Below are 461373 nucleotides of genomic sequence, written 5' to 3'. Positions count from 1 at the left end.
ACCGATCCGCTGCAGAGCCTCCAGATGAACGGCTGTACCGTACCCCATATTCGTGTCAAAACCGTAATCCGGATACATCGCAGCCAGTTCTGTCATATACCGGTCGCGTTCCACTTTTGCAAGCACAGAAGCTGCAGCAATGGAAGCACTCCGTTCATCTCCTTTAGTAAGCGGCAGCTGCCGGCGGGAAGATGCAATCGTAACCGCATCGACAAGCAGCGCATCCGCTTCTACCCCAAGTCCTTCGACTGCCTGTCTCATCGCCTCTCTGGATGCCTGGTATATGTTAATGTCATCAATGACCGGCGCCGGGATGTGAACCACACGATACACGGCTTCTGTCTTCAATTTTTCATAAAAATGGTCCCGCTCTTCTTTTTTTAATTTTTTCGAATCCGTCAGCCCGGGGAGAAAACAGTGTTCCGGAAGTACCGCAGCAGCGGCCGTAACCGGCCCGGCAAGGGGTCCCCTACCTACTTCGTCCACTCCCGCCACCAAAGAATATCCGTCTTCCCGGAATTGTTTTTCAAAGGATAGGGACTCGAGAAAGGCGGCTTCCCGCTGCTTACGCACAGCTTCCTTTTTGTCGTACTGATGCAGCAGCTGACGTACTCCTTTCCGCTCATCGTGCCGCAGTGTTTCCAGCCAGGTTTTGTCCGGCTCTTCCTGGAATAAATGATACCTGATATCGGAAATACTTAACTTTTTCATGATTCTGTTCCCTCTTCTCTATTGTTTATATCGGAAGATGTTTCCGATTTCGAAGAGGAAGCCGCGTCGTTTTTGTCCTCATGGTCTGCCGGGGTTTCCAGTGAAAGGCGTCCCAGCTTTCCATCCCTGAATTCACGCAGCAGCAGTGCTGCGCTTTGTTCTTCATCCACGTAGCCTCCTGGCTGCAGGCAGCCTCTGTTTTTTCCGATTTCCATCAAAAGGATCCGGTTGTCGACAGGAAGCGGATCCAGCCTGTACCGTTCTTTTAATGCAGAAGGGTAGCGTTCTTTTAACAGCCCGGTTAAATAGAGAGCGATTTCCTCCAGATCAAGCCTTTCATCTTTAATAGCTCCTGTCGCTGCAAGCCGGTAACCAACTATCTGATCTTCAAACTTCGGCCATAGAATCCCCGGGGTATCCAGAAGTTCCATTTTATTTCCGACTTTCAGCCACTGCTGTGCTTTCGTAATGCCGGGAATATCCCCGGTTTTTGCCGTTTTTTTTCCGACAAGCCGGTTAATGACGGTCGATTTTCCAACGTTCGGAATCCCCAGGATCATGGCACGGATGGCACGCGGTTTAATCCCCTTTCTTTTCATCTTATCAAAGATCGGTGCTGTCACTTTCTCCGCTTTTTCCACAACAGGTTTTGCCCCTTTATTCTGAAGGGCATTCAGTGTCAGTGCCTCTGCCCCCTGTTCTTCATAAAAGCGGAGCCATTCGGCACTCACTTCCGGATCGGCCATATCACTTTTTGTGAGCACGACGATACGGGGCTTGTCCTGTAACAGCTGATCAAGCATCGGGTTTCTTGAAGAAAAGGGGATTCTGGCATCAACCAGCTCCACGGCCGCATCCACCCGTTTCAGCTGCTCTGTCACCTGGCGTTTTGCCTTTTCCATATGGCCCGGATACCATTGAATCGTCATGGCTGTTCTCCTTTCCATACAGGGGATACCAGAGCAGCCTGCCCCTCCCCTGCCTGCTTGTTCATTCTTTAAAAAAAGACTGCAACGGCACTTATGCCGTGGCAGTCCTTTAAAATCCTTATCGAATTTCTTTGATGCGCGCAGCTTTTCCACGCAGATTGCGGAGATAGTAAAGTCTTGCCTGGCGGACGCGGCCGCGGCGCTTCACTTCGATCTTGTCAATGCGCGGGGAATGAACCGGAAATGTACGTTCCACACCGATGCCGTAAGATACCTTACGAACGGTGAAGGTTTCGCTGATTCCGCCTCCACGGCGCTTGATAACCACACCCTGGAATACCTGAATACGTTCACGGGAGCCTTCCACAACTTTCACGTGAACACGCACGGTATCTCCGGCGCGGAAATTCGGAAGATCGGTTTTAAGCTGGTCTTTCGTGATTTCACGAAGTAGTTCCTGCATTTTTTTGCCTCCTTCTCTTACATGCTCATAGCAGTAATCCTGCAGCGGAACATAGTAGTAAGCGGCTTTCACCACAAAATACATCCTATCATACCGCTGCCTGCTGTTCAACGGTTTTTCTCATTTTCATCCTGATTATGCAATAAGTCGGGACGCCGCTCTCTCGTTCTTTCGAGCGCCTGCTGCCGGCGCCACGCTGCAATATTTTCATGGTGGCCCGATAACAGCACATCCGGTACTTTCCATCCTCTAAAATCAGCGGGCCGTGTATAATGCGGATGTTCGAGCAGAGGCTCTGAAAACGAATCCGCCGCCGCTGAATCCGTATTTCCGAGCACACCGGGAAGCAGCCTTGTAACGCTGTCGGCAAGAGCCATGGCACCGAGCTCTCCGCCTGTCATAATAAAATCGCCGAGCGAAAATTCATCCGTGGCCAGATGCGCACGAATTCGTTCATCATAGCCTTCATAATGACCGCAGATAAAAATCAACTGTTCCTCTCCGGCCAGTTCTTCCGCGTCTTTCTGGGTGAAAGGCGATCCTTGCGGACATAAGAGGATAATTCTGGCTCCTGATTGATGCTGTTGTTGTGCAAAATCGACTGCATCAAAGACAGGCTGCGGCGTAAGAACCATTCCGGCTCCGCCTCCGTAGGGATAGTCATCTGTTTTTCGGTGCTTATTCTCTGAAAAATCACGGATATTGTGAACATGATACGACACAGCCTGTTTCTCCTGGGCCTGTTTCAGCATGGACGACGTAAGCACGCCCGGAAACATGTCGGGAAAGAGGGTTAAAAAATCCATTCTCATCAAGGCAGCAGTCCCTCCATCACATGAATGGTGATGGTTTTATCATGAACGTCGACCTGTTTCACGATATCGTCAATGTAAGGCACCATAATATCAGGGCCGCCGGCAGCTGCCTGCACCACCCAGACGTCATTGGCACCCGGAGACAAAACTTCTTTCACCCTGCCGAGCAGGGTGCCTTCTTCCCCGTAGACATCGCACCCGATAATCTCATGATAGTAATACTCATCTTCTTCAAGCTCAGCGAGCGCTGTCTCCGGAATCTGAAGCACCGCTTCTTTCCATGTTTCTGCTTCTTCGATAGAGGTAATCTCCTCGACACGAAGGAGCCGGTGCTGTTTATGACGCCGGCAGTGGGAGACAGTAACCGGGGTGTGTTCCCGGCCCTCCTTAACCATATAAAGCGTTTCTCCCGGAGCGAACCGCTCCTCTTCAAAATCAGTAATTGGAAATACTTTCAGCTCCCCCTGTATGCCATGGGTATTTACAACTTTTCCAACATTAAACCATTCCATCCTCATCATCCGACCTTTTCTTCCGTATCTGTATGATTACCCCATCTTTAACGACGATTTCCTGATTACCTGCCGGCCATTCGTCTCCTTCCGACACTTCTTCAATCGCCTCCACTTCTCCTGAAGCTATTTCTGTTCCGGAAGGAAGGTGTTCAAGTTGAGTCAACTGAAATTGCGCGCTTTTCATCTTTTCCTTCCGTTTCTCGATTTCTTTATCGTATCGTTCTTTTACCTCTGTTTTTTTCCAGGCGGCATCCACGGACTTCATCTGTTTCTGCATTTGAAACTGAAGCTGTTCGATTTCCTTTTTCTGCCGGTGCTGGTCCCGGCGGAAATCAGCGGCCATCCTTTCTCTCATCCGTTCTGTTAAGACATGTTTTACGGCTGCTTTTTTTATGATACGCATGTTTCACCTCGGTCCGGCACATAGGATGCAGCGGTCCGGGACCGGTCATCGATAACGCCGGTTCTTATTGGCCCCCGTGCTTTGAAAAAAGGGCAGGGATCCGTAATCCCCGCCCCGTCTTTGCTATTCGGCAATATCCAATCGAACGCGCGCCTGATGATGGGAGGCACAAGCGTACAGGACAGAACGAAGGGCATTGGCTATTCTTCCCTGTTTCCCTATCACTTTTCCCATATCACTTTCGTGCACCGCTAATGTCAGGACGAGAATATCCTCCTGCCGGCGCTCTGTTACTTCCACCTGATCCGGATAATCAACGAGCGGACGAGCCATGGTTTCCACTAACTGTTTCACAGGTTTCCCCGCCTTTCTCCATGATCGATATCAGACAGCGCTGTATTACTTCCCGTTTTTCTCGTTATGAAGACGCTCCATTAATCCTTCTCTGGAAAACAGATTACGGACCGTATCGGAAGGCTGGGCGCCGTCAAGCATCCACTGTACGGCTTTCTCCCCGTTAATGCTGACTTCCGCCGGATCTTTCAGCGGGTTGTACGTTCCGATCTCTTCGATGAAACGGCCGTCACGCGGTGCACGGGAATCCGCTACAACGAGACGGTAAAAAGGTGATTTCTTTGCTCCCATACGTTTAAGTCTAATTTTAACTGCCATTTGCAGACACCTCCAAATATATTTCACACAATAAATTATTATAATAGGACTGGCTTTCCCTGTAAAGGGTTTTTCCTTTTCACTGCAGAAAAGGCAGCTGCATCCCGCCTTTTCCTTTTTTCTTTCCCTTCTGTCCGCCGCCTGTCATCTGTTTCATCATTTTCTTCATATCTTCAAACTGCTTTAACAGGCGGTTTACATCCTGGATCGTCGTGCCGCTTCCTTTGGCGATACGGCGTTTTCGGCTCGCATTCATCACCGACGGGTTTTCTTTTTCATACGTCGTCATAGACCGGACGATGGCCTCCACCCGGCCGATCTGGCTTTCATCCACCTGGATGTTTTTCATGGCCTTCTTGTTCGCACCGGGCATCATCTGCAGCAGCTCATCAAGCGGCCCCATGTTCCGCACCTGTTCCAGCTGTTCCAGAAAATCATCAAAGGTCAGGTCAGCTGAACGCATCTTTTTCTCCAACTCTTTGGCACGTTCATCATCCACATTGGTCTGCGCCTTCTCAATCAGGGAAAGCATATCCCCCATCCCCAGTATCCGGGAAGCCATCCGTTCCGGGTGAAAGACATCAAGTTCATCAATCTTTTCCCCCGTTCCGGCGAACTTGATCGGAACACCGGTCACTTCCCTGACAGAAAGCGCGGCACCTCCGCGTGTATCGCCGTCCAGTTTGGTAAGAATGGCACCCGTGACACCGAGCTGTTCATGAAAACTTTCCGCTACATTCACAGCATCCTGACCGGTCATCGAATCAATGACAAGCAGGATTTCGTCCGGTTCCACCGCTTCTTTCACATGCTGCAGTTCAGCCATCAGCTCTTCATCCACGTGAAGACGGCCGGCGGTATCCACCAGGACATAGTCGCAGTTTTCTTCTTTAGCCTTTTCAACGGCGCCTCTGGCAATATCAACCGGAGAGGTATCCGTTCCCATGGAATGCACGGGCATATTCAACTGCTTTCCGAGTGTTTCAAGCTGATCAATCGCGGCCGGACGGTAAATATCGGCTGCGGCAAGCAGCGGCTTGCGGTTATGATGTTTGCGGAGATGGTTGGCGACTTTTGCCACTGTTGTCGTTTTTCCCGCCCCCTGCAGACCGGCGAGCATGACAACCGTCGGGGGCTTCCGGGAAGCTGCAATGCTGCTTTCTTCGCCGCCCATCAAAGCTGTCAGTTCTTCATTAACAACCTTGATCACCTGCTGGCCGGGGGTCAGGCTCTTCATGACTTCCTGGCCGACCGCCCGTTCTTTCACATCGTTGACAAACTTCTTGACGACTTTGAAGTTTACGTCCGCTTCAAGCAGAGCGAGACGCACTTCCCGCATCATTTCCTTTACGTCGGCTTCCGTCACTTTTCCGCGGCCCTTCATTTTATCGAATGTTGACTGGAGCCGTTCCGCCAACCCTTCAAACGCCATTACATCGTCCCCTCCTCCTCAAGTTTTTCCAGGGCTTCTATCGTATCAAGCATCTTTGGGGACGGAGAAGCATGGGAGGCAGCGCAATGCCGAAGCTCCTGATAAAATGACATCCGCCGCTTGTATTTACGATAGAGTCCCAGCTTTTCTTCGTATTCTTCCAGCATGGCTTCCGTTCGTTTGATATTATCATACACCGCCTGACGGCTCACATCGTATCCTTCCGAAATTTCGCCGAGCGAATAATCGTCCAGAAAATAGAGCTCCAGGTATTTCTGCTGTTTTGCCGTTAACAAGGGTTGATAAAAGTCAAACAATGCGTTCATCCGCACCGTTTTTTCCAGCATAGTTCCCACCCTTTTGTTAAGCATGTTTCCTTTACACAAAGTTCAGCATACTAAAGACCTTTCCGGCTGTCAAGACAAAACCTTTACGACGATTCTTCCGCCTGTTCCTCCACCAGTTCCCGGAAAAGACCGTATACGAACTGTTCAGCGTCAAACGGCTGCATGTCATCCACTCCTTCTCCGAGTCCGACAAGCTTCACGGGAATATCCAGTTCATTCCGGACCGCAAGAACGATGCCGCCTTTGGCGGTGCCGTCCAGTTTTGTCAATGCGATTCCGCTGACATCGGTTGCTTCCTGGAACGTTTTCGCCTGGCTCATTGCATTCTGGCCGGTTGTGGCATCGAGCACGAGCAGCACTTCATGAGGAGCGTCCGGGATCTCACGCGAGATGACCCGTTTCACTTTTTCCAGTTCTTTCATGAGGTTGACTTTGTTCTGCAGTCTTCCCGCGGTATCACACAATAATACATCTGCATTTTTGGAACGGGCCGACTGAATGGCGTCATACATAACCGCTGCCGGATCAGATCCTGCCTGCTGCTTTACCACATCGACACCGACCCTTTTGCCCCATTCATCCAGTTGTTCAATAGCACCGGCACGGAATGTGTCCCCGGCTGCCATCACAACTTTCTTTCCTTCCTGTTTAAATGAGTGACCCATTTTACCAATTGTGGTTGTTTTTCCGACACCATTGACGCCGACAAACAAAATAACCGTCATCTCGTTGTCCTGTATATTCAGGGAAGAGTCATCTCCGGATTTGTCCAGCTTTTCCGCAAGTTTTTCGGTTATCAGAGGCGCAATGTTTTTGGAATCTTTAATATTGCGCCGTCTTGCTTCTTCCCTTAATTCATCGATCATTTCCATCACTGTCGATACGCCGGCGTCTGCACCGATCAGGATCTCTTCCAGTTCTTCAAAGAACTCTTCATCGACGGTCCGGTATTGAGCAAACAGCTCATTCATCTGTTCGGCGAATGAATCCCTTGTTTTTGTCAAACCTTCCTTGAATTTTTCCGTTACCGCATCGGTCTGTTCTGTCACCTTGTTTTTCAGCTTTTCAAAAAATCCCATGTCTCTGCCTGCAGATTCCTGCAGATCAAACCTCCTTTACTGTTATGTCGCCGCCGATCCCATTAACTCACCGGTCTCTTCCATTTTAACCGAAACCATTCTCGATACACCGGACTCTTCCATGGTAATGCCGTACAGCACGTCTGCTTCTTCCATCGTAGCTTTGCGGTGGCTGATGACAATAAACTGGGTCGTTTCACTGAAGTCCCGGAGGTATTTTGCAAACCTGGTTACGTTTGCTTCATCCAGTGCTGCTTCCACTTCATCAAGAACACAGAAAGGCACCGGCTTTTCTTTGACGATCGAAAAAAGTAATGCGATCGCTGTCAGCGCCTTTTCTCCTCCTGATAGAAGCGACAGATGCTGTCTCTTTTTCCCCGGCGGACTGGCGACAATATCGACACCAGTATGAAGCAGGTGCTCCGGGTCGGTTAAATGAAGGTCCGCTTCCCCGCCTCCGAAAAGTTCCCGGAATGTAGAACGGAAATGATAACGAATGGCTTCAAAGGTTTCTGAAAACCTACGCTTCATTTCGTCATCCATTTCCTGTATCACTTCATACAGCGAGTTCCGTGCCTGCTGAAGGTCCTCTCTCTGCTCCGTAAGAAAGGTTACACGCTCATGTACGCGTTCATATTCATCGATCGCACCGAGGTTGACGTGCCCCAGCTCTTCAATTCCCATTTTTATCAGTTTGATGCGTTTGCGGGTTTCCTCCAGATCTTCTGAGAGATGGTAGTGATCCCTGGCCCGTTCAAAACTGATCTCATAATTCTCCTGAAGGTGCTGCAGTCTCGTATCCAGTTCCACGTCCAGCCGGTTCAGTTCAATTTGATGATCATGATGGCTTTTCTGTTTTTCGTCCCGGTCAAAGGCGAGCTGCTGAATGCGTGCTTTCCGCTGTTCCGCATCATCATAAGCTTCCACTCTGTCTTTGCGGAGACGCGCCATTTCCCGGGACAGCGATTCTTTTTCCTCCCGCAGCTGTTCAATTCCGGTTTCAACTTCACCGTTTTCGTCCATAGAAGACATCTGCTCTTCAAGCAGCTCTATATCCTTTTCAAGTTTCTTCAACTGCGCGCATTCCTCATCATACTGTTTTTTCAGGCGCTTTTCCTCCGCTTCATCATGAGAGGCGGATTCTTTCGCTGCCGCCAGCTCCACTTTGACGTTTGTTTCGTCCTCTTTTAATTTTTCCAGCTTTTCCCCGCGCTGTTTCTCTTGTTCTTCAAGTGCTGCAATCTGTTCATCCAGCCTGCGCAGTTTTTCTGCCACGCTTTCCTTGTTGTCCATTAATACACTTTCGCGGGAATGCAGACGTTTTTCTTCTTCCTGAAGGGAGGAGGACTCTTTGTCGTACATGGACAGCTTGGAATTGGCTTTGGCCAGTTCTGCTTCGGCACCGGCCAGTTCTTCTTTCGCTTTTTCCAGTTCTTCTGCGGCTGTTTCTCCCCGTTTCCGGCTTTCCTCCAGTTCCCGAGCGGTCGTTTCCCGGCTCTGTTTTTCCTGCCTGACCTTTTCTTCAAGTACTTCCGTCTTTTTCTGCATATCCTGGTACTTTTCTTTCAGTTCATCGAGCTCGTGCTGTCTGGCCAGAAGCTGGCTGCTGTTCCGCCCGGTGCTGCCGCCTGTCATGGAACCACCGGGATTAACGACACTCCCGTCAAGCGTCACGATACGCACTTTATAGCCGGTAAGACGTGCCATACTGTTGGCCGCCTCCAGAGATTCGGCGAGTACGACCTGACCTAAAAGATGCTCGATAATATGCTTATAGGCAGGGTCGACGTTTACTGCTTCAGCAGCTGTAGTGACAAATCCTTCTGAAGATTCGAGCTTGTTACGGAAATCAGAAGACAGGCGCCGCGGCTTTATAACATCTGCCGGGAGCACTGTCGCCCTGCCTTTCTGCCGGACTTTTAAAAGCTGGATCGCCTTTCTTGCGTCCTCTTCTGTTTCACTGACAACATGCTGGAGGGCTCCGCCGAGTGCTGTTTCCACCGCTGTCGTATACGTCTTCGGCACTTCAATCAATTCAGCAACGGCACCGACAATGCCTTTCAGGGTATCTTTACCGGCTTTCAGTACTTCCCGGACTCCCTGATAGAAGCCGGAATAGTCGGCTTCCATTTCCTCCAGCACGTTGATCCGGGACCGTGTCTGGTCAACATGACGGTACGCTTCATACAGCTTCTGTTCCTGACGTTCGACTGCTTCGTTTTTTTCATTCCAGCTTTTCTGCAGGTCCTTCCATGTTTCTTTTTCCTGTTCATGTTCTTCAGCCGCGTGTTTTTTCCGCTTCTTGGCATGATCAACCAGCTGTTCTGCATGCTTGCGTTCTTTTACGTATTCCTCGTTTTCTTTGGTGAGCGATCCGTGTTTCTGTTGCAGCTGGCTTTTCTGTTCTTCAAGGTATTTTTCTTCATTACGGACCGCTGCCTGTTCGTTCAGGCGTTCGATGTATTCACTTTTCAGGGATTCGATTTCTTCACGGCGGCTCTCCTTATATTTCTCCCATTCCTTTTGGATGGAAGCGTGGTTCTCCTGCAGCTTTTGATAACGGCTGCTGCTTTCTTCTTTTTTCCGGTGCTGTTCTTCCCATTCTTTTTTGGACTGTCCGCTTTTATCCTTTAATTCCTGCAGCCGTTCCTGCCATTCTTCCTTCTTTTCGCCGGCGTTTTTTCCGCGTTCCTCCAGAACTCGCTTGCGGCCTTCTTCTTTTTCCAGTTTTTCACTGACCGATACGAGCTGATCCTGCAGCCGGCTGACCGCCGCATCAATCTCTTCTGTTTTTGTTTCGGCATCGGAGCGTTTCTGCTCTTCTTCCTGCAGCAGATTTTCTATTTTCTGCTTCTGTTCTTCAAGATGCTGGATCGTATTCTGAAGACTGCTCCATCTCTCGTGTTTGTTTTCAATTTCAGCCGCCGTCAGTGCAATATCTTTCTCTTCCAGTTCTTCTTTTTTGGCGAGATAATCTTTGGCCATCGAGGCCTGTTCTTTTAACGGTTCCACCTGGCCCTCGAGTTCGTGCAGAATGTCTTCCACCCTGTTCAGATTATCTTCGGTTTCGGTTAATTTTTTTTCTGCCTGATTTTTTCGTTGTTTATATTTGGAAACACCGGCGGCTTCTTCAAAAATAGCCCGCCGCTCCTCCGGTTTGCTGGACAGAACTTCTTCCACGCGGCCCTGTCCGATAATCGAAAAGGCTTCTTTTCCCATCCCGGAGTCCATAAAGAGCTCGACAATATCTTTACGGCGGCAGGGCTGGCGGTTGATAAGATATTCACTGTCGCCGGTGCGGTAGAGTTTCCGGGTAACACTGACTTCGTGATAGTCAAGATCAAGGTACTGGTCATTGTTTTCGAGGACCAGCGTCACTTCAGCGGCATTTAACGGTTTTCTCGTGTCACTTCCGGCAAATATTATGTCTTCCATCTTAGCGCCGCGCAGCGAACGGGCCGACTGTTCCCCGAGCACCCAGCGGATCCCGTCTGAAACGTTGCTTTTCCCGCTTCCGTTCGGCCCGACGACTGCATTTACGCCGGGAACAAATTCTATATTCATGGCTTCGGCAAATGATTTAAATCCTTTAATTTCTATACGTTTGAGGAACATCGTATCAGGTGTCCTCCTCCTGGGTCATCTCATTATCGCATTCCTTCCGCTGCCGGATAAGAACGCCACCCTATTTTATCACAATACGAAACAGTGCATAAGGCTCGTTGAAAAGGGATTTGCTCTTTTTCCACTGAGCCGATACAATAAAACAAGATAAACACATTATAAAAGGTGGGGAAAGACATGGGTCTGGAAGAACCAACGGAAGATAACCTGAATTTCATGGTAGAGGAAATCGGAAAAAAACTGCAGGTCGTGAATGCTTCTGCATTCGAACCGGGTAATTTTGACATCAGCCATTATGATGACATAAAAGAAATGTATGATATGATCGAATCCAAAAAAAACGTAAGCGTAAGTGAAATGGATGCCATCATCTCCGAACTCGGACGTATTAAAAAAAACTGAAAAAAAGAGGCTGTCCCATATGACTGGGGCAGCCTCTTTTCAGTCTTCATTCTTTTTTTCCGGTTCCAGTCTGGAGAGAGCCTGCTGGGCGGCATGCTGTTCCGCTTCCTTTTTCGAACGTCCTCTTCCTTCTCCTAAAAGGTCTTCATTGAGATAAACGGCCGAAATAAACTCTCTGCTGTGAGCCGGACCAATTTCATTTTTGATCTCGTAATGGATCGTCCCAAGGTTGTCTTTCTGAAGATGTTCCTGCAGCTGGCTTTTAAAATCCATCATATGCGAAAAAGCACCGTCGTCGATTTTTGGATAAATCGTTTGTTCCAAGAAGGTATACACGGCATCCATTCCCTGATCGAGGTACAGCGCTCCCGTAAAAGCTTCAAACACATCAGCCAGCAGCGCCGGCCTTTTCCGTCCGCCTGTCATTTCTTCTCCTTTTCCAAGAAACACAAGTTCACCAAAATCCAGTTCCTCGGCAAGGCTGGCAAGGGATGCCTCACAGACAATCGCAGCGCGCAGTTTTGTCATTTCCCCCTCGCTCATGGTGGAAAACCGTTTGAATAAATGTTGGGATACCGACAGTTCAAGCACCGCATCTCCCAAAAATTCCAATCGTTCATTATCATATACTGAACGGATCCGATGCTCATTCACATAGGATGAATGGGTAAAAGCCTGAATCAACAACTTTTCATCTGAAAACGTCAATCCAAGACGCTCCAGTGTCTGATACAGATTCCTCCGGTGTTGTTCCGTTAACACCAGTTTTTTCGTTTTTTTAGAACGGGATCCATGATTTTTTCTATCTGTGCTTTGTCCCATAACTGGTCCTCCGTTTTGTCCATCCTTACCTGGTGCCGGACCATGGAGCCGTATGCTCTGAAACAGGGCAACGGCTCCCGCCCCGCCCATTATTATTGCTGACCATCTATGTAGTTCACAACATCAGCAATTCTTACAATTTTTTCAGCTTCTTCATCGGAAATCTCCAGGTCAAACTCATCCTCCAGTTCCATGACAAGTTCCACCACATCCAATGAATCAGCTCCGAGATCATCTTTAAATGCAGCTTCACGGGTGATATCCGATTCTTCTACATCCAGACGTTCTGCCACGATCTTTTTCACACGTTCCAGCGTATTCTCTGCCATATCCTTCACCTCCTTTAAAAAATTGATACCATCCGCCATTATAGAAGATGACAGGAAAAAATGCCATCTTACAGACAGGAAAGATTAATGCATCACCATGCCTCCGTCTACATGCAGCGTCTGACCGGTGATATAATCGGCATCCGCGGATGCAAGAAAACGAACGGCACGCGCCACTTCTTCGGCTTCCCCAAGCCTTCCGAGCGGAATGTTATGAAGCAGCGTTTCCTGCGTTTCGCCTTCCAGTTTTTCTGTCATATCTGTTTCAATAAAACCCGGAGCAACTGCATTTACCTGGATATTGCGGGGGGCAAATTCACGTGCCAGACTTTTCGTCAGCCCGAGAACCCCGGCTTTTGCTGCAGAGTAATTGGCCTGACCGGCATTGCCCATCACCCCGACCACCGAGGAAATGTTGACGATTTTTCCGGAACGCTGCTTCATCATCTGCCTGGATGCCGCTCTCGCACAATGATAGACGCCTTTCAGATTCGTATCAAGGACAGCATCCCACTCTTCTTCTTTCATCCGCATCAGAAGATTATCGCGCGTAATCCCTGCATTGTTGATCATAATATCAATCTGACCGAATTGTTCTGTGACTTCCTTTATCACTGCTTTCACATCATCTTCCACAGCAACATCTGCTTTGACAGAGAACGCCTTGACTCCCCGGTCCCTGCATGCTGCCACAACTTCTTCCGCTTTCTGTGCACTGCCGGCATAATTGACGGCAACGTCTGCTCCATTTGCCGCAAGCTCGAGCGCAATCGCCTTGCCGATGCCCCTGGAGGCACCGGTAACAAGTGCGGTTTTTCCATTAAGCATTCTGCTTCCTCCTTAAGTTAAAGCTTCAGCTGCCTTTTCCACCGATTCCGGATCCTGAGCGGAATAGACGTGGACTCCCCTGCGCTGCACCCGGCGGACCAGCCCGCCGAGAACATTGCCGGGTCCAACTTCAATAAAGGTGTCTACTCCGAGTTCAATCAGCCGGCGGATCGTATCCTCCCAGTAAACCGGGGAAGTGACCTGCTCAATGACATGCTGCTTCAACAGGCCGGGGTCGGTTTCTTCACGGGCATGGACGTTGGGAAGCACCGGAAACGCCGGCTGGGAAAACGGAACCGGTTCGAGGGCGGCGGCAAGTTTTTCCTGTGCCGGCTCCATCAGCCGGGAGTGAAACGGCCCGCTCACTTCCAGACTGATCACCCGTTTTGCGTTTTCCTGCCGGGCCAGTTCTTCGGCTTTTTCGACAGATTCCCTGCCGCCGGAAATGACAATCTGTCCCGGCGCATTAAGGTTGGCAGCCTGCACAACACCGCCGGCCGATGAAACGTCCGAGCAGATGCGCTCGACCGTCTCTCTATCCAGCCCCATGACAGCCGACATGGAGCCCGTCCCTTCCGGCACTGCCTCTTCCATAAAAAGACCGCGCTGCCGGACAATCCGGAGAGCATTTTCAAAGGAAATGACGCCCGCTGCAGCCAGTGCTGCATATTCTCCAAGGCTGTGTCCGGCCGCATAATCAGCCTGAATCCCGTGCTGTTTTAATGCGTCCAGCGAAACCATTTCCGCCGTTAACAGCGCCGGCTGCGCATGTTCCGTCTTTTTCAGCTCATTTTCCGGTCCGGAAAACATCATGCCGGATAAGGGAAAACCGAGAATATGATCGGCTTCTTCTATCCGTGCTTTGGCATCAGTATTATTGTCATAGAACGCTTTCGCCATTCCGGGATACTGTGACCCCTGTCCCGGAAAAAGAAACGCACGTTTACCCATTATTCCATTCCTCCTGCTGTCCGGCTTCTTTTTTCATGATATCTGTCACCTGCTCATTTACCATCTGTCTCGCCTGACGGATGGCATGAAAAACGGCTGTATGATCCGATGATCCGTGTGCTTTAATGACGGGAGCTTTCAGCCCGAACAGGCCGGCACCTCCGTAATGGGAATAACTCATTTTATCCTTGATGTTTTTAAAACTGGAACGGAGCATTCCGGCTGCCAGTTTATTGGACCAGGTGCTCGTTAATTCTTTTTTCAGGAGCGAAAATAACGTACCGGCCGTTCCTTCAATCGATTTTAAAATCAGGTTGCCGGAAAAACCATCACAGACCGCAACGTCACAAACACCTTCGAGAAGGTCCCGTGCCTCCACATTTCCGACAAAGTGAACCGGAGCCTGTTCCAGCAGCTGATATGCCTCTTTGGATAACTCATTTCCTTTGCCTTCTTCGGTGCCGATGTTCACCAGCCCGACCCGTGGACGGTTTATTTTCTTTACCATTTCCATGTAGGCCGATCCCATGGAAGCATTTTGGAGAAGGTGTTCCGCTTTGGAATCCACATTTGCTCCGACATCAAGGAGCAGAAATCCTTCCCCGTCGAGAGTCGGAAGCATCGGCGCCAGTGCCGGCCGTTCAATACCTTCGATACGCCCGATGTGAAGAAGGCCCGCCGTCATCAGCGCCCCGGTATTGCCGGAAGAAATGCAGGCATCCGCCCTCCCTTCCCGGACTTCCCGGAGAGCCAGCACCATCGACGCATTTTTCTTTTTCCGTACCGCCTTAGTCGGTGTTTCCTCCGGTTCTATTTTATCTTCGGTATGGAGCACGGAAATGTTTTTTGTTTTTGTCAGGTGCTCGTTAATCTGTTCTTCATGGCCTGCCAGAATAATTTCCACATCGTCGAACGCCCGTGCCGCCGCCATCGCTCCGGCAACATGCGCTTTGGGAGAGTGATCTCCCCCCATTGCGTCGATGACAATTTTCATGAACGTCGTCTCCTTTTTCACTTATACTCAGCGGTGGGAACGATACATAACAAATTCACCGTGAAAAACAGGTTCCTGCTGTACACTGCTTGTTACCTCGACCCATGATTTATGGCCTTTGGAACGGGTAACAACTGCTCTGGCAGCAACCCGTTCTCCTTCTTTCACCTGCCGGCTGAAATGAACGGATGCCTTCGTTGTCAAAGCAAACTCATCGTTAATAATGGCAACGGCAAGGGAATTGGCCTGGGCAAACAAATAGTGGCCTCTTGCAATTCCTGTTCTTGAAAAAACGTGTTCAGCCGTTATATCCAGTATTGAAATAGCCTCTTCATCAAGCCGCAGGTCGATCATTTCTCCGATGACTTCCTCCAGAGGAAGCGCCTGCACTTCATCCAGACGCTCTCTGGCGACATGTTTGATCCGTTCCCTGAGTTCCGGAATGGATAATTCCAGCCTGTCCAGCCGGATCGTCTGGACACTCACCTGAAAATCTCCTGCCAGAGATTCATCCGTGCGGAATGGATCTGTCTCCAGTAATTGCTTCAACTGCCGCTGGCGTTCTTTTTTATTTTGTTTCACTCCTACACCATCCGCTTCTATGACTAGGTACTAAGAGTAGTATATAATTCTATTTCTTCTTTTTCAAGCACGTTCAATCAAGTTTGCTTCCATCCAGAATCCCGCTTTCCTCCAGAAATGACCGCAGCCCCGCATACTGCGGTTCCTTCCAGAATGCGCTGCTTTGAATCAGCGAAGCTGCATCGCGGCGGGCTGTTTCAAGCGCACGGTAATCGTGCACCATGTCCGCGATTTTGAATTCCGGCATGCCGCTCTGTTTTTTTCCAAAAAAGTCTCCGGGACCACGCAGTTCCAGATCTTTTTCCGACAGGGCAAACCCATCGTCGGTTTCCTGCATGATGCGCATCCGTTCCTGACCTGTTTCGCCTTTCGGGTCTGCCATCAAAATACAATACGACTGGTACTCTCCCCGTCCGACACGGCCCCGGAGCTGATGAAGCTGGGAGAGGCCGAACCGGTCGGCATCATAGATCAGCATGGTGGATGCATTTGGAACATTCACACCGACTTCCACAACGGTCGTGGAAACGAGCACCTGTATCTCATTTCCTGCAAAAGCCTGCATGACCTGTTCTTTTTCCTCGGCGGTAAGACGCCCATGCATCAGCCCGACATGGAAAGAATCGAAATGCTGCTGAAACTGGGCATGTACGTCAATCGCATTCTGTACATCAAGCATTTCCGATTCTTCTATAAGCGGACAGATGACATAAGCCTGACGCCCCTCTTTCACCTGCTCTCCGATAAACGAAAGAATCCGCTGCAGCAAATTGTGCTTAACCCAGTATGTTTTGACCGGTTTTCTGCCGGCTGGAAGTTCATCAATGGAAGACACATCCATATCGCCGAACACTGAAATGGCAAGCGTCCGCGGAATCGGTGTTGCGGTCATAAAAAGTACATCCGGTTCGAATCCTTTGTCACGAAGAGTTCTGCGCTGCTCCACGCCAAAGCGGTGCTGTTCATCTGTAATAACCAGACCGAGGTTCTGAAAATGGACATCTTCCTGAATTAAGGCATGTGTACCGACGACAATATCAGCTTTCCCTTCAGATACAGCAGCATTCCGATCCTTCCGCTTTCTACCTTTGACCGAACCGGTTAACAGCACAACTGTTACGTCTGAGTCCCGGTATAAATGCTGCAGTTCTTCCGCATGCTGTTCTGCCAGTATCTCTGTCGGGACCATAAGAGCGGACTGCCTGCCTCCAAGACGGCAGGCATACATCGCCGCTGCGGCGACTACCGTTTTTCCTGACCCAACGTCTCCTTGAAGAAGCCGGTTCATTTTTAACGGATCCTGCATATCTTTCATAATTTCCTCCATGACCCGCCACTGAGCCCCCGTCAGGGAAAAGGGGAGGTCATCTATAAATTCCTCCAGTTCTGTTTTATCAAACATGTGGACATTTCCATCGGCTGCCAGACGTTCCTGCCGTTTAAACGTCTGCATTTTCAGCTGAAATAACAGCAGTTCTTCATAAACAAACCGGCGCCTTGCCTGCTTCAGCTGTTCCCGCTCGGCAGGTGTATGAATCATGTAAAACGCTTCTCTGCGTCCGGGAAGCTTGTAGGAGGATAGAAGGGCCTCCGGCAGTATTTCCTCTACACGTTCCCCGAAAGCTTTTAACGCCTGTTGAACCCAGCGTGACAGCTGTTTCACGGTCACACCGCCCCCGGCGGAATAGACGGGCTCGAGCTGCCTGGAGGGATCGGGAGGGCCCCATTTTGCGTCCTGAACGGTGATGGTTAATTTGTATTTATCCCATTTACCGGTCAAGGTAAGCATATCTCCGATGTTCATTCTGCTTTTCAGAAATGCGCGGTTGAAAAACACCGCCGTAATAAGGATGTTTTCAACAAGCAGGCGGACACTCATCCTCGACTTTTTCCGCCCGTAATAGCGGACGGCCGGCTCCGATTGAATGCTTCCTGCAATCGTTACCCGCTCCCCGTGACGAAGATTTTCCACCGGTTCCACTTCCATATTTTCATAGCGGTAAGGAAAATGATGAAGTAAATCATGGATGGTGAAAAGACCGAGCTGCTGCAGTTCTTTTTCTTTTTCCTCCCCTATGCCGTGCAGGATGGATACCGGCTGCTGCAGATTGTTATCCATCGCTCTCATTCAGGAAGCTTCGGCATTTATGTTCGATCATGTTCCACTGCGTTTCACGCATACGCCCCCTCCTTTCCTTTCTCATGCCGGAAAAAAGAAGACTGTCCCGGCTTTCTTCCAGGTCAGTCTTTTCTTTACTCTGCCGGTGTGACAGCAACAGAGACGGTTCCCCTGCCTGTATGCGAGCCGATCACCGCTCCTATTTTCGTGAACGTGGAAGAGCGGTGGTTCAGCACACTTTCAGCAGCCTGGAGAAGTTCTCTGCCGTTATCTTCCGCTTCCGCGTGGGAGACGCCGATATGTACCGGACGGTCTCCATACTGCTCCTGCAGTGCATCCTGAATGACTGTGAGCGCCTTCTTTTTTCCACGTGCTTTTCGAAACGGGTAGACAACCCCTTCCCCGCTCAGGCTCAGTACCGGTTTCATCTTCAGAAGCGAACCGATCAGTGCCGAAGCTTTGCCAATCCGGCCGTTTTTGTGAAGATACTCGAGGGTGTCCACAAGAAAATAGACGCTGGTTTCTTCCATAAGTGCATCCAGCTTTTTTCTGCATTCGTCTATGCCGGCTCCTTCCGCGGCCAGCTTTGCCGCCTCGATAACGAGAATGCCTACTGCATAGGAAGCCTTGCCGGAATCAATGACGTTCACATTCACCTCTTCTTTCACTGCTTCTGCTGCCAGCACAGCGGACTGCACGGTCCCGCTCATGGAGGAGGAAAGATGGATCGAAAGGATAGACACGTCTTCTCCGGCTTTTTCCCTGATCCGCTGATACATCGTTTCAAATTCATAAGGAGTCGGCTGAGAGGTGGAAGGAACATCGTCCATCATATCCAGTTTATTGTAAAACGCTTCCGGAGAAAGATTCACACCATCCTGAAATGTTTCGTTTCCCATCATCACTTTTAACGGGATAACGGTAATATGATATTTGTGAAGCAGATCCTCCGGTATATCAGCCGTGCTGTCCGTTACAATTTTCACTTTTCCCACCTGGTATTCCCGTCCTTCCTTTTAAGGATCAGCGCTTATTCCACCGCTAAAATATAGGAATAGAGCGGCTGTCCTCCATCGTGAATTTCCAGTTCCACGTCCGGATAATTCTCTTCCATATAGGAGCAAACAGCAGCATCCACTGTTTCCTTTCCGTCCTCGCCGCGGATGAGGGTCACAATTTCGGCTTCTTCATGAAGGAGCGTGTTTAACAGATCCAACGTCACGGTTTCCAGTTCCGGTCCGGCGGCAGCGATTTCTTTTTCGGCAATACCCATAAAATCACCTTTGTTTATCTCAAGTCCCCCCATTTTTGTTTCCCTTACTGCATAGGTGACCTGGCCGCTTCTGACTTCGCTGCATGCCTGTTCCATCATTTCTTTATTGCCTTCAGGGCTTTCCTCTTCTGAAAAAGCAAACATAGCACTGAGGCCCTGTGGTACCGTCTTTGAAGAAATAACATAAACGCGGCCGCCGCAGACATTTGCTGCCTGTTCCGCGGACATAACGATATTCCCATTATTTGGAAGGATGAAAATCGTATCAGCATCCACCTTTTTTACTGCATTTACAATGTCTTCCGTACTTGGGTTCATGGTTTGTCCGCCGGCGACTACTTCCTGAACGCCGAGACCGCGGAATAAGTCTTCCACTCCTTTTCCTGCGGCTATCGTAACAAAACCATATGGAGAAGGAGGGCTGTCCGGCGCATCCTCTCTCTTTTCAGACTGGGGACCTGTCTCTTCGGGTCCTGTGAGCGCCTCATGCTGTTCCCGCATGTTGTCGATCTTCACGTGAATCAGACTTCCGTGCCGCTGGGCTTTCGACAGCACCTCTCCCGGGTATTCAGCATGAATATGTACTTTTACAATATCATCGTCACTTACAACCAGCAGCGAATCACCCCAGCGGGCCATCTCATGTTTGAAGGCGTTTTCGTCAAAAGATCCGGCAGGTGCTTTTTCCTTATCCAGACGTACCATCAATTCCGTACAATACCCATATTCTATTTCGTCTGTGGAGAGATGGGACTGCGCGTTCTGATGGTGTTCCACTTTCACCAGTTCGTCCATCGACGGAGAAGCCTGTGTGTCATGCCGGGATGTTTTTCCGAGCAGCGACTGAAGCATTCCTTCATAAATATGGAGAAGGCCCTGTCCGCCGGAGTCCACCACGCCCACTTCTTTGAGTACAGGCAGAAGATCAGGTGTTGTTTGCAAGGACGCTTCAGCACTGTGGAAGACGCTTTCCATCCATTCAGCCGGGGTGATGCTTCCGGTGCTGTCTGTATCCGCTTCGGCAGCATCTTTAGCCACTGTTAAAATGGTTCCCTCCACCGGCTTCATCACCGCTTTATAGGCAGTTCCCACCCCTTCGCGGAGGGCCTCTTTCAAGTCGTCAGCGGTCAGTGTCTCCTTTTTTTCCACCGACCTGGAGAATCCGCGGAACAGCTGGGAGAGTATTACACCGGAATTACCCCGTGCGCCCATCAGCAGCCCTTTGGAAAAAGCTTTCGCTACATTTCCGGCGTGGTTTTGCGCTTTCTGGTCCACTTCTCTGACGCCGGAAGTGATTGTCAGGTTCATGTTCGTTCCCGTATCCCCGTCGGGTACAGGAAACACGTTTAAGGCATCCACCTTTTTTACATTCGATGCAAGAACAGCAGCCCCTTTCCGAAACATCGAAGCAAGCTGTTCTCCATTTACGTTCCTGTCCGTCAACCTCTTTTCCTCCTCACTTCCTAAGCCTGGGTCGTGGCGACTCTTACTCCCTGTATATACACATTCACTGAATCCACTGTCAGCCCAAGCATCTGCTGAAGCTGGTATTTCACCTTGGACTGTACGTTGTATGCCACTTCAGAGATTTTGATACCGTAGCTGACAATGATATACATATCTATATGAATACTGTCCCCGTTTTCCCGGATCAGCACTCCTCTGGAGAAATTATCTTTTCCAAGCATCTCGGATAAACCATCTTTAATCTGTTTCTGGGAAGCCATGCCGACTATTCCGTAACAGTCCACCGCGGCTCCTCCTGCAATGGTGGACACCACATCCCTGGAAACGTCAATGGAACCAAGCCGAGAATTCATTTCAATCGTCATAACAGAGCCTCCCTTTTCTATACCTTCTCTGAGCTAAGGTTATTTTACTATACTCCTCCTTTTTTTGAAAGGAGGCGCTTGAAAAGCCGGCTGCAGGTGTCAGCTGCAACGGAGCAGTAAGAAGTGATCGTACCTTGACCCGAGGCAGCGAATGTCAGTGATTTTTCCCTGAAAGACCTGTTCTGTCATTGCATTGCTATTTTTCATGTGCTAAGATATTTGAGTATGAATGAAATTGTGCAATGCAACACGGATGACGATAAGGAGGTGCATGTCCATGGCCCGTAAATGTCATATTACAGGAAAAGGCCCGAAAACAGGACACAATCGTTCTCACGCCAACAATGCGACCAAACGCCGCTGGGGCGCGAACGTCCAGAAGGTTCGAATTATGGTGGATGGCAAACCAAAGCGCGTGTATGTTTCAGCCCGTGCTCTTAAATCCGGCAAAGTACAGCGCGTTTAATGTTTAATCATAACGTAAAAGAAACGGGATTCGTTCAAAAGATCAGTCCCGTTTCTTTTTATCCACTCATTTAGTTTACATAATAATATTACAGTTATTCCTTTCTGATGGTACCAATGACGGCGCGTACAAATCCTCCAAGAAATCTCGGCAGTTTAATCGTATAAAATTTCATGACAAACTCCTCCTCATTCAGTGCTGATTGCGGCACGCGCCGCATGTTCCGGGGCCTCAAACCCGTTTATGCTTTCCTGCCCATAGCCGTTCCGCTTTTCATGCATTCTTTTATATGTATATTCAGTTTCAGCGAATTAGTACATAGAATTTCAGGAAAAATGAGCGATTTTCTTTAAGAGATCATGGCGGTAGGTCCGAGTAACGAAAAAGACGGTGCCCCGCAAAGGGAAACACCGTCTGCTTTATGAGCCGTCCCTGATGAAGGAGACAGCCGTCTTTCTGTTTTCTTTTTTAAAGACTGCAGAGCCTGCAACCAGCACGTCTGCTCCGGATTCCCGGCAGAGCGCGGCGGTTTTTTCATCAATACCGCCGTCCACTTCGACTTCGGCATCGTGACCTGCAGCCTCCAGCATGCTTCTGACTTCTTTTATTTTCGGAAGCATTTCATCAATAAAGGCCTGCCCCCCAAATCCCGGATTCACCGTCATTAACAAAATCAGGTCGGTTTTATTCACTACATGCCGGATGGCAGAAACCGGTGTCGCCGGGTTCAGTACCACTCCGGCCCGCACATCATGTTCATGAATCTGTTCCAGCGTGCGGTGCAGATGGGGGCAGGCTTCCGCATGAACCGAGATAATATCGGCGCCGGCACGAACGAAATCTTCAATATACTGTTCCGGCTTTTCAATCATGAGATGAACATCCAGCGGAAGGGATGTATGAGGGCGGATGGAAGAAACTACAAACGGTCCCATCGTGATATTCGGCACAAAATGTCCGTCCATCACATCGACGTGTATGTAATCCGCTCCCGACTTCTCGACATCCTCAATTTCTTCTTTTAAACGGGACACATCTGCTGCAAGAATTGATGGTGCAACTTTTGTCATTGGTTAATACCTCCGTCGCTGTGCGAGTTCTTCAAAAAACTGAATATAATGATCATACCGGAAAGGAGCGATTTCTCCGTCCTCCACAGCCTGTTTTACAGCACACCCGGGTTCCTTCCGGTGCGTGCATCCCCTGAATTTACAGGAAACGAGCTTCTCTTTCATTTCCGGAAAACAGATATCCAGATCTTCTTCGTCTATCTTTTCAAATTCAAGCGAACTGAAACCGGGCGTGTCCGCAATAAATCCATCCTTATAGGGAATCAGTTCCAGATGTTTTGTCGTGTGTTTTCCCCGTCCGAGCCGCTCCGACACCTCTGCGGTTTCCAGCTGTAAGGAGGGGATCAACAGATTGAGCAGCGTCGATTTTCCCACCCCGGACTCTCCGGTTACCATGCTGACCCGGTTATTGATGTAGGAAACGAGTTCCTGGATCCCCGTTTCTGTTATCCCTGAAACAAGATGAAAAGGATACCCCGCCCTTTCATAAATACGCTGAACATGCAGCAGCTCTTTCTGCATGGAATCATCCGCCAGGTCTTCCTTATTTACGATAATGACGGGAAGAATATCCATTGCTTCCATGTGCACTAGAAACCGATCCAGCATCGCAGCGGAAAACGAAGGTTCCATTGCTGAAAATACGATAAATGCCTGATCGATGTTGGCAGCAGGCGGACGGGTCATCTCGTTTTTTCTGTCCATGACCTGAAGCAGGTACCCTTCTTCTTTGTTCGGCGCTTCATATTCCACCATATCCCCGACCAGTGGTTTAATCTTCTTCTTTCGAAACAATCCTCTTGCCCTGCATTGATAGATTTCATCCTGGTCGTAGACGTAATAAAATCCGCTTACCGCTTTCACTATCAATCCTTCTGCCATAATGCCTCCTGTCCTGTTATTCCCCGTAGGAAAAACTGTTGGACTGTACTTCTTCATTGTCTACATACAGCGTATAGCTTCCGTTGGTTTCAGGTGTTACTTTCAGCGGCACCCGGTACGTCTTTGTTTCGGTGATGGTTTCTTCGGTATAAATGGTCGGACCGCTGGTAGAGGCGTCTTCATAGACGATACGTATGCTGTATTCCTGTCCGTCCTCCCTGTCCTGATCGGAAACCTCAACGGGAATGACAGCCTCCACCTGCTCCGAGGGCGGCTCTTCCTCGGTCTCCGGTTTCTCTTCAGGACCGTCCGAAATGACAAATGAAATCTCCTCTCCCTCCGTCACCATCGAATAAGGCGCGGGAGATTGCTCTATTACATTCCCCTCCGATACGGAGCTGGAAAATTCGGTTTCAAATGTCCCTTCCAGGTTGGAGGAATCGAGATAACTCTCCACGGCTTCACGGGATTCTCCCTGCAGGTTCTGCAGGGAAAACTCATGCTCTGTACTGTACGTCAGCCTGACTGTTGTATCGCGGGGAACGACGTTTTCCCCTGCTTCAGGATCCTGCTCCATCACCTGATCAGGCGGATATTCCGATGTCTCAGAGGAAGTGAATTCAATCCCGGCAAAGTCTTCAAGCATGTCTTCAGCTCTGTCGCGGGAAACCCCATTTAAGTCCGGCATCTCCTTGGTCTCTGGTCCATCGCTGATGTAGAGCTGTACCATGCTGTCTTCTTTAACGGTGGAACCGGCACCGGGATTCTGACTGATTACGAGCCCTTCGTCCACTTCATCATCAGCCGTTCTTTCTGCTTCATACTGCAATCCGGCTTCTTCAAGTGCTCCCGCTGCTTCTTCCTCGTTCATATTTTTTACATCCGGGACATCCACGTCATCGGCCATTAATAGATCAGGCAGAATGGTGAAAGCGGCGATGGCGGCGCCAAAACAGAGGAAAAACAGAAACAGGAGAATTTTCCACCATCTTGTTTTTTTCTTTCCTGCATCAGGGGCTTCTTCTTTTCGTTCTTCCCCGTTTCCGGCAGCGTCTGATTGAGCCTGTATCGTGGCGCCCCCATCCCCGTTTTCCTCTTTTATAACAGGGACTGCTTTTGTCGCTTCTTCATCAACCGGCAGAACCAGCGGAGCTTCATTCCTTCTTTCTCTGGAAAGGGACGTGTCGAGATCCTGCTGCATCTCTGGAATATTCTGGTAACGGTCTCCCGGTTTTTTGGCAGCTGCCCTGATCATTACATTCTCAATGCTCTGCGGGAGTCCCGGCCGGTATTCGGAGGGAGCTGGGAGCGGTTCCTGAAGATGTTTCAGCGCAATGCCGACGGCGGAATCACCCTTATAGGGAAGCGTGCCTGTCACCATTTCATACAATACCACACCAAGAGAATAAATGTCCGAACGAGTCGTAATGGCCCCCCCTCTTGCCTGTTCCGGAGACATGTAGTGAACAGATCCCATCACCGAGTTGGTATGGGTGATGGTCGCTGCGGTGGAGGCACGTGCGATACCAAAGTCGGTAACTTTCGCCTCTCCATGTTCATTCAGAAGAATGTTATGTGGTTTAATGTCCCGGTGAATGATCTGATTAAAATGGGCATGGCTGATCGCATCAAGCACCTGTTCCATGAGGCGGACAGCCTGTTCAAGGGGAAGCGGTCCGTTCTGCTGGATTTTTTCTTTCAACGTGACCCCGTTTATATGTTCCATCACAATATAATAAAGCTGTTCTTCTTCGCCTACATCATAAATATTCACAATATTGGGGTGGGCAAGACTCGTGGCTGCCTGGGCTTCCCGGTAAAAGCGCCGGATAAATTCTTCATCTTCATTATACTGGGGCTGCAGTACCTTTACCGCCACTGGACGCTCCAAAATCGCATCTTTTCCGCGGTAAACGTGGGCCATGCCTCCCCCGCCTATCATTTCGATGATGTCATAACGTTCGCTGATTCTTCTCCCGATAAGGCTGCTCAATTACTCCACCTCTTTCTCCAGGGAGGACTGCAGAACCACTGCAAGAGTGATGTTGTCTTCTCCCCCTCGTTCCTTTGCAGTATGTATGAGCGAGGCAGCCCGCTCATATAAGGAACCCGGAGCCTGAAGGTGTTCCTGGATGGATGCGGCATCCAGCTTATTGGTCAGGCCGTCGGAACAGAGCAGCAGACCCTGCCCCGCATCCCACTCGACTGTTGATGTTTCAACCGCTATATCCGGCTCCGTACCTACCGCCCGCATCAGAACATTTCTGCGCGGGTGGTCTTCGACTTCTTCTTCGGTAAGTTGACCGCTTTTTTTCAGTTCATTGACAAGCGTATGATCATCAGTGATCAGCTGCATACCCTGTTCCGTAACCTGGTAGGCCCGGCTGTCACCGACATGGGCGATAACGGCGGAAGAATGCATACAGATGGCGGCAACTACGGTTGTCCCCATTCCTGCCATGCTTTGATCGGATGCTCCCGTTTCATATACAAGGCGGTTCGCTTTTTGAATCTGTTCTTTAAGCCATGTGCCGGCCTCCTCCAAAGTAAAGGGCTTCTGCACCGATTCCCAGGCCGTGCGCAGCAGCTTTACTGTCATACTGCTTGCGACATCTCCCGCCTGATGACCTCCCATTCCATCTGCTACGACAGCGAGACAATCACCGGACGGATTGGTAAAAATACCGCCGTCATCTTCATTGTGCTCCCGGATTTTTCCTACATCTGTTACATAGACCGTTTCCACAGGGGGATCTCACCTCGTTTCTTCGGCACGTTCATTGGCACGCAGCTGTCCACAGGCTGCGTCAATATCATGACCCTGTTCACGGCGGATCGTCACATTCACACCGTTTTCGCGGAGCGTACGTTCAAAAGCAAAGATGTCATTTCTGGTCGTCCGCACATAATCACGTTCCGGAACATCATTCACCGGAATAAGATTGACATGGCAGTTTAATCCTTTGATCAATTCGGCCAGTTCTTCGGCATGTTCCACCTGATCATTCACTCCGCCGAAGAGGCCGTATTCAAACGTGACGCGCCGGTTGGTTTTTTCCTGATAGTAATGGATGGACTCCATCAGCTTATCAACGGGCCAGGCCCGGTTGACGGGCATCAGGCGGCCTCTGATCTCGGAGTTCGGCGCGTGCAGAGATACAGCAAAATTAATCTGAAGCTGTTCATCGGCAAAATCGTAAATTCTCGGAACCATCCCGCTTGTTGATACAGTAATGTGACGGGCTCCGATATTCAACCCGTTGTCATGATTGATGATTTTCAGGAAGGACACGACTTCATCATAATTGTCAAACGGCTCCCCGATTCCCATCAACACAATGGAATCCACCCGTTCTCCAATCTGGTCCAGATCTTTCTGAATTTCCATAACCTGCGCCGTAATTTCCCCGGCTTCCACATTACGCTTCAAGCCGCCCAGCGTGGAGGCACAGAACGTACAACCGAGCCGGCACCCGACCTGTGAGGTCACACAGACACTATTACCGTAGTCATGTTTCATCAATACCGTCTCAATCGTGTAACCGTCTTTCAGCTCGAAAAGATATTTCACCGTACCGTCCACAGATTCCTGGTGGGTGATTTCTTTCAGCAGTGTAATAGAGAACGTTTCTGACAGTTGCCTGCGCAGCGCCTTGGATAGATTCGTCATCTCGTCAAATGAGGTGACTCTTGTCTGATAGAGCCAATAATAAATCTGCTGGGCACGGAAAGAAGGTTCTCCCTGTTCCTCCAGCCAATCCTGCAGTTCCCCGTATTCCAGGGAATAAATGGAAGGCAGTCCAACTGATTCAGCTGCCACTTTCGTTTTTAATGCTTCCATGGTGATAAACACCCTTTCTCATCATGTTTCCTTTTTCCGCAGTGCCGTCATGAAAAAACCATCTGACTGGAAATCCTGGGGAAGTACTGTCAGCATCCCCCTTTTCTCCATGGCAGAAGCCGCCTTCTCAGGCAGGCTTTCTGCCGCCTCTTCATCTATCGTAAAAGCGGAGTGCTTTTGCAGAAAAGCCTCCACCACTTCTTCATTTTCTTCCGGGCGTACCGTACATGTACTGTACACGAGCCGGCCGCCGGGGGCTGTAACGTCTGCTGCTGCGTCCAGAATCCCGCCCTGTATCTCAGGAAAACGATCCAGCCCTTCCTGCGTCCTCCATTTGAGCTCCGGTTTTTTCCGGATTACTCCCAGGCCGCTGCACGGCACGTCTGCGAGCACCCTGTCAAAAGATCCCGGGTCGTGATATTGGTACAGGTTCCGTGCGTCCGCCGCAGAAGCACGAACGTTGGACAAACCAAGCCGATCCACCTGGTCGGTGATCAGGCTGATTTTTTTCTCATGCAGATCATGAGCCGTCACCTGGCCGCCGTTTCCCATTTGTTCGGCGGCGTACGTCGTTTTTCCTCCCGGCGCTGCGCACGCATCAAGCACGTTCATGCCGAATTCCGGATTCAGAAGGGACACAGCAAGCATGGAGCTTTCATCCTGCACCGTACACAAGCCCTCAGCATAAGCCTCTGTCTGAAATATATTACCGTCCCGGACAAGAAGAGCGTCCGGAGAAACGTAACCATTTCCCACGCTGCATCCTTCTTCCAGGAGGCGCTGTTTTAATTCTTCTCTGCCGATTCTCACACGATTGACACGAATAGTCAAAAGCGGGGGTTCCAGATTTGTCTTCGCCATTTCCAGTGCCCTGCTTCTGCCGTACGTTTTGATCCATTCCAACAGCAGCCATTCCGGATGGCTGGTCTCCAGGGCCGCCTGAGCCGTCCCGGAATGCTCCGCTTCGATCTCCGGCAGTTCCCGGCGCAGCATCGAACGAAGGACTCCGTTCACCAGGCCGCTGATCCCTTTATGCCCCTTTTTCTTCGCAATCTGGACCGCTTCATGAACGGCCGCCCTGTCCGGAATACGATCGAGAAAAACGATCTGATAGACGGTCATCCGCAGTAACTGCAGCACCCAGAATGACAGAGAAGAGGTGCCTTTTTTTACAAACGGTTCAATATAAAAATCAAGGGTATTTTTCCGTTTGATCGTGCCGTTGACCAGTTCCGTTAAGAGCGCGGCATCTCTGCCTGAAACGGCGCCCTCCTGAAGCGTGTGCTGCAGAAGGATGTGACTGTATGCCCCCTCTTTTTCAATTCGAAGGAGAAGGCGCAGTGCTTCTTCTCTTACATTTTTATACATGGTCTTCGTCTCCGTTAAATCTTTCTCCCGGCCTGAGTTCATGGGAACCTCTGAGATAATCGGCTGCTTTCATCGGTTTTTTCCCCGCCGGCTGCAGCGACGTGATTTTCACAGCGGTGCCATCTCCTGCAGCTGTTACAATACCATCCTCTTCAAGAGAAAGAATTGTTCCCGGTGTTTTGTTTTGAGAGGACAGCTTTTCGGTTTTCTCCGATTCCCAAACTTTAAACATTTTGCCTTTATAAACGGTATAAGCACCCGGCCAGGGATTCATTCCTCTTATCTGATTATAAACGACATACCCCGGATGGTTCCAGTCGATCCGTTCCCTTCCCCGCTTAATATTGGGGGCAAATGTAGCTTCTTCGGGATTCTGGAGTTCCGGTATAATTTCTCCATTGTGGAGGCGGGGAAGCGTCTCCAGCAGAAGATCCCGGCCAGTGCTGCTTAATTTGTCATGAAGCGTACCGGCGGTATCGGTTTCGGTGATGGGAACTTCCCGTCGGCTCAGTATATCACCAGCGTCCATTTCTTCAGCCATATACATAATAGTGACGCCGGATTTTTCCGCGCCATCCATCACCGCCTGATGAATAGGAGCTCCCCCCCTGTATTTAGGGAGCAGGGAAGCATGAACGTTAACTGCTTTAAATGGCGGATAAGTCAAAAGAGCTTCCGGCAGCATCTGACCGAAGGCAGCCGTAATGATTATGTCCGGGTTCATCTCTTTCACAGCCTGAATATTCTCTTCTACTTTCAGGCTTTCCGGCTGCAGTACAGGCAGGCCGTGCTGTTCAGCCGTTACTTTAACCGGCGGCGGGGTGGGAACTTTCCGCCGTCCTTTTGGACGGTCGGGCTGCGTGACCACTCCTGCCACCTGCCATCCATTTTCCAGCAGTCCTGTTAAAATGGGAACCGAAAAATCCGGTGTTCCCATAAACACAATTTTCATCTCAGCATCCCTCTTCTTTCTGCATGTCACAATATAGGCGTCTGCCACAAAAACAACCCCGTATCAGCAAACATTCATCAACGGGGCTCGTCTATCACATAAACATCTGGGGTTCCATATCAATGGAAATCGTAAGATCCTGATCGGCCGTTTCTTTCTGGTACTGTGAATGCATGTCATTCAATACCCGGATCAACTCCGGCTCATTTTTGTATTTTATCATGCATTGATAGCGATATCTATCTTTAATTCGGGCGATCGGTGAAACGGTCGGACCCAGTACCCTGGCTTCAGGGGACAGCTGTTTTTTTAACTGGTCTGCCATTCTGCCGGCTATTTTCATCACTTTTGCTGCATCTTCATGGGCGATGGTAATCAGCGTCAAATAAAAATACGGCGGATAGCCTCCGCGCTTACGCCGGGCCATTTCTTCACGGGCAAACGAATGAAAGTCATGGGATTTGGCGTGCTGGATGCTGTAATGTTCCGGAGTATAAGTCTGTACGACCACCTCCCCGGGAAGTTTATCCCTACCCGCTCGGCCGCTCACCTGCGTTAAAAGCTGAAATGTCCGTTCCGACGCACGGAAATCCGGAAGGTGAAGCATCGTATCGGCAGCAAGCACCCCGACGAGCGTAATTTTAGGGAAATCCAGCCCTTTGGCGATCATCTGGGTCCCAAGAAGGATATCCGCCTCTCCCCGGCGGAAAGATTCCAGAAGTTTTTCGTGGGCTCCTTTGCGTGACGTCGTATCTACGTCCATCCGGATAACACGTGCATCAGGAAGAAGCCGTGTGATTTCTTCCTCCACTTTCTGGGTGCCTGTGCCAAAAAAGCGGATATGTTCGCTGCCGCAGTCGGGACAGGTCTGCATCAATGACTCTTCATACCCGCAGTAATGGCACTTCAACCGCCGGCCGGTGTGATGATAAGTAAGGGTGATTTCACAGTGGGGGCACGGTGCCGTGTAGCCGCAGCTGCGGCACATAACAAAGGTTGAGTAACCACGCCGGTTAAGAAAGAGGACAATCTGTTCCTTTTTTTCGATCCGGTCTTCCATTTTCGCAAGGAGCTGTTCGGAAAACGCCGACCGGTTTCCCTTCTTCAGCTCCTCTCTCATATCTGTCACTTCCACCTCCGGCATCACTGCTTCATTCACCCGTGCCGGCATTTCAAGAAGCCGGTAAACATCCCGGGATGCTCTCGCATAGGATTCGAGCGAAGGTGTCGCGCTTCCCATCAAAACCGGGCAGTTGTGGTGGCGCCCTCTCCACAATGCAACCTGACGCGCGTGATAGCGCGGGTGATCTTCCTGCTTATAGCTGCCTTCATGCTCCTCATCAATAATGAGAAGACCGAGATGTTCAAACGGAGCAAAAACCGCTGATCTCGCTCCCACCGCCACTTTTACTTCACGGCGGTGAATTTTGCGCCATTCATCATACTTTTCCCCGGAAGACAGGGCACTGTGAAGCACAGCCACTTCCGAACCAAAACGTGCTTTGAAACGCTCTACCATCTGCGGGGTGAGAGAAATCTCGGGCACGAGGACAATTGCTTCTTTTCCCTTTTCAAGAACGTCTTCGATGGCCCGCAGATATACTTCCGTTTTGCCGCTCCCGGTGACACCGTGCAGCAGGCAGGGTTCATGACGCCGGTCACGGAGAGCTTCCAGCACCGGCGTCAATGCATTCTGCTGCTGGGCTGTCAGGAGAGGACGCCCGGACTCGGTAAAGACGCGGTTTTCATAAGGATCTCTATATGCTTCCGACCATTCTTCTAGAAGCATCTCTTTTTTTATTAACGTCTGGATAACCCCGGGGGTGATCTGTACGTTTTCCGTCACTTCCCGGACCGGTACGGCATGCCCGGCATAATGGCGCAAAATCCAGTTCATCACCTGCACCTGTTTGACGGCTTTGACACCGAGGATACCGCTGTAATCATCTGCATGTTTTTCTTCGGGGATACGGACCATACGGATCATTTTTTTTCCCGTTTTATCTTTCAAATGATAATCCACAACAGCGGTTTCGTCAGCTACGGCCTTTTTCAGTGCCGCTCCGGCCTCTTTCGTCTGTACCACTTCTTCCCATAATGCTTCCTTTCTCCCTTCAAAAAAAGGCTGTAGTACCTCCGGAAGCTCCGCCGTTTCCACTTCCGTTCGGATGATTTTCTGCGGCTTGGCACGAATCGCGGATGGAATCATCGACTGATAGGCGGTGATTAAAAAACAGACCGTTTCCAGTGCCAGCCATTCACCAAGTTCGAGAAGCTCGCCGGTCAGTACAGGGTACGGATCCAGAACGTCTTTTACAGGCTTCACTCGTGACAATTCAGTATGATCGGTGATCTTCCATATAAATCCCTGGATGCTTCGCGGTCCGAAAGGAACCATGACACGCATGCCGGGATACACCATTTCTTCGAGTTCTTCGGGAATCCTGTAATCAAAGGCTTTATTCGTCTGGGCGGCTGCCACGTCCACAATGACTTTGGCGTACATCAGGATTCATCCTTTTTCAAAAGCGGTTCGGCTGCGGCAAATATTTCCGCCGCCGCTTCCGTTTTAGTCAGAAGCGGCAGCCAGAAGGGCCGCTCCCCTTTCCGCAGAATCATCATTTCATTGGTATCGCTTTGAAAGCCTGATTTGTCCCTGCCAATATGGTTCCCAACCACCATATCAAGATGTTTTCGTTCGAGTTTGTCTTCTGCGTATTTCTCCAGGTTTGACGATTCCGCCGCGAAACCGATTAAAACCTGCCTGTTTTTTCGTTTTCCCAGTTCCGCAAGAATGTCCTTAGTGCGCTCCATCTCTACAGTGATAGAGCCTGTCTGTTTTTTCGTTTTTTCGCCGGATACCGAGACCGGCCGGTAATCAGACACCGCTGCTGCTTTACAGACGATATCCATCTCTGGATACAGGCGGAGCACTTCTTCATACATTTCTTCAGCCGTCGTAATATTGACCCGCCCCACGCCGGGAGGAGTTTCCATCTCAACCGGACCTGTAATCAGCGTAACGTCCGCACCGCGGGAAGCGGCTTCGGCAGCAGCGGCAAAACCCATTTTTCCACTGGACGGATTCGTGAACACTCTGGCCGGATCATGGTATTCATGGGTCGGACCTGCTGTCACCAGCACCTTTTTTCCGGACAGAGCCCGCTGCTGTTGATACTCCGCTTCCAGAAAGGCGGTAATGTCTTCGGGTTCCGCCATTCTTCCTTTACCGACCCACCCGCAGGCAAGATAACCCGCTCCAGGTTCAATAAAACGATATCCCTGTCCGGCCAATGTGCTCATATTATTCTGAACAGCCGGATGCTGATACATGTTCACATTCATGGCAGGGGCTATATAAACCGGACAGCGGGCGGCAAGCAGAATCGTTGTCAGCATATCCCCGGCATGTCCTCCCGCAGCTTTGGCCATAATATCCGCAGTGGCAGGGGCAACGATAATCAGGTCCGCCCAGTCTGCGACATCGATATGAGCAACTTTTTCCGGCTCTTTTTCAGCAAAGGTATCATCGTATACGACATCCCGCGTCAGCGCCTGAAACGTCAGAGGCGTCACAAATTGTTCTGCATGAGCGGTCATAACGACTTTCACCTCCGCCCCGGCCTGAACCAGTTTACTGGCCAGCGCTGCCGATTTATAGGCGGCGATCCCTCCGGTTACACCGAGCACAACATGTCTGCCCTTAAGCATCGTCCCGTCCCTCCTCTTGTTTTCCTCCGTTGAAAAACAACAACCCGCGTAAAACGGGTTGTTGTGTCTGGATCGTTACTCACTGTGTTTATAGCCGAGCGTACCTTCGTCAATTTCTTTCAGTGCTCTTCCGACAAGCTTTGACGAATCATAATCCGTACCAGTAAACTCCGGATCCTGCTGCATTTCTTTCAATTCACGCGCACGCAGGGCCGAAATGGTGCAGAGCGTGTATTTGGAATCAATGTGATTCATCAAGGTGTCCACAGAAGGATAAAGCATATTATTCAACCTCCACTAATTGTTGATATTTGTCCATAAGTCTTTCTTTTCTGCAGTGTTCGGCGGTGACAATGGAACGGATACGGTCCGCAGCGCGGCCGACCTCGTCATTTTCCACAACATAATCGTAGTGCTGCATCATCTCCAGCTCTTCTTTTGCCACTGTCATCCGTTTATCGATCAAATCTTCGGTTTCCGTCCCCCGCTCTGTGATCCGGGAGCGCAGTTCCGCAAGACTCGGCGGCATCAGAAAAATGAACACACCGTCCGGATAGCGTTCTTTCACTTTTTTCGCTCCCTGTACTTCAATTTCCAGTATGATATCCTGCCCCTGATTCATTGTATCCAGTACATAATCAAGCGGGGTGCCATAGTAATTATCGACATATCTGGCCCATTCCAGAAGCCGGTCTTCTTCAATCATCTGTTCAAATTCCTGCTTTGTTTTAAAAAAGTAGTTCACCCCGTGTGTTTCTCCTTCACGCGGGTTTCTCGTTGTCGCTGAGACAGAGTACTGAATGCCTGTATCTTCTTCCCGCAGCGCGCGGCATACTGTACCCTTTCCTACTCCAGCGGGTCCGGATAAAACAATTAACAGTCCCTTTTCATCCTGCATGGACTCCAACGCCTTTCTGCAAAAAAATAATCATTAATCGTCGGTGGAATCGTCCCGTGTCGTCAAACGCTGTGCCACGGTTTCCGGCTGGACAGCCGAAAGAATGACGTGATCACTGTCAGCAATGATAACAGCTCTTGTTCGACGCCCGTATGTTGCATCCACCAGCATGTTCCGGTCTCTCGCTTCCTGAATGATCCGTTTAATCGGTGCAGATTCCGGGCTGACAATGGAAATAATCCGGTTTGCCGATACAATGTTGCCGAACCCGATGTTAATCAATTTGATATTCAAACCAATCCCTCACTTCATCCAAAGCGGCGGCTGCGCTCTATTTTTTGAGCATTTTTTATGTTATCGAAAATGCGTTCGCTGTCTACTCTATATTCTGCACCTGTTCCTTTATTTTTTCAAGTTCACTTTTGATTTCCACCACAATCCGGCTCAATTCAGCACTATTGGCTTTCGATCCAATTGTATTTGCCTCCCGGTTCATTTCCTGGACGAGAAAATCCAGTTTTCTTCCTTTGGCGCCGTTTTCGCCGAGAATGGACTCAAACTGGCTGCAATGGGATAGAAGGCGGGTCAATTCCTCTTCTACATCGGCTTTATCGGAAAAAACCGCCGTTTCGGTAAGCAGGCGCTGTTCATCCGGTTCATAGGAGGTGTCTTTCATTATGTCATGGATTCGTTCCTGAAGCCTTTTCCGGTAGGCTTCCACAACCGCCGGTGCCTCTTCGAAAATGTCGTCTGCATTCTGCCTGACCTTTGCAATCCGCTCTTTTAGGTCCTGCTGCAGTGCCGCCCCCTCTTTTTTCCTCATTTCCGAAAGGTGGAGGGCCGCCTCACGCACAGCTTCTTTCACCCCCGACTCCCATTTTTCATGAAGCCCGTTCCGCTCTTTTACTGCGGTAATGTCGGGGTGCAGAAGAAAGTCCTGCAGGCGCAGCCTGGAATCAAACACATTCCACTGCTCCATTTCATCAGCCCGGTCAAGAAACTGATGCAAGAGCTCCCAGTCCACGGTTACATCCCGGCCGGAAAGAGCCTCTCCTTCCAGCGAAATAAACACATCCACCCGGCCCCGCTCCACTGTTTCCTGAATCTCGCGGCGGAGCGTGTCTTCCAGGTAATTCAGTGCCTGGGGCATCCGGAACTGAATGTCGCAGAAACGGTGGTTGACCGATTTCATTTCCACCGTTATCCGTCCTTCTGCGCTTTCGGCTGTGCTGCTTCCGTAGCCGGTCATACTCATTGACATCCTATCACTTCCGCTTCTCCTATTCCAGATTATTTTATCACCTGCTGCAGGCAGATGAAAAGGGGAAAAGCTTGTGTTAACCGCGTCCTTTTTTCCAGCTTCCGCTTCCGGCAAGGGCAAATGTGGGAATCGAAGCGAGAGCCAGGACAAACAGCCATTCCATTAACCCCAGCGGTTTGGTGTGAAACACAGGCTGGAGCAGTGGTACATAGATAACCAGCAGCAGCAGGAGCACCGAAGATATTACGGAAATCGTCAGAAATTTGTTTTCAAATGGACGACGGTCAAAAATGGAAGAATCCGACCGGCAGTCAAACACATGAATCAGTTGTGCCATCACCAGCGTTGCAAACGCTATGGTCTGAGCCCGGATTAAGTCTTGGGGTAACTCCCAGAGCGACGTCACAAAACCTGCCAGGGTTACGCCCCCGATCAAAAAGCCCCGGCTGATGATTTTTCTCCCCATGCCACCTGCAAAAATACTTTCTGTTTTTGAACGCGGCGGCCTGTTCATGCCGTCTTTTTCAGGTTGATCCACCCCGAGGGCCATCGCGGGAAGTCCGTCGGTAATAAGATTTATCCAGAGAATCTGTATCGGCACGAGCGGCAGGGGCAGAGCCAGCATGACCGCAAAAAGCATCACAAGAATTTCTCCGACATTAGATGCCAGCATATAGCGGATGAATTTCCGGATATTGTCGTATATATTCCGTCCTTCTTTAATCGCTGTACGGATTGTGGAGAAATTATCATCACGCAGAACAAGAGCGGCAGCTTCCTTGGCAGCGTCCGTTCCTGTTTGTCCCATGGCGACACCGATATCCGCGGCTTTCAGCGCCGGAGCGTCATTGACTCCGTCTCCGGTCATGGCCACGACGTGGCCGGCTTTCTGCAGTTCGTGAACAATGTCCAGCTTGTCCTGTGGACTGACCCTGGCAAACACATACGTGCGCTGCAGCAATTCCTGTTTCTGTACCGGGGTCGCTGTGTTCCATTCTTGTCCGGTCATGACATTTCCATACTTCGGCAGCAGGCCGATACTTTGAGCAGCTGCAGCGGCGGTGGTTTTATGGTCCCCGGTAATCATCACCGTCTTGATTCCGGCTCTTCGGCACTCCCGGACAGCTTCCGCAGCTTCCGGCCGGGGAGGATCGACCATTCCAAGCAGACCGGTGAAAATCAAATCCTTCTCCGCATCTTCCGCCTTTTTTATTTGTTCCCCGGGTGCAACAGGGCGGGAAGCGACCGCAATGGTTCTCCATGCCCTTGATGCCATCTTTTCGATCGTCTGTTTAATTTCCCGCACAGCAGCTGTGTTCATCGGCCCGGATCCATTCTGTTTCTGAAGCCGGATGCTTTTTTCGAGCAGCATATCCGGTGCTCCTTTCGTAATGACAAAAGAAGAACCGTGCTTGTCTTTTACCAGCACTGTCATTCGTTTTCGTTCCGAATCAAACGGAAAAACGTTTTGTACCTCATACGTTGAAAACAGTTCCGCAATCGAGATGCCCGATTCTTCGGCCGCTTCCATCAATGCTGTTTCTGTCGCGTCTGTACCGCTGTTTTCACCTCTCATGTATATGTCAACAGCATTCTGGCTGCCGAGTACCGCAAAGGAAAGGAGCCGTTCATAACGACGCCGGTCAAACACGTCCTTTTCTTTTTCACGGACAGATAAGCCGTATTCATTCCACGTTCCGGTAACTTTCATTCTGTTTTGTGTCAGTGTGCCTGTTTTATCTGAACATATGATGGATGCACAGCCTAGGGTTTCCACTGCCGGCAGATGCCGGACAACAGCGTTCTGTTTGATCATGCGCTGCACCCCGAGAGCCAGCACAACCGTCACAATGGCCGGCAGCCCTTCCGGTATTGCTGCAACCGCCAGCGAAACACCGGAAAGAATCATGTGGTAGAAAGGCTTGCCCTGCATAATGCCCAGCAGGACAACCAAAGCAGTTAATATCAGCGCTCCGGTTATCAGCACCTTTCCGAGGTGATGCAGTCTCTGCTGCAGCGGGGTTGTCTTCTCTTTCGATTCGGAGAGCAGATGGGCAATTTTACCCATTTCCGTTTTCATGCCGGTTGTTACGACAATACCAGTACCCTGTCCGGCGGTCACGAGCGTACCGGAAAAAGCCATGTTCTGTCTGCCCCCGATAGGAGGATTATCTTCCTCCAGCACCTCCGTCTGTTTTTCCACCGGATGGGACTCGCCCGTTAACGCGGATTCTTCTACTGTTAATCCATGAACACGGATCAAACGGATATCCGCACTGATTTTATCTCCGCTTCTTACCTGTACAATATCTCCGGGCACCGCATCTTCGGAAGGAATTGTCTTCCATGTTCCGCTGCGCTTGACCATCATCATCGGGGAGGACAATTCTTTTAATGTGTCCAGTGATTTTTCCGCTTTATTTTCCTGGAGAAAACCGAGGATACCGTTCAACAGAACAATGCCGAGGATCGTTCCGGCATCCGCGTATTCCCCGAGGGCACCTGAAACCAATACAGCACCGAGCAGCAGAAGAATCATCAAATCCTGAAACTGCTGCAGAAAGAGGGTCCACGACGGAGTTTTCTTCTTTTCTTCGAGCCGGTTGGCACCATGCTTTTTCTTTCTGTTTTCCGCTTCCATGTCATCCACACCGGAAGCTGCCGACACTTTCAGAATTCGTTCCAGTTCTTCCCGGGAGTAGTTGTACCAGTTCATTCTGCTCGCTCCTTGTCGTTCAACGTATCATCACATTGTATTCAGACGAGCCCTTATTCATGCTATACTTGTAAGACAGCAGAAAGGAAGGAATGCCCGAATGTCTTTTGACGGAACCATGACAAAAGCGGCCGTGGATGAATGCCGCCATACGATCTTAAACGGCCGTATCACCAAAATAAAACAGCCCTACAAAACTGATCTGCTTCTTACCATCCGTGCGGACCACCGCAATCATCAGGTGCTCCTGTCTGCAAATCCGGGTTTTTCACGGATGCATGTGACCGGCATGAAAGTGGAAAACCCGAAAGAACCTCCGATGTTCTGCATGCTTCTGCGCAAACACATCGAAGGTGGTTTTGTCCGTGAAATCAGGCAGGATGGCATGGAAAGAATCGTCACCTTTGTCATTGAAGGAAAAAATGAACTCGGCGACACCTCCATCAAACATCTGATTGTGGAGATTATGGGAAAACACAGTAATATCATGCTGGTCGAACAGGATACCGGACTTATTCTCGACAGCATGAAACACCTGCCGCCTTCGGTAAACACGTACCGTACGATCCTGCCCGGACGGGAATACATCAGACCTCCTGCGCAGCATAAAATAAATCCACTGGAAGCAGATGAAGAAACCGTAATCAGGAAACTGGACTTAAACCAGGGAAAACTGGACCGGCAGCTCGTGCAGGCTTTCACGGGGATATCGCCGCAGACGGCAAAGGAAGTCATGCACCGGTCCGGGATCGGCGCGAAAGCGGAAGATATTGCGTCCATTTTCACCAGCATGATGAATCAGGTCGCCGACGAAGTCTACACTCCCCAGATTATTGATCAGGACGGAAAAGAATACTATGCTGTCTTCGATTTGAATCATCTGGAAGGAAAACGTAAAACCTTTGCATCCGTTGGAGAAATGCTGGATCGTTTCCATTCCGGAAAAGCTGAACGGGACCGCGTCAAACAACGGGCCCATGACCTGGAACGAATGCTTCGGAATGAATGGCAGAAAAACAAAAAGAAAATAAAAAAACTGGAAGAAACATATGAGCGGGCGGAAAAAACGCTTGAAGCGCAAAAATACGGGGAACTGCTGACAGCGAACCTCCACCTTGTCAAAGGCGGGGAGAAGGAAATAGAAGTCATAGACTACTACGATGAACATGGCGGTACCATCGTGATTCCACTTGATCCGGAAAAGTCCCCTTCCGACAATGCACAAGCATTTTTCCGCCAGTACAATAAAGCCAAAACATCCCTGGAGATGAGCAGCAGACAAATCAGGGAAGCCGAATCCGAAATGCAGTATCTGGAACAGTTGATTCAGCAGCTGGAAACGGCCTCGCCATCGGACATTGAAGAAATACGCGAAGAGCTGGCTGAAGAGGGTTATATAAAGAAACGAACGGAGAAAAAGCGTAAAAAGAATAAGCCGGCAAAACCGGTGCTTGAAAAATACCATTCATCTGATGGAACAGAGATTCTGGTAGGCAAGAACAACAAGCAGAATGAATATTTAACATCCCGTACTGCCAGCCGGGATGATACCTGGCTTCATACAAAAGAAATACCCGGATCCCACGTTGTCATCCGGCACAGTGACCCTTCCCCGGAAACGCTGCTCGAAGCCGCAAACATCGCTGCTTATTATTCCAAAGCAAGAGTGTCCGGCTCCGTTCCCGTTGATTATACGAAGATAAGGCATGTCCGAAAGCCAAATGGAGCCAAGCCCGGATTTGTCACCTATGATAATCAGTCCACCCTGTTTGTCACGCCGGATCAGGATCTCATTCTGCAGCTGCAGGCAGACAAATAGAAAAAAGAGTCTAAGACAAAACTCTAAAATGAATGAAAAATTCCGAACGATTTCCTTAAGGTAATCGTTCGGAATTTTTGTTTTGCATTACGCACCGCTTCGTCAAAACACTTCGCTTTCCGTGGGCACGGCTCGATCCTCCTCGGAAGAAAAGCCCTTCCTTCGGGGTATCGAGACTCGTGCTGTTCCCACAGGAGTCTACGTGTTTTGACTACGCTATAGGAGCGCTTCTTAACCTGGATTTTTAAATGTTCGGTTTTCACCAATGTTATTCCCTTTTGTCCCAGTCTCTTTTTTAATGTCAGATTGACTATGCTTCATCGGTCTGCATCCAGCTTTCATCTTCCGGATCTTTTTTCCAGAGACGCAGTCGACTGGCTTCTTTGCTGCTTAAATAGTTATTCTCAAGCGCGGTTTCAATTAATGTGCCGTAGTCGGTCAGCGTATCCCATTCCAGGCCTGCTTCCTGAAGCTGATCCATTCCTTTCTGGAGTCCGTAGGTAAAAATAGCTGCCGTACCAAGCACTTCAGCGCCATTGTCCAGCAGCGCATCCTTCACTTTCACAACACTTCCCCCGGTTGATATAAGATCTTCCACTATAACGACCTGCTGCCCTTTGCGGATTTCTCCTTCAATCCGGTTTTCTTTACCGTGCGATTTCGAAGAGCTGCGCACATAAATCATCGGAAGTTCCAGCATATCGGCTGCAAGTGCTGCGTGGGCGATCCCGGCTGTCGCTGTTCCTGCTATAACGTCAGCCTGAGGATATTTTTCCTTTATCATGCCGGCCAGCCCCTCTGCAATCGCTTTGCGCAGGGCGGGATAAGACAGAGTCAGGCGGTTGTCACAGTAAATCGGGGATTTAATTCCGGATGTCCATGTGTATGGATCATTGGGACTTAGACTTACTGCTTCTATTTTCAATAATTCATCTGCCAGCCATTCTTTCATTTAAACTTCCCTCCATTGTTTCATCATCTCCCGGTACTGATGACTCGGATCAGCCGCCTGTGTGATGCTGCGTCCTGCAACTACCGCATCGCTGCCAAGTTCCCTTGCTTTGGCGGGTGTGACAATCCGCCTCTGATCATCTGCTGCATCTTCTTTCATTCGAATGCCCGGGGTCACTGCCTTTATTTCAGAGCGGATCCTCTGTTTGATAACGGGGACTTCCCACGCTGAACAGATGACATGTCCAACACCTGCTTCCGCGGCGTTCGCTGCATAATGCAGTACCGTTTCCTCCAGCGTTCCCGGAATGCCGATCTCTTTGTTCATCATGCCTTCCGATGTACTCGTCAGCTGGGTCACCGCGGCACACTCTGCGGGAGCAGTCCCGGACGGCGCACCTGCTTCCAGTCCCTCAAGAGCGGCTTCCATCATGTTGATGCCTCCGCCGGCATGAACGGTCGTCAGATCAACCCCCAGGGAAGCCAGCTGGCGGGCGGCGCTTTTCACTGTGTTTGGGATATCATGAAGTTTCAAGTCGAGAAATATATGATGGCCTTTTTCTCTGAATGCATGAATAAGCGCCGGTCCCTCCCGGTAAAACAATTCCATGCCGACTTTCAAAAACAGCGTTTCTCCTTCAAAATGATCCAGAAACGTATCCGCTTCTTCTTTGTTTTTAAAATCCATCGCAATAATTAAAGGATGATTCAACGTACACGAACCTCCTCGGAACGCAGGTCATACAGATGATCCACCTGCTCTTTTTCCAGCAGCTCCTCCAGACCGGTGATCAACTCCGGGCAGATGAAAGGATTCGTGAAATTGGCCGTGCCGACAGCGACGGCGTCCGCCCCGGCGATAATAAATTCCACAATATCCTCAACTTCCATGATTCCTCCCATACCGATAATCGGAAGCGTTGACTGTTTCCGTATCTCATGGACCATGCGGACAGCTACAGGCTTGACCGCTGGTCCCGATAAACCTCCGACCTGATTAGCAAGCAGCGGCTTTTTTGTCTGCCGGTCGATTTTCATCCCAGACAGCGTATTGATCAGCGTCAAACCATCTGCCCCCGCCTGTTCCACTGCTTCTGCAATCACCGTAATATCAGACACATTCGGCGAAAGTTTTACATAAACCGGGATTTCCGACACCGCTTTGACCCGTTCGGTCAGCTCTGCTGCCAGCTCAGGGTTGGTACCGAATGCAATCCCGCCTTCCTTTACATTCGGACAGGATATATTCAGTTCCAGTGCACCGACCGCACCTGTGGCGGAAAGCCCCTCCGCCACCTTCTCATAATCTTCCATAGTGCTTCCGGCAATATTGGCAAGAAGGGGGACTTTTTTTGAAGAAAACGGAGGCAGCTTCTCCTTCATGACTTTTTCCAGACCTGGATTCTGGAGGCCGATCGCATTCAGCATTCCCGAAGCCGTTTCGGCAACCCGTGGTGTTTCATTGCCGTAACGCGGCTCTCGTGTGGTTGCCTTTAAGGCGATGGCACCCAGTTGATCAAGATCATACAGAGCTCCGATTTCTTCACCGAAACCAAAGCATCCCGAAGCCGGCATGATCGGGTTTTTCATCGGGAGTCCCGGCAGATGTACAGCTGTTCTGCTCATAAAGCCACCTCTTTCCATGAAAACACCGGTCCGTCGCTGCAGATTTTCCGGTAATCGGTGCCGTCTGTGTCCTCTGTACTGCGGCAGACACAGGCAAGACAAACACCGAGTCCGCAGCCCATCCGCTCTTCCAGAGAAATATTTCCCCGCGCATTCGGATACGCGTGTTCGAGGGCTTTCAGCATTGGTACCGGGCCGCATGCAAAAATCCGATCGAAAGTCAGGTTCTGCCGGTCCATCACATCAGTCACAAATCCAGCCGTCCCGTAACTGCCGTCTTCAGTGGAGACATATACGCTGCCAAGCGCCCCGAACTGCTCTTCATAAAAGACGGCATCTTTATCGGAAAATCCAAGTACTGTTGTTACGCGTACGCCTTTTTCTTTTAATGCAAGGGCAGTGTCGTACAACGGCGGCACACCGATCCCGCCGCCGGCCAGCAGTACATGCTCGTCCGGCGCCGTATCTGCAGCCGGAAAACCACGTCCGAGCGGACCAAGAACATCAACAGTCGTGTCTTCCTGTGCCTGTGCCAGCTGCCTTGTCCCTTCGCCTTCCGCCCGGTAAACGATCGTCAACCGGCTGCAGCTTTTCTTCGTTTCACAAATACTGAGCGGACGCCGCAAAAGCATCGATGTCCGGCCCGGAGGCAGGATATGAAGAAATTGTCCGGGTTCCGCGATGTCCTCCACCAGTCCGCCTTCGAGCTCCATTTCATAAATGTCTCTTGCAATCAGTCTGTGACCGCTTATCCTCATGTTTTCTTTTTTCATACCGTCACCCCGCCGGAAGCGGTCCGCTGTGTCATATCCGGCATGGCCTCAGCGGAAAAAGTGAACATCTCCAGTACTTTTAGTAAAGCATCCGCCGTGTCCATGGATGTCATACAGACGACCCCATTTTCCACCGCCTCACGGCGGATCCGGAACCCATCACGAGCCGGCTGTTTTCCTTTTGTCAACGTGTTGATGACAAAATGGGCTCTTCCTTCCCGGATCACATCCAGGAGATTTGGGGCGGATTCCGATACTTTATTCACGGTGGATACCGGAATGTTCCAGGCACGCAGAAAATCGGCTGTTCCCTTTGTTGCCAGCAGCGTATAGCCGATAGCATGGAACCGTTCTGCGAGTTCCAGCGCCTCTTCCTTGTTTTTGTCCGCCACCGTAAACAGAACAGAACCGTGGGAGGGAATACTCATACCGGATGCAATCAGCCCTTTATACAAAGCTTTCTCAAGGGACGCATCACGTCCGATCACTTCACCCGTTGATTTCATTTCCGGTCCGAGGGAAATATCCACGCGGCGCAGTTTGGCAAAGGAAAATACCGGTACTTTTACGGAAACTTCCTTTTTCTCTGGAAGCATACCATCGGCATACCCTTGTTCCGTGAGTGGTGTTCCGGCCATGACTCTGGTCGCTGCAGCGGCAATCGGCACACCGGTGATTTTACTCAGGAAAGGGACGGTCCGGCTTGCTCTCGGGTTCACTTCCAGTACATACACTTCCCCTTCGTGAATGACAAACTGAATATTAAGGAGTCCTTTTATATTCAACCCTTTTCCAATCGCTACCGTCCGTTCCACAATTTTCTGTTTCACCGCATCGTCAAGCGTCTGGGTTGGATAAACGGCAATCGAATCTCCGGAATGGACGCCGGCCCGTTCAATATGTTCCATGATCCCCGGAATAAAAACCGTTTCCCCATCTGATACTGCATCAACTTCTACTTCTTTTCCTACCATATAACGGTCGATCAGGACGGGATGCTTCTCATTGACTTTCACGGCGCGCTCCATATAAGAACGCAGTTCTGTCTCGTTATCGACGATTTCCATGGCTCTGCCTCCGAGTACGTACGACGGCCGTACCAGCACCGGATAACCGATATCTGCAGCAATCTGTTCTGCTTCCTTCGTGGACACTCCCGTTTTGCCGATCGGCTGCGGAATACCAAGCTGCTGCAGAGTGTATTCAAACTTGTCCCGGTCTTCCGCCCGGTCCATATCCTCAAGGGTCGTTCCAAGGATGGAAACGCCCCTCTCATGCAGCTCATCCGCCAGATTCACCGCCGTCTGGCCCCCGAACTGGACAATGACACCTTCAGGCTGTTCCTGATCGACCACATGCATGACATCTTCCACCGTCAGCGGTTCAAAATAAAGCTTGTCCGATGTGCTGAAGTCCGTCGACACCGTTTCCGGATTGTTGTTCATAATAATGGCTTCGTATCCTTCTTCCTGCAGGGCCCAAACGGTGTGGACCGTGGCGTAGTCAAACTCTATCCCCTGTCCGATGCGGATCGGTCCGGAACCGAGAACAAGAACAGAAGGACGGCTGCTGCGTCCGCTTTCGTTTTCCTGCTCAAACGTAGAATAGTAATACGGGGTTTCCGATTCAAATTCAGCCGCACACGTGTCCACCATTTTATATACAGGCATGATACCTTTACGGCGGCGGAAAGCATACACGTCTTTTTCTTCCCAGTTCCAGAGCCGGGCGATTTCTGCATCCGCAATGCCTATTTCTTTTGCTGCAGCAAGCATCTCCGCGCTGCCCGGCTGGTACGAAAGTTCTTCGCTCATCCGGACGATACCGAGCAGTGTTTCTAGGAAAAAGGGATCGATAGAGGTAAGCTGGTTCAGGTGCTCTACCGTCCAGGCCCGGCGGAATGCTTCCCCGATGACAAACAATCGTTCATCTTCAGCGTGTATCAGTTTATCCGTCAGTGCTTCATCCGAGTACTCCCTGTATTCCGGCGTACACAGGTGATATTTGTCAACTTCCAGTGAACGGATGCCTTTCATGATGGATTCTTCCATATTACGCCCGATGGCCATCACTTCACCGGTTGCTTTCATCTGTGTGCCGAGTTTACGGTTGGCTGCTTCAAACTTATCAAACGGCCAGCGCGGAATCTTTGTGACAACATAGTCCAGCGCCGGCTCGAAGCTTGCATACGTGGTACCGGTGATTGGATTTTTCAATTCATCCAGACGGTATCCTGCTGCAATTTTTGCAGCCAGTTTGGCAATCGGATAACCGGTTGCTTTTGACGCAAGCGCCGATGAGCGGCTGACCCTTGGATTTACTTCAATCAGATAGTACTGGAAGCTGTCCGGGGACAGTGCAAGCTGCACATTGCATCCCCCTTCTATTTCCAAGGCAGAGATCACTTTCAGGGAGGCATTGCGGAGCATTTGATATTCCCGGTCCGACAGGGTCTGGCTTGGGGCTGCTACAATAGAATCACCGGTATGAATGCCGACCGCATCGATATTTTCCATATTACAGACAACAATGCATTCTCCGGAAGCATCCCGCATCACTTCATACTCTACTTCCTTAAATCCTGCAATGCTTTTTTCAATCAGGCATTGGTTGACAGGGCTGTATTTCAGACCGGTTTCCACCGTTTCGGACAGTTCCTCTTCATTGTGAACAAGACCTCCGCCTGTTCCTCCCAGGGTATAAGCCGGCCGTACGATTACCGGAAACCCGATGGTACGCACAAATTGTTGCGCTTCCTCGTAATTGTGCACAATATCACTCTCAGGCACCGGTTCGTCAAGCTCCCGCATTAAGGAACGAAATACTTCCCGGTCTTCCGCCTTTTCAATCGCTTCAAGTTCTGTGCCGAGAAGCGATATCCGGTGTTCTTCAAGAATTCCTTCTTTATACAATTCCATCGCCATATTCAGTCCCGTCTGCCCTCCGAGTGTCGGCAGCAGTGCATCAGGTTTTTCTTTGCGGATAACGCGGCTGACAAAATCGAAACTGATCGGTTCCATATAGACTTTATCGGCCATTGTTGTATCCGTCATGATGGTAGCCGGATTGGAGTTGACTAGAACTACTTCATAGCCTTCTTCTTTCAATGCCTGGCAGGCCTGGGTCCCGGCGTAATCAAACTCTGCAGCCTGTCCGATTATTATCGGACCGGAACCGATGACGAGTATTTTCTGAATATCTGTACGTTTTGGCATTGCTCTCTCTCCTTTATACTAAAGATGTTCCGGCTTTATATTTATCCATCATCGACATGAACTCATCAAACAGTGGATTGGAATCTTCGGGTCCGGGGGAGGCTTCCGGGTGATATTGAACGCTGAAAGCAGGATGTTCATTATGGGCGACGCCTTCCACCGTTCCGTCGTTAACATTAACATGGGTCAACTGCAGGTCCGTTCCCATCAGGGAATCTCTGTCAATTGTATACCCGTGGTTCTGGGAGGTCATATCCACCCTTCCGCTTCGTACATCTTTGACTGGATGATTTGCACCTCGGTGGCCGAATTTCAATTTAGAAGAAGAAGCACCGCAGGCCAGGCTGAGAAGTTGGTGGCCCAGGCATATTCCGAAAATCGGTACCTGCCCGATCAAGGCTTTCAGTGTTTCGACTGATTCTGGCACATCTTCCGGGTCCCCCGGGCCGTTGCTTAACATAACCCCGTCCGGATTTAGTTCAAGAATATCTTCGGACGTGCTGTTGTAAGGCAGAACGAATACATCGCATCCCCGTGCAATCAAATTTCTGGCGATACCATGCTTGGCCCCGTAATCCATCAGAACCACACGACGCCCGGTACCCGGGGCATGATATGCTGTGCGTGTCGACACTTTTTTCACTTTATTGCGTGTCGGCTGCAGGGCACGGAGTTCTTCCAGGATTTCGTTTTGATCTTCCTGTTCGCTGAACATTCGTCCAAACAGCGTGCCGTGTTCGCGGATGATTCTCGTCAGCATTCGTGTATCTATTCCTGCAAGAGCCGGAATATCTTTGTCTTTCAGCCATTCATCAAGACTGCAGGCGCTCCTGAAATTACTCGGATGCCGGGCGGACTCCTTCACAATCAATCCTCCTGCCGCTGGATGGAGGGTTTCGAAATCATCTCGGTTAATACCGTAATTCCCAATTAACGGGTACGTCAGCGTGATAATCTGGTCGCAGTAGGAAGGATCTGATAAAATTTCCTGATATCCTGTCATACTCGTATTAAAAACAACCTCACCGGCTGTCTGACGCATGCTTCCCAGCGCGTCCCCTGTAAATACAGTTCCATTTTCAAGCATCAGTTTCCGTTTCATTGAACATCCGCTCCTTCCATTTCTGATACTGCCGTTCCTGCAGGAAAGCTGCTGCTTCCTGTTGTCCATGCATTCACTGCTGCAGTCCCCCTTTTTGTTGTTCCAGCACATGGCTTAAGACTGCCATTCTCACAAAAACCCCATTTTTCATCTGCTTAAAGATTCTTGATTTATGTGATTCAACCAGCGCATCGGCCAGTTCCACATTCCGGTTGACCGGAGCCGGATGCATGATGATGGAATCCGGCTTCATACGTGCCGCTTTTTCTTCATTCAGTCCGTAAAGTTCATGGTATTTATCCGGACCGGCTACCATTTTCACCGTATGTCTTTCATGCTGAATGCGCAGCATCATCATGACATCTGCGGTTTCCACGGCTTCATCCATAGGCAGATAACGCTGCATCAGCTCTTCGTTCATCCATTCTTTCGGTCCGCTCACGTAAACGTCCGCTCCGAGTCTTTCAAGCACATCCAGATTCGAACGGGCGACCCGGCTGTGAAAAATATCACCGGCAATCACAACTTTTATGTTTTGAAAGGAACCGAATTCCTGACGAATCGTGAGAAGATCAAGAAACGACTGCGTCGGGTGATGACCGCATCCATCTCCTCCATTTATGATGGGGATTTGTACGCTCCCGCGAAGTTCATCAAAAAAACGCTCCCGGCCGTGGCGTATGACAACCACATCCGCTCCGATACTTTCCAGAGTTTTGACGGTATCATACAGGCTTTCCCCTTTTTTGACACTCGACGTATCCGCTTCAAAATGAAGGAGATCCAGGCCGAGGTTCCTCTCCGCCGCTTCAAAGCTTATTTTTGTGCGCGTGCTTGGTTCAAAAAACAGGTTGGCGGCATAAAGGCGCTGGAGCGGAAGCTTATCAGGATTTTCTGCGAATCGCTGTGCTTTTTCCAGCAGCGAGTGAATCGAAGCTGTGTTCCAGTCATCCATGGTCAACACATGACATGGTTCGTTATTGTTTTCGGTTCGAGCTGCAGAATCCATACGAATCATGGAGGTTCCTCCTTCTTTTACGTTTCCTGAAAAAAGTTGGCTTCCGTTCTTCAGGGCTTATCAAGCCGCTTCATCATCTTTCATTTGTTCCTCAAGAGACGCAAACATGGCTCCGTTGCCAAACCCGTATTGTTTTCCCGGGAGCAGCCAGTTCAGAATCATTCCTGTCACTGTGGCTAGAGCCATCCCTGCAATCTCGAGATTGTCATTGATTTCGATAAATGCTCCGCCTATACCGATGACAAGGATCACCGATGCAATGATCAGGTTGCGCTTCACACCGAAATCGATCTGGTTGTCAATCAGCATACGCATGCCTGAAGAAGCGATAATACCAAATAAAAGAATGGATACGCCCCCCATCACCGCACCCGGGATACTGGCAATCAACGCCTCTACTTTGCCGATAAAGCTGAAGATGACAGCAAGCCCGGCTGCTCCTGCGATGACGTAGACACTGAACACTCTCGTAATAGCCAGCACACCGATGTTTTCACCGTAGGTGGTGTTCGGCGGACCTCCAATCAGTGCAGCCACAATCGTCGCTGCGCCGTCTCCCATGATAGAGCGGTGAAGTCCCGGCTTTTTGACGTAGTTCTCTCCTGTCACCTTGCTTAAAACAAGCTGGTCACCGATATGTTCCGCCAATGTGACCACAGCGATCGGTGCCATGATGAAGATAATGCTCCAGGACCACTCGGGATCAAACGTAACAAAAGGAACAACCAGATCCGGGACCCTGAACCAGGCAGCTTCTGCCACACCACTAAAGTCCACCAACCCGACGGCGGCGGCAATCATGTAACCTCCGGTAATGCCGGTCAGTATCGGAAGGAGATTGAGAAATCCTTTTACAAATACAGAAACGATAATCGTGATGGCAAGGGTCGCCAGAGCGACGCTGAAATGAAGCATCGGATCGACGTACTGTCCTGTCTCCTCGTTAAAATTCATGGCCATTTCCACCGCAGACCCGGCAAGACCGAGACCGATCACCATGATTACCGGCCCTGTGACAATCGGCGGCAGAAGATTCATCAGCCACTGTACACCGGTTGATTGAATGATAAGGGCGGTAACACCGTACACAACACCGGCGGCAAACGTCCCTATCATCACGCCTTCCGGTCCTCCAAGCGACATCGCAGCAGTTACCGGCATAATGAACGCAAAAGAAGAGCCGAGATAGGCGGGAATCTGTCCTCTCGTTATAATCAGGTATACGATCGTGCCGATACCGCTGGAGAGCAGTGCTACGGCCGGACTCATCTCGGTCAGTACCGGCACAAGGATCGTGGCCCCGAACATCGCAAATAAGTGCTGCATGCTTAAGATGAGCCACTCGTTCCACTTCGGTATGTCATGTTTTTGCAGTTTCACTTGTTCCTCTTCCATTTTCATCTCTCCCTGTCCTGGTTTTATCCACGCTGTTTAAAGGCAAAAAAAATCTTTGCCTGTAAGGCAAAGAGGTACAAACAGCAGACAGGAAGATCCACATAGATCCTGCTCTATTTATACCCCTTTTCAGCCTCACGGGACTGATTTAAAGCGGGTTTAAGCTGTTCTTGCTTTAATGGTCACTTCATCGGACTGGTCGGCTTCCTCCAGCTTCACGGCGATGATTTCTTCTTTGGAAGTCGGTATATTCTTGCCGACGTAATCAGGCCTGATCGGCAGCTCCCGATGGCCTCTGTCAATGAGAACCGCCAGCTGGATGTGGGCTGCCCGGCCGAGATCCATTACCGCATCCATGGCGGCACGGACGGTACGTCCAGTGTAAAGGACATCATCCACCAGGATAATTTTTTTCCCGCGGACGTCTGAAGGAAGATCTGTTCCTTTCAGTTCCGGCTCCCGACCGCTGGAGCGGTGAGTTAAATCATCGCGGTAAAGGGTGATATCCACCTCTCCGACCGGTATCTCATTTCCTTCAATTCTGGCAATGTTGGACGCAATCCGCCTGGCGATGTGAATGCCCCTTGTTTTGATGCCGACAAGTACACAGTCTTCGATACCCTTGTTTTTTTCGATGATCTCATGGGAAATACGGGTCAATGCCCGCCGCACCGCCTGGTCATCCAATAATATACGTTCCTGTTCACTCATTCCTTCCACCACCTTTCCATCTTACGCTTTCAAACGAAAAAAATCCTCCCGCCCGTATAGGTGAGAGGATGTTGGACCGTTACGATATACACCACCCCGGAAAATCAGGGGAGCATCCGTTTCCTTCTCAGCCTCACGGGACTGTGTTTAAAGGACTTCCATGTAATTTGTATTGATTATGTCAGATTATGTGGAGCGGGTCAATACTTTTTTCGAAGATCTTCCCACATCGTTCTCATTTCTTCCGGCAGGGGAGCTTCCCGGTTTATCCATATTCCGGTCACCGGGTGGGAAAAGGCCAGGCTGAACGCATGAAGCGCCTGGCCGCCCAGCCCGGCTGTTTTTTTCCGGGCATATTTCGGATCACCTGCTGCAGGATGGCCGATGTAGGAAAAATGAACCCTGATCTGGTGTGTTCTTCCGGTTTCCAGACGGCATTCGACAAAGGTGTAGTCCCCGCACCGTTCCAGTACCTGAAAATGAGTCACCGCCTCTTTGGAATGAAGATCCGTTACCGCCATTTTCTGACGATCATTGGGATCCCTTCCAATAGGCGCTTCAATCGTACCGGCATCGTGTGCGATCGTGCCATGCACAATGGCCTTATAGATCCTCTTGATCTGCTTATCCTGCAGCTGTTCAGCAAGATTCTGGTGGGCTTCATCATGTTTGGCACACACCATCAAACCAGACGTATCTTTATCCAGCCGGTGGACGATACCGGGTCGTTCCCTTCCGTTACAGGAGGACAATGTACCGCAGTGATAAAGGAGAGCATTTACAAGCGTACCTGAATCGTGACCCGGAGCCGGATGGACAACCATTCCTTTTGGTTTGTTGACGACGATGATATCGTCATCTTCATAATATATGTCCAGCGGCAGCGGCTCCGCGCGCAGCTCCAGCGGTTGATCCTCGTCCGGTTCCACCTCGACCGAATCCCCGTTACGAAGAACATAATTGCTTTTCACGGTGCTTTGATTGACCCGGATTTTTCCTTCCTCCGCCCATTGCTGCACTTTTGTTCTGGACCAGTCACCGCGGCATCCGGCTACGAATTTATCGATACGCGAACCGGTGTCATCTTCTGTTATTTTCCATGTATACGTATTATCCATGCCTGCTCTTCCTCTTTTCTTTCCAGTCCTCTGCCGCCATTTTCCCGATCAGCAGTACAACCCCTGTAACAAGAGCGGAGTCTGCAATGTTAAAAATCGGATAATTATAGGAGAAAATATAGACGTCGAAAAAGTCCACCACTTCTCCAAACAGCACCCGGTCAATAAAATTACCGAGCGCTCCTCCGAGAATCAGGGCAAGCGGAATGCCGTACCACATGCTTTGCAGGCCGTACCTGTGCAGGTAATAAATAATCAGAACGACAACGATAACCGTGACGATATAAAACAGCCACATCTGTCCCTGCAGTATACCGAAGGCGGCTCCGGCATTTCGGTGGGACGTCAAATAGAAAAATCCCGGGATCAGCTCTATTTGTTCCGCGATCTCCATATTTCGGACAACCAGCCATTTCGTGAGCTGATCGACAGCAATGGTGAACAGCGCCAATCCGTAATAAAATAACATTTTCATTTTGTATGGAACACCTGCTTTTTTTCAGCCGTCAGAGGCTGCATCATTAATCGGATACATCCACATGGCTGTAATGGTTTCGAACGATATCACTGCATTTGCCGCAGAGCCCTGGATGATCCGGATTCTCGCCGACATCCTGCCTCACTGTCCAGCAGCGTTCACACGTTTTTCCTTCAGCCGGTCTTACTTCCACTGCGGTATGCTCATAGTTTTCGGCTGATTCAGGTGCCTTCAGACCCGCTTCACCCAGTTCAGCTTTAGAAACGATGAACAGCTGTTCCAGGTTTTCTCCGGCAAGAATCTGATGTTCCTTCCGATCCGCGTAAATGGTAACGGAGGCTGTCAGTGACTTCCCGATTTCCTTGTTGTTTCTTGCCTCTTCCAGCGCCTTTAATACTTCATCACGAATTTCCATAAGAGTGTCCCATTTGCGGCGCAATTCTTCATTTTCCTCTTTTTTGACAGGTTCAGGCATGTCTGTCAGCTGCGGCGTCGACGCTTCTGTACCCGGGATATACTCCCACACTTCATCGGCCGTATGCGGCATGATCGGCGATGATAACTGCACAAGAGCAATCAGGGTGTCATACATAACCGTCTGGAACGCACGCCGCGCTGGATCGTTTTCCGGGTGGATATAGAGTGTGTCTTTTGCAATATCCATGTAAAAGGAACTCAAATCAATCGTGCAGAAATTGTGCAGCGCGTGATAGACGTGCGCAAATTCATAATGGTCATATCCGCGTTTTGTTTTTTCAATCAGATCATTTAAACGGAGCTTCATATAGCGGTCGAGTTCAGACAGTTCCGATTCGGAAACCCGGTGGACAGCGGGATCAAAATCCTTCAGATTACCCAGCAGAAACCTGAATGTATTTCTCATCTTTCTGTACACTTCCGCCACCTGTTTTAAAATCGCATCGGAAATACGCACATCCGCCTGATAGTCTACAGAAGCGGTCCACATCCGCAGGATGTCGGCCCCGAGCTGTTTCATAATATCATTTGGAACCATGACATTGCCGAGAGATTTACTCATTTTACGGCCGTCTCCGTCCAAGGCAAATCCGTGACTGATAATCATCTCATAAGGAGCGGAACCGTTGGTTGCCACACTCGTGGAAAGCGATGAATTGAACCAGCCTCTGTACTGGTCGGAGCCTTCCAGATAAATATCGGCCGGCCGTTTCAGTTCCTCCCGTTCTTCCAGCACCGCTTCATGGGAGGAGCCGCTGTCAAACCAGACGTCCATAATATCCATTTCTCTTGTAAATCCACCGTTCGGGCTTTTCTTTGACGTATATCCGTCCGGAAGCAGATCTTTTGTTTCCCATTCAAACCAGATGTTGGACCCATGTTCACGGAACAACCGGGACACATGTTGAATGGTTTCATCAGTGACAATGGCGCTGCCGTCTTCTTCATAGAATACAGGGATCGGAACACCCCAGGCCCGCTGTCTGGAAATACACCAGTCGCCGCGGTCTCTTACCATATTATAAAGGCGGGTTTCCCCCCATTTCGGAAGCCATGTGACACGGCGCACCGCTTCCAGAAGATCATCACGAACATCGTCTATGGACGCAAACCATTGCGCCGTGGCGCGGAAGATAACCGGCTTTTTCGTCCGCCAGTCATGAGGGTACGAGTGCGTAATAAACGTCAGTTGGAGAAGCGATCCTACTTCATCGAGTTTTTGTGTGATCGGTTTGTTGGCCTGGTCATAAAACTCTCCTTCAAAACCCGGTGCTTCGTTTGTAAAATACCCCTTGTCATCTACAGGACAGAGTGTTTCCAAACCGTAGTGCTGCGCCACGATATAGTCATCTTCCCCGTGTCCCGGAGCGGTGTGCACGCAACCCGTACCGGCATCAATCGTTACATGATCACCCAGAATAATAATGGAGTCCCGGCCGTAGATCGGATGGGCCGCCGTCAGATGTTCCAGCTGTTTTCCCATCAGGGTTTTCAGTACGCGCGGTTGTTCCCATTCAAGCTCCGATTCCAGATCTTCCACCAAGTCACGTGCAACAATATATTTACTGTCGTTCACCTGTACGACCGCGTATTCCAGTTCAGGGTGCACTGTAATAGCCAGATTAGCCGGAATCGTCCACGGTGTCGTCGTCCAGATAATGAATCGTTCATCGCCGTCAAGAACGTGACCGCCGTCTTTCACATCAAAGGCGGCATAAATGGAAGGGGAACGTTTGTCATGATATTCAATCTCCGCCTCCGCCAGTGCCGATTCCGACGAAGGAGACCAGAACACGGGCTTTTTCCCTTTATAGATGTAACCCCGCTTGGCCATCTCGCCGAACACCTGAATCTGTCGTGCTTCATATTCATTGGTCAGCGTCACATAAGGATGTTCCCAGTCCCCGCGGACACCGAGCCGCTTAAACTGGCCGCGCTGGCGGTCCAGCTGGTCGAGGGCATATTCTTCACAGGCTTTGCGGAACTCCGCCGTCGACATTTTTTTCCGGTCCACCTTTTTGTTCTTCGTCAAAGCGGTTTCGATCGGAAGGCCGTGAGTATCCCACCCAGGCACATAAGGGGCGTGGTAACCGTTCATGGACTTATAACGCACAATAATATCTTTCAGGATCTTATTCAGCGCATGGCCCATGTGGATATCCCCGTTCGCATATGGAGGACCGTCATGAAGCACAAACAGCGGACGTCCTTTCGTCCGTTCCTGCACTTTTTCATAGATTCCTTCCTCTTCCCACTGCTGCTGCTGCTCCGGTTCTTTATTGGGAAGGTTTCCTTTCATCGGGAATTTTGTTTTCGGCATTAACAGCGTTTCTTTATAACTCATATTTTTGTCCTCCTGTTCTTCTTCGGGCATACAGAAGCCGTGTGTATATCATTTCTTTTAAAAAAAAGACCTCCTCATCCCTGCAAAGGGACGAGAAGGCCTCGCGGTACCACCCTATTTGTATGACAGACTTCATTATGTATCCATCATCCACTTCAGCCGGTATAACGTCCGGTGCCGCCGCACGCCTGTATGATTCGGCGCGGGAACTCCAGGGTGATGTCCGTGATGAGGCCGTCCGCTGTGCTTACACCATCCACAGTTCGCTGAAAAACGGCTGATTGATCATCCGGCCCGTCCCTATCTTCGTTTTTACATATCGTTATTCTTTTGCTTTAAAAGTATAGAACAAACGGGGGCAGTTAGTCAACCTGACGGGATTCCCCGGCATACACACTTTCCTGACTATCTTCCTCTTTTTCGGTGTCTACCACTTCATCCCAGTCATCATTCTGCAGCATATCCAGCTGCGCTTCGATGAGCATTTTAAAACGGGTACGGTAGACGGACGCCTGCTTTTTCAGTTCTTCTATCTCCAGTTCAATCTTTCTTGATTTATTAAGGGCATCGTTAATAATCCTGTCTGCGTTTTTCTCTGCTTCCTTGATAATGAGCTGGGATTCTTTCTGGGCATTCCGCTTCACTTCCTCCGCCGATTCCTGGGCAACAAGGATCGACTTGTTCAGCGTTTCTTCAATATTGGAGAAATGCTCCAGCCTTTCTTCCAGTTCATTCACTTTCGTAAACAGTTCGTTCTTTTCCTGCATAACACTTTCATAATCTTTGATGACCTGGTCGAGAAATTCATTGACTTCATCTTCATCATATCCACGAAATCCTCTTGTGAACTCTTTATTATGAATGTCCAGCGGTGATAATGGCAAACTGACTGCACCTCCTAATATACTTCCTTTATCTAACGTTCGACAACGTTTCTGCCATTCCTGCTTCAGTTATCTGTTTTCTTTCCGTACATAATCCGGAGACGCTGCTTTTTTGTTTCTCCCATCGAATCGATGAATTTGCGCCGCCCTTTTCCGCGGACAGAGATATAATCGCCCGGCTGCAGGGAAAACGACGGCTTATCCACCGTCCTCCAGTTCACTTTCACTCTGCCTTTTTCGATAAAAGGAAGCACTTTACTGCGTGACAGCTGATACATTTCAGCAGTCATCACATCGATTCGTGTGGAAGAGACCGTCGTATGTATTTCCTCCCAATGTTCCTCAATCGGAAGCATGTCAGACAGCGGAATCTGTTCGGTTCTTACGGATGCCTTTCCGACCTGGGCGAGGTTCATCTCAATAAAAAGGGCGGTATCGGCCGAAGCCGCTACATGAAAGATGCCCTCCCCTTTTATGATATCCCCGTATTTTTCCCGTTTCAGTCCCAAACCTGTCAACGCCCCCAGAACATCAGGGTGGGAAAGCTGGACGAATTTTTCAGGATAGGAGATACGGAAGAGACAGATATCAAAATCCGTTTCCGAGATATCCTCATAAAACGGATACAGCAGCGCCCTTTTCCGTTCACAATTTTTCTGTCCTCCCCAAAAGGACAGGTTTACGACCTCATCTTTCCCGACGATCGAAGCGAGAATATCCTGTTCCCGGGGATCGAGAAATCCGGTCAGTTTCCGCTGATAGGTCGTTTCCACGGTATTCTTCCACTCGGCCGCCTTCTCTACAAAAGGATGTTCTTCCCGACGGAAGTGTTCCAGCATCGACATCGTCAGATGAACAGCGCCTCTACTCCGTATGTTGCGAAGTGAAGGGCGACAATCGCAACAATCGGAGAAATATCAATCATGCCGAGCGGAGGGATAAACCGGCGGAACGGTTCCAGGTAAGGTTCAACGATGGTGCCCAGTATCTGTCCGAACGAAGACTCCCTGGCATTCGGGAACCAGGACAGAAGGATATAGATAATGATGAGGTATGAATAGATCTGCATGCCCAATAACAGCAGATTTCCTATGGCTTGCATATAAGCATTCTCCTTTTTCGGTTACTGATCCGGCGGATATAAAATCTCTGAAATATCACCGGAAACATCGACATTGTCCGGCGTGCATAAAAAATTACTGGAGCCGATTTTCTGAATCTCCCCGCCTACAGCATAAACAGTGCCGCTTAAAAAATCAACGATTCTCCGCGCCTGCTGGGCATCCACCCGCTGCAGATTAATAATAACCGACTTCCGGTTTTTCACGTGGTCGGCAATTTCCTGTGCTTCCTCGTATTCGCGGGGCTCCATCAAAATGACTTTCGAGGACTGCTGCACACTCTGCAGACTGACAACATTGCCGCTCTTCTCTTCTTTTTCCGGCTCCCGGGATCCTTGATGAGCCGGGCGTTCGACTTCTTCTTCCAAAACGTCGTCTTCGAGCTCAAAAAAACGCTTGAATTTGGACTTGAAACTCATCGGTTCTCCTCCTTGATATACCGGCGTACTGTTTTATGAACGTCCTTCGCTCCCTACCAGGTTCGTGCCGATGCGTATAAACGTAGCTCCTTCTTCTACGGCAACCGGAAAATCATTCGACATTCCCATGGATAAGTGAAAACACGGGGCATGGGGTTCCTTTCGGTCCTTTACACTGTCGCGGAGTTCTCTGAGTTTCCGGAAAACGGGCCTGGTTTTTTCCGGATCTTCTTCAAACGGTGCCATCGTCATCAGACCTGCAACCTGAACAGAAGGATTACGTTTCAGCTCTGTGATAAAATCCTGCAGCTCGTCCGGTGCAATTCCCGCCTTGCTTTCTTCCCCGGATACATTAACCTGCACCATGCACGGAATAACCCTGTTCTCCGGGCTTCGTTTCTGAAATTCCCTTGCAAGAGAAAGCCTGTCCAAAGAATGAAAGTAATCGTATTTATCTACAATGTCTTTTACTTTTCTTGACTGGAGCGAACCAATGAAATGCAGGAAGGCATGTCCACGGCAGGCTTCCCACTTTTCGAGCGCCCCTTCCAGGCGGTTTTCCCCGATATGCTGAACACCTGCATCAACAGCTTCAAGTGCTCTTTCACTCGACACATATTTTGTCACGGCGATAATATGTACATCTGCGCGGTCTCTCGCCGAGCGTCTGCAGGCGGTCTCTATTTCCTGTTCGATCTGTGCCAGGTTTTCTCTTACATCCACGAGTCCAGGTTCTCCTTTCCGGAATCTTCTTCAATATTGTCCGATAAAAGCGATTGTCCGATAAAAGCGGCCATTCTGCCGGAAGCACTCCCATCTCTCCGGTGCGAAAAAAAATCGTCTTCTTCAAGATATGTGCAGCGGGAGCTCACAAATATATGTTCCGGCCGTACACCTGCCTGCTTCAACAGGAGACGGTTCATCTCCCTGATGTTCAGGAGGTACCGTCCGGCGGCAGAAGGGTTCCATGGGCCTGTTTCGCCGGGCGGAAGCACCTCCTGCATCATTTCAATCACGCGGTCGTCCACTTCGTATACCGGTTCAGATACAGCCGGTCCGATGACCGCATATATATCCTGCGGCGGTATATGCTCTTCTTCTACCCAGGCGGCCACCAATTTCCCGCCGATATCCAGGCTGGTTCCTCTCCACCCTGCATGTGCTGAACCGATACAACCGTGTCCGGGAGCAAAAAACAGCAGCGGGACACAGTCCGCATAAAAACTGACCAAAAGCAGTCCCTTGCTGCGGGTATATAACCCGTCATAGTTTCCTGCTGCGTTCTCTCTGTTCCACGCTCCCATGCCGCGGTGGGAATCTTCCACTTTCAGTATGTCCGCTTTGTGTACCTGTTCAGCAGCGACCCAGTCTTTCATCGCAAATCCGGAAGCTTCTGCTGTCCGGCGCCGGTTTTCGAGAACATTCTGCGGGTCATCTCCAACATGAAAAGCAGTATTCAACGATTCATACGGAGGGCGGCTGACACCTCCCGACCGGGATGTCATGCCGGCTGTTACGTCCTTCGGTAAAATCTCCGGTGTAATCCGCCAGTGAAGGTCATCATACCGGTATAACGGTTCCCTTTCCATCCGATCTCTTCCTTTTCTTTGAAGGATGTCGATTGCAGTACATATATTTTAACATATTTCCCTTGTTTGCAATAGAAAAGCTTCCTTTTCTCTGTTTATCTGCTCTTTATTCCGGATCAGGTTCATACAAATTGACAAGAATGACATCGGATCCAATTTTAACAATGTGTGTCCATGGTACAATAAAATCGTCTTCTTTATGAAAAAAGGCCATCATTTTGGCTGATCCTCCCACTACCACTGCTTCAATATGACCGGTTTCCACGTTGATATCCACATCTCCGACATGACCGAGACGTTTTCCGGTATGCATGTTGACAATATCTTTTGCCTGCAGTTCTGATATCCGCATCAAATTGGTCCCCTTTTTCTTCAAACTCGTTCCACCGCCCGTGCTGCATTTATGAAACATGCTGGTAAGCGCCGGCAGGGGTGAATGTAATTCATTCTATGCAGCTTCCCTCTCTTTCATATTCCATCCGACAAAAAAACCTTCGTCTTTTTTAAAGACGAAGGCAGAGGGCGTATCGTGATATGCGTTTATTACATACTCGAAAAACGGGTCATCTGGGATATAGCCGCCTTTTCCAGGCGTGATACCTGGGCCTGGGAAATCCCTATCTCATCAGCTACTTCCATCTGCGTTTTTCCCTGAAAAAAACGCATATCCAGAATCATTTTTTCACGGCCGTTCAACTGGATCATTGCCTCCTGGAGGGCCAGATGATCCGTCCACTTATGATCCTGTTCCTTATCATCGCTTATCTGGTCCATCACATAGATCGGATCACCGCCGTCATTATATATCGGTTCGAACAGCGACACCGGATCCTGAATAGCGTCCAGAGCAAATACTACGTCTTCTTTCGGCATATCCAGTTTGGACGCGATTTCCTGAACGGTTGGCTCTTTTTCACGGTCCTGTTCCTCCATCAACTTATCCCGCATCTGAAGCGCCTTGTACGCCGTATCACGCAGAGACCTTGATACTCGTATCGGGTTGTTGTCCCGCAGATAACGCCGCACTTCTCCAATGATCATCGGTACGGCATATGTCGAAAAACGAACGTTCTGGCTGAGGTCAAAATTGTCAATCGATTTCATCAGACCGATGCAGCCGACCTGAAACAGGTCATCCATATGTTCTCCGCGGTTATTGAAACGTTGAATAACACTTAATACGAGACGGAGATTGCCGTTCACCAACTCTTCCCGGGCCATCTCATCTCCTTCTTGCATGTTTTTAAATAACTCTCTCATTTCCTTGTTTTTAAGAACGGGAAGTTTCGATGTATCCACACCACATATTTCCACTTTGCTGCGTGCCAACGTTTTCCCCCCCAGGTCTGGATGTCAACATGAACCGCGGACGGTTTCATTGATTCATCTTGTCTGTTCATGTTCAGTATGTCCTGACGAGGGAAAAATATGCAGAGGGAAAAGAGAACGATACTTCATCCTGCCGTGTTCCAAGCAGGATGAGAGGCACGATACCGCTTCATACCATTTTATTAAATTCTTTGCGGAGCCTTTTGATGATTCTTTTTTCAAGCCTTGAAATGTAGGACTGTGAAATACCGAGCAGGTCTGCCACATCTTTCTGCGTTTTTTCCTGATTTCCGGCCAGGCCGAACCGCATTTCCATGATTTGCTTTTCCCGCGGGTTCAGAATTTCGAGAGACCGCCTCAGCAGCCTTCTGTCTACTTTTTCTTCAATTCCTTTTGTGATAATATTTTCATCTGTTCCAAGAATGTCCGACAAGAGCAGTTCATTGCCGTCCCAGTCGATATTGAGCGGTTCATCAAAAGAAATTTCCGAACGTAGTTTATTGGTACGGCGGAGGTGCATCAGTATTTCATTTTCAATACAGCGGGAAGCGTAGGTGGCCAATTTGATCTTTTTTTCCGGGTTAAACGTATTGACTGCTTTTATCAATCCTATCGTTCCAATACTGATCAAGTCTTCTATGTTGATTCCAGTATTTTCAAATTTTCTGGCGATGTAGACGACAAGGCGCAGATTTCTTTCAATTAAAACAGACCGGGCAGATTCATCGTCTTCCGGAAGTTTGCTGATAAAATATGCTTCATCTTCTTTTGACAAGGGGGGAGGCAGGGCTTCACTGCCCCCTATATAATAAAGGTCGTCCGGCTTCCAGCCGAATTTTTTCAATACTTTCATCCACAGCACAGTGATGGTTCCTTTCTGCAAGACGAATCCCTCCTGTCTTCAAAATTAAGCGCTTCGGGCGGGGGAAGATGCCGGCACCACTTCGGCCGGAACAATCATCTGAAAATCATCGGTGCCTGACAATGTGCAGGGATCCATTCCAACCAGAAGCGGCACCGCGGTTTCTTTGTTATCTTCCAGAAAAACAGCGTCCGGACGAAGAGCAAACATCCATCTCATGTTCTGTCCGGCTGTTTTATAAGGGATTATTTTCCACCTATGTTCCCACACACTGATGGTTTCCAGATCCGCGATTTTTTCGTTCTGTATCATTTCTTTCCATTTCCTGTACTCCTCTCCCGGTATATAAGAAGCAAACAGCTGCAATTCTGCAACCATTACCGGAGTACCGGACAACGGATCCTTCAACTGATTGCCGGTATCAACAAGAGCTGCCGCTTCCCACCGCCGTCCTTCTATCTCAATCGTAACGCTTGTTGTTTTTTCTACTTTAGTGCTCCGGGTATTCCCAATAGTCTGAAGCAATAAAATCGTTACAGCCGCAGGCAGAAGCGCCAGAAGAACAAACCAGTGGGAAAAAGACGCCTCCGGCACCCAGGAGGCATCTTGTCCGGCCGGATAGTAAAACATGATATGCAGTCCGGTCATGATCCCGGCAGTTAAAAAGCTGAGAATATAAAATACGAACAGCTGCTGCAGAAATAGAGTTAGAGAATGAAAGCCGAAAGCTGCCAATACAAGCACTACCGAAAGTACAAATGTCCCGCCGGGATGAAACAACCAGTCTTCCAGCGGGGTAAGAACGATAAAAACACTGCATGAGCCTGCCGCAGATACCGTCCATAACCTTCTTTTGGACAATGGTTTTCTTGTCCACCGCGATGTTCCCCAAAACAGCAGAAGATGAATAAAAATATTCATACCCCAAAGCAGGTCAAGGTAATAAACCAGCCTCCCCTCCTTTCCGTGGTGAATAGGAGAAGTACTGTTTATTATAAAGGCGGTGCCTTTCAAAGTCTGTCATTTTATGGCATGGTTTTCTACTTCTTTTCACTAATTTTGTCACGACTTCCATACGACCGGTGCTCATTACGCCATAAAAAAGACTCTCATGGTGAAAATCCACCATGAGAGTCTTTTTCCGGATATTTATTTTCTTCTGCGGCGGTTTCGTAAGAACGTCGGAATATCAAGGGTATCTTCATCTTCAGATGATTCTTTCCGCTGTTCAGCCGCTTCTTCGGCCGGTGCTTCCGGTTCCGCATTTGCACGCGGGGATTGCTGTGACACTTCCCTGCGCTGCTGACCACCCGTTTTGCGCTCTGCCTGCTGTTTCTGATCGTCGTTATTTTCAAATCCCGTCGCAATCACCGTAACGACGATTTCATCACTTAAGTTTTCGTTAATCACAGAACCAAAGATCATATTAACATCATGATCCGATGCCTCTGATACAATTTCTGCCGCTTCATGTACTTCAAACAGACTGAGGTTGGTTCCCCCTGTGATATTCATCAGAACACCTTGCGCGCCGTTCACAGATGTTTCAAGAAGCGGGCTTGATATGGATTTTTTAGCCGCTTCCGCCGCCCGGTTTTCGCCGGTGGCAATACCGATTCCCATCAGGGCGGAACCTTTTTCGCTCATGATCGTTTTTACGTCGGCAAAGTCAAGGTTGATCAGCCCGGGAACCGCAATCAAATCGGAAATGCCCTGTACACCCTGACGGAGAACATTGTCTGCCTCCCGGAACGCTTCTAGCATTGGTGTATTTTTGTCCACGATTTCAAGAAGCCGGTCATTCGGAATAACGATCAGGGTATCAACGTTATCTTTGAGTTCCGCAATGCCGTCAGAAGCCTGCGTCGACCGCTTTTTTCCTTCGAACATGAACGGACGCGTCACGACTCCAACCGTGAGAGCCCCTACTTCTCCTGCCACTTCGGCAATGACTGAAGCAGCTCCGGTACCGGTTCCGCCGCCCATGCCGGCTGTTATAAACACCATGTCCGCTCCCGTTAACGCTTCTTCGAGCTGCTCTTTGCTTTCTTCTGCCGCTTTTTTGCCGATTTCAGGGTTGGCTCCGGCGCCCAGTCCCCTCGTCAGCTTTCCGCCGAGCTGCAACTTGGTTTCCGCCTGGGAAAGCTGCAGAGCCTGCGCGTCTGTATTAACGGCGATGAATTCAACGCCCTGCAGTCCATTTTCTATCATGCGGTTGACAGCGTTGGAGCCGCCGCCCCCTACACCTATGACCTTAATCTGCGCCAGTGATTCCATATCCATTTCAAATTCCAACATTCAAGGTCCTCCTCATTCGTCAGATCTTTCGTGTAACCATACGCCCTGTTCAAAAGAATTTCCCTCCCGTCTGAAGATCGAAACGGGACAGCTTCCAGGCAGAGCTGTTATTCAAAAAACACTTTAAAGAAATTTTTCATTTTATTCTTCATGCCGGGATCGTCCTGGTTTTTCTCCCTGTTTTCAGGTTTTGACCGTTCCGGCGCGGGGGGCGCTTCCGCCTTCCCGGATGACAGAGAAGGGGATGGTTCACGGCCCTGAATTTTCACATTTTGATGAGCAAATTCTATTAATCCGATCCCGGTGGTATATAATGGCTCCCGCACTCCGATATAATCCGGAACGGCAGTCCGGACGCCAAGACGGAGTACATCCCTTGCCAGTTCCAGTGATCCCGGAATCATGACGGTGCCGCCGGTCAACACACATCCTCCCGGTAGATCGGAATAGCCGATCTTGTAAACTTCATCGTCCACCAATTCTAGTATCTCTTCGAGTCTTGGTTCAATAATATGGGCGATTTCATACTGGGAGTATTCTTCAGGCTGGTCACTGCCGATAGATACCGCTTCAAATGTCATTTCATCGGAAGCATCATCAATAAAAGCATGTCCATTCTCCCTCTTAATGCGTTCCGCTTCCTCAGATGTCGTGCGGAGACCGACGGATATATCATTGGTAATATGATCCCCACCTATATTAAGCACCGACATGGCCTGCATTTTTCCGTTCTGGAAAATGGAAACGGTTGAAGCTCCTCCACCGATATCAACGAGCGCAACTCCAAGGGCTTTTTCATCTTTGGAAACGGCTACTGATCCGGCTGCCAGGGGCTGCAGGCAGATATCAGCCACGTCAAGCCCTGCCTTTTCCACACACCGTAGTAAATTATGTAAAGCTGTCTTCGCTCCGGTTATAATGGTGCCTTCCATCTCCAGCCGGACGCCCAGCATTCCACGCGGGTCATTGATTCCATCCAGCCCGTCCACAATAAACTGATCAGGAATAACATCAATAATCTCCCGTTCCGGCGGGATGGAAAGAACCTGGGCTGCATCCATCACCCGTTCAATATCTTCATTTCTGATCTCGCGGTCGGAACTGGACACAGCTACAACGCCGCTGCATTTCTGCATATCAATATGATTGCCGTTCACTCCGACAACAACCTGCCGGATCTCCAGCCCCACCATTCTCTCTGCTTCCTGTACAGCGTTTCTGATAGACTGCACTGTTTCATCAATATCAACAATCGCGCCTTTTTTCAGTCCCGTGGACGGAGCATTTCCCACTCCTATGATTTTCAGGGAGCCGCCGGACATATCACCGACAATCACCCTTACTCCGGACGTACCGATATCAAGGCTGACGTACGTATCTTCGTTGTTCATGTACTGGCACCTCCTACTGCATATCTCTGCTATATCTGTTATATCTGTGTTTACCGCAATTCGTCTTTACTCCATCTTATCATGTGAAGGGCGTGTGCGTGTGCAAAATGGCAGAAAAATTATTTACGTTTTATTTTCAGTGCTGTTACACTTCAACAGGCAGAACGGAAAGTCCTGCCCGTTTTCAGGGATAATCATTTTCGTGAATGAAACAGAAAAAGAATGTCTCTTCGAATGACAGCGGTATTCTGAAAGATTCTTACTCCAAGAGCAAGTAAGGGGGCTAAATACAAGTCTACACCAAGCTGCCGGCCGAGAAAAGCCAATGTGAACGCAGCGGCAGCATTGAGAAGCAGCCCTGTAAGAAAAAGCGTGTTTGAAAATTCCCCCTTCAGACTCTCTTTTAATGCTCCCAAAAGTGCGTCCACCATCACAAGCAGCAGAAGAAGAACATAAATATGATAAGCCGGAGGAATCTGCACGCCTGAAAGCAGACCGATTAATATTCCTGTCAGCAGGCCGAGTACCGGAAGCCACATCAGTTATCTTCCTCCTGTACTTCCATGTACTGGACCCTGCGGACTTCGTCATATCCCGGAATGCGGAGATGATCCATCCGCTCTATTTCCAACGTCATATTTTCCAGCGAAAAATATTCTTTTGATTCAGAAACCCGTAATTCGTTATACATTTTATCGGCATCTTCAGCCAACACTTTTATATCCAAAGGAATTCCCGGTATTCTTCTTCCGTTGACATGAGTGACGCCATCGATGCTCCGGAAAGCTGTTGTTTCCAGAATGCGTTCCCCCTCAATGGAAACAGCGCCGCCACCGAATTGGTGCAGTTCATTAACGAGCCTCCGCAGAAGCACTGGACGTACTGATCGTTCTGCACTGCCTGAAGATGAAATGGTTATTTTTACGCCGCTTCCAGTTTTTTCCGTAAATCCTGCCTCCGATTTAAGGTCCTCTACAGCCTGCTGCATCGCATACTCCCTGCTATTCTTCTGTTCTGTATTGTATTGCTCGATCAGGGATTCGTTTTCCCTGATCCGTTCATAGAGCTCCCGTCTACGCTCCTGTTCTTCTTCCAGTGTCTGCTGTAACTGAAGAATATCGCTGCGTTCAGAGCTCCGTGTTGGAGATATCTGTTCTGCATTGGCTGCTGCAAAATAGCCGCAGAGCACCGTGACAAGGAGAACGGCTGTTTTTAACACAAACCGCAATTCATTCACTCCCCTCTCCTGCAGCCGGCATCGTGATACGGTCTTTTGACTGAATGCTGACCTGCACATTCTCGTTTACCAGCCGGTCCTGGACGCCTCCATTCATTTCCATGGCGGCTTCCAGCTGCTCAGAATCTCCGATAGCGTTTATAACGAAAGGAGCGGTGGAGGTGTAACTATCAATCGTAATGACAGGGCCCATGCATTGAATATATGTATCCTCTGTTATACGATACCCGTTAACAGAAACTGCTTCCGCGCCTGCCAGAACAAGCTCGTCCAGCACCTCTTGGATATGGCGTTCATGAACAAGGAACTGATTCGGGTTCTCTTTTTCAGGTACGTACTTATAATCATCGAGCACCACCGAAATACCAGGGCCTTTTACGGGAACATCTCCGGTCAGCATTCTCATTTTTTTCAGTTCTTCCACCAGATTAAAGGAGGACGATTCATCTTCAGCCAGGCTTTCTTCCATTTCCCTCACCTGCTTCTGCAGATTTCTCCATTCCCCGCTTAATTCTTTGTTTTTCTCCTGTTCCTGCAGGACTTCTTCCCGTAACCGGTCTTCTTTTTGATTGATAGCAGTCTGTTCCGTCTGTTCCCCGTCAGCCGCCGTCTGGTAGGTTATTGCCAGAAGAAAACCAACCATGAAAAGCAGTGCGGTGAGCCAGCGGATATTATTCCTCTTCAACGCTATCCTCCTCCCCTTCAGCTGTATCCGTTTCGGCTGCTTCAAAATAGGGACTCATTTTCATGTGGAGAATCCCGTCTGCACCGGCGTTGACTTCCCCTGCTACAGACGGGTATGCGGCCATATTGGAGGCAAAATTGTTTATCGTTGATACGACTTCTATTCCATCATTCATATAAAGTGTCAGCTGATTTTCGTCATGTTCAACCGGATCGTATATGACTTCCGAAATTCGGTTCATCACTCCCTCGCCAAGGCTGCTTAATTCAGCGGAAAAGGCTTCAAGCTTGTCCCTGCTTTCAAAATTCCGCAGTATCGGAGCATCAGAGGGGAGATCCTCATATGTTTTTTCCGAAAGAATTTCTCCGTTATTCAGAACCGGCACAAAAGAACCGCTGTTTTCCACATACGCCATACGCCTGTATTCCTGAACACGAATCGTAACACTGGAAGGAAAGGAACGTACTATCGACACATCTTCAATTTCCTGGTGATCCTGTACGGCCTTCTGTGCTTCAGATAGGTCGGCACTCCACATGCCTTCTCCGGTATGCAGGCCTGACTGTTCTGTAATGGCCTCTTCCGGAACATGAACGCTTCCTTCCACCTGGATACTGCGGATATGGCTTAACGGCGACTGAAAATAGACGACGAGCAGAATAAGAAGGAAAAACACAGAGAGGTACATGACAAGTCGACGGTTCGTGCGTTTTTTTCGTTGGGCTTTTAATGCCGGGATTTTTTCATCGGCGGGTACTACCTTTTTTTCCGTCACTTGTATGACCTCCTTTGTTACAGGCTGCTGCGGGTCACCATCTCCACTTCCGTCTCCATGGTTATACCGTATAAACGATAAACCGTCTCCTGAACATGGCGGATAACAGCTGTTACGTCCGACGCTTTGGCATGGTCCACGTTCACTATGAAATTCGCATGCTGCTCTGAAATCTGTGCCCCGCCATAACGGTATCCTTTTAATCCTGCCTTTTCAATTAACGCCCCTGCGTGTTCGGGGAGGGGATTACGAAAAACACTGCCCGCACATGGGTAATTCCAAGGCTGTGTCCTGCGCCGGTAATCTTTATGTTTCTTCATTTCCTCCACCACAACATCTTTGTTTCCTTCTTTCAATGCCAGTACTGCTTCACAGCATACTGCCTGTTCTTTCTGAAGCCTTGAGGTGCGGTAGGAAAATTCCAATTCTTCGTTTGTCAGCCAGACCAGGGTGCCATCCGGATAAAGAACGTGGGCTTTTACAACAATGTCGGACATATCCGACCCATGAGCACCCGCGTTCATAAAAACTGCTCCTCCGACCGTACCGGGAATGCCGCCGGCAAACTCGAGACCGGACCATCCTTTTTTGCTTAAAATGGTAGCCAGTTTTATAAATGAAAAACCGGCACCGGCACGTATATTCCCGCCTTCTTCTTCCATATACTCCATATTCTGACCTAGTTTAATAACGACTCCTTCAATGCCGGCGTCATCAACGAGCACATTCGACCCTCTACCGACCGCCCGCCAAGGCACATTCCAGTCCTGGATTATTGTCATGGCCTGCTTCAGTGCCTCTATACCGTCCGGTTCGATGAGAATATCCGCCGGTCCTCCGATTTTCCAGGTCGTATGTTTGGAAAGAGGTTCCTTTTCCGCCACTCTTCCAATGTCAGCCTTCTGCAGTTCACGGAGCAGCTGTTCCATTATCCTTTCCCTCCTTCTCATTCTGCGGCGGCTGCATCAAGTTCTGCATGATGCTCCATATATCCGCTGCTGCATCCGGGGCAGCCAGCGTTTTTGCTGCATTATGCATCGTTTCCCATTTCGTCTGATCAGAGAGAATGGCATCCGTATCCTGGATAAGCGCTGCTGCATCCCATTCATCTTCTCTGCGCACAATCGCTCCACCTGCTCGTTTCAGCGATTCCGCATTTTTTTCCTGATGATTATTTGTAACATATGGACTTGGTACCAAAATGGATGGAACACCAAGCGCTGTGATTTCGGCAAGCGTTGTCGCACCGGCTCTTGAAATTAATACGTCGGTAAAGGCAAGGACATCAGGCATATTGTGAATAAACGGCTGAATCACAACATTGTCCGGGCTTCCGGCTTTTTCCGCTTCTTCTGTTACTTTATCATAATGTACCGATCCGGTGATATACAAATACTGCCATTTCTTGTTCCCGGCTTCCGGAAGCGCCTCTATAAAAGCTTCATTGATCGGCCTTGCTCCACGACTTCCACCTACAATTACCACTGTTTTTTTATCTTTATCAAGACCAAGAGCAGGTAATGGATTGTCAGATATTTCCATCACCACTTCCGAGGCTCGCGGATTTCCGGTCCAGCATACTTTGGAAGCCGGAAAGTAAGCCGCGGAATCTTCAAACGACACCGCCACCTTGTCTACAAAACGGCTCAAAAATTTATTGGTAAGGCCCGGGATGCTGTTCTGTTCGTGGATAAGAGAAGGTATCCCAAGCTTTGAAGCTGCGAAAACAACCGGCCCGGCTACATAACCGCCTGTTCCGACGACAATATCGGCACCAAAGGATGTAAGCATCTGTCCGGCTTTTTTTGTGCCTCTCCAGAAACGCCATATCGTCCTAGCGTTTTTCCAGGTCAGCCTGCGTTGAAACCCGCTGATCGTGATAGTTTCAAACCGGATTCCGGCACGTGGCACGATATCACTTTCCAAGCCATGCTCCGTACCTATATATAAGCATTCACTGTCCGGATATTGACGTTTTATTTCCTTTATGAGAGCGAGAGCCGGATAAATGTGGCCGCCGGTCCCTCCTCCTGTCACAACAATTTTCATCATATCCTCCAATATCCCCGTTTAATAATAAGGGGTACGGTATTTTGTAATATTCAACAAAATGCCGGCTGCCGCCAATAACAGCGTGAGGGAAGACCCGCCGTAACTTAAAAAAGGCAGCGTGATGCCGGTGACCGGAAACAAGCCGGTTACAACGCCGACATTAATCAGCACCTGTATAAAAATCATGCCGCAGATACCTGAGGCAAGCAGCGCCCCGAACATGTCCGGCGCTGTCATCGCAGCTGCCAGACCTCTCCACAGCAGCACACCGAATAAAATAAGGACAAACCCGGCCCCGATAAAGCCGGTTTCTTCCGCCAAGATCGCAAAAATAAAATCTGTCTGCGGTTCCGGAAGATAATAATACTTCTGCCGGCTGCTGCCAAAACCGAGGCCGAATAATCCACCGGGACCTACAGCGTAAAGGGACTGGATAATCTGAAACCCTGTCCCGAGCGGGTCCGACCACGGATCCAGAAAAGATGTGATCCGCTGCAAACGATACGGGGCAGAAACTATCAGTGCTGTTAAACCGGCTGCGCCCGCCCCGGCCAATATGAAGAAGTGCCTGATTCTCGCTCCTGCAGCGAACAGCAGCACAAAACATGTCCCTGTCATGACAGCTCCCGTTCCTAGGTCCGGCTGCATCATAATCAGGCCGAAAGCTGCAAAGACCAGGACGAGTACCGGAAAAAGTCCTCTGCCGAAAGAGGTAATCCTATTCTGGTAACGTGAGAGATATCCAGCGAGAAAAATAATCATCCCAAGTTTCATAAACTCAGAGGGCTGGATCGAAAATGCCCCAGCCCCTATCCAGCTTCTCGCACCGCCGCGGACCATTCCAATACCCGGAATGAGAACGAGCACCAGCAGAATAAAACAAGTAAGTAAAAGAGCGGGCGACCAGCGCTGCCACAGCCTGTAATCAGTTCGGCTGAGCACGCCCATGGCGGCAAGACCCGCCCCCATGAAAAGTAGCTGACGTTTTAGAAAATAGTAGGGATCCTGACGGACAGATTCTCCCGTCGCAGCTCCCGCGCTGTAGACCATGAACAATCCTATGACCAGAAGACAGAATAAAGAACAGAGCAGTATTTTATCAACAGGCTGCATATCCTTTTTCACAACCGACACCTCTTTAAATGGAGAAATCTTCTGCCCTCCATTATATGCCGTCTGATATGGAACATGCCCTCCGGAAACACCTTTGTTATTCCGGTTTTTTCAGCGATTTTACCGCTCTTATGAAATGGTCGCCTCTTTCTTCAAATGTCTGAAATTGGTCCCAGCTTGCACAAGCCGGAGAGAGGAGGAATACATCTTTTTCATCGGAAAGCTTAAACCCTGTCTCCACGGCTTCTTCCAGCGTATCTGCAAGCTCCCACGACTCCATGCCGGCTTCCTTTGCCGCTTCCGCCAGCTTTTCCTTCGTTTCTCCATAAAACACGGCCGCCTTTGTCTTTTTAAGGGAAGGAACTAGCTCCTTAAAGGAATTTCCGCGGTCCAGTCCGCCCGCAAGCAGTATTACAGGGTTTTCAAAAGCCGCCACCGCTTTTTGGGCGGATAATATATTGGTGGATTTGGAATCATTGTACACACTTCGTTCGTGAATGTCCCCAACATACTGCAGCCGGTGTTCTACTCCTTCAAAATGCCGCAGCACATGCTGCACCGACGTCCGTTCCGCTCCGTTCAGCATGGCGCAGGCAATGGCTGCCAGCATATTCTCCTGATTATGGCGCCCGGGAAGGGAAGCCTCTGTCACAGGCAGTATTGGTTCATTCCGGAACCAGTAAAAACCGTTATGGATATAGGCTCCCTTTGTCGTCGTTCCATGAAGGGAAAAAGGAACAGCACTGGCTTGCGACTGCTCTGCGATCTCTGCCACAACAGGATCTTCGACATTGTAAACTGCTGCATCTTTGTCCTGCATATTGGCAAAGATTTTTGCTTTGGAACGTTCATAATCCTCCCTGCTGCCATGATAATCAAGATGTGCATCAAATATATTTAACAGGACAGCAGTATGGGGATGAAATTCTTCCGTGCCTTTCAACTGAAAGCTGGATACTTCCGTTACCATTACTTCGCCGCTCTGAACCATGGATGCCGTTTCGCAGGCAACCTGCCCGATATTACCGGCTGCATAAGATGTGATACCAGACGCGGACAGCATTTCATGTATCAAAGTCGTTGTAGTTGTTTTTCCGTTCGAACCAGTTACGGCAGCAATATTTCCAACGCATACCACACCGGCGAGTTCAATTTCTGTTACGACAGGAAGCCCTTTGTCAGCGGCTTTTTGAATAATCGGGGTATCGTAACGGATGCCGGGATTTTTTACTACATAGTCCACTTCTCCATCCAGAATATGTAAAGGATGACTTCCTGAAACAACAGAAATTCCCATGTTTTCCAATGTCTTTTTATCCTCTGTTCCGGACAGATCCTTTGCTTCATTAATTGTGACATCCGCGCCCAGTTCCTTTAAAAGACGGGCAGCAGCCATTCCGCTCTTGGCCAGCCCGATCACAAGTACTTTTTTTCCATCAAACCATTGTTTATCTCTCATATCCACACCTCAATGTATATGCCGGTAGCTGCACACACGGCAGCTGCTGCCCAGAACGTCACAACAACACGCCACTCCGACCATCCGGTCAATTCGAAATGATGGTGAAGGGGGCTCATCTTAAACATTCGTATCCCTTTCCATTTAAAGAAAATGACCTGGAGGATGACAGAAAGGGTTTCAATGACGAATACGAGCCCGATAATGACAAGCAGTAATTCAAGCTTGGTAATGATCGCCAGTGCGGCAAGTCCTCCGCCGAGTGCAAGCGATCCAGTGTCTCCCATAAAAACCTTGGCAGGATGGGCATTGAAAACGAGAAATCCGAGAACCGCCCCGGCTGTCGTTGCAGAAAATACGGCTGCGTCTGCCAGATCGGCGTGCCAGGCAAGCACGGCAAATGCTCCAAAGGCAACAGCCCCTGTACCTGCAAGCAATCCGTCGAGCCCGTCTGTCAGATTAACGGCATTGGAAGAACCGACAAGCATCACAACCACCAGAAGAAAATAAAACCAGCCGGCTTCTATAGACCAGGTTGTGCCGGGGACAGAGACAGTCGTGCTGAACGAGCCGTCATGTAACACAGAAAAAAATATGACCGCAATCAGGAGCTGACCTATGAGTTTCTGCCGCGAGGTCAATCCCAGATTTCGTTGTTTCGTTATTTTTATATAATCATCAATAAAACCGACCAGGCCGAACCCAATTGTCACAAGAAGCAGGAGAAACATGTCTGTTGTCCAGGAAAGTATGATTCCCTGGATGAGAATCGATGTGACGAAAATCGACATTAAGATCATGATTCCGCCCATCGTAGGAGTTCCCCCTTTTTTCATGTGGCTCTCCGGCCCTTCCGTCCTGATACTTTGACCGAACTTCAGTCGTTTCAGCAGAGGAATGGTGAGAGGGGAAAAAATCACAGTGAGCAGAAATGCCGCGATAAGTGCAGCGATAATAGCAGCAACCACAGTTACCTGCCCCCTTTCTTGTGCCATTTCTGTACGGCTTTTCCGGCTTCCAGCCTGTCGTCAAAATCAACGACGTTATCTCCGAGGACCTGATAGGTTTCATGTCCTTTACCGGCAATCAGTACAACATCGTCTTTACCGGCCCGGCTTACCGCCCATTCGATTGCTTCCCGGCGGTCTGGGATGATCGAGAACTGAGTATTGTCAGTGGTTCCGTCTGCCATCTGTTGTAATATAGCCTGCGGATCTTCCGAACGTGGATTATCGGAAGTGAATACAGCATGATCGGCATACGAAACGGCAATCCTTCCCATTTCCGGACGCTTCAGTGCATCACGGTCGCCCCCGCAGCCAATAATTACATAAATGTTTCCTTCAGCAATTTCAGCTGCCGTCTGCAGAACATTCTCGAGGCTGTCCGGCGTGTGGGCGTAATCAACAATAACGGCAAAAGACTGTCCGGCATCCACTGGTTCAAATCTTCCGGGCACCCCTTTTATCTCAGAGAGTGCTTCGGCGATAACTGCCGGTTCTATTCCTTCGGCGAGACAGGCGGCTGCCGCGGCTAATGCATTATAGACACTGAATCTGCCGGCAGTGGAAAGATGAACGTCTGCATCACCAAACGGCGTTGTCATCTGAAAGGATGTACCGCCTGGATTCATTGTTATATGTTCCCCCTGGACATCTGCCGTTTTTTGCATGCCGTAGGTGAGTACAGGCGCCGCGCTCATTCGTTTATAATCTGCAGAAGCTGGATCATCCGCGTTTAAGACCGCCGTCTGCCTTTCCCCATCATAAGTATTGCCAAGCTGGGAAAACAAGAGACCCTTGGCCTGTTTATAATTCTCCATCGACCCGTGATAATCGAGATGTTCCGGGGTCAGATTTGTAAAAACTGCTGTGTTGAAAGCACTTCCCCGAACGCGTCCAAGATCAAGCGCGTGGGAGGAAACTTCCATCATACAAGCTTCAACTCCTGCTTCTTTCATCTGGTGAAATGTCTCCTGAAGAACCAGCGATTCGGGGGTGGTGTTCTTGGTATCAGATACGTCATCACCTATTTTGGTATACATCGTACCAATCAGGCCTGTTTTCATACCAGCCTTCTGGAGGATATGTTCAATAAAATGGGTGGTGGTCGTCTTCCCATTTGTTCCGGTCACTCCGATTAAACGGAAAGATCTGGTCGGATGGCTGTAAAATACAGCCGCCAGTACGGCCATCGCCCGTTTGGCATCCGGTACGAGAATCTCGGGGATATCCAGTTGAAGATACTCTTCCGTTATCACAGCAGCAGCCCCCCGGTCGGCCGCTTCTTCAGCAAAATCGTGACCATCCACGGTATACCCTCGTATACAAAAAAACAATCCCCCCGGTTCTACGGCACGGGAGTCCATATGCAGTGAGTAAATGGCTGGGTTTCCTGTATGTTTCTGTTGTTTTACAAGGAGATGAGTTGTTAATTCGTCTAATCTTTTCATTATTGGATTCTCTCCTGCGGTGATATTCAAGCTCTGCCTGTCTGATTGGTGTATTCATACACTCCATCTATTTTAATCGGAAGCCGCCGATTTGTCATCCAGATAAAGCCGGATTACGTCGCCTTCTTTTATTTTCTCTCCAGGCTGCGGTGACTGCGCTGCCACTACTGTACCTTCTCCCTCTTTTTCAATCCGGAAAGGATAGTAGGCTTCATGGAGTTCTTTCAGAGATTTGCCGGTCACATCAGGCGTTTCAATGAGCACTTCGTCATCCCATTCTCTTTCCTTTTCGACCTGTTCCGCGCGTTTTTCCACTCCCATCGCAGATAAGCTGTCGGAGATGATTGTTCCGACGATGGGAGCTGCCACCACACCACCGAACTGGAGGGTGTCTTTGGGGTTGTCGATGGCCGTATAGACGACGATTTCGGGATCATCGGCTGGAGCGAAGCCGATAAAAGAAACAATATGATTGTTTTCCAGGTACTTTCCATTCACTGCTTTCTGAGCCGTGCCGGTTTTTCCCCCAATACGGTAGCCGTCTACAAACGCTCCCCGTCCGGTGCCTTTGGCCACGACATGTTCGAGAGCATTTCTAACTTCACTGGATGTTTCTTCGGAAATAACCTGGTCTTTGACTTTCGGTGACATGGAAGAAATAACTTTCCCGGAATCCGGATCCAGCCATTCTTTACCAATATAAGGACGATAAAGGTATCCCCCGTTTACCGCAGCTGCAACGGCTGTAACCTGCTGGATCGGTGTCACCGACACTCCCTGGCCGAACGCTGTAGTGGCCAGTTCAAGCGGGCCAACATTTTCCCGGTCGAATAATATACCGGTTCCTTCCCCCTGCAGGTCAATCCCGGTCTCTTTCCCGAAACCGAAGCCTTCAATGTAATCAAAAAGAGCGTCTTTTCCTATTCTTTCCCCAAGAGCTACAAACCCCGGGTTACAGGAATTCTGTACGACTTCCAGAAAGGTCTGTTCGCCGTGTCCCCCTTTTTTCCAGCAGTGCAGTTTCGTGCCGCTTACTTCAATATATCCTGGATCATGAAAATGATCGTTTTCGAGATCCACTTTATCCTCTTCCAATGCGGCTGCCAGCGTAATAATTTTAAAGGTGGAGCCAGGCTCATACTGAGACCATACCGGCTTATTCTGATTATAGATTTCTGCCGGGACATCCTGATACTCTTCCGGGTGAAAATCCGGACGACTGCTCATACCGAGAATTTCTCCAGAGTCCGGGTCCATCGCGATCGCCAGCGCACCATCAGGCTGATAGACAGCCTCCGCCTCATCGAGCTCTCTTTCGATAATTGACTGGATATCCGTATCAATGGTTAATGATAAATCCTTTCCCGGCTCCGGTTCCTCGTATTCATCTGCCATTCCTTCCAGTTTCCGGCCTTTGGCATCGGAAAAAAAAGAAACATATCCTGCTTCCCCGCTCAACTTTTCGTCATAATACTGCTCCAATCCGGTCAGTCCCTGATTGTCAATACCGGCAAACCCCAAAACGTGGGATAAATATGTTCCTTTGGGATAATAACGGCTGTTATCTTCTGCAATATAAATCCCTTCAATGTTCAGGTTCCGCACTTTTGACGCCTTCTCCATACTGATCTTTCGTCCTTCCGGGGATAAACGGACGAGCGACTGATTTTCTGTCAACTGGTCAAAGACTGTGTCTTCCGGAGCTTCAAGCACTTCTGCAAGACGGACTGCTGCTTCTTCAGGTTCTTCAATCTGCCTGGGGGCCGCCAATATGGACGGGGTGCTGATATTACCTGCCAGCACTTCACCGTCCCGATCCAGAATCCTTCCTCGTTCTGATTCAAACGGTACATTTCTGCTCCATGAATGTTCAGCCAGTTCGGTAAGATGCTCCCCCATCGAAAACTGGACAAAGGCCAGCCGGATAAGCAGAACAACGATTGCTGCCGATCCCGCCGCCAGGATAAAAAAGAGTCGTTTTCTTACCGTCACAAACGAAACGCGCATGTCCAATCCACCACCATAAGGTTCTGATATACAATATCACCTTATGCTTGTTTCCCGTCTTTCAGAACAGCGCGCCTTGTTCAATCCCTCTGTTGTTTCTCTTCTTCTGATTCCTCGTGTTCCGGATCTTCTTTTAGTTCCACTGTCAGATATCCTTCATCCTTGATCACTGCTCCAGCTTCAATGCTCTGCTGCGTGACATATCCAGAACCTAGGTGGTCCAGTTTCAGCCCTGTAAACATACTTAATCTCTTCACATCGCGGAGCGACCATCCGCTGACATCAGGCATGGAAGCTTCACCTTCCGTCCGCAGGAACACTTTATCGCCGATGATCAACGGTTCATCCGGTGCCGGATACTGATCTTTCACGGTTCCATTATCTCCGAGGGTAACCGGTACCAGGCCATTCTCTTCCAGACTGGATATAACCTGATCAAGAGATTCTCCACGGTAGTCCTCTGCTTTCATTCCTTCTTCTTCATAGACCTGTTCTTCTTCCACATCTTCGGGCGTCAAACTCAGGTAAGAAAGACTCTGCTTCATCACAGGATTGAATATTTGGGACACAGGTGCCGACCCTGCCTCTGTCGGTTCCAGATCCGGGCGGTCTACAGACACATAAACGATAATGCTCGGGTCATCTGCAGGAGCCATGCCTATAAAGGAAAAAATGTTTTCATCCTGTCCGCTCAAATAACCGGCACCGTTAGGATCGTTAATCTGAGCCGTCCCTGTTTTTCCTGCAACGTTAATGCCGTCAATCTGAAAAGGCTGCCCTGTTCCTTCCTCAGAAGCAACCACCTGCCTCATCCGTTTTCTTACTTCTTCTGCGGTCGATTCACTGACCGGAGTTCCGGCAGTTTCCGGAACAGCTTCATATGAATATTCTTCCTCTGCCTGATCGTACATGCTCTTCACAACAAAAGGTTTCATCATCGTGCCGTCGTTGGCAATGGCGGTCGCCGCCTGAACCTGCTGAATCGGCGTTACGGAGCTGGACTGTCCAAATCCGGTGACGGCGGTATTGAGTTTATTCGGTTCTGCCAGCAGACTGTCCGCTTCATTCGGCAGGTCAATACCTGTAGGCTCGGAAAAACCAAAGTCGTTCATATACTGAAAGAATGTTTCAGGTCCGAGTTTTTCGAGTGCAACTTTGGCAAAAGCCACGTTGGAGGAACGCCGGAACCCTTCATCATACGTAATGGTTCCCCAGCCCTCACCATTGTTGTGATCATTAATGGTCTCCGAAGCGACACTATACGTACCGGATTGATACGTCTCCTTGCCGTTGTAGACTCCTTCCTCTATTGCAGCAGCGAGGGTAAACATTTTCATCGTGGACCCTGGTTCAAACCGGTCGGAGACAGCATAATTTGTGTAATTGGTAATGGATTCATACTCATTTGGATTGAAACTCGGCCGGTTTCCCATACCGAGTATTTCTCCTGTTTCAGCATTGGCAACGACAGCTGTCATTTTATTTGGACTGTACTTTTCATTCACCTTGTTCATAGCCTGTTCGAGCGCGGTCTGGATGTTGGAATCAATGGTGAGATGGACATCTTCCCCATTCTCGGGTTTATCCACTGTTTCCTCCACATTCCAAAGCGGAATCCCTTTTCGATTCTGTTGATAGGTGACTGCTCCGTCAGAAGAACTCAAAGCCTCGTTCAGTTCAAGCTCCAGTCCCATTTTTGCCTCGCTCATATCACGCTCGGTATAACCGAGGACATGTGACGCAAATACCTGATTCGGGTAGTACCGCTTTGGTTCTGTACGAAAATAGATTCCTTCAAGATCGAGATCTTCTATTTCCTCTTTTTTTGTCAGGCTTAAGTATTTTGAACCTGAGCCCAACTCAATCTGGAATCTCTCTTCCTCTTTTCCCTCTTTCAGCATACTCTGCAGTTCTGATTTTTCCTTCCCTATGAGAGGAGCCAGCTTTTCCGCCGTTTTTTCCATGTTTTGGACGTGACCCTCGTATTCCTCATCCAAAACAGCAAACACCGTATAGGACTGTACTTCCTCGGCAAGGGCTTCCCCGTCGCGGTCATATATGGTGCCCCGTTCCCCTTCCAATGTCTGACTCGTTGTCCAGCGGGTTTCTGCCATTTGATCAAGATCCCTGCCGGCTACTTCACTGCTCACCTGAACATAGACTACTCTGCCCGCAAATACAAGAAAAAACAGGACAACTGCACCCAGCAGTATAAGGGCTCTCGTCACCATTTTTTTTCGTTGATGATCCATCTCGTTCACCATCTTTCTTTTCGGAGCCGGACTTCTCGGCTGATTTGCTTTGACACACGATAAGGGAGGCTGGCTTTCAGGCCGTCCCCCCTTATCACTTGTGTAATCAAGGTGCCGTACCCTGGATCACTTTCACCTGTTTATCATCCAGTTCCATCCCGAGTTCTTCCTTGGCATAATACATAATCCGGTCGGGAGCACTGAGCTCTGAAACCTCCAGTTCCAGACTGCGGTTTGTCTCTGCCTGCTCACTGATGGACTGATTAAGTCCGGCAATCTCCTGCTGCTGAACATAAATGCCCGCGTAATTTGAAACGAGCACAAGGGAAGCAGCGATGACCGCTGCAAGCATCACCCCGATGAGGGCCTTTTCCCCTTTCGTTATTTTCCCTGGAATATGATGGGTCTTTATTTCGGTATGTACCGTTTGTTCCGTCTGCCGCTGCCGTTGCATCTGCCGGGCCAGATTATCCATCAGAATCCCCCTTTTTCCTTTTTTCTGCAATTCGGAGTTTCGCCGAATGAGCTCGGTGGTTTTCTTCCAGTTCTTTTTCATCCGCTGTGATTGGTTTTTTGGTAATCATGTTCATTTCCGGTTCCATTCCTTCCGGAACTACCGGAAGCCCTTTAGGGAGGTCCGGAGAACTGGTTTTTTCCTTGAATATTTTTTTGCAGGTTCTGTCTTCCAGGGAATGAAAGGTGATAACACTGATTCTCCCTCCTGGATTCAGAAGATCACAAGCCATCCGCAGTGTATTTTCAAATATATCAAGTTCATCGTTTACTGCGATCCGGAGCGCCTGGAAGGTTCGTTTGGAAGGATGCCCTCCTGTCCTTCTTGCCGGCGCCGGTATCCCTTCCTTTACACACTCATTCAGCTCAAACGTCGTTTTGATCGGTTCATTTTTTCTTTTTTCTTCTATCCTTCTCGCTATCTGCTTGGCGAATTTTTCTTCCCCATATCTGGAAAGTATGAAATACAGTTTCTGGAAACTCCACTCATTTACTATCGTTTCCGCCGTAAGCCTGCTTCGTTTATCCATTCTCATATCCAGCGGCGCATCAAAGCGGTAGCTGAACCCTCTTTCCGGTTCATCAAACTGAGGGGAAGAGACGCCGAGGTCAAACAGTATACCGTCAACACCTTCCACACCTTGTTCAGCCAGAACATCCGTAAGGGAGCTGAAATTCTCATGAATAAAAGTAACCCTGTCCTGGTAAGGAGCAAGTCGTTTTTTGGCATGTGTTAACGCGGTTTCATCTTGTTCAAAAGCATACAACCGGCCGTCTGTATCAAGCTCTGAAGCTATACGTTCACTGTGTCCGCCGGCTCCAAGGGTACAGTCGACATAGATTCCTGCGCTCTTTACAGCTAGTCCGTCCACTGCTTCGTGGAGCAGGACAGTATCATGACGAAATGCTTCCAAATACAGTCCCCCTTTTCCTTAGGCTTCGGTATGATCCGGTACTATGTTAAAAATCAAAATCCACAATATTTTCTGCAATGTCCGAGAATGATTCACGGGACTCTTCGAAATAGTCTTCCCATTTGTCACGGCTCCAGATCTCCACTCTCGTGGAAACTCCTATCACTACACATTCTTTATGTATTTCGGCATAGCGGCGGAGGGTGGAAGGGATGCTCACCCTTCCCTGTTTATCCAATTCGCATTCAGCCGCTCCCGAAAAGAAAAAACGTGTAAAGGCTCTGGCATCTTTTTTCGTGAAAGGAAGAGACTTCAGGCGGCTTTCAAGACGTTCCCATTCTTCCATCGGATAGATAAACAGACACTCATCCATTCCTCTGGTAATGACAAACGTTTCTCCAAGCCCCTCTCTAAAGCGGGAGGGAATAATCATTCTTCCTTTGTCATCCACATTATGATGATGTTCGCCCATAAACATTGGACATCCATCTCCCTCCACTTTCTAACTATAACGTACCACATTCCCCCACTTTATACCACGTTGAATTAAAAATTTTTTACCGACAAAAAAATTCTCTTCTTTACGAAGAGAATTTAGAAATCCGTCGCCGGATGTATGATTCTGCTTTCATTTTACAGTTTTATCAGATGATGGCGCCCGTATTCACCGTTGAGCACCTTCCATAGTTTCAAAACAAAACTGCTGCCATACTCATTCAGGAAAAATAAAATATTGTATTTTCTCTCCTGAGGCCTGCCGTCTGGATGAGTCAGGCCGCCTGCCCGCTGAATCCGCCTGATCCGCTCCAGTTCCTTTTCTTCCTGATATCGGTTCATTTTATCCGCGAAGGTGTAGATATCCTGTTCGATTATTTCCCAGTTCTTTTCGCCATAGCTTTTTTCCGATGGGGCAATCTTTTCCCACTCAGACCTCATATGATCATGATAAGGCTGGATCGTCTCTAAAAGGTTTTCTGCAAGAGCCGTTCCGTCAATCGTTTTCGCATTCTGCCGTATCCTGTCTACATAAATTCCGGTTGGGTGCCTGAGCATATCTTCACCGCTCAGGTTTTCTCTCTCTAGAGCTGACTGGGTGGAGCGCGGAAAAATGGTCGCTTCCAACCGGGGGACGACCGGCGGGACCATCCGGTCAAACAGGTGAAACAGCGGCTGCAGTACAGACCAGTAATTGATTTCACCCGGACCGCCGGCATATGAAAGAACCGGAAGAAGAAACTCCTGAAGCAGCGGCCTTGTCAGAGCATCGGTACTGAAGCGTTCAGGGCGGCGCGCTGCTTCTTCGAAGAGAAATGTTTTTGAAAAACAGAGCGCCCCGGTTTTATCCGTGAAGAGGAAAGAATCGTCCTGGTATAAAAGAACACGGTGGGGATAATGACAAAACAAATGGGCGCTCTCTTCCTGAAATCCTTCCGGGCGTCCGTAAAACGATGCTCCGCGATTTTTCAGTCCTTTTTCAAGAGCACCGCGCACAGCCTCATTTTGTTCGATCAGCTGCTCAAACATGGACGTTTCCAGCGAACGCAGATCAGGATCCGATGCATCCATTAAAATAAGGCCGCTTCCACTGAACAACCAGTGCATGGCCTCAGCAAAAAAGTCCGTCATCGACTCTGCCCGCGCCGCCATCTTCTGAAAAGCATCATACAGTTCTTTCGTATGGGGAGTTTCCGGAAGCAGCTCGACAGCCTGTCTCCACCATGAGTCAAAGGCCTCTCCTTCCACCGGCTGCTCTGCGACCGGATATCCCGGTTCGAAAAATCCCTGGTAGGTTATTTTTCGAGGTCCGCTTCCATCCGGCAGGTATATATGGTTTACTTCCTCCCAGTCGTGATCTTCACCGGCTATCCAGAAAATCGGAAGCACCGGTCTTTGCAGCAGTTGTTCTTTCTCTTCTGCTTCTTTTAGTACTGTAACAGCTTTATATATCGTAAAAAGCGGGCCGGTGAGAAAACCTGCCTGCTGTCCAGTGACAACTGCAACCGCCTCCGGATCTTTAAGTTTTTCCAGTTTTTCCAAGGTTGCCGGGCTGCAGGAGTGCTTTTGATTATATGTATAAAGAACACTGTATAACCCTTTCCGTTGATAAGTCCGGGAGGTAATTTCTTCGAAGCGCTTTTTAATATCCTCTTCGGCAAAGCCGTAATCGAAGAAGGAACGGGCGCTGCTATCCTGTTGTATATAATCTTTCACAAATGGATGAGTATGAAACGGTGATTCTATTGTTACTGCCTGCATTGGCTTCCAACCTTTCCAGTGCCGCAAATGTGTTCTGATATTCAGATTATCACGATCCCTCAGCCATTAAAAGCAGAAAGCAAACCCGTTCCCCAGACATAAACAGACAGCAGGAGATAGACTGCGAGAAACAGAAAAAAAGTAAAGCGCCAGATTCCTTTTGTGAGACGCAGAAATGCAATATCCTGCCGCGTTCTGTAATGAATGATGGTGAATGCCGATGCAATAAGCAGGACGAGGACAAACAATAGCCATAAATACGAAGAGCCGGTTATATCCTTAAGGAGAAGATGCACAGCAGCGATAAAAAACACCGTCGTACTATCTGACGCTGTCCGCAGGGCTCTCCCTTTATTTTTTGTCGTTTTTACTACACCAAGGTAGATAATGTACCATGCTGCCGGAGGAAGGGTTAAAAGCGCTGCTCCAATGAAAACAACGATATTCGTCAACATTTTTCCCACTTTCTATTGGAGTGAATGTGTCCCACCAAGCTTATAAAATTTATGTCCCTCAAGCAATCCCTTTTCATGTTTGAATATTAAAAGAATTACGCCTATTCTATAACAGTATATCTGTTCCCAAAACGGGGTGAATATATAGTAAAATAGGAAGAAACCGGTTTTATGAGGAGGATGAAGATGACACAACCAGAAGTAAAACGTCTGCGTGTGAATTTCAAGACTCTTGAAGAGTTCCAGAATTTCAAGGAAGTCGGGGTGCAGGAACTGTCCATGAAAGAAGAGCTGGAAGAAAACATTATCGAAAATGACAGTGAATCTCCCTTTTACGGCATATATTACGGGGACCGTCTCGTTGCCCGGATGTGCCTGTATAAAATAGACGCTAAATTCGACTTTTATTTCGACCCTCCGCAGGACTATCTTGAACTGTGGAAGCTGGAAGTTCTGGAGGCGTACCGAAACCGTGGGTTTGGTGAAGCGCTGGTGGATTATGCAAAATCGTTTAATCTGCCTGTAAAAACAAATGCCAGACAGCGTTCTGATTATTTCTGGGAAAAGATGGGATTCGAAAACGTATCCTATCATCCGGAAAGAGACCGCGGCGAGAATCCTTATGTATGGTATCCGGAAGGGGTACAGGCGCAGGAGCCGTCCCCGGTGCAGTCCGACATGACACCTCCGGAATAATACAAAGCTTGAACGTCATTGTGGAAGGATGGAAGGCGGCACCGGCCGCTTCCGGCCGGTACCCTCAACTGCTTTCTTCCATGTTGTCATCGGCAAGAGAAGAAAGCGATCCCTCCGACAACGCTCTCGCTTTATCCATTACCTCAAGCAGAGCTTTGTAATCCTGCCGCAGCTGCTTAAAGTCCTGTTTAATCTGCTGGAGTTCCTGCTCCAGCTTTTCATTTTCCGCTTCTATGTTCTCTTTTTTTACTAATGCCTCTCTGTTTTCCCCTCGCTCTTCAAGAAAACCGGAGAGTTCCTGTAAGAAGGAGATGGTTTCCTGAAGCCGTTCTTTCATCCCTCTAGAGTAAGGCTTTTCTGAATTGGATTCCCCTGCTTCCGGCTTTTCTTTTTCCTGTGAAAACAACGATTCTTCCAACACTTCATCCTCACTATTTTCCTCACTCTTCCCCGTCTGACGGGATTTCGCCAATTCCACAGCCTTTTCGTATTTTTTTCTTATACATGCATTCCAACGAAACCCGCAAGCTGCTGCAGTGCGGGTTAATTTTTCTCCTGCTTCCTGAAAAGCAGCAAGCTGTGTGCTCCCTTCCCTTACATGCCGCAGTACAATTTCAGCAAGCGTAATATCCTCATCCGCGGACCATGCATCCTGCCTGGATCCTGTCATTTTATCCCTCCGTTCTTTTACTTCATTTCTATGAACAGAAACTAGAAGATAGAATCGTTCTATCAAAGGATTATGTCCCAACGCCAGGATTTTTATTCCAGAATCATGGATAAAATATAAATCACTCACAGCAAAAAAGCTGGTTATCGAAAAAATGTCGATAACCAGCTTCTAAGCATCCTTTAGTTTTTTTCCACTACGGTATCTCCTTTGTAGGAACCGCAGTTTCTACAGATACGGTGGGATAATTTCATTTCCCCGCAATCCGGGCACTCCACCATTCCTTTAACAGTAAGTTTATGATGCGTGCGACGTTTATTTTTACGGGTTTTGGTTGAACGTCTCGGTTGTACTGCCATCAGCCACACCTCCTTTTAGGTATTTCGAATGTACGAAAAGGCAAAGGCTTTTCCTGTCTTTCTTATTTGTTAAAGTACCTGGCTAAATCAGCCATTCTCGGATCGATGCTGCTTTCTTCCTCTTCATTTTCCTTTTTCGCTGATGCTTCTTCTTCGGTAATGACTTCCCAGTTTTCGCCGTTCTGCGGGGCAGGTGCCTCTTTTTCATCGATATCTTCAGCAAACACCTGCATCGGGAGTTCAACGAGAATATTCTCTTTCACGTATGGGTGAAGATCAACATACCCATTCTCTGGTTCATGCATGGTAATGTCTTCTTCATCCACCGGTGTTCCGTCAAGCTGGAAACTTTCAGTCATGAGAATATTAAATGGATAATGAACATCCGCCAGTGAACGCGCACATGGAAGCACCATCGATCCCTTCAGGCGGACATGGAATGTCACAGTTTCCCCGGCAAAATCTCCCCTGCCGGATACATGAACCGGACTGATATCGCGCAGTTCGCGGTCACGGTCCTTCAGTTCGCTGACATCGACGGTGGAGTCGATTTCCAGTCCTTCGCCCTTTTTTGCTAATAGTTGTTGTATACTCCATCTCATTGGGTATCACCTCTGGACAACAAGAGTTATTATATCCACCATGCTGCTGTTTGTCAATATTTTTTCTTTACATTATACTGGATGTAACAGAGAATGACCATCTTCAAGATTTCATGTCATGGACTGAAAGGAGAGAACACTGCATGAAAGCTGTCGGTCTAATCGTCGAATACAATCCTTTTCACAATGGTCATTTTCACCACCTTCAGGCGTCCCGGGAAACCGCAGACGCAGATGTTGTTATCTGCGTGATGAGCGGTTATTTTCTACAGCGCGGGGAACCGGCTCTCGTTCCGAGACGCCAGCGGACAGAAATGGCGCTGCAGTGCGGTGCCGACCTGGTTGTCGAACTGCCTTACATATTTTCAGGACAGCACGCGGAGTGGTTTGCCCGAGGAGCTGTGTCTGTGCTTGACCAGCTCGGGGCCGGCACCGTCTGTTTCGGAAGCGAACACGGAAGGATCGAACCGTTTTTAAACCTGCTTGAGTTTCTTCAGGCACGTCGTTTTGAATACGGGCGCTGCATCCAAAAATACAGCAGCCTCGGTTACAGTTTTCCAAAAGCGGCTTCCCTTGCATTCCATGACATGGCACCGGATGATGACCTTCCTGACCTGACACAGCCAAATAATATCCTCGGTTACTGCTACATCAAAGCCGTGGATGAACTGAAAAGTCCGATGACACCGAAAACCATCCAGCGTATTCAGTCCGGTTATCACGACAGAGAGCTGGCCGATACGGAGATATCAAGCGCCACCAGTATCCGGCGCCGCCTCACAGACAGTCCGGATACTCTGTCCACAGTCGAGAGGGCCCTCCCGGAGCCCGTATTTCAACATATGCAGGCGTATCTGAGCGCCGGTTCCTTTTTTTTCGATTGGGAAAAGTATTTCCCTTATCTTCAGGCAAAAGCCATGACCCTTCCTTCCTCCCTGCTCGAAGAAGTGTACGAGGCAGAGGAAGGAATCCACCACCGTTTTCAATCTGCCTTAAAAAAAAGCGCTTCCTTCCATGAATTCATGCATGCTTTTAAAACAAAGCGCTATACGTGGACAAGGCTGCAGCGTTTTGCCGTGCAGGTTCTCACCGGGACGTTCAAGGAAGAAGCTTCTGAAGCTCTGCAATCCGGGGAGGCGGACCATATCCGTATTCTCGGCATGAATGATACGGGACAGGCCTACCTGAATAAAATCAAAAAACAGGTCGGCATCCCTATGTTTTCCTCTCTTCCAAAAGATAAAACACCGCAGCAGCAGCTTGATGAAAAAGCGGCCCTTGCTTATTTTCTTCCTCTCCAACCTGCGCAGCGCACCGGAAAATGGCGGGCCGAATATGAACAGCCGCCTGTTTTTCTGCACCGCTGATCCATTACGAAGCTGGCTGGTGGTTCTGAAGATAGGACACCGCATCCTCCATCTGCTTTACAGGTACAATGTTCATGTCTGCTCCGATATCCGCCGCCGTTTCTCTGGCCTGCTCATAATTGGACAGAGAGGCGGTATCGTGATCAGGCGCAAAGAAAACATCAACGCCTGAATTTTCAGCAGCTACAATTTTCTGGGAAATGCCGCCGATCCGCCCTACATTCCCTTCATCATCTATCGTGCCGGTCCCAGCCGCATCAAGCCCTTTTGTGAGATCATTCTCCGTAAGCTGGTTATAGATCTCCAGGGAAAACATCAGTCCTGCCGAAGGGCCTCCAATCGATCCAGCATTGATTTCAACATCCGGGTCAAACTGGACTCTGCGGTCCGTATAAGGATAAAGCAGCCCGAGGCCGGCTCTTCCGGAACTGTTCAGCTCCTCCGGAAATTCTGATATCTCAACCGTTTCTTCCAGTGTGTCACCGCCGCGTCTTATTGTCAGCTCCACCTCGGTGCCTGCACTCATTCCTTCGAGCCTGTCATTCATGGTCTCCAATGTCCTTACGTTTTCTCCGTTCAGTGCAGTAATCAGATCATCCTGCTGCAGATGGGCTTCTGCATCCATTCCTTCGATGACCTCCGCCACCTTCACTCCGTTGTATTCCACATCATAATCCTCTTCTGCCTCTTTATAGGCTGCGATTTTTGCTGCTTCCTGGGAACTGTTCATCAACATGTCCTGACGGTGGAAGTATTCTTCATCTGTTTCTCCTTCTCTCAGGAATTGATCCGTCGGTGTAAGTTCGCGGTACGGAGATAAATGTGCCCATATATATAACGGGATATTCGCACGCTGCTGGCGTATCGTCGTTAAATAAAATTCGCCCTGTTCTTTATAGCCGCTTTCCACGGTAATCATTTCATCCAGGGAAGACGCTTCCCCCGGCTGTGAGTAATAGTACGGCAGGGGAATCTGATTCAGGGCGAGCACAGCAAGCAGTACAGCAATAATAATCCAGCTTCGTCGAAAACGAGGTTGTTTCATAGTCCGATGCTACTCCTTCCGCGATCATTCTTTTTATTTTAAATGGTGTTTCATCCCGTCATTCATACATAAGGTTAAAGTAAAACGTCACGACCGTCTGGAGACTGGTCTTCAACATTCTAACACGGACTGGCGGTGGATGCTTTGAATCCGAATCATGCACACAGGAACAAAAAGAGGAGGCGCAGCACAGATTGAAAAATGATCATTTCCTGAGAGCGGCTGCCGCAATGGCCGTCTCATTACTTGCCCTTTGTTTCATTCTATACCCGGATCAAGTTCTTGATTCATCCAAAAACGGACTGCTGATCTGGAGTCAAACGGTCTTCCCTTCTCTCTTCCCGTTTTTTGTTACGGCTGAACTATTGATTGCGTTTGGGGTGGTCCGGCTTCTCGGGATCCTGCTCGATCCTGTCATGCGTCCCCTCTTCCGTGTTCCTGGAGCAGGGGGATTTGTATGGGCCGCCGGATTCATTACCGGATTTCCATCAGGAGCGAAATTTACAGCCGCCCTCCGTAAGGAACAGGAGATAAGCCGGGAAGAAGGGGAGCGGTTGGTCAGTTTCACCAACGCTTCCAATCCTTTATTTATATGCGGGGCCGTTGCGGCCGGTTTTTTTCACACTCCGGAACTCGGACTCCTACTTGCATTTTCTCATTATACGGCTAACGTTTTTGTTGGATTAGTGATGCGGTTTCATGCCTTTCATTCGCAAGGTACTGCATTGTCATCTTCCTTTTCTATCCGTCATGCATTTGAAGCGCTACTGGATGAGCAGAAAAAGGACAAGCGCCCATTTGGCACAAAGCTTGGGGACGCTGTGATTTCATCCGTACACACGCTTCTCATGGTCGGAGGCTTCATCTGTTTTTTCGCCGTACTGTACCGCATGTTTCAAGTCACGTCTATGATTGACTATCTTTCGGTGATACCCGGTATCCTGCTTTCTTTTCTTTCCATCAGCACCGATACAGCTGTACCGCTTCTGTCCGGCATTCTTGAAATTACCTCGGGAAGCAGATTGACAAGCAGTCTTTCTTCGGTCTCTCTGCTTGAAAAAATGATTATTGTCTCTTTTATTCTTGGTTTCAGCGGCCTCTCCGTGCACGCGCAGGTAGCAGGCATCCTTGCCGAAACAGACATCCGCTATATACCATTCTTAGCTGGGCGGTGGCTGCACGGTCTGTTTGCGGCTTTGATCACTTATGTCTGTTTTGGGCCTCTTTATCAATTCCGGGTCGATCAGCCTGTTGTGTCCGGTTCAGGAGAACAAGCGCTTCTCTCTTCCATCTGGGAAATGGCTGCCCTTGCAGCTTATCAATACGGCGGAAGCATAACCATCGGCATACTGCTGCTGTACCTGATCATTCTCCATGTCCGGAACGGGCAACAGGAAAGGTTACCTTATAAATAAACAGGACACCCTGTTACACCCCCTCGGAGTTGTCGCAATATAGGAAAGGAGCCATCCCTTATGAGACAGCTCCTTGCATTGGGGCCGGTTACGGGCTGGAAAACGGCCCGTACTTCTCATACAAATAAGATGATACGGGAGGCGGCACGAGCCCTGTTACGTCAGCTTCATATTTCGCTACTTCTTTTACAATACTTGAACTTAAATAGGAATACTGGTTGTTTGTCATCATGAAAAACGTTTCAATCTCAGGATCCAGCTTCCGATTGATGGAAGCTGCCTGCAGCTCATATTCAAAGTCAGATACAGCCCGCAGTCCGCGTATAATCGTTTTTGCCTGTTTCTGCCGGACATAATCAATCAAAAGGCCATTAAAGGAATCAATCTCCACATTTGGAATATCCGCCACTGATTCCTTTAACATGACGAGACGTTCTTCGACAGAAAAAAGAGGTTCTTTATTACGATTATGTAATACAGCAACCACTACTTTGTTGAAAACTTTCGCACTGCGTTCAATGATATCAAGATGGCCGTTCGTCACAGGATCAAAGCTCCCGGGATAAACTGCAGTTTCGGCCATGTCGGTCCCCTCCTTCACTCCTCCATCCTGTAGATGGTAATGCTGGTATCTCCGTACTTCCGCACTGTCTTGTGTTCCAGCCGTCCTGCTCGTACGGGAAGTACTGCCGAGGCGTGATGCTCACATACGACGGTTCCGTTTTCATGCAGAAGCAGGCCGTCGGAAATCGTCTCAAGCAGGACAGGAATCGGATCATCGGCATAGGGAGGATCCATAAATATATAATCAAAAGACCGTCCCTTTTTCTGCAGAACAGTCAACGCCCGTCCAGCATCATTGCGGTAGACGTTTGTATCTTCCTCCACACCTGTTGTATGAAGGTTCTGTTTTATTACGCGCACTGCCTGCGGGTGTTTGTCCACAAAATCTGCCTGCTCCACACCTCTGCTCAGTGCCTCGATACCGAGGTTTCCGGTGCCGGCATACAGGTCCAGCACGGTCCCCCCCTCAAAATAAGGTCCGATCAATTGAAACAAAGCTTCCTTTACTTTATCAGAAGTCGGCCTGGTTTTCATTCCATTTACCGCTTTCAATGCTTTTCCTTTATATTTCCCAGAAACCACCCGCATATCCGCGCATTCCTTTCTTATTGCCGACTTTCCATCCGCAGGGCGTCCAAGGATGGAAGTTTCACTTTATCCTACCATACATCAAGACGCCGGCAAATAACAGCATTTGATGCTTTTTTCTTCTTTTATGTATATTTTGATACAATGACGTACACAATGACAAACAGCAGCATGAATCCATGCTGCTGACAACCGCGGAGAAGGCTTACGTTTCCCCATAAGTTCTTCCTCCGGTTTCTCCTCTCCCATCGTCCGTCTTTGTACGGACGGGGCTGTTCCTTCTACCCTGAGGAACGGCCCTTTTTTTATTGCCTCAATGCTGGGATAACCTGTTTTCTCATGAGAATGATTCCGATAAAAAGGAGCAGGCTTGACATGAGAAACAGACTTCTGATTCCTGTCACTCCGGCAATAAGACCGCCTGTCATCGGCCCGAGCATATTACCGAGAAATAAGAAGCTGTTCGAAAAACCATATGTTCTGCTTTCCATTCCTTCCGGGGCAAGGCGCCGAACCAGAGTGTTTGCGGCGGGAAGCAGGCCGCCGAGACAGAGGCCGGTAAAAAACCTCATCACGATCAACTGCCAAAGCTCGGTTACAAAAGCCTGTGGAATGGAAAACAGGCAGGCTCCGATTAAAGCTCCATACAACACATACTGCGCTCCTTTTTGATCGCTTAATTTGCCAAGCTTGGGAGAAGCCAGCATGTTCGCAAACCCCATGGAAGAAACAGCCAGTCCGGCAAAGAAAGCACTGTTGATGCCGCCGCTCAAATCTTCCACAAACAGGGAAACGAGCGGGTTGATCCCGACCAGGCCAAATTGAATCACAAAGATAATAACATAAATGGAAGGGATCGGACGGATACGGGCGATGGTTTTAAAATCTTCCCGGGTACTTGTTTTTTCTTCATTTTCCGGAGGGGTGAAGTCCTCTTTGACAAAGAACAGAACCGTCAAGGCTGCAACTGCAATGGCCAGCCCTGTAATATTGAATATCATCCGAAACCCGATGATTTCGGCCATAACACCTCCGAAGAGAGGGCCGCAAATACTACCGGCCACCGCTCCCGCCTGAAGAATACCGAGTGCCCGGCCGACGTGTTCTTTCGGCGTATTCGTCGAAACAAGAGCAATGGAAGCCGGATTAAATCCGGAAATAGTCCCGTTGAGAAGCCGGAAGAATAACAGGCTCCAGGGACCTGTTGCAAACCCCATCAATACCATGACGACAGCCATTCCGAATCCGGAGCGCAGCACCATCAGGCGCCGTCCGTGCCTGTCCGCCAGACGTCCCCAGAAAGGGGAAACGATAAAAGCACTGAAAAAGTTAATACCGAAAATCAACCCCGCCCACGTACTCACTTTCGCAGGATCAGTCACACCCAGATCCTGCAGATAGAGAGGGAGAAAGGGCACGATCATTGTCATGGCCGCCATGACAATAAAAATGGCAGCCGTTAAAATGTATAAATTTTTCTTCCAGTCCATCATTTACGGTCCCCTTCTTTCTATGCCTGTCATTCTATAACAGAAAACAGGCCTGAACAAACGAAGAGGTCAAAGAGATCTCAATACCGGAATCCTCCTTGATAAAAAAAGATCCGTCCTTCTGGAGGACAGAACCTTTTTAAATACCGGCGTTATAGTGGTAGTCATTTTCTTTCTCTTTCGGTTTGATGGGACCGCTGAATTCTGTGCGTACTTCAGGTTTCCGGGACTTTTCCACTTTTTCGACGAACGACAGAGCTTCTATTTTCTCTATTGTTTGATCTGCTTCTGACTGATTACAGTATAACACTGCATATTTAAAACGTTTGGATACGTAATAAACGACTCCGTATCGGCGCAGGTGGCGCACATTTTTAGTGGATCGGAGCCAGACTGCGATTCCTGTACGAGCTGTATGCATGGGTCTGCCTCCTTTTGAAGCTGATATGTTTCAGGATAGCACGAACCTTTCCGGCCGGCAACCGGCATCACTTCTTTTGAAACCAACGCTTCCCCGCTTTCTCGATGAAGGCGGGCATGAACGGATAAAGACGGGACACCGCAGCCATCCACCACGGAAGGTTCAGTTCCCTTCGGGGATGGATGGTAAGCTTATAAATACGCCGTGATACTTTTTCGGCATTAAGCATCCAGCGCCCTGCCTTATTTTCGTAATCTCCTGAACGATCGGCTTTTTGTATAAACGGGGTGCGGACCGGTCCTGTATTGACAACTGTTACCTGAACACCGTAATCCCTTGCTTCCAGTCGAAGCGAATTACTGAAACCAATAACTCCGTGTTTGACAGCCGCATAGACAGAGGCCTTCGGGGTTGCGACCTTACCGGCCTGTGACCCGATGTTGATGATCATACCCCGCTGCCGCTGCTTCATATAAGGCAGAAAATATTTCGTTACCAGAAAGGTACCGAAAAGATTGACGTGCAGCATTTCGGCTGCTTCTTCGGGGCTGATATCTTCCACGGGTGCAAACACCCCGGTGCCGGCGTTATTAATAAGCACATCGGGCAGATCCAGGTCCGCGATAATCATGTCTACCGCCCGCCTGCAGGAGCTTTCATCAGAAATATCGGCCGGGTATACGGAGCATTGCCGTCCTTTTTGCTGCTGCTCTTTCTGAATCTCGCGCAGGATGCTTTCCGATCGGGCGATTAAAACCGGATGATCTCCGTTCTCTGCAGCACGGGAGGCCAGCTGCCTGCCGATACCACTGGAGGCACCGGTGATTACAATGATCCGAGGTCGATTTTCCAAAACAAGATCCTCCCTCCGCCTCTTTTATTTCCACTTTATCACCCGGAAGACTTGACAAACAAATTCCATGTTTCAGATAATAATAAGTAACAACTATACAAAAAGACAGTTCCATAAAAAATGAAGGCTGTGACAGGGAATAGTAATCAACAGATCATCCAAAACAGCGAGCAGGGTTCCAGGCTGAAAAGTCCTGCACGGATGGCACTGTTTTTGAACCCGCCCTGGAGCTGCCGGGGAAATAACCCGGCCGGTGCTTTTCCGTTACCGAAAGATCGAGAGAGCCGGACGGGTTACGTCCGTCTAATGAAGGTGGTACCGCGGAAATGCACTCTTCCGTCCTTTTCACAAAAGGATGGAAGAGTTTTTTATTATGGATTCGGGTGATAGGAATGAAAAAAGAACGAGTTGTCATAAAAATAGGGAGCAGTTCCCTGACCAATGCCGGGGGCGGACTGAGCCATCCAAAGCTGAATGAATTCGTAGAAGCTATTGCGGCTCTTCATGAAGACGGCCACCAGGTGGTTTTGATTTCTTCAGGCGCAGTAGCAGCCGGATTTTCGGGGTTGAAATATCCTTCCCGCCCGGTGACTACCGCCGGCAAGCAGGCTGCTGCCGCTGTCGGGCAGGGGCGGTTAATGCAGGCCTATACCGAAGCATTCAGACGGTTTCAGATTGAAACCGGGCAGATTCTGTTGACCAGAGATAATTTCGCTGATAAATCCCAGTATCAGAATGCCTACTCAACATTGACGGAACTGCTTCACCGCGGTGTCCTGCCGATCATCAATGAAAATGATTCGATCGCTGTTGATGAACTGACTTTCGGGGATAATGACATGCTTTCCGCCCTTGTAGGCGGACTGATTCATGCGGACTGCCTGATCATGATCACCGATATCAACGGGATTTATGATTCCAATCCCAACACCGATCCAACGGCCAAACGTTATCATTTTTTATCAGACATTGAAGAAGAGCAGCTCGGGCAGGCCGGGGACAGCAGCAGTGCTGTCGGAACCGGAGGTATGAAGTCCAAACTGCAGGCTGCCAGAACCGGATTGTCTCTTGGTCTGCGGGCGTTCATAGGCAAAGCCGAAGGGGCTTCTTCCTTCCAGGATATTCTCGCCGGCAAAGGAGATGGGACCTACATCGGGTTCCCCGGCCGGTTCATGTTGAACAGCAAGAAACAATGGCTCTCTCTTCACTCCCTCCCCGCCGGAGAAATCACCGTAGATGAAGGAGCCAGAACCGCATTGCTTCAAAAAGGTAGAAGTCTTCTTCCCGCCGGTATTCTGGAAGTTCAAGGACATTTTGAAAGCGGCAGTGTGGTAGAGGTCAAAGATAACCGGGGGCAGCTCATCGGTAAAGGGCAGGTAAACATGTCGGCCGAGGAGATTTTGAACATCAAGGGAAAATCTTCGCAGGAAGCTGCCGGATTAACAGTCACAAAGAGAGCGGAAGTCATTCATCGTGACGAATGGGTTCCTGCAGAAAAGGAGAGAAGATAACAATGAGTGTAATGATTGATCAGGGAAAAAAAGCTAAGGAAGCTGCCGCCACCATTGCTCTTTTATCAACAGAGGAAAAGAATCAGCTGCTGCTGGGCATGGCTGATCAACTCGAACAGGATATACCGTCCATTCTCGCGGAAAATGAAAAGGATCTGGAGGCAGGTGAAAAAAATGGTATTTCCACCGCTCTGATGGACCGGCTCCGTCTTTCGAACGAAAGAATTAAGGGGATGGCGGAAGGATTCCGCCAGGTTGCTTCCCTTGAAGATCCAATCGGACAGGAAATGGAAAAATGGCAGCGGCCGAATGATCTGTCCATTCAGAAAGTAAGGGTGCCGCTCGGCGTAGTCGGGATTATTTATGAAGCACGCCCGAATGTCACTGCCGATGCTGCTGCACTCTGCCTGAAAACCGGAAATGCTGCCTTCTTGAGAGGAAGCTCCACCGCCTATTATTCCAATGAAGCCATTGTCGCTTCCATTCACAAAGCATTGTCGGACCGAAACATCCCTGCAGATGCTGTACAGCTGGCTGAAGACACCTCCCGGGAGGCAGCAGCGGATTTATTTACGATGAATGATTATCTTGATGTCCTGATTCCAAGAGGGGGAGCCGGACTTATCCAGACCGTGGTACAGCAGTCCTCCGTTCCGGTGCTGGAAACAGGTATCGGCAACTGCCATGTTTTTATCGATGAAAGCGCCGATAAAGATATGGCCGTTCGGATCGCTGTTAACGCAAAAACCCAGCGCCCTTCTGTCTGCAATGCGGCAGAAACCATTCTCGTGCAGAAAGACTGGGCAAAAACGCATGGACAGGAACTTATTGAATCGCTTGCCGCCCACGGTGTTGAATTGCGCGGGGACGAATACTTTCAATCCCTTCACGGGGATGTAAAAAAAGCATCGGATGAAGACTGGGGAGAAGAATTTCTGGATTTGACGGCGGCTGTTAAAACAGTGAAAAATTATGAAGAAGCCGTCTCTCACATTAAAACGTACGGTACCGGCCATTCGGAAGCTATCGTCACAAAACAACCGGATCATAAAGATTATTTTTACAGCCATATCGACGCAGCCGTTCTTTATCACAATGCCTCCACCCGTTTCACCGATGGCTTTGAATTTGGATTTGGCGCTGAAATCGGAGTCAGTACACAGAAACTCCATGCCCGCGGACCAATGGGTCTCGAAGCCTTAACTTCTTTCAAATATCTAGTAGACGGCTCCGGGCAGATCAAGGAATAGGAGGTACATGAACGACATGAAGAGAAAAATAGCGTTTATCGGAGCGGGGTCGATGGCGGGTTCCATCATCGGCGGTCTTTTGGAAGAGGATCTGCTGCCGCCGGATCATATTCTCGCCGTCAATCATTCCAACGAAGCCCGTTTGCAGCAGTTAAAAGAGGAATACGGTATACGCCCCTTTTCCAACAGTGCCGAAGCTGTCCGGGAAGCCGATATTGTTGTCCTTGCTGTTAAGCCAAAACACATGGAAGTCGCTCTTGCCGCGGCGGCCCCCGGTTTGAGTGCAGAAAAAGTGATCATGTCCGTGCTTGCCGGAATGACAACGACGCATATTGAAAGCCATCTGGACGGTGCTAATCCAGTGATCAGAGTCATGCCGAATACTTCGGCAAAAGTAGGGCAGTCGGCAACCGCTCTGGCGAAAGGATCTTACGCAGAAGAACAGCACATGGAGGAGGCCGCTGCTCTATTCTCTTCCATCGGAACGGCTGCTGTGGTCAAAGAGGAAGATATGGATGCCGTCACCGGCATTGCCGGAAGCGGCCCCGCTTATTTTTACTACTTTGCCGAGGCGATGGAACAGGCGGCGGCAGCATCCGGTCTTCCGGAAGAAGAAGCCAGAAATCTGATTATACAGACGATGTATGGTGCGGCAGTGCGCCTACGCGAATCGGATCTTTCCCCGGCGGAGCTTTACCGGGAAGTATTGAGCCCGGGAGGAACAACTGAAGCAGCCTTTCAGGAAATGGAAAAACATCATCTCCAGGAAGCGTTCCAACAAAGTATTAAGGCAGCCGTGTCTCGTTCCGCTGCTCTGGGAGGAAACAAAAAAAAGCCCGGTTCTTCCTGACCGGTAAAGCGCGGTTCTAAGAAATGAAACCGCGCTTTGTCACGTTTTGGTCACTTCTTTCCATTTTTAACTCTTTAGTGTATGTTCTTCGTTATCGTACAATGTATGACGATAGTACATTCCGCAGGAAAGGAGCATTCTTGTACATATGCCGGACAGTACCGTTTCATCTCTCCGTTCATTTATCCAAAGGCTCGTCGAACATAGATGGTTTATGAGAACGGTGATGGTTCTCATATTAATAAATGCCGTCATAGTTGGTTTGGAAACATTCCCGGCACTGTATAACGAAAATAAAACCTTGTTTTTTGCTGCCGACCGTATCCTGCTCTGGATGTTTACGCTGGAAATCGGCTTGCGTCTGATCGGAACGAAACCAGCTTATTCTTTCTTTCAATCTTCTTGGAATTGGTTTGATTTTCTCATCGTTTTATCAGGACATCTTTTCGCCGGCGTTCACTTTGTCACCGTTCTGCGTGTACTGCGGGTACTCCGGGTACTCCGCGCTGTGTCATTCATCCCTTCCCTGCGGCGCCTCGTTAATGCCTTACTGATGACGATTCCGGCACTGGGCAACATTCTCGTATTGATGGGTATTATTTTTTATATTTACGCAGTGATTGGGACCATGCTGTATCAGCAGGTCGCCCCTGATTATTTTGGAAACCTCGGAACCTCATTGTTAACCCTGTTTCAGGTTGTAACCCTGGAATCCTGGGCCAGTAATGTGATGCGTCCAATCATGGAGCAGTCCCCTCATGCATGGATTTATTTTATCAGTTTTGTTCTTGTCGGCACATTTGTCATTTTTAATCTATTTATAGGAGTTATCGTGAATAATGTGGAAAAAGCAGATGAATTGGGTATAAAAGAAGAAAATCATGCCACAGGCGATCCTCAGATCGAGTCCCTGCAGCAGGAAATCCGGGAACTGAAACAGCTGATACTTGAAGATAAACATCATAAACGCTGAGTTCCACCAACTTTGTCACGCTATTTCTTTCAATCGATGAACTCTGACCTCTGTAAATAATAAGGGATGCCCCGCTGCCATCGGGGCATCCCTTATTATTGTTATTACTGCAGCACTTCTTTGGTGCTGAAAAATTCATCATACAGTCCGCGGATGGCCTTATCAACGTCTTCGTCATGAATACCGAATGAAAGAGATACTTCCGATGATCCCTGGTTGATCATTTCGATATTCACACCCTGCTCCGATACTGCTTTTGTCGCTCTTGCTGCTATACCGACGGTTTCGTGCATCCCTTCTCCGACCAGCATAATCATTGCAAAATCTTTTTCAAAATAGGCATCATCGGCTCCCAGTTCGTTCATGATCCGGTAAATAATCCGTTCTTCTTTTTCAGGGGTCAACTGATCATTTTCCAGAATAACGGATGTATCATCAATTCCTGATGGAATATGTTCATACGAAATCTGTTCGTCTTCAATAATTTCGAGCAGCCTCCGCCCAAAACCAACTTCCCGGTTCATCAAATATTTACGAACGTAAATCGTACTGAATCCTTTGTCTGCGGCAATACCAATAACCGGATTCATGGCGTATTCCCGTTCGTTTATAATCATGGTACCGTCACCGGAAGGATTGTTAGTATTTTTCACGCAGACCGGAATGTTGCTTTTGAACGCTGGAATAAGTGCCTCATCGTGAAAAACTCCGAATCCGGCATAGGAAAGTTCACGCATTTCCCGGAAGGTCATCCGTTTGATGGAGCAGGGATTGTCCACCACCGTAGGGTTGGCGGCGAACACAGAATCCACATCTGTGAAATTTTCATACAGGGATGACTGAACGCCGGCTGCTACGATGGATCCTGTAATATCCGAACCACCTCTTGGAAATGTCACCAGTCTTCCTTCTTTGGAATATCCGAAAAATCCGGGAATAACCAAAATACCATCGCGTTCCCGCAGCGAATACAGATGATCATACGCTTCTTCGAGAATCTGGGCATTGCCCGGAGTATCACTGACCAAGAGACCTGCTTCCTCAGGGTGCACATATTCGGCAAGAAAACCAATGCTCTGCAGGTAACGGGCGATCACCTTGGCATTATTGTCTTCACCCGCAGCCTTCATTTGATCCATAAATCGGCCGCTGTCCGAGGTGTCATAGGAAAGCCGGCTTCTGATGTCATCTTCAATTGTTTCCACGATGTCAGGGTTCAGTCCCAGACCTTCCGTAATACTCCGGTAACGTTCCACGACGCGCTCCAGCGTTTCCTCTGCGGCGCCGTTTTCAAGATACGTTTCACCGAGCGTAATCAACAGATCGGTAACTTTCGTGTCCTCACCACTGCGTTTACCGGGAGCAGAAACGACAACGAATTTACGTTCCTTATCCGATGTAATAATATTCGATACTTTTCTGATCTGCTCTGCATCAGCAAGTGAACTTCCGCCAAACTTTGCTACTTTCATCTTCGTCTTTACAACTCCTACGTATCATAGTATCAGGCTTTATTTTCACAGCTATCAGCTTATCATACGAACCGTGAGGGAACAAAGCTGTTTTTTCATGATGACAATCAGTACGCGTGGATATAACACCGTGAGAATATCTCATTCAAAGTACACGCTGAATCTATCGTTCATTCTTATATGTACTGTACATATTATCCCGATGCAATCCTTTATCTTGAGTACCATTATGAATCTGTTTTACGGCTCCCACATATCACTGCTCCACTTACCGGGCTGAAGACCCGTCAGTTTGAGAAGGGCTTCATTCACTGTTACATCATTTTCTTTTAAACTCCGGGAGGTACACAAGGATTCAGGTTCATACTCTTCCTGGAGCGCCTCCCCATACGTTGATTCTTCCAGAAAGTTGCTCAGTTCTGCGTCATTAAAACAGGGCGGCGTCACATATACCTGGTTTGTATGATCCAGTATTACCCTTACATTCGTAGGCGCCTGAAGCTGTATCGGAATAACAAAGCCGGATAGAACCAGAACAACCAGCAGACCAATACATGCCATCATCCATTTTTTCATGTTTTCCGCTCCGTTTCATCCACCCACGTCACTCTTTTCTGCCATTGTCTGTCTTTGACATCAGGGATCTCTTCCGGATACCCGATATACAGAACACCTTCAATGCTTTCTTCCTCACCAGCTCCAACGATATCTCTCACTTTTTCATCTTTTACAAGGGCGCCGGTCGACCACTTGGAACCTATACCTTCAGACCATAAAGCAAGCATGAAATTTTCAACAGCACAGCATGTAGCAGCATAGTCTTCTTTTTCACGGACCGGGTCTACGCTGTACCGGTGGGACGTGACCACAACCACCCATGGGAGATTATCTATATAGTGAAAAGCGGCTTCTCCGGCTTTTTTGGCATGGTCTGATTCCTTATCAAAAAAACCTTCCCATTTTAGTTCTTTTTTCCGCTGCGCCAAACCCTTTTTTGACTCCTGCTGCAGCACATAAAAATGCCAGGGTTGTGTCATTTTGTGATTCGGAGCATGGACCGCACACTCCACCGCCTTTTCAATAATAGCAGGATCCACATGATCCTTCTTGAATTTATATATCGTTCGTCTGGTAAGCAGCCCTTCCTGTAAGTGCAAAGTTACTCATCCTCCCACAGCATTCTCCCTTTATTATAACCCGATCAGGCTTTATTTCCCAGCCGTTGATATTATTGATTTTTTGTTCCGCTGTAGGAATCTCAAATGTTCGATGAAAGATTCCCATGTTAGTTTTTCTCGTTTATTATGTTAGTTTTCCTCACATAAATGGTTCATTTCTTTTTCTTATGTGATATATTTATACATAAGAAAATGAGGGGATGAAAAAAGGAGTGCATGCCATATGTCTTCCTACAAAGATAAGAAAGTTATTACGATCGGTGTTATGAGTGAACTCACAGGGTTATCCGAACGAAAAATCCGTTATTATGAAGAACGAAAACTAATTTTTCCCGAGCGTACGAAAGGTGGCACCCGTAAATATTCTTTTGATGATGTGGAACGCCTGATTGACATCGCGGATAAAATGGAAGATGGAATGCAGACGTTTGATATCCGCAGAATGGAGCAGAAAAAACTGCCTAAAAAAGAACTGCGGGAGAGAATGCTGCGAGGCCAGTTGAATGCCGCATTTAATATGAGAAAATAATTAGTGTCTCTTCCATCCACGAAGAAACCGTTTACATTAAACTTGACATTCGTGCCGGTTCCTTCTACTATTATAATGGGCTGTAGATACGATACCATACTGCTTCGGCGCTTTCTTTTAACTGCTGACCCATTATTTAAAAGGAAAGAAAGTGATTATGTTGCTTCAAACATTAAAAAATAGTCAGATTACCGATCATGAGATCAGTCAATTGATGATATCCCAGGAAAAGGTGGCACACGTCCAATCCAACCATCCGCTGGACCACGCCCTTCTTGTACTGATTAAATCAGGATACACTTCCATCCCTGTACTGGACAGGGACTACAAAATACAGGGGCAGGTCGGAAAGGCCCAGATTCTTGATTCGATTCTTGGGATGGAACGAATTGAAATGGACCGGCTGCACGACTACTCCGTTTCCGATGTCATAACAACTAAGGTTCCAAGAATGAAACAGAATGAAACGTTCGGAAAAGCATTGATGCTGTCCATTAATCATCCGTTCGTATGTATCGAAGACGAAGACCGATCCTTCATCGGCATTATGACGCGCCGTTCCATCCTCGCCCTCATCCATCGTCATCTGGAAAAACTGTAATACGAATGACTGAAAAAGCCCGGAGTTTCCGCTCCGGGCTTTACGTATCATTTCAGCTGAATATCTTAAGCAGTTCCCGCCTGCGATTTGTAAACATCCATTTCAGCCCCAGTTTGATCACCCAAACAGGGATCCAGCTTTCAAAGGTTACATGGTCCGTTACACCCGTAAACCTCTCAAGGGTCTGGAAGGAATGGTGATGTCTCCACCTGCGCAGTGGAAACGGCGGAGATACAGCTTCATCTACAAAGTACTCCGGCTGTCTGCGTTCCGTAATAAAAGCGTTCCAAACCACCTTTATTCCGGAGATCCAGGCATCAATACGCAGTTCATCGCCGGATTCTCCTTCCTGTTTCACTGTGGCTCCTCCGGCATCTGTCAGTTTTTCCAGATTCGCCGGATCGTTAAAAAACTGCCAGACCTCATCCCGATTTGCAGGAAGAAGGGTTTGATACTGAAATGTTCCACGAAACATGGAGCCACCTCTTTCTGTGATCCGAATGAAGATCAGGAACAGCCGCAGCTTCCTCCTGAACCACAGCCGCCTCCTGAACCACAGGATCCGGAAGAAGCATCTTCAAAATATGGATTGTTTCCAGGAAGTTTGATGGTCGGTGAAACAATACCGGCCACTTCTCCACAGACTTCATTGAGAAGCTCCTCAAGTTCCCGTTCAGCTTTGCGGTAAGCTGCCACGGTATCGTGCATATCCATTTCACGTTTTACCGAACGGACTTCCTTGGAAATGGTTTTATAGTCGGGATGATATTTGCCAAACCGCTGTACTTCGTCATATTTATCTTTCACTTCTGTAAACCTTCTGATGAGCTGCTGGGCTTCTCGATCATTATCCATTCTCTCTCTTGCTTCTTTATATTGAAGAAAGATGTCAGACTGGATGATGATCCGCCCGAGCTGCTGGGATTCATCCAGAACGTCAACAGGTGTTGAAATAACTGCAGACATGGGAACACCTCCGCATGTATTATAACACGCTGAGCCCTGTGAATTGAAGATATAGTTTACGTAGAAGGAACTTCTACTTCAAACGATGCGGTTTCTCTATCCGCTCCTCCGTCATAAGAAACAGGCTGAATATCAATTTGATGTTTTCCTGGAGGTAAATGTTTCAGAACAAAGGCTGCCTGTCCCATTTCCGCTGCTTTTTCGCCGTCTATTTTCACGAGCAGAAACCCATGATTTCTTTTCTCCTCTTTGGCTAGCGCAAAATCCGGAAGGATACACTCTACATACAGTTGCTGTTGTTTCATTTTGTACTGCAGACTCCAGTCTTTCATCTGCTCTTCATGATTTGCATTCACCGGAATCGTTCGTATTTCAAGGTCATTTTGTTCTTCTGAAACAGCCCAAACCGGAAACCCGGGAAGAAGTCCGATCAGGATACCTGCTGTGACAGCCCGGATTATTTTCATGTAAAAACCTCCCTTTACCATGTAGTATGCGGCAAAGAAAGGTTTTTAAACGGGATTATTTGCTGCTTTGCAGCAGTTTCAGAAGTTTTATCACGCTGTCTGTGGTTTTTTTCCATTCACTTATTTGCGTGCTGATGGGTTCTCTATAGTACCTGCGCGCCTCTTCAGCAAAGTCTTCAAACCATTCCGGAGATCTCCCCAACATCCGGTACCACTCTGGATGGGTCCTTAAAAACGTTTGATATTCGGGGTCTGCCTTTATCCATGTATAACAATCCGGGTGCAAGGTTACTCCCCCTTTATTTAGAAACCACGGAAAGAAAAGGGATCATAGTGTGGTCTCGGTGGTTTCGGTGGTTCTGCAGGTTTCTGAAAGTGCTGCAGCACCTGCTGTACGTTCCCCATCACGCCGCTGAACTGTGAAAGCTGTTTCTGAAGGTCTGTAATATTAATTTGACCTAGCGTATTCAATACGGTGGAGAGAGTATCGCCGGACACCGCCTTGTTGTCCCCGGAAGTTTCCCGCTCCTGAGTCCTGTAAGGTTCCCACTCTTCATTGTCTTCTCCAAGGATCACCCAGTCCTGATAAAGCTGATTCCATGTCTGTTTACCCTCACGCACTTCTTTTATCAATTGTGGATGTTTATAGAGAAATTCCCGGAACTCATATACAGACTCCGGAATCGAACCATCCATGGTCTGTCACCTCCTGTAAACCTTTCGTTACGTTCACTATACGCGGAAGTTGAATACGGCGTTCGCCCAATTTTTGGGCCTTTTATTTGCAAAAAGAAGGGACCTGCCCGCTCCGGAACAGGTCCCTTCTTTTCTTAATGATGAACTTCCTGTTGTTCAGATATCTCATTCAATGCAAACGATGCCTGTGAATCCGTCTGTTCATCGACGGCCAGATCTTTCAATGCAGTGATTCCCGCCAGCTGCTGATTTTCCACGATCGGCAGTCTTCGAATCTGCTTTTCGGCCATCAGCCTGGCTGCCTTTTTAACGTCCATATCAGGTTCTGCTGTAATCATGTTAGTGCTCATCACTTCTGACACCGGTGATGTTTCCGATTTATTTTCGGCAATGCAGCGGACGACAATATCACGGTCCGTAATCATCCCCATTAAGTTTCCCTCCTGAATTACCGGGACGGCACCGATATGATGGTCCTTCATTTTTTTTGCGGCGCTTTCGATACTGTCGTCCGGACCGCAGGTTTCTACATCAGCTGTCATAACATCCTGAATGGTTTTCATGCTGAATTCATCCTCCTTTTTTAATCTTTTTATACTATGTACCGGAAAACCCTTCATTATTCGTTCATCTGTCACACAATGAGATTGCATCTGCAGATGATTCATATTATGATTAAAATAGTACATAACAAGATAAGTTAAGGATTATCAGGAGGTCCGGTATGAAAATTGAAGACTATGATTTTCACGGTAAAGAATTTAATTTCGGCCGGTTAGTACGGATTATGGAAAGTAACGGGTTCATCCATGAAGGACAATGGGATTATGAACGTGTCACTTTTGATTATAAGCTGCTTGACCAAACGGATGATGCTACCTATTTTCTGCGGGTTCAGGCTGTTGCCGTACAGGGGGAAATCCCTAAAGAAGATGCGGAGGTCCGTCTCTTGACCCCGTTTTTCGGCCGCCATTATTATCCTCACGGCGTCGAATATGATGAAGACTTTCCGGATAAAATCGTCAACAAGTGTAAACAGAAGATTGAAAACGTCTATAACGACCTGGCGGAAGCAGAAACATCGTAATTCCAGCTTCAGGATAAAGAGCGGGTAAAGGATACAGAAACGGCGGGCTTCTGCCCTCAATCTTTCCACCTTTTTCCCAAAGCGTTTGGATGCTGAAAAATCCGGGGAATGATCGGAAATTCTCCGGTTTTTTTTATGACAGGTGGCAATGAACTGTGTTCTGTTGATGAAGTGCCGGCAAAGAACTTGAGGCATTTTTCTGTCCATCCAAACGTTTCCCTATTATAATAAATAGATGGAAGCTACTATGAAACATGGATAATGTCGAAAGGAGCATGACCGTGCCGTCGATCTTCAATAAAAAAATATTACTGCGGGGCCTGGCCGTTATTCTGCTACTGGTGGGAGCTTATTTTATTCTGCCGGTATCGGGGCCGATCATTTTAGCCTTATTAACGGCTCTTTTTTTATCCCCCGGGGTACGTCTGTTACATGAAAAGCTGAACATCACCCGGAACCTGGCAGTCATGATCGTGTTCGTCCTTTTTCTATTGGTACTTACGCTCTGCGGCTACTTTATCGTAACCCAGGTTGTGTCTCAGGGCATTTATTTCGTTGACAATCTTCCGCGCTATGTCAACGAGCTGAGACAGGCGCTGTTAAGTCTGCAGTCCCGGATTGATACCGCTTATCAGGACATGAACCTGCCGCCGGAAGCCATCAATCAGATTAACGATCAGATCATTAACGGACTTGAAAGCTATCGGGAGACGCTGCTCTCCTATGCCGATAGAATTCCCGGCATGCTTGCTTCCATTCCGGGATTTATTGTGTCCCTGCTTGTATACCTGATCGCTTTGTTTCTGTTTTTGATAGATCTGCCCAGGCTGAAGAGAAAAATGTACGCATTTATGACAGAAGATACAGCGGCTAAGTTTAAATTTATGACCTCACGCCTGTCCTATGTCATTCTCGGGTTTTTCAAAGCCCAGTTTCTGGTGAGTATCATTATTTTTATTGTGACCCTTATTAGTTTATACATGTTCACACCGGATGTTGCACTGTTGATGTCGATCATCATCTGGCTGATCGATTTTATTCCGATTATCGGCTCTATTGCCGTCCTCGCGCCATGGTCGCTTTATCATTTTATTGCCGGTGATCTTCTCTTGGGAACCCAGCTGCTCGTGCTTGCAATAGTGCTTTTAATCATACGGCGTACGGTGGAACCAAAAGTGATGGGAAGCCACATCGGACTTTCCGCACTGGCAACCCTTATTTCCCTGTACATCGGTTTATCCCTGCTCGGAGTGATCGGTTTTATTGTTGGACCGCTTACCGTCATAGCGTTCACATCAGCCAGAGAAGCCGGGATCATCAAACTGAATTTCAAACTCTAAAAAAGAAGAGAGTGGGACAAAAGAAAAATAGGGAAAGAGAACACGAACACTTGTGGCGCTGTTCAAGAACAGTAAATTAGCGGAGTCAAAATGCTTCGTCTCCTGCGGGAACAGCACGTGTCTCGAGACCCCGCAGGCAGCGGTTTTCTCCCGAGGGCCCGCAGGATGCGGGTCAGGTCGGCGTTGGCACACGACTGCTGCTCTTAGCCGATCTTCCTCTCATCGAGCCGTGCCCGCGGAAAGCGAAGAATTTTGGCGCAGCGGTTTATCTTAGGAACGGAAAATGCCGAACGATTTCCTGAAATCGTTCGGCATTTTCTGTCTTTTAAAGGTTTTGTCCCAGCCTCTTCTTTTTTAGATTCAATAGTACGGAGAGATCATTAAATAGACGACTACGCCGGTAATACTGACGTACAGCCATAAGGGCATCGTGAACCGTGCTATTTTGCGGTGGCGTTCTTTCTGATTTTTTATGCCCCGCAGAAACGTAATAACCGCCAGCGGCACAATAACTGCCGCCAGAATAATATGGGTGATCAAAATAAAATAATACGCGTACACCGACCATCCTGTTCCACCGTAAGTTGTCGATTCGGAAAGATAATGGTAAATCAGATAGGTAACAAGAAACAATGAAGTACTCGAAAAGGCACCATATATAAAACGTTGGTGCATCTTCACATTTTTCCGAAGGATAAAAAATAAAGCTCCGAGCAGAAATACGGTTGTGAAACTGTTGAATATGGCGTTCATCATCGGAAGAATCGTCAGGTCAAAGCCAACTTCGCCCCGGTATCCATCCATCAAAAACAGAACCGTGATTAAACCATTGATGACCACGGTTAATATCACAGCTATCCATGCATTGCTGCGGTCTTTTTTCCTGTTTTCAGGATTAGCTGTATGATCTGCTGCCACAGCTCACCCTCCTTTACCTCATTCTGATTTCATTATACAGGAAATAAAAAAGATGTCCTGCCTGTTTCTATAACAATCAAGTGAACGACAGCTGCTCCTTTTCGCATGAAAAGGAGCAGCTGTGTTTCATTAGTATTTTGTTACACCGAGCAGAAGAATAAGGGCAATCAGTGCCGGTGTGGTAACGACAATGCCGGTCATCATAAAAGCATTCGGCCATTCGTGGTCTTTGTCTTTCAAATGCATGAAGTAATACAGCTGCAGTACAAACTGTACCACTGCCAAAAGCAGAATGAAAGGGATGGTAAAACCTGGAGCAATCATTTCCATCCCAACAGCAATAAAGGCAAGCAGCGTTAAAAAGATCATAAACGCAAACGCTGTAATCTGGATTTTCCGTTCGCGATTTATTTTCAGCAGCTCTTCATGCGTCAATGCACTTTTGGAAAACGGCTTGGAAAGATCATCAGACATGTTTTACGCACCTCCTATAGACATTAGATATACGACCGTAAAAATGAACACCCAGACAACGTCGATAAAGTGCCAATAAAGACTGGCCAGGTAAAATTTCGGCGCATTGGTCAACGTAATCCCCGTACGGCTGTATCTTATCATTAAGGTGATAAACCAGAACAGGCCGAACGTCACATGGGCTCCGTGCAGTCCAACCAACGAATAGAACGAAGATCCAAAAGCGCTGGTCGTAAAACCAAGGCCGCCGTGGTGAACATACTCATAGAACTCATAGATCTCAAAGCCGAGAAATCCAAAACCGAGAACAACGGTAACGGCAGTGAGAAGCAGCATGTTTTTAAAATTATTTTTCTTCATCGAGTACATCGCCAGAACACTGGTGAGCGAGCTGGTCAAAAGCAGCATTGTCATGATGAAGACGAGCGGCAGCGAAAACAGTTCACTGGCGGAAGGTCCGCCTGCTGTGCCGTCACGCAGACCGAGGAACGTTCCGAAAAACGTGGCAAACATAATCGTTTCCCCGCCGAGAAACACCCAGAATCCAAGAAATTTATTCTTCCCCTCGAGTGTCGCTTTCTCGGGATTGGGAGGAAGTCCTTTACTGATATCTACGGAATCAGACATGTCAGCTTACCTCCTTTTCGATTTTTTTGATCTTATCAAGAGGTATATGATAGCCGTGATCCTCGTTGATGGAATGCAGGAGCATGGAGCCGAATGTAATGACTACCCCTGTTCCGATAACAATCCAGGACGGCATAATTGGGTTTTCCATCTGCAGCATTATCATACCGGATCCCCAGATAAACAATCCTAATCCGATCATAAACGGCAGGATGGAACCGTTCGGCATATGAATTTCATCCATAGGCTCTGCCGGTTTCATTGCACCGTCCCCATGTATTTTTTCATAAAACCACGGATCAAGGGAACGAACCTGCGGTGTCTGGGCGAAGTTGTATTCCGGCACCGGCGTTGTCGTAGCCCATTCCAGTGTACGTGCATCCCACGGATCACGCACGGTAACCGGCTTCGCTGCATAAGCGGAATAAACAACATTAATCAGCAGTACGATGACCGCAGCCCCCATCATGAAAGCACCAATACTGGAGACAAGGTTCATGGTCTCCATACCCTGTCCGTCAAGGTATGTGAAAACACGTCTCGGCATTCCGATAAGACCGAGAATATGCTGAATGAAAAAGGTTAAATGGAAACCTACGTAAAACATCCAGAACATCAGCTGACCAAGTTTTTCATTCAGATGATGGCCGAACATTTTCGGATACCAGTAATACGTTCCGGCAAGCAGACCAAGCGCAATACCACCAACAACAATGTAGTGGAAGTGTGCCACAACAAAATAGGTGTCGTGGTAAAGATAATCCACCGGCACCATCGCAAGCATGACACCGGTCACACCACCGAGTACAAAGGTCGGTACAAAGGAAGAGGCACAAAGCATGGCGGTGTTAAACGTAATCTTACCTCCCCACATCGTAAACAGCCAGTTGAATATCTTTATCCCGGTAGGGACGCCGATAGCCATCGTAGCTATCGCAAACACAGAGTTTGTAATCGGGCCGATGCCGACGGTAAACATGTGGTGTACCCAGACCATAAAGGATAGAAATGCGATAATGAGTGTCGCAAATACCATCGCGGTATAGCCGAACAAGCGTTTTTTCGAAAAGGCCGGTACGACTTCAGAAATAATGCCGAAGGCCGGCAGCACAAGGATGTACACTTCCGGGTGACCGAAGATCCAGAAGATGTGCTGCCAGAGAACAGGATTACCGCCGCTTCCCGGCATGAAAAACTGTCCGCCGAAAATTCTGTCCAGCATTAGCAGGGCGAGCCCTGCAGCAAGAGGCGTAAAGGCAAAAACGATAAGAATGGATGTAACAAGACCCGTCCAGCAGAACAGCGGCAGTCTCATCATCGTCATGCCCGGTGCCCGCATATTAATAATGGTAACAATGAAGTTGATGGCAGAAATCAGGGTGCCAAGACCGCTGATCTGAAGCCCCAGCACGTAAAAATCGAGACCGAGGTCGGCGTACTCCCCGCTCGACAGCGGCACATACGCCGTCCATCCTGCGTCCGGAGCACCACCAAAAAACCAGCTCAGACTGACAAGCAGTCCACCAAAAAAGAAGATCCAGAATCCAAGCGCGTTTACAAATGGAAACGCAACGTCTCTCGCCCCGATCTGCAGCGGTACCACAAAGTTCATAAACGCAAAAATCAGTGGAGTTACCGCCAGAAAAAGCATAATGGTTCCGTGCATCGTTACAAATTCATTAAATGTCTGGCCGCTTAGAAACGTATTCTCTGCAGACATCAGCTGAATACGCATGAATATGGCCATGGCACCGGCTTTAAAGAAAAACAGTGCGCCGGCAATTAAATATAATACGGCAAGTTTCTTATGGTCGACCGTTGTAAGCCAGTCCCATAATACACTTTTATTCGTGTTGGTAGCAGTAGCTGTTGCCACGTCATTGACCTCCCTTTGCAATTATTGATTCATGTCTTCTTCCACACTGAGGGACTGAAGATATTCAACAATGGCATCCATATCTTCGTTATTCATATCCGGAAACGGCGGCATATTATTCCCCTGTTTAATCTCACCGGGATGGCGGATCCATTCTTCCAGATTCTCGTCCGTCGGCTCCAGGATATTGGCGATCTTTTCACGGTCGGCAAAATTGCTCAGGGTCGGCCCCTGCCCGGTTCCCTGTCCTTCAACGGCGTGACAGGTTATACAGCCCTGATCTTCAAATGCCTGCCGGCCGTCAGATACTGTGGAAGCCCCTTCACCGGAACTGTCACTTTCAGCGCTCTGTTCCTCCGATTCCCCTTCTTCGGATTCCTGAGCGTCAGAGGAAGAATCGTCCCCTGCCATTTCCTGCTCCCAGGCTTCGTATTCATCAGGTTCCATAGCAATAACCTTGAAATCCATTAAGGCATGCGAAGGACCGCACAATTCAGCACATTTTCCCTTATACACGCCGGGTTCACTGGCTTCCAGCCACATTGAATTCTCTATACCCGGGATCGTATCAATCTTTCCGCCAAGCGCAGGCACCCAGAAAGAATGGATGACATCACTGGCGGTTAAATTAAACCAGACTTTTTCACCAGTCGGAATATATACTTCATTTCCCGCAGAAAAACCGTCCGGGTAGTCAAACTGCCACCAGAATTGATGACCGGTTACGTCAATGACAAGAGCGCCTTCTTCTTCAGCTTCTTCGGCTGAACCGCTGCTTTCACCATTACCGTCTCCTTCACCATTTTCTCCTTCTTCTGCACTTTCAGATCCACTGCCGCTAGAACCGGCAGCTTCCGGAGCTTCCTCCGCCATGTAATATGTACCCCAGATTGTCGGTACAGCGAGTATCGCCAGCAAAATAACAGGAACAATGGTCCAGGTAAGCTCAAGCGCTTTGCTGCCTTCGACCTGTTCGGGCAGTTCTTCATCTCCGGGCTTTTTCCGGAATTTCACAACAGCAATAAAGTAGAGTGCAAAAACAACCACAATAACCAGCGCCATTACATATAAGCTTAGTATCATATTGTCGAGAATCCATTCCGCCTGCGGGCCGTATGGATCCAGTGCAGACAATCTCTCTTCCCCGCATCCGGCCAGCAGCAGGAATACTGCTGTCAGAGGGAGAAGGCGCAAAAATCCTATGCGTCCTTTCATCGAATCATCAAACCTCTCTTTCCAATGAAGTAAGAATTACCATATTTATTTATTCATCCACAGTCTGCGGCACACTATGCATTTCCTGCACTGCCCCATATATGCACAGCAGCCATTACTGTTAACAATATCGTCATATATTGAAAAGAATAAACAAACATATACCGGGCCCATGCTGCATTATTATTCATAAAAAAACCTGCAGCCCCCAGAACGAGCCACCCAGTCCCCAGAGAGGCGGCGGCGGCTGTATACACAGCTCCAAAGTCGTGCAGAAAAAGGGAAACGGCAGACAACACCGCAACATACAAAACCATCTGTCGTTTTGCCACAGTGTCTCCCGCTGCAACAGGCAGTACAGGAACGCCTGCTTCCCGATATTCGCTGCGGCGCTGCATGGCGAGCGCCAGAAAATGGGGTGGATACCAGATAAACATGATACAAAAGATCAGCCACGCGTAAGCATGCAGCCCCGGATCAACGGCAGACCAGCCTATCAGCGGTGGAACTGCTCCGGCGATACTGCCGGCTACCGTATGCAGAGCCGAAAATCTTTTCAGCCATAACGTATAAATTAATACATACATGATCAGTGCTGCTGCGGCTGCGAAAGCGGAAACAGGTTCCACCGCTCCAAGTATCATGATACCCGCTGCGGCTGCAAATAGACCCGCTGTCAGTAAACGGACGGGTTTCACACGACCTGCAGCGGACGGCCTGTAACTGGTGCGTTCCATCACGGCATCAATATCCCGGTCCAGGCAGTTGTTTAACGCGAATCCCCCGGCGGCCGAAAGAGCGGCACCACTTAATGTCAGAAGGAGGATGTGCAGGTTCTGAAGCAGCTGAAAATCCGCATATACGGAAGCCAAAAACATTCCGGCAGATACAGGGATAAGATAAAAACACACCAGCAGGGGTCTTACTACGGTGAGATAATCTCTCCATGACGGATGATGACCGGCTTCTGCCATTTCTGAACGTCCCTTTCCAATATCAGCTTCACGTGGAGCTGTACTGGATTTATCCAAACCTTTCACCCCCTTCGCAGCCGGCGGTCTGGAACAAAAAGAGCGCAGAGCAGACAGCATGGTTCGACACATTATCTGTCATGAACCACTAATAATCAGATTGTACCATATAACCGCTTTCTGAGAGAATCGCAATTCTGCTTTTTTCTCCCATTAGTATACCACAGCTATTATAGCTTAAAGTGCGTCGTGTTTCATTAGTTTAAAAAGTTTCACATGATCTTCACATTTTTCGGTGTTTGCAAATTGTTCACCCTGTGAAAATTGACTTTTTTCGCCGTTTTTCATTACGATAATATTGTACATGTTACGGTATGAATCCATCCGTCCACAGACGGGGAGGTGAATAATTTGAATAAAGGTCTGAAAATATTCGGCATTCTCACATCCATCGGCATGCTCATCGTACTGCTGCAGGGGGCACTTGTGACAAAAACCGGTTCTGCAGAAGGATGCGGTGCGACATGGCCGCTCTGTTTCGGGGAGTTCATTCCTGAGTCCCCCGCCAAGGAAACGATTATAGAATACACCCACCGTGCTTGGTCCGGATTGATGGGACTGCTTGTCATCATGCTGGCAGTATGGTCCTGGAAAAAACTGAGCCACCTGAGAGAAACAAAGTTTTTGGCATTAATGGCCGTTCTCTTCATTCTTTTTCAAGGTTTTATGGGAGCCGGTGCTGTCATTTGGGGGAATAATGATCTTGTCCTTGCGCTGCACTTTGGGATATCCACGATCTCCTTTGCTTCTGTCGCTCTGCTCACGGTTCTCGCCTTTGAAGATGGAAAGACGTCCGTTACAGATATCCAGGTCACCGGAAGATACCGGAATTATTTATTCGGCGTCCTCGTATACAGCTATCTTGTTATCTACACAGGGGCCTATGTGAAACATACCGATGCCACCTATGTCTGCAATGGCTTCCCACTCTGTAACGGCAGTGTGATTCCGGATATGAGCAGCGGGCTTGCTTATCAGCTCAGCATTCATATGATACATCGCGCTGCAGCAATATCACTTGCAGTACTGTTTTTCGTATTGTGGTTATGGAGCTTCCGGCATTACAGACGCTATTCCGTTCTGCTTTATGGGAGCACCGTCGTTTTTCTTTTGGTGCTCGTTCAGGCCGGAGCAGGAATTTCCATTCTGTATGCAGATTCGTATCTGCCGCCGGCTCTCCTTCACTCGCTCACCATAACCATCCTGTTCACTGTACTATGCTACATGGGAATGGTTATCACCCGTAGAAGCAGCCGTTAACACAGCTGTCTTTCCGGGTTAAAAAGCCGGCTGACAATGACAGCCGGCTTTTATCATTCCCTAGAAAAAATCATAAATGAATGGAGATTCTTCTGTTACCGCTTCGCTCAGCGCGGTTTGCGCGCTTTCTGATCCGTCTATTCTGCCTGTCCTTACAGCATCCGGCACGGAAATGTATCCAAGCAGCACAGCTGCTGCGGTATTTATGTCTATCTGTATACCATCTTCGGCACCCATTCTGCTGTAGTGTTCCACTTCATGCCCGGATTCATTCTTTCGCACAACGAATATTCCATTGTTCCAGGAAGCACTTGGATCCGATATATTTAACACTATGTCTTTCTCTTCCTTTATCCTGAAAGGATACATCTCGAGAAAACGTTTCATGTCCACAATGCGTGCCATGAAATAACTTTCCCTTCGTTCATCAATGGAAGGATCAAAAAGCATAAAGCGTCCAGGATCTCCGACAGTCGGTTTTATTTTTGCTTCATTGATCATCGAATCATGATTGGAAATGAAACGCCAAAGCTGTTCACGTGTTTCTTCATCAAGTGCAATGAATTCATGAACGGTCATGTGGTTATTTTTGATGTGATAAATCATGTATCCTTTATCTTCCCCGGATTCATTGGAAAAAACAGCAATCTGGCCTTTTTTCTTTTTTAATACGGTATACCGCCACCAGCTTTCATCCCGGTTGACCATACCGTTGTAGCAGTGCGCATATGCCTGATAAATCTGCTGCAGCGTCGGCCATTCGGCAGGTGGAATACGCCGTATCCTTCCATTACTGATTTCCTCTTTTTTAGGCAGCTGTTCTTTTTTGATCGTCCATGTCACAGCGTCTGAAAACAGTTCCCAGCCGAATTTGCGATAAAACGGAATCGAAAAAGGATACAAAAAGGATACAACCTGTCCCCTGTTTTTCATATCTTCCAATGAAGCATGAAGCAGACGCCGGACAAGACCGCTCCGTCTTGCTTCAGGCCATGTCGCCACACCGGATATACCTCCCATCGGCATGCTGACCCCGCCGATAAACACTTCCATCGGTAAAATCGTCAGTTTGGACAGCAGCTGCCCCTTTTCTTCAGCCACCCAGGTGTTTTCCGGTTTCATGATTCGTTCGTGATTCTTTTTTTCTTCTTTTGTAAACTCAAACTGAAACGCAAACTGATCAAGTTCCAGGCTTTGACGCATTTGGGAGCCGCTCATTTTTCTTATTTCCATTCGTTCCTGTCTCCTTTGAATATTTCAATGGCTTGTTTTGCAGCGTTCTGTTAGGTTTAGTCCACATTCCGGTCGTACATTCCTGGTTTCTCTGCCGCTTCCGTCATTTTCGACGGACTGGACAGAAGCGGAAACGTCCGCTTTGGTTTTCAGTTTATATGATAGTCTTCCTAAAGAAAAGACGGAGAAGCTGTTCTTTTTCTGTTATGAAGCCGGCTTTTTGGTTCTCCGGCTCTTTTCATTTTCTAAAAAAAAGATCCCGAAAAAGATAATTCGGGATCTCGCAGGAGTGAAGAATTCGCTCCCTGTTGTCATTTACTTGTCCAGTTCGATTAACAGGTCGCCGGACTCAATGGTATCCCCATCAGTGACGTACACATGTTTGATCTCCGCATCAAATGGAGCCTGTACCGTAGTCTCCATCTTCATCGCTTCTGTAATCATGAGATGATCGCCTTTTTTCACTTTTTCACCATTCTGTACCAGCTTTTTCACAACCGTTCCCGGCATGGAAGCTCCGATTTGGTTCGTATCTGACTTATCCACTTTCGGGCGTTCGGCACCGGTTGTTTTTGCATTCTGGTCTTTAATCATGACTTCACGCGGCTGGCCGTTCAGCTCAAAATAAACAATACGGTTGCCGTCATCATGAGGCTTTGAAATAGAGATCAATTTGACGATCAGTGTTTTCCCCTGTTCGATTTCCACTTCAATTTCTTCGCCCAGACGCAAACCGTAGAAGAACGTCGGTGTATCCAGCACGGATACATCTCCGAACTGCTGACGGAATTTCTCAAAATCCATGTATACTTTTGGATAGAGCGCGTAGGAGATCATATCATGGCTTGTCACCTGGCGGTCCAGCTTGTGATAGAGATCTTCCTTGATTTCCTGGAAATCAACAGGCTCCATATTCTCTCCCGGACGGTTCGTGATCGGTTCCCGTCCTTTCAGGATAATACGCTGCAGTTCCTTCGGAAAACCTTGATAAGGCTGGCCGAGATAACCCTGGAACAGTTCCACCACCGAGTCCGGGAAGTCCAGATTTTCTCCCTTTTCGTAAATATCATCTTCGGTAAGGTCATTTTGAACCATGTACAGTGCCATATCTCCGACAACTTTAGAGGAAGGCGTTACTTTGACAATGTCCCCGAACATGTCATTCACACGGCGGTACATTTTCTTGACTTCATTCCAGCGGCCTTTCAGTCCGACTGCTTTCGCCTGCTGCTGCAGATTGCTGTACTGGCCTCCAGGCATTTCGTGTTCATACACTTCCGTGTGCGGAGCATTCATTCCGCTTTCAAAACCTTGGTAGTATTGACGGGTGTAGTCCCAATACTGGCTCAGCTCCTCAAGTGCCTTAATATCTACTTCAGGCTGGCGGGAACTTCCTTTCAGCGCATAGTACAGGCTGTTGGCACTTGGCTGGGAAGTCAGGCCGGCCATCGAACTTACCGCCACATCCACGATATCAACCCCGGCTTCAATCGCACGGGCGTAGGAGAAAATTCCGTTGCCGCTCGTATCATGCGTATGCAGGTGAACCGGAATATCGATGGTCTCTTTCAGTTCCGAAATCAGCTGATAGGCAGCTTCCGGCTTCAAAAGGCCGGCCATATCTTTTATGCCTAGAATGTGTGCTCCTGCCTGTTCCAGTTCTTTAGCAAGCCCTTTATAATATTTCAGATCATACTTGTCCCGTTTCGGATCAAGGATGTCGCCTGTATAACACATGGCGGCTTCCGCGATTTTGTTCTGCTCCCGTACTTCATTAATGGTCAGGCGCATGCCTTCCACCCAGTTAAGCGAATCAAAGATGCGGAACACATCAATACCGGCTGAAGCAGACTTTTCTACAAATTCTCTGATGACATTGTCAGGATAGTTTTTATACCCGACTGCGTTCGATGAACGCAGGAGCATCTGCATTAAAATATTCGGCATCTTCTCCCGGAGAAGCAGGAGACGCTCCCATGGATCTTCATGCAGAAACCGCATGGCGACATCGAACGTCGCCCCGCCCCACATTTCTTCGGAAAACAGGTTCGGCAGCAGATGAGCTGTAGGCTCAGCGGCCTTTTGCAGATCATTGGTGCGGAAGCGCGTCGCGAGAAGGGACTGATGGGCATCGCGGAACGTCGTATCCGTCAACAGTACTTCTTTTTGACTTTTCACCCAGTCGGCGAGGCCTTCCGGACCTTTTTGATCCAGTACCTGTTTTGCTCCTTCAGGGACAGGCTCACTCTTTTTATAGTTGGGCAGTTCCGGCTGTTCAAAGACCGGCTTTTTCTCATGTTCAAGGCCGGGATAGCCGTTGACAATGGTTTCACCGATAAAGGTGAGCATTTTCGTCCCGCGGTCTTTCCGTTTCGGAAAGACAAACAGTTCCGGGGTGGAGTCTATAAAGGATGTGTCATACGTGCCTGCCAGAAATTCTTCATGCTGCACCACATTTTCCAGAAACGCGATGTTTGTCTTAATTCCGCGAATACGGAATTCCCGGAGATTCCGCAGCATCTTCGCCGCAGCTCCTTCAAAATTCAGCGACCATGTCGACACTTTGACAAGCAGCGAGTCATAATGCGGAGTGATCACCGCACCCTGGAAGCCGTTTCCGGCATCCAGCCGTACGCCAAAACCTCCGCTGGAACGATAGGCATTGATACGGCCTGTATCCGGCAGGAAGTTGTTCGCCGGATCTTCTGTGGTCACCCTCGACTGAATGGCATATCCGTGGGTCCGGATATCCTTTTGCTCCGGAATGGCCAGTTCTTCTCCATGAAGGGACTTTCCTGCCGCAATATACAACTGCGACTGGACAATGTCCACACCGGTAATCATTTCTGTAATCGTATGCTCCACCTGGACGCGTGGATTGACTTCAATAAAGAAAAATTCTTCTTTATCATTTACAAGAAACTCCACCGTCCCCGCGTTGTAATAGCTAATGTTTTCGGCAAGTTTCACAGCAGCTGCGCTGATATTTTCGCGAAGTTCTTCACTGAGCGAAACACTTGGTGCCACTTCTACAACTTTCTGGTGGCGGCGCTGGACGGAACAGTCTCTTTCATACAGATGGATAATGTTGCCGTTGTGATCTCCAAGAATCTGCACTTCAATGTGTTTTGGATTTTCAATGAACTTTTCGACATAGACGATATCGCTCCCGAAAGCGGATTTTGCTTCGGATTTCGCCCGGTCATACGCTTCTTCAAGCGCTTCCCCGCTCCGGACGATTCTCATTCCGCGGCCGCCTCCGCCGAGAGATGCTTTAATAATAAACGGATACCCGTGCTTTTCTGCAAACTGTTTTACTTCGTCAAGTCCCGATACCGGACCATCACTTCCCGGGATAACGGGAATATCGGCATTGATCGCTGTTTCACGGGCTCTTACTTTATCGCCGAACATGTGAAGATGTTCAGTGCCGGGACCGATAAATATAATCCCTTCCTGTTCGCATCGTTCGGCAAACTCAAGATTTTCCGACAAAAACCCGTAACCCGGGTGAATGGCGTCAACGTCATTGGCTTTTGCCTGCTCAATGATGCTTTCAATATCGAGGTAAGCGTCAATCGGTTTCTTCCCTTCCCCTACGAGATACGCTTCATCTGCTTTGTAGCGGTGAAATGCTCCGGTATCCTCTTTTGAATAAATAGCTACCGTGCGGATATGTAATTCAGTGCACGCACGGAAAATACGTATGGCTATTTCCCCGCGGTTTGCAACCATCACCTTTCGAATATTCCCCAAACCGTTCATCAAATTCCTCCTTGGTATAGTTACTCTCCACTCAGTATTTCATAAAGGGGATCCTTTATTTTTTTACTGACAATTCTAAATATAATTTATCATAACACTTCTAGAGAATCTGTCAAAAAATTTTGTTTCCCCCACCCCTTTTAGAGTTTCTGTCCGATTGAAGCACAAAGGGGTACGCTGCTTCAAAAACTGGTGCTGGTAAAAAAGAACCAAGCTACTCCTTGGAATAGCCTGGTTCTTCTTATTTCCCGGCAAGTGCTGCTTCATGAAATGCAGCCAGTTTCCGCTCCAGTTCCGATAATATCTGTTTCCCTGTCTCTTCATCTATCAAATTCAGGCGGATGGCAAAATCAATTTCACGGGAAAGACCAAACATCTGTGTATCGAGGACCTCTTCATAAAGAGGGCACTGCGGCAGCGTGAGATTGTCCATCTGTACTTCAATTAGTTTCCGGATCCGTTCTGCGTCAGCTTTAAGCAGAGCGTATGCTTTCTCTTTATGTTCCGTCTGCGCCTCAACGCTCAAGGTGATCCCTCCTGTTTATTTACTCCTGTCACCTATCTTATCGGCTGTAGAAAAAAAATGCAACAGAATATAGGAAAGAACCCTTTAAAATTTTCGAAAAAAACCGGGCAAAAAGCCCGTTCTGCCCGTTCTCTATCCATAACGTCCGGAAAAAATACTCAGATTACAACGTTCTGAAAGGGTTTCCATCAATGCCGTCCCGGCGGCACTGTTGCCATATGAATCGAGTGGAGGGCTGTATACACCGATACCGGTTCCATCCGGCAGACTGCCGACAAGGGCCCCGGATACTCCGCTTTTAGCCGGAATACCCGCTTTAATCGCGAATGCTCCGGAGGCATTGTACATTCCGCAGGTCACCATAAAGGTTGTTACGATTTTTGCCGCCCAGTCCGGTATGATGCTTTCTCCTGTTTCAGGATCCCTGCCGCTTCCTCCAATTACCGTTCCAATCCGTGCCAGATCGCGGCAGTTTACCTGCACCGAACATAGATCTATATACGTATGTAAAACGTGCTCCACGTCACCGTCCAGAACGCCGTGACTTTTCAGGAAATAACATAGGGAACGATTAAGATCCGCATTCCTTCGTTCGGAAGTTGCCGTTTCCTCACAGATACTTATCCCGGGATTGCCGGTCATCTGCTGCAGCAGACGCAGAAATCTGTCTGAGGCTGGTCCAGCCTGATTTCGTTGAATCATATCTGTAACGACAAGCGCGCCGGCATTAATCATTGGATTTAACGGCCTGGATGGTTTTTCTTTTTCCAGAGCCTGGATGGAGTGAAATGGATTGCCTGAGGGCTCCATCCCCACCCTTGAAAAGACGTTATCCGGGCCCCGATCCATCAGCGCAAGCGCCAGGCTGATCACTTTCGATACGCTTTGAAGAGTAAAATGGATATCGGTACCTCCCGCCTCCGTGCATGCCCTTCCTTGTCGGATGGCACAACCAAATGTGGCGGGATCCGATTTCTGCAGCGCAGGAATATAGGAAGCAACGGTGCCTGTTTCCGCCTTCGGTTTTATGGTTTGCATCAACATGGTCAATGTTTCTTCCTCAATAAACAGGGGCATATTATTTTCTCCTGACGATGTTTCATTCTTTTTCCTTATATTATGTCTATAGTGTGAACAGGGCTGTCTATTCTCATACAGGCAGAAAAATATGTTAGGATAAGAAAGATACAATCGCAAGGAGGCCGTTTTATTGGATTTCATCGTTTTTATTCACGGAAATGTGAAGTATACAATAACCATTGATCCCACCGTTTGGATTTTTGATGACAGAAAAATCGACCTGAACACATGGGAAGGGGAGACAGACAGAAAAGAAAAAGAATGGGAAGCGTACAAAAAATCAGTCTCGGAGCAGTTCGACAAAGAAATAACCGAAGGAATCGATGCTCCCAAGCGTACCGAAACCAATGAAGTACGTTCCAAAAAAGAACAGCTTATTCACGGAACATTTGCCATCCCTTTCGGATCTTTTCTGGAAAATGCAGAGCCGGAGGAATCCGCAGGTCATGTCATGATTGAGACATCCGGCGGAGAGGAATATGAGATGTCTCTTGAAGATGCGTACCAACTTGTCGCCGGCTTTTCTAAAAACGGGGAGCCTTTGACAGAAACAGGACCGATCCATCTGTATTACGGAGACGGAAGCAACAAAGAAACCCCTGTCACGCATGTAACAGGGATTCGAGTTCAATAGAGAGCAGGTCCACACGATTTTATAAAATATCGGCCGCAAGCTGGGCGAGGCCGGAGCGTTCCCCTTTTTCCAGCTTAATGTGGCCGGCCATCTCTTCATCTTTGAATTTTTCGACAATATAAGCGAGACCGTTGTTTAATTCATCCAGATAAGGATGGTCAATCTGACCCGGGTCACCCATAAAAATAATTTTACTGCGCTCTCCCACCCGGGTCAGAATAGTTTTTACTTCGTGTTTCGTTAAATTCTGGGCTTCATCTACAATAATACACTGTTCCGGGATACTGCGCCCTCTGATATAAGTGAGGGCTTCCACCTGGATAGAGCCCATTCCCGCAAGGATTTGATCAATTTCCCCGGGTTTTTTTGTATTGAACAAATACTCCAGGTTGTCAAAGACAGGCTGCATCCAGGGGCGCAGCTTTTCTTCTTTTTCTCCCGGCAGAAATCCAATGTCCTTTCCCATTGGGACCACCGGCCTTGCCACCAGAAGTTTATTGTACATGCCGATGTCTTCGGTCTGAAAAAGACCGGCGGCAAGGGACAGTAATGTTTTTCCCGTTCCTGCTTTACCGGTCAGCGTGACGAGCGGGATATCTTCATGAAGCAGCAGTTCCAGAGCCATCCTCTGTTCCACATTCCTCGGACGGATGCCCCATACATGGTCGGTTTCATGATCAAACGGGCGCAGCTTCCGCCCGCTTCCATCCGCTTTTGCCACCGCGGAAGCAGAACTTCCCAGAGCGTCTTTTAAGACGACAAATTGATGTGGATACAATGATTCGAGACCCAGCTCGGAAACCGAGAGTTCCTGCTCTCTAAAAAACCGGTTTAATAGTTCCATGGGAGCATTTTTACTTATTTTCCCTTTGTAAACATGATCAAGTTCAGTCACCCGGTCATTCAGAAAATCTTCGGCCTTGATACCAAGCGCATCCGCCTTCACACGTACAAGCGCATCCTTGCTGACAATAATAACGCTCCGGGAGGAACCGTTTTTTTCCTGTTCGGACTGGAGATTCATGGCTACGGCCAGGATCCGGTTATCATTAGTGATTTCCGTAAATGTTTCTTTTAAAAACCGGTAAGACCGGTGATTCAGTTCGACCCTGATCTTTCCTCCATCTTCAAGGGGGACTCCTTCATGAAGCTTACCTTTATTACGGAGACCGTCAAGAATTCTCGATACTTCTCTCGCATTTCGTCCAAGTTCATCCATATACCGTTTTTTAGCGTCTATTTCTTCCAGCACGACTGCCGGGATGACAACCTCATTGTCTTCAAATTGAAAAAGGGCACGGGGCTCCTGCAGTAAAACATTCGTATCGAGGACATATAACTTTTCCAAAGCAGTTCCTCCCTATTCAGATATGAACCATCATACCGTCGTTTTGTTACATCAAACGCGGACGGAGGACAAAAACAATGAAGGATAACGGGATGCTTCCATCATAAAAATGGTCTTGTTCTTTCTTATGCTTCAACTTGGACAATATTGACGTAAAAAATACCCGAATCTTTATTTCCTCTTCCTTACGTGGTGTATCTTTTCATAGCCTCCATCACCTGATGATCCAGTTTGAGAGCTGCCTCAGCGTCATAGGTCTTTTCAAATTCCGGGTCATGTACAATCCGTGCGCCATAAAACATGATGTCTTTCACTTCTTCAACACTGCACTCAATCAGCCCGAGTTTAATCGGCATATCGTCCACTTCTTCCGATATAATAGTACCTTTTCCCGTAATCGCATACGTAGAACCGTTTCCGATAAACGTGATGACCAGCTGATCATTTTCTTTCAGGTTGTCCAGAATGACCGAACGGCTCTCCACACAAAACCGAACCGTTTGGGAATCCACCGCATAAAGCCAGGAAATGGCACTGACACTGGGTGCTTTTGTCTGGTGGTCCACGGTGGAAAGCGTCACATAACGTTCCTGGCGGAGAAGCGTCAGCAGTTCTTCGGACAAGGATGTTTCCACTTTATTCGGCACAGTCAACCCCTCCTTTCAGCATTACAATACCTTCCAATCTCTGTATTAGACAAACAGAGGCAAAAATCCTTTCCCCGGCAGTTAACCGTCAGTTAATCTCTGCAGGTATATATGTACTGCTCTACTGCCATGTTATAATGAATATGTTCTTTTTTCAAAGAACATCATCAGGAGGGATAGCATGAAAGTCAAATGCGTAATCTGCGATTCAATACATGATTTAGACGACAGCGATCCACTTGCAAAAAAACTTAGGAACCGTCCGATTCATACGTACATGTGCAGCACCTGTTACGACCGGATCGAACGGAAAACGCAGGAACGGTGGGCTACAGGAAATTTCCGCCCTTACCGGGACGCTGTTTCAGATGACGATTGGTAACAGCCGGGGAGTGGCCGGAGCGGCCGGCTCCCTGGAATTTTTGTTCAGTCTTCTTTCCGCATGCCGGACAGAATGGCCCTCCATGCATCTGGAAGCGCAGCACTCTGCTGTGTGGTAAAATCAAAATGAACGACCACGGACCGGCCGCGGGCGATCGCCTCTCCATTCCTTGTGATGTCATGATTCAGGGTGAAACTCGAACTTCCGATATCCACCACGTATGTCGAAATGTAAAGAATATCATCAAAGTAAGCCTGCCTGATGTAATCACAGGACGCCGACGCCAGAATAAACGGCCACTCCTCCATCTGCAGAGAAGAAGTCATGGTTCGGAACAGTTCAATTCGCGCTTCTTCGATATATATGAAATAGCTTATATTGCTTACATGACCTAATCCATCGGTTTCGCTTGCCCGTACTTTCACTTTCCATTCCTCTGTCACGGTCAACTTCTCCCCCTTTTCACCGTATCTATCCGTACTATGACACACCATCAACGCAATGAAAAGACCGGATTATTTTCTTACAGAATTAAGAAATAAAAAAAGACTGCCCGCGGGAGCAGCCTTTCGATTCAGGGGATTGTCGCTTTTTCCTCTTCTTTTTTTTCCTTTTTATGACGGCGGAGCCTGATTTTATAAATTCCAAGCACCACGGCGGCCGCCATTAATGATTCAACGACAGGCATACCAAAGGCAAAAATGGTCAGAGGGAGAGCGCCTATCAACATGACCGTGTACACTACCGCATTTTTTAAAATGGGCAGTTTGCGGGCGAATCCAAGATTGTAGACGATGATACACATGATCACAACAGCTGCATACAGCAGCCAGAAGCCTGTAATCGGCTCTTCATGAACGTGTAATACACCCGCGAACCAGCTCAGCTGATCTCTTGTCACGTCGATGTCATTGATGGAAGCGGCGGCCGCATACATTTCTTTCACCTCTTATTTTAACTGCTTTAATTACAGCCTCAATTGTCTTTGTTCTCGAGTTTCTTTTTCTTTTCTTCCCGTTCACGGGTGCTCTTATCCAGGATTTTTTTACGTAGGCGGATCGACTCCGGAGTCACTTCACAGTATTCATCATCGTTAAGAAATTCAAGTGCTTCTTCCAATGTCAATAAACGGGGGCGCTTCATCGTAACGGTTGTATCTTTTGTAGCAGAGCGCACATTGGTCAGCTGTTTCTGTTTTGTCACGTTTACGGTTATATCATTTTCACGGGTGTGTTCACCGACGATCATGCCTGAATAGATCTCCGTTCCCGGTTCCACAAATAACGTGCCGCGGTCTTCCACCTGCATCATGCCGTACGGTGTCACTTTACCGTCTTCCATCGATACAAGCACTCCCTGATGACGTCCGCCGACCTGTCCGGTGTGCAGCGGCTGGTAGCCGTCAAAACTGTGGTTTAAAATGCCGTATCCTTTCGTCTGAGCCATGAATTCCGTTGTATATCCTATCAATCCACGGGAAGGCACCATAAAATCCATCCGTACCTGTCCGTCCCCGTTGTTGACCATGTCCAGCATCTCGCCTTTTCGTTCTCCAAGACTCTCCATGACATTACCGGTATAATCTTCCGGAACATCAATCTGGGCCCGTTCCACCGGTTCACTTAATACACCGTCTATTTCTTTGACAATAACAGCCGGTTTGGACACCTGCAGTTCATACCCTTCACGGCGCATATTTTCAATCAAAATGGAAAGATGAAGTTCTCCGCGTCCGGAAACGGTCCAGACATCAGGCGAATCCGTCTGCTCCACTTTCAGGCTCACATCGGTTTCCAGCTGGGTCAGCAGGCGTTCTTCAAGCTTGCGGCTCGTAATATATTTTCCTTCCCTGCCTGCAAATGGGCTGTTGTTCACAAGAAATGTCATCTGCAGGGTCGGTTCGTCTATCCGCAGGCGTGGGAGCGGATCTTCATGATCCGCCGGGCATATCGTTTCCCCGACATTAATGTCTTCCACTCCGGCAATGGCTATCAGGTCCCCGGCCTGGCCTTTATCAATTTCGACCCGTTTCAGCCCCATAAAACCAAACAGTTTAGACACACGGAACTTTTTCACGCTGCCGTCCCGTTTGATCAGGACAGCCTGGTCCCCGGTCTGGATCGTACCGCGGAATACACGGCCGACACCAATCCGGCCGAGATACTCGTTATAATCGAGCATCGTCACCTGAAACTGGAACGGTTCCGTACTGTTGTCCACTGGTGCCGGAACATTATTAACAATCATTTCAAACAGTACATCCATTCCGCTGTCCTGAACGGCCGGGTCCGTGCTTGCCGTTCCGTTAATGGCAGAGGCATAAGCCACGGGAAAATCAAGCTGGTCTTCATCCGCTCCGAGTTCGATGAATAAATCAAGCACTTCGTCAACCACTTCATCCGGACGTGCCATATCTCTGTCGATTTTATTCAATACGACAAGCGGAGTCAGTTTTTGTTCCAGCGCCTTTTTCAGGACAAATCTTGTCTGGGGCATACAGCCTTCATAGGCGTCTACAACGAGAAGAACGCCGTCCACCATTTGTAGAATCCGCTCCACTTCCCCGCCGAAGTCGGCGTGGCCGGGAGTGTCCATAATGTTGATTCTCGTATCTTTGTAGCGGACAGCCGTATTTTTGGCAAGGATCGTGATCCCCCGCTCTTTTTCTATATCATCTGTATCCATGGCACGTTCATCCACCTGCTCGTGTTCATGAAACGTGCCGGACTGTTTCAGAAATTCATCTACGATCGTTGTTTTCCCATGATCGACGTGGGCGATCATAGCTATATTTCTCAAATCATTTCTAACTGCCATAAAAATTTCACCGCTCCTATTCTATACGTTCCTTGTTCAACCGTTCTATTGTATCATATCAGGTACGCTCCTGCACAAACATTTCCGGTTTTCACCGCTTCTGTTCCGCTGTACACTAATAGAAGAAGATTTGATAATGAAAGGGTGACAATATGAAACAGATCAAATGGAGTTACCTAATACTTGCTGTTATTGCCGCTTTGTCTATTGCCTCTTTCGGCATTGCAGCTGCTGAACGATCCGTGCTGATTGCAGTCTGCTGTCTGATCGGACTGGCCGGCTCGTTTCTGACTGCCAGACAACTGCGCAGGCGCTCCGGTTCATAACACACCCCGGTGTTTCGTTTTATCTCCTTTACTGGTCAAACCCTTCATGGTCATATAGATAGGTGAGCAGCTCGTCATGAAGTTCCGGACGGGACGCTGCAATACGGCTCTGTTCCAGCATCGGCACGGGACCGTTCTGAAACGTCGTCACGATATGACCTGTTTCTTTTAATAAAACGAGCCCGGCTGCGTAGTCCCAGGGGGAGAGCCGGAAGCTGATATAGCAGTCCAGACGGCCGCATGCTACATAAGCCAGTTCTATGGCTGCGGCTCCGTAGGAACGCACACTTCTTGAACGCCGTACCATATGGTGGAGGGACTGTTCATCAGCTCGGTTCTCCCTTGCGAGCCAGCGTCCGTTCAAGCCCAGAACAGCTTCTGGAAGAGAAACGGGTGTTGTTGGTCCGAGTTTCTTATCATTGAGAAAAGCTCCCTGCCCGGAAACCGCAGTAAACCATTCATCCTGCATTACGTTATAGATAATGCCGACCTTCCCCACTCCATTTTCAGCAACGGCAACCGATATCGCAAAATTGAATTTTTGATGTACAAAATTAGTCGTCCCGTCAATCGGGTCGATAAGCCACATCACGCCGTCCGTGGATTCGATGTGACGTCCGGCTTCTTCCTCTCCCACGATTTTATGCCCGGGGTATGTGGTTTCAATCCGTTCTTTTAACAACCGTTCCACTTCATAATCCATTTCCGTCACAAGGTCGTTCGGGTTGGATTTTGTCTGGATGTTTAACTGTTCAAACAGCGATTCCTTTAACATCCTTCCTGCTTCTTCCACCCATTTCACTGCTTCATCTTTTACGGCGTCCCAGTTTTGGTTCATGTAAGCCCTCCTGTGTCGGTCTGCTTCCCATTATCGCACATCTGAATTTAAAAAAACACAGCCCCTACCAATGCGGCAGACGGCTTCCTTTTTTCTTTCATCGTCTAACTGGCTCATATCGTAATAAAGGAGCTGACCCTTTTTCGGGACAGCTCCTTTATTTTCAGCAAATTATCTATTTTCATTCCGCTTCCAGACGGAGCAGTTCCACACGGAGCTGTTCCAGTCTGTTTTTGCATTCAGTCATTGTATCCATATTTTCTTCCATCATGGCGTCATAAAGACCAACAAGTTCATAGTCGATCTCCAAACGAAGGACGGCGATTCTCTCTTCAGCGTCGGTTCTTTTCAATGTCTGCATTACTTGTTCCACGGCCACCCACACCCCTTTATTTGTTTCGATGTTCCACGGGCCTTCTGACAGTTGATGAATTCTTAACAAAATATTCTGAGTATTATGTTTCTGATATTATACCATATGTATCGTGGATTTCAAACGATACACATCTTAAAAACATGGAAGATTATAATTGATTTCGACTGGGTAGAAAGGATAGTATAGAACATGATAAAAGAAAGGAGAGTTTCATCATGCCTTTTCAAGGATTCCGGCCGTCAGATTTTGAAACGTTTTATATCGACGACCTGGATGAGCGTATGGAGGCGATCCGCAACAGAATCCAGCCTAAATTTTCGGCCATCGGGGATTACCTGTCAGATGAATTATCTGTCATGCTCGGCCGTGAAATGCATCTTCATATCGCCAGACACGCCAGACGAACCAAAAATCCACCGACAGATACCTGGCTCGCGGTAGCGGACAATAAAAGGGGATATAAAAAGCACCCTCATTTTCAGGTCGGCCTTTTTGATGACCATGTGTTTTTATGGTTTGCCTGCATTTATGAAATGCCGGATAAGGCGGATACAGCCGATCTCTTCCTTCAGCACCAGGAAAAGATAGAAAACCTGCCTGATCATTATGTCATCTCTCAGGACCATACGAAAAAAGATGCTTTTTCGATCAAAAAAAGCAGCAGCGAAGATATTACCGCTTCGCTTGAGCGCTTCCGGGATGTTAAAAAAGGAGAATTTCTCGTCGGCAGGCATATCGATAAGAATGATCCAGTTCTTGAGGACGGCGATGCATTTCTGGAAGAAGCAAAACAGACATTTGAAACCCTTCTTCCCATCTATCAGCTGTCCCTGAAAGAAACATCCTCCTGAGCAGACGGTTTTTATCCAGACATTCCGGCTGCTGCCGGCCGGCTTTGAAAAGCGGATGAAAGCCGGCCGGACCGGCTTTACCCGGCCGACTTTTTCATGTCATTTTAATGTTTTCTCCTGCTTCTGCTTTTTGAGCCTGCTGCACGGTTTTCCAGCACGACACGCCAGCATTCTCGTCAAAATCACGGAAATAACGTTTTTCTTCCGCCTTGGATGGCACAATCTCCTTAAAACGCCTGTACTTGTTTACAAGCGTTTCTTTCGGAACCGGTTTATCATAAGCCTGCTCCACTGTTTGAAAAAATTCCATGACGTCTATGATTTCCTCTTTTGTCCAATCCAGCGACATCGGCATCGGGTATTCTTCCTCCATGTCGATCCTCCTGACTGTTTCAGTGTTCTTCTCCTGATTCACACAACTCCATTATGGTACCAATCATTCTTTTCTACAGCAATTATAGTATAACAAAAAAAAATCTCCCTGCTGCAACGGCGGGAGATGACATGGATGCCTGTGTTACCTTTTAATGTTTTTTCTGGATTTACAGTGTTTACATGCAGAGGTGTAAAGGGTCATGACCTTCTCTCCGTCAAAATGATCAATTCCCCTGCTGCAGTGCTGGCATACAATAATTCCCATCATGGTACCTCCTCCTATTTGTAAGCGCTTTTAAATATGTAACTATATATTAATATGTCACAATTGAAAAGTCAACCGTAATTAGTATGTCATATTATTATTTGTATTCCTTTCCTACGCATATAAAAGCGGAGGGGCTTCAGATACCCCTCCGCTTCTTTCATTCATTCTTTTTAATGTTGGCGGGATCAATAAATCCATATCCTTTATCCCGGAATCCATCAATGATACCGTCGAGTGCTTGATGAGTCCATTTCCTGTCATGCATAAGCAGATTAGCTCCATCTCTCAACAGTTTCGTGTCCAGCATAATATCTGTTAATGCTTCCGGGTTTTGATATTCCGACTCCCAATCGTATCCATAGGTCCAGTTCATCCATGTCATACCCTGGTCCTCAATATATGCTTTACTCTGATCAGAATTCATTCCAAAAGGAGCCCGGAAAAAATCCGGCTCTTCTCCGATAATATCTTCGATCCTGTCATTTAACGCTCCTATTTCAGTTTCCAGTTCTTCAGCCGAAAGCTCTGATACATCCGCGTGCGTCATCGTGTGATTCCCAATTTCAAATCCCATACCGTCTATCTTTTTTAACTTTTCCTTTCCTTCTTCGTCCTCCAGAAAATGGCCATTCACAAAAAAGACAGCCGGTACATTTTTCTCTGCCAGGGTTTCAGCCATCTTCACACTGTATGTATCAGGGGCATCATCAATGGTGATCAACACCTTTTTGGGATCGGCTTTTTCCTTAAGAGGATCCAGAGAAGAATCAGCCGGATTCACTTTATATAACGGATCGTTTTTTTTCTTCTGAATATTGTCCCGGTTTTCCTGTTCGTCGTCTGCCTCTGTTTCTTCCGATGTCTCTTCTGCCGTATTACTGTTCTTCTTCTCTACTGCTCTTTCTTCTTCATTGTCCTCTTCTGCGGCCGTACTCGTTTTTTCAGAAGTGGATTCTTCAACATTCAGGCCACAGGCACTTACCAACATAAAACATATTGCTGCTGCTAATTTTTTCAATCGCTTTGCCCCCGTTTCTGTCTTCATTTTATCAGAGTTCAATGACAATGGGGATCATTCCAGAGTAGGACTTTTTCATAAAACATTATTTCATTACGGGAAAAGGGAATTTACATATATGTATCGGTTCGAGGTTGCTTCCACCCTCAATCATGTTTATAATGTCCTTTGTGGTTTTTGGGTATGAGAGCATCCCCTTTTTCAGATAATAAAGCGGCGGTGACAGCGGAATTCCGCTCCTCCACCCCTCTTATCGTATGACACATACCTACATATATGGTACGTTACGATACAGTGTTTCAGACCCTTTTTAAGGGGCAGGTTTTCAGGTGCACCGGCACCCTGCAGCAGAAAGATACCATATGCACTAACATTGGAAAGGTGGTTCTGCCGGAGATGAGAAAGTTAACACCTGTTTTTTACATTTCGTTTTTCATTGCTTTCATTTTTATTGTATGGGGAGCTTCTGCTCCTGATCAGGTAAATGAGGTTCTTGGCTCGATTCAGAGTTTTATTTCAAAGCAGTTTGGATGGTTTTACCTGTTGTCCGCTACAGGTTTTGTTATTTTTGCCATTTATTTGATTTTCAGTCCGTATGGGAAATTAAAATTGGGTAAACCGGATGAAAAGCCTGAATACGGATATTTTACATGGTTTGCCTTCTTATTTACTGCCGGTATGGGTATCGGTCTCGTTTTCTGGGGCGTCGCTGAGCCATTGTATCATTATTACGGTCCTCCTTCCGCAGAGCCGGAATCCAGTGCAGCTGCCGCTGCCGCTCTGCAATACTCTTTTTTCCACTGGGGGATTCATCCTTGGGCGATTTACGCAATTGTTGCATTGTCACTTGCCTATTTTAAATTCCGACACGATGCGCCCGGCGTCGTCAGTGCGTCCCTGCGCCCGCTGTTTGGCAGCAGAATGGATGGAGCTTATGGCACCGTTGTAGACGTCATCGTCGTGTTTGCCACCATTTTCGGTGTGGCAACATCCCTTGGTTTCGGTGCCGCACAGGTGACCGGCGGCTTAAGTTTCACTTTCGATTTTATTTCCAATAATATCGTTACTCAGCTTATTGTTATCGCCATTATTACCGTACTTTATCTGATTTCTGCCGGAACAGGTCTGAACAGAGGGATCCGCATCCTGAGCATGACCAATATCGTTCTCGCTATCGGCTTGATGCTCTTTTTACTGGCTGTTGGACCGACTGTGTACATATTCGATGTGTTCACAACAACGCTTGGCAGCTACATTCAGAATCTGCCGAGTATGAGTTTTAATACTGCAGCCTTTTCCGGAGACCGGGCCTGGCTTGAGAGCTGGACCATTTTCTATTGGGCATGGTGGATTGCCTGGTCCCCGTTTGTAGGTACGTTCATTGCGCGTGTCTCACGGGGCCGTACCATCCGCGAGTTCATGCTTGGAGTCATTGCTGTTCCAACCCTGTTCGGAGCCCTGTGGTTCTCCGTATTCGGTGGAACCGGCATTTCCGCGGACGGCTTGATGAACGGCGGTTTGTACGAGATGATGTCGAACCGCGGTGATGAGTTTGCACTTTTTACGCTGTTGAATGAATTTCCTTTAGCCTCTTTTATGGTAACCCTGGCTATCCTTCTGATTATTTCTTTCTTTGTTACATCAGCGGACTCTGCGACATTTGTGCTCGGCATGCAGACGACCAATGGCAGCCTGAATCCCCCCGTCTCCGTTAAAATGGTTTGGGGTGCGATTCAATCATCTTCAGCGGCGGTACTTCTGTATTTCGGAGGGCTCGGAGGACTTGAAACGGCCATGATTATTGCAGCCCTGCCCTTTACATTCATCATGCTGCTGATGGTCATCTCCATCCTGAAGTCTTTAAAAAACGAACGCAGTATTATACAGTCGGACAAAGCTGTGTTGCAGGCTGAACGAAACAAGCTGAGAGAAGAGAAAGAACGGCTGAATAAAGAAAAAGAAGAATTGAAGAAAAAAGTGAATAAATAGCAAAGTCCCCGGCACAGAGAACGTGCCGGGGACTTTTTTTGTCTATGCCGTGCCCGCGGAAAGCGGCCTATTTTGACGCAGCGTTAGAAAAGCGCGCAAAAATCCGAACGATTTTTGGAAAAAATCGTTCGGATTTTTTGTCTTTGATAATGTTTTCTTTAAAAAAGAAATGCATTATTTTGTGACATGAACCGGGAGTCCAAGAGCGACTTCTGCTGTTTCCATCGTAATCTCCCCAAGTGTTGGGTGAGCATGGATAGTCATGGCAAGATCTTCAGCTGTCATGCCGCCTTCGATCGCAAGTCCTGCTTCGGCTATCATATCGGAAGCGTTCGGTCCAGCGATCTGAGCGCCGATAACGAGTCCGTCTTCTTTCCGTGTCACAAGCTTCATGAAGCCTTCCGAATCGTTAAGGGAAAGAGCTCTGCCGTTTGCCTGAAATGGAAATTTCGCAGCAGTCACGTCATAGCCTGCATCTTTGGCATCCTGTTCCGTGTATCCGACACTTGCAAGTTCCGGATCAGAGAAAACAACCATCGGCATGGCGAGATAGTCAACGGCAGCCGCTTCACCGGAAATCGCTTCGGCTGCCACTTTGCCTTCATAGGAAGCTTTGTGGGCAAGCTGTGCTCCTGGAACGATATCGCCGATCGCATAAATCTGCTCGTTTGTCGTGCGGCACTGCTCGTCCACTTCAATAAGGCCGTTATCATTGATCGTCACACCGATCTGCTCAAGTCCGAGTTCATCCGTGTTCGGCTTGCGGCCAACCGATACGAGAACATAATCGGCATCGAAGGATTTTTCTTCTCCGTTCACTTCCGCCGTGATCTTCACGCCGTCCTCCGATTCTTCCACGGATTGGGCAAAGGCTTTGGTTTCGATCGTGACATTGTTCTGCTTCAGGCGCTTGTTGACCAACTGTGCCATCTGCTTTTCAAAGCCGGTCAAAATTCTTTCTTCGCCTTCAAGAACGGTTACTTCCGTTCCGAGATTCGCATAGGCCCCTGCCAGTTCAATTCCGATGTAACCCCCGCCGATCACCACGAGCTTCTCCGGAATTTCTTCAAGTGCAAGTGCACCGGTGGAATTAATCACACGGCTGCTGTACTTGAAATTCGGCAGCTCGATCGGACGGGACCCTGTCGCTACAATGCAGTTTTTGAATTTATATGTCTGGGAATTGTATTCATCCGTCGATACTTTTACGGAATCACGGTCGGAGAAGTACGCTTCCCCGCGTACAATGTTCACTTTGTTGCTTTTCAGAAGACCATCTACGCCTCCTGTAAGCTTTTGTACGACACTTGATTTCCATTCCTGCACCTTGGAAAAATCGACATTGACATTTTCGGCTGTGATTCCCATGTCATCTCCGGACTTTGCTTCGTGATAACGGTGTCCTGCCTGGATTAATGCCTTGGATGGTACGCAGCCCACATTCAGGCAGACGCCGCCGAGATCGCCTTTTTCGACAATGGTGACAGACTGTCCGAGCTGGGCAGCCCGGATCGCAGCAACATATCCTCCGGGACCGGACCCGATAATCAGCGTATCTACCTCTTCTGCAAAATCTCCTACTACCATTCTTACCCCTCCATTACTAGTAATTCTGGATCATTCAACAGGCGTTTCACATGATTCAGAGCGTTTTGTGCGGTGACCCCGTCAATCAGGCGGTGATCATAACTCAAGGATAATGCAAGCATCGGCCGGATGACAACTTCTCCGTCCCGCACGACCGGTTTTTCTTCGATGCGTCCGATGCCCAGAATTGCCACCTCAGGATGATTGATAACCGGGGTGAACCACTGACCCTGGGCGGAACCAACGTTGGATATGGTGGCAGAACCGCCTTTCATTTCTTCGCCGCTCAGTTTGCCGTCCCTTGCCTTTCCGGCAAGTTCATTGATTTCATCGGCAAGCATAAAAATGGACTTCCGATCCGCTTCTTTCACTACCGGCACAACAAGTCCCTGATCGGTGTCTGCAGCGATACCGATATTAAAGTATTTTTTGTATACAATCTCCTCATTTTCATCGTCAATCGATGCGTTCAGTGCCGGATATTCCCGGATAGCTGAAGTGAGCGACTTCACGACATACGGAAGGTACGTGAGTTTAATGTCTTTTTCTGCTGCAACCGGTTTGAATTTCTTCCGGTTGGCCACAAGATTCGCCACATCCACTTCGTCATGATGCGTGACGTGCGGAGCCGTCTGTTTGGAATTCACCATTGCTTTTGCAATAGCTTTGCGTATGCCTTTCATAGGTACGCGTTCTTCGAGGGCCTGCTGATCCTGTGCAGGTGCTGCCCCGGACGGTGCCGCTGCTTCTTCTTTTTCTTCCTTGGAAGCAGCCGGGCTCTGTCCGCCTTCTTTGAAAGCTTCTACGTCTTCTTTCAGAATGCGGCCGTTCCTTCCTGTTCCTTCCACTTTCTGAATATCGACACCCTGTTCCCGGGCAAATTTACGAACCGACGGCATGGCGATGACGCGTTTTCCATCATCTTCTGCTTCCGTTTCCGCTGCAGGTTCTGCCGGTTTTTCTTCTGCGGTGCTTTCCTCTTGTCTGCTTTCTTCTTTCTGTTCCGCGCCTGCGCTGCTATCACTTTCTTTGTCTGCTGAAGAACTATCCTCACTTCCGTCATCCACGGTCAGAATGACGTCACCTACATTCACCGTAGCTCCTTCTTCGGCCTTCACATCCTGGATGGTGCCTTCCACCGGCGAAGGAATTTCCACTACTGCTTTATCATTCTGCACTTCACAGAGTACGTCGTCTTCCTGCACGGTGTCGCCTGATTTGACAAACCATTTGACGATTTCCCCTTCGTGAATGCCTTCACCAATATCTGGTAATTCAAATTCGAAAGCCACTATGGCTGCCTCCTTTTATTGTCAATTTCTTGAAACAGAAGAAACTGAAAAAGAAACAGCTTCTCCGTTTCCTCTTCAGTTTGTATCTTAGGCGCTCCGGTAATTAAAAATTCACGACAGCTTTTGCTTTTTCAAGCACATTCGTGTAGTCCGGCAGCCAGATATCTTCTGCAGCTGCAAACGGGAAGACCGTGTCCGGCGCCGTAACCCGCAGAACCGGCGCTTCCAGATGCAGAATGGCATGTTCGTTGATTTCAGCCACTACATTGCTGGCAATGCCGGCCTGTTTCTGTGCTTCCTGCACAACGATCGCGCGATTGGTCTTTTTCACCGATTCCATGATGGTATCCAGATCAAGCGGGCTGATCGTGCGCAGATCCACAATTTCGGCTTCAATTCCCTCTTCAGCCAGCTGTTCTGCAGCTTTCAGAGACGTGTGCACCATCGCGCCGTATGTGACAATGGTCACATCTTTTCCTTCCCGTTTAACGGCTGCCTTGTCGAGATCAACAGTGTAATCCTCTTCCGGCACTTCTTCACGGAACGAACGGTACAGCTTCATATGTTCGAGAAAGATCACCGGATCGTTATTACGGATGGAAGAAATCAGCAGTCCTTTCGCGTCATAAGGAGAAGAAGGAATCACGACACGCAGACCCGGAGACTGTGCCATCAAGCCTTCAAGGCTGTCCGCGTGCAGTTCCGGTGTTTTTACGCCACCGCCGAATGGAGAACGAACAGTTACCGGAGCATTGTACTGACCGCCGGAGCGATAGCGGAGTCGTGACATCTGCCCGCTGATACCATCCATTGTTTCAAAGACAAATCCGAAAAACTGGATTTCCATGACCGGACGAAAGCCTGTCAGGCTGAGGCCGATGGCCAGCCCGCTGATACCGGATTCGGCCAGCGGCGTGTCAAATACACGATCCTCCCCGAATTCACTCTGAAGGCCTTCCGTTGCCCGGAACACGCCCCCGTACTGTCCCACGTCTTCCCCGAAAACAAGCACGTTTTCGTCGTTTTTCAGCTCCGTACGCATCGCATCGGTTATTGCCTGAATCATTGTCATTTGCGCCATAGCTTACTTCGACTCCTTCTCTCTATATTCTTCAAGCTGATCCTTCAGATGAGGTGGCAGCACATCATGCATATTTTCTATAAGGTCCGACACCTTCTGTTTCGGTGTGTCATCTGCTTCTTTAATAGCAGCTTTGATTTCTTCTTTTGTTGTTTCCACAATTTCATTTTCCTTCTCTTCCGACCAAAGATCCTTGTTTTCAAGGTATTTACGCAGACGTACAAGCGGATCTCTCTTTTCCCATTCATCATCGAGATCGGAAGTACGGTACCGTGTAGGATCGTCCCCGGCCATTGTATGAGGTCCGTACCGGTAACAGAGGGTTTCCAGCAGTGTCGGTCCCTCTCCGTCAAGCGCACGTTCGCGCGCCTCTTTTGTCGCCGCATAGACAGCCAGCACATCCATGCCGTCCACCTGTCTGCCCGGAATACCAGCTGCGACACCTTTCTGGGCGATCGTTTTGGCCGATGTCTGCGCTTCAGCCGGAACCGAAATCGCAAACTGATTATTCTGGACAACGAAGATTGCCGGAGCCTTAAATGAGCCGGCAAAGTTCATTCCTTCATAAAAATCGCCCTGGGAAGCGCCTCCGTCTCCGGTATAAGTAATGGCGACACTGTTTTTGTCTTTCTTTTTCAGACCGAGTGCGACTCCGGCAGTCTGTACAATCTGCGCCCCGATGATAATCTGCGGGGACAACACGTTCAATTCTTCCGGGATCTGACCACCGTGGAAGTGCCCCCGTGAAAATAAAAACGCCTGATACAGCGGAAGTCCCTGCCAGACAATCTGCGGCACATCACGATAGCCCGGAATGATCCAGTCTTCCTGTTCAAGAGCATACTGGGAACCGAGCATGGATGCTTCCTGACCGGCAACCGGCGCATAAAAGCCGAGACGTCCCTGCCGGTTTAACGATACAGCACGCTGATCCCAGATTCGTGTGTACACCATTCTTCTCATTAATTCCTGTAAATCTTCATCTGTAAGGTCGGGAAGGGCGTCTTCATTGACGATTTCCCCTTCTTCATTCAAAATCTGAAACATTTCAAAGTGACCTTCCGCCTGTTCTAATGTATTAGTAGCCACTAATGTTCACCTCTTCCTTTCTTCCAATGGTAGAAATAAGATACCTACGCACCTATTGTCCTACAACTAGGATAACCATATCCACCTGAAAACATCAGCCTGAATGTTTCTCATTCCACCAGAACGAATGTCTATGCATGATTTTCATCATATCGTCAGTTTCATCATACAACTGTTCCAGTAAAAGTTCAAAAATAATGAAACAACCCTGCTCTTTGATAAGAATATACTACTTAAAAAAGATTCGTCAATCCTTTTAACTCAAACGTTTTTATGAGGTTTCCCGAGCAGCGCGTACGTCGTCATGAAACATGACTGTTATATATCATTTGGCAGTTGCTATAAACAGCTGTCTTTTTTGAAAACGAATTCAATCTGCTGTTTTTATAGCACAGATGTTCCAGTATAAGCGTATTATTTGCCGAAAAAAACTGTTTCCGGGCACGCTCCCGAAAACAGTTTTCATTCAGTAATATTATTCCGAGTCTTCCACTTCCTCTGATTCTGTACTGCTGATATTGAGTTCTGCAGCTTCATAGAAGGCTTCTTTAGCCTGATTGTATTCATCCGTGTACTGGTTGAAAGCATCTCTGTTTTCCACAACCCGGCTGTACTGCTGATTGACTTCATCGATCTGCTGCTGCAGTTCCTCAATGGTTAAGGATTCATTCGTAAATGCTTCATACAGCGTTATATCCTGTTCCACCGCTTTCCTGTAGCTTTCATACAGCTTCTGGTAGGCCTCATAGCGGTTTCCCATGGCCTGCTGGACGTCCTCTGCCTCTTCTCCTGCTCCCTCTACCTGATTCATTTGTTCGACTGCAAGCTTGTATTCCTCATATGCCGCTTCAATACTTTCCTTTTCCTTTTCCACGAGCTGCTTCCTTTCTTCTGCCAGTTCAACAGCTTCTTGGGACAAGGACTGGATCTGGTCCATTTCCTCCGTCCCGAGTGAAAGCATCTCTTCGTATAGCTTTTGTTCTTCTTCTTCCAGGTCCATGATTGGTTCCTGCTGCTCTTCAAACCCTTCCTCGAGAGATACCGCCTCTTCGAGATGGGTGTAAGCCTGTTCAGCAGCGCTGGCGCCGCAGGCGCTCAACAACAGCGCAACCGACGCAGCATACAAATACAGCATTCTGTTACGTATAAGCAATCTGTTCTCCTCCCTGTTGCACCCTGCTCCCCACATATATTGACAGTTCATATGTGTATTTCTTACGTTATTACCTTATTACCCTCACAATCATAAAACAACTCATACTGTAAATCAACAAACATCATTTTAGGTAGGAGCCCATTCATTTTTCCACTTTTGACATAGGGTGGTAGGGAAATGACCTATTATCAGCCATCGCCTTGAAGGAGGGAATATTTATGTGGGGAAACAATCAAATGTATCAACCATACTACGGACAGAATCAGGTCGGTGGGTACAGCAGCGGCGGATACGGCGGATACGGCGGAGGTAAAGCTTTCGCGTTGATCGTAGTGCTGTTTATCCTTCTCATCATCGTAGGAGCTTCAAAAACCGATTACAAAGACTAATGCAGGCTGCTGGAAAAAGAGGGGATTCCCCCTCTTTTTCTTTTTTCCTGATACATCAGGCACTCTCAACAGGTGTCTGCTTTTGCCTTCTCTTTATATTTGTTATACTATTTTATTATCCTGATCTTTCAGCTGCATATTATGAGTCAACCGGAGGGATCCACCTTGATAACAATGAACGATATTGTACGGGAAGGCCACCCCGCACTCCGCAGAGTTGCCGAAGAAGTGCCGGTGCCCCCTTCCGACGAAGATAAAGAAACGCTGCAGGAGATGCTCGATTTTCTGAAAAACAGCCAGGACCCTGAAACGGCAGAAAAATATGACCTCCGCTCCGGCGTCGGGCTCGCCGCCCCACAGCTTGGTATTAACAAGCGGATGTTTGCGGTGCACGTGACAGATGAAAAAGACCGCCTGTACAGTTACGGCCTCTTCAACCCAAAAATTACGAGACATTCCGTGGAAATGACCCACCTGGAAGGCGGAGAAGGCTGCCTTTCCGTGGACCGTGACGTACCTGGAAATGTTCCTCGCTATAAACGGATTACACTGGAAGGGATAACACTCGAGAATGAACACGTGCGGCTGCGGCTGCGTGATCTCCCCTCCATTGTTTTTCAGCATGAACTGGACCATCTGAACGGTGTTATGTTTTATGACCGGATTGAAGAGGAAATACCGGAAACAGAAAAGGACGACGGGGCTTTATAAAGCTCCGGCGTCCTTTTTAAAGCAGACCGATCCGCTCCAGCCCCTGTTTTACTCCATCTTCATAAACAGGAGATGTGACCATATTGGCCGCCTGTTTTACTTCCTCCAGTGCATTTCCCATCGCAATGCCGATACCTGCTTCCCGCAGCATCTCCATATCATTCCGGGCGTCGCCGAATGCTGCTGTATCTTCCATGGAAAAACCGAGATGAGCCGCCGCCGCCTGGATTCCTTCTGCTTTAGAGCCTCCGAAGGGTAACACATCGACAGCCAGCTGGTGCCAGCGTACAAAGTGGAACGTGTCAAAATTGTCCCGATAGTTCTGTTCAGCTTCCGGTCCGCAGAACAAAAGCGCCTGATATATTTCATTGCTTTTGTAAAACTCCCGGTTCATCGGCGGGTAAGGCATTTTTAAATCACCAAGCCCCTTTGAAATCTGCTGATCTTCCTCCACATCCGCCGCTGCCTGTTCATGGTCGAGAAATACCAATGGATGCTGCAGTCTGCCGGCTTCAGAATGAAGCTCGGCCACCTTGTCTGTTTGAAGTGGCTTTTTGTCAATCACTTCGCCTTCAGCCACTACATAGGACCCATTAAAACTGACAAATGTTTCGATATTCAACTCCCGGCGGAGCGGTTCAAACATAAACGGTGCACGTCCTGTGGCTATGGCTGTATATATTCCATTTCTCTGGAGTTCTTTGATCGCTTTTTTTGCAGAGGATGGAAGCGTCATTTCATGAGTATAAAGCGTTCCATCAATGTCAAAAAAAACAATAGACGGTTTTTTCATATTTTAATCACCTTACTGCTTTCTATGTTTATTTCTGCGTTCCCGGCGGCACAGTATATATCGTAACATATGGAATGGAATGCTTCACGAATCATTTCAGGCATATATGCCGAGTTTTCCCTCTATTGAAAAATAAGCCGATATCCATTACAATTTGTTAATTGAATACTTGCGGCCCGCCCGAACTTCGAGAAAGTTCTTTATGGTTCATTTTCGTCATTTGATTTATAATGGGGAATGGATGCCATTCATGTTCGTTTATAAAGACGTGTGCACTGCCGGAACCGGAGCCGGCGGAGCGTACATGTCTTAATGCATATAGAAAAAGGAGAGATACATTTGATTTTTAAAGTATTTTACCAGAAAGACTTTAACCAGATTCCTGTACGTGAAAACACAGATGCTCTGTTTGTTGAAGCGGAAACAGAACGCGAAGTACGGCAGAAATTGGCGGATAAAAACTACAATATCGAATTCATTCAACCGGTTTCCGAGGCCTTGTTGAAGCATGAACAGAAAAAAGAAGATTTCAAAGTGGAGAATCTGTAAAGCATGAAGCAGATGAAAAAAAATCAGGTTGCTGTTTTCGCGCTCGGAGGTCTAGGCGAAATCGGCAAAAATACGTACGCCATACAATATCAGGATGAAATCATCCTTATTGATGCCGGAATTATGTTTCCAGAAGACGAATTGCTGGGAATTGACTATGTCATCCCTGATTATACGTATCTGGCCCGTAATAAGGATAAAATCAAAGGGCTTTTTGTAACACATGGTCACGAGGACCATATCGGCGGCATTCCTTATCTGCTCCGGGAAGTGAATGTCCCTATTTACGGCGGAAAACTCGCGGTCGGTCTCCTGAAAGGAAAACTGGAAGAGCACGGCCTGCTGAGAAAAGCCAAACTAAATGTTATCAATGAAGATCAGGTCATTAAATTCAAAAAAACAAAGGTTTCCTTTTTCCGGACAACCCACAGCATTCCGGATTCTTTCGGCATTGTCGTCAATACGCCGGAAGGCAACATTGTGCAGACAGGAGATTTCAAATTCGATTTCACGCCGGTCGGTGAACCGGCAAACCTTTCAAAAATGGCAGAGATCGGGGAAGAAGGTGTCCTTTGTCTTTTATCGGACAGCACCAACAGTGAAGTCCCCGGCTTTACAATGTCGGAACGTACGGTCGGAAAAAGTATCGACAATATTTTCCGGCAGGCGGAAGGACGGCTGATATTTGCCACTTTTGCCTCTAATATATATCGGCTGCAGCAGGCGGTGGAAGCTGCTGTCCAACACGGGCGGAAGATTGCCGTTTTCGGCCGCAGCATGGAATCGTCGATTACAATCGGACAGGAGCTCGGCTATATCAAAGCTCCGAAAGGTACATTTGTGGATGCAGCCCAGCTGAACCGGATACCGGACAACCAGGCTGCCATTTTATGTACCGGAAGTCAGGGTGAACCCATGGCGGCACTTTCCCGTGTAGCCCACGGAACCCACCGCCAGATTCAGATTATCCCTGGAGACACGGTTGTTTTTTCCAGTTCACCGATTCCCGGCAATACCCTCTCGGTTAATAAGATTATCAACCAGCTTTCCAGAGCAGGTGCAAAAGTTATTCACGGTTCATTAAACAACATTCACACGTCCGGCCACGGAGGCCAGGAAGAGCAGAAATTAATGCTCCGTCTGTTAAAACCGCAGTATTTCATGCCGATCCACGGCGAATATCGGATGTTGAAAATGCACACCCGGCTTGCCAGGGACTGCGGCATTCCAGAGGAAAATTCCTTTGTGATGGAAAACGGTGAAGTGCTTGCTTTAACGAGAAAAAGTGCCTCCCCTCTCGGAAAAGTACCATCCGGATCTGTCTATGTCGATGGGAACGGCATTGGAGATATTGGAAATATCGTCCTGCGCGACCGCCGTATCCTATCCGAAGAAGGGCTGGTTGTAGTTGTCGTCAGCATTGACATGAAAAACTTTAAAGTCTCCGCCGGACCGGATATCATTTCCCGCGGGTTTGTGTATATGCGTGAATCCAGTGATCTCATTAATGATGCCCAGACAAAATTAACCAAGCATCTCGAGGAAGTGATGAAACGCAAAACCACCCAGTGGGCGGAAATCAAGAACGAAGTCATCGATCAGCTTTCTCCGTATTTGTATGAAAAAACAAAACGAAAGCCGATGATTCTTCCCATTATTATGGAAGTATAAAAAAAGGAGCTGTCCCTTGTCCGGGTCAGCTCCTTTTTCATGGTGAAAGAAAAAGCGCCTGCGAATGCAGGGATTATGTTTCGTCGATCCAGCGTGTTTCCAGCCGGTTAATATCGTCATCGGCGCCGATGACGATCAGAATATCCCCTTCCGCTATTTTTTCTTCCGGGCGGGGGGAAACACGGATATTTTCATCCCTTTTGACAGCGAGAATATTACAGCCGTATTTGGAACGCAGGTCAAGTCCTACAATTGTTTCCCCATCAATGGTCGGGCCCGCAGCCAGTTCCACAATACTGTACTCATCGGATAGTTCAAGATAGTCCAGCACGTTCTTTGATACGACGTTATGGGCAATCCGCACGCCGATATCCCGTTCCGGATGAATAATTTCATCGGCGCCGATCCGGCTCAACACCTTTTCATGATAATCGTTCTGCGCTTTTACTGTCACATGTTTAACGTTCATCTCAACAAGAATCAGTGTAGTCAGTATACTCGATTGAATATCATCTCCTATAGCAACAATGACATGGTCAAAATTCCGGATACCAAGTCCCCGGAGCGCTTTCTCATCTGTTGTATCCGCTATGACCGCCTGGGTTGCCAGCGAAGAAAATTCATTGACTTTATCCTCATCCTGATCGATCGCCAGAACTTCGCTTCCCTCTTCCACAAGAGATTTACATATACTTCCACCGAAACGACCGAGACCGATCACCGCAAATTGTTTTTTCATGATTCATCCTCCGAAAGTTCGTTCAATTTCTACAGCTTCTTATATTTTAAACGATGAATGGAGTCGGCGCAAAAACAGGTTCATGCTTTTTTACCAGCTCGTGTTAAGCAGCCGGTCGATCTTTTTTTTAAGAAGACGGATGCCGCTGTCTCCGGATTGTGTATGGAACAAAACTCCATCCGGACGAAACAGATAATAGGATGGAACGTATTCATTACGAAAAGCGTCGGACACCTTTCGATCCTGATCCACAAGCAGGGCGTGGGTGACACCGAGTGCCGCTGCTTTCTGCTTTACTTTATTTACATCCTTATCTTTTGCAGAACGGGGCATGTGCACCGACAGAATATCAAGGGTGGAGCGGTAATGGTGAAGCAGACGGTTTAATGACGGCATCGCGTTTGCACAGTGGCTGCAGCTAAGCGACCAGAAATGAACGAATATGGGATGGCCGTCAGTTCCTTCCCGGTTCGTCCATGATTCATTCAGCCAGATTTCATCTCCCGTGAAGCGGGGTAGTGTCAGTGTTCGTTTCATGGTGACCTCCTCCCTGTTTTTAGATTCTATTGTATTCTATTCCTGCCGTGGAGTTTCCGGCTGCCAATCGGCCGGACATGGTTTCCCGGTCTGCAGTGCTTCAAGCACCCGGAGCGTTTCATTGACATCCCTTCCAATACTGTCATGATGAACCAGACAGTACATTATAATTCCTTCAGGATTGATCATAAATAACGCTCTGGCGGCCGTTCCTTCTGTTTCCTGAAGCACCCCGTAAGCTTTGGAAATTTGATGACTTGTATCGGCAACAAGGGGAAATGAAAGTTCTCCTATTCCATTGTCACTGCGCGGTGTTTCCCTCCACGCTTTATGAACATACGTGGAGTCCGTGGAAATGCCGAGTATGTCTGCGTCAAGATCTTCAAAGTCTTCCATACGGTTATGAAGTGCCGTCAGTTCCGTTGGGCAGATAATGGAAAAATCCATCGGATAAAAAAACAGTACGATCCACCTGTTCTTGTTCAGAAATGACGAAAGGTCAACGGTACCTGTCGAATGATCCTGAAAAACAGCCCGCCCTGTAAATAACGGGGCCGGTGTATCGACAACATTCTGTCTGGTCATCATACTTGCTCCTTTCCTTACACTGTGGCTGAGATCTCTATGTTATCTTATACAGCTCGCGTCATTATGTTATAATCATTTTTATTGTCACCATATACAGTGTTTCGACAGAATTCTTACAGGGTACGGAAACAACGAATGACATATAAAAGGAGTTGACACGTTTTGGGAGAATTTCTGGACATATCCATGTTAATGAAAGGGACAGCCAAAATTTTATTATTGGTGATTGCCTTTTTTATTGTCCTTGCTGTTGGAAAGAAAATCATAAATCGCGCATTTTCCCGCATGCAGGAACAACGAAACATGCATCCAGGCCGGGTGCAGACCCTTATGAAGTTATCGATCAGCGTATTTTCCTACGTTTTGATTTTTATCTTCATCACAATACTTATCGGGATATTCGGTCTTAAAATAGCCCCTATTATCGCTGGTGCCGGAGTGATCGGTCTCGCTGTCGGTTTCGGAGCCCAGGGTCTTGTCAGCGATGTAGTCACCGGGTTTTTTATTCTGCTGGAAAAGCAGATCGACGTGGAAGATTACGTAACGGCAGGGGGAGTCGACGGCATTGTCGAAGAAGTAGGACTTCGTACCACCCAGCTCCGGGGCTTTGACGGCACCCTTCATTTTATTCCGAACCGCAATATCAGCAACGTCAATAATCATTCGCGCGGTAACATGCGTGCGATGATCGACATCGGCATATCCTACGACGATAATATTGATGAAGCAGTTCGGGTTCTTCAGGATGTGTGCGATCAACTGGCAGCTGAAGAACCTGCCATCAAGGAAGGTCCGGACGTTCTCGGGGTACAGGGAATCGGAGAATCGGATGTTGTAATCCGTATACTCGGCAAGACGGAAAATATGGAACAGTGGGGCATCGAGCGCAAGCTTCGTAAAGCCTGCAAAGAAGCACTTGATAAAAACGGAATTGATATACCGTATCCTCACCAGGTTTATCTGGATAAGCGTCAGGAGAAATAACAGTCCCACTTAAAAACCGCGGAAACGTTGTTTTGTTCCACGGTTGTCTTTTACTGCCGCCATTCTTCGTCCAGGAGGTTCTGATGCAGATGAACAGCTGTTTCATATCCTTGTGCGGCTGCGCAGACAAGTCCGGTAAAGGAATGTCCTGCATCTCCTATAACATAAAGTCCTTTCACGCTCGTTTGTCCGTGGCGATCCGTTTCATATTCATTTTTTTCATTGCGGTGGACCCCGAGGGAAGGAGGAAAGTCAAACGCCTGCTTTCTTCCGGTTCCCATCACAAATCCACCTGTCCTCCAAAATACATCACCGTTTTCTACACGTACATATTCCAATCTGCCGCTTTGGGATACACATTCACTTATCGGAGCTTCCATCACTTCAACATCATGATCCAACAGCTCCTGTTTCTGTTCGGACGAAAGCGGCGTCCCATTCGTAAATACCATAATATCTGTACTCCAGTTCTGAATTAAAGAAGCATAGCGGACGATACCTTCGCCGCTCCCAAACACGGCAAGCGGTTCATTTCGACGTTCCCAGCCGTCGCAGTAAGGACAGACAAATACACTTTTCCCGAAGACATTCTCCATTCCCTGAACAGCAGGCAGTGTCTCTTTTTTTCCGGTTGCTGCAATTACCCTTCTGCATTCAATCTGCCGGTGATCCGTCGTTTCGAGCCTAAAACCCTCACCTGCAGCTGCCAGATGACTTACTCTCGTTGTCCACTGCTGAACAGAAGAATAGCCGCTCAGTTCTTCTGCTGCTTTCTGCCGTATCATTTCCGGTGCTTCTCCGTCTCTTGTCAAAAATCCATGAGAGACTGCTGTCACCATATCGCGCGGCTTTCCATCATCCATAAGGATGACATCCCGTAATGCCCGGCCAAGAACCAGAGCCGCACTTCGTCCCGCCGGTCCGCCTCCGATCACTGCCACTTCTGTCCGCACCATGACGCTTATCTCCTTTTTATTCTTAGAGTGAATAGAAAAGGAGAGGATTATCCTTTTCTCCTGCAGAAAAAAGCTGCTCCCGGGAGGAGCAGCTTAAGATGAACGGGATAAGTAAGATATCATGTGGGAAACGGCCGGTGCGATGGCTTCTTCCTTTGGTTCCAGACGGGCGTCGTGAAGGCCGTACGGTGTGTCCACTCCGAGCCAGAACATGAAGCCGGGCACCTCTTCGAGAAAGTAACCGAAATCTTCCCCTGTCATTGCTTCTCGGCATTCGATGAGTTCCATGCTGCTATCCTGCCCGGTGAAGTGCATGAAGTCTTCGGTAAGTGCCGGATTATTGTTTACCTGGCAGTAGGCCGATCCCCAGTCGATGGAAATCCCGCAGTTAAAACTCGTTTCGATACCGGCAGTGATGGAACGGATCCGCTCTTTTACTTCTTTCATACTTTCCAGGGAAAGCGTACGGATCGTCCCTTCGAGCCTCGCCGTTTCTGCAATGATATTCTGTTTCGTTCCGCCGGATATCGTCCCGACAGTTACCACAGCAGCATCCACCGGATCGACATTGCGGGAGACAATCGTCTGAAGCTGAGTAACCAGATGCGATGCTGCTACGACCATGTCATTGGCGGTATGAGGCCTTGCGGCATGTCCGCCTTTTCCCTTCAGATCCATAAACAGTTCCGACGTATTGGCAAATAGAAGGCCGGGTTTTGTGGCAATCGTGCCTGTCTGGTATTCAGGAGCGATATGAAGAGCATACATTTCATCCGGTTTCCATTCCTGAAATGGCTGTGACCGAAGCATCGGCAGGGCTCCGCCCGGCCCTTCCTCAGCAGGCTGGAATAAAAACAATATGTTATTTTCCGGCTGATGTTCTGCAAAATGAGAAAGAATGCCGACCGCAATCGTCATATGCACATCATGTCCACACGCATGCATGTATCCCTCATGGGTCGACCGGAACGAATAGTTTGTCTGTTCATGCATCGGCAGACCGTCCATATCGGTGCGGTAAGCAATCGTTTTCGCCGGTTCCGCCCCTTCGACAAACACAAATATCCCGCTGCGCCATGGGCGCACAGTAAGGTGAGTCTGGGGCATGTCCTGTATTTTCTGAAGAAGCAGGCTCTGCGTTTTCCATTCTTCGAACCCCGGTTCCGGAATTTGATGCAGTTCTCTCCGCAACGTCAGCAGTTCCTCTTCTGTCATGCGTGGATGCCTCCCTTCGGGCAGGAAGAAAGTTCTTCTTCCAGTGCTCCCACAAATTTATCTATATCCTTCTTCTCCAGCGTCAGCGGCGGCAGCAGCCGGATAATCGTCTTCTGGGTCACATTGACCATGAACCCGCGCCGGAGCAGCTGCTGCTGGATACGCTGCACATCTTCCGGAAGCGCCTGCAGCCGGAGGCCGAGCATCATACCGTGGCCGCGGATTTCCCGAAGGACTCCGCCGCTTCTTACCTTCAGATACTCCAGGCTGTTCCATAAATACGCGGCCTGTTCTCTTCCTATTTCAAGTCCATCCTGCTCAAGCAGTACATCAAGTACTGCATTCCCGAGAGCGGCACTTAACGGATTCGGTCCGAAGGTAGTGCCGTGATCCCCCGGCTCAAACAAGGTATCGAGACCTTCCCCGGCAATGAAGCCGCCGAGCGGAAGGCCCCCGCCGATTCCTTTCGCAAAAAGCAGCAGATCCGGCGTAACATCCGTATGCTGATAGGCAAACAGTTCTCCGGTTCTCCCCATGCCGGTCTGAATCTCATCCAGACAGAACAGCACCTGATAACGCCGGCACAATGCAGCCGCCCCTTCGAGAAATTCCCGGGACAGCGGCATAATCCCGCCGGAACCAAGTACCGGTTCCATCAACAGAGCGGACGGCTTCTTTTCCTGAAAAAGGGCTTCCAGTGCTTCCAGATCTTCCGGAATCGTTTCATATACCGGATAATCCGCTGCTGGAAAATCCTGATATATGTTTTGCTGGCGTGTTAACTGTACGGTGCCGAGTGTCCGTCCGTGAAAACTGTTCTCGAGAACAACGATCCCATCCCCGGGAACGGTCTGTGTCTTTTTCCATTTATGAATCAGTTTCACGGCCCCTTCTGCGGCCTCCGCTCCGGAATTGGCAAAAAAGACCCTTCCCGGAAAGGTCTCTTCGACCAGCCTCCGCGCAAGCGTAATTGCCGGTGTATTCAGAAACACATTGGAAATGTGCAGAAACTGCCTCGACTGCTCCTCGAGCTTTTTCATCAGATGAGGATGGGAATGGCCTAATATATTAACGGCAAGTCCTGTAAATAAATCAAGGTAGCTGTTTCCCTCTTCATCATACAGGTAGTTCCCTTCTCCTTTCGCTACAGCAATGGGCAGGCGCTGATATGTATCCATCATATACTGCTTGTCCATGTTCATCCAGTTCATACCTATACGTCCCTTCTTTAGATGGAAGAATGCCCGGCCGAAAAACAGCGTTTCAGGCCGGGCAGGCATTGTCACATTATTCGTCTTCGTTTAAGCGGCGTAGTTCCTGTTTCATTTCCGTTTTTCCTTTTGTCTGATCATCAATTTCCTTGATCACACGGGCTGGTGTGCCGGCAACGACGGTATTCGGCGGTACATCTTCCGTTACTACCGCCCCTGCTGCAACAACAGAGCCTTCTCCAACCGTAACTCCTTCAAGAATCACGCAGTTTGCGCCGACGACAACGCCATCTTCCACAACGACCGGCTGAGCCGACGGCGGTTCAATAACACCGGCCAGGATGGATCCCGCACCGATATGGCAGTTGTTTCCGACTGTAGCCCGGCCGCCTAATGCAACATTCATATCGATCATCGTATTTTCACCGACAACGGAACCAATGTTAATAGTGGCTCCCATCATAATAACAGCGTTTTTGCCGATTTCCACCTGGTCACGGATGACAGCACCCGGTTCAATCCGTGCCGGGATATCTTTGAGATCCAGAAGAGGAATTGCACTGTTGCGTCGGTCATTTTCTACAATATAATCCTCGATTTTATCCGGGTTTTCTTCTATCCCTTTTTTAATATCTTTCCATTCTCCGAAAAGAATTCCTGTATTACCGGTGATAAACCGCTTCGTATCGTTGCCGAAGCCAATAGTTTCCAGGCCGTCCCCTTTAATATGTACTTTCACCGGGGTCGTTTTTTCACTCCCCGAAATAAAGGAAATAATTTCATTGGCATCCATCTGCTTCATATCACGCGCCTCCTCAAGTATTCTCTTTCATAGAGTATCATACGAAAAGGGCGAAAGAAACCATTCCATCTTATTTAATGCCTTATTCATCAAGGGGAAGCAGGCGCTTTTTTTGAATCCCCTTTCATGAAAAATCCCGGTTTACAGGGGGTTGAAAGATCGTTATACTGTTTAAGTCTGCAATTATTTACTTAAGTAAATAAAATGAGGTGCGCCATGGATACAAACGGATTGATTCACTTATTAAATCAGAAAGCACGAAGTTTTTCGAAAGACCTCAACGATCATGTTCAGCAGCACGGACTGTATGCCTCCCAATGGACGATTCTTTATGTCCTCCTGAAACAGGGGCCGATGACACAGACAGGTATCTGGAAATACCTTCAGGTCGAAGCACCGACGGTCACCCGTACACTGTCGAAAATGGAAGAAAACGGATGGGTCGCAAGACAATACGGCCGGGACCGGCGGGAACGCATTGTCTCCTTAACAGAAAAAGCTGAAGCAGACCTTCCGCTGGTGATTAAAAGCGTTGAACAGGTGGAGCAGCATTTTACAGGCTCCTTGACCCAAAAAGAGGCAGACCAGCTTTACACGCTGTTGCAGAAACTTGGAACGGAAGAAAGAAGGGATCATCATGACTCAGATTAAACAACCAATCTGGACAAAAGACTTTTTCAGTATTTCCATTGTTCATTTTATCGTATTTGTCATTTTTTACACACTGCTTACCACGCTTCCTCTCTATGTCATCTATGAGCTGGACGGCACCGAATCCCAGGGCGGTCTTGCCGTTACCGCAATGTTCATTACCGCCATTCTGGTCCGTCCGTTATCGGGTAAAATCATGGAACGGGTTGGGAAAAAGAAGATCCTGTTGATCTGTGTGGCTGTATTTACCCTTTCCACATACGGCTATATCCTGGTTGATCAGTTTCTTCCGCTCATGCTGCTGCGCGTGTTCCACGGTATTTCTTTTGGTATCCTGACGACGGCAACCTCAGCGATCGCTGCGGATGTCGTTCCTGAATCCCGCCGCGGTGAAGGTCTCGGCTACTTTACAATGTCGATGAATCTGGCAGTCGTTGCCGGGCCGTTTCTCGGACTGACCTTGACACAGTTCATGTCCTATTCCTTTTTGTTTGTGCTCTTAAGCATTATTATGAGCATCGGTGTGGTTTGCGCGTTTTTCGTGCATCCAACAGAAGATGCCCCGTCTGCCGAATCTTCCGGTCAGACGTTATCTCTTCACGATCTAATCGAAAAAAAAGCGCTCCCGATTGCCGCCGTCAGCAGTCTGGTGGCCTTTGCCTATTCGGGGGTCATTTCGTTTATTTCCGTCTATGCCGCCGACATGGGGATGGAAGCAGTATCCAGTTATTTTTTCCTTGTTTTTGCCCTCACCATGCTCAGCAGCCGTCCTTATCTCGGCCGGCTGTTTGACGAACGCGGATCGAAAATCGTCATCATGCCGTGCCTGTTTATCTTTGCCGCCGGTCTAGGCCTGCTCAGTTTGTCGTCTTCCGCTGTGTTGTTTCTGATTTCTGCCGGTCTCATCGGAATAGGCTACGGCACCCTGCTACCGTGTTTACTGTCTCTTGCTGTACAGGCGGCATCGCCGGAACGGAACAATTATGCTACCGCTACTTTTTTCATGATGTTTGATTCCGGTATCGCTGCCGGGTCATTTCTGCTCGGCATTGTCGTGTCCTACACCGGATTTTCCATCTTGTTTGCCGGATGTGCTGTATTTGTCATTCTGCTGTCCGTCGGATTTCATTTCCTCCTGCAGGAAAGAAGCCCTCAGCCGCGCACAGCCTGGAAGGAGCAGAAAGCCGGAACCTCGGGCAGATAACAGCCCGTGTTCCGGCTTTTCTTGCTAAAACTGCGCCGTTTCTGTCGATCCTTTCATCGCTGTCGTGGAAGATGCTCCTCCTGAAATGATCTGTGATACTTCATCAAAGTAGCCGGTGCCTACTTCTCTTTGATGACGGGTCGCAGTATAACCTTTAGCTTCACTTGCAAATTCCGCCTGCTGCATGTCAGAATAGGCAGCCATTCCCCGTCTGCTGTAACCATGAGCCAGTTCAAACATGCTGTGGTTGAGCGCATGGAAGCCGGCCAGCGTCACGAATTGGAACTTGTAGCCCATTTTTCCGAGTTCCGCCTGGAAATCTTCAATTGTCTGATCATCCAGGTTACCTTGCCAGTTAAAGGACGGAGAACAGTTATAAGCCAACATCTTGCCCGGGAACTTTTCGTGAATCGCATCTGCAAACCGCTGTGCCTGTTCCAGATCAGGGGTCGACGTTTCACACCAGATTAAATCAGCATATGGGGCGTAAGCGAGGCCTCTTGCAATGGCCTGATCCATTCCGGCAGTTGTGCGGTAAAAACCCTCTTCCGTGCGCTCTCCGGTAAGAAATGTATGATCATAAGGGTCGATATCACTTGTTACTAAATCAGCAGCATCTGCATCGGTTCTTGCAATTAATACCGTATCTGTACCGCTGACATCTGCAGCCAGCCGGGCGGATATCAGATTTTGAACCGCTGTCCGTGTCGGAAGGAGTACTTTTCCGCCAAGATGGCCGCATTTTTTCTCGGACGCAAGCTGATCTTCAAAATGAACCCCGGAGGCTCCTGCCTCAATCATGCTTTTCATTAATTCAAATACATTCAGTTGTCCCCCGAAACCAGCTTCGGCATCGGCAATAATGGGCGCGAAATAGTCGGTGCTTCCTTCTCCCTCCATATACTGAATCTGATCAGCCCGCTGCAGTGCCTGATTGATCCGTTTTACGACATTGGGCACACTGTTGGATGGATAGAGACTCTGATCCGGGTACATCTGCCCGGACAGATTCGCATCTGCCGCTACCTGCCATCCACTCAGATAAATCGCTTTCAATCCTGCTTTTACCTGCTGCACTGCCTGATTGCCTGTAAGTGCGCCGAGGGAGCGCACGAATGGCTCTGTCCGGAGCATATGCCACAATTTTTCCGCTCCGTGTTCTGCCAGAGTATGCTGCACCGGCATGGATCCCCGCAGCCGGATGACATCCTCCGCGCTGTAAGGCCTTTTAATCCCTTCCCACCTTGTTTCGTTTTCCCAGGTTTCACGCAATGTTTGAGCTTGTTCTTTCTCCATTATTCCCTCTCCTTTCTTTATAAACTGTTTTAATACAGTTTATGTTTTATGTTAATTATAATATAACAGTAATGTCTGTTATGCAATAGTTTTTATAAAATTTTCTGTTTTATAACAATTAGACATTAAAAAAACCGGCTTCTGCCGGTTTTTTACTCTTCATTTATTTCAAGCCAGATACAGGTGATCTTCTCTGACGTCTCTTCTGCTTTTTCTACAATAATTGTACCGTCTTCGTATTGATATTTTTCCGTCCATAATCCTTCCATCTCGTTAACCAACGTCTCATCCGGGGATCCAAGCTGCGCTTCTATATCTTCGGCTTCGAGCGGGGGATGCTGAACGGCGAAAGTCTGCGCCTTTTCTGTATCCGGAGAGAAGAAAAAGGTGCCGTTTTCATACCGGATAAACGGTGCTCCTTCAAAAGACCCTTCTTCCAGAGGTGTACCGGCTTCGTTCTCTATCGTCTCCCGTTTTTCCTCAAGAAGGGAAAACAGGGTAGTAACCGCTTCATCTTCAAACAGGCTGTTAAACTGATATACGCTCTCCTTTTTCTGATCCGTTACACTTTTCACGCCGGAGAGAGGCTGTTTTTCTTCCATGGGGTGGTCGTAGGTTTCAGCCGCCTGTCCAGCGCCTTTTTCCTGGATGTCTGATGATCCGCAGGCTGTAATCAGTATAGAGCAGGTGATAATGACGACTGTCGTTATGTTTTTCAACAGAGCCTCCTCCTTTCTTCTGTCATTCTTATTTCCCTTCTACCGCATTTTCACACCGCAAATGAAGAAGTTTCGTAAATTAATACCTTCGTCCCATACGTGAAACGAAAGAAGCTGCCCCGGTGGACAGCTTCTTTTATCATTCCATGGAATGTTCAATGAACAATGTGGTATGTTCAGCCAGATCAAGGTCAGTGATTTCAAATTCGTCCGTTTTTCCACCGTAGGTTTTGAAAGTCCGTACAATCGGCCGCTGCGGCAGTCCCCGGTGCTGCTGGACAACAACGCCTCCCTCTCCCGACGTCAGTTTCACCTGGCTCCCTGTCGGATAAAAAGCTATCGTTCTCATGAACTTCCATACCACGTTGTGGGAAAAATTATAATTCGTCAATCCAAGCAGCTTTTCACACGCTTCAAACGGCTGCAGAGGCCGGTTATTGTATGTACCATTTACCAGGTTGTCGTAATAATCCGCAACAGCCGTTATTCTGGCAAGCAGATGAATATCTTCCTCTTCCAGTCCTCTCGGTTCCCCGCTTCCGTCAATATGCTCATGATGGGCAAGTGCGATGTGAGAAGAAAGAGTGCTGATTTCCTTGTTTCGACGGAGAAAGTTAAACCCTTTCCACGTATGGTCATCTTCTTCTCCGGCTCGCGCGGGAAGAATCTTGCCGATATCATGCAGCAAAGCTCCGACAGCAAGCTCCTGCAGCTTCTCCTGGTCCAGGTTCATTTTTATTCCTGTCAAAACAGCCATCATACATACATTCAGAGAGTGGGAATAAAGGGCATTATCTTCGGTCCGGATATCTGTCAGATTCAGTAGAATATCTTTATTGGCCATGATTTCTTCAAGCAGCGAGGAAACTGTTTTATAAATTTTTTTCGTATCCAGATCGCCGCCGTGCTGCACATACTGAAACGATTCGGAAAGAACCGAGGTGGCTGCCCGTTTCGTTCTTTCCGTGATCACCTCTTCTACGGTAATGTCACTCAGCTGTTCATCTTCGAGAAACACAGCCTGTACACCCATCTGGTGAAGCCTTGAAATCATTCCTACAGTCAAGGGAATCCCGGCATTCAACAAGATTCGCCCGTCGGAAGCATAAATATGCTTAGCCAGCTTATCCCCCTGCTCTATATTCTCGATTAATGTGTAACGCATGTCCGATCACCTTTCATTCATGAAAGCCTTTGTTCTATTATATCGGAGGGAAAAGAAGATGTAACCACCCCCACTAGGAAAGGAACCTTTTTCCCATAAGAAAACAGTTCTTTTGAGAAAAGGCGTACCTATTCTTTGGAATGCGGATACTCCCATCCTTCCGGTATTTTCTCCATGTACAGAGACCGTGATGGAAAAGCCGGGTTCACTCCTTCTTCTTCAAGAATCCGGATGACGGTGAGATTAATCTCCTCTTTCACTTTGTACCATTCAACCCAGGCGGTCGTTTTCGTAAAGAAATAAAGATAAATATCATAGGAAGAATCATTCAGTTCACTGAACCGCACGAGAATTAATTCATTATCCACTTCATCATGGTCCCGCAGCATCTGATCAATCCGGGATACGACCTTTTCCAATTTATCAGGGGGTGTCGCGTATTCCACACCTACCGTAAATGTAATCCGGCGAACATGCATCTCCGACCAGTTCGTAATCGCCTCATTAGCCAGAACCTTATTGGGAACCGTAACGAGCGAATCCGCAAAGGTGCGTACCTCCGTGCTCCGAAAGCTGATATCTTCCACAAGCCCTTCCACCGTTGGCGTTTCAATCCAGTCTCCATTTTTGAACGGCCGTTCGGTGACGATAATCACGCCACCGAGAAAATTGCTCAACGTTTCCTGGGCAGCGAGTGCCACCGCCAGACCGCCGAGACCAAGTCCTGCAACGAGACCGTTAATATTGTAACCCCATTCATAGGCCACCAACGTTATCGTCAGGAGGACGATGGCAAACCGGGTCAACTTCGACATAAATGGAATGATCATACTGTCCGAACCGTCTTCTATTTTATGGGAAAAACGATGGAACAGGCTCGAACTCGTCGATGAAAAATTGAACAGTCCCCAACCGATCACCACGATCACAATGGAACGGTAAATCGTGTTAATGACATTCATCGGATCGGGCGGGATCGGCAGGTACAACACCGCCAGGTAGATACCGAGCACTCCAATAAAAAAACGCACCGGTTTTTCAAACGACGTCAGCATGTTGGTAAAAAAGGAAGTCGGCGACTTTTTCGCAAACCTCATGATGATTTTAAAAATGTATCTGGTGAATACTTTACGAAATACGAATACCACGAGAAAGATGAGACAGGCAACGCCGATCTCCTGCCAGGGCAGCCCAAGCACAGCATCCCGCCATTGATAGATCACATCCATCACTACATCCATCGTTTTCCCTCCATATGTAACTCCCGATTCCGTCTCTCCGGTTGATGGCTTATTCTGTCATGAGACTTCCCTGCTTCATCAGGACAAACGGCTTTCGGAGTTGTCCATGATCCAGTATTTCAAGACAATTCAGCGGCGCACCGTCATAAAAAAGTCCATATCTTTTCGATATTCGACATTTTAGACGGTTTCTACCTTTATTCTGTCCATGATATTACCGTACTGGACACTCCCAGAGGGGATGTGTCCCTTATCTGGCTTCCACAGTACCCCATGGACAAAACAGAAGGGCAGTATACAGCATAGCATACTCCTTTTCCTTTCATCATGCATATGTCTTATTCTACTAAAAAGCACGCGTCTGTGTATATCCTTTGCTCCCATGACACACCCTACACAAAAAAGAAAGGAGGGGGCCGATGTCCTCCAAAAACCGGAAAGGCCCGAAGCAGCAGGAGAAACCAGATCTGCCGCAGCCGCCGAAACAACCGTACGGTGAACCAATGGACGGATCCCATAAAGTGAAAAACCAGAACCACACCCGACAGAAAAAGAATGCTTCCCATGATATGTGAATATATGTAAAGAACCCAAAAACGGCATGAAGAAAACATTCCACGACGAGGCAGCCTGGTACAAAAGACTGCACTCTTCGTGGAATACTTATTATTCACACTTATTTAGCCGAATGAATCTTTTACATAAAAGCGCTTTATTCCACACGGCTCCCCAACCGGTCTCAACAGAAATGTCTTTATACGGGGCACTTAGTTCTTCGTAAAATTTTTCATAGGATTCAAAATCATTTTTATACATTTTGGATTAATGCACCTGAAATATGGGATGAATCGAAAAGAGGTAGAGGGGTAGTTATTGCCATTATTGACTCTGGGTGCGACGAAGATCACCCTGATTTAAATTCTAATATTATTAGTGGTTTCAATTTTATAGATGGTCAGGATAAAACAGATTTTCATGATAGTTTAGGTCATGGTACTCACGTAGCCGGGATTATATCGGCTAACCTCCATGGCTGCCCCGCATGTATCTGGAGGGCTGGCATTACTATTACATTTTTATACGTTTGAGACTATTAAAACGTTCATCATTAATCGAAGAAACTCAAATAAGCACCCAACGTTCTTTGACGTTATAAAGACATCTGAAAAATTAAAGCTAGAACACAAGAAATACTTTTAAGAGATGATTCATGTCACCTTTTTTCTAATAACCTTAATTAAAGTAAAAATCAAACTGGTTAAGATTCCGCAGCCTGTGGTCATCATAATTCCAAGTGTTTGCCAACCTCCAACAAAGAAGATGCCATAAATAATGATAAGTGCTCCAATTAAAATGGTAACAATATCAGGGAAATAACGTCCCTTGTTTTTAAAAATACAGGAAAGACTAAAATATATAATGATGGCTCCTACCATACCGATTATTATTACTGAAAACCAACCTTCTGTCACCTCATTTAATCTGTTCATGTTAAATACCTCCAAATAATCGGGCGTTCCTTTTGATATTAATGGCAACATATCCTTCAAACCCAGCATTTTCACTGAGTTGGCATAATGCGGCAAGAATGGAAGGGGTGACAGACAGAATGCTTTCTTCTTTTCGATGGTAAGATGCGTTCTCTAAATACTCCACTAAAAGAAACCCTTCATCATATTTTTTTATTACTGCATTCTCCTTGATTTTTATCTGGTGATTCCATTTTATTCCCTTTCCTTTTTTCATACATCTTTCTACCCGTTTCCATCACCGGTCCAGGGTTCTGCTCCGACGACATGGAGACTTTGATGACTTAATGAAACTTCAATGTTACCGGATTCATAGGTGCTGTACAGTTCAACGTCTGTCTCCCGCAGTGTCTTTACTACATCTGCAGAAGGATGGCCGTAGTCGTTTTCACCATAAGAAAGAATGGCTATTTCCGGATGTACAGCTTCCACAAATGCAGCACTTGTAGACGTTTGTGCGCCATGGTGGCCAATCTTCAATACGTCGGCTTCCACGTCATATTCATCCATCATTTCTACTTCATTTTCAACCGTAGCATCGCCGGCAAGTAACACTTCGGTTTCTCCATACGTGAAATGAAGGACAATCGAGGACTCATTCATCAGTTCGCTTTCATTATATCCATTCAGTATTTGTACTTCAGCGGTTTGTGTGTCCAGGTATTCCCCTTCTTCCGCCTTCACAACATGAATGCCCTGTTCCTCGATCACTTCCAGGTACTCCTGATACGTTTTTGTGGTATGTTCTTTCCCGCTGTCGAGAACATTTTCGACTTCCACTTCCTTCAGTATTTCAATTAACCCACCAATATGATCGACATCGGGGTGTGTTGCAACCATCCATTCCAGGCTGTCGATGTTTTCTTCTTCCAGATAGTCCATGATTTCTTCTTCCGATCCATGCATGCCCCCATCAATAAGGAGATTCCCTCCCCCTCCGTCCGGTTCAACGAGGATGCTGTCTCCCTGTCCTACATCCAGGAAATGCATATTCAGGTTTTCCGTTTTCTCTTCCGCAGAAATCATCGGCGTACACATGCATCCCATGAGCACGGTCGACACTATGTGCTTCTTGAATGTCATCATCGTCCCTCCCGGTAATTGTCAGCCTTATCTTTCCACAGAATAGAAAAAAATTGAGTCCTGAATTTTTTTCAGCTTAAAATTACGGCTTCACCCCCTACATGATAAGCCACATTTACAGGGCTGTTATCATAAATGGCTTCGACTGCTTCCTGAGGAAGGGGGACTTCTTGATGATTAGTCCATCAATTGTTAACTCCTTTAATCTCCTTCTTATAAAAAAGGTTTCGATTATCTTGTTTTGATAATCGAAACCTTTTTTTATTTATGATATAGTTACCTATTCGATCGTTCCCGTACCTTCTTCTAATTCACTCATATCAACAGCATTATCAATCGCCTCTTGGGGAATTTCTATATCATCAATGTCATTAAATTGAGAAAGGGTAAAAGAAGCAGATTGAGAGAAGCTCATTGTCTCTCCTCCTTCTTCCACATCCATGTCAATATCGATATCCATGTCTTCCGTAAAGAAAGTGTCTTTGTTAATAGATACTACATAATTCAACGTTTCAATATTCATGGCCTCCATCATCTGCTCAACTTCGCTTGCTTGTGCCTCCGTGTTTGTTCCCATTGTTGCAAACTCTTTTCCTATCTCTAACAAATCATCTCCAGAACCGTCTACGCTCAACACGTAACGATCTTCTTCCTCTTCCACTGAAATGTTTTCTGAGCTTTGTTTCATTAGTTCCAACTGTTCTTCCGTTGACACTTCCGTCGTTTGTGTTAATTGGTCTATTCCTGTATAGTCTGCCCCGGCTTTTAACCATTGGTCCTCTTCAGCCATATACATATAAAATGTTCCATCTTCATCTACATATTGTTCCATACTCATTTTTCCAGCTCCCATTGGATTTGGAGCATTTACTTCTTGATAAATCTTGTATGGATCTTCACTTATATCCGAAGATACTTCGAAATCCATTGGAATTTCTTCTTCCCCGGCTGTGATCGTTTGTTCCATATTCCCTTCCATGTGATAACTGTTCATGTCGTTCATCGCATCAGTCGACTTCGTAATAATCTCATCAACAGACAACTCTTCTTCCGGAGCTTCCTCTTCATTGGTTTCATTTTCAGAATCAGATTCCTCTGTTTCCCCTGTTTCTTCAGGCTGCTCTGCCCCTGCATTCTCTTCTGCTTCGTTTTCCCCGCAAGCGGTTAATACCCATGTACAAGCGCATGCTGCTAAAACCCACTTTAACTTTTTCATCTCTATTCCCCCTATAACATATTTGCACCATTTTTGTTTTTATTTGTTATGTAAATAACGGTACGTTCATGAAAAATTATCCAAAACTGATTCTATCCTTCTACACAAACCTTGTAAATCCGACAAAGGTTCCGCGATAATGGACCTGTATTCTCCAAAAAACTTTATTACTTTAACATTACATGATAAAAGGTACATATAATTTAATCCAAAAAATTCTTTTTTTTATAATTTATGTGTAGTACTATAATATTTGTTGAAAGGAGTGGGATGATGAATTACGTGTACATAATTATTGGTATAGCCTCGTTTATAGGCATGTATTTATTTGTAGATTTCCTTATATCGTTACATGACATTTTTATTTTTTTCCACTTATTTTATTAATATGGTATATCGTTTCTACAGTGATTAATTCTTCAAAGAAACGTAAAGATGAGGAAATAGAATCTTCTAAAGATGGAGAAGTTGCTGCGACAAAGAGTGAGGTGAAAGGAATTGGTGGTTGGTTAATAATAGTAATTACAGTCCTGGGCATTGGTCTAATATTTTCATTCTTTATAGCCATTACAGATGGGGAAGTTATTTTGAATCCTGTAATGTGGCAGGAAATATCACAGCCTGATGGATCATTATACCATCCACTTCATGGACCGCTTATCATTTTTGAATTGATATTTCACATCGTTTTGGTCGTATTCACTATTGTCCTATTAATACTACTGTTTATGAAAAAAAAGATATTTCCCCCACTAATGATAATATTTCTGTTAAGCCGCTTCATCATTGGAGCAATTTTAGCTTTTGCTTCCTATAACGTGTTAACAACTATTCCTTATTTTGAAATGAACGAAATAAAAACCGACTTGTATTCTTCCCTTGCAGGAGCAATAATAGGTTGTGCCATTTGGGTACCTTATTTTTTCGTATCTCAAAGAGTAAAAAATACTTTCGTCCAATAATATAAGGGAGATCATTGGATAGGTTACACTTCGTTGGACAGATATCAATGAAGGTCACAGCAAATAAAAACGGAGATCAATATAATCACCAAACGAGTACGGAAGAGCTTTTCGAAAGCATTTAAAGAACAATTCGTCCGCTACCTGGAGGCAAAGAGGCATCCGCTGCAGGCGGACGTTTTCCGCGGGCAGCGCCGCCCTCTGCTCCTGTCTTCGTCTCTTTTGGAAAAGGGGGCTGCGACAACACAAAGAAACCTTTGGGGTTTCCATAGGTGAACACGACACTAATCGGTAGGAAAGCCTGAGACAATAGAGAGTGTGTTGTCTGCTTTACGTTGGGGTGTACCGATGGAATAAACGGATGAAACAGGCTTTCCATGGATGACCGCGGAATATGGATAGATACTGCCCTCGCGCATGGCGGACCATACGTCCGGCAAATAAGCCGGCTATCAATTGAACAGTTCGGCACCATCCTTGCTGAACTGTTCAATTCTTTTCCATACTGTTCAACTTTATTTCAAGCCACCATAGGTTTGATCCGGCCAAATAAAGTATCTAACTTGATTTAAATTTATAGTAGTTTTATTCATTTTTTATCTTTTGTAAACCGAGCCTTCATATTTTGAGCGCTATCTTCAAGTAAAACATAAACAACAGGTAAGAACATCAACGTAATAAAAATGGAGAATGAAAGACCAAAGATAAGCGCAATGGCCATCGGCTGTTGATACTGTCCAGCGTGACCTGTTGTAATCGCCAATGGAATCATGGCTGAAACCGTAGTAATAAACGTAATAAAGATAGGCCGGTACCTTTCCTTACACGCCTGTTTCATCGCATCATATCGTTCCATTCCAGCAATACGAAGCTGTTTCATTCGGTCAATAAGCAAAATTCCATTGTTCACAACAATTCCGATCAAGATCAACATTCCCATTGCGGAGAGCAGGTTAAGGTCTGTTTGAGTAACAAATAAACCAGCTAATACCCCAGTGAGTGTCAACGGGATCACGCTCATGACAACGAACGGATGAATCAAGCTATTAAACTGGATGGACATAATCGCAAAGACAAGGAGTAACGCTGATAGTAATACTACATACATTTCTTGTGAAGTTGTCTCCTGATCGGCAATTTGTCCACCAACTTCTACGGAGTACCCTGGTTCAACCATATAATTGTTAACGACTTGATAAATATCGTCACTAACCTCACTGAGGTCTCGACCATCCACATCCCCAAGTAGTTGAATAACTCTTTCTCCATCTTCATGGGCTATCTCATTTGGCGAAAGTGCTTCTTCGAATGTAATGTAATCACTTAGCGGCTTTTCCCCATTATTTGTGTTGATCTTTACTTCTTCAAGGGAAGCAGCGTCTTGAATATCGTTTCCATAAGACAGCATAACAGGTATTGAAAAACCTTCTGCCTTGATAGCGCCCGTTTCTCTCGTTGTGGACAAAAGGGTTAATTCATCTTTAATATCCGTAGGGGTCAACCCATCCATGGCGGCACTTGAACGATCAACAACAATCCGTTGTTCATCACGACTGTTTTCAAAAGTACTAGTAATACCTTGTATCCCGGGAATATCAGCCAATTCAGTACCCAAACCATCTGCCAATCCCCGAAGCTCATCTAAATTATCACCCTTGATTGATATTTGAATGGGATATGTCACAGATCCAGAAGCGGTAATAGGGTACTCTTTAGACATCTCTTGTAACTGGGCATGAATCACTGAATTTATTTCGTCTTGTGAAATCGTTGCTTGTTCTTCAGGCGTCATCTTGACATAAAGATACATTTGGTTTTGTCCTGAGTTACGGATGTTGTACCCTTCAACATCTTCCATTTCTGAAAGGAAATGAGACATCCTTGCCGCTACCCTCTCACGATCTTCATGGGTTGTTTGTTGCTCAAGACCAACATAAAATTCAGCTTGACGGTCATAAAAATCAGGCAAAACAGTGACAGGCGTAAAAAATGTCAAAGATAGAGAGGCCAGAAATACCAGAAAAAACAGAAGCACGATTCCCACTTTTCTTCTTGTCTTTTTACCCATCCAGTCAATGTAGCGATCGATCCTTGCAAAAAAGGCAGATGGCTTAGAAGATTCCTTCTTTTGATTGACTTTCAACCACTTTTCAGACATCACAGGAATAAAGGTAAAGCAAATAATGAGTGCAGAGAGCTGACTAAAGACGATAACCGCTGCAATCACCTTCGCAAACTCCCCCACCTGTCCGCTGATGAGGCCGATAGGTAAAAAAACCATAATCGTTGTGAGGGTTGAAGCAATGACTGGGGTAAAAACTTCTTTGGTCCCTTGTATGGTGGCTTCCCTATCATCAAGTCCCCTTTCCTTTTTCTTATAGATGGATTCCATAATGACGATAGAAGAGTCAACAACCATACCTAATCCAATTCCAATACCCAGCAAGCTGATTAAGTTGATACTAAAATCAAACAAAGCCATCAGCAAAAACGTCATGAGAACCGTAACAGGAATAGATATAGCCATGATGACTGTTGCTGCCGCATTTCTCAGAAACAAAAAGAGGACAAGAACAACGAGGAAACCTCCAATCAGGACATTTGTTTGCAAATTGCCGATGGAACTTTCTACAAAGTCTGATTGAACGATTGTTTCATCCAATACAAATCCATCTATATTTCCTTCTTGTTCAATTGCTTTTAATTCAGATCTGACAGCTTGAGTCAACCCCGCTTGCGTGGCTTCATTTGTTCTACCTACAGACACCCACACATAATTGTTATCTCCATCACGCCATAGTTCTTGATTATTTCTGCTTTCATCAACTTTAATATCTGCAATGGTGCTTAGATGCACAACACCGTTCTCAGAAGGAATGAGAAGGTTTTCGATTTCCTCCATATCCTGTAAACTTGTATTCCATGTTAATAAAGGGGTACCTTCTTCTGCATTGGAGCGACCAATCGAAACATTGCTATTTTGCTGCTGTAACACATTCTCTACTTCATCATACGTTACACCCGCCTGATTCATCTGTTCAGGTTCTAGTTGAACCATGACGGTCCTTTCCATTTGACCAACCACTCTCACTTCTTTAACTTCCTGGAGAGATTCCAATCGCGGTTTTAATGTCGTTTCTGCAAAGGTAGTCATGGTTCCCATATCTCCATCATATAAATCCATGTAAAATTCATAGCGCTGTGCAGATGTATTACGAGAAATTTCTATATCTTGAGCAGTCGAGATACTTCCTTCCACATCACCTACCGCATTCTTTAGCTGCTCATAAGCTTCATCCCCAACCTCTTCTTGAAGGGTAACTGTAATTGAGCTTAAGCCATCAGTTGAAACAGATTCATATCCTTGAATGCCTTCTACATTGGAAAGCGCCTCTTCAATTGGATATGTTACATTTTCCTCCATATCTAAAGCAGGTACATTGGAAGCTTCAGCTGATACCGTCACCGTGTCATGAGTCACCTCTGGATAAAACTGATTTTCCAATGTATCCATGAACATCATACTTACCACAATCATTCCAATGATGGCGTAGGCAACAATAAACTTTCTCTTCAACAAAACCTTAAGCAAATTCATATTATCCCTTCTTTCAAAAATATTTTAATTCGTGTAAAAATTTTACTTTACATACAAACATTTTACACGGCGGGAGTATTTAATACAATTATATTTTTCAAATATATATATATTTGACTAAAATATATAATGGTGATACTATGTAGCTATGGACAGAATGACAGCAATCAAAGGCAGTCTAGAAATATGTGTACTCAGTATTCTTTATAAGGAACGCAGTTACGGTTATGAAATTATGAAAGAGCTTGAGAAATTCAACATTAAATTGAAAGGAGTAGGTAGCATATACCCCATCCTTACGAGGATTAAAGAAAAAAAACTTGTCAATGTAAAAAAAGAGTTCGCTGAAGATGAAAGACCTCGTATTTATTATGAGATAAACGAAACAGGAATTGCTTTTTTAAAGAATGAAATGCAAGAATGGTACGCTATTCAACACGACATTGACTCCCTAATGACTCACCATGCAAAGGATCTTAAGGAGGATAATTAAAAGATGAAAGAAGAATTACTGCCTTACGAAAGCCGATATGTTAATGAGATTATGGACATACTCAAATCAAGTGGAGTGAAACCCTCTTACCGGGAAGATGCTAAAGAACAGTTAGTTGAACATCTTCATGAAGCACGACTGAATAATGAGGATTTTAAAGAAACTCTTGGAACACCTGAACATTTTGCTCTACACTTTATGGATACAGCTGTCACACAGGAAGAACAAGAAGTCACTAAAATGAATATTAAAGAAGCCAAGCACCAATCAAAACGATATTTTTCATTAAAAGGACCTTTGTTTTTTTTGGTTTTGGCAAGCATCTTCTATTTGGGGCTGCAATTCTCAACCGTCTTAATTTTCACACCGGTTCTTGCACCAGGTTATGGAGCATCTTTTCATCTATTTGTCATCTCAGACTTCCTCTGGTGGAATATTCTTGTCTCAGCCATTAACGTCTGCATTGCATTAGCGTTAAGTGCCATGACCATGTACCTATTAGGAAAGCGTTACCGTCTATGTTAAAAGGAGGAAGAGCTTATAAGCTTTCCTCCCCTTTGCATGTGTGTTTTAATTACGTTTCATCATGTTGCTATATACACCTTCTGTATCAATTTGAGCTCGTTGTAGAGTATCGCTGTAATCAATGTAAATACTTTTCCATTCGCTAAAAGTATCTAGTGCCGCTTGCCCCGCTTCTCTTAATCCATTTCCCGTGTCTTTTGTCCCTCCAAATGGTAACTGGATCTCAGCGCCAGAGGTTCCGTGATTGACATACACAATACCTGTATCAAGATCTTTTATCCCTTTAAATGCCCTGTTTACATCCTTAGTGAACAAGGCTGTAGACAATCCATATCTTCCTGAATTATTGATCTGTATTGCATGTGCTGCATCTTGTGCCTTGATTACTGAAAGAACTGGACCAAATATTTCATCATTGGCAAATTTACTATCGGGAGTTACTGGACCTACAATTGTAGGTTGGAAAAAATGACCTACTTTGTTTTCGTACCTCTCTCCCCCGTAGAGAATATCCAAACCGTGTTCTCTTGCCCAATCCATATAGGATTCCATCCGTTCTACAGCTTTTTCGTTAATTAATGGGCCAACATCAATTCCTTCAAGGCTTCCCTCTCCTACCTTCAGCTCGGCTGCTTTATTTAATAATCTTTCAACAAAGTCGTCATAGATCGCCTCTTCTACAATAACCCGACTTGCGGATGTACATCGCTGACCGCTTGTACCAAAGGCTGCCCAAATCACTCCCTCTGCAGCTAATTCAAGGTTGGCATCCCTAAAGACAATGATGGCATTTTTACCACCAAGCTCTAATGAAACTCGCTTTAAATTCCTGGCTGCATGCTCATAAACTCGCCGTCCGGAATCAGTAGAACCTGTAAAAGACAGATGTTTCACTTTAGCATCTTCTACAAGCGCTTCTCCCACTTTTCCATCACCTAAGACGAGATTAAAAACCCCAGGTGGCAGTCCACTGTCTTCAAAGCATCGAACAAACTCAGCAGCGATTGCAGAGGCTTCAGGAGAAGGCTTCCACACAACTGTATTACCGAGAATTAAAGAAGGGAGGATCTTCCACGAAGGGACGGCAACCGGAAAGTTAAATGCACTAATTGCACCAATCACACCCACTGGTTCACGAACTGACATGGTCCATTTGTTTGGCAATTCCGAGGGGATAGTATGCCCAAACATTCGTCTGCCTTCCCCACCCATGTAATAAGCCATATCAATCGCTTCTTGCACTTCACCTTCCGCTTCAACGGTTGTTTTACCGATTTCTTTTGTAATTAGGTTAGCTAACGCGCTTTTTCTATCTTTTAAGATTTCTCCTATTTGAAATAAAATTTCGCCTCTTTTAGGAGATGGTATATTTCTCCATAAGTGAAAAGCCTGATCAGCGTGTTCAACCACTGTTGCCACATCAGCTGCAGTGGAAGTAGTTAGTGTTGATACAACTTGTAAATTCGCCGGATTTCGATTTTCAATTATCTGATTTCCACTACCTTCAATCCATTGATCTCTTACAAAATTTTTGCAATGATATACCATTATTACCCCCTAGATCCAACTAATTGATTTGAGTGATATTTGTTTATAACTTCTATAACACTTTCCTCAATAATATCAAGCGCTTCAGCCAGTTCTTCTTCTGAAATAACAAGTGGAACCAAAAATCGTAGGACATTATTGTAAAGACCAGCTTTAAAAAGGATAACGCCTTTTTGCATACATTTTTGGACAATTTCTAAAGTTTCTTTTTCTGCTGGTTCCAAAGTTTCTTGATTACGAACAAGCTCAAAGGCCAGCATCGCACCGACTCCCCTGAATTCTCCATTTTCAACAGGGATGGATTTCTTGCGAAGATTGTCAACTTTTCCCCTAATCTGATTCCCTATCGCTTTTGCGCGTTCCCCTAACTGTTCCTCTTCATAAATATCCAGCACAGCTAAACCTGCCTCACAAGCAATTGGGTTTCCAACAAACGTTCCACCAACAGCCCCGTCCCCTGCACTATCCATAATACTAGCTTTACCAATGACAGCTGAAAGCGGTAATCCTGCTGCAATTGATTTGCCTAAGGTAACGATATCAGGTTCTATACAAAAATAATCAGAAGCAAGGAACTCTCCAGTTCGACCAAAGCCGGTTTGAACTTCATCCACAATAAACACGATTCCATTTTTATTGCAGATTTTCTGCACTTCCCTTAAATAATCATAGGGTGGTGTAATAAATCCAGACTCTCCTTGAATCGGTTCAATGACCAGCGCAGCAACTTCATTTGGTGAAACTTGTGTCAAGAACAAGTTTTTAAGTGACTCAAGAGATTGTTTTAATACTTCTTGTGGATCACTGGTACCCGGCCAGCGATACACGTTAGGATAAGGAACCCGGTAAATGTCATTAAAAAAAGGACCCATGCTTTCTTTGTAAGGTTTCACTTTACTAGTAAGAGACAAAGAAAGCATGGTTCTTCCATGAAAGCAACCATCAAAACAAATGACACCCCTTTTACCGGTAGCTTTACGAGCGATTTTAATCGCATTTTCAACAGCTTCTGTTCCTGAGTTGAAAAAGGCAACTTTATTGTTTTCTTCTCCTGGAACAACTTTGCTTAATCGATCCGCCAAGTTAATATATGACTCATATGGAAACACTGTAAAATCGGTATGAGTAAACCTTAAAGCTTCCTTTCTAATTGCCTCAACAACTTTTGGGTGACTATGTCCTACATTTAAGGATCCTACTCCTCCAGCTAAATCAAGAAAAGAATTACCATCAACATCCCAAATTCTAGCACCCTTAGCATAATCCACTATAGATGGGACAAGATTGCCAAAAGCTCGCGCAACTCCTTCCTTCTTCTCTAAAATTTTATTGGAGTTAGGTCCAGGCAGCTCCGTTTTAATGTTTGCAAACGTCATATTATCTCTCCTTAAATTGAACTGAAATCGAAAATGTTAAGCTCGCCGTTGCAATCTTCACATCATTTACCCAAGCAGAGGAATTTACGATACCACCGTTTCCAGTTTTTCTAACCAAATCAGTTTCAATCCTAATTTGATCTCCGGGATAGGCAGGTTGTAAAAATCTACTCTTTACCCCTGCTAACATATATTTCTGTCCATCTTTGTCTTTGGAGCTCATTTTACTCAGTAATATCGCTGATTGAGCCATCGCCTCCGTTATGAGAACACCTGGGAAAACAGCTTCTTCAGGAAAGTGTCCTTGAAATAAGGACTCATTTCCGGTTAGATTCTTTATGCATGTAACAGATTTCTCATGCTCAAAATCAATCACTTTATCAATAAAGATAAATGGATATTTCTGTGGAAGCAGTTCTTTCACTTGGTTATAATTTAAGTTCATGGCTCCCCCCTTACATGCTTTTAACCATTAATGTACTGATCTCACCAGAATAGTTTTGGGAAGTAAGTAAAACTTGCTCTATTTTCCTGGATTTAGAAAATGCTCCTTCCTGCCTTTGAGAAACAGAAGACTCTTGAAACTGCATTTCTTTAACACCTAAAGGAACACGTTGTTTTCTTAATGTTCCTAACGCCGTAATAAGTTGAAATAGACCACTTGCCCCAAATGATTCACCAATCATTTTTTTCACCGGAAATAAAGCAATACCCTCGTCATTAAACAAGTCCAGTAAGACATCTTCTTCCACTCCGTCAAGTTCAGCACAGCCATTCGCTCCTGATACTATTAGATCGATATCCTCTGGCAACACTTCTTCATACGAAAGCCCTCGTTTAATAGTATTTTTAAAAACATTAAACCTATGATCTTTTTTTCGGTTTAAAGAAAATCCACTTTCCCAACCTTTAATTTCTCCATATGTCGTTGCCCCTCTATTTTCTGCAGTCGACTGTTTTTCTAAAACGACAACACCAGCACCTTCACTTGCTAAGATCCCTGGAGAACCTTTTGAAAAAGGGACCCCTTGTATAGACGAGTACGCCGGAGGTAAAAGGCCAGATTGTTCATAAAACCAAATAATTTGCTCGTCCAGTTGCTCCCCGCCCCCTACTATCACATAATCCGCTCTTCCTTTATTTAAAAGATTCAGAGCATAACCCAGAGCATCGATACCGGCACTTTGACCTGTCGAGATTGTCGTGTTACTTGCCTTTGCTCCAAAACGAATTCCCATTTGTCCTGCTGGTGAATTTGCCAGTGCATTAGGTGCTTGCATAGGACTAACAAACTTTGGACCTTTTGTAAGGACGGTTAAGTCATACTCCACTGCTGATTTCATACTAGTAAAGTTACAACCGACGACGATTCCCATGTCATTTTCTACCGAAGTATTTTCCCATAGCAACGCATCTTCTAAAGCCAACCGCGTAGCAGCCATGAGGTATTTCGTCGCTGGCTCCATAAATTTAAGCCCTTTTTTCCCTAAGAGGTTCTCAGGGTTCCAGTTGTCTGAAACCCTTAAAACCTTTTGCTGAAGAATATCACCGTAGACTGGTGCCCCTTTCTCATCTATCACTAGATCCCAAAATTGTTCGACATCATCGCCAAACGGTGTGATATTTCCAATTCCCGTTACAACTACAGGATCTTTTTTATTCATGGCTGTACCTCCCCAGAATGATATTGCATACGTTGCCGCCAAAGGCAAAAGAATTGCTGATTGCATAACCCACAGAAGCAGGTTGACTTTTATTTGGTACAACATTTTGAATACACTCTGGATCAGGATCACTATAGTTCATTGTTGGAGGTCGTACTGAGTGGTAGATGGCAAGCGTACAACAGACAGACTCAACCCCACTTGCTGCACCCATGGTGTGACCAAGCATGGACTTAATTGAACTAATTGGAAGCTCATTTGCTTGGTCTTCGAAAACTCGTCTTATTGCAATCGACTCCGTATGATCGTTGGCTGCCGTTCCTGTTCCATGCGCATTCACATAAGAAATGTCACCTCGTGAAATATTCGCATCCACCAGCGCTTTTTCCATCGCATTTACAGCTCCTTCGCCTTCAGGATGCGGAGCTGTACGGTGGTAAGCATCACACGCTAAGCCGTATCCTTTTACCTCAGCGTAAATAGTGGCACCACGATTTACAGCATGTTCGTATTCTTCCAACAACAAGACACCAGAGCCTTCACTGACATTTATACCGTCTCGATTTTTATCGAACGGTCTAGAGGCTTGATCAGACAATGCTCCGAGGCGGTGAAACGTCGTATAAATAACACGTGACATAGCATCAGCTCCGCCTACAACCGCAACTTTAGCTTTTCCATCTTCTATTAAATCTTTCCCAAATCCAATTGCATAATTTCCTGCGGCGCACGCTGTTGGAATAACCATACATGATCCTTCACTCCCTATTTCTTCAGAAACGGCAGCCGGTATTATATTTAACGGATATTGGGGAATGTAAGAACCTTTCTCATATTTCTCATTATTTTCCATCGTAAAATCATGATGCTTCTCCAAAATCGAATTATTTCCCATTGTCGTCCCGATACAAACCGATGTGTCAGCAGCCACCTCCTCCATATTAACCTTTGAATCTCTTAAAGCCATTTTTGCAGCAGCTACAGCTAGCTGTGTAGTTCTTCCATATAAATTAGGATCGAGGTTTTCAAAGTAAAGTGTCGGATCAAAGTCTTTAACTTCTCCACCTATATTTACACTAAAGTCCTCGGTGTCAAAAGATTCAATAATTTGCTCATTGCCTTTTTTCCCATCACACAAATTTGCCCAAAACTCATCTGTTGAGCTACCAATGGGTGAAACGACACCCACTCCCGTCACAACTGCGCGTTTAGGCATGAGTAGTTTCCTCTTTTACTTTCAATAATTCTACGACTAATTCATAAACGTCGTTTAATGATTTAATACGCGGTATAAACTCCTCTTTAACTGTTATATTGTAGCTCTGCTCTATTTGAGCAATGATTTCAAGTGCCATCATGCTATCTACACCTAAATTACCTATAAAGTCATCTGAATCTTGAAAATCATCCTCTTCAATAATCTCAGCAATCATTTCTCTTAATTCTTCTTTTAGGTTTGTCATAGTTCTAACCTCCAATTTTTTAAGAACTAATTCCGCCGTCCATCACGACCACGCTTCCCGTCATGTAACCTGATTGAGGAGAGAGCATGAACTTTATAGTTCCTGAAATCTCTTCTAGTGTCCCTGGTCTGCCAAGCGGAATTTCACTCATTAATTCCTTTCGCTTTTCAGCATCCATGGAATACCACATATCCGTTTCAATAAACCCTGGGGCAATGGCATTTATCAAAATATTGTATTTAGCAACTTCTTTTGATAACGAGCGAACAAAACCAATCTGCGCAGCTTTTGCAGAGGCATAGTTGGTTTGACCAGGAATTCCTATCAGTCCACTGACTGAAGTAATGCAGACAATTCTTCCACGCTTTTGTTTCATCATTTCAAAGATTACGGACTTAGCCAGATTATATGTTCCATCCAAGTTTGTAGTAATAACGTCGTTCCAATCTTCTTCATTCATCATAAGAAGGGGAGCATCTTTTACAACACCAGCATTAATAACCACTGCGTCAAGGCCACCTAAGAATTCTTTGATTTCTTTCACAGAGTTCTTAGTCTCCATCAGAGACCTTGCATTGGATTGAAACCCTTTAACCTCCCCTTTATAATGCTTAGTTGCATCATATACTTCTTCAGCAGCTTGGTGGTTACTATGGTACGTAAAAGCTACATCTGCCCCATCTTTTGCTAAGGTTTCTACTGTTGCTCTACCTATTCCTCTCGAGCCACCTGACACCATAATCTTTTGACCTTTAAACACTCTTCCCCCCCCTATCTCTATTTCGTGGTAGTTCTTACTTTGAGGAGAGCTTTAATCGCAAACTCAATGGCCTCATATCAGTCCATATTCTCTCAATGTGCTCCAAACACTCCGATTTTTCACCGACAGTCCCTTCTTCTGTCCATCCTTTTGGAACATTTTTGTGAGCCGGCCAGATAGAAAACTGTTCTTCGTTATTAAAAACTACCTTGTAGTTCATGGTACTTTCACTCATATTCTCACCTCCTTTTCCTGATATTCTTCTTCAATAGTTTCTTTTATATTTGATTTATTGAAGTCTGTATCACTAACGATTTTTCCGTAATCCACTTTAATCATTCGCTCGGCCATATGGTAATATTTATCATCATGGGAAATTACAAGAACTGTTTTTCCTCTCTTTTTTAAGTCCGGAAGCAGCTTCGAATAGAAAATATCTTTAAAGTGTGGGTCTTGATCGGCTGCCCACTCATCAAATACGTAAAACGCACGGTCTTCTAGATATGCATTTAATAACGCAAGTCTTTTTCGTTGCCCCTGAGATAAAGCCGTCGTTGAAAGCTTTCCGTTATCCACTTGAACTTTATGATTGAGTTGAAGAAGTTCAAGGTAGGCTTGAGCTTCTTTATTTTGCTCCTCTTCGTTGATACCTAGCAGATTATCAAAAAGATAAAAATCACTAAACACAACGGCAAACAATTGACGATAGTCATCAATATTGCTATCGTTGACTTCCTTACCATCAACTCGAATAGTTCCACTTTCTGGTTGATAAAGACCTGTGATCATTTTTGCCATCGTGGTCTTACCGCTTCCGTTTCCTCCTACTAAAAATAAAACTTCTCCAGGTTTAAACTCTAGTTCATCAATTGTTAAGGTGAAGTTTAAATCTTCTTTTTCACGGTAATATTCATGGGTGAGTTTTTCGATCTTTATCGATTTAAATTCTGGATTTTGGGAGTCTTGAACGTCTTCCATCACAGCGTCTTCATGCATGGATAGTCCAATACTTTCAATTTTTTTGAGCGAAACATTTGCACGTCCAAAGTGAGGAAGAGTGTTTAAAATTGTTATGAGCGGTGTGATCATATACAAAATAGCGAGCGTATAACCAACCAGTATTTCAGAACTCACATTGTTCATTGTCGGCCCCACAAAAAGTACCATTCCAATAAAGAAGAGAAACAATAGCTGTCCCCAGTTTCCTGCTGCAGTATAAATTGTCATCCCTTTAACTGTGCTGTTATAAACCCCTTTAATGGTAGGCGTCAGATGATCGTTAAAAAAAGCAAGACGTCTTTTCTTGTTAGTCTTTAGCTCCTTCGTTCCTCTTGTTAATGCATTGAAATGGTTAAACAGCTCATCTTGTCTTTCCCGTCCCTCAACTAAATACTTATGGGCTAATCTCATCAGGCCTTGATAGCTAAGAAAAGCAAGAGCCATAAAAGCAAGCCCGTATCCTAAAACTGAAAGAGATAAGTAGCTCATATATGCTAAACAACCAGCTACGATAACAAGATTAATAATCAGCATTGGACTTGAGGATATAGCATTCATGACGGTCATTACATCATCAGTTAAAATTGCAAGTAATTTGTGTGAACCTTCTTTTTCTAATTTTCTAAGAGGTGTTGATAAAATACGCTTACTTAAATTCAATCTCAATTTAATAATTGACCCTTGAGCGAGCTTAATTAATAAATAACCTGATAACAAACTGCTCAAGAAGGTAAAAAAACATAGACCTAAAAAGGGGAAAATCATCGAATACGTATTGGAACCCTCACTATTTAAAATCTGGTTTATTAACGCAATAACTCCCGTGCTGCTTGCTCCGCTAATAACGCCAGCAATCAGGGCTAAAATAATATTTTTTCTTGAATTGCTAAATAAAAATTTAAATACTTTCATAATCCCCACTCGCTTCCATCAAATTTGTTTCCGACATATTTTTATCTCAAAGACATTACTGGTTTATGGCCTCGGAACAATGATTTTGCGAGACCTTTCCTTTTGTTACTTGACTCCAGTATTTAACACTCGTTTCCGACTCTGAGGTAAGGATTAGATTACACTTGACCTGCTTGGTACACACCAAACGTTGCAGGTTCTCCTTTATGCCTTCGTTTATATGGTAAAAAGTAAAGAGATTATAAAGATGTTGCGGAGTCGTCTCCGTTGCAACAAGGTGATGTTTCTTTAATAAGTCACATACTACTCCCCATTCGTCCTCGTTATCTGTTTGTTTTAGTAACTCATTAAGAACTTCATCAGATACTCCAATTCTTGCTAAATCAAGTTCCTTCATTAAAAATGAAGTCATAACCTTTTCCTTCGTCACATCTAGTTCAGGTGAATCTATAAGGTGAAGAAATTCAACCTCCTCTCCTCCAGCTTCCAAATATTCTACAATGCCCAAAGCCAGCACACTGCCTGATCCTTCTGCTGCAAAACGATAGGGACCTTTTTTTTGAATGTCCAAAATTCCATCAACAATATCTCTTATCCATTTATGAAACACACCCTTTGTTACCCCCTGAACTCTTTCTTTCACCTCAACAGTCAATGGTGAGTTAAAATTCACTTCATGAATCAGGTTGTCAACAGGTGGGGGCTGAATACCAATTACTTTGTAGTCCAATCCAACCGTTAAGGCTGTATCAATCCCATTTAAGCCAAGAGGTGATGAGAAAACACTTTCCAGTTCAGGTATATAAAACAATGATTGACCTAAGGTAGTTTGTTCTGTGAATGGTTCACTATCAAGTAATGAAGTTTCATTATTTTGCAATATTTCAAGCCTTCCCAGCCACTCATTTCGCTCCTGTATTTCTTCAAGTAGTAAGCGAATTGTTGGCTTTTCGTAGATTAATTCTAACGGGACTACTTGTCCTACTACATTTTCAAATTGATTCATAAGGTAAACGGCAGAGAGAGAATTCCCACCTAATTCAAAGAAATCATCGTCCATCCCGACTCGATCGATGTTTAGAATCTCCTTAAATGCACGTCCCAACTCTTTTTCGACCGGACGTACTAAGGGAGTATACTCTCGTATTAATTCTCGAGGAGACGGTGGTTCCGGTAACGCCTTACGATCAAGCTTTCCATTCGGATTAACTGGAAACACTTCCATAAATACTACGCGATCTGGGATCATAAATCTTGGCAATCTTGTTTTTAGAAGTGATTTGATCTCTTTTTCACTTAGGACCTCTTCTTTTAACCTCACGTAACTCACTAGAATACCTTGTGGATATTCTTCATTTTTTATATATATGACTACTGCTTCATTAACGAAATCGAGATCACTCATTACAGCTTCGACTTCTCCTAGCTCAATTCGTAATCCGCGGAGTTTGACTTGATTATCGTTACGACCCACATATTCAATGTTTCCATCAGAGTGAAACTTCGCTAAGTCACCGGTATAATACATCTGCTCCCCCTCTTTCGTTGAAAAAGGATTCGGCAAAAATTTCTCAGCTGTTAATGACGGTTTACCATGATAAGAGTGAGAAAGTCCCTTGCCCCCAATGTACAAATTACCCTTAACACCAACTCCGACGGGTTCTAGATCGTCATTTAAAATGTAGATCATTGTATTAGCCATTGGTTTACCAATTAGAACTTCTGTTTTTGTTTTGTCACATTTAAAAGACGTTACTTCAACCGAAGCTTCAGTTGGACCATATTGGTTATATAATTCTGCGTTAAAAAGGCTAAAGAATGCATCTTTTACTTGATTTGTTAAAGGCTCTCCACTACACATCACTCTTTTAATGGACTGACAGTGCCGCGCTTCTGGAACTTTTAACAATTCACCTAACATCGTTGGCACAAAATACATGGTTGTTAAACCACTGGTTCGAATTAAATCGACCAGATACTGACTATCCTTATGCTTCTCTCCCTCTGCTATAACAAGTGCAGCACCTGTACAGAGCGTTCCAAATATCTCAAAAACTGAATAGTCAAAACTTAGCGGAGTCTTATGAAGAACTCTTTCGTTTTCAATTTCTTCATAATTTTGGTCCATCCAAAGGATCCGGTTTACTACTCCTGAGTGAGGGACAATAACCCCTTTAGGCTTACCAGTCGACCCAGAGGTATAAATCATATAAGCCGGTTGTTCACTTACAGGCTTTCTTAACTTTTTTGGATATCGTTTTTCACGTAAAACATCCTCAATCTTCAAGCAATTCTGAACAAGTCCGACTAGCTCAGTTTCTCTTGTGGCCGTAGTCAGAACGCTTGACACATTTGAATCCTCGACCATATGCTCAATCCGGCTTTTTGGATAAGATGGATCTAACGGCAGGTAACCATATCCCGCTTTTAAAACTCCAATTAAACTGATGATCATCTCTGGAGAACGATCCATATAAATTCCAATAAAAGGTTCTTCGGTCGTTTGATCACTAACATATGCACATACTTTATCCGCTTCCCTGATTAGTTGCTGATACGTTAATTCTGAACCGTTATAAATCAAAGCAGGTTTCTTCGGATCTATTAGGGCTTGTTTTTCAATAAGTTGATGTAACAACAAATCCTCATCTTTGTATTCTTCCTGGGTGTTGTTCCACGTATGAACAATCTTCTCGTATTGCTTGTCTGGTAAAAAGCTGCTTTCATTTGTTAAACCTAGAGGATTATCTGTCATCTTGGAGAGAATTGTTTTATAGATATCTCCTATTACATCCATTTGATCTTCCGTGAACGTGCCCTTGTCATAAGCAAGAGTCAGTCGAATTTCATAATCAGGTGGGTGGTTAGAAAATGTCACCATTAATTTAAAATGGGTATCGTTGGCCGATTGCTTATTGAAATTCAAAAACTCCATTTTATTGGACTTCAAAAGTGGTTCCATCGAGTGAAAATATACATAATTAAACGCAGTCTCAAATAACGGGGCTTGATTCACATGACGCTGGATTTCAGGTAAAGGCAGTCTTCTAAATGGCATAATTGATTGTTCTAGAGTGAAGGTTTGTTTATATAAATCAACCCAACTCCCTTGTTTTATTTGCTGCCTAAACGGGACGGTATTAATAAAGAGCCCTTTAACTTTTTCCCCATCTCTCTGATCCATGCGTCCGTTGGTTACCATACCCGTTACAACGTCTGATTGTCCGCTAATTACTTGGAGAGCTTTCATATGTGAAGCTAGCAAAATACTTTTTACCGGCACTTGGTGCATTTCAGAAACACGCTTTAGGTTTTGTGAGACTTCTTTTTTCAGCTCCACAATTTTTCGATTTATTTTAAATGTTTCATTTGTAAGTTTTTTCGTCTCGTAAATCGGGATATGGAGGCTTTCGCAGTCATTTAAAAATGTTTTCCAAAAATCAATGTGATCCTGGCTGCGGATAGCCTTTTGCTCTAAATGCACGAAATCCCTGTAGTCCACAGACAATTCTTTACGAGGGCCTATCGTTTTCCCTTCAAGAAGGTCAAAGTACGTGTTAAAGATCTCTGCTAACGTTGACGTTAAGCTCCATCCATCAAAAATTAAATGACACTCCGTTAAACTAAATTGAAACGTATCATCGGTTCGTTGATGAACATAAAAACGTATTAAACCAGCTTTGGATAAATCAAACGTATTTTTCTTTTCAAACTCCACAAATTGACTAATTACATCCTCTTGCTCAGAGTGAGAAAGATGCCTGATATCTTCATATTCAACCTGTAAGTCCGCTGATTTATGAACAAGCTGCAACGGCACACTGAATTTTTTAAAATTAAAAGACGTTCGAAGCATCTCATTTTGAGAGACGGTTATTTGAACCGCTTCTTTAAAAACCGTATAGTCGAAGACTCCTCTTAGCTGGACACTGTCTACGTTGTGGTATAAAGGCTCTTTCGGATATAATTGCAAATGATAAAACATACCTTCTTGTGCTTTAACTAATGGGTAAGCGTCCTCTATATTGTCTCCCATTTTCATTCGGTCAACGTCACTAATTAATTCAAAAGATCCCAGCCGAACAAAAGCTTCTTCTTGTTTCCCCCCCTCCTCTAGAAATGTTGCTAATTCTTCAATGGTCTGATATTCAAATACGTCTTCAAGAGTGAACGTATACCCTTTTTTTTCAGCTTCAGAGATGATTTTTAAACTTCTGATACTATCTCCACCAAGTGAAAAGAAATTGTCGTCAACGTTGATGACTTCTTTCTTTAGCACACTCTTCCACACTTCTACTAAGTCCCTTTCAATTAACGTATGTGGCCCCTTCCCTCTATTGTTATCGTTGTTTACACAACGAGCCAGAAGGGAACCTTTGTCCACTTTCCCATTGGACGTCATTGGAATTGTTTCTACCGAATAGAGATGAGCAGGATACATATACCGAGGAACATCAGAAAGGAGGGATTTTTGAATCTCCTTTAGTTGATCACCGTGTACCTCCTTGAAAACAACGAATGACGCTAATTCGTTTTCCCCTTGCTCATTTTTATGAACCAACACAATACAATTTTCAATACTTCTATAACCGAGAATCACTTGTTGAAGCTCTCCTGGTTCAATTCGGTGACCTTTTATTTTCACCTGATCGTCCGTTCTCCCTACATATTCAATATCATGATTAGCTGTATACTTTGCAATATCACCTGTTTTGTACAAACGAGCACCTGTATCTGAAAATGGGCTGGGAACCATTTTTTCCGCTGTTAAAGAAAAACGATCATGATACCCAAGTGCGATCCCAGCTCCTTCAACATAGATTTCTCCTGGAACACCGATAGGAACGGGTTGATAATTTTCGTCTAGAATATAAACCTGTAAGTCGTCTAAAGGCCTGCCAATAAGACTTCCATTATTCTTTAAATCCTCTTCTTTAATTTCTTTACATGTGACATGAACCGTTGTTTCTGTAATTCCATACATGTTAATAAGCTTGGTTTTATCCCCATAATGCTTAAACCATGGTTGTAGATCACTAAATTGCAACGCTTCACCGCCAAATATGATGTACTTTAAATCATGAGTTAAAGTCTTATAACCATCTAGTACACGTGAAATTTCTTTAAAAGCAGATGGAGTTTGATTTAATACAGTGATCTTCTCTTTGCTGAGGAACTGGAAAAACTCATTAGGTTTTCGTTTAAGTTCTGTAGAGATAATATAAACTGCCCCTCCGTGAAAAAGGGCTCCCCATAGTTCCCAAACAGAAAAATCAAATGCTGTAGAATGAAATAATGTCCATTTGTCATCTTCTGTAAACCGCATATGTTTGGACGCACTTTCAAACAACCGCTTCACATTGTGATGAGTATTTAAGACTCCTTTAGGGGACCCGGTAGAGCCAGAAGTATAAATAATATAAGCAACCTGATCCGGGTAAACAGATAAATGTAAACCATCACTTTTTTCATTTCGCCAATTTTCACCGTTATAATGAATTATTGTATAGGAATCTTCCAAAAGATAATTGTGATCAGTTAAAAGGTACTTACATCCAGAGTCTTTTAATATATATTTACGTCTGTTCTCAGGCTGTTCAGGATCTAAAGGAATATAAGTACCTCCAGCTTTAAGAATGGCAAGGATGCTTATGATAAAGCCAATGGATCTGTCTAGCGAGACAGCTACTTTTGTTTCTGTTTTTACCCCTTGCTTCAATAAATATCTAGAAAGCCGATTAGAAGCCTTGTCCAGCTCGCTGTACGTAATACGTTCTTCCTTAGCAATGACGGCTGCTTTGTGTGGAAACTCCTTAGCTCTATTCTCAAAAATCTCATGAATAGTGGCAGACTTGTCATACGTTTGTACCTCTTGAGAGATCAAAACCTGTTCCTCTTCTTTAGAAATTCCCTTTACTTGAGAAACCAGTTTATCAGTTTCTTGTACAGTTTCTTCTAAAAGGTGGATAAAGTTTTGAACCATTCTCTTTGCTGTGGCAGGTTTAAATAAGTTACTATATTCAATAAATCCTTCAATGGAGTAGGCTCCCTCCATTATTGATAAGGAAAGATGGACTTTGCTTGTTTCTGTTTTCACTTTATAAGGTTCAAGTGAACACTCTCCCAATTGTAAATTTGGATGGTGTTCTCGTTGGTAGACAAACATTGATTGAAACACCGGATTTTCAGATAAATTTCGCTCAATGTTTAATTCATCTACCAACTTATCGAAAGGAAAGTCCTGATAATTTAACGTGGCTATTGTTTCTTGATGAACCAATTCGATAAATTTATCTATAGAAGTTTCAGGGTGAATCACGGTTTTCAAAGGAACAGTATTTGCAAAGCAACCGATTAGCGGTTCTACATCCAAATGGTCACGATTAGAAACTGGAACGCCTAGCACAAGCTGTTTTTGACCTGAATACTTGTACAGAAACAGGTAATATGCAGACAACATAATGGCAAATGGAGAAACAGACTTCTCTTTACTTAAAGACTTTATGTTTTCTACAGTACTTTCACAAAGGGCGAATCGTTCAATATCACCCTTATATAATTGCTTCTTTGCCACTTTGAAGTCATATGGCAATTGTAGGCTATCTATATTCTGACCAAGTTTTTTCTTAAAAAATTGAATGTGTTTATCAAAATCTCCTTGCTCATATTTATCTTTTTGCCATTTTGCATAGTCAGCATACTGAATTGAAAGCTTTTCGTTTACCTCTACGCCATGTTGATACATATCTGCAATCTCTTTCATCAATATACCTGTGCTCCAACCGTCGAAAATGATGTGGTTTAACACAAGAAGTAAAATGTGATCGTCATCTGTGACTTTAAATAACGTTATATGAAACAACATTCCATTCCACGGAATCTGCTTACAAGCTGCCTGATTCACTTGCTGTTGGATCGATTCTTGTTCAATAGTAGACTCAGCGCGAATAGGAACAACAGGTATATCCACTGGTACATAAGGCAATATCACTTGTACAGGACGACCATTTTCTTTACGAAAGCTGGCTCTCAATATCTCATGTTTTTTGATGACTCCATTAAACGCTGCAGTTAGTTTCTCAACATCCAAACGTCCTTTGATCCGCATCGCTAGAGGAATATTATACGCTGCACTATCTGGTGCAAGTTCGTTTATAAACCATAGTCGTTCTTGTGCAAAAGATAAGGGGAAATCATTTTCACTTTCTCTTCGTGGAATTCCTTTCGTTTCTTTAAGCCCCTTTTGCTTCTTCAGCTTTTCAAGCATTTCTATCTTTTTATCGATCCCCATTTGCTTACCTCATACCTCCTCTGCCATGGTCATCTTCTCTGCCTCAAGATAAGTATGAGACACCTTATCAATGTACGACACTTCGTCAGAATGCAACACTTTTATTGCCTCACAAAGCTCTTCAATGATCTCTGTTTCAAAGATCAGGCTTACTGGTATATCTAATTCATAGACTTTTCTTAACCGAGAAATAATCTGTGTAGCATTTAAAGAATGCCCGCCAAGTTCAAAGAAATTATCTCTAATGCCTAGCTCTTCCGTGTTTAAGACTTCACCCCAAATCCTTATCATGACCTCTTCCATTTCATTTCGAGGTGGAATATACGTTTTGTTCTCACGCTCTTCGTGTAAGTTTACCAATGCCTGCTTGTCAATTTTTCCATTGATCGTAAGCGGAATAGTTGTAACCTCGATAAAATGGGTAGGTTCCATATAATCCGGGAGCCATTCCTTTGCATAAGCCCGAAGTACGTCTGCACTTGCTTCTCCCACAAAGAATGTGACAAGCAATTGTTTAGTTATGAGAACTACACTTTCCAATACATAGGGGTGCTGGTTTATTAGAGTTTCAATTTCATTCAAGTCCACTCGCTTACCGTTAATCTTAAGTTGATCATCCGCTCGATATAGAAATTCAATTTGACCATTTGCCATCAGCCGTACAATGTCTCCTGTTTTATAAAGCCTGTCTCCAGAAGAAAAGGGGTTGGGGATATATCGTTCTGCAGTTAAACCAGCCTGTTCGATGTACCCACGAGCCACGCCTAATCCACCTATATATAATTCGCCTTCCTCACCAATCGAAGCGAATTCCATATTTTCTTTTAATACATAGGCAGTCATATTATCGATCGGTGAGCCTATCGGCATGAAAGCCTCATGTTTAACTGTTGAAAATGTCGCATTCGCTGTTGTCTCAGTGGGTCCATATAAATTAACAACAGATAGATCAGGGAATAGAGCCCAGGTCTTTTTTAAAACTCCTTGCCCCATTTTCTCTCCTCCTATAAACAAGGTGGAAAGTTGACTTTTAACACGATTCAGCAGTCCGTCATTTTTATCAAGTTCTTCTACCAGTACTCTCCAGTATGCAGGAACACAATTGATGGCGTTACATTGATAATCCAAAAAAGCATTTAAAAACTGTGATGGCTCCAGAACTTGATTTTCGGAAAAAACAAATATTTTCTCTCCTCGTATTAATGGAAGGAAAACCTGTTTCAAAAAGGCATCAAATCCAAGTTCTGAACTAAACGGAAGTCTCACATCTCTCGAGAATTTTTCATTAAACCAAGTCAAATAATTAATTACATTCCCATGTTCTACCCCCACACCCTTAGGAAGTGCAGTTGTACCAGAGGTATAGAGAACATAAGCAAGTTGGTGAGGTTCAATGACATCCTGCTTCCATTCTTCCTCTTCATCTGCAAGTATCTTTTCGTTAGAAATATTTAAATGATGAACCTCGTACTCATTTACTAATTCTGTATTTGATATGAACACTTTCACTTTACTATCTTCTAAAACATGTTTAATTCTTTTTGATGGCCACTTCGGATCAACAGGCACAAATGCTGCTCCTGCTTTCAGCGATGCAATCATTGAAATCACTGCATCGACAGATCGCGGCAGACTAATTGCCACACGCTCTTCAGGTCGAACCCTCTTCTTAATATAATTAGCTAAGCGATTTGATTTACAATCTAGCTCTTTATACGTGAGATAGTGATCTCCTGATACAACTGCTAAAGCGTCTGGAATTTCATTTGTCGTCTTTGTCAATTGATCAATGATCGTAGAAGGCTCGCTGGAATACTCAACTGAACCAAATGAACTGTATATGATTTTCTTTTCTTCTTCCGCACTAATGACCGCCATTTCTTCTACTGCTTTATCTGGATTTTCTAAACATTGCAATAGAAAGAATTCAAATTGACGGAGTAACCAAACAGCATCTGGTTGATGAAAGCCCATTTGATTAAAATCTAGAAAAATATCAACATTCTCCGACGTTTCTAACACTGTCAGTAACAGTCGGTAGTTATCATTAACGGTATGAACAGTGTTAACTTTGACAGAGATAGATTCAACTTGCTCTTTCTTTTCCATATATCGAAATTGGTACGGTATTGTGTCATTTGCATCTTTAAGTATGGTAGAGGGATTGATATACTCTAATTTTTCAAAAATATCATCCAGTTGCGTGTTCATCTGTTTATTCAAATCCCGATATGCCCCAACGTTTGTATTAAGTTCAATTGGCAGTACTTTCTCAAACTGCCCTATGGATGGTTTTAACTCATCATAGTTTCTTCCATCACTCACAAACCCAACTAGCACATCTGCGCAGGCTACCTTTGATAAAAAGCTCTTCCAGGTAGTAAAAAGAACGGTGCCAGGTTTTATCGCATGTTTTTTTGTGAAAGCCATTAGTTTTTGCTTCGCTTCATCGCTAAGTCTTCTCTTCACATTACCTGCTTCAAAGTTTTTTGAATGACCAGGAAGGTATTCAAAAGGCAGTGATTTCTTAACCTGATTCCAATCTAGTGAGTGCTTTTCTTCAAACAGCTCATCCTGCCACTGAGAAAAGTCTACATATTGAATAAGGTCTTTTTCGTCAGTTGTCTGACCTGTGACATGTAATTGGACGGTTTGCATAACGAGCATTTGAAGAGAATGAATGTCCACATTTAAACTGTGGCCATATAACCTCAATTCATGTATATCTTTATCAACTTGGTTAAGGATGACACCGATCATTTTTCCGACTGGCTGTTTTATTTGGTCAATTATAGAACTTACTTCATTGTCATCCTTGATGCTGCCTGTTTCAGGTGGGTTCGATTCACATAAAATAAATGGTCCCTCTTCACCAATTATCTGGATTGGGTAGTGAATGCCTTCCAATTTATCAAAAGTAGTACTAAATGATTCGTGACGGTTGATCACGTTCACTAGACTCTCTTTAAAGGATTGTATTGACTGTACTCCTTTTAATGTGACGGACAAGTAATTATAAAATGGGTGGTTCTGATCTTGCATAACCTGCCAAATCCTTTTTTGCTGATTAGATAACTCATACCCCTCTATCGTCACCAGCATAACCCTCCCTTATTGTTTACCAATTTTTTGATTCCGTCATGCCTACAAGCGTCTTCCGATCTCCTGTGTATGGTGTTCGACCATGAGCCACCATCATGTTATCAAGCATTAAAATGTCTCCTTTCTGCCATGGAAACTTGACTGTTTGTTCGGTATAAACCTCTCTAATCTCTTGTAATACTTCCCGTTCAATACTCGTTCCATCCCCGTAAAATGAGTTCTTTGGAACATCTTGCTCATCATATTGATGCAGGAGTTCTTGTCTAATTTCATCATTAAGGGTCGTTAGATGAAACGCAGAAATCTGATTAAACCAAAGGGGCTCATCAGTAACAGGGTGCCTTGTGATAGCCGGACGAACCTGTTCAATTCTCAAGTGATCTCCCGTTTTCCATATGCAATTCATATTGTTTTTCTTACATATCTCCTCCACAACTTTCCTCTCTTCTGTTTGAAAAGCATCCTGCCATCTAACTCCAAGAGGAAGACCTAAATTTCGAACATACATCACATTTTTTTCGCTGAATTTCTTTATAATAGTTGGGTCCAATTTTTCATATATCCTTCTACTATCGGCAATAGGTGTCTCTCCTCCTGTTTGAGCAGGAATATCACAATAAAAAAATATTTTCATTGGCCATTCGTGGCTGTAAGCCATTTCATTGTGCAACTCAATATGCTGGTCTTTAGCAAAATCGGTTGAGGTGTAAATCTGATTTTTAACAGTACTTCTCGGCGTCACATTATCACTGTATTCCAATAGTTCACCGGAGATTTGATTGATGAATAAATGAAAATTTTTTACATTGGTGATGTTACAGTCACGGAATAATATACCTCCATGTTTATGAAGTGTATCAGTCACCTCACTTTTATTTGCCTTAACCCATTCGAAAATATCGACACCGTCAGCATTAGGCTCCATGACGAGAGGAAGATTTTGTCCTTTTTGAAAATATCTTGTTTTAATAAAATTATTATTAGACTGCACTACTTTTCTTCTTTTTCTATTAATCCTTAATGATTCTGCCAACTGTTGACTCCTCCTTGGTTTTTATTATTCACATTTGCAGACTTTCTTCTTAATTGATTAAGCTGGTGTACATTTCTGTCTTTTTTTTGTCTGCTTAAATACTCGCTCTTTGCCGAAAGCCTAGCGGATACTTCTGACTTTAAGTCAGTAAAAGAATATTCTACTTCTTCAGTAAGCATTAATAGTATATTTTCTAACATATTCAAGTAACGATGAATGGTTTGTTCTCTAAAACAAGAACAGTTATAGTTGACATCTAGCTCAAGTTGCTCTCCCGGCACGATCGATAGTGTTAAAGGGAAGTTTGTCTGTTCCTCTACTTTTACATGTTTTACAGTTACGCCATCTAACAGAGACAATCCATTATCTGCAGACATAAGGTTCGGAAAATTTGCAAATATAAGGCAAGTGTCGAATAGTAACGCTTTTTCTTTGTAGTAAATCCATTCTTTAACCTCTAATAAGGATGTACTTTCAGCCTCATTGATCTTTACAAGTTTCCTATGCATATCTGATAGCAGATCATTCATGTTTGCATCTTGGGGAAGGTGCATGCCTACTGGCAGTGTATTAATAAACATGCCCACCATTTGTTCAATGTCTTGCAGTGGTGCAGTACGTCCTGACAAAACGGATCCAAAAACGACCATCTCACTTTTGGTTTCAATGCCTAAAAAAATCCCCCAAGCAGTCTGAATAAGCGTGTTTAATGTCGTCCTCTCGTTTATGGCTGTTTGTTTTAATCGTTTTGTTAATGACCTGGACAATTTGTGTTTAATTTCGTTATTTCCTTGATCCCCACTTTGGATGTGCACCAATAACCCACGGCTTTCATAACCATTTAAAATCTCTTGAAAGAAGGACTTATTCTTTTTTGTCTCGTGGTTTTGCTGCCAATCTACATATTTTCCAAATGACGGAGAAGCTATCTCTACCGGTGTACGTGAATTTTTTAGAGCGGCATAAGCATTTGTCATTTGCTGAATCACCATAGGCATCGACCAGCCATCAAGTAATAGGTGATGATAGCTCCAAACAAAGTAATACCTATTTTCATCTAGCTTGATAAGCAGAAGTCGAATCAGCGAATCAGATTCAACATCAAACGGCAGCTTTCTTTTCTTCTCACACTCTTCTTTAAGGCCTGTTAATAAATCTTCTTCGTTTTCAAATATTCCAATCCAATCTTGAATTTCTAATTGTGTCAATATATTACTATTAATAACATGAAATGGTCTTGAAAATCCTTTCCATAGATAAGAAGCTCTGAGAATATCATTCTGAGAAATGACGTGCTGCCATGCTTTTTCAAAAGCATCAACATCTAAATTGCCTATGATTTCAAAAGAAATTTGCTCTACATACACCCCTGATTCAGGATGCATCATGGTGTGAAACAACATCCCCTCTTGGGCAGGTGTCATGGGGTAAATATCCTCAGTTTCGTTAGGGTACTCATTAACAAGATCCCATTCTTCTTGATCCAATAAAATTCTCTCAAAATGTTTAGGGAGCTTGGTTTTACCTTCCAATTCACTGCTTATCTCAATAATTTTTTCTACATATTCAGTGAAATAGGAAGTGAGTTGATCCATAGTCTCTCGGTAGTGATGTTGCTTACTATACATCCAGTTAATGACAAGCTCTCCGTCATAAACCGCCCCTTCGAGATCGACAAGGTATGCTCTCTGAGCTGATGGATCGCGAATTGGTTCAATATTTTCTTGTGATATTTCAAAAACAGAGGAACTAAACGTGTTGATTTGACCAAGGTAATTAAAACTGACATCCGCCTGACCATTAAACGGTTCCTGTTTCAAAAATTTAAGTACTCCATATCCTAAACCGTTATTTGGAACAGCCCGAAGTTCACGACTAATATTAATCACTTCTTTAAGGAGTGACATATGATTCTTAAATGAATAGGAGAATGGATATAAAGTAGTGAACCAACCGACGGTTCTAGTCAGGTTCATTCCCTGATCGATATTTTCTCTTCCATGCCCTTCAATATCAATTTTCACATTTTGGTTCTGTGACCATTCCCGCAAACTTAGAAGTAAAGCGGCAATAAGTGTTTCTTGTATCTTTGTTCCAAGGGTCTGGTGCACTTTAGTTATTAATGAGTCTGTTTGAGTTTTTGAAAACGTAACACTCCTCTTTTCCATGGTGCCTTCTGTATTCTTTGTGTGAGGTACTTTCGAATCTTTTGGAATCACAAATTGAGTTTCGTCTATTTCTTTCCAGAACGGCACTTCTTCCAAAAGCATTTCAGAATGAGCATATTGCCGAAGAACATACGCCCATTCTTTAATAGATGTGGTTTTTGCAGGATGGTTAATAGTAGTGTTTTGTTTAAACTGAACATAAGCGTTTCCCAGATCCTCAAGTAAAATTCGCCATGAAACACCATCAACTACTAAATGATGGATTGTTAAAAAGAGAGAGTCGCCCTTTTCCTCTTTAAATAAAACGGCTTTCACTAGTGGGCCATCCTTAAAATCAAGAGAAGTTTGAGCTTGATTAATCAATTTTGTTTTTAAATTTTGGTCCTCATTTCTGATGTCTTTAATTTCCAAGTGATATAGAGGTTGAGTAACTTCTTCATGAACCCAGCCGTGTATTTCTTTTTTGAATACAGTTGTAAACACGTCATGCTGTTTGAATGTACTTTCTAGCGCTTTATCAAGTGCAACCGTATCAACAATTTCTTTACACGTAAGAATAATCGACTGATTCCAATGAAAAGGATTCGGAAATTTCTTTTCAAAAAACCATTTTTGAATCGGTGTAAACAGATCGTTGTCATCTTTATCAAATGACATTCTGCTTTCTTTGATTTCACTTTTATTTTTCGTAATATTCTGGTCAATTTTTTCAATGGTTTGGTAATGAAACAGGTCGTTGGTACTTAGGCCAAACTCTTGGCACCTAGCTACAATTTGCATGGCTATGATTGAATCTCCACCAAGTTCAAAGAAGTTATCTGTTGTGCTTATAGACTGTACTTGTAATACTTCTTCCCATACTTCCACCAACTTTTTCTGTCTATCGTTAACAGCCGCTCTATATTCGCTTCGATCTTTATTGGTTTCATTCACTTTTGGCAAAGATTGTTTGTCGATTTTGCCATTTGTAAGAAGGGGGAGTGCCTCGATAAGTACTATTCTGTTAGGAATCATATAGTCTGGTAGATACTCTTTCAGTTTGGTCTTAATCATTCTTTCTTTAGTATCCTCATTCGTAGTTACATAGGCATAAATTCTTTTACGCTGGTCCGAACCTCCTACGACAACTAAGGCTTCTTTAATCATAGATATTGATAATAGAGCTTTTTCGATTTCTCCCACTTCCACTCTAAACCCTCGAACCTTAACCTGATCATCTTTTCGACCGAGAAACTGAACAGTACCATTTTCTAAGATACGGGCTAAATCTCCTGTTTTGTACATCCTGGCTCCTTCCATCTGCCTAAAAGGATCAGGAATAAAGCTCTCTGCCGTACGTTCTGGAACATTAAAATATCCTGAGGCTAAAATACTCCCTCCGATATAAAGCTCACCGGTTTGTCCAACGCTTACTGCTCTTCCCATAGAGTCCAATACGTAAAGAGCTCTTCCAGGGAAAGGATAGCCAATGGGTACCGTTCCCTCACCAGGTAAATCGTTCTTCTTTAGCGGATAATAAGAGCAAGTAGTTACGATTTCTGTCGGTCCATAAAAATTACATAACTCAGCATTACCTTCGTAGATGCGATACCATTTTTCCGCTTGCCTGACAGATAACGTGTCTCCTCCTACTGCCAGAAGACGTAAACTATCCATGACAAGCGTCTTATCTGCAAGCACATAATAGTTTACAATTTCATTCCAATAAGGAGTTGGAAGGTTAGCGATGGTAATGTGATCACGGTTAACATTGTCTGTAAAATTTTTTGCACTCCACATATCATCATCTTTTTTGACAACGACACAACCGCCTCTCAATAAAGTCGGAAATACCTGTTCCAAGGAGGGATCAAATGTTAGTGTGCCAAATTGTAAAACGACGTCTTCTTCACAAATATTAAATGTTTTTGCAAAAGCTTCATAATGCTGTAAGGCAGCGGAGTGCGTCACATTCACCCCTTTTGGCTTTCCTGTTGAACCTGATGTATACATGATATAGGCGGTCTGCTCCGGCGAGAAATCCATTTGGTGATCCCGTAGTTCAACCGAAAAAGTATCTTCTAAACGAATCGTAGGTACTACATGGGATGATGGGATATCTCCTAATGTAACGACAAAACGAGCTTTACTATCATTTAGAATATAGCTGATTCTTTCCTTTGGCATTTTCGCATCTAACGGAACATACACACCTCCTGCCTTAAGAATGCCTAGTAAAGCTATGATGCTCTCGGGGGATTTTTTCATATAGATAGCCACACGGTCTTCATTTATTAATCCTTTATCTAGAAGATGTTGGGCTAACTTTTGAGACTTTAACAAAAGCTCATGATACGTATAAGCGACTTCATTATTTTTTACAGCTACTTTTTGTGGCGTTCTTTTTGCTTGTTTCTCAAAACTTTCAAACAAAGTTCCTGCTTCTATGTCCCCTTCTACAGCAGCAAGTTGAGCTGGAGCATTGATCAATTGAATAGAATCAACAGTCCGAGTAATGTCGTGCGTTATCGCTTCTAAACATAAAACCATTTGCTTTTTTATATCCTCAATAACAGTTTCACTGAAAATATTTGAATCATAGTGAAAACGCAACGCAAATTGGTCTTCATATGGAATGATAGCAAGGCTTAACGGAAAACTTGATTTCTCTTCAACTACAAAGTCTGTTATCCAAAATCCTAATTCCTCCGTGTTAAACATTTTATGATCGAATGGATAGTTTTCAAATACGACAATACTGTCAAACAAGCTGGATTCTACTTCGCTTAGCTTTTGGACCTCATATAAAGGGGTATAGTCAAATTGTGATAGTTGACTTTGTTCCGACTGTACCGCTTGAATGATCGATAACAAGCTATAATCTTCTTGAAGTGTGACGCGTAATGGCAAAGTATTGATAAACGGACCTACAATTTTATCTACACCTTGAATCTCTGGTTGTCGTCCAGACATAACACTTCCAAAGAGGACATCTTTTTGATCTGTAATGCTATTAATTACCAAGGCCCATGCCCCTTGAAAAATTGAAAACGGGGTTACATTTCTTTCTTTTGCCAGCTCTTCTACTTTCATTCTAAATACACTATCTAATATATAATCAGCATGTCTATCCTGTTTAGCGTTATGGTACTCAGCGTGTAATAAATAGCTTGGCTCCGATACTTCTTGAAGTGTTTTTTTAAAGAAATGTCTTGCGGAAGCTAAATCTTGTTGATTCAACCAAGATATATAACGATGATATTGCGGGGCCTCTTCAAGGTATGGCATTTCTCCTTTTAATAGACTCGTATAAATTGTGATTACATCGTTTAGTACGATTGGCATAGACCATCCATCCATCAGCAGATGATGAAATGTCCAAATTACGTAATAGCTGTCCTCTTCACAAAGCAAATGAAAATTCATAAGTGGCCCATCTGTCACATTAATTCCTTGCTTTCTAATATCCTTTGCGAATTCGATTGGGGGTTGACCAGAATAACACCAGTCACGAACAACCCAAGGAAAATCAAGTTCCTTATGAACAACTTGAAGCACTTTATCAGACTCTTTCCAATGGAAGGTTGTTCTTAAAGCCTCGTGTTTAGAAATCACGTTATTCCAAGCTGTTTTAAATAAAGCGATATCCAATGTTCCCTCTACCCTAAAACAAAGCTGCTGCACATAAAGTTCCGCATCTGGTTGGTGAATGGTATGAAACAACATTCCTTTTTGCAAAGGAGAACATTCATAAATGTTTGAAATGTTTTTTAAATTCATTTTCGCTCCCCCTATGGCTTCTGTTCAATGGTTGAAAGGAACTTTTCCAAAGAAGCTTGATCGAGGTTAGCTTCTGGAAAGTCATTGGATACAAAACCAACCTCTTCGGTATTGGTACAATAAGAAATAAACTTTTCCACAGATTCTATGATCTCTTCCGTCAAGGCTGTAATCTTCTCAGCACTATGCACACTCGGATAATAGGCAACCCTTATATACAACTGATTGTTTATAAAATAAGGCTCAAATTCAAGTAAATATATCCTTTTTTCTTCACTATGTCTCACACTCTCACTTAAAAAACTATGAACATCTAATATTTCTGATTCAAAGAAGGTCTGATCAAGTTTTCCTAAATAGTTATAGCTAAACAAAGCACCGGTGGATTTCTGCTTACCTTCTTGCCATCCAGATAATCCAAAGCCCATGCCACCATATAACGGTTTACGCAAATTTTTTTTCACGCTTTTTAAAATATCACCCGTCGCTTGACTCCTAATATCCTTAAACTGCATAGGGTAGACACTAGTAAACCAGCCAACCGTTCTCGATAGATCAAGTTCGTCATCGAGTGAGTACCGTCCATGTGATTCTAAATCCATGATGACATTACTGTCTTTTGTTAAATTTTGCAGCGAACACACGACGGCTGATAAAATAACTTCATTCGCTTTCGTACCAAAATATTTAGGAACTTCTTTAATAAGAGCCTGAGACAAATCCTTTGTTATAGTTTTTTCCAGATAAACCTTTTCTCCTTCTGTTCCTTTATCCAGACCAGCAAGACTGCCTGGCTTCACATGTTCATTCCATAGTTGGTCTTCCTCTCTTTTTACGTGTTCAGCCAGTTCTGGAAGATGCTGAATCCATTGTTGATATGTTGACCTTTCAGGGAGCAGCTCAACAACTCTGCCATTAAGAAGAGATTCCATTGCTACATCAAGATCTTTAAGAAGAATTTGCCATGATACCATATCTACCAAAAGGTGATGAATAATGATAACAATATCGTCGTCCTGATGATTCCCCATATTAAAATATCCCGCATATACAAGTGGTCCTTTTTCAATGTCTAACAATCGTTGCATGTGTTCAGATTCAGTTTGAACATCTCGATCAGGATTATCATGGCTTGAAAAGTCAAAATACGAAAGCTCTACTGTGTCACCCTCTTCTGTGAATATTTGCCTCCATCCAGTTCCTTCATTTTTAAATTTCAATCGTAGTGAATCATGAGCGTTGACAATAAAATCAAAAGCTTTTTGAAAAAGGCTTAGTGGCAGACTTCTTTTACACTTCATACGAATGGCCTGGTTCCAGTGATTAGGATAAAGAAAGTTTTGTGAAAAGAACCATTGTTGAATGGGAGACAAAGGAAGTTCTCCCTTACTCTTCGTGTTTGCACATTTCGTTGATCTTTTCATCACTGCTGCCATATGTTGAATAGTTCTTTTTTCAAAAATATCTTTTGGCTTTAGTAGCCATCCCTTCTCATTTGCCTTTGAAGATACTTGAATCGCCAGGATTGAATCCCCCCCTAGTTCAAAAAAATTATGTTCAATCTTGACCTTAACGGCAAACATCTGTTCAAAAATTTCAACCAATATCTTTTCCCGTTCATTTTTTGGATCTGTTGCAGACTGATCTGTTATTTGACTTTTCATTGTTGTCAGCTTTTTCATATCCACTTTTCCGTTTTGGGTCAAAGGGAATTTATCTATTACGATAAATTGACTTGGTATCATAAAATCAGGTAATTTTTTTGCCAGCGTCTTTTTTATTGTTTCTACTGAAAAAGAGTGGGAGTTTGTAGACACAAAAGCTTTAAGTCTTGTTGCTCCGTTTTCACTTTGTGTGCCTAGAACAACTGCCTTTAAAACATCTTGATTTTCTTCAATGACTCCTTGAATCTCCATTGCTTCAATACGGAATCCATTCACTTTTATCTGTCCGTCGACTCTTCCAAGAAATTGAATACTGCCATCTTCATTGTACTTAGCTAAATCACCTGTTCGGTAAAGTCTGTCTCCGTTCCCATAAGGATTAGGTAAAAAACGTTCAGAAGTTAGTCCTGGTTGATTATTGTACCCTCGTGCAATTCCATGACCTGCTAGATAAATTTCCCCTGATGTTCCTTTAGGTACAAATTGTAGAGAATTATCCAGGATGTGAATTTTTACATGAGAAGCAGGAAAACCAATTGGCACAACCGAATGATCACTTTCTTTTAATTTATAATAGCTTGACCAAACCGTACCTTCAGTTGGTCCGTATTCATTAAATAACAATATATGAGGATAGTGCGTTTTTTGATAATTATGGAGACTTTTGGGGAACTGTTCCCCAGCCACAATGACACATGCCAAATACTTCAACGTTTCTTTAGTAGCTTGTTCAAAGAGCAATTGAATAAAAGAAGGAACACTCAGCATGTGTGTTACCTTATGCTCTATAATAGAATCTATAATGTTTGAAATATCCAACTGTTTGTGTAAATCAGATAAGATCACATTTCCACCTGACGATAACGTCCAGAACAACCCAACAAGAGAGCTATCAAAAGAGATGGGGGAAAGTAACAAAAAATTGCATTTACTGTTTTCAGAATACACTTTTTTTCTTGCCATATTTGAGTAGTAAATATTGTCATGGCTAACCATTACCCCTTTTGGTTTCCCTGTTGAACCGGAAGTGTAAATAATGTAAGCCAACTGGTGCGGGAGAAAAGTTTTAAGTGGTACATCTACGGGAGCTGACAAATCAGTCAAGCTGTTCATAGGAATAGAGAAACCAGCGAAATTCATTCGTTCATTACATAAAATTAATGAGATGTCAGCGTCTTGAATCATGTATTCGAGACGTCCTTGAGGATAGGAGAGATCTAATGGAACATAAACAGCACCTGCTTTTAAGATTCCCAGGATCCCAATAACAACATCTACACCCGGCTTTAACGCAATTCCTATCCGTTCTTCTCGAGAAATACCTTTATGAATAAGATTTTTAGCTACTACATCTGACTTTTTGACAAGTTCTTCATACGTAATGGATCCGTCAGGACCTGTTACGGCGATAGATTTTGGGGTTGTACGGGCATGCTTCTCCATTTCATCTACAATAGAACATTTTGGTTCTCTTGCTAAAATTGAAGGGTTTAAGTCAATAAGCTGTTCTCTAACCTGTTCTTTGCTTAATAAAGAGTAGTCCTTAAGTTGAAGACTGTCGTTTTTCACAATTTCTTTAAGTAAAGTTACAAAATGTTGTGATAACCGTTTAATCATTCCTTCATGGTATCTATCCGGGTCAAAAATCATTCTAAAATGAAGTTCCCGGTTATATTCGACACCCTCTAGCTCAAGCTCGAATTGTGTAATAGTTCTCTTCAAGGGATAAACTTCAACGTCAATCGTCCCTATTCTCCCTTTTGCACCAGCCACGCCAAGAAAAACAGCACCAAGGTTGTTTTTGGTTATACTCCTTATGTTTTGAAAACTGAACATGACGTTTGTAAAATGGCGCCCATCTTCCCCAAGGCCACTTTCCTTAATTAAGGTCGTTAAATCCGAAAAGGATATGTCCTTATGATCGACAGTTGCCTTGTACGTTTCGTTTATTTGTTGCACAAGATCATTAAACGTAATGTCGTTAGAAAAATGACCGTCAATATAGAGTGTATTAGCGTAAAAACCTACACTGTCTAACGTTTTTGTGTTTCTTCTGGCAAAGGGCGTAGCTACCCAAATGCATTCTTGGCTGCTATATTTTTGAAGGAGCAGCTGGTAGGCAGTTAAAAGAAGCATATAGAGCGTAACTCGATTTCTTTTCGCCACCTCTTTTAACTTAGCAGTCACCTTGCTATCAATGAAGAAAAAGAATGGCTCTCCTCTAAAAGACTGGTGCACAGAATTTTTAGAAGGGAGATCAACAGGAAATAACCCTCCTGATCGCTCAAGTCGCTTAGCCCAATACTCAAGCTCTTTTGTTTTATCTTTTTCGTTTTGTTCTTGTACAAATGAATGATAATGGGAGCTAATATATCGATTTTCAGTTTCATACGGATATTTTTCATAAATACGTCCTAATTCTTTCATCATCACCATAATAGACCATCCATCAATGGCCAGGTGATGAACAACAAATAACAGAATATGTTGACCCTTTGAATTAATGTAGGTACGAGCTTTAAACAACTTCCCTTTTTCTAAATCAAAAGGAAGATAAGCTTCGTGTAAAAGAATTTGATTAAATTGGTCCGTGGACATATTAGATAAATCCTTATGTCGGTAATCTACTTTTTGGTTTTCAATGACTTTTTGATACGGTCGGTTATCGATAAATTGATAGCTTGTTCTTAACGTTTCGTATTTATCAACAATGCCTTGAAAGGCTGCAGCCAAAGCATCAAAGTCAATATCTTTCGGTAACACCCATGCAGCATACATATTTAACTGATTTTGATTTGAAGAAAGATAATGTGAGCGCCACATATCTTCCTGATTTGGCGATAACTGAAACAGTTTTGATTCTTCTACAAGCATTAGGTCTCCCCCTTTCTGTTTTATTAGACCAGCTCTTTTGTCGTATCAGTATCATGAATTATTTGTTCCGAAGTCATCAGACCGGACTTTATTACTCCATATACACCGTGTACGTTGTTTGTCCAATGGCCGGCAAAATACAGACCATCGACAGGCGATTTAGGACCCATTCTTGCTAACCATGGTTGATTGTTTCTTTTTTCCCAACCATACATTGCTCCTTTATCATTTAATGTATAGCGATGAATAGTTCTTGGAGTCGCCAACTCATGCCTGACGATACGATTTTTAAAACCGGGCAGTTGTTGCTCGATTCGTTCCAGGTAATCTGTTAGGAGATAGTCTTTTCCTTTATCTATTCGTACTGATTCGATTTCATCATAGTCACAAAGGGACGTCGCACTGATAACGGCGTGACCTTCAGGTGCGAGATTATGACCTACATGGCTTGGACAACAAATAGACATTGGTATACTTTCTTTTTCTTCTGGATGATAATAAATACGGGATTGGTCTCGATCAAATTCTGGCAGGACAAATAATTCGTGGGGGATGTTTTTGCTCCAATAATCGTCATCTTTTATCCCGGCGTATAAAACAATTGCAGAGCAAGATGGTTTGAGCTTTTGAAATTTCTTTTTATAAACAGAGGGTAAGTGTTCTTCACCTAAGAGATCAAAAAAAGTAGTTTTCATGTCGATATTTGACACAATCGTGTCAGCAAAGTGATCGTTGCCTTTATGGTCTTTTACACCAATAACTCGGTTTTCTTCAACTTTGATAGACTCGATTTTTCTTATTAATAACACGTGAGAATCGTTTTCTTCAATATATCTTCTTAACAGGTTGGCAAACGCTTGAGTACTTTCTTTGGGATAAAATGCACCATTATGATAAGACATTAAAACACTAATCATATAAGCAGCGGATAACAATTTTGGAGTTGTCCCCGTATAAAGAAACAAAGTAGAAAGAACTGATAACGCTTCTGGTTCTTGTATATAGTTTTGCAAAAAATCCTCAAAAGATAAATTTTGGATACTTTTGAATTCCCGGAACTTTTCCTTTTGGGAAAAGTGTTTTTTTGCATAGTTTGTACCAAGAAGAATATGACCAATTTTAAATATTTTTGAAAAAGTTAATTTAATACCTTGTCTCTCTTGGGGAAACCACTCGCACATCTTATCTCTAAGCTCATTTAAGTCAGATGGGATATCGTATTCTTTAGTTCCAATACGGACTGTGCACATCGGATTTACTTTTTTAAAAACAATATCTTTCTCAATACCAAGGTCAGTGAGGAAATCCCCGATTAAATCTCCCTTTTCGCAACCGCCCATTAAATGAACTGCAGCATCAAAAGTAAACTTTTTTCTACGGAAGGTGCTAGCACAGCCGCCAACAACATAATGCTGATCAACTACAAGAACTTTTCGACCTTCTTTTACTAAATTAGCAGCTGTCGAAAGTCCTCCAAGCCCTGCTCCGATAACAATTACATCGTATTTTCCCACTTATCTCCCCTCACTCACCATTAAAATTAGTTATTTTACAAATTCAATCAACTACATCTAAAACACTACCTTTTTTTTTGATTATTGACAATTGAGAAAATATCTGCATAATATTGAAATATAAGGAACCGAACACGGGATGTTTATCAACCAAGATGGAGGGATATTATAAAATATAAATGGAGTGGGAGAGGATATCATGAAAATCAAATCATATGAGTTTGACTTTGGTAAACTTTTGTTTTTTGAACGTATAAATAATCAACTGACTCAAAAAGACCTTTGTCATGGCATTTGCTCCATTACTTATCTCAGTAAAATCGAAAATGGAAAAATTTATCCTAACGCTGAGACACTTGCTTTACTTTTACAAAGAATTGGAATAGAACCCACTATATCTAGTGAAAAACCCCTTCTTGCAGTAGAATCACTTGAAAATTGGTATTTATCCATTGTTCAAGGAGAAAACTCTGACTCTATTTATAAATACAAAAAAAAAGTTGAGAAAGAAATCAACCGCATTTATTCAACAGATCTTCTTTTATACTACTATTTAGTTAAACTAAGATATTTTATCCACACGAGGATGACGAAAGAAGCCAAGGAGATACTGGAGCTGCTGAAAAAAAGCAGGGATAAGTTTACCAGCCATCACGATATGTATTACCAGTACTTCTTAGGTCTTTATCATTGCATCTTAGATTCAAACTTCCAAAGTGGCCTCAAGCAGTTTGAAAAGGTGCTTCCTTTTTTTAATGATTATCAATATCTAGATCCAGATTATTTTTATCATATCGCTTTAACCTACACCAACCTACATAGGACTAGAAGCGCAATGTTCTATATTGAAAAAGCTTTAACCATTTTTAACGAGCAGTTATTTATCAGTAAAAGTCTTGAATGTCAGCTTATTTTAAGTCTCAATTTAGGACGTTTAGAAAATTACCAGAAGGCCATTCAAATTTGTCACAACGTTATAAGAGTTTCAAAGACTCTTCAGGAACCTGTTATCCAGACGCAGGCACTCCAAAATTTAGGTTATATTTATAAAATGAAACATGATCTTGAACATTCCATGGATTACTTCTTACAAGCTCTGGAGAATATCGATTCCATTTCAGATAACTTAGAAACTTATTTAACAGTAATTATTGAACTCTCTTCCGTTTTACTAAAAAACAATCAAAGTGATGAAGCATTAAAATGGCTCTCTTCAACACTAGATTCGTTTGGGAATTGTAGCTGTTATGACCAAATAGTAGAACTTGAAGTATTAAAGCATCAATTAAACAGCAGTGATGAAAGGCTTATTAAGTACCTGGAAGAAAAAGCTATACCCCATACTTTAAGTAAAAATAAATACAATCAAACTTATTACTATTACGAACTTTTAGGCGATAAATATAAACAAATTTATAAATACAAAAAAAGTTCTTACTGCTACAAGCAATGTTTAGAATTCTTAAAGGAATTTTTATAAATGGGATAAATGTAAAAATCACCCGTTAGTTTTCTAAAAATTTTGTAAAAAAAAGGGGCGGTGTTTCTTTACAATATTTTAGCTCTCACCAAATTAGGGAAATATTTATTCTACTCTCTTTTTGCTAGAAATAAATCACGAATGTTACTTATTACCTGTTGCTGATTGTTATTTATATAAAAATGCCCCCCCTCAAAAACAACTGATTGGAATTTACCTGAAGTATAATAAGCCCAGTCATTTCTTCGTTGGTATACTTGGTAATCATCAATACCAGTAAAAGCATAAAGATCAGATTTTATAATAGCATCATCATCATGCGGTTTGTAGGAATAGCTAAAAAACATTTGGTAATCAGTGTGAATGATTGGCATGAAAATATCATACATTTTTTTATTTTCAAAAATAATTGATGGCACATTTCCGCTCATTCTTATCTTTTCTGAAAACTCTTCCATTGACAATGATCCATAATCACCCATTACCTTGTATTCGGGAGGTTGAAATCCTGAGATGATAACCTCATCAGGGATTTTCAAATTCATTGTATGTAAGCGTCTGACCAATTCGTAAGCCAAAAGTCCTCCCATACTATGTCCAAAAATAGCATACGAGTCAGTTTCATTTATCCTATCTTTAATACTTCTAATAATATCATCAACCATCTCATCAACCGATTTAATTAAAGACTCCTTTATTCGCTTTCCTCTCCCTGGTAGTTCAATTGGAACTACTTCTACACACTTTTGTAATTGCGTTTTCCACGAAAAATAAATTGATTCTGCAGATCCCCCTGCATAAGGCAAGCAAAACAGTGTTTTTTTCTCCATACTTCTTCACCCTCCTAATGTTTGTTTTTCTAAGAACAATTTATATAGGGATTCACTGTTATACTTTATAATAATGTCATTCTTGCTTTTCTTTGTAGCACAAAAAGCCATTTTATAGTTATTTTCAAAATCTAATCTTTTTAAAAAGAATTTATCATCCCCTTTAACTTTAAAGTGATTGTTCTCTACATTTTCTAACATAAAAGAATTAAGTGGAATGCTAAGTCCTTTACCTATTGCTTTAATATAGGCTTCTTTTAGAGTCCACAGTTCGTAAAAATTATTTTCATTATGCTGTCCCTTAGTGAAGGTTATATTTTCATTTTCTCCTAAGATAAATCGTTTAATTGAATCTAAATCTACTTCATTAATTAATTCTATATCAATACCTACAGCTTGTTGGTCAAATACACACACCACCCAATCCCCAGAATGAGATATATTAAAATAAATACCTTCACAATCTAAATATGGTTTTCCATATTGATTATAATAAAATACGATATCTGAATTCTTAATATTATAGCGTTTGGATAAAATCATTCGAACAAGTATATCTCCGACCAATCCTCTCTGACGGTCTTTGTTATGATAAAGCGATAGTATTTTGGATTTCTTTTTCCTATCTGTATAGGACAAGAGCTCGTCAAAGGTCTTCTTATCTAGTGCTTGTTTTATATTAACTGCATGTATAACCATCCCATCACCTCTAAAAGATATTTATAAGTGCTAAAAAATAGAGTATATCGAGATAGATTTCTTTCACCAAGATTAACTAGAACTTAACTAGAACTTATCATACTTTCCCTGACTGACGAGAAGGGTTCTTCATTTTTGCAAATCTATATCGCACCTACGAATACTACTAGCTTCTCGGTACTTACAAGTTAATTTATTATCATGCAAACCAAAATATATTAAACATTGTCGACCTCACTATATATGTTAATCCCAAAACACTTTTTTTTCTATTGAAAAATATTAGATCTGCCTTGAGATGATTGCCTCATAAATAAATTAATTTTCTCAACGTGCAGCTAATGGAGGGAAGGCAGATTTAATCTGGAGTTCAGTCAGTGGAACAGAGTATTTATTTTTTATTGATGCGGGACTAACGGCAGCATTAGCATCGGGTGATCCACCACGCTCACATATTAAGCTCACAGGAGACAGTTATCGTGTGATGCATGCGTTATCCAATTCTTAATAATTTCAAATGGGATGGCAGCCTTCTAAATTTTCGACTGCAATATTCTTAAATTCTTGGTTGCAAAACACACTTGTTCCTGAAGCTATTCATTCCAACTTCTGAAAAACCAAATGTACGTATCAAACTATTCTGAGTAAGTCCTTCACATCGTTTTTCAGCAAGTAAATTTTGTTGTTCCATCTCGATTGAAACCATAAAAAAACCCCTTTTTAGGATTCTTTGCAAAGAACCCTAAAAAAGAGGTTGTTAATTTTAAGCAACTTGCAGCCTTAAGGCTGCACTATAACTTAAGTTATGGTTTTGTTGCGATGGAGGCGATGGAACAATAATTATTTATTAATGCGATAAAGTGAAGTTTGAATTAATCAGAAGTATTACTATTAATTCACTTCCGGTTTACCTGTTTTTATCTTAATGACTTATATTCCAGTGGTTTTAAACCAGAAAGTAAGCTCTCGGCCATCTCCGGTTGATCCGGTTAAAATTGTTTATTGCGGTTTAATATCTTTTGAAGAGTGGAGTCAGCACCCAAACATATCTCTTTATCAAAAAAAGTTGTAAAACAGCTACTCAATAATCGCGCCCGATTATTAAAGAGTGAAAAAGTGACTGCTTTTATTTTTAATTTCAATTCAATATAAGGATAATTATACCTAAAGTTTAATAACTTCTTTTCCAGCAGCAACCCTTTTCGCCTCTGGATTTTCCGAATCTAATCTTCGTGCAACAGCATCGGCATCGATATTGATATCAATACCGATTTTGTCGATGATTAAATTGCGAAACGTGCTTTTTCCACTACCGTTATTCCCTGCAAATACGAAAAACACTGGTCGACGCGAATCCATTAAGCTTCACCATCATTATGAAACGGAATAATTTTACCGTCAGGAAATTCTTTTACAAGTTGTCCGTGCTGCTCATATATTATATACGTGTTGTTAGCTTTGGCATCTATTCTTGCCCGTTCTCCGGTCATCGCTGCCCATTTATCAACCCAGCCGTATTTTCGTTTGGATTCTACGTTTTGCTGTTCCCTCACAAGCATCACCGCCTTTGTTTCATTATATCAGATAGCTCGTTTCATTATACTACTTGCTTCATTTCAAAACATTTGCTTGGATACTTCACAACGATAAAGCATGAATAACTTTGATTTTAATTACATCCATCCACAAACATGGTACTCAGAAAGAAATGGGACCCTTTCACCTTCAGATGTTCTTCCAGGTTCAACTAGAACTGTATGGTGGAGATGTCACAATCAAAGACGGCTTCCATATGATGAAACAATATTTAGAAGGGCAGGCTCACACATTTTGTTTGCATCTATGCCTTACGAATTTATGAGACCACTGTTAAAGAATAAAATGCTACCTGCTGAAATCGCTGAATACTTAGTGCTGCCTGTTGATACCGTTGAACATGGAAGACAAAGAAATGGGATATTGGGAAAAAGAAGAAGCATCTTATTTTTTGGAGGTTGCTAAGGAAGATAAGAATTATATATTTTTTCTGCTTGCTTTATCTACAGGAATGCGGCCGGGTGAAATATTAGGTTTGAAATGGCGTGATATCGACCCAGACAATCAACAATTATCAGTGCTGCGTTCTTTAACCAGGCAGGGAGAATTAAAACAGCCAAAAACAAAAAGCTCCCGCAGAATGATAAGCTTAGGCGAAGATACTTTATCCACGTTAAAAAGTCATCGTACCCGACAGAAAGAAGAAAAGATGAAGGCAGGAAAGGCATATGATGATCAGAATTTTGTCATAGCCACTAAAACAGGGAATCCTGTTTTGTATCGAAATATACTTAGAACTTGGTACAGACTAACAAAGCCTTTATTTGATAAAGGAGAGCTTACGCCTATTCGCTTATATGATATGCGACATACTCATGCTTCTCTATTATTACGAGAAAATGTACATCCCAAAATTGTCAGCGAGCGTTTAGGCCATGCTTCGATTAAGATCACCCTGGACACCTATTCTCATGTTATCCCGAGTCTTCAAAAAGAAGCAGCCGATAAATTTAATAACGCTTTATTCGGATAAAGGTTTGCAATTTGTTTGCAAATCGCGTCCAGCTAAAAAATGACGCCGGGCCGAGGGTATCCTCAAACCGGCGTCATTGGCGTATTATGTATGGTGAGCCGTACTGGATTCGAACCAGTGACCTCTTGCCTGTCAAGCAAGCGTTCTCCCACTGAACTAACGGCTCCTCCTATGCTGCTGAAATAACAGCGACATTATTAATTGTAAGATGTTTTCGTCTGCGATGCAAGGGTCCTATTAAAAATTTTCAGGTTCCCGAAGGAACCTGAAAACAGCTATATTTTATCGAGTTCAGATTCAGTGTCACCTTCGCCATCCTCTTTCCGAGGTGGACGCTTGTCCTGCAACAGGGTCTTCCAGAGTCGTTTCACCTTTTTCCACATGTCAGCTTTCTCCTTTATTCATCTGGTGCCAGCGGTGCAGCACAGTGGCCAGCTGCTCCCTGGTGACAGCTTCTCTTGGATATTTTCCGTTCATCAGGTTCTTTTCTTCCGCCCATTTCCAGGCATCCCGGTGGGAAGGATTCGGGATATGATCGTTCACAGCCTCACCTCCCTGGGAAAGAATGGCTTCCAGTTTCTCCATAGTACGGGGGCCGGCGATACCATCCACCCGCAACCCATATTTACGCTGGAACGATTCGACAGCCCGTTTCGTTTCGCTTCCGAACTCACCATCCGCCCCGTACACAGAAAGATTCTCTCCGGCCTGGATCAACTGTTTCTGAAGGTTCCTGACATTTGATCCAGTGTCTCCGGCTTGCAGGGTGGATGATTCACTGCCGGATAATGGGCTGCCGGCCCAAAGAGCTGCCCTGACTTCACTCATTTCAATACCGGGACAGAGGGTTGCTGCACCGGCAAGTTCGCGGTGGCCGAGAACATCGGATACGGTAAGCCTGAACCGCTTCATGGCACGTTCCACCCTCTGATGCCAAGATCTTTCCTGTACATCAGTAAAGGAACCATTTCCAATCAGGCAGATATGATACGTGTAGGCATTGTGGCCGGCCGCTCCATTCGTGACCATGGACGGCCGGTAACAGACCTGCACCGTTCCGTCACGGAGAATAATTTCATGATAGCCGCCCGTCTGCCACTCCGGTGTAAACCGGCTCCAGGTATAGTTCCAGAAAGACCAGAAGTCACCGGTACGTGTTGCGGAGTGATGACGGATAATTTTTCGGATGCTGTGTTCGGATCTTGTCTCCGAACGCTTCGGAGTCGCGCTGCGTAGATCTTCTACCTTTGGCATAAACCGCCTCCTTTCCAAGACCCTGTATGGTAGAAATATGCGGCAGCGATGAAAAAGGGTGGGTAGGAAGCTTGAAGTATTCATGGATTTTTCATTCAGCTATTTATTTGTGCGCCTTTTGAAAGTCAATGACAATTAAAAAAAGGAGGATTCCCGAAAAAATAATCGGTCCTCCTCCTTTTTATTTCAATACAAGGTCCTCAGGGAGTCGCGGCTGTATGGCTGCAGTTCGTCCGCCCGGCTTTCCCGGACTTCTTTTCCGCGTATTCATCGGTGCGGCGGTTAGTATGCTGCCAGAAAAACTGGTCAGTCAAATACCCGTGCGCTCTGTGGATTTCGACAGCATCAACACCGATCCGTTTGGCACTGCCGCCCCTTTGGCATAGGCAGCTACCAGATCTTCATTCTCCTGCTTTGTTAACGGTTCCGATACTTTTTCTCCCGCCAGTTTCAGTCCTGACGGGCCAGCCGGCATGGCTCCTTTAGCATAAGATGCACCGGCTGAAGGAAACATTCTGCTTATTTCATGTTTTTACGCTGACGACGGTGCTCTTTTCTTGCTGATGCCGTTTCATGAAGCCTTTGTTCTTCTTCTGTATTCGGAATAACACCCGGTACTTCTACCGGCTTCCCTTCCTCATTCACTGCGACCATCGTTAAAAACGATTCTGTCGTTAATTTTTTTTCATTTGTCAATAAATCATGGGAATGCACCCGGACAAAGACTTCCATGGACGTCCGGCCGGTGGAGGTGACAAACGCTTCCAGTTCCAATGCTTCCCCGGCTTTGGCTGAAGACAGAAAATCGACCGAATCCATCGAAGCGGTAACTACGATACTGCTGCAGTGTTTCATGGCGGAAAGGGCGGCAATTTCATCAATGTAGCCCATCACCTTTCCTCCAAAGATGCTCTGAAGATGATTCGTATCGGGAGGCAGTACAAGTCTCGTCTGCACGGTTCTTGACTTCTCCATGGCATGTTCCTGTTTCATGACGGATTGCTCCTTTCCAGTGCACTCCTACAGAAAAGAGCATCCATTATCTGGATGCTCTATCCTGCCGCACGCGGATTAATTGGGATTCAGTTTTTGCGTAGATCGTGCCGGCCTCTTCTTCCGAGATATTGAACGTTTCGGACGCCTTTTTTTCGACATACGTGTCGTTTGCCGCAACATCATGTTTTTCTCCGGCCTGTTCCAGTTTATCGTATTCATCCTGCATAAAGGTGTATACGTTCCGTTCCAGCTCCGGCAGACTATCAATAACCTGTTCGGCTGTCTTGTCCATCCTATGTACCTCCTTTACATTCTGCGTCATACACTATTCAGGCGGTAAAAGCCATTTTCAATCATTCCATCCATGCATCTTATACGTTCATCATTATAACACAATTTCACGAAAGCCCAACCCCTCTCCGTAAAAAAGAAGCTGTATAAAATAGAAACAGCTCCTTTTCTGTGCTACTCCATCGTATTTAAACTGTAGATGGTATCCCGGATGTCATCGCCGTATTCGGAATAAAAGGCTTCGCTGACTTCACCATTCACGTGGTATTGGGTACCGGAGGCAGTCCGTACCAAATCAAATGAAATGGTGCCGTCTTCCCTCGTCGTCTGATAATGTGCTTCATCTCCGTTTTGAAGTGTGACCTCCTGATAGGTGGAAAGATCGGGGGCCGCACTTTCCATATAATGCGTGCCGTATGCACGAATGGTGGATGATTCATCTTCATATAGAATTTTGCCGTCCCCGTTGTCAGCCTCTTCACCGGACGGCCAGCTATCCGGATAGGTTACTTCAAACCCGAACCTTTCATTTGTGTACGTTGTACGGTCCGGATGTACGAATTCTTCAGGCTCCAAAGCTCTTGCCAGAAAGACGGAAAACTGTGCCCTTGTTACGTCTTCATTCGGACCGTATGTTCCATCCTGGTATCCTGTCGTAATGTCTGCCTGGGCGATGGCCTGTATATCGTGATAGAACACGTCTCCATCCTCCACATCGCGGAAGTAATCGGACCCCTCTCCATCCGAGAAGGCAAAAGACCGGTTCAGTACAGCAGCCATCTGACCTCTTGTCAGAGGATCGTTCGGCAGAAAAGCACCTTCACTGCCTGTGATAATTCCTTCGTCTTTCACCGCGGCAGCTTCTTCATACGCATGAAAATATTCCGTGATATCCGAAAAATCCGGGGCTGGCCTATCCCCTGTCTCCAGGTCCAGGGCCTCTACAATCATGGCGGCGGCCTGGCTCCGCTTCACCGGATCATTCGGGTGAAAACCGCCGTCTTCATATCCTGAAATTATTCCTTCTTCCGCCAGAAAAGAAATCTCGTTTTCAGCCCAGAAATCCTCTCCCACATCATGGAATGAAGGTGCAGCCGACGCGGCTGACGGCATAATAAACAGCGCTGCCAGTGCAGCACCTATACCAGCTCGTTTCATAACATCTCCTCCAGGTTATTTGTTCTGCATTTTTTTCCTATACCCCTTCATCCTGAAAATAAATCTCCTTTTTTAGAACGTATACATATGCTGTTCACAAAGCATAATGGTAAAAAAGGAGGTATCTTTATATGAACCTTTGGAACAAATGGACGGAATGGAGGGAATCGGCAAAGCAGAAGCGGATTGCTGCCATGGAACAGGAAGGAAAATGTCCGGAGTGCCGGGGACGGGGGATTCACCTGATGCCGAACGAATATTATTACACGGATCCTCTTTACTGCCCGGGGTGCGATGGCAGCGGGCTGTATTCCGACTGGTCCTCCCGCCATTACTGAAACCCTCCCCGGGCGATCGCTTTTCCATCCTGTGTCCGTGATGTCATGCTGCCTGCCACAGATGCCAGCACATACAGTGTTTCTCCTGCTGTTAACGGAGAGAGGAAGCGATGCCAGTACCGTTCGATATATCCCTTCCGATCCAACTGATCGTGTATACAGTACGCCGAAGCCCCCATGATCAACATTCCCTGCACAATTTCGGCTGGGAAACCGGCCTCTTCCGCTGCTTTTCTGTCCGTATGGACAGGCTGGTCATCGCCGGAACATTGTGCATATTCGGTGATCCACGGCCTTGAAAAAACAAGGGGAACAGCATCCCTTTCTATACGTTTTCTGTATGTCCGGGATTTGTTATTCTGTTGATGCCGTTCATCGAGCGGCCGCAGCGTAACGGTATCTGCTTCCAGCCTGATCCGGCTCTTTGTCGTCATACGCAAGGTCTCCGTTACGCGCTGAAAAGTTCCGGAAAAAAGGGACACCTCTTCCACACTTGATAAAGTAATGGAGACATCGGTCTGCATGCCTGCTGTAATTGGGGCTGCGAAACGAAAATCCTGTTTTTCAAGTATCACTCGATTTGATATCTGCTCCCACGGTTTCGCCATGCTGTTCCATAAATACATCGGAAATGTCGGGGGCATCAGAACATCCGCATAACCGTAAGACGCAGCTGTATCCGGATTATAATAGAGCGGATGGGTGTCTCTAAGACAGGAAGCCCAGGCTTTGATGTCGGAATCGGTTATCATGAAAGATTCATGGACAGCCTTACCCACTTTTGCCGGGGAGATCATCGTTTTTCTCCTTCTGCTGTATTGTGTTCCTGCACAGGACAGCCGTTCCCATTCCTCCACCGATTCCCATAGCCGCAATTCCGATCTTTGTCTGCCGTCTTTTCATTTCCGACCAGAGTCTTGTGATATTCACCGCACCAGATGCCCCGTAGGGATGTCCGAGCGCAATCGCTCCACCGCCGGTATTTACATTCTCCAGCGGCATGGAAAGTTCGCGCAAGCAGGCAAGTGTTTGGGAAGCAAACGCTTCGTTAAACTCCATTTGGCCGATGTCATTTATGTACAGTCCGTTGTTTGCAAGGCACTGTTCCACGGCCGGTACCGCGCCGATTCCCGGAATATTTGGATCCACACCGGCTGCAGCGGTATCGACCACCTCCAGTTCAGGAACCAGTCCGTATTCCTCTGCCTTTTCTTCACTCATAAGCAGTACAGCGGCTGCACCGTCATTGACCGGACAGGAATTACCCGCTGTAACAGTACCTTTCTCGACAAAAGCCGGCGGCATCCTTCGAAGCAGGGACGAACTGATATTGGTGCGGGGCCCTTCATCCTCGGTGATTCCCGGGAGAGGGACGATTTCTTCATTGTACCAACCCTGCTCTCGGGCATGGACAGCCTTACGGTGGCTTTCCGCAGCAAAAGCATCCTGATCCTGCCTTGAGATCCCGTATACTTCAGCCGTTCGTTCAGCTGCTTTGCCCATATTCGGATCTCCGATTTCTTCCGGTGAAAAACGGGCCCTTTCATAAAAGCGGGGATATTCCTTATAGGGATTAGCCGGTTTTTCCATTTTCCATGGTGCGAGGCTTACACTTTCCACACCGCCTGCTATATATACATCTCCTGCTCCGGCTTGAATCAGGCGGGAAGCAAGCGACACGGCTTCCATTCCTGAACCGCATTGACGATCGACGGTCACACCCGGAACACTTACCGGAAAGCCGGCGGCAAGCGCGGAAAGACGGGCCAGATTGCCTCCCGGACCAATCACATTTCCGAGTACCACATCATTGATGTCTTCAGCCGGAACTCCGGTTTTCTGCAGCAGATGCAGAAAAACGCCGGCGGCCATCCGCTCCGGCGTGATTTGGCGGAGACTTCCTCCTGCTTTTCCTATCGGTGTACGTCCACAGCATACAATAACCGGTTTGCGGCTCATATCTTTTCCCCTTTCTTTTCAATGAGGGCGGCTGCCTTTTTTCTTGCCGGTTTCCCACTTGTTGTAAGCGGCATTTCGTCGATCACCATCCATTGTTTCGGACATTTATAGGAAGCTGTGTGCTTCCGGCAGTAATCTTTTAATTCCTGAAGAAGCGTCTCCGTCCGGACGCCTGATGCAGGTTCGATACACGCTGCGGCTATTTCCCCCCAATACTCATCTGTCAGCCCTGTCACCGCCGCTTCTTTCACAGACGGATGGGAGGTGAGCAGCGTTTCAACTTCTTCCGGATATATATTCAGACCCCCGCTGATGATTTTGTTTTTACGACGGCCAACCAGACATAACAGCCCGTCCGGTTCCACCCGGACGATATCTCCTGATGGGACCCATTCCTCAGAATCAGGAAAAGGTTCGTTCTCATAGCCGGAAAATACCATTGGACTTTTGACAAATAATTCCCCGGCTTCTCCCGGCTGAACCTCCCAGCCCCTTTCATCCCGGATCGAAAACTCCACCGTGGAAAATGGGTGCCCCAGCGCGGACGTGCGCCTCATTACATCCTCTCCTTTACAAACGGCAACAAAGCTTAGTTCGGAAGAACCGTAAAACGACATCCACTCTGTCCCTGGAAAAAGGGAACGAAGCTTTTCCAGTCTATCCGGGGAGCACCGATCTCCGGAAATGATGCATTTTTGCAGTGGCATCTTTTGAATAGGTTCTCGTTCTAAGATTTGTCCCAAAGCCTCATACATCGTCGGCACCCCGTACATAACCGTGATGGATTCCTGCCGGCAGCGTTGAAGAAGACCCTCTGCCTGAAAAGATGATTCCAGGTAACAGGCAGCGCCGGCGTGAAGGGTGTGGAGCGCGGCAAACAAAAAGAGAGAATGGACGAGCGGACCGGGTACCGCCACTCTGTCCAGCTTTCGAATCTTTAGTTCCCTGTCCCCTTCCTGAAAACTTGTCATCCAGGACTGCTGTGTTCGAATAAAACCTTTCGGCATGCCAGTAGAGCCGGAGGTAAATCCCATATAAAACAGGGACATAGACAATTCAGCGGAAAGCGGTGCGTCTATGCTTCCGGCAGCGTCCCACGGTCGTTCACCCATTGAGGCTGCTTTGGCTCCGACCTGCAGCGGAATGATCCGGGAAATTTTTTGCCACTCGCAGAAAAAAGCGTCGTATGTCCTGTCCAAAAATAAATAATCCGGTTCTGTCCGTTTAAGGACAGCTGTTATTTCTTTGCTGCTCCATTTAGGATCCAGCGTGACCACCATCCAGCCTGCTTTTGCGGCACCGAGAACAATCTCCAGAAACTCCGGACTGTTTGGCAGAAGGACCGCCGCTTTCGAAGAGCCGTTCCCACCTTTCCGGTTCTTCAGGTGCATCCACTGCGCCATGCGGTTTGTGGTATTCTCCAGCTCTTGATAAGAAATGTCTCTGCCATCGCAGAAGACGGCTGTTTTATCCGGATAATGTTTGGCGTTTTCCCTGATTGAAGCGGCAATCGACATGACTGTGCCTCCCCTAACCTGCCTTTTTGTTCCTGTGCTCCTTCTCTTTCAATAGAAAGGGTTGGCGCCGGGCAATATGGACTGCCACATAAGAAGCCACAACCGCTTTCAGGGTGTCTCCAGGGAGAAATCCGAGAGTGCCTATTACAGCGCCCTGGTAGGTAAGATCCGAAATAAAAGTCTGATACAGTGTTCCGGCTATATGTATAAGCAGAAGTCCTCCCACTATATTCGCCGCCAATGCACCGGGCATTCGCAGATGAGGAAGCATCTTTTCCATGATCCATCCCGTTACAAACGCAGCTGCCGGCCAGGATAATATATAACCTCCACTGGGTCCGAGCAGCACACCCATACCTCCCCGTCCGCCGGACAGTATCGGCATGCCAACCGCAATTAGAGCAACCACAAGAAGCATACTTCCTCCTCCTAGCCTGGCTCCAAGCAGCGAACCGGCGAGCATGACACCGAGTGTCTGAGCCGTAACAGGCACCGGGGTCATGGGGATCGGTATCGGCGGAAGCAGACCCAGCACTCCGACGACTGCAGCAAACATAGCCATATACATCATATTTCTCGTATTCATTGCGAACGCCTCCTGTCCATCTATAAAACACAATGTAAACGATAAAAAAATAAATGTCAACCTACAATATTGTAAGTTGACATTTGTAAGTGTATTACTCGGCTGTCTGCCGCCCATTTCTGTTTTTTGGTTCGCTCTGTCTGGCAAACCCCTGCTGGCGGAACTCTTTACGCTTTTTTTTCGACCAGGTGTTATAATCCTGCAGAAACGCTTCATAGTCATCCGCCACTTCCTGCAGTGTTCCGGATTTTTTAATTTCACCGAATTCCAGCCATATTGCTTTCGTGCAGAATTCCTTGATCTGGGTCAAAGAGTGGCTGACGAAAAACATGGTTTTTCTCCGTTCCTTAAATTCCTTCATTTTTTCAAGGCTTTTTTTAGCAAATGCTTTATCTCCGACCGACAATGCTTCATCCACAATTAATATATCCGGGTCAATGCTGACATTGATGGAAAAACCAAGCCTTGATTTCATCCCTTTGGAATAGGATTTAACAGGCTGATCAATAAATTTATCCATTTCTGCAAACTCAATGATCTCCGGCTCCAGATTTTTGATTTCTTTGCGGGTAAAACCAAGCATCAAACATTTCATCTCGATGTTTTCCCGCCCCGTCAGTTTATTGTTCAACCCGGAAGATACATCGATGATCGCCGGTTCTCCCCGGATCTCAAGCTCACCGCTCGTCTGAGGCACGATGCCTGCGATGATGTTGGATAGGGTGGATTTTCCGGAACCGTTGACCCCGAGCAGTCCGATAATATCCCCTTCGTCTGCTTCAAAGGAGACATCACGGAGCGCATAAAAGGATTCCCCGTACTCTCCGGGAAGCATCAGATCCTTCAGGCGTTCGGACTGTCCGGCGTATAATTTGAATGTTTTTGTGATGTTTTCCGCCGATACCACAGCAGACATACGTTCCCCTCCCCTCTGCCTAAAGAAAATCAATAAAATGCTTGCGAAAACGGACATGGAGCAGCGCACCGATCGTAAACAGCAGCACGACAAGCCCCCAGAAATAGAGCGTATACTGCCAGTTCTCCACCATATACCAGGATCCGCCGAAAAAAGCAGCGCGGTAGCCTTCCGCCAGATAATAGAGCGGATTCAGCTTCATCAGATTCTGAACCACCTCCGGCAGACGATCCGAGACCCATAGAAAAGGACTAATATACAGAAACACCCGTATCGTAGACTGAATAAACATCTGTATATCACGGATGACCGTTGTTAATGTGGACGTAATTAACAGCACTGCGGTGATAAGCATCAGCATGCTGGCTAAAAAATAGGGGAACTGAATATAATACATCGATATCCTGTAATCGGTGAACTGCATATACACAGCGACTAACAACAGAATAGCCAGGTGCGGATACAGTTTTGATACCATGACATAGACCGGAATGATGCTCGATGGAAAATTCATTTTTGACACAAGGCGGATTTTTGAATAAATGGCTTTGGATCCCTGCGTTACAGCCGGATGGACAAAAAACCAGATCGTGATTCCCGCCGACATCCAGTTCAAATAGGGAATACCGTCCACGGCACTATGTTCGCCTCGGATGCCGTAGCCGAATACAAACCAGTAGATGGCCATAAAAAAGAGGGGGGTAATCAGCTCCCATGCTTCCCCCAGATAATTATTATTGTTTTTAATTTTTATTTCATAAAGAGCAAGCCGGTTGATTAATTGTATATTGTCCCAAAGCTCTTTGGCAATATTCAGGGCTGCTTTCATTATTATCCCTCTTTTTCATCCGTTTCTTCCTCCGGAAAAACGGCCTCCGTCACTTTCCTGGCGGCATTGCCGTCTTCCAGGGCGTGAAAGGAGTCTTCAAAGCGGCGGATATGGGTGTCGTACCTCGTCCGTATCGTATCGGAATGTTTGATTTCCTCCAACAATGATTCCGTCGTTTTCACAAGCGGACCCGGCGCTTCGTTTTCAAAATCAAAGTAAAAACCACGCAGCGTGTCCCGGTAGCTGTCGATATCATACACATAAAAGATCATCGGGCGCTGAAGTACCCCGTAGTCAAACATGACCGAGGAGTAATCCGTGATCAGCATGTCACTGACGATATAAAGATCACGGATATCTTCATAACGGGAAGCATCCACCGCGAAATCTTCCCATCCTCTCAGATCAAGATGGTCGGCAACCAGATAGTGCAGGCGGAAAATCAGAAAATATTCCTCTCCCAGCTGTTCTCTCATCCTGTCCATATTCATCTGCACGGTGAATTTATATTTTCCGATAAAATGATATTCATTATCCCGCCAAGTCGGGGCATACAAAATGACTTTTTTCCCTTCCGGAATGCCGAGGCGTTCTTTTACGCTGCGGATGTCATCCTGTGTATAATGGAATAAATAATCATTTCTGGGATAACCGGTTTTCAGCATTGTCTCGTGGAAATCGAACGCCCGTTCAAATATTTCCGCGGAGTATTCGTTTGGCGCAACCAGATAACTCCACCTACTGGCTTCAGCAACAAAATTTTTCTTATACATTTCCGTGGTCGTACCCGGCATGTGGACTTCTTCCATGTCGAGCGCCAGTTTTTTGAGCGGAGTGCCGTGCCAGGTCTGGAGATAGACCGTGTCCGCCGGTTTCGGTATCCACTTCGGAAGCCTGCTGTTGAACACCCAGTATTTCGCTCTCATCATGACAATAAACCATCGCAGGGAAAAGCGGTGGATCGTACGTACTCCGTGTTTTTCAAAATAGTGCCTGTAGCGGTGGTCGATGCTCCAGTAATAAGTGAAGTTGCGGTCCTGCTGCTTCAGTTCTTCATAAACAGCTCTCGGATTGCAGCTGTACTGCTTTCCGAGGAAGCTTTCAAACACGATGATTTTTTCTTTTTTCGGCAGTTTCCCGACCAAGCCGAATACATTGCGGTAGACGTTTCTTATTGTTTTAGACTTTTTGAACTTCTTCCATTTTTTCATCACTTGTTTCTTCCGTCGGTTGAACGGTTTTTTGATACGTTTGTTAAACCTTTTTTGCCAGCGTTTATTCATAAGACTTCGTTACCCCTCTTTACTTACCCGGTACTCATTTTTTCCGTCCGCTCTATTATATAATGTTCACGGAGGAAAAAACAAAAAAAGAGAGAAAAAATCCCTCTTTTTTAGTAAGCATTCGCAAGAAGCAGTTCGTTTTTAATTTTTGTCGTGGAAATGTTGGCGGTTCTCGGCAGATACATCACATCGCATAAGGATGCGAGTTGGTCAAAGCTGCCTTTCCAGTCATCTCCCATAACAAGAAGATCTACATCGTGATGGATGATATCTTCTTTTTTCTGGTTCCAGTCGTTTTCCGGAATGACTTCATCCACATACCGGACCGCTTCCAGAATTAATTTGCGCTGTTCATAAGGATAATACGCTTTTTTATCTTTTACGGCGTTAAATTCATCGGTCGAAATCGCAACAATGAGATAATCTCCCATGTCTTTCGCCCGTTTTAATAGATTTATATGACCCCAGTGCAGCAGATCAAAAGTGCCGTACGTAATTACTTTCTTCATCTGTAATCCTCCTAGTTTCAGACAAACATGGGTGTTTTTTACTTTTTATAATCCCTTTTACGTTCCTTTAATAATCTTAATGAAAAATATAGGAGATATTCATTGACTTTCAGAATTATATCATACAAGTCACGGCTGGACTATCTTCTTTCCATCAAATATCGGCATAATAGTATAAAAAAATATGTGAAAATCTCAAAAATGGATCATTATGTGAAAGGCGGCAAGCCTTTACGGTATGCCGCCTGCGGGTGATTTATTTTTTCGTGAAAAGCTGTCCTTTGTACCCATCTTCGGTCTTTTCCTCGGCCCGGGCTATTCGGCCCTCTTCAGTCAGTTTTTCACAGGCAGCTAGCACATCTTCCAGTGTTTTCTCCCCGTCGTACAGCTCTTCATTGATCTCCGCCGGGGTGAATACCCGGTTGGCGCTTGCCTCCACTTTAATGTTGTTAATGAAATCTTCAATCTCCTGCTGCACGTTTATCCTGTCCTTTCTTCAACATACCTTTACATTATTAATAATTTATTCCTTTCCTCCAATGCCACTTCCCGATTTTTTTTAAACATCTTTTTAAATCGTGTTCGTATTCTTTTGTCCATAAAAAAGCCTTTCCCCGACGCATATAGGGGGAAAGGCCTGCTAATTAATCATGGTTTTCTTTTTTCCAGTGGTGGGGATGCGGGGGGATGAACTGCCTGTCTTCGAGTTTGGCATACCCTTCATCCAGCTGTTCTTTCATTTCTTCGCGTTTTTCCTCCGGAACAACTCCGAACTCCGCATACTTATCAATCAGAGTTTTTCTTTTTTCCAGAATGCTCGAATGAATCTCAGCCAGTTCTTTCTGCTGCGCTTCTGTTAATTCCACCTGCTGTTCTTCTGCCTGTTCTTCTCCGGCAGCAGCTCCTGCAGGTGCTGCTGTTACGAGCATGACAGCTGCAGCCGGAATCCATATCCATTTTTGGTTCATCCGTATCCTCCTTTTACCTATACTGCCCCTATTTTGTGAAATACGAGGAATTTCATTCATTATTTTCTTGTGTAATTTGTCATGGTTTCTCAAAAAGTAAAAACAGGGGGTGATGACCATAGCACAGGATGTCCTATGTGAAGTGCACAACTGCCATTACTGGGAAGAGGGAAACCTTTGCAGCGCCGACAGAATTTATGTAGTCAGCCATAAAGGCGAACAGGCTTCCAATGAACACGAAACCGACTGCAAAACGTTTGAAAAAGCCCACTGACATTGTTAAGAACAGAAGGGGCCGTCCCAAACAAAGGACGGCCCCTTCTACTTAAAACGCAAGGTTAAATATGGCGCTGATGACTACAATAAGTCCGATAATCATAAGTATGGTACGTATCATTTCTGCAACATCCTCTCTTTCATGTTAGTTTCAGCTTTCCCGATTCCGCATACCTGCAAACACCATCCTTTAAATAGAGCGGTTAAATACCTGGTGCATCGGGAAACAAATAGAAGAAGGGGGAACAAGCCATGAGAGTGAAGAAGGCGTACCATTTTTTGAAGACACTTACCGGAGAAATGGATGAAGACAGGGCTTTCGGCCTGGCAGCCGAACAAGCCTTTTATTATATGCTGTCCCTGTTTCCACTGCTTATTTTATTCCTTTCTATCCTTCCTTATTTTTCCGTTGAAGGTACAGAAGTGATACATTTCATCGAAACAGCACTTCCCCCTCAGACATCGGGGATGGTGAAAGAGAATGTCTTTAACATCATTGAGAACAAGAATACCGGACTGCTTACTTTTGGAATCATCGGGACTATCTGGTCTGCTTCGACCGGCATGAATGCATTTATCAAAGCGATGAATCAGGCTTTCAATGTAGAGACGCCCAGGGCTTTCTGGAAGACCCGCTTTTTGTCTATACTGCTGACCTTAGCACTGCTAATCGTCATTATTCTTGTATTTGTTTTATCTGTTTTTGGGGAGATGCTGCTTCAGGCAGTAACCTCCTACCTTCCGATGAAAGAGCAGACGGAGGTTCTGCTGCAGATGGTGCGCCGCCTGTTAAGCGTTCTTGTTATGATTGCTCTGCTCTGCAGCTTGTATTACTTCGGCCCCTATATCCGGGTTCCGATGAAATATGTGCTTCCCGGAGCTGTGACCGCTACGGTGCTGTGGCAGGTTATTTCCGCCGGATTCTCCTTTTATGTACAGCAGTTCGGCAATTATTCGGCGACCTACGGGAGTCTCGGAGGCGTTATTGTGCTGATGCTGTGGCTTTTTCTAACAGGACTGTCCCTTGTCATCGGCGGGGAAATCAATGCCGTGCTGCACCAGCGAAAAAACCTCACATGAGGGTTTGGCGTCTTTTTTCAAGCTTGCTGCGCCACTTATCGGCCAGCGGCTTTACCTTCAGAATATCCTCGACGGCTTCCAGGTTTTTACGGTCATGAAAATAAGTATAGTTGGCATACAGAACACTAATCCGGTTCTCCTCTTCTTCCACAAGTTCAATTTGCGAGTCCGGACAGACTTCTCCTTCCTGCAGGACTCTGCATAAATAACCGGTAAATCCTGTTTCGATCATACGGTTCATCAATTCCGGAATCCCGGTCCGCCTGTTGACCGTATCACATGGAATTCTGCCCTGTGTGACCTGAATCATGGCTGTGCCGGCTTTATATATATTTCCTATGTAAACGTTTTCTTCTCTCATGTGGGTAACGGTAAGGTTTTCACCAAACGCAGCCTGCTCCAGATCTGTTTCAAATTCTGCTTCCCATTTACGGTAATGTTCCCATGGGTAAATACAAACCGCCCGGTCCGGACCGCCGTGATTTTTTTTATCTGCCACATCATCTCCGTGAAAACCGCTTTTGTGCAGAAACACGTTCGATACTGATTTTTTTCGTATACCGGTATGCAGGGTGCGGCCGCGCTCATCCTTAATATTACGGGGAAGTCCTGCGGCAAGATGGTATATGGAGGGAGCGGGGGAATGCATGTTAAACCACACCTTTTTATGCTTATCTTATCATGTACATGACCAGATAAAAAGCGAGTGCAAAGACGAAGTGTAAGCAAACTGAAAAAGTTTTATACTAAAACTTATGAGAAAAATGTCGAAAATAGAAGAAAGGGGGATTAGATGGATGAAGAACAAAGAAGTACTTGACGCGATTAACAAATTTCAACATATGCTGGAAACGTATCCGGATTCTAAAAATTCCGTACAGGATTTTCGAAATTTTATGCGCTATTTTCTAAGACTAAAACCAGCGGATCAACCGCTGCCGACCCTTGAAATCATGTCCATACTTAAACAGAATAAACCCACAGTGTTTCAGACCTTGAAACAGCAGGGAAAAACAGACAACGTTCTCGGACTTCTGACAGAAACTTCTATCACTCCGGAAACGGCGGAGTCCCGGTTGAAAGAATATGCAGACAGTATATCCTGACTGCTGATCAAAGCGGATCAGACAATACAGAAATAATTCGAGTTTGGGACAAAACCATTCATAACTAAAAAATTCCGAACGATTATTCAGGGAATCGTTCGGAATTTTTGCTGTGCATCCTTTACCGTTCCGTCAACACACTTCGCTTTCCGCGGGCACGGCTCGAGCCTATTTTCATCGCGGTATACTAAATGTTCGAATTTTATTTAATACTTATATCTATTGTCCCAGATTCCTTTATTTTCGAATGGAACATGTCATCTGCGCCCGGCGAGCATTCGTTTTCCTTTTTTAAGCAAATATCCGAGAAAAATCGACTTTATCACTTTTTTGATCATAGTACGGCCTCCTTTTGATACCTTTCATACCTTTTTTTCCGGGGATCCAAACATAGGCAATCTTTTCGGTGGTGGAACGTTTTTACCTGAATAGGTGCTGCCATAAGAAAGAAGACGCCGCCATAATCCGGCAGCGCCTTTTCTGCTATTTTCTGTAACGCCGTATTGTTTTCTGGGTTTCATTGACGTCCTTGAACAACCGGTATGGTTTACTGATTACACGGCTTGGCAGGGAAAAAAAGAAGTGACTCAGATCTTCCCTGGATTCTTTCGTGATACGGGAAGGTTTTGTTGTAATACGATGATACATTTCATCGTACAATTCATTCATGATATCAATATCAATTTCTATCGTCCGGCTGCACTGCTGACAGGTAATGGTCGAGATTTCTTCATTAATATACTCAATCGTATGAGTAACATCTTCTTTGCAATGAATACAATAAAGGTCGGCTTTCATTTCATGCGTTTTCAACCTGATCACCTCTTTTTCATGCATCAGAACCCCCGCCATCCTGCGCGAACAGCCGGTTTACTGTTCCTGGAGCCGGCGTAGTCTCCAGATGGTGGATTCTTTTGTCTGCTCAATATCATTATACGTCAATGTCTCCCCTTTTTGCACATCACGTACAACTTTTACATTGCCATCCACCAATCCGATCGGAAATGCTTCGGCCTGATCGGCTTCTGTTTTTTCCATCAGCGTGCCATATACGCTGTACCCGCCGATACTGTCGAGAAATTCTCCCTGCTTCAGATCCTTTTTCGCGGTGGCGATCGTTTCTGCCTGCCGCCCGTAATTTGGAGCGATGGTTGCTTCCTTGTCGAAATAGGCTCGGGCTACCGTTAACGGCGTCTCCAGACTGGTAAGATGATAAGGGCGGTAAAGCGTATAGTGAGGCCCGTTTCCGAGTTTTACATACTTTAGTTCTTCATGCACTTCTTCATTGTGGGAGGTAATAACAGCGAACACTCCGGGAGCCACACCCTGAACATATTCCACAATACCGGTGTCATTCAGTTCACCCCCGTTTTCTTTCAGCTGAAAAATATCAGCCAGTTCATCCACGGATGCTTTAAACCCGTGCATCCCTGTCTGATCTGGTGAAAAACCAGTTGCATTCGCTACCGCGTTCATTTCCACCATCGTTTTCGTGCCGTCCTGGAAGGAAGCAAGCATTTTCGGGGAGGCACCTTTTTCTTTTGCTTCAGCTTCCGCTGTGGATGGGTTGGCTTCCACATTCAGAGGATTATTTTTCCCTTTACCGAGGGCAATCACCTCAAAGCCGAGCGCGTCAGCAAAATCATAAAGTTCCATGACCGCTCCCGGCTCATCTCCTGCCGATCCGGTATAGACAACACCGGCGCTGTCCGCCAGTTTTTTCAGAATCGGACCGACGGTAACATCTGCTTCCACGTTCAGCATTACTATATGCTTCTGATGAAGAATGGCTTCCCAGGCAATAGAAGCGCCGACGTTCGGTATGCCGGTTGCATCCACTACCACATCTACTGCGGGCAGAGCCGCCACTTTTTTTGCATCGGAGAAAGCAGTTACTTTCCCTTCTTCGACCGCACGCACCGCTTCCTCTTCCTTATCAGTCTGAACAATATCTTCATCTGGTATTCCGGCATTCTTATAGGCGTTCACCACATTGGATATATCTATATCGGCTGTCGCAACAACCTTCATACCTTTCATTCCCTCAATTTGAGAAATCATGCCGCGCCCCATCTGCCCGGCTCCGATCAGCCCCACTTTAATATAGTTCCCCTGTTCCTGGAACGCTGCCAGTTTTTTGTTCATTCCTAGCATTGTATTCTCCTCCTTCAGCTGTTTTTGCGAAACTGTATCTTCGAACTTGTTGTTATATTATTATTGATACCGTTTTCCAAACAGATCGTACCCGGCATATCCGATTCTCTTTCCCCATTGAACTGCAGTGTCGCATGTCCTAAATCATCCATCGTTTCGTTCACTTTGCTTCCGACAAACAGTATCTTATAAGGAGTGTCATCAATGACAAACTCATCGCCTTCCTCAATGCGGCCGGAAACCTCTTTGCCATTATGGATCACGGAAATCTCTTTCAAATCGTCCGTTGCAGACTCATTAAACAAGATCAGAATATTATCCTCCAGCATTAATTCAACTTCCGGGCCGATTGTTGTTACATCAGCTTCAAAATAGGTTGACATGCTCTAAAGCCTCCTTTGTTATTCCTGTACTAATTCCTGTGCTGTCCGGTCATCAATGACGAGCACGTTGAGATAACCGCCTTTCAGCGCTGCTTCTATACTTTCCAATTTATACAGGCTTTCCACAATACCGATGACCTTCGGAATCTGTTTCAGATCGGATAATCCCAGACCGATAACCCGGTGGTTAAGCGGGTGATCGACTTCCTTGCCGACGGCATCAAAAAACTTGGAGCTGATGTCTCCAACGACGCCGGCTTTTCTAAGGGAATGAAGGTCTTCTGAATGAAGGTACCCAATTTCTTCCATTGTCGAATTTTTAAATGGATCTCCCATACCGACGACGGCAACATCAACATCTTTCCCCTGTTCCAGAACATAGGCTACATCTCTTGACTGAATCAGACGATCTTTTAAATCTTCGGATTCCACAATGGCAGGGGCATATAAATAAGAACACGTCGCATTCATTTTCTTGGCCAGATTAAATGCAAGCGAATTGGAATGAATGTTGACGTGGGAACGTCCCATTCCACCGACGAGCGGTACGATCTGAACATTGTCCCTGCGTTCATATGGATACTCTTCCACCAATGCAGCCAGTGTGGTTCCCCAGGATAAACCGAGTTTTTTATTATCATCCAGCTGCCGTGACAGGTAGGAAGCACCAATTTTCCCCAGAAATCGTTTCGTCATTTCCGGTGTGAATCCGCTGGTTGACAGGACAATCGCTTCGTCGAGCCCGAACTGTTTTTCCAGCTTTTGCTCAAGATCGACGGTGTGAGCATTTTCATCTTTAATATACACTTCTACAATACCGTCTTCCTTTGCCTTATGAAGCAGTTTGGATATCACCGGGCGCGAAACGTTCATTTTTTTGGCAATCTGGGCCTGTGTCCAGCCGTCGAAGTAATACAGGTTGGCTACTTTAACGATCTGGCGGCGTTCTTCCCAACTGAGCATAGCAATCTCCTTTACTGACAATAATAACGTCCTTCGATGATATCACCGGCGGCGGCCGGGAGCATTAATGATGGATACCTTTACCGATCCAGGACCGGGCCGCTTCATAGAGATTTTCCAGTAATGTCGGGTGAGGGTGCACCATGGAAGCCAGTTCCTCGACTGTGCCTTCCAGATGGATATAGGCGGCAGGCTCTCCAATCATTTCGGTAACGTGCGGCCCGGCGAGAACGGCTCCGAGAATTTCCCCGTGTTTTTTTTCGACAATGATCTTGGTAAATCCTTCAGACGCTCCCATTGCCATTGCCCGTCCGTTCCCCTGCACGGGAATGACTTCCGTTTTATAATCATACCCCCGCTGCCGTGCTTCTTCTTCTGTCATCCCGACCGCGGCAATTTCCGGAAACGTATAGACGCACCTTGGGATGAGGGACGTATGGACGGAGGGTTTGAGGCCGAAAGCATGTTCTACTGCGCTGATGCCTTCCGCACTTGCAGCATGGGCCAGTTTCCATCCGCCGGCTGCGAGATCTCCAATGGTATACAGTCCCGGGACATTCGTTTCCATATTTTCATTTACCTGAACGAAACCATCTTCATACTGCACGGATGTTTCTTCCAGCAAGGCGTTGTTAGGTTTGCGGCCGGCTGTAACGAGCACATCGTGTATCTCTATTTCCTTTCTGGTATCGTCACTCCGGGTATACACAGCAGTAAGTGCTCCCTCTTTTCCGGTTTGGATACCATCGAGGGCTGCGTTTGTTTCCACGGTAACCCCCTGTTTTTCCAGGGAGCTCCGAAGCATGGCAGCTGCATCTTTATCTTCCCCTGTAAGAATATCCTCCTGCATTTCCACAATCGTAACGTCCACATGCAGCCCGGCAAACAGGCAGGCATATTCCACTCCTACAATTCCACCGCCGACAATGAGCACGGACGATGGCAGTTCTTTTTTCTCAAAGATGGTGTCACTCGTGAAATGAGCCGTTTCACGCAGTCCGCTTACAGGTGGCACAAACGGACTTGTTCCGGCAGCAGCAATAACGGCGGGCGCCTGCAGATACTCATTTTGCCCCTCTTTTTCAACCGTGACTTCCTTTTCGTTATTCACACTGCCCCTCCCGAAAAAAACATCAATTTTTCCTTTTTTCATCAAGGCTTTGATGCCGGCCTCCAGCTGGGAAACGACCTGCTCTTTTCGTTCCAGCATGGCTGCATAGGAAAAAGACACGTTTCCCGTCTCTATCCCCCAGGCTGCTGAATTTTCCACCTGATGAAGAACTTCTGCATGCTGCAGCATTGTTTTAGAGGGAATACAACCACGGTGCAGACAAGTTCCACCGATTTTACGGTCTTCCACCACCGCGGTTTTCTTTCCTTCGTTGGCAGCCCGGAGAGCTGCTGTATAACCTCCGGGACCGCTTCCGATAATGATGATATCATACTTATGCATCAGGGTTCCTCCTTACATCAACAATTCATAGGGAGCTTCCAGCATCTGTTTCAATTCAGTCAAAAACGCAGCAGCCGGAGCTCCATCTACAATCCGGTGGTCAAAAGAAAGACTGAATGTTGTCATTGGACGGAGTTCCACATTTCCATTACGGCCGACCGGTGTTTCTTTCATCTGTCCGACACCGAGAATGGCAGCTTCCGGCTGGTTGATGATCGGAGTGAATCCATCAACGGCATACATACCCAGATTGCTGATCGTAAAGGTGCCCCCCTGCATCTGATCCGGCTTCAGCTGCTGATCTCTGGCATCACGGGCCAGCTGTTTGCTTTCCTTGACGAGATCCGCCAGCCCTTTCTCTCCGGCCTGGGAAACCACCGGAACGACAAGACCTTGATCCGTTGCTACCGCAAGTCCGAGATTAATGTCACGGTGAAGCAGAATTTCCTCGTGATCGGGTGACAAGGAAGCGTTGATGGAAGGATGGCGCTTCAGTGCCGCAGCCACAGCTTTCATAATGATTTCCGTATAGGACAGCTTGGAACCGGTCTGTTCTACGACTTTATCCTGAAGCTGGCTCCGCAGCCGGATGGCTTCGGTCATATCGACATCGGAATATATCGTGACATGTGGTACGGTAGATGCGCTCTCTGTCATACGGTCGGCTACTATTTTCCGGATGCCTTTCACCGGAATCCGGTCCGGTTCGCCTGAAACAGTCTCGTCATGTGCTGCGGATAGATCTTTAGTATAAATTTTGTTTCCGGGGCCGGAACCTTCTACGGTATTTAAATCAACATTCTGGTCCTCGGCCCATTTACGGGCAAGGGGTGTTGCTTTCGGCGGCTTCGGAGCGCTCCGCACGAAATCATACACATCCTGCTGCTGGATGCGCTGTTTCGGACCGCTGCCTGTTACATCGGAGAGGGTCACTCCTTCCTCTCTTGCCACGCGCCGAGCCGCAGGTGTCGCGCGTATCTGTCCCTGTTCGATTTGTGCAGCCGAAGAAGTGTCAGAGTGATCTGCGGTTGGTTCGTTTTGGTCAGGTTCCGATGCAACATTGGATTCGGAGTCCTCTGTATTCCCCGGAGGAGTCTCCGGCACTTCTTCCTCTTTTTCGCCGATATAGCCGACAACAGTGTTCACCGGTACGACGTCATCCACGTTATAATATTTTTTCAGCAGAAAGCCTTCTTCGTAAGCTTCGACCTCAATATTGATTTTATCACTCATGACTTCGAAGACCGGTTCGCCCATTTCCACCGGATCTCCTTCGCTTTTCATCCATTGCAGGATGGTACCGGTTTCCATCGTACTGCTCAGTTTCGGCATGAAAATTTCTTTTGCCACAGGGATTCACCTCCTTATGCGCGCTGCAGGGTTTCTCTGCATGCCTGGATCAAGTCTTCGGTCTGAGGCGTCATCGCTTTTTCGAGCTCCGGATTATAAGGGACCGGTACCGGGGATGCTCCGAGACGCTTCACCGGTGCGTCGAGAAAATCAAACGCCTCACTTTCTGTAATCATGCTTGCTATTTCTCCACCATAGCCGCCGCGCTTTACTGCTTCATGAACGACAACGACACGGTTTGTTTTCATCACCGAGTGCACGATGGTTTCTTCATCCAGTGGAACAATCGAGCGGGGATCAATGACTTCTACACTGATGCCTTCTTCAGAAAGTTTCTCCGCCGCTTCCAGAGCCCGGTGAACCATCACGGTTGTTGCTACAATGGTGACATCCGTACCTTCTTGTTTGATGTCGGCCTGACCGAGCGGAATACTGTATGGATCTTCCGGGACATCGTCACTGCTCGTTTTATACAGCAGCTTGTGTTCGTAAAAGATGATCGGGTTCGGATCATCGATCGCAGCTTTTAGGAGCCCCTTAGCATCATAGGCAGTGGAAGGCTGCACCACTTTCAGACCGGGAATGTGAGCGACCCATGCTTCCAGGCTCTGTGAATGCTGGGCGGCTGCGCCTGTGCCGGAGCCGGCAGGTGTCCGAAGTACCATCGGCACATTTCCTTTTCCTCCGTACATATAACGTAACTTTGCCGCCTGGTTGGCCAGCTGGTCCATGGCAATCGTAATAAAATCGGAAAACTGCAGTTCTACAATCGGCTGCATGCCGGTCAGTGCCGAACCAATTGCAGATCCAGTAATGCCGGCTTCAGAGATGGGGGTGTTGCGGACGCGTTCGGGGCCGAACTCCTCAATCATCCCGCGGGTAACGCCAAAAGCGCCTCCATACACACCGATGTCTTCTCCCATCAGAAATACATTTTCATTTTCTCTCATTTCCTGTGACATACATTCCCGTAATGCTTCTACATACGTTAATTCTCTCATTGGTTTCCCCTCCTGTTCCTGTCCGGTTTTCAGGCGTATACATCTTCGAGCAGGGTATCAAGTCCCGGCTCCGGACTTTCTTCTGCGTATTTGACTGCCTCTTCTACATCCTGTTTTGCTTCTTTGCGTATATTCTCCGCTTCTTCTTCTGTCAACAGTTCTTCACTAACCAAAAGATCCCGGAACCGCTTAATGCCGTCTTTATCTTTCCAGGCCTGTTCTTCTTCCCGGGTCCGGTACTTGCGGGCGTCTGATTTCGAGTGCCCTTTCCAGCGGTACGTTTTTGCTTCAATCAGCACAGGGCCTCCGCCCTCTCTGGCATGCTCTACCGCTTTATGGGTTTCATTTATGATTTCGATAAGATCGTTACCGTCCACCACAACTCCCGGAATGCCGTAGGAAGAAGCACGTTCGGCAATATCCTCAATGTTTACCATTTCCTTCACAGAACCGGACATGCCGTATTGGTTGTTTTCACAGATAAATACAACCGGCAGATCCCAGATGGAGGCCAGGTTAAGCGATTCATGAAAACTTCCCTCATTGGCGGCACCGTCGCCGAAATAACTGAGAATGACATCATCCTGGTTTTTCAGTTTGGATGTCAGTGCTGCACCGGTTGCGAGCGGAATACCGCCTCCAACAATACCATTGGCACCAAGGTTGCCTTTTTCGACATCAGCAATGTGCATCGAACCGCCTTTCCCTTTACAGTAGCCGGTGGAGCGGCCGAAAAGTTCTGCCATCATCAGATTGATGTCCGCTCCTTTGGCAATGCAGTGGCCGTGGCCTCGGTGGGTACTTGTGATTTTGTCTTCCTCCCGAAGCACCGAACACGGTCCGGTTGCTGTCGGTTCCTGGCCGACACAAAGATGCGTTGTCCCGTGAATCATACCTTTGGCAAAAAATTCGTCCACTTTTTCATCGAAATAGCGGATTGTCCACATTTCCTTCAACAGACCAATCAATTCATCGTTTGATTTTTCCGGAAGAAGTTCCACAGATTTCAGCATAGTGCACCTCCGTTACATTTGTTCATTAATATAACTTTTGTAATTATATTAATAACTTAAACCTGTTTTGTCAATCAATTATTATATTTGTTCCGATTAATAACATATGTCAAAACAAAGATAAAAAATAAGGAAGGTCTTCCCTGCTTAAAAAGGGAAGACGTTCCGTTTAGTACAGGCCGAAGCTTGCGAAATAGGCTATAATGACGGCGATCGGGCCGGTAATCAAACGGGAGAATAGAACCGCCGGTATACCTACTTCGACTGTTTCCGGTTCTGCTTCTCCAAGCGTCAGGCCGACCGGAATAAAGTCCATCCCGACCTGCGGGTTAATCGCGAAAAGGGCGGGAAGCGCCATCTGCGGCGGGATATTGCCGTTGCCGATTTCCACACCGATCAGCACACCAACGACCTGTGCGATAACGGCCCCTGGAGCAAGAATCGGTGAAATCAACGGAATAGCTCCTAAAAGCGAAAGAATCAGCATTCCGACCAGTGTACTGGCCAGCGGGGAAACATAGTTCGCGATAAGGTCGCCGATACCCGTATAATTAATGATACCGATAAGCATACTGACAAAAGCCATAAACGGCAGAATATTTTTAATAACAGTGTCGATTGTTTCCCGGCCGGACTGGAAAAAGATACTGACAACATTTCCTATTTTGTTGCCGAGGGTATCAATAAACTGCCCGATTTTACTTTTCCCTTTTGTATTGTATCCCTCTTCCGCAACTTTTTCTTTCGCGGCATCTTTTGTCACTTTCTGTGTTTCTTCATTGGCGGATTCACTGTCTCCCAACTCTTCATTCGCCTGCTCGACGTTTTCTTCCACGGTTCCGCCTTCCGTGTCTTCAATGTTATCCGTACCGACGCCTGATACAAAGTTTGTCTCTTTGATGAATTTCATCAAGGGACCGGACGGGGAATTGCTGAATACGTTAACGGTAAGCACGCCCATACGCGGATATACACCGCTTCTTGCTGTTCCGCCGCAGTTGATGACGGCGCAGACCATTTCTTCCTTTTCCACCGACTGTTCAAAGCCGTCCACAGCAATTGCTCCCGTCCGGTCCGCGATTTCCCGCGCAACAGGATGGATTCCGCCGCCGGTGACGGAAACAACATATTTCTTTTCATCGTCCGGCTGAATAACGAGCGGACCGCCCCAGCCGGAAGCACCTTTGTGTACTTTTACTGCATGATATTCACTCATTGATTGAACCTCCTCCGTTTTCTTACTAACTACGGTGCCTTCGTTTATTCAGCAGCTGTTTCGGATTTCTTGTTTTTAATCATATAGTTCGTGATCATTTCAGTGACAACACCACGGAGAAGCATAACTGCGATACCGACAAGCAGGAATCTCAGAGCGAGAGGTCCCTGGGACAGGCCGATATCTGAAATGCCGGCGGCTACCCCTGTATAGACGAACAGCTCCGCTGCGTTGGCGTGGGGAAAAAGTCCTGTAATCGGGTGTACAAACGAAACGGTAGAATCGTAAAAGGCCGGTTTCTGACGTTCCGGAAGAAAACGACCGAACGTGTAGCACATCGGGTTAGTTAAAAAGAACACGGCCATAAACGGAAAAATCGTATAACGCAGGATGAAGTATTTTGTACATTTCTGGGCAAAACGGTTCACCCGTTCTTCACCGACAAATTTGATAAGCGCATTTACAGCTGTAATCAGTACAATTAATAATGGGATAATATCTGTCACCAGGCCGGTGAATGTTTCTCCGCCTGCTTCAAACATGCCGATGAAGCCTTCAGCGAGCGTAATTAAGAAATCCATGCTTCATTCCCCTCTCTTTTCTTTTTCATTTCTTTTTCAATCATGGCGGCAGCATTTGCCAACGCACTGCTTTCTTTTACGGTCAGTGTATCAAGTGCCCTCGTTTCTTCCAGTGTCAGACCGATTACGTTTTTCACAGTTCGGAATCTTGCAAAAACCGTTAACCCTTTCATTACCTTGGCTTCTTTGATTTTAGTGTCGTCATCACAGACAACCAGCATCACAGCACCATTTCCAAATCTTTTTTTGAAGTAGCCTGTGCCAAGATAGCCGTCGTGTTTCCTGCTCATCTCCTTAATCTTGCCCTGGTAATGTTTCACCTGCAGATGGGTCAATACGAACTGTAAAGCCCAGATCGCAGCAAAGATAACAAAAAAGGTGCCCCACATCGTTTTTCTCCCTCCTTTTTACAAATGTATAATATCAAAACTTTTGTAAAAGTATAATAAAACGCTTTCACTCTTTTGTCAACCTTTTACCCTGAAACTATTAAAATCCGTTTTCCGTCAAGGCTCTTGCCATATGGTCATCGGTAACAAGCACATCAATGCATCCGCTTTTCAATGCTGCATGCAGACTTTTCACTTTCTCTACACCATCCGTAACGGCAAGGACTTCCGGTATACGATACAGGTCGTCCAGCGTTAACGCCATCGTCCGATTGTTCACTGAATGAGCGATTTCCATTCCGTCCTTGTCGTAAAACTGAGAATTCATATCCCCTATTGCTCCGGCATCCTTCAATGATTGAATATCTTCTGCTCTGAAATAACCCATTTCCGCCATGGTGGCTTTTTCCGAAGGAATCCCGACTCCCACTACGGCAAGATCCACCCCCTTGCCTTCTTCAATGACTTCAGCAATATCCTTCGACTCCATAAGGCTCTGTTTCAGGTCTTCCGTTTCCACCATGGCAGGAGCATGAAGGTAGGATGAAGTTGTATTAAGTTTCTGGGCGAGATGAAACGTCAAATGGTTGGAGTGAAGATGAACATCATTGCTTCCCATCCCCCCTATGAGTGGAACAAGATGGACATGTTTTCTCGTCTGGGCCGGAAACTCGTCAATGAAAGAATGCATGGACTTCCCCCATGAAACACCTATACTGTGAAGCGAATCCATTTTTTTCGACACATAGGATGCTGCTGCCTGTCCGACACGGCGTTTAATCAATTCGGATCCATGGCTCCCGGATGCTGCCACCACAGCGTCTTTCAGGTTGTATTTCTTCTCTATTTCATTTTCCAGCTTTACGGTATGCAGGGTTTCATCGTTAATATAAATTTCAACGATTCCCGCCTCTTTCGCTTTCTGAAGCATCTTTGAAATAATCGGACGGGACAGTTCCACCTTTTTGGAGATTTCTGTCTGTGTCCAGTTTTCCAGATAATACAGTTTTGCTATTTTCACCATCTGCCGACGTTCCTTCCATTCCACCGGCAACGCCTCCCTTTAACATTTGTAAATGAGCGGATCATTTATATCATAGCAGGAGAATGCAATGTATTGAAACCACTTACACATTTTATTTGTTGTTCCTGTTTCAAATGTAAGCCCTTTATTGACGAATATCGAATGGTGCGCTATGCTGTAAGTACTTTATTTACAATTGATGATATATAGAACTTTTGTAAAAGGAGAGGAATCTCGTTGGCCCATACATTTTCCACCCTTCATCGTGACGCGCTCCGCCGGGAATTGACGGAGCAACCATTCGATATGATCGTGATCGGCGGCGGCATTACAGGCAGCGGCATTGCCCTGGATGCTGCCGCGCGGGGATTAAAGACAGCATTGATCGAAAGAAAAGATTTCGCTTCCGGTACAAGCAGCCGGTCCGGAAAATTAATTCACGGCGGTCTGAAATATCTGAAAAACTATGAATTTTCGATTGTCCGGGAAGTAGGCCGGGAACGGGATATTGTCTACCGCAATGCACGACACCTCGTATATCCGATTCAAATGCTTTTCCCGCTAATAAAAGGGGAAGCGTTTAATCCTTTCACGCTAAAAATCGGACTTACCGTTTACGATAGTCTCGCCGGTGTAAAAAAAGAAGAACGTCATGAACTGCATTCCAGAAAGAATACGCTCCAGAAAGAACCACTCTTTAACGATAAAACGGTCACAGGAAGCGGGGAATACGTGGAATACCGCACGGATGACAGCCGTTTGACGATGGAAACAGCGAAAACGGCGGCTGAGACAGGGGCCTGTGTGCTCAACTATGCGGAATTGGAAGGTTTTACATTCAGTGGGAATGAACAGATCAACGGGGTAACTGTCCGGGATCATGTAACCGGGGAGGATTTTGCTGTGGCAGGACGTATGGTTGTAAACGCCGGTGGACCGTGGGTGGATGAAGTACGGAAAAAAGACCAGCCGGTTACCGGCAAGCATATGGTTCATGCTAAAGGCATCCACCTCGTCTTTCCTCAGGAAATCCTGCCGGTAAACTCATCGATTTATTTTCAGCACCACGGCCGTATGATCGCCGTTATCCCAAGAGGTGACACAACGTATGTCGGGTCGACCGAATCCCTCTATTATGATGACATGGACGACATTCACGTCTATGAATCCGAATGCGACTACTTAATCGGCTGTCTTCATGATATGTTTCCATCTCTGCCGCTCACCCGGGATGATATTATTTCCAGCTGGGCGGGGGTGCGACCGCTGCTCGGCTATGATGACAGCGAACCATCGGAACTGTCCAGGCATGACGAAATTTTTGAATCCGATACCGGTCTGATCACGATTGCCGGCGGCAAATTAACCGGCTACCGTAAAATGGCCGAAAGGGTACTTGCTTATGCAGCGGAAAAAGAAAACCTGAAGCTGTCAGCTTCCCGTACGGATCACATCCCGTTAAGCGGCGGTCATTTTGATTCGGAAGAACAAATGACGGAATATCTCCACAGGATGAGCCGCAGCTATGATCATCTCCACCTTTCGGAGGAAGAGCTTGAGGAGTACCTTTTCCGTTACGGCTCCAACACCGAAGACCTGCTTCAGCAGATCGAAACCATGAATGACACTTATGCCGACCGGTCCATACGCAACACCGCCGCCGAGGCCCGGTACACCGTAACCCGGGAAATGACGGCCACTCTTGAAGACTTTTATGACCGGCGGACAAGCTATCTTTTGTTCCAGCCGGAAAAAGTAAAAAAAACACTGGATGCGGTCAGCACCGAGATAGGGAACCTGTTGAAATGGGATCCGTCCCGTCTTGAAACCGAAAAAGAAAGAATGCATTATCTCCTGCAGAAAACGGTTACCTTTCTGCCTTAATTTTTTTATATCACCCTTCTGAAAGGAGCGAGGCGCATGTATGCAGTAGCTTTAACCGGACAGCAGCAGCTTGAGTACAAAGAGATGACATTACACTCCTGCCAGCCTGAAGAAATCATGATCAAAATATATGCCGTCGGTATCTGCGGTTCGGACCTGCGGGTTTTCAAACAGGGAGATGCCAGAGTCGGTTTTCCACGGGTCATCGGTCATGAAATCGCAGGAGAAATCGTGGAAACCGGGAGTTTCGTAACTGGTTTTGAGATAGGAGACCGTGTCACGCTCGGCGCCCATATTCCATGCGGCACATGTGTATACTGCCAGAAAAACATGGGGCATCAATGCGTGAAAAAACACTCTATCGGCTACCACGTGGACGGTGGTTTTGCTGAATATATCGTGCTTCCCCGCGAGTTTGTCCGGTATGGATCCATTCAGAGAATTGCAGACACGACAAGTTATGAAAAAGCCTGTCTGTCAGAACCGTTTTCCTGTGTATTAAGCGGAATTCGGGAGCTCGGAGCTTCAGCCGGTGATACCGTCGTCGTTTACGGAGCGGGAGCCATCGGCTGCATGTATATCGCGGCGCTTAAACAGATGGGAGCATCACGAGTGATTGCCGTCCAGCGCTCCGCCCCGAGAAGGCAGAAAGCAGCAGAAGCAGGTGCCGATCTGGTGCTAAACCCGTCCTCCGATGACACCACCGCCATCATTAACGAACAGACCGGCGGGATTGGCGTTGACCGCGCCATTGTCACAGCGCCGGCCGCCTCCCTTCAGAATGAAGCACTGGATATCGTAAGAAAAACCGGAAGCATTCTTCTGTTTGCCGGTATGAAATATTCCGAGCCTCCTGCTTTTGACACCGATAAAATCATTTACAAACAACTGCGTGTCACAGGAACCCACGGCGCCCCCCGGGACCTTCATATGGAAGCGGTAAAATGGATCGATGAAGGCCTGATTGATTTCGATTTTTTTGTCACCCATACGTTTCCATTGTATGAAACCGATCTGGCTTTTCGTACAGCCGACGGCAGAGAAGGACTGAAATGTGTCGTCCGGCCCCAGGAATCATAGTAAAAACCCCGGCTCCGCCTTAATCAGGCGGAAAGCCGGGGTTTTTTATTATTTATTAATCCGGAACTCCGAGTGCGATTTTTGCGTAACGGGACATCTTATCTTTGCTCCAAGGTGGAGTCCACACAATATTCACATCGATTTCATTAATTTCTCCGAACTCCTGCAGTTCACTGAGAGAGTATTTAATGTCACTGACGATCGTTTCGGCTAGGGGACAACCCATTGCCGTCAATGTCATGGTGATTTTTGCATTGTTTTCTTCATCAACGTCCACTCCGTACACCAGGCCAAGATTTACAATATCAATCCCAAGCTCCGGGTCCGTTACGTTTTCCAGTTCAGCCAGCACCCGTTCTTCCAGTTCCGTCATCTCTTCTGCCATCCGGATCACCTCCTTTTCTGCTTATCCCTACTGTAACAAACATCCTCTTTTAAAAAAATAAATACGTTTTTGGAGTGCGTGCCCCTATCCGCAGAGCTTGTTTCTATAGTATACTGAATATTGCTGAAACGTCGTGCATTTTACTTGATACATGACAGTGATGCCTATACAATCCGGTATGTCATACCATTTCCACGAAAACAATGGAGGTAGAATGATGCTCTGGACAGCCATGCTGCTTGGAATCTTAAGTCTTTCCCTGCTTATCTTTTTTTATCAACGATGGATGCCCGTTCTTGGTGTGAAATGCGCTCCAGTCCCGGAACACCCGCTGCCGGAAGGAACCGTCATTCTTGATGTCCGCGACTATCAAGAAGCCGACCGGTTTCCGGTCAAAGATGCGCATCCCCTTCCCTATCCTTATCTAAAGCGCCATATTCAGACCATTGACGCAGACCGGGTGTTTGTCGTTGCACCAGACAAAGTATCCCGTAATTTGAGCATCCGTCTCCTTCATAAAAACGGCCGGATCGTTACTGGTTTTGCAGTCGTGACCGGCAGTCATACAGACTCCCCCGCCGTTCATATTGACTGCAGCTAAGAAAGCGGCTGGGCGCTGAAGCTGGATCTTGAAAACGCCAAAACGGTTACACTTTTCGCCTTTTGAAAAAACCGCCTCCCGGGGGGCGGTTTTTTACGTCAGTAATCGCCATCATTTGAAAATTTTTATTCTAATCTCTGTTTTCCCGTCGTATCTATTGTATAGTACGCCGAAACCGCGGCGATTTTTTGAGAAAACGGAGGGCCGTCATGAATATCCTCACCGAGCGCCGTTCCATTCACCTGAAAGACTACACGGTCATTGAACCTTACAGTCAGCGGATTAAAGTGTATAAACTGCCTCCTGTCCCGGAGTGGGAAACGTTTCTGGAATCGCTGCAGGTTCTTGCACGAGATCAATCCTGCGATAAATTGATCTTTTATGTCAGAAACAGAGACCGCCATCGATTCGCGAAGGCTCCATTTGTCTGTGAGGGAACCATTAACGGCTTCTTCCATGGCAACGATGCTGCCGTTTATTCGTGGTTTCTCCGCCCGCAGCGGGCCCGGCCGGTGGACCAGACCAGGGAAGACCTCGTGCTGCAGAATGTCTCCCATGTTTCTGAGAAAAAAGGAGGGACTGTGTTTCCGAAAGGATACACGATGCGTCATCCCGTCGAGTCCGATGCCGAAGAAATGGCCCGTCTCTATCGCTGCGTATTTCAGACATATCCCACCCCGATGCATGATCCCCAATTCATCCGCAATGTGATGAAAGAAGAAGTCTATTTTACCGTGATGGAATATGAAGGAACCATTGTCAGTGCCTGCTCCGCTGATGTGCTTGTTCCTTTTCAGAGTGCGGAGATGAGCGACTGCGCCACTCATCCGGAGCACCGTAATCAGGGACTGTTAAGCACCCAGTTTGCCTATTTGATGCAATTAATGCAGCGCCGGGGACTGTGGACCCTTTTTTCCTACTCCCGTTCGCTATCTTTTGGAATGAATATGGTCAACGTCTACCATGGTTTTCAGTACGGCGGAAAAATGATACGAAACAGCAACATTGCCGGCCGATTGGAATCGATGAATATCTGGTACCGGCAGCTGCGTTTTTCGTGATCTTTTATCTCCACTGAAAATTTCGGCCCCAGCTCTCTTTGGCCAGCTGCTCAATCTGTTGTACGACATCTTCTTCAACTGCAAACGAGTCTCCCTGTTCATACGGGTTGTAATGGAAGGCATAAAGCCGGGAAACAAATTCATGAAAAGGAAGGGAGGACTCTCCTTCTTTTTCACCATGTCCCCGCACACTCGGCTCGATACCCTGACCCCAGTTCTGGGAGCTGTCATTATTGGGATTATAGAAATAGACACGGTACGTATCATCCGGATCATCGGCAATCCGCTGAATCGTAATGGCATGAAACCCGAGAAAATTCCCGTATACAGTTGTTACACAAATGCCGACCGGGTTTGGATAGATCATTTCGTACCCTTCATTATAATCGCGGTGATGTGTGGCATAGAACAAACGCACAAATCCTCTATAATCGACGACATTCTGGGTATTGTGCTGAAACACTTTGCTGAAGCCTTTTGCCACCCAGTCGCCGTAAAAGGCAGGATTCACCCATTTATGCGGGTCATCCCCCCGGAACTGTACACGTTTTACCATATCCGCATATATTCGGTCCAGGTGGGGAACGAGCACAAGCGAAACCGGATCCAGTTCTTTATGAAGTTCCGGAGCCAACCCGCCTGGAAGGTTTTTCGAATGAATGGTCTGTCCTTCAAATGCCATATCAATATCCCCGTCACGGGCGGCTCTGGGGATTAATTCAAGCAGGTATCCCGGATCATGAATGGCCCAGAGACTGAGAGCCCGGGCACTCTGGCAGGTAGGGTTCAGACCCTGGCCGATACCGAGCGGCTGCCCAAGTACACTGATGACACCAGCTGTCAGCACATCATTAGCAGTCAGTCCCTCCTGTTCACTGTCTGAAGCCTCCATTAAAGTTTTTCTTACATCCTGCCTGATATCCAGCTCGATCAGCCGCCGCAGCCCCGGCAGAACCGGAGGCTGGGATAATACACCTCGTTCCAGCATGCGCGCGAGGCCGTATAGAGACTGCCGGGTCGGCAGATGAATGGAAACTTTGATCAACTCCTGTACGGTTTCAAAATGTTCCTCCAGATTGGATCGGCCTTTGCTGCTTAATCCAAGTGCCTTTTGAAGCGTTTCAATGTCAGCGTTCCGGTTCAACTGACGCACGAGCGCCACATGATACGGCGACACGAGTCCTGTTTCTCTCATGGAACTCCCGAAAGCTTCAGCTTCCCTGCTTTTTTTCTCTTCATCCAGGTCCTGCAGGCTGCGGCGGTATTCACTGACACTGCCGTATTCTTCCGACCGTTTCGTCACCGTCGAAATAGCTTCGTGAAACCGTTCAATTTCTTTTCTATCCTGCTCATCCACATCTTCATGAAGCAGCTGTTCCGCTTTTCTTATCATTAAACGGACCCGGTCTGTCATAATCGGACGCTGCACCATCAACCGCTTAATTTCATCAATGAGCGTGCTCGATATCGACTTCAGCGACAGTTCCTCGACCATCAGGGAAAACAGGCGCTGCGCCCGCTCAGTTTCTTTTCCCTGCTGTTCCTGTTCCGCCGGATCCTCCGTTTCTTCCGGAAAAATAAAGTCGAGATTGTTAGCCATCACTTCATTGAGATATTTTTTAGCGTCGGAGGCACTGACCTCCGGATGGGTATGTTTCCCCTGTGCCAGCGATATCATCCGCAATTCGCTGAGAAGCGAGACGATGGACTCGAGTCCGTCCGCCCGGAGGGATCCGTTAACAAGAGCAGGCTGCAGCTTGGAAGGATCTTCCCACGGTCCCCCTTCAAATACGCCTGCTTCATTAAATCTCGGCGCATACTCATATAACCTGCGCATGCCTTCCTTCGTCTCCGCCATCTTTTGGGCTGTCTGAAAAAAATGATTCTGGTACATGTCTTTTGCATAAGGCGCCGCCTGATTCAACGTTTCAAACGCCTGTTTGAGTGTCTCTTCTTCACCACCGGTATTCATCTGTACCGCCATGGATAATCTCCTTTCTATTTTCAGGATTACATGTAAAAATCATAATCTACATACTCGAGCAGCGGGGCTTTTACATGATCATGATGGTCATGATGAAAAAACACGACACCCTGTGGATTCCCGAATCCTTCCACTTCAGGAACTTTCCGCTGAACAGGAGTGAACATCGTGTGCCGGTCAAATCCGGGGTGTTCTTCCAATTCTTCCGGTACATGAAGCTTCTTGATATTTTTCACTCTTGGATATACCATCAGGCTCCCGGCATGGCCTTTTGATTTCCGTTCTTTCGGGAAAAAGGATTTTAGTTCTTCTTCGTTTGTATTCGGATCAGAACAGAGAATATGCGCCTGAAATGGATTGAACCCATACGTCTTTTTGATCAAATCGAAGATATTACCGCCAGGAATTCGGGCGGCCACTTCAATAAAGCTGATTTTTCCTTCTTCATCTATAAAAAATTCCGGATGAATCAGTCCGTACTGTATATCAAACGCCTTGATCAACGCCTGGACAGCCCCCCTGATTTTTTTACGCTGCTTCTCGATTTCCGGAGACGGGGGGACCATCATCGAATATCCAAATACAATATACTCGGTAATATTGAGAAATTGAATGCTGCCATTATGAATAAATACTTCACAAGAGACTTCCACTCCGTCGAGGTGGCTTTCCACAAGGTTCGGAAATGCATCGTCTTCGAGACGGTCGATGTCTTCTTCCGAGCGGATGATCCGGTGTCCAACGTTTCCTGCTTTATCGAACGCCTTTACGTGAACTGGATCCTTTTCTTCCTCCCCGTGCCGCAGCATCGCATCATTCACCCGCCGGAAAAATTGTTTTACGTCATTTCTATCGGCAGCTTCTTCAAACACACCGACCTTCAGACCGCCTAAAAGGGCCCTCCGCTTCATTTTTCCTTTATGACGGAACAGCAGGGAATGATGGAAAATCTTTGGATCTTCCTTTATTCTTCCGTTAATGGCTGCCGCCCATTCTACGGTATCCTCAAATAACGGTACGGCCAGACCTGTGTTTTCATCTTTGAGCAGCTGATATAGTTCTTCACTCTGCTCCCATACGTCTTCCATGGAATAATGTTTTTTATAATGATCAAAATCCCATGCAATAAAAGGAAGATCGTATTTTACAGCATACTGCTCACAGTGCGGCGGCCCGACGATAATAAATGCACGGCCGAGCTCGTCTGCGGCTTCAATGGTAGGAAGACTCCACCCGATCAGCGCTGTTTTGTAATTGTTGTCCTGCTGTGTGCTTGTCATGTTCACGCATCCCCTTCTTTATCGCTTTTAGCTGTCTGCATAATGCTATTTTTGCCGGGAATGCAGAAGTTTATGAGCTGAAAAACAGCAGAGAAATAAAAAAGATCCCGGACCGAAAGTACGTCCGGGATGACCTTTTTTTACTGTTTATAACCGTTTAATGTACTGACGCCGGTGACAGTGACGACATTTTCCACAGCAGCCGGATCCAGTCCTTCCACAGCGACCATTCCGTCCATCGTGCCGCTTTCGGTTTCAAAAATCAAATGCTCTTTACGGCTGTCCCTTAAAGCTTCCATAAAAAAGCGCTGGTTCTTCACCCCGTAGATCACGGCTTCCCACTGCTCCGGGTCATTATTTTTCACCGTTAATTCTCCGGTATCAAATGGAATCCGTTCATCTTTTCCTAAAAATATTTTATCAATTTTCATCGTGAGCCTCCTTTGTAATGTCCGTACTTGTTTTTCGTTCCCTGCTGTTATGATTTTAAACGTAAAATCTGCTGTTTTACAGGCCTGCGGGTAGAAAGGATGCATGGCTTATCGGAAAAACGGGAATCCCTTTGTTGAAAAGGAGGGATTCGATGGATTCCAACGTTTATGTCTTTGACGTATACGGTACACTGTTTGATGTCCAATCCATTACCACGGATTGTGAAAAAGCCGCACCTGAAAAAGGTGAAACGTTAAGCCGCCTATGGCGGGAAAAACAGATTCAATACACCTTTCTGCGGCAGGCGATGGGAAAATACCGGCCTTTTTCGGAAGTAACCCGGGATGCACTCCGCTATGCCGCAGCCTCCACCGGCTTATCCTTATCCCGCGGAATGGAACTGGAGCTGCTGCAGGCCTATCGTTCGCTTGATCTGTTTCCTGAAAGTGCCCGCATCCTCCGGACTCTGAAAGAACGTGGGGAGACCGTCGTTGTTTTCAGCAATGGGTCTAGAGACATGCTGGAGCCGCTGCTCCTCTCCGGGGATATCCGTTCCTGCATCGATCATGTGCTGAGCGTGGAGGACGTCAAACAATACAAGCCATCACCCGCTGCTTACCACCTTATTCTTGATTATATCCATACCCGCCGATCCGATATCACCTTTTTATCGAGCAACGGCTGGGATATCAGCGGCGCAAAAGCATTCGGCTTTACGACAGCGTGGGTAAACCGGAGCGGTGCACCAATAGAAGAGCTTCAGCTGGACCCGGATTACGAATGGAGCTCTCTTGTACCGCTGGAAAACTGATGTCCAAACAGATTATTTTTTGAACGGGCTCCGAATCGTTTATACTTTTCGTGAAAGGAGGTCATAACATGGCAGAAACCATTACTGCAGAAGAATACAGAAACCTCGCCGATAACATGAGCCGTCCGGCGGTTCTTGAATTTGGTGCCGACTGGTGACCAGGATGCCGACAATTGAGGCCGGTGGTCTCAAGCGTATCCGAGCAGTTGGAGGATGTTGATTTTTACTATGTTGATGTCGATCAATCCTCCGATTTAGCCGCACAGTTCGGGATCCAGAGCATCCCAACCATGGTCCTGCTCAAAAACGGCGAAGAAAGAGACCGCTCTGTCGGATTCGTTCCGGAAGAGCGTGTGAAAGAATTCGCCCTCTCCTGACAAAACAAGGAGGCGCCCGTCCGGGGCGCCTCTTTTTTTATTCGCTGTAGTTGGAAATCATCTCCGATTGATAAAGGAACATTTGTTCTCATATACTTAATACATATATATTTATCATGGAGCGATGCCCATGGAACGTATTGTTTTTCTCATCGACATGCAGTCGTTTTACGCCAGTCTGGAGAAAGTCTTCCACCCGGAGCTGACAGATCATCCGGTCGTTGTCGCAGGCGACCCAAAGATTCGCAGCGGTGTCATTCTGGCGGCCTGTCCGGAAGCCAAAAAATGGGGAGTTAAGACAGCGGAAGCACTGTGGGAAGCAGAAAGTAAATGCCCGCATCTCACGGTCATACGACCGCGTATGCAGACCTATCTGCATGCTTCGGTCGAAATCGCCGCCGTGTTCGAATCCATCAGCGATCAGGTGGAACCGTACAGTGTAGATGAAATTTTCGTGGAAATGACCCATGTGCTCCAACCGGATGAAAAGCCGGAGGAAACCGCCCGGCTCCTGAAACGCCAGGTGAAGCGGATGCTCGGTGTGAATGCCCGGATCGGCATCGGCCCGACCAAGGTTCTTGCCAAGATGGCCTGTGACCATTTTGCCAAAAAAGCACCGGAAGAAATGTTCACCCTATCCCACTCCAACATGCAGGAGCAGCTTTGGCCCCGTCCTATCGGCGATCTTTTTGGGGTGGGCCGGAAAATGGAGCAGCACCTGCGCAACATGGGAATCCGGACGATCGGTCAGCTGGCGGACTTCCCGCTGGACCAGCTCAAAAAACGCTGGGGCATTAACGGCGAGCTGCTCCAGCAAACGGCTTACGGACGGGACTCTTCACCGGTCACCGTCGATACCCACGTCCACCGCAAAGGAATCGGCCACCATATGACCCTGCCGCGCGATTATTACAGCTGGGAGGACATTCATGTCGTACTGCTCGAATTGAGTGAAGAAGTGGCACGCCGGGTGCGGGCCAACGGCTGTATGGGTTGTGTCGTTTCCGCCGGTGCCGGCGGCCATGATTTTGATTTCCCTGCCGGATTTCACCGGCAGCAGAAATTGATGGACTACACGAATGACGGAGCTGTGATTTACAAAACAGTCTGCCGCTTATTCCAGGAACATTGGGACGGGTATCCCATCCGCAGTGCCGGCATCACCCTGGATCAGCTGGTTCCCGATACGTTCCAGCAGCTGTCCCTGTTTCAGCCGCTTCAGGATAAAGAAAGCCTGAACGATACCATGGATCAGCTGAAAGAGCGTTTCGGCAGTGCTGCCGTCCTCCAAGCTTCTTCCCTTACAAAAGCCGGACAGGCATTGCTTCGGGCCCGGAAAATCGGCGGGCATTATAAATAACGAGCAGCCGCATATTCCCTTCCCTTCTGCAGAACCTAAGCCTGATGAAAGGAGGAAAGAATGTGAATCATGTTATCGCATTGGGAATCAAAGCCATGCTTACATTCCTGATCCTATTAATAGTCCTGCTGACAGCCGGGGAATACCCGTTCTGGAATATAGCCGGGCTGGCATTAATTGTGACAGGAGCTGCATATGTCGTCGGGGATTTATTCATATTAAAAGCGACAAATAATGCCGTTTCCACCTTAGCTGACGTCGGATTAGGTGCATTGGTTATCTGGGCCGCAGGACCGTTTATTCTGAATGGGCCTGTGTCCTTTTTTACAGCGCTGTCCGCCGGAGTTCTCATCGGAGCAGGAGAATGGTTCTTTCATAAATATGTCATCAACACCGTCATTTCCAAAAATCCAAAAGTATATTCCTAAAGGGAGGATTCATTATTTTTAACCATAAAAAAGAACTTCAATATAATGCAAAACCTGATAAACCGGATCCCGTATACGCCAAAAAGCTTCAGGAAGTGCTGGGAGGACAGTTCGGAGAAATAACCGTAGCCATGCAGTACCTTTTCCAGGGCTGGAACTGCCGGGGAAATGAAAAATACCGGGATATGCTGCTTGATATAGGCACTGAAGAAATCGCCCATGTTGAGATGCTGGCGACCATGATCGCACAGCTGCTGGATTCCGCTCCGGTGGAAACCCAGGAAAATGCGGCCGAGGATCCCATTTTAGGGGCGGTCATGGGCGGTATGAACCCTCAGCATATCATTGTGTCGGGATTAGGAGCCCAGCCAACCGACAGCTCCGGCTATCCTTGGAATTCAAGATATACCATTGCAAGCGGAAACCTGCTGGCGGATTTCCGCGCTAATTTAAATGCCGAGTCCCAGGGAAGACTTCAGGTCGTTCGTTTGTATGAATCCACCACCGACCGCGGCGTGAGAGATATGCTTTCCTTTTTGATTGCCAGGGATACCATGCACCAAAATCAATGGATGGCTGCTATCGAAGAATTGGAACAGCAGCAGTCCGCCGTTGTCCCTTCCACGTTTCCAAAAGAACAGGAAAAACAGGAAGTGGCTTATTCGTTCATGAATTTTTCCGAAGGAACCGAAAGTCAAACCGGACGCTGGGCCAGCGGGACAAGCATGGATCATCAAGGAACATTCGAATACGATAGAAACCCGCAGCCAATGGGACAAGTTCCTTCTTTAAATCCTGCTCCCCCCTATATTCATGATACTCCCCCATTTGCAGACAATCCCGTGAATGAAAAGAAATAGACCGGACAAAATAAACTGCAGAGATGATGAGACATTTCAGCACTATCAATACCGAGGTCTGGAAAGATGGAACAACACCCATCTTTCCAGGTTCTCCATTTTTCAGTTGCGGCTGTTAAAGATAGGTTCACTGCCTACATAGAGTGGCAAGAACAGCTCTCTGACAGGATGTATTTCGGCATAAGGAGGATCTTCCATTGAAATCAACAAAAGACAAAACAGAGGCGGATATTACCACCCACGTCCAAAACCCATACAATATCGCGCAGGGACTGTTACAAGACTCTATCACAGCGCTGGGAATGAACGAAAATGTATATCATTTACTGAAACACCCGATGAGAATGCTGGAAGTTTCCATTCCCGTCCGTATGGACGACGGACGTATCGAGAATTTCACCGGATACCGTTCCCAGCATCTCGATATTCTTGGGCCGACCAAGGGAGGGATCCGTTTTCACCCTGATGTGAACGCGGATGAAGTCAAGGCACTGTCCATATGGATGTCTTTAAAGTCCGCGATTCTGGATCTTCCTCTGGGCGGCGGCAAGGGCGGGATCATTGTCGATCCTTCCAGGCTTTCCGAGCGTGAACTGGAAATGCTGAGCCGGGCGTATATACAAAAAATCACCCCCATCATCGGACCTCAGAAAGACATTCCAGCACCGGATATGAATACGAATCCGAAGGTAATGGGCTGGATGATTGATGAATATGATAAGCTTCGGGGCTATAACATTCCGGGGATGCTTACGGGAAAACCGGTTATTATCGGCGGGTCCAGGGGCCGTCTTGCCGCCACAGGCCGGGGCGTTGCCATCACGATTCAGGAAGCCGCAGACGTCCTCGGGATGGAGATGAACGGAGCGACAGCCGCCCTGCAGGGATTTGGCAATGTCGGAAGCATGACAGCCGAAAGTTTACACAAACTCGGTGTGAAAATCATCGGCATTACCAATGCTGAGGGCGGCATTTATGATAAAAATGGGCTTAATATCCCCGAGATTTTAACATACGTCAGACAGGGCAGCAAGGTTCATGAGTACCCGCACGCTGAGCCGCTGACCAATGAAGATTTGTTCGGTCTTCCTGTCGATATTCTCATTCCGGCGGCTGTAGAAAACCAGATCACAAAAAACTCCGCTCCTTCCATCCAGGCAAAAATAGTCGCAGAAGCGGCCAACGGCCCCACCACGCCTCAGGGAGACGAAATCATGGAACAGAAAGGCATTTTTGTCATCCCCGATATCTTATGCAACGCCGGAGGGGTGACCGTGTCCTACTTCGAGTGGGTGCAGAACGCCATGAATTATTACTGGAAAGAAGAAGACGTTTATGCAAAGCTCACAGAAAAAATGAAGGAAGGTTGCCAGCGTGTGCTCGAGGTACGCAGAGAAAAACAGGTGCGGATGCGTCAGGCTGCCTATACTGCAGGAATCAGACATATCACAAAAGCTCTTCATGCGCGCGGATGGATTGACGAACCATATGAAAAATAACGTAAAATACCATACCCGGAAAAAGGAAACAAACAGGACCAGCAGCCATGTGGCGCTGGTCCCTTTATCATGATCATGGAGTGATTTCTTTTCGCTCACTCCTGCTGCAGATTGATGCCGATGAACTTTTGTTCGGTCATGTCTTCAATCGCATATTTCACTCCTTCTTTGCCGATACCACTCTGCTTCACTCCTCCGTATGGATGGTTGTCCTGGCGGTACGTTGAAATGTCATTGATCCAGACACCGCCGGTTTCGAGACGATCCGCTGTACGAAATGCACGGTTAATATCTTTTGTGAACACACCGGCCTGCAATCCGTAAATGGAATCGTTCGCCATGGCAACCGCCTCCTCCTCCGTTTCAAAAGGAATGACCGATACGATCGGGGCAAATACTTCTTCAGCCGTGATTTTCATATTGGATGTCACATCCGTCATAATCGTCGGTGCCAGCATGGTTTTGTTCTGCCTGCCTCCGGTCTGAATGACAGCCCCTTTTGCTGCGGCATCGTCAATCCACTGTTTGGCCCGTTCTGCTTCTTCCTCGTTAATCATCGGCCCGATATCGGTCGTTTCTTCTGCCGGATCGCCGACGTTCAGAGATTCCGTCTGCTGCACATACCGCTCCAGAAACGTTTCGTATACAGCGTTTTGTACGTATATCCGCTGAGCGGAAATACAGACCTGTCCTGAAAAGGCAAACGCTCCTTTAACGAGCGCCTCCACCGCACGATCCAAATCAGCATCGTCAAATATAAGGTTGGGGGAATTCGATCCCAGTTCCAGTGTTACTTTCTTAAAACCGGCGGTTTCAAGAATGGAACGCCCGACCGGAAGGCTCCCGGTAAATGTGATTTTCTGCACCCGGTTATCTCTGGTTAGCGGCACGCCTGTCTCTTTGCCGGTGCCTATGATCAGATTCAGCGCACCTTTTGGAAGCCCTGCTTCCTGCAGAAGCTGTACGAGCTTATACGCAGATAAGGGTGTTTTTTCCGCCGGCTTATAAACGACGGTATTTCCTGCCGCGAGCGCGGGAGCGATTTTATGAAGCGACAGGTTTAACGGAAAATTAAACGGTGTTACAGCACCAACGACACCAAGCGGCTCCCGTTTCACAAAACCTTTCCGGCCGGTGCCGCCGACCGCTGCATCCATCGGAAGCACTTCCCCCGTAATATGTTTGGACAACTCCGAGGCGAAACGCAGCACCTGGATGGATCTATCTATTTCCGCTCTGCTGTGGCGTATTGGTTTACCGGCTTCAAGCATAATTACTTCCGCAAACGATTCTGACCTTTCCTGCAGGATATCAGCTGCCATACGGAGAATATCGGCCCGTTCATGAGCCGGCATCTGCTTCATGACCGCATGAAACGTGTCTCTGCTGTTCTGCACAGCCTCCTGCACATCCTGTTCATCTGCAAGGGTCAGTTCAGCTAGTTGTTCCTGATTATATGGGTTTTTGACATACATGGACGGCTGGCGGGATGTCGTTCGTTCCACACCATCAATGATGGATCCTATTTTCATTCACCCTGTCCCTCCTTAACAAAGGATGTCTCCAAGTTTTTCGGTCAATTTCATGTTCTCGCTGTAATCGACCGGGCAGTCGATCAATACCGGCTTCTGCAATGAAACAGCTTCCTTCAGGGCCGGTTTCAGCTCTTTGGCATGGCTGATTCCGTAAGCTTTCAGCCCATAAGAACGGGCAAGTTCGATAAAATCCGGATTACCGAAAGAGATATGGGAAGGACGGCCGAAATGGCGCTGCTGGTGCCATTCAATTAAGCCATAGCCATTGTCTCTCCACAATAAAATGATAACAGGCAGATGCAGCCGAACGGCGGTTTCCAGTTCCGCCCCCGTCATCAGGAAACCGCCGTCTCCGCAGACCGCAACAACTGTCCGATCCGGATGAACCATTTTAGCCGCAGCGGCTCCCGGAACAGCAATTCCCATGGAAGCGAGTCCATTGGAGATAAGGCATGTGTTTGGATGGGATGTATGAAACATGCGGGCCATCCACATCTTATGAGCCCCTACATCTGATACAACAATATCCTCCTCTTTTAACACTTCCCGTAGATCAGCAATGATTTTCTGCGGTTTAACCGGAAAGTCATCACTTTCCTGAAACGAGGACAGTTCCTGAAGGGACCGGGTGCGGACGTTTTTCACCCAGTCGATGTCCCTTGTTTGAGCGGACAGGGAGTGTGTAAGAGCTGTCAGGTTCTTCCTGATACAGCCGGTAACCTGGGTGGCTGGCGGATAGTACGCATCGACTTCTGCTTCTGTGCCATCCACGTGAAGAACTGGTGTCCGGCCTTCCGGGTTCCAGTTTTGGGGCGGGAATTCCGCCATATCAAAACCGACGGTGATAATCAGATCTGCTTCCCTGAATCCGCACGTAATATAATCATTACCGCTTAATCCGGCGGTGAGCAGATTTTTTTCATGATCATACGGCAGCGTTCCTTTTCCCATGAACGTATGCACAACAGGAATGTGCTGTTTTTCCACAAGTTCAAGCAGTTCATTTGCAGCACCGGCTCTGGCCACGCCGTTTCCAGCAAGAATTAAGGGGTGATTCGCCTGACAGATAAGTTCAGCCGCTTTTTTTATATTTTCTTCTGACGCTTTCGCTGCCACATCAGAGCGCACGGGCAGCGGCGAACCGGCGGCATCTTTACCGGCTACATCTTCCGGAAGGTCAATATGAACCGCTCCAGGCTTTTCCCGTGTGCTCTGCTCCACCGCTTTTTGAACGATCTCCGGCACGGTCTCCGCCGATTTCACCTGCGTATTCCATTTCGTTACCGGTTTATACATCGAAACAAGGTCATAATGCTGATGTGATATTTTGTGGTGACGGTTCAGGCCGGCCTGCCCTGTTATCGCAACCAGCGGGCTGTTATCCATATTGGCGTTGGCTACACCCGTCATTAAATTGGTGGCGCCCGGACCGAGAGTCGCCAGACACGCAGCCGGCTTACCTGTCAGACGCCCGTAGGTTCCCGCCATAAAAGCAGCACCTGTTTCGTGCCTGGTAACGATGAATTCGATACGGGAGTCGATCAGTGCGTCCATCACATCAATATTTTCTTCTCCAGGTACACCGAACATATACTCAATTCCTTCGTTTTCAAGGCATGCAATAAGCAGTTCCGCCGTTTTCAAAACACCCATCCTTTCCAGTGCGCATTATTGTTTTAGCTTCTCTCAGAAAAAGGATTTTAAACATAAGCATCATTGCAGCTTCGAAAAGACCATTTTCATGTTTTTTCCGCTGTGATTTCTAGTATAATAGGAGGGCATTCCAAATGAACGGAGGGAAATCTATTGGATCGACTGGATTTAATCGCACCAGAGACATATAACATTACCGATGATCTGGAGAGATTTGCCGGAGATGAGACACGGACAGCGGTGCGCTGGCTGGACGAAGACAGAAATAGAAGAGATGTTTCCTACGCTGAACTGGTACGCAAAACCAATCAATATGCAAACACCCTTCTCGCGCAGGGCTTTCAAAAAGGTGACCGCCTGCTTCTTATGTTTCCAAGGCTTCCGGAAGCATACATGATCCACCTTGCCTGCCTGAAAGCAGGAATCACGGCCGTTCCCTGCTCTGCAATGCTTCGTTCCAAGGATCTTGTCTACCGGATTCAGCATGCCGAAGCAAAAGGCATTGCCGCTTTTCATAACGTAACCGAAGAAATGGACCAGGTTACAGAACCGCTGCCCACGCTGGAGCATAAGTTTGTATTCGGCGGAGAAAAAGAAGGATGGCAGCCATTTGAACCATTGGCGCAGGTTCATTCGGAAACATTTAACGGCGGAAAAACAAAACGGGAGGATGTTGCGTTTCTTTCCTATACATCCGGAACGACCGGGCAGCCTAAAGCGGTGGTACATACCCACGGCTGGGCCTATGCGCACGTCCGTACGGCAGCCAGGGAATGGCTTGATGTCCGGGAGGAGGACATTGTCTGGGCCACTGCGGCACCCGGATGGCAGAAATGGATCTGGAGCCCGCTTCTTTCCACGATTACGCTTGGAGCGACAGCCTTTGTCTATCACGGCCGGTTTGATCCGCATACGTATCTGCAGCTGCTTCAGGACGAGAACATTCATGTTCTCTGCTGCACCCCGACAGAATACCGTCTGATGGCCAAAGTGAATCATCTGGAAACCTATGACCTGCGGGCCCTTCGAAGTACGGTCTCCGCCGGAGAGCCGCTGAACCGACAGGTGATAGAAACCTTCAAGCAGGCTTTTAATGCCGATGTCCGGGACGGATACGGCCAGACGGAAAACACCCTGCTCGTCGGTACATTGACCGGTATGGAGATTAAACCGGGCTCCATGGGGAGGCCGACACCGGGGAACCCGGTCGATATCATTGACGAAAACGGCGTCCCGGTTGCGGCGGGAGAAGCCGGCGACATTGCCGTGCATAAAGACTGCCCCGCCCTTTTCAAAGAATATTTCAAAGAACCGGAACGTACAGCCGGCACTTTCCGCGGGGACTGGTACCTCACCGGCGACCGTGCCTCCAGAGATGCCGACGGCTATTTCTGGTTCGAAGGGCGCAGTGATGACATTATCATCAGTTCAGGCTACACGATCGGGCCATTTGAAGTGGAAGATGCACTGAACTCGCATGAGGCTGTAAAAGAATGTGCCGTTACTGCCAGTCCGGATGAAATCCGCGGGAATGTCGTTAAAGCGTTTGTCGTGCTGAAAGAACAGCCTGCTCCGGAGAAGGAAGAAGACTTGAAAAAAGAACTGCAGGATCACACCAAAGCATTAACCGCCCCATATAAATATCCGCGCCGGATCCAGTTTGTTGAAGAACTGCCGAAAACAAATACCGGCAAAATCCGGCGTATCGATCTGCGCCGCCAGGACCCGGACCGTGACCAGTAAAACCCGTTACCCATCATGGTAAAAATGGAGCTGCCCCCTTTCTGCGGGACAGCTCCTTTTCATTTATTTATTCTTTGCCTTCATTGTTTCGATCCACTCTTCGAAAGCTTCGAGCGCTTGATAGAGCTTGGTTCTCGTTCGCTCATCCTGAAGGTTGCCGGATTCATCCAGCTTATCCGGTACTTTTCCGATATAAAGCTCCGGCTGCTGGAGGACATACGAGCCGGCTGCCGCGAGGGTCTGTTTCACCTGCGCCTGGGAAAAAGCAGTACCGAGCGGGGCAGGAGATGCACCGAGCACAAAAGCCGGTTTCTCGTCCAGCACATTCCGGTTGCTTACACTGGACGCCCAGTCCAGCGCATTTTTCAATACACCCGGCATGCCGTGACTGTATTCCGGCGTCACAATCAGAAAGCCGTCTGCTTCCATAACTGCGTCTTTAAAATCCTCTACGGTTTCCGGATCCCCATTTCCCTCGAGGTCTGCATTAAACAGAGGAATATGTTTCAGATTGAAAATGGAAATATCCATTCCTTCCGGGGTGTTCTTTGCCATATCGCGCAGTATCGCGCGATTAAACGAATCTTTCCTTAGACTTCCGGATATGCCCAATACTTTTATGTTGTTTGCTGCCATTATCGGCCTCCTCTAATCGTTCTGTCCGCTTTTCCCACAGCGTACCATAATAAAGGATACGATAAAAAATGATTTGTTATCCGATAGATCTGTTACATTTGTTTCCAATCTGGTATAGTAACCTTATCTTAATCTGTAAATGAAAAAATAAGTACTATCCGGTTATAGAGCCGGAACCAGAAAGGGGAGAGTTTTTTTGAATGTGGAACAAATATTGGAAACCATCAGCGATTTTGTCTGGGGACCGCCGTTTTTAATTTTACTGGTCGGGACCGGGATTTTTCTCACCGTCCGGCTGGCCTTTCTTCAGTTTTCGATTCTTCCTTATGCGCTGAAACTGGTATTCAGCAGAAAAGATCAATCTTCAGAAGGAGATATCACGCATTTTCAATCTCTTATGACCGCTCTTGCCGCTACAGTCGGGACCGGTAACATTGCAGGTGTGGCCACCGCAGTCGTTATAGGCGGGCCGGGTGCGGTGCTTTGGATGTGGGTATCGGCGCTTTTCGGGATGGCAACCAAATATGCCGAGGCCATATTAGCAGTCAAATACCGGGAGAAAGATGAGCGCGGGGAGATGGCCGGCGGACCGATGTATTATATTGAAAAGGGGCTTGGCTGGAAATGGCTCGCTGTCCTGTTCGCTGTGTTTGCAGCGGTGGCTTCTTTCGGCATTGGTAATACCGTGCAGTCCAATTCAGTCGCTGACGTCCTTCAGTCCAACTGGAATTTCCCCAATGAGGCAACCGGGGTCATTCTCATGGTTTTGGCCGGCATGGTCATTCTTGGAGGGATTAAAACGATTGGAAAGGTTGTTTCCTTTATTGTACCAATTATGGCCGTATTATATGTGATAGGCGGACTTGCTATTATTCTTTTTCATTTAGAACTCGTCCCTGCTGCTGTCGGATTGATCTTTTCAGATGCGTTCACCGGTAAAGCAGCAGCAGGCGGAGCGATCGGAGTTGTCATTCAGATGGGGGTCGCGCGCGGGGTATTTTCCAACGAAGCAGGTCTCGGTTCTGCCCCGATCGCAGCAGCCTCTGCCAAAACGGATTATCCGGGACGGCAGGCCCTTATTTCCATGACCCAGGTGTTTATTGATACCATTGTCATCTGTTCCATCACCGGTATTGCGCTTGTCATGGGAGGCCTTTACCGGGGGGAAGGCTCGGATGTCGACGGTGCTGCACTTACCTCTGCAACGTTTGAATCGTTTCTCGGACCGGCAGGGGCGCTCATCGTTTCGATCGGACTGATTTTTTTCTGCTATTCCACGATGCTCGGCTGGTCCTATTACGGAGAGCGCTGCATCTATTACCTGACGAAAAAACCGGTGTCCATTTTCATTTACCGGGTCGTCTTTGTGGCTGCGATCTATGTCGGAGCCAACCTCAAACTGGATACTGTCTGGGCGGTCGCCGATATTATGAACGGAATGATGGCAGCTCCCAACCTGATAGGTCTGCTTGGACTTTCCGGAATCGTCGTTGCAGAAACAACCCGCTTTTTGAAAATCAAACGAGAAGAACAAAACAGCTGAACAAACGAGTCTGAGACAAAACCATCAAGGGATAACAAAATTCCGAACGATTCTGTCATGAATCGTTCGGAATTTTGTTGTACTTCATGCATCGCTTCGTCAAAATACTTCGCTTTCCGTGGGCACGGCTCGATCCTCCTCGGCAGAAAAGCCCTGCCTGCGGGGTATCGAGACACGTGCTGTTCCCACAGGAGTCTTCGTATTTTGACTACGCTATATGGGTGCCTCTCAACCTGGAATCCGAAATGTTTGGTTTTTTACCACCGACATACTCTTTTGTCCCAGACTCTTTCCTGTGATAAAGAAAATATAACCGAGGCAGAAGCGGAAGGCGGACGCCATTTTAGCAGTTCGCCGGCTAAAACCGGTCACGTCCTGTGGCGGGCGCCGGCACTAGAACATCCTGTTCGTCGAAGCAGCAGCCTCAGCATGTAACGAACTTTTGACACACAGCTCCGTTTGTTTTATAGTGTCCGTCGTCTGCAGCAAAGAGGTGCTCTCATACGACTTTATGTGTGACGTCTTCGCCGCGCAGTCCCTGCAGAATATGGTCGACGGTCATTTCCGCCATCTTCCGTCTTGTATCTTCACTGGCACTCCCGATATGAGGAAGCGCGGTGACATTTGGAAGGGTGAGAAGCGGATGATCAGCTCCGATCGGTTCTTCTTCAAACACATCAAGCCCTGCCGCCCGGATTTCTCCTGCCTTCAACGCTTCATACAACGCTTTTTCATCCACAATCGGCCCCCGCGACGTGTTGATGAGTACGGCGTCTGTTTTCATTTTGCGTAAGGCGTCATTGTCAATTAAATGGTGCGTGTCCTTTGTATAAGGGGTCTGAACGCAGACAAAATCGGAGGTCTCCAGAAGTTCATCCATTCCGATATAGGCTACACCGATCTCTTTTTCTGTTTCCGGTTTAGGCGTGCGGTTGTAATATACGATGTCCATCTGAAAACCTACTGCGCGTCTTGCAACTGCTTCGCCGATTCGTCCCATTCCGATAATCCCGAGTCTTGCGTGATGAATGTCACGGCCTGTTAAAAAGAAAGGAGCCCATGCGCCCCATTCATTATTTTTAATGACTTCCATACCTTCAGGAAGCCTTCTTGCTGCTGCCATTAAAAGTGCAAATGTCAAATCAGCTGTCGTCTCCGTCAACACTCCGGGGGTGTGGGCAACCTGAATATGCTGGTCCCGAGCAGCCTGAATGTCGATATTATTGTAGCCCACTGCCATGGTTGCAATCACTTTCAGCTGTTCCGCCTTCTCAAGCAGTTTCGCATCCATTCGGTCCGACACGTTGCAGAAAAGCGCGTCCGCCTTCTTTATCTCTTCTTCCAGCCTTTCCTGTGACACCGGAATATCTTCATATTCCCACATGGAAACGCGGCATCCTTTCAGCCGGGCCGCAATATCCTCCGGCAGACGCCTCGTTATAAAAACATAGGGCTTATCCATGCCTGTTTCCTCCCTTTTCCTGTCTGTTTTCCACGTTCATCATAATACAAAACGGCCGCTCCGGAAAAGAGCGGCTGTTTTCATTATAATCGGAAATGGCCGACTTCATCCTGCAATTCGCGCGCCATGGAACTGAGTTCTTCTGAGGAACTTGATATTTCCTCCATGGCTGCCAGCTGCTCCTCGGTGCCGGCCGCCACATTCTGAACGCTTCCTGCATTCGTTTCAGCAGCGTCACTCATTTCCTCGACAGCTTCGGTCACCCGGGCGGAATTCGCAGACATCTTCGCAGAAATATCGGAAACGTTCTGGACCTGGCTGCCGACTTCTTTGATCGAGGCCAGGATCGTCTCGAAAGAAGCACCGGCTCTTTCCACCACTGCCACCCCTTCTTCTGCTTCTGTCGACCCTTTTTCCATTTTCTCTACTGCTTTCTCTGTTTCCTCCTGAATGGTTTCAATGAGGGCCGTAATTTTATTGGCAGATTGATTCGATTCTTCGGCCAACTTTCGGACTTCTTCAGCCACCACGGCAAACCCCTTCCCGTGTTCCCCGGCACGGGCTGCTTCAATCGCTGCATTGAGAGCAAGAAGATTCGTCTGTTCTGAGATATCCGTTATGGTTTCAATAATTGTTCCGATCTCCGTGGAACGCTTGCCGAGCTGTTTCATAATGCCCGTGCTTTCCTGTACCTGCGTATTAATCACCGCCATCTGTTCCGAGGAATGGGTGATGTGCTCATTTCCATGTTCGGCAGCATCTTCGGTTTCTTTCGCTTTTTCTGTTACATCAACCGCAGCCGTTGTTACCGATTCAATATCCCGGGATAACTGCTGCATAGCTGATAAGCTTTCAGAAGCACGCTCTCTCGTATGATCCGTCTGTTCGGACACTCTCTGGATGGTGGAGGCGATTTCATTAGTGGACGAGGACGTTTCTCCGGAACTGGCAGACAACTGTTCCGAGGTGGCAGCCACTCTCTCTGCGGCAGCCGTTGTCTGGGTGAGAAGCCCGCGCAGATTATCCGCCATATCATTAAAATTACGAGCCAGCTGTCCGATCTCATCTTTGGATTTCAAATGAATGTTTTCCACCGTCAGGTCTCCCTCCGACAATACCTTCGCTTTTTCCGATATACGCCGGATCGGTTTTGAAATTCTTCCTGCCATGAAAAAAGCAATAAAAAGGCCGATTATCGTAATTCCGGCACCTGCTGCTGCCGTAATCAGCAGCAGCTTGTCCGCCCGGCTGTCCAACAGCGAAGAGTTAATGTCAACAGACGCCTGTTCCTGGGAAACCATCCGCTGCAGGTCCTCCTTAATTTCCGTGCCCTGCGGCAGCAATTCAGCCATAAGTGCCTCCTCTGCATTCACACGGTTTCCTGCATCATAGGCTGAAAACACCTTTTCCTGTACTGCTGCTTCCCATTCTTTAGAAGAAGCTATAATCGAATCAAGCCTCCGCTGATCTACAAAACTCTGCAGGTTCTCTTCCAGTTTGACCGATTCCTCTGTTAATGCATTGAAATCTTCTTTATATGTATTGTTGCCTCCGATCACATAAGCATTAGCCAGGGACTGGCGTTCGGCGAGGTTATAGGCCAGATTTTCATACGCTTTAATTTTTTCCACATCATTATTAATTACACTGTCCACATTCCCATTCATTCCATCGACTGATACATACATAAATCCGGTATAAACAAGCAAAAGACCGAGAATGAGTGAAAATGCCCCCATTAATTTCGTTCGAATCGACTTCATCAGCATCTCCTTCTTTCAAACTATATTATTTATCAAGACTTTATACTCACAATTATAGTTATCGGATCGTTCGTGAAAATGTTTATGAAATGAGTCTTATTTCTTAGTAGTTTTTTTCAAAAAAATACCCTGAACGCTTTTCTTTCAGCTGAATTTTTTCTATCCTGAAGAAAGAGGGATAATCCCTGAAAGATTAATGATACGTCTGACCAAATCGACAAAAAACAGGAGGAACGAACATGGAGTACAGAACCGAAAAAGATACCCTTGGAGAAATGCAGGTGCCGGCCGATAAACATTGGGGGGCCCAGACCCAGCGCAGCCTGGAAAATTTCAAAATCGGGAAGGAGACCATGCCGATTGAGGTCGTTCACGCGTTTGCCGTCCTGAAAAAATCCACTGCGCTCGCGAATAAAAGGCTGGAAACAATAGAACCCGAGAAAGCAGATGCCATCTCCGAAGCTGCCGATGAAGTGTTAAACGGTACCTTCGATGATCACTTCCCACTGGTCGTATGGCAGACCGGAAGCGGCACCCAGTCCAACATGAACATGAATGAAGTGCTTGCACGGCGCGGGACGGAAATTTTAAAAGAAAAAGGAAGCGACGCTTCCATCCATCCCAACGATGACGTCAACCGGTCGCAGAGTTCCAATGATACGTTCCCGACCGCCATGCATATCGCTGCAGTACAGAAGGTGGAAGATGCCCTGCTTCCGTCACTGGAAACATTAAAGTCCACCTTCGAGGAAAAAAAGAAGGCATTCGATGACGTCATCAAAATCGGGCGCACCCATCTTCAGGATGCCACTCCCCTGACGCTCGGACAGGAAATCAGCGGCTGGCACCGCATGCTGGAGAAAAGCGGACAGATGATCCAGGAAAGTGTGGAACATGTGAAAGATCTCGCCATTGGAGGAACTGCTGTAGGAACCGGTATTAATGCCCACCCTTCCTTCGGGGAATTTACCGCCGAAGAAATCAGCAAAGTGACCGGCAAAACGTTCCGTTCGGCACCGAATAAGTTTCACTCCTTAACGAGCCACGATGAGATCAGCTACGCCCATGGTGCATTGAAAGGGCTTGCCGCTGATCTGATGAAAATCGCAAACGATGTACGTTGGCTTGCAAGCGGACCGCGCAGCGGGATCGGCGAAATCACCATCCCTGCCAATGAACCGGGGAGCTCCATCATGCCGGGGAAAGTCAACCCGACACAGGCCGAAGCCATGACGATGGTTTCCACCCAGATTATGGGCAATGATGCTGCCATTGGCTTTGCCGCAAGCCAGGGAAATTTTGAGCTGAATGTGTTCAAACCGGTTATTATTTACAATTTCCTGCAGTCTTCGTATCTGCTCGCTGATGCCATGATTTCGTTCAATGATAAATGTGCAGCCGGCATAGAACCGGATCAGGAAAAAATCAATGCTCACCTTCGCAATTCCCTGATGCTCGTTACAGCGCTTAATCCGCACATTGGTTACGAGAACGCCGCAAAAATAGCAAAAACCGCTCATGAAAAAGGGCAGACGTTAAAAGAAGCCGTACTCGAAAGTGGTCTGTTGACGGAAGATCAATTTGACGACATCGTCGACCCATCCAAAATGGTGTCACCAAAAGAATAGAAAAACGCTCAGGACCTCATCCTGAGCGTTTTTTATCGTTCTTTACGATTCATCGTACGTATAGCGGACGACATACTTGTTTGACTTCAGTTTACGGATTTCTACAAAAGGACCGATTTCATAACCGTTGCTCCAGTTATCTTCCAGTTTGGCTTTCAGGCAGCCGGCCTGGAATTTGGAGCGGAACGTCTCTTTCCAGTATATCCAACGTGGTTGTGCTGCCTTCACAAACATCCTGCTCCTTCTTTTGATCTTCGTTTCTATTTTATCCCATGAACCGAAAAAAATCACGTCCTGTACGGAGGATTTTAAAAATTTTTCCGTTGTTATACGTGTAAGTAAAAAGAAACTGCCCGCCTGAAGGGGACAGCTCCTTTCCATTTCTTCCGTCAGCCTATTAATTCTTCATCCTCCCTCTTTTTTATTTTGTCACTGCTTTGGCTTTCCTCCCGATCTCTCATCCGGTGGGCGAGCCGCGCGGAGGCATTGGAAGCAATGCTTGCTACCAGATCATCGAGAAAGGTGTGTACTTCCTCTTTTTTCGTATCGAGTTCTTTTATAACCCCGTGCTTTTCTTTATCAAGATAGCCGAATGTCGTCACGGCAATGCTGCCAAAACCAAAAACCGATCCGAGGGCAATGGTTTCATCGACACCGAACAACCCTTCATCTGTATCCACCAATGTCTGCAGCGGCTCTGACAACTGATTGTTTTCCGCCAGTTTGTCCAGTTCTATTCCAACCAGCACAGCATGCTGAATTTCCCTTTTACATAAAACCGCATCCGCACTCTCATAACAGTCTTCCATCGTTAAATTAGGAGCGTATTTGGCCTGCATATCATATACAATTTGAGCGATATCTTCTACCTGTACGCCGCGTTCTTCCAGCGCCTGGCGTGCTGCTTTTTCTACAACATCACTTGCTACGGGTTTTTTCATTGTTTATACCCCCTCTGTATTATTTTATCATATGCAATATTACCTTGTATGATATCTGTTTGACAGGATCCGTGTGAGTTGATCCAGGTACCGGGGCATGTTACGCTCTTTAACGATAGATTGTCTGGAAAGGAAGACTGCCTTGGACGGAACCATGAAAGCTTTAACTTACCACAGCCGTATACTCAGCCGGACGTTTGACCTGCCCGTTTATCTTCCTCCCCATTACAGTCCGTTATATACCTATCACCTGGCCATTGCCCAGGATGGACGTGATTATTTTCAGCTCGGAAAAGCGGGAAGGAAACTGGAAACGGCAATGAAAGACGGCGCGGAGCAGACCATTGTAGTTGGTGTCCCCTATCCTGACACAGCAGTACGAAGGACATGGTATCACCCGGATAATCCGGACCACCATGCCTACATGTCTTTTCTTGCATCAGAACTTCTGCCTTTTCTGGAACAGACTTTTCCGACCTATGAACTTCCGTATGGGCGGATATTGATGGGTGACTCTCTGGGAGGAACCATCTCTCTTTTCACAGCCCTCGATTACCCTCATACATTTGCGCGGGTGATAATGCACTCGCCGTTCGTCAATGAGACCGTTCTCGCAGCTGTCGAGGAGAAAAATTGCTGGAAAACGTTCGATATTTATCACACCATCGGACAAGACGAAACCGATGTACATACAACGGATGGAAAGATCGTCGATTTTCTTACTCCGAATCGAAATTTAAAGGAACGCTTCCGGCAGGAAGGCAGTCGTTACTTCTATGATGAACTGGCTGGAGGACATAACTGGGCTGTATGGGAAAAAGACCTTCCGCGTGCTCTGCGTTTTATGCTTCACAATGATGATGGAAAGGAACGATCCTTATGATAACCGTATATGAGGCCCGGCATGACAACCAGCGTCGTGATGCATTTCATGTCAGACATCAGGTGTTTGTTCTGGAACAGCATGTCCCCGAAGAACTGGAAATGGATGATCAGGACAAAACAGCTTACCATTTTACGGCATATGACAACGACCTTGCAGTTGGAGCGGGCCGCCTCCGCTTCGTTGATCAATACGGTAAAGCAGAGCGGGTGTGTGTCCTGTCCTCCCACCGCTTAACCGGTGCCGGACGGGCCATTATGGAAAAAATGGAACAGACCGCCAAAGAAAATGGCGCAGCCGGCATGAAGCTGAATGCTCAGATCAGCGCATCCCGATTTTATAAAAGCCTCGGCTATTCCGTAACGTCAAATGAATTCTATGATGCCGGCATTCCCCATGTCGAAATGAAAAAAACGTGGCGTTGAACCTTCGTGCGCAAAAACAGCCGGTCATACTGGAAAAGCAGCTTCAGGAAAAAACCTGAAGCTGCTTTTATTATGCCTGAAGATCCAGCTTTTCCCCTTTGCCATAGAGCTCTTGTTCTATTTCTTTTCGTTTACCCGTTAAAAGTCTTTCTTCTTCATGACGGTAAGCATTTCGTTCATCCTCATCACGAAGTGCCGGAAACAGCGCTTCCTGTACCCGGTCCAGCCGGGCCACAGCCGGTTCCTGGTCCACTTTGCGGTTTCCATAGTTCACAGCGGCTTCATTGGCAACAGGTGCAACATATCCCATGATATCACCTCTTCCATCTTATTCCGTCAACAAACTGATGTGTACCGTGGTTAGTTATCATATACCCTTATTTCATTTTTTTAATCCTCTTTTTGAGCGTGGGAAACGCCCATTTATAGTTTCTTTGTCTAATATCATACACCTTTTCCGGGCTGTAGATATATGATGATAAGGAAATGAGAGCTAAAGGAGTGAATCTAATGGGATGCAGAAAACATGATGACGCTGCAGGAAGCTGCGTCTGCGATGCTGTTGCCGCCATCAAAAAAGCTCAGGATCAAGTGGACAACAACGGAGGCGACTGCAGAAACAGCTGCTTTAACAGTTTATTAAGCCCTGCCGGTAACAATAACGGGCTCGACACCGTTCCATTTCTTCTGCAGACAAAAAAAGGAGAATATTTTTATTCCGTTGGGGCCGTTGGTAGAAATGACTGTTTCCAGACGGTTTTCTTCCGTGTCGAAAACATCGATGAAGACAATTGCTGCGCGACTCTTTCCCTGCTCCGTCCGGACAGTGAACTTGATTTCGATAAGTGCTGCGTGGATCCGACGTCTTTATGCGATGTCGATGAACTGGAGAGAACCCGTTACTGCATCGAAGTCGACCTCGATTGTTTCTGTGCCATCCAGTGCCTGGATCCAAACCTTGTCGGCGATATCGATCATCACTGCAAATAAAGTGTGTATCACAATCAGCCGGAGCCATCCGGCTGATTCTTTTCGTTACAGACTGACAATATGCATCCGGGTCACATCTTTCACCGGTATGGCGATTTCATTGAAATTTCTTCTGTCCCTGAACGTTATTTCTTCTTCTGTCGTATCCAGAATATCTCCCTGTACATACTGGTCTTTTGTCTCACAGGCTATTACCGGGTGAAGAAAATGGGGAAGCGTTTCTATATATTCCAGAAGCTCCCGGATCGTCTGTTCCGGATTTTCCCTGTCCGTATCTTCCGGGTCCTCCGGGTCCTCCGGGTCCTCCTTTTCATCCTCGGTTTCACGCGGTTCCATATTTATCGATTCTTCTGCTGCTTTCATGGTGCGATTATTTTTTCCGGCACTGCCTTTTCTTCGTTTTTTTGTTCCCGCATTCTTTTTAATGGAAACAGTCTGTCCGGGCCCTGTTAACGGGGTGAAAGCAGGTTGTTCGATGTAATATAAAGGACCGGCCTCCTGTTTTTGTTCATGTTCTTCCTGTTCCATCTTGAAACCCCTCCCTCGGCATACAATCTTCTCCTGAAGTCATTATATGCGCGTTCCTCTGCTTCATACCATTTTTATCTGTTACCGGAAGCGGACTGTGGTCAAATGCAAAAAAAGAGCTCCGGTCCATAACGATGGAATCCGGAACCCTTTTTTCGAGTAGCTGCGTTTAACAAACGTAGGCAGACCCAACGATCACAAGCAGGATGAACAGAACAACGATAAGCGTAAAGCTGTTGTTATAACCGTGGGACATCAGACTATTCCTCCCTTTCTAAGGAAGATTGAGATATGCCTCTCACGATAGCTGTATGCATATGGAACACCTTTGGTTCAACATCATGCTGGAATCAGGTGTCTGCCTAAAAACACCGTCCCTTATTTTACCTGCGCTGTCTTCTCTTCCCCTTTTTCCATGTTGTCCTTTTTCTCCACATGGATTTTCTGATCTTCGGAAAGGTTGGTAAAGACAACAGGTGTTATCGTGGATGATGCCTTTTCCTCAATCAGGTCAAGATCAGCGGTAACAAGAGGCTGCCCCTGTTTCACTTCACTGCCTTCTTCTACGTGTACGTCAAACCCTTCTCCTTTCATATTGACCGTATCCAGACCGATATGAACGAGAATTTCGAGGCCTTCCTCGGTTTTTATACCCACGGCGTGCTTGGTTGGAAACACATTATGAATCGTGCCGTCTACCGGAGACACAAATTCGCCGTTCTCCGGTTTTACTGCAAAGCCGTCGCCCATCATTTTACCTGAGAATACATCATCCGGAACGTCTTCAATCGGCATCAACGTACCATCAACAATACCTCCGATAACAATCGAAGAGCCTTCTTCAATTTTTACGGCTGGCTCTGCTTCTTTATCAGGATCCAGTTCAGGTGTTTCTTCTGATGGAGCAGAAGGAGCACGGCCTTCAATAATATCCTGCATCTGTGATTTCAGCGCATCGGATTTCGGACCAAAGATCGCCTGTACATTATTACCGACTTCCATGACGCCGGATGCACCAAGCTTCTTCAGCCTGTTTTTATTTACTTCTCCTTTGTCATGGACCGTAATGCGCAGTCTTGTAATGCAGGCATCGAGATTTTTCAGGTTTTCTTTTCCGCCGAATGCTTCAAGCACGTTGTACGGCAGTTCCCCGCCGCCGGAAGCGTCCGTTGAGCCGTTCTCTTCGTCATCGGCCTCTTCTTCGCGCCCCGGAGTCATTAAGTTAAACTTGGTGATTGCAAATCGGAACCCGAAGTAATAGATGACGGCAAAACACAGCCCTACCGGAATGACAAGCCACCACGGCGTGGTGTTGGGAATGACGCCAAAGAGAATATAGTCGATAACCCCTCCGGAGAAGGTCATGCCGATTTTGACATCAAGCAGGTGCATCGTCATAAAGGATAATCCTGCAAAAATAGTGTGAATACCGAACAGAACCGGAGCCACAAACAGAAAGCTGAATTCAAGCGGCTCTGTAATACCTGTCAAAAATGAAGTTAAAGCAGCCGACCCCATAATCCCTGCGACATATTTTTTCTGGGATTCTTTCGCGCAGTGATAAATCGCGAGCGCCGCAGCCGGCAGACCGAACATCATAAACGGAAATTTCCCTGTCATGAACGTTCCGGCTGTAAATTCGTCCACGCCGTCCTGGTACTGAGCGAAAAAGATCTGCTGGTCGCCCGTAATCGTTTCCCCGGCAGCGTTCACATACGAACCGAATTCATACCAGAACGGATTGTAAAACACGTGGTGCAGGCCGAATGGAATCAGTGCCCGTTCAATTACACCGAAAATAAACGCCGAAATCGTTGTATTGGATTCGGTCACAAGATAGGACATGCTGTTCAGCATGTCCTGAACAGGCGGCCAGACGAATGTGAGTATCCCCCCTACGATCAGCCCTCCAAACGCAGTGGCAATCGGAACAAATCGTTTCCCGGCAAAGAATCCTAAATACTGGGGCAGTTCAATATTATAATAGCGGTTGTACATAAACGCCCCGAGAATCCCGGCAATGATACCTCCGAATACACCTGTCTGCAGCGTCGGAATACCGAGTATCTCAGCATACGCCGGATCGCCGGTCATATCTGCCGAAACATTTTCGACTACTCCCATCGTCACATTGATAATGAAAAAGCCGATAAGAGCCGCCAGGCCGGCTACGCCGTCCCCATTGGAAAGACCGATCGCGACCCCGACTGCAAACAGGACGGCAAGGTTGTCAAATACAATTCCTCCGGCCTCTTTCATCAATTCTGATACAAACTGAAACACCTCTGCTTCCAGAAACGGCATCAGGTTGATCATGTTCTCCTCCTGAATCGCCGTACCGATCGCAAGCAGCAGCCCCGCCGCCGGAAGCAGCGCGACAGGAAGCATTAATGCCCGGCCGATGCGCTGAAGCAGACCAAACGCTTTTTTCCACATCATAATTCCCCCTTCATAAGTTTGTGCAGCCGCAGAAGAAATAAAAAAGGCATGAGAGAAAGGCAGTCCGCTCAAAAGAAACGCAGGAATATATACGTATCCATATACGTATCCTGTTTCTTTTCAAACGAACCAGCCATTTCTCTCATGCCTGCTTTACCAGTCACACGGAAATGAATGGAATGATTTATTGATTTTTCCTTGAAAGCCTTTGCAAATGGAGGGTTAAATAAACCCCTTCACTTTCCGGCACAGGTTTCTTCAATGCCTGCTGCATAATTTTTATTAACTTCCAGGAAAGATTGTAGCATAACGGATATTCATTTTTCAATACATTTTTTAATGATTCCGGTTCATCGCCGTAGTCTTCGTTCTGAATACGCTCCAGAGTCTGATGCAGATGACGCAGCAGCCGCTGATGATCAAGGTCTTTCGTATTCATCGAAATATCAAGCGTTTCTTCAATTCGTTTCACAAGCTCTGACACCAGCATGGTATGTTCGTTCACTTCCTGAAGCGAGCGCTGAGTCAATGCAGTATGGATGTGGAGGGCCACAAAACCTATTTCGCCTTCCGGCATGGAAATTCCCGTGCACGTTTCGAGATGGAATAACAGGTCACGGGCAGCCTGATATTCAGCAGGATAAGCAAGTTCTGTTTCCTGCAGAAACGGGTTCCGGATTTCCATCCCCTGTTTCACCCGGTGAACCGCATAATACAGGTGATCGGTCAATGCAACGTGAATATGTTCGTGCAGCTGCACCTGAAATCTGTTTTCAAGCATAGTCATACAGTCATTCATGCACCCGATGAACGACTCATCCACTTCAATAAGAAGCTGTTTATACTGTTCCTGCTCCTGCTCATTTTTCAGCACAAAAAATTTTTCTGCGCCGCTTTCTTCCACAGGATCTCCTTCTTTTTTCCCGAAACCGATCCCTTTCCCGGTTAAAATGACCTCTTCAAACTCTGGATGAAGGGCAATGACGACGTTATTATTTAGTACTTTTTTCACTTCCATAGACCAACCCCATCTCCAATCGGACTCAGTCCATCATCTTACCTGCAATTTCTGACATCGTCAACAAAAAACACCGGCTCCTCCAATTGGACGAACCGGTGTTTTTAGAGCTTCGCTTACAACCCTACTTTATTGTAACCACCGTCTACGTGAATCGTCTCGCCGGTAATACCACGTGCCATATCGCTCATAAGAAAGAGGGCGGTATCTCCGACTTCTTCCTGGGTGACGAGCCGTTTCAGCGGTGCTTTCTCCTCCATTTCCTGAAGAACATCGTTAAACCCTCCGATACCTTTGGCGGACAGGGTCCGGATCGGTCCGGCGGAAATAGCATTCACACGGATGTTATCTGCGCCGAAGTCATTGGCAAGATACTGCACACTGGCATCAAGAGAAGCTTTCGCTACGCCCATCACATTGTAATTCTTTACGATCCGCTCCCCTCCGAGATAGGTCATCGTGACAATGGAACCTCCGTCATTCATTAAACCGATTTCCCGGATGGCTTTGGCCACAGCCGTCAATGAATAGGAACTGATGCTGTGGGCCAGCATAAAACCATCACGGGTCGTATTCATATAATCCCCGTCCAGCTCCTCCTTGTTTGCAAAAGCTATGCAGTGGGCAAGACCGTCAATGGCACCCGCTTTTTCCTTGATATCCCGGAATGTTTTTTCAATTTCCGCATCATCTGTTATATCACAGGGAAGGACGATGGACTCTTCCTGATCCAGGGAATCCGCAAGCTGACGGACATTTTTTTCCATTCTTTCGCCGGCATATGTAAAAATAAGTTTCGCGCCGGCCTGGGACAGACTCTGTGCGATTCCCCAGGCGATACTGCGTTTATTCGCCACTCCCATGATGACGTAGGTTTTTCCTTCCAGTGAAAGACTCATGTCTTATCGCTCCTTTAACGCTCGTTGATTGGTTGCTCTTAACAGGTAATGTTACGCTTATTATAGCATTGTTCCATAGGGGAAGAAAGGAGGTCCCGAATTGGAGACGTTTGATTTCATCGGCGATGTACACGGATGTTATCAGGAATTGATATCCTGGTTTTTTAAAGCCGGATATGAAAAAAAAGAGGATATTTTTCTTCATCCAATCGGACGAACCCCTGTTTTTATCGGCGATTTGACGGACCGCGGTCCTGATTCCATCAGCGTTATTAACCTTGTTTCCGATATGGTGGAGGCCGGGACCGCCTTGTACATTCCCGGCAATCACTGTGACAAGCTGTACCGCTATTTTCTGGGACGCCCCGTTAAAATCACGGGAGGCCTTGATACAACGATCAGGGAACTGGACGCCCTTCCTTCTGAGATGAGCCGGAATATCCGTCTTCGGTTTATGAAACTGTACGAACAGGCTCCCCTTTACCTCCGCCTCGATCAAGACCGGGCAGTTGCCGCTCATGCCGGCATTCCCGAAGAATACATCGGCAAGAGCGGCGGAAATGTTAAAACGTTTGTTCTTTACGGGGACATCACCGGTGCTGCAAACGAAGACGGCACACCGGAACGGCGGGACTGGGCTGCCCGTTACACCGGCAGACGCCTGATTGTATACGGCCATACTCCCGTATCCGAGCCGCGGTTGCTGCATCATACGGTGAATATAGATACCGGATGTGTCTTTGGAGGATACTTAACCGGCCTGCATTACCCTGAAATGACATTCACACAGGTTCCTTCCACCATGCCGTTTGTTCCTGAAAAATTCCGCAGCTTTGCCTGAATGGTATTAGAGAAGATGCTGCATATCCTCCGGCATTGGAGCTTGAAATGACTGCCATGTTTCCTTCACCGGATGGATAAAACGAAGGCGTTCTGCGTGCAGTGCCTGACGCTGCAGTTCCTCAGTTTTTGTACCGTATAGATCATCTCCAAGCACTGGATGACCGGCATAGGCGCTGTGCACCCGTATTTGATGAGTACGTCCCGTGAAAAGAGTGTACCGGACGATCGAACGTCCATTCCTCCTATCCATAACATGAAAACCGGTCTTTGCTCTTTTGCCGTGAGTGGTCACCTGCTGTTTCACTATGCTGTCAGGTCTGCGGTCAATCGGCGCGTCAATCAAGCCCTCCGACGGATACCAGCATCCCTCTGCTATACCAATATACTTCTTCATGCCGGGGTATGTTTCAAAAAAGCCGGCCAGCCGCTGGTGGGCATACCGGTGCTTGGCAATGGTAACAATGCCGCTTGTCTCCCGGTCAAGCCTGGACACTGCGTGGAAAGATGCTTGTATATCCTGTTTTTCATAATAAAAACGAACCGCCCCTGCCAGCGTATTGGTTTCCATACCTCGTCCAGGCAGGGTAGGCAGAAAAGGCGGTTTGTTTATCACTAACAGATGTTCATCTTCAAACAGGATATCCAAAGGAATCCGGGCGGGAGGAATGCCTTCCGGGAAAGAAGCCTGCGGCAGATAAACCTGGATGACATCCCCGTTTTGAACCTGATCCTTCCCTGATACAGGATGATCATTTTTCGTCAGCCGCCCTTCCCGGTTTACTGCTTTCCACGTGCTTCCCGACATTTTTTTGTCCTGCTTCAGAAAGGCTTTCACCTGTCTGCCGGCTGCTTCCCGGGGAACGGACCATTCCAGCTTATGGAAGCCTTCCATCCTGTTACTCCCCTTCTCCAATAAATGATTCTTTCACACGCTTCCAGAAGGGAAAAGGACGAAACCGTGCAAACCTTACATTTTCTTCGGCTACACGGCACTGAATGGATTTAATGGATTGATCCACCATCGACATATGATCCACCGTAATCTGCATTTCCACATCATTCAACGGCTTCAACAGACAGGTGTGATGCTGGGGCAGTATTAAAGGAGAGCCGATGGTCCGGTAAATCCGGTTGTTGATGGAAGCCATTTCCGTCAGCTGCATGGAAGGCAGCGAAGGATGCAGGATCCCGCCCCCCAACGCTTTGTTGTATGCCGTACTACCGGATGGCGTGGAAATACAGAGGCCGTCCCCCCGGAATGTTTCAAATGGTTCCCCTTTTATGTCTATATTACAGACAAGAGATCCTTCCAGTGTCTTGACGGTACATTCATTTAATGCAAGATAGCGGTCGGAGTCTTTAGAATCATAATGACGGACCACTACTTCCAGAAGGGGATATTCCACTACCTGAAACGGTGTCTTGGCAATATGGATCACCAGTTTTTCAACCTCTTCCGGCTGCCAGTCGGCATAAAATCCGAGATGTCCGGTATGTATACCGACAAAACAGGTATCATCCAGTCGCTCATGATAGCTGTGGAACGCTTCCAGAAGGGTTCCATCGCCTCCGACACTGATGACCACATCCGGCTTCCCGGCGTCTTCAGTCAAACCGTGTTCTTCCAGGCTAGACGTAATGTCTTTTTGTAATGCATTCGATACGTCATCTCCCCGGGATGTCACCGTAAAATGCATGGTACTGCCTCCCTGCTGTTGGAATTAGTTTGAAGATCCTTCGCGGTTTTTTGTAATGATCTGCTGAGCTTCCCGGACCTCTCCTTTTATTTTGGACATTTCTTCATCCAGTTGGAACGCCGCTTCTGCTGCCCGCTGCAGCCGTTCTTTTATTTCATCCGGTATTTCACCACTGTATTTATAATTAAGGGAATGTTCAATTGTCGCCCAGAAATTCATCGCCATCGTGCGCACTTGCAGCTCTACGAGCACATTTTTTTCACCGTCTATGGTATGGACCGCATATTCGATGACCATGTGATACGAGCGGTAGCCGCTCTCTTTTTTACGTTTAATATAGTCTCTTTCTTCCACCACTTTGAAATCGGATCTGGAGCGTATCAATTCAACAATCGTATCAATATCATTTACAAACTGACACACCAGACGGACACCGGCGATATCCTGCATTTCCCTGCCGATCCGATCCAGCGGGATATCTTTGCGCTGTGCCTTTTCCAGAATGCTCGTCACCGGTTTTACCCGTCCGGTCACAAATTCGATAGGCGTATGTTTGGAAGAGAGCTGGTACTGTTCCCGCAGCCCCTTTAGTTTCACTTTCGATTCTTCCACTGCCTGGACGTAGGGCGTTAAAAATGTATCCCAATTACTGATAACAAGCACCACCTTGTTTTCTGCATCGTTCTATTTCAGCTGAAATGCATCTTCCACTGCTTCCACCATCGTACTGCCATAGTTTCCGTTTCCCGGTACATTATCGAGAATAAAGGTCAGTTCTCCCGGGAAAAGGGGAAGCTCAAGCAGTTCAGGGCCCTTCACCCATACTTTCAGCTCTTGTTCATATGCTTTTTTTAAGGCAGGCCATACCTGCTTTGGCAGGCGGAGCTGCACGAAAGACTCGGGTGCCTCCAATGTGTATACAAAAGCCAGGGCATCCGAATCAGCAAGCATTCTCCCCCCGTCTTCAAGCTCCGTCCATTCTTTTAATGGCCAGTCTTCGATAGGTATAAGATACACAGCATCTTTGCTGTATTCAAATTCCGTCACGGTTAATACATGCTCCATAGGTACACCTCATTTCATCCATCTGTCCTTCATTTTACCATAACTCCATACGTGATTAGAGAAGCCTGTTTCCCACACTTTTCCTGATATATGTACAACGATTTCCAAACGATATGATACCATATAAGAAGCTTGTACGTCTTTACAATAAACACGAAAAGAAGGGACGGACGATTCATGAGCCGTGAAACCGAAATTGAGAAAAAAAATCTGCTGACCGAAAGAGAATTCCACCAGCTGTGTGAAACGTTCCACGTTACAAATCAGCAGTTTGAACGTCAGGCAAACACTTATTTTGACACACCGGACGGAGGAATTAAAAAACAGGGAGGTGCCCTTCGCGTAAGAGAAAAAAATAACAGCATGGTTCTTACCCTGAAACAACCCGCCCTCGAAGGCCTTCTTGAAACAAACCAGTCCCTTTCACAGGAAGAAGCAGAATCAGTACTCACCGGCCGGGGGCTGCCGGAAGGTGAAGTGAAAACCACCCTTACCGGAAGTCTGAACATCGACCCAAACCACCTTACACGGCTCGGTACACTGGAAACCCTGCGTGCCCAGCTTTCCTATAAAACCGGAATCCTGTTTTTTGATCACAGCACGTATCTGGATACAGAAGACTTTGAGATCGAAATCGAAGGGCCGTCTGAACAGGAAGTGGAAACCTGGCTCGACGAAGTCTTAAAAAAACAGAATATCCCTCTGCGGAACACTCCGAATAAAATTAAGCGTTTTTTTCAGCGTAAGCAGGAGCTCACACCGGGAGAAACCCCCGAGAGCTGATTGTTTTCCGGAGAAAGATCTGCTATATTTTCTTTAACACTACCGTGCAGGTGAGGTGAAACCATTGACGATTGATGCATTACTCCATACACTTGGACGGATGAATGCAATGCCGGGCGCAAATGGGAGGAGCCCCGCTGTTTCTTCTTTTCTGACCCCGTTCCAGACGTATCTGGAACAGGCCATGACAAGCTCCGGCACATCTGCTGTCGGAACTCCCTCTGAACCCGGGGACAGCCTTTTTTTGAATGCCGGGCAAAGCGCACATTATTTTGCATCACCGGAGCCACCCGTATCATCCTCCACTTATGCTGCCGAGGAAAAACTGTCATCCTCCGGGGACTATACCAGTGCCATTCAGACCAATGCGGAAAAATACGGAGTTGACCCAGATCTCATCCGGGCTGTCATTGAGCAGGAATCCGATTTTAACCCGGAGGCCCGCAGTCACGCCGGAGCCATGGGTCTGATGCAGTTAATGCCGGGGACCGCCAATTATTTGAATGTTAAGGATCCCTACAACCCGGCAGAAAACATTGAAGGTGGAACGAAATATTTAAAACAGATGCTCGATAAATACGATGGAGATACCACTATGGCCCTGGCTGCCTATAACGCCGGCCCCGGTAATGTAGACCGGTACGACGGTATTCCACCATTTTCTGAAACGCAGTCTTATGTTCCCTCCGTTCTCAACAACTATAACCGTATGACTTAATATGGAACGGGCCCCGCCGCGGGCCCGTTCCTTTTATGATGCAGTCATATTATTTGCTGTCATGTAACAGCATTGCTACAATATACACTAAGAAATGAAATAAATGTGAGAAAATCTGCGCGGCTGTTTCCTGTAATATGCAGGCCGCTTTATATAAATGGATAATGATGGAAAACATCCGGTATCATTTCCCTGAACCTTTTTTCTTGCATTTTTCCATTCCACTCGTTATTTTGAACAAAGTATCGATGCACTACTCACGTATTGAGGTGGAACATGAAACAGCAGGAAAGTCTTTACGAAACAATAGGGGGAGAGCACGTTCTGTATCAGTTGGTCGATACCTTTTATGCGAACGTGAAAAACCATCCGGATCTTATCCCGATTTTCCCGGAAGACCTGACCGAGACAGCACGTAAACAGAAACAGTTTCTTACCCAGTTTCTGGGGGGGCCGGCCCTTTATACAGAGGAACACGGCCACCCAATGCTCCGTGCCAGACATCTTCCGTTTACGATTACCAAAACAAGAGCGTCTGCCTGGCTCTCATGCATGGAAGACGCTATGGATGAAATAGAGCTGGAAGGACCAGCTCGTGAAGAAATTGTTCAGCGTTTAACCATGACTGCACACCACATGATAAATACACCGGAAGAATAACAGAGAAAGGAGTACGGACCAGTGAGTAAAAAAGATAATCAGCTCGATTGTAATGAAAAGCTGGGAATCTGCGGTCTTTCTCCTGAAGAAAGTGCTGTAATCGAATCACCATCATCCAAAAAACTGGAGCTTTATGTGTTCGTCGATCCGCTGTGCCCGGAATGCTGGGCGTTTGAACCGACCTTGAAAAAACTGATTCTCGAATACAGCCACTATTTTTCTGTCCGTTTTTTTGTAGCAGCTCACCTGGATGCATGGAATGTTTCAGAAAACAAAGGGACAGCCACGCAAAAGAATATGGCTGATCTGTACGAGCAGACAGCTGCCAAAACAGGGATGCCGTGCGATGGAGATATCTGGCTGGAAAATCCGATTTATTCCTCCTACGCCCCTTCCATTGCCGTAAAGGCTGCTGAAATGCAGGGGCGCCAGCTCGGCACAGTGTTTTTTAGACGGCTGCGGGAAATGCTGTTTCTCGATAAAAAAAATATTGCCGATGAATCTGTCCTGATGGAATGCGCAGAGCTTGTCGGCCTGGACACAGCTGAATTTAAAAAGGACATTCATTCCAGGTGCACGGTGCGTGCTTTGCAGTGCGACGCCAAAACAACAAAGGAAATGGAGATCGAAAAAGCCCCGACTTTTCTTTTCTTTAACGACCGTGTGGAAGATGGCGGGGTCAAGGTTTCCGGATTGTATTCTTTCGAAGTTTATGTGGAGATCATGAAGGAGATGCTTGGTGAAACGCCGGTGCCGAGAGAAAAAATGAGCCTGGAAGATTTCATGGAAGAATATGAGCTTGTTGCTACGAAAGAAGTGGCTGTCGTGTATGACTGGAGTGAGCGGGTCGCAAAAGCCAGACTGAATGAGCTTGCCCTGCAGCAGAAAATCGAACAGGTTCCGGTTAAACACGGTACATTATGGCGGATCATCCATTCCTCCTGAGCTCAGGACATAATGTTTTCCTTTTTTCCATACGATGGTACAACCAATATGGAGAAAGGAGCCTGTTATGAAAAAAGTACTCTTGGGCATCTTCAGTATTCTGATCAGCTTCTGCTTCTTTCTGCTCGGCATAATGGGAATGTTTCCGCTTTTGGCCGGCATTTTGCTGTTATATCTTTCTATTTTCTTTTCGGTCTTTTTTTACAATGAGCGCCGCCGCTTTAAAGGCGTTCGTTTTAAGTAGAAAATGGATGGTACATCATTTATAAATAAAAGAAGTTCCTCTGCCTGCACCGGCAGAGGAACTTCTTTTATTTATTCTTCAGTCTCCAGGAGTTCTTCCATTTCATCCAGCGTTTCTTCAAACAGCTTCATCGCTTCTTCTACAGGGGCCGCGGAAGTCATATCCACTCCGGCATTCTTCAGAAGTTGGATGGGATAATCGGAGCTGCCGGACTGTAGAAAGTTCAAATATCGTTCGACAGCAGGTTCTCCTTCTTCAAGCAGCTGTCTCGACAATGCAGCGGCCGCGCTGTAGCCGGTCGCATACTGATACACGTAGAAATTCATGTAGAAATGAGGGATCCGCGCCCATTCCAGAGCAATATCTTCATCTACTGTCATGTCGCCGCCAAAGTACTTTTCGTTCAGGGCATAATATTCTTTTTCCAGTACATCCGGTGTGAGAGGCTCACCAGTGGCTGCTTTTTCATGAATGAGCTGTTCGAACTCAGCAAACATTGTCTGACGGAAAACCGTGCCCCGAAAGCCTTCCAGAAAATGATTCAACAAATACATCCGCTCTTTTTTATTTTCTGTCGTTCGGAGCAGGTAGTCATTCAAGAGCGCTTCATTCACAGTGGACGCCACTTCCGCTACAAAAATGGTATAGTCGGAGTAACGTACCGACTGGGCCCGGCGGCTGAAGAAGCTGTGCATGGAATGACCCAGTTCATGGGCGAGGGTGAACATGTTGTTCACATTATCCTGCCAGTTCATGAGAATATAGGGCTTCGTCCCGTAAGCTCCGGACGAATAGGCTCCACTTCGTTTTCCTTCATTTTCATAGACATCGATCCAGCGGCTCTGGAAACCTTCCGCCACCTTGTTTACATATTCCTGCCCGAGCGGTTCCACAGCCTTTAGTACCTGCTTCTGCGCTTCTTCATACGTCACTTTCATATCCACGTCTTTCACAAGCGGGGTATAAAGATCATAATTGTGAATCTCATCCAGTTCCAGGACCCGTTTCCGCAGCCGCACGTAACGGTGAAGCAGATGCAGGTGGTTATTGACAGTGTCCACCAGCTGATCATAAACAATTTCCGGTATGTGGTTGGAACTCAGTGCCGCCTGCCGCGCCGAGTCGTAATTTCGGACACTTGCGGTGAACAAATGTTTTTTCACTTCCCCGCTCAATGTACTGGCAAATGTATTTTTATACTTCGCATACGTATCATAGACGGCCTTGAACGCATCCCGGCGTACCCTTCGGTCGTCACTTTCAAGGAATCGCAGGATACGGCCGTGAGTAACCTGCACTTCCTCCCCCTCCTCATCTTTGATGGAAGGAAATTTCAGATCCGCGTTGTTCAGCATCCCGAATGTATTACCCGGAGAGGCTGTTACTTCCGATACCTGGGCAAGAATCGATTCCTCCGATTCATGGAGAATGTGAGGACGTTCTTCATTTATTTCTTCCAGAGCCTGTTTATAGAAGGCGAGCCCTTCATGTTCACGGATAAAAGCTGCAAGCGTTTCTTCCGGAATGGACAGAATCTCCGGTGTTACAAAAGCAAGAGCCTGCCCCAGTTTTGCAGCAAGGCTGGATGCACGGTCCTCCAGTCCCTGGTAATATGAATTGCCTGTGTCCTGGTCAGCTCTCATATGAGCATAAGAAAACAGCCGGCCGAACCTGGCTCCAAGTTCATCTTCGGTTTTCAGGCATCCATATAACTGTTCCGCTGATTCACCAAGCGTCCCTTTAAATGATTCCATGGCAGGAATAAATTCCTTCACTGCTTCAAATTCCTGTTCCCATTCTTCATCAGAGGAAAATATATCCTCAAGATCCCAGGTCCATTCTTTTGGTACTTCTTCTCGTTTGGGCAGTTGTTTTGTTTCCTGTGTACTCATTCCAACACCTCCATCTTTCTCTTCCAATTTTACCGGACACCGGAACGAAAAACCAACGTTTGCATTTAAAAAGAAGGATCTGGCGCTGAAACGATACCCGGGTGTGAAAAAATAAGGGATGCTTCCTTTCTAAAATATGCGGTTATGATAATGTTTATCCATGTAATACCCTTCGTCAATCGAACGCGGCAGATACACATGATTTATTTTCTGCCAGCCGCTGCCTTTTTTTTGGAGCAGAGAGGTTCTTGTCAGCAGCATGAAGTACTGGTTCAGGGCCGTTTCGAGTTGATTTTTAACGAGGGGAGACTGCTTCACTCGGAGAACATCATCTGCAGCTATGTGAAATTGCTCCACTGCGGTTTGGAAAGAAAAGGAGTCGTAAAGGGGGAGAACATCAAGGAAAGACAAAAGGACAATGCTCTGCCAGTAATGCGGAAGAGTGTCGATAAAAGCTGATCCTTCGACAGGCCATCCTGCTTCTGCGGGGAAAAAAGGTATATCTGAACGGCGGGAGGCAAACAAGGTCCGCACATAACGACTGTCGCTATGTTGCTGCCAGCGGCTGCGGGAGTATCTCCATCCTTTCTTCTTTCTAAGCCATGCTCCGAGCCATGTTCTTTTTCCCGCTTCGACATTCGGCAGGTGGACCAAGCTGGAAACAGCTAGAGAAGTGAGCCCGGCACTATATATATCTGCGTAAGTAACAACCATGGAAGAAGCAGCACGGGGATAGAGAAAGTAAATACACTGATTCTTTGGAGAAAAATACGTGAGAGCAGTCCGAAGTCCTGCAGCGTCCTCCCGAAGACCAGTCCATTCAAAATCGTGGATGGAATAACCGGAAGATCCATGAAAACGAAGGCGGGAGGAGGAATATATCCAGATCGGGGTGATGCCGTGGGAGAGATAATCCTGGGTCCGCTTCAGAGCTTCCGCTGTTGTGATGGAAGCGCATTGAAATTCCAAAGCATAGGTCCGTCCTTTCCAGGTAAACAGAAGGTCAGCCCGGCGCTGCAGCATCGGCAGAGAAACCTCCAGCTCCGGTGCGGCGCCTCCACGCTCGAGCCATTGATACAACACTGCTTTCCCTTCCAGATGTTCCTCGGATTCCGCAGCAGACTGGCAGGAAGAAAATCGGTGGTGGGCAAAGTGCCGCCGCCGTACCATCCCCTGTTTCAAAATCACTTCTTCGCTGCAGACGGGGCAGTAATACGGGGGAGAAGCAGATACGGGAGTACAGCTGCCGGGATGCAGCATGATCTGGATGCCCTGTTTTGTAACAGCACTGTACATGTTATATGCTCCTTTCTGTGCTGCAACTACTTCGACATATATCTGCTTACCTCCTTTATTTAAAGATCCCTGTATTTTTCAATGCCTAAAAAATGAGTCTGAGACAAAAGGATAGAAGCCAACTGAAAACCCGAATAAACGACTAGCTCGCTGCGGCCGGCCACTGCGCTTTCCATGGGGACGGCTTCAGCTAACTTGGTAAAGAAGACCGCTTTATCAAGTGGATCTTCAGCTCGTCCTCCCCCCCCATAGGAGTCTCCGTGGTCGACCTCCGCTGGTTAGAAAAGCAGGCTGCCCCCGTGGAAAGCGAAGTGTATTGACGAAGCGTTGTAGGATGCAAAACAAAAATTCCGAATGATTCACTTAAGAATCGTTCGGAATTTTTCATTCATTTTATAATTTTGTCCTATCCTCTGCACGTTTGTCAGGAAAAACTTTTCCGAAGGGTCTCCAGTCCATTGGATGCCGCAACCGTTTTGCCGTATTCGCGTATACGGAAGATGGACACGTCGGACTCTTCCCCATATTCAAGGACATGACTGACCATGTCGTCCTGTTCATCTTCAGAATATTGATTATCAAACATCAGATATAAATAGTACGTTCCTTCAAAATGATAAATTTCATTCTGAACTCCCGCAGGGGCAAATGCCTGGCTTAATGCGAGGAGGTCTTCCAGATCATCAAAGGAGATGACAATTTCAAGGTAATCGGAATCTCCGTGAGCCTGTCTTGATTTTTGGGAAGAACGGAACTGTTCATCGAGCATATCGACAATATTATCATCCACCGGCATATCTTCCCCTTTGTTCTGGGATACCGGAATTTCCAGCTTTACATTTCCATCGGTAATCTGGCCGCGTGTCACCACAATCTCCATACCATTATCGAGGGCCTGGACCTGAATCCACAACGGGCCTTCAATTTCAAAATTTTCACGGTCATGGGCTTCATTAATCATTTCGAAGAATAACTCTTCCCCGCGTTCCCGGTTATACCAGATTTCATCCCGGTCAAATCCCCGATCCTCAATGTCTTTGTACGAGATATAGCATTTGACCGTCGATTCATTAATTCTTTCGATTTCCACGATTTTCTCCCTCCTTTGAAGGTAAGGTGACTTCCGCTTCCATGTTTTCTCTATTTATTACCATCATACCCTTTGACGGGCACCTGTAACCTGCATCCTCGTGTTACTGTTATTTTATACGAGAACGATGCCGGTTGTTAAGGACCAATGCTCATCCCGTCGATATTTTTGAGGGAGCGGAGCGTATGAAAAGAGAAAACGCGGTCTTCCCTGCTATTAAATGTATATTTTCAAGGAAAGAAACTGTGTTGTCAATAGTTAAATGCTGATTTACCCTTACCATATTCAAATTGAATTTTCATTATCCTTTTCCGGCGAAAAGGAATTGATTTTCTATAATAAGGATAACAAAGGTTTTACGGACATGAAAACAAAAAAACTTCTACTGCTTAAAAAAGTAGAAGTTTTCCTGTTCCGCTTTTTAGTTGACCATATCCCGGGCTTCCATCAGGTTGAAGGTGCGTACTTTCCGCGGAAGGAACCTGCGGATTTCTGCTTCATTATATCCAACCTGTAGACGCTTCTCATCAAAAATAATCGGACGGCGCAGCAGTCCCGGATGCTCGCTGATCAATTCAAATAAGCGCTGCAGGGAAAGGCTTTCCAATTCTACGTTAAGCTCCTGGAATACTTTAGATCGTTTTGATACAATTTCATCCGTGCCATCTTCAGTGAGCCGTACGATTTCCTTAACTTCGTCCACCGTTAATGGCGAAGCAAAAATATTTCTCTCTTCAAACGGTATATTATATTCTTCCAGCCAAGCTTTTGCCTTTCGGCATGACGTGCAGCTTGGAGATGTTAACAATGTAACCATCTGGTTCATCTCTCCCTTCTTCATCCGCCAGATAAGTCAATGAAGGAATTCTATGCTGTATGATGTTTCATGCCATTTCAACACAGATTCATTATACAATAATTATTCTAATTTGAAAAGTGTTTTTAATAAACAAAAACCTTTTATTATTTTCTCTTTTCCCTGCCATCACCGCTTTTATAAGTATTACACCTCTGTGATATAGATTCCCGTGATTGAAAATAGCACCCGTTTTGTTCTCATTCCACTTTTTCTGTTTGATAAAACACGTTCCTGGGAAAAAGTTGTGAATAAAATATGACAATGCCCGCAGCACGGGAAGAACCCCGGGCTGTCCCGGAGTTCTTCCTGATGTCCTGTGATTTCTCTTGAATCAGGCGGTGGATTTCATACTTGAAGGAGTCGTCGGTTTCTGGCCGCCCCCTGGTACCTTCTTCCAGTCTTTTAAATTGCCGGGAAGAAGATCTTTTAACACCTTACGCTTTTTCCGGCGTTTCTGTTTGTCTTTATTTTTCATCTTATCTTCCCTCCTATTCCTGATTATGATTATTTCTCTCTTTTGATTCATCATAGGATAACACTTCTTCAGCCGCCTGATAAGACCTTCCGTACAGTTCCTTATCTTTATACGTATGAATATTTTTATACGTGTGTTTCAACTTTTCAAAAATACCTTCTTCCGATTCATTTTCCGGGGACCAGAAGAGTATCTCCAGGGGATTGATTTTATCTGTTGCAAGCGACTTTCGATGGTAGCCGATGGCCTTCGCCTGGCGGAATCCCGCTCTTTCATAAAAACGGAAACGCTTTTTCGAATCGGTATCTTCGTAATCCAGTGGTTCCACTTCGAGAATAATCGGTTTTTTTCGTTCCTTAAGTTTCTCGATCAGTTTCATGCCCAAGCCTTTTCCCCTCGCATTTTTGGAAACGAAAAGGTAATCAATAAAAATAAAATCATCGGTTTCGACGTACATGATCACATGGTCCGGGCCTTCTTCCTTGTGATAAATATCACCTTTTTCTTTCAGGAGGAGTTCCATATGCTCTTTTGATTTCATTTCTTCCACGGGAAAGTACTGATTTAATTTTTCATACCAATTCATGCGTTCCATGGAAACCTCCGTTCACCTTCTTTCCTCCATTATATATCGAATGACCCGTCCTTGCACATCTCTTTCAACTATTTTCTGCACATTCCCGAAAAATAAACGGGAAATCAGCAGGCGTCTTCCCCCCAGTCGCTGCGCCCATCAGTATCCGGAAAGGGGAACATAGTATCCTCAACACCACTTCTTGTGGACACTGCGGCGTTAAAACCAGATCCCGGTGGTTTCAAGCGGACGCATGGCCCCACTAATCAACCGTCAACGGAAACACAGTATCCCCAAGAACACCCCTTGAGGATACTATAAGCATCACTTGAACATCCAGTGTCCTCATGGCCCTTGACCCAAAAAACAAGGCAGCCGGGCGCTGGAACACGAAAAACCAGGCAGATTCCATCCCACGACTTCAACCCTATAGCGTATGCGCATGCCGGGCACACTAAAAAAGAAGCTGTACCTTTTTGGTACAACTTCCCTTATTTACGGAGTGTAGTCCACCCCTTCCGTGTAATTATTGGTGGCATTCCAAAGCAGAAATTCATCAATGCCCTGTTCATTCAGTGCACGGATCTGAGCCTCCACTTCTTCTTTCCCGTACTCCTGATAATTTCCGGACCCGAGCCAGCTTGCGGTGAAATCCTGAATCCACGGGCGTGACTCCGGAGACTGATCCAGCTCCTGCAGCACATTGTTTTCAACCTTTGCATATTCTTTTGTTAGTTTATAAGGATGAAGGTCCGGTTTATCGATACCGAAATAAGGTGTCCAATGGCTTGGGTAAATCATCGATGAAATGACATCTACGTTGCCTGCAATTTTTGAAAAATTCTGCCCTATGCCGGGAGCCTGTTCCAGAGTCGCCGAATAGCCGAATATGTCCACGGACACATCAATATCAAAATCCTGCTTCAGTTCTTCGCGTGCATACTTCACAAAATCAGTTACAGCTGTCACACGCTGTTCTACATTACTGCCTTCACCTCCATAATCTCCGCGCGAATAAGTCAGCTTCTCATCCCTTGTTTCAAACCCTTCCGGAAACCGGACGTAGTCAAACTGGATCTCCTGAAATCCCATTTTCGCTGCTTCTTTTGCTATCTTGACATTATAATCCCATACCTCTTTTTGATACGGATTAACAAATGCTTCATCATTTCCGTTTTTCCATATTTCTCCATTATTCCGATAAGAAAGATCCGGTCTTTTTTCCGCAAGAACCGTGTCTTTAAACACTACGATACGGGCAATCGGATAAATATTATTCTCCTCGAGTCTATTCATCATCTCCATCGGATCACTGATCATGTTTTTGCCGATCTCAGGAAGATCAATGTCTTCCCCGGGCTTGAACGTCAGGTTGCCATAATCATCCTTGATATCTATAACCATCGAGTTCAATTCCGTACTGTTGGCAAGTTCAATCAGCTCGTTAAAGCGCGAACCTCCTGCCGAGTGTCCGGTCACATACGTGCCTTTCACTCCATTCTCCGGGTATGTGAAATCATACCCGCTGTCATAATAAAACCGGGACATATCTTCCTGCATTTCTTTATTTATCTCCGTTGTCTTTTTATGTGTGTGATACGTAATTGATTTATGTTCTTCCCCGTTTGTATCGTCCGACAACCAGAATATTCCGCCGGCCAGCGCCGCAGCTCCCAGAGGCACCCAGAATTTTTTCATCGTTTCCCATCTCTCTTTTTATTATAGTAACGCGTGCAGCATGTTCGTTATCCTTCCACTTCGCCGCTTTACAGCGAAAATAAACGAACGCTTCCGCACCGATTGCCCCCATTGAAGGAAGGTTTATATTACATCTTTTTTCACATTAAATGATTTTCTATTAAAATTATACATAGTTTTTCATCATTCACCAATAGGTCGAAAGAAAAATATGCCAGCCTGTCTTTCTCCGACTATTCTCCTTTTCCAGATCCCTGCTTTATTATATGCCGGTTATTCCTATGTTTGATCTTTTAAATATTTTTTATTGAAATTCATTGCGAAAGTCGTTATAATTGTAAAAATATATTTACTGACAGAGCGAGCAGGAGGGATATGGATGAGAAACGTAACATTGGAACAGATATACGAGCACCCGGTCACACAGAAATATGTAAAACGCGCCGGGCTGGCTCATGCTATTGCTGCGTCTTATCATGCCTTCCGCCTTGCCGTAAAAAATAAAACCAATCCAGATCTGGCCGCAAAAGCCGCTTTTCTGCATGATATGGGACACTATACCTGGTACCGCGACGGGGAATGGGATTTTGATTTATACAAAAATAACGACATTCATGCGATAAAGGGGGCGGAACGGGCTCATAAGCTTCTGATCCGCCTCGGAGAAGATCCGGTTCACGCCAAGGAAATTTCCGTGGCTGTGCTTCTTCATACAGACTCTTTCCTCCCTGTCGGGCACGAGCAGCTGCAGCTCAGTACGCTGCAGCAGATTGTAGCCAAAGCGGATGAACTCGATGAAGAACCGGAAGGCAGGCATCATTACCGCAGCATTTCAGATAACGGAGCCCGCCGTAAAATCGTGGAACTGGATAAACGTATCGACGAATCGCTCGAACCATCCAGAGAAGAACAGGCCAGCGAAGCCTGAAAAGAAAGATCCCGACCGGGAAGGTCGGGATCTTTGTATAACTGCCATTAGTTTCGAACGACGGCTTGTCTCTGCAGCCATGGAACGACATTTTCCACGGTGCTGTCCAGAAAAGCAATGGTACCCTCGTCGGTCAAATAACCATTGTCATCCACTTTTTCATGAATCGATCCGATTAACACTTCGTTCCCCGGCAGAACCTGCGAAGAGAGTCCCGGTGCAAACAGAATATCACGCAGATGCGACTGCGCTTTCACTGTTCCCAGTGCCCCCATAGATGCACCGATGATCCACGACGGCTTTCCGATCATCACCTGGTCTACACGGGACAGCCAGTCTATGGCATTTTTCATGGCGCCTGTAATGGTTCCGTTGTATTCCGGGGTGACCCACAATACCGCATCCGCATCCTTAACCTGTTTTTTAAATGTAGTCACTTCAGCAGACGGGGTTGTTTCTTCGTCCTGGTTGTAAAACGGCAGATGTCCGATTTCCAGAATATCGAGATCAAACCGGTCTTTATAGCGCTCTTTCATAAAATGAGCCAGTTTTAAATTAAATGAGTCTTTCCTCGTGCTTCCTACAACCGCAGCGATTTTCACTGCCATCCCTCCCAAATGATTCATGTATTCTTTAAAACACAGCCATTATTGTAACGGATTCCGGAAGGGATGAAAAGAAATCTGCCCGGCACGTGTTCTGTTATGAATCGTTTCTTTCTGTTGTATATTGGTAAAAAGCACTCATATCTTTGCCGCCGAAGCCTTCTTTTTCTGCTTCTGTGAATAATTCATTGACTCTTGCACCTGCCTGAAGCGGCACTTCGGCATTTTCCGCCATTTCACCGGCCAGATTCAGGTCTTTCAACAGCAGGGAAAGAGCAAAACCAGGTTCATAGCGGTCCTGGGAAATAAACCCGGGGTAATGCCGGTCGAAAATTTTGCTTTGCGCAAAGCTTTCACTGAGAACACGATACAGCAGTTCCTGGTCAATACCGGATTGTGAAGCGAGATGGAGGGCTTCTCCAACGGCAGCGGTATGCATACCGACCATGTATTGATTTATCAACTTCACTTTTGTGCCGCTGCCAACCGGCCCGGTATGGGTAATATTGGCGCCAAGCACATCAAACAGCGGGCGGGCTTCTTCGAAAACGTCCTCTTCTCCTCCGCACATCACTGCGAGTGTTCCGGCTTCTGCTCCTGCTGTCCCTCCGCTTACCGGTGCATCAAGATACCGTGCTCCCGCGCGGCCGGCCTTTTTCTCCATGTCTTCATGAAGAGCGGGGGATACCGTACTGAAATCAATGATCAGTGGATGATTGGTTTGCATTTCCAAGAGCTCCGACAGGACTTCTTCCACATCCGCGGGTTCCGGAAGACAGGTCATAATGATATCCGCTTTTTCTGCAATGACGGATAGGGATTCTGCACTTCGTCCCCCCAACTCTACAAACGTCCGTTCTTTTTCTTTTGACCGGTTGAGACCATATACTAGCCAGCCGGCCTGTACCAGGTTGCGGGCCATCGGCATGCCCATATTCCCCAATCCGATAAACCCAAGTGTTTTCATTGTGTTCCTCCTTTTACTTCCATTCACTGGAGACCATTTCCCATTCATGAATGTGGTAATCCCGGGCGCCGTGTTTCACATACGGATCCTGCTGGACTTTTTCTTCAACGGCTTCTTTATCAGCCATCCGGTATATCACCAGGCCGCCGCTCCCATCGGTGAATTTCCCGTTGGCAGCGACATTCCCTTTATTTCTCTGTTCTTCGAGAAACTGGAGATGGTCAGGTCTGTAGGTCTGTGTTAATTCTTTGTCTTTTAATGGAAGCAGTACGGCGAATAGTTTCATACAGCTTCTCCTTTCTGATAAATTTTTTGGCGTTGTAATACTTTGCGGTTTTTTCCCGATATTCCTGCCTCGTAATCCTGTTTTTTTTCATTGACGGGATCTGGTTTTGGTGGTACGTTTATTATGGAATAAGAAGGGGAGTAGCGTCCAATAGGATTAATGAATCGTCATGACAGTGCATGTTTCATGCACTCGGTTCATTGAACTTTACAGCACCAGGTTCAGAGCTGCTGTTAAAGTACGCAAGACCTTTTTATAAAAGGATCGGAGTCTCTTTTCCGGTCTTTTTATAAAAGGGTCTTTTTTATATTATTGTCTTCCCCCAAGAAGGAGTGGAATCTATGATTTTCTTTCTGTTTGTTGCAGCGGCAGTTATTACTGTTACGGCTGCCGTTAAATTATCCACGTATGCTGACGTCATCAGTGTAAAATCAACATGGGGCGGTTTAATGGTCGGTACTCTTTTACTTGCCGGAGCTACGTCCCTGCCGGAGGTGACCACCAGCCTGACCGCTGTCTTTCTTGACAATCCGGACATCGCCGTTGGAAACGTCCTTGGCAGCAACATGTTCAATTTACTGATTATCGCTGCATTTGATCTTTATTACCGTAAAGAGAAGCTGTTTTCACGAACTGATGTGTCCCACGCTTATACGGCGTCTCTGGGTATTTTGTTGTCACTGCTCGTCCTGGCAGCGTTGTTTATCCGGACCGACCTTTCTCTATTCGGGATAGGGCTCGATTCTTTACTGATTCTTTCCGTCTATATTGCGGGGATCATCTTCATCAATAAAAAAACCGGAAGCCTTCCTGCGGAGGAAGCAGCCCCGGCTGTGGATGAAGAAGCTTCTCCTGCTTATGCCTTATCATTAAAACATGCGCAGGCCGGATTTATTATTGCTGCTGTTGTTATTCTCGGAGCGGGATCGCTGTTGACTGTGACAGGGGATCAGATCGCGGTACAGACAGGGCTTGGCTCCAGTTTTGTGGGAAGTTTTCTGATTGCAGCTTCCACTTCGCTGCCGGAAGCGGTTGCAGTTCTTGTCGCTCTACAGCTGCAGAATCACAATCTTGCACTCGGCTCCATTCTTGGAAGCAATCTGTTTAATATGATCCTGCTGGCTGTCAGTGATATGGGTTATTTCCACGGACCGATCATCGCTGCCTCCAATCCCGTTCATCAGATCACAGCAGGTGCTGTCAGCCTACTGGCAGCCATTGTCCTTTTTTCCGTACTGAGGGGCCGGAAAAAAGGGGTCCGCCTTTATCCCTGGCCATCAGCGCTTCTTGTTGTCCTATATTTTATAACATCTTATTACATTTTTATTTTCTGATAAGGAATCCGGCTGGAACGTTCCACGTCTGCTCCCGTCAGTTCTTCTTCCAGCTGTTCTTTTTCAATTGGGCCGTAAAATGTTTTCAGAATCACGCCGCGTTCATTCAGTAAAATGGAGGTGGGAACTCCCCTTACCCGGAAGGCTTCTGCCGCCTTTCCCTTCGTGTCCAAAAGTACAGGAATGTTCAGGCCGGCGTTACGTGCAAAAGAATATACATCATTCTGGTCATACTCCTGTGTGGTGACATTCACAGCTGCCATATTCCATTCTCCTTCATGCTTTTCGTGATAAGAGGAAAGCTGTGGCAGTTCACGTTGACAGATGCCGCACCAGGTCGCAAAAAAGGTGATCAGCAGCGGTTTGTCCATAAAAGAACCAAGCTGATAGGTCTGTTTGTTGATTCCCGTAAGCTCCAGATCCGCTACTTGTTCCCCGCTTTGAGAAACCGGGTATCCCGCAGCCTGTTTTGCCGGATTATAAGATGCCTGATAAAATAAACCGGTGATACATATTAAACCGCACAGGGTTAAAAACATCAGTCTTTTCTGGAAATATCGCATGAAAGATCCTTCCTTTCATGATATGAAGGTGGTTCGCATGAACATACTCCGGCTTTTTCTTTATATCCTGACAGGCACAGCTGCCGCTTTTATTCTTTTGTCCCCCCGCTATCCGTCATTGGGCGGAATGCCGCTCGGTCTGGTTCTGCTTGCTGCTGTTCCGGTGCTGGCAGTATATATGGGCCTGAAACATCGGAAGTAGACAGCGACTGAAGCACCATATCTACTATACGCCCGGCACTGTCCGGCTGCTGTAGACGTTTCTGCCTGCGTTTCATTCGTTCCCGCTTAAATGGAGAATGCAAAAGCATCGACGCCATTTCCCACACGTTTTCAGGACTTTCTGCCTTCAGCGCAGCATGATGACGAGCAGCATACTCCGCATTGAATTCTTCCTGCCCCGGAAGCGGAGCAGCAACAACCACGGGGGTTTCATACAGCATCGCTTCTGTCAGCGTCATACCTCCTGCTTTTGTAATGAGCACATCACAGGCCTGAAGATAATCAATAAACCGATCCGTTAGTGGATGTAAAATGACATCATGCCCCTCCAGTGTCAAGTGATGCCTTTTTTTCTGTCCTGCCGTAATCAATACAATAGTGCTGGGAGGTTGAAGATGCCGGATCGCACGAAGTATTTTTTGAGCAGGAAACGGTCCTTCACCTCCCCCGTTCATCAGGATAAGCGGCTTATCCGATTTCCATCCGTTTTCCAGGCAGCACTGCTTTTTGGAATACGGTCTGTTTTTTGATTCCACCGGAATGCCGAATGGAAATACCGGCGGAATGCTTTCTGTCACTGCTGCTCCTGCCGGTAGAAACATTCCATCCACTTCCGGCAGATCCGCTGCCGGAGCCAGCCAGTAATCCGTCGCAGCATGATACAACAGAAGATCCGGCCGTTTCGTTTTCGCTGCCGCTGCCACAGCTGTCATAAGAGGATGGACAGACAGCACGGCGTCGGCCTCAACGGCAGGCTGCACGGTTTTTTCAAACCACCGGGCCAGCAAAAGCGCGCCTTCAGGCGGCACTTTCTGTCTGCAGCAGTACCTCCACAACGAAGGGGCGTAGTTCATTAAAAGCTTGTACACGTTTTTACTGCCCGGAAAGACAAAACGCGCTCCCGTTTCGAACGGATGGAAAATCTCCGCAGTGTGCCCCCGTTTTCTCCATTCCTGCTGCAGCACCCGCGCTGCCCGATTGTGCCCGAACCCATAAGAGGCGCTCCACAAATGAATGCGCATCAAATTATTCCCTCCATCCTTCTGCCGTCAGTATATGCTCAAGCTGTAAAAGACATGCACAACCGGTGTAATGATGGTTTACGGGGGGAATGAGTTTCGATATGATATAGAAGAGAAATGATTACTTGGATTTTAACGTACGGTAGAAAGGCAGGAATCGGTATATATGAGTACGGTGTTTTCCGGCATTCAGCCGAGCGGTACACTGACAATAGGAAATTATCTCGGGGCACTGCAGCATTTCGTCGGAATGCAGGAAGATCATGATTGTTTCTTCTGTATTGTCGACCAGCATGCCATCACCGTCCCGCAGCATAAAACAGAACTTCGGAAAAATATCCGCAGCCTTGCAGCTCTTTACTTGGCATCCGGGATTGATCCAAAAAAATCCACCTTATTTATTCAGTCTGAAGTACCCGCGCACGCCCAGCTTGCCTGGATCATGCAATGTGTGTCCTACATAGGAGAACTGGAACGGATGACACAGTTTAAGGACAAATCAGCCGGAAAAAGCGGGGTATCCTCTGCACTGCTGACGTATCCTCCGTTAATGGCGGCGGATATACTGCTCTACCAGACAGATATTGTTCCGGTCGGAGAAGACCAGAAACAGCATCTTGAACTGACCAGAAATCTGGCCGAACGCTTTAATCAGCAGTATAATGATATTTTTACCATACCGGATGTGCAGATTCCTAAAGTCGGCGCAAGAATCATGTCTCTGCAGGAGCCGGAGAAGAAAATGAGCAAATCAGACGAGAACCAAAAAGCGTTTATTTCCATGCTGGATGATGACAAAACGATCACAAAAAAAATTAAAAGTGCCGTGACAGATTCAGAGCAGCAGATACGGTTTGACCGGGAAACGAAGCCCGGAGTCTCCAACTTAATAAGTATCCTGTCGCTTGCTTCCGGAAGAGAACCGGCAGCAATTGAAGAAGATTACAGCGGCTCAGGGTACGGGACGTTCAAGGCAGATGTTGCAGACGCTGTCGTACAGATGCTCCGCCCCATCCGGGAACGTTACGCGGAATTAATGGAATCCGGGGAACTGGATCAGATTCTGGACGAAGGCGCCGAACATGCACAGCGCGCCTCCTTTAAAACGTTAAAAAAAGCCGAGCGTGCCATGGGGCTCGGCCGGAAACGTTAATATTATAAAAAACCGGCTGCGCGGCAGCCGGTTCTTAATATCCTTTTTGTTTCCTCCATACTTTTCCTATGAACACGCTGATTCCAATTGTTCCTACCGCAAACAGTATTGTAAATCCCTGCATGAAAGCATATGCCAGTCCATCCATGTCATCTCACCTGCTTTTTAATGGTTTTCCATCCTTTATTATATGGAATGATGGAACCGGTGTAAAGCCTCTTCATTTCACTTCTTCTTCGTGCTGCATGTTCCACAGTTTTTCAAAAAACGGCTGCCCTTTTATCATCTTGCGGCATAATTCATAATGGCAGTCGGACCAGCCCGTTTTCACCTCATCAAAAAGCCGCTGCCACATCGTATCTTTGTCCATATTCTGCTGAATTTCTTCATAAATGGAAGGCTGCCATTCCGTAAACCAATACCGTACTTCTGCTGATTCCCCTGATGTATACAATTGGTCCATCGCCATGAAAAGCAGTTGTTTAAGCTGTCTTTCTTTTCTCGTTAAACCGGTCATATAATCCGGGTGCGGCGAAAGAATATGATACTCTTTAGAGTCAAAGGTTTCCTTGACATCAAAGCTTCTGGAATGATCATGCTCCATCATTTCTTTGACCGTTCTTTCATGTTTGGGAGTCAGCCGGCTTTTGCGTATCGGCGTTTTATATCCGAGTGTATCAACGGCAAGCACTCTCCGGCCGTCAAACATGACAAAGCAGTAATCCAGCGTAACCCTTGTCATTTTTTTGCGCATCGTGCTTTTCTGAAATACTTCCTGCAGAAGCTCTTCCGGTATATCTTCCAGCCGGTTTTCCACATAATTAAACAAACGCTCTGTTACTTTTACAATTTCTGCCTGATCCAGTACCTCGATTCTATCTTCGGCATTCCATTCGTGAAAAGGACAGACATTGTATCCATTTTCCTCCCCTTCAAACCAATTAATCCACACATCACGGATCCGGGGCATACTTTCACCCTCCTTGCTATCCATTTGTACCAACAGTATAGTCAGACAAAAAATGTTTTATTCTCGTTTGCGAGTGGAATGTTTTCATGAATTTTCCGGCCAGTAAATACTGCCGGTAATAAGGACCAACCCTATAATAAACAGTGCAGATTCCGACCGCTGCAGCAAAAACAACGCATATTCTGATATCGACAATCCAGCCGGGATATAATTTAAGAATGCTATAATACTGATCCCCCCCGCAGATGCCAGGCCAAACCCTATTGTCAGCACGACCAATCTGACAAGCATGCGCATTCTCTCCTTTTTTTCAGTCACCTTCCAAGACACACCGGGGATAAATGATTTATACTTAACCATAAACGCAATAAATAAGAAAACTTTCGCCAGCGCGCCGCTGAAATCCTTTTTTCCGTTAAAATTTGTCCAAAATCAACGGTTGATCAATGTATACCACCAGCCTATGCAGGAGGGTCGAATAGTGGGAACCTACCGCGAAAGAAAACAACAGGAATTATATAGTAAAATAAAGCAGCTGGACGAACTGACGGAGGAACTCAATGAAGACGCCCGGCAGCTTGGGAATGAAACATATTTCCCTTCTCCCCGGCTGTACAGGGAACAGCAGGAGCAGATCCAGGAGATAAGGGAATACTTTGAACAAGTTGGCATGCCTGCATCCAATCAAACCGTGGAAAACATTCTGGCCCTTGCCTTAAAGGAATTTCATAGGCAGCTGATGTACATCAAAAATGACCATCCGGAGGAATAACAATGGAAGTCATTCTATCTCATGAAAATATGGATTTTGATGCCCTGGCTTCCATAGCAGCAGCATCCGCCCTTTATCCACAGGCCGTCATGGTCCTTTCCAGACAGCAGTCCGAGCAGGTAAAAGAGTACCTTGCCATATACCGCGACCATTTCCCCTTTGTGCCGGAAGAGGAAGTGACGTGGGACGAGACAGAACATATCATTATAACCGATACACCTTCGCTTGACCGCACACCGGCTGCTTTCATGGCAGACCGGGACATACCGGTTACCGTTTACGACCACCACCCTCTGCGTGAAGAAGAAAAACGGAACGGTACTGTTTATTACCTGGATACCACCGGTGCCTGTATTACGATACTTCTGGAAGAATGGATGAAACGGGAATGGATTCCCTCTGAATCTGAAACATCCCTGTTCGCACTCGGTCTTTATACCGATACAGGATCGTTTTCTTATCCAGGAACTACGCTGCGTGATCTGAAAGCAGGTGTTTTTCTCATGGAGCATGGTCTCAACCTTTCCCTCGTGCAGCAGTTCTCCGAAGATACGTTGTCGTCCCGTCAGCAGCAGGTTTTCCAGGAATATCTATCATCTGCTGAAAATATCGAGGAAAAAGGACTTGATATTGTCATAGCCGGTCTCGAAACCGAAGACTACGTTGGCAGCTTAAATGTCATTACTTCCCGACTTCTCGAAACAACAGGAGCAGATGCCGTCATTACGGTGACCGGCATGAAAAACAAAGTGTTTATTATCGGCCGTTCCACTACCGCACGCATCGACCTCGGCAGTCTCATGCATACATTCGGCGGAGGCGGCCATGAACAGGCTGCTTCGGCTTCTGTAAAAGGAGCTTCCGCTTCCAACATTCAGAAAAAAGTGAAGCAGTACCTTTTAACGTCCATTTCCGCTCCTCTCACAGCCGAAACAATCATGTCCGCCCCCGTTAAAACGATTACCGCAGATATACGTGTAGATGAAGCAAAAAGGCGGCTGATCCATTACGGGCACAACGGATTTCCCGTAGTGGACGAGCAGGATATTTTAATCGGTATTATCTCCCGCCGTGATATCGATAAAGCTGTACAGCATCAACTTGGACATGCACCGGTGAAGGGATATATGAGCACCAACTGCATTACTGTCTCTAAAACGACATCGTTTGAAGCGATTCAGGATGTATTCATCCGGCACAATATTGGACGGGTTCCTGTGCTGGACCATGGAAACATCATCGGGATTGTTTCCCGCACCGATGTTATTGAACAGCTGCATCAGTCATCCTCTATACACCGTCATAATGAGCCTGTTAATCTCCAGACGCAGATGGTAAACCTTCTCCCGACAGACGTGCTTCAACTGTTAAGAGAAATCGGAAAGTCGGCTGCAGCAGATAACACATACGCCTATATTATCGGGGGAATGGTGAGGGATATCCTGATGGGGCAGAAAGGGGAAGACATCGACATCGTTGTTGAAGGAGACGGCATAGCCCTTGCGGAAACGTTTGCCGAAAAATGGAACGGCACGGTCACCATCCACAAAACGTTCGGAACAGCCACTGTGACGATGAATTCAGGGCGGCGTGTGGACTTTACGACTTCTCGGACGGAATATTACGAAACACCCGCAGCCCTTCCAAAAGTATCCCGTTCCAATATCAAGGAAGATCTGTACCGTCGTGATTTTACTATGAACGCTATGGCTGCGTCACTTCATCCTTCCCATTTCGGTGATCTGATTGATTATTTTCACGGGAGGGAGGACATCAACAGAAAAACACTCCGCGTCCTCCACAATCTAAGCTTCGTGGAAGATCCGACAAGAATACTCCGGGGCATTCGGTTTGAACAGCGTTTCCAATTCGAGATGAATAAAGAGACAACAGCGTTTATTTATCACTCTGCATCGGCTGTTGCCTCCCTTTCCCGGTCCAGAATTGTTTCGGAATTTCAGGCATTATTCCTGGAAACGGATGTAGTGAAGAGTCTGAACCGGCTCCATGAACTTGGTGTGCTCGATAAATTCTTTCCCGGAACAGTCTGGAACAATAAAACAAAACAGATACTCGAGACGTGCCTTCGCTCTTTACAGGAGCTGCAGGAACTGGAAGATTGGTTCTGTATTGTGTTCTGCCTCTATCTGCATCATTCGGGATCGATAAAACATGCAGAATCTGCTGCGATGACCAAAAAACAAAAAACAGCAGTTCGGGACACGTCCCTCCTTCTGACGCTTTGGAATGAAAAAGAATGGAAAAGCCCTGGAAGTTTTCATGCCCACGCTTATCATGTCATGGATGAAGCGCTGTTTTTCGCAGCGCTCGCTCTCGATCCAGAAAAGGCCGACTTTCTTATGGACTACAAAAAGAAACGTCAGGACCTTCAGCCGTTCGTTAACGGACATGATTTAAAAGCGGCCGGCCTCTCTCCAGGCCCCTCCTTCCGGAATTATTTATTTAAACTGGAACAGAAAATGCTCGATGGTACGATCACGACACGCGAAGAAGCGCTGCAATTCATTCGACAGCATTAACCAATTATCTATCGATTGTTCATCGAATTGTGTTCCTTTTTACAATTTTTTATTCAATGAATCCTTACTTTTCTGTTATAATCAGGGTTGAATGTCTGAGGAGGTAAATAATAGTGGCACGAAATAACAGGCGATACCGCAGATCTTCAACAAAAAAGAAATTTTACTTCTTAACGGTTCTTATCGCGGTGCTGGCAGTCACTGCCACGGTTACTACTTTTTCAAAAGACGGCCGGCCCTTCGCGACAAATGAAAAAGAGAATACTCCCGCGACCGAAGAAAATGCAACGAATAATAAACAGTCCTCCGCAGAATCCGCGGACAACAACAGTTCCGCTGACAGTCAGAAGGACAACGGGGATAATATCTCTGATGAAAACCTTACGTTCCTGCTTGTCGGCGTTGATAATGAGGAGGAATCCGGCGCCCGGCGTACCGACACAATCATGCTGGCCAATTACAATCCGGAAAATAACAATGTTCATCTTGCTTCCATTCTGCGGGATTCGTACGTAGATATCCCTGGTTATGAAAACAATAAGATCAACGCTTCTTTTGCCTATGGCGGCGTGGAACTGCTGCGGGATACCATCGAACAAAACTTTGATATCAACGTTGATCATTATGCCACAGTTAACTTTGACGGTTTTGTTGAAGTGGTGGATACCGTAGCACCCGACGGGATAGAAGTAGATGTTGAAGAACGGATGTATTATCAGGATCATTCCGGGAATGTCGATATCGACTTTCAGCCTGGCACCCAGATGCTTGACGGTGAAGAAGCACTGGAGTATGTACGTTACCGGGGCGGAGAAAACAACGACTTCGGCAGGGTGGAACGTCAGCAGAAAATGTTGAATCTGTTGAAAGAGGAAGTGCTTTCCTTCAGCAGTGTCACGAAAATTCCTCAGTTAATCAGCGCAGTCCGTCCGAATCTGGATACCGACGTTTCCACGGGGAAAATGTTCGGACTGGGTAAAGATGTACTGCTCAATGATATTGGCAGTATCGAGACCATGCGCGTCCCTCTTGAGGACACCTATCAAAACGAACGATACAGCCATGCCGGCCTCGTGCTTGAAATGGATAAACAGGCCAATCGTGAAGAACTGAAACAATTTTTGAATCAGTCTTCCTCCGACGACATCCAGACAGCTTCCGATGAAGAAGACAACAGCTATTAACATGATAAAAATCAAACCCTGCCGGATGTTTAAACCGGCAGGGTTTTTTGTCTTACTCTTCAAATTTTTGAAAGATGAGTGTGGCGTTGTGCCCGCCGAATCCAAGAGAGTTGCTCAGCGCTGCCTTTACTTCCGTTTCTTTCTTTTCATTTGGCACGTAGTGCAGATCACAGACCGGATCTTCTTCTTCATAATTTATAGTAGGAGGAATAATGCCTTCTTCAATGGCTTTCAGCGTAAACACTGCTTCTACAGCTCCTGCTGCGCCGAGCAGGTGGCCTGTCATGGATTTTGTGGAGCTGATGTTCAGCTGATAGGCATGCTCTTTGAACACTGTTTTGACAGCAGTCGTTTCATATTCGTCATTATAGGCGGTACTGGTGCCATGCGCATTGACATATTGAATATCTTCCGGTTCAAGACCTGCGTCATTCAAAGCATGCTGCATAGACCGGACTGCTCCTTCTCCTTCCGGAGCGGGTGCGGTCAGATGATACGCATCTCCCGTAGCACCGTAACCTGTAATTTCTGCATAAATATGAGCCCCGCGATTTTTGGCGGACTCCAGGGATTCGAGAATTAACACGCCGGCTCCCTCTCCCATGACGAATCCATCACGATTTTTATCAAACGGGCGGGAAGCGGATTCCGGATCTTCGTTGGTTGTCACTGCTTTTGCCGTGCAGAAACCGGCGACGGCCATGTTCGTAATCGGGGCTTCCGCTCCTCCGGTGATCATGACTTCTGCATCGCCCCGCTGAATGACTTTAAAGGCGTCACCAATGGAATTCGTGCCGGAAGCACAAGCGGTCACGGTACAGGAGTTAATCCCCTTTGCACCTGTGACAATCGATACTTGTCCGGAAGCCATATCCGGAATCATCATCGGTACAAAAAATGGACTGACCCGTTTATATCCTTTTTCATTAAATTTATTAAACTGCTGCTCGTACGTTTCCATTCCGCCGATGCCGGCCCCGATCCACACCCCTACATTCTCTGCATTATCTTCGGTTATCGTATAATCAGCATCTTCCAGGGCCATTTTTGCAGAAGCGACCGCAAACTGAGTGAAGCGGTCCATCTTCCGGGCATCTTTACTATCCATGAAATCCGATGGATTAAAATCCTGAACTTCAGCGGATACTTTCATAGGAAATTCTTCTTTATTTACCCGCGTAAGTTCCCCGATGCCGTTCCTGCCGTTTTTAATATTATCCCATGACGCAGCTGCATCAAGACCAACAGGATTCACAGTTCCTATCCCGGTAATCACTACACGGTTATTCTCACTCATGTCTATTCTCTCCTTTGTCTGCTTTGTATTCTGCGATATGGTCAGGATCAGCGCCCCCAGCGCATTGCTGTGGCTCCCCAGACAAGTCCCGAGCCGAAACCGACCATGACGACAAGATCTCCATCTTTAATTTTACCATTTTTTAATTCTTCAACGAGAGCTATTGGTATCGAAGAGGACGAAGTATTTCCATAGTACTGGACGGTGGCTGCCATTTTTTCCTTCGGAAGTTCCAGTCTTTCTCTCGCAGCTTCCATAATACGGATGTTGGCCTGATGCGGCACCAGAAAATCCACGTCATCTTTTGTCAATCCGGCTTTTTCGACCACATTGATGGACGATTCTCCCATCTGCCGGACGGCGAATTTAAACACTTCGCGGCCATTCATAATAATCTGCGGATCCTGCCGGATATGCATAGCGCCACTGCCGTCGGAGCCTAATTCAAATGAGAAAAAGCCTCTATTTTCCGATGTTGCTCCTACGACAGCTGCACCTGCTCCGTCTCCGAACAGGACAGCTGTATTGCGGTCGTTCATGTCCGTTGCTTTTGATAATTTTTCTGCTCCCACTACAAGAACATGCTCATACATGCCTGTCTTTATAAATTGATCCGCTGTGGACAGGCCGTAAATAAAACCGGCACACGCTGCCCCGATATCCATCGCTGCCGCTTTGTCAGCCCCAAGCCGCTCCTGCAGCAGCGAAGAAACGGACGGAAAAGGATAATCTGGTGTAACAGTGGCAACCAGAATCAGATCCAGGTCGGATGCGTCCAGCTCTGCTTCCTGTAAAGCCTCCATTGCTGAATAGTATGCCATATCCGAGGTATCCACGTCATCCTCGGCAAATACTCTTCTTTCAATTCCCGTTCTCGTACGAATCCATTCATCACTTGTATCCAGCGTCTTTTCCAGTTCTGTATTCGTTACGACCCGTCCTTCCGTGTACGAGCCGATACCCCAAATTCCTGATTGTTTCATATATACTCCTCCTCTTTAACCAAAGACCAAAAATACTGAACATCTATAAATTTTTATACTTCATCTTATGACCTGGTTTTAATTTTATCTCATACATGTTGAAATGTCCACCAACCCGTTCAGAAAACAACCTGCCTAAACAAGGGGCTGTACCTTTTGATACAACCCCTTTGAAGGTGCAGTCTTTCTCGTGTTAATTTTTCCCAGACTTCTGATCTGAACCGGGGAGTTTTCCTGTTTCCTTATAGCGGTCTATTTCCCTGGTCAGCTGCTGCTGCAGATTTTCGGCGACTTCCGGACTGAAATCTCCAAGCGACACCGCGTCTTCTATGACCGCCTTTTTCGATACATCCACTCCGCAAACAACGCAGTGAGTAACGCTCCGACTACAGCAGCCGCTTCCCCTGTTTGTACTGCGTAGCGTAGGATGCTGAACGTAAGAAGGAGAACGGCACAAAAAAGAAGCGTCCCTATGTATAAAGAGTTCATCTTTCCTTCCCCCTTCACCGATGCAGTATGGTCCATAACATCTGAAAAGCTGCTTTAACAGCAGATGCATGCTGTCAAAGCAGCTATTGTCTTTATACATTACATAATGGAAGCAAGCAGCGCCTTCTGTACGTGCAGACGGTTTTCTGCTTCATCATACACAACCGAGTGCGCACCGTCAATGATCCCGGCAGACACTTCTTCACCGCGGTGTGCCGGCAGACAGTGCATAAAAAGGAACGACGGATCGGCTTTGACACAGAGAGATTCATTGATCTGAAATCCGGAAAAATCTTTTTCCCGGGTGCCCTGTTCTTCTTCAAATCCCATACTTGCCCATACGTCCGTATATATAACGTCCGCTTTTTCCACTGCTTCTTCCGGAGAATGCGTGAGCGTAAGTGATACTTGATGGTGTTCTGCTGTATTCACCATTTCCTGCCATACTTTATCATCCGGCTCGTATCCTTGTGGAACGGCCAGGGATGTTTCCATGCCGGCTTTGGCGCAGGCAATCAAAAAAGAATGTGCCACATTGTTGCCATCGCCGACAAAAGCTGCTTTTAACCCTTCCAGTTTCCCTTTATGCTCCTTGATCGTTAACAAGTCAGCCAGTGCCTGGCAGGGATGATAAAGATCGGTTAACGCATTGATGACCGGCACGTCAGCGTGAGCCGCCAGTTCTTCCACCGTTTCATGCGAATTCGTGCGGATCATAATGCCGTCGAGGTAACGGGACAAGACACGCGCCGTATCCTTCACCGGTTCTCCGCGGCCGATCTGCATGTCTCTGGGACTTAAAAACAGGGCATGTCCGCCAAGCTGTGTCATACCTGTTTCAAAGGAAACTCTTGTCCTTGTGGACGCATTTTCAAAAATCATACCAAGCGATTTTCCCTGAAGCAGGGGATTGACGGGATACTGTTTTTTTTCTTCCTTTAATTGTTCCGCTAAAGAAAGAATATTATGCATTTCATCCGCCGTAAAATCCAGCAGCGTCAGGACATCTCTGTTTTTTAAACTGCCTGAGGGATGTACTTTATTTTCATGACTCATCGTTCAAACTCCTTCATTGGCCGGAACATGCTCCACCAGCCATTCTTCTATTGCCTTCGGTTCTTTCAGACTTCCACTCATTGCCTGCACCATCACAGACAGCGTATCGGAATTGGACACAATTGTTTTTCGCTGTTTCAATGCTTCCTGACGTTTCTCTTTCCCTGTTGAATAACCGGTTTTCGGAATGCTGAACAAAGCGGTGGCATCGGGATGCTTGAGCCATTCTTCAAATGTCATTTCCTGACTTGTAAATGCTCCCGAGTAATGGGACACAAAGGTATAACCCATCTCTGCCAGCATGTTCAGGGAAGCATCGGTTTCCTGTGCCACCATCTCATCCATATCGAGAAAAATCAGACCCTTCTTTTTAAACAGCAGCGGTACCTGTGCTTCCGACCAGGCAAACGCTTTGTTGAACGCCTCCTCTTTATCTCGCGCAATGCTGATCAACTCTCCGGTGGATTTCATTTCCGCTTCCAGCAGCGGATCAATCCCCGGGAGCCTGTCATTGGAAAACACCGGCGCTTTCACTGTGTAATAAGATGTTTCAGCCTGAAGGCCGGTTAATCCACCGCTCCATTCTTTCAGGGGTGTGCCGAGCAGCATTTCCACGGCTCCTTCCACCATATGAATACCTGTTACCTTGGAGAAGATCGGGACCGTCCGCGAAGCCCGGGGATTGATTTCAATTACATAAAGTGTATTGTCGTCATAGACAAACTGAATGTTAAAAATCCCTTTAAAGTTCATTCCTTCCGCAATATTCTGCGTGTACTGGACGAGCTGCTGTTTTACTTCCGGTGGTATCGAGTAAGGCGGGGTTACCGCCATCGAATCCCCGGAATGAACGCCGGCACGTTCCACGTGTTCAAAAATGCCCGGGATAAAGATATCGGTTCCGTCTGTAAGCACATCCACTTCCAATTCGGTACCCGGGAGATAAGCATCAATCAGGACAGGATACTCCACTGTCTTCCTGCTGTCATTGATGTATTCCTGCAGCTCTTTTTCTGTTGTCCGCACCGCCATGCCCTGTCCCCCAATAACATAGGATGGACGAACGAGCACCGGGTATCCAATCTCTTTGGCTTTCTGCATAACATCTGCTTGATTGTAAGCTGTCATACCCGGAATATGCGGCACATTCACCTTCTGCATGAATTCATAAAACCGTCCGCGGTCTTCCAGCTGATCAATCGTATCCGACGATGTTCCGAGAACATTCCATCCTGCTGTTTCGAGATCTTCGGTGAGGGATATGCCGGTCTGTCCACCGAGCTGTACAATAATTCCCTGCACCTGTTCCGTTTCGGCGACATGCATGACATCTTCCGGTGTCAACGGTTCAAAGTATAAATGATCAGCCATTTCAAAATCCGTACTGACGGTTTCCGGATTGTTATTCACAATGACCGCTTCATAGCCTGCTTTCTGAACTTCCATCGCTCCATGCACAGAGCAGTAATCAAATTCAATCCCCTGTCCGATCCGGATTGGACCGGATCCTGCGATCAGCAGTTTTGGTTTCCCGGTTTCCCTTTTTTCGTCTCCTTCGGTATACCAGCTCGAGTAGTAATAAGGAGTTTCAGCGGTGAATTCTGCTGCACACGTATCCACCATATGATAGGACGGTAGAAGGCCCCACTGTTTCCTCTGCTGATAAACAGTCCGGGGATCCAAGCTCCATTGAAGAGCCATCCAGTCATCGGTAAAGCCTGCTTTTTTCCATGCATAAAGCTGTTCTTTTGTTACATTCTTCCATTCCTGTGTTTGTATATCTTTTTCCAGAGCTGTCAACTTTTCAAATGATCGCAAAAAGAATAGGTCAATCCCGGTCTGGTGGTGAATCTCGAGCGGATCCTCCTCTCTGCGCAGCAGTTCAAGGATCGTGAAAAAGCGCTGGTCATCCTGCAGGGCCAGCATGGAATACAGCGAATCCACTGTTTCTTCCTTCAAACCCGGAAACTCAAGACCATTCGTTTTTATTTCAAGAGAGCGTACAGCTTTCTGCATGGCTGCTTCGAGATTGCGCTCTATAGCCATGACTTCCCCGGTTGCTTTCATCTGTGTTCCGAGTTGTCTGTCGGCATGAACAAATTTATCAAACGGCCAGCGTGGGAACTTTACTACGACATAGTCCAGTGCAGGTTCAAAACTTGCATAGGTGTGACCTGTTACCGGGTTCAACAGTTCGTGAAGGTGATAGCCGATGCTCAGCTTTGCTGCCATCCGCGCAATCGGATAACCGGTTGCTTTCGAAGCAAGCGCCGAGGAGCGGCTGACCCTGGGGTTTACTTCGATCAAATAATATTTTTTACTTTTTGGATCCAGCGCGAACTGGATATTGCAGCCGCCGACAATGCCGAGCGCCCGAATCACTTTCAGCGAGGACGCACGCAGCATCTGATACTCCACGTCAGTAAGAGTCTGGGACGGAGCCGTCACGATGGAATCGCCGGTGTGGATGCCGACCGGATCAATATTTTCCATATTGCATACCGTGATACACGTATCATTGGCATCACGCATGACTTCATATTCCACTTCTTTAAATCCGGCAATACTTTTTTCAACAAGACATTGGTGAATGGGGCTGGCGTCCAAACCACCAGCTATAATGTAACGGAGTTCTTCCTCATGATGGGCAATTCCTCCTCCGCCGCCTCCAAGCGTATACGCAGGACGGACAATGATCGGATAACCGGTTGCTTCAGCAAACTGTACCGCTTCTTCCTCTTTTTCCACAATGTCGCTTTCGGGAACCGGCTCACCCAGTTCATGCATAAGTCCGCGGAATGCTTCGCGGTCTTCGCCCTGTTTAATGGAAGCTGCCGGCGTCCCAAGCAGCTTCAGGTTGTATTTATCAAACAGGCCCTCATCGTCCATGGAAAAGGCAAGATTCAGCCCGGTCTGGCCGCCCAGTGTTGCAAGCAGTCCATCCGGCTGTTCTTTCTGAATCACGTTTTCGACAGATTCAACAGTGAGGGGCTCAAAATATACTTTATCTGCACATGCTTCGTCGGTCATAACCGTTGCCGGATTATTATTCATTAATATTACTTCGAGCCCTTCTTCACGCAGTGCCAGGCAGGCCTGTGTTCCGGAATAGTCAAATTCAGCCGCCTGGCCGATCACGATCGGGCCGGAGCCGATGACAAGTACTTTCTGTATTGTGGTATCTTTAGGCATACGTTTTTTCTCTCCCTTTGTTTTTCAGTTGCTCCAGAAACTGATCAAATATTTCTTCGCTGTCCCCCGGGCCTGGATGAGCTTCCGGATGGAACTGCACCGTCGTGATATCATAGCTCGAATGGGACAGTCCTTCGATCGACTGGTCATTAATGTTTTTAAAGCGGACGGTGAATTCCCCGGCCGGAAGAGAATCTTCTTTTACGACATAGCTGTGGTTCTGCGAGGTCATAAATACCCTGTTGGAATGCGTATCCTGCACCGGCTGGTTGGCACCGCGATGACCGAAACGAAGCTTCTCCGTATCCGCTCCGTAAGCAAGGGCAAGCAGTTGGTGACCAAGACATATACCAAGACTCGGGTACAGTCTGGAAAGCGTGCGGTAGCGGTCCAGGAGATGATTCATCTGTTTCGGGTTACCCGGTCCGTTGGAAAACAGCAGACCATCCGGATGAAGGGCCTCGATTGTCTCGATGTCGGTATCGTATGGGACAACTGTCACTTTACAATCTTTTTCATTCAGACGACGTACCATCGATTGTTTATATCCAAAATCAAGCAGAACAATGTGTTCCTCTCCGGTGCCGCTGGTTTCGGGAGTCTGCACCGTTACTTGATCAATGAGCATTTTTTCCCCGATCGGTTCATAGCTTGCGGCATCGACCCCATCAGGGGAAGTGGTGATAACGGCTCCCATATCTCCTTTTTCACGGATGTTTTTGACCAGGGAACGGGTATCGACCCCGGTAACAAGGGGAATCCCTGCTTTTTCGGCCGCTTCCTTGATCGTCTGTTCCGCTTCATAATGAAACGCCTCAGGCGACGCTTCACTTATGACCAGCCCGGCCGGCTGCGGATAAAGACTTTCAAAGTCCTTATCATTCCAACCGTAATTTCCTATGAGGGGATAAGTAAAAACGACAATCTGACCATGAAAGGACGGGTCCGTCATTACTTCCTGATACCCGGTCATTCCGGTGAAAAAGACAATTTCCCCATATATGTCCTGCTGATCTCCTGGTTCGAGTTCACCTTCAAATAATCCTTCATTTTCGAGCTTTATATATCCTTTCATCGATACGAATCCTCCTCATGTCCTGCGTAAGATCTAAAACTGTTTAGACTGAAGTACTTCTTTTATGTTTTGGACTCCCTGCAGGAGCGTTTCTTCTTTCATCGTAAGAGGGGGCAGCATTCGGACAACATTCGGCCCTGCTCCAATGACAAGCATTCCTTTCTGCTGAAGGGCTGTGATGACAGGGGCTGCCGGCTCTGTTAATTCCACTCCGGCCATCATTCCCATGCCTCTTATTTCTTCAACAACAGACAGCGGTTGTACCTCCCGTTCCAGCTCTTGAAGGAACCGTTTCCCTTTTTCGGCCGCTGCCTCTATCCAATTTTCTTCCATAAGTGTCTGCAGCGTCGCCCGTACAGCAGCCATGGCCAATGGATTGCCGCCGAATGTTGTCCCGTGGCTTCCAGGACCGAAGGAGTCTTTCAGAAATTGTTTTCCGATCATTGCGCCCACCGGGAAGCCGTTTCCGAGCGCTTTCGCTGCTGTAATGATGTCCGGTTGAATGCCGCTTTGTTCATGGGCAAAGAAAGTGCCGGTCCGGCCCAGTCCGGTCTGTATCTCATCGCAGATTAACAAGGCTCCCTTTTTTTCCGTCAGCTTCTGTGCTGCTTTCAGAAAGGCAGGATCAGCCGGCCGGACACCGCCTTCTCCCTGTACAACTTCCACGATAACGGCAGCGGTATCCTCATCGAGAGCTTTCTCCAGTTCGTTCACGTCATTGAAGGGAAGGTATTCAAATCCTTCCGGCATCGGGCCGAAACCCTGCTGGATTCCTGTCTGTCCGGTAGCAGCCATGCTTCCGAACGTCCGTCCGTGAAAAGACTGGACAAAGCTGATGATTTTGTTACGGCCCGTGTGTTTTCTTGCCAGCTTAATGGCTGCTTCATTGGCCTCCGCCCCACTGTTTGCAAAAAAAACAAGATCTCCACATGAGTTCGCGGTCAACCATTGAGCCACTTCTTTCTGTTCGTCATATTGGAAAAAGTTCGACGCGTGCCATCCTTCATGCAGCTGCTTTCCCACCGCCTGAACAACAGCCGGATGGCTGTGACCGAGATTGACAACGCCGATACCGGACATAAAATCCTCGTACGTTTGGCCGTTATTATCGGTAATGGTTGTGTCTGCCGCCTTGGCAAATGTTATATCCCAGCGTTTATAGGTCGGAAACAATTCTTCGTTTTCATGCGCGGTCTGCCCCGGTTGTTCCATAACTGCCCCTCCTGTTTATCGATCTTCTACATTTTGTTTGCCGGTGCTTTTAAAATCGACGTTCCTTTCAGCGTTCCGTCTGCATTTTTGTTTTTTCCATTTCCATTGGCGATTGTCACTTTTCCGATGGAATGATCAAGGCAGTCGGCGGCCGCTTTCACTTTTGGAATCATTCCGCCGAAAATAATGCCTTCATCAATATAGGATTCAATCGTTGGAACCGTCAGTTTTTCTTCCAGATTTCCATTATGGAGGACCCCGTCCACGTCTGTGACAAAAATCAGTTCGTCTGCCTTCAGAGCCCCGGCTACGGCAGCCGCCGCGGCGTCTGCATTGACGTTCAGATGTCCATACAGAGATGATGCAGCAATCGGGGCGATCACCGGAATGGAGCCTTTCTTCATCAATTCTTCCAATGGTTTTGTCTGGACGTCATCTATGCTGCCAACAAGTCCAAGCTTATCTATATCCACCGGAGAGGCGTGAAGAAGGTGATTGTCACTTCCGGTCATTCCCTTTGCGCCGGCCCCGGCTCTTTCAAGAGATTGTATCAGCTGCTCGCGGACTTCTCCTGTTAATGCTTTCTTAGCCGCTTCAAGCACTTGAGGTGTTGTCTTGCGGAGACCTTCTACAAATTCAGTCTGAACATTCTCTTCTTCCAACCTTCGGTTAATGGCCGGTCCGCCGCCGTGAACGATCACGGGATGCCACCCCTGTTTCTGCATAGCAGCAATGCCTTCGAAAAAATCTTCTGTCAGGCCGCCCAGAGCGGCTCCGCCGCATTTCAGGACAATCACATGCTCCATTCCGACTCCTCCTTTCTTTCAGCAGCTACGTACGGTAACCGGCATTGATTCTGACATATTCATAACTGAGATCACATCCCCACGCCTTTCCCGATCCGCTGCCTGAATGAAGGTCCACGTGAATCTTGATCTCGTCGTTTTCAAGATACGTTTTTGCTTCCTCTTCCGAAAAGGAGACCGGCCTGCTGTTTTTCAGTGTCGTGATGGAACCAAGGGAAATATCAATCGTTTCCGGATCAAGTTCCACCCCACTGTATCCAAGGGCAACGATAATCCGTCCCCAGTTGGCATCCGTGCCGTAAATAGCCGTCTTGACGAGGTCACTGCCGACAATCTGCTTGGCAGCCATTGCTGCCTCCCGGTCGTTGTCTGCTCCGTCCACCTGTACTTCCACCAGCTTTGTCGCCCCTTCGCCATCCCGGGCAATCTTTTTGGCAAGTTCTTCACAGGTGATCTGAAGGGTATGGAGAAACGTATTCCAATCCGGGTGCTCCGGAGTCAACGGTTCATTGCCGGCACAGCCGCTTGCCATGACCACCACATTGTCATTTGTTGACGTATCGCCGTCTACTGTAATACAGTTAAATGTTTTATTGGTCACTTCTGATAAAGCCTGCTGAAGAAAATCCGGTTCGATCACAGCATCGGTTGTAATAAAACCAAGCATCGTGGCCATATTGGGGTGGATCATCCCGGATCCTTTTGCCGCCCCGCCAAAAGTCACCTGCTTTTCATCCACTGTCGTCTGAAAGCAGGCATGCTTTTTGACAGTATCTGTCGTCATAATAGCTTCATTAAACTGGTCGGCATCTTTAAAAGCCGGCATTGGCTGCAGTTCCTGGATGCCCGGAAGAATTTTATCCATCGGAAGACGTTCCCCGATGACACCTGTAGAATTCACCGCCACCTGATGGTCTGGAAGCTGAAAAGCCTCCGCCGCAGCCTTTCTCATTTTGTAGGCATCCTGCAGACCTTCTTCTCCGGTACAGGCATTGGCGTTGCCGCTGTTGATCACAATGGCGCGTAGTTTTCCTTCTTCGGCAATACTTTCTTTCGTTACCTGCAGGGGAGCGGCCTGTATTTTATTCAATGTATAAACAGCTGCACTCGAAGCCGGCACATCACATAAAATGGCGCCAAGATCATTGCGTTTCCGCTTTACTTTCGTATGAATGCCTGCTGCTTTGAAACCGTGCGGAGTGATAATACTTCCACCGCTTATTTCTGTGATATTTTCTGTCTTGTGTAATGTGCTCATGCTCTCTCTCCCCTGTTTTTCTATTAACATTATGCTTATGGATATATCGGAATGAAATCCAGTCCTTTGGTTTCCGGAAAACCGAACATGAGATTCATATTCTGAACGGCCTGACCGGATGCCCCTTTCATTAAATTATCAATGACGGAGACAATGGTGGCACGGCCGGTTCGTTCATCCACCGTACAGCCGATATCACAATAGTTCGTTCCGTACACTTCCTTCGTAAACGGAAGCGCCCCGTCTTTTCGTACCCGGACAAAGGGACAGCTGCTGTAGGATCGTTCTAAAAGCTCTTCGACGTTCTTTCTCTCCCATCCTGAAGAAAGAGGGACATACATTGTTGCCATAATACCGCGTGTCATCGGTACAAGGTGCGGAGTGAATGTCACAGCTGCCTCCTCTCCGGAGCAGCGCGTCAGTTCCTGTTCTATTTCCGGTGTGTGTTTATGCTCATTTACCTTGTAAATCTTAAGATTGTCATTCATTTCACTGAAATGAGTGAAGGCCGATGGCGAGCGTCCTGCGCCTGTCGTTCCTGACTTTGCATCGATAATCAGGTTTTGTGCATCTGCAGCCTGCTGCTCAATAAGCGGAAGCGTGCCTAAAAGCGCAGCGGTGGCATAGCATCCCGGATTCGACAGCAGGTCCGCATTCTTTATTTCATCTGCATGCCATTCGGCCAACCCGTATACAGCCTGATCGAGAAGAGAAGCTGACGCGCTCTCCCGGCCGTACCAGGAGCGGTAAATATTTGCATTTTTCAGGCGGAGATCTCCGGAAAGGTCTATAATTTTCGTTTTTCCGTTCAGCTTTCCACTCAGTTCCGCAGACACTCCAGGAGGAGTGGACAAAAACACCACGTCGTGTTTCTGAAGCTGCTCCGCTTCAATATCAGCAAGAGTCAGCTCTACAATATCTATGACATGAGGATAACTTTCCGCCATTGTTTTTCCTTCCTGCGAGGAAGAAAAAACGGTCATGCTCTCTATCTCAGGGTGACTGTGCAAAAGACGGATTAATTCAATCCCCCCATATCCGGTTGCTCCTACAATCGCTGCTTTCATAAACTTGCACCTCGTTTTATCTTTATACATCGTCTGTATTTTTCATTATAAGTGTGAATATATATTAATGCAACTGTATTTTTATATTTTCCTTCATCTATTTTAAAATCCGCCAAACAATTTGATACAAGCAACTTTCATAATAAATGACGCTTCATTATGAACATATTTATTTATCCAGTTCATGTATACATATACACGATGTGTTATAAAAGGCGGTACAGCCACTTCCCTCCGCCACGTCATACCGGCTGTGGTAAAAGGTAAGACAAAACGCGCGGCAGGGCCCGCGCGTTAATTCAGTGCATTCTTAACTTTTTCAGACGTGCTTTCAATATTATCTCCCCAGAAGTCATCCTGCTCGGAAGTAATAAGTTCCCCATCTTCATTAAACACGGAAAATCCTCTTACAGACATTCCGTCCCCGGCCATTTCAGCCTTTTCTATAACGTCCAGCGAAGGGTCCGACAACATCGGGAAGGTAAATCCCTGTTCTTGTTTCAGTTCTTTGTGCGCTTCCGGCGAATCATTGCTGATTGCGTATATATCAGCATCCAGATCTTCAAACAATCCTAAATTCTGCTGCAGCTTCCCGAGCTGCGATATACAGTGGCTTCAGGTCACTCCGGTGAAGTGAAAAAGCACCGTTGGCTGTTCTTTATCTGCCAGGTTGACCTCGTTCCAATTTTCATTATCCAGCGTCATGGCGTTTTCTTCATCCCCGCCGCACGCTGCAAAGACGAGAACCGCTCCTGCAGCCAGTACGATAAGACTTATATATCTAAAAAGTGGAAACATTCATTTTCCTCCTTTCCGTACTGCTTTTATCCCTGATCCGCTGTCAGGCGTTGTACGTCTTTCAGGATCGGCTCCGTATCATTTTCAAGCCCGTCATACTTCCGGATGACGTTCCCTTCCGGATCGATCAGAAAAAACGAGGTGGCATGTACAATATTGTCGTCCCCCGTATCCTGGTTCACAACACTTCGAAAGGATGATTCCGACAGTTGTTTAATCTCCTCCTGGGAATAGCCGGTAAGAAAATCCCAGTTACTGAAATCCACCCCGTAGTTTTCTCCGTACTCTGTTAATGTCTTTGGGTCATCGCGTTCCGGATCAACGCTGAACGATACTATTCTAACATCCTCGATGCCCGCCTCTTCGATATTCCCCTGCAGGTTAAGCAGGTTCGGGGTCATAATATTGCATACGGTCGGACAGTTCGTAAATATCATATCTGCTATGACATAGTCTCCTTCAAGATCCTCTTTCGTCACTGTCTGTCCGTCCTGATTGGTAAATTCAAACGAAGAAAGCTCCAGATCTGCTTCTGTAAGATTCGTGCCATTTTGAGGACCTTGCGGCTGTCCTATCTGATAAAGCCAGGCACAGCCTCCTAGCAGTGTGAGGAACAGTCCGGCGCCTGCCAGGAGTACAATACGCCGCATCAATCGAATCCCTCTTTTCTTATTTTATTTCAACCGGTCGGTATCCGCCGGAATGTCACTGATCGTCCATTCTCCCTCTTTTGGCTGCTCTTTTGCAAGCCATTGTTTAAACACATATCCGATGGTTGTGACATAGACAAATTCCTGGGAAATTTTCATCACCACACCGGAGAGCTGCTGATCAGAATGAGCATCCAGAAAAGCCATGCCGCCTGTTCCGTCATTCATCATAGAGGTCGGGGGAGACATGCCGGGCGGCAGGCAGTATGCCATTACATCCGACCATACAGCGGGATTCGTGTAGGTTTCATAAAGCGGTGATCCCGCAAATATTATCATCGCACAGGCCGGAGTGATCAGGATGCCGTTGGCAAAGATATAGGCAATCCGGCGTAGATCCGGAAGCTGATGTTCTGATGGCAGCGGCGACAGCATATGCCACCACATCAACCAGGCTGTGCCAAACAGTGCCGCCTGATAAATGCTGTGCAGCACCGGCGCCTGCATGATCTGATCAAAAATGACAGGAATATGATAAAACGAAAACAGGGCGTTGAACAGAATCAACCCAATGATCGGATTCATGATAACCCTGTATGTCCATTCTGCTTTTCTCCGCCAAACATCTATCCATGAACGCAGCGCCCATTTGGGGATCCCCAGAATAAACAGAGGAACAGCAGCAAAGTAGGCAAATACCATCTGTGTCATATGTAGCGTAATGATGGAATGACCGGCAACATATAACGGACTCCCCCATCCAAGATACAGAGCGGTCATACCAAGTGCAAAATATAGTTTCTGGCGGAGAGGGAACGGTTCCGCTTCTTCAAAGGCATGTCTTTTTTTGACTGTTACCCAGTAGTACAAGAGAGCGGCAGCAGCCAGAACAACAATCAGCTCCGGGGTCCACAGCGCGCGGAAAGAATAGGTCGAAAAAAAGTTTTCCAACACCGTCCACCTCCTTATCTTTCATTTCGAGGCTGCCTGAAGTAAAATAGGGTATGTACACTCTTTCATCATATTAGCATATTTCATCCGTATTTATACTCTTTATTCATTGTAAATTTTTGAGTCTTTTCTTACAATCTAATGAACGAGAGGGCAGCAGCAGTCCCTTACAGAAAGCCGAGGTTCGACGTCATGCACAAACACTTAATTGTACTGGATTTAGACGGCACTCTTCTGAAAGAAGACAAAACGATCTCCACCAGAACGTACAAAACCCTCCGTGAAGCCAGAAAAGCAGGTCATATGATTGCCATTGCAACCGGAAGACCTTATCGTGCAAGTAAAATGTACTATCAGCAGCTGGGCCTGGACACACCGATTGTCAATTTTAACGGGGCTTACGTTCACCATCCCGGGGATCCCTCTTTTCCTGTCCACCATTCTCCGCTTAACCTGGAGACGGCAAGGACCATCATTGATACATGCCGGGCGTTCCAGGTGAAAAACATCATGGCGGAAGTGGTTGATGATGTGTTTCTGGATGATTATGATGAGACGTTTCTGGACATGTTTGCACTCAGAACAGAGCCCACAGCCAGCGGCAATTTGAAAAACATTCTCCGCACCGGCCCCACCTCCCTGCTTGTCTATCCGCAGCTGGAGCATGCCGAAGAGCTTCGGAGGCTGATCTCCGGTGAACATGCACAGGGAATCGAACAACGTTCATGGGGAGCACCTCATCATATGATTGAAATCATCAGTACCGGAAACAATAAAGCGGCAGGTCTTGAGAAAACAGCCCGTTACTGCGGAGTATCCATGGAGCATGTCATTGCCTTCGGAGATGAGGACAACGATATTGAAATGCTGTCCGAAGCAGGCACCGGAGTCGCCATGGGAAATGCGGCTCCTGAAGCAAAACAAGCCGCTGCAGAAGTCACCTTGAGCAATGAAGAAGAAGGAATCGCCATATTTCTGGAAGAACGGCTCCAGCTGGCCGATATGAAAAAGTACGAGAAACAGAAATAGACAGTAAAGGAGGATACCAATGAACATTTATGAAATTCCTAAAGATGCCTCACAGAACCTTCGGGAAGAGGTGGCAGATCTTTTAATGGATCAGATGGCTTCCATCGGTAAGGATAATGCCTATGAACTATTAATGGATTCCATTCATCTCGCTCTTCAGGAGCATTCAGATGCCCATATCTTCGTCGCTGAAACCGAAGGCGCCATTGTCGGGGCTGCCTTTTTCAACCTGGGCATCGCCCTGGATAAAGGCGGTTACTATATCTGGCTGAATGATTTATTTGTACATAAAGAACATCGGAATCAAGGCATCGCTAAAAAACTTCTGTTGAAAATTATATATTGGGCTGAAAATCAGGGAATCAAAGGAATTGAACTGGAAACCGGTGTCAGCAATGCAGCAACCAAAGCACTGTATAATTCCCTCGGATTTTATGATGTCGTGTCCAAGCGTTACGGATTTCGTTTTTAGGGGAGAGTTTTTTTATGAATAATAAATGATCATGGTGAAAGAGGCCTGTTCCTGCCCCTCATTGATGTAAGCATGGTCCTGGTCCGCTTCAAAACGAAGAGCGTCTCCCTGTTCGAGATGAAACGTATCCGCGCCTGCCACCACCCCCACGTTTCCACTGAGGATGAAGATGTATTCCTCCACCCCTTCCTGATGCGCTTCGGATTCATAGTGGCGCCCCTGGTCCATATCAACATAAAAGACTTCGAATGGAGTGCGGCTGTCTTTTGAAAACACAGGCTTCACATGGAATCCTCCCTTTTCCCCTTCCAGCGTTTCCAGTTCATTAAAGCGGACCTGGGCGGCCGGGGGACGCTCCATCTCTACGAATGTCGTAAACGGAACCTGCAGGCCGTCGGCTATTTTCCACAGCGTCCCGACGGTGGGATTAGAGACGCCGCGTTCCATCTGACCGAGCATCGGTTTACTGACTCCGGTTCGCTCGGCTGCTTCATCCAGACTGTATCCTTTCCGGCTTCGGATTTCTCTGAGTTTTTTTCCAATATGTGCATTTAGCTGATCTTTCTCCATCTATATCACCTTGACGTGCCGTATGTTATAACATACAATAATTATATTATATTTTACAAAAAAGTGCCAGTTGAATGTCTGTTGGTCTGGTGAAGCTAAGGCAGCGACATTCATTATGATGTAAAAGAAAGGATGCCTCCTTTGAAAGCACTATCTCTCTCCCGCTTCTCCTCTCCGTTTTTCATAGGGATGAAAGATGGATCTTCGATTGCACTTGGCTACGTTCCGGCTGCAGTCACGTTCGGATTTATAGCACAGACGATACATTTAACAGCTGTCGAAACGCTGTTCATGAGCATGTTCGTGTTCGCCGGGGCCGCCCAGTATATGGCATTAAGCCTTCTTGCAGCCGGTACCGGTGCCTTTGAAATTATTTTCACTACCTTTATCGTCAACATCCGTCATTTTCTGATGAGTGCTTCCTTAAATGAAAAAGCGCTTCCTGATCATCCTTTAAAAAAAGCCGGTTATGCCTTTGGAATAACCGATGAAGTATTTGCCGTCACTTCCATGAAAGACGGGGCGCTCAGCTCCGCCTACATTTATGGTGTTTTTCTGATTTCCTACGTTAGCTGGGTGGTCTTTTCAGGCGCGGGGCACAATCTCGGTGACCTGCTTCCTCCCATCTTACAACAGAGTCTTACATTTGCGCTATATGCTTTATTTATCGCGCTGCTTACTCCATCTCTGAAAAAACACCGTAAAGTCATCTTACTTGCCTGTCTGGCAGCGGTGTGCAACAGCCTGCTTTCGCTTTGGATGGCAGAAGGATGGGCACTGATTCTGTCCGTTCTGCTGGCCGCATCACTTGTCGAATCCATATCCCCCGGGCAGGACGGTACTAATCAGGATGAAAAGGAGGTTCCTTCATGACCCAGCAGATGATGATGATCATTCTCGGTATGGCTCTTGTCACTTATATTCCAAGAATGCTGCCTTTCGTGTTTTTCCGTGCTGAAAAAATCCCTCCAAAAATCGAAGGGATACTGAAAAATGTACCTTATGCTGCGCTTGGGGCCCTGATATTTCCAGGAGCGCTTTTCATTCACGAAAACCCTGTGTTTGGAATCACCGGAGTTGCCGCAGCTTTTCTTATCTCGCTCTGCGGAGGGGGAATCATTGTGGTAGTGCTCGGCTCCGTCGCCGTACTTACCATTCTGACGCCGCTGCTCTGATCCTGCGGGTTAATCATCTTTTCGAAACAGCCCGAAGATTCCGGCTGTATTCACAATGTTAGTAAAGGCGTGCGGATCCACCTCTTCGATGACTTCCCTTAATGCATAAAGCTCATACCTGGTGATGACAATCATTAATACTTCTTTCTCAGAATAGTCATAGCCGCCTTTAGCTGGAATTCTTGTGATTCCCCGCGTTATATGCTGATGTATTGCTTCCCGAAGCACATCCGGCTGTTTCGTTACGATCATCGCCGTGACTTTTACATGGCGGGTGTGGATCGTATCAATCACCCTGGAACTGACATATACCGCGAGCAGGGTGTACAGCGCACTTTCCCAGTTAAATAAAAGGCCGGCCGCAAGAACTATGATTCCGTTCAAAATAAAAAAATAGGTTCCGACCGGTCGGTCACTGAACCGTGCAAGTACGAGAGCGACAATGTCCAGGCCTCCGGCTGAGGCTCCCCACTTCAATGGAACAGCCGCTCCCACTGCGGTAATGACACCACCAAACACAGCGTTCAACAGAATGTCTTCGGACAACCCGCTGACCGGAATGATTTCCAGAAAAAATGTGGTCAGCGCAACATGAAGAAAACTGTAAAAGGTGAACAGCTTCCCAACTTTATACCATCCTAGAAGAGCGATGGGAATATTGACAAGCAGTAAAAACATTCCGGTGGAAAGCGGAAACAGTGCCGCCAGCAGCTGGGATACCCCTGTCGCTCCATTTGAGAAAACATCAGCCGGTATTAAAAACATATTTAATCCAACGGCCATAACCAAGGTGGAAATTACAATGATAAAGACTTTCTGTAATTCTTTGAATAACGTCGAATTTCTTGTAATCATGGAGAAACCACCACCTTTTTGCTTTGCTAAATATGGTGCGCCGTCCATTTAGTCAAGGTAAGCATCCCGCTTCTGGACAGTTTGTGCCCCGCCCTTTCATCCAGTTCAAACGCGGGAGTGCACTGATTGTTTCCGTGTTTTAATGTTTCATAAAGAGCATACGAATCTCTCCATGAAATCACGGCATCTTCCTTCCCATGCCAGAAAAAAATCGGACGGTCCCCGAGAAGCTCCGGCTGCCGGGACACATCATATGCATGCAGCCTGCTGATTTCCTGCTCAATCTTTTGATCGGACCATTCGATCATGTTCTGCTCTTTCAACAAGGCAGCCTGCCGTCTGGCATAAGCTGCCCAGGCCGGCGTCCCCATAACGACAGCACCGCCTTGCAGCCAGGGAAAAGCCGCCAGTGCACCGCATGTAATAATTCCACCCATCGACGTACCGCCTAGAAAGATGCGGCCGTCTTTCAGGAGTTCTTTTTCTTTCAAATTCTCATAAATATCCTGTGTTTCCTGAAGACCCTGCAGGACGATCGACCAAAACGCTAGCAGGAGGTCCTTCTCCGTCAACCCTTTTTCACGCACTCCATGATAAAGCGCATCCGGCAGGATGACCCGGATTCCTTTACCGGCCATATGATAGGCAATATGTAAACAATGGTCCTTTGCACTGGAAAAGCCGTGCCAGTATAAAAGAACGGGAAGCGGCTTATTTAGCTGTCTGCTGTCGTACAGGTGCAGGCACGGAACTCCACCGAAACATTCTTCCTCTGTAGTGATCATGCTCATCTATCCTTTTAAAATGATCAGTCCTGTTTCATTGTACTCTAAACTTTCCGGGGTTAAAAGGAAAAATCCGTCTTCCTCTTTTTCACACAACGGGGCAGTATGCTCCACGTCTTTTTTGCGCCCGCCTTTTTTTTGCTTAAAAAAAACTGCTGTGCCGGCAATTCATTCCGGAACAGCAGTTTTTCCCTTCTACTCACTATCTTTAATACTCGTACGAACAGGCTCTTCTCCCTTTTCTTCCGCTTTATCATAATGCTGCACAGAATGCATGGCACCTTCTGATACCATCTTATTATCTTCGAAATCGTAAGGTTCGGAGTGTCCCACTTTTTCATTCAGCAATTCATCTTCATCTTCTTTTGTGCTTCCTGTCCATTTTGCGACAGTTCGTTTCGATACATCTTTCACCCGCTCCCTTTTTCCCTCATCTCTCCATACATATGTTGCGGTTCCTACAACACCTGCTATGACAGAAGGAATAAACAGACTGCGTTTTTTCATATCCACACCTCCGAATAATGCCATGTTTACTTTTTTGCTGCTTCTATTCCATTTCCCGGATTCGTCCGTCATAAACCTCTGTTTATCTTTCATATCCTTCCAGTTGAAAATCCCAGATACCGATACGTTCCACTTCCTCTTCTTCATCGGCTATAAACCATAAACTTCCATCGTTCACGTGATATATTCTAACTATTTTACCATCTATATTTTGTTCGATGTATTCAGAACCATGAGCGCGCCGTACGTCAAATAACGTATCACCGACCGTTGCCCCCCGGGCAGTTTCAAATTCGTCGGATGAAAAAATCATATAGGTCAAGGCATCATCCATAATCTCCAGCTGCATATCAGGCACTTCTCCTGAACGTTGTTCCCCATATCGATCGGTGTAGGTGAACGCATGCATATCTCCGTGAAAGCCGATATAATCAGCAGGTTTTCCAAATCCGGTATTCCAGTGGACATCCAGTTCTTCATCTACAGCCTCCATTGAATCACCAATGTCAAGACCGCCCGCTGTCAGCTGATCTGCCGTCTCCAGGTGTAGACGTCCCGGGTTATCCAGCCATTCCGCACGGATCCCCAATTCCTGCAGATTTGATATCCTTACCACTTCCTGCCCGTCCACTTCTTCAATATAGTCGTTGTCTTCCAGAAAATCGAAAGACGATTCCTCTGCATAGGGGACGTCATCATTAATATCTTCCTTATCATTCATAACCTGAACAGCGGCCTGGATCGATACATACAGAATTCCGTCCTCAAAAACCGGTTTCCCGGCGTATGTCTGGCGCTGGCCGTCTATGTACAGGGCATGTTCCCGGCTGCTCTCTTCGGTTTCTGCTTCCTGCTGCCCGCTGTCCTCGATTTCCGTCTGAAATGGAACCGCAGCCTCCGCTCCATCTGCAAACCATATCGCAGCGCTTATCATTAAACAACTGATCCCTGTTCGTATGTTCACTGTATTTTCTCCCCTGTCCCCAAATTTCCATCTTCAAAGCTATTCCTTTTTATACGTAAATCAAAACGCTGACTTTCATCTGATAATGCCGAAAAAAAGATCCCTTCCGGATCTTTTTTTCTACTTATAAAGCTTTTCAATATCATCTTCGATCGGATTTTCCATGCCGGTCTTTATTTCTTCGTCCCATGCCAGCATGCCTCCGGCGAAGTTTTTCACGTTATCTATGCCATTGTCCTTAAAATAGAGCGCTGTATGCTGGCTGCGGTTTCCGCTCCGGCAGACCAGCACGTACTCTCTGTCTTTATCCAGCTGGTCAACAACTTCCGGAACCCGGTTCATCGGAAGAAGCGGAACACCTGGAATGTGCCCTTCTACGTATTCAGAAGGCTCCCGCACATCAATGAGCACCGGATTCTGCGATTTTCTGTCATGAATATCCTTTACTTCCTCTTTTTCCAGCTGTTCAATGCCATCTAGATCATATGCCATAACGTATCCCTTCCTCTTTTAAATGATAGGTCAGGTTGTATCTTCCGGAGGTCTGTTTCTTAACTTTAACAACCTGTACGTGTGGCTGACAACTACTTTGGCCACTGCATATGCCGGGACCGCCAGCAGCAGACCGACTATGCCGGCAAAATTGGAAGCTACAAGAAGCAGCAAAATAATAGTCAGAGGATGAATATCAAGTTTGCGGCCCATCACCTGCGGCGAAATAAAATTGCTTTCAATCTGCTGCACGATAACGACCACGATGATAACCAAGAGAGCCATAAATGGAGATTCCAAAAGACCTACAACCACTCCGGGAAGAGTCCCGATCCATGGTCCGAGAAACGGTATCACATTAAAAAACATCGCAGCGACAGCAAGGACAAGCGGATAATCGAGCCCGATAATGACATATCCGATAAACACACAAATACCAACGAAGAAACTGACAATCATCTGGCCCTGTATGTAGGAACTTAAAGCGTCATCCATATCACTTAAAATCCGGCGTCCTTCTTTTTCCTGTCTGGCCGGAAGAAGGCGCAGAATAAAATCAGGTGCTTTTTTGCCTTCCTTCAGCATGTAATACAGAATAAAAGGAAGAATCAGGATGACAATAATAATGTTTGTTATCATTCCCACCACATTTGCGATATTGCTGCCGATTTCAGATACCATTTGATTAGCATATTCCGCCGCCCGGGAGGTCAGTTCCCTCCATGAAAAATCCATTTCGGCGACAAAATTGTTAAACCATTCCTGATTCTGCAGGTTTACAATCATTCGTTGTGTTTCGTTAACAAGCGCCGGTGCGTTTTTCACCAGGTTGTTGAACTGATTCTGCAGGGACGGCCCCACCAGAAAGACAAGAAGTACAAGGAGACCGATAACAAGAAGGTACAAAATAAGAATAGCGGGGCTTTTCGGCAGCTTCCATGACAGAACGTTCACCACCGGGCGGAGCAGGTAAAACAAAACCCCGGCAATCACGATCGGGGCAAACAAAGTGGAAAACAGAACAACCAACGGCTGAAAGATAAAATCCACCAGTGTACCCAGATATATAATTAATAAAATAATAATCAACCCGTAGCCGAGTCGAAAATACTTACCCTCCGGCATGCCATCACCACTTCATTTCAAATATATTCTACGTTCATTGTACCATATATTTACTTCAACACACTGCTTCTTCCCGTTTTTCTGTGGATAAAATCAGTGATTCTTAGTAGCATGGAAAGTAACGATTCTAAAAGAAAGGACCGCCATTCGCCATGCTGAATACCTTAAAACACCTTTTTCCATCCGCGGTGTATGAAAAAGACCTGCTTTTATCTGAACGGACAGCCTATACGATCTTTCACTCCCACCACCTTTCCGACGCCATTGCCATTAAAACCAGCGAATTAAGTGGACGTGATCAGCAGCTCCTTTCGCTTTCGTTTGATCTGCAAAACGAAGAAGACACTTTTCAGAGCGGCAATGCCGCCTGGTCTGCCTATTTTTCAGGTGAAGGACAGCGCCCGGCTTTTTTTGCAGAACATTCTTCTTTCCGCCTGTTCTATCTTGAAGGACGGAAATTATATGAAAATCAGTCCGATTTGGCAGAAGCCCTTCATTTTTACTTTAATGAACAGGTTCGGACGGTTTTCATGCATAGAGAATTTTTTATTGTCCTTGTGCCGGATTACCTTACCGGCGATGCCTCTTTTTTTGATTCCGGAGAGCTTGCCGGGATACTCACAACCGACCTGCTTCTGGATGTATTCATTTATTCAGGCAGACGAATCCACAAGGAAGAAAACGTGCTGGAAATCTTTCAGCAGGAAAGAAAGCTGTTCCAGCTGTCCCGTGCAGTGTTTCCAAAAGAACGGACATTCCAGGGTTACGAAATGCTTCCGTTCGTCCTTCCGCTGCTCGATGAAAAGCAGCAGAAAGCAGTTTATCATTATGCATTTGCCGGGTTGGAGAAGGAATCAGAACTGATCGACACGCTGTATCATTTCTTCCGCTGCAGCTTAAACAGCAGTCTTACCGCCAAAGAACTCCATATGCACCGCAACACTCTGCAGTACAGACTGGACAAAATCTTTGAGAGAACCGGCATCGACGTGAAGCAGTTTGCCAATGCGGCTGCTCTTTATGTTCTGATCCGAAAGATGGAAATGTAGCTTACCAATTGGACATTCAGCAATATGCACAAAAGATACCGCTTTCATTTTGGTCAAGTTTTCTATATGAAATCGCTGTCTTTCAAGCTATACTATGAAACAACATTACAAAACAGATCAAAAGGAGCGGAAAAAATGGCGGACATTACCATGAACCAGATCAAAAAAGTGTATGACGGCGGAGAAGCAGCAGTTGATGACTTCAACCTGAAGGTGGAAGACAAAGAATTTATCGTTTTTGTTGGACCTTCCGGGTGTGGAAAGTCAACTACCCTTCGTATGATCGCCGGCCTGGAAGATATTACGGAGGGGGATCTGCTGATCGATGACAAGCGGATGAATGAGGTTCCGCCAAAAGACCGGGATATTGCCATGGTATTCCAGAACTACGCGCTGTACCCCCACATGAATGTGTATGATAACATGGCTTTTGGACTGAAACTCCGAAAATTCAAGAAAGAAGACATAAAGGAACGGGTGGACAACGCAGCAGCCATCCTGGGACTCGAAGAATACCTTGACCGGAAACCAAAAGCCCTCTCCGGCGGGCAGCGTCAGCGTGTGGCTCTCGGACGTGCCATTGTACGGGATCCAAAGGTTTTTCTTATGGATGAACCGCTTTCCAATCTGGACGCCAAGCTTCGTGTCCAGATGCGCGCGGAAATCATCAAACTTCATAAGCGCTTGAACTCTACTACGATATACGTTACCCACGACCAAACGGAAGCGATGACCATGGCTACACGGATCGTCATTTTAAAGGACGGCGTGATCCAGCAGGTCGGAAGTCCAAAAGAAGTTTACGAAAGTCCGGAAAATCTGTTTGTCGGAGGTTTCATCGGTTCCCCGGCCATGAACTTTCTGGAAGGAACGTTGGAAGGTAATTACTTTAATATCGGAAATGATATCTCGATCGGTGTTCCGGAAGGCAAAATGAAAATTCTACGGGAACAGGGATTTGAAAACAAGCCGCTTCTGATGGGAATGCGCCCGGAAGATATTCATGACGAACCACTGTTTTTGGAATCTTCGCCGGAATCCAAAGTGTCGCTTCCGATTGAAGTGGCGGAAATGAACGGCGCTGAAATCATCCTGTACAGTACCGTCGGCGGCCAGCAGCTGATTGCACGGGTCGACTCCCGTTCGGAAATTGAAGCGGACACTACCGTTGACATGGCTTTTGACATGAACAAAGTACATTTCTTTGATCCGGATTCAGAAGCCCGCATCCGTTAATAGTATGTCTCCCCCTCTCACAATATATTCCAGAAGCCTTCCAGAACCGTCGGAAGGCTTCTTTCTTTTCACTCCATTCCTTTATTTCTTAATCGTAAAAAACATCAAAGGTTTCCCATAAACCTTCCAGTTCTTTTAATCTTGCTTCCACCTTTTCATGTTCGGATCTTGTCACAGCCGTTATTAACGCACTGCTTATGCTGAGCGGAGCTGCAAAAGAATCAATGAAAGAATTAATTTCTGTTGCGGCAAAAAGGTTCAGATCGCCGTACGGAACAAGCGGGGACAATAGATGATCAGTTAAGACGAGCGTCTCTGCCCCTCTCTGACCTGCGTATTTCAATACTTCCACCGTCCGTTTTGTATACCTCGAAAAGCCAAATCCAATCACCAGATCATCAGGCGTTAAATCAAGCAGATGTTCTGACACGCCGTCCGCTTCTCTCAGCATTTCCGTATTCTGAAGCACCAGATCCAGATAAAACTCCAGAAAAGAGCCGATCGAAGCGGCACTGCGGTAAGCTATTATGTAAATGCGGTCCGCTTTAATAATAGTATTAACCGCTTGTTCAAATGTGTTTGTATCCACCTGCTGCAATGTTTCCTGGAGATTCCGGATATCATCCGACAATATTTCCGAAACCGCGTGTTCCGGTGTATCCGTTTCATCCGTAGTGCTTGCAAAAACTTCTGCGGAGGTCCATTTCCGCCGAAGGGCCTCCTGAAGATGACGCTGCATATCAGGATATCCTTTATAATCCAGAAATACAGCAAACCGAACTACGGTTGCTTCCGCCACTCCCGTATTTTCCGCCAATCTGGAAGCCGTTAAAAAAGGGGCGGTTTCCGTATGTTGAATCAGGTATTCCGCTATTTTTTTCTGTGATTTACTCATTTGATCCTGAAGGTCTGTCATACGCTTATACACATCATTGTCCAGCATTCATACAGCCCTCCCTTCGCTGATATTTTAACCTGTATACATAATAATACAGAAAAATTGGAAGCGGTACCAGGTTTCCGGCGTCAACCACTTTCAATATGCCTAAAAGAAGAAACCGTGTAACGAAGAAATATTTCTTTCATAATACCTTTTGAATTAAATTTTTCATTCTTTTTTGACTATTTTGAATAAATGTTGTTATACTTTTACTGGTCTTACAGCCATTTTCAGGCACGACATTCTCGAGAGAAAGGTGATGATACAAGCCATGGCACAGCCGAAGTACATTACAAAAATCGATCAGATCGACGAGATACCGGAGGAAGAAAAACAGCGGTTGAAAAAAATAACCGAAAAATTTGTGTTTCGTGTCAATGAATACTACCTCAGCCTGATCAACTGGGATGATCCCGATGATCCCATTAAGAACCTCGTCATACCAAATGAAGGAGAGCTGGAAGAATACGGTCGCTGGGATGCATCCGATGAGGACACCAATTACGTTGTTCCGGGGTGTCAGCATAAATACGAAACAACAGCTCTTCTTATCTGTTCAGAAGTGTGTGGTGCCTACTGCCGCTATTGTTTCCGCAAGCGCCTGTTCCGTAATGATGTGAAAGAAGCAATGATTGATGTGAATCCCGGACTGGAATACATCCGTCAGCATCCGGAGATCAATAACGTGCTGCTCACGGGTGGAGATCCTCTGATTCTGGCCACCAAAAAACTGAGATATATTATAGAAGAACTGCGCAGCATTCCCCACGTAAAAATTATCCGTATCGGGTCGAAACTCCCCGTTTTTAATCCTATGCGTTTTTATGAAGACGAAGAGCTGCTGCAGTTGATTCGTGAATACTCTACGCCGGATCACCGTATTTACATCATGGCTCATGTTAATCATCCCCGTGAGATTACCGAAGAAGCAAAAAAAGGGTTTCAGGCGCTGCATGACGCCGGTGCAGTTGTTGTAAATCAAACCCCTGTCCTGAAGGGAATTAACGATCATCCGGATGATCTTACCGAGCTTCTCGATAAATTGTCCTGGGCCGGTGTCACACCGTACTACTTCTTTATAAACCGGCCGGTTGCCGGAAATAATGATTTTGTTCTCACCCTGAAAGAAGCTTATGACGCAGTGGAAGAAGCAAAAGCAAGAACGAGCGGACTTGGCAAAAGAATCCGGCTGTCGATGAGCCACACTTCCGGCAAAATTGAAATACTGGCTGTTGAAGACGGGAAGGCCTACCTGAAATATCACCAGTCCAGAGACGGAAACTACGGAAAATTCATGGTGCTGGACTGTCCGGATGATGCATCCTGGTTTGACGACCTTCCCGGCAATGAGCAGTACTGGAAACAGCCGGAGAAAAAAGTCGAGGATGTCGTATCTGTCAATGAGATGCCGGATATGCCGCAGAAACGAAAAAAACAGGCCCAAACGGTCTCCAGATAATACCCTCAGTCTGTATGAAAAAAGGGGAGCATCGAAATAACGATTGCCTTCCCTTCTTTCACGTCTGTGCCAGAATCGTTGGTGGTATGTTAAAATGACCCTATCACGTTGAGGTTAAAGGATGTTCCACCATGCACCGACTACTGTTTTTCATGATTTTCGCCCTGCTTCTTTTTCAGGGATGCAGCAGCACCTCGTCCATCGAAGAAACGACAGAACACTCCAATGAACTTTATGCCCTTCATTATGAAGGCATGACTCATCAGGCAGATTCCGGTTTCACTTTATCCTTCTCCATCATTGCCGAAGATGAGACAAGAGAGATCGATACGTCGGATATAGAGCTGCATTTTCCCGAAGAAATCTCGGATGAACAGGGAAACAGCTACCCTGTTTCCGGAAATACTAACTATCAGCAGAAATCCGGGCAGAGTCATATCATGGCAGCAGAACAGACTTTTTCCGGTTCCCTTCAGGAAAGCACCGGCCATCTTTCGGTCCCGGTCCGCATGGTGATTGATAACAACACGGAAGAAATAACATTCCATGACGTGTCTGCCGGCTCTTTCCCCCTCACAAGAGAAGAGCTGACCATTACTGATCTGGACAGAAACGGCCGCGTCTTTCAAATTAGTGCGGTGGACCATGTATCAAACGGCAGGCTGAGTTGGACTCTGAATGTAAACGGTGAAAACGTCTATCCGGTATTCACTAATACCGCTGTCAATGAAGACGGAACGTATGAAGGTTCCATCGAATTCAGTTATGAACCGTCGGAACGTTTCACGTTAACGGTAGAACGGAATCGCCCGGAAGAAGCTGCATGGGAATTTCCTTTTGTACTTCCAGTAGACTAATTACTGTTGAACGTTGTTTCGCAGTTCCCCCAGCTCGTCAGCCTTCACAATCACTTCATCACCGGCTCCCAGCAGTCTCGGTGGTCGAAAACTTTTCCCCACGCCGGAAGGTGTTCCCGTCGCTATAATATCCCCTGGATAAAGTGTCATTGCCCGGGAAATAATTTCAATCAAATCGGAAGGTGAAAATATCATCTGGGACATAGTCCCCTGCTGACGCCTTTCTCCGTTTACATACGTTTCGATTCTTAAATCTTTTCCTTCTGCTTTTCGTGCATCCAGAACGAAAGGCCCCATCGGACAGAATGTATCCAGACTTTTGCCGAGAAAAAACTGTTTGTGTCTGGCCTGGAGATCTCTTGCGGTCACATCGTTTATCAGGGTATAACCAAAAATGAAACGACCCGCTTCTTCTTTTGATATCCGACTTCCTTTTCTGCCGATGATCACGGCAAATTCCCCTTCATAATCCACTTCACTTGTTACATCATCATGAAGCTTGATAGCTTCTTCCGGGCCGATCACGGTGGAAGGCGCTTTTGTAAAGATAATTGGATCCTCAGGAATATCAGCAGCACTTCCCATTTCTACCGCATGATCCTTATAATTTTTCCCGGCGCACATAATATTTTTTTCCGGCACCGGGATCGGGGCGGTGAAAAACACTTCTTCCATGAAGTACATACATTCCGAACGGTTATTTTCCTGCACCCATTCCATCAATTTTCTGCTTTCCTCCCAGAACGTTTGTCCATCGGCTGCCGCCTCGATCATGGAATCCGGCACACGATAGTCTGCCCGGCTCTGCCTGGCAGCCTTTTTGATATCAACAACGTAACCATCCTCTGTTACGGCGGCAGGCATCTCTTTTCCCTTTACAATAATGGTTGCAGCTCTCAAACATTCATCTCCCTTCTTATCCCAGGACCGCTTTATCATTTGCCATTTTTTCTCCGCGAATCCGTTGAAATTCATTTAACAGCTTTTCAATCGTCAAATTCTGTTTTTCCTCACCGGAAACGTCCAGAATAATCTGTCCTTTATCCATCATGATCAACCGCGTGCCAAGATCGAGAGCCTGCTGCATATTGTGTGTGACCATTAACGTTGTCAGTTGAAATTTTTCGACTACGTCTTTGGTGATCGTAGTGATAACTTCCGCCCGGGAAGGGTCCAGTGCGGCGGTATGCTCATCCAGCATCAGTATATTCGGCTCCGTAAACGTAGCCATTAACAGGGAGAGTGCCTGCCGCTCCCCTCCGGAAAGAAGCCCGACTTTCGCGCTGAGCCGGTCTTCCAGACCTAAATTTAATGTTTCCAGATGTTCCCGGAACCGTTCTTTTCTTTGTTTATTTACACCCGGTTTTAAGGTGCGTTTTTTGTCACGGGACCAAGCCATGGCAAGGTTTTCTTCGATTGTCATGGAAGGGGCAGTGCCGGCCATCGGATCCTGAAACACCCTGCCTATCATTTTCGAACGTTTATATTCCTGAAGGGGGGTGACAGCGCGCCCGTCGATGAATATATTGCCGGTATCAGGAAGTACCGATCCGGATATTACATTCATTAACGTTGATTTTCCCGCACCATTACTGCCGATGACGGTTAAGAACTCTCCGCGTGACAGTTCAATATTTACGTCCTGAAGAGCTTTTTTTTCGTCCATAGTTCCTTCATTAAACGTTAAGGAAACCTGTTCAAGTCGAAGCATTTTGTTTTCCCCCTTCCTGTGCCGGTGCCTTTCCGGCGAGCTCTGCTTTCTTACGAAGCCGTCTTTTCTTTTCACGGCGGGCTTCGAGAACTTTCGGTGTGATAAGAGCTCCAATAACAATGACCGCTGTTATCAACTTCATATCACCTGTCTCCAAAAAGTCAATCCGAAGCGCCGCCGATACTACCATCCGGTAAATAACAGCACCAGCTATAACTGCAAGAGTTGTACGGGCAATGGACTTCGTTCCAAAAAGGGCTTCCCCGATAATCACAGAAGCCAGACCTATAATAATCATACCGATTCCCATTCCGGCATCGGCAAATCCGCCGTGTTGAGCGACAAGGGCACCGGATAGAGCCACAAGGGCATTGGACAGACCGATTCCAATAATAATCAGCCCATCCGTATTGGCGGAAAGGCTCCGGATCATCCGCTTGTTGTCCCCGGTCGCACGAAGCGCCATGCCAACTTCTGTTTTCAGGAAATAATCGGTTACCGCCTTGATGATGAATGTCAGTATCAGGGCGGAAAACATAATCGATGGATCGGTAATGCCGATTCCCGATAACATCTGATTGACAGGTTCGCTGATGCCAAGATTTGTCCACAGTCCGGTAATCGACGTGAACACTGTTTGTTCGTTCAGCAGCGGTACATTAGACTGCCCTCCCATAATACGTAAATTAATGGAATATAAAGCAATCATCATTAATATCCCCGATAATAGAGGATTGATTTTACCTTTCGTATGAAGAATCCCGGTAATACATCCTGCTGCAAATCCTCCAACAGCTCCAGCCGCTGTGGCTGTAAGTGGCGATGCTCCGCTCACAATAAGCATGGCTGCAATCGCAGCCCCCGTCACAAAACTTCCATCCACTGTCAAATCAGGGAAGTCCAGTACCCGAAACGATATATAAACGCCAAGCGCCATCAATGCGTAAATAAGTCCCAGTTCTACAGCTCCAAATAAGGCAACATTCATACCTGGATACAACCTCCTTTCCTGTGTTCAGCAGAAAAACCCGGCCCCCGCCAGGAACCGCGGGACCCGGATTTTTCCAATCTTTCTTCCATCCTGATTCGTCAAAAAGATCCGGCCCGTTTCCTTGTGAAGACAGGCCGGACCGGGTTTATTCATTAATGAATTCTGCTGTTTCTTCCCATTCTTCCTTGATTTCTACTCCCTGTTCCTCCGCTGCTTCCCTGTTAATCATAAGCTGCATGTCCTGAGGATGTTCTGCAGGGATTTCATCAGGACTCTTTTCCCCGTCCAGCACCTGGGCTGCCATTTCCCCGGCGCGGTGTCCGATCTCTTCATAGTTAATGCCGTACGTGACAAAGCCGCCGCGTGCCAGAGAATCCGGTTCACTTACCACCAACGGAATGTCCTGGTCATTGGCGACTCCTACTACTGATTCAAGAGCAGATACAACGGTGTTATCTGTGACAATGTACATGACATCAGCTTCACCTACCAGAGAATCCGCTGCCTGCTGTACTTCAGCAGAGGAAGAAACGCTTCGGGTTACGGCTTCCAGATCTGTATCTTCCATAGCGGCCTGTACTTCTTCCACCTGGGTCACTGAATTCTGTTCGCCGGAATTATACACCAAACCGACGCTCGAACCTGGAAAATTTTCTGCAATGAAGTCCACTGTCATATCAATGGCTTCCGGATGAAGATCCATGACGCCTGTGATCAATTCGCCGGGAGACTCCGGATCTTCCATGAGACCAGCTTCCACGGCATCCGTTACGGAAGTGAAGATAATAGGTGTTTCCGAACTGGCCTGCTTCGCTGATTGGGCGCTCGGGGTGGAATTGGCAAAAATAAGATCCACTCCGTCGGCAACGAAATTATTGGCAATCGTCTGGGCATTGTTCATATCGTCCTGCGCATTCTGCAGATCGTATTCTATGTTTTCCCCTTCCGTATAGCCGTTATCTTCCAGCCCCTGTTTGAACCCTTCATAGGCCGCGTCCAAAGAAGGATGCTCCACAATCTGTGTAGCCCCTACCTGGACCGTCTCTTCCTCTGCCGGTTCCGTCTCTTCTGAACTCTGTGAGTCTTCAGATGCAGACTCTCCGCCGCCGCTTCCGGTGTTTTCTTCGTCCTGGCCACAGGCTGTCAGTACTGCAGCTGACAGAATTCCTGTCAAAACCACTCTTCCCCAATGATGAAACGTCATGTTTCGTCCTCCCCTTTTACATATGTAGACTTTTTATACAGTTACACTAATCTTATAAGATTAAAAATCTCTTGTAAATATAAAATTTTTTTACAGTAAAGTACATACGTAAGCGTTTTACCATTGATTTCATTGATACTTTCCATATTAAAAAAAAGGGGCTCCCGTTTCATATAGGATCTGTCCGAGGCGGACAGATCCGGGACTGTTGTATATGTCAGGAAGTCACCTGATTTTGTTCTACTTCCACTCCTGGAAAATCAGGAACTGCCTGATCTGAAGTGCGTTGCAGTTCCGGTTTCCATTCTTTTTCATACAGTTGATCAAAGGCGATACGCCCTCTGTTGACAAAAGCTCCATTTCCTTCAATGTATTCTTCATATTCTGAAAGAAACGCTCCACCGTCAGTAATGGTGAACGTGTAGCGGATCGTGCCTTCCTGCCATTCTTCCTCTTTTGTATAGCCAAAGTCATAGAGGCGTTCGACAACGGCATACATCCCGAACGGTATAACGACATTCTGTTCATGTTCAGCTTCCATTACACCTTCGTCCGTGACAACGCGTTCGCCCAGTGCAGCCCTGTCCGTAAAAAGCTCGGCTGCGTATAAATAAACGGCTGCCATTGCAGCTGCAAGGATAATCGCAGATATTCTTTCCAGACCCGCCGCTCTTTTCTCTTTTTTCCGGAGCCATCCATGAATTGCCATGCCCGCCGGAAATGTGATTCCAAGAAGAAGTATCGACAGCAGCAAATAGAACAGCCAGGGTTCCAACATCCAAATCATCTATATCTCATCCTTTTTCAGTTCAATAAAAGCATTCAATGCACAGCAGCCTTCATCATACCACTTCCGGTCCTACACTCTCAAAGCGGATGTTTTAAGGTTCCGTGACAGCCAGCTTTTCTGCATACTCTTTTACTTTTTCAAGCCTTTCTTTCCTGCCGGTATCACCTGTCTGAACCACATTGCCCAGGTGAAGAAAAGATAAGGATTCGAAGCCGCAGAATGAAAAAATCTGCTCTTCCCATAACGTTTCCAGACGTTTACGGGATTCGGCAAATTCATCCTCGGGAGCGCCTGTTGTGTATACTGCTCCGATTTTTTTCCCTTCCATTTTTGGTATGGGGCTCTCCCCCTGGAGAGTATAGGCAAAACCATAAGATAGGACACGGTCGATAAAACCTTTGCCTTCCGCAGGAAAATTCCCCCACCATAGTGGAAAAACAAGAACAATCCCATCCGCCCATTCCATCCAGGCATGTTCCCGCTTGATCACGGCAGGATATTTTCCCTGAAGAGTTTCATTATATTCAGCCTTCGTCAGATGAGGAGAAATATCCAGTTCCGGTATATGGCGTACATGAGTTTTTGTTCCAAAGCTTTCAAGTTCCTGCTGTAAGGTGTCCAGCACAGCTCCATTAAAGCTTTCTCTGTCCGGATGCATAAACCAGATTAATATTCGTTCCACCTGCCCTGCCTCCTTCGTCCCGGCGATCTTTTCACTCCAATGTAGATATACTGATTATGGACCTATTTGCCTCTGCCCAGTTTTTTCCTGCCGACCGCTATTTATTGATCCTCCGGGTTAACAATGGACATGTGGCGTCAAACATTTCGATATTTCTTGGCTTCGCCGGTGTTGCAGTAATGGTTGCCGGCTCCTCCATAGGCTGAGAGTCATAAAGAAAAAGAGACGGGAATCATTTTTCCGTCTCTTTTTCTGCGAAAAGGGATACTGCTTTATTCATCCGGTTTTACTAAAAACAGCGGCTGCCCATATTCAATCAACTCTCCGTTATCAACCAGAATTTCAACAATTTCTCCGGATGTTTCTGCTTCCAGTTCATTCATCAATTTCATCGCCTCTACGATGCACACCACGCTCTCTTCGTTCACCCGGTCCCCTTCTTTCACATATACATCTGCTTCCGGAGAAGGAGCCCTGTAAAACGTGCCGACCATAGGAGAGACAATTTCCTTCAGATGGTCATCTTTCCGGGTCGTTCCGCTGCTTTCTTCCGCAGACTCTGCCGCGGGAGCAGGGGCAGGAGTGGGAGCAGGGGCCTGTTGTACCGGTTGTACCTGAGGAACCGCCTGGGCTGCTGCACCCGTACTGCCTTCTTTCTTAATCGTAATTTTTTCCTGCGTTTCTCCCTGGATTTTCAGTTCTCCCACAGACGATTCATCCACCGCCCGGATCAATTCCTTAATTTCGTCCATCGTAAACATTCGATACACTCCTTGTCCTCGGTTTAATTCGCATGCTACACCACTTTATGTTCCAGAAAAAACCGCTGGTATTCCGGCTTATTTCTGGCATTTTCGGTCAATACAGCCTGCATGATTAAGTCGGCATAAATATCGGCTATTTCCCGGACCGAATACTCTCCATCCGCTTTATACCATTTATATGTCCAGTTTATCATTCCAAAGATTGCCATGGATGTGATCGGTACGGGAAGTTCCTGGCGGAAATCTCCATGTTTTTTCCCATCCTCGACGACGGAAAACATCATATCTTTATAACGGTCACGCTTCCTTTTTATACTGTCAAAATAATCCGGCGATAAATACAGACTTTCCTGATAAAAAACCGTTACATGGGCCTGGTACACTTCAAACATGCGTACAAACGAATGGACCGTTTCGTATAGTTTTTCTGCCGGCGTATCCCAGCTTGCATGAGCCTGATAGGCTTTTTCAATAATATACGTGATAAACGATTCATGAATCGTATAAAGCAGCTCATCTTTTGATTTGAAATTATGATAAAAACCGCCTTTGGAAGTGCCGCTTTCCTGAACGATCTTATCGACGGTCACCGCATGAAATCCAAATTCTTCAAATAATTGAAGAGCCGCTTCGGTTATCCGCTGTTTTGTCGTTTTCACCGGCACGAATACCACCTGCTTTCTATCCGTCGGAGGATGATTCCAAAACCTGAAACTCTTCCAGAAAAGCTGTTGTAAACTCCCCTTTGCGGAATACCTCATGGTCCATTAAAGCGGTATGGAAAGGTATCGTTGTAAACACACCCTCCACCACAAATTCTGATAAAGCCCGTTTCATTCTGTTAATCGCTTCATCTCTCGTGGATCCTTTCACAATCAGCTTGGCCACCATGGAATCATAATGAGGAGTAATCGTGTAGCCTGGATATACGGCACTGTCTATTCTTACTCCAAAACCTCCCGGAGGCAGATACGTATCAATCTTCCCGGGGGACGGCATAAAATTCCGGCCCGGATTTTCAGCGTTAATTCTGCATTCCAGCGCCCATCCTTCTATCTTGATATCTTCCTGTGTACAGCTGAGCGAACGTCCTGAAGCAGCCAGTATCTGTTCTTTGACGAGATCGATACCGGTCACTTCTTCGGTTACCGGGTGTTCTACCTGAATCCGGGTGTTCATTTCCATAAAATAAAACTGTTTGTGTTTATCCAGTAAAAATTCGATGGTACCTGCTCCGCAGTAATCGACCGCTTTGGCGGCATTGACGGCAGCCTGACCCATTACCTGCCGTGTGTCTTCATCCAGCGCAGGGGAAGGTGCTTCTTCCACCAGTTTTTGATGGCGGCGTTGAATGGTGCAGTCCCGTTCTCCGAAATGAACGACATTGCCGTGTTTATCCGCCATAATCTGAATTTCGACATGCCGCGGTTCTTCCACGAATTTTTCCATGTAAACTCCAGAATCTCCGAATGCTGTAGCGGCTTCCTGCTGTGCCATCTGAATAGCATGGCGCAGGTCTTCCGGGTCGCGGGCAATTCTCATCCCTTTCCCGCCGCCGCCGGCAGTTGCCTTCACAATAACCGGGTAACCGATATCCTCTGCTGTATCCAGTGCTTCCTCTTCGTTCTCAATAATGCCGTCCGTACCGGGTACAATCGGAACACCGGCGTCTTTCATTGTTTCCCGGGCAACGGCTTTTGCCCCCATTTTACTAATGGCTTCAGCCGAGGGTCCGATAAATGTCAGATTATGATCGGCACAAATCTCGGCGAACTCCGCATTTTCGGATAAAAAGCCGTATCCTGGATGCACGGCATCCGCTCCTGTTTTTAAAGCTGTTGCGATCAGGTTTGTTTTGTTTAAATAACTTTCCGCGGAAGACCTTGGACCGATACAATATGCTTCATCAGCCATCAGTACATGCAGGGCTTCCCGATCGGCATCTGAGTGAACAGCGACGGTTTCAATATCAAGTTCCCTGCAGGCGCGTATTACTCTTACCGCTATCTCTCCACGATTTGCAATCAATACTCTTTTAAACATTTGAGCACCTACTCTCCATTGCTTCCAGACTCTGAAAAGACCGACTAGTCAGTCTGTATGTAACCAATAGAAAACTGCTTTTGTAACGTAAGCACAAGTTTTCCACTTATATTTTACGTATCATCAAGCCTTATTACAAGTGTTTTTTTTTAGAGAGAAAAGATCGGGGCTGTATCAGAAAGTACAGCCCTTTTCCTGTGAGAAAGAAAATGTAACCAAGGCAGAAGCGGAAGGCGGCGACTATTTGTTGTTCGCCGGTTACAAACGGTCACCTCCTGTCTTCAGGCACCCTTGACAGAATGGAACGGAATGCCTTTATCATGTCGAAAAAACAGCGGCAACAGCTGTGAGATTGTCATCACTGTAATAAACTGTTTTATCTGAAGCCACATATATGCGGTGAAGTCCTCCGCCTATCGTATGCGGCCCTGCCCTTCCAGGGAAATACACTGCTTCCATGAGAATCGAAGGTTCGAGTCCGGGGCCTTGATCCTCCATTAGAAGAAAAAGCCGTTTATGGTTATAATACATGGATAACAGTCCATTTCCCGCATACTTCAGTGCATTAGTCATCAATTCCTGCGCCGACAGAACGACAGCATCCCGTTTCACATTGCTGCACATCCGGGATGTTTCAAGGGTCCGGAATAGAATATCTGTAACCCGGCTGACATCATCAGTAATAAATACCGGTTCCCGCAGCAGCGGATCCAGGGAATGAAGCCTCTGCAGTGTGGCAGCACTTAACTTCACCGGAGGTCGCAGGGACGATTTTGTACAGGGATGAGACTGGATATGATTTGAAAGGAATGCAGGTATAACAAAACACCCTCTTTCTCCCTTAATGTAAGGTCTGAAGAAAGAAAGGCTGCCACACACTGGAGCTGCCATTGATGTAAAATAAACATGAAGAGGATGAATGGCAGCCCGGCTGCCCTGGCATAAATGCTTTAGGCCCGTGGCTTTGCGTCTCCGTTTTTCAACGGATTTGCCTTTCTCGATAATGAGTACTTAGACTTATTTTAATTATATCTTTTCCCTTATTATTTGACAATCTTAGACATAACATGGTGTTACATTCCGTGAATTGCTGCGGGGAAATAACACCAGGCTGCACCATACGACATTTCCCGCCTGCCTTTCGTCATTCCGAAAATTGCCGTTTTAAAGGAAATGTAACGCAACGGAAGGCTCCGCCGGATTTAATAATCTCCGAGAAATCAACTTCGATAATGCGAAATCCCCAATTTTTCAACACTTGATTCAGCCTTTTATTTTCCGGGAGAGCGATGACCTTATTACTGCCGATCCCCAACACATTCACTGCAAGCTGAAACTGCTCTTCCTCCCCTGCAACAATGGTCCGGTAATGCATCTTTATTTCCCGCAGAGCCCGTTTTGAGAAGGCAGGTTCATAGATAATGGCCGTACCCGGAGAAATAATATTAAATACACAGTCCAGGTGCAGATGCTGCTCTTCCAACGGAAGATGAACGATTTTTTTATCGGGAAATAACGTTTTCAGTTCTTCCACGGCCGATATCGTCGTACGGCCGCTCTCCGCCGCAAATAGAAGAGAACCGTCCATAATAATGTCTCCGCCTTCCAGGGCTCCCGCTTTTATTTCCTGATAACGCCAGCCGTTTTCGTCCATCCATTTTTTCACACTTGTCGTTTCCGGTTCCCTTACGTCTTCATTCATTTTACCGATGAAAATACCCTTATCCGATGTAAATCCAAGATCTCTCGTAAAAACCTGTTCCGGCATTTCCTCTTCCGGCGGGAGCAGATGCACATGAATATTATGGTTTTGCAGCACTTCTCTCAATTCCCGGTGCTGCGCCTCCGCTTTCTGTTGATCAATATTCTCGTTATGATACCGCTTCTGCGTGTCATTGATCGGTTTTACGATCCGCATCTTTTCCGGTCTGCACATCAGGACTTCTTCCAGACGCCCGTATTCATTTTCGGCGTATCCATCACGTGTCCGCATATCCTATACTCCTTTCTTCTATAAAAAGGATACCCTATTTGTGCGTTCCTTACGCACGTTTCCTGTGCATCGCACCTACAGGTTTAAGGGTCGGCCTTAAGGGGTATAGATATGTTGTGACTAATTAAAGGAGGGTGGTCCATATGAGTACGTTGGATAATGAAACCATTGAACGCAGACTGAATGAATTGGACGGCTGGGAGCGTTCCGATGCAAAAACCATTGAACGTACTTTTTCTTTCAAGGAATTTCTGACAGGTATATCTTTTGTCGACAAAATGGCAGCTTACGCCGAAGATGTACAGCATCATCCCCATGTAACGATTGACTATACCACCATTACCGTCAGGCTTTCCACCCATGATCAAGGCGGAATTACAGAAAAAGATATGGATTCCGCCGAGGCTTACAACCGGATTTTTGCAGAAATAACAACGTAATTGGTTTTTCTCCGGAGCTTCTTCCGGAGTTTTTTAGTAGTTGGGAATGTTTACCTGAGATCCAGCTTCTGCGCTTACGCTTTGCTTATGCCGCGTTTACCGAAGGCCGGGAAAGGGTAGAGAAAAAAAGAAAATCTCGTCGAAAGAATGAAGGGGATGGGTATGCCTGAAAAGCAGGAGAGGAAAAACATACGGCTCGAAAAGCGGAGAGAACCGCCTGATAAAGAGGAAATGAAAAAACTGGAGCAGCTGGTCGACAAACTGGAGAAAATCACAACGAATTCCAGAATGAAGGATCTTGCCTATCATTATACAAAAACCTCCGAAGTCATTAAAACGAATGTGATAGCAGGAGTGGCCCGCGGGGTGGGTTTAACCGTCGGCACGGCACTCTTTATTGCCATTTTATTTTTCATTCTCGCCCAATTTGAAACGATGCCGGTTATCGGCGAATACATCGGAAATCTGCTGGATGTTGTCGAAAATCAACGGGAATCATAAACATACCGGGACAGATTCATGATAAAATAGGAAAAGCATTCACAGGAGGGATAATATTGGATCTAGTAGGAATCAGTATACTTATTATTGCCATTGCATTTGCTGTTCTCGTCATTTTTCTAATCCGTGCACTGCACAATCTTACAAACGTCCTCGGGGGCGTCAGTAAAACCGTGGAAAAACTTCCGGATCAGCTGGATGACGTGATGAAAGAAACAGGAGTGGTTATTCATAACAGCAATGAGACCCTCCTTGATTTAAACGAAAAAATGCGTACGCTGAACCCGCTGTTTTATATTCTCGGTGATGCCGGCGAAGCCTCGAGAAAGTTGTCCTCTTCTCTCGTTGATGTGACAGCCTCTATGAAAAAAAATACGGATGAGGCTAAAGAACAGGCAGATAACAGGGATTTAGGAGGGCTGTATGGCGGTGCGGCTTTAGCTTATTATCTATTTCAGAAACGGAAGGCACTCAAAAATTTAAAAGAAAGTGATGAAACGTCATGAATAAACGGGCTGGATGGAAAGGTGCAGCTGCCGGCTTCGTTTCCGCTTTTACTGCTCTCCTTCTAACAGCTCCTCAGGATGGCGGAAATACCCGACGGCGTATCGCCGGAATGAGCAGACAAACTTTCAATGCACCGGCGAAACTGTTGGCTGCTTACCGCGGCAGAAAGCAGAAAATGCACGAATTCGGCAGGATCCGGCACGAGCAGCTGGCAGACGAACGAGCTTCTCTGAAAACGGGGGCACAGCAGTCGGCTGCTTCTGATTTAAAAAAATCCCCGTAATCATTTTTATATGAATGCTCCCGACTCCGCCTGAAGCCGGGAGCATTCATGTATAGAGGTGGAGAATTCAGAAAGGAGGGGGGGTTCCTTCTGCTACAACTCACGTTTTCCCTCCCAGGCCTGTTTCAACAACCTGGTCAAGTCCTTCTTCGTCACCGGACACGGGTTCATAAACGACTGCTGTATGACCTCTTCTGCTGCCGCTTCTATATGTTTCTCTTTCATCCCGAGTTCCGCCAGGGATCCCGGGCCGTTTCCACTTTCAATAAGCCGGAACAGCTGCTCCGGGACTTCTCCCTGCTTCAGCCCCAATGCTGTGGCTGCCCGTGCCATCGTTTCAGGAATACCTGCAGCATTATAAGCGATAACATACGGCAGAATGACGGTGTGTGTATCCGCGTGCGGAAGCCCTGCATTACCGCCGAGTGCATGACACAGCTTATGATGGAGGCCCATATCCGCCATATTTAAAGCTTCTCCGGCGAGCCAGCTGCCGTATAAAGCATTAGAGCGTGCCTCTCTGTCCCCGGGCACTGCAGTGATCTTTTGCAAACTGTGAAATAATGCACGGATCCCCTCTTCCGCCATAATCGAAGTTACAGGGTTACGCTTTGATGCGTATAACGCTTCAAAGCAGTGTGCCATCGAATTTATGCCGCTTGTCAATGATAAATACGAGGGCATCGTCAAGGTCAGTTCCGGATCATAAATTACCGTTTTCGGCTTGACCACCGGGTTTCTGCCGGTTCTTTTACCCTCTCTATACGTGATCCCCCATACAGATGTCATTTCCGATCCGGAATACGTCGTCGGCACAGCCAGGATCGGCAGGTGCGTATCCAATGCCGCTGCTTTTGCCAGTCCTACAGCAGATCCTCCTCCTATCGCAATTATCGCATCCGCCCCACTCTGCTGTATGACCCGCAGTATTTCAGAAACATTTTGTTCCGGAACATGCTGCTCTGCTGAAGCATGAATTCCTGCGCTTTTGCCCCCAAGCTGTTCCTGAATGACTTCAGCCGCTTCGAACCGTCCTTTGGTACAGACAATCAGTACGCGGGATACGCCCCATTCACATATTTCTTCTGCTGCTTCCTTTATTTTTCCGCTTCCGAACACAACACGCTCCGGCTGTGCTTCATAGAGGAATGATTCCATGCATACTCTCCCCCTTTTACTCGGATTCATTACTGAAAATAGGATATGGGCTCGATATGGACGCATAGTCTCCCGCCAGTCTTGCGAGCGGCTTCCATTTTTCAATATCGGTTTTATATGAATCGAGATAGACCGATTCTTCCACGTGAACCTGTACCACCGTTCCGAGAACGAGTGCATTTGTTCCAATCTCAAGAATCTGATCCAGCTGAAGCTCAAATGAAATAGGGGATTCTTCCACCCTTGGCGGCAGAATCAGATTGGAGGGATACGGAGTCAACGAGGCTTTCTGAAATTCATCTTCTCCTTCGGCAAACGGCTCTGACGATATCTGCATATTTTTACCAAGTGATTCCGGTACAACATTTACTACATATTCCCCGATATTGCGGATATTAGCCAGCGTATCTTTTCTTTCTTTAGGAGCCGGTGGTGTGGCGATCGATACTGCAAGGGTCGGCGGGGAAGGGCTTGCCACCGTGAAAAAACTGAACGGGGCAAGGTTTCGTGTACCATGTTTATCCTGAGTGGATATCCATGCGATGGGTCTTGGGACGACAGCACCGATAAGCAGTTTATACATTTCCCTTGTCTCCAGCTTCCCGGGGTCGATAAGTCTGACATTTTTATCCGACATCGTATTCCTCCTGTCGTCAGGCCGGTCTATTAATACCGTTCCCTTTTTACAACAACTGAAATTCCCTGCCCAACACCGATACACATCGTCGCCAGACCGCGCTCTGCTCCGGTCTTTGTCATCTCATGAATCAACCCGGTGAGGATCTTGGCGCCGCTTGCACCGAGCGGGTGGCCGAAGGCGATTGCCCCTCCGTTCACGTTGACGCGTTTATGATCCAGGCCCAATTCCCGGATACAGGCCAGCGCCTGCGAGGCAAACGCTTCATTCAGCTCCACGAGATCGAGATCCTGAGGACGCAGCTTCGTTTTGGCCAGCACCTTTCGGGTCGCATCAATCGGGGCGACGCCCATCACCGCTGGTTCCACCCCGGCCGTCGCCGATGCCTGAAAGGAGGCGAGCGGCTGTAAGCCCAGGGATTCGGCACGCTCCCGGCTCATCAGAAGGAGAGCGGCAGCTCCGTCATTCACCCCGGAGGCATTGCCGGCGGTAATGGTCCCGTCCGGAAACAGCGGCGGCAGGCTGCTCAGTTTGGCCATCGTCGTATCCGGGCGCGGATGTTCATCCCGGCTGACTATCGTTTCTTTACCCTTTTTGTCCGTCCCTGTAACGGGAATGACTTCATCCTCCATTCTTCCTGATTCCACCGCCTGTCTGGCGCGCTGCTGGCTTTCAAACGCGAACGCGTCCTGGTCGTTTCGGGAGACATCATACTTCCGGGCTACATTCTCGCCGGTCTCCGGCATGGAAGCCGTCCCGTACGCTTCTTCCAGGGACGGGTTCGGAAAACGCCATCCGATCGTCGTGTCATACAGTTCCATGTTCCCTCTCGGGAACTCCTTTTCCGGCTTTTTCATGACATACGGGGCGCGCGTCATGCTTTCGGTGCCACCGGCAATGATGATATCTTCTTCCCCCGTCATAATCGCGCGGGCGGCCATGCTCACCGCATCGAGGCTGGACCCGCACAGGCGGTTGATCGTCGTCCCCGTCACCGTCTGCGGAAGACCGGCGAGAAGCAGGGACATGCGGGCGACATTCCGGTTCTCCTCGCCAGCGCCGTTGGCGTTGCCGAAGATCACATCCCCGACCGCTTCCGGGGGAAGGGCCGGATTGCGTTCCAGCAGGGCCCGGATAACGACGGCGCCGAGGTCGTCCGGACGGATATCTTTCAGCGCGCCCTTGTATCTTCCAATCGGTGTACGGAGCGCATCCACGATCACGACATCCTTCATCTAGGCTCCCCCCTCTTCCTGCAGGGCGTCATCAATGCGGTACGACGCAGTGGTTGTTTCTTCGATCTCCTGCAGGGTGGCACCGCCCTGCAGTTCGGTCAGCACATACCCCTCCCCGATCCAGCGGAACACCGCCCGGTCGGTGATAAGGATGTCCGCCCGGCGTGTGGAAGTGACCGGGTACGTGCAGGCCTCCACCAGTTTCGGAGAGCCGTCTTTGGCGGTATGGTTCGTCGTGATCATAATGGTCCGGGCGCCGGCAAGAAGATCCATCGCCCCGCCGACCCCGATAATATCCTTGCCGGGAACGGCCCAGTTGGCAACCTGGCCTGCGCTGTCCACCTGAAGGGCGCCGAGAATGGCGGTATCCACGTGGCCGCCCCGGATCATCGCAAACGAGTCCGCGCTGTGAAAATACGCCGCACCGACCGCTTCTCCGACGGGGAGCTTCCCGGCATTGACAAGCAACGGATCCACGTCTTCTTCGGCCACTGATGTTACGCCAAGCAGACCATTCTCGGTGTGAAGGTGATAACGTTCTTTATCCAGGTAGTCGGCCACCATCGTCGGAATGCCGATCCCCAGATTAATGATCGAGAACGGTTCCAGCTCCTGAGCGGCTCGCTCGGCAATACGTTCTTTATCTGTCACGATCCACCACTCCTTCCTTCGTTAAGACATAACGGCTTCTCACGAGCGCATCCACAAACAGATGCGGGGTGGCCACCGCTTCCGGATCGAGCGCTCCTTCTTCGACCACCTCATCGACTTCCGCCACCACGTAAGAAGCGGCGGAGGCCATCATCGGGTTAAAGTTGCGGGCCGTTTTGTAGTAGACCAGGTTTCCTTTCGTATCCGCTTTCTCCGCCCGGATGAAAGCGACATCGGCTTTCAGGGGCTTTTCCAGCAGGTACGTCTCGCCGTCGATCACCTTCGTTTCTTTACCTTCGGCAAGCTTCGTCCCGACCGCGGTTTTCGTATAGAATCCGCCGATACCGGCACCTCCGGCCCGTATCGCTTCAGCAAACGTCCCCTGCGGAAGAAGATCAAGGTCCAGTTTTCCGTCGTTATACCACCGCGCGACATCCCGGTTGCTCGTAAAATAGGAGCCGACCGCTTTTTTCAACTTGCCCTGCTGCAGCAAAAGCCCCAGACCTTTCCCTTCTTCGCCGACATTATTGCTGATGACGGTCAAGTCCGTCACTTCCCGTCTGGTCAGAGCCTCAATCAGGGTTAGCGGGCTTCCCACCAGCCCGAATCCACCCACCATCACCGTATCGCCGTTTTGAACCGCCGCGACAGCTTGATGGACATCGATATGCTTTGGTTGTTCCATCTTACTCCTCCTTTCCGGCGAGAAAATCCTGGACGGCTTGTAAGACGTCCGGCTGTTCATTAAAAACAAGTTCGTAGTGATTCACCGGCGTCAACACGGTCTGGATGGAAGGAACCGCCTCCCTCAGCGTATGGTACGTGCCCCGGTGAAAGAGAGACGGCCCGGTTCCCATCTTTCCTTCCGCGATCACGAGCAGCACCGGGCATGCTATGGCGGGCCCGACGGCTTCCGGATCAAACGCATAAAAACTGTCAAAATCCTTCAGGGTCTGGTCATAATCCGACCGGTGCTCCCAGTTTCCGCCCCGGTCCACCCCTTCATAGCGGGCGATCGTTTCCATCTCATCGTTCCAGAAGATCCCGAGTTTCTCATACAGCGCTTTCGTCTGCGCGGCATAATCATCCTCGGAGGCAAACGACGCGCGCAGGCGTTCGAGCGACGGAACGATCAGCTCCCGCTGCCGGCTTTCCGCCTCTCCTGCTCCGTCGAGCAGGATCAACGCCTCGACATCCGAGCGCTGCGCGGCGGCGAGCGCACAGACATAGGCGCCCATCGAATACCCCATCAGGATCGGCGCTTTTACGCCGAGGGTATCGATCAGATCGAGAAGATCATCGGCATGGGTAAAAATCGAGGAATCCGGCGGCGCGTCGTCACTCCGGCCCCGTCCGCGCATGTCGTAGCTGATCACCCGGTAGGTGCCGGCGAGCTTTCGTTGATAATACTGCATCTGTTGATGATGGCCGGTCAGCCCGTGGACGGCGATGATCGTTCCTCGTTCCCCGGGCGTATCGCAGAGATGCAGGCTTCGGCCCTTGGTGGTTGTGATGTGATGTTCCATGATCACCTGCTTCCTTTCTTTAGTCAACGGTATAAATGGAATAATTCACTTTGCCGGGAAGGCGGATGCCCCGGGAGACAAACAGGCGCCGGTTCAGCCAGTCATAGGCGGGAGAGGCCGTTTCAAAAACAGGGGCCGTACGGAAATAATAGGCCGACGGATCCACCTCCTCGTTACGGTCCAACTGCTCCAGGACGCTCTTCGGCCCGGTCCGTATGCCCCGGTACGTCATCATGATATAGGCATCATCATCGGTATGCAGCAGAATACGGACATCCTGAAGGATCGTGCCATCCTCCCGGACGGTGATCCAGTCGTCCCCGCCGGGGACCACCCCGGCGTTCACTTCTCCGCGCATCCGGCCCCCGGTCACCCGGATAATCCGACGCTCCCCGGCCGTCGTCCGGCCCGCTGCATGCGCCCCTTCCACGGTCAGTTCCATATCCGCCAGAAAGGTTAAGGATGGGGCTTCCAGATGGTCCATGCGTGTCACGTCTCCTTTCGTCGGTATGTTTCCACTTTTGCTTCATCAAGCTCGACGCCGAGGCCGGGCTGATCCGGCACCCGCATGCATCCGTTTTCGACAGCTAACGGATCTCTCACCAGGTCATCGGCCAGCCAGTCCGGCCCGAACAATTCACTGCCGTAATCCAGGTTCGGGATCGAGCCGTAGGCGTGCAGCGCCGCCGCGGTGCCGATCGAACTTTCCAGCGAGGTGCCTCCGAAACAGGAAAGATGGGCAGCTTCGGCGATCCCGGCGATTTTGACCGTGTTTTTCAGCCCCCCGGATTTGTGGATTTTCAGCGAAAAGATATCCGCTGCTCCCGCCTGCACGATCCGCATCGCGTCCTGGGGAGACTGCAGGCTCTCATCCGCCATCACCGGCACCTTCTTCATTCCGGTCAGCGCCGCCATGCCGTCGATATCAGACGGCGGCAGGGGCTGTTCCAGAAAAGCGATGCCCGCTTGCTGGAACGCATCCATCCACCGCATCGTTGTCAGGCGGTCCCACGCGCCATTGGGATCAATACCGATCACTGCGTGGTTCCGGATGCCTTCCGCCACCGCCACGTTCCGGCGGGCGTCTTCGTCCGGCTGTTCTTTGCCGGCTTTCGTTTTAAACGCCGTATACCGGCCGGCCGAGATGAGTTCCACCGCCTCGGCCACGTCTTTTTCCACCGTGCCGGCGGCAAGCGCCCAGCGCACCGGGATCCGGGAGCGGCACCTGCCGCCGAGAAGCTGGTGGACAGGGACGTCATACAGGAGGCCGAGGGCATCATAAAGGGCCATCTCCACGGCTGCCTTGGCAAAGGCGTTGCCCCGCACCTTCCGGTGCACGAGCTGCATGCCGGCCTCCAGCTCCGCGGGATCCGCCCCCTCCAGCAGCGGCGCGATATAGGTGTCGATCACCAGCTTCATCGTTTCCACGCTTTCGCCGTTCCACCAGATCCCCGGCGTCGTTCCTTCCCCGATACCCGTAACGCCGCTAGTCAGCCTGATTCTCACCAGGACGAAGCTCTTGGCGGTCATGACCGCCTCGGAAAACTGATGCGGCCGTTTGATGGGAACATCGAGAAGTTCTGTCTGCACGTGTTTGATCGTTGGTCTTTGTTTCACAGCCAAACGCCTCCTGATCCGAGTGTCATGGAAAAAGAGGGGCACAGCCATGCCCCTGCCTGATTATTCCGGCCGCATTTCAAATGTCAGCGACGCTTCTTTGTGGCTGCCCTTGTCCTCGAGGGTGGTGATGAGTTCGTCCCGGACGCCTTCGGCGACATCATTGTCAAGCCACGGATCCCCTTCGAAAAAGACCTGGGTGATCAATGTTTCATGGCCTTCCGCTTCAAACATCAGGTGCAGGTGGGCCGGGCGCATGGAATGCTGGTCGAGGTATTCCAGAAATTCGCCGGTCGGCCCTTCGGTCGGGATCGAATACGGGATCGGCACGATCGTTTTCACCTGGAAATCCCCGTTTTCGTCCGTATAAAAATGCCCTCGCAGGTTGTACGGCGGCGCGTCGGAATCAAACGACGAATACTTGCGGCTGTTGTCGTTGTGCCAGATCTCCACCTTGGTATGGGCGAGCGGCTCTCCCTTCAGGTTCTGGAGGTGTCCCGTGAAATACAGCGTCTCTCCCGGTTCATCCGGCCGCATCGTATTCACGATGGGCTGGCCCGGTGGGTGTTCGAGTTTCGGGGACCCTTCGATGAAAAATGGTCCCAACAGCGACGGCTGCGTTCCCGGCATGTTCGTATACATCGCCTGGAGCACGTGGGTTTCCAGAAAGACATCAGCATACAACGGGAGTTCTCCGGCGCGGCCGAGGCGGTCCGCCCAGTTCACGAAGTTGGTGTACTCTTCGTGATTCAGGTTCGCTTCTTTTAAAAACGCTTTCATGTGTTTCAAAAATAAATCAAAGACTTCTTCGACACGCTCATTTTTCTTTGTATCCGCAGGCATATACATGCTCCTCTCTATTTATAATTGAGACGTGTAACGCACAAATCATCTAAAAACAGTCCATTTTTTCTCTGCCTATCAAGTCATGCACTTCTTTCCACTCTTTCTGGTTCTGGAGCTGTCGGATCCGGGTGGAAGAGATTCTCTCGCCTTTTTCGCAGGTAACCACGGGAAACTCCATCACATGAAAATACTCCGACAGAAGCTTCGCATCCCCCTGTTTACCTTTGCCAAACTGAAAATCCGGTCCGACCCTGATCTCTTCCGGCCGCAGAAAAGCCATTTCCTTAATAAATGCGGCAGGAGGCCTGGATGCATATTCTTTATCGAACACAGCTGCAATCGTATAATCGGCTCCCAGCTGCCGAATCAGTTCCACTTTCTCTTCCAGGCTTGTTAGAATGTCGCTTCCCTGAAACACGGACCTTGGTGGAGGATCAAACGTATACACCACAGAAGGAACATCCAGGCGTTCCGCCTGTTCCACTGTGCTTTTGATCAATTCCTGATGTCCACGGTGGAGACCGTCAAAAGCGCCGATGGAAACGACGGATGAAGAAAGGATCAGCTGGTTGTCTGTGTATACACGCATCATTCATTCCTCCTGCAGGTTTTTCAGCTTTTAGAAAAATAGGAAACATCGTCGGGATTCACCCAAGTGTCATTCAGCCATCCATCCAGATCATAATCAGCCATACACTGATCTGCCAGAGCCTCATAACTGTCTGCCTGACCGGAGTTCTGGGCCGCTGTCAGATTTTCCAGACGGATATTTTCGTGGTTTCCGGAATAGTTCCGTTCATACAATTCATGGCGTCCGCCGTACTCTGTTCCGACAATTTCCCACAACAGCTTCACGAGTTTAATTTTTTCCAGGGACGTAATTCCGTGCGAACCTCTGTACAATTTATCGATAATCGGCCGGAGTTCCGGGTTTTTAAAATCGGCCGCACTGGAAGGCTGAACAATTAAGTTACCAGCAACGACATTTTCGATGATTTCCTTGATTTTCGGCCACCCTTCCGACATAAACACACGGTAGGCCAGACCGTAATTCAAATTCGGAAGCGCCGTGCCGTTTCTGCCGGTATCCGGATTCATCGCCATCGAGTCACTGATGGACCAGAACATATTCTTCCATGCGAGTACTTCCCCGACATTGGCCTGCACGCCCCGGAATTGATCCGTTGCGTTTGTCTTTACTGCTTTTAGAAGAACCCCCGATACAAAGTCAAGTTTCACTGCCAGCCTGGTCACGCCATGAAACGTGAAACGATGCAGAAAGCCGCTTTCCGGGAAGAAATTATTGGCTTTCTCAACATCTCTGTAAATTAAAATGTTCTCCCATGGAATCAAGGCCCGTTCAAACACAAGAACAGAATCATTTTCATCAAAACGACTGCTCAGCGGATAATCGAATGGGGAGCCCATGACAGCAGCCTGCATTTCATACGACTGCCGGCAGATTAACTTGACACCCGGCGTATCCATCGGTGCCACAAAAACAAGAGCCATGTCTTCCGAACCGACCGGGACGGCTCCGTAATGGGCAACAAAGTTGTAATTAGTTAAAGCAGATCCAGTCGCCACCATTTTGGCTCCGCTGACGATAACCCCCTCATCCGTTTCTTCCTCCGCACGGACGAAGACGTCATTGACAGCTTCCATCGGTTTATCCCGGTCCACCGGTGGATTGATAATAGCATGGTTAAAGAACCAGTTTTTTTCCTGTGCTTCTTTGTACCAGAAAGCTGCGTTTTTTTCGTACGGAGCGTAATAATCCGGGTCGGCACCAAGGGTGGCAAGAAACGATGCTTTGTAATCAGGAGAACGTCCCATCTGCCCGTACGTGATTTTCGCCCATTCCGCGATGGCGTCGCGGTCCTTAATGAGATCCTGGGCACTTTCGGCGTACTGGAAAAATTTATGCGTATATCCGCCGTTGCCGGTGTCCGTCTCCCGCGTCAAAATATCTTTTGTCTGCTCCTCATGCAGGGCATCATATTGCCTTGCAATCGAGCGGGCCGCATTACGAAATGCGGGATGCGTCGTAACATCTTTTACTCTTTCTCCATTAATCCAGATCTCCCGGTTATCTTTTAAACTTTCCAGGTACTTCTTCCCTGTCAAAGGACGGCTTGTTTTCTGCTGTTGGATCATTTCATTCCCTCCTCCTTCTTCTTCGTTCCAATTTAAGCGCTTTCAATTGGTTACTTTCATTGTGTTATTTTTTTTGAATTATTTGAACTGCAAAAAAATATTAACTTAAAAGGGTTCTTCAGCAACTTTTGCGGGGAAGCAGCGGCAGGGAAAATACACAAAAAAACCTGCCTTTTATGGCAGGGAATATTATAAAGAATATAAATGGTCCTGATTTATTTTCATGGCAAAATGAATCTGGATCGCCAATTGACATTGAAACCGTCCGGTACCTGATTTGAGATCAAGATCACAGAGTGTTTCAATACGTTCCAGCCGGTATCGAAGCCCTGCAATCGAGAGGTGAAGGGTATCGGCTGTCTGCTGCAGGTTCCCATTATAATCCAAATACGATTTCAATGTCAGAAGCAGACTGCCCTGGCTGTTTTGATCATACTCCACCAGTCCTCCGATCGTTTTACGGTAAAAATCTATTAATTCCTGCTGGTCTGTCCCTTTAAGCAGCATCATAACAGGCTCGATGTCTTCAAAAAGGGAAGTCCGGCTTTCCCCTGTATTTGTTAATTCGGTAAATTCGCTGATAGAACAGGCATCCCTGTAGCTTTTCGTTAATTCATACAAACTTTCAGCTTTTCTTCCGACCCCGATATAAACATTCACAGCTCCGAAATGACTCTGCACCGAAGAAATAATATCCGAAGCCGCTTCTCTTCCATTCCGTGCATCGTCTTCAGACAATATTACCATGATATAGACTCCTTTAGAGAAAATATCTTTGGAAGGGTATAACGTATGCAGAAAACGGAGAACATGTTTTGTTTCATCTTCCGGTATTACTTTCAGAGCCAGCATCCGGTTCAGGGTATCCGGCTGAAAATTGAAAAGATGTGATCGTTTTTCAAACGCTTCTCTATCCACATTGTTCAGCATCTCTTCGAAAAACTGCTCTTTTTTCTTCCATAACGATTTAGTGATCTTCCATTGATGAAATAGCTGCATCGTAAATACACTGAGAGCCCGTTTAATAATCAGCTGATCTTTGTGCGTTAATTTTTCATGCCCAATGATCACCATCCGGGCTAAATTAACATTGTTTGCCTGAATCGGAAATGTCGTTATTTCGTTATTCTGCTCTTCCGAATACATATAGTTACCAGACCAGTTTTCATAAACAGACTTATCATCCTTGTTAAGGAAAGCGCTTTCAATAACCTGGTTATAATAATCAACGACAATGCTCTTCTTTAACGTTCGAGTGACGAAATCGATCGTTTCAGCAAATTCTTTATCTTCCAGAAACATGTTCGTCAGCTGATCCTGAATTTTATCTGATTCCATGATATTCTGGTTAATCTCATGGAGATCCTGATAGGCGCGGTCGAGTTCTGTTGCCAACGATTCCGTCCGGTAAAACCTCATATCCTTTTTATACTTTTCTTCCACATCAGCCATCGTTCTTCCGACAAAATAGCAGTAATCGTCTCCCTTGCCCACACAATGGTCTTCATAAACGATCACATCTTCACCGAACGTACTCGTCAGGTAGCCGCTGGCATAGCCTACCAGCATCCAGCAGACTTCATCTTCGGATATACCGTAATGATTGAGATGTTCCCCGGCTTCAAAGGAATGACGCCAGTACCCTGTAAAATAAAGTGACGATTCTTTTATTTCAATGGTGTCAGGCTCCACCGTCACTACACCTTCGAGTGTGTGCAGAGCAGGTCCGGCAAGCATCAGCTCTTCCAGTGTATCCCATTCTTCCATCGAAGCAATGGTTTCCCCGTCCCGTTTTCCCCACGCCCAGCCGTACCGCATTAAAAAACCTTTTGCTCTCTCTGCTCCCAGTGTATTGATTAAATCGCGGCGCAGAAGGCCAAGTGCTTCCACCGAAACCAGCGCCATCCGTTTATTGTTAAACATAATCATGCCGGTGCGCGGATTAATATCTATCAGGGTGTCAAATAACATGTGGTGTGCCTTCACAGAACCTCCCCTTTTCCGGTATGATCTGCTTACAGATTAAGATGAGGCAGCAGCTACTTCCGAAAAGCTTCCGCAGAAATACAGAAGAGGTCTGGCGCTGTTATACTGGAAATGTTTCACCTCTCCCAGATACAGCACATGATCTCCTCCATCGTATGCCGCCCAGGGGCTGCACTCAATATAGGCCATGGAATCCTTGATCCGGTAACCGAGACCCCCTTTTTCCCACTCAAAAGGCTGCGGATCCTGCGTCTTTCCTGCAAAATGAACGGCTGTCATCTTTTGCTCTTCCGATAAAACATTTACGATAAAATTATTGTTTTCCAATACCTCCAGTGCATTCGTATGACGGTCAACAGACACCAGCACAATCATCGGATCCAGGGATACAGATGTAAACGAATTGACAGTAAAACCATGCGTTCCCGTCACCGTCTCACTTGTTATGACGGTGACACCGGTTGCAAAATGCCCCATGCAGTGTCTGAAATCTTTCGGATCCATGACGATCCCTCCCTTTCCTTTTACGATAGGATTCGTATTTGTTGAAATTGTAACAATATTACGTCAATACGAATACCGCAAAAAAAAGTAGACTGTGCCTTCATTACCTGCATAAAGATATAGAGAACCCGGGGAAAGACTGCCATCTTCCTCCCCCGGGATGAAGGTTCATCGGTTATCTATATTTTCCGGATACATATCGTGATACAGCAGTCTTGTTTCTGCCATTTTCTCATATTTTGTACCGGGACTGCCGTAATTCGCGTACGGGTCAATAGAAATGCCGCCGCGAGGTGTGAATTTGCCGAGTACTTCCAGGTAGCGGGGGTTCATCAGTTCGACCAGATCATTAACGATCGTATTGATGGCATCTTCGTGAAAACCACCGTGGTTTCGGAAACTGAAGAGATATAATTTCAGGGATTTGCTTTCCACCATCTTTACATCAGGGATGTAGCTGATATACAGCGCCGCAAAATCCGGCTGGCCGGTTTTCGGGCACAGGGTGGTGAATTCCGGGCAGTTGAATTTGACAAAATAGTCCCTGTTCTGGTGGCTGTTTTCAAAGGTCTCGAGCAGCGAAGGTTCATACTCAAAGGTATAGGCTGTCTCTTCCTGCCCGAGGTGAGAAAGGTTCTGGATATCACTTCGGTCCTGCATGTTTTGTTTATACCCCCTGTTTATTTCCCCACAGCAGCGTGTGCAGCTGCGGCAGTACTTTCACATTATTCAAACGTGCCGATTGCAGCACCTGTTCCACCAGCCACTCATAATGGTGCAGGAGGTGGGACAGGAGCCATTCCGTATTGACGGCATCAAGTTCATCATTTCCCGTCTGCAGAAACATCTCTACATCCGGGTAGCGTTCATGAACGTCGGCAGCATAGGAAAGGTCTTTTTCATCGAAAATGACTACTTTCAGGCTCAGCTTTTTCCCTGGACGTTCCTGCAGACGCCGAATATACTCATCAAGCTGCCCCCAGTCCGTGTCCATTCCGGAACTCGGCGGCTTTGGAGATACCGTCACGTCATCAATCGCTGTCATCCATTCCTTCCAGAAACTTCCCTGGGTCTCGACAGCCGTTTTTATACCCTTTTCCTGCAGCAGGCTTACCACGTTCCCGAGACCTTCGTGCAGCGCCGGGTTTCCCCCGGAAATGGTGACATGGCTGAACACTGCGCCGCCCTTCTCTTCCAATCTGTCGACGATTTCCCGGGCTTCAAGCAGTTCCGGCTTCTGTGAACCATCCCATGTAAACGCGGAATCACACCAGGAACAGCGGTAGTCACAGCCAGCGGTGCGGAGAAACATGGTCTTCTGTCCAATGACCATCCCTTCTCCCTGGATAGTTGGACCAAATATTTCCAGTACGGGAACTTTCTTCACCATGTGAAGTCCCCCTCCTTCGCCCGGTACACCACATAGCTTGTCGGTGTTTCCCGGACAATGACCTGAAGGCAGCGGGGCTGGTTGACCCGCGTGTCCAGCTCCTTCTGAATACTCTGCCAGATCGTGCGCGCTACAACTTCTGTCGTAGGAAACGTTTCAGGATCACTGCCGGACTCATCAGCAAACGCCTCATCTTCATTTAACAGCGAATGATCAAAGCGGTCATGTACGAGTTCTTTTATCATTTTGAAGTCAACCAAAAACCCGGTATCATCCAGTCTGTCCCCCGCAATAGTGACATTAATAACGTACGTGTGACCGTGCATATTGGCGCATTTCCCGGCAGCAGCGTCCGGAATGAAATGAGCGGCAGACAGCTGCATATCCTTATTCAGCTCATAACGAAAGTCGTGAGGCACCTGCGGGTAAAATTGATGCATCATTCGAGTTCCCGTTCCTTTTCCTTCATATATTGTTCATAGCCGGCCCGGCGGAGCTTACAGGCCGGGCATTCTCCGCAGCCGCTGCCGCGGATGCCGTGATAACAGGTGAGAGTTTTTTCTTTTATATAGGAAAGCCTGCCCAGCTTGTCAGCCAGTTCCCAGGTTTCTTTTTTATCCAGCCACATAAGCGGTGTATGAAGAACAAACTCCTTGCCCACTGCCAGGTTCAGGGACACATTCAATGATTTCACAAACACATCCCGGCAGTCCGGATAACCGCTGTAATCCGTTTCACACACACCGGTTACCACATGTTTCGCCCCTTTCTGCGAAGCAAGAATGGAGGCAAAAGAAAAAAACAGCAGATTCCGTCCTTCCACAAAAGTGGAAGGCAGATCTCCATCTTCCCCTTCTGCCACTTCCACCTCATCCCGCGTTAACGCATTAGGAGCCAGCTGGTTTAAAAGACTCATATCCAGCACATGGTGCTCTACGTCAAGTTCTGCAGCAATATCTTTGGCTGCCTGTATTTCATCGTTGTGGCGCTGGCCGTAGTCAAACGTTACTGCTGTCACTTCATGAAACTGTTCCAGCGCCCAGAACAGGCATGTGGTACTGTCCTGGCCACCGCTGAATACGACCACCGCCTTTTCTTCTGCGAAGCTCACATTCAATCCCTCTTTCTATCTATACCCATACCGGGTGCCATTCATCAAATAATTTGTAACGTTCCGATTATAACATTTTCACGCAACCCCGGCTCCTTGTATGCACGCCGGCGCACGAAGACAGCGGTCCGGCTTGTTATAAAAGCCGGACCGCTGGACGATCAAGCTTCCCTTCCCCAAGGGAATTCCTTTATTGTTTTCGGGATGGAAAAATAGTATCCCTGAAAGTAATAACAATCCATCGCCAGCAGTTCCCGGGCCTGCGCTTCTTCTTCAATCCCTTCGGCCACCACCTTCATATTCAGGTTATCTGCTGCATGAATAATGGTTTTAACAATCGCGGCATTGGCCTGTTTTTCATTCATATCTTCAATGAAGGAGCGGTCGATTTTGAGGGTATCAACCGGAAGTTCTTTCAACTGGCTCAGCGAACTGTAGCCCGTCCCAAAATCGTCAAGACTGAGACGGAAACCGGCATCTTTCAGACGGCGCAGCACCGGCAGCATCCGTTCCGGCTGTATCATGGTTCGTTCCGTGATTTCCAGTTCCAGCTGCTGCGGGGCGATGTCGTAAGCCTGGACAATGTTACAGAGCTTTTCGGTGAACTCCGGATAGTCCAGCTGCCTGCTCGACAGGTTAACCGCTGCGGTCCAGTCCTGGTGACGATTCAGAACAGGACCGGCCTCCCTGCATACCTCCTGAAGCACCCACCAGCCCAGCTGCTCAATCAGGCCGTTTTCTTCAGCGATCGGTATAAAGGTCGACGGAGGGATCAGCCCGTAAATGGGATGCCTCCACCGCAGAAGCGCCTCCATTCCTTTTGTTGCTCCTTCGCTTCCGTAAACAAACGGCTGGTACATCACAAATAATTCCCGGCGCTCGATAGCATGATGCAGGTCATTTTCCATTTCGTATATTTTCCGCGCTTCCTTTTCAATGCCGGGCCGGTAAAAATCATACTGTCTGCTGGTACGTTCTGCATGGGAAAAGGCAATATCAGCCTGCTGCAGCAGGGTCGTTCCTTTTTTCGTCCCCTGCTCATCCAGGGCAATGCCGGCTGTAAAAGAAAGAAAAATGTCACGGCCTTTTATGTTAATCGGCTGTTCAAACACCCGTATCAAAGTATTTATAACCTGCTCTGCCTCGTCTTTTTGCCGCAGAAGCAGCAATAGAAATTCATGGTTCGTTTTTTGGGCGAGTGCTTCCTGTGACCCGATAACAGACTGAATCCTGCCTGCTGCTGCAGCTGCTGCGCTGTTTTCCATCTCTATTCCCATCGTTTCGTTAATACGGCGGAAATGGTGAAAAGATAAAGAGATAACCACCCGATTTTGGTTCGTGTGCATTTCCCAAAGATATCTTAAGAAGAAATCTTCATTCGGAAGCTGTGTTCGTTTATCGTAATACGAAAGTTCATAAATATTATGAACCGCTTCCTGATAGGCGCTGATATCCTTCACTGCTGCAATAATAACTTGTTTGTCCGCCAGCACAGCCTTAGTCGTCTGTACTTTGACCGGCAGAACCCGGCCGGACTGGTCTTTTATTTCCCAGTCAAAGGTGAGTTGATCATGCTCCTGTATACGGCGCTGCTGTGTGCAGGCACTCTCTTTCCAGGCTTCACTGGAGAGATCCTGCAGCGAAAGGCGGCGCTCTTTCCCTTTCTCCCCGAGCCATTCCGAAGCCTTTCTGTTCCAATCATAGAAATGAAGCGGATCATGCTCCGCCGGCAGTGGCGCAATAAACAGGAAATCATTCACGTTGTCAAAAACAGCTTTATACATGAGGTCTGCTTTTTCAGCCTTTTCCTGATGCAGCCTGTTGTTGACCGCCCATTTTTCCATAGCGGCATAGAGCAGTACACTGGTCACCCCGACAAAAAGAAATCCTTTCAAGGTCTGCAGCAGCGGTTCTGCATCAGCCGGCAGAAGCTGGTCGGATAACAGAATCCACAGCATTCCCGCCATTAGATAAATACCTGTTACGGCCAATGTTTTCCTTCTCATCGTATGCTCCTCTCTGCTGAAACAGCAGGTTCGTCTCACTACTTATTTCGGATGCATCACGAAGTTGATGAAGGAAATATCTTCTTTATTTATAAAAATGAGGAGATCATATGGAATCTTTATCTAGATACACCTGGCTTCCGACCGCCTTTTTCTGGCCCTGATATTTCCCGTCATACGGAGAAGAAGCTTCTTTGTCCATAAAAGCAAAGACGAGCTGGGCGATCCGGCGCTCGGCTTTCAAACGGATCGGAAGGCGGTTCGCATTATATAATTCGAGAGTGATTTCTCCTTCAAATCCCGGATCCACCCATCCGGCATTCTGTATAAACAGGCCCATCCTCCCGATAGAGCTCCGACCTTCCACAAACGCTGTGACATGGTGCGGCAGGCGGATATACTCTTTCGTCGTGGCCAGCAGAAAAGAATGAGGCGGAATAATAACCTCTTCACTTTCAAACTCCACATATTTTGCCGGCTCATCCAGTGCAATCGATTCAATCGCATTCTCATCTATTTTCAGAAAATGGGTTCCCAGCCGGATATCCACCGAAGCCGGCTGGATCTGGTGATCGTCCACCGGTTCGATCTGCAGGGTATCCTGCTTCATCATCTGCTTTATTGTCTGATCTGATAAAATCACCCGTAAGCCCCCTGTTCACGTATCGTTCTTCCATGTACCAGTATAACGATTCCGGCGGGGAAACGCCATCCGCTTCTTTTATATTCTTTCTATTTCCCTGAGCTTCCATCCGACAGGTTCCCGCAGCCGGTTCCGGATCGTCGCCGCATGAAGACCGGCAAGCAGCACAATACCAGTGTTCATACCGATGATAATGCCGTCCATCTGAAGCACGGGCATCGACCCGAGAAGATACATGAGAAGAAAGGATATAAAGGTGGACCAGATCGAGTGCAGAAAAGCATCCGTTACAAGACCAAGCCCAATAAGAAACGCCTGCATCGGGATAACAAAAAAATGAAAGAAAAAATAGGGAGTAAGGAGCTGCAGATACCCTGCGGCGGGGGATTCTTCGAAAAACAGGGATGTCAGTTCATCAGCAAAGAAGTAGAACAGCAGGACCGCCGGCATCCCGTACAGTAGAGTGAAACCTCCCATGCGCTGCAGCAGCTTTTCCAGATAGGTGATTCTTTTTTTGGCATACGCTTCCGATACCGCCGGAATGAGAACAAGCAGCAGAGAGTGGGCAATAAACGCCGGAAAAAAACCTATGGTAAACGCGACACCTGCCAGTTTTCCGTATTGAACCACAGCCGTCTCTGCACCTACGCCCGCCTGTATCAGTGCTGTCTTTATCAGGAAAGGTTTCACCGCAAACGCAGCAGCATGAAAGACGCGGAGTCCCGTTGCCGGCAGTGACACCGAAAGAAGCAGACGCAGGACAGAGGATTTTGTCAACGAACGCTGCGGATGTTGTTTCATTTTTTTCATGCTGGAAAGACAGGCCGGCACCAGATAGATAAAAACAGCAAGCTCGGATCCGATCAGCGTAACCAGGCTGAGCAGAATGGCGGTGTCTGTTTCAAAATGAAAGAAATGGAATACAGTCACGAGCAGAACAAGCTGAATGATCCGTCTCAGCACATTCGCTGCTGCAATCCGTCCCATATACCGCGCACCCATAAAGTACCCCCGTGCTACGGAGGAAAGAGAAATAATCGGAACAAGCAGCAGCAGAAGATACGGAAGGCGTTCATGATAACTGTTGAAAACCGGAAGTAGTGGAAAAACGAGCACACCGGCAGCCAGACAGACCATCGTAAATCCAGCAGCAAAATAAAAAGCGTGCTGGAGCAGGCTGCGGTGATAAACAGCATCTTTTTCCGCTGCCGCTTTGGAAAGCGAAACCGGCAGTTCCAGTCCGGCAATGACTGCTAAAAACATAACTGCCGGCAGAATGGACATGTAAAGCCCGAGACCGGTCTCTCCCAGTTCCCTTGCCAGCACCATATTAATGACAAATTCCAGGCATTCTCCAAGCATGGCGGCAGCAAGCAGCAGCCATATGTTTTTCCATAGTACGGCAGGCATGACAGGCTCTCCTTTTTCCCGGTTCCGTCTATCCTATGAGACAAGCCGGAAAAAAAGAACACCTGCAGCAAAAAGGAGCCGCCCTCAAAAGGACAGCTCCAGTTCCGTCTTCATTTATTTTGTATGAAAGTCGAGTTCCAGTTCGTATCCCTGTTCAGAGATACTCTTTCCATGTTTATACTCACCAATCAACGCATTATAATGTGCCGTCAGTTCCTGAAACAGTTCCGGGTCCTTGGCATCCAGTGCCTCATCAATCATGCACTGCAGACGTTCTTTATTAAAATGATAGACGGCATATTCCATCATCATCTGGGCATATAAAGACTGGAGCACTTGTCTTGACGGCCTTTTCCCATGCTTGGCGGATTTCACTTTTTTCATAAAATGCTGTTCATGCGTAGGATGTAACATATTCGCGGAACCCCCTATCTTTTCACCGGCCCGGCCGGCGGCTCGACTGCTGTTCCTGTTTTTTAAACCACATACATACGCCTGATTCCATGTTGTATTTTTTTATGTTCTTATCGATAAGATACCCGCCTGTCGTTGTCCTCAAACGTTTTGTATGCGTTTTCCTATAGTATAACGCATCCCCCCTTTCTTTTAAAAGAACGGAATTCCAGGAAAAATGAAAAAATCATTCTTCCTCTATTTCTCCTCCTTCGAGGCATTCAGCCAAAAGAATCACTTGCAGGATGGGACACGAATCCGCTACAATAAAAAAGGAACAAACGTTCGATATTCAAGGAGGAGCTGTCATGCAGATATCGGAAGAAGAACACGTAATGATTCATTATTATATTCTGCTTCCTCTTGTCAAAAAAGTACTGGAAAAGGACAGAGATTTGTTCGAAAACGGAGCATTCAAAGTGAAGGACCCGTATCTGGCTGTCATACAGGGCGCACTGAATCTGCTGCATGAGGATATGCGCTCCATTAAAAAGTATATGCATCAACGCCGCATGAGCGTCCACTTTGAACAAAATGACGGTATGTTTTCGCGCTACTCTTATGTCTGCCGGGGATTTGAAGGATCCAGCAGCTACCTGAACGCCAATTTAAAACGGCAGACCCGCCGCTGCATGGATGTTTATTTTGCAAAACAGTCTCCGCTTCATTCGGATTCTGTCCTTCATGACTGAATGGCTTCCATCCAGGATTGACAAACGCCGGGTGCACAGAGTACATTACAATTATCTTTAATGCATCAAGGTCGTTCCATATGCCCCGGGTAACAGCAGCAACGGAACGGAGAAGGAGACAGGGACTGTGAAAAAACAATTTGCCGTTATCGGGTTAGGGAGATTCGGCGTCAGCGTAAGTACAGAACTGCACAAGCTCGGCCATGAAGTGCTGGCGATCGACAGCAATGAAACCAAAGTAAATGAGATGATCAACGATTCCACGCACAGTTCCGTCGCGGACGGAACCGACGAAAAAGCGATGCGCGCCCTCGGTATTACTAATTTTGACCACGTCATCGTCGCGATCGGTGACAACATCCAGGCCAGTATTCTATGCACCCTGCTGCTGAAAGAAATGGGCATCGAATCTGTCTGGGTCAAAGCCCAGAACTATTACCACCACAAAGTGCTCGATAAAATCGGCGCAGATAAAATCATTCACCCGGAACATGATATGGGCAACCGGATTGCGCAGCATCTTGTATCGGAAAAAGTCATCGACTATATCGAACTCTCCGATGATTTTTCCATCGTGGAGATCGCAGCGCCGACATTCATGAGTCAAAAATCCCTTATTGACCTTGACATCCGTGCCAAATTTGGAGTCACTATTTTAGGGATAAAGCGCGGAAAACAGTTCAATATTTCCCCGCGCGCCGAAGACCAGATTTTCGAAAATGACATTCTCATTGTAATCGGTCATAAAAATGACCTGAAGCGCTTTGAAGAAAACACTTAAGAATCACGGCAGAAAGACCCGGAACCGCAAGGAAGCGGAGCCGGGCCTTTTCTTAATAGGCGGACGTGTTGGTCGCTTTCTGAAAACCGATATTGTGTTGAACCTTTCATAGACAATCCCGGCGGCAGAGGTTTCAGCATACCGTAAAACATCGCTGCCGCCGGCGGGAATAAATAACAGCTGCTTCCATCGCTTCCACTTTGCCACAGCACATTCAAACCGGTTATGGGGGGAGGGGATGTTTATCAGTTTTCCAGATCCGCTGCAGGACCGAAAAATTCAAAATGCATCCGCTCTTCCGCAATGCCGAGATCTTCCTTCAGGATTTGGTTCACAGCCTGGAGAAATGGAATGGGACCGCAGAAATAATAGTCCGCCTCTTCATTTGGAAGTATGGAACAAAGCCAATCTGCGTCCAGACGTCCTTCTTTCTGAACATAAGGATCCCTGCTGTCGTCCTCCGTCCACGTATCGTAACAGACATGGTATGATACATGATCGTGCTCATCCGCAGTTTTTGATGTACCCTTGTGCATGGCATGCAGGGAACGGGAGCGTGCTGTCTGGATAAAAGTGACAGGCCGGGTTCTCTCTGCAACGAGCGTTTGAAACATGCTCATTAACGGGGTCAGTCCGACACCGCCGCTGATAAGAACAACCGGCCGTGTTCCTTCTTGAAGCTGAAAATCACCGGCGGGAGCTGTCAGCTCTATCGTATCTCCCTCCTCTACCTGACGGTGCAGAAAGGTCGACACTTTCCCATCCGGAAACGCATCCGTACCATCTTCACGCTTCACACTGATGCGGAAATAATCCTGACCAGGTGCATCAGACATGGAATACTGCCGCAGATGCAGATACTCCTCTCCAGGAATGTCGGCTTTAACGGTAACATACTGACCTGGATAAAACATTGGCAGGCCACCCCCGTCCACCGGCTTTAAATAAAGGGATGTAATAACATCGCTTTCCCTGACTTTCTGTGCCACCGTGAAGGGCCGGAAACCGTCCCAGCCGCCTGACTGGGCTGCTGCCTGCTGGTACATATCCTCTTCCACCGAAATAAACACATCGGCGATGGCGTTATAGGCTTCTTCCCATGCCGCGAGGATGTCTTCGTCAGCTGTTTCTCCCAATACTTCCTTCATGGCTGCCAGCAGGTTTTCCCCCACAATTGGATAGTGTTCCGGTTTCACCTGCAGGCTCCGGTGTTTATGTGCAATTTCCCGCACCACCGGCAGAATGGTTTCGAGCTGATCAATATTTTCTGCAGCAGCGAGGACGGTATTAGCCAGTGCTTCCGGCTGTCTTCCGCTTTCCTGGTTCGTCTGATTGAAAATGTGAAGAAGTTCCGGATGCTTTTCAAACATTCTCTTGTAAAAATGGGCGGTGATTTCCGCTCCTCTTTCTCGCAGCACAGGAGCTGTCGCTTTCACGGTTTCCAGGGTACGTTCATTCAGCAGAGTGTTTTGTTGTGCCATTATTATTCCTCCTTTAAATATGCATATATAATACATATTTAATTCTAGCACAGGAACGAAACAGATGATGTGGCGATTCTTCGAAAATGTGATATGATGAATAAACAACATGAGACATGGGAGCGTTTTTCATGCAGCTTACATCCTATACCGATTATTCTCTGCGTATGCTGATATATCTAGCGGCGGTGGATCATCCGACTTTATCAAGCATTAAGCAGATATCAACCGCCTACCATATATCCTATAACCATCTGACCAAGGTAGGTCATGAACTGTCAAAACTGGGATTAATAGAAACGGTGAAAGGAAGAAACGGGGGCATCCGGCTCGCAAAAAATCCGGAAGATATCAATATCGGCTGGGTGGTGCGGCGCACCGAAGACAATCTGGATCTGGTGGAGTGTTTTGACCCGGAAAACAGCATGTGTGTCCTTACCGGCAGCTGCCGGCTGCAAAGCATTCTTCATGAAGCCCTTCAGGCCTATCTGCAGGTGCTGGACCGCTATACGCTGCGGGATATAACCGCCAATCCGGACACACTGAAAGAACTGCTGTTATCTTAAAAAGCAGGACGGTTTAACCGTCCTGCTTTCGTTTTGAGGGATAAGAAAGGGTGTGAATGCTGGATCGTCCGTCACCAGCAGAGTTAATCTCGAGCAGGTCCGGAGACGATGTGCTGCTGCAGGAAACATGAAAAGCCAGTGTTTCTGCGGTGCGGGAAAGTGCTTCAGGATCTGTTTCAAACAAATACAGTTTTAAACGGTCTGTCTGTTTTACCACAGGAACCGTCATTTTCTCTTCCGGGCGGCGGGAAAGCCGGTGCTGCATCCAGCCGCTCAAGGTTCCGGATTCTCTCTCGAGCTTTGGAAGAAGATGACCTGATATGTGTATGAGCCACAAATAATAAGACGTTTCATATTCGAAATACTCCAGCGGTATCCGGGAAAACCATGTGGCTTTAAACCATTCAATCAAACGGGAATATGTTCGTTCTTCCGGGAGACAGTGCAACACCTGCGCCGTAACATCACTTACAACATCCTGAACCGCGTGTTTCCACGGATCTACCATGGAAACATGCATAGGCAGAAAGGAATCCTGACGAAAATGATACTCGGATGGCTCTTCCAATTCCCTTCCCCCCTTTACGTTGCTTCGTTAACCTTATTGTACGAAACCCCTTTACCACTTGTAAATGCGTTTTTCAAATTCCGCATGAAAACCAGGGAAGATTATTTTCCATCACATGTATTGCAGGAGCGAGGTCGCTACCATAAAGTAGATCATCAGGCTGATCACATCACTCAGGGTTGTAATAAAAGGGCCTGATGCAATCGCGGGATCCATTTTTAACTTATTGATGATCATTGGAACGGTTGTCCCGATCACACTCGCGGCACCAAGCGAAATCATGATGGATACCCCTACAATGACCCCTAAAAAGAAATCACTGTAAAACAAGCCGAGAAGTACGATAATAACGACAGCACAGGCGGCTCCGATAAAAAAGCCGGTAAGAAATTCACGTGCAATGGTCTTCCAGAATCCACGCTTTTCCATCGTTCCTGTAGCAAGAGCCCGCACCGCTACCGCCAGTGACTGTGTACCTGTATTGCCGGCTGATCCCATGACCATCGGAATAAAGGCAGCAAGCAGGACGACTGTTTCCAGCGTTTCCTCAAAGATACTGATGACTTCCGCCGTTCCCAGACCGAAAAACATCAGCAGAACGATCCACGGCATCCTCCGTCTGGCGGCTTGAAACGGAGTGAGGGTCACATCCGCTCCGCGCGATGCAGTAATCTCACCGAGATCTTCCGCAGCCTCTTCTTCAAGGACATCAATCACATCATCGACTGTAACGATTCCAACCAGCATATGATGCTCCGTAACAACAGGAGCTGCCAGAAAATCATATTTCTGAATCAACTGCGCCACTTCTTCCTGATCCGTTTTGACGTGCACCGATACGACCCGGCTGCTCATAATGGATTCAATCGTTCGGTCGGAATATGACGTAATGACATCCCGGATCGACATCACTCCGGCCAGCTTTCCCGTTTCATCTACTACATACAGATAGTAGATCGTTTCGGCATCCGGACCTTTTTCACGGAGCAGTTCAATCACTTCGTCGACGGTGTCGGAAGCATTGATCGAAATGAACTCCTTGGTCATGATCGATCCGGCCGTTCCTTCTTCATACGTCAGAAGTTCACGGACATCGTCAGCATCTTCACGATCCATGGCCAGTAATATATCACCGGCCTGTTCTTCATCCAATTCACTGAAAAAATCGGCAACATCATCGGCATACATGCTGTTAAACATGTCTGCGGAATAATGGTCATTCAGTTCGAGAGCTATCTGTTTCTGGTTGTCGGTTTCCAGCCCCTCGAAGATTTCAGCAAATTCCTCCGGACTCAAACATTCATACACACGTTTTCGTTCCGGCTTTTCCAGGCTTAGAAACACATCCGTCTGATCAGCGGGATGAAGTTCCAGGAATAACCTTCTGAACGTTTCGATGTCCTCCATGATGACAGCTTTCATAATCTGTTCCATATATGTTTCTCTGGTTTCTTCGTTTAATTTTACCAACATTCATCCCTCCCGCAGCAGAGGTTTCATTTATCCGGTATCTGCTGCGTATACGCTGCAGAAAATCCCTCAGGTTAAAAACCCGTTATATCTGATATACGTGTTACAATATAACGCCGGACACAAATGACTGTCAATTACCAGATAGATGATATTTATTATTTTCGGGTTCATCCTGTTTTGCGTTTCTTCGTAAGAGATCGAGCATAAAGGAAGAGAAAAGCACAACCATTTTTCCCTGTGCCGTATAAAGACACGTTACTCTAACATCCACGACTTTTCTCTCCTTTGCTCTTTGTTTTTGCCTCCATTTAACTTTATTGTAAGCAATCGGTACGTTTCTGAACAGAACAATCTGAACACAGCAATACTTTCTGCCTGCGCTATTTTTTCTTTATGATTCATGATATATTTTATGGAAAAGGTCGTAAAAGGAGTTCCCGTTCTTCATGTGGAAACCAGCCCTCATTATCTTTATAACCGTTTTGCTTACCATTATTACTGCCGGAGCCGGTTACTCCTATTATCTCTATCAACAAGCCGGCAGCCATGTGCAGGAAATGAATGAAAATTATCAGGAAGATGTCGGTCCCCTGCAGTCATCCGGCAGTCTGCGCGGAACAGTTTCCTTCCTGATTCTTGGGATCGGAAACCGTCCGGAAGAGACAGGTCTTGCGGATGCTGTCGTTGGGGCATCCATTAACCCTGAGGACGAATCTGTCCTGCTTTTTAATATTCCAAGGGATACGAAAGTGGATATACCTGGGCACGGGCGGGAGAAAATCAACCACGCCTATGCTTACGGCGGAGCCGGCCTTCTCAAACAAACAGCGGAGAACAAGCTGGATTATTCATTTGACTTTGTGATTGAAGCGGATATGCAGGGGTTTTCTGAAATCGTGGATCAGCTTGGCGGGGTGGAAGTGGAAAACGCCTTCGCTTTTTCCCAGGATAATGTTGATCACAGCAGGACCTACCATTTTGAAAAAGGCCCGCTTTCGTTGAACGGGGAAGAAGCACTGCAATATGTACGGATGCGTAAAAACGATCCAAGGGGAGATCTCGGCCGAAACGAAAGGCAGCGCCAGGTGCTGACCGCCCTTTTGAAAGATTCCATGTCCCTTCAGCACCTCCCGGACAGTGCCGAAATCCTGCAGATTCTCGAAAACCACGTAAAGACTAATATCACCATGGACGAACTCCGCACGTTATTCACCCGGTACCGTTCCTCTTTTGAGTATATTCAGACATTTGAATTGGAAGGGGAGAATCAAAGAGAAGACGGGATCAGTTATTATAAAGTCCCCGCAGAGGAATGGAAAAAGGCGGAACTACGTCTGGAACATCATCAATAAACTGCCGGAAGGAGCTACTCCCCTCCCGGTATCCCGGTTTTTATTTTCTTTTTCATCAAATAGGTTAGAACGGCATTATAAACGGCGTGGGCAGTAAAAGGAGCCCATAATGCTTCCGTTATTAAAAACAGGAGGCCAAGCACCGCGCCCATCATAAAGACCACTGTATGGATGACCGGATTCCCTTTATACTGCGGGATATGAAGAGCCATAAACAGAAGGGAAATCAAGATCAATGCGGTCGTGTCTCCTGTATAACGGGCTGTGATGCCGAGCAGGGCGCCCCGGAAAAGAAATTCTTCGGCAGCCCCTGCTCCCACAGCAATCGTGAACAGTCCGTACTTTTTGCCGGCCAGTTTCTGAATCAGCCGCATGTAGGTATTTTCCGGAAGTTTGATCAACGAAGCGTAATAAAGGCTGAGAACAAGGAGCGCAAATAACAATCCCGCCCCCGCTCCCACTGCGGCTTGCCGGATTATTTGATCCGTGCTCCAAAGACGCTGCAGATATCCCGGGGCAGCCGATCCGTAAAAAAACACAATCAACAATACTGCGGCTGCACCTAAAAACGCAAAACTTTTCCAGACAGCCTGAAGCGGCAGATCGTCCGGTATTTCTGTCGGCTCGTTCACATGGACCGCTCCTATTCTATAACAATAATCGCAAATGATAATTAAGAGTTTTCGTTCCGATGGAGGTATAATTTCTCCATATTTCCCATAAGCCTGCTTCTTTTTCGGCTGTCTCTTTCTTTGGAAAAGCAGCTGCGCTATCTTTCTTTTTCATACCGGACTTTGGACGCTCTACCGTCAATTCACCGGTCAACATGACATCCCCGGTTTCGTCCACTGCTCTCCACTGTCCATCACTGCCGGCCTTCACTTCCGTATCCATTCCATTTTCTGCAAGATAGGATTTTTCTTCAGATGTAATAAAGACTTGCTGATCCGGTGCCTGAAAACGCGTCCCCTCCGGTATCGTTTTCTGTTCAAAGGAATCAAACCCGTAATCAAGCAGCTCCTCCGTATCTTCATAGGCGGTCCGGCTTCTGTCCGCTTTCATGACTACCGCAATCAATTCCCGGCCCTGCCGTTTGGCCGAAGTCACAAGCGTATGTCCCGCTTCGGAGACATAACCATTTTTGACTCCGGTGGCACCGTCATATTCCCACAAAAGCTGGTGGTGATTACGCAATTCGGTTTCCCAGCCTTCTCCTTCCCACTTAAGCGTTTTTGTCGATACGATGTCCCGGAAATCTTCATTCTGCATAGCATACCTGGTAATCCGTGCCATATCTTCCGCCGTAGAATAATGATCTTTTTCAAACAGCCCGTGCGGATTCGTAAAGGACGTGTTTTTTATGCCAGTCTGTTCCGATAAATACTCCGTCATCTGCTTTGAGAATGCTTCTACCGAACCACCCAGATGTTCCGCTGCTGCTGTTCCGGCATCATTGCCGGAATTAATAAGCATGCCCTGCACCAGCTGTTTAAGCGGCATTTGTTCCCCTTCAAGCAGATAGACAGACGTTCCCTCCGTTTCTGAAGCACGTTTGCTGACAGTAACTTCCTCTTCGATATCTCCCTGTTCAAGCGCCGTGATACCGGTCGCAATCTTCGTAGTGGAGGCCGGATACATTCTCTTTGATCCATCTTTTTCAAATAACACCTGGCCGGTAGCTGCATCCATCAACACTGCTGTTTCACTTTCCGGCTCCGGCGCGCTTTCTTTCTTTGTTTCTGCATAGGTGCTTTCTGCAATAGACATCAGCAGGATGGTCCATGCTGCTGTAATGATAATCAGGACACGCGAACAATGTGTAATAAGAAAGACGCTCCTTTCCTCCGGCCGGTTTCTTTTCCCCATTCTCAATTTATTCTACAAAAACTGCGTCTCTTCCTGCACTGAGGTAAAAGAAACAGAACCGGTCAGGACGGTTCTATTTCTTCCATGTATCCTCTCATTTTCTCTTCTGTCATGGCACCGAGCAGGACACGCTGGACGACCCCATTTTCATCAATCAGAAAGGTGGAAGGGAGCGGGTTCACTCCATAACGCCTCAGCACACTTTTATCTTCGTCAATCGGCATGGAAAAGGAAAGGTTGTGCCGGGCTTTGAAACGGTTCACAGCCAACTCGGATTCACCGACATTGACAGCCAGAACTTCCACCCCCCGTTCTTCAAACTCCTGATACAACTCGTCCATGTAAGGCATTTCCTCCTCGCAGGGCGGGCAGTATGTTCCCCAGAAATTCAAAAACACTCCCTGCCCCCGGAAGTCGGTCAATTCGACACGCTCCCCCTCTGCCGTTGTCAGAATAAAATTAGGGGCTGTATCTCCCTCCTGGACATTCGTTTCCTGACCGGAGATAAAATTCGTATAAAACACATAAGCGAGCATCACGGCGATTGCTCCTAATATCGAAGAACGCATAATCAAACGTCTGCGTTTTTTCGCCATCCGGAAATAACCTCCTCGGAATACACAATTCATTTAGCTCATCAATTCCAGTATAAATGTTTTATTTATATCATGCATTCTCCGCAGATAGCGATTTTTTGAACATTGAAAAGGCGCCCCGTTCCGGCACGCCTTTTTCCATCTATTTTTTGTCTTCGTCTGTGCTTTCTGTGTCCCTCGTTTCTATGCTGTCTTCTTCATCAAAGTTCCCGGTTTCCTCTTCTTCATCCACCTCTTCTGTGGAGATGTCCCCCATCTCTTCATGATGGATCATGCTTTTCTCTGCTTCTTTGACCGTAAATTCCCGGATCAGAGAAGATAGGGCATCACTTTCTTCGTTCAGCGATTCTGCGGAGCTGGCAACAGAACGCATCGCTCCTTTCTGTTCGTCCGTGGACGCATTGACCTCTTCTGCCGAAGCTGCATTGGACTGGGATACTTCCGCGATTTTGGCAATGGCATCTTCCACTGCCTGCCTGCGTTCATCCATCATCGGAATTTCTTCCAGAAGGCGCTGTACCACCGCTGAAATCGATTCCCCGGTTTCCTTGATTTTTTCAAAGGAGGTCTTCACAGACTGTACTGCATCCTGCTGTTCTGAAGATACGTGACGGGAACGTTCCACTGTTTCATGTACTTTACCCGCCTCATCTGTCAAGCCTTTCAGAATCGTTTTCACTTCATCGGCCGATGAACTGGATGCATCTGCCAGTTTTCTCACTTCTTCAGCAACCACGGCAAATCCTTTCCCGTGTTCTCCCGCCCTGGCTGCTTCAATGCTAGCGTTCAGCGCAAGAAGATTGGTCTGATCGGATATCTCTCCGATCGAGCCCATGGCTTTCTGAATCTCTTCCAGCCTCTCGGTAAGACGTGTGAATACGTGTTCGACTTCTTCCATCATCGTCTGGGATTCGCCCGCTTTTTCTGTAAGCGTTGCTACTTCGGCAACTCCGTTTTCATTCAATTCTTCCGATGTCTTAGCACGGCTTTCTATTTCCCTGACCTGCTCTTCCAGAAACATGAAAGCAGTCGTCAATATCTGCATCTCCTGTTTCGTATTTTCTGCTTCTTCGGCCTGGGAGACCGCACCCTGCGATATGTCATAAACGGCATTGGCTACTTCTTCTCCCGAAGCACTCGTTTGCTCCGCTACTGCACTGAATTGTTCAGATGAAGATGCAACCTGGGACGCCGATTCTTTCACCTGTTCGACAAGGGTACGGAGATTTTCCGCCATTTTATTCAGGTCACGGCTGAGGTAGTTAATTTCTTCATGTGAACTTTTTGGAAACTGAACGGTAAGATCCCCTTCGGCCATGTCGTTCACTTTTTCCTGCATGTGCCTGATTGGTTTTGTGATTCTCCTGGCAACGATAACGGTCACCACAATCGTAAGAATAATGGCAGCAGCGGCAACAAAGATAATGGTGTTTCTAATACCGTTGGAGTCCGCGGCCATTGCTTCCTCGGAAAAGGCTGTCCCGATGACCCAGTTATTGGTTTCCAGACGCTCGTAAAACAGGCTGTGCTCCGCATTTTGATACTGGAACGTCATCCGGCCGTTCCCTTCCGTTTCCAGCACGGAGGCAAGGGAATTACTTTCCTCCAGCACCTGTCCATTCAACTCCGGATGAACAATCATCGAACCGTTGTTATCCATTAATGTCATAAAGCCATCATACGGCACATCCATCTCTGCCATCATTTCATTTAAATGAGCGAGCGATAAATCAATTCCAACCACCCCGATAACATCGTTCGTGACAGGGTCCACCACCGCCTTTCCGGCGCTGATGACAAATTCTCCCCCGTCCTTACTCTGATACGGTTCCGTCCAGGACGTTTCCTGCGGATTTTCTTCAGCTACCTTATACCACGGCCGGGTCGTGGCATCCATGTCCTCCACATTTACATACGGAGTGGTGTTGCTTCCTCCGTTGGCAGCTCCCGTAAACGTCAGTTCAATATTGTCGTAGCTGTACATAAAGCGATTCATTACATCTTCTACATCGCTGTAACCAACGGCGTAATCCGGCCCATTCTCATTTTTATCCCTTAAAAAAGAAATAACCCTTGTGTCGGCACTAATCATATTCAGGTGGTTCTCAAACGTTTCAAAATATTGATCGAGGTACTGTTTTTCACTTGATACCGTATTCGTTCCGGTACCGGACGCATTTTCCTCGACCACATCCGTCATCTGGTAGTAAATGATGACGGCAGCCGCCAGCAGCGATACAGTCACCAGGCCTCCTGTCAGCAGAATCAGCTTCGTGTTAAGTTTTCTCATCTTCTCCTCCTCCGATTTCCACAACTTTTCTAAGGCTGAAGTATTGAATGAATCACAGGTGCGACCCTCTGAAGTGTTATGTATCAAACCTTTGCCTCATATAACTTGCAGTTCTTATATCGTCCTATTGTCTGAATATTTAATAAGAAATAGAAAAAAAGAGAGATTCCCTGCTTGGAAATCTCTCTTTGTCTGGTTCCACGTTCCTATTCTTTTTTCTGCTCGAAAAAGTATGTTTTGGAATGGTAGCGCACACTCATGATGATGCCGAGCGCAAACATCGTCGCGACAAGCGAACTTCCACCATAGCTGAGCAGCGGCAGGGTAAAGCCTGTTACCGGGAGAAGGCCGAGACCCATTCCGATATTCTGGAAGATCTGGAACGAAAACATACCGATAAGTCCGGCGCAAAGGTATTTGCCGAATGCATTGTGACAGCGCAGTCCTGTCATTAATATCTGGTAAAGCAGGATAAAATAAAGCGTGATCACAAACGCTCCGCCGATAAAACCGTGCATCGAACTGATTACCGCGAAAATAAAATCTGTGTGTGCTTCCGGGATATAAACCGATGTCCCGCTGCTTCCGTACAGCTGTCCGGAACCGATCGCCGTCATCGCCTGCAGCACCTGATAACCTGCATCCACATGCTCAAACGGATTCAACCAGCCGTTAATCCGCTCGACCTGATAACCCGGAAGATTGGACAATAGATAACGCTGCACCCATTCCGGAAACTGGTAGAAGGCAAACACAAAAGCAAGGCCGGCGGCTATCGGCCCGCCGATTAACACGACGAGAATTTTGTAGGACATCCCGGAAACAATCAACAGCGCCGTAACGATGGCGCCGACCAGCATAATGCTGCCCATGTCCGGCTGCCGGTAAATAAGAAAGACGATCGGTGCAATGACAACCCCTATTTTAAACAACAGCCATAGGTCGGACTGCATCGACCGATCGTCCCGGTGCCTGGAATTATGCCGGTAAATCAGAGCACTTAACGTAATGACAAGAAAGATCCTCATGATTTCCGACGGCTGAACCGATCCAATACCGGGTACATAAAACCAGCTCACCGCTCCGTTCTGATAAGGGGCGAACGTTTCATGGGGGCCGATGACATCAAGCAGCAGGAGCAGGAACAGTCCGAAACCGTATAAAAACCAGTGAATATTCATGTAATACTCAAAATCAAAATGGAGCACGGTAAACGCGACACCAAACCCCAGTACATAAAAAAGCATCTGCCGTGTATGAAAAGCCCCTTCATACTGACCCATCTGCTGGGCGTAATAAATATAGAAACAGCTGACGACACCGAACAGGAACAGAACAAAAAACATGTTGATATCATACTGCTTTTCATTAATTGGATTATGTAAACTCACCGGTGCATCACCAGCACTCCTTATGTATCGTTGATTATTCCCCATGAAAATCATACATGATTCCAGGTGGAACGTATAGAGGAAAACCTCACTATGGTATTTTATTCCGGACATAAAGCATGTTAAACTTAGCAGGAATAAAGCATTGCCTTACAGGGACGTATCCTGGTCAAGGACGGTTGTGCAGCGGGATGGCTGCAGAGGCTTTCAAGGAGGTTTTTTACATGAACGCAGCAGAGCAGCAGGAGCGTATCCAGGTACTCGATGTATTACGTGGATTCGCTCTTTTCGGGATCCTGATTGCAAACATGGCCGCATTCAAAACTGCCTTTTTCCAGCTTGAAAGTCTCCCGGGAGCGTCCGCCTCTTTTTCCTCGGAATTTATTAATCAGTGGATGATGTTTTTTATAGATCTGTTTGTTACCGGTAAGTTTTATCCTTTGTTTTCGTTTTTGTTTGGGCTGGGCTTCTTCCTCTTTTATGAAAGGTTGAATAATAGGGGGCTGGACGCCGGAAAGCTTTACAGGCGCCGCCTTTTTTTTCTCCTCTGCGCTGGAATGACCCATCTTATTTTCATCTGGTCGGGTGACATTTTACATACGTATGCCGCTGCCGGCCTGCTCCTTCTTCCATTCATCCACCGCAGCGCCCGCGTTGTACTGACTTGGGCAGTAACACTGCTTTTGTTAACATCGGTATTTATAGCATTTGTCGTTACGACCGGGAATTTTTACACGACCGCAGAAGAAGGATACCGGCAGCAGGCGCTGAACCGAGCCGCGGAAGCAGAAGCCATTTATTCCGGCGGTTCTTATGCGGAGATTCTTCAGTTCCGCCTGGCCGAGGAAGTGCCGTTCCTTCTTTCCAATCTTATTATAACCGTACCGCAGATTCTCGGTTTGTTCCTTCTCGGATTATATATTGGAAAAAAAGGATGGATTCAGTACGCTGGTGAATGTCAGAAATGGTGGAAAAAAATAATGTTTACTTCGTTCGCAGGCGGCGGTCTGCTTTCTCTTTTATACGCTGCGCTTCTCCATCAACTTCTACCGCTTCCTCTCTGGTTGGCAGACGGGTTGGCTCAGGGACTGAACATTATAGCCGGACCCTTAATGATGCTCTTTTATGCTTCGTTTTTTGTTTCTGTTGTACCGCGGCATGTGCTGCAAGTTTTTTTTCGTCCGCTGGCAGCAGCAGGACAGATGGCACTGACGAACTATCTGCTCCAGTCCCTTATCTGCGTGTTTATCTTTTACGGTTTCGGTCTGCAGCTGTTTGGAACCATGGACGCCGCCTCCGGTTTCATCTGCGCCCTCGTTATCTTTTCCGGACAGCTCGTCCTCAGTACGTTCTGGATGAGTAACTACAAACAGGGGCCGCTTGAAAAACTATGGCGCATCTGGATATACCGTCCCGTGCGCTGACATGACAGAATCAACGCATTAATAAAGGATGCCCCTCAGCGATGGAGCATCCTTTATATTAAGTTATTCTTTCTGGCTCGGGGTGATCGATACATGGAGAAGAACTTCTCCTGCATTACTCGTCAGCGGAATGGTGAGAAATGTTTTTTCCATTCGGAATTTTGACTGACCTTCATTTATGACAGGCGGGGAGATATCAATAGATGCTTCTGCTTTGGCAAGTTCGGAAGCCGCCCTGCCTGCCACCCAGTTCCCGAATTCCTGGATGGCACTCCAGCTCATTTCATCCAGTGCCTGAACTTCCATACCTCCCATCATACTGCCTACAATGTGTAAAGCGGTCTGTTCCTTCATCGTACAGATAATCTGGCCTTCCAGGGTTCCGTTCACACCCATCACAACCGAAATATCAGAGGATATAAACTGCGTGCCGGACACATAGGGCTGAGCGTACGCTGTTTCCATTCCCAGATGTTCTTCCACGATGATCACAGCAGCATTCGTAATAGCGTTAATATGCTGCGCGTCCATATGCGGTGCTGCACTCATAATAAAGCTCCTCTCTTCATCCCATTACTTTCTGAACGGCGTCCATGACACGGTCTGCCTGAAATGGTTTTACAATAAAATCCTTAGCTCCTGCCTGGATCGCATCAATCACCATGGACTGCTGCCCCATAGCCGAACACATAATTATTTTGGCATCCGGGTATTCCTCCTGAATTTCTTTCAGCGCAGCAATACCGTCTTTTTCCGGCATCGTAATATCCATTGTTACCAGATCCGGATGGGTGTCCTTATACAGATCCACCGCCTCCTGGCCATTTGCCGCTTCACCCGCTATTTCAAATTCATTTTTCGTTAAAATATCTTTAATCATCATACGCATAAACGATGCATCATCTACAATAAGCACAGACGCCATGTTTTCACCTCAAATTATTATTTGCTTATGATTACGTTTTTTCTTATTTATTTAGAATTTTATCGATATGAAGCAGCGTGAATAAGCGATCCTCGAACTTCACAACGCCGCGCAGATACTCTTCGGCCACTCCGCCTACCACTTCCGGAGTGGGTTCAATATCGGTAAGAGCAATATCCATTACATCATTGGCTCCGTCCACAATAAAGCCGATTTCACTGTTATCTCTTTTTAACACGAGAATCCGTGTTGCTTCATCATAGGAACTGCTTTCAATCCCGAACCGTTTTCTCAGATCAATGACCGGCGTTATGATACCGCGCAGGTTCATGACACCGACGATATATGGTTCCACGCCCGGGATACGGGTGACGGTCTGCATCTTTTCAATAGATTGGACATCGTCTACTTCTATTGCATATTCTTCTTCTTTCAGCTGAAAAACGATAACCTTTATATAACCTTCTGCTGTTTCTACGGCCATTTCTGCCACCTCCTTATTTAATCAGCGCATTCGAATCGAGGATCAGAGCCACCTGGCCGTCTCCAAGAATAGTGGCGCCGGAAATCGCGAATACATTGCTCAGGTAGTTCCCGAGGGATTTCAATACGACATCATGCTGTCCAATCAGTGAATCAACTACCAGTCCCGCAATTTTTTCCCCTTTGCTGACGATGACAAGAGAATAATACTCATTTTCTTCGTCGGAGTTCGTATCCGGCACCTGAAAGATGTCATTCAGGAAGACAAGAGGAATAACATTACCCCGGAAATCAATAACTTTCTGGTTATGAGCACTGTAGACTTCGTTCTTGTTCACAATCGCCGTTTCTACAATGGCAGTCAACGGCACCCCGTACTTTTCTTTTCCTACTTCCACAAGCATGACATCGATGATGGAAAGGGTTAGTGGAAGCTGAACGGAAAAGAGGGAGCCCTTTCCAAATTCAGAGTCAACAGTGACGCTGCCACCCAGCGTTTCAAAGGTGCTCCGCACGACATCGAGGCCGACTCCTCTTCCGGAAATGTCCGTGATTGCTTCAGCTGTACTAAACCCGGAAGCAAACATCAACCCGAAGATCTGCTGATCACTCATTTTTTCCAGATCCTCTTCGGTGACAACACCATTTTCAAGCGATTTTTTAATTATTTTATCCTGATCGATACCTCCGCCGTCATCTTCAATTTCAATAAAGACGTTATTGCCGCTGTGATATGCACGGAGCTGAACGGTTCCCTGCGCAGGTTTACCGGCTGCTTCACGGACGTCCGGGTCTTCGATCCCGTGGTCAATGGAATTTCGGATCAAATGAACGAGCGGATCACCGATTTCGTCAATAATGGTACGGTCCAGTTCCGTCTCGGCCCCTGATATTTCCAGATTCACTTTTTTACCGAGCTCTTTGGAGAGACTCCTCACCATTCTTGGAAAGCGGTTGAACACCTGATCCACCGGCATCATTCTCATATTCAGAATAATTTCCTGAAGATCTCCGGATATCCGGGACATACGTTCTACTGTTTCACTAAGTTCGCTGTTGTTAAGCTCACTTGAGATCTGTTCCAAGCGGCCGCGGTCAATCACCAGCTCCTCAAAGAGATTCATCAATACATCAAGCCGGTCGATATTGACCCGTATCGTCTTGTTCAGTTCGTTTCCTTTTTTCGGAGCGTTATCCTGCTTTTCTTTTTTATCTGCCTTGGCAGGATCCCCCGTCTTTTTCTGTTCTGCCGGAGTATGTTCTGCAGACTTGGTATCTTCCAGGGTTTGACTGCTTTGTTCTTTCGGATTACTTTCTTCGGTATTGACGATTTCCACTGTAACGTCATTAATTTCTGACACTTTCAGCACACGCTGCTTTAATTCTTCCTGCTCTACGCTGGATATAACCGTGATAACAAAGGAAAATTCAAAGTTTTCATCTTCCAGATCATCCGCAGGAGGCGTAGATTTAATGATGTCACCGACCTGTTCCAGCACCTCAAATACCATATATACACGCGCTGCTTTAAGCATCGTCTTCTCATCAAGCGTAATTTCCAGCTTATACGGGTAATACCCCTGCTCAAACGATTGCTTTAATACCGTGCGCTCGTATTCATCATAGGTTTCTCCGACGGTACCATTCTGAGTTTCCGCCGGTGCAGGAGGTGCTTCTGCAGCAGCGGCAGTTTCCGGCGCTGCTGCGGTCTCTGCATTATCCCCGTTCTGCAGGGCTTCGAGTTTCTTTACCGCTTCTTTTACGTCCCGTGAACCGTCTCCTCCGTTGGAGATATCAACGATCATTCCTTCCAGGTCATCGACGGATTCAAATACTACATCCATGACATGCGAGGTGACTTCCAGCTGTTCCTGCCGGATCAGATCAAGGACGTTCTCAAGATTATGGGTCAAATGCGCCAGATCCTCAAAGCCCATCGTTGCCCCCATTCCCTTTAAGGTATGGGCTGACCGAAATATTTCCCCGACGATTGAAATATCCTCCGGTTCTTTTTCCAGCTGCATCAGATTGTCATTTAACGTCTGCAGATGTTCCTGACTTTCATCAATAAACACTTCTAAATACTCAGATTGACTCAATATCCAAACCCCCTGGTTCTGCAAGTTATCTATGGTTAAGGCAGGTTCCTCTTTCTTTTTTTGCCGGTTACTCCTCTTATATCGGTTAATATAAGAAAAATTTCATAGCAGTTATTCTATTTTTTCTTCAAAGACTTTTATCCTAGTTTTATATACTCATGATACTAGATATTAAAATACCTGCAAACAAAAAACCGGCACAGCATGAATACTGTACCGGCAGGTTTCAATTTAAATCAAAATGTTTACCGCTTGATTCATATACGATCCATTCTGCAAGATTAGTCGCGTAATCTGCAATACGTTCTACATATCGTCCGATAAACGCAAGCTGGGTCGTCTGCCCGGCGTTTGTTTCGTCACTTAACGTGAACAGCCTTTGAATGTAATGTTTATATTTCTGATCTACCGTATCGTCCAGCGTGGCAATACGCTGGGCACGCATTAAATCTCTGTACTGATAGGCAGTCAGCGACTCGTACAGCATTTCTTCGGCGACTTCCGCCATCTCCATAATTTCCTGAATCTCGTTATCGTTACTGTCTCGTTCCATTCGTTTCGCAGCTTTTACAATATCCACCGCCAGATCGGCAATTCTCTCCAGATCACTGGATATTTTTAACGCTACGATCGTCGTTCGGAGATCTGTTGCCACCGGCTGCTGACGGGCTATCATCATCGTTGCATCATCATGAATGCGAAGTTCTTTTTCGTTAATTAATTTATCCTGTTCAATAAGAACGTTCATTTTCTCTTCATCACGGGTCTCAAGCAGTTGTAATGCCTGTTTAAAAGCGGAAATCACATCCTCCCCCATCGAGAATAAATCATCCTTCAGCTGGGAGAGTTCCTGTTCATACGTTCCCCTGACACCCATTAAACAGCCTCCTATTCTTACCCAAACCGGCCGGAGATATAATCTTCTGTGCGCTTATCCTCCGGTGCTGAAAAGATTTTATCGGTCCGATCGTATTCTACTACTTCTCCATTCAGGAAAAAGGCAGTATTGTCTGAAATTCTTCCGGCCTGCTGCATATTGTGCGTTACAATAATAATACTGTAGTTTTTCTTCAATTCCTGCACGAGTTCTTCAATTTTCAATGTTGAAATCGGGTCAAGAGCTGAGGTAGGCTCATCCATTAAAAGTACATCCGGTTCCACGGCCAGACACCTTGCAATGCAGAGACGCTGCTGCTGTCCCCCGGAAAGACCAAACGCGTTCTTTTTCAAGTCGTCTTTCACTTCATCCCAGAGAGCCGCCCCTTTTAAGCTGCTTTCCACGATGTCATCAAGTATTTTTTTGTCTTTTATACCGTGGATTTTCGGCCCATATACAATATTTTCGTAAATAGATTTCGGAAACGGGTTCGGATTTTGAAAAACCATTCCTACTTTCGTACGCAGCAGTTCCACTTTATATTTCTTATCAAAAATATCCTGATTCCGGTAATAAATGCCTCCTGACGTTTTTACGGAAGGAATCATTTCCGTTAACCGGTTCAGTGTTTTAATAAACGTGGATTTCCCGCACCCTGAAGGTCCGATAATCGCCGTGACCTCCTTCTCCGGAACGTCCAGTTCAATATTTTTGAGAGCCTGATCTTCGCCATACCACAGATTAAGCTGTTCGACTTTATATACCGAATCTCCGGATTTTTTTGTTTCGGCTGTGGTGTTCTCTTCATATTCTGTGTTTTTGTCCTGACTTGCGAGCATCGTAAACACCTCTTTTAAAATTTAGAATCGACGTTGGAATTTGTTTCGTATCCATACGGCAATGGAATTCATCATAAGCAGCATAACCAAAAGAACAATAATTCCAGCTGCAGCCACCATGTGGAATTCTTCCTGTGGTCGGTTTGTCCAGTTAAAGATTTGAATAGGCATGACGGTAAACTGCGACATAATGCTCTCAGGCAGAAAGGCAATGTAGGTCAGAGCCCCGATCATGATGAGGGGAGCCGTCTCTCCAATCGCCCGTGAAAGCGCAAGAATGGTTCCTGTTAAAATGCCCGGTACCGAAGCCGGCAGTACAACTTTGAATATCGTCTGCCAGGTTGTAGCTCCCATCGCATAGGAAGCCTGTTTTAATTCGGCCGGAACGGCGCGGAGAGCCTCCTGTGAAGATACAACGATGATCGGCAGTATAAGGAGCGACATCGTCAGCGCCCCCGCTATAAGACTGCGTCCCATCGACAATTCACGAACGAACAGCGTAAGGCCAAGCAGACCGAAAACGACAGACGGTACGCCGGCGAGGTTCGAGATATTTGTTTGGATAAGCGTTGTGAAGCGGTTCGGCTTCGCGTATTCTTCCAGATATATCGCTGTGCCGACTCCAAGTACAAAAGAAATCGGACCGGTCAATGCCATCATCCATATGGTTCCGATAAGCGGTGCCTTTAAACCTGCTTCTTCCGGATGTCTGGAAGCAAAATTAGTAAACAGCTGCCAGTCAATCGAGCCAATTCCTTGAGTGATGATCCGAATAATAAGAATAAGCAGCATCAGAAGACTGAAAGCAACGGCCGTTGCAAATATCGTTCTGAATACCCGGTTTTTCCATTCTCTTTTTGGAAGGTTGGATGGTGCGGATAAATGTTTCATTTGTGCCCGTGGTGTAGTTTCCTGACTAACTTCCTTCATCAGTATTCCTCCCTGAATCGCTTCGAAATAAACTGGGCAAGAAGGTTCATGGCCAGTGTGAATATAAACAGCGTCATTCCGACGGCGTAAATACTATAATATACGGTCGTGCCGAACCCGGCGTCCCCAAGGCTCATCTGAACGATATAAGCGGTCATGGTCTGCATGGAGGACGTAATATCTAGACCCTGCGCGGGACTCCCGCCCCCGGCGACGGTTACAATCATTGTCTCACCGATGGCTCTGGATATAGAAAGAACAAAAGAAGCTATAATTCCTGATAACGCGGCGGGAAACACTACTTTAAGCGACACTTCCAGCCGGGTCGCTCCAAGGGCAAACGCTCCTTCTCTCATCGATTGTGGAACCGCACTCATGGCGTCTTCAGACAGGGATGCGACCATCGGTATAATCATGATTCCCATGACAAGTCCCGGGCTTAAGGCATTGTATATAGCCAGTCCCGGAATAACGCTTTGCAGCACCGGCGTCACAAAGGTTAAGGCAAAAAAACCGTACACGATGGTTGGAATACCAGCCAATACTTCAAGAATTGGTTTGATGGTTCTTCTTATCTTATCACTCGCATACTCACTCAAATAAATGGCTACCGCTAATCCAACCGGTATCGCTACAACCATGGCAATAGCAGCTATGGTAAACGTACCCAGCAGGAGTGGTCTGATACCATAATCCGGATCCGAAAACATCGGATACCACTGGGAACTGGTTACAAATTCAACAATCGACACTTCGGAAAAGAACGTTATGGTTTCGAACATCAAAGTAAGAACGATTCCAAACGTCGTCAAGATAGAAATAATGGCACATACAAGAAACAACTTTGGCATTGCCGTTTCTGCTAGATTGGTCGCCCCTTTTTTTGAAGCTTTATCTTCTATCATTTTACGGATAGATGGTCTTTCATTATCTGACATCATACATCCCCTTTCTGTCTAACTCCAAAAACGAAGACAAAAGGTAAGATGCAGGCATCTTACCTTTTGGCCTGAGCTATTCTCCTGAACCAGATCCGGATCCGGAACCTGCTGCTTCTTCAATCTTTGTGGCATTTTCCTGATACACTTCTTCAGAAGCGTTGACATAACCTACTTCAAGAGCGAGATCGCCGGCATTTTCATTTAAGAACTGTACATAGTCAAGTACCTGCGGCTCCTGAAGGGAAGATTCTTTCACGTAAGTGAACAACGGACGGGAAAGTGGCGCGTAGGAACCGTCATTGATTGTCTCTTCGCTTGGTTCAACCGGACCGTCGCCATTGTCAATCGGAACGACTTTCAGGCTGTCCTGGTTTTCCGCATAGTAAGCGTAACCGAAGTAAGCGATACCGTTCGGGCTTCCCTGAACGCCCTGTACAAGGACATTGTCATCTTCGGAGAGCTGAGCGTTACGGTTAATGTCTTCGCCCTCAAGGATTGTTTCATGGAAGTAATCATACGTACCGGAATCTGTGCCTGGGCTGAAGCGTTGAATCTGCTGATCCGGCCATTCGCTGCGGATGTCACTCCATGTTTCAGCGCCGCCGTCCACCCAGATCTGCTTCAATTCTTCTACGGTAAGATGATCAATGAAATCATTCTCCTGATTCACAACAACGGAAATACCATCATAAGCCAGAGTCATTTCAAAATAACTGATGCCGTTCTCTTCAAGAGCCGATGCTTCCTCATCCGTGATTTCACGGGAAGCGTTACTCAAGTCGGTTTCACCGGCGATAAATTTCTCAAAACCGCCTCCGGAACCGGAAACGCCAACCGGAGCCTGAACATTAGAATGCTCGCTTGTATATTCTTCAGAAACAGCTTCCATAATCGGGAATACCGTGGAAGAACCATCAATCGCTACTTCGCCGGAAAGTTCACCGTCTTCACCGGAAGACTCTCCTTCTGCGGAGGATTCTTCTGAACTTCCCTCCCCTGATGTTTCCTCTTCGGTTTCCCCGTTGCTTCCGGTATCTTGAGAACCTTCAGATTCATCCGTTTCTCCTTCACCACAAGCTGCTGCAAAAACCATCAGTGCAGCCATTGCGATCAGCAGCCATACTTTTTTCATACTCAACAGCACTTCCTCCTCTTTCTCTTGATTAAATGGATAAGGAGCTTGTCTCTCCCACTCACATTTGCAAGTATATAAAAAGAAGATTAAGGAGACGTGGTGATGGTGTAAAGATTATGTAAATATACATGAAGAAATGTAAAGAAGCGTTGCTAAAATAGAGGCTGGGACAAAACCTTTATAAGACAGAAAATGCCGAACGATTTCAGGAAATCGTTCGGCATTTTCCGTTCCTAAGATATACCGCTGCGCCAAAATCCTTCGCTTTCCGCGGGCACGGCTCGATGAGAGGAAGATCGGCTAAGAGCGGCACGTCGTGTGCCAACGCCGACCTGACCCGCATCCTGCGGGCCCTCGGGAGAAAACCGCTGCCTGCGGGGGCTCGAGACACGTGCTGTTCCCGCAGGAGACGAAGCATTTTGACTCCGCTAATTTACTGTTCTTGAACAGCGCCACAAGTCGTTCGTGTCCTCTTTCCCTATTTTTCTTTTGTCCCACTATTATAAAGTTATCGTCCAGCCGGAAGCAGCTTTTTCGACTTTTGTATCCGGGCATCCGTTCTGCGCCTCCCCTATCATCTGATCATGATCACCGTAATGCGGCAGATGGGTAAGAAGCAGATGCGGTACTTTAGCAAGTCCCGCCATCTGTCCAGCTTCTTCGCTGGTCATGTGGCCGAAAGACGCTCCGTCCCCGCCTTTATACGCCGTGGACTCAGCGATCAATAGGTCCGCTCCGCCTGCGGCGTGAGCCAGGTCTGTGGAAAATCCGGTATCCGCTGTATAAAAGAGTGAAGATGTCTCCGTTTGAATTTTCATCGCGCAACAGGGCACCGGATGTGTCGTTTTATAAAACATAAACGTGAAGGGCCCGATATCAAGAGACTTCTCCGCTACATACGCTTCTGTCTCAATCGTGCCCTGAAAGGATAAGTTTTTGAAACCGGCCGGATCTTCTTTATGGCCGTATATCGTCAGCGGCTGCTGAGGTTCATCAGAGATGACAGGCTGGAGCAGACGGAAATAATGGAGTGCTCCCATATCGCCTACATGATCGTTATGGTAATGGGAAATCACCACCGCATCGATATCGGCCAGATTACAATAATACTGCAGCTGGGAAACAACTCCGCTTCCGCAGTCGATAAGCACCCGGAATCCGCCCTCTTCTATCAAATAACCGGATGCGGCTTCCCCTGCTTCCGGAAATGCATGCCAGTACCCGATAACCGTTATGTTCATAGTTTCCCGCCTTTCCTTTTTTATCGTTAGTATTCAGTATAAACCCACGCTCGTAACACTGGAAAGACATTCCCCTATGATACACAAAAAGCGCCCCGTATGAACGGGACGCTCCTGCAGCTGTTTTACGCTTCCTGTACTTCTTTCGCTTCGCTCGCGTAAACGCTCACCTGCTTTTTCTTTTTGCCGCGGCGTTCGAATTTCACGACACCGTCCACTTTGGAGAAAAGAGTATCGTCGCCGCCGATTCCAACGTTCTCCCCTGGATGAATACTGGTACCGCGCTGGCGGACGAGAATGGAACCTCCGGTCACATGTTGACCGTCGGCACGCTTCGCACCGAGACGTTTCGCGATGGAGTCACGACCGTTTTTCGTACTCCCGACCCCTTTTTTCTGGGCGAAAAATTGAAGATCCAAATTCAGCATCATGTTTCTCACCTCCTGTCAGTCTGAAATGTGTATATGACCGCTGTATTGTTCTGCGATCGTATGCAGCGAGACGAGCATACCTTCAAGCAGCAGCTGCACTTCCCGCGCGGCCTGTTCACTCAGGCCTCCAGGAATCCTGCAGAAAAGATATCCGCCTTCGTCTGCCAGTTCGACGTCCAGATCCACCCCGCATACCTCATCCACAGCATTTACCGCTCCGAATGAAACAGCGGAGGCGCCGGCACATACAAGATCGTAACCGTATGGTCCGCTGCCGGCGTGTCCGGACATCGAAAATGCGGTTATATTCTTTCTGTCGTCCCGGTCTACCTTGATTTCTATCATGGCAGTCCGACCTTAAGCTTCGATTTTGTCGATGATGACCTTGGTGTAAGGCTGACGATGACCCAATTTACGACGGTACCCTTTACGTTTCTTCATCTTAAAGACCGTGATCTTCTTCTGGCGTCCGTGCTTTTCCACTTTTGCGGTTACTTTTGCGCCGTCTACATAAGGCGTTCCGGCTTTTACTTCACCGCCGCCGACAAAAACCACGTTGTCAAAGGTTACGTCATCACCTGCGGAAGCATCCAGTTTTTCCACATATACTTCCTGGCCTTCTTCCACCTTGACCTGTTTCCCACCGGTTTCGATTACAGCGTACATCTTCTGCACCTCCCATGACTTAGACTCGCCAGCACAGGTGCCGTGTTTACGGACTTGAAACCTGCGCGTGTGCGGTTGAAGTTTGGGTGCAAGCCAAACAACTAACAAAAAACATCTTACCATACCCGCCAAGCCGTGTCAATCACGCTCTTTCCGCTGTTCCAGAGCTTCTTTTCTTCTCCAGGCCTCCGTTTCTGATCCGGTATAACGGATAGCCACTTCACTTCCGGATACACCAGGAGCTGGATAGACCACAAAAGGATAGCGGGAAGACCACGTTTCCAGCAGAAAAGAACCTTCTTCGTGAAGCCAGCGGAAAACCCGTTCCGGAACTTCCAAAACAAGGGCTTCCGCTTCCATTTCACGGTACTCGTGAATATAACGCTCCGCCTCGTAGGCGATCGCTTCCGTGGATATGTGCCGACCGGTCCCGCGGCAGCAGCTGCAGGTTTCAAGAAGCGAGTCCTCCACACCCTTACGTACTTTCTTACGCGTCATTTCCACCAGTCCGAGGGGGCTCATACCGGCTACGTTCGTTGTCGTCCGGTCCTTTTTCAACCCACGTTTCAGTTCCGTTATGACTTCTTCCTTATGGGCCTCCTTTTTCATGTCAATAAAATCAATGACAATGATGCCCGATATATCCCGGAGCCTTAACTGGACAGCGGCTTCTGCGGCTGCTTCAAGGTTGGTGCGGCGGATGGTTTCACTCAGATCGCTGCTTCCGGTATAACGCCCCGTATTTACATCTATGACAGTGAGCGCTTCTGTTTTTTCAATAACCAGAAACCCCCCGTTTTTCAGCCATACGTTCGGTTTTAACGCTCTTTCCATCTCTTTTTCGATACCTTCAGCGGCAAATAGATTTTCCCTGCCTCGATAATGAACGACTTTTGCTGTATCCTGTTCTTCAAAACGAAGGAGGCGTTTGATCTGCTGCACGACCGGAAAATAGTCGGTTGTGATGCTTTTCACCTGATCCATGGAATAATCCCGGAGCACCCGCTCCACAATCCCTCCATCCCGGACCACTAAACCGGGAGTCCGAATTTGGGCAGCAAGGGAGACAATCTCCTTCCAGTCTTCCCGTAAATACGCAAGATCTTCAGCGACCACTTCAGCGGCCAGCGGTTCACAGATCGTGCGGATAATTACGCCTTCTCTATCGTCCAGCCGGGCCTGTGCCCATGCACGCCAAGTCTCCCGGTTCTCCTCCGTCATTTTTTTGGAAATGCCTGTATAAGCGCCTTCGGGCAGATAAACGGTATATTTACCGGAAAGAGAGACGTTTTCCGTCAGCTTGGCCCCTTTCTTCCCAAATTCTTCTTTTAGTACCTGTACAAGCACCGTCTGCCCTTCGGTAATAAATTCAGAGATGCTCCGTTTCTCTTTTTCTTCCACTGGTTCTTTACTCTGTTTATAGCCGACCAGTTCATCCCGGTACAAAAAACCGTTTTTCTCCCGGCCGATATCGACGAAAGCAGCCTGCATTCCCGGAAGAACATCTTTGACCCGGCCTTTATAAATATTTCCGGCGATCCGGGTTTCGTCCGGCCGTTCCACTGCGATTTCCGTGACTCTTCCGTTCTCCCGCAGTGCCGCTCTTCTTTCTGTTGTTGCTGCATTCAACAGGATTTCGATCATAGCTGTTCTGCCCCTCTTCATATTTTCCATCGCCGTTCAGAATATCTTTCAACGTTTCCATACCCATTCTTTTTTTTGTAATTGTTTCAAGGATAAAAGATTCAGGTATAGTTTGTCCATTTTCGACAATGAAAAAAGAAGCTGCTCCATGCCTGTGTATGCATTTGGCAGCATCCACCGGCCTCCGCTGCCATGAAATCTGCTTTGTGTCACGCGGACTGCCGGAAAAGGATTCTGTTGTTTTTTTTATTAAAAAACGGTAAAAACGGTAAGGGCGCTGCTTCCACTCTTTCACATGCAGCATCACAAAAAACAGGGTGATCAGCCAGGCCTGTATGTGGAGAGGGATATACAAAGCAGCAAGTGAAGCACAAATGGCAAGAACCGCAGCGGAAGTGATCATGGTTTTTTTCTGCGCCTGGTAAAAAGGTATACGGGAAGCATACATGCAGAACACCAGCCTGCCGCCGTCCAGGGGATGGATCGGCAGCAGATTAAAACAGAATAATGATATATTATAATGCATGAATAATGCATGATCGTCAGGTCCCCAGAAAGAAGCAGGGAGAAGAAGATAAGAAAAGAGAGCGAGCGGAAGATGAACAAGCGGGCCGGATGCGGCAGTCACAGCCTCTTCCCGAAGCGGACGTGTCCCGTATTCATCCGTCTCCATCATTCCGCCAAAAGGAAGCAGCGAAATACGCCGGATTCTCCACCCGTAGTGCAGCGCAGCTGCGGCATGACCCAGTTCATGAAGCAGTATAATGATAAATAGCAGCAGGATGTCATAGAAAAAACCCGTCAACACAGCTGTTCCTGCCATCACCCATAATAACGGATGAATGTGCAGGAGCCGAAGCTGTTTAATCAATGGAAATCACATCCATTGGATCGATATATTGCCCGTCTTTTTTCATTGCCAGTGCATATCGGCCGGAACCATCCGCTGCGCCTGCCTTCCCGAGCAAATCACCGCCTGCGACATGGTCATACAATTTGACTTCGACCTCGTCCAGCATGCCGTACCAGGACTCTCCACCGTCATAATGCTGCACGCCTACAGCAAGATCCCAGTCCTCATGAGGACCGGTGTGCACCACGACGCCCCCGCTCACGGCTCCAATCTCCCTGTTATTTCCCGTTTCCAGTACCACTGCTTTTCCATTTTCGGAAAAGCTTTCTGCGATCGTTCCTGAAACGGGAACCGCCGCCGGTTCTGTCTCACCGCCTGCTGCCTGCGGCGGAGCTGTTTCCGTTTGATCACTTCCGGGGAGAAAGGCAACCGGACTTCCAAAGCGCTTTTCATACCATGCTGCAGCCTGAGCAAATGGAAATTCCTCCTGAAACGAGGTTTCCACAAACTTCCTGGCTCCTTCAAATCCGGGATGGGCCGATTGAAAAAGCATCGCCGTCACAAGAAATACGACCGCCGCCAGAAAACTCTGCAGCACCCATCCTCCTTTCTGACTGCTGCGTGATTCCTGCTGTTTCTCCTGCTCCTGCCATACATAAAATTCAGGCTCGTGAAAAGGAGCATCGCTGTGGTTCGGATAGTACCCGTATGATGGTTTCCGGTCGCTGATGGCTGCCCTTTTCCTCCGTTTATGCCCTGCCTCTCTTCGTATCTTCTGGATGTTCTTGTCCATCTTTCTCCCCCTCTTTCCATCAGACAGCTTGTTCTCTTTTTCCTACTGCCGTCATTATATGAAAAAGTCGGGAGGATATTATCATCTTGTTCCAAATAAAAACGAGGCTGCTCCTATGGAGACAGCCCCATTCCTTTATTGTTCTGCGGCAAACCTGCAGATCCGCTCTTCGATTTCATCCCGCACCCGCCTGAATATCGTCCATTTTTCTTCTTCGGTTCCTTCAGCTTGGGCCGGATCGTCAAAACCCCAGTGTTCCCGTTTGACATGAGGCGGAACGGCCGGGCAGACGTCGTTGGCATGGCCGCACAGCGTCACAACCATATCGGCACTCTGCAGCAGCTCCATATCGATTTTATCCGAAGACTGCCCGGAAATATCAATGCCGGCTTCATTCATGGCTTCCACCGCTTTCGGATTAACTCCATGCGCTTCAATACCGGCGGAGTGTACATTCCAGTCCGGTAAATATTCTTTTCCGAATCCTTCTGCTATCTGACTCCGGCAGGAATTGCCGGTGCAGAGAAAATAGATTGTTTCTGCCATCGTTTATTCTCCTTTATCCAATAATAAGCAGCCATACATACAGGCCGATAAGTGTCATAGCCAGTGTTGGAATCGTAATCACAATGCCGACTTTAAAATAGTAGCCCCAGCTGATTTTGACTCCTTTCGTCCAGAGGACATGGAGCCAGAGCAGGGTTGCGAGCGAACCGATCGGCGTGATTTTCGGTCCGAGATCGGAGCCGATGACATTCGCATAAATCAGTGCCTCACGGAGTGTTCCCATCGTTTCTGTATCTGAAATCGCGAGTGCGTTAATCATAACGGTCGGCATATTATTCATCACCGAAGATAAAAACGCTGCGGCAAACCCGGTAATCATCGTCCCGGCAAACATGCCCTGATCGGCTGCTGCCTCCAGTCCCGAAGCAAGCACATCGGTCAGTCCGACATTGCGCAGACCGTAAACAACAACATACATACCAATCGAAAATACAACAATTTCCCACGGGGCACCTTTCATAACAGAGCCTGTTTCCACTGCATTGCTGCGCCGTGCCATAAGAAGAAAGAAAATCGCGATAATTCCGGAGATAAATGACACCGGAAAGGCTTCGGTCTCCCCTGTCACAGGATTTGTCCACGGAATAAATTCGCTGGCAAAATAACCGGCTAGAAGCAGCGCGAGCACCAGCCACGAAAGGCGGAACATTCTCAGATCCTGAATGGCATCAGCAGGGCGGCGCAGATCCTCCATGTTATAGTGTTTCGGAATCTTTTTTCGGAAATACAGATAGAGGACAACGACACTGGCAATGAGAGCAAATAAGTTCGGCACAATCATGCGCGAGGCATATTCAGCAAAACCGATCCCGAAATAGTCGGCAGATACAATGTTTACGAGGTTGCTGACAATGAACGGAAGACTCGTTGTATCCGCAATGAAACCACTTGCCATCACAAACGGGAGCACCATCGCTTCTTCAAACCGAAGAGCCCGTACCATTGCAAGCACAATCGGTGTTAAAATCAACGCCGCACCGTCGTTGGCAAACAAGGCTGCCACAACCGCTCCAAGAAGAGATACATAAATAAACATTTTCAGTCCGCTTCCATTTGCCATACGGGCCATATGAAGCGCCGCCCATTCAAAAAAACCTATTTCATCCAATATTAAAGAAATGATAATAATAGCGACAAAGGTCAGCGTCGCGTTCCAGACGATGTTAGTAACATCCCCGACATCCTGAAAAGAGACCACACCGGCAAGTAAAGCAAGCACTGCCCCAAATACGGCGGACCAACCGATAGACAATCCTTTCGGCTGCCAGATCACAAACACCAGCGTGGCTGAAAAAATCAATACTGCGATAAGCACTTCATTCATTTGTCACGTAACTCCTTACCGTTGAATATCGCACCAGACGACCCGGTTCCCCTTTTTCTCCAGGACATCCAGCTTTTCTTTCTGCGAGGGAATCTGATGGATGACGCTTTCAACGAGCGGGTACAGTTCATTTTCCGTGTTCAGCGAATAAAAAACCCACTGTCCGCGCCGGGTTTCAAGTACAATACCGGCATCTCTTAATTTACGGAGATGCTGGCTGATCGAAGGCTGGCTCATATCAAAAATTTCGGTGAATTCACAGACGCAGCATTCCCCCTCCATCAGCAGCGCAGTCATTGTCAACCTCGTTTTATCACCAAGCAGCTTTAGAATCGGGGCCGCTTTTTCCACCGGCACCTCTGTGATGGTTTTCATTTTGCACCTCCTCTTGAAAATCTATATGCTGTGTTTCATTGTAATATAAGTAAATGATTATATGCCAATATTTTGCCCGGGCCGGCAGCAGTCTTGATGAAGACAGTCTTGCTTATTTAAAAGAAGATCTGGATTCGCCGTGCACAGTGCGGTTGTCATTGTCACGCTTCCAGAAGCCACTCTGTCACGGAAGCAGAAAGGTTGGAGGACGATCTTCAACGTGCCGGGATAACGGTTTCCTGCCATAGTTTCCTGGCTCTCTGTAACCGAGCAGGTACTTGCCGCCCGGGCTTTGAAGGAAGCGCCTTGGATTGACCGAACTGCAGCGGCCCATCCCGGTCGGACCTGCCTGCAGCCTTACCGTCCCGATCCATTCAGACCCGCCCTTACAATCAACTGAATAATAAAAATAGAGACCGCTCCTCATCGGGAGTGGTCTCTGTTTTTGAAAGGAACTGATTCCTTACGATTGGTCTGTATCTTTCCGCACTCTTGCTTTTTCATATATGAGTGTCATCTCTGTTGTATATCGTTTCAACGATTGATCATCTTCTGCATGCTGGACTTTTTCTTCAAGGTCTTCGATTTTTTTCTTTTCATCGGGGGACAAATAGTCATATTCCACTGTCATCAACGTTCTCCCTCCTTTGCCTGTCTCTTTTCATTATGACCGGTTCCTCTGATTTTAGTCGTATGAGCTACTGGGAAGAAAAAGCACAGCCTGCAGACAATCAATCAGCTTATGACAAGGAGGAGCTGACGTGTTCCTGATAAGAACGGTTCTAATAAAAATATACCACATGCAGGAGGAAGAAGTAAATTTTCAGAGCCGGGAGGATTATACCTGAAAAAAGAGTTTGGGACAAAATCATTAATAACTAAAAAATTCCGAACGATTCTTCAGGGAATCGTTCGGAATTTTTATTGTGCATCATATATCGCTCCGTCAAAACACTTTGCTTTCCGCTCGAAAAGAGGAAGATCGGCTACGAGCGGCACGTCCTGGCGGGCGCCGTTCTGACCCGCATCCTGCGGGTCTCAAGACTCTTGCTGTTCCCGCAGAAGTCGAAGCATTTTGACTGCACTACATTGATGTTTTCATAATAGTATAATGCTGATATCTATTGTCCCAGATTCTCTTTTGTTCAGGTATTTAACCCAAGCATTCCCTTCAACCTGGCCAAAAATCCTTTTTTCTCTTCGATGGACATTAAAGGCACCGACTCCCCGAGTATGCGCCTTGCAATGTTGCGGTATCCGATCGATGCACGGCTGTTTGGATTCATCGCAATCGGTTCTCCCTGATGGGCTGCTTTCATCACCTCTTCGTCGTCCACAATCATGCCGAGGAGATCGACAGCCAGCGTCGCGACGACGTCATCGACATCGAGCGTATCCCCGCGGCTCGACAGGTGGCTGCGCACCCTGTTAATCACGAGTTTCGGAGAACCTGTCTCTTCCTGTTCGAGCAGTCCAATGATCCGGTCGGCATCCCTTACGGCGGAAGTATCCGGAGTAGTCACGACAACCGCCTGGTCCGCACCGGAGACAGCGTTTTTATACCCTTGTTCAATACCTGCAGGGCAGTCAATAATAATATAATCATAGTCCGGCTTCAGTTCCTCAACAATCTGTTTCATCTGTTCCGGATTCAGGGCACTTTTATCCTGGGTCTGGGCAGCCGGCAGTAAATGAAGGCAGTCGAACCGTTTGTCCCTGATTAACGCCTGCTGGACCCGGCACCGTCCTTCCGCTGCATCTACAAGGTCATAAATAATGCGGTTCTCCAGGCCCATAACAACATCCAGGTTCCGCAGGCCGATATCCGTATCGATTAAACATATATGTTTTCCCTGCAGAGCCAGGGCTGTACCTATATTGGCCGATGTCGTCGTCTTCCCGACGCCGCCTTTACCGGACGTAATAACAATTGCCTCTCCCACTGCAATTCCTCCTTCCAGACATGTGCGCAGCTTTCCTTATTTTTTTTGAAATTGTGTCAACAGTCTGGTTTTTTCAAATGATATTTCGTTATCCGGCGCTGCTATGTAAGCAAAGACAGGTTCATCAAACAAGGGTCCCTGCTGTTGTTTTTTTTCATAACGATCCGGAGCATAAAACAGCACGTCCGAAATCGAGATCTGGTTCGGCTCCATTACCGAAGCACAGACGACCGTCTCCAGGTTTCCTTCCAGCCCGGCACGGGCAGTGCCTTTTAAGGTACCCAGTATGTACACACTACCGGTCGCCTCAACTGTCCCGCCGGGATTCACATCTCCCAGGAGCAGAACATCCCCCCGTACGGACACTACCTGCCCGGAGCGGACAATACGGGTCACCGGGGTTAATGCTGTTTCCTCCTGCATCCGGGCTGCTTCTTCACGGGTGATGACCTCGGAGCGGAACTCCTTAATCCGAATGGATTCTGCCTCTTTCAGAAGTTTCGTGATTTCTTCGCGGTCGTTTGTTCCTATATAACGATAACCTGTATCCACAGTCACTTCCACTTCCGGACCGTGTCCGAATGTCTGTTTATCTTTTTCTATTTTTTCCTGAAGTTCCGCTTTCAGCTCTTCAAACGAGCAGCGGTCGTCCATCATAATGGTCAGACCGTCTTTTGTCCCTTTAATGGTTATAAGATTTTTAGGGGGTCCTGTTTTCATCTGCTCCACCTCTGACACGTAAACCATGAAACGCTGCATTCATGGATTGATTATTATTACTTCCACGCCTCTGCCGTTCTTTCCTGCTCACCCGATGGAATTCTTCATCGATGCTGCAATTCCTCAAGCTCCCGGATTTTGTTAAACAAGCGCTGAAACGGGTAAATAAAGACAAGAGCCACTGTTCCGTTCAGTACGAGCGAAGGCAGGGCCCGCAGCATAAAAAACTCTTCAAACAGCATGTCGGTTCTTCCGATAACATAATGCAGGCCGTATGTAAGCCACTCCAGTACAAACAGAGCCAAAAAGATGATAAGAAAAGGCCACCAGAAACTGTTGCGGACCGAACGGTATGTAAAAGCACTGATGTAGGCGGTAAATCCCATACTGAACATATAAATCCCGATAAGATCGGTGTAAACAATGTCGTAAAGCAGTCCGAATCCTGCCCCGATCAGTACGCCGCTTCCGGCACCGCGGTATATGGAGGTTAGAACGACAGCGACAAGCATGAAACGGGGCACAAGATAAATCTCACGGTCAGGGGAGGGCGGGAAAAATATCTGAAACAACGTGCCTTCCACGAGAAATAAAAGAAAGATGATGAGCGGAAGTGCAAATCGTATCATGGAGTGCCCCCTCCATTCAGATCCTCTTCTTCAACTTCTACCGCTTCCTCCTCTTCTTCCTCCCCATTCGTCTCTTCCTGAATGTTTTCATCCAGTGTCTCACTCGTTCGTTCAATGACGTTGACCTGGTCCAGATTATAGTAATCCGCTGCCGGTTCAACAAGCGCATTATACGTTAATCCATATTCATCCGGCTCCAGAGAAGTAACCTCCCCGATAGCCAGTCCTTTGGGAAACAGGCCTCCAAGTCCGGATGTTATGACCTGCTGTCCTTCCTGAATTTCTGCATCCGATTCAATTTTGCGCAGCATCAGTCCTTCCCGCTCTTCATCCCAGCCTTCGATAAAGGCATAAACGGGGCTGCCGTCCGTGGCGACCATTGCCGATACACGGTTGGTCCGGCTGCCGTCGGAAAGCAGCTGTACAGTTGAGGTGAACTCCGACGTGGTATCCACTTTTCCGATCAATCCTTCCGGTGTTACTACGGCCATGTTTTCCGATACACCGTTTTGACTTCCTTTATTGATGCCTATCATTTCCGTCCACTGGTCGGGACTTCGATGAATAACGAGCGCTGACCTTGTCGTGTAATTACTCAGGCTGTTTTCAGAATCAATCATTTCTCTCAGGGTGTCGTTTTCCTGTTTCACCGTTTCCAGTTCAGCTGAAAGAGAAGCAAATTCTTCCATGCGGGATTTCAGCATCTGATTTTCTTCATAGACATTAAATATGTCTTCCACATTCCCAAAGAAACCCGCTGTCAGATGAGCGGGCCTGCTTACTATTGATTGAACCACACCTGTTGTGTCCCGTAAAAATTTCTCGGGCCAGGTTACTGCCTCCCTTTCCCGCATGGAAAAACCGATTAACGCCACTAGTACAATGATGCTTACCATGAGCAGAATAAGTCGTTTATTGGAAAAAAAGTGCGGCATTCCGGTTCACCTTCTTATAAGGTTTCCCGGCTGGATCGGGCGGTTATCCCCGCCTTTGACCGGAAAAGATGCAGATTTTCAAGGGCTCTGCCTGTACCGAGTGCGACACAGTCGAGCGGTTCTTCCGCAACAAGGACAGGCATATTGGTTTCTTCGCTTAATACTTTATCCATATTCCGCAGCATTGCACCTCCGCCGGTCAGCACGATCCCTCTGTCCATAATATCTGCGGAAAGTTCAGGGGGCGTCTGTTCCAGCGTGCTTTTCACGGTCTCGACAATGGCATGTACAGTATCAGCGAGAGAGGCGGAAATCTCTTCTGCGGACACCGAAATCGTCTTTGGAAGTCCGGAAACAAGATCCCTGCCGCGGATATCAAGATTATCCATACCCTCAGAGGTTCCTGCGGATCCGATTTCCATTTTCAGGGTTTCTGCCGTACGTTCCCCGATCATCAGGTTATAGGTCTTTTTGATATACTGGATGATAGAGTCATCCATTTCATCTCCGGCCACCCGGATGGACTGGCTCGTGACAATGCCGCCCAGTGAAATAATCGCAACTTCCGTCGTTCCTCCGCCGACATCTACAATCATGCTGCCGGTAGGCTCCCACACGGGCAGGTCCGCACCGATGGCAGAGGCAAATGGTTCTTCAATGGTATAGGCTTCCCGTGCCCCCGCCTGTTTTGTTGCATCTTCGACCGCCCTTTTTTCAACCGCGGTGATCCCGGAAGGAACACAGACCATAACATTTGGCTTCCTGGTGAAAATGGAACGGGTCCGCTGTGCCTGCTGAATAAAATATTTCATCATCGTTGCTGTCGTATCAAAATCAGCGATGACGCCGTCTTTCATGGGGCGGACCGCCACAATATTACCCGGCGTGCGACCGATCATATTTTTTGCATCGTTTCCGACAGCTTCAATGGTATTAGTATCTGTCCGCATCGCCACAACAGACGGTTCACGGACGATAACCCCTTTCCCTTTTACATAAACCAGGGTATTGGCCGTACCTAAATCGATTCCCAGATCTTTTGAAAAGCCTCCAAACATCTATGTATCTCCCTTCATCCTTCACAAACTGTATCACATTAACGCCCGGTCAGCTGTCCGGGAATAATCATCATTATCAAGGGCCGGCGCCCTTTAATATTTCTACTATCTGTTATTATACTGAAAACACCGTGAAAAACATAGGCTTTCCAGCGTCTTTCACAAATTTTACACGGCACGGCGCTGTAACATCCAGCCTCACATAGTTTATAAGAAACGGAACTGTTCAGCAAGAGCCGAAAGACATCCGCTATACACATCCTCTTTCTTTCAGGCTTGTAAAACGACGGTCACCGATAACAACATGATCCAGAACATCGATGCCGAGAATCTGTCCGCTTTCCATGAGCCGCTTTGTCACTTCGATATCTTCCCGGCTCGGTCCCGGATCTCCGGACGGATGGTTGTGCACGCAGATGACGGCCGCTGCGGAACGGCGCAGCGCTTCCTTGAATACTTCACGGGGATGAACAATGCTGGAGTTCAAACTCCCGATAAACAGCGTCTGCTGGTGGATGACCTGATTTTTTGTATTCAGGCAGAGAACGACAAAATGCTCCTGGGTCAAAAACCTCATCTCCTCCATTACGAGGGAGGACACATCTTCGGGGGACCGGATCACCCAGCGCTCTTCTTCATGATACGTATAAATCCGACGGCCCAGTTCGATGGCGGCCCGGAGTTCGAGCGCCTTGGCCAGACCGATGCCTTTAATCGTCTGCAGTTCTTCGACCGTCGCATCTTTCAGCTGCAGCAGACCGTCAAAGTCATACAGCAGACGTTGGGATAACTGCAGTACGGATTCATGTTTCGTGCCGCTGCGGAGCAGAACAGCGAGTAACTCCTGATTGGATAAGTGTTCAGCCCCGAATTTTGCCATTTTTTCACGGGGGCGTTCGGAAAAAGGGACATCTTTAATCATGGTGGGGGATGAATGCAAGGCTCGCTCTCCTTTTTTTGTCAGTAAGTGGAAGAAAAGGCAGGATAAACGCGAAAAGATGTTAATTCCCGGCTGACACGGGAGACAGGGAGACCCATGACATTGTAAAAGTCGCCGTCGATGGCTTCCACAAACAGGCACCCCTGCCCCTGGATGGCGTAAGAGCCTGCTTTATCATACGGTTCCGGAGTCGAAAGATAGGAATCGATCAGATCCGCATGAAGCGGGAAAAAACGAACTCCGGTTTTTACGTGGAATACAGATTCCCGGTTCCGGGTAAAGAGTGCAACTCCGGTATACACCTCGTGGGTTCTGCCGGACAAAGCCTGGAGCGTGCACCGGGCATCTTCTCTACATTCTGGTTTACCGAGAATCCGGTCTTCGAGTGAAATAATCGTATCAGCAGCGAGTATGACCGAGTCCGAAAAACGGTCGAGAACCTCTGCCGCTTTTCTTCGGGCCAGCTGCTGTACCGCCGCCTCCGGAGATGAACCGCCGGGAATATGTTCCGGCCCTTCGGCCGGGCGGATGGTAAATGTGTAGCCCGCCCTGGTCAGCAGATCTTCTCTCCGGGGGGATCCTGAAGCAAGAATAAAGGAAGGCATGAAGGGAGACCACCTTTTTAATACTTATTTCCTCGTATTATAACAGTGGTATGGAAAGTGTACCAGATAAGGGAGGGAGCGGCAAGAAATTTTTTCCTTCTGTGAGATTCAGTTTCCCTCCGTTGATTCCCGGCCGCTGTATTCATACACAGCCTGTTCATAATACAGTACCGCTTCGATAAAAGCTTCCTGAAAAGCAGCAGAAGTTTCTTCGTTCTCCGGCCATTCTTTTTCCATCTGCTGGAGCGATGCCTTTAACTTGTTATACGTCTCCTTTTCCGGCAGGGAGTTATCCGACAGAAAATCGGAGAACGATCCGCGGGTACTTTTTTCTCCCTCAGGCTCGTGTCCTCTATCAACTGTCTGTTCCAGAATGTCTTTAACCTGCAGAAGCTCCTTCTGTAGATCCGCTTTTCCTTCCACCGTTTCGGGATCGTTGATGGTTCTTGTTTTCTGATACACTTCCACCCCCTTGTCTTCAAAATACGCCACCCGCTTGTCCGATCTCTTCTGCTGCAGATGCGCCCCGGTAAATAAATAATAGTATTCCCCATCATACGTCAAGATACCGGGATATCCTTCACTGGTCAAAGATTTCTGCATTTCGACGCCTTTGCTTTCTTTTGTAAAAGCACCGGCCTGAATCAGGTGAACGGTCAACGAATCATTAAAGTCAGCCGTAATGCCGGGCGGTTCTGCCTGCGGTTCTGTACCTGCCGAGGAATCTCCGGCAGACACGAACTGCAGCAGCATCACTCCAAAAATGAGTCCCAGTACTGCTGCTCCTGCTGTTAAAGAAAGAAAGTATATCGGCGGATGGGAGGCAGCCCCGGTTTCCTGCCGCCTGATGTTTCTGTTTTTCCGGATGGCATCGAGAGATAACCGCGGCGGTTTCTTTTTTTCTTCGCCGCCGGCTGCAGCTGTTTCCTCCATGGACCGATGTCTCCTCCAATCCCGGATCGGCGGAGTAGTCTCTTCTGCTGCAGAACCATCATCTTTCGTTTCCTTTACATCCGTACCATTGATTTTCAGGGAAAAATCAGACTTGTCCGTTTTCATGACATTCCTCCTTTTATTCCGTATCCAGCCAGCCGCACCGGATGGAATGTGGCTGCATCTGCCGGGAATATCCTAACCGTAGCATATCCGGAATAAAAAAGAACGGGAGCCTTGTCGCCCCGTTCCTGAAAAGAATGTCAATCGAAAGCAGATCAACGGATGGGAGTATTGCGGTCTCATTTTCCAAAACAGAACCGGATCTTTCCTCTCCCAGATGGGTTTCTAGCGTCTGGATGTCCTTTTCCAGTCGGACCGGCCTTTTTGTATTACAGAAAGCGGGTGTACCACGCGAGAAGCGCATCGCCAAAAAAGAGGGTCATCATGCTGCCGGCTGCAATATATGGGCCGAACGGCATCGGCATTCCGCGTTTCACCGCTCCCGTCATAAGACCGATACAGCCGATGAGCGCTCCGATAAAGACCGACAGAAAAAAGGCAAGCAGGAGATGCTGCCAGCCGAAAAAAAAGCCGAGCAGTGTAAACAGCTTGATATCCCCGCCTCCCATACCGCCTTTGCTGACTACGGCGATGGTCAGGAGCAGACAAAAGCCTAGTGCCGCCCCTGCGAGCGGGTCCCACCATGAATCCAACGGAGCAGCTGTCCAGCGGAGCAACCCCGCCGGTAGGAAAAAGAAAAGCAGAATCTTATTAGGAATCAGCATCGCTGATTTGTCGCTGATCGTAATAATGACCAGCAGCGAAATGATAATAAGCGCCGTCACGGTTTCCCAGGAAAAACCCCAGGTCAGCCAGGCTGCCGCAAAGAGAGCAGCTGTTACAGCCTCCATGACAGGGTAAAACGCGGGAATACGGACCTGACAGTACCGGCATCTGCCTTTTAGAAAGAGATAGGAAAAGACCGGAATTAAATCAACGCCCTGCAGGGTACGTCGGCATGAAGGGCAGTTTGACCGCGGATGTACGATTGATTCTCCCTGCGGCACCCGGACTCCGACGACATTAAAAAACGAACCGAGCACGAGCCCGGCAATCAGTATGTATAACAGCCAAACGTACTCCATAGCCTGTCTTCCTCCGACCTTTGTCGTATATTGTTATGTCTATTTTACCACACCCCGGCCGGTGCGGACAGCGGTCTTTACAAATGAGATTCATATAAAAATCACGGAACCATGATTAGCGTCCAAGTCCCCGCTGGCGGGAAATCCCTTTATTCATTTTCATCCTTCCAATGCTCCAGTCCTGCTGGTGCGGCAAGGATACATTAAAAAAGCTGTACCCCCCGATCCGGGTACAGCTTTTTCCCGACAATCACTCTATTGTTTCGAGCACTTCTGAAATAAAGTAGAGAGAACCGGCTGCGACAATAAGATCGCCCGGATCAGCATTCTGCCGCACCTCTTCCCAGGCAGCCGGCCAATCCGGCAGGGCTTTTGTTTCCGGAATCGGACTTTTCGCTGCTGTGTCTTCAGCCGGCGCCGCACGGAAAAACTCAAAGCTGACGGCAGCTGCCGATCGAATCGGCAGGGCTTTCATCGGTTCGAGCAGCACAGCTGGATCTTTTTCCTCGGTCATCGCAACAATCAGATGAAGCGGACGTCCGGGAAAATGGTCCTCCAGCGCCTCAGCTAGACTTTCCATTCCTTCTTTGTTATGGGCGCCGTCCAAAAGCAGAGCCGGCGTCGTCTTTCTGTAGTCCAGCCGGCCGACCCAGTATGCCTGCTCAAGACCACGGCGGATGTGTTCCTCATCCACCGGCAGCGCATAATAAAGCATTAGGTACCGGAAGGCCATTAAAGCAGCGGCGGCATTTTTCGTCTGGTGTCGACCCAGCATGGAAATCTTCAGATCCCGTATATGATGTAAGGTGGAATCGAACGAAAAGGACCACCCGTCCGGCCCCGCCTCCGACTCCGTCACATGAAAATCACGGTCCAGCTGGTAAAGGCGTGTCCGCGCCTCTTCAGCGGCTTCCTCCAGTATGCCGGTCACTTCCTGATTCTTGTCACACGTAATAACCGGCACCCCGGACTTGATAATTCCTGCTTTTTCACGGGCGATTTCTTCAATCGTGTCCCCCAGAATGGCCTGGTGATCATGGCCGACGTTTGTAATGATCGTAATCATCGGATGAACCGCATTGGTGGAATCAAGACGGCCCCCGAGCCCGACTTCCCAGATAACCAGATCCGGGAAGGCGGTAGAGGCAAAGTAATGAGCCGCAATGACGGTGAGTACCTCAAATTCCGTCGGCGGTCCGAACGGTGTTTTGGCAATACTTTCGGCAATCGGGCGAACAGCCTGTGCGCTTTTCAGAAAATCTTCTTCCGATACCGGTTCACCGTTTACAGCAATACGTTCTCTGAATTCATGGACATACGGCGAAGTAAACGTACCGCATACAAGCCCGGCTTCTTTCATTGGCTCTTTTAAAAAAGCGGTGGTTGATCCTTTGCCGTTGGTCCCTCCTACATGTATACTTTTCAGCCGCCGTTCCGGATTTCCGATTCCTTCAAGCATCATCCGCACCCGTTCAAGGCCGGGGCGGACGCCGTGGGCGGTCAAATCCGCAAGCCAGCTCCGGGCTTCTTCGTACGTCTGCATAGATGCATCCCTCTCGTTTTCTATCTATTATGCCTTCAGTTCCTGGATCCGGGCGCTGACTTTATCCCGTTTTTCCAGATAATCTTTTTCTTTTTCACGTTCTTCGGCGACAACATTCTCCGGTGCTTTCTGGGTGAAGCCTTCGTTGGCCAGCTTCTTCTGAACACGCTCCACTTCGTTGTCAAGTCTGTCTTTCTCTTTTTCCAGCCGCGCGATTTCTTCTTCCAGATCGATCAGGCCGGCAAGCGGCATATACAATTCAGCCCCGCTCAGAACATGGGACACCGACTTTTCCGGAACATCCAGGGCCGGATCGACGGCAAGCTGGCCGGGGTTGCAGAATCTTTCCAGATAGGATCGGCCGCGTTCCAGCTGCTTCCGTACTGCTTCTGTCTGCGGCTTGATCTGCAGATCGATTTCTTTGCTTGGCACAACGTTCATCTCCGCGCGGGTGTTGCGGACCGCATGAATGACGCTTTTCAGCAGTTCCATGTCTTCCACCGATTCTGTATCCAGCCATGTTCTGTCTGCTTCCGGCCATGCGGCTACTGTAATGGATTCACCCTTATGCGGAAGGTGCTGCCAGATTTCCTCCGTAATAAACGGCATGATCGGGTGCAGCAAACGCATTGTCTGTTCCAGCACATGAGCAAGTACCGAGCGCGTCGTATGTCTTGCCGCTTCGTTATCCCCGTACAGCGGCAGCTTCGCCATTTCAATATACCAGTCGCAAACGTCATCCCAGATGAAATTGTACAGTAGACGCCCGACTTCCCCGAATTCATAATTGTCCATCAAGCGGGTTACCTCCCGGATGGTCTCCTGCAGACGTGTGAGAATCCAGCGGTCGGCAATCGTTTTCTCTTGGTTCAGGTCAATATCGTCATAGGTGATGCCACCCATATTCATGAGCGCAAACCGGGACGCATTCCAGATTTTATTGGCAAAGTTCCAGTTCGCCTCAATTTTCTCCCAATGAAAACGGAGGTCGTTGCCCGGGGTTGTTCCGGTTGCCAGGAAAAATCGGAGCGCATCCGCGCCGTAACGGTCGATAACATCCATCGGATCCACGCCGTTTCCGAGCGATTTGCTCATTTTCCGCCCTTCGGCGTCACGGACCAGGCCGTGAATAAGGACGTCTTTAAACGGGCGCTGCCCTGTGAATTCAAGGCCCTGAAAGATCATCCGGGATACCCAGAAAAAGATGATATCGTACCCGGTCACCAGCACATCGGTTGGGTAGAACCGCTGAAAGTCCGGATTGTCCCGGTCCGGCCACCCCATCGTCGAAAACGGCCAGAGCGCGGAACTGAACCATGTATCGAGTACATCTTCATCCTGTTCCCATTCCTCCGGATTGGATGGCGCGGTATGGCCGACGTGCATCTCACCAGTTTCTTTATGATACCAGGCCGGGATCCGGTGGCCCCACCAAAGCTGCCGCGAAATACACCAGTCCCGGATGTTTTCCAGCCAGTGCAGGTAAGTTTTTTCAAAGCGGTCCGGTACAAAATGTACTTTTTCCTCTTTATACTGCAGCTCTATTGCCTGCTCGGCGAGAGGCTCCATTTTTACAAACCACTGAGTCGAGAGATAAGGTTCCACTACTGCCCCGCTGCGTTCCGAGTGACCGACAGAATGCATATGTTCTTCAATATCAAACAGAACACCATCGTTCTGCAGGTCCGACACAAGCTGCGTGCGGCATTCGAAACGGTCGAGTCCCTGGTATTTCCCGGCATTTTCATTCATGATCCCCGATTCGTCCATCACAAGAACCCGTTCCAGGTTATGACGGTTCCCCATCTCAAAGTCATTCGGGTCGTGGGCCGGCGTGATCTTCACGGCACCGGACCCAAATTCCATATCCACATAATCATCCGCGATGATCTCGATTTCCCGTCCAACAATTGGGAGGACAACAGTACGGCCGATCAGGTGATTGTAGCGGTCATCCTCCGGATGGACGGCCACCGCCGTGTCACCGAGCATCGTCTCCGGGCGCGTGGTGGCTATTTCGATGCCGCCGCTCCCGTCTTTCAGCGGATACTTCATATGATAAAAGTGACCCTGAACTTCCTTGTAGTCCACCTCAATGTCAGAAAGAGCTGTCCTGGTATCCGGATCCCAGTTAATAATATACTGCCCCCGGTAAATGAGACCCTTATTGTATAAGGAGACAAATACTTCCCGGACCGCTGTTGAGAGACCCTCATCGAGCGTGAAACGTTCGCGTGAATAGTCAAGAGAAAGACCAAGTTTTGCCCACTGCTGCCGGATGAAGTCAGCGTACTCTTCCTTCCAGTCCCATGACTTTTCCAGAAATTTTTCCCGGCCCAGGTCATGGCGGCTTGTTCCTTCTTCTTTAAGTTTCGATTCCACTTTAGACTGTGTGGCAATTCCTGCGTGATCCATCCCCGCAAGCCAGAGCATATCATAGCCCTGCATCCGCTTCAGCCGGGAAATAATGTCCTGCAGGGTGGTATCCCAGGCGTGCCCGAGATGCAGCCTGCCGGTCACGTTCGGCGGCGGAATCACAATCGTAAATGGATCCCTGTCCCCTTTTCCTTCGGCTTCAAAAAACTTTCCCTCTGTCCAGTATGGATACCATTTCGTCTCTGTCTGATTCGGATCATATTTTGTCGGCATATCGGTATGCTGTTCTGTCATCAGGTTCCCTCCTCATTTTTCCGGTTTTCCGGCATAAAAAAAGCCCTTCAGCCTGTTCAAAGGACGAAGAGTCTCGCGGTACCACCTTTATTCACAGCTTCACTGCTGTGCGCTCGATCTGGATAACGGGGTCTCCGGCTTTTCCTACCTGTTCTTTTCAGAAAAGCAGCTCCAGGGCGACTTTCCCGACGTCCATCCTCAAAAAACCTTTCAGCCCGGGGTTTTTCTCTCTTCTTCAGGCGGATTCGTCCGTACTCCTCCCTGTTCATCGCAGTTCTTATAGCAAGTATAGTCATATTTTACGGGGAAAAAACATTCTCGTCAAGACACGCCCTTCTCCGCAGGACATCCGCAACTTTTACGGTTTTGCTGCATATATATATAGCTGTAACATTCTATGTACGAGAAAGGAGGATTCTGATGGGCTACCCCCATTACCCAGGTCCGCCGTTTACTCCTCCAAAAAAACATAAAAAAAGACGCCATCATCACCGGCCGAAACCGAGATGGTGGCTGAAGTGGAAACTCGCTGTGATTCAAATTCTTTTAACGCTCATTATTTTTCAGGTGATCCGCACCCTGATTTTTCCTACCACGTTTGATGTTTTTCTGCTTTTTCTGCTGACCGGCGCTTATTTATGTTGTATTTTCAGCCGTTGAATGTCTTTGGTCAGGATGAATATCCCGGAGGATATTCTCGAGTACCGCCTTCTCTTCAGCAAGCTTTCTTGTCCATTCCGGTTCCATCCCGGGTGGACGGGTTGGTCCTTTCCTGATCCAATATAGCAGGACCGACGGATAAAGCAGCAGGCTTTTCAGAAGTGCTTTGTCCGCTGCATGAAATACCTGGTGTGTTTCGTACGAATCGATCCACTCCTTTCCAGCCGGACGCTTACGGATGTTTCGTTTCACACAGCTGCGGTACAGGCCGGCGATATCATGAGCGGGATGCCCTACCGCAGAAGCTTCCAGGTTAATGAAACGAAGCCGTCGGCGCGAATCCGCCAGCACATGGTTAAAAGAGGGTTTCCCGTGACAAAGCACTTCCTGGGTTTTTTCCGTTTCCAGTACTTCCGCCTTCCAATTCTCAAACCATCCGGCCGAACGCTGGCGGCATTCATAAATGAGCGGCAGACAGGTCAATGCGAGAAGTTCAAACGGGGAAAAAAAGCGCTGTTGTTCCACCTCTTCCACATAGGTTTCCAATAAATAGATATCGTGTTCCATCTGTCTTTCCTTCATAGCTGAGTTCTTCCGGTATACCGTTTCCGGAACTTGTATTATTTTTCGTCCGGGAAGATGAAAGCGTGCCAGTGTTTGAAAAAGATCATGTGCTGTACAGTGTTCAGGCTGCTCTTCCCAGGGCATTAAATAATAGATAAAACCGTTATGACGGACATAATAACGACCGTCCGCTGTCGGAAGGACGGGTACTGCTGCAGGCAGCTGCCCCTTTTCAAAACAGCGGACTGTCTGTTCCCACTGTTGAAGCCTGCTGCGGGGCAGCACCGTTTCCTTCAGCGCAAACGTTCCTTCTTCCGCTTCAATTTTGATTATTTTCCCAAAACGTAAAACACGTTCAGGGTGAAGCGGGTAATATTTCAGTACATCTCCGGCATCAGCTGTCATCCGGACCGGTCCGGGAAACAGGAGCAGGAATGTACAAAATCTGTCCTTCCTCCACACCATCATGTTCCAGACGATTAAAACGGAGCAGCTGCGCGGTAGTCGTCTCGTATCGTTCCGCAATCTGATCAAGAGATTCATTCTCCTGGACGATGCACATTTTCAGACGCGAGAAATCTTCTTCCCCTTTTGTCATCATTTTCGTTAAATAGAGGGCATTATCATCTTTGTCGCTGCGTTTCTGACTTTCGTCAGACCCGCTGTCTTCTTCCACTTCTTCTCCGCCTGCTTCGTTGTCTGCATCCTCCGGCACATGAGGCAGAGAATTTTCCTCTGTATCGCGTCCGTGAAAAGCAGTCACAATGTCAGTTGGTTCTTCCGGCTCTTCCATTTCTTCTGATTCTTCCTCTTCAGAAGGAGATACATCAGAAAAGCGTTCCACGGCGAATGTTTCCTCTGCTTCTTCTTTATGCTCCGGCATTTCTTCATCTTCCGGTGCGCGCGTTTCTTCCGTTTCCCATCTCGGCATTGGTTCCACAACAGCTGGTTCCGGTTCTTCCTGTCTGTCATCTTCTTTGACGCCTGATATGCTGATATCGGCTGTCAGCTGAATGCAGCCTGGTTCCGGCAGATCATAATCAAAGCTGTCAATGGTTACATAAATGTCGTCAAGATGGTGAATCCTGTTCAACGGCACGGTCACATCCACCGGAAAAAAATGCTGCAGTTCCCCGACTCCATCCTCCCGGAGCATGTTTTTTTCAATATAGCGGGGAACAGGGTCGATATCGTCCTGTTCGTTCTGCTCTTCTGTTTCTGGATGATATTCTCCTTTTAGATAAAGGCCCCCTTTAATATCCACATAGTCAATTTTTTCTTCAATTCTAATATCCGGATCCAGTCCGAGTGATACCAATTCCTTAATCTTTTCCCCCTGATTCAGCCACACGGACTCTTCTAAACTGAACGTAAGTGCTGAAGAATGTGCTTCTGCCATACATAAGCCCTCCTTCTTTGTAAAAGGTATCCGCAAGGTTGTCTCATAGATATCCATGCCCGCCTTCCTGCGTTATCCCTTTCACTATATGCCGTCCTTCGGCAGGCTATGATTGCAAATCCTCTGCGTTGTTTTTCGTATGACAGATTGGTAGAATATAGTGGTGACTGTAGAATGAACCGCGTTTGAACATATAAAGGGGATAAAGGGAAAAGGGGATACCATGAATCACACAGAATATACATCACGAAGGGGAATGACCGGAGATAAGCTCCCGGTGCGGCCGCCGTTTTTTTACGGCTGGCTGATCGTTGTTATTGCCGCATTGGGTGCGTTTTTTTCCGGACCGGGACAAACGTACACCGTATCTGTTTTTATGGATATTTATATCAATGAATTCGATGGCAGCCGCACGACCATTTCCAGTCTTTATTCCGCTGCTACGCTTGCAGCCGGACTTCTGCTGTTTCTGACAGGACGTATGATCGATAAGAAAGGCCAGCGGTACACGGCTGTCCTCGTCGGAACGATGCTTGCAGCTGCGTGTTTTTGGAACAGCGCCATCCTTGGCCCGGTCATGATGTTCATCGGCTTTTTTATGCTGCGCCTGTTCGGGCAGGGATCGATGACACTTGTTCCAAACACCTTGATCCCTCAATGGTTTTCAAAACAAAGGGGACGGGCGTTCAGCTTTATGACGCTCGGTGTGCTCGCCAGCGCCTAAGATGGAAAAGAGGTGAATCGTAATACCAGTATTAACGAGCGAAGGAACGGCAGCACAAAAAATAGTAAACCAGAAAGATTTCGACTGAACGGCGGCCCGAACCGACCAGGAAGAAGCTTTCCGTTCTCTTGCTGATGCGGCCGCCGCTTCTTCCCTGTTCCCGTTCTTTCCGGCGTCATCCGGAAGCAGGCCTACATCTTCCGGTCTGTGAAAAGGGATTGAACGTCCGGTGGTCGCCTTTCTACTCAGTTTAATGCCGATATCAGCGTTTTTATTTACACTGGCTGCCGGTTTTATCGTCGAGAAAGTCAAAGTACACCATTTGTATGCTCTTAGTTTTTTATTGAGTGCCGGTACGCTCGTGCTACTCATTTATGTTCAGTCGGTTTGGGGTGTGGGTGTCTTTATCTTGTTGTGGGGCGTTTTTGACGGTACGAGCAAAATCTGCAACAACATGATCTGGCCGGAATATTTCGGTCTTGATAATCTCGGTAAATTGAAAAGCTTTGCAACCACCGCTGTCGTTATCGGCTCAGCACTTGGACCACTGCCGTTCGGTATGGCCTTTGACTATTTCGGTCAGTACAATGAAATTCTCTGGATCATGATCAGTCTCCCGGCTTTGGCAACGGTATTGGCCTTTGCTTCACCGCCTTCTGCGAAAAAAAGCAGCTCCGGAACATAAGTCCGGGCTGCTTTTTAATATTATGCCTTTATTTTAGCAAAGGCCTGTTCCGCGGCATCTATCGTTTTTTCAATATCTTCTTCACTGTGGGCCGTCGACAGAAAGATCCCTTCAAACTGCGAAGGCGGCAGGGATATGCCCTGCTGCATCATCTCCCGGAAATAGGAGGCAAACAGATTGAGGTCTGATGTTTTCGCAGAGGCGAAGTTCGTTACCTTTTCTTCGGTGAAGAAAAGGGTAGTCATCGCGCCGGCCCTGTTCACATGATGCGGAATGCCGTGTCTGGATGCGGCTGCTTCCAGACCGTCCGCAAGCTCGTCTCCCAGTTTGCGGAACCGCTCATAATCAGCGGGAGTCGTCTGACTCAATGTTTCATATCCTGCTGTCATCGCAAGCGGATTCCCCGACAATGTGCCGGCTTGATAGATGGGGCCGTCCGGTGCTATCTTTGCCATAATGTCTTTGCGGCCTCCGTAAGCGCCTACCGGCAGTCCCCCGCCGATCACTTTGCCGAGACAGGTCAGGTCCGGAGTGACACCGTATTCTCCCTGGGCACTGTTGTAACCAACGCGGAATCCGGTCATTACTTCATCGAAAATCAACAGGCTGCCGTTTTCTTCTGTGATGTCCCGCACACCCTGCAGAAATCCATCTTCCGGCAGTACGACACCCATGTTACCGGTCACTGGTTCCATAATAACCGCCGCAATTTCTTCGCCGTATTTTTCGAAAGCAAGTTTCAGGCTTTCCAGATCATTGTAGGGAACTGTTAATGTGTTGGAGGCAATCCCCGAAGGTACGCCGGGACTGTCCGGCAGTCCGAGGGTCGCCACGCCGGATCCTGCCTTAATCAGCAGTGAATCGCCGTGTCCGTGATAACAGCCTTCCATCTTAACGATTTTATCACGGCCGGTAAAACCCCGCGCCACACGCAGTGCACTCATTGTTGCCTCCGTGCCGGAGTTGACCATTCTTACGACATCAATCGATGGTACACGGTCAATAATAAGCTCGGCCAGCTTCGTTTCCATTTGGTGGGATGTCCCGAAACTGGTACCTTTTTCAACTGCCTTTTTCAGTTGTTCAACGACGCGGTCATCGGCGTGGCCGCGGATCAGCGGCCCCCACGAGAGGACGTAATCAATAAATTCATTACCGTCAAGATCCCATACTTTGGAACCTTTTCCTTCTTCAACATAGACCGGCGGATGGCCGACGGAATTATACGTTCGTACCGGGCTGCTCACTCCGCCCGGCATAAGCGGTTCCGCTTTATCAAACGCGGCCTGTGATTTATCAAACGTCTTCATCTCAAGCACTCCTTTATCGTGTTCTCGTCCATTCCCAGCTTATCAAATATATCAATCCTTTGTCCTCTTCCGCCATATTTTTTGTTACAAAGCATCCCCATTTCGATCGAAATGAGGACGTTGTCGTATTATTCACCCTGGTCGATCCAGGAGGCGGCGTCGATGGCAAAATAGGTGACGATGAGATCGGCACCGGCTCGTTTCATGCTGGTCAGCTTTTCCATCACCACTTCTTTTTCATCAATCCAGCCGTTTGCCGCAGCTGCCTTGATCATGGCATATTCACCGGATACGTTGTAGGCCACGACCGGCTCCGCGGTTTCATTTTTGACATCACGGACAATATCAAGATAGGGCAATGCCGGTTTCACAATGAGAAAGTCCGCTCCCTCCCTCACATCCGACTGCGCTTCGCGAAGCGCTTCCAGCCGGTTCGGAGGATCCATCTGATAGGTCTTCCTATCCCCAAACGAAGGGGAGCTGTGTGCAGCGTCCCGGAACGGTCCGTAAAACGCGGAAGCATACTTGACCGAATAGGACATGATCGGTATGTCCTGATGTCCGGCTTCATCGAGTCCTCTGCGGATGACAGCGGTAAAGCCGTCCATCATGTTGGAAGGTGCGATAATATCAGCACCGGCATCAGCCTGACTCACGGCCGTTTTCGTAAGCAGATCGAGCGACTCATCATTGACGATGGTACCGTCTTTGATTACACCGCAGTGGCCATGATCGGTATACTGGCACAGGCAGGTATCCGCGATGACCGTCAGAGCGGGATGGTTCTGTTTGATCCGGCGGATCGCTTTCTGCACGATGCCTTCTACGGCGTGGGCCTCCGATCCATACTCATCCTTATGTTCCGGAACGCCGAATACGATGACAGCAGGTACACCTGAAGCTTCGAGACGATCCATTTCCTCTCCTAAATGATCCAGTGATACCTGATACACCCCCGGCATCGATGGAACTTCATTTTTTATGTCGTTTCCTTCCAGAACGAAAATCGGGAAAATCAAGTCTTCTTTCTGCAGCACGGTCTCCCTTACCATCTTCCGTATACCGGGCGTCCGGCGGAGACGACGGTGGCGGTCAAATGTCAAATCATCCATCTATTCTTCCTCCTTTGCAAACGCAGTTAACGTCCGGACAAGGCCTTCCACTGTGGAAGGCTCCGCCGTTCTGCGGAACAGCATCCCCTGCCGCTTTGCTTCCTCATCGGTAACCGGACCGATACTGACTACGTTCAGGTTTTTCCACTTCCCGGGCGGCATGTCTTTCAGAAATTGAACGAACGCCTTGACGGCGGAAGGACTCGTGAACGTTAAGTAATCAATCCGTTCCTGATCAATCCAGGGTTTCAGCTGTTCTTCACTGCCCCGGGCGGGAACACTGGTATAGAGCGGCAGTTCATACAACCGGCCCCCCGCTTTCTGCAGGGCATCAGGAATGACATGGCGGCCCCGGGCGCTTTTTGGAAAAAGGACCTTATGGCCCGGCTTCACTTCGTTCTGCAGCAGTTCCGCCAGGCCATCCCCATCAAAACGTGCAGGAATGACAGGAGAAGGCCATCCCTTTTCGTGCAGAGCCTCTGCTGTCTTCTGTCCCACTGCTGCCGTCCGGAATGACGGGGAGAGAGAAAACGATGCCTCTCTCAAAAGTGCGTCAAAATAAGAAACAGCATTGGCACTCGTGAAAACAATCCAGTCCCACTTCTTTGATCCTGCCCGTTTCATCTGTGTATCCCAGTCTGCTGTTCGTACCGTTTCGATCATCGGGAGGACCAGGGCACTTCCGCCTTCCTCTTCAATCAGTCTTTGCAGAACGGGAGCCTGAGCGGGAGGTCTCGTAATTAACACGGTCCTGCCCCGCAGCGGCTTAGTCATTACTGATCAAGCTCGCTTTTCACTTTATCGAGGATTTCTTTTCCACCCTGCTGCAACAGCTCTTTGGCCGCTTCTTCTCCCACATTCTCCGGAACGGATCCCGTTTTCTCGGTTTTGAGAATCTTCGTTCCATCCGGTGAACCGATCATGGCTGTCAGGGTAATATCTCCATTCGATTCCAGCAGTGCATATCCCCCAATCGGTACCTGGCATCCACCCTCCACAGTCTGGAGAAAAGCACGTTCTGCCGTCACACGTCTCGCAACGATTTCATCGTTCAGTTCTGCGAGAACATCAAGTACGTCCTTGTCATCCTCACGGCATTCAAGACCAAGCGCCCCCTGACCAACCGCGGGTAAACATATGTCGGGATCAAGATATTCTGTTACAATTTTTTCATCCCATCCCATCCGGCTGAGACCTGCAGCGGCGAGTACGATAGCATCAAAGTTTTCCTCCCGCAGCTTGCGGAGACGGGTGTCAATATTACCGCGGACCCACTGCACTTCAATATCCGGGCGTCTTGCGAGAATCTGGGACGAGCGCCGCAGACTGCTTGTCCCTACGACTGCTCCAGCCGGAAGATCATCGAGAGCAACATGGTCGTTGGAGATAAGCGCATCTCTGGGATCGACCCGGTTTGTGACGGCACCGAGCGTAAATCCTTCTTCGACTTCACCCGGAAGATCTTTCATACTGTGAACGGCAATGTCAATTTCTTCGTTCGTCAGTGCTTCTTCTATTTCCTTGATAAAGAGTCCCTTGCCGCCTACTTTGGAAAGCGTGACATCAAGAATTTTATCGCCTTTCGTTACGATTTTTTTCGTATCAAAATGGTAGGGAAGACCACGCTGTTTCAGCTCATTTATCACCCATTCCGTCTGTTTCATGGCAAGATTGCTTTTTCTCGTTCCGAGTACAATCGTCCGCATCGTATTTCCTCCATCCATAAGAACCGGCATGCCGGCTACGGCTTCCGGCCCGTCGATAATCATTTTCAGCCTGCACAGGGAGCCCGTTTTCTAAACGTGAGCCTATCTATGTTCAAAAGTACCAGAAATGAAAACCGGTGAGTTCACTTGATAAGAAGTAATTAATTAAAACGAGCAGAAAACCCGCTGCATTAAATAAAGCCATGTTGTACCCTCTCCGGTGGCGGACCGCCCATTGGTAAAGATACACACTGTATACCGCCAGCACCACAGCGGATCCGATCACTTTGGCATCGAGCCATGGCAGCTGGGAGAGCTGAATGGACGCCCAGACAAAGCCGAGAATAAAACCGAGCAGCATAAAGGGAACACCGAACGTTGTCATCAAAAAGGTGAACCTTTCCATTTTCGGGAGATTTTCCAGGCGGAGAAGTCGTTTTCCCCATTGTTTCTGTTTGAGCAGATGATGCTGGAACAAGTACAACGCTGCAAATACAAAAGCCATAGTGAAAGCAGCATATCCAATCATAATAAGCGTCACATGAACGACCAAAAGTTCTGAAATAAGAAGATCATTCAGGTCCGAGGGCACATCACCGTCCGGAGTGAACAAACTGAAGGCCATCATGACAAACCCGACGACATTCGTGAAAAACACGAGAAAGTCCACCCGAAAAAACCAATTAATCACAAGAGAGAGGGTTACAAGCAGCCAGGCATAAAAAAACAGCCCTTCAAACGGTGTAATGATGGGCAGTCTGTCATACTGAAGGGCCCGTATAATAAAAAACACCGTCTGAAGCACCCATACAATAGAAAGCAACCAGAAGGCGGTCCGGTTCACCTTCCGGTTATTCTGAAGAAAATCAATAAAATATCCAAACACACTCAGACTGTAAAGCACAATCGTTAAAGCATAAATGATCCCGGCAGAAGCAACCATCTGTGACAACTCCTCTCCTTAGGAGTGGAAGCTGATATCCTGAGCATAGGCATAAGGGGAAGTCCGGCGTTTTTTACGGCGCCCCCATTCCTGTTCTGCTTCTTCCACTTTCATCTGCTCTTCTTCGGCCTGCCTGGCAGCCTCCACTTCTTCATCCAGGCCGAATATTTCCGTGAAAAGCGCAAGGGACTCTTCCGCGTCCGGCTCACCGGCCATTTCTTTGGCCCTTGTGATTGGATCCCGGAGCATCTGATTCACAATGCTTTTCGTATGCTTACGCAGTACCTTTTTGTCCCGTTCCGAGAGATCCGGGAGTTTGCGCTCCAGACTGTCCATCGTCTCAGACTGGATCGACAGAGCTTTCGTCCGCAGCGCGGAAATGACAGGTACCACCCCAAGAGTGTGCACCCATTCCTTAAAGGAGGCAAGCTCTTCCTGAATACCCGCTTCGATCTTCTCTGCTTCTGCTTTTCGTTCTTCCATGTTCGCTGCGACAATGCCCTGCAGGTCGTCAATATCATAAAGGAAGATATTATCAAGCTTCTCCAGAGCAGGATCAAAATCGCGGGGCACGGCGATGTCCACCATAAACAAAGGACGGCCGCGGCGCTGTTTCAGAACATTTTCCATCCATGTTTTGTCCATGACATATCCGCTGGACCCTGTGGAAGAGATCACAATATCACCTTTTTCCATGTAACGGCGCAGTTCGTCCATGCTTCCAGCTGTACCAAAGAACCGTTCTGCCAGTTCTGCGGCCTTGGCATAAGTTCGGTTCAGCACGGTCACTTCAGCCGCTCCGCCTTCATAAAGGTGCTTAGCCGTAAGCTCGCTCATTTCTCCGGCACCAAGGACAACCACATGCTTGTCCTTAAAATCGCCGAGAATTTTCTTTCCGAGCTCGACTGCTGCATAGCTGACCGAAACAGCATTGTCGTTTATCTCTGTGTCATGGTGGGCTTTTTTTGCAAACGTAATGGCCTGCCGGAACAGTTCATTCAGCACCGTACCGGTCGCTTCTTCATTCTGCGCATGAAAAAAGCTGTCTTTCACCTGTCCCAGAATCTGCGTCTCTCCGAGAACCATAGAGTCCAGTCCTGCCGTCACCCGGAACAAATGCTGGATCGCCGTATCATTCTCCCGGATATTTAAATGAGCCCCGAATTCATCGATGGGAAGGCCGAACCATTCATATAAAAATTTCTTTATAAAGTGGCGCCCGGTATGCAGCTGATCGGCGACCGCATAGATTTCTGTGCGGTTACAGGTGGAGACAATCGTGCATTCGAGAATGCTTTTCATGTTCCGCAGCTGATGAAGCGCATCCGGCAGTGATTCCTCCTGAAACGCCAGCTGTTCTCTAATTTCGACAGGGGTCGTTTTATAATCAAAGCCGGCAACGATAATATGCATGTTTTCTTCACCCCGTGTTTGCAGCAATATCCTTTTATTAATTCATCGACATTATTTTTATTATACTCGAAATAATTCTACTTTATTGTATCATGTGTGTAAAATGCATGAATCAAAAAATGTGAACAGTTCCTGACTTTCATTCCTGCCGAAGGTTATTATGGCAGTGCCTTAGAATCAATCGGCTTCCACCTTTGTCCTAGTATGACTTTATGATATCATAAACATTCGACATGATTCTAATGTTCTGATGGAGGAATGTATGAAAAAGCAAAGTCTTTTTTACGGCATCATCGTCAGCGGACTCGCGCTGATGCTCATTCTCGAAAACTGGCAGATTTCCACCGCCGGAATATGGACCATCTGGCCGGCTCTGCTGCTTCTTTCGGGCTGTGCCTTTCTGATGGAAAGCCTCAGCGCCCGTATCCCTCTTTCTTTTCTGCCGGGGGTGCTGCTGTTGTTATTCGGAGGCCACTTTTATCTTCTTCGTTTCGTCGAAACCTGGCCCGACCATATCGGCATGTACCTTTTATATTTCGGCGCAGCTTTTCTTGTTGATTTTTTAAAAACGAGAAACACCGGCTGGTTCACAGGAATTCTTCTTTCCCTGCTCGGCGCCGGCTATCTTTACAGTACCGGGCTGAGGCAGATGACCGGAGAACGTCCGACCTTCTTTATTGAAACCTTCGGCCCGTTTCTATTGCTGGGCTTCGGGCTCTACCTGGTCTTTATACGCCGTTAAGTTCTTCCTGTCATGGCCTGGATGGCTTTCCAGGCGTCCTCTTTGCCCTGTCCGGTTTCTGCTGAAAAAAGAACCGTGGTGTCTGTTTTTTCCATGCCGAGGATCTCTTTAATCTGTTTGACGTGTTTCGGCCGTTTGTTTTTAGATACTTTATCTGCTTTCGTAGCAATCACCACAACAGGCAGGTCAAACTGTTTAAGGTACGCATACATCTGCACATCATTTGCACTTGGTTCATGCCGTGAGTCGACAATCATCGCCACCCCGCAAAGCTGGTCCCGGGCGGAAAAATAGGTTTCCATCATTTTCCCCCATGCCGCCCGCTCTGCTTTGGAAACTTTAGCGTAACCGTAGCCGGGCACGTCCACAAAAATCATCTGTCCTTCAATATCATAAAAATTCAGTGTCTGTGTTTTCCCGGGCTTTCCTGATGTCCGCGCCAGATTTTTGCGTGTCACAAGCGTGTTGATGAATGCTGATTTCCCAACGTTGGAGCGGCCTGCCAGAGCAATCTCCGGCAGGCCGGTTTTTGGATATTGATCCTGCCTGACAGCACTTATCAGCAGCTCCGCTTCATTAACTTTCATTTTCCTCCCCCAATGCGTGTGCTAATACTTCATCCAGATGAGAAACCGTAATAAAGGTAAGGCCTTTTCTTACACTTTCCGGTACATCCTCTATATCTTTTTTGTTTTCTTCCGGAATAATAATCGTTTCGAGTCCGGCGCGGTGGGCGCTCATCGCTTTTTCCTTGAGGCCGCCGATCGGCAGCACCCGTCCTCTCAGGGTGATCTCTCCGGTCATTCCGACTTCTTTTTTTACTACTCTTTTCGTTAACGCCGAGATAAGGGCGGTAGCCATTGTAATCCCGGCTGACGGACCGTCTTTCGGCGTTGCACCGGCGGGCACATGAATATGAATATCATATTTTTCATGGAAATCCGCGTCAATCTTCAGTTCTTCGGAGCGGGACCGGATATAGCTGAACGCTGCCTGGGCCGATTCTTTCATCACATCGCCGAGTTTACCGGTCAGGGTAAGCTCTCCTTTTCCCTGGGCCAGCGATACTTCAATGGAAAGGGTGTTCCCTCCCGCTGTCGTATAGGCGAGTCCGGTGGCTGCGCCGACCTGATCATTTTCTTCCGCTTTGCCGTAACGGTATTTCGGCTGACCGAGCATTTCTTCCACCGTGTTCACCGTCACAATCACCCGCTTGCGCTCTCCGGAAATGATGCGTTTTACCGCTTTGCGGCAGACATTTGCAATTTCACGTTCAAGACCGCGAACCCCGGCTTCCCTGGTGTAATACCGGATCACTTTCAACAGGGCATCTTCCTTGAACTGGATTTTTCCCTTTGTCAGTCCATGCTCCGATGTCTGCTTAGGAAGCAGATGATTTTTGGCAATGCCGAGCTTCTCCACTTCCGTATACCCGGCAATAGAGATGAACTCCATTCTATCCAGGAGCGGCTCCGGTATCATGGACACATTATTGGCTGTCGTAATAAACATGACTTTGGATAAATCATACGGTTCTTCAATAAAATGGTCGCTGAACGAATTGTTCTGTTCCGGGTCCAGTACTTCCAGCATTGCCGCAGAAGGATCTCCGCGGAAATCACTGGCCATTTTATCGATCTCATCAAGCAGAAAGACAGGGTTGGTTGATCCGGCCTTTTTCATCCCCTGAATAATCCGTCCCGGCATAGCACCTACATACGTGCGCCGGTGGCCGCGGATTTCGGCTTCATCGCGTACACCTCCAAGGGAAATACGGACAAAATTTCTTTCCAATGCCCGGGCGACAGAACGTGCCAGCGAGGTTTTACCGACTCCCGGAGGACCGGTTATGCAAAGAATCGGACCTTTCAGGGACTGCGTCATTTCCTGCACCGCCAGATATTCAAGCACCCGTTCTTTTACCTGGTCAAGACCGTGGTGGTCTTCATCGAGTATCTCCTGGGCATGATTGATATCCAGCCGGTCTTCCGTCTCTTCTGTCCAGGGAATGGAAGTGAGCCACTCGATATAGTTCCGGATCACCGAACTCTCTGCAGAGGAAGAAGGCATTTTTTCATAGCGCTCGAGTTCTTTATAGGCCTTCTCTTCTACATTCTCCGGCATTTCCGCCTGCTCGATTTTTCCTTTGAGCTCTTCGACTTCTCCGGTCTTTCCTTCTTTATCACCGAGTTCTTTCTGGATGGCTTTCATCTGTTCCCGGAGATAATATTCTTTCTGGGTTTTTTCCATGGATTTTTTTACACGCTGCCCGATTTTTTTCTCGAGGCCGAGCACCTCTTTCTCATTGTTCAGCGTTTCCAGAATTTTCATCAAACGGTCGCGTACCGGAACCGTTTCAAGAAGCTTCTGTTTCTCCGCGATTTTAAGAGGGAGATGGGAAGAAACGACATCTGCAAGCCGTCCCGGTTCTGCAATATCCTGGACCGACTGCAGTGTTTCATTTGATACTTTTTTGGATATCGACACGTACTGCTCAAACTGCTCGATAACATTGCGCATGAGGGCAAGTTCTTCTGAATCATGTATGTTCTCCCCGGTCTCCAGCTGCTTCATTTCCACTTCAAAATAATCTTCCCGTTCGAGAAACCGGCTGATCTCGGCACGGCCGAGCCCTTCCACCAGGACACGTATCGTGCCGTTTGGAAGCTTCAGCATCTGTTTCACTTTTGCGTGTGTACCGATATGATACATATCCTCTTCGGTCGGCTCATCAATGGATAAATCAATCTGGCTGGTTAATAAGATTTCGCTGTCATCGACCATTGCCTGTTCAAGAGCCTGCACCGATTTTTCGCGGCCGACATCCAGATGCAGCACCATTGTCGGAAATACGAGAAGTCCCCGCAGCGGGAGGAGCGGAATGTTTCGTGTTTCTTGTTCCACCGGCATTACCTCCATTTTCTAATCATTTCACTGCCATCACTGTAGATATGTAAGAAAAGCGCAAGCGCCCCGAATAACGGAAATTCGGCCAAGGGCGCCACGTCCTGTGGCAACGCCGAACTGACCTGCGTCCTGCGGGCCCGCGACAAGTTCTGCGACGCACAGGAGGTGCCCTGGAGCTGGATCTCAAAAACGCCAGCATTATATACTTTCTTACCTGTAAAAAGAAAAGCAGCAGGAAAAACGACTTGTGTCATTCCTTTTAAAAAAGACCCGCTTTCCTGTCCAATCTGCCAAGCGGGTCTGCTTCTCTATAAAACGCCGCACCATCGTGCGTCCCAATTTTCTACTTCATGATGGTTTCATTCTATCCTATTTTTCTGTCGTTTGTCTAATACCTGGCTCTTTGGTTCCGGTCAGCGGTAGAGAAATGTCGGTGAGCGGAATGTGCGTTTCTTTCTCTTCCTCTGATACACTGAGCGCTTTCTTCAGGAGATCTTCCACCCGTGCCACCGGCAGTACCGTGCCATGACTGCGCCGGTGAAACGAAGGGCGGTCGTTTTCCAGCGGTATGAAAACAACTGCTGCGCCTGCCTTAAAAGCCGCTTCCACTTTTTCCGGAACGCCTCCTACCGGCAATATATCCCCACGCACCCCAATCTCGCCGGTAACTGCCGCCTGCGGCTTTATCTTCACCTGTTTCACCGCTGAATAGACCGCCAGCAGAACAGCCGCGCCCGCTGAAGGTCCATCAACCGGAATACCTCCGGGGAAATTGACATGAATGTCGTACTCTTTCACCGGAAGATGCATGGTCTGGAGCACAGTCACGACATTCTCGACGGAACTTTTCGCCAGGCTCTTCCGGCGTGCGGAATACACCGGAGTCCCGTGCTTTTCCTCTTCCACGACTCCTGTTACGGTTACATTTCCCGGAGCGTTCCTTTTTTTCACCGCTGCTTCAATATCAAGAACCATGCCAGCACCAGCTGCCGAAACGGCCAGACCATTCACACGGCCGACTGAACCGAAGTCCCGGATGCTCCGGCCCGGCTTCGGTTCCAGTCGTCCGGCCTGAACCACCCACTCCATATCTTCTTTCTGGAGTATCGTACGGTTATCTTCCTGGGCCGCCCCTGCGGCAATCTGAACGATATGGACGGCTTCACGCCCGTTGCCGGCATAGCGCGAGGTCACAGCGGCCGCTTCTTTTGTAAGCTCCACGCGGCTTTTTTCTGCGGCATGATACGCGATATCCCGTATTTCGACATCATCGAGCGGCCGGAAGTAAATTTCCATGCAACGCGAACGCAGTGCTGCCGGCAGATCCTGCGGCTGCCGCGTCGTTGCCCCTACAAGGCGGAAGTCGGCAGGCAGGCCGTTTTTAAAAATATCGTGAACAAACGGCGGAATATCCGGATTGGTTTCACTGTAATAGGCACTTTCCAAATAAACGTTCCGATCCTCCAGCACCTTCAACAGTTTATTCAGCTGGATGGTATGCAGTTCACCGATTTCGTCAATAAAAAGCATTCCGCCGTGGGCTTTTGTCACCGCGCCTTGTTTAGGCTGTGGGACACCAGCCTGGCCCATTGCGCCTGCTCCCTGATAAATCGGATCATGTACCGAACCGATCAGAGGGTCGGCGATACCACGTTCATCAAAGCGGGACGTTGCCCCATCAATTTCTACAAAAGCCGCATCCTTCTGAAAAGGGGAAGAAGGATTGCGTTTGGCAGTTTCCAGCACGAGTCTGGCCGCCGCTGTTTTTCCAATACCCGGCGGGCCGTAAAGCAGCACATGCTGGGGGTTTTCCCCGCAGAGCGCAGCCTTCAAAGCCTTGATTCCTTCTTCCTGGCCGATGACTTCCTTTAATTTCACCGGACGGACTTTTTCTGCCAGCGGCTGGGTCAATGAAACCGAACGCATACGGCTGAGCTGCTCAATTTCTTTTTTGGAATCTCGTTGTACAGCGTTTTTTCCCGCATGCTGCTGCCGGAGAAGATTCCAGAAATAAAGTCCAACAATAACACCGAAAATCATTTGAACGATGAGTACCACCATCATCAGATTCATATAAGAAGCCTCCTTGACGTCTTCCCTGTGTTAGTATGCCGCCGTCCCCATATAAACATGCAGACCGGGGCTCTCTTTTCAGGGCATTCGCGAAACAGGAGGTTTCTCCGGCGGTACATTGTATCCGTTGAAATCCGAGCTTCGGAGCCGGTATAAAAACGTCCAGCCGCTCTTGGCTGGACGTTTATTTCACCTTATCAGGCGCTTTCTTTTGGTTCTTTTTTATCGAGATAAACCTCTTTGCCGTCCTGGGTCTTCAGTATAGGAGAAGCGTCATCGGTCACAGCTTCTGCCGTAATGGTGCAGGAGGCAATGTCCTCTTTGTTCGGAAGGTCATACATGATATCGAGCATGATCCCTTCTATAATGGAACGAAGTCCACGGGCTCCTGTTTTGCGTTCAATTGCTTCCCGTGAAATTTCACGGAGGGCTTCATCAGTGAATTCCAGTTCCACCTCATCCATTTCCAGCAGCTTCTGGTACTGCTTGACGAGCGCATTCTTCGGCTGTGTCAGAATCTCGACCAGAGCGTCTTCATCCAGTTCGGAGAGGCTGGAGATCACCGGAAGGCGACCGATGAATTCCGGAATCAAACCGTAACGGAGAAGATCTTCCGGAAGGATGCGGCTCATATATTCTTCTTTGTCCATTTCGGCTTTTTCCGATTCCGAACCGAAACCAATAACCTGCTTGCCGAGACGCTGCTGCACAATCTGGTCAATACCGTCAAACGCACCGCCGCAGATGAACAGAACGTTGGTTGTATCGATCTGGATAAACTCCTGATGAGGATGCTTGCGTCCGCCCTGTGGAGGGACACTTGCCGTTGTGCCTTCGAGAATTTTCAGCAGGGCCTGCTGTACGCCTTCCCCGGAAACATCTCTTGTAATCGATGGGTTTTCCGACTTGCGGGCGACTTTATCAATCTCATCGATATAAATGATCCCTTTTTCGGCTTTTTCCACATCATAATCGGCTGCCTGGAGAAGCTTCAACAGAATATTTTCAACGTCTTCGCCCACATACCCGGCTTCGGTCAGCGATGTGGCGTCCGCCATGGCAAACGGAACGTTCAGAATCCTTGCCAGGGTTTGGGCCATTAAGGTTTTCCCGCTCCCGGTCGGTCCAATGAGACAGATGTTACTTTTGGCAAGCTCAACCTCATCCTGCTGTTTCGCCGCTGCTGAATTCACCCGCTTGTAATGGTTATACACCGCAACCGCCAGAGAGCGTTTCGCCTTTTCCTGTCCGATGACGTAATCATCAAGGATTTCATTGATTTCGTTGGGTTTAGGAAGTTCTTCAAACTCCACGTCTTCTTCCGTCCCGAGTTCTTCTTCTACAATCTCCGTACACAGCTCGATGCATTCATCACATATATAAACGCCGGGTCCAGCGACTAATTTTCTTACCTGGTCCTGTGTTTTCCCGCAGAAAGAACATTTCAGCTGTCCCTTCTCTTCATTAAACTTAAACATTTCTTTCACCCCTTACTTAGATATTGTACACGAACTTCTGCGTTTCAGTACAATCATTTGAATGTCTGCAATGTTATACCGAACATGGCTTTTCGAGTACATATTGGCCATAGTATATGATCATCTTCCGCATTGTATCATACAATGAGGTGCCACTTGAAACAATACGGATATAAAAACCGGACCGCATCCAACCGCTGACGGCAGGTCTGCTATATGTAGAACAGCTCCTTTTATCATAGACGTTTCCCTATGCTTATTCAACAAAAGGGGAGACAATTCCTTCTTTTTTCGCAGAAAAGAAGGAATTTGTGTCTTTCACCACCTGTTCTTCCCCGGATTCTAATTTCTGTAAAAAACCCTAAAAGCTTGGATAAGCTTTTAGGGTTATGCTTTCTTTACTCCGTTTCTTCGGCCTCGTCTTCATTTTCTTCGGATTTCGGGACCGTTTTACTGTTTTCCACGAGGAAGTCAATGGCCTTCTGAATGCGGAGGTCATCTTTCAGAGCATCTGTGCCTCCCTGCATAGCGAGAAGCTGGCGGATTTCTTCTTTGTCCCTTTGATACGTTTCAGCCATTTTGTCCAGCTCTTTTTCCACGTCGTCTTCATCTGCTTCGAGGTTTTCCGCTTCGGCTACCGCTTCCAGGGTGAGGTTCATTTTCACCCGTTTTTCCGCTTCACCTTTGAACTGCTCTTTCATGCCTTCTTCGTCCGTACCGGCAATCTGGTAATACATATCCAGAGACATGCCTTGAGCCTGCAGCCGCTGATCGAATTCCTGCATCATGCGGTCCGATTCCGAGGAAATCATCGCTTCCGGAATTTCCACGGAAGCATTTTCGGCTGCTTTTTCGACAACAGTGTCGCGCTCATGATGTTCTTTCTCATGTTCCTTATCATGCTGCAGCTTGTCTTCCTGTTTTTTCTTCAGTTCTTCGAACGTTTCTACATCTTCATCTACATCTTTGGCAAATTCGTCATCCAGTTCAGGAAGTTCTTTGCGCTTAATGTCATGAAGTTTCACGGAAAACACGGCTTCTTTTCCGGCAAGATCTTCGGATTGATACTCTTCCGGAAATGTGATGGTAATATCTTTTTCTTCGCCGGGAGTCATACCGGTAAGCTGTTCTTCGAATCCAGGAATGAACTGACCGGAGCCGATTTCCAGCGAATAATTCTCTGCTTCACCGCCTTCAAAAGCTTCCCCGTCGACAAATCCTTTGAAGTCCATGACAACTGTATCGCCTTCCTGTACTTCACCGTCTTCTACAACAACAAGCTCAGCCTGCTGTTCCTGCTGTTTTTCGAGTTCTGCCTGAACATCTTCCTCGGAAACGGAAGTATCAAATTCTTCCACTTCCAGTCCTTTGTACTGTCCAAGCTCCACTTCCGGCTTTACAGTGACGGTAGCTTTAAATACAAGGTTTTTCCCTTTTTCGATTTCTTCAATATCAATTTCCGGCTGATCCACCGGTTCAATCTCGGTCTGCTGAACAGCTTCAGAATAAGCCTGTGGAAGAACAATATCAACCGCATCCTGATACAGGGATTCGACACCAAAGCGCTGTTCAAACAGCTTGCGCGGTACTTTCCCTTTACGGAATCCAGGTACGTTCACCTGGTTTCTGACTTTTTGGAACGCCTGGTCCAGAGCATCATCAAATCTTTCCGAATCCACTTCGACCGTCAGTACGCCCTGGTTCCCTTCTAGTTTTTCCCAATTGGCATTCTCGGCACTCATTTATCTTTCCCTCCAAGTTTCATAGGTTATATCCGTATTCACAACCTCCTTATTATAACATATCAAACATTCATTTCAATGAAAAAAAGCATAAGAAAGCCTGAAAGAACACGGATTTCGATTACATATGTGAGATGTTGGTTTTTAATGTATCATATTCGCGTTTGACATCACAAAAAGTTTCTTCTGAAATGGAATACAGCGCACAGATTGGAGCCAATTCCACTGCCCTGCCTGTTTGTTCCGCCGCTTCAGCGTGGACAGCGGCAGCCAGTGCATCACACGGCATGGACAGGGGAAAGGGATAATAATAAAGGATAATCTCCTTCAGCCTCTCCAGACAATGCTGAAGCAGCACCGGTTCTTCATGGGCAAGAGCCTTATCAAGACATGAGGCGGTTTTTATGTAGGAAGAACTTTCTTCCATCGATGGAAGGGAATCCGGCGTGAACGTTCCTGTGCACCCAAGTTTCGTTATTCTGATTTCCCCATCCATATGAACATCCTTCAGCAGAAAAAGGAGCATGCTTTTTAAAAGAGGAGAGACTTCCGAGTCGGTAAGAAGCGTTTGCGCAGCCGGCTGGATCGAAGCTTTGGGATAAGCTTTCATCTCCTGCAGAATGGCTGCCTTATGTTCACCGCCGGCTGACTTTAATTCTGAGACCCAGTCCCGTTCCGGTTGTTCTTCTATCTCCGGTTCTACCGCTGTTTCCGCCATGGTACGTGACAATTCAAGCAGTTCAAACAACTGTTCCGCCATTTTTGCCGGAAAACGGTGTTCTTCCTGTACTCCTTCAAGGACGGTTACGACTTTATGATATTCGCCTTTTTGTGCCAGTAGCGAAACATATACCTGCAGCACTTCAAAATAGTTCTCATCGTCCCCATCCATCATGTTTTCCGCCAGACTGATTCCTTCATTTAATTGTCCGGTTTCCGCCAACCCAAGCAGCAGTCCGTAAGAGGCTTCTTCGTGCCGGGAATCATGCTGAAGCGCTTCGGAAAAAAGAGATACTGCTTTTTCTTTACTGCCGTTTCTGAGCTCTTCCAGACCTTCTTTAGACAGCCGGTCTGCCGACCCTGGAAATGAAATAATATTGTGTTCCGGATCTTGTTTATCCGTCATGTGTCTCTCCTCCTTATGCGTTCATAACATGGGATTGGGGCAAGCATGGAAAAAAGGCAGCCTTCATTGAGGCTGCCTTCCAGTTTTACACATTCATGCTTTTCTCAAACTGGTTGATCTTCTCTTCATGCTGCAGCGTAATGCTGATCTCATCCCAGCCGTTGATGAGCATTTCCTTGTAATATCCATCGATATCAAACGTTTCTTCAAAGCCCTGCTCGTCGGTGATCTTCTGATTTGGAAGATCTACCATAACTTCATATTTCTGATTTTTGCCCTTTTCCATTAAACGGTATACGTTTTCTTCATCTAGACGGATGGGCAGAATTCCGTTTTTGAAACAGTTATTATAGAAAATATCGGCGAAGCTCGGGGCAATGATAACCCGGAATCCATAGTCCTGGAGTGCCCAAGGGGCATGCTCTCGGGAAGAACCGCTGCCGAAGTTATGGTCAGCAATCAAAATCGTTGCTCCATCTGCCTGCGGCTGGTTCAATTCAAAATCCGGATTGTCGCTGCCGTCTTCCAGAAAGCGCCAGTCAAAAAACAGAAACTGACCAAATCCTGTGCGCTCCACACGTTTCAAAAACTGTTTCGGGATGATCTGGTCGGTGTCCACATTAACACGTGGAAGAACCGCGGTATTCCCGGTGTGTGTCACGATTGGTTCCATTTTTTCCACCCTCTTTTCTGATTATTAATTTGTTACGGCTTCATCCAGATACCGGATATCCACGAATCTTCCTGCAATCGCAGCGGCTGCTGCCATCGCCGGGCTGACCAGGTGGGTCCTTGCTCCTTTACCCTGTCGGCCTTCAAAGTTTCGGTTGGAGGTCGATGCACAACGTTCGCCTTCCGGCACAAAATCCGGATTCATACTAAGACACATGCTGCAACCGGACTGTCTCCAGTCAAAGCCGGCATCTTTGAAGATCTTATCGAGTCCTTCTTCTTCGGCCTGCATTTTCACCTGCTGCGAGCCGGGAACGACCATGGCGCGCACACCATCGGCCACTTTGCGGCCTTCTGCGATTTTAGCCGCTGCACGGAGGTCACTGATCCGGGCATTCGTGCAGGAACCAAGGAACACATGCTGAATGTGGATGTCTGTCATTTTTGTGCCGGGCTCCAGATCCATATATTCGAGGGACTGTTCGATGGCTTTTCGCTCTGCAGTGTTTTTGGCGTCATCCGGGGAAGGTACATGACCGTGAATGCCGACACCCTGGGACGGGTTGGTGCCCCATGTTACCATCGGTTCAATTTCATCCGTGTCGATTTCAACGACGGCATCATATACGGCGTCTTCATCGGTTGCGAGAGCTTTCCATTCCTGTACTTTTTTCTCATACTCTTCGCCTTCCGGTACATGGCGGCGTCCTTCCAAATAATCAAAGGTTACCTGGTCCGGGCTGATCAGACCGGCACGCGCCCCAGCCTCAATGGACATGTTACAGATAGTCATCCGTTCTTCCATTGTCAGACCCCGGATAGCTTCTCCGGTGTATTCCAGCACATACCCGGTACCAAAATCGACGCCATGTTTAGCAATGACAGCAAGGATAATGTCTTTTGCTGTTGCACCTGGATTCAGGCGGCCATTCACACGTACTTCCATCGTTTTCGGCGGCGCCTGCCACAATGTCTGGGTTGCCAGTGTGTGCTCCACTTCACTCGTTCCGATACCAAACGCAAGGGCGCCAAATGCCCCGTGGGTTGACGTATGGCTGTCTCCGCAGACAATGATTTTACCTGGCTGCGTGAGACCCAGTTCCGGACCGATGATGTGTACAATTCCATTGTTCGGACTGTTCAGGTCGGCAACCTCCACTCCGAATTCTTCACAGTTCTGTGACAAAGTCTCCATCTGCTTTTTCGAAATGGCATCCGTAATGGACGATCTGTTTTCGGTCGGAACATTGTGGTCCATCGTCGCAAATGTCAGATCAGGGCGGCGTACTTTCCGGCCGGCAAGACGAAGTCCTTCAAACGCCTGTGGTGAAGTGACTTCATGCACCATCTGCAGGTCCACATACATTAAATCCGGTTTGCCCTCTTCGGAATGGACCTTATGATTCTCCCAAATTTTTTCTATTATTGTTTTTGGTTTCATTCCGCTTCCCTCACTTATCCCCCGGTTTCCCGGTTATTTTTTCAGTGCTTCCAATACTTTATCAGTCATGTCGTCTGTCGACAGAATGGTTTCTCCCTGTTTTGCAATATCACCGGTACGGTGGCCAGCGCTTAGAACGTCGGAAACAGCCTGATCCAGCGCATCTGCTTCGTCAATCAAGCCGAAGGAATACTTCAGCATCATGGCTGCCGAGGAAATCATCGCAAGCGGATTTGCTTTATTCTGCCCTTCAATGTCCGGTGCGGATCCGTGAACCGGTTCGTACAGTCCCGGCGCCTGTTCACCGATACTTGCGGACGGAAGCATGCCCAGTGAACCGGTGAGCATTGAAGCGGCATCACTAAGAATATCACCGAACATATTTCCGGTTACCATGACATCAAACTGTTTCGGATCACGGATAATCTGCATGGCTGCATTATCCACCAGCATATGCTCCAGTTCAACCTCCGGATAATCCGCTTTGATTTCTTCCACCGTTTCACGCCAGAGACGGCTGGATTCCAGTACGTTCGCTTTATCAACAGAAGTGAGTTTGCTGCGGCGGAGTTTCGCCATTTCAAAACCCTGCCGGACAATTCTTGCAATCTCGGATTTCTTGTAAATCATCGTATCAAGAGCCGCTTCTTCCCCGTCAACCTGGCGGCGTTCCTGCGGTTTACCAAAATAAATACCGCCCGTTAATTCACGCAGGATCATCAGATCCACGTTGTCGACCACTTCTTTTTTCAGACTGGATGAATCTGTTAAACTTTCATGGCCGGTGACTGGACGAAGATTGGCAAACAACTGCAAAGCCTTACGGATCCCGAGGAGCCCCTGCTCCGGACGCAGTCCGGAAGGGTGATTATCCCATTTCGGACCGCCTACCGCCCCGAGCAGTACACCATCACTGTTTTTACAGGTGTCGACTGTTTCCTGCGGAAGCGGGTCTTCATGTTTATCGATGGCGGATCCGCCGATATCAGCATATTGATAGTCAAATTCATGGCCGTACAGCGCTGCGACCTTATTCAGTACAACGGTGGTTGCCTTCACTACTTCCAGGCCGATTCCATCTCCCGGAAGAATGGTTATCGTTTTCTTCATTCTCTTCTCTCCTTACGGCTTTCTCTATGGACAGCGTTATACATTTACTTTTTCTGCCTGATGATGGCGGCCGCTGTGTTGGTTGAGGGCACGATTAATCGCATTAATATAGGCTTTAGCGGAAGCTTCCAGCACATCGTTTGCTGTTCCGCGTCCGGACACTTCTTCCCCCTTATATTCAATCTGGACGTATACCTCCGCCAGCGCATCCCGGCCTCCGGTAATCGATTGAATACGGTAGTCCTTCAGTTCTGCTTTGCCGCCGATGATCCGCTCAATCGTCTGATACACGGCCTCTACACTGCCGGATCCGGTGCCGGCTTCCTGTACGGTTTCACCGTCCGGGTCTTTCAGCGTCACGGTAGCAGTCGGAATATTGGTGGTTCCGTAATTCACCTGCAGCGTCTCCACTTCGTAATAGCTTACCGCTTCCCCGGCTTTTTCCTCGGACATCAAAGCAAAAATATCTTCATCTGTAATTTCATTCTTCTTATCCGCCAGTGCTTTGAATTCCTCGAATACTTTTTTCAGTTCATCGTCGGATGCCTGATATCCGAGAGATTCGATTTTCTCCTTGAAAGCGTGAAGCCCCGAAAGCTTGCCGAGGACCATACGGTTAGAGTTGACCCCGACCAGATCCGGCGTAATAATCTCATAGGTGGAACTGTTTTTGAGCACACCATCCTGATGGATGCCGGATTCATGGGCAAAAGCATTTTCACCGACGACTGCCTTATTGTTCGGAACCACCATGCCTGACAGTTTACTGATCATGGTGCTCGTACGCTTGATTTCATTCAGGGTCAGACCGGTTTCTGCTTTATAAAAGTCATTTCGGATTTTCAGGGCCACGGCCACTTCTTCCAGCGAAGCATTCCCGGCGCGCTCGCCGATACCATTAATGGTGCCTTCGACCTGTCCTGCCCCGGCTTCCACGGCAGCCAGGGAATTGGCTGTTGCCATGCCGAGATCATCATGACAGTGTGTGGATAGTACCGCCTTATCTACATTGGGAACGTTCTCCTTAATGTGACGGAAGAGATGGCGGATTTCATCCTGGGTTACATATCCGACTGTGTCGGGAAGGTTGATGACTTCCGCGCCGGCGTCGATTACTCTTTCAATGATTTTAACAAGAAAATCGAGATCGGACCGGCAGGCGTCTTCGGCGGACCACTGCACACGCGGAAATTTCTTTTTCGCGTATTTCACAGCATCGACGGAGCTTTCAATCACCTGCTCAGGTGTCATACGGAGCTTATGCTCCATATGGATGGGCGATGTAGCGATAAAAATGTGCAGCCGCGGCTCTTCTCCGCCTTTCAGCGCTTCCCACGCCGCGTCAATATCTTTTTGAACGGTGCGGGAAAGGCCGGTGATGGAACTGCCCTTTATTGTGTCGGCGATGTTTTTCACCGATTCAAAAGAACCATTTGAAGATGCCGGGAAGCCCGCCTCGATGATATCCACACCAAGGCGCTCCAGCTGCGCGGCAATCTGCATTTTTTCATCAAAATTAAAGTTTACACCAGGTGACTGTTCCCCGTCCCGGAGCGTCGTATCAAAGACGTTGATTTTCCGCACGGTCCAACACTCCTTTCTATTTTTTGCCGACAAACGGCATCATTTCACGCAGTTCGCGGCCGACCTGTTCGATCTGATGTCTGTTCTCACGTGCATTGGTCGCGTTAAATTCCGGACGGTTCGCCTGGTTCTCAAGGATCCAGCCTTTCGCAAAGCGTCCGCTCTGAATATCATCGAGAATAGCGCGCATGGCTTCTCTTGTCTCTTCCGTTACAATCCGTGGACCTGCCTGAAAGTCTCCCCACTGCGCTGTGTCGGAGATGGAGTGACGCATGCCTTCCAGTCCGCCTTCATACATAAGATCCACAATCAGTTTCATTTCATGGAGACATTCAAAGTAGGCCACTTCCGGTTGATATCCTGCTTCCACCAATGTTTCGAATCCGGCTTTAACGAGAGCGGATGTACCTCCACAGAGAACAGCCTGCTCACCGAATAGATCCGTTTCGGTTTCTTCCTGGAATGTTGTTTCCATGACACCGGCGCGTCCTGCTCCGATCTGTTTGGCATACGCGAGTGCAATGTCTTTCGCGGTGCCGGTTGCATCCTGATAGACCGCAATAAGAGACGGGACGCCCGCACCGTCTTCATAAACACGGCGGACAATGTGTCCCGGACCTTTCGGTGCAATCATGAAGACATCAATATCTTCCGGCGGAATTACCTGGTTAAAGTGGATGTTAAAGCCGTGTGCAAACGCAATGGCTTTACCCGGTTTAAGTTGCGGCTTGATTTCATTTTCATACGTTCCCGGCTGGTGTTCATCCGGAAGAAGAATCATAATAACGTCCGCTTTTTGGGTGGCTTCGCTTACGGTATACACCTCAAAGCCGTCTTCTTCGGCTTTCGTCCACGATTTCCCTTTTCTCAAACCGATAATAACGTGGACTCCGCTTTCCCTCATGTTTTTTGCGTGAGCGTGACCCTGCGAGCCGTATCCGACAACCGCCACTGTTTTCTCCTGTAGAATTCCTTCGTTAATATCCCCGTTATATAGTGCTTTTGCCATGATTCATACCTCTCCTTTTTCTGTAATAAGTAGTTGATTAATTCAAAATGGAATATTTAGGGGTTTCAAAATCACTCTTGGTAGCGCCGCGTTTAAAAGCAGTGATGCCGGTACGGGCAAGTTCCTTAATGCCGTAAGGCTTCAACAGGTCAATCAACGCTTCTACTTTCTGCTGATCCCCGGTGACCTGGAGCGTGATACTTTCGCGTCCGACGTCCACGACGGAGGCGCGGAATGGTTCAGCAAGGGCGGATATTTCTCCTCGATGCTGCGGAGCGGCCACCACTTTGATAAGCGCCAGTTCCCTCGCAATAATCGAATCATCGGTAATATCCCGCACTTTCAGAACATCGACCTGTTTGTTCAACTGTTTAATCACCTGGTCGAGTCCGCGCTGATTATCCACATTCACAACAAACGTCATACGGGAAACCGCCGGATTTTCCGTCATACCGACCGTTATGCTGTCAATGTTGAACTGCCGGCGGGCAAAAAGTCCGGTAATCCGGTTCATCACGCCGGAATTGTTGTTCACTGTTGCAATGATGGTTCGTTTCACGGTTTGATTCCCTCCATTTCATGATGACCTTTTCCGGGCGCGATCATCGGGTACACATTTTCATCTTTTTCGACCCGGCAGTCCATCAGAACCGGTCCTTCGTAATCAAGCGCTTCACGCAGGGCATCCTGCATATCATCCGGGTTCTCGATTTTCCATCCTTTAATGTTGTAGGCTTCGGCCATCTTTACAAAATCGGGCTGGATCGGAAAGATCGAATTGGAGTATCGCTCGTCATAAAACAGTTCCTGCCACTGGCGGACCATACCGAGTGATGCATTGTTGACAAGGATAATCTTTACCGGCAGGTTCAGTTCCTGAAGAATCGACATTTCCTGTGCGGTCATCTGGAACCCGGCATCTCCGAGCACCGCCACTACCTGCCGGTCCGGCGCGGCGAACTGGGCGCCGATCGCAGATGGAAATCCAAAACCCATCGTGCCGAGTCCTCCGGAAGTCACCCAACAGTCCGGATGGTCGAATTTATAATACTGTGCCGCCCACATCTGATGCTGTCCGACATCCGTTGTTACGACCGCTTTGCCTTTGGTTTCTTCATAGATCATCTCCATCAGCCGCTGTGGTTTCAGCGCCCCCTGCTCTTCGTGATACCAGAGCGGATATTCTTCCTGCCATGCTGCCAGCTGTTTTTTCCAATCTGTAAAATCACCCGGTGTGCCGTTGTACTCATTCAGCATCCGGAGGGCCTCTTTCGCATCGCCTACCACAGGAATCTGTGTTTCCACGTTCTTGCCGATTTCGGCCGGATCAATATCAATATGAGCTATCTTTGCATTCGGGGCAAAGTGTTTCAGCGCACCGGTTACTCTGTCATCAAACCGGGCCCCGATACTGATTAACAGATCTGCTTCATGCAGCGCCATATTTCCTGTGTAAGTGCCGTGCATCCCGACCATTCCAAGAAACAGTTCATGGTTGCCGGGAAAAGCGCCGAGACCGAGCAGAGTGCTTGCGACCGGAAGCTGCTGTTTGGTGATAAATTCATACAGTTCATCTGAACCGTGGGCATGCAGCACTCCGGCTCCGGTAAGAACGACCGGTTTTTCTGCTTCTGTGACCGCATCGGCAAGCTTTTTGATCTGCAGCTTATTCGGCACGACCGTCGGTTGATAGCCCGGCAGTTCCACCGGCTGATCATAATTGAAAAAACCGGAGGTGGCGGCAATGTCTTTCGGCAGATCAATCAATACCGGTCCGGGACGGCCGGTGGAGGCAATATGAAACGCCTCTTTGATCATCCGTGGAAGATCTTCCACTTCTCGGGCCTGAAAATTGTGTTTGGTAATCGGCATCGTCACCCCGATAACATCCGCTTCCTGGAAAGCATCCGTTCCGATCGCATTGGTTGCCACCTGCCCGGTAATGACAACAAGAGGAAGCGAGTCAATCATGGCATCGGCAATACCGGTGACAACGTTTGTTGCTCCGGGACCTGAGGTTACGACACAGACGCCTGGTTTCCCGGCCACTCTGGCGTACCCCTCTGCTGCATGCACGGCGCCCTGCTCATGACGGGCGAGCACGTGGTGCATCCCTGTTCTGTAAATTTCATCGTAGGTGGAAAGATTCGCACCGCCGGGATAGCCGAAAATAACATCGACGTTCTCCCGGGCGAGTGCCTGAATAAGCATGCTGGCTCCCGTCATTTCCTGGTTTTCATCTTTCAGCTCGCGGCCCTGCATTTCTTTCATCTCTGGCCCCATCTCTGCTTCCTCCTTATTACTGGTATTGTGATCAGCAAGAATGCCTGATAAATAAAAAAGTCTTTCCGCCCATCAACCGGAATGGATCCGGTTGAAGGGGCGAAAAGACTGCTTTTCGCGGTACCACCCTTCTTTGCGGTCAAAACCGCCTCGGCGCCGGAACAGGCGGACTGCCCGGCTGTTGTGATAACGGGTGAAGTGTACGATCCTGCACCCGGCCTGTATTACCGACAGTTATTGCTTTCACACAGGCACTCGGAGGGGAGTTCATCCACAGCGGCAGTTCCGTTTCTCAGCTTCCACGGTTCTCTGTAAAAGCCAGTCTGCAGATTACTGGTCCTCTTCAGCGTATTCATTCATTAGGTTATACCAGTCTATGCGGCGGGATCCAAAACATCCCGGCTCTTTTAACTGATTTCCATTTCTGACTCAGACGGTTCTATTTTCACTCCGTCTTTTTCCACTTTTTCGCGGAAGGCTTCCAGTATCCGCTGTGTCTCAGCACCGGGCTTCCCATCGCCGATGATGCGTCCGTCCACCTTGACGACAGCGATCACTTCAGCAGCCGTTCCCGTGAGGAACACTTCTTCCGCTGTATACACATCGTGTCTCGTAAAAGGTTCTTCTCTTAAATCATAACCCATTTCACCGGCAAGTTCAACAATGGCCTGCCGGGTGATTCCTTCAAGTGCTCCTACATAACCCGGCGGTGTGTATAAAACACCTTCGCGCAGAATAAATATATTATCAGCGGAACCTTCTGCCACATAACCTTCATTATTCAGCATTAATGCTTCGTTTACTCCGGCCAGACCTGCTTCAATCTTGACAAGGATATTATTTAAATAATTTAATGATTTCACTTTCGGGCTCAATACATCCGGGCGGTTTCTTCTTGTTGCAACGGTGACAATGTCCAGGCCTTTTTCATAAAACTCTTTCGGATAAATAGCGAGTTTTTCCGCAATAACCACCAGCTGTGGACGCGAACACGATGCCGGATCCAATCCCAGATCCCCGACTCCCCGGGAAACCACAAGGCGGATATAGGCATCACGAAGTTCGTTTTTCTTCAGCGTTTCTACAATAATATCTGTGACTTCCTGCTTCGTATATGGAATGTCCAGCATAATGGATGTTGCGGAATTATAAAGCCGGAGAAGGTGTTCATCGAGTTTGTAGATATTCCCGTTGTATACGCGGATTCCTTCAAACACCCCGTCACCGTAGAGAAAACCATGATCAAAAACGGAAATCTTGGCATCTTCCTTTTTAACAAATTCTCCGTCCAGATAGATCCATTGTTCCCCCATGGCCGATCACCTCTGATGCTTCTCCAAAATTAACGGTAACGTAAATGCATGGTTATTCTGAAAATTTCCGTGTCAATTACGTGTTTGACGTTCATAATACGCCGATTAACGGCCTGGGTCAATCCTTTTTTTAAAATTATTAGACGATTCAAAAACGTTTATTTTTTTGTATGCGATTACACACTACCTGCGTCAATATTTTTGTCTGATTATCTGCCATTGAAAAATTTTTATTCTTTCTGAGCAAGAAACGTAAGCGTCGCTGCTCCCGAATGTCTGTCTACTTTCTCCACGACGACCCGCCATGAAAAAAAGGCGTCCCGAAGCTCGGCCGCCGCCTCTTCCACAGACGGGTTCCATGCGGGCACCGGTTCGGTATCTTCCTCCGCCTCTGCATGCATGACAATCGTCACGTACCGTTTATCGATGACTCCGTTTTCGATCCGTGACAGCAGTTGTTTCCGGTCCTCTTGAAACGGTATGTGCTCGAGCAGATGTACGGCAAAAATCCAGTCATAGTGCTGTTCCTGTATATCGAAGTGTTCAGCTTTTCCGTGAACCGGCCTGATATGTTCCTGCACTCCGAAGCGGCTGCTGTTGGTTTCGAGCTGCTCTGCCGCAAGGGGAAGATGATCGACCGCTGTCACCTCTGTATTCATGGAAGCCGCAGCGCCTGCAACAGAAATAGCATGGCGTCCGGGGCCGGCGCCAAGGTCAAGGACCCGGCTCTCCGGCACTCTCTGGATGACCGGAATATAGCGCTGAATGGCCGGGGACGGCTTCTCCAGCCACGATCCTTTTTCATACAGCGCATGTCTCTTGTACAGGTCGTGGTAGTATTGTTTCTGATGCTCTATGAGCTGCTTTTCCTTCATACATATCATCCTTTCTTTTTATATACCTCCACGCTGAATGAATGATTGAGGGGATCAGTCGGAAGGCAGGCCATGCAGACAGTATGTACTTCCTGAATTTTATCAAATTCGTTCTTTCCTGCAATACGCAGCGAATGAAAAAAAGCGGAATGTAAAAAAAACACAGATTCACATTCCGCTTCATCCTATTACAGAATATCCAGCACGACAGCCACGGCTAACAATAATTGCAGCAGTAATTGAATATTTACCGCTAATTGAGTGTCTCTCATGTCCATTGTGACGCCTCGACTGTTTTCAATATACATATGCTGATAGGTCAGCTGTTTGATTTTAGCGGATTGAATTAAATCCTGCGTGAAAGCTTCTGCCCGTTCGGAGTCTCCACCGATGGAAATAGTTATAAGGATTAGAATAGCTGCTTGAAGACCTGCCTGCACGTTTAAGGCACCTTTAATATCAGTACTTGATATATTGACATCACAACAGTCGATAATTTCGATATATTCCTCTGACAATTGAACGGTTTTATTGCTCTGCTCTCCATGCTGAGTGCTGTTATCACTGCCGCCGCAGAATTTTTCAGAGGAGCTCTCCAAGGCATTCCACTTTCTATTGTTCCTTCTTCTATCTCTTGTTCCGGTGTTTCTTACCATTTATATCCCTCCTTTCTATACCCATTCTATGAAGAACCTGTATAGAAGTTTGGACAATCCCCCTGATATAAATGCTTATTTTTTCTCTTTTTCCACTGTCTCCTCATTGATTTGTTCACTGGACATTAACTGATCCACCCTGTCCTGAAGTTCTTGAATGACCTCTCTTAATTCACTTTTTTCCTCATCTGAGAGTTCTGTCAAAGAACGGTCCAGGCCGTGTTTTTTCATCAGACGTTTCACCAGCATTTTGGTTAATTTCGGGTTTTGTTTCAAATTCTCCCCTCCTTCTACGATTTCTATAGATCATATGAAAGAAGGATATGTTTGTATAGGGTCATATCTATTATTTCTGGACAAATTGGCATTAAATTTAAAGCGGGGTGGCCTATTGATAATTCCAGCACTCGGAAGAATGCTTTGATATTCCTATCATCCGTGTCATTTCCTTTCTACATTTATGCAAGTTCCCACAAACAAAAAAACGCCCCTTCCCGGTCGGACATAAAGTCCAACGGGAAGAGGTGATCATGTTCGATGTATGACTGCGAACTGATCAATCGTTTATTTTTTCTATCCGAGTGTGATGTCCGGCCGCATTTCTTCGATGGTTGCCGGACCGATATAGGAAACATTGTCCAGCTCCTCGACGGTTTCAAACGGCCCGTTCGCATTTCTGTAATTGATGATATTTTCGGCTATCGCCGGGCCGACACCTGTGATGTCCTGCAGCTCTTCATATCCTGCTGTATTCACATTAACGGCTCCCTGCGGTTCTTCCGGCTCCGGGTCTGGTTCAGGTGCCGGTTCCGGGTCAGCCGGACTGCCTTCCCCTTCCCAGGGAGAAGCGGACACTTCATAACCGCCTTCTGTCATGGAGAAAACAATATCTCCTTCCTCCGCCGTGGAATAAATGTCCGTATCCTGCCCGCGGATCGTGTCCACTACAGAGGAATCCGGATGGTCATACCGGTTATCCTTCCCGTAGGAAAGCACAGCGGCTTCCGGATCAACTTCCTGCATAAAAGCGGTACTGGTGGATGAATCCGAACCATGATGGGCTGCCTTTAAGATGTCGGCTTCTACATCAAACCTTTGGATCATCTCCTGCTCCTGTTCCACACCGGCATCTCCTGTCAGCAGCATATCACTTTCCCCGTAGGTGAACTTCAGCACGATGGAAGCTTTGTTGTTATCTTCAGAAGCTGGCGCTGTATGCAATACTTTCGTGGTGACATCTGCTCCGATTCCAAGTGTCTCTCCTTCCGACGGGCTGTTGTTGTAGGAAAGCCCTTCCTGCCGCAGGTGTGAACGGTAATCCTCATACGTGTCGGTAGTATGAGACTTTCCGCTCGTCATCACATGATTGACTTCCAGTTCGTCCAGCACTTCGATTAAACCGCCGATATGATCGGCGTCCGGGTGGGTGGAAACAAGATGATCAATAGTGGAAACTCCTTCGTTTGCCAGGTACGATACCACCTTATCTCCGGCCGATCGTCTCCCGCCGTCCACCAGCATGGTTTCCCCGTTCGGATACTCGATGAAAATACTGTCGCCCTGTCCGACATCAATAAAATGGGCTTCCATTTCTGCGCTTCCAGGATTCTGAGCAGGAGCATCATTTCCCTCTTCCGAACCATAAGATTCGTCCAGCGCTCTCGCTAAAAATACAGAAAACTGAGCCCTTGTTGTTTCATCATTCGGCCCAAATGTCCCATCTGCATAACCAGTGGTGATACGATGGGAGGCAATCGCCTGGACGTCAGGATAAAATACATCTCCATGAGACATATCATCAAAGGAAGCCTTGTTTCCTTCATACGCGATGTGATCTGATGCGCGGTTTAAGACAGCCGCCATCTGCCCCCGGGTTAAGGCATCATTAGGCATGAAACGGCCGTTGTTTCCATTGATGATCCCTTCATCCTGAACGGCCGCTGCCACCTCATAAGCAAAATAATCCGGATCAATGTCCGTAAAACCGGATGCTGGCCGGTTTTCTGTCTCTACATTAAAGGCTTCCACGATCATGGAAGCCGCCTGGCTTCGTTTCACCGGTTCATTCGGACGAAACGTTCCGTCTTCATATCCGGAAATAATTCCTTCCTCCGCTAAATACTCAATTTCCGACCCGGCCCAAAACTCCGATCCGACATCAGAAAAATCTTCCGCTGCAGCTGCATGGGATACCTGCAGCGCCCCTGAAAGTAATACAGCCCCAATGTACTTCCCGATTTTCATCAAATTCCTCCCCCTTCATGAATTACGCTCATGTTATCACAGAAGGAGGAACATTTTAATGATCTGTGAATCGTTATCTCAAAAACGGAGTTTTGTTATGTGAAATGATCCTTTAGCGGCACCCGGTCGTTGGCTTGTAATTCTGCGTATTTGGCTTGTAAATTGACGATTCGGCTTGTAACAGGTCCCGGTTGGCCGGTAACGTAGGATTCGGACGGTATGGCTCTTCATTTGGCATGTAAATGGTGGAATTCGGCTGGTAAGCGCGGACGTTTGGCTGGTAATCCCCGTTATCCGATTTCCGCTGCCGCTTCGGAAAGACATTTCCCATTAAGTAGAATCAACAGATCGAGCAGAGAAAAAATAAATGCTGCCCCAACCCTGCCCCAAAGAGCCAAAATCAGAGTAAATAAAAAGGGATAAAAATATAAAAAACCCCTTGTCTCCCAAGGGGTTGATTGCTTTAAGTAAATGGTGTCCCAGGCAGACTTCACTATAACATCAATAATACTGGTATGACAGGCTTTTACACTGAATATGTGTAAAAAATGTGTAAAAACACTTCGAGTTTCTTCCATTGTACATTATCATCTAATAAAAAGGAGCGATATCCATGAACATCAGTAAGCTAAGAAACGCCCTCTACAAAATCAGCAGAATCCTGGGTGATATCAACGCGGTCAAACGTGGTAAAGTCGGAAAACGTATCGGTAGACGTGTAGCCGGAAAAGCAACGGGCAAAGGTTTGAAGAATTTGTTTAAATAACTCGATTCATTTCCCCTTCAGTCTGTGGTAAGATGTATCAAGACTAAAGGAGGGGGAATTATTATGAAAAAAATATTGTTGTTAGCAGGTATTGCTGTCACCTTAGCTGCATGCGGATCTGAGGAGGAACCTACGGAAGAAACATCTGCTGAAGGGGAGAACAACACTGAACAAACTGAAGAGCCATCTTCTGGGGAGCAATCTGAAGATGAAGCTGATGCAGAATCAACGGATGAAAGCGAGAATTCGGCAGAAGAAGGGGAGACGGAAACAGCGGGGGGAAACAAGGTGGGCGATACTATATCCAATGAAATTGGTGAATCTACACTTGTCTCCTTAGCCAATGATGTAGGAACCTTTGAAACAGGATCTATTGTACTTACCATTGAGAAAGTAAACGGTGTGTCTATGGAACTGAATGCCCAGGGTCAAGAAATGCTTGACAAAGAAGAACTTGAGTATATCCAAGTGGATGTATCAGTGGAGAATACATCAGAAGACACGGTGAATTTTTATGCAGATCAAGCAACCATTACGACTGATTCCGGGGAACAAATCGACATGCCTGACATGATGATGAGCGATCACTTGGGTGGAGAATTCATAGGGCAAGTCAGCAAAGAGGGAACACTTATCTACCCACTAGAACAATCCAACGCAGAGGACGTCAACTCGGTCCGTATATTAATTGACGCCCCTTCCGATAACGATTTAAACACCGTTGGGGAAGAAATAGATACAGAAGTACAGTTAGAAAAATGATGTAAAGCAGGGCTGCGGCTCTGCTTTTTCTTTTGCAAATAATTACCTGTTTCTTTTTTACCTGCATCGGTTATAATGAGAACAAGCGTTCTTATTATAGGAGGTCATCTTTATGATGGAGGATCAATACCTGGAACTGGCCGACCAGTATATTATTACGGATTTCTTAATAAAAGTTCTTGAACGGGATAAGCAGCACTTCCAAACCTTTAAGTTGGGTCTCGAGTACACCCATATATTGGACGAGAAAATCATCGAAGCTCGAAAAGACATGTATGAATTAAAGAAGAACATGTATAGAAATCAGGTGAAGGTGTTGGAAACAGAGGGACAATTTGAAGACTTCGTGTATTATGAAGTGTGGAAGGGGCAGAAAAACACACCCGTCAGTTTTCACCGGAAACACCTCAGAAACCGAGTGGGCCAATTGCTGAAATATTATCTGATCGGAGATGAGATATTTTTCGGTGAAGAGTATTATGCACCACAGACTTGATTTCCTCAATCAAACGGATATAATAAAGCTACGGGGAAGGAAAGCGTGAACCTGGGTTCACATAGCAGACTGCCGGTTGGCAGTCTGCTTTTTCTATACAAAAAGACTACGCACCACATGAAAAAAGTGGTAGAATAGTATCAAATTATGACATAAGGAGGTTGCTGTTAATGGCTAAAGAATCGGGAAAGTTGAAAAAGCTGACGGAAAAGGCAAAGGGTCATTTGGATTCGGATGAAAAGGTATTGTACAAGGTTCTTGGAGCTTATGAAACTAAGGTTATGGGAAGCGAATCCGTACGTAACGGGGTACTTTTAGCAACAAATCAGCGCTTATTTTTCTTCGCAAAGAAAATGACCGGTCATGAAACAGAATCATTCCCTTACTCTAACATCAGTAGTTTTGAATCTGGAAAAGGAATGCTGGGACACTACATGAACTTTTTTGCCAGTGGCAATAAGGTCAGTATGAAATGGATCAGCGATGGAGACATAGACGGATTTATTAAGCACATACGCGATACGATTGGAAAGAAAGAGGCAGCGGCTACAACAGAAAACGCCAGCAGTTCCGCGGATGAGTTGAAGAAAATCGCTGATCTCAGGGATTCAGGTGTGCTAACAGATGAGGAATTCCAGGAGCAAAAACAGAAAATACTAAACGGGTAATGTGTTGCTTTAGGTAGCTTGTTTTTATGTATGGAGCAAGGGCAAAAGCCCCTGCTCTTTTCATTTCAGTCCTCGTATCCGTTCTTCGCCCATAAGCCGCATTATATCAGCATATGTCATTTTATCGTTCTCGATTTTCTCTACCCAGCTTTGGCCAATCGGATTTCGTTGCTTATCCGGATCCGCCCACTTTTTAATTGTTGGTGTCCAAGCTGCCTTTGTATTGCAATCAAGTATTTCATTCATGTCGTCTTCCTCCTTTGATTCCACACTTTTATACGGGAGACCGAAGTATTTGCAGAGTATCTTTGCATGTGTTTCAGCTACACGCTGCCGATACGACTCCTTTTCAGCGCCGAATATACCTTGAAAATCGCCGTCATCATCCATAAACCCATTTTCAGTTAGAACGGCAGTCATGCTTGTTTTACGGCAATCATACAAGTTAGTCCATTCACCGGCTTCACTGGTGTGTGTGCCATCTCCGTGTGTCTCAAAACCTGCTGCTTCCATGTGTTTTGCAAACAATTGTGCCAGCCTTTTACCGATGTTTGAGGTGTGCCAATAGAAAGAACACACGCCACTTGCGGATCCGGCATTAGCATGAATGCTCCAGTACAAATCAACGCCGCGCCTGTTTGCTGCATTGACCCTGGTTGTCAGGCTTACTTCTTTAGAGTTTGGAGGCTGCGGCATCCACACAGAAAAGCCATGCCGTTCCAAGATATCCTGGAGCCGCATGGCTACATCAGAGTTAAATTCGTGTTCTGGGTAAGCCTTACCATTTCGGTATATTCCTTTGTCGGCATTATAATGAAAGACTTACTGGTATTGACAGAGGAAATACTAATAGATACACCGGTTTATCCCCTCTGAAATAGACTGAATACTTCTTATATGGCTTGGTCTTATATCATTCAAGATTATTGGCCCTGGATGGCGTCAACCGGCTTTCTAGGCTGTCTGCATTACTGTCAATCGTGTTTACCTGGTTCATGATGTTATCTATTGTGCTTTCCAATTCATTCAGCTTTGATATTACCCGCCCGATTCTTGCAAATACTGGCCACATCAATTTTCACTCCTTGTAACAGAAGTTAAGTCTCCATTTGAATAATTCAAAGTCAGTGTATAATCATCTGTGATATTACCTTCACTGTCAAAATATTGTTCCCTTACTTCTGTTAAATCGCTGTTCGAGTAAGTTAAGTCTGTTTGTTTTACCAAGGAGCCGTTTTTATAGTCCTCCACGAATGTCAAATTGTCGTTAGAGTAAGTCATTTCCGTATTATCAGAATCGACTTCATGAAAAACGTTGTTAGCCAGGTGATTATATAAATCTTCTTCCAGTGGTCGGTTTACCAGAGAATACGATTCCCCGCATAATTCCTCGTCTTCGCGCTCGTCTGTGATGTCCGCGTCAGAAATGCTTGTTACTGCTGGATCTACTCTTACCTGCGCTAAGGACATTTCATAGACCGAAGAATCACGAGTCAATGCTGGCGGCGTTGGACTTGTTGCAGGCGCCCTTTCCTTTGCCGCTGCTGTTATTAAACGGTTTCCATAATCTAACCGGATAATAATTCGATCTATGCGCGGATTGTCTAAATCAGCGTCTGGTAGTGTGAGTGTTTCTGCTGAACTGTATATTTGATAAATACGCCCCTGCACCCATGCTGCCCCTAACCCTACCCGGACACCTAGCGTAACCGGATCCGTGGCTACCACCTGCAATTCGTCTTCTTCCCCGTCGACGTATCCATCCTTGGCTATACGGGAAAAGATACGCGCCCAATCTTCGGCGGAATATACCCTATCGCCGTCCTCCGAATTGAAAAAAGCATATCTTTCCATGCTTACACCCTCTTTCCTGCGTCATCATCTGTCGATCTCTTAATACGGCTTTTTAGCGTGGGCCAGGCTCTACCAACTTCCACAGAAATGATTTCTTTATCGCCCTCTATGACTGTATTCACGGACACGATTCGGATGGCTTTCTGTATGCCCCACCGTCTGTTACGAATCGTGACAATATCACCTAAATCCCAATCACGCCGGTACTCAAACGAGCCAAATGGATCAATTTCTACTTCAAAAATATCCTCTTCTTCTGTTTCTTTTAGCTTGTTACGGCCTCGTTCGTCTAAGTCACTGTCCGTGTCTCGCGCGTCTACAAACAATTCACGTCTTGAAAAACCTGCAGGTTCTTCCTCAGTTAAATAGTGCTCGATAAATTGCCTGTCTGCTCCTTCGCCTTGACCAGCGACATAGGCAAAGGTCTTTCTTTCTGCATCAGAAGTAAGCCACCTTTGAGTTAGAGCCGTATCAAATTCCACATCAAAAAAGACCTCATCACTGAGATCATTTCCATGTATCGTATCAAATTGATATTCATTGTCTTTCAGTAAGATCTCCCACCCTACACCAGCGGTATTTCCGATTTCCTGTAATACTTCTGATAGATACTGAAACCTGGCGTTATATGTGACAGCTTCACCACGCGCTTGATCCTCTTTGATTACTAAACCTGGAATCTGACGAAGCGCCGCCTCGTTCGCTTCAGCATTCTGCCGCACATAGTGTTTTATGGTTTCCTCAACTGGAACATCGTTCATTCTGTCCCTGGAATCATCAGAAAGTGGCAAGGCAAGGCCTATACGGAACTAGGACGGGAGTTAAAGGAGGCGCAGGATGAACTTGCGAAGAACGGGTACGGATGCTTCGAAAAAAGGTGCGAATCAATCGGATTTCAATCTAGGCAGGTCAGGAGGATTGTCGATCGCTACGATTTGATTCGGACAAATTGTCCGGAACAATCGGAACTCCTCGAAGACCTTCCTGTATCACTCACGTACGAAATATCGAAACCCTCCGCCGACTCCACGCCGGAAAAGGCAGCCGCCAAACAAGCGGTAATGGACGGGGACATCACGACACGCAAGGAATATATCGAACTGCTTCGGCAAAAGGAAGCGGAGGAAGAACAGCGCAAGCAGGCGGAGGCCGAACGTGACCGCGCCGTTAAGTCCGAGCAGATTTCGATCAGCCGGGCGGAACAGGGTCGACCGGCCACCGCTTTTCCGTGCGGTCTTCGCGCCACCTTTCGTCGTTGTCGTCGAGCCGGCGCCAGATCGCCACGACAACCGCGGCAATAGACGTCAGCATCCGCCTAGCATTGCGCTGCACGGCTTCCGAGTCCCTGTTCCGGTTGGCTACCGTTTTTCCTCCGTTAGAAATAATTAGGGCCCAAAGTAAAAATTTTTGTGCGCAAGTTTTGAGCGCCAGGAAAGGGGATATGACGACGGGGGCTTGGGGGGTCACCCTAAATCAGATTTCATTCGGTTCAGGCGTCTTCTAAATGCATCGGCGGTAAAAGGTTCACCGTACGCGCTGCAAAATATCTGCTCGAGATCGCCAAAATATGTTTTTGATTCCTCGTACATATCCAGCAGCTTTTTTAACACGTCCGCGCTTACCGGCACTTCTCTCCACTTTCTGTTTTTTGCGACAGTAGAGGGAACGAGAATAAGTTTTCTGCGCTCATCCACCTGATCGATTGTTATACTCGCTGCTTCATTCGGACGCAGCCCGGTATCCAACGCCAAAAAGATGAGGATTTTATCGCGGTATCCTGCAAAAGTAGTTTCATCGCAGTAGTCCCAGAAGGGTGTGAATCTCGCTGGGTGATAGTCCTTCTACTTCTTTTTTCTTGTCGTCCTTGACGTACTTTATAGACCGCATCGGATTTTCTTCGAGCAGTCCCTCTTCCGCCCAAAAACGGCACATCGTATTTAATGTACGGAGTCTTACATTTATCGTGTCTACAGCGAGCCGTTTGCCTTCGATTTCTCGCCCCTGCACGCCCTCATATTTCGTTTTTTTGTTCCGCATGAAGTGATGTAAGACCGGATAAATGCTCTGTCTATACTCGTCACATTAGCTTCAAAAGGCATATCTATTTCCGCGTATACTTGGAGGTAACGGCACAAATAATCGATGTGCATACGGTAATCTTTGACGGTACGCGGCCGCACGCCCTCCGCCTCTTTTGCGTCGATGAAAATGTCCAGCGCTTACCTGATCGAATAATGCACGCTTGTACGTTGGACAGAATGCTTGCGTCGGTCTTGTTCGGAGGCCGTTGCCCCTATTTCTCCGCGTTTGTAAACGAAATGTCTTCCCACGACAAAAAACGCCCCTTCCCGGTCGGACGATAAAGTCCAACGAGAAGAGGCGCTCGTGTTCGATGTATAATCGCGAAAAGGCGCTATGTCAACACTTATGTCATCACAATAATTTTCCGTATGATCTAACGTGTAACAACCGGCTTTCCGCGGTAATTAGCGAAAATGGTGTCCCAGGCAGGATTCGAACCTGCGACCTACGGCTTAGAAGGCCGTTTACCACGTTAGGAACACTTATTATATTATAGGAAGAAAGCTGATAAATCAATACATACATAAGTTTATAATGGAAGAAATTTGATTTGTTTGGGGCAGAAATGATAAAATTCTGCCCCATGTCTGCCCCATAGAAATAACTTTAATTATTTGGATGCGTTTCAGACTCGAGAATTTCTTCAAGCTCCCCACATTTCTGTCTCCAGTGATCTCTTTCTTGTTCTAATAACTCGTATTCTCCTACTCCATCTGGATATGAGGCATAACCCCCGTGTTTTTCAGATGGATATAAATTATGGTGTGGATCTAACCACAATACAAAAAAAGTATTATCAATGAAAAAACCATGTACTCTCCCTCTTGCTTGAGAAACATTCAATTGATAAAAGGTACCTTCTCTTAATTGTTCTTCCCAAATACCACCTAAATCAAAATAGTCTTCCACGACCTCTGGTTTATGAGGATGAATTCTCATTTTTTCGATATGATGTGGTGTCTGAAGTGTTTTCATTTCTATGCCTGAAACATCTTTTAAACGATCAATCAAGCTAATAAACCAAGAAGCATCTATCCCTCCACAATTAAAAGCTTCTTTGTTCCTGTCAAAGAGCACAAATGAAAACATTATTCTTTCATTTTGGTATTCATTTATTAGATCTTCTTCATTTTGAGTAAAAAAATTCCCCTTATTGTGGGTGGGAACTTGATCACCCACAAAGGGAATAGGATTATTTTCTTCTGCTTTCTTATTCGACTTGGCCATTTTCTAAGACCTTCTTATGATATTGAATAATGTTTTCATCTTGTATTTCTTCACGCGAAGGCATATATTCTGGCATGCCTTTTCTGGCTATTTTCCAAGGTGGTTCTTGATGAGTTAAATACTCTAATTGATCCCCATTTAAATGACCATAAGATGAATACACCTGGTGAGCAAACCCTATAATATCTTCAGGTAAATCCGTTGTTGTATTCGACTGGGGAATTGTATTCCATCCATAACTTCTATACTCATTATAAAGTTTGGGGTCTACGGGACCATGCACCCATGCCTCAAAATTATTTTCGAATGGCGGCTCCCCTTTTAGAGTGGAATGCCAAGCATAGAAATAATAACACATCTTTTGAAGCTTTTTAGGAGTCATGGATTCTATAGATAGCAAAACTTCAGCAACACGGAAAATATCTGTTTTATACTGCATTTTTTTCTTCCTTTCCGCATTAAAATTCAGTATTTCTGCCACTTGAATCCCTCCTCAATACTGCATGTATTATAACTATGCGTGCATATTTGAAGGATTGCCAAAATAAGTGACAAATAACCATCTACTATCTACTCTTAGAATAGTACAACTTATCACAACTTACAATAATATCATATCATTTCATATAGTTTCATATAACAGTATATATTAACCTATGTTGTTAGTTCAGATTACATACTTTCAAAATAGTGTATGATGGTAGAAACTGATCTTGATCGGAGGAATATCCATGTGCGGCCGTTTTACTTTGACAGTGGACCTGAATAAAATTCAGGAGCAGTTCGATATCGATGAAATAACCATTGAGGATTACGATGTAAGCTACAATATCGCTCCGTCACAGGAAATTCTTGCTGTAATAAGCGATGGGAAACATAATCGACTGGGAAAGCTAAGATGGGGCCTTATTCCGTTCTGGGCGAAAGATAAGAAAATCGGTTATAAAATGATTAATGCGCGTGCAGAAACCGTTGCTGAGAAGGGGAGTTTTAAGCACGCATTTAAAAAACGTCGATGCATCATTCCAGCCGACTCTTTTTATGAATGGCAGAAGGTTGATGGTAAAAAACAACCCTATCGTATTCACTTAAAGAACCAAGAGCTATTTGGATTTGCAGGACTCTGGGAAAAATGGAAAGATAAAAACGATGAGGACATATTCAGTTGCACGATCATTACGACACAGGCGAATGAGTTTATGTCAGAGATCCACGACCGGATGCCGGTTATCCTCCCGAAAGAGCATCAACAACAATGGATGACTCCGGCTAATGATCCTGAAGATGTACAGCAGTTACTGCAGCCAATTGATTCCAATGCAATGGATGCTCACCAGGTATCAACAGACGTGAACAGCCCGCGTAACGACTACAAAGAACTCGTGAATCCTCTGTAATTAAAAAAATCCAGTACTATATACTGGATTCTTTTTAATGCTAGTTGTCAAAGTTCTGAATATCCGTTCTTCCATACTCTGCTCTACGGATTATTTTAACTTCTCCTTTGTCCGCAAGTTCGCTAACCGCTACATAATCAATCCCATTTTCAATAATCGTTTCATAGTGTTTCTCGAGGTTAAATTCCTCTTTGATATAATCAAACTGTACATAATCACCATGTTCAAGATGAATGACTTGATTCCACTCATTCAACCATTCATAAGTTGCTGTTCCAGATGTCCTTTCTTTTTTGTTACCAAAGTTCATGAATTTGAACATTGCTGGCATTGAATAGTCTTCAACCTTTTTTTCCATTACATTATAGTTATCAAATACAGAGACTATTTTTTCTTCACCCTTTGGAGGATAATACGCATTTGTATCAAGAATTTCATCTTGAAATTCTTCATAGTAGTCATCATCTAAAATAGATTGCTCTCGAAGAGTAAAAACAAGCCTTTCCGGATATTTGCTCATATTGTAGATCCCACTTATTTGAGAGTTTTTAAGACTATCTATATATTCATAAGGTGTTTGATCACCCCATCCATCAAGATACGTTGCATAATTATCCCATGTCGCGTAACTTACATAAAATCGTTGTTCTCCATTAAAATCTCTTAGATAAAAAGATTTATTGACACCAAATTCCTGCTTAAAATCATCTGCCGTCCAATCTCCATACTTTTCAACAATCTGATCGTTGTTAAGTCCTGTGGTTGTATCCATATCATCAGCAGCAGGGTCTTCTATGAGGAAACTATTATCATACGTTTCCCATAAAGTATAGTGGTTATCAGACGGAGGCGTTTCATGCCCTTCGTTATCAGATTCATCACCATTATCTATATTTTCTTCCTGGTTACTTCCCCCGCCATTCGATGAAAGATTCATCGCATTATCCAAAAACACCGCTAACTGCGCGCGTGTTGTGGCTTCACCCGGACGAAAGTTCCCTTCTTCATCACCGGTTGTAATGCCGGCAGCGGCAATGGCAGCAATGCTGTTCCATGCCCAATAATCCTCGCCAATGTCTTCAAAGGAAGCCTGTCCAGATTCAAGGTCAAAAGCTCGCTGCAGGATAGCAGCCATCTGTGCTCGTGTTAAATCTTCCTCCGGACGGAATCCTTCACTTCCCCCTGTCATCACTTCTGCTTCATATACAGCCGCAATTTGATTGTAGTACGGATAATCGTCGGCAATGCCCGCCTCGTTCGGCAGTGAAGCCCCCGTTTCCATATTTAATCCCAATGCTCGTGTAACCATAACAGCGGCATGGGCGCGGGAAATCGAATCATTCGGACGGAACGTGTCATCACTGTAACCGGTAATAACCCCTTCTTCGGATAGTTCCAGAATGCTTTCTTCAGCCCAAAAACTTTCATTCACATCATTAAAGTTATTCTTCGCATTTGCCTGTAACGGCATTAAAAGAAATAAGACCGAAAAGGAAAATATGTATTTTCTCATGATAAAACAAGCCCTTCCCACAAAAATATTTGCAACTATTTTACCATAAATATTGTAAAATTAAGCAGGGAAATTCAGAAGGGTTATTTCCTTTTAGAAAGGAATGTAGAATAGATAATAGGGAAGCATGAAAATGGGTTCATATAGCAGGCCGTCCGGATGGGCGGTCTGTTTTTATGTAGGAGCAGGGAAAGCCCCTGCTCTTTTTACGTGCATCCCTCGCACTCGTAGAAGCTCTCGTCTTCTATGATAACCCGATCCAGCTTGATGTTCTCCACATCATCCGGATCCGTAAACTCAATATCGGCTATCGCGTCGCGGATACGTGCGTCAGCTTCTGCCTGACTGGACGCCGGAATGCTGAGTCGACTTGACTCGCCTGTGGAGATGATGTGGTAGGAATAGATGTACTTGTCCATGTTTTGCCTCCTTTTTAGGAGAGCAGACGGAAGTCTCTGCTCTATTTATTCAGCTCATCATACCGTTTCAGCACAGTGGAAAACTGTTCTCGAGTAATTGACTTCCGCGGGTCTTTTCCGTTCAGCAGGCCTTTTTCTTGCGCCCATTCCCACGCTTCTTTATGACTTTCATTCGGCTTCTGCTGTGCCATATCCTTGATAACCTCCTTGAGTTTTTCGAGTGTGTTCGGACCGGCTATACCATCTACAGTCAGATCATGCCTTGACTGAAACGCCTTCACGGCCTCGATAGTCTCCATTCCATAGTCACCGTCTGCTCCGTACCTGGGCAACTCTTCACCAGCAGCCATCAGGTCTTCTTGTAGCTGCTCAACTTCACTGCCGGCATCGCCTTTCTCCAGCAAATTATCATCGGTGTCCGAGGCGATTTCTTTTCCATTCAGCCCTCTCTTCACATCATTTATAAACTGTCGGAAGGATACGCCGTTTTGATTAAGTGCATTTTCCGGATCCGTTTTCCTGTCTGGGTCTAAGGTGGAATGCCCCGTGATATCTTTTTCCGGATCCCATCCATATCTGTCACATAGATAGGCGAAGTACCACACATAACGCGCATACGCTTCTTCAAAGTTGATATTTCCTCCATAACAGAGCTCAACTCCTATCGCTGCATCATTCGCGTCCTCTCCAAACCGACGGTTGTCCGTAGTTACGTTGTAAATCACATGGTAGGCTTTCTCGTCGAGTGGAATAATCTCAAGGATGTTTTTGTCGTCGATGAATGTATGGGCTGATGCAGACGGCTGCTGACTGTTGAAATAGTTACGGTTTCCGTGTGCCGTAGAGCCAGCGTTTCCGGTATCATGAGCAACACCGAAAATTGGCCCGGTCAGCTTGTGACCAGGCCGAGCGTTCCCGTGTTGGATATAGTTTTTCGTTATCTCATATCCCATGTATTCCACCTGTCCTTACATTATTAATTTTAAATATCCGGCCACCATCGTGAGTACAGCTACAATCCATCCGCCCCAGCTTTTGATGCCATTCCATACAGCTGTTCGCCCCTGGGCAGTCGCTTCCAGCTTATTAACCTTTCCTTTTACAGCATCGATTTCTTTTCGGGCCTCTCCCACTTCTTCGCGGAGACCGTTGTAATAACTTATCATGGAGCGCGTTTCTTTCATTTCCGCTCGGAGATCGTGGAAGTCATCCTTGAAACTGTTCAGCTGCTCAAATAGCTCTTTATTCGAATACCATTCATGGTTTTGTTGTTCATTACTCATCCTGAGCCCCCTTCTCTATCTCTCTCCGGGATTACTGCTCACCGTTCTTGATACTGTCCAAATAGTTCTGCGCGCGCTTGGCGGATTCGGTAAAATTATTATTTTTCCACCAAGCTGCTACGGCAGTGACAGCCGAAAACACGAAGGACACGAACATTTCTACGTTCTGCTCGTCAATCGGCAGCGGTGAATGACCAAACAATGCAAGTCCCTGGTTGATGAATGCCGCGGCCATAAGTACAGTTCTTGTGACGGTTCCTGCTTCTAGGTTTTTCAGTTTTTCAATCATGTGAATCACTCCTTTTTAGAATTAAAAAGGAGCCCCCAATTTTGGAGACTCCGGTTTATTCGCCTTTTAATGCTTTAACTTCCGCCTTGAGTTCTTCTATTTCTTTCGCCATTGGATAAATCACAGCAGCAAACTGCGCCCGTTCCATTCCCTCGTTTGGTCGGAAAGTGCCATTAGGATAGCCGCCAATGTAACCATGCTTTCCAAGATATCCTATCGCCTGAAACGCCCAGAACCCTTTGAGAACGTCCGGTTCATGGTACCAGTCTTTCATATTCTCTCTGGCATCACCACCTTCATCTAATAGCAGGATCTTAACGCCTTTCCCCGTGTATCCTGCTGCATGCCAAACGTTCGCATTGACCTGACGTCGCTCAGAATCGTTTTCTTTCAGCATTTTCTCCCTCTAATCTCTTCATGAGTATTTGTTTTTCAAGAAAGAAATGATACTGTTTATTTGTTTAGAAATATCATTAAAGAAAGCGAGGAAAGCAATTGAATGATAAACTTTCAGCAAAAGAAAAAATTGAAATTTCTGTACAAACGGGCTTGCAAATTGTTCCTTATGTCGGACCAGCTTTATCTACAGCTTATTTTAGTACAAAACAAGAAAAAAGATTGAAAAGAATAGAATCTTTTTATAGTGAATTAGCAACTCATATAAAAGAGCAAAACATTCAATTACCACCTCTCAAGGAACATGATGAAGAATGTTTAACTTCTTTGATTGAGAATTTAAATGAGTATATAGAAAGTGAGCATTCAAGAAAAAAGAGAGCTTATTTTAAGAACTTCTTTATCAATTCTTTGCAGCAGCCAACAATTGTAGAAAATTATGATGAAAGAAAAATATTCCTAGAAGTATTAGCTAGTATGACTATTCTCGAATTCGAAGTTTTACTGTCTTTCTCAGAAGAATATAAACACTTGGTTGAGGAATTAGACTTTGAAAACAGAATTATTCCCATCGCCAAATCGCGTTTAGAAACAAGTGGGTTACTTGATGCTAGTTATACTTCAGAAACCTTCCCAGGATCTAGCTCAATTCACAAGGATTTAAAGATCACTAATATCGGAGAGAATTTTATAAAATTTTGTTTAGCCTGATATTCAGGCTTTTTTATTGAGCCAATGCAGTAGCGAAGCATATCCCTATAAATCCCCCCCCTCCATATATATATCAATAATTAAAGTTGTTGAGGTAAGGTTAATTTCGAAATAAAAAATACACCTTCTCAGGTGTTCGGTTTTAGTGCGCATAACCCAAGCTATGAGCTTGTCGGGTACGCTTCGCCGGTGATACCCTCGTATTCTGATTCTGTAATAACGCCACCTTCCACGGATCTTCGAACTCGATCAACACTGTATCCCTCCTTTACGCTTTCATAATAAATGCTAGTTTATAAAATGCAGGTCTATTTTCGTGTGCTTGGTCGCCGCCTGCAGAGTTTATATTCAGAGAGTGGGAGTGACTTCCTGCCGAATCTGTATATTCACTTCTATCGTATTCTCCCCCTGCATCTCCACCTACCATGTCGTAAGTGCTACCGCTAATAGATACATCAATAGAGTGGTCGTGACTTCCGTCGGTACTTGTATCCCCACTATGGCCGTGAGAAGGCATTTCGGCTTCTGTTAATGTTACCTCATGACTACCGCCCGTATCTCCTATTTCCGATTCAGAAGAAGCACCTAAGATAAATCTGTCTTGTAAGTCCGGTGTTCCGTTATTCCCATCGCACAAATTCCAGCCAGAGGGTATATTGCTGTAAGTGCCGCTCCACATTGTTATGACTCCGCTTGGAACACCTTCTTGCGTCACGCTCAACGTTCCATCTGACTCAATTCCTAAACCCGCACCCACCATAATATGGCCCAATGACGATTGTGACGCTTTTTCGGAACTATGCGCATCAAATTCTGTCTTTGTTGCCTGTTCGTCATTGGTTACATTACCTAGTCCAACATCGTTTTTATCTAGTGTCACTTCACCAGTCTGTCCATTGACGGAATCGACAGGCGCATCTACGTTGCTTATTTGTTGATCGGTATAGTCGTTCGCATTCTGTTCCGCGGTGTCCGCCTTGCTCTGTGCACCAGATGGAGTTTCAGCGCCGATATCAGATGCGCTCAACCCATCAATGACAGCCCGTACTTCCTGCAAGGCCAAATAGGTGGTGTTCATCCACCAGTTGTGCCATTGTGCAGGCGGTTTCTCTTGTTCCTTCCACCCGTCATCTTTTTTACTTTGTGGGGGTTTAATGCCTCCTGCGTTCCATTCCGGCAAAGGTTCATTCCATTCTGCCATCCTATCACTCCTTTACATTGGTAGCGGCCGTTCATCTCCCGGTTCGTATAATGCCCCGTAATACCCGCCTGTCGTTTGGTCCACATCAGCAAACCCGCCGTTCTCGTCCAATTCTTCATCTATCGCGCCATACGAGAATGTCCCTTCTAATTCAATCGTGCGAACATACACGCCTGCGGCAACCGATCCCGCTACAAATTGTATAAATTGATCTCCACTCATTCCTACCGCATTCAATCGCTCAATGGGGATTTCTATAACGTTAATGCCAGCGGGTTCTGGATTATCTTCATCCATCCATGTTTCGCTAATTCCGATTTCTGACGGATCAGCATCTATTGCCATTGCCAGTACATTGATAACGGTATTGGTGTTACCTTCTGACATATCACGTGCTGTTTTGGATTTTAATAGGATTCGATATATTTCATCCGTTGCTGTCCCCCGATATTGATTTAAATCCAACCCTATATCATCCAGTGTTCTTCCTTCTGCGTTATCAATTGCTCGCCACGCTTCGATACGCTCAAACGTGGCGGTCAATTCGTCCAATTGGCTCATAACCAGGCTAATAATTTTGGCTATATTCGAATTGGGGTTTTTGTTATACGCGTCTGTTATTCGGTCAATTAAACTCATGTTACCGTCACCTTCTCGTAATCTGTAGTGGCGACTTGTTGTTGATTGATCGCCACATCAGACATGGGATTAAGGTTATCTGGGTCTGTGCCAACTTCAAGGGTAGCGATTCGGTTTACCCCCGGAATATCATGGAGGGCAGCAATAAGCATCGTAAAATACATGTCATCTCCTGCGCCTAACCCGGTATAGACATTCCCGTCGTAATCTGTACCTCCGACATATTGGATAACCGCAGTCCTCGCTTGTTGCATGCCGTCGGATGGAAATTCATTGTCCGTATCAAGTTCAATGTTGAAATATATCTCAACTTCTTCTGCGCGAGAAAAGGAAATAGGAATGATGTGTCCTGAATCGTCCTCTATATCAACCGTAATACTCCCGTATGCTTCAACACCGGCAGCGCGTCGATTAAAGATAGCTTGTGCCACATCTTCATCCGAACCACCAGAAACAAAGGCTTCAAAACTTCGCCCTGGACGGCCTTCTGTATCTGTTTCAAGGGAAAGATTTTCTATGACCGTCGCTGTCATGGCGCCTTCCACCCCTAAAATTGCAGCGCGAATGCCGTTTGTTGTCGGAGAATTACCGGCACTTTGTGATAATTCATAGCGTCGCTTTAACTCTCCATCCGTTTCTTCATCTCGTCCGCCGCTGATTGGGTCAGGGTTGGCTACACTGTCCACACCAACCATCGGCGTCACAATCTCAGTCACAGTATTGGCGGGTGTGTTGCCTTCTGCTCCTGCTTGCTCGGCTTCGACGGGGGCCAGTACCGTGCCGTCCGACTCTATCGTCACTGCTTCTGTTGTCACATATTCCATATCACCGTTGCTGGCTATAAAGCCTGCTTCCACTTCTGTTCCTTCGTCGCCCGTTATTTCAATTTCCCCGGTCGCTATTTCCGCTGGTCGCCTTCTCATCAATCGATTGCTCACAAGTCCATCCAACGACTTCCCGGATGCTTTATGCACAAAGCCATTATTATAGACATGCTCCGCTAATTGCCACAGCACTGAGAGCGCCCACGCCATCAGAGCGATAATCTTTGCCATAATTCCTTGTGTGACACGGGAATTTTCTCCATTCAGCTCCCGCCATTTGTCTTGCAATTCGCTTCGTATGTCGGCAAGGCGCTTCCGTTTGAAACCATTACGGTCTAATCCAGCCATCTATAACACCTCCTCCATGTCTTCCGTATCGCCATTCTCAAGCACAACCGTAAACCGCAGGGTCATATGTCGGTCTTTGCGCTCTGTATCATCCATTTGTATATTCTCCACGCTGTCCACACCATCCGCTTGATCGACCACATCTTCGATAGCATCCCGGACTTCTTCTTCATCTACGTTTTTGCCTCGCTTCACCCGAAAATCGAAGCCCTGTGACGGGTCGAGAAACCATTCATTTTTGTTGATTTTCAACAAGTCGCGGAAGTTTTGCACCACTTCATCCTTCCCACTGACTTCGACCAAATCGCCGTTCTCCATGACCAAATCACCGGTTCTGTCTACTTTCAAGGACTTCACGCCATATCACCCACTAATCCGGTTATAATCGCTGACATGGCATCATGTGGCTCTCTGCTGTCGCCGTTACCTTTTTTGCCTTTGATGGCATCGGCAAAGTCGCGCTCTGTGATGCAAGCTAGGACGATATCTCCTTTTTTATAAGAGGGAATAAGTAGGACGTCTTGTGTTTCGCCTTCCGCATCATAGGCGACGGTTTCATTCCCACTGTTGATGGTATGCGACGTCCCGCCGTCCGGAATAGCTGAATGCTGCACACTGCCACTTTCAAGAGTGAGACCTTTCGGCAATTTCAGCCGCTGCCTTTGCGCCCGCGCGTTGATGATTTTCGGGAGTGGGTTGCCGTCCTCGTCAGTGAAGAGAGGTTCCAGTGCCCCGATTCCGGTTTCAGCATCATACTCTACTATTTTGCAGAGCATATTGGTGTGTATCATTCGACCACTTCCATTTCTGATATCGCTTCGTCCGAACTCCATGTGTGCGTGACTTTTCGTACCCGGTACTGTCCATTTACATTTTTGGACTTAATGGTAATAAGGGCATCGGCCTGTACCCGGTGGTTGAGCAACGCTTTAACGTTATAGCCTTTGACCTCGTTACCATCGTCATCCTCTTCGACAAACGGTTCCGGGCTGCCAATCAAACCACGTACCGGGCTAAAAACAAAGCGCACATTGTCCCCTTCATCGGGTGGTCGAATGTACGCCATGCCTTTCTTAATATGGAATTTTGCGCCGCAGTCCTCAGCGAGCAATCGGAGGCGGTACAATATCGTTCCCGCTTCATGCTTTCCCTGCCGGTACTGCTTATCCTCCGGCAGATTCAGTGCGCCGATGGACAGTCCGACAATCGAGCATAGGTCTGTGATAATCTGCGAGGCGCGTGTCCCCTCTTTGTATGTCTTGTTCACCTTGAGGTCGTCGCGTTGGTCGGTGCCGTCCACAGCTTTGACTGTCGTCTCTCTATCCACGCCGTTCTTCTCGGTGCTGGATTCGTACACAACACCTACGAAAACCGAGCCTGTGTCACCTTCGTACCCCCCATTGACGATGCAAGGGTCTCCGGTTGCTATGCGGTTGATTCGGTCATGCGACAGGTTGTACAGCGTGACTTCCAGATGGTTCTTTTTTGGTTCGTCGGTCAATTCCGCGTCGAATTCATAATCAAAGTCATCGGAGGACAGCGACGCGCGCCCAAGGATAATGTCCCCTTTTCGGTTGAAGCTATTCATCCTCTATCTCCCCCTCGTCCTCTGCTCCGATGTACAGCAGTACACTCTCTGTAAAATTCTCATACGTGATGCTGTTCTGCTCGCCAGAAGGGTCAAGGGGCGTGATCGTTTGACTAGGCTTTAGTGTCTCAGGCAAGGAATGAAAAAGAGGGTATCCATATACTAGCTTCTCGCCGTACATCAGCACTTCTCCATTTTGGTATAGATCGACCGTGAAGAAGTCATGCTCACCATTGTAATGAATCTCGAAAACATAGAGAGTGCCGGCGATTTTGATTTCAAACTCATACGGGATGCGGCTCTTTTCGATGGGTAAAATCATTGCGGCTGCACCCTTCCCGCATTTCCGACTTCGGAAGTGTCTGCTTCAAGCGAGGCAGGCAAAAGCCCGACCGTGGAAGGCCGGGCTAACTCAATTTGTTTGATCGTCATGGAGAAATTGAAACCGTTCCGGATTTTTTCGTCCACATCCGTTTCCAGGCTTTCAATGACAGCTCGTTGCAATGTCGAGCGCCCTCGGTACTTCGTAGGTTCACCACTCAAACGAAGCTTCAACAGGTTTCGGTGTGCCTCTGCTGCTCCGGGATTTGTGACCATGCCTTTAATCGAGTAGGACACCGGATCATTTGATACGTGATCGCTTATGGATCCTTCATCTTCGACCGGGTGCTCGGTGACTTCGTTGTCAAACGTCCGGCGCTCGGATATGACGTTGAATTGCACATTTCCAATGCGAGCCATCGGCTACACCTCCCTCGCTGCTTCTTCGCGATCAAATTTATCCTTGAACTTTTTCCATTCACGATAAGCTTCTCGTGCGTTGGCTCGACCAATTCTTTCAGCTTGTTCCGGAGTTGTATCTCGGCTGAAATTGTTTTGAACATTCAAATTTACAGTCGGTGTTTCTCGCTTAGCAGCAGGGCTATTATCAGTTGTAGCAGAGGCGATACCTTCGCCCATACGCTTATATACTTTACGGTTCAGAGGAACGACAGCCTCATCATCTGCACCATCTCCAGTCACTGCAAGCGTGTTGCTACCGCCTTTTACAAGTCCGCCTTTGATAAGACCGGGAGGTGTATAAGTTGCACCAATGCCTTGGATTTGAGTGTCGGAAGAGTCCTCTCTATTCGATTTAGCGCCGCCGGGCGAACCGACAACAGAATTCGTCGGGGCGCTTTCTCCTTGACTTAGATAATTTTCCGTATCTTCTCCCAACACATTAAACTTAGAAATATTAGGAATGTCCGGTAATCCCCAATCAAGAAGGCTGAAATTATTCACCGTATCAATAATATTGTTTAATATCCCAATGACGCCATTTCCGTAATAGTCACCGGTCGCCCATATTCCTCTAAATGCTTTTTCAAACGCATTTTCACCTTCGCTTGCCGTTTCCGATATGGAGTCCCAATGAGTGATTAGTGTTTCTGCTACCCCACCCATAAATGTCACTATCCAACCGAGGGGATTAGAAAGCCCGAATATGCGCGATCCAAAACGTCCAACATATCTGGTGGCAGTTTTAGCTCCATTTTTAATCCCTTCTAATCCACCCTTACCTAATGCAAAAGCGCCTAGTAAAGGAAGGGCTTGCCCGAAACTTTCTGCGACATTACTAAGGACACCACCAGTGCGTTGATCTAATGTATCATAGAGGTTATTTACCGACCTCCACACCCTGTTTATCTTTTGGCCAGTTGTGTCGTACTGATCTTCCAACTCTGTTGTGGCATCTTTTAGATCCGTAGTTTTCCCTTCGGCATCTGAAATAGCTTCGCCCACGCGTCCGCTGGTGTCTTCCCACATCGTTCCGAATAGTCCGACAGCCGTTTCCATGTATCCGACTTCGCCTTCCATATCAAGGAGACCTTCAACAACTTCGTCTGTTACGCGTTGAGCATCTTCGCCACCCTTGGCGAAATCAGACTGCCATGTATCAGCAAGTTTTTGCGCTTCTTCTTCGCTGTCTGTCAGCGATTCTGCAACCTTCAGAAGGGATTCATTATCCGTCTCCTGCATCCGTATGCCAAACTCATTAATGGAATCAGCCATGCGGTCTGTATCACGAATACCGGCGTCCATGCCTGACTGTAGAATAGAAAGCATATCGCCGGAGTCTGCCCCGATACGATTAAACGCTGGTGAGAATTCCTGCATTGTTTCCAGATAGTCGCCAGACACGTTTAGACCGGACTGCATTCCGGTGCCGATGGTGTTCAGGGATTCCGTGAAATCCACGCCCATAGATTGAGAGTTCGCACGTGCTGCATCTGCCACTTCTTCAACGCCGACACCCCACGCATCTGCAATACGGAGCATGTCTTTGGATTGTTTCTCTAATTCTGATCCACTGTCACCGGTAATAAGCCTGGTCAATCGGACACTCTGTTCAACATCCGCTATATTAGAACCGTATCCGCCGCCGTATATATCGATAATCTGACTGCGCAGGTTTTCTGCTTCCTCGCTAGATACACCTAATCTCGTTTCAAGATTAGCAGCAAGTCCTTCCAGATTCTCAATTCCGGACGCGGCCGCGCTACCACCAAGTGCACCAGCAACACCAGCCAGCATTCCTTTAAGATCAGAGGCTTTTTCCTTTAGGTTGTCCAGTCTGCTTTCTGATTGCTTTGTCTCGATGTCAGGGTTAGGCATGTTACGCACTTCGTTGGAAGCATCACTTGCCGCACCTTCTACATTCCGCATTTGTCCGGTTGCTTGGCGACCACTGATGTTGGGATCCTCTATTCCGTTGATGTCAGAGGACAGCCTCTCTGCCGAATCACCAATACCGCGAAGTTCTCGGGTCATTGACTTACTGGAATCTTGCATGGTGTCGTCCATGTCGCTTATTGCCCTGTCACCGCGTTTTAAATTATCAATGTAGTCATCTGTCTCGTCGTTCAGATTACGCAACGCTCGATCTTCAACGTCAAAGGCAATCGACACGAATAGATCACGTAAAGCCATATCGCACCTCCTTCCCACCAAAATAAAAAGCCCCTTCGTAAAGGGACTTAAGCGTATTTTTCTTTAGGTGGGTGTTCTTCCCACTCATAACCGCAACTTTCACAGCGGTAGACTTCTTTTTGACCGCCGCTTTCAGAACGGCTTATTTTAACAAAAGATATTATAAAACATATAACGTTGATGGCGACCGCAGCAGCCATAAAATTGAATATGCCTTGACCGGATTCACCAGTAAATGTACTTGCAGGAGCTATTAAAAACAACCCTCCCCAAAACATTCCGTATATTGCGCTGTGCAAACGTAAAGATCTGAATTGATGAAGGTAGTACCATCTTCCGAGTATAAAAAATGGGATAGCAAAAAGTAAAACACCTAATGTAATAGATCCAGCTCCAACCATAAAATAGATAGCCGCAGGAATGAGGATATAAAACCATATCTGTTTCGCCATTTTCTCATTAATTTTGTATTTACCGCACTCAGGACATTGTTTTTGCCTCTCCATGAATATCCCTCCATGTTTTTCCTCATGGTACCATACACGGAGGGATCAGTAGTAGTCATCATACTTCCCTTTGTGCTTGAAATAATTAAGAGCCCCGTTCGCCCGGTCAATTTCATTAAAAGTCATCGTTCGCATTTCCGTGTACGAGAACCGGCGTGACATCACAAGACGCCACGCTCGTTCCTCATATTCCCCCATTTCTTCAAAGCTACGACCGTTCCCCAAGAAAGGACTCTATCTCTTTTACAAACTCCTGCAACCCTTTGATGTCATGTTTAAAGTCTTCGATTTTCACGCCCGGTTCGACGACTACATTTTTAAGCAGAGCTTCAAAGTACGGCGCCTGCTGCAGTGTGCCATTCGCTCCGCGGCATTCATCCGTGATTTCGAGATACCAAAAAGCACCAGGATGTGCCAGTACATAGTTTTGTCCGTTGAATTCAATCGTCTTTTGTTTTTGTTCCATGATTTATTCCTCCTAGGAATGATTTTAGTAGTTTCATTTACTTCTCTTCGTAATCAAATACGGTGATAGTCACTTGTGTTGTTGGTGCTTCATTACCGCGCTCTCCACCAGGCGGGGAAAGCACTCTAGCGTCGCTTCCGCCTGCTTTGACTTGACCAGTATCGTTCTTATCTGTCACATACGCAGGGAAATGCGTGCGACTGTTATGCCGTGAACGCAGCATGGCGAGAGTCGGAGAACTTCGCAGAAACGTGACAGTGATGGTTCCCTGCGTGTTGTAGCTTTCTGCTACGTCATAAGCTCCCTGTGCGCCGTACGTTACGGACGCAGTGTCCTCTGATTTCTCGAAAGACACCATTGTGGGAGCCAGCCCCTGCGCATACATACCGTCAATGATAATGTTGATCTTATCAGGATCGTACTGTGGCATTTTCTATTCCTCCTTTTAAACTTGCACCAGAATGTCGATATCGCCGCCGTGAATAGCTCCCGCTATGGTCACACTTGCTTGAATGTCCGGTAAAATACGGTTGGCTCTATCTTCTGTTGTCGTGTCCGCACGCGTAGGTACGCTCACGTTGTAAATAAACTCACCGTCTCCATTCGTTGCTACCATGCCGTTATTTGCAGCCTCTTTTATAGCGGATTCAATCGCACTTTCAATCATGGCAATACCAGCGTTGGTGTAAGGTACTTTATCTGCTCTGGATAAGGTGAGGAAAATGTTTTCATCAATACGCGTGTACAAATAATGTTGAGAGCGTATCACGTCAATCCATTCCCCGGATGCGGTTCGTCCGTCATACATGTGTAATTCTCCGTGCTGCTCGATATAGCTGTTTCCGTTGCGGTCTTTGATGTCGCTTACGTCCGTGCCACCTTCCTCAATGCCTTCCACATGCTTGTAATTCCATGTGATAGAACCAGGATCTTCTGGCGCGCATCGTCCAATCCACCCTTCGACGGGATAGCTTGTAGGGTTATCGTGTACTGCCACAAAAGTATTTTCGTTATCCGCTATAGCATCTAATATAGCCGGGTCGTCCACGCTGGCCCCGTACATTTTCTGTTTCCCTTCCGCCCAATCGGACAGGGCGACCACTTCATCTTGTGTCTGTTGGTCAGATACAAGGAAATAGAAATCCTCCTCTACGCCATCCAAAGCATCTGTGAGCACTGACGGAGTATCCGTCCCTGCTTCATAGGAAACACCTAATATAGCAACCTCCTGTGGTCGCGGGCGTTGCTTAAATATACGGTTTGCAATCGCATAAGCCTCTGTCGTGTCGTCAAAATCTACCTGTACCTCGTCTATATCGCTGTATTTGGTGAATGTTTGGTCAGCATTGGTTGCCAAAATAAGAGGCATACCAAAGCCAGCGCGAGCTAAAGCCCTTGTTTCCCGGCTGACTGTTATCGTCCAGTCTTTAATCGCCATGTTCTCACTCCTCTTCTATGATTTTTCCGTTTAGTTCTGCGCGCTCGATGGTCGCAATGTCGTACTGCTCGGTGTCCGGAATCCGGAGTATCACGTCGAAGCCGACGCGGTGTGTATGTTCTGTTTCGAGAAAGGTCGTCCGGTCCTGCATTGATTCCACGCTGCGTATCACGATGTTGTGACTGGATAGGTAGTAGTACGCATGAAAATCAAACCAGCGACGCAGCCCCCCTGCCACCGTTTGCGCTTCGTCTTTGGTGTTGCTGTGCACCGTTAGAGAGAGCGTCATGTTAACAAGTGCGTGATAGGTCATAATGCCACTATCGTGGGTTTGATACGACTCTTCCATCGTCTCAGGTGTGGTGAATTTGTAGCTGATGAACGTATTAATACCTTCCTGTGAATCCGGCCTCGGCTCATTGTTCTCTAAGCTCACAAAAAAGCGCCCTAGATCGTTCCAGATACCAGAGCGCAATGTTTCTTTGAGGTTAGCATAGTCAATCATGTAACCACCTGCTTTTTCGCCACGTACGTAGCAAAGTCAGCGAAACTTCTATTAAACTTTTTCTGCTGCAGTTCATACGTATCGCCGTTGTATTCGATCTTATTGCCGTTAGTCATATCCTTCTTGCTGTAGACCTTCATATCCTCTGAGTTGTAGGTTCCAGCTTCATAGTATTGGAGCTCCCTATTCGACAGCGGAATAATGACACCTCTTACCTGTACAGATGTTACAGATCCGTCCACCCATTTCCCGATTTCGGTGTCATAGTGCCCTTTGACTTCTTCGTGCAGGGTAAACTCTATCTCGTTATCCAGGTCCACCATCTCTTCATACATGAAAAACATCAGCTTCTCACCTTCCACGTAATAGACTGACGGAGACGGCCGGTATCAACCAACGGGTTGCTGCTTCCTTTCGCCTCCTTAGTGGTATTAGCGTTCGGCGGAGACTTGATGTTACGTATCTTTTCCTGAATAGCACTAACCAGCCACGCACCAATTCGATCATAGGCCTGCTTTGGCGTGATATTGAAATCCACAACGCCTTGCAGCAGTTTTTCCATATTGGCGGCCATTTCTTTCTCTTTTTCATCGTACGTACTGCGTACATACGACCTCTCGGGAATTGTCACTGACTTCACGAGCACAAAGTACACTTCAATCTGGTCCTTCCCTTTTTCTCGAGCCAAAAGCTTACTGCCGTCATCGGTCTCAATGAAAAAGAGATTGCTGAAGTCACCTGCGCTCTTTCCGTGCGCCTTTGGATGTGCCGGAATTGTGAGGTACTGAGACTGCTTCGGTTTGATATCCACACCGAATTCATGCACGCGTGCGATCATAAGCATGTGGGAGTCATCTTCACCAAACACACCGACTTCAACGCTCATGGACTGGAGATCCCGGAGGGATTTAATTAATTTTGGGAGATTGTTGTTATCTTTAATTTTAATACTCATAAAACCAACAGCCTTAACCCCTGAGCCTTACGTAACAAACGTTGGTATTCTTGTCCGTACTCTGTCATGTTCATCCCAGATCCATATGTTGTTTCTCGTGGCCCTTTATAAGAAACGCTAGCGCCTTCAAAACTTCGAGCTTCAGGGCGACGAATATTCAAGGAAGCGTAATGCGCTACTAGATATCGTTGTAAACGCTCATGATATTTTTCAGCAACACCTAATTCATCCACTTCCATCTTCGCATCATCGATATACATCTGAATATCCGAATCACTCAAGCTCTTCAGGTGACTAGCAATAGCTTTCACATTATCAACAGTTGTATCAGCCATTACTGATCACCTTCCGCGTTGCCGTCTCCTTCACCATTCAGTTCAGCTAGTTGTTTATCGATAGCATCAATCACGGTCTTGCGGTTGTCTTTTTCCTGTTCTTCCTGCTTCCATTTCGTAAGCAGTTCAGGTTCGAAGGTGTCTTTCACTAACTCGACGGCCGGGTTAGCATTGATTTCCGTAACGCTTTGAGCTCCTTCTGTGTCGTCGCCCGTTTCATCCTCCACGCTCTCTTTCTCGTCCGCGCTCTCTTTCTCGAATGTGACGATCTCACTCTTATCAATCCACCGTTTGGCGATAGGGTGGCCGGAAAACCGTTTCCAATCAGCTACCGATATTTGGTTCGCACCCGGCAGGAGGCGCACCCCTGCCGCATGGCGAATATATTTACCTTTGTTTTGTACCAACATTAAACACCATCTCCTCTCACGATTGCCATAGGATAACGAACGACGACACCGCCGCAACGTTCTTCAGCCGGCACTTTGTAGTAAGGAAAAGCGTACTCTTGATCATGGCGGGTGATATCCATAGGAATCAGCAGCTCGGCAACTTCCGGCGCACTGTCAAAGACGAGGAAGCAGTCGCCACCGCTTTCTCCTTGTCCCACGAGGTCGGATGTCTTTTCAATCGTGCTGAACCAGTTCTGCGCCTCAATGTACTGCTGCACCGTCTGGCCGGTGTACTGATTGTATTCTTTCTGCAATTCTTCGAAGTTGTCAGGCGTTACAACGAGTGTATCCGCTTCATGACCCGGTAGTTCATCAACCTTAGACTTAGCCTTCCGGACATCGGTCACAATCTCTTTACCGGTTTTGTCAGCCCACTCTGTCGAAGTACCTCCGTCATTCTGATCGACAGCCATCGTCTGAATACCCTCGGCATTCGTCAGGCCGGTGATGTTGTGGTCATCGTCACCGACCCAAGCCAGTTTATTTTCTTTCTCTGCAATCGCACGGCGGACAGTGTTTGCTTTCGTGGACTCAATCGAACGTCCGGCCATTTGTGCTTGGCGCAATTCCTGAATGTGGACACGAAAAGCCGAGACAATGGAATACAAGAGTACCGTCTCGCTCTTCATGTCTACGTCTACGAGTGGTACATCGGATGCACCAGGAGCCAAAATTTTAGCAGCACCGGTCCGTGTCATCACATCATATCTGTACGTTTCTGCTCCGCGCGGGATATTACTTTTTACATTGAGAAGCGTTCGTGCTTTCAGTTCTTCTCTTTTCGGTTCATACAGTACGTTATCAACAGCTTCCAGATCTTCTGGACGCATCATGGCGTCATTTCTCATGACCATTTTCTATCCACTCCTTCTTTGATTGTTAATTACGCAGGCAGGTTCAGTTCCAGTTGGACAAGCTCACCAGCATTGGCAGTGCTCTTGAATGCTGCTCCAGTGACTTCTACGCCATCGGTTGCCGAGGTCTTAAAGTTACCGGTAGTCGAAGCTGCATAAACAGTGTCACCGGGTGCCGCATCTTCATCTACTTCTACCCAGATAACGCCTTTGCGGACTACAGCAACCGGCTCGTTGGCATCGTATTGCTTCTGTGCATTAGGATCCGTGTAATCGTAGTATTCTCTAGCAAGAGCCACGCCCAGGAACGTGCCACCCTGGAATGTCTGTGCTTGAGAGCCGCCGCCTGTCATCTCAACTGCCATGCCATAGGAAATTGCAGACGCAGCCGCTTTCGTTTCAGCATGACTGTCTTGATAGGTAGCAAACTTACCCTTTGATGCCGCGGCGTCCATGTACTTCTGATAATCAGTGATAGGCATTTTTTTCATCCTCCTTAAAATCGTGCATTAAAAAAGACCGCTGCCGAGAGCGATCATGCTTATTTCTTCATATTCATGCGGTCTGCGCGTTTCTTATCAATCGTATCGTTTTTGCTTCCGGTGAACTTCATCTGATTGTCTCCAACCGACGACTGTACGCTGTCGTTCAGGAACTGCATCGTGGCATCGTACCGAGCATTGATGTATTCTTCGGACTTCTCTTTCGCGTCGAACTTCTCGTCCTGTGTTTGGATCACAGCCACCTTAATATCTTGGTCCGCCTTGCCTTTGTACTCGAAGTCCTCCGGCAGATGTTCCCGGGCGCTATCGATCAGAGCAATGCGGTTCTCGACTGCCTTATCAATAGCGTCCTGCTGCGGTTCGGCCTTCTGCGCGTTGTCCAGCTCTGTTTTCTTGTTGTCCAATTCGGTTTTCTGCGCGTCATAGTTGGCCGTCAGCGTGTCATGATCCTTCTTAAGCTGATCGTAGCTGTCAGCTTTAGCCTGCAGCCCGTCTACTTTTGACTTTACTTCACTCGGCACGTCAAATTCTTTTTCGTCAATCTTGATTTTAGCCATTGTGCTGCCTCCTTCTTGTTTTGAATCTTTTCGGTCAACCTGCCATGCGGACGAATCGCCACGAATGGCGGCTTCCGGTCCTACTCTACCCTGGTCTACAATCGCAATGTGGTTGACCTCAACGTTAGTCTGTCGGAACTGATAGTTCTGCCCTTCGTACTGCCCCTGTTCTGATACAAGGTCCGTCATAAAGCCCAAGCTGATTTCCCTTTTATCGCCTTCAAGCACTTTTTCTATCAGCGCCTTATCGGTAATCGTAAAAGATACCATGATGCCGCCATTTTGTACTGATGCGTCGTTATGAGACAGGCCCCTCCCGAGCGCTTGAATGTTATCAACACCGACTGCTTCAGAAGGGTGATCGTCCGTAACTGGCTTGGCATTACAGCTGCGGATTGTTAGGTCCGAGTATATATCCTCCGGGTGCTTCAATTCCTGCTGGTTCGTGCCGTCACTGGACTGATACGGATACACACCGGGCTTTGTCACGACAGCTCGGACTGTTAAAAAGCCTTCATCGCTTTGATCGTGACTCAAAATCTTTGCTCTGTCGTACCTATGCAGCTTCATTCGTTCTCACCCCCTTTCAGAATCTGCTTGCCGCTCTTCGGGGTACGGAAGCTGTCATTGCTTATCGTTTTGGAGCGTTTCTCGGTCTCAGTGACTCCCTTTTTACGCTCCATGCGGTAATCCGGATCCGCCATCCCTCTCACCTCCTCACTTAAACTCGAATAATTCTTCTTCTAATGGTTCTGGTACGCACCGGCAGTTGTATTCCTTTCCGGGGTACAGCCCGTCAGCGCCTTTCTCCCACGTAAAGACCTTCCCATCCAGTTCGCGGTGCTTTTCCCGAACACGACCGTCACTGCTGTCACGCCACCGGAACTTGGTAAGGCCCATTTCTTGATGACGGCGTTTGGTTATATCCCCCATGATGGACCCCGTTTGGTCCCGAGCAATAAAAACCGCCCGGCGCTTCCCTACGCCCGACGTTCGTTTAATCTTCTCTGCCATTTCGTTTAAGGATTCACCGCTGCGGACGCCCTGAATGACAATGGTTTTGATGTCATCATGATACTGCCTGTCGATAGACTTAATTCTGGAGACGTTCTCAGCTACTGCTGTTTCCATGAAAGAGGCAAGCCACGATTCATTCATGGTAGGGTCCACCCCAACAATATCGCGGAACTGCTCTGCAAACTCCTCTTTCTGCCGCCGATTCAATCCATTCACGAACTGTTGGACAATGGCGGTGACGGCTGCAGTAGCAAACACCGATTCGCCGGTCTCCTCCTCGATGGCTTCCAATTCCTTTTGAATCTCGGAAAGCTCATCCTCGTCCAACACCAGAGCGTCACTCCGGTTCCGGTATTGATGAATCAAAGGCTTGATACGCTCGGTCCATGCGTCCCACATGATCTTTCTGTTCCGATCAACCAGCCCTTTCACTCGCCTGGCATATTGAACAGCCACGGCCGTAGGAAAAGCGCCGCCTCTAATCTTCGCCATTTCCGGTGCCTCCTTCACCATCCGGATCATCAGGCATTTCCAGTTCGTCCATCAGACTGCCCATCTCAAAGCGTTTCTGTCTGACTTCATCCGGCGTGAGCACTTGGTTCTTGAGATAGATGCTGTCCGTTTCAGCGTTTTTCTTCCGGATGTCTGCATCGGTCTGCTCGTCCAGCCGCCACAACGGATTGAACTTCACTTTCCAGTCGATAGAATCCGGGTCAATCTGGCCGCCGGGTTCATCACTGGCCCATAGCAGAAGCCGAACAAGGTATTCAATCTTTGGCCGTAGGAAGTTCTCCTGCGTGCCCGCAATGCGCGCGTAATAGTTCAGGCTGTCGTACTGTGCGCCGGATATCGTTCCGGACTGCTGCCCGAGCAAATGACTTTTCGGCATCTTCGCGGATCCGGCCAGCACATCCCAGACAAATGTAAGCAGCTGCTCAACACCATTTACCTGTGTGTTCTCTTTATTGAGCTCTTCGTTAGGGTGAATAATTGCTAAAGCTTCGGTGCGGAACATATAGTCCATTAGCATTTGAGTTTCCCTTAAATCTGAGGTGGTCATCCCGTCAGCTTGCTGGCTCTTGAAAACCTTGAAGGTGAAGTCATAAAGCATCTGCCCCACCGACCACAACGATGTATCGAACACCGTTATGATATCCTTCATCGGCTCCAGTATCGACTGTCCCCAGTCTCTGTCCTCGATGCGTTTGGTCTGCAGGTGCAGCAGGCGCGATTTATGCACGTCTCTCTGTAACGGAGAGTCATCCATTGTTGTATGTCCCGGGTTAATCTGATAATGCTCGACGTCCCCAAATTTCGGGTCAAACGGGTCGTCGTTAATGAGGAACTTGGTGACTTTCTTCCGCGAGAATGGATGCAGGTAATCGATAGACCGCAGGCTTCGAAGATTGATAGGGTCTTCCAAGTCCCATTTACGGCCGCCTTGTGATACTCCAATCGACACAAACCCATCACCACGAAGTCGATCATAAGCGACCATTTTTTCAATCGCTTCCGGCGCGTTCAACGTCTCCAGTCGCTTTTCTAAAGCTCGAGCCAGCTTTTCATCTTCCATTTCGATTGTGATCCACTCTCTCGTTGCATCCTCAGCCGGTATGTCAACGATGTTTTGGATAATCTGATTGCCGGCATATAGCCGTGTGATTTCTTCATCACTTAACAGCGCCCAGTCACCAGCCTGCTGACGAACGAGAGGATCCTGCTCTCCGCCCTTGCCAGCCGTCTGCATAAAGTCACCTTTATAGTCCTGGGCTCGGTCCATTGTTGTTTTGTTTCCCATCGTTTCACCTCATTTTCTTGTAGCGATCCAGCAGGTTCGACTTTTTACCGGCAATTCGATTCAATGCCTGGGTCATGGCGTCCACCTGGTCATCGTGGCTGGCGTTAGGAAATGCTGATGCTTCTTCCACAAAATCATTAACCCATTTGGCTAACGAAGGATCGGGTATAAACACGTTTCCGGCTTCAATTTCCGCTGTGACCGCCTGCGCTCGCACCTCTTTGCCGCCTTCAGGGTTAACGGGGATTAAACCAGGGATTTCACGTTTCAGCATTTGGATCACCGCCGTTCCATTCGCTTTATCTTCTACCAATTTCGTTTTGGCAGCAGGCCATTTCGAAGATAAATTCCTGATAGCCTGCATCGTATCCGGCAGACTCATTTTCGCTCTTACTTGGTCCAATAAATAACGGTCTGCGCCAACTCGTCCCCATACTTGGCCGACAACATAGTCTGCATCATCGGTATCCTTAAAAGTACAATCCCACGACTGCAACACTTCATCAAAACGGGATGGCGCTTTTTTGTAATATTGCCACCAATGCCGCTGAAAGATATTGCCTTCGCCTGGAGACGGTCGCTGCTGAAACAACGCTGACCATTCATAACTTCCAACCGTAGCCTTAATTTTTAATAATTCCTCTTTCGGATATTTGTTTGGCCACAATGCTTCTCCATCTTCACGTGGGTCCTCTGGATGTTTCGGTTCTTCCGCGATCGCCGGGAAGTTAATAACCTCCCATTGATCCGCATATTCATCTTCTTCTTGCAACTGCAGAAGTCGTCCAGCCAGATCATCCTCATGCCATCTGGTCAGCGTAATAAGGATCTTCCCATTCTTCTCAAGGCGAGTGTAAAAAGTCGAAACATACCAATCCCAGACAGCCTCACGAACCGTCTGGGACTCTGCTTCTTTTCGGTTTTTATAAGGGTCATCAATGATACCATATGTCATTCCAAGTCCGGTGATTGCGCCGCCGACACCACTTGATTTATAACTCCCCTTGTGATCTACAATTTCGAAAATATCACTGTTTCTTAAATAGCTTCCAGTAGCAACCGTCCTAATATTAGACCCGTTCAAGGTTGTGTGCGGGAACAATTCGCTATACACCGGATCATCAATGATACGTTGCACATCTCGATTCATACGACTTGCCAAGTCTGAACCATAGCTTGCTGATATAATTTGCGCATTCGGATCATTACCAAAAATAAAAGCCGGCAACCGGCGCGATACCAGTTCCGACTTTCCGTTTCTGGGTGGCATGAAGATCATAAGGCGGTCTAAATCCCCAAAAACGAAGTGATTCAACTTGTCGCACAACACGTTATGATGCCAATTCATATCATAATCGCCATGGGTGTACAGGGTGAATTCTTCCATATTACGCCGGGCAAGCTCTTTATTCGCTTCCTCTGCCAGGGCGTTCTTCTGATCCGTTGTTAAGGTTGGCAATTTCCCTCAGCTCCTTATCACTCAAGGAGGATAGGTCTACATTATTGTTTGTGATTTCCCCACTATGCTCAATATCCTGCTTGTCTTTCCATTTCTCCGGCTGTCTGTTCTTAAGCCAGAAGATGGCTGATGTTGGGTCCGGCGCATGATACTTAACAACTCTCTTTGTTTCATGGCCCATCTCGTAGGTGACTTCTTCGTACTGATAACCGGTAGCCCTCTTAAACAGTGCATCCTCGACTTCATAATCAGCTTCCTGCTTTCCTCTTTTTAAGGCTTCCGTTAATTCCGGATATTCGTTCTTGTACTTAGAGAAGGAGGACATGGCAACGCCTAGACGAATCCTGATTTCTTCTTCGGTTGCTCCGTCTCTACACCAATGCTCGATCTCTTTCAGATACGGCTGCACATGTGTCTGATATTTGTTCTTTCTTCCGGCCATGTCACATAGCACCTGCCTCCTCATTAACTGTCATCACGCTTGAAAACTTATCGTTCAGGAATAGTGCCAGTACAATATTTCCGTCATATTTGCAAAGCACTTCCGCATGGAGTGTTACTTTTAAATTGCCGACACTCATTTTCTCACCCCATATAAAAAGCACCCCGTGGGATGCTCTTAAACTGTTATTCTTTTAACCGGTACATGATTCCATTTATAATATCCATCTTGTTTTGACTAACCAAATTTTTTAAAACATTTTTCAAAAGGGATCTAGTGTACCTCTGGCCTTCATAAATTGTGACTTTACCTAAATCTCTTAGTGTAAATGGGGTGTACCCAAAGTGTTTATAAGCCATTTGAATTATCTCTTCTTCTATATCGATCTTCTGTTGATTCGAAGATACATTAATAGATCCACTTAAATCGTTAGTTTCATTATTTTTAGCCAACATATTCAACATTTGATTTAAATGTTCT

General features: G+C 47.1%; 475 protein-coding genes, 1 tRNA gene, 5 pseudogenes, 1 riboswitch and 4 other annotated features (2 of these 486 running past the window's edge). Of the genes and pseudogenes, 96 read left to right on the top strand and 385 right to left on the bottom strand.

Features of this window, described 5'->3' with window-relative positions:
- The 12 genes from ACW9JV_RS08270 to smc all read right to left on the bottom strand — a co-directional run.
- Positions 1–711: the 5' portion of a ribonuclease HII gene (locus ACW9JV_RS08270; protein ID WP_457333170.1), read on the bottom strand. The gene continues 57 nt to the left of window position 1, outside the view; 711 of the gene's 768 nt are visible here — the first part of the coding sequence; its start codon is at positions 709–711; its stop codon lies beyond the left edge, outside the window.
- The gene (ylqF, locus tag ACW9JV_RS08265; protein ID WP_457333168.1) at positions 708–1640 is read right to left on the bottom strand and encodes a ribosome biogenesis GTPase YlqF; all 933 of its coding nucleotides are present in this window, start codon (positions 1638–1640) and stop codon (positions 708–710) included. The genes ACW9JV_RS08270 and ylqF overlap by 4 nt, the downstream gene beginning before the upstream one ends.
- A 118-nt stretch (positions 1641–1758) precedes the next feature.
- The gene (gene rplS, locus ACW9JV_RS08260) at positions 1759–2103 is read right to left on the bottom strand and encodes a 50S ribosomal protein L19 (RefSeq protein ID WP_457334670.1); all 345 of its coding nucleotides are present in this window, start codon (positions 2101–2103) and stop codon (positions 1759–1761) included.
- A gap of 107 nt (positions 2104–2210) precedes the next feature.
- Entirely contained in the window at positions 2211–2915 is a 705-nt protein-coding gene (trmD, locus tag ACW9JV_RS08255) for a tRNA (guanosine(37)-N1)-methyltransferase TrmD (protein ID WP_457334668.1), read from the bottom strand.
- Positions 2915–3436, bottom strand: coding sequence for a ribosome maturation factor RimM (rimM, locus tag ACW9JV_RS08250; protein ID WP_457334666.1), 522 nt, complete (start codon positions 3434–3436; stop codon positions 2915–2917). The genes trmD and rimM overlap by 1 nt, the downstream gene beginning before the upstream one ends.
- Positions 3417–3836: a YlqD family protein gene (locus ACW9JV_RS08245; protein WP_457333166.1), complete on the bottom strand. Its 420-nt coding sequence runs from the start codon at positions 3834–3836 to the stop codon at positions 3417–3419. The genes rimM and ACW9JV_RS08245 overlap by 20 nt, the downstream gene beginning before the upstream one ends.
- Before the next feature lie 123 nt (positions 3837–3959).
- On the bottom strand, positions 3960–4190 hold the full coding sequence (locus ACW9JV_RS08240; protein WP_457333164.1) for a KH domain-containing protein: 231 nt from the start codon (positions 4188–4190) through the stop codon (positions 3960–3962).
- Between the two features lie 45 nt (positions 4191–4235).
- Positions 4236–4508: a 30S ribosomal protein S16 gene (gene rpsP, locus ACW9JV_RS08235; protein WP_090927878.1), complete on the bottom strand. Its 273-nt coding sequence runs from the start codon at positions 4506–4508 to the stop codon at positions 4236–4238.
- Positions 4509–4587: 79 nt separating this feature from the next.
- Positions 4588–5940 (bottom strand): signal recognition particle protein, encoded by a 1353-nt coding sequence (ffh, locus tag ACW9JV_RS08230; RefSeq protein ID WP_457333161.1) that lies wholly within the window; start codon positions 5938–5940, stop codon positions 4588–4590.
- Positions 5940–6287 carry a putative DNA-binding protein gene (locus ACW9JV_RS08225; protein WP_457333159.1) on the bottom strand — a complete coding sequence of 116 codons (348 nt, stop codon included), beginning with the start codon at positions 6285–6287 and terminating at the stop codon, positions 5940–5942. The genes ffh and ACW9JV_RS08225 overlap by 1 nt, the downstream gene beginning before the upstream one ends.
- A gap of 83 nt (positions 6288–6370) precedes the next feature.
- On the bottom strand, positions 6371–7366 hold the full coding sequence (gene ftsY, locus ACW9JV_RS08220; RefSeq protein ID WP_457333157.1) for a signal recognition particle-docking protein FtsY: 996 nt from the start codon (positions 7364–7366) through the stop codon (positions 6371–6373).
- 42 nt (positions 7367–7408) lie between these two features.
- A complete protein-coding gene (smc, locus tag ACW9JV_RS08215; RefSeq protein WP_457333155.1) occupies positions 7409–10981 on the bottom strand; it encodes a chromosome segregation protein SMC in 3573 nt (1190 codons plus the stop codon).
- Between the two features lie 186 nt (positions 10982–11167).
- Here smc and ACW9JV_RS08210 point away from each other — a divergent pair, with 186 nt between their 5' ends.
- Positions 11168–11392, top strand: a complete 225-nt coding sequence (locus tag ACW9JV_RS08210) for a DUF1128 domain-containing protein (RefSeq protein ID WP_457333153.1) — start codon at positions 11168–11170, stop codon at positions 11390–11392.
- A gap of 39 nt (positions 11393–11431) precedes the next feature.
- Here the strand turns inward: ACW9JV_RS08210 and rnc are convergent, their stop codons facing one another.
- From rnc to ACW9JV_RS08160, 10 genes are all read right to left on the bottom strand, one after another.
- Positions 11432–12214, bottom strand: a complete 783-nt coding sequence (gene rnc, locus ACW9JV_RS08205) for a ribonuclease III (protein WP_457333151.1) — start codon at positions 12212–12214, stop codon at positions 11432–11434.
- A gap of 92 nt (positions 12215–12306) precedes the next feature.
- Positions 12307–12543 (bottom strand): acyl carrier protein, encoded by a 237-nt coding sequence (gene acpP / locus ACW9JV_RS08200; RefSeq protein WP_457333149.1) that lies wholly within the window; start codon positions 12541–12543, stop codon positions 12307–12309.
- A gap of 84 nt (positions 12544–12627) precedes the next feature.
- Positions 12628–13371, bottom strand: a complete 744-nt coding sequence (gene fabG, locus ACW9JV_RS08195) for a 3-oxoacyl-[acyl-carrier-protein] reductase (protein WP_457333147.1) — start codon at positions 13369–13371, stop codon at positions 12628–12630.
- A 12-nt stretch (positions 13372–13383) separates the two neighbouring features.
- Complete coding sequence (gene fabD, locus ACW9JV_RS08190) at positions 13384–14322, bottom strand: ACP S-malonyltransferase (protein WP_457333145.1); 939 nt, start codon at positions 14320–14322, stop codon at positions 13384–13386.
- Positions 14315–15316, bottom strand: coding sequence for a phosphate acyltransferase PlsX (gene plsX / locus ACW9JV_RS08185; protein ID WP_457333143.1), 1002 nt, complete (start codon positions 15314–15316; stop codon positions 14315–14317). The genes fabD and plsX overlap by 8 nt, the downstream gene beginning before the upstream one ends.
- Positions 15317–15343: 27 nt before the next feature.
- Complete coding sequence (fapR, locus tag ACW9JV_RS08180; RefSeq protein WP_457333141.1) at positions 15344–15898, bottom strand: transcription factor FapR; 555 nt, start codon at positions 15896–15898, stop codon at positions 15344–15346.
- 73 nt (positions 15899–15971) lie between these two features.
- Positions 15972–18017, bottom strand: coding sequence for an ATP-dependent DNA helicase RecG (gene recG, locus ACW9JV_RS08175; protein WP_457334664.1), 2046 nt, complete (start codon positions 18015–18017; stop codon positions 15972–15974).
- A gap of 134 nt (positions 18018–18151) precedes the next feature.
- The gene (locus tag ACW9JV_RS08170) at positions 18152–19003 is read right to left on the bottom strand and encodes a DegV family protein (RefSeq protein WP_457333139.1); all 852 of its coding nucleotides are present in this window, start codon (positions 19001–19003) and stop codon (positions 18152–18154) included.
- A gap of 44 nt (positions 19004–19047) precedes the next feature.
- Positions 19048–20733 carry a DAK2 domain-containing protein gene (locus ACW9JV_RS08165; protein ID WP_457333137.1) on the bottom strand — a complete coding sequence of 562 codons (1686 nt, stop codon included), beginning with the start codon at positions 20731–20733 and terminating at the stop codon, positions 19048–19050.
- Positions 20734–20753: 20 nt separating this feature from the next.
- Positions 20754–21122: an Asp23/Gls24 family envelope stress response protein gene (locus ACW9JV_RS08160; protein WP_457333135.1), complete on the bottom strand. Its 369-nt coding sequence runs from the start codon at positions 21120–21122 to the stop codon at positions 20754–20756.
- Positions 21123–21399: 277 nt separating this feature from the next.
- On the opposite strand from ACW9JV_RS08160, the gene rpmB reads away from it, so the two are divergent.
- Positions 21400–21588: a 50S ribosomal protein L28 gene (rpmB, locus tag ACW9JV_RS08155; protein WP_457333133.1), complete on the top strand. Its 189-nt coding sequence runs from the start codon at positions 21400–21402 to the stop codon at positions 21586–21588.
- A 94-nt stretch (positions 21589–21682) separates the two neighbouring features.
- On the opposite strand, the gene spoVM is transcribed toward rpmB, so the two are convergent.
- From spoVM to ACW9JV_RS08080, 15 genes are all read right to left on the bottom strand, one after another.
- Positions 21683–21763: a stage V sporulation protein SpoVM gene (gene spoVM / locus ACW9JV_RS08150; RefSeq protein ID WP_457334662.1), complete on the bottom strand. Its 81-nt coding sequence runs from the start codon at positions 21761–21763 to the stop codon at positions 21683–21685.
- A 244-nt stretch (positions 21764–22007) separates the two neighbouring features.
- Positions 22008–22658, bottom strand: a complete 651-nt coding sequence (gene rpe, locus ACW9JV_RS08145) for a ribulose-phosphate 3-epimerase (protein ID WP_457333131.1) — start codon at positions 22656–22658, stop codon at positions 22008–22010.
- 3 nt (positions 22659–22661) lie between these two features.
- Complete coding sequence (gene rsgA / locus ACW9JV_RS08140; protein ID WP_457333129.1) at positions 22662–23540, bottom strand: ribosome small subunit-dependent GTPase A; 879 nt, start codon at positions 23538–23540, stop codon at positions 22662–22664.
- 16 nt (positions 23541–23556) lie between these two features.
- Positions 23557–25533 carry a Stk1 family PASTA domain-containing Ser/Thr kinase gene (gene pknB, locus ACW9JV_RS08135; RefSeq protein WP_457333127.1) on the bottom strand — a complete coding sequence of 659 codons (1977 nt, stop codon included), beginning with the start codon at positions 25531–25533 and terminating at the stop codon, positions 23557–23559.
- Positions 25534–26286 (bottom strand): Stp1/IreP family PP2C-type Ser/Thr phosphatase, encoded by a 753-nt coding sequence (locus ACW9JV_RS08130; protein WP_457333125.1) that lies wholly within the window; start codon positions 26284–26286, stop codon positions 25534–25536.
- 9 nt (positions 26287–26295) lie between these two features.
- On the bottom strand, positions 26296–27381 hold the full coding sequence (rlmN, locus tag ACW9JV_RS08125) for a 23S rRNA (adenine(2503)-C(2))-methyltransferase RlmN (protein ID WP_457333123.1): 1086 nt from the start codon (positions 27379–27381) through the stop codon (positions 26296–26298).
- A gap of 21 nt (positions 27382–27402) precedes the next feature.
- A complete protein-coding gene (rsmB, locus tag ACW9JV_RS08120; RefSeq protein ID WP_457333120.1) occupies positions 27403–28749 on the bottom strand; it encodes a 16S rRNA (cytosine(967)-C(5))-methyltransferase RsmB in 1347 nt (448 codons plus the stop codon).
- A complete protein-coding gene (fmt, locus tag ACW9JV_RS08115; RefSeq protein ID WP_457333118.1) occupies positions 28742–29701 on the bottom strand; it encodes a methionyl-tRNA formyltransferase in 960 nt (319 codons plus the stop codon). Before fmt ends, rsmB begins: the two co-directional genes overlap by 8 nt.
- Before the next feature lie 94 nt (positions 29702–29795).
- Complete coding sequence (gene priA, locus ACW9JV_RS08110; RefSeq protein WP_457334660.1) at positions 29796–32210, bottom strand: primosomal protein N'; 2415 nt, start codon at positions 32208–32210, stop codon at positions 29796–29798.
- Positions 32207–33412, bottom strand: coding sequence for a bifunctional phosphopantothenoylcysteine decarboxylase/phosphopantothenate--cysteine ligase CoaBC (coaBC, locus tag ACW9JV_RS08105; RefSeq protein ID WP_457333116.1), 1206 nt, complete (start codon positions 33410–33412; stop codon positions 32207–32209). The genes priA and coaBC overlap by 4 nt, the downstream gene beginning before the upstream one ends.
- Positions 33413–33487: 75 nt before the next feature.
- Positions 33488–33694 carry a DNA-directed RNA polymerase subunit omega gene (gene rpoZ, locus ACW9JV_RS08100; RefSeq protein WP_457333114.1) on the bottom strand — a complete coding sequence of 69 codons (207 nt, stop codon included), beginning with the start codon at positions 33692–33694 and terminating at the stop codon, positions 33488–33490.
- 1 nt (position 33695) lies between these two features.
- Positions 33696–34310: a guanylate kinase gene (gene gmk, locus ACW9JV_RS08095; RefSeq protein ID WP_457333113.1), complete on the bottom strand. Its 615-nt coding sequence runs from the start codon at positions 34308–34310 to the stop codon at positions 33696–33698.
- 33 nt (positions 34311–34343) lie between these two features.
- Complete coding sequence (gene remA, locus ACW9JV_RS08090) at positions 34344–34604, bottom strand: extracellular matrix/biofilm regulator RemA (protein WP_457333110.1); 261 nt, start codon at positions 34602–34604, stop codon at positions 34344–34346.
- Between the two features lie 82 nt (positions 34605–34686).
- Positions 34687–35571 (bottom strand): YicC/YloC family endoribonuclease, encoded by an 885-nt coding sequence (locus tag ACW9JV_RS08085; protein ID WP_457333108.1) that lies wholly within the window; start codon positions 35569–35571, stop codon positions 34687–34689.
- A 76-nt stretch (positions 35572–35647) separates the two neighbouring features.
- Entirely contained in the window at positions 35648–38287 is a 2640-nt protein-coding gene (locus ACW9JV_RS08080) for a calcium-translocating P-type ATPase, PMCA-type (protein WP_457333106.1), read from the bottom strand.
- Between the two features lie 100 nt (positions 38288–38387).
- Between ACW9JV_RS08080 and ACW9JV_RS08075 the strand changes: the two genes are divergently transcribed.
- Positions 38388–40106, top strand: a complete 1719-nt coding sequence (locus tag ACW9JV_RS08075; RefSeq protein WP_457333104.1) for an Rqc2 family fibronectin-binding protein — start codon at positions 38388–38390, stop codon at positions 40104–40106.
- Between the two features lie 310 nt (positions 40107–40416).
- Here ACW9JV_RS08075 and pyrE read toward each other — a convergent pair whose 3' ends face one another.
- From pyrE to ileS, 12 genes are all read right to left on the bottom strand, one after another.
- Positions 40417–41058, bottom strand: a complete 642-nt coding sequence (gene pyrE / locus ACW9JV_RS08070; protein ID WP_457333102.1) for an orotate phosphoribosyltransferase — start codon at positions 41056–41058, stop codon at positions 40417–40419.
- Entirely contained in the window at positions 41059–41769 is a 711-nt protein-coding gene (gene pyrF / locus ACW9JV_RS08065) for an orotidine-5'-phosphate decarboxylase (RefSeq protein ID WP_457333099.1), read from the bottom strand.
- Positions 41766–42683 carry a dihydroorotate dehydrogenase gene (locus tag ACW9JV_RS08060; protein ID WP_457333097.1) on the bottom strand — a complete coding sequence of 306 codons (918 nt, stop codon included), beginning with the start codon at positions 42681–42683 and terminating at the stop codon, positions 41766–41768. Before ACW9JV_RS08060 ends, pyrF begins: the two co-directional genes overlap by 4 nt.
- On the bottom strand, positions 42680–43456 hold the full coding sequence (locus ACW9JV_RS08055) for a dihydroorotate dehydrogenase electron transfer subunit (RefSeq protein WP_457333095.1): 777 nt from the start codon (positions 43454–43456) through the stop codon (positions 42680–42682). The genes ACW9JV_RS08060 and ACW9JV_RS08055 overlap by 4 nt, the downstream gene beginning before the upstream one ends.
- Complete coding sequence (gene carB, locus ACW9JV_RS08050; RefSeq protein WP_457333093.1) at positions 43453–46671, bottom strand: carbamoyl-phosphate synthase large subunit; 3219 nt, start codon at positions 46669–46671, stop codon at positions 43453–43455. Before carB ends, ACW9JV_RS08055 begins: the two co-directional genes overlap by 4 nt.
- 13 nt (positions 46672–46684) lie before the next feature.
- Positions 46685–47773: a carbamoyl phosphate synthase small subunit gene (locus ACW9JV_RS08045; protein WP_457333091.1), complete on the bottom strand. Its 1089-nt coding sequence runs from the start codon at positions 47771–47773 to the stop codon at positions 46685–46687.
- Positions 47774–47846: 73 nt separating this feature from the next.
- The gene (locus ACW9JV_RS08040; RefSeq protein WP_457333089.1) at positions 47847–48791 is read right to left on the bottom strand and encodes an aspartate carbamoyltransferase catalytic subunit; all 945 of its coding nucleotides are present in this window, start codon (positions 48789–48791) and stop codon (positions 47847–47849) included.
- Between the two features lie 60 nt (positions 48792–48851).
- Positions 48852–50186 (bottom strand): uracil-xanthine permease family protein, encoded by a 1335-nt coding sequence (locus ACW9JV_RS08035; protein ID WP_457333087.1) that lies wholly within the window; start codon positions 50184–50186, stop codon positions 48852–48854.
- A 159-nt stretch (positions 50187–50345) separates the two neighbouring features.
- Positions 50346–50897: a bifunctional pyr operon transcriptional regulator/uracil phosphoribosyltransferase PyrR gene (gene pyrR, locus ACW9JV_RS08030; protein ID WP_457333085.1), complete on the bottom strand. Its 552-nt coding sequence runs from the start codon at positions 50895–50897 to the stop codon at positions 50346–50348.
- Between the two features lie 200 nt (positions 50898–51097).
- The gene (locus ACW9JV_RS08025; RefSeq protein WP_457333083.1) at positions 51098–52015 is read right to left on the bottom strand and encodes an RluA family pseudouridine synthase; all 918 of its coding nucleotides are present in this window, start codon (positions 52013–52015) and stop codon (positions 51098–51100) included.
- On the bottom strand, positions 52008–52484 hold the full coding sequence (gene lspA, locus ACW9JV_RS08020; RefSeq protein ID WP_457334658.1) for a signal peptidase II: 477 nt from the start codon (positions 52482–52484) through the stop codon (positions 52008–52010). Before lspA ends, ACW9JV_RS08025 begins: the two co-directional genes overlap by 8 nt.
- A 52-nt stretch (positions 52485–52536) precedes the next feature.
- Entirely contained in the window at positions 52537–55314 is a 2778-nt protein-coding gene (ileS, locus tag ACW9JV_RS08015; RefSeq protein WP_457333081.1) for an isoleucine--tRNA ligase, read from the bottom strand.
- A 137-nt stretch (positions 55315–55451) separates the two neighbouring features.
- Between ileS and ACW9JV_RS08010 the strand changes: the two genes are divergently transcribed.
- Positions 55452–55595: a hypothetical protein gene (locus ACW9JV_RS08010; protein ID WP_457333079.1), complete on the top strand. Its 144-nt coding sequence runs from the start codon at positions 55452–55454 to the stop codon at positions 55593–55595.
- Between the two features lie 81 nt (positions 55596–55676).
- Here the strand turns inward: ACW9JV_RS08010 and ACW9JV_RS08005 are convergent, their stop codons facing one another.
- The 29 genes from ACW9JV_RS08005 to ACW9JV_RS07865 all read right to left on the bottom strand — a co-directional run bounded on the left by ACW9JV_RS08005 (position 55677) and on the right by ACW9JV_RS07865 (position 83377).
- Entirely contained in the window at positions 55677–56198 is a 522-nt protein-coding gene (locus ACW9JV_RS08005; protein ID WP_457333077.1) for a DivIVA domain-containing protein, read from the bottom strand.
- 65 nt (positions 56199–56263) lie between these two features.
- The gene (locus tag ACW9JV_RS08000; RefSeq protein ID WP_457333075.1) at positions 56264–57043 is read right to left on the bottom strand and encodes a YlmH family RNA-binding protein; all 780 of its coding nucleotides are present in this window, start codon (positions 57041–57043) and stop codon (positions 56264–56266) included.
- A gap of 2 nt (positions 57044–57045) precedes the next feature.
- The gene (locus ACW9JV_RS07995) at positions 57046–57300 is read right to left on the bottom strand and encodes a YggT family protein (RefSeq protein WP_457333073.1); all 255 of its coding nucleotides are present in this window, start codon (positions 57298–57300) and stop codon (positions 57046–57048) included.
- A gap of 21 nt (positions 57301–57321) precedes the next feature.
- A complete protein-coding gene (locus tag ACW9JV_RS07990) occupies positions 57322–57738 on the bottom strand; it encodes a cell division protein SepF (RefSeq protein WP_457333071.1) in 417 nt (138 codons plus the stop codon).
- 33 nt (positions 57739–57771) lie between these two features.
- On the bottom strand, positions 57772–58461 hold the full coding sequence (locus ACW9JV_RS07985; protein ID WP_457333069.1) for a YggS family pyridoxal phosphate-dependent enzyme: 690 nt from the start codon (positions 58459–58461) through the stop codon (positions 57772–57774).
- Entirely contained in the window at positions 58452–59327 is an 876-nt protein-coding gene (gene pgeF / locus ACW9JV_RS07980; protein ID WP_457333066.1) for a peptidoglycan editing factor PgeF, read from the bottom strand. The genes ACW9JV_RS07985 and pgeF overlap by 10 nt, the downstream gene beginning before the upstream one ends.
- A gap of 106 nt (positions 59328–59433) precedes the next feature.
- Positions 59434–59682 (bottom strand): YlmC/YmxH family sporulation protein, encoded by a 249-nt coding sequence (locus tag ACW9JV_RS07975; RefSeq protein ID WP_457334656.1) that lies wholly within the window; start codon positions 59680–59682, stop codon positions 59434–59436.
- A 188-nt stretch (positions 59683–59870) separates the two neighbouring features.
- Positions 59871–60656 (bottom strand): RNA polymerase sporulation sigma factor SigG, encoded by a 786-nt coding sequence (gene sigG / locus ACW9JV_RS07970; protein WP_457333064.1) that lies wholly within the window; start codon positions 60654–60656, stop codon positions 59871–59873.
- A 169-nt stretch (positions 60657–60825) separates the two neighbouring features.
- Positions 60826–61539 (bottom strand): RNA polymerase sporulation sigma factor SigE, encoded by a 714-nt coding sequence (sigE, locus tag ACW9JV_RS07965; RefSeq protein ID WP_457333062.1) that lies wholly within the window; start codon positions 61537–61539, stop codon positions 60826–60828.
- Positions 61540–61563: 24 nt separating this feature from the next.
- A complete protein-coding gene (locus ACW9JV_RS07960; RefSeq protein WP_457333060.1) occupies positions 61564–62532 on the bottom strand; it encodes a sigma-E processing peptidase SpoIIGA in 969 nt (322 codons plus the stop codon).
- A gap of 135 nt (positions 62533–62667) precedes the next feature.
- The gene (ftsZ, locus tag ACW9JV_RS07955; protein WP_457333058.1) at positions 62668–63816 is read right to left on the bottom strand and encodes a cell division protein FtsZ; all 1149 of its coding nucleotides are present in this window, start codon (positions 63814–63816) and stop codon (positions 62668–62670) included.
- 107 nt (positions 63817–63923) lie between these two features.
- A complete protein-coding gene (ftsA, locus tag ACW9JV_RS07950; protein WP_457333056.1) occupies positions 63924–65207 on the bottom strand; it encodes a cell division protein FtsA in 1284 nt (427 codons plus the stop codon).
- Positions 65208–65401: 194 nt separating this feature from the next.
- Positions 65402–65746, bottom strand: a complete 345-nt coding sequence (locus ACW9JV_RS07945; RefSeq protein ID WP_457333054.1) for a DUF1290 domain-containing protein — start codon at positions 65744–65746, stop codon at positions 65402–65404.
- Positions 65746–66444 carry a DUF881 domain-containing protein gene (locus tag ACW9JV_RS07940; RefSeq protein ID WP_457333052.1) on the bottom strand — a complete coding sequence of 233 codons (699 nt, stop codon included), beginning with the start codon at positions 66442–66444 and terminating at the stop codon, positions 65746–65748. The genes ACW9JV_RS07945 and ACW9JV_RS07940 overlap by 1 nt, the downstream gene beginning before the upstream one ends.
- The gene (locus ACW9JV_RS07935) at positions 66437–67129 is read right to left on the bottom strand and encodes a DUF881 domain-containing protein (RefSeq protein ID WP_457333050.1); all 693 of its coding nucleotides are present in this window, start codon (positions 67127–67129) and stop codon (positions 66437–66439) included. Before ACW9JV_RS07935 ends, ACW9JV_RS07940 begins: the two co-directional genes overlap by 8 nt.
- A complete protein-coding gene (locus ACW9JV_RS07930) occupies positions 67116–67904 on the bottom strand; it encodes a cell division protein FtsQ/DivIB (RefSeq protein WP_457333048.1) in 789 nt (262 codons plus the stop codon). The genes ACW9JV_RS07935 and ACW9JV_RS07930 overlap by 14 nt, the downstream gene beginning before the upstream one ends.
- A gap of 17 nt (positions 67905–67921) precedes the next feature.
- A complete protein-coding gene (gene murB / locus ACW9JV_RS07925; RefSeq protein WP_457333046.1) occupies positions 67922–68833 on the bottom strand; it encodes a UDP-N-acetylmuramate dehydrogenase in 912 nt (303 codons plus the stop codon).
- Positions 68814–69953, bottom strand: coding sequence for an undecaprenyldiphospho-muramoylpentapeptide beta-N-acetylglucosaminyltransferase (gene murG / locus ACW9JV_RS07920; protein ID WP_457334654.1), 1140 nt, complete (start codon positions 69951–69953; stop codon positions 68814–68816). The genes murB and murG overlap by 20 nt, the downstream gene beginning before the upstream one ends.
- A gap of 21 nt (positions 69954–69974) precedes the next feature.
- Positions 69975–71069 carry a stage V sporulation protein E gene (gene spoVE, locus ACW9JV_RS07915; RefSeq protein WP_457334652.1) on the bottom strand — a complete coding sequence of 365 codons (1095 nt, stop codon included), beginning with the start codon at positions 71067–71069 and terminating at the stop codon, positions 69975–69977.
- A gap of 97 nt (positions 71070–71166) precedes the next feature.
- On the bottom strand, positions 71167–72528 hold the full coding sequence (gene murD / locus ACW9JV_RS07910; RefSeq protein WP_457333044.1) for a UDP-N-acetylmuramoyl-L-alanine--D-glutamate ligase: 1362 nt from the start codon (positions 72526–72528) through the stop codon (positions 71167–71169).
- Positions 72525–73523 (bottom strand): phospho-N-acetylmuramoyl-pentapeptide-transferase, encoded by a 999-nt coding sequence (gene mraY / locus ACW9JV_RS07905; protein WP_457333042.1) that lies wholly within the window; start codon positions 73521–73523, stop codon positions 72525–72527. Before mraY ends, murD begins: the two co-directional genes overlap by 4 nt.
- Complete coding sequence (locus ACW9JV_RS07900) at positions 73499–74980, bottom strand: UDP-N-acetylmuramoyl-L-alanyl-D-glutamate--2,6-diaminopimelate ligase (protein WP_457333040.1); 1482 nt, start codon at positions 74978–74980, stop codon at positions 73499–73501. The genes mraY and ACW9JV_RS07900 overlap by 25 nt, the downstream gene beginning before the upstream one ends.
- A gap of 72 nt (positions 74981–75052) precedes the next feature.
- The gene (locus ACW9JV_RS07895; protein WP_457333038.1) at positions 75053–76987 is read right to left on the bottom strand and encodes a stage V sporulation protein D; all 1935 of its coding nucleotides are present in this window, start codon (positions 76985–76987) and stop codon (positions 75053–75055) included.
- An 80-nt stretch (positions 76988–77067) separates the two neighbouring features.
- The gene (locus ACW9JV_RS07890) at positions 77068–79239 is read right to left on the bottom strand and encodes a penicillin-binding protein (RefSeq protein ID WP_457333036.1); all 2172 of its coding nucleotides are present in this window, start codon (positions 79237–79239) and stop codon (positions 77068–77070) included.
- 106 nt (positions 79240–79345) lie between these two features.
- Positions 79346–79714, bottom strand: a complete 369-nt coding sequence (gene ftsL / locus ACW9JV_RS07885; protein WP_457333034.1) for a cell division protein FtsL — start codon at positions 79712–79714, stop codon at positions 79346–79348.
- Complete coding sequence (gene rsmH, locus ACW9JV_RS07880) at positions 79707–80666, bottom strand: 16S rRNA (cytosine(1402)-N(4))-methyltransferase RsmH (protein WP_457333032.1); 960 nt, start codon at positions 80664–80666, stop codon at positions 79707–79709. Before rsmH ends, ftsL begins: the two co-directional genes overlap by 8 nt.
- A gap of 46 nt (positions 80667–80712) precedes the next feature.
- Complete coding sequence (gene mraZ, locus ACW9JV_RS07875) at positions 80713–81144, bottom strand: division/cell wall cluster transcriptional repressor MraZ (protein WP_457333030.1); 432 nt, start codon at positions 81142–81144, stop codon at positions 80713–80715.
- 155 nt (positions 81145–81299) lie between these two features.
- Positions 81300–82922 carry a bacillithiol biosynthesis cysteine-adding enzyme BshC gene (gene bshC / locus ACW9JV_RS07870; protein ID WP_457333028.1) on the bottom strand — a complete coding sequence of 541 codons (1623 nt, stop codon included), beginning with the start codon at positions 82920–82922 and terminating at the stop codon, positions 81300–81302.
- Positions 82923–82981: 59 nt separating this feature from the next.
- The gene (locus ACW9JV_RS07865) at positions 82982–83377 is read right to left on the bottom strand and encodes a DUF3397 domain-containing protein (RefSeq protein WP_457333025.1); all 396 of its coding nucleotides are present in this window, start codon (positions 83375–83377) and stop codon (positions 82982–82984) included.
- 186 nt (positions 83378–83563) lie between these two features.
- Here ACW9JV_RS07865 and ACW9JV_RS07860 point away from each other — a divergent pair, with 186 nt between their 5' ends.
- A complete protein-coding gene (locus tag ACW9JV_RS07860) occupies positions 83564–84073 on the top strand; it encodes an N-acetyltransferase (RefSeq protein ID WP_457333024.1) in 510 nt (169 codons plus the stop codon).
- Positions 84074–84137: 64 nt separating this feature from the next.
- Here the strand turns inward: ACW9JV_RS07860 and ACW9JV_RS07855 are convergent, their stop codons facing one another.
- The 3 genes from ACW9JV_RS07855 to ACW9JV_RS07845 all read right to left on the bottom strand — a co-directional run bounded on the left by ACW9JV_RS07855 (position 84138) and on the right by ACW9JV_RS07845 (position 85704).
- Positions 84138–84743 (bottom strand): RsfA family transcriptional regulator, encoded by a 606-nt coding sequence (locus tag ACW9JV_RS07855; RefSeq protein WP_457333022.1) that lies wholly within the window; start codon positions 84741–84743, stop codon positions 84138–84140.
- A 182-nt stretch (positions 84744–84925) separates the two neighbouring features.
- On the bottom strand, positions 84926–85102 hold the full coding sequence (gene rpmF, locus ACW9JV_RS07850) for a 50S ribosomal protein L32 (protein ID WP_457333020.1): 177 nt from the start codon (positions 85100–85102) through the stop codon (positions 84926–84928).
- Positions 85103–85164: 62 nt separating this feature from the next.
- Entirely contained in the window at positions 85165–85704 is a 540-nt protein-coding gene (locus ACW9JV_RS07845; protein WP_457333018.1) for a YceD family protein, read from the bottom strand.
- A 143-nt stretch (positions 85705–85847) separates the two neighbouring features.
- Between ACW9JV_RS07845 and ACW9JV_RS07840 the strand changes: the two genes are divergently transcribed.
- The gene (locus tag ACW9JV_RS07840; RefSeq protein WP_457333017.1) at positions 85848–87071 is read left to right on the top strand and encodes a nucleotidyltransferase; all 1224 of its coding nucleotides are present in this window, start codon (positions 85848–85850) and stop codon (positions 87069–87071) included.
- A 4-nt stretch (positions 87072–87075) separates the two neighbouring features.
- On the opposite strand, the gene ACW9JV_RS07835 is transcribed toward ACW9JV_RS07840, so the two are convergent.
- Positions 87076–88116 (bottom strand): SepM family pheromone-processing serine protease, encoded by a 1041-nt coding sequence (locus ACW9JV_RS07835; protein WP_457333014.1) that lies wholly within the window; start codon positions 88114–88116, stop codon positions 87076–87078.
- 194 nt (positions 88117–88310) lie between these two features.
- Here ACW9JV_RS07835 and ylbJ point away from each other — a divergent pair, with 194 nt between their 5' ends.
- On the top strand, positions 88311–89531 hold the full coding sequence (gene ylbJ / locus ACW9JV_RS07830) for a sporulation integral membrane protein YlbJ (protein WP_457333012.1): 1221 nt from the start codon (positions 88311–88313) through the stop codon (positions 89529–89531).
- 88 nt (positions 89532–89619) lie between these two features.
- Here the strand turns inward: ylbJ and coaD are convergent, their stop codons facing one another.
- The 5 genes from coaD to ACW9JV_RS07805 all read right to left on the bottom strand — a co-directional run bounded on the left by coaD (position 89620) and on the right by ACW9JV_RS07805 (position 93447).
- Complete coding sequence (gene coaD, locus ACW9JV_RS07825) at positions 89620–90114, bottom strand: pantetheine-phosphate adenylyltransferase (protein WP_457333010.1); 495 nt, start codon at positions 90112–90114, stop codon at positions 89620–89622.
- 14 nt (positions 90115–90128) lie between these two features.
- Entirely contained in the window at positions 90129–90704 is a 576-nt protein-coding gene (gene rsmD / locus ACW9JV_RS07820) for a 16S rRNA (guanine(966)-N(2))-methyltransferase RsmD (protein WP_457334650.1), read from the bottom strand.
- Positions 90705–90988: 284 nt separating this feature from the next.
- Positions 90989–92176 (bottom strand): MFS transporter, encoded by a 1188-nt coding sequence (locus ACW9JV_RS07815; protein ID WP_457333008.1) that lies wholly within the window; start codon positions 92174–92176, stop codon positions 90989–90991.
- A 136-nt stretch (positions 92177–92312) separates the two neighbouring features.
- Complete coding sequence (locus ACW9JV_RS07810) at positions 92313–92594, bottom strand: YlbG family protein (RefSeq protein ID WP_457333006.1); 282 nt, start codon at positions 92592–92594, stop codon at positions 92313–92315.
- Between the two features lie 67 nt (positions 92595–92661).
- A complete protein-coding gene (locus ACW9JV_RS07805; protein ID WP_457333005.1) occupies positions 92662–93447 on the bottom strand; it encodes an SDR family NAD(P)-dependent oxidoreductase in 786 nt (261 codons plus the stop codon).
- A 120-nt stretch (positions 93448–93567) separates the two neighbouring features.
- Positions 93568–93794, top strand: a binding site (T-box leader).
- Positions 93795–93839: 45 nt separating this feature from the next.
- Between ACW9JV_RS07805 and proB the strand changes: the two genes are divergently transcribed.
- From proB to ACW9JV_RS07785, 4 genes are all read left to right on the top strand, one after another.
- Positions 93840–94958, top strand: coding sequence for a glutamate 5-kinase (proB, locus tag ACW9JV_RS07800; protein WP_457333002.1), 1119 nt, complete (start codon positions 93840–93842; stop codon positions 94956–94958).
- A gap of 2 nt (positions 94959–94960) precedes the next feature.
- On the top strand, positions 94961–96208 hold the full coding sequence (locus ACW9JV_RS07795) for a glutamate-5-semialdehyde dehydrogenase (protein ID WP_457333000.1): 1248 nt from the start codon (positions 94961–94963) through the stop codon (positions 96206–96208).
- A gap of 16 nt (positions 96209–96224) precedes the next feature.
- The gene (proC, locus tag ACW9JV_RS07790) at positions 96225–97058 is read left to right on the top strand and encodes a pyrroline-5-carboxylate reductase (protein ID WP_457332998.1); all 834 of its coding nucleotides are present in this window, start codon (positions 96225–96227) and stop codon (positions 97056–97058) included.
- 148 nt (positions 97059–97206) lie between these two features.
- Entirely contained in the window at positions 97207–98031 is an 825-nt protein-coding gene (locus ACW9JV_RS07785) for an ion transporter (protein WP_457332996.1), read from the top strand.
- Between the two features lie 104 nt (positions 98032–98135).
- Here ACW9JV_RS07785 and ACW9JV_RS07780 read toward each other — a convergent pair whose 3' ends face one another.
- From ACW9JV_RS07780 to ACW9JV_RS07770, 3 genes are all read right to left on the bottom strand, one after another.
- Complete coding sequence (locus tag ACW9JV_RS07780) at positions 98136–99503, bottom strand: aspartate kinase (RefSeq protein ID WP_457332994.1); 1368 nt, start codon at positions 99501–99503, stop codon at positions 98136–98138.
- A 240-nt stretch (positions 99504–99743) separates the two neighbouring features.
- The gene (locus tag ACW9JV_RS07775) at positions 99744–100079 is read right to left on the bottom strand and encodes a hypothetical protein (protein WP_457332992.1); all 336 of its coding nucleotides are present in this window, start codon (positions 100077–100079) and stop codon (positions 99744–99746) included.
- A complete protein-coding gene (locus ACW9JV_RS07770; protein ID WP_457332990.1) occupies positions 100076–100660 on the bottom strand; it encodes a nitroreductase family protein in 585 nt (194 codons plus the stop codon). Before ACW9JV_RS07770 ends, ACW9JV_RS07775 begins: the two co-directional genes overlap by 4 nt.
- A gap of 244 nt (positions 100661–100904) precedes the next feature.
- Here ACW9JV_RS07770 and ACW9JV_RS07765 point away from each other — a divergent pair, with 244 nt between their 5' ends.
- Together ACW9JV_RS07765 and cbpB are read left to right on the top strand one after the other, a co-directional pair.
- The gene (locus tag ACW9JV_RS07765; RefSeq protein ID WP_093334927.1) at positions 100905–101210 is read left to right on the top strand and encodes a MerR family transcriptional regulator; all 306 of its coding nucleotides are present in this window, start codon (positions 100905–100907) and stop codon (positions 101208–101210) included.
- Positions 101211–101367: 157 nt separating this feature from the next.
- Entirely contained in the window at positions 101368–101811 is a 444-nt protein-coding gene (gene cbpB / locus ACW9JV_RS07760) for a cyclic-di-AMP-binding protein CbpB (RefSeq protein ID WP_457332987.1), read from the top strand.
- A gap of 52 nt (positions 101812–101863) precedes the next feature.
- Here the strand turns inward: cbpB and ACW9JV_RS07755 are convergent, their stop codons facing one another.
- From ACW9JV_RS07755 to ACW9JV_RS07730, 6 genes are all read right to left on the bottom strand, one after another.
- Positions 101864–102286, bottom strand: coding sequence for an SRPBCC family protein (locus ACW9JV_RS07755; protein WP_457332985.1), 423 nt, complete (start codon positions 102284–102286; stop codon positions 101864–101866).
- Positions 102287–102318: 32 nt separating this feature from the next.
- Positions 102319–102777 carry a YlbF family regulator gene (locus ACW9JV_RS07750; RefSeq protein WP_457332983.1) on the bottom strand — a complete coding sequence of 153 codons (459 nt, stop codon included), beginning with the start codon at positions 102775–102777 and terminating at the stop codon, positions 102319–102321.
- A 56-nt stretch (positions 102778–102833) separates the two neighbouring features.
- Positions 102834–103244: a hypothetical protein gene (locus ACW9JV_RS07745; protein WP_457332981.1), complete on the bottom strand. Its 411-nt coding sequence runs from the start codon at positions 103242–103244 to the stop codon at positions 102834–102836.
- A 55-nt stretch (positions 103245–103299) separates the two neighbouring features.
- On the bottom strand, positions 103300–103530 hold the full coding sequence (locus tag ACW9JV_RS07740; protein WP_457332979.1) for a YlbE-like family protein: 231 nt from the start codon (positions 103528–103530) through the stop codon (positions 103300–103302).
- A 17-nt stretch (positions 103531–103547) separates the two neighbouring features.
- Positions 103548–103940, bottom strand: a complete 393-nt coding sequence (gene ylbD / locus ACW9JV_RS07735; RefSeq protein WP_457332977.1) for a spore coat protein YlbD — start codon at positions 103938–103940, stop codon at positions 103548–103550.
- A 134-nt stretch (positions 103941–104074) separates the two neighbouring features.
- Entirely contained in the window at positions 104075–104503 is a 429-nt protein-coding gene (locus tag ACW9JV_RS07730; RefSeq protein ID WP_457332975.1) for a CBS domain-containing protein, read from the bottom strand.
- Positions 104504–104664: 161 nt separating this feature from the next.
- Between ACW9JV_RS07730 and ACW9JV_RS07725 the strand changes: the two genes are divergently transcribed.
- Both ACW9JV_RS07725 and ytvI read left to right on the top strand, forming a co-directional pair.
- Positions 104665–105027 (top strand): YugN family protein, encoded by a 363-nt coding sequence (locus ACW9JV_RS07725; RefSeq protein WP_457332973.1) that lies wholly within the window; start codon positions 104665–104667, stop codon positions 105025–105027.
- 254 nt (positions 105028–105281) lie between these two features.
- Positions 105282–106367, top strand: coding sequence for a sporulation integral membrane protein YtvI (gene ytvI / locus ACW9JV_RS07720; protein ID WP_457332971.1), 1086 nt, complete (start codon positions 105282–105284; stop codon positions 106365–106367).
- 360 nt (positions 106368–106727) lie between these two features.
- On the opposite strand, the gene ACW9JV_RS07715 is transcribed toward ytvI, so the two are convergent.
- The 6 genes from ACW9JV_RS07715 to cyoE all read right to left on the bottom strand — a co-directional run bounded on the left by ACW9JV_RS07715 (position 106728) and on the right by cyoE (position 112508).
- Positions 106728–107285, bottom strand: a complete 558-nt coding sequence (locus tag ACW9JV_RS07715; RefSeq protein ID WP_457332969.1) for a DUF420 domain-containing protein — start codon at positions 107283–107285, stop codon at positions 106728–106730.
- 129 nt (positions 107286–107414) lie between these two features.
- Complete coding sequence (locus ACW9JV_RS07710; protein ID WP_457332967.1) at positions 107415–107759, bottom strand: cytochrome C oxidase subunit IV family protein; 345 nt, start codon at positions 107757–107759, stop codon at positions 107415–107417.
- 3 nt (positions 107760–107762) lie between these two features.
- Positions 107763–108386: a cytochrome (ubi)quinol oxidase subunit III gene (locus ACW9JV_RS07705; protein WP_457332965.1), complete on the bottom strand. Its 624-nt coding sequence runs from the start codon at positions 108384–108386 to the stop codon at positions 107763–107765.
- 1 nt (position 108387) lies between these two features.
- Positions 108388–110262 carry a cytochrome c oxidase subunit I gene (gene ctaD / locus ACW9JV_RS07700; RefSeq protein ID WP_457332963.1) on the bottom strand — a complete coding sequence of 625 codons (1875 nt, stop codon included), beginning with the start codon at positions 110260–110262 and terminating at the stop codon, positions 108388–108390.
- Positions 110263–110283: 21 nt separating this feature from the next.
- Positions 110284–111477 (bottom strand): cytochrome c oxidase subunit II, encoded by a 1194-nt coding sequence (coxB, locus tag ACW9JV_RS07695; protein ID WP_457332961.1) that lies wholly within the window; start codon positions 111475–111477, stop codon positions 110284–110286.
- 74 nt (positions 111478–111551) lie between these two features.
- Positions 111552–112508: a heme o synthase gene (cyoE, locus tag ACW9JV_RS07690; protein ID WP_457332959.1), complete on the bottom strand. Its 957-nt coding sequence runs from the start codon at positions 112506–112508 to the stop codon at positions 111552–111554.
- 342 nt (positions 112509–112850) lie between these two features.
- Here cyoE and ACW9JV_RS07685 point away from each other — a divergent pair, with 342 nt between their 5' ends.
- Positions 112851–113768, top strand: a complete 918-nt coding sequence (locus tag ACW9JV_RS07685) for a COX15/CtaA family protein (protein ID WP_457332957.1) — start codon at positions 112851–112853, stop codon at positions 113766–113768.
- A 60-nt stretch (positions 113769–113828) separates the two neighbouring features.
- Here ACW9JV_RS07685 and ACW9JV_RS07680 read toward each other — a convergent pair whose 3' ends face one another.
- The 4 genes from ACW9JV_RS07680 to glsA all read right to left on the bottom strand — a co-directional run bounded on the left by ACW9JV_RS07680 (position 113829) and on the right by glsA (position 120369).
- Complete coding sequence (locus tag ACW9JV_RS07680; RefSeq protein WP_457332954.1) at positions 113829–115001, bottom strand: GNAT family N-acetyltransferase; 1173 nt, start codon at positions 114999–115001, stop codon at positions 113829–113831.
- Between the two features lie 315 nt (positions 115002–115316).
- Positions 115317–118766 carry a pyruvate carboxylase gene (pyc, locus tag ACW9JV_RS07675; protein WP_457332952.1) on the bottom strand — a complete coding sequence of 1150 codons (3450 nt, stop codon included), beginning with the start codon at positions 118764–118766 and terminating at the stop codon, positions 115317–115319.
- Positions 118767–119007: 241 nt separating this feature from the next.
- Positions 119008–119292, bottom strand: coding sequence for a YlaN family protein (locus tag ACW9JV_RS07670; protein WP_457332950.1), 285 nt, complete (start codon positions 119290–119292; stop codon positions 119008–119010).
- A gap of 132 nt (positions 119293–119424) precedes the next feature.
- A complete protein-coding gene (glsA, locus tag ACW9JV_RS07665) occupies positions 119425–120369 on the bottom strand; it encodes a glutaminase A (protein ID WP_457332948.1) in 945 nt (314 codons plus the stop codon).
- Positions 120370–120502: 133 nt separating this feature from the next.
- Here glsA and ACW9JV_RS07660 point away from each other — a divergent pair, with 133 nt between their 5' ends.
- Positions 120503–121006 (top strand): peptidyl-prolyl cis-trans isomerase, encoded by a 504-nt coding sequence (locus tag ACW9JV_RS07660; protein WP_457332946.1) that lies wholly within the window; start codon positions 120503–120505, stop codon positions 121004–121006.
- Positions 121007–121025: 19 nt separating this feature from the next.
- Here the strand turns inward: ACW9JV_RS07660 and ACW9JV_RS07655 are convergent, their stop codons facing one another.
- Together ACW9JV_RS07655 and ACW9JV_RS07650 are read right to left on the bottom strand one after the other, a co-directional pair.
- Positions 121026–122354: a PhoH family protein gene (locus ACW9JV_RS07655; protein WP_457332944.1), complete on the bottom strand. Its 1329-nt coding sequence runs from the start codon at positions 122352–122354 to the stop codon at positions 121026–121028.
- Between the two features lie 185 nt (positions 122355–122539).
- A complete protein-coding gene (locus tag ACW9JV_RS07650; protein WP_457332942.1) occupies positions 122540–123001 on the bottom strand; it encodes a pyridoxamine 5'-phosphate oxidase family protein in 462 nt (153 codons plus the stop codon).
- A gap of 181 nt (positions 123002–123182) precedes the next feature.
- Here ACW9JV_RS07650 and ACW9JV_RS07645 point away from each other — a divergent pair, with 181 nt between their 5' ends.
- The gene (locus ACW9JV_RS07645) at positions 123183–123383 is read left to right on the top strand and encodes a YlaI family protein (RefSeq protein ID WP_457332940.1); all 201 of its coding nucleotides are present in this window, start codon (positions 123183–123185) and stop codon (positions 123381–123383) included.
- A gap of 44 nt (positions 123384–123427) precedes the next feature.
- Here ACW9JV_RS07645 and ACW9JV_RS07640 read toward each other — a convergent pair whose 3' ends face one another.
- The 3 genes from ACW9JV_RS07640 to typA all read right to left on the bottom strand — a co-directional run bounded on the left by ACW9JV_RS07640 (position 123428) and on the right by typA (position 126200).
- The gene (locus ACW9JV_RS07640) at positions 123428–123826 is read right to left on the bottom strand and encodes an acyl-CoA thioesterase (RefSeq protein WP_457332937.1); all 399 of its coding nucleotides are present in this window, start codon (positions 123824–123826) and stop codon (positions 123428–123430) included.
- Between the two features lie 131 nt (positions 123827–123957).
- A complete protein-coding gene (locus ACW9JV_RS07635; RefSeq protein ID WP_457334648.1) occupies positions 123958–124320 on the bottom strand; it encodes a YlaH-like family protein in 363 nt (120 codons plus the stop codon).
- A gap of 38 nt (positions 124321–124358) precedes the next feature.
- Positions 124359–126200, bottom strand: a complete 1842-nt coding sequence (typA, locus tag ACW9JV_RS07630) for a translational GTPase TypA (protein WP_457332935.1) — start codon at positions 126198–126200, stop codon at positions 124359–124361.
- Positions 126201–126352: 152 nt separating this feature from the next.
- On the opposite strand from typA, the gene ACW9JV_RS07625 reads away from it, so the two are divergent.
- Positions 126353–126526: a DUF5325 family protein gene (locus tag ACW9JV_RS07625; protein ID WP_457332933.1), complete on the top strand. Its 174-nt coding sequence runs from the start codon at positions 126353–126355 to the stop codon at positions 126524–126526.
- 28 nt (positions 126527–126554) lie between these two features.
- Here ACW9JV_RS07625 and ACW9JV_RS07620 read toward each other — a convergent pair whose 3' ends face one another.
- The gene (locus ACW9JV_RS07620; RefSeq protein ID WP_457332931.1) at positions 126555–127364 is read right to left on the bottom strand and encodes an inositol monophosphatase family protein; all 810 of its coding nucleotides are present in this window, start codon (positions 127362–127364) and stop codon (positions 126555–126557) included.
- Between the two features lie 181 nt (positions 127365–127545).
- Entirely contained in the window at positions 127546–127737 is a 192-nt protein-coding gene (locus tag ACW9JV_RS07615; protein WP_457332929.1) for a hypothetical protein, read from the bottom strand.
- 218 nt (positions 127738–127955) lie between these two features.
- Between ACW9JV_RS07615 and ACW9JV_RS07610 the strand changes: the two genes are divergently transcribed.
- On the top strand, positions 127956–128591 hold the full coding sequence (locus ACW9JV_RS07610) for a YktB family protein (RefSeq protein ID WP_457332927.1): 636 nt from the start codon (positions 127956–127958) through the stop codon (positions 128589–128591).
- 94 nt (positions 128592–128685) lie between these two features.
- On the opposite strand, the gene ACW9JV_RS07605 is transcribed toward ACW9JV_RS07610, so the two are convergent.
- The 3 genes from ACW9JV_RS07605 to ACW9JV_RS07595 form a co-directional block, all read right to left on the bottom strand.
- Entirely contained in the window at positions 128686–128964 is a 279-nt protein-coding gene (locus ACW9JV_RS07605) for a UPF0223 family protein (RefSeq protein WP_457332925.1), read from the bottom strand.
- Between the two features lie 144 nt (positions 128965–129108).
- Positions 129109–129234: a GapA-binding peptide SR1P gene (locus ACW9JV_RS07600; RefSeq protein WP_457332923.1), complete on the bottom strand. Its 126-nt coding sequence runs from the start codon at positions 129232–129234 to the stop codon at positions 129109–129111.
- A gap of 157 nt (positions 129235–129391) precedes the next feature.
- Positions 129392–130252, bottom strand: a complete 861-nt coding sequence (locus tag ACW9JV_RS07595; protein ID WP_457332921.1) for a polysaccharide deacetylase family protein — start codon at positions 130250–130252, stop codon at positions 129392–129394.
- A 396-nt stretch (positions 130253–130648) separates the two neighbouring features.
- Here ACW9JV_RS07595 and ACW9JV_RS07590 point away from each other — a divergent pair, with 396 nt between their 5' ends.
- On the top strand, positions 130649–132241 hold the full coding sequence (locus ACW9JV_RS07590) for a glycine betaine uptake BCCT transporter (RefSeq protein WP_457332919.1): 1593 nt from the start codon (positions 130649–130651) through the stop codon (positions 132239–132241).
- Between the two features lie 174 nt (positions 132242–132415).
- On the opposite strand, the gene lpdA (ACW9JV_RS07585) is transcribed toward ACW9JV_RS07590, so the two are convergent.
- The 5 genes from lpdA (ACW9JV_RS07585) to ACW9JV_RS07565 form a co-directional block, all read right to left on the bottom strand.
- On the bottom strand, positions 132416–133828 hold the full coding sequence (lpdA, locus tag ACW9JV_RS07585; protein WP_457332917.1) for a dihydrolipoyl dehydrogenase: 1413 nt from the start codon (positions 133826–133828) through the stop codon (positions 132416–132418).
- Between the two features lie 2 nt (positions 133829–133830).
- A complete protein-coding gene (locus tag ACW9JV_RS07580; RefSeq protein WP_457332915.1) occupies positions 133831–135120 on the bottom strand; it encodes a dihydrolipoamide acetyltransferase family protein in 1290 nt (429 codons plus the stop codon).
- Positions 135121–135223: 103 nt separating this feature from the next.
- Positions 135224–136201 carry an alpha-ketoacid dehydrogenase subunit beta gene (locus ACW9JV_RS07575; protein ID WP_457332913.1) on the bottom strand — a complete coding sequence of 326 codons (978 nt, stop codon included), beginning with the start codon at positions 136199–136201 and terminating at the stop codon, positions 135224–135226.
- A 3-nt stretch (positions 136202–136204) separates the two neighbouring features.
- Entirely contained in the window at positions 136205–137248 is a 1044-nt protein-coding gene (gene pdhA / locus ACW9JV_RS07570; protein WP_457334646.1) for a pyruvate dehydrogenase (acetyl-transferring) E1 component subunit alpha, read from the bottom strand.
- 517 nt (positions 137249–137765) lie between these two features.
- Entirely contained in the window at positions 137766–138443 is a 678-nt protein-coding gene (locus ACW9JV_RS07565; RefSeq protein ID WP_457332911.1) for a YkyA family protein, read from the bottom strand.
- Between the two features lie 239 nt (positions 138444–138682).
- On the opposite strand from ACW9JV_RS07565, the gene ACW9JV_RS07560 reads away from it, so the two are divergent.
- Together ACW9JV_RS07560 and def are read left to right on the top strand one after the other, a co-directional pair.
- On the top strand, positions 138683–138835 hold the full coding sequence (locus tag ACW9JV_RS07560) for a YjcZ family sporulation protein (RefSeq protein ID WP_457334644.1): 153 nt from the start codon (positions 138683–138685) through the stop codon (positions 138833–138835).
- Between the two features lie 165 nt (positions 138836–139000).
- Positions 139001–139546: a peptide deformylase gene (gene def / locus ACW9JV_RS07555; RefSeq protein WP_457332909.1), complete on the top strand. Its 546-nt coding sequence runs from the start codon at positions 139001–139003 to the stop codon at positions 139544–139546.
- 16 nt (positions 139547–139562) lie between these two features.
- On the opposite strand, the gene ACW9JV_RS07550 is transcribed toward def, so the two are convergent.
- A complete protein-coding gene (locus ACW9JV_RS07550; protein ID WP_457332907.1) occupies positions 139563–140339 on the bottom strand; it encodes a Cof-type HAD-IIB family hydrolase in 777 nt (258 codons plus the stop codon).
- A gap of 339 nt (positions 140340–140678) precedes the next feature.
- Here ACW9JV_RS07550 and ACW9JV_RS07545 point away from each other — a divergent pair, with 339 nt between their 5' ends.
- Positions 140679–140888, top strand: coding sequence for a DNA-dependent RNA polymerase subunit epsilon (locus tag ACW9JV_RS07545; RefSeq protein WP_457332905.1), 210 nt, complete (start codon positions 140679–140681; stop codon positions 140886–140888).
- A gap of 3 nt (positions 140889–140891) precedes the next feature.
- Positions 140892–142559, top strand: a complete 1668-nt coding sequence (gene rnjA, locus ACW9JV_RS07540; protein WP_457332903.1) for a ribonuclease J1 — start codon at positions 140892–140894, stop codon at positions 142557–142559.
- 73 nt (positions 142560–142632) lie between these two features.
- Here the strand turns inward: rnjA and ACW9JV_RS07535 are convergent, their stop codons facing one another.
- The 3 genes from ACW9JV_RS07535 to ACW9JV_RS07525 form a co-directional block, all read right to left on the bottom strand.
- Entirely contained in the window at positions 142633–143298 is a 666-nt protein-coding gene (locus ACW9JV_RS07535; RefSeq protein WP_457332901.1) for a potassium channel family protein, read from the bottom strand.
- Between the two features lie 90 nt (positions 143299–143388).
- Entirely contained in the window at positions 143389–143835 is a 447-nt protein-coding gene (locus ACW9JV_RS07530; protein ID WP_457332899.1) for a TlpA family protein disulfide reductase, read from the bottom strand.
- 36 nt (positions 143836–143871) lie between these two features.
- Positions 143872–144420: a peroxiredoxin gene (locus ACW9JV_RS07525; protein ID WP_457332897.1), complete on the bottom strand. Its 549-nt coding sequence runs from the start codon at positions 144418–144420 to the stop codon at positions 143872–143874.
- A gap of 189 nt (positions 144421–144609) precedes the next feature.
- Between ACW9JV_RS07525 and ACW9JV_RS07520 the strand changes: the two genes are divergently transcribed.
- Positions 144610–145407 carry a mechanosensitive ion channel family protein gene (locus ACW9JV_RS07520; RefSeq protein WP_457334642.1) on the top strand — a complete coding sequence of 266 codons (798 nt, stop codon included), beginning with the start codon at positions 144610–144612 and terminating at the stop codon, positions 145405–145407.
- A gap of 50 nt (positions 145408–145457) precedes the next feature.
- Here ACW9JV_RS07520 and ACW9JV_RS07515 read toward each other — a convergent pair whose 3' ends face one another.
- The 4 genes from ACW9JV_RS07515 to dapD all read right to left on the bottom strand — a co-directional run bounded on the left by ACW9JV_RS07515 (position 145458) and on the right by dapD (position 149591).
- Positions 145458–146363: an NAD(P)/FAD-dependent oxidoreductase gene (locus ACW9JV_RS07515; RefSeq protein WP_457332895.1), complete on the bottom strand. Its 906-nt coding sequence runs from the start codon at positions 146361–146363 to the stop codon at positions 145458–145460.
- Between the two features lie 93 nt (positions 146364–146456).
- Positions 146457–147578: an N-acetyldiaminopimelate deacetylase gene (locus ACW9JV_RS07510; RefSeq protein ID WP_457332893.1), complete on the bottom strand. Its 1122-nt coding sequence runs from the start codon at positions 147576–147578 to the stop codon at positions 146457–146459.
- Positions 147575–148789: an aspartate aminotransferase family protein gene (locus ACW9JV_RS07505; RefSeq protein ID WP_457332891.1), complete on the bottom strand. Its 1215-nt coding sequence runs from the start codon at positions 148787–148789 to the stop codon at positions 147575–147577. Before ACW9JV_RS07505 ends, ACW9JV_RS07510 begins: the two co-directional genes overlap by 4 nt.
- Before the next feature lie 76 nt (positions 148790–148865).
- Positions 148866–149591: a 2,3,4,5-tetrahydropyridine-2,6-dicarboxylate N-acetyltransferase gene (gene dapD, locus ACW9JV_RS07500; protein ID WP_457332889.1), complete on the bottom strand. Its 726-nt coding sequence runs from the start codon at positions 149589–149591 to the stop codon at positions 148866–148868.
- Positions 149592–149807: 216 nt separating this feature from the next.
- Between dapD and ACW9JV_RS07495 the strand changes: the two genes are divergently transcribed.
- Together ACW9JV_RS07495 and ACW9JV_RS07490 are read left to right on the top strand one after the other, a co-directional pair.
- Positions 149808–150242 carry a MarR family winged helix-turn-helix transcriptional regulator gene (locus tag ACW9JV_RS07495; RefSeq protein ID WP_457332887.1) on the top strand — a complete coding sequence of 145 codons (435 nt, stop codon included), beginning with the start codon at positions 149808–149810 and terminating at the stop codon, positions 150240–150242.
- Positions 150229–151446, top strand: a complete 1218-nt coding sequence (locus ACW9JV_RS07490) for an MFS transporter (protein ID WP_457332885.1) — start codon at positions 150229–150231, stop codon at positions 151444–151446. Before ACW9JV_RS07495 ends, ACW9JV_RS07490 begins: the two co-directional genes overlap by 14 nt.
- A 24-nt stretch (positions 151447–151470) precedes the next feature.
- Here ACW9JV_RS07490 and aceA read toward each other — a convergent pair whose 3' ends face one another.
- The 4 genes from aceA to ACW9JV_RS07470 form a co-directional block, all read right to left on the bottom strand.
- Complete coding sequence (gene aceA / locus ACW9JV_RS07485; RefSeq protein ID WP_457332883.1) at positions 151471–152742, bottom strand: isocitrate lyase; 1272 nt, start codon at positions 152740–152742, stop codon at positions 151471–151473.
- Between the two features lie 152 nt (positions 152743–152894).
- On the bottom strand, positions 152895–153461 hold the full coding sequence (locus ACW9JV_RS07480; protein WP_457332881.1) for a hypothetical protein: 567 nt from the start codon (positions 153459–153461) through the stop codon (positions 152895–152897).
- Positions 153462–153600: 139 nt separating this feature from the next.
- A complete protein-coding gene (locus tag ACW9JV_RS07475; protein ID WP_457332879.1) occupies positions 153601–154626 on the bottom strand; it encodes an HD-GYP domain-containing protein in 1026 nt (341 codons plus the stop codon).
- Between the two features lie 128 nt (positions 154627–154754).
- Positions 154755–155867, bottom strand: a complete 1113-nt coding sequence (locus ACW9JV_RS07470) for a mechanosensitive ion channel family protein (protein WP_457332877.1) — start codon at positions 155865–155867, stop codon at positions 154755–154757.
- A gap of 419 nt (positions 155868–156286) precedes the next feature.
- Here ACW9JV_RS07470 and ACW9JV_RS07465 point away from each other — a divergent pair, with 419 nt between their 5' ends.
- From ACW9JV_RS07465 to ACW9JV_RS07455, 3 genes are all read left to right on the top strand, one after another.
- Positions 156287–156442, top strand: coding sequence for a small acid-soluble spore protein P (locus ACW9JV_RS07465; RefSeq protein WP_457332875.1), 156 nt, complete (start codon positions 156287–156289; stop codon positions 156440–156442).
- Positions 156443–156559: 117 nt separating this feature from the next.
- Positions 156560–156955 carry a S8 family peptidase gene (locus ACW9JV_RS07460; protein WP_457334640.1) on the top strand — a complete coding sequence of 132 codons (396 nt, stop codon included), beginning with the start codon at positions 156560–156562 and terminating at the stop codon, positions 156953–156955.
- Positions 156897–157067, top strand: a complete 171-nt coding sequence (locus ACW9JV_RS07455; RefSeq protein ID WP_457332873.1) for a hypothetical protein — start codon at positions 156897–156899, stop codon at positions 157065–157067. Before ACW9JV_RS07460 ends, ACW9JV_RS07455 begins: the two co-directional genes overlap by 59 nt.
- 8 nt (positions 157068–157075) lie before the next feature.
- Here the strand turns inward: ACW9JV_RS07455 and ACW9JV_RS07450 are convergent, their stop codons facing one another.
- The 4 genes from ACW9JV_RS07450 to ACW9JV_RS07435 form a co-directional block, all read right to left on the bottom strand.
- A complete protein-coding gene (locus ACW9JV_RS07450; RefSeq protein WP_457332871.1) occupies positions 157076–157357 on the bottom strand; it encodes a hypothetical protein in 282 nt (93 codons plus the stop codon).
- A gap of 1 nt (position 157358) precedes the next feature.
- Complete coding sequence (locus tag ACW9JV_RS07445) at positions 157359–157613, bottom strand: hypothetical protein (RefSeq protein WP_457332869.1); 255 nt, start codon at positions 157611–157613, stop codon at positions 157359–157361.
- 8 nt (positions 157614–157621) lie between these two features.
- On the bottom strand, positions 157622–158482 hold the full coding sequence (locus ACW9JV_RS07440) for a ComEC/Rec2 family competence protein (protein WP_457332867.1): 861 nt from the start codon (positions 158480–158482) through the stop codon (positions 157622–157624).
- Positions 158483–158759: 277 nt separating this feature from the next.
- Positions 158760–159695, bottom strand: coding sequence for a DUF6612 family protein (locus tag ACW9JV_RS07435; protein WP_457332865.1), 936 nt, complete (start codon positions 159693–159695; stop codon positions 158760–158762).
- A gap of 407 nt (positions 159696–160102) precedes the next feature.
- Here ACW9JV_RS07435 and ACW9JV_RS07430 point away from each other — a divergent pair, with 407 nt between their 5' ends.
- Positions 160103–160657, top strand: coding sequence for a DUF2569 domain-containing protein (locus ACW9JV_RS07430; RefSeq protein WP_457332863.1), 555 nt, complete (start codon positions 160103–160105; stop codon positions 160655–160657).
- 589 nt (positions 160658–161246) lie between these two features.
- Here the strand turns inward: ACW9JV_RS07430 and ACW9JV_RS07425 are convergent.
- Positions 161247–164255 carry an efflux RND transporter permease subunit gene (locus ACW9JV_RS07425; protein ID WP_457332861.1) on the bottom strand — a complete coding sequence of 1003 codons (3009 nt, stop codon included), beginning with the start codon at positions 164253–164255 and terminating at the stop codon, positions 161247–161249.
- Positions 164256–164403: 148 nt separating this feature from the next.
- Here ACW9JV_RS07425 and ACW9JV_RS07420 point away from each other — a divergent pair, with 148 nt between their 5' ends.
- Together ACW9JV_RS07420 and ACW9JV_RS07415 are read left to right on the top strand one after the other, a co-directional pair.
- Positions 164404–164748 carry a PadR family transcriptional regulator gene (locus ACW9JV_RS07420; protein ID WP_457332859.1) on the top strand — a complete coding sequence of 115 codons (345 nt, stop codon included), beginning with the start codon at positions 164404–164406 and terminating at the stop codon, positions 164746–164748.
- Between the two features lie 3 nt (positions 164749–164751).
- A complete protein-coding gene (locus ACW9JV_RS07415) occupies positions 164752–165273 on the top strand; it encodes a hypothetical protein (protein ID WP_457332857.1) in 522 nt (173 codons plus the stop codon).
- A gap of 45 nt (positions 165274–165318) precedes the next feature.
- On the opposite strand, the gene ACW9JV_RS07410 is transcribed toward ACW9JV_RS07415, so the two are convergent.
- Genes ACW9JV_RS07410 through ACW9JV_RS07340 form a run of 15 tightly spaced genes read right to left on the bottom strand, consistent with a single transcriptional unit; the run spans position 165319 to position 197400 of the window.
- Positions 165319–166821, bottom strand: coding sequence for an aldehyde dehydrogenase family protein (locus ACW9JV_RS07410; protein ID WP_457332855.1), 1503 nt, complete (start codon positions 166819–166821; stop codon positions 165319–165321).
- Between the two features lie 2 nt (positions 166822–166823).
- Positions 166824–168197 carry an aspartate aminotransferase family protein gene (locus ACW9JV_RS07405; protein WP_457332853.1) on the bottom strand — a complete coding sequence of 458 codons (1374 nt, stop codon included), beginning with the start codon at positions 168195–168197 and terminating at the stop codon, positions 166824–166826.
- 1 nt (position 168198) lies between these two features.
- Positions 168199–168642: a 3-hydroxyacyl-ACP dehydratase FabZ gene (gene fabZ / locus ACW9JV_RS07400; protein ID WP_457332851.1), complete on the bottom strand. Its 444-nt coding sequence runs from the start codon at positions 168640–168642 to the stop codon at positions 168199–168201.
- Between the two features lie 10 nt (positions 168643–168652).
- Positions 168653–169861, bottom strand: a complete 1209-nt coding sequence (locus tag ACW9JV_RS07395) for a beta-ketoacyl synthase N-terminal-like domain-containing protein (protein WP_457332849.1) — start codon at positions 169859–169861, stop codon at positions 168653–168655.
- Entirely contained in the window at positions 169854–171077 is a 1224-nt protein-coding gene (locus tag ACW9JV_RS07390; RefSeq protein WP_457332847.1) for a beta-ketoacyl-[acyl-carrier-protein] synthase family protein, read from the bottom strand. Before ACW9JV_RS07390 ends, ACW9JV_RS07395 begins: the two co-directional genes overlap by 8 nt.
- Positions 171070–171324, bottom strand: a complete 255-nt coding sequence (locus ACW9JV_RS07385) for an acyl carrier protein (RefSeq protein WP_457332845.1) — start codon at positions 171322–171324, stop codon at positions 171070–171072. Before ACW9JV_RS07385 ends, ACW9JV_RS07390 begins: the two co-directional genes overlap by 8 nt.
- 19 nt (positions 171325–171343) lie before the next feature.
- Positions 171344–172084, bottom strand: a complete 741-nt coding sequence (locus ACW9JV_RS07380; protein WP_457332843.1) for an SDR family oxidoreductase — start codon at positions 172082–172084, stop codon at positions 171344–171346.
- Between the two features lie 34 nt (positions 172085–172118).
- Positions 172119–172319 (bottom strand): MbtH family protein, encoded by a 201-nt coding sequence (locus ACW9JV_RS07375; RefSeq protein ID WP_457332841.1) that lies wholly within the window; start codon positions 172317–172319, stop codon positions 172119–172121.
- Positions 172316–173995, bottom strand: a complete 1680-nt coding sequence (locus ACW9JV_RS07370; protein ID WP_457332839.1) for a cyclic peptide export ABC transporter — start codon at positions 173993–173995, stop codon at positions 172316–172318. Before ACW9JV_RS07370 ends, ACW9JV_RS07375 begins: the two co-directional genes overlap by 4 nt.
- 55 nt (positions 173996–174050) lie before the next feature.
- The gene (locus ACW9JV_RS07365; RefSeq protein WP_457332837.1) at positions 174051–181286 is read right to left on the bottom strand and encodes an amino acid adenylation domain-containing protein; all 7236 of its coding nucleotides are present in this window, start codon (positions 181284–181286) and stop codon (positions 174051–174053) included.
- A gap of 9 nt (positions 181287–181295) precedes the next feature.
- Complete coding sequence (locus ACW9JV_RS07360) at positions 181296–184388, bottom strand: amino acid adenylation domain-containing protein (protein WP_457332835.1); 3093 nt, start codon at positions 184386–184388, stop codon at positions 181296–181298.
- Between the two features lie 16 nt (positions 184389–184404).
- Positions 184405–185421: a TauD/TfdA family dioxygenase gene (locus tag ACW9JV_RS07355; protein ID WP_457332833.1), complete on the bottom strand. Its 1017-nt coding sequence runs from the start codon at positions 185419–185421 to the stop codon at positions 184405–184407.
- Positions 185406–191348: an amino acid adenylation domain-containing protein gene (locus tag ACW9JV_RS07350; protein WP_457332831.1), complete on the bottom strand. Its 5943-nt coding sequence runs from the start codon at positions 191346–191348 to the stop codon at positions 185406–185408. The genes ACW9JV_RS07355 and ACW9JV_RS07350 overlap by 16 nt, the downstream gene beginning before the upstream one ends.
- An 11-nt stretch (positions 191349–191359) precedes the next feature.
- Complete coding sequence (locus ACW9JV_RS07345; protein WP_457332828.1) at positions 191360–195886, bottom strand: amino acid adenylation domain-containing protein; 4527 nt, start codon at positions 195884–195886, stop codon at positions 191360–191362.
- A 23-nt stretch (positions 195887–195909) separates the two neighbouring features.
- Positions 195910–197400, bottom strand: coding sequence for a phytoene desaturase family protein (locus ACW9JV_RS07340; protein WP_457332826.1), 1491 nt, complete (start codon positions 197398–197400; stop codon positions 195910–195912).
- Positions 197401–197599: 199 nt separating this feature from the next.
- Between ACW9JV_RS07340 and ACW9JV_RS07335 the strand changes: the two genes are divergently transcribed.
- The gene (locus ACW9JV_RS07335) at positions 197600–198880 is read left to right on the top strand and encodes a helix-turn-helix domain-containing protein (protein ID WP_457332824.1); all 1281 of its coding nucleotides are present in this window, start codon (positions 197600–197602) and stop codon (positions 198878–198880) included.
- A 110-nt stretch (positions 198881–198990) separates the two neighbouring features.
- On the opposite strand, the gene ACW9JV_RS07330 is transcribed toward ACW9JV_RS07335, so the two are convergent.
- From ACW9JV_RS07330 to ACW9JV_RS07315, 4 genes are all read right to left on the bottom strand, one after another.
- Entirely contained in the window at positions 198991–199710 is a 720-nt protein-coding gene (locus ACW9JV_RS07330) for a thioesterase II family protein (RefSeq protein WP_457332822.1), read from the bottom strand.
- A 6-nt stretch (positions 199711–199716) separates the two neighbouring features.
- The gene (locus ACW9JV_RS07325; protein WP_457332820.1) at positions 199717–200409 is read right to left on the bottom strand and encodes a 4'-phosphopantetheinyl transferase family protein; all 693 of its coding nucleotides are present in this window, start codon (positions 200407–200409) and stop codon (positions 199717–199719) included.
- 1164 nt (positions 200410–201573) lie between these two features.
- Positions 201574–201768, bottom strand: coding sequence for a hypothetical protein (locus tag ACW9JV_RS07320; protein WP_457332818.1), 195 nt, complete (start codon positions 201766–201768; stop codon positions 201574–201576).
- Positions 201768–201968 carry a hypothetical protein gene (locus ACW9JV_RS07315; RefSeq protein WP_457334638.1) on the bottom strand — a complete coding sequence of 67 codons (201 nt, stop codon included), beginning with the start codon at positions 201966–201968 and terminating at the stop codon, positions 201768–201770. Before ACW9JV_RS07315 ends, ACW9JV_RS07320 begins: the two co-directional genes overlap by 1 nt.
- A 94-nt stretch (positions 201969–202062) precedes the next feature.
- Between ACW9JV_RS07315 and ACW9JV_RS07310 the strand changes: the two genes are divergently transcribed.
- Together ACW9JV_RS07310 and ACW9JV_RS07305 are read left to right on the top strand one after the other, a co-directional pair.
- Positions 202063–202410: a zinc-ribbon domain-containing protein gene (locus tag ACW9JV_RS07310; RefSeq protein ID WP_457332816.1), complete on the top strand. Its 348-nt coding sequence runs from the start codon at positions 202063–202065 to the stop codon at positions 202408–202410.
- Positions 202346–202978 (top strand): site-specific integrase, encoded by a 633-nt coding sequence (locus ACW9JV_RS07305; RefSeq protein ID WP_457332814.1) that lies wholly within the window; start codon positions 202346–202348, stop codon positions 202976–202978. Before ACW9JV_RS07310 ends, ACW9JV_RS07305 begins: the two co-directional genes overlap by 65 nt.
- Positions 202979–203069: 91 nt before the next feature.
- Here the strand turns inward: ACW9JV_RS07305 and ACW9JV_RS07300 are convergent.
- The 6 genes and pseudogenes from ACW9JV_RS07300 to ACW9JV_RS07275 form a co-directional block, all read right to left on the bottom strand.
- A tRNA-Val gene (locus ACW9JV_RS07300) sits at positions 203070–203144 on the bottom strand.
- Between the two features lie 218 nt (positions 203145–203362).
- Entirely contained in the window at positions 203363–204232 is an 870-nt protein-coding gene (locus tag ACW9JV_RS07295) for a peptidoglycan recognition protein family protein (protein WP_457332812.1), read from the bottom strand.
- Between the two features lie 263 nt (positions 204233–204495).
- Positions 204496–204710: pseudogene (locus ACW9JV_RS07290) on the bottom strand (oxidoreductase); the annotation flags it as partial.
- A gap of 41 nt (positions 204711–204751) precedes the next feature.
- Positions 204752–205225 carry an acyl-CoA thioesterase gene (locus ACW9JV_RS07285; RefSeq protein WP_457332810.1) on the bottom strand — a complete coding sequence of 158 codons (474 nt, stop codon included), beginning with the start codon at positions 205223–205225 and terminating at the stop codon, positions 204752–204754.
- A 46-nt stretch (positions 205226–205271) separates the two neighbouring features.
- Positions 205272–205520: a hypothetical protein gene (locus ACW9JV_RS07280; protein WP_457332808.1), complete on the bottom strand. Its 249-nt coding sequence runs from the start codon at positions 205518–205520 to the stop codon at positions 205272–205274.
- A gap of 173 nt (positions 205521–205693) precedes the next feature.
- The gene (locus ACW9JV_RS07275) at positions 205694–206677 is read right to left on the bottom strand and encodes an S-layer homology domain-containing protein (protein ID WP_457332806.1); all 984 of its coding nucleotides are present in this window, start codon (positions 206675–206677) and stop codon (positions 205694–205696) included.
- Positions 206678–206808: 131 nt separating this feature from the next.
- On the opposite strand from ACW9JV_RS07275, the gene ACW9JV_RS07270 reads away from it, so the two are divergent.
- Positions 206809–207015: a methionine aminopeptidase gene (locus tag ACW9JV_RS07270; protein ID WP_457332804.1), complete on the top strand. Its 207-nt coding sequence runs from the start codon at positions 206809–206811 to the stop codon at positions 207013–207015.
- Here ACW9JV_RS07270 and ACW9JV_RS07265 read toward each other — a convergent pair.
- The 10 genes from ACW9JV_RS07265 to ACW9JV_RS07220 all read right to left on the bottom strand — a co-directional run bounded on the left by ACW9JV_RS07265 (position 207009) and on the right by ACW9JV_RS07220 (position 215582).
- Positions 207009–207812 carry a MaoC family dehydratase gene (locus ACW9JV_RS07265; RefSeq protein ID WP_457332802.1) on the bottom strand — a complete coding sequence of 268 codons (804 nt, stop codon included), beginning with the start codon at positions 207810–207812 and terminating at the stop codon, positions 207009–207011. The two genes, ACW9JV_RS07270 and ACW9JV_RS07265, sit on opposite strands and share 7 nt — an antisense overlap.
- Entirely contained in the window at positions 207787–208974 is a 1188-nt protein-coding gene (locus ACW9JV_RS07260) for a thiolase family protein (protein WP_457332800.1), read from the bottom strand. The genes ACW9JV_RS07265 and ACW9JV_RS07260 overlap by 26 nt, the downstream gene beginning before the upstream one ends.
- Positions 208971–210491, bottom strand: a complete 1521-nt coding sequence (locus ACW9JV_RS07255) for an AMP-binding protein (RefSeq protein ID WP_457332798.1) — start codon at positions 210489–210491, stop codon at positions 208971–208973. Before ACW9JV_RS07255 ends, ACW9JV_RS07260 begins: the two co-directional genes overlap by 4 nt.
- A gap of 13 nt (positions 210492–210504) precedes the next feature.
- Positions 210505–211077, bottom strand: coding sequence for a biotin transporter BioY (locus ACW9JV_RS07250; protein WP_457332796.1), 573 nt, complete (start codon positions 211075–211077; stop codon positions 210505–210507).
- A gap of 94 nt (positions 211078–211171) precedes the next feature.
- A complete protein-coding gene (gene tagH / locus ACW9JV_RS07245) occupies positions 211172–211993 on the bottom strand; it encodes a teichoic acids export ABC transporter ATP-binding subunit TagH (protein WP_457332794.1) in 822 nt (273 codons plus the stop codon).
- 19 nt (positions 211994–212012) lie between these two features.
- A complete protein-coding gene (locus ACW9JV_RS07240; protein ID WP_457332792.1) occupies positions 212013–212822 on the bottom strand; it encodes an ABC transporter permease in 810 nt (269 codons plus the stop codon).
- A gap of 2 nt (positions 212823–212824) precedes the next feature.
- Entirely contained in the window at positions 212825–214105 is a 1281-nt protein-coding gene (locus ACW9JV_RS07235; protein ID WP_457332789.1) for a CDP-glycerol glycerophosphotransferase family protein, read from the bottom strand.
- 110 nt (positions 214106–214215) lie between these two features.
- Positions 214216–214614, bottom strand: a complete 399-nt coding sequence (tagD, locus tag ACW9JV_RS07230; protein WP_457332787.1) for a glycerol-3-phosphate cytidylyltransferase — start codon at positions 214612–214614, stop codon at positions 214216–214218.
- Positions 214615–214870: 256 nt separating this feature from the next.
- A complete protein-coding gene (locus ACW9JV_RS07225; protein ID WP_457332785.1) occupies positions 214871–215092 on the bottom strand; it encodes a hypothetical protein in 222 nt (73 codons plus the stop codon).
- A 166-nt stretch (positions 215093–215258) separates the two neighbouring features.
- Complete coding sequence (locus ACW9JV_RS07220) at positions 215259–215582, bottom strand: DUF2680 domain-containing protein (RefSeq protein WP_457332783.1); 324 nt, start codon at positions 215580–215582, stop codon at positions 215259–215261.
- A 118-nt stretch (positions 215583–215700) separates the two neighbouring features.
- Here ACW9JV_RS07220 and ACW9JV_RS07215 point away from each other — a divergent pair, with 118 nt between their 5' ends.
- Together ACW9JV_RS07215 and ACW9JV_RS07210 are read left to right on the top strand one after the other, a co-directional pair.
- Positions 215701–215856, top strand: a complete 156-nt coding sequence (locus tag ACW9JV_RS07215; RefSeq protein ID WP_457334636.1) for a DUF1540 domain-containing protein — start codon at positions 215701–215703, stop codon at positions 215854–215856.
- 254 nt (positions 215857–216110) lie between these two features.
- The gene (locus ACW9JV_RS07210) at positions 216111–216938 is read left to right on the top strand and encodes a YihY/virulence factor BrkB family protein (protein ID WP_457332781.1); all 828 of its coding nucleotides are present in this window, start codon (positions 216111–216113) and stop codon (positions 216936–216938) included.
- Here the strand turns inward: ACW9JV_RS07210 and ACW9JV_RS07205 are convergent.
- Positions 216931–217587, bottom strand: a complete 657-nt coding sequence (locus ACW9JV_RS07205) for an MOSC domain-containing protein (protein ID WP_457332779.1) — start codon at positions 217585–217587, stop codon at positions 216931–216933. The two genes, ACW9JV_RS07210 and ACW9JV_RS07205, sit on opposite strands and share 8 nt — an antisense overlap.
- 148 nt (positions 217588–217735) lie before the next feature.
- Between ACW9JV_RS07205 and ACW9JV_RS07200 the strand changes: the two genes are divergently transcribed.
- Positions 217736–218044: a hypothetical protein gene (locus tag ACW9JV_RS07200; protein ID WP_457332777.1), complete on the top strand. Its 309-nt coding sequence runs from the start codon at positions 217736–217738 to the stop codon at positions 218042–218044.
- A 483-nt stretch (positions 218045–218527) separates the two neighbouring features.
- Here the strand turns inward: ACW9JV_RS07200 and ACW9JV_RS07195 are convergent, their stop codons facing one another.
- From ACW9JV_RS07195 to ACW9JV_RS07140, 12 genes are all read right to left on the bottom strand, one after another.
- Positions 218528–218881, bottom strand: a complete 354-nt coding sequence (locus tag ACW9JV_RS07195) for a bh protein (protein ID WP_457332775.1) — start codon at positions 218879–218881, stop codon at positions 218528–218530.
- Positions 218882–218914: 33 nt separating this feature from the next.
- Positions 218915–220198, bottom strand: coding sequence for an NAD(P)H-dependent oxidoreductase (locus ACW9JV_RS07190; protein ID WP_457332773.1), 1284 nt, complete (start codon positions 220196–220198; stop codon positions 218915–218917).
- A gap of 14 nt (positions 220199–220212) precedes the next feature.
- A complete protein-coding gene (locus ACW9JV_RS07185; protein ID WP_457332771.1) occupies positions 220213–220581 on the bottom strand; it encodes a PTS glucitol/sorbitol transporter subunit IIA in 369 nt (122 codons plus the stop codon).
- A gap of 18 nt (positions 220582–220599) precedes the next feature.
- Complete coding sequence (locus ACW9JV_RS07180; protein WP_457332770.1) at positions 220600–221544, bottom strand: sugar-binding transcriptional regulator; 945 nt, start codon at positions 221542–221544, stop codon at positions 220600–220602.
- 64 nt (positions 221545–221608) lie between these two features.
- Complete coding sequence (gene lpdA / locus ACW9JV_RS07175) at positions 221609–222997, bottom strand: dihydrolipoyl dehydrogenase (protein ID WP_457332768.1); 1389 nt, start codon at positions 222995–222997, stop codon at positions 221609–221611.
- Positions 222998–223009: 12 nt separating this feature from the next.
- Entirely contained in the window at positions 223010–224347 is a 1338-nt protein-coding gene (locus tag ACW9JV_RS07170) for a dihydrolipoamide acetyltransferase family protein (protein WP_457332766.1), read from the bottom strand.
- 14 nt (positions 224348–224361) lie between these two features.
- Positions 224362–225348, bottom strand: coding sequence for an alpha-ketoacid dehydrogenase subunit beta (locus ACW9JV_RS07165; RefSeq protein ID WP_457332763.1), 987 nt, complete (start codon positions 225346–225348; stop codon positions 224362–224364).
- 29 nt (positions 225349–225377) lie between these two features.
- Positions 225378–226361, bottom strand: a complete 984-nt coding sequence (locus ACW9JV_RS07160; RefSeq protein WP_457332761.1) for a thiamine pyrophosphate-dependent dehydrogenase E1 component subunit alpha — start codon at positions 226359–226361, stop codon at positions 225378–225380.
- 169 nt (positions 226362–226530) lie between these two features.
- On the bottom strand, positions 226531–227577 hold the full coding sequence (gene srlE, locus ACW9JV_RS07155; protein ID WP_457332759.1) for a PTS glucitol/sorbitol transporter subunit IIB: 1047 nt from the start codon (positions 227575–227577) through the stop codon (positions 226531–226533).
- 44 nt (positions 227578–227621) lie between these two features.
- Entirely contained in the window at positions 227622–228158 is a 537-nt protein-coding gene (srlA, locus tag ACW9JV_RS07150) for a PTS glucitol/sorbitol transporter subunit IIC (RefSeq protein ID WP_457332756.1), read from the bottom strand.
- The gene (locus tag ACW9JV_RS07145) at positions 228146–228547 is read right to left on the bottom strand and encodes a transcriptional regulator GutM (RefSeq protein WP_457332754.1); all 402 of its coding nucleotides are present in this window, start codon (positions 228545–228547) and stop codon (positions 228146–228148) included. Before ACW9JV_RS07145 ends, srlA begins: the two co-directional genes overlap by 13 nt.
- Before the next feature lie 100 nt (positions 228548–228647).
- A complete protein-coding gene (locus ACW9JV_RS07140) occupies positions 228648–229595 on the bottom strand; it encodes a sugar-binding transcriptional regulator (protein ID WP_457332752.1) in 948 nt (315 codons plus the stop codon).
- Between the two features lie 213 nt (positions 229596–229808).
- Here ACW9JV_RS07140 and ACW9JV_RS07135 point away from each other — a divergent pair, with 213 nt between their 5' ends.
- Positions 229809–231455 (top strand): glycerol-3-phosphate dehydrogenase/oxidase, encoded by a 1647-nt coding sequence (locus ACW9JV_RS07135; RefSeq protein ID WP_457332750.1) that lies wholly within the window; start codon positions 229809–229811, stop codon positions 231453–231455.
- A gap of 36 nt (positions 231456–231491) precedes the next feature.
- Entirely contained in the window at positions 231492–232535 is a 1044-nt protein-coding gene (locus ACW9JV_RS07130; protein ID WP_457332748.1) for a zinc-dependent alcohol dehydrogenase, read from the top strand.
- Between the two features lie 55 nt (positions 232536–232590).
- Here ACW9JV_RS07130 and ACW9JV_RS07125 read toward each other — a convergent pair whose 3' ends face one another.
- A complete protein-coding gene (locus ACW9JV_RS07125) occupies positions 232591–232920 on the bottom strand; it encodes a metal-sulfur cluster assembly factor (RefSeq protein WP_457332746.1) in 330 nt (109 codons plus the stop codon).
- Between the two features lie 217 nt (positions 232921–233137).
- Between ACW9JV_RS07125 and ACW9JV_RS07120 the strand changes: the two genes are divergently transcribed.
- Both ACW9JV_RS07120 and ablB read left to right on the top strand, forming a co-directional pair.
- Complete coding sequence (locus ACW9JV_RS07120; protein ID WP_457332744.1) at positions 233138–233521, top strand: rhodanese-like domain-containing protein; 384 nt, start codon at positions 233138–233140, stop codon at positions 233519–233521.
- A gap of 209 nt (positions 233522–233730) precedes the next feature.
- On the top strand, positions 233731–234582 hold the full coding sequence (gene ablB, locus ACW9JV_RS07115) for a putative beta-lysine N-acetyltransferase (RefSeq protein WP_457332742.1): 852 nt from the start codon (positions 233731–233733) through the stop codon (positions 234580–234582).
- A 4-nt stretch (positions 234583–234586) separates the two neighbouring features.
- On the opposite strand, the gene ACW9JV_RS07110 is transcribed toward ablB, so the two are convergent.
- From ACW9JV_RS07110 to ACW9JV_RS07100, 3 genes are all read right to left on the bottom strand, one after another.
- A complete protein-coding gene (locus ACW9JV_RS07110) occupies positions 234587–236566 on the bottom strand; it encodes a hypothetical protein (protein WP_457332740.1) in 1980 nt (659 codons plus the stop codon).
- A 26-nt stretch (positions 236567–236592) separates the two neighbouring features.
- Positions 236593–237846 (bottom strand): ATP-grasp domain-containing protein, encoded by a 1254-nt coding sequence (locus ACW9JV_RS07105; protein WP_457332738.1) that lies wholly within the window; start codon positions 237844–237846, stop codon positions 236593–236595.
- A 140-nt stretch (positions 237847–237986) separates the two neighbouring features.
- On the bottom strand, positions 237987–238277 hold the full coding sequence (locus tag ACW9JV_RS07100) for a hypothetical protein (RefSeq protein WP_457332736.1): 291 nt from the start codon (positions 238275–238277) through the stop codon (positions 237987–237989).
- 152 nt (positions 238278–238429) lie between these two features.
- Here ACW9JV_RS07100 and ACW9JV_RS07095 point away from each other — a divergent pair, with 152 nt between their 5' ends.
- The 6 genes and pseudogenes from ACW9JV_RS07095 to ACW9JV_RS07070 all read left to right on the top strand — a co-directional run bounded on the left by ACW9JV_RS07095 (position 238430) and on the right by ACW9JV_RS07070 (position 243613).
- Entirely contained in the window at positions 238430–239089 is a 660-nt protein-coding gene (locus ACW9JV_RS07095) for a haloacid dehalogenase type II (RefSeq protein ID WP_457332734.1), read from the top strand.
- Positions 239090–239259: 170 nt separating this feature from the next.
- Positions 239260–239466, top strand: a pseudogene (locus ACW9JV_RS07090) (thioredoxin family protein); the annotation flags it as partial.
- A 130-nt stretch (positions 239467–239596) separates the two neighbouring features.
- Positions 239597–240826 carry a DNA polymerase IV gene (locus ACW9JV_RS07085; protein ID WP_457332732.1) on the top strand — a complete coding sequence of 410 codons (1230 nt, stop codon included), beginning with the start codon at positions 239597–239599 and terminating at the stop codon, positions 240824–240826.
- A gap of 62 nt (positions 240827–240888) precedes the next feature.
- Complete coding sequence (locus tag ACW9JV_RS07080) at positions 240889–241254, top strand: DUF2512 family protein (protein ID WP_457332730.1); 366 nt, start codon at positions 240889–240891, stop codon at positions 241252–241254.
- 14 nt (positions 241255–241268) lie between these two features.
- Positions 241269–242114: a manganese catalase family protein gene (locus ACW9JV_RS07075; RefSeq protein ID WP_457334634.1), complete on the top strand. Its 846-nt coding sequence runs from the start codon at positions 241269–241271 to the stop codon at positions 242112–242114.
- A 197-nt stretch (positions 242115–242311) separates the two neighbouring features.
- Positions 242312–243613 carry a Glu/Leu/Phe/Val family dehydrogenase gene (locus ACW9JV_RS07070; protein ID WP_457332728.1) on the top strand — a complete coding sequence of 434 codons (1302 nt, stop codon included), beginning with the start codon at positions 242312–242314 and terminating at the stop codon, positions 243611–243613.
- A 95-nt stretch (positions 243614–243708) separates the two neighbouring features.
- On the opposite strand, the gene ACW9JV_RS07065 is transcribed toward ACW9JV_RS07070, so the two are convergent.
- Together ACW9JV_RS07065 and ACW9JV_RS07060 are read right to left on the bottom strand one after the other, a co-directional pair.
- Entirely contained in the window at positions 243709–245145 is a 1437-nt protein-coding gene (locus tag ACW9JV_RS07065) for an aldehyde dehydrogenase family protein (protein WP_457332726.1), read from the bottom strand.
- A 15-nt stretch (positions 245146–245160) separates the two neighbouring features.
- Complete coding sequence (locus ACW9JV_RS07060) at positions 245161–246801, bottom strand: acetolactate synthase large subunit (protein ID WP_457332724.1); 1641 nt, start codon at positions 246799–246801, stop codon at positions 245161–245163.
- Between the two features lie 153 nt (positions 246802–246954).
- Between ACW9JV_RS07060 and ACW9JV_RS07055 the strand changes: the two genes are divergently transcribed.
- Positions 246955–248544, top strand: a complete 1590-nt coding sequence (locus ACW9JV_RS07055) for an acyl-CoA synthetase (protein WP_457332722.1) — start codon at positions 246955–246957, stop codon at positions 248542–248544.
- Positions 248545–248607: 63 nt separating this feature from the next.
- Here the strand turns inward: ACW9JV_RS07055 and ACW9JV_RS07050 are convergent, their stop codons facing one another.
- Entirely contained in the window at positions 248608–249180 is a 573-nt protein-coding gene (locus tag ACW9JV_RS07050) for an NADPH-dependent FMN reductase (protein WP_457332720.1), read from the bottom strand.
- 202 nt (positions 249181–249382) lie between these two features.
- On the opposite strand from ACW9JV_RS07050, the gene ACW9JV_RS07045 reads away from it, so the two are divergent.
- Positions 249383–250723, top strand: a complete 1341-nt coding sequence (locus ACW9JV_RS07045) for an alanine/glycine:cation symporter family protein (RefSeq protein ID WP_457334632.1) — start codon at positions 249383–249385, stop codon at positions 250721–250723.
- 499 nt (positions 250724–251222) lie between these two features.
- Here the strand turns inward: ACW9JV_RS07045 and ACW9JV_RS07040 are convergent, their stop codons facing one another.
- Positions 251223–252185 carry a 2-hydroxyacid dehydrogenase gene (locus tag ACW9JV_RS07040; protein ID WP_457332718.1) on the bottom strand — a complete coding sequence of 321 codons (963 nt, stop codon included), beginning with the start codon at positions 252183–252185 and terminating at the stop codon, positions 251223–251225.
- A gap of 83 nt (positions 252186–252268) precedes the next feature.
- Positions 252269–253948, bottom strand: a complete 1680-nt coding sequence (locus tag ACW9JV_RS07035) for a methyl-accepting chemotaxis protein (RefSeq protein WP_457332716.1) — start codon at positions 253946–253948, stop codon at positions 252269–252271.
- Positions 253949–254187: 239 nt separating this feature from the next.
- Here ACW9JV_RS07035 and fumC point away from each other — a divergent pair, with 239 nt between their 5' ends.
- The gene (fumC, locus tag ACW9JV_RS07030) at positions 254188–255576 is read left to right on the top strand and encodes a class II fumarate hydratase (protein WP_457332713.1); all 1389 of its coding nucleotides are present in this window, start codon (positions 254188–254190) and stop codon (positions 255574–255576) included.
- A gap of 42 nt (positions 255577–255618) precedes the next feature.
- Here fumC and ACW9JV_RS07025 read toward each other — a convergent pair whose 3' ends face one another.
- Positions 255619–255804, bottom strand: a complete 186-nt coding sequence (locus ACW9JV_RS07025; RefSeq protein ID WP_457332711.1) for a hypothetical protein — start codon at positions 255802–255804, stop codon at positions 255619–255621.
- A 161-nt stretch (positions 255805–255965) separates the two neighbouring features.
- Complete coding sequence (locus ACW9JV_RS07020; protein ID WP_457332709.1) at positions 255966–256517, bottom strand: phosphatidylglycerophosphatase A family protein; 552 nt, start codon at positions 256515–256517, stop codon at positions 255966–255968.
- A 142-nt stretch (positions 256518–256659) separates the two neighbouring features.
- Here ACW9JV_RS07020 and ACW9JV_RS07015 point away from each other — a divergent pair, with 142 nt between their 5' ends.
- Positions 256660–257400 (top strand): alpha/beta hydrolase, encoded by a 741-nt coding sequence (locus ACW9JV_RS07015; RefSeq protein ID WP_457332707.1) that lies wholly within the window; start codon positions 256660–256662, stop codon positions 257398–257400.
- Positions 257397–257825: a GNAT family N-acetyltransferase gene (locus tag ACW9JV_RS07010; RefSeq protein ID WP_457332705.1), complete on the top strand. Its 429-nt coding sequence runs from the start codon at positions 257397–257399 to the stop codon at positions 257823–257825. Before ACW9JV_RS07015 ends, ACW9JV_RS07010 begins: the two co-directional genes overlap by 4 nt.
- 70 nt (positions 257826–257895) lie before the next feature.
- Here the strand turns inward: ACW9JV_RS07010 and ACW9JV_RS07005 are convergent, their stop codons facing one another.
- Positions 257896–258135 (bottom strand): hypothetical protein, encoded by a 240-nt coding sequence (locus ACW9JV_RS07005; RefSeq protein WP_457332703.1) that lies wholly within the window; start codon positions 258133–258135, stop codon positions 257896–257898.
- A gap of 200 nt (positions 258136–258335) precedes the next feature.
- Between ACW9JV_RS07005 and ACW9JV_RS07000 the strand changes: the two genes are divergently transcribed.
- Positions 258336–258815: a CotY/CotZ family spore coat protein gene (locus ACW9JV_RS07000; RefSeq protein WP_457332701.1), complete on the top strand. Its 480-nt coding sequence runs from the start codon at positions 258336–258338 to the stop codon at positions 258813–258815.
- 45 nt (positions 258816–258860) lie between these two features.
- On the opposite strand, the gene ACW9JV_RS06995 is transcribed toward ACW9JV_RS07000, so the two are convergent.
- From ACW9JV_RS06995 to fabI, 5 genes are all read right to left on the bottom strand, one after another.
- The gene (locus ACW9JV_RS06995) at positions 258861–259343 is read right to left on the bottom strand and encodes a hypothetical protein (RefSeq protein WP_457332699.1); all 483 of its coding nucleotides are present in this window, start codon (positions 259341–259343) and stop codon (positions 258861–258863) included.
- Positions 259344–259512: 169 nt separating this feature from the next.
- Positions 259513–259599 carry a YjcZ family sporulation protein gene (locus ACW9JV_RS06990; protein ID WP_084413961.1) on the bottom strand — a complete coding sequence of 29 codons (87 nt, stop codon included), beginning with the start codon at positions 259597–259599 and terminating at the stop codon, positions 259513–259515.
- A 122-nt stretch (positions 259600–259721) separates the two neighbouring features.
- A complete protein-coding gene (gene ptsG / locus ACW9JV_RS06985; protein ID WP_457334630.1) occupies positions 259722–261779 on the bottom strand; it encodes a glucose-specific PTS transporter subunit IIBC in 2058 nt (685 codons plus the stop codon).
- 187 nt (positions 261780–261966) lie between these two features.
- Positions 261967–262800 (bottom strand): glucose PTS transporter transcription antiterminator GlcT, encoded by an 834-nt coding sequence (glcT, locus tag ACW9JV_RS06980; protein WP_457332698.1) that lies wholly within the window; start codon positions 262798–262800, stop codon positions 261967–261969.
- A gap of 116 nt (positions 262801–262916) precedes the next feature.
- A complete protein-coding gene (fabI, locus tag ACW9JV_RS06975) occupies positions 262917–263699 on the bottom strand; it encodes an enoyl-ACP reductase FabI (RefSeq protein ID WP_457332696.1) in 783 nt (260 codons plus the stop codon).
- Between the two features lie 100 nt (positions 263700–263799).
- Between fabI and prpE the strand changes: the two genes are divergently transcribed.
- Positions 263800–264540, top strand: coding sequence for a bis(5'-nucleosyl)-tetraphosphatase PrpE (gene prpE / locus ACW9JV_RS06970; RefSeq protein ID WP_457332694.1), 741 nt, complete (start codon positions 263800–263802; stop codon positions 264538–264540).
- A 6-nt stretch (positions 264541–264546) separates the two neighbouring features.
- On the opposite strand, the gene ACW9JV_RS06965 is transcribed toward prpE, so the two are convergent.
- The 4 genes from ACW9JV_RS06965 to ACW9JV_RS06950 are packed head-to-tail and all read right to left on the bottom strand — an operon-like array spanning position 264547 to position 267304.
- Positions 264547–265434, bottom strand: a complete 888-nt coding sequence (locus ACW9JV_RS06965) for an RluA family pseudouridine synthase (RefSeq protein ID WP_457332692.1) — start codon at positions 265432–265434, stop codon at positions 264547–264549.
- A 4-nt stretch (positions 265435–265438) separates the two neighbouring features.
- On the bottom strand, positions 265439–266239 hold the full coding sequence (locus tag ACW9JV_RS06960) for an NAD kinase (RefSeq protein ID WP_457332690.1): 801 nt from the start codon (positions 266237–266239) through the stop codon (positions 265439–265441).
- Between the two features lie 24 nt (positions 266240–266263).
- Positions 266264–266893 (bottom strand): GTP pyrophosphokinase, encoded by a 630-nt coding sequence (locus tag ACW9JV_RS06955; RefSeq protein ID WP_457334629.1) that lies wholly within the window; start codon positions 266891–266893, stop codon positions 266264–266266.
- Positions 266894–266923: 30 nt separating this feature from the next.
- Positions 266924–267304: a UPF0738 family protein gene (locus tag ACW9JV_RS06950; protein ID WP_457332688.1), complete on the bottom strand. Its 381-nt coding sequence runs from the start codon at positions 267302–267304 to the stop codon at positions 266924–266926.
- 177 nt (positions 267305–267481) lie between these two features.
- Here ACW9JV_RS06950 and ACW9JV_RS06945 point away from each other — a divergent pair, with 177 nt between their 5' ends.
- The 5 genes from ACW9JV_RS06945 (at position 267482) to ACW9JV_RS06925 (ending at position 270654) form a co-directional block, all read left to right on the top strand.
- On the top strand, positions 267482–268087 hold the full coding sequence (locus ACW9JV_RS06945) for a CYTH domain-containing protein (RefSeq protein WP_457332686.1): 606 nt from the start codon (positions 267482–267484) through the stop codon (positions 268085–268087).
- A gap of 55 nt (positions 268088–268142) precedes the next feature.
- Complete coding sequence (locus ACW9JV_RS06940; protein WP_457332684.1) at positions 268143–268805, top strand: lytic transglycosylase domain-containing protein; 663 nt, start codon at positions 268143–268145, stop codon at positions 268803–268805.
- Between the two features lie 276 nt (positions 268806–269081).
- On the top strand, positions 269082–269465 hold the full coding sequence (locus tag ACW9JV_RS06935) for a globin domain-containing protein (protein WP_457332682.1): 384 nt from the start codon (positions 269082–269084) through the stop codon (positions 269463–269465).
- Between the two features lie 21 nt (positions 269466–269486).
- A complete protein-coding gene (locus ACW9JV_RS06930) occupies positions 269487–270410 on the top strand; it encodes a ClpXP adapter SpxH family protein (protein ID WP_457332680.1) in 924 nt (307 codons plus the stop codon).
- 67 nt (positions 270411–270477) lie between these two features.
- The gene (locus ACW9JV_RS06925) at positions 270478–270654 is read left to right on the top strand and encodes a hypothetical protein (protein ID WP_457332678.1); all 177 of its coding nucleotides are present in this window, start codon (positions 270478–270480) and stop codon (positions 270652–270654) included.
- A gap of 71 nt (positions 270655–270725) precedes the next feature.
- On the opposite strand, the gene pepF is transcribed toward ACW9JV_RS06925, so the two are convergent.
- The 7 genes from pepF to ACW9JV_RS06890 form a co-directional block, all read right to left on the bottom strand.
- Positions 270726–272546, bottom strand: a complete 1821-nt coding sequence (gene pepF / locus ACW9JV_RS06920) for an oligoendopeptidase F (RefSeq protein WP_457332676.1) — start codon at positions 272544–272546, stop codon at positions 270726–270728.
- Between the two features lie 129 nt (positions 272547–272675).
- Positions 272676–273842, bottom strand: coding sequence for a competence protein CoiA (locus ACW9JV_RS06915; protein WP_457332674.1), 1167 nt, complete (start codon positions 273840–273842; stop codon positions 272676–272678).
- Between the two features lie 424 nt (positions 273843–274266).
- On the bottom strand, positions 274267–274932 hold the full coding sequence (mecA, locus tag ACW9JV_RS06910) for an adaptor protein MecA (protein WP_457332672.1): 666 nt from the start codon (positions 274930–274932) through the stop codon (positions 274267–274269).
- A gap of 421 nt (positions 274933–275353) precedes the next feature.
- On the bottom strand, positions 275354–275749 hold the full coding sequence (spxA, locus tag ACW9JV_RS06905) for a transcriptional regulator SpxA (protein WP_457334627.1): 396 nt from the start codon (positions 275747–275749) through the stop codon (positions 275354–275356).
- Between the two features lie 373 nt (positions 275750–276122).
- Positions 276123–276266 (bottom strand): hypothetical protein, encoded by a 144-nt coding sequence (locus tag ACW9JV_RS06900; RefSeq protein ID WP_457332670.1) that lies wholly within the window; start codon positions 276264–276266, stop codon positions 276123–276125.
- Positions 276267–276279: 13 nt separating this feature from the next.
- Positions 276280–276852, bottom strand: coding sequence for a GNAT family N-acetyltransferase (locus ACW9JV_RS06895; protein WP_457334625.1), 573 nt, complete (start codon positions 276850–276852; stop codon positions 276280–276282).
- A 483-nt stretch (positions 276853–277335) separates the two neighbouring features.
- Entirely contained in the window at positions 277336–278538 is a 1203-nt protein-coding gene (locus ACW9JV_RS06890; protein ID WP_457332668.1) for a putative glycoside hydrolase, read from the bottom strand.
- Positions 278539–278917: 379 nt separating this feature from the next.
- Between ACW9JV_RS06890 and ACW9JV_RS06885 the strand changes: the two genes are divergently transcribed.
- The gene (locus ACW9JV_RS06885; RefSeq protein WP_457332666.1) at positions 278918–279466 is read left to right on the top strand and encodes an HD domain-containing protein; all 549 of its coding nucleotides are present in this window, start codon (positions 278918–278920) and stop codon (positions 279464–279466) included.
- 47 nt (positions 279467–279513) lie between these two features.
- Here the strand turns inward: ACW9JV_RS06885 and ACW9JV_RS06880 are convergent, their stop codons facing one another.
- The 3 genes from ACW9JV_RS06880 to ACW9JV_RS06870 all read right to left on the bottom strand — a co-directional run bounded on the left by ACW9JV_RS06880 (position 279514) and on the right by ACW9JV_RS06870 (position 281324).
- Entirely contained in the window at positions 279514–280068 is a 555-nt protein-coding gene (locus ACW9JV_RS06880) for an NADPH-dependent FMN reductase (protein WP_457332664.1), read from the bottom strand.
- A 100-nt stretch (positions 280069–280168) separates the two neighbouring features.
- Positions 280169–281038: an NAD(P)-dependent oxidoreductase gene (locus ACW9JV_RS06875; RefSeq protein ID WP_457332662.1), complete on the bottom strand. Its 870-nt coding sequence runs from the start codon at positions 281036–281038 to the stop codon at positions 280169–280171.
- A gap of 13 nt (positions 281039–281051) precedes the next feature.
- Complete coding sequence (locus ACW9JV_RS06870; protein WP_457332660.1) at positions 281052–281324, bottom strand: YciI family protein; 273 nt, start codon at positions 281322–281324, stop codon at positions 281052–281054.
- A 341-nt stretch (positions 281325–281665) separates the two neighbouring features.
- Here ACW9JV_RS06870 and ACW9JV_RS06865 point away from each other — a divergent pair, with 341 nt between their 5' ends.
- Positions 281666–282658: a sodium:calcium antiporter gene (locus ACW9JV_RS06865; protein WP_457332658.1), complete on the top strand. Its 993-nt coding sequence runs from the start codon at positions 281666–281668 to the stop codon at positions 282656–282658.
- Here ACW9JV_RS06865 and ACW9JV_RS06860 read toward each other — a convergent pair.
- Positions 282640–283221, bottom strand: coding sequence for a TlpA family protein disulfide reductase (locus ACW9JV_RS06860; RefSeq protein ID WP_457332656.1), 582 nt, complete (start codon positions 283219–283221; stop codon positions 282640–282642). The genes ACW9JV_RS06865 and ACW9JV_RS06860 overlap by 19 nt on opposite strands.
- Positions 283222–283310: 89 nt before the next feature.
- On the bottom strand, positions 283311–284465 hold the full coding sequence (locus ACW9JV_RS06855) for a glycosyltransferase (RefSeq protein ID WP_457334623.1): 1155 nt from the start codon (positions 284463–284465) through the stop codon (positions 283311–283313).
- 166 nt (positions 284466–284631) lie between these two features.
- On the opposite strand from ACW9JV_RS06855, the gene trpS reads away from it, so the two are divergent.
- Positions 284632–285618 (top strand): tryptophan--tRNA ligase, encoded by a 987-nt coding sequence (gene trpS / locus ACW9JV_RS06850; RefSeq protein ID WP_457332655.1) that lies wholly within the window; start codon positions 284632–284634, stop codon positions 285616–285618.
- Between the two features lie 220 nt (positions 285619–285838).
- Here the strand turns inward: trpS and ACW9JV_RS06845 are convergent, their stop codons facing one another.
- Together ACW9JV_RS06845 and ACW9JV_RS06840 are read right to left on the bottom strand one after the other, a co-directional pair.
- On the bottom strand, positions 285839–286588 hold the full coding sequence (locus ACW9JV_RS06845; protein WP_457332653.1) for a DUF3603 family protein: 750 nt from the start codon (positions 286586–286588) through the stop codon (positions 285839–285841).
- Positions 286589–286672: 84 nt separating this feature from the next.
- Positions 286673–286879, bottom strand: coding sequence for a hypothetical protein (locus ACW9JV_RS06840; protein ID WP_457332651.1), 207 nt, complete (start codon positions 286877–286879; stop codon positions 286673–286675).
- 190 nt (positions 286880–287069) lie between these two features.
- Here ACW9JV_RS06840 and ACW9JV_RS06835 point away from each other — a divergent pair, with 190 nt between their 5' ends.
- The 3 genes from ACW9JV_RS06835 (at position 287070) to ACW9JV_RS06825 (ending at position 291084) form a co-directional block, all read left to right on the top strand.
- Positions 287070–287360 (top strand): hypothetical protein, encoded by a 291-nt coding sequence (locus ACW9JV_RS06835; protein ID WP_457332649.1) that lies wholly within the window; start codon positions 287070–287072, stop codon positions 287358–287360.
- 2 nt (positions 287361–287362) lie between these two features.
- Positions 287363–289900 (top strand): CBS domain-containing protein, encoded by a 2538-nt coding sequence (locus ACW9JV_RS06830; protein WP_457332647.1) that lies wholly within the window; start codon positions 287363–287365, stop codon positions 289898–289900.
- Positions 289901–290013: 113 nt separating this feature from the next.
- The gene (locus tag ACW9JV_RS06825) at positions 290014–291084 is read left to right on the top strand and encodes an LCP family protein (RefSeq protein WP_457332645.1); all 1071 of its coding nucleotides are present in this window, start codon (positions 290014–290016) and stop codon (positions 291082–291084) included.
- Positions 291085–291136: 52 nt separating this feature from the next.
- On the opposite strand, the gene fabF is transcribed toward ACW9JV_RS06825, so the two are convergent.
- The 14 genes from fabF to ctaG form a co-directional block, all read right to left on the bottom strand.
- Entirely contained in the window at positions 291137–292381 is a 1245-nt protein-coding gene (gene fabF / locus ACW9JV_RS06820; RefSeq protein WP_457332643.1) for a beta-ketoacyl-ACP synthase II, read from the bottom strand.
- Positions 292382–292428: 47 nt separating this feature from the next.
- A complete protein-coding gene (locus tag ACW9JV_RS06815) occupies positions 292429–293364 on the bottom strand; it encodes a beta-ketoacyl-ACP synthase III (RefSeq protein ID WP_457332641.1) in 936 nt (311 codons plus the stop codon).
- Positions 293365–293557: 193 nt separating this feature from the next.
- Complete coding sequence (locus ACW9JV_RS06810; RefSeq protein ID WP_457332639.1) at positions 293558–293719, bottom strand: hypothetical protein; 162 nt, start codon at positions 293717–293719, stop codon at positions 293558–293560.
- Positions 293720–293952: 233 nt separating this feature from the next.
- On the bottom strand, positions 293953–294909 hold the full coding sequence (gene argF, locus ACW9JV_RS06805) for an ornithine carbamoyltransferase (RefSeq protein WP_457332637.1): 957 nt from the start codon (positions 294907–294909) through the stop codon (positions 293953–293955).
- A gap of 3 nt (positions 294910–294912) precedes the next feature.
- The gene (locus ACW9JV_RS06800; RefSeq protein ID WP_457332635.1) at positions 294913–298101 is read right to left on the bottom strand and encodes a carbamoyl phosphate synthase large subunit; all 3189 of its coding nucleotides are present in this window, start codon (positions 298099–298101) and stop codon (positions 294913–294915) included.
- Positions 298094–299176, bottom strand: a complete 1083-nt coding sequence (locus ACW9JV_RS06795; RefSeq protein ID WP_457332633.1) for a carbamoyl phosphate synthase small subunit — start codon at positions 299174–299176, stop codon at positions 298094–298096. Before ACW9JV_RS06795 ends, ACW9JV_RS06800 begins: the two co-directional genes overlap by 8 nt.
- 33 nt (positions 299177–299209) lie before the next feature.
- Positions 299210–300388, bottom strand: coding sequence for an acetylornithine transaminase (locus ACW9JV_RS06790; RefSeq protein ID WP_457332631.1), 1179 nt, complete (start codon positions 300386–300388; stop codon positions 299210–299212).
- A 26-nt stretch (positions 300389–300414) separates the two neighbouring features.
- Positions 300415–301194 carry an acetylglutamate kinase gene (argB, locus tag ACW9JV_RS06785; RefSeq protein WP_457332629.1) on the bottom strand — a complete coding sequence of 260 codons (780 nt, stop codon included), beginning with the start codon at positions 301192–301194 and terminating at the stop codon, positions 300415–300417.
- Between the two features lie 25 nt (positions 301195–301219).
- Complete coding sequence (gene argJ, locus ACW9JV_RS06780) at positions 301220–302452, bottom strand: bifunctional glutamate N-acetyltransferase/amino-acid acetyltransferase ArgJ (RefSeq protein ID WP_457332627.1); 1233 nt, start codon at positions 302450–302452, stop codon at positions 301220–301222.
- A 35-nt stretch (positions 302453–302487) separates the two neighbouring features.
- Positions 302488–303519 carry an N-acetyl-gamma-glutamyl-phosphate reductase gene (gene argC, locus ACW9JV_RS06775; protein WP_457332625.1) on the bottom strand — a complete coding sequence of 344 codons (1032 nt, stop codon included), beginning with the start codon at positions 303517–303519 and terminating at the stop codon, positions 302488–302490.
- Positions 303520–303813: 294 nt separating this feature from the next.
- Entirely contained in the window at positions 303814–304125 is a 312-nt protein-coding gene (locus tag ACW9JV_RS06770) for a peroxiredoxin family protein (RefSeq protein ID WP_457334621.1), read from the bottom strand.
- 9 nt (positions 304126–304134) lie between these two features.
- Positions 304135–304317, bottom strand: a complete 183-nt coding sequence (locus ACW9JV_RS06765; RefSeq protein WP_457332623.1) for a hypothetical protein — start codon at positions 304315–304317, stop codon at positions 304135–304137.
- Between the two features lie 26 nt (positions 304318–304343).
- Positions 304344–304967, bottom strand: coding sequence for an SCO family protein (locus tag ACW9JV_RS06760; RefSeq protein ID WP_457332621.1), 624 nt, complete (start codon positions 304965–304967; stop codon positions 304344–304346).
- 24 nt (positions 304968–304991) lie between these two features.
- Positions 304992–305921, bottom strand: a complete 930-nt coding sequence (gene ctaG / locus ACW9JV_RS06755; RefSeq protein ID WP_457332619.1) for a cytochrome c oxidase assembly factor CtaG — start codon at positions 305919–305921, stop codon at positions 304992–304994.
- A 189-nt stretch (positions 305922–306110) separates the two neighbouring features.
- On the opposite strand from ctaG, the gene ACW9JV_RS06750 reads away from it, so the two are divergent.
- Together ACW9JV_RS06750 and ACW9JV_RS06745 are read left to right on the top strand one after the other, a co-directional pair.
- A complete protein-coding gene (locus tag ACW9JV_RS06750) occupies positions 306111–306947 on the top strand; it encodes a Cof-type HAD-IIB family hydrolase (RefSeq protein ID WP_457332617.1) in 837 nt (278 codons plus the stop codon).
- 19 nt (positions 306948–306966) lie between these two features.
- The gene (locus tag ACW9JV_RS06745) at positions 306967–307419 is read left to right on the top strand and encodes a GNAT family N-acetyltransferase (RefSeq protein WP_457332615.1); all 453 of its coding nucleotides are present in this window, start codon (positions 306967–306969) and stop codon (positions 307417–307419) included.
- A gap of 12 nt (positions 307420–307431) precedes the next feature.
- Here the strand turns inward: ACW9JV_RS06745 and ACW9JV_RS06740 are convergent, their stop codons facing one another.
- Entirely contained in the window at positions 307432–307989 is a 558-nt protein-coding gene (locus ACW9JV_RS06740; protein ID WP_457332613.1) for a helix-turn-helix domain-containing protein, read from the bottom strand.
- Positions 307990–308178: 189 nt separating this feature from the next.
- Between ACW9JV_RS06740 and ACW9JV_RS06735 the strand changes: the two genes are divergently transcribed.
- Positions 308179–308862, top strand: coding sequence for an AzlC family ABC transporter permease (locus ACW9JV_RS06735; RefSeq protein ID WP_457334619.1), 684 nt, complete (start codon positions 308179–308181; stop codon positions 308860–308862).
- Positions 308859–309164: an AzlD domain-containing protein gene (locus tag ACW9JV_RS06730; protein WP_457332611.1), complete on the top strand. Its 306-nt coding sequence runs from the start codon at positions 308859–308861 to the stop codon at positions 309162–309164. Before ACW9JV_RS06735 ends, ACW9JV_RS06730 begins: the two co-directional genes overlap by 4 nt.
- Before the next feature lie 9 nt (positions 309165–309173).
- On the opposite strand, the gene ACW9JV_RS06725 is transcribed toward ACW9JV_RS06730, so the two are convergent.
- The 6 genes from ACW9JV_RS06725 to ACW9JV_RS06700 form a co-directional block, all read right to left on the bottom strand.
- Positions 309174–310019, bottom strand: a complete 846-nt coding sequence (locus tag ACW9JV_RS06725) for a YitT family protein (protein WP_457332609.1) — start codon at positions 310017–310019, stop codon at positions 309174–309176.
- Positions 310020–310045: 26 nt separating this feature from the next.
- The gene (locus ACW9JV_RS06720; RefSeq protein WP_457332607.1) at positions 310046–310804 is read right to left on the bottom strand and encodes an alpha/beta fold hydrolase; all 759 of its coding nucleotides are present in this window, start codon (positions 310802–310804) and stop codon (positions 310046–310048) included.
- A gap of 195 nt (positions 310805–310999) precedes the next feature.
- The gene (locus ACW9JV_RS06715) at positions 311000–311311 is read right to left on the bottom strand and encodes a hypothetical protein (protein WP_457332605.1); all 312 of its coding nucleotides are present in this window, start codon (positions 311309–311311) and stop codon (positions 311000–311002) included.
- A gap of 82 nt (positions 311312–311393) precedes the next feature.
- The gene (locus ACW9JV_RS06710; protein ID WP_457332603.1) at positions 311394–312275 is read right to left on the bottom strand and encodes a hypothetical protein; all 882 of its coding nucleotides are present in this window, start codon (positions 312273–312275) and stop codon (positions 311394–311396) included.
- Positions 312276–312395: 120 nt separating this feature from the next.
- Positions 312396–312767 carry a rhodanese-like domain-containing protein gene (locus tag ACW9JV_RS06705; RefSeq protein ID WP_457332601.1) on the bottom strand — a complete coding sequence of 124 codons (372 nt, stop codon included), beginning with the start codon at positions 312765–312767 and terminating at the stop codon, positions 312396–312398.
- Between the two features lie 30 nt (positions 312768–312797).
- Positions 312798–313892 carry an AI-2E family transporter gene (locus ACW9JV_RS06700; RefSeq protein ID WP_457332599.1) on the bottom strand — a complete coding sequence of 365 codons (1095 nt, stop codon included), beginning with the start codon at positions 313890–313892 and terminating at the stop codon, positions 312798–312800.
- Between the two features lie 152 nt (positions 313893–314044).
- Between ACW9JV_RS06700 and ACW9JV_RS06695 the strand changes: the two genes are divergently transcribed.
- Together ACW9JV_RS06695 and ACW9JV_RS06690 are read left to right on the top strand one after the other, a co-directional pair.
- Positions 314045–314941, top strand: a complete 897-nt coding sequence (locus ACW9JV_RS06695) for a PucR family transcriptional regulator (protein WP_457332597.1) — start codon at positions 314045–314047, stop codon at positions 314939–314941.
- A 135-nt stretch (positions 314942–315076) separates the two neighbouring features.
- Complete coding sequence (locus tag ACW9JV_RS06690; RefSeq protein WP_457332595.1) at positions 315077–316177, top strand: ABC transporter ATP-binding protein; 1101 nt, start codon at positions 315077–315079, stop codon at positions 316175–316177.
- An 88-nt stretch (positions 316178–316265) separates the two neighbouring features.
- Here the strand turns inward: ACW9JV_RS06690 and ACW9JV_RS06685 are convergent, their stop codons facing one another.
- Positions 316266–317120, bottom strand: coding sequence for a MurR/RpiR family transcriptional regulator (locus ACW9JV_RS06685; protein WP_457332593.1), 855 nt, complete (start codon positions 317118–317120; stop codon positions 316266–316268).
- A 268-nt stretch (positions 317121–317388) separates the two neighbouring features.
- Here ACW9JV_RS06685 and ACW9JV_RS06680 point away from each other — a divergent pair, with 268 nt between their 5' ends.
- Both ACW9JV_RS06680 and ACW9JV_RS06675 read left to right on the top strand, forming a co-directional pair.
- The gene (locus ACW9JV_RS06680) at positions 317389–318576 is read left to right on the top strand and encodes a KamA family radical SAM protein (RefSeq protein ID WP_457332591.1); all 1188 of its coding nucleotides are present in this window, start codon (positions 317389–317391) and stop codon (positions 318574–318576) included.
- 131 nt (positions 318577–318707) lie between these two features.
- Positions 318708–319433, top strand: a complete 726-nt coding sequence (locus ACW9JV_RS06675) for a hypothetical protein (protein ID WP_457332589.1) — start codon at positions 318708–318710, stop codon at positions 319431–319433.
- Here the strand turns inward: ACW9JV_RS06675 and ACW9JV_RS06670 are convergent, their stop codons facing one another.
- From ACW9JV_RS06670 to ACW9JV_RS06620, 11 genes are all read right to left on the bottom strand, one after another.
- Complete coding sequence (locus ACW9JV_RS06670; protein WP_457332587.1) at positions 319434–320333, bottom strand: fumarylacetoacetate hydrolase family protein; 900 nt, start codon at positions 320331–320333, stop codon at positions 319434–319436.
- Positions 320334–320349: 16 nt separating this feature from the next.
- The gene (locus ACW9JV_RS06665; RefSeq protein WP_457332585.1) at positions 320350–321144 is read right to left on the bottom strand and encodes an ABC transporter ATP-binding protein; all 795 of its coding nucleotides are present in this window, start codon (positions 321142–321144) and stop codon (positions 320350–320352) included.
- On the bottom strand, positions 321131–322132 hold the full coding sequence (locus ACW9JV_RS06660) for an ABC transporter permease (RefSeq protein WP_457332583.1): 1002 nt from the start codon (positions 322130–322132) through the stop codon (positions 321131–321133). The genes ACW9JV_RS06665 and ACW9JV_RS06660 overlap by 14 nt, the downstream gene beginning before the upstream one ends.
- 148 nt (positions 322133–322280) lie before the next feature.
- Positions 322281–323339 carry an ABC transporter substrate-binding protein gene (locus ACW9JV_RS06655; RefSeq protein ID WP_457332581.1) on the bottom strand — a complete coding sequence of 353 codons (1059 nt, stop codon included), beginning with the start codon at positions 323337–323339 and terminating at the stop codon, positions 322281–322283.
- Between the two features lie 217 nt (positions 323340–323556).
- Positions 323557–324126: a hypothetical protein gene (locus ACW9JV_RS06650; protein WP_457332579.1), complete on the bottom strand. Its 570-nt coding sequence runs from the start codon at positions 324124–324126 to the stop codon at positions 323557–323559.
- A 94-nt stretch (positions 324127–324220) separates the two neighbouring features.
- Positions 324221–324811, bottom strand: coding sequence for an NAD(P)H-dependent oxidoreductase (locus ACW9JV_RS06645; RefSeq protein WP_457332578.1), 591 nt, complete (start codon positions 324809–324811; stop codon positions 324221–324223).
- Between the two features lie 272 nt (positions 324812–325083).
- Positions 325084–325572, bottom strand: a complete 489-nt coding sequence (gene accB / locus ACW9JV_RS06640) for an acetyl-CoA carboxylase biotin carboxyl carrier protein (RefSeq protein WP_457332576.1) — start codon at positions 325570–325572, stop codon at positions 325084–325086.
- 35 nt (positions 325573–325607) lie between these two features.
- The gene (locus tag ACW9JV_RS06635) at positions 325608–326240 is read right to left on the bottom strand and encodes a TetR/AcrR family transcriptional regulator (protein ID WP_457332574.1); all 633 of its coding nucleotides are present in this window, start codon (positions 326238–326240) and stop codon (positions 325608–325610) included.
- Between the two features lie 16 nt (positions 326241–326256).
- Entirely contained in the window at positions 326257–327618 is a 1362-nt protein-coding gene (accC, locus tag ACW9JV_RS06630) for an acetyl-CoA carboxylase biotin carboxylase subunit (RefSeq protein WP_457332572.1), read from the bottom strand.
- Positions 327619–327936: 318 nt separating this feature from the next.
- A complete protein-coding gene (locus ACW9JV_RS06625; RefSeq protein WP_457332570.1) occupies positions 327937–328371 on the bottom strand; it encodes a hypothetical protein in 435 nt (144 codons plus the stop codon).
- A 165-nt stretch (positions 328372–328536) separates the two neighbouring features.
- Positions 328537–328621, bottom strand: a riboswitch (cyclic di-GMP riboswitch).
- Between the two features lie 141 nt (positions 328622–328762).
- Positions 328763–329611, bottom strand: a complete 849-nt coding sequence (locus tag ACW9JV_RS06620; RefSeq protein ID WP_457332568.1) for a dimethylarginine dimethylaminohydrolase family protein — start codon at positions 329609–329611, stop codon at positions 328763–328765.
- Positions 329612–329754: 143 nt separating this feature from the next.
- On the opposite strand from ACW9JV_RS06620, the gene ACW9JV_RS06615 reads away from it, so the two are divergent.
- The 4 genes from ACW9JV_RS06615 to ACW9JV_RS06600 all read left to right on the top strand — a co-directional run bounded on the left by ACW9JV_RS06615 (position 329755) and on the right by ACW9JV_RS06600 (position 331342).
- A complete protein-coding gene (locus tag ACW9JV_RS06615; RefSeq protein ID WP_457332566.1) occupies positions 329755–330051 on the top strand; it encodes a 4a-hydroxytetrahydrobiopterin dehydratase in 297 nt (98 codons plus the stop codon).
- A 162-nt stretch (positions 330052–330213) separates the two neighbouring features.
- On the top strand, positions 330214–330552 hold the full coding sequence (locus ACW9JV_RS06610; RefSeq protein ID WP_457332564.1) for a DUF5665 domain-containing protein: 339 nt from the start codon (positions 330214–330216) through the stop codon (positions 330550–330552).
- 56 nt (positions 330553–330608) lie between these two features.
- A complete protein-coding gene (locus ACW9JV_RS06605) occupies positions 330609–331058 on the top strand; it encodes a DUF948 domain-containing protein (protein WP_457332562.1) in 450 nt (149 codons plus the stop codon).
- Positions 331055–331342, top strand: coding sequence for a hypothetical protein (locus tag ACW9JV_RS06600; protein ID WP_457332560.1), 288 nt, complete (start codon positions 331055–331057; stop codon positions 331340–331342). Before ACW9JV_RS06605 ends, ACW9JV_RS06600 begins: the two co-directional genes overlap by 4 nt.
- A 93-nt stretch (positions 331343–331435) precedes the next feature.
- On the opposite strand, the gene ACW9JV_RS06595 is transcribed toward ACW9JV_RS06600, so the two are convergent.
- The 21 genes from ACW9JV_RS06595 to ACW9JV_RS06495 all read right to left on the bottom strand — a co-directional run bounded on the left by ACW9JV_RS06595 (position 331436) and on the right by ACW9JV_RS06495 (position 350633).
- Positions 331436–332500 (bottom strand): maleylacetate reductase, encoded by a 1065-nt coding sequence (locus ACW9JV_RS06595; protein ID WP_457332558.1) that lies wholly within the window; start codon positions 332498–332500, stop codon positions 331436–331438.
- A 16-nt stretch (positions 332501–332516) separates the two neighbouring features.
- Positions 332517–333137: a flavin reductase family protein gene (locus ACW9JV_RS06590; RefSeq protein ID WP_457332556.1), complete on the bottom strand. Its 621-nt coding sequence runs from the start codon at positions 333135–333137 to the stop codon at positions 332517–332519.
- A gap of 29 nt (positions 333138–333166) precedes the next feature.
- Entirely contained in the window at positions 333167–334372 is a 1206-nt protein-coding gene (locus ACW9JV_RS06585; RefSeq protein ID WP_457332554.1) for an acetyl-CoA C-acyltransferase, read from the bottom strand.
- Entirely contained in the window at positions 334373–335023 is a 651-nt protein-coding gene (locus ACW9JV_RS06580) for a 3-oxoacid CoA-transferase subunit B (protein WP_457332553.1), read from the bottom strand.
- Complete coding sequence (locus tag ACW9JV_RS06575; RefSeq protein WP_457332551.1) at positions 335013–335708, bottom strand: CoA transferase subunit A; 696 nt, start codon at positions 335706–335708, stop codon at positions 335013–335015. The genes ACW9JV_RS06580 and ACW9JV_RS06575 overlap by 11 nt, the downstream gene beginning before the upstream one ends.
- Before the next feature lies 1 nt (position 335709).
- Entirely contained in the window at positions 335710–336549 is an 840-nt protein-coding gene (locus ACW9JV_RS06570) for an alpha/beta fold hydrolase (protein WP_457332549.1), read from the bottom strand.
- Between the two features lie 19 nt (positions 336550–336568).
- Complete coding sequence (locus ACW9JV_RS06565) at positions 336569–337033, bottom strand: DUF3237 domain-containing protein (protein ID WP_457332547.1); 465 nt, start codon at positions 337031–337033, stop codon at positions 336569–336571.
- A gap of 5 nt (positions 337034–337038) precedes the next feature.
- Positions 337039–338217, bottom strand: a complete 1179-nt coding sequence (locus ACW9JV_RS06560) for a muconate/chloromuconate family cycloisomerase (protein WP_457332545.1) — start codon at positions 338215–338217, stop codon at positions 337039–337041.
- A gap of 12 nt (positions 338218–338229) precedes the next feature.
- Entirely contained in the window at positions 338230–339009 is a 780-nt protein-coding gene (locus ACW9JV_RS06555) for a dioxygenase family protein (protein WP_457332543.1), read from the bottom strand.
- A gap of 49 nt (positions 339010–339058) precedes the next feature.
- Positions 339059–339604, bottom strand: a complete 546-nt coding sequence (locus tag ACW9JV_RS06550) for an FAD synthetase (protein ID WP_457332541.1) — start codon at positions 339602–339604, stop codon at positions 339059–339061.
- 20 nt (positions 339605–339624) lie between these two features.
- A complete protein-coding gene (locus tag ACW9JV_RS06545; protein ID WP_457332539.1) occupies positions 339625–341169 on the bottom strand; it encodes a 4-hydroxyphenylacetate 3-hydroxylase N-terminal domain-containing protein in 1545 nt (514 codons plus the stop codon).
- 189 nt (positions 341170–341358) lie between these two features.
- Positions 341359–343155, bottom strand: a complete 1797-nt coding sequence (locus ACW9JV_RS06540) for a XylR N-terminal domain-containing protein (RefSeq protein ID WP_457332537.1) — start codon at positions 343153–343155, stop codon at positions 341359–341361.
- A gap of 36 nt (positions 343156–343191) precedes the next feature.
- Positions 343192–343659 carry a flavin reductase family protein gene (locus ACW9JV_RS06535; RefSeq protein WP_457332535.1) on the bottom strand — a complete coding sequence of 156 codons (468 nt, stop codon included), beginning with the start codon at positions 343657–343659 and terminating at the stop codon, positions 343192–343194.
- A 168-nt stretch (positions 343660–343827) separates the two neighbouring features.
- Positions 343828–344319, bottom strand: coding sequence for a preQ(1) synthase (gene queF / locus ACW9JV_RS06530; protein WP_457332533.1), 492 nt, complete (start codon positions 344317–344319; stop codon positions 343828–343830).
- Between the two features lie 7 nt (positions 344320–344326).
- The gene (gene queE / locus ACW9JV_RS06525; RefSeq protein WP_457332531.1) at positions 344327–345049 is read right to left on the bottom strand and encodes a 7-carboxy-7-deazaguanine synthase QueE; all 723 of its coding nucleotides are present in this window, start codon (positions 345047–345049) and stop codon (positions 344327–344329) included.
- Entirely contained in the window at positions 345043–345492 is a 450-nt protein-coding gene (gene queD, locus ACW9JV_RS06520; RefSeq protein WP_457332529.1) for a 6-carboxytetrahydropterin synthase QueD, read from the bottom strand. Before queD ends, queE begins: the two co-directional genes overlap by 7 nt.
- On the bottom strand, positions 345489–346160 hold the full coding sequence (gene queC, locus ACW9JV_RS06515) for a 7-cyano-7-deazaguanine synthase QueC (protein WP_457332527.1): 672 nt from the start codon (positions 346158–346160) through the stop codon (positions 345489–345491). The genes queD and queC overlap by 4 nt, the downstream gene beginning before the upstream one ends.
- Positions 346161–346321: 161 nt before the next feature.
- Positions 346322–348166: a putative bifunctional diguanylate cyclase/phosphodiesterase gene (locus ACW9JV_RS06510; protein WP_457332525.1), complete on the bottom strand. Its 1845-nt coding sequence runs from the start codon at positions 348164–348166 to the stop codon at positions 346322–346324.
- A 106-nt stretch (positions 348167–348272) separates the two neighbouring features.
- Positions 348273–348809 carry a dCTP deaminase gene (gene dcd / locus ACW9JV_RS06505; protein WP_457332523.1) on the bottom strand — a complete coding sequence of 179 codons (537 nt, stop codon included), beginning with the start codon at positions 348807–348809 and terminating at the stop codon, positions 348273–348275.
- A gap of 78 nt (positions 348810–348887) precedes the next feature.
- A complete protein-coding gene (locus tag ACW9JV_RS06500; protein ID WP_457332521.1) occupies positions 348888–350219 on the bottom strand; it encodes an oligosaccharide flippase family protein in 1332 nt (443 codons plus the stop codon).
- A 114-nt stretch (positions 350220–350333) separates the two neighbouring features.
- Positions 350334–350633: an IDEAL domain-containing protein gene (locus tag ACW9JV_RS06495; RefSeq protein WP_457332519.1), complete on the bottom strand. Its 300-nt coding sequence runs from the start codon at positions 350631–350633 to the stop codon at positions 350334–350336.
- A gap of 347 nt (positions 350634–350980) precedes the next feature.
- Here ACW9JV_RS06495 and ACW9JV_RS06490 point away from each other — a divergent pair, with 347 nt between their 5' ends.
- Positions 350981–351364, top strand: coding sequence for a hypothetical protein (locus ACW9JV_RS06490; RefSeq protein WP_457332517.1), 384 nt, complete (start codon positions 350981–350983; stop codon positions 351362–351364).
- Between the two features lie 127 nt (positions 351365–351491).
- Positions 351492–352145: a potassium channel family protein gene (locus ACW9JV_RS06485; protein WP_457332515.1), complete on the top strand. Its 654-nt coding sequence runs from the start codon at positions 351492–351494 to the stop codon at positions 352143–352145.
- Between the two features lie 245 nt (positions 352146–352390).
- Here the strand turns inward: ACW9JV_RS06485 and hmpA are convergent, their stop codons facing one another.
- Complete coding sequence (gene hmpA / locus ACW9JV_RS06480; protein WP_457334617.1) at positions 352391–353608, bottom strand: NO-inducible flavohemoprotein; 1218 nt, start codon at positions 353606–353608, stop codon at positions 352391–352393.
- 149 nt (positions 353609–353757) lie between these two features.
- Between hmpA and ACW9JV_RS06475 the strand changes: the two genes are divergently transcribed.
- Positions 353758–354192, top strand: a complete 435-nt coding sequence (locus tag ACW9JV_RS06475) for an RrF2 family transcriptional regulator (protein ID WP_457332513.1) — start codon at positions 353758–353760, stop codon at positions 354190–354192.
- Positions 354193–354205: 13 nt separating this feature from the next.
- On the opposite strand, the gene ACW9JV_RS06470 is transcribed toward ACW9JV_RS06475, so the two are convergent.
- Together ACW9JV_RS06470 and mgtE are read right to left on the bottom strand one after the other, a co-directional pair.
- Entirely contained in the window at positions 354206–354760 is a 555-nt protein-coding gene (locus ACW9JV_RS06470; protein ID WP_457332511.1) for a hypothetical protein, read from the bottom strand.
- Positions 354761–354871: 111 nt separating this feature from the next.
- Positions 354872–356233 (bottom strand): magnesium transporter, encoded by a 1362-nt coding sequence (gene mgtE / locus ACW9JV_RS06465; RefSeq protein ID WP_457332509.1) that lies wholly within the window; start codon positions 356231–356233, stop codon positions 354872–354874.
- A 446-nt stretch (positions 356234–356679) separates the two neighbouring features.
- Here mgtE and ACW9JV_RS06460 point away from each other — a divergent pair, with 446 nt between their 5' ends.
- Positions 356680–357585 (top strand): LCP family glycopolymer transferase, encoded by a 906-nt coding sequence (locus ACW9JV_RS06460; protein ID WP_457332507.1) that lies wholly within the window; start codon positions 356680–356682, stop codon positions 357583–357585.
- Between the two features lie 14 nt (positions 357586–357599).
- On the opposite strand, the gene ACW9JV_RS06455 is transcribed toward ACW9JV_RS06460, so the two are convergent.
- The 5 genes from ACW9JV_RS06455 to ACW9JV_RS06435 all read right to left on the bottom strand — a co-directional run bounded on the left by ACW9JV_RS06455 (position 357600) and on the right by ACW9JV_RS06435 (position 363728).
- Positions 357600–358217, bottom strand: a complete 618-nt coding sequence (locus ACW9JV_RS06455) for a CPBP family intramembrane glutamic endopeptidase (RefSeq protein ID WP_457332505.1) — start codon at positions 358215–358217, stop codon at positions 357600–357602.
- 16 nt (positions 358218–358233) lie between these two features.
- Positions 358234–359451 (bottom strand): D-alanyl-D-alanine carboxypeptidase family protein, encoded by a 1218-nt coding sequence (locus ACW9JV_RS06450; protein ID WP_457332503.1) that lies wholly within the window; start codon positions 359449–359451, stop codon positions 358234–358236.
- 62 nt (positions 359452–359513) lie between these two features.
- Positions 359514–360047 carry a thiol-disulfide oxidoreductase ResA gene (resA, locus tag ACW9JV_RS06445; RefSeq protein ID WP_457332501.1) on the bottom strand — a complete coding sequence of 178 codons (534 nt, stop codon included), beginning with the start codon at positions 360045–360047 and terminating at the stop codon, positions 359514–359516.
- A 142-nt stretch (positions 360048–360189) separates the two neighbouring features.
- On the bottom strand, positions 360190–362337 hold the full coding sequence (locus ACW9JV_RS06440; RefSeq protein ID WP_457332499.1) for a methyl-accepting chemotaxis protein: 2148 nt from the start codon (positions 362335–362337) through the stop codon (positions 360190–360192).
- A 206-nt stretch (positions 362338–362543) separates the two neighbouring features.
- Positions 362544–363728, bottom strand: a complete 1185-nt coding sequence (locus ACW9JV_RS06435) for an FtsW/RodA/SpoVE family cell cycle protein (RefSeq protein ID WP_457332497.1) — start codon at positions 363726–363728, stop codon at positions 362544–362546.
- Positions 363729–363952: 224 nt separating this feature from the next.
- On the opposite strand from ACW9JV_RS06435, the gene ACW9JV_RS06430 reads away from it, so the two are divergent.
- Positions 363953–365152 carry a DUF418 domain-containing protein gene (locus tag ACW9JV_RS06430; RefSeq protein WP_457332495.1) on the top strand — a complete coding sequence of 400 codons (1200 nt, stop codon included), beginning with the start codon at positions 363953–363955 and terminating at the stop codon, positions 365150–365152.
- Positions 365153–365215: 63 nt separating this feature from the next.
- Here the strand turns inward: ACW9JV_RS06430 and ACW9JV_RS06425 are convergent, their stop codons facing one another.
- From ACW9JV_RS06425 to ACW9JV_RS06275, 31 genes are all read right to left on the bottom strand, one after another.
- On the bottom strand, positions 365216–365701 hold the full coding sequence (locus ACW9JV_RS06425; protein WP_457332492.1) for a chemotaxis protein CheX: 486 nt from the start codon (positions 365699–365701) through the stop codon (positions 365216–365218).
- A 16-nt stretch (positions 365702–365717) separates the two neighbouring features.
- On the bottom strand, positions 365718–366077 hold the full coding sequence (locus tag ACW9JV_RS06420; protein WP_457332490.1) for a response regulator: 360 nt from the start codon (positions 366075–366077) through the stop codon (positions 365718–365720).
- Between the two features lie 43 nt (positions 366078–366120).
- Entirely contained in the window at positions 366121–366561 is a 441-nt protein-coding gene (locus tag ACW9JV_RS06415) for a chemotaxis protein CheW (RefSeq protein ID WP_457332488.1), read from the bottom strand.
- Between the two features lie 13 nt (positions 366562–366574).
- Positions 366575–368659 carry a chemotaxis protein CheW gene (locus ACW9JV_RS06410; protein WP_457332486.1) on the bottom strand — a complete coding sequence of 695 codons (2085 nt, stop codon included), beginning with the start codon at positions 368657–368659 and terminating at the stop codon, positions 366575–366577.
- A gap of 226 nt (positions 368660–368885) precedes the next feature.
- Positions 368886–369536 carry a phosphate signaling complex protein PhoU gene (phoU, locus tag ACW9JV_RS06405; protein WP_457332484.1) on the bottom strand — a complete coding sequence of 217 codons (651 nt, stop codon included), beginning with the start codon at positions 369534–369536 and terminating at the stop codon, positions 368886–368888.
- A gap of 17 nt (positions 369537–369553) precedes the next feature.
- The gene (gene pstB / locus ACW9JV_RS06400) at positions 369554–370375 is read right to left on the bottom strand and encodes a phosphate ABC transporter ATP-binding protein PstB (RefSeq protein WP_457332482.1); all 822 of its coding nucleotides are present in this window, start codon (positions 370373–370375) and stop codon (positions 369554–369556) included.
- Positions 370376–370396: 21 nt separating this feature from the next.
- A complete protein-coding gene (gene pstA, locus ACW9JV_RS06395; protein WP_457334615.1) occupies positions 370397–371266 on the bottom strand; it encodes a phosphate ABC transporter permease PstA in 870 nt (289 codons plus the stop codon).
- Between the two features lie 38 nt (positions 371267–371304).
- Positions 371305–372246, bottom strand: a complete 942-nt coding sequence (gene pstC / locus ACW9JV_RS06390; RefSeq protein ID WP_457332480.1) for a phosphate ABC transporter permease subunit PstC — start codon at positions 372244–372246, stop codon at positions 371305–371307.
- Between the two features lie 73 nt (positions 372247–372319).
- On the bottom strand, positions 372320–373378 hold the full coding sequence (locus ACW9JV_RS06385; protein WP_457334613.1) for a PstS family phosphate ABC transporter substrate-binding protein: 1059 nt from the start codon (positions 373376–373378) through the stop codon (positions 372320–372322).
- Positions 373379–373881: 503 nt separating this feature from the next.
- On the bottom strand, positions 373882–374622 hold the full coding sequence (locus ACW9JV_RS06380) for an MBL fold metallo-hydrolase (RefSeq protein ID WP_457332478.1): 741 nt from the start codon (positions 374620–374622) through the stop codon (positions 373882–373884).
- 125 nt (positions 374623–374747) lie between these two features.
- Complete coding sequence (gene rpmA / locus ACW9JV_RS06375) at positions 374748–375050, bottom strand: 50S ribosomal protein L27 (RefSeq protein WP_457334611.1); 303 nt, start codon at positions 375048–375050, stop codon at positions 374748–374750.
- Positions 375051–375068: 18 nt separating this feature from the next.
- Positions 375069–375398 (bottom strand): ribosomal-processing cysteine protease Prp, encoded by a 330-nt coding sequence (locus ACW9JV_RS06370; protein ID WP_457332476.1) that lies wholly within the window; start codon positions 375396–375398, stop codon positions 375069–375071.
- A 12-nt stretch (positions 375399–375410) separates the two neighbouring features.
- On the bottom strand, positions 375411–375719 hold the full coding sequence (gene rplU, locus ACW9JV_RS06365; RefSeq protein ID WP_457332474.1) for a 50S ribosomal protein L21: 309 nt from the start codon (positions 375717–375719) through the stop codon (positions 375411–375413).
- An 11-nt stretch (positions 375720–375730) separates the two neighbouring features.
- Positions 375731–375806 (bottom strand) — a sequence feature (ribosomal protein L21 leader region).
- Between the two features lie 51 nt (positions 375807–375857).
- A complete protein-coding gene (locus tag ACW9JV_RS06360; RefSeq protein WP_457334609.1) occupies positions 375858–377354 on the bottom strand; it encodes an Rne/Rng family ribonuclease in 1497 nt (498 codons plus the stop codon).
- Positions 377239–378234, bottom strand: coding sequence for a M50 family metallopeptidase (locus ACW9JV_RS06355; protein WP_457332472.1), 996 nt, complete (start codon positions 378232–378234; stop codon positions 377239–377241). Before ACW9JV_RS06355 ends, ACW9JV_RS06360 begins: the two co-directional genes overlap by 116 nt.
- A complete protein-coding gene (locus tag ACW9JV_RS06350; protein ID WP_457332470.1) occupies positions 378227–379009 on the bottom strand; it encodes a peptidoglycan DD-metalloendopeptidase family protein in 783 nt (260 codons plus the stop codon). The genes ACW9JV_RS06355 and ACW9JV_RS06350 overlap by 8 nt, the downstream gene beginning before the upstream one ends.
- A 135-nt stretch (positions 379010–379144) precedes the next feature.
- The gene (arsC, locus tag ACW9JV_RS06345) at positions 379145–379555 is read right to left on the bottom strand and encodes an arsenate reductase (thioredoxin) (protein ID WP_457332468.1); all 411 of its coding nucleotides are present in this window, start codon (positions 379553–379555) and stop codon (positions 379145–379147) included.
- Between the two features lie 13 nt (positions 379556–379568).
- Positions 379569–380900, bottom strand: a complete 1332-nt coding sequence (locus ACW9JV_RS06340) for an arsenic transporter (protein ID WP_457332466.1) — start codon at positions 380898–380900, stop codon at positions 379569–379571.
- A gap of 15 nt (positions 380901–380915) precedes the next feature.
- Positions 380916–381275: an ArsR/SmtB family transcription factor gene (locus tag ACW9JV_RS06335; RefSeq protein WP_457332464.1), complete on the bottom strand. Its 360-nt coding sequence runs from the start codon at positions 381273–381275 to the stop codon at positions 380916–380918.
- Between the two features lie 463 nt (positions 381276–381738).
- Positions 381739–381906 carry a hypothetical protein gene (locus ACW9JV_RS06330; RefSeq protein WP_457332462.1) on the bottom strand — a complete coding sequence of 56 codons (168 nt, stop codon included), beginning with the start codon at positions 381904–381906 and terminating at the stop codon, positions 381739–381741.
- Between the two features lie 514 nt (positions 381907–382420).
- Positions 382421–383218 (bottom strand): septum site-determining protein MinD, encoded by a 798-nt coding sequence (gene minD / locus ACW9JV_RS06325; protein ID WP_457332460.1) that lies wholly within the window; start codon positions 383216–383218, stop codon positions 382421–382423.
- 36 nt (positions 383219–383254) lie between these two features.
- Positions 383255–383938 (bottom strand): septum site-determining protein MinC, encoded by a 684-nt coding sequence (locus ACW9JV_RS06320; protein WP_457332458.1) that lies wholly within the window; start codon positions 383936–383938, stop codon positions 383255–383257.
- Between the two features lie 104 nt (positions 383939–384042).
- On the bottom strand, positions 384043–384567 hold the full coding sequence (gene mreD, locus ACW9JV_RS06315) for a rod shape-determining protein MreD (RefSeq protein ID WP_457332456.1): 525 nt from the start codon (positions 384565–384567) through the stop codon (positions 384043–384045).
- Positions 384564–385502: a rod shape-determining protein MreC gene (mreC, locus tag ACW9JV_RS06310; protein ID WP_457332454.1), complete on the bottom strand. Its 939-nt coding sequence runs from the start codon at positions 385500–385502 to the stop codon at positions 384564–384566. Before mreC ends, mreD begins: the two co-directional genes overlap by 4 nt.
- Before the next feature lie 14 nt (positions 385503–385516).
- The gene (locus ACW9JV_RS06305; RefSeq protein ID WP_457332452.1) at positions 385517–386560 is read right to left on the bottom strand and encodes a rod shape-determining protein; all 1044 of its coding nucleotides are present in this window, start codon (positions 386558–386560) and stop codon (positions 385517–385519) included.
- Between the two features lie 250 nt (positions 386561–386810).
- Positions 386811–387482 carry a RadC family protein gene (radC, locus tag ACW9JV_RS06300; RefSeq protein WP_457334607.1) on the bottom strand — a complete coding sequence of 224 codons (672 nt, stop codon included), beginning with the start codon at positions 387480–387482 and terminating at the stop codon, positions 386811–386813.
- A 38-nt stretch (positions 387483–387520) separates the two neighbouring features.
- Complete coding sequence (locus tag ACW9JV_RS06295; protein WP_457332450.1) at positions 387521–388105, bottom strand: Maf family protein; 585 nt, start codon at positions 388103–388105, stop codon at positions 387521–387523.
- A 108-nt stretch (positions 388106–388213) separates the two neighbouring features.
- Positions 388214–389164 (bottom strand): hypothetical protein, encoded by a 951-nt coding sequence (locus tag ACW9JV_RS06290; RefSeq protein WP_457332448.1) that lies wholly within the window; start codon positions 389162–389164, stop codon positions 388214–388216.
- A gap of 266 nt (positions 389165–389430) precedes the next feature.
- The gene (locus tag ACW9JV_RS06285) at positions 389431–390186 is read right to left on the bottom strand and encodes a prepilin peptidase (protein WP_457332446.1); all 756 of its coding nucleotides are present in this window, start codon (positions 390184–390186) and stop codon (positions 389431–389433) included.
- A gap of 250 nt (positions 390187–390436) precedes the next feature.
- Entirely contained in the window at positions 390437–391729 is a 1293-nt protein-coding gene (locus ACW9JV_RS06280) for a bifunctional folylpolyglutamate synthase/dihydrofolate synthase (RefSeq protein ID WP_457332444.1), read from the bottom strand.
- Positions 391730–391756: 27 nt separating this feature from the next.
- Positions 391757–394399, bottom strand: coding sequence for a valine--tRNA ligase (locus ACW9JV_RS06275; RefSeq protein ID WP_457332442.1), 2643 nt, complete (start codon positions 394397–394399; stop codon positions 391757–391759).
- A gap of 56 nt (positions 394400–394455) precedes the next feature.
- Positions 394456–394677, bottom strand: a binding site (T-box leader).
- A 142-nt stretch (positions 394678–394819) separates the two neighbouring features.
- On the opposite strand from ACW9JV_RS06275, the gene ACW9JV_RS06270 reads away from it, so the two are divergent.
- Positions 394820–395059, top strand: coding sequence for a hypothetical protein (locus ACW9JV_RS06270; RefSeq protein ID WP_457332440.1), 240 nt, complete (start codon positions 394820–394822; stop codon positions 395057–395059).
- On the opposite strand, the gene ACW9JV_RS06265 is transcribed toward ACW9JV_RS06270, so the two are convergent.
- Together ACW9JV_RS06265 and spoVID are read right to left on the bottom strand one after the other, a co-directional pair.
- Positions 395036–396028, bottom strand: a complete 993-nt coding sequence (locus ACW9JV_RS06265) for a hypothetical protein (RefSeq protein WP_457332438.1) — start codon at positions 396026–396028, stop codon at positions 395036–395038. The genes ACW9JV_RS06270 and ACW9JV_RS06265 overlap by 24 nt on opposite strands.
- A complete protein-coding gene (spoVID, locus tag ACW9JV_RS06260) occupies positions 396018–397022 on the bottom strand; it encodes a stage VI sporulation protein D (RefSeq protein WP_457332436.1) in 1005 nt (334 codons plus the stop codon). The genes ACW9JV_RS06265 and spoVID overlap by 11 nt, the downstream gene beginning before the upstream one ends.
- Before the next feature lie 223 nt (positions 397023–397245).
- Between spoVID and ACW9JV_RS06255 the strand changes: the two genes are divergently transcribed.
- Positions 397246–397746 (top strand): MFS transporter, encoded by a 501-nt coding sequence (locus ACW9JV_RS06255; RefSeq protein ID WP_457332434.1) that lies wholly within the window; start codon positions 397246–397248, stop codon positions 397744–397746.
- A 229-nt stretch (positions 397747–397975) separates the two neighbouring features.
- Positions 397976–398431: an MFS transporter gene (locus tag ACW9JV_RS06250; protein WP_457332432.1), complete on the top strand. Its 456-nt coding sequence runs from the start codon at positions 397976–397978 to the stop codon at positions 398429–398431.
- Between the two features lie 20 nt (positions 398432–398451).
- Here ACW9JV_RS06250 and hemL read toward each other — a convergent pair whose 3' ends face one another.
- The 6 genes from hemL to hemA all read right to left on the bottom strand — a co-directional run bounded on the left by hemL (position 398452) and on the right by hemA (position 404915).
- The gene (gene hemL, locus ACW9JV_RS06245; protein ID WP_457332430.1) at positions 398452–399741 is read right to left on the bottom strand and encodes a glutamate-1-semialdehyde 2,1-aminomutase; all 1290 of its coding nucleotides are present in this window, start codon (positions 399739–399741) and stop codon (positions 398452–398454) included.
- Positions 399742–399869: 128 nt separating this feature from the next.
- Positions 399870–400853, bottom strand: a complete 984-nt coding sequence (hemB, locus tag ACW9JV_RS06240) for a porphobilinogen synthase (protein ID WP_457332428.1) — start codon at positions 400851–400853, stop codon at positions 399870–399872.
- Entirely contained in the window at positions 400854–401627 is a 774-nt protein-coding gene (locus ACW9JV_RS06235) for a uroporphyrinogen-III synthase (protein ID WP_457332426.1), read from the bottom strand.
- Positions 401627–402559 carry a hydroxymethylbilane synthase gene (gene hemC / locus ACW9JV_RS06230; protein WP_457334605.1) on the bottom strand — a complete coding sequence of 311 codons (933 nt, stop codon included), beginning with the start codon at positions 402557–402559 and terminating at the stop codon, positions 401627–401629. Before hemC ends, ACW9JV_RS06235 begins: the two co-directional genes overlap by 1 nt.
- A 112-nt stretch (positions 402560–402671) precedes the next feature.
- Complete coding sequence (locus tag ACW9JV_RS06225; protein WP_457332424.1) at positions 402672–403502, bottom strand: cytochrome C assembly family protein; 831 nt, start codon at positions 403500–403502, stop codon at positions 402672–402674.
- Positions 403503–403520: 18 nt separating this feature from the next.
- On the bottom strand, positions 403521–404915 hold the full coding sequence (gene hemA / locus ACW9JV_RS06220) for a glutamyl-tRNA reductase (RefSeq protein WP_457332422.1): 1395 nt from the start codon (positions 404913–404915) through the stop codon (positions 403521–403523).
- 262 nt (positions 404916–405177) lie between these two features.
- On the opposite strand from hemA, the gene ACW9JV_RS06215 reads away from it, so the two are divergent.
- A complete protein-coding gene (locus ACW9JV_RS06215) occupies positions 405178–405657 on the top strand; it encodes a hypothetical protein (RefSeq protein ID WP_457332420.1) in 480 nt (159 codons plus the stop codon).
- Here ACW9JV_RS06215 and yihA read toward each other — a convergent pair.
- The 19 genes from yihA to ACW9JV_RS06120 all read right to left on the bottom strand — a co-directional run bounded on the left by yihA (position 405654) and on the right by ACW9JV_RS06120 (position 428748).
- Positions 405654–406244: a ribosome biogenesis GTP-binding protein YihA/YsxC gene (gene yihA, locus ACW9JV_RS06210; protein ID WP_457332418.1), complete on the bottom strand. Its 591-nt coding sequence runs from the start codon at positions 406242–406244 to the stop codon at positions 405654–405656. The two genes, ACW9JV_RS06215 and yihA, sit on opposite strands and share 4 nt — an antisense overlap.
- Positions 406234–408561, bottom strand: coding sequence for an endopeptidase La (lon, locus tag ACW9JV_RS06205; RefSeq protein ID WP_457332416.1), 2328 nt, complete (start codon positions 408559–408561; stop codon positions 406234–406236). The genes yihA and lon overlap by 11 nt, the downstream gene beginning before the upstream one ends.
- Positions 408562–408933: 372 nt before the next feature.
- On the bottom strand, positions 408934–410637 hold the full coding sequence (lonB, locus tag ACW9JV_RS06200) for an ATP-dependent protease LonB (protein WP_457332414.1): 1704 nt from the start codon (positions 410635–410637) through the stop codon (positions 408934–408936).
- 197 nt (positions 410638–410834) lie between these two features.
- A complete protein-coding gene (clpX, locus tag ACW9JV_RS06195; protein WP_457332412.1) occupies positions 410835–412115 on the bottom strand; it encodes an ATP-dependent protease ATP-binding subunit ClpX in 1281 nt (426 codons plus the stop codon).
- 398 nt (positions 412116–412513) lie between these two features.
- On the bottom strand, positions 412514–413857 hold the full coding sequence (gene tig / locus ACW9JV_RS06190; RefSeq protein ID WP_457332410.1) for a trigger factor: 1344 nt from the start codon (positions 413855–413857) through the stop codon (positions 412514–412516).
- A gap of 121 nt (positions 413858–413978) precedes the next feature.
- Entirely contained in the window at positions 413979–414983 is a 1005-nt protein-coding gene (locus ACW9JV_RS06185; RefSeq protein WP_457332408.1) for a tetratricopeptide repeat protein, read from the bottom strand.
- 85 nt (positions 414984–415068) lie between these two features.
- The gene (leuD, locus tag ACW9JV_RS06180; protein WP_457332406.1) at positions 415069–415656 is read right to left on the bottom strand and encodes a 3-isopropylmalate dehydratase small subunit; all 588 of its coding nucleotides are present in this window, start codon (positions 415654–415656) and stop codon (positions 415069–415071) included.
- Between the two features lie 24 nt (positions 415657–415680).
- Complete coding sequence (leuC, locus tag ACW9JV_RS06175) at positions 415681–417096, bottom strand: 3-isopropylmalate dehydratase large subunit (protein WP_457332404.1); 1416 nt, start codon at positions 417094–417096, stop codon at positions 415681–415683.
- A 33-nt stretch (positions 417097–417129) separates the two neighbouring features.
- Positions 417130–418206: a 3-isopropylmalate dehydrogenase gene (gene leuB, locus ACW9JV_RS06170; protein ID WP_457332402.1), complete on the bottom strand. Its 1077-nt coding sequence runs from the start codon at positions 418204–418206 to the stop codon at positions 417130–417132.
- A 36-nt stretch (positions 418207–418242) separates the two neighbouring features.
- A complete protein-coding gene (locus tag ACW9JV_RS06165) occupies positions 418243–419823 on the bottom strand; it encodes a 2-isopropylmalate synthase (protein WP_457332400.1) in 1581 nt (526 codons plus the stop codon).
- Positions 419807–420799, bottom strand: a complete 993-nt coding sequence (ilvC, locus tag ACW9JV_RS06160) for a ketol-acid reductoisomerase (protein WP_457332398.1) — start codon at positions 420797–420799, stop codon at positions 419807–419809. Before ilvC ends, ACW9JV_RS06165 begins: the two co-directional genes overlap by 17 nt.
- A 37-nt stretch (positions 420800–420836) precedes the next feature.
- Positions 420837–421358 carry an acetolactate synthase small subunit gene (ilvN, locus tag ACW9JV_RS06155; protein WP_457332396.1) on the bottom strand — a complete coding sequence of 174 codons (522 nt, stop codon included), beginning with the start codon at positions 421356–421358 and terminating at the stop codon, positions 420837–420839.
- Complete coding sequence (gene ilvB, locus ACW9JV_RS06150) at positions 421355–423082, bottom strand: acetolactate synthase large subunit (RefSeq protein ID WP_457332394.1); 1728 nt, start codon at positions 423080–423082, stop codon at positions 421355–421357. The genes ilvN and ilvB overlap by 4 nt, the downstream gene beginning before the upstream one ends.
- A 92-nt stretch (positions 423083–423174) precedes the next feature.
- Positions 423175–423438: a binding site (T-box leader), on the bottom strand.
- A gap of 51 nt (positions 423439–423489) precedes the next feature.
- Positions 423490–424395: a branched-chain-amino-acid transaminase gene (gene ilvE, locus ACW9JV_RS06145; protein ID WP_457332392.1), complete on the bottom strand. Its 906-nt coding sequence runs from the start codon at positions 424393–424395 to the stop codon at positions 423490–423492.
- Between the two features lie 230 nt (positions 424396–424625).
- Positions 424626–425270 carry a class I SAM-dependent methyltransferase gene (locus tag ACW9JV_RS06140; protein WP_457332390.1) on the bottom strand — a complete coding sequence of 215 codons (645 nt, stop codon included), beginning with the start codon at positions 425268–425270 and terminating at the stop codon, positions 424626–424628.
- 188 nt (positions 425271–425458) lie between these two features.
- On the bottom strand, positions 425459–425926 hold the full coding sequence (locus ACW9JV_RS06135) for a spore coat protein (RefSeq protein WP_457332388.1): 468 nt from the start codon (positions 425924–425926) through the stop codon (positions 425459–425461).
- Between the two features lie 75 nt (positions 425927–426001).
- Positions 426002–426202 carry a hypothetical protein gene (locus tag ACW9JV_RS06130; RefSeq protein ID WP_457332386.1) on the bottom strand — a complete coding sequence of 67 codons (201 nt, stop codon included), beginning with the start codon at positions 426200–426202 and terminating at the stop codon, positions 426002–426004.
- Positions 426203–426499: 297 nt separating this feature from the next.
- Positions 426500–428170, bottom strand: coding sequence for an S-layer homology domain-containing protein (locus tag ACW9JV_RS06125; RefSeq protein ID WP_457332384.1), 1671 nt, complete (start codon positions 428168–428170; stop codon positions 426500–426502).
- Positions 428171–428460: 290 nt separating this feature from the next.
- Positions 428461–428748 carry a hypothetical protein gene (locus ACW9JV_RS06120; protein ID WP_457332382.1) on the bottom strand — a complete coding sequence of 96 codons (288 nt, stop codon included), beginning with the start codon at positions 428746–428748 and terminating at the stop codon, positions 428461–428463.
- A 35-nt stretch (positions 428749–428783) separates the two neighbouring features.
- On the opposite strand from ACW9JV_RS06120, the gene ACW9JV_RS06115 reads away from it, so the two are divergent.
- The 4 genes from ACW9JV_RS06115 to ACW9JV_RS06100 all read left to right on the top strand — a co-directional run bounded on the left by ACW9JV_RS06115 (position 428784) and on the right by ACW9JV_RS06100 (position 430862).
- Positions 428784–428936 carry a hypothetical protein gene (locus ACW9JV_RS06115; protein WP_457332380.1) on the top strand — a complete coding sequence of 51 codons (153 nt, stop codon included), beginning with the start codon at positions 428784–428786 and terminating at the stop codon, positions 428934–428936.
- Positions 428937–428999: 63 nt separating this feature from the next.
- A complete protein-coding gene (locus ACW9JV_RS06110) occupies positions 429000–429698 on the top strand; it encodes a hypothetical protein (protein ID WP_457332378.1) in 699 nt (232 codons plus the stop codon).
- A gap of 112 nt (positions 429699–429810) precedes the next feature.
- On the top strand, positions 429811–430194 hold the full coding sequence (locus ACW9JV_RS06105) for a hypothetical protein (RefSeq protein ID WP_457332376.1): 384 nt from the start codon (positions 429811–429813) through the stop codon (positions 430192–430194).
- Between the two features lie 170 nt (positions 430195–430364).
- Positions 430365–430862: a PH domain-containing protein gene (locus ACW9JV_RS06100; protein WP_457332374.1), complete on the top strand. Its 498-nt coding sequence runs from the start codon at positions 430365–430367 to the stop codon at positions 430860–430862.
- Positions 430863–430922: 60 nt separating this feature from the next.
- Here the strand turns inward: ACW9JV_RS06100 and ACW9JV_RS06095 are convergent.
- The 8 genes and pseudogenes from ACW9JV_RS06095 to ACW9JV_RS06060 all read right to left on the bottom strand — a co-directional run.
- Positions 430923–431660: pseudogene (locus ACW9JV_RS06095) on the bottom strand (N-acetylmuramoyl-L-alanine amidase family protein); the annotation flags it as partial.
- A gap of 115 nt (positions 431661–431775) precedes the next feature.
- Positions 431776–431934 carry a hypothetical protein gene (locus ACW9JV_RS06090; RefSeq protein WP_457332372.1) on the bottom strand — a complete coding sequence of 53 codons (159 nt, stop codon included), beginning with the start codon at positions 431932–431934 and terminating at the stop codon, positions 431776–431778.
- Complete coding sequence (locus ACW9JV_RS06085) at positions 431934–432716, bottom strand: hypothetical protein (RefSeq protein WP_457332370.1); 783 nt, start codon at positions 432714–432716, stop codon at positions 431934–431936. Before ACW9JV_RS06085 ends, ACW9JV_RS06090 begins: the two co-directional genes overlap by 1 nt.
- Before the next feature lie 2 nt (positions 432717–432718).
- The gene (locus ACW9JV_RS06080; RefSeq protein WP_457332368.1) at positions 432719–433477 is read right to left on the bottom strand and encodes a siphovirus ReqiPepy6 Gp37-like family protein; all 759 of its coding nucleotides are present in this window, start codon (positions 433475–433477) and stop codon (positions 432719–432721) included.
- 702 nt (positions 433478–434179) lie between these two features.
- Positions 434180–434497: pseudogene (locus tag ACW9JV_RS06075) on the bottom strand (tyrosine-type recombinase/integrase); the annotation flags it as partial.
- A gap of 10 nt (positions 434498–434507) precedes the next feature.
- A complete protein-coding gene (locus ACW9JV_RS06070) occupies positions 434508–434753 on the bottom strand; it encodes a hypothetical protein (protein WP_457332366.1) in 246 nt (81 codons plus the stop codon).
- Between the two features lie 651 nt (positions 434754–435404).
- Entirely contained in the window at positions 435405–436025 is a 621-nt protein-coding gene (locus ACW9JV_RS06065; RefSeq protein ID WP_457332364.1) for a hypothetical protein, read from the bottom strand.
- Positions 436009–436506, bottom strand: coding sequence for a Panacea domain-containing protein (locus ACW9JV_RS06060; protein ID WP_457332362.1), 498 nt, complete (start codon positions 436504–436506; stop codon positions 436009–436011). Before ACW9JV_RS06060 ends, ACW9JV_RS06065 begins: the two co-directional genes overlap by 17 nt.
- A gap of 250 nt (positions 436507–436756) precedes the next feature.
- Here ACW9JV_RS06060 and ACW9JV_RS06055 point away from each other — a divergent pair, with 250 nt between their 5' ends.
- Positions 436757–437422, top strand: a complete 666-nt coding sequence (locus tag ACW9JV_RS06055) for an SOS response-associated peptidase (protein WP_457332360.1) — start codon at positions 436757–436759, stop codon at positions 437420–437422.
- 40 nt (positions 437423–437462) lie between these two features.
- Here the strand turns inward: ACW9JV_RS06055 and ACW9JV_RS06050 are convergent, their stop codons facing one another.
- The 7 genes and pseudogenes from ACW9JV_RS06050 to ACW9JV_RS06020 form a co-directional block, all read right to left on the bottom strand.
- Positions 437463–438935 carry an S-layer homology domain-containing protein gene (locus ACW9JV_RS06050; protein WP_457332357.1) on the bottom strand — a complete coding sequence of 491 codons (1473 nt, stop codon included), beginning with the start codon at positions 438933–438935 and terminating at the stop codon, positions 437463–437465.
- A 206-nt stretch (positions 438936–439141) separates the two neighbouring features.
- Entirely contained in the window at positions 439142–439354 is a 213-nt protein-coding gene (locus ACW9JV_RS06045; RefSeq protein WP_457332355.1) for a hypothetical protein, read from the bottom strand.
- A 41-nt stretch (positions 439355–439395) separates the two neighbouring features.
- Positions 439396–439809 (bottom strand): peptidoglycan-binding domain-containing protein, encoded by a 414-nt coding sequence (locus ACW9JV_RS06040; protein WP_457334603.1) that lies wholly within the window; start codon positions 439807–439809, stop codon positions 439396–439398.
- Positions 439801–440307: pseudogene (locus ACW9JV_RS06035) on the bottom strand (peptidoglycan recognition protein family protein); the annotation flags it as partial. The pseudogene ACW9JV_RS06035 and the gene ACW9JV_RS06040, both read right to left, overlap by 9 nt.
- Positions 440308–440322: 15 nt before the next feature.
- On the bottom strand, positions 440323–440637 hold the full coding sequence (locus ACW9JV_RS06030) for a hypothetical protein (RefSeq protein WP_457332353.1): 315 nt from the start codon (positions 440635–440637) through the stop codon (positions 440323–440325).
- 31 nt (positions 440638–440668) lie between these two features.
- Positions 440669–440926: a phage holin gene (locus ACW9JV_RS06025; RefSeq protein WP_457332351.1), complete on the bottom strand. Its 258-nt coding sequence runs from the start codon at positions 440924–440926 to the stop codon at positions 440669–440671.
- 55 nt (positions 440927–440981) lie between these two features.
- Positions 440982–441323, bottom strand: coding sequence for an S-layer homology domain-containing protein (locus ACW9JV_RS06020; RefSeq protein ID WP_457332349.1), 342 nt, complete (start codon positions 441321–441323; stop codon positions 440982–440984).
- Between the two features lie 98 nt (positions 441324–441421).
- Here ACW9JV_RS06020 and ACW9JV_RS06015 point away from each other — a divergent pair, with 98 nt between their 5' ends.
- Positions 441422–442033: a hypothetical protein gene (locus tag ACW9JV_RS06015; protein WP_457332347.1), complete on the top strand. Its 612-nt coding sequence runs from the start codon at positions 441422–441424 to the stop codon at positions 442031–442033.
- Between the two features lie 161 nt (positions 442034–442194).
- Here ACW9JV_RS06015 and ACW9JV_RS06010 read toward each other — a convergent pair whose 3' ends face one another.
- From ACW9JV_RS06010 to ACW9JV_RS05870, 29 genes are all read right to left on the bottom strand, one after another.
- Complete coding sequence (locus ACW9JV_RS06010; RefSeq protein WP_457334601.1) at positions 442195–442320, bottom strand: XkdX family protein; 126 nt, start codon at positions 442318–442320, stop codon at positions 442195–442197.
- Positions 442302–443234: a hypothetical protein gene (locus ACW9JV_RS06005; protein WP_457332345.1), complete on the bottom strand. Its 933-nt coding sequence runs from the start codon at positions 443232–443234 to the stop codon at positions 442302–442304. The genes ACW9JV_RS06010 and ACW9JV_RS06005 overlap by 19 nt, the downstream gene beginning before the upstream one ends.
- Before the next feature lie 12 nt (positions 443235–443246).
- Complete coding sequence (locus ACW9JV_RS06000) at positions 443247–443873, bottom strand: hypothetical protein (RefSeq protein ID WP_457332343.1); 627 nt, start codon at positions 443871–443873, stop codon at positions 443247–443249.
- Entirely contained in the window at positions 443870–445045 is a 1176-nt protein-coding gene (locus ACW9JV_RS05995) for a baseplate J/gp47 family protein (RefSeq protein ID WP_457332341.1), read from the bottom strand. Before ACW9JV_RS05995 ends, ACW9JV_RS06000 begins: the two co-directional genes overlap by 4 nt.
- Entirely contained in the window at positions 445046–445402 is a 357-nt protein-coding gene (locus tag ACW9JV_RS05990; RefSeq protein ID WP_457332339.1) for a hypothetical protein, read from the bottom strand.
- Positions 445399–445836, bottom strand: coding sequence for a hypothetical protein (locus ACW9JV_RS05985; protein WP_457332337.1), 438 nt, complete (start codon positions 445834–445836; stop codon positions 445399–445401). Before ACW9JV_RS05985 ends, ACW9JV_RS05990 begins: the two co-directional genes overlap by 4 nt.
- Positions 445833–446633 carry a phage protein gene (locus ACW9JV_RS05980; RefSeq protein ID WP_457332335.1) on the bottom strand — a complete coding sequence of 267 codons (801 nt, stop codon included), beginning with the start codon at positions 446631–446633 and terminating at the stop codon, positions 445833–445835. The genes ACW9JV_RS05985 and ACW9JV_RS05980 overlap by 4 nt, the downstream gene beginning before the upstream one ends.
- Positions 446626–446955 carry a phage baseplate plug family protein gene (locus tag ACW9JV_RS05975; RefSeq protein ID WP_457332332.1) on the bottom strand — a complete coding sequence of 110 codons (330 nt, stop codon included), beginning with the start codon at positions 446953–446955 and terminating at the stop codon, positions 446626–446628. Before ACW9JV_RS05975 ends, ACW9JV_RS05980 begins: the two co-directional genes overlap by 8 nt.
- A complete protein-coding gene (locus tag ACW9JV_RS05970; protein WP_457332330.1) occupies positions 446952–447374 on the bottom strand; it encodes a phage baseplate protein in 423 nt (140 codons plus the stop codon). The genes ACW9JV_RS05975 and ACW9JV_RS05970 overlap by 4 nt, the downstream gene beginning before the upstream one ends.
- Positions 447375–447377: 3 nt before the next feature.
- Positions 447378–449606 (bottom strand): phage tail tape measure protein, encoded by a 2229-nt coding sequence (locus ACW9JV_RS05965; RefSeq protein WP_457332328.1) that lies wholly within the window; start codon positions 449604–449606, stop codon positions 447378–447380.
- Between the two features lie 47 nt (positions 449607–449653).
- Positions 449654–450112: a hypothetical protein gene (locus tag ACW9JV_RS05960; protein ID WP_457332326.1), complete on the bottom strand. Its 459-nt coding sequence runs from the start codon at positions 450110–450112 to the stop codon at positions 449654–449656.
- A 208-nt stretch (positions 450113–450320) separates the two neighbouring features.
- Complete coding sequence (locus tag ACW9JV_RS05955) at positions 450321–450578, bottom strand: hypothetical protein (RefSeq protein ID WP_457332324.1); 258 nt, start codon at positions 450576–450578, stop codon at positions 450321–450323.
- Positions 450579–450615: 37 nt separating this feature from the next.
- A complete protein-coding gene (locus tag ACW9JV_RS05950; RefSeq protein WP_457332322.1) occupies positions 450616–451008 on the bottom strand; it encodes a phage structural protein in 393 nt (130 codons plus the stop codon).
- Between the two features lie 15 nt (positions 451009–451023).
- Complete coding sequence (locus ACW9JV_RS05945; RefSeq protein ID WP_457332320.1) at positions 451024–452016, bottom strand: DUF3383 family protein; 993 nt, start codon at positions 452014–452016, stop codon at positions 451024–451026.
- A gap of 4 nt (positions 452017–452020) precedes the next feature.
- Positions 452021–452521 carry a phage neck terminator protein gene (locus ACW9JV_RS05940; RefSeq protein ID WP_457332318.1) on the bottom strand — a complete coding sequence of 167 codons (501 nt, stop codon included), beginning with the start codon at positions 452519–452521 and terminating at the stop codon, positions 452021–452023.
- Positions 452518–452865 carry a hypothetical protein gene (locus ACW9JV_RS05935; RefSeq protein WP_457332316.1) on the bottom strand — a complete coding sequence of 116 codons (348 nt, stop codon included), beginning with the start codon at positions 452863–452865 and terminating at the stop codon, positions 452518–452520. The genes ACW9JV_RS05940 and ACW9JV_RS05935 overlap by 4 nt, the downstream gene beginning before the upstream one ends.
- A complete protein-coding gene (locus tag ACW9JV_RS05930) occupies positions 452865–453476 on the bottom strand; it encodes a hypothetical protein (protein WP_457332314.1) in 612 nt (203 codons plus the stop codon). Before ACW9JV_RS05930 ends, ACW9JV_RS05935 begins: the two co-directional genes overlap by 1 nt.
- A complete protein-coding gene (locus ACW9JV_RS05925; protein WP_457332312.1) occupies positions 453473–453811 on the bottom strand; it encodes a DUF4054 domain-containing protein in 339 nt (112 codons plus the stop codon). Before ACW9JV_RS05925 ends, ACW9JV_RS05930 begins: the two co-directional genes overlap by 4 nt.
- Complete coding sequence (locus ACW9JV_RS05920; RefSeq protein WP_457332310.1) at positions 453811–454221, bottom strand: hypothetical protein; 411 nt, start codon at positions 454219–454221, stop codon at positions 453811–453813. The genes ACW9JV_RS05925 and ACW9JV_RS05920 overlap by 1 nt, the downstream gene beginning before the upstream one ends.
- Complete coding sequence (locus ACW9JV_RS05915; RefSeq protein WP_457332308.1) at positions 454221–455117, bottom strand: DUF2184 domain-containing protein; 897 nt, start codon at positions 455115–455117, stop codon at positions 454221–454223. Before ACW9JV_RS05915 ends, ACW9JV_RS05920 begins: the two co-directional genes overlap by 1 nt.
- A gap of 29 nt (positions 455118–455146) precedes the next feature.
- Positions 455147–455599: a structural cement protein Gp24 gene (locus ACW9JV_RS05910; protein ID WP_457332306.1), complete on the bottom strand. Its 453-nt coding sequence runs from the start codon at positions 455597–455599 to the stop codon at positions 455147–455149.
- Between the two features lie 59 nt (positions 455600–455658).
- Positions 455659–456747, bottom strand: coding sequence for a DUF2213 domain-containing protein (locus ACW9JV_RS05905; RefSeq protein ID WP_457332304.1), 1089 nt, complete (start codon positions 456745–456747; stop codon positions 455659–455661).
- Positions 456744–456881 carry a hypothetical protein gene (locus tag ACW9JV_RS05900; RefSeq protein ID WP_457332302.1) on the bottom strand — a complete coding sequence of 46 codons (138 nt, stop codon included), beginning with the start codon at positions 456879–456881 and terminating at the stop codon, positions 456744–456746. The genes ACW9JV_RS05905 and ACW9JV_RS05900 overlap by 4 nt, the downstream gene beginning before the upstream one ends.
- Positions 456882–456894: 13 nt before the next feature.
- Positions 456895–457686, bottom strand: a complete 792-nt coding sequence (locus ACW9JV_RS05895; protein ID WP_457332300.1) for a phage head morphogenesis protein — start codon at positions 457684–457686, stop codon at positions 456895–456897.
- Positions 457673–458992, bottom strand: a complete 1320-nt coding sequence (locus ACW9JV_RS05890; protein ID WP_457332298.1) for a DUF1073 domain-containing protein — start codon at positions 458990–458992, stop codon at positions 457673–457675. The genes ACW9JV_RS05895 and ACW9JV_RS05890 overlap by 14 nt, the downstream gene beginning before the upstream one ends.
- A 4-nt stretch (positions 458993–458996) precedes the next feature.
- Entirely contained in the window at positions 458997–460451 is a 1455-nt protein-coding gene (terL, locus tag ACW9JV_RS05885) for a phage terminase large subunit (RefSeq protein ID WP_457332296.1), read from the bottom strand.
- Positions 460399–460893, bottom strand: a complete 495-nt coding sequence (locus ACW9JV_RS05880; RefSeq protein WP_457332294.1) for a transposase — start codon at positions 460891–460893, stop codon at positions 460399–460401. The genes terL and ACW9JV_RS05880 overlap by 53 nt, the downstream gene beginning before the upstream one ends.
- Before the next feature lies 1 nt (position 460894).
- Positions 460895–461032: a hypothetical protein gene (locus ACW9JV_RS05875; RefSeq protein ID WP_457332292.1), complete on the bottom strand. Its 138-nt coding sequence runs from the start codon at positions 461030–461032 to the stop codon at positions 460895–460897.
- Between the two features lie 46 nt (positions 461033–461078).
- Positions 461079–461373, bottom strand: partial view of a hypothetical protein gene (locus ACW9JV_RS05870; RefSeq protein ID WP_457332290.1) — the 3' end only. It continues 428 nt past the right edge of the window; the window shows 295 of its 723 coding nt (coding positions 429–723); the start codon falls outside the window, past its right edge; the stop codon is at positions 461079–461081.

Source organism: Salibacterium sp. K-3 (genome assembly GCF_054052005.1).
This window is presented reverse-complemented; position numbering and strand designations above follow the sequence as displayed.

Excerpts from the sequence above, each read along its gene's own strand:
- ACW9JV_RS07435 (WP_457332865.1), bottom strand. The coding sequence starts at position 159,695 with ATGAAAAAGTTAAAGTGGGTTTTAGCAGCATGCGCTTGTACATGGGTA.
- proB (WP_457333002.1), top strand. The coding sequence starts at position 93,840 with ATGAAAAAAGAACGAGTTGTCATAAAAATAGGGAGCAGTTCCCTGACC.
- ACW9JV_RS07010 (WP_457332705.1), top strand. The coding sequence starts at position 257,397 with ATGATAACCGTATATGAGGCCCGGCATGACAACCAGCGTCGTGATGCA.
- ACW9JV_RS06595 (WP_457332558.1), bottom strand. The coding sequence starts at position 332,500 with ATGGAATCATTCCTCTATGAAGCACAGCCGGAGCGTGTTGTGTTCGGA.
- fabZ (WP_457332851.1), bottom strand. The coding sequence starts at position 168,642 with ATGAACTTAAATTATAACCAAGTGAAAGAACTGCTTCCACAGAAATAT.
- ACW9JV_RS07465 (WP_457332875.1), top strand. The coding sequence starts at position 156,287 with ATGTCCTCCAAAAACCGGAAAGGCCCGAAGCAGCAGGAGAAACCAGAT.
- ACW9JV_RS06790 (WP_457332631.1), bottom strand. The coding sequence starts at position 300,388 with ATGGAACAACCGGGGCAGACCGCGCATGAAAACGAAGAATTGTTTCCG.
- ACW9JV_RS05935 (WP_457332316.1), bottom strand. The coding sequence starts at position 452,865 with ATGTTTTTCATGTATGAAGAGATGGTGGACCTGGATAACGAGATAGAG.
- rplU (WP_457332474.1), bottom strand. The coding sequence starts at position 375,719 with ATGTACGCTGTAATCGAAACCGGTGGGAAACAGGTCAAGGTGGAAGAA.
- ACW9JV_RS07105 (WP_457332738.1), bottom strand. The coding sequence starts at position 237,846 with ATGACAAGCACACAGCAGGACAACAATTACAAAACAGCGCTGATCGGG.
- ACW9JV_RS06915 (WP_457332674.1), bottom strand. The coding sequence starts at position 273,842 with ATGTACAGTGCTGTTACAAAACAGGGCATCCAGATCATGCTGCATCCC.
- ACW9JV_RS07865 (WP_457333025.1), bottom strand. The coding sequence starts at position 83,377 with ATGTTGACGAATATCGTTGTTTTCATTGGAGCAGCGCTTTTAACCCTT.
- ACW9JV_RS06110 (WP_457332378.1), top strand. The coding sequence starts at position 429,000 with ATGAAAAAAATATTGTTGTTAGCAGGTATTGCTGTCACCTTAGCTGCA.
- ACW9JV_RS06265 (WP_457332438.1), bottom strand. The coding sequence starts at position 396,028 with ATGACAGCTGATGCCGGAGATGTACTGAAATATTACCCGCTTCACCCT.
- ACW9JV_RS08080 (WP_457333106.1), bottom strand. The coding sequence starts at position 38,287 with ATGAACTGGTACAACTACTCCCGGGAAGAACTGGAACGAATTCTGAAA.
- ACW9JV_RS07610 (WP_457332927.1), top strand. The coding sequence starts at position 127,956 with ATGCCTTTTCAAGGATTCCGGCCGTCAGATTTTGAAACGTTTTATATC.
- ftsL (WP_457333034.1), bottom strand. The coding sequence starts at position 79,714 with ATGGATAATCTGGCCCGGCAGATGCAACGGCAGCGGCAGACGGAACAA.
- ACW9JV_RS06720 (WP_457332607.1), bottom strand. The coding sequence starts at position 310,804 with ATGATCACTACAGAGGAAGAATGTTTCGGTGGAGTTCCGTGCCTGCAC.
- ACW9JV_RS06270 (WP_457332440.1), top strand. The coding sequence starts at position 394,820 with ATGGGCTACCCCCATTACCCAGGTCCGCCGTTTACTCCTCCAAAAAAA.
- ACW9JV_RS07600 (WP_457332923.1), bottom strand. The coding sequence starts at position 129,234 with ATGATGGGAATTATTGTATGCCAGCACTGCAGCAGGGGAATTGATCAT.
- trmD (WP_457334668.1), bottom strand. The coding sequence starts at position 2,915 with ATGAGAATGGATTTTTTAACCCTCTTTCCCGACATGTTTCCGGGCGTG.
- ACW9JV_RS07120 (WP_457332744.1), top strand. The coding sequence starts at position 233,138 with ATGCTCTGGACAGCCATGCTGCTTGGAATCTTAAGTCTTTCCCTGCTT.
- ACW9JV_RS06115 (WP_457332380.1), top strand. The coding sequence starts at position 428,784 with ATGAACATCAGTAAGCTAAGAAACGCCCTCTACAAAATCAGCAGAATC.
- ACW9JV_RS08245 (WP_457333166.1), bottom strand. The coding sequence starts at position 3,836 with ATGCGTATCATAAAAAAAGCAGCCGTAAAACATGTCTTAACAGAACGG.
- ACW9JV_RS07220 (WP_457332783.1), bottom strand. The coding sequence starts at position 215,582 with ATGAACCAAAAATGGATATGGATTCCGGCTGCAGCTGTCATGCTCGTA.
- ACW9JV_RS07330 (WP_457332822.1), bottom strand. The coding sequence starts at position 199,710 with ATGGAGAAAAAAACACTGTTTTGCTTGCCTTATGCAGGGGGATCTGCA.
- mgtE (WP_457332509.1), bottom strand. The coding sequence starts at position 356,233 with ATGTTGGTAAAATTAAACGAAGAAACCAGAGAAACATATATGGAACAG.
- ftsA (WP_457333056.1), bottom strand. The coding sequence starts at position 65,207 with ATGAACAACGAAGATACGTACGTCAGCCTTGATATCGGTACGTCCGGA.
- ACW9JV_RS07050 (WP_457332720.1), bottom strand. The coding sequence starts at position 249,180 with ATGGCAGCAAACAACATAAAAGTATTGGGCATATCCGGAAGTCTAAGG.
- ACW9JV_RS06140 (WP_457332390.1), bottom strand. The coding sequence starts at position 425,270 with ATGAAGGAAAAGCAGCTCATAGAGCATCAGAAACAATACTACCACGAC.
- ACW9JV_RS06070 (WP_457332366.1), bottom strand. The coding sequence starts at position 434,753 with ATGCGGAACAAAAAAACGAAATATGAGGGCGTGCAGGGGCGAGAAATC.
- fabI (WP_457332696.1), bottom strand. The coding sequence starts at position 263,699 with ATGAGTCTTTCACTGGAAGGAAAAACCTACGTCATCATGGGAGTGGCG.
- ACW9JV_RS07520 (WP_457334642.1), top strand. The coding sequence starts at position 144,610 with ATGTTAATGAAAGGGACAGCCAAAATTTTATTATTGGTGATTGCCTTT.
- ACW9JV_RS06275 (WP_457332442.1), bottom strand. The coding sequence starts at position 394,399 with ATGACAGAACAGCATACCGATATGCCGACAAAATATGATCCGAATCAG.
- ACW9JV_RS06125 (WP_457332384.1), bottom strand. The coding sequence starts at position 428,170 with ATGAAAATCGGGAAGTACATTGGGGCTGTATTACTTTCAGGGGCGCTG.
- ACW9JV_RS07635 (WP_457334648.1), bottom strand. The coding sequence starts at position 124,320 with ATGTATGCGGCCGCCGCTTCCATCAATGACATCGACGTGACAAGAGAT.
- ACW9JV_RS06305 (WP_457332452.1), bottom strand. The coding sequence starts at position 386,560 with ATGTTTGGAGGCTTTTCAAAAGATCTGGGAATCGATTTAGGTACGGCC.
- ACW9JV_RS07510 (WP_457332893.1), bottom strand. The coding sequence starts at position 147,578 with ATGACAGAAGAGGAACTGCTGACGTTGCGGAGAGAACTGCATCAAATT.
- spoVM (WP_457334662.1), bottom strand. The coding sequence starts at position 21,763 with ATGAAATTTTATACGATTAAACTGCCGAGATTTCTTGGAGGATTTGTA.
- argJ (WP_457332627.1), bottom strand. The coding sequence starts at position 302,452 with ATGAGCACATTACACAAGACAGAAAATATCACAGAAATAAGCGGTGGA.
- ACW9JV_RS06450 (WP_457332503.1), bottom strand. The coding sequence starts at position 359,451 with ATGGGGAAAAGAAACCGGCCGGAGGAAAGGAGCGTCTTTCTTATTACA.
- lpdA (WP_457332768.1), bottom strand. The coding sequence starts at position 222,997 with ATGCATAAGTATGATATCATCATTATCGGAAGCGGTCCCGGAGGTTAT.
- pstA (WP_457334615.1), bottom strand. The coding sequence starts at position 371,266 with ATGAAACATTTATCCGCACCATCCAACCTTCCAAAAAGAGAATGGAAA.
- ACW9JV_RS07710 (WP_457332967.1), bottom strand. The coding sequence starts at position 107,759 with ATGTCTGATGATCTTTCCAAGCCGTTTTCCAAAAGTGCATTGACGCAT.
- ACW9JV_RS08010 (WP_457333079.1), top strand. The coding sequence starts at position 55,452 with ATGTATCCATCATCCACTTCAGCCGGTATAACGTCCGGTGCCGCCGCA.
- ACW9JV_RS07795 (WP_457333000.1), top strand. The coding sequence starts at position 94,961 with ATGAGTGTAATGATTGATCAGGGAAAAAAAGCTAAGGAAGCTGCCGCC.
- ACW9JV_RS06385 (WP_457334613.1), bottom strand. The coding sequence starts at position 373,378 with ATGAAAAAAGTATGGCTGCTGATCGCAATGGCTGCACTGATGGTTTTT.
- pyrE (WP_457333102.1), bottom strand. The coding sequence starts at position 41,058 with ATGAAAGAATGGCTGGCAGATGAATTATTGAAAATAGAAGCAGTAAGT.
- ACW9JV_RS06215 (WP_457332420.1), top strand. The coding sequence starts at position 405,178 with ATGAAAAAGCAAAGTCTTTTTTACGGCATCATCGTCAGCGGACTCGCG.
- ACW9JV_RS06740 (WP_457332613.1), bottom strand. The coding sequence starts at position 307,989 with ATGGAGAAAGATCAGCTAAATGCACATATTGGAAAAAAACTCAGAGAA.
- ACW9JV_RS06590 (WP_457332556.1), bottom strand. The coding sequence starts at position 333,137 with ATGTCGGATAAAAATGTCAGACTTATCGACCCCGGGAAGCTGGAGACA.
- ACW9JV_RS06700 (WP_457332599.1), bottom strand. The coding sequence starts at position 313,892 with ATGCCGGAGGGTAAGTATTTTCGACTCGGCTACGGGTTGATTATTATT.
- hemL (WP_457332430.1), bottom strand. The coding sequence starts at position 399,741 with ATGAAGACGTTTGATAAATCACAGGCCGCGTTTGATAAAGCGGAACCG.
- ACW9JV_RS06610 (WP_457332564.1), top strand. The coding sequence starts at position 330,214 with ATGCCTGAAAAGCAGGAGAGGAAAAACATACGGCTCGAAAAGCGGAGA.
- ACW9JV_RS08225 (WP_457333159.1), bottom strand. The coding sequence starts at position 6,287 with ATGCTGGAAAAAACGGTGCGGATGAACGCATTGTTTGACTTTTATCAA.
- pyc (WP_457332952.1), bottom strand. The coding sequence starts at position 118,766 with ATGAACGGTTTGGGGAATATTCGAAAGGTGATGGTTGCAAACCGCGGG.
- ACW9JV_RS05965 (WP_457332328.1), bottom strand. The coding sequence starts at position 449,606 with ATGGCTTTACGTGATCTATTCGTGTCGATTGCCTTTGACGTTGAAGAT.
- srlA (WP_457332756.1), bottom strand. The coding sequence starts at position 228,158 with ATGGATTTCTTAATTACGCTCGCTGAAGGCTTCATCGGCATGTTTGAA.
- coaD (WP_457333010.1), bottom strand. The coding sequence starts at position 90,114 with ATGGCCGAAACTGCAGTTTATCCCGGGAGCTTTGATCCTGTGACGAAC.
- ilvE (WP_457332392.1), bottom strand. The coding sequence starts at position 424,395 with ATGGGGGAACAATGGATCTATCTGGACGGAGAATTTGTTAAAAAGGAA.
- ACW9JV_RS05950 (WP_457332322.1), bottom strand. The coding sequence starts at position 451,008 with ATGCCACAGTACGATCCTGATAAGATCAACATTATCATTGACGGTATG.
- ACW9JV_RS07160 (WP_457332761.1), bottom strand. The coding sequence starts at position 226,361 with ATGCTGAAATCTGTGGAACTTCTTCCGGAAAAATCAAACGATGAATTG.
- ACW9JV_RS07280 (WP_457332808.1), bottom strand. The coding sequence starts at position 205,520 with ATGGACAAGACAGCCGAACAGGTTATTGATAGTCTGCCGGAGCTGGAA.
- ACW9JV_RS05945 (WP_457332320.1), bottom strand. The coding sequence starts at position 452,016 with ATGGCGATTAAAGACTGGACGATAACAGTCAGCCGGGAAACAAGGGCT.
- ACW9JV_RS07395 (WP_457332849.1), bottom strand. The coding sequence starts at position 169,861 with ATGAATAAAAAAGATCCTGTAGTTGTAACGGGAATTGGAAATATCACA.
- ACW9JV_RS07110 (WP_457332740.1), bottom strand. The coding sequence starts at position 236,566 with ATGGCGGTACAGATGAATACCGGTGGTGAAGAAGAGACACTCAAACAG.
- ACW9JV_RS06675 (WP_457332589.1), top strand. The coding sequence starts at position 318,708 with ATGCACCGACTACTGTTTTTCATGATTTTCGCCCTGCTTCTTTTTCAG.
- ACW9JV_RS07780 (WP_457332994.1), bottom strand. The coding sequence starts at position 99,503 with ATGAAAGTAGCAAAGTTTGGCGGAAGTTCACTTGCTGATGCAGAGCAG.
- ACW9JV_RS05875 (WP_457332292.1), bottom strand. The coding sequence starts at position 461,032 with ATGAGTGTCGGCAATTTAAAAGTAACACTCCATGCGGAAGTGCTTTGC.
- ACW9JV_RS07730 (WP_457332975.1), bottom strand. The coding sequence starts at position 104,503 with ATGAAAACCATTCAGGATGTTATGACAGCTGATGTAGAAACCTGCGGT.
- ACW9JV_RS06135 (WP_457332388.1), bottom strand. The coding sequence starts at position 425,926 with ATGGTAAGAAACACCGGAACAAGAGATAGAAGAAGGAACAATAGAAAG.
- ACW9JV_RS07575 (WP_457332913.1), bottom strand. The coding sequence starts at position 136,201 with ATGGCGCAAATGACAATGATTCAGGCAATAACCGATGCGATGCGTACG.
- ACW9JV_RS06990 (WP_084413961.1), bottom strand. The coding sequence starts at position 259,599 with ATGTCCCACGGTTATAACAACAGCTTTACGCTTATCGTTGTTCTGTTC.
- ACW9JV_RS06440 (WP_457332499.1), bottom strand. The coding sequence starts at position 362,337 with ATGAGAAAACTTAACACGAAGCTGATTCTGCTGACAGGAGGCCTGGTG.
- ACW9JV_RS06705 (WP_457332601.1), bottom strand. The coding sequence starts at position 312,767 with ATGGCATATGATCTAGATGGCATTGAACAGCTGGAAAAAGAGGAAGTA.
- ACW9JV_RS07860 (WP_457333024.1), top strand. The coding sequence starts at position 83,564 with ATGACACAACCAGAAGTAAAACGTCTGCGTGTGAATTTCAAGACTCTT.
- ACW9JV_RS08160 (WP_457333135.1), bottom strand. The coding sequence starts at position 21,122 with ATGACGATTGAAATGAATTCTCGGCTTGGTTCCATTGACGTTTCCAGG.
- mraZ (WP_457333030.1), bottom strand. The coding sequence starts at position 81,144 with ATGTTTATGGGCGAACATCATCATAATGTGGATGACAAAGGAAGAATG.
- ACW9JV_RS07020 (WP_457332709.1), bottom strand. The coding sequence starts at position 256,517 with ATGAAAAAACCCGTAGCAAGTGATGTTGTAGAAAAAGCAGCACGCCAG.
- ACW9JV_RS06570 (WP_457332549.1), bottom strand. The coding sequence starts at position 336,549 with ATGGAACATCACATCACAACCACCAAGGGCCGAAGCCTGCATCTCTGC.
- ACW9JV_RS06025 (WP_457332351.1), bottom strand. The coding sequence starts at position 440,926 with ATGATTGAAAAACTGAAAAACCTAGAAGCAGGAACCGTCACAAGAACT.
- ACW9JV_RS07645 (WP_457332940.1), top strand. The coding sequence starts at position 123,183 with ATGAAAGTCAAATGCGTAATCTGCGATTCAATACATGATTTAGACGAC.
- ACW9JV_RS06585 (WP_457332554.1), bottom strand. The coding sequence starts at position 334,372 with ATGAAGGATGTCGTGATCGTGGATGCGCTCCGTACACCGATTGGAAGA.
- ACW9JV_RS06945 (WP_457332686.1), top strand. The coding sequence starts at position 267,482 with ATGAGCCGTGAAACCGAAATTGAGAAAAAAAATCTGCTGACCGAAAGA.
- fumC (WP_457332713.1), top strand. The coding sequence starts at position 254,188 with ATGGAGTACAGAACCGAAAAAGATACCCTTGGAGAAATGCAGGTGCCG.
- ACW9JV_RS07375 (WP_457332841.1), bottom strand. The coding sequence starts at position 172,319 with ATGAGTGAAAGTACCATGAACTACAAGGTAGTTTTTAATAACGAAGAA.
- ACW9JV_RS06845 (WP_457332653.1), bottom strand. The coding sequence starts at position 286,588 with ATGCCCCGGATCCGTGATGTGTGGATTAATTGGTTTGAAGGGGAGGAA.
- ACW9JV_RS06665 (WP_457332585.1), bottom strand. The coding sequence starts at position 321,144 with ATGCTTCGACTTGAACAGGTTTCCTTAACGTTTAATGAAGGAACTATG.
- ACW9JV_RS06830 (WP_457332647.1), top strand. The coding sequence starts at position 287,363 with ATGGAAGTCATTCTATCTCATGAAAATATGGATTTTGATGCCCTGGCT.
- ilvB (WP_457332394.1), bottom strand. The coding sequence starts at position 423,082 with ATGGGGCCAGAGATGAAAGAAATGCAGGGCCGCGAGCTGAAAGATGAA.
- spoVID (WP_457332436.1), bottom strand. The coding sequence starts at position 397,022 with ATGGCAGAAGCACATTCTTCAGCACTTACGTTCAGTTTAGAAGAGTCC.
- argB (WP_457332629.1), bottom strand. The coding sequence starts at position 301,194 with ATGGAGCATGTGATTGTCCTGAAATGCGGCGGAGCCGCTCTGGGCGGC.
- ACW9JV_RS07240 (WP_457332792.1), bottom strand. The coding sequence starts at position 212,822 with ATGAAAGCAGCCCTGAATATTGCCAAAGAGCTTTGGGACAATATACAA.
- ACW9JV_RS06600 (WP_457332560.1), top strand. The coding sequence starts at position 331,055 with ATGAATAAACGGGCTGGATGGAAAGGTGCAGCTGCCGGCTTCGTTTCC.
- ACW9JV_RS06795 (WP_457332633.1), bottom strand. The coding sequence starts at position 299,176 with ATGAAAGGATATATAAAGCTCGAAAATGAAGGATTATTTGAAGGTGAA.
- ftsZ (WP_457333058.1), bottom strand. The coding sequence starts at position 63,816 with ATGTTGGAATTTGAAATGGATATGGAATCACTGGCGCAGATTAAGGTC.
- pstC (WP_457332480.1), bottom strand. The coding sequence starts at position 372,246 with ATGATGTCAGATAATGAAAGACCATCTATCCGTAAAATGATAGAAGAT.
- rlmN (WP_457333123.1), bottom strand. The coding sequence starts at position 27,381 with ATGGAAGCATTAAAAACGAAAGTGGCAGCTGAATCAGTTGGACTGCCT.
- ilvC (WP_457332398.1), bottom strand. The coding sequence starts at position 420,799 with ATGGCAAAAGCACTATATAACGGGGATATTAACGAAGGAATTCTACAG.
- ACW9JV_RS07855 (WP_457333022.1), bottom strand. The coding sequence starts at position 84,743 with ATGACAGGATCCAGGCAGGATGCATGGTCCGCGGATGAGGATATTACG.
- ACW9JV_RS08025 (WP_457333083.1), bottom strand. The coding sequence starts at position 52,015 with ATGGATAATACGTATACATGGAAAATAACAGAAGATGACACCGGTTCG.
- ACW9JV_RS07145 (WP_457332754.1), bottom strand. The coding sequence starts at position 228,547 with ATGTGGGGCACCTTTTTTGTTATCTTTGCTGCGATCTGGGCTTTACAG.
- coaBC (WP_457333116.1), bottom strand. The coding sequence starts at position 33,412 with ATGCTTAAGGGCAGACATGTTGTGCTCGGTGTAACCGGAGGGATCGCC.
- ACW9JV_RS06650 (WP_457332579.1), bottom strand. The coding sequence starts at position 324,126 with ATGATTTGGATGTTGGAACCCTGGCTGTTCTATTTGCTGCTGTCGATA.
- ACW9JV_RS07250 (WP_457332796.1), bottom strand. The coding sequence starts at position 211,077 with ATGAATACGAGAAATATGATGTATATGGCTATGTTTGCTGCAGTCGTC.
- ACW9JV_RS07195 (WP_457332775.1), bottom strand. The coding sequence starts at position 218,881 with ATGCATGAAAAAGAGGTGATCAGGTTGAAAACGCATGAAATGAAAGCC.
- ACW9JV_RS06545 (WP_457332539.1), bottom strand. The coding sequence starts at position 341,169 with ATGATCCAACAGCAGAAAACAAGCCGTCCTTTGACAGGGAAGAAGTAC.
- ACW9JV_RS07815 (WP_457333008.1), bottom strand. The coding sequence starts at position 92,176 with ATGATGGACTGGAAGAAAAATTTATACATTTTAACGGCTGCCATTTTT.
- leuD (WP_457332406.1), bottom strand. The coding sequence starts at position 415,656 with ATGGAACCAATCGTGACACACACCGGGAATACCGCGGTTCTTCCACGT.
- rnc (WP_457333151.1), bottom strand. The coding sequence starts at position 12,214 with ATGGGACAAAGCACAGATAGAAAAAATCATGGATCCCGTTCTAAAAAA.
- ACW9JV_RS06120 (WP_457332382.1), bottom strand. The coding sequence starts at position 428,748 with ATGGAAGAAACTCGAAGTGTTTTTACACATTTTTTACACATATTCAGT.
- ACW9JV_RS07680 (WP_457332954.1), bottom strand. The coding sequence starts at position 115,001 with ATGGAAATAAGAAAAATGAGCGGCTCCCAAATGCGTCAAAGCCTGGAA.
- ACW9JV_RS07000 (WP_457332701.1), top strand. The coding sequence starts at position 258,336 with ATGGGATGCAGAAAACATGATGACGCTGCAGGAAGCTGCGTCTGCGAT.
- ytvI (WP_457332971.1), top strand. The coding sequence starts at position 105,282 with ATGGATAATGTCGAAAGGAGCATGACCGTGCCGTCGATCTTCAATAAA.
- rpoZ (WP_457333114.1), bottom strand. The coding sequence starts at position 33,694 with ATGCTTTATCCTTCTGTGGACACCTTGATGAATCACATTGATTCCAAA.
- ACW9JV_RS07210 (WP_457332781.1), top strand. The coding sequence starts at position 216,111 with ATGAGAGTGAAGAAGGCGTACCATTTTTTGAAGACACTTACCGGAGAA.
- ACW9JV_RS07990 (WP_457333071.1), bottom strand. The coding sequence starts at position 57,738 with ATGAGTTTCAAGTCCAAATTCAAGCGTTTTTTTGAGCTCGAAGACGAC.
- ACW9JV_RS06100 (WP_457332374.1), top strand. The coding sequence starts at position 430,365 with ATGGCTAAAGAATCGGGAAAGTTGAAAAAGCTGACGGAAAAGGCAAAG.
- glsA (WP_457332948.1), bottom strand. The coding sequence starts at position 120,369 with ATGCCCCTGTTTATTGAGGAAGAAACATTGACCATGTTGATGCAAACC.
- ACW9JV_RS06680 (WP_457332591.1), top strand. The coding sequence starts at position 317,389 with ATGGCACAGCCGAAGTACATTACAAAAATCGATCAGATCGACGAGATA.
- ACW9JV_RS07365 (WP_457332837.1), bottom strand. The coding sequence starts at position 181,286 with ATGGGGATCGATAAAAAGATAGAAATGCTTGAAAAGCTGAAGAAGCAA.
- pyrR (WP_457333085.1), bottom strand. The coding sequence starts at position 50,897 with ATGAGTGAACAGGAACGTATATTATTGGATGACCAGGCGGTGCGGCGG.
- ACW9JV_RS06965 (WP_457332692.1), bottom strand. The coding sequence starts at position 265,434 with ATGGAAGGCTTCCATAAGCTGGAATGGTCCGTTCCCCGGGAAGCAGCC.
- ACW9JV_RS05975 (WP_457332332.1), bottom strand. The coding sequence starts at position 446,955 with ATGATTTTACCCATCGAAAAGAGCCGCATCCCGTATGAGTTTGAAATC.
- ACW9JV_RS05890 (WP_457332298.1), bottom strand. The coding sequence starts at position 458,992 with ATGGGAAACAAAACAACAATGGACCGAGCCCAGGACTATAAAGGTGAC.
- ACW9JV_RS06550 (WP_457332541.1), bottom strand. The coding sequence starts at position 339,604 with ATGATGCGTGTATACACAGACAACCAGCTGATCCTTTCTTCATCCGTC.
- ACW9JV_RS05880 (WP_457332294.1), bottom strand. The coding sequence starts at position 460,893 with ATGGCCGGAAGAAAGAACAAATATCAGACACATGTGCAGCCGTATCTG.
- cbpB (WP_457332987.1), top strand. The coding sequence starts at position 101,368 with ATGTTGCTTCAAACATTAAAAAATAGTCAGATTACCGATCATGAGATC.
- ACW9JV_RS05905 (WP_457332304.1), bottom strand. The coding sequence starts at position 456,747 with ATGAAGCTGCATAGGTACGACAGAGCAAAGATTTTGAGTCACGATCAA.
- ACW9JV_RS06870 (WP_457332660.1), bottom strand. The coding sequence starts at position 281,324 with ATGAAACTATTCGCCGTACTGCTTCCATTAAAAGACAAAGAATTAACA.
- ACW9JV_RS06105 (WP_457332376.1), top strand. The coding sequence starts at position 429,811 with ATGATGGAGGATCAATACCTGGAACTGGCCGACCAGTATATTATTACG.
- ACW9JV_RS06425 (WP_457332492.1), bottom strand. The coding sequence starts at position 365,701 with ATGAGTGCAGCACCGCATATGGACGCGCAGCATATTAACGCTATTACG.
- rplS (WP_457334670.1), bottom strand. The coding sequence starts at position 2,103 with ATGCAGGAACTACTTCGTGAAATCACGAAAGACCAGCTTAAAACCGAT.
- ACW9JV_RS05995 (WP_457332341.1), bottom strand. The coding sequence starts at position 445,045 with ATGGCTGGATTAGACCGTAATGGTTTCAAACGGAAGCGCCTTGCCGAC.
- ACW9JV_RS06420 (WP_457332490.1), bottom strand. The coding sequence starts at position 366,077 with ATGGCGTCTGTGCTTATTGTAGATGATGCATCGTTTATGCGTATGATG.
- ACW9JV_RS06340 (WP_457332466.1), bottom strand. The coding sequence starts at position 380,900 with ATGAATGAAGTGCTTATCGCAGTATTGATTTTTTCAGCCACGCTGGTG.
- ACW9JV_RS06330 (WP_457332462.1), bottom strand. The coding sequence starts at position 381,906 with ATGACAGTGGAATATGACTATTTGTCCCCCGATGAAAAGAAAAAAATC.
- ACW9JV_RS06725 (WP_457332609.1), bottom strand. The coding sequence starts at position 310,019 with ATGATTACAAGAAATTCGACGTTATTCAAAGAATTACAGAAAGTCTTT.
- ACW9JV_RS06890 (WP_457332668.1), bottom strand. The coding sequence starts at position 278,538 with ATGAAAAAATTCTGGGTGCCTCTGGGAGCTGCGGCGCTGGCCGGCGGA.
- ACW9JV_RS07995 (WP_457333073.1), bottom strand. The coding sequence starts at position 57,300 with ATGCAAGCCATAGGAAATCTGCTGTTATTGGGCATGCAGATCTATTCA.
- ACW9JV_RS07835 (WP_457333014.1), bottom strand. The coding sequence starts at position 88,116 with ATGAAACAACCTCGTTTTCGACGAAGCTGGATTATTATTGCTGTACTG.
- ftsY (WP_457333157.1), bottom strand. The coding sequence starts at position 7,366 with ATGGGATTTTTTGAAAAGCTGAAAAACAAGGTGACAGAACAGACCGAT.
- acpP (WP_457333149.1), bottom strand. The coding sequence starts at position 12,543 with ATGGCAGAGAATACGCTGGAACGTGTGAAAAAGATCGTGGCAGAACGT.
- lspA (WP_457334658.1), bottom strand. The coding sequence starts at position 52,484 with ATGTTATTTTATTACGGATTGGCGCTGTTCACCATTGCTGTCGATCAG.
- ACW9JV_RS07200 (WP_457332777.1), top strand. The coding sequence starts at position 217,736 with ATGAAGAACAAAGAAGTACTTGACGCGATTAACAAATTTCAACATATG.
- murB (WP_457333046.1), bottom strand. The coding sequence starts at position 68,833 with ATGGAACAGCTGCTCCGTGAACTGCAGAAGGCTGACATTGGAAGAGTG.
- rpmF (WP_457333020.1), bottom strand. The coding sequence starts at position 85,102 with ATGGCAGTACAACCGAGACGTTCAACCAAAACCCGTAAAAATAAACGT.
- pgeF (WP_457333066.1), bottom strand. The coding sequence starts at position 59,327 with ATGGAAAGGGAACCGTTATACCGGTATGATGACCTTCACTGGCGGATT.
- ACW9JV_RS06560 (WP_457332545.1), bottom strand. The coding sequence starts at position 338,217 with ATGGCTGTGCCCCTCTTTTTCCATGACACTCGGATCAGGAGGCGTTTG.
- ACW9JV_RS07275 (WP_457332806.1), bottom strand. The coding sequence starts at position 206,677 with ATGAAACGAGCTGGTATAGGTGCTGCACTGGCAGCGCTGTTTATTATG.
- ACW9JV_RS06085 (WP_457332370.1), bottom strand. The coding sequence starts at position 432,716 with ATGGAAAGATATGCTTTTTTCAATTCGGAGGACGGCGATAGGGTATAT.
- ACW9JV_RS07620 (WP_457332931.1), bottom strand. The coding sequence starts at position 127,364 with ATGAACCAAAACTGGGACGCCGTAAAAGATGAAGCAGTGAAATGGGTG.
- ACW9JV_RS07425 (WP_457332861.1), bottom strand. The coding sequence starts at position 164,255 with ATGAATTTGCTTAAGGTTTTGTTGAAGAGAAAGTTTATTGTTGCCTAC.
- ACW9JV_RS06460 (WP_457332507.1), top strand. The coding sequence starts at position 356,680 with ATGTGGAAACCAGCCCTCATTATCTTTATAACCGTTTTGCTTACCATT.
- ACW9JV_RS06655 (WP_457332581.1), bottom strand. The coding sequence starts at position 323,339 with ATGACGTTTCATCATTGGGGAAGAGTGGTTTTGACAGGAATTCTGTCA.
- ACW9JV_RS07285 (WP_457332810.1), bottom strand. The coding sequence starts at position 205,225 with ATGAAACAGGAACATGCCATGGAGAAGTCAAGAACCGTGCAGACGAGA.
- ACW9JV_RS06370 (WP_457332476.1), bottom strand. The coding sequence starts at position 375,398 with ATGATAGAAATCAAGGTAGACCGGGACGACAGAAAGAATATAACCGCA.
- ACW9JV_RS06715 (WP_457332605.1), bottom strand. The coding sequence starts at position 311,311 with ATGAAAAAACGCAGTCTGTTTATTCCTTCTGTCATAGCAGGTGTTGTA.
- tagH (WP_457332794.1), bottom strand. The coding sequence starts at position 211,993 with ATGTCTGCTGTGGTATCGGCGGAAAACATCACAAAAACATTCAAATTA.
- ACW9JV_RS06500 (WP_457332521.1), bottom strand. The coding sequence starts at position 350,219 with ATGCCTGCCGTACTATGGAAAAACATATGGCTGCTGCTTGCTGCCGCC.
- ACW9JV_RS06895 (WP_457334625.1), bottom strand. The coding sequence starts at position 276,852 with ATGAATTGGTATGAAAAATTAAATCAGTACTTTCCCGTGGAAGAAATG.
- ACW9JV_RS06005 (WP_457332345.1), bottom strand. The coding sequence starts at position 443,234 with ATGGCAGAATGGAATGAACCTTTGCCGGAATGGAACGCAGGAGGCATT.
- resA (WP_457332501.1), bottom strand. The coding sequence starts at position 360,047 with ATGGCGAAAAAACGCAGACGTTTGATTATGCGTTCTTCGATATTAGGA.
- ACW9JV_RS07320 (WP_457332818.1), bottom strand. The coding sequence starts at position 201,768 with ATGGATTCGCGTCGACCAGTGTTTTTCGTATTTGCAGGGAATAACGGT.
- ACW9JV_RS06280 (WP_457332444.1), bottom strand. The coding sequence starts at position 391,729 with ATGCAGACGTACGAAGAAGCCCGGAGCTGGCTTGCGGATTTGACCGCC.
- ACW9JV_RS07750 (WP_457332983.1), bottom strand. The coding sequence starts at position 102,777 with ATGTCTGCAGTTATTTCAACACCTGTTGACGTTCTGGATGAATCCCAG.
- ACW9JV_RS06415 (WP_457332488.1), bottom strand. The coding sequence starts at position 366,561 with ATGGCCGTAGAAACAGCAGAAGGTTATATAAAGGTTATCGTTTTTCAG.
- ACW9JV_RS06730 (WP_457332611.1), top strand. The coding sequence starts at position 308,859 with ATGACCCAGCAGATGATGATGATCATTCTCGGTATGGCTCTTGTCACT.
- ACW9JV_RS05895 (WP_457332300.1), bottom strand. The coding sequence starts at position 457,686 with ATGGCGAAGATTAGAGGCGGCGCTTTTCCTACGGCCGTGGCTGTTCAA.
- ACW9JV_RS06065 (WP_457332364.1), bottom strand. The coding sequence starts at position 436,025 with ATGGCCAAGTCGAATAAGAAAGCAGAAGAAAATAATCCTATTCCCTTT.
- argF (WP_457332637.1), bottom strand. The coding sequence starts at position 294,909 with ATGAGTCATGAAAATAAAGTACATCCCTCAGGCAGTTTAAAAAACAGA.
- ACW9JV_RS07350 (WP_457332831.1), bottom strand. The coding sequence starts at position 191,348 with ATGAATTTAAAAAACATTTCAAACATTTATGAATGTTCTCCTTTGCAA.
- rsgA (WP_457333129.1), bottom strand. The coding sequence starts at position 23,540 with ATGGCAGAAGGATTGATAGTGAAAGCGGTAAGCGGATTTTATTACGTC.
- leuC (WP_457332404.1), bottom strand. The coding sequence starts at position 417,096 with ATGAAACCAAAAACAATAATAGAAAAAATTTGGGAGAATCATAAGGTC.
- ACW9JV_RS06935 (WP_457332682.1), top strand. The coding sequence starts at position 269,082 with ATGAAACAGCAGGAAAGTCTTTACGAAACAATAGGGGGAGAGCACGTT.
- fabF (WP_457332643.1), bottom strand. The coding sequence starts at position 292,381 with ATGAGTGAGAATAACCGTGTAGTGATTACCGGGATAGGAACTGTGAAT.
- rimM (WP_457334666.1), bottom strand. The coding sequence starts at position 3,436 with ATGAGGATGGAATGGTTTAATGTTGGAAAAGTTGTAAATACCCATGGC.
- ACW9JV_RS07205 (WP_457332779.1), bottom strand. The coding sequence starts at position 217,587 with ATGCATTCCCCCGCTCCCTCCATATACCATCTTGCCGCAGGACTTCCC.
- ACW9JV_RS06860 (WP_457332656.1), bottom strand. The coding sequence starts at position 283,221 with ATGCGATATTTCCAGAAAAGACTGATGTTTTTAACCCTGTGCGGTTTA.
- ACW9JV_RS06225 (WP_457332424.1), bottom strand. The coding sequence starts at position 403,502 with ATGGTTGCTTCTGCCGGGATCATTTATGCTTTAACGATTGTGCTTTAC.
- ACW9JV_RS06285 (WP_457332446.1), bottom strand. The coding sequence starts at position 390,186 with ATGGAGTACGTTTGGCTGTTATACATACTGATTGCCGGGCTCGTGCTC.
- ACW9JV_RS08055 (WP_457333095.1), bottom strand. The coding sequence starts at position 43,456 with ATGAAAAAAGAAAACATGAGGATAAGCGGTCACAGACTGATTGCAAGA.
- queD (WP_457332529.1), bottom strand. The coding sequence starts at position 345,492 with ATGATGCATCAATTTTACCCGCAGGTGCCTCACGACTTTCGTTATGAG.
- ACW9JV_RS06995 (WP_457332699.1), bottom strand. The coding sequence starts at position 259,343 with ATGGAACAGGAAGAACATGAACAAAAACAGGAGGCCGGTCCTTTATAT.
- pdhA (WP_457334646.1), bottom strand. The coding sequence starts at position 137,248 with ATGTTTCAGATTTTGAATGAAGAAGGGGAAATCGTCAATGAAGACGCC.
- ACW9JV_RS07310 (WP_457332816.1), top strand. The coding sequence starts at position 202,063 with ATGAATAACTTTGATTTTAATTACATCCATCCACAAACATGGTACTCA.
- ACW9JV_RS08210 (WP_457333153.1), top strand. The coding sequence starts at position 11,168 with ATGGGTCTGGAAGAACCAACGGAAGATAACCTGAATTTCATGGTAGAG.
- ACW9JV_RS06695 (WP_457332597.1), top strand. The coding sequence starts at position 314,045 with ATGCTGAATACCTTAAAACACCTTTTTCCATCCGCGGTGTATGAAAAA.
- ACW9JV_RS06185 (WP_457332408.1), bottom strand. The coding sequence starts at position 414,983 with ATGACGGATAAACAAGATCCGGAACACAATATTATTTCATTTCCAGGG.
- ACW9JV_RS06750 (WP_457332617.1), top strand. The coding sequence starts at position 306,111 with ATGCACAAACACTTAATTGTACTGGATTTAGACGGCACTCTTCTGAAA.
- ACW9JV_RS08060 (WP_457333097.1), bottom strand. The coding sequence starts at position 42,683 with ATGAGCAGAACAGCTGTACATCTGCCGGGACTCCCGATGAAAAACCCG.
- ACW9JV_RS07335 (WP_457332824.1), top strand. The coding sequence starts at position 197,600 with ATGAAAATCAAATCATATGAGTTTGACTTTGGTAAACTTTTGTTTTTT.
- ACW9JV_RS07495 (WP_457332887.1), top strand. The coding sequence starts at position 149,808 with ATGGATACAAACGGATTGATTCACTTATTAAATCAGAAAGCACGAAGT.
- ACW9JV_RS06295 (WP_457332450.1), bottom strand. The coding sequence starts at position 388,105 with ATGCCTTCCTTTATTCTTGCTTCAGGATCCCCCCGGAGAGAAGATCTG.
- dapD (WP_457332889.1), bottom strand. The coding sequence starts at position 149,591 with ATGAAGCAGATGGATGCCAATGAAATTATTTCCTTTATTTCGGGGAGT.
- murG (WP_457334654.1), bottom strand. The coding sequence starts at position 69,953 with ATGAAAATTGTTGTGACAGGAGGAGGGACCGGCGGCCACATTTATCCG.
- ACW9JV_RS07185 (WP_457332771.1), bottom strand. The coding sequence starts at position 220,581 with ATGTCAACCTATTTTGAAGCTGATGTAACAACAATCGGCCCGGAAGTT.
- ACW9JV_RS06900 (WP_457332670.1), bottom strand. The coding sequence starts at position 276,266 with ATGAAAAATAAAGACAAACAGAAACGCCGGAAAAAGCGTAAGGTGTTA.
- ACW9JV_RS06090 (WP_457332372.1), bottom strand. The coding sequence starts at position 431,934 with ATGTGGCCAGTATTTGCAAGAATCGGGCGGGTAATATCAAAGCTGAAT.
- ACW9JV_RS06335 (WP_457332464.1), bottom strand. The coding sequence starts at position 381,275 with ATGAAAACCATCACAGAGGTGCCGGTGGAAAAAGCGGCCCCGATTCTA.
- smc (WP_457333155.1), bottom strand. The coding sequence starts at position 10,981 with ATGTTCCTCAAACGTATAGAAATTAAAGGATTTAAATCATTTGCCGAA.
- ACW9JV_RS06030 (WP_457332353.1), bottom strand. The coding sequence starts at position 440,637 with ATGAGTAATGAACAACAAAACCATGAATGGTATTCGAATAAAGAGCTA.
- ACW9JV_RS07270 (WP_457332804.1), top strand. The coding sequence starts at position 206,809 with ATGAACCTTTGGAACAAATGGACGGAATGGAGGGAATCGGCAAAGCAG.
- ACW9JV_RS07840 (WP_457333017.1), top strand. The coding sequence starts at position 85,848 with ATGAAAGCTGTCGGTCTAATCGTCGAATACAATCCTTTTCACAATGGT.
- ACW9JV_RS05910 (WP_457332306.1), bottom strand. The coding sequence starts at position 455,599 with ATGCCTATCACTGATTATCAGAAGTACATGGACGCCGCGGCATCAAAG.
- ACW9JV_RS07370 (WP_457332839.1), bottom strand. The coding sequence starts at position 173,995 with ATGAAAGTATTTAAATTTTTATTTAGCAATTCAAGAAAAAATATTATT.
- clpX (WP_457332412.1), bottom strand. The coding sequence starts at position 412,115 with ATGTTTAAGTTTAATGAAGAGAAGGGACAGCTGAAATGTTCTTTCTGC.
- tig (WP_457332410.1), bottom strand. The coding sequence starts at position 413,857 with ATGAGTGCCGAGAATGCCAATTGGGAAAAACTAGAAGGGAACCAGGGC.
- ACW9JV_RS07810 (WP_457333006.1), bottom strand. The coding sequence starts at position 92,594 with ATGCATACAGCTCGTACAGGAATCGCAGTCTGGCTCCGATCCACTAAA.
- accB (WP_457332576.1), bottom strand. The coding sequence starts at position 325,572 with ATGTTTACGATGGACGAAATTAAGGAATTGATCCGGGCGGTGGATGAA.
- ACW9JV_RS05955 (WP_457332324.1), bottom strand. The coding sequence starts at position 450,578 with ATGGAACAAAAACAAAAGACGATTGAATTCAACGGACAAAACTATGTA.
- ACW9JV_RS07895 (WP_457333038.1), bottom strand. The coding sequence starts at position 76,987 with ATGCGCGTTTCGTTTGTGACGGTAAGAAAACGACTCTTTTTTATCCTG.
- hemC (WP_457334605.1), bottom strand. The coding sequence starts at position 402,559 with ATGCGGACGATTGTACTCGGAACGAGAAAAAGCAATCTTGCCATGAAA.
- spxA (WP_457334627.1), bottom strand. The coding sequence starts at position 275,749 with ATGGTTACATTGTTAACATCTCCAAGCTGCACGTCATGCCGAAAGGCA.
- ACW9JV_RS06475 (WP_457332513.1), top strand. The coding sequence starts at position 353,758 with ATGCAGCTTACATCCTATACCGATTATTCTCTGCGTATGCTGATATAT.
- ACW9JV_RS06660 (WP_457332583.1), bottom strand. The coding sequence starts at position 322,132 with ATGAATGTTGCCTTATTTGGAGCTGTAGAACTGGGACTTATTTACGCA.
- ACW9JV_RS06620 (WP_457332568.1), bottom strand. The coding sequence starts at position 329,611 with ATGCGGACACGTGATGGATACGCCGAAAATGAATACGGGCGTCTGGAA.
- ACW9JV_RS07560 (WP_457334644.1), top strand. The coding sequence starts at position 138,683 with ATGTATCAACCATACTACGGACAGAATCAGGTCGGTGGGTACAGCAGC.
- ACW9JV_RS07455 (WP_457332873.1), top strand. The coding sequence starts at position 156,897 with ATGGCTGCCCCGCATGTATCTGGAGGGCTGGCATTACTATTACATTTT.
- ACW9JV_RS07065 (WP_457332726.1), bottom strand. The coding sequence starts at position 245,145 with ATGAAAATAGGATCCATCATTGATGGTGTGGAACGAACGACATCCCGC.
- mreC (WP_457332454.1), bottom strand. The coding sequence starts at position 385,502 with ATGCCGCACTTTTTTTCCAATAAACGACTTATTCTGCTCATGGTAAGC.
- yihA (WP_457332418.1), bottom strand. The coding sequence starts at position 406,244 with ATGAAAGTTAATGAAGCGGAGCTGCTGATAAGTGCTGTCAGGCAGGAT.
- ptsG (WP_457334630.1), bottom strand. The coding sequence starts at position 261,779 with ATGTGGAAAAAAGCGTTTGGTCTGCTTCAGCGCATCGGCCGGGCATTA.
- gmk (WP_457333113.1), bottom strand. The coding sequence starts at position 34,310 with ATGCAGGATGAAAAGGGACTGTTAATTGTTTTATCCGGACCCGCTGGA.
- ACW9JV_RS07040 (WP_457332718.1), bottom strand. The coding sequence starts at position 252,185 with ATGGATAAGCCCTATGTTTTTATAACGAGGCGTCTGCCGGAGGATATT.
- ACW9JV_RS06875 (WP_457332662.1), bottom strand. The coding sequence starts at position 281,038 with ATGAAAACACTTGGGTTTATCGGATTGGGGAATATGGGCATGCCGATG.
- ACW9JV_RS07315 (WP_457334638.1), bottom strand. The coding sequence starts at position 201,968 with ATGCTTGTGAGGGAACAGCAAAACGTAGAATCCAAACGAAAATACGGC.
- murD (WP_457333044.1), bottom strand. The coding sequence starts at position 72,528 with ATGAGAGATAAACAATGGTTTGATGGAAAAAAAGTACTTGTGATCGGG.
- ACW9JV_RS07180 (WP_457332770.1), bottom strand. The coding sequence starts at position 221,544 with ATGCTCAGTTGGGAAGAACGCCGCCAGATCGTTAAAGTAGCCAACCTG.
- rpe (WP_457333131.1), bottom strand. The coding sequence starts at position 22,658 with ATGACAAAAGTTGCACCATCAATTCTTGCAGCAGATGTGTCCCGTTTA.
- ACW9JV_RS07605 (WP_457332925.1), bottom strand. The coding sequence starts at position 128,964 with ATGGAGGAAGAATACCCGATGCCGATGTCGCTGGATTGGACAAAAGAG.
- rpsP (WP_090927878.1), bottom strand. The coding sequence starts at position 4,508 with ATGGCAGTTAAAATTAGACTTAAACGTATGGGAGCAAAGAAATCACCT.
- ACW9JV_RS08045 (WP_457333091.1), bottom strand. The coding sequence starts at position 47,773 with ATGAAACGGAAACTGATGCTTGAAAATGGAACTGTATTTACAGGGGAC.
- ACW9JV_RS06950 (WP_457332688.1), bottom strand. The coding sequence starts at position 267,304 with ATGGAGCATGTATTAACCGTGACGGAATTTGAATACAGCAAAGATGCT.
- ACW9JV_RS08075 (WP_457333104.1), top strand. The coding sequence starts at position 38,388 with ATGTCTTTTGACGGAACCATGACAAAAGCGGCCGTGGATGAATGCCGC.
- ACW9JV_RS07265 (WP_457332802.1), bottom strand. The coding sequence starts at position 207,812 with ATGATCTCCCCGGCAAAAGTGGGTAAGGCTGTCCATGAATCTTTCATG.
- ACW9JV_RS06855 (WP_457334623.1), bottom strand. The coding sequence starts at position 284,465 with ATGCGCATTCATTTGTGGAGCGCCTCTTATGGGTTCGGGCACAATCGG.
- ACW9JV_RS07590 (WP_457332919.1), top strand. The coding sequence starts at position 130,649 with ATGAGAAAGTTAACACCTGTTTTTTACATTTCGTTTTTCATTGCTTTC.
- ACW9JV_RS07890 (WP_457333036.1), bottom strand. The coding sequence starts at position 79,239 with ATGGATCATCAACGAAAAAAAATGGTGACGAGAGCCCTTATACTGCTG.
- ACW9JV_RS06380 (WP_457332478.1), bottom strand. The coding sequence starts at position 374,622 with ATGAACATAACGGTTATCGGGTACTGGCATGCATTTCCGGAAGCAGGG.
- ACW9JV_RS06055 (WP_457332360.1), top strand. The coding sequence starts at position 436,757 with ATGTGCGGCCGTTTTACTTTGACAGTGGACCTGAATAAAATTCAGGAG.
- ACW9JV_RS08035 (WP_457333087.1), bottom strand. The coding sequence starts at position 50,186 with ATGGAAGAGGAACAAGTGAAACTGCAAAAACATGACATACCGAAGTGG.
- spoVE (WP_457334652.1), bottom strand. The coding sequence starts at position 71,069 with ATGCAGCCTGTTGATAAAATACTGCTCTGTTCTTTATTCTGTCTTCTG.
- ACW9JV_RS07235 (WP_457332789.1), bottom strand. The coding sequence starts at position 214,105 with ATGAATAAACGCTGGCAAAAAAGGTTTAACAAACGTATCAAAAAACCG.
- ACW9JV_RS05985 (WP_457332337.1), bottom strand. The coding sequence starts at position 445,836 with ATGATACACACCAATATGCTCTGCAAAATAGTAGAGTATGATGCTGAA.
- plsX (WP_457333143.1), bottom strand. The coding sequence starts at position 15,316 with ATGAAAATTGTCATCGACGCAATGGGGGGAGATCACTCTCCCAAAGCG.
- ACW9JV_RS07165 (WP_457332763.1), bottom strand. The coding sequence starts at position 225,348 with ATGAGAGAATTAACGTATGTAGAAGCATTACGGGAATGTATGTCACAG.
- typA (WP_457332935.1), bottom strand. The coding sequence starts at position 126,200 with ATGGCAGTTAGAAATGATTTGAGAAATATAGCTATGATCGCCCACGTC.
- ACW9JV_RS06800 (WP_457332635.1), bottom strand. The coding sequence starts at position 298,101 with ATGCCTAAAGATACCACAATACAGAAAGTACTTGTCATCGGCTCCGGC.
- trpS (WP_457332655.1), top strand. The coding sequence starts at position 284,632 with ATGAGTACGGTGTTTTCCGGCATTCAGCCGAGCGGTACACTGACAATA.
- rpmA (WP_457334611.1), bottom strand. The coding sequence starts at position 375,050 with ATGCTGAATTTGGATCTTCAATTTTTCGCCCAGAAAAAAGGGGTCGGG.
- ACW9JV_RS07190 (WP_457332773.1), bottom strand. The coding sequence starts at position 220,198 with ATGCTAGGAATGAACAAAAAACTGGCAGCGTTCCAGGAACAGGGGAAC.
- ACW9JV_RS06495 (WP_457332519.1), bottom strand. The coding sequence starts at position 350,633 with ATGTTACATCCTACGCATGAACAGCATTTTATGAAAAAAGTGAAATCC.
- fabD (WP_457333145.1), bottom strand. The coding sequence starts at position 14,322 with ATGGGTAAACGTGCGTTTCTTTTTCCGGGACAGGGGTCACAGTATCCC.
- lpdA (WP_457332917.1), bottom strand. The coding sequence starts at position 133,828 with ATGGTAGTAGGAGATTTTGCAGAAGAGGTAGATACGCTGATTATCGGG.
- ACW9JV_RS05970 (WP_457332330.1), bottom strand. The coding sequence starts at position 447,374 with ATGGCTCGCATTGGAAATGTGCAATTCAACGTCATATCCGAGCGCCGG.
- ACW9JV_RS07765 (WP_093334927.1), top strand. The coding sequence starts at position 100,905 with ATGTCTTCCTACAAAGATAAGAAAGTTATTACGATCGGTGTTATGAGT.
- ACW9JV_RS07305 (WP_457332814.1), top strand. The coding sequence starts at position 202,346 with ATGGAAGACAAAGAAATGGGATATTGGGAAAAAGAAGAAGCATCTTAT.
- accC (WP_457332572.1), bottom strand. The coding sequence starts at position 327,618 with ATGTTTAAAAGAGTATTGATTGCAAATCGTGGAGAGATAGCGGTAAGA.
- ACW9JV_RS07845 (WP_457333018.1), bottom strand. The coding sequence starts at position 85,704 with ATGAGATGGAGTATACAACAACTATTAGCAAAAAAGGGCGAAGGACTG.
- ylbD (WP_457332977.1), bottom strand. The coding sequence starts at position 103,940 with ATGGATGGTTCGATTCCGGAGTCTGTATATGAGTTCCGGGAATTTCTC.
- ACW9JV_RS07440 (WP_457332867.1), bottom strand. The coding sequence starts at position 158,482 with ATGATGACATTCAAGAAGCACATAGTGTCGACCGTGCTCATGGGATGC.
- ACW9JV_RS06840 (WP_457332651.1), bottom strand. The coding sequence starts at position 286,879 with ATGCTTGTCAGATTGGTCGTGCTGACAATAGGGTTTGGCCTGGCATCT.
- ACW9JV_RS07705 (WP_457332965.1), bottom strand. The coding sequence starts at position 108,386 with ATGTCTGATTCCGTAGATATCAGTAAAGGACTTCCTCCCAATCCCGAG.
- hemB (WP_457332428.1), bottom strand. The coding sequence starts at position 400,853 with ATGGATGATTTGACATTTGACCGCCACCGTCGTCTCCGCCGGACGCCC.
- ACW9JV_RS06885 (WP_457332666.1), top strand. The coding sequence starts at position 278,918 with ATGAGAAACGTAACATTGGAACAGATATACGAGCACCCGGTCACACAG.
- ACW9JV_RS05925 (WP_457332312.1), bottom strand. The coding sequence starts at position 453,811 with ATGGCTGATACAACTGTTGATAATGTGAAAGCTATTGCTAGTCACCTG.
- ACW9JV_RS06290 (WP_457332448.1), bottom strand. The coding sequence starts at position 389,164 with ATGAAAACGGACAAGTCTGATTTTTCCCTGAAAATCAATGGTACGGAT.
- ACW9JV_RS07360 (WP_457332835.1), bottom strand. The coding sequence starts at position 184,388 with ATGCTGGTGACGATAGAGGGGTATGAGTTATCTAATCAGCAAAAAAGG.
- ACW9JV_RS07085 (WP_457332732.1), top strand. The coding sequence starts at position 239,597 with ATGGAACGTATTGTTTTTCTCATCGACATGCAGTCGTTTTACGCCAGT.
- ACW9JV_RS07535 (WP_457332901.1), bottom strand. The coding sequence starts at position 143,298 with ATGAAAAAACAATTTGCGGTGATCGGTCTCGGTCGTTTCGGTGGAAGT.
- argC (WP_457332625.1), bottom strand. The coding sequence starts at position 303,519 with ATGAAAGCAGCGATTGTAGGAGCAACCGGATATGGGGGGATTGAATTA.
- ACW9JV_RS07130 (WP_457332748.1), top strand. The coding sequence starts at position 231,492 with ATGTATGCAGTAGCTTTAACCGGACAGCAGCAGCTTGAGTACAAAGAG.
- fabG (WP_457333147.1), bottom strand. The coding sequence starts at position 13,371 with ATGCTTAATGGAAAAACCGCACTTGTTACCGGTGCCTCCAGGGGCATC.
- ACW9JV_RS07775 (WP_457332992.1), bottom strand. The coding sequence starts at position 100,079 with ATGAAAAAATGGATGATGGCATGTATTGGTCTGCTGGTTGTTCTGGTT.
- ACW9JV_RS07525 (WP_457332897.1), bottom strand. The coding sequence starts at position 144,420 with ATGACCAGACAGAATGTTGTCGATACACCGGCCCCGTTATTTACAGGG.
- ileS (WP_457333081.1), bottom strand. The coding sequence starts at position 55,314 with ATGAGTTATAAAGAAACGCTGTTAATGCCGAAAACAAAATTCCCGATG.
- ACW9JV_RS07505 (WP_457332891.1), bottom strand. The coding sequence starts at position 148,789 with ATGAACTGGATGAACATGGACAAGCAGTATATGATGGATACATATCAG.
- ACW9JV_RS06865 (WP_457332658.1), top strand. The coding sequence starts at position 281,666 with ATGATTTTCTTTCTGTTTGTTGCAGCGGCAGTTATTACTGTTACGGCT.
- ACW9JV_RS07625 (WP_457332933.1), top strand. The coding sequence starts at position 126,353 with ATGAAACAGATCAAATGGAGTTACCTAATACTTGCTGTTATTGCCGCT.
- ACW9JV_RS07100 (WP_457332736.1), bottom strand. The coding sequence starts at position 238,277 with ATGAAAATTGATAAAATATTTTTAGGAAAAGATGAACGGATTCCATTT.
- ACW9JV_RS06350 (WP_457332470.1), bottom strand. The coding sequence starts at position 379,009 with ATGGACAAGAACATCCAGAAGATACGAAGAGAGGCAGGGCATAAACGG.
- ACW9JV_RS06045 (WP_457332355.1), bottom strand. The coding sequence starts at position 439,354 with ATGGACAAGTACATCTATTCCTACCACATCATCTCCACAGGCGAGTCA.
- ACW9JV_RS07420 (WP_457332859.1), top strand. The coding sequence starts at position 164,404 with ATGGACAGAATGACAGCAATCAAAGGCAGTCTAGAAATATGTGTACTC.
- ACW9JV_RS05915 (WP_457332308.1), bottom strand. The coding sequence starts at position 455,117 with ATGGTCATGAGAAATGACGCCATGATGCGTCCAGAAGATCTGGAAGCT.
- ACW9JV_RS07745 (WP_457332981.1), bottom strand. The coding sequence starts at position 103,244 with ATGAAAATAATCCGGGCTGTCACAGCAGGTATCCTGATCGGACTTCTT.
- ACW9JV_RS07530 (WP_457332899.1), bottom strand. The coding sequence starts at position 143,835 with ATGAAACGAACACTGACACTACCCCGCTTCACGGGAGATGAAATCTGG.
- glcT (WP_457332698.1), bottom strand. The coding sequence starts at position 262,800 with ATGGAAGTGAAAAAAGTACTAAATAATAACGTCGTCATTGCCCTTCAT.
- ACW9JV_RS07755 (WP_457332985.1), bottom strand. The coding sequence starts at position 102,286 with ATGTTTCGTGGAACATTTCAGTATCAAACCCTTCTTCCTGCAAATCGG.
- ACW9JV_RS07900 (WP_457333040.1), bottom strand. The coding sequence starts at position 74,980 with ATGAAAAGATTAGACGAATTAACAACTCATCTCCTTGTAAAACAACAG.
- ACW9JV_RS07945 (WP_457333054.1), bottom strand. The coding sequence starts at position 65,746 with ATGTGGCTTCCGGTACTCGGCCTGCTGACAGGAATATTAATCGGTCTG.
- proC (WP_457332998.1), top strand. The coding sequence starts at position 96,225 with ATGAAGAGAAAAATAGCGTTTATCGGAGCGGGGTCGATGGCGGGTTCC.
- ACW9JV_RS06760 (WP_457332621.1), bottom strand. The coding sequence starts at position 304,967 with ATGCGGCGTATTGTACTCCTGGCAGGCGCCGGACTGTTCCTCACACTG.
- ffh (WP_457333161.1), bottom strand. The coding sequence starts at position 5,940 with ATGGCGTTTGAAGGGTTGGCGGAACGGCTCCAGTCAACATTCGATAAA.
- ACW9JV_RS06815 (WP_457332641.1), bottom strand. The coding sequence starts at position 293,364 with ATGAAACAATCAGGAATTTGGGGTATCGGCTCGTACACGGAAGGACGG.
- ACW9JV_RS05920 (WP_457332310.1), bottom strand. The coding sequence starts at position 454,221 with ATGTTGGTACAAAACAAAGGTAAATATATTCGCCATGCGGCAGGGGTG.
- ACW9JV_RS06235 (WP_457332426.1), bottom strand. The coding sequence starts at position 401,627 with ATGACTAAGCCGCTGCGGGGCAGGACCGTGTTAATTACGAGACCTCCC.
- queF (WP_457332533.1), bottom strand. The coding sequence starts at position 344,319 with ATGCAGGACCGAAGTGATATCCAGAACCTTTCTCACCTCGGGCAGGAA.
- ACW9JV_RS07725 (WP_457332973.1), top strand. The coding sequence starts at position 104,665 with ATGAAAATTGAAGACTATGATTTTCACGGTAAAGAATTTAATTTCGGC.
- radC (WP_457334607.1), bottom strand. The coding sequence starts at position 387,482 with ATGATTAAAGATGTCCCTTTTTCCGAACGCCCCCGTGAAAAAATGGCA.
- ACW9JV_RS06255 (WP_457332434.1), top strand. The coding sequence starts at position 397,246 with ATGAATCACACAGAATATACATCACGAAGGGGAATGACCGGAGATAAG.
- ACW9JV_RS07450 (WP_457332871.1), bottom strand. The coding sequence starts at position 157,357 with ATGAACAGATTAAATGAGGTGACAGAAGGTTGGTTTTCAGTAATAATA.
- ACW9JV_RS07445 (WP_457332869.1), bottom strand. The coding sequence starts at position 157,613 with ATGAAAAAAGGAAAGGGAATAAAATGGAATCACCAGATAAAAATCAAG.
- fmt (WP_457333118.1), bottom strand. The coding sequence starts at position 29,701 with ATGAAAATTGTGTTTATGGGAACACCGGATTTTTCGGTTCCCATTTTA.
- ACW9JV_RS06690 (WP_457332595.1), top strand. The coding sequence starts at position 315,077 with ATGGCGGACATTACCATGAACCAGATCAAAAAAGTGTATGACGGCGGA.
- ACW9JV_RS05900 (WP_457332302.1), bottom strand. The coding sequence starts at position 456,881 with ATGGCGGATCCGGATTACCGCATGGAGCGTAAAAAGGGAGTCACTGAG.
- hemA (WP_457332422.1), bottom strand. The coding sequence starts at position 404,915 with ATGCATATTATCGTTGCCGGCTTTGATTATAAAACGACCCCTGTCGAA.
- ACW9JV_RS06430 (WP_457332495.1), top strand. The coding sequence starts at position 363,953 with ATGAACGCAGCAGAGCAGCAGGAGCGTATCCAGGTACTCGATGTATTA.
- ACW9JV_RS07785 (WP_457332996.1), top strand. The coding sequence starts at position 97,207 with ATGCCGGACAGTACCGTTTCATCTCTCCGTTCATTTATCCAAAGGCTC.
- ACW9JV_RS08085 (WP_457333108.1), bottom strand. The coding sequence starts at position 35,571 with ATGTCAATGAGTATGACCGGCTACGGAAGCAGCACAGCCGAAAGCGCA.
- ACW9JV_RS06050 (WP_457332357.1), bottom strand. The coding sequence starts at position 438,935 with ATGAGAAAATACATATTTTCCTTTTCGGTCTTATTTCTTTTAATGCCG.
- ACW9JV_RS06490 (WP_457332517.1), top strand. The coding sequence starts at position 350,981 with ATGCAGATATCGGAAGAAGAACACGTAATGATTCATTATTATATTCTG.
- rpmB (WP_457333133.1), top strand. The coding sequence starts at position 21,400 with ATGGCCCGTAAATGTCATATTACAGGAAAAGGCCCGAAAACAGGACAC.
- aceA (WP_457332883.1), bottom strand. The coding sequence starts at position 152,742 with ATGGAGAAAGAACAAGCTCAAACATTGCGTGAAACCTGGGAAAACGAA.
- mreD (WP_457332456.1), bottom strand. The coding sequence starts at position 384,567 with ATGATACGATTTGCACTTCCGCTCATCATCTTTCTTTTATTTCTCGTG.
- ACW9JV_RS05980 (WP_457332335.1), bottom strand. The coding sequence starts at position 446,633 with ATGAATAGCTTCAACCGAAAAGGGGACATTATCCTTGGGCGCGCGTCG.
- pstB (WP_457332482.1), bottom strand. The coding sequence starts at position 370,375 with ATGCTCGCAAGTCAGGACAAAAACACAGAATATGAAGAGAACACCACA.
- ACW9JV_RS07345 (WP_457332828.1), bottom strand. The coding sequence starts at position 195,886 with ATGCTTGTAGAAGAATCAAAACTGTTTCAGTTATCGCCAAATCAGGAA.
- ylqF (WP_457333168.1), bottom strand. The coding sequence starts at position 1,640 with ATGACGATTCAATGGTATCCGGGCCATATGGAAAAGGCAAAACGCCAG.
- ACW9JV_RS06765 (WP_457332623.1), bottom strand. The coding sequence starts at position 304,317 with ATGTTTCCACTTTTTAGATATATAAGTCTTATCGTACTGGCTGCAGGA.
- rsmB (WP_457333120.1), bottom strand. The coding sequence starts at position 28,749 with ATGTATAAAAATGTAAGAGAAGAAGCACTGCGCCTTCTCCTTCGAATT.
- ACW9JV_RS05960 (WP_457332326.1), bottom strand. The coding sequence starts at position 450,112 with ATGGAGAGGCAAAAACAATGTCCTGAGTGCGGTAAATACAAAATTAAT.
- ACW9JV_RS05930 (WP_457332314.1), bottom strand. The coding sequence starts at position 453,476 with ATGAGTATTAAAATTAAAGATAACAACAATCTCCCAAAATTAATTAAA.
- ACW9JV_RS08000 (WP_457333075.1), bottom strand. The coding sequence starts at position 57,043 with ATGTCGATGCTGGAACACTTCCGTCGGGAAGAACATCCTTTTGTAGAG.
- ACW9JV_RS06745 (WP_457332615.1), top strand. The coding sequence starts at position 306,967 with ATGAACATTTATGAAATTCCTAAAGATGCCTCACAGAACCTTCGGGAA.
- bshC (WP_457333028.1), bottom strand. The coding sequence starts at position 82,922 with ATGCAGGCAGTAACAATAGAATCACCGTTTCATACTCATCCATTTGTG.
- ACW9JV_RS07390 (WP_457332847.1), bottom strand. The coding sequence starts at position 171,077 with ATGCCTAAACGCGCAGTTGTGACGGGAGTGGGTGTCGTTTCACCCATT.
- carB (WP_457333093.1), bottom strand. The coding sequence starts at position 46,671 with ATGCCAAAACGTACAGATATTCAGAAAATACTCGTCATCGGTTCCGGT.
- rnjA (WP_457332903.1), top strand. The coding sequence starts at position 140,892 with ATGAAGCAGATGAAAAAAAATCAGGTTGCTGTTTTCGCGCTCGGAGGT.
- ACW9JV_RS08040 (WP_457333089.1), bottom strand. The coding sequence starts at position 48,791 with ATGATTCGTATGGATTCTGCAGCTCGAACCGAAAACAATAACGAACCA.
- ACW9JV_RS06320 (WP_457332458.1), bottom strand. The coding sequence starts at position 383,938 with ATGAAAACAGGACCCCCTAAAAATCTTATAACCATTAAAGGGACAAAA.
- ACW9JV_RS06960 (WP_457332690.1), bottom strand. The coding sequence starts at position 266,239 with ATGCATTTTACGGTGACATCCCGGGGAGATGACGTATCGAATGCATTA.
- arsC (WP_457332468.1), bottom strand. The coding sequence starts at position 379,555 with ATGGCAGAAACAATCTATTTTCTCTGCACCGGCAATTCCTGCCGGAGT.
- recG (WP_457334664.1), bottom strand. The coding sequence starts at position 18,017 with ATGGATAACAATCTGCAGCAGCCGGTATCCATCCTGCACGGCATAGGG.
- ACW9JV_RS07095 (WP_457332734.1), top strand. The coding sequence starts at position 238,430 with ATGGATTCCAACGTTTATGTCTTTGACGTATACGGTACACTGTTTGAT.
- ACW9JV_RS06565 (WP_457332547.1), bottom strand. The coding sequence starts at position 337,033 with ATGGACCATCTGGAAGCCCCATCCTTAACCTTTCTGGCGGATATGGAA.
- ACW9JV_RS06685 (WP_457332593.1), bottom strand. The coding sequence starts at position 317,120 with ATGCTGGACAATGATGTGTATAAGCGTATGACAGACCTTCAGGATCAA.
- ACW9JV_RS07035 (WP_457332716.1), bottom strand. The coding sequence starts at position 253,948 with ATGAAGTCGATTCGAACGAAATTAATGGGGGCATTTTCACTCATTCTC.
- ablB (WP_457332742.1), top strand. The coding sequence starts at position 233,731 with ATGAATATCCTCACCGAGCGCCGTTCCATTCACCTGAAAGACTACACG.
- ACW9JV_RS06080 (WP_457332368.1), bottom strand. The coding sequence starts at position 433,477 with ATGAACGATGTTCCAGTTGAGGAAACCATAAAACACTATGTGCGGCAG.
- ACW9JV_RS05940 (WP_457332318.1), bottom strand. The coding sequence starts at position 452,521 with ATGATTGACTATGCTAACCTCAAAGAAACATTGCGCTCTGGTATCTGG.
- ACW9JV_RS07415 (WP_457332857.1), top strand. The coding sequence starts at position 164,752 with ATGAAAGAAGAATTACTGCCTTACGAAAGCCGATATGTTAATGAGATT.
- ACW9JV_RS06555 (WP_457332543.1), bottom strand. The coding sequence starts at position 339,009 with ATGCCTGCGGATACAAAGAAAAATGAGCGTGTCGAAGAAGTCTTTGAT.
- ACW9JV_RS06925 (WP_457332678.1), top strand. The coding sequence starts at position 270,478 with ATGAAAAAAGTACTCTTGGGCATCTTCAGTATTCTGATCAGCTTCTGC.
- ACW9JV_RS07470 (WP_457332877.1), bottom strand. The coding sequence starts at position 155,867 with ATGGATGTAGTGATGGATGTGATCTATCAATGGCGGGATGCTGTGCTT.
- phoU (WP_457332484.1), bottom strand. The coding sequence starts at position 369,536 with ATGGGTGTCAGGGGAACGTATGAACAGGAACTCTCCCAGCTGAAGGAT.
- ACW9JV_RS06020 (WP_457332349.1), bottom strand. The coding sequence starts at position 441,323 with ATGCTGAAAGAAAACGATTCTGAGCGACGTCAGGTCAATGCGAACGTT.
- ACW9JV_RS07410 (WP_457332855.1), bottom strand. The coding sequence starts at position 166,821 with ATGGTATATCATTGCAAAAATTTTGTAAGAGATCAATGGATTGAAGGT.
- lonB (WP_457332414.1), bottom strand. The coding sequence starts at position 410,637 with ATGAATCTGATGATGGTGGTACTCATCGTTCAAATGATTTTCGGTGTT.
- ACW9JV_RS07405 (WP_457332853.1), bottom strand. The coding sequence starts at position 168,197 with ATGACGTTTGCAAACATTAAAACGGAGCTGCCTGGACCTAACTCCAAT.
- ACW9JV_RS06615 (WP_457332566.1), top strand. The coding sequence starts at position 329,755 with ATGAGTACGTTGGATAATGAAACCATTGAACGCAGACTGAATGAATTG.
- ACW9JV_RS06575 (WP_457332551.1), bottom strand. The coding sequence starts at position 335,708 with ATGGAACAACCAAAGCATATCGATGTCCATCAAGCTGTCGCGGCGGTT.
- ACW9JV_RS07550 (WP_457332907.1), bottom strand. The coding sequence starts at position 140,339 with ATGAAAAAACCGTCTATTGTTTTTTTTGACATTGATGGAACGCTTTAT.
- ACW9JV_RS07475 (WP_457332879.1), bottom strand. The coding sequence starts at position 154,626 with ATGCGTTACACATTAATCGAGAATATAGAGCAGGGGGATAAGCTGGCT.
- coxB (WP_457332961.1), bottom strand. The coding sequence starts at position 111,477 with ATGAAAGGACGCATAGGATTTTTGCGCCTTCTCCCTCTGACAGCAGTA.
- ACW9JV_RS07385 (WP_457332845.1), bottom strand. The coding sequence starts at position 171,324 with ATGACAAACCTAAAAGAAGAATTAAGAGAAATGATTGCTGAGATTATT.
- ACW9JV_RS06510 (WP_457332525.1), bottom strand. The coding sequence starts at position 348,166 with ATGAGAAGGAAAACATTGGCCGTAACAGGTATTTATCTAATGGCGGGA.
- ACW9JV_RS07125 (WP_457332746.1), bottom strand. The coding sequence starts at position 232,920 with ATGGCAGAAGAGATGACGGAACTGGAAGAACGGGTGCTGGCTGAACTG.
- ACW9JV_RS06535 (WP_457332535.1), bottom strand. The coding sequence starts at position 343,659 with ATGGATCCGAAAGATTTCAGACACTGCATGGGGCATTTTGCAACCGGT.
- ACW9JV_RS07325 (WP_457332820.1), bottom strand. The coding sequence starts at position 200,409 with ATGGTTATACATGCAGTTAATATAAAACAAGCACTAGATAAGAAGACC.
- ACW9JV_RS07295 (WP_457332812.1), bottom strand. The coding sequence starts at position 204,232 with ATGCCAAAGGTAGAAGATCTACGCAGCGCGACTCCGAAGCGTTCGGAG.
- leuB (WP_457332402.1), bottom strand. The coding sequence starts at position 418,206 with ATGAAGAAAACGATAACCATTCTTCCGGGAGATGGAATCGGCCTGGAA.
- ACW9JV_RS07515 (WP_457332895.1), bottom strand. The coding sequence starts at position 146,363 with ATGGTGCGGACAGAAGTGGCAGTGATCGGAGGCGGACCGGCGGGACGA.
- queE (WP_457332531.1), bottom strand. The coding sequence starts at position 345,049 with ATGGTGAAGAAAGTTCCCGTACTGGAAATATTTGGTCCAACTATCCAG.
- ACW9JV_RS07260 (WP_457332800.1), bottom strand. The coding sequence starts at position 208,974 with ATGAGCCGCAAACCGGTTATTGTATGCTGTGGACGTACACCGATAGGA.
- ACW9JV_RS07005 (WP_457332703.1), bottom strand. The coding sequence starts at position 258,135 with ATGGGATATGTTGCACCTGTTGCCAATGAAGCCGCTGTGAACTATGGA.
- ACW9JV_RS06000 (WP_457332343.1), bottom strand. The coding sequence starts at position 443,873 with ATGAGTTTAATTGACCGAATAACAGACGCGTATAACAAAAACCCCAAT.
- ACW9JV_RS07060 (WP_457332724.1), bottom strand. The coding sequence starts at position 246,801 with ATGGGTGTTTTGAAAACGGCGGAACTGCTTATTGCATGCCTTGAAAAC.
- ACW9JV_RS07255 (WP_457332798.1), bottom strand. The coding sequence starts at position 210,491 with ATGTCGATTGCCGCTTCAATCAGGGAAAACGCCAAACATTATCCGGAT.
- ACW9JV_RS07490 (WP_457332885.1), top strand. The coding sequence starts at position 150,229 with ATGACTCAGATTAAACAACCAATCTGGACAAAAGACTTTTTCAGTATT.
- pepF (WP_457332676.1), bottom strand. The coding sequence starts at position 272,546 with ATGAGTACACAGGAAACAAAACAACTGCCCAAACGAGAAGAAGTACCA.
- ACW9JV_RS06735 (WP_457334619.1), top strand. The coding sequence starts at position 308,179 with ATGAAAGATGGATCTTCGATTGCACTTGGCTACGTTCCGGCTGCAGTC.
- srlE (WP_457332759.1), bottom strand. The coding sequence starts at position 227,577 with ATGAGTGAATATCATGCAGTAAAAGTACACAAAGGTGCTTCCGGCTGG.
- mraY (WP_457333042.1), bottom strand. The coding sequence starts at position 73,523 with ATGGCACAAGAAAGGGGGCAGGTAACTGTGGTTGCTGCTATTATCGCT.
- tagD (WP_457332787.1), bottom strand. The coding sequence starts at position 214,614 with ATGAAGAAAGTAATTACGTACGGCACTTTTGATCTGCTGCACTGGGGT.